The 447,633-nt window shown below is 60.4% G+C and carries 469 protein-coding genes, 3 tRNA genes and 7 pseudogenes (1 of these 479 running past the window's edge); 234 read left to right on the forward strand and 245 right to left on the reverse strand.

The annotated features are described in order from the left end of the window. Together PY308_RS06355 and PY308_RS06360 are read left to right on the forward strand one after the other, a co-directional pair. Positions 1-320 carry the final stretch of a crotonase/enoyl-CoA hydratase family protein gene (locus tag PY308_RS06355; RefSeq protein ID WP_275789330.1) on the forward strand. 433 nt of this gene lie to the left of the window's left edge, so 320 of the gene's 753 nt are visible here — the last part of the coding sequence; its start codon lies beyond the left edge, outside the window; the stop codon is at positions 318-320. A 134-nt stretch (positions 321-454) separates the two neighbouring features. After that, positions 455-1,525: an extracellular catalytic domain type 1 short-chain-length polyhydroxyalkanoate depolymerase gene (locus PY308_RS06360; RefSeq protein ID WP_275789332.1), complete on the forward strand. Its 1,071-nt coding sequence runs from the start codon at positions 455-457 to the stop codon at positions 1,523-1,525. 40 nt (positions 1,526-1,565) lie between these two features. On the opposite strand, the gene PY308_RS06365 is transcribed toward PY308_RS06360, so the two are convergent. After that, a complete protein-coding gene (locus PY308_RS06365; RefSeq protein WP_275789334.1) occupies positions 1,566-2,816 on the reverse strand; it encodes a class I SAM-dependent RNA methyltransferase in 1,251 nt (416 codons plus the stop codon). After that, a complete protein-coding gene (locus PY308_RS06370; RefSeq protein ID WP_275789335.1) occupies positions 2,813-3,604 on the reverse strand; it encodes a TlyA family RNA methyltransferase in 792 nt (263 codons plus the stop codon). The genes PY308_RS06365 and PY308_RS06370 overlap by 4 nt, the downstream gene beginning before the upstream one ends. 208 nt (positions 3,605-3,812) lie before the next feature. Here PY308_RS06370 and PY308_RS06375 point away from each other — a divergent pair, with 208 nt between their 5' ends. Further along, entirely contained in the window at positions 3,813-4,922 is a 1,110-nt protein-coding gene (locus tag PY308_RS06375; RefSeq protein WP_275789337.1) for an OpgC family protein, read from the forward strand. 16 nt (positions 4,923-4,938) lie between these two features. Here the strand turns inward: PY308_RS06375 and dxs are convergent, their stop codons facing one another. From dxs to PY308_RS06420, 9 genes are all read right to left on the reverse strand, one after another. Then, positions 4,939-6,849 carry a 1-deoxy-D-xylulose-5-phosphate synthase gene (gene dxs / locus PY308_RS06380; protein ID WP_275791038.1) on the reverse strand — a complete coding sequence of 637 codons (1,911 nt, stop codon included), beginning with the start codon at positions 6,847-6,849 and terminating at the stop codon, positions 4,939-4,941. A 159-nt stretch (positions 6,850-7,008) separates the two neighbouring features. Beyond that, positions 7,009-7,932 carry a pirin family protein gene (locus tag PY308_RS06385; RefSeq protein ID WP_275789339.1) on the reverse strand — a complete coding sequence of 308 codons (924 nt, stop codon included), beginning with the start codon at positions 7,930-7,932 and terminating at the stop codon, positions 7,009-7,011. 71 nt (positions 7,933-8,003) lie between these two features. Continuing rightward, positions 8,004-9,377, reverse strand: coding sequence for an APC family permease (locus PY308_RS06390; RefSeq protein ID WP_275789340.1), 1,374 nt, complete (start codon positions 9,375-9,377; stop codon positions 8,004-8,006). Between the two features lie 128 nt (positions 9,378-9,505). Then, entirely contained in the window at positions 9,506-9,769 is a 264-nt protein-coding gene (locus PY308_RS06395; protein ID WP_434064207.1) for an exodeoxyribonuclease VII small subunit, read from the reverse strand. A gap of 2 nt (positions 9,770-9,771) precedes the next feature. Beyond that, the gene (locus PY308_RS06400) at positions 9,772-10,698 is read right to left on the reverse strand and encodes a histone deacetylase family protein (RefSeq protein WP_275789344.1); all 927 of its coding nucleotides are present in this window, start codon (positions 10,696-10,698) and stop codon (positions 9,772-9,774) included. A gap of 63 nt (positions 10,699-10,761) precedes the next feature. Continuing rightward, positions 10,762-11,754, reverse strand: coding sequence for a zinc-dependent alcohol dehydrogenase family protein (locus tag PY308_RS06405; RefSeq protein ID WP_275789346.1), 993 nt, complete (start codon positions 11,752-11,754; stop codon positions 10,762-10,764). 9 nt (positions 11,755-11,763) lie between these two features. Next, positions 11,764-12,327 (reverse strand): biotin transporter BioY, encoded by a 564-nt coding sequence (locus tag PY308_RS06410; protein WP_275789348.1) that lies wholly within the window; start codon positions 12,325-12,327, stop codon positions 11,764-11,766. A 47-nt stretch (positions 12,328-12,374) separates the two neighbouring features. Beyond that, positions 12,375-12,980 (reverse strand): energy-coupling factor transporter transmembrane component T family protein, encoded by a 606-nt coding sequence (locus tag PY308_RS06415; RefSeq protein WP_275789350.1) that lies wholly within the window; start codon positions 12,978-12,980, stop codon positions 12,375-12,377. Next, the gene (locus tag PY308_RS06420; RefSeq protein ID WP_275789351.1) at positions 12,974-13,654 is read right to left on the reverse strand and encodes an energy-coupling factor ABC transporter ATP-binding protein; all 681 of its coding nucleotides are present in this window, start codon (positions 13,652-13,654) and stop codon (positions 12,974-12,976) included. The genes PY308_RS06415 and PY308_RS06420 overlap by 7 nt, the downstream gene beginning before the upstream one ends. Positions 13,655-13,767: 113 nt before the next feature. On the opposite strand from PY308_RS06420, the gene PY308_RS06425 reads away from it, so the two are divergent. Then, positions 13,768-15,006: a winged helix-turn-helix domain-containing protein gene (locus tag PY308_RS06425; protein ID WP_275789353.1), complete on the forward strand. Its 1,239-nt coding sequence runs from the start codon at positions 13,768-13,770 to the stop codon at positions 15,004-15,006. A gap of 654 nt (positions 15,007-15,660) precedes the next feature. Here PY308_RS06425 and PY308_RS06430 read toward each other — a convergent pair. The 6 genes from PY308_RS06430 to PY308_RS06455 form a co-directional block, all read right to left on the reverse strand. Continuing rightward, positions 15,661-16,173: a hypothetical protein gene (locus tag PY308_RS06430; RefSeq protein ID WP_275789355.1), complete on the reverse strand. Its 513-nt coding sequence runs from the start codon at positions 16,171-16,173 to the stop codon at positions 15,661-15,663. After that, on the reverse strand, positions 16,173-16,988 hold the full coding sequence (locus PY308_RS06435) for an RHS repeat-associated core domain-containing protein (protein ID WP_275789357.1): 816 nt from the start codon (positions 16,986-16,988) through the stop codon (positions 16,173-16,175). The genes PY308_RS06430 and PY308_RS06435 overlap by 1 nt, the downstream gene beginning before the upstream one ends. Positions 16,989-17,015: 27 nt before the next feature. Beyond that, complete coding sequence (locus PY308_RS06440; protein WP_275789359.1) at positions 17,016-17,984, reverse strand: transglutaminase family protein; 969 nt, start codon at positions 17,982-17,984, stop codon at positions 17,016-17,018. A 63-nt stretch (positions 17,985-18,047) separates the two neighbouring features. Then, positions 18,048-19,148 carry a 3,4-dihydroxy-2-butanone-4-phosphate synthase gene (gene ribB, locus PY308_RS06445; RefSeq protein WP_275789361.1) on the reverse strand — a complete coding sequence of 367 codons (1,101 nt, stop codon included), beginning with the start codon at positions 19,146-19,148 and terminating at the stop codon, positions 18,048-18,050. A gap of 15 nt (positions 19,149-19,163) precedes the next feature. Beyond that, positions 19,164-20,261, reverse strand: a complete 1,098-nt coding sequence (gene aroC, locus PY308_RS06450; protein WP_275791039.1) for a chorismate synthase — start codon at positions 20,259-20,261, stop codon at positions 19,164-19,166. 172 nt (positions 20,262-20,433) lie between these two features. Further along, entirely contained in the window at positions 20,434-23,148 is a 2,715-nt protein-coding gene (locus PY308_RS06455; RefSeq protein WP_275789363.1) for a bifunctional diguanylate cyclase/phosphodiesterase, read from the reverse strand. 238 nt (positions 23,149-23,386) lie between these two features. Between PY308_RS06455 and PY308_RS06460 the strand changes: the two genes are divergently transcribed. Further along, entirely contained in the window at positions 23,387-23,647 is a 261-nt protein-coding gene (locus PY308_RS06460; protein WP_275789365.1) for a DUF1344 domain-containing protein, read from the forward strand. A 30-nt stretch (positions 23,648-23,677) separates the two neighbouring features. On the opposite strand, the gene PY308_RS06465 is transcribed toward PY308_RS06460, so the two are convergent. From PY308_RS06465 to PY308_RS06480, 4 genes are all read right to left on the reverse strand, one after another. After that, positions 23,678-24,262 (reverse strand): histidine phosphatase family protein, encoded by a 585-nt coding sequence (locus PY308_RS06465; RefSeq protein ID WP_275789367.1) that lies wholly within the window; start codon positions 24,260-24,262, stop codon positions 23,678-23,680. A gap of 80 nt (positions 24,263-24,342) precedes the next feature. Beyond that, positions 24,343-25,161 (reverse strand): enoyl-ACP reductase FabI, encoded by an 819-nt coding sequence (fabI, locus tag PY308_RS06470; protein ID WP_275789369.1) that lies wholly within the window; start codon positions 25,159-25,161, stop codon positions 24,343-24,345. Between the two features lie 221 nt (positions 25,162-25,382). After that, positions 25,383-26,486: a DnaJ C-terminal domain-containing protein gene (locus PY308_RS06475; RefSeq protein WP_275789371.1), complete on the reverse strand. Its 1,104-nt coding sequence runs from the start codon at positions 26,484-26,486 to the stop codon at positions 25,383-25,385. Between the two features lie 205 nt (positions 26,487-26,691). Continuing rightward, a complete protein-coding gene (locus PY308_RS06480) occupies positions 26,692-27,144 on the reverse strand; it encodes an RT0821/Lpp0805 family surface protein (RefSeq protein ID WP_275789373.1) in 453 nt (150 codons plus the stop codon). A gap of 115 nt (positions 27,145-27,259) precedes the next feature. Between PY308_RS06480 and pdxH the strand changes: the two genes are divergently transcribed. Further along, positions 27,260-27,880 (forward strand): pyridoxamine 5'-phosphate oxidase, encoded by a 621-nt coding sequence (pdxH, locus tag PY308_RS06485; RefSeq protein ID WP_275789375.1) that lies wholly within the window; start codon positions 27,260-27,262, stop codon positions 27,878-27,880. 8 nt (positions 27,881-27,888) lie between these two features. On the opposite strand, the gene PY308_RS06490 is transcribed toward pdxH, so the two are convergent. From PY308_RS06490 to PY308_RS06505, 4 genes are all read right to left on the reverse strand, one after another. After that, positions 27,889-28,950, reverse strand: coding sequence for a polysaccharide deacetylase family protein (locus PY308_RS06490; protein ID WP_275789377.1), 1,062 nt, complete (start codon positions 28,948-28,950; stop codon positions 27,889-27,891). Positions 28,951-29,069: 119 nt separating this feature from the next. Then, the gene (locus PY308_RS06495) at positions 29,070-29,975 is read right to left on the reverse strand and encodes a hypothetical protein (protein ID WP_275789379.1); all 906 of its coding nucleotides are present in this window, start codon (positions 29,973-29,975) and stop codon (positions 29,070-29,072) included. 258 nt (positions 29,976-30,233) lie between these two features. Beyond that, positions 30,234-31,649 (reverse strand): metalloprotease TldD, encoded by a 1,416-nt coding sequence (tldD, locus tag PY308_RS06500; protein WP_275789381.1) that lies wholly within the window; start codon positions 31,647-31,649, stop codon positions 30,234-30,236. Between the two features lie 99 nt (positions 31,650-31,748). Beyond that, on the reverse strand, positions 31,749-32,288 hold the full coding sequence (locus tag PY308_RS06505; RefSeq protein ID WP_275789383.1) for an invasion associated locus B family protein: 540 nt from the start codon (positions 32,286-32,288) through the stop codon (positions 31,749-31,751). A gap of 411 nt (positions 32,289-32,699) precedes the next feature. On the opposite strand from PY308_RS06505, the gene coxB reads away from it, so the two are divergent. The 12 genes from coxB (at position 32,700) to rnhA (ending at position 42,453) form a co-directional block, all read left to right on the forward strand. After that, positions 32,700-33,584: a cytochrome c oxidase subunit II gene (gene coxB, locus PY308_RS06510; RefSeq protein ID WP_275789384.1), complete on the forward strand. Its 885-nt coding sequence runs from the start codon at positions 32,700-32,702 to the stop codon at positions 33,582-33,584. Positions 33,585-33,604: 20 nt separating this feature from the next. Continuing rightward, positions 33,605-35,302: a cytochrome c oxidase subunit I gene (gene ctaD / locus PY308_RS06515; RefSeq protein WP_275789386.1), complete on the forward strand. Its 1,698-nt coding sequence runs from the start codon at positions 33,605-33,607 to the stop codon at positions 35,300-35,302. 166 nt (positions 35,303-35,468) lie between these two features. After that, positions 35,469-36,422: a heme o synthase gene (locus tag PY308_RS06520; RefSeq protein ID WP_275789388.1), complete on the forward strand. Its 954-nt coding sequence runs from the start codon at positions 35,469-35,471 to the stop codon at positions 36,420-36,422. Next, complete coding sequence (locus PY308_RS06525) at positions 36,422-36,562, forward strand: cytochrome c oxidase system small membrane protein (RefSeq protein ID WP_275789391.1); 141 nt, start codon at positions 36,422-36,424, stop codon at positions 36,560-36,562. The genes PY308_RS06520 and PY308_RS06525 overlap by 1 nt, the downstream gene beginning before the upstream one ends. 3 nt (positions 36,563-36,565) lie before the next feature. Then, positions 36,566-37,174, forward strand: coding sequence for a cytochrome c oxidase assembly protein (locus PY308_RS06530; protein ID WP_275789393.1), 609 nt, complete (start codon positions 36,566-36,568; stop codon positions 37,172-37,174). Between the two features lie 62 nt (positions 37,175-37,236). After that, entirely contained in the window at positions 37,237-38,112 is an 876-nt protein-coding gene (locus PY308_RS06535; protein ID WP_275789394.1) for a cytochrome c oxidase subunit 3, read from the forward strand. Between the two features lie 188 nt (positions 38,113-38,300). Next, on the forward strand, positions 38,301-38,684 hold the full coding sequence (locus PY308_RS06540) for a DUF983 domain-containing protein (RefSeq protein WP_275789396.1): 384 nt from the start codon (positions 38,301-38,303) through the stop codon (positions 38,682-38,684). Continuing rightward, positions 38,653-39,417 carry an SURF1 family protein gene (locus PY308_RS06545; protein WP_275789398.1) on the forward strand — a complete coding sequence of 255 codons (765 nt, stop codon included), beginning with the start codon at positions 38,653-38,655 and terminating at the stop codon, positions 39,415-39,417. Before PY308_RS06540 ends, PY308_RS06545 begins: the two co-directional genes overlap by 32 nt. A gap of 29 nt (positions 39,418-39,446) precedes the next feature. Further along, positions 39,447-39,812 (forward strand): DUF1304 domain-containing protein, encoded by a 366-nt coding sequence (locus PY308_RS06550; RefSeq protein ID WP_275789400.1) that lies wholly within the window; start codon positions 39,447-39,449, stop codon positions 39,810-39,812. 3 nt (positions 39,813-39,815) lie between these two features. After that, positions 39,816-40,826, forward strand: coding sequence for a 4-hydroxy-3-methylbut-2-enyl diphosphate reductase (ispH, locus tag PY308_RS06555; protein WP_275789402.1), 1,011 nt, complete (start codon positions 39,816-39,818; stop codon positions 40,824-40,826). Between the two features lie 194 nt (positions 40,827-41,020). Then, on the forward strand, positions 41,021-42,001 hold the full coding sequence (locus PY308_RS06560; protein ID WP_275789404.1) for a homoserine kinase: 981 nt from the start codon (positions 41,021-41,023) through the stop codon (positions 41,999-42,001). Beyond that, on the forward strand, positions 41,998-42,453 hold the full coding sequence (gene rnhA, locus PY308_RS06565; RefSeq protein ID WP_275789406.1) for a ribonuclease HI: 456 nt from the start codon (positions 41,998-42,000) through the stop codon (positions 42,451-42,453). Before PY308_RS06560 ends, rnhA begins: the two co-directional genes overlap by 4 nt. Before the next feature lie 62 nt (positions 42,454-42,515). Here the strand turns inward: rnhA and PY308_RS06570 are convergent, their stop codons facing one another. Both PY308_RS06570 and PY308_RS06575 read right to left on the reverse strand, forming a co-directional pair. Then, positions 42,516-43,001, reverse strand: coding sequence for a peroxiredoxin (locus tag PY308_RS06570; protein WP_275789408.1), 486 nt, complete (start codon positions 42,999-43,001; stop codon positions 42,516-42,518). Between the two features lie 75 nt (positions 43,002-43,076). Beyond that, entirely contained in the window at positions 43,077-43,916 is an 840-nt protein-coding gene (locus PY308_RS06575) for a protein-disulfide reductase DsbD domain-containing protein (RefSeq protein WP_275789410.1), read from the reverse strand. Positions 43,917-44,056: 140 nt separating this feature from the next. Here PY308_RS06575 and PY308_RS06580 point away from each other — a divergent pair, with 140 nt between their 5' ends. The 3 genes from PY308_RS06580 (at position 44,057) to PY308_RS06590 (ending at position 46,318) form a co-directional block, all read left to right on the forward strand. After that, positions 44,057-44,659, forward strand: a complete 603-nt coding sequence (locus tag PY308_RS06580; protein ID WP_275789412.1) for a YqgE/AlgH family protein — start codon at positions 44,057-44,059, stop codon at positions 44,657-44,659. 214 nt (positions 44,660-44,873) lie between these two features. Next, positions 44,874-45,065, forward strand: a complete 192-nt coding sequence (locus PY308_RS06585; RefSeq protein ID WP_275789414.1) for a CsbD family protein — start codon at positions 44,874-44,876, stop codon at positions 45,063-45,065. Positions 45,066-45,241: 176 nt separating this feature from the next. Next, entirely contained in the window at positions 45,242-46,318 is a 1,077-nt protein-coding gene (locus PY308_RS06590) for a zinc-binding metallopeptidase family protein (RefSeq protein ID WP_275789415.1), read from the forward strand. 48 nt (positions 46,319-46,366) lie between these two features. Here the strand turns inward: PY308_RS06590 and PY308_RS06595 are convergent, their stop codons facing one another. From PY308_RS06595 to thrC, 4 genes are all read right to left on the reverse strand, one after another. Beyond that, a complete protein-coding gene (locus tag PY308_RS06595; RefSeq protein ID WP_434064208.1) occupies positions 46,367-49,300 on the reverse strand; it encodes an EAL domain-containing protein in 2,934 nt (977 codons plus the stop codon). Further along, entirely contained in the window at positions 49,301-49,912 is a 612-nt protein-coding gene (locus tag PY308_RS06600; protein ID WP_275789417.1) for a GNAT family N-acetyltransferase, read from the reverse strand. Positions 49,913-49,992: 80 nt separating this feature from the next. Beyond that, complete coding sequence (locus PY308_RS06605; protein WP_275789419.1) at positions 49,993-51,294, reverse strand: M16 family metallopeptidase; 1,302 nt, start codon at positions 51,292-51,294, stop codon at positions 49,993-49,995. 16 nt (positions 51,295-51,310) lie between these two features. Then, positions 51,311-52,717, reverse strand: coding sequence for a threonine synthase (thrC, locus tag PY308_RS06610; RefSeq protein WP_275789421.1), 1,407 nt, complete (start codon positions 52,715-52,717; stop codon positions 51,311-51,313). 264 nt (positions 52,718-52,981) lie between these two features. On the opposite strand from thrC, the gene PY308_RS06615 reads away from it, so the two are divergent. After that, positions 52,982-53,533 (forward strand): hypothetical protein, encoded by a 552-nt coding sequence (locus tag PY308_RS06615; RefSeq protein WP_275789423.1) that lies wholly within the window; start codon positions 52,982-52,984, stop codon positions 53,531-53,533. Between the two features lie 51 nt (positions 53,534-53,584). Here the strand turns inward: PY308_RS06615 and PY308_RS06620 are convergent, their stop codons facing one another. Next, entirely contained in the window at positions 53,585-54,280 is a 696-nt protein-coding gene (locus tag PY308_RS06620; RefSeq protein WP_275789425.1) for an HAD family hydrolase, read from the reverse strand. A 206-nt stretch (positions 54,281-54,486) separates the two neighbouring features. Here PY308_RS06620 and PY308_RS06625 point away from each other — a divergent pair, with 206 nt between their 5' ends. Both PY308_RS06625 and PY308_RS06630 read left to right on the forward strand, forming a co-directional pair. Beyond that, on the forward strand, positions 54,487-54,996 hold the full coding sequence (locus PY308_RS06625) for a DUF1284 domain-containing protein (protein ID WP_338051077.1): 510 nt from the start codon (positions 54,487-54,489) through the stop codon (positions 54,994-54,996). A gap of 109 nt (positions 54,997-55,105) precedes the next feature. Further along, on the forward strand, positions 55,106-56,236 hold the full coding sequence (locus PY308_RS06630) for a site-specific DNA-methyltransferase (protein WP_275789427.1): 1,131 nt from the start codon (positions 55,106-55,108) through the stop codon (positions 56,234-56,236). A 395-nt stretch (positions 56,237-56,631) separates the two neighbouring features. On the opposite strand, the gene PY308_RS06635 is transcribed toward PY308_RS06630, so the two are convergent. From PY308_RS06635 to mutY, 4 genes are all read right to left on the reverse strand, one after another. Further along, positions 56,632-57,693, reverse strand: coding sequence for a calcium-binding protein (locus tag PY308_RS06635; protein WP_275789429.1), 1,062 nt, complete (start codon positions 57,691-57,693; stop codon positions 56,632-56,634). A gap of 110 nt (positions 57,694-57,803) precedes the next feature. Next, positions 57,804-58,172 carry a nuclear transport factor 2 family protein gene (locus PY308_RS06640; RefSeq protein ID WP_275789431.1) on the reverse strand — a complete coding sequence of 123 codons (369 nt, stop codon included), beginning with the start codon at positions 58,170-58,172 and terminating at the stop codon, positions 57,804-57,806. 4 nt (positions 58,173-58,176) lie between these two features. After that, entirely contained in the window at positions 58,177-58,794 is a 618-nt protein-coding gene (locus PY308_RS06645) for an HAD family hydrolase (RefSeq protein WP_275789433.1), read from the reverse strand. Next, positions 58,791-59,906 (reverse strand): A/G-specific adenine glycosylase, encoded by a 1,116-nt coding sequence (gene mutY / locus PY308_RS06650; RefSeq protein WP_434064209.1) that lies wholly within the window; start codon positions 59,904-59,906, stop codon positions 58,791-58,793. The genes PY308_RS06645 and mutY overlap by 4 nt, the downstream gene beginning before the upstream one ends. 87 nt (positions 59,907-59,993) lie before the next feature. On the opposite strand from mutY, the gene PY308_RS06655 reads away from it, so the two are divergent. The 8 genes from PY308_RS06655 to PY308_RS06690 all read left to right on the forward strand — a co-directional run bounded on the left by PY308_RS06655 (position 59,994) and on the right by PY308_RS06690 (position 70,658). Then, positions 59,994-60,509 (forward strand): DUF721 domain-containing protein, encoded by a 516-nt coding sequence (locus PY308_RS06655; RefSeq protein WP_275789435.1) that lies wholly within the window; start codon positions 59,994-59,996, stop codon positions 60,507-60,509. A 140-nt stretch (positions 60,510-60,649) separates the two neighbouring features. Then, positions 60,650-61,543, forward strand: coding sequence for a DsbA family protein (locus tag PY308_RS06660; RefSeq protein WP_275789437.1), 894 nt, complete (start codon positions 60,650-60,652; stop codon positions 61,541-61,543). Between the two features lie 276 nt (positions 61,544-61,819). Continuing rightward, positions 61,820-65,284: a chromosome segregation SMC family protein gene (locus tag PY308_RS06665; protein WP_275789438.1), complete on the forward strand. Its 3,465-nt coding sequence runs from the start codon at positions 61,820-61,822 to the stop codon at positions 65,282-65,284. Positions 65,285-65,337: 53 nt separating this feature from the next. Further along, a complete protein-coding gene (locus PY308_RS06670; protein ID WP_338051078.1) occupies positions 65,338-65,580 on the forward strand; it encodes an AbrB/MazE/SpoVT family DNA-binding domain-containing protein in 243 nt (80 codons plus the stop codon). After that, entirely contained in the window at positions 65,577-65,981 is a 405-nt protein-coding gene (locus PY308_RS06675; protein WP_275789440.1) for a PIN domain-containing protein, read from the forward strand. The genes PY308_RS06670 and PY308_RS06675 overlap by 4 nt, the downstream gene beginning before the upstream one ends. Before the next feature lie 159 nt (positions 65,982-66,140). Continuing rightward, a complete protein-coding gene (ppdK, locus tag PY308_RS06680; RefSeq protein WP_275789443.1) occupies positions 66,141-68,807 on the forward strand; it encodes a pyruvate, phosphate dikinase in 2,667 nt (888 codons plus the stop codon). Positions 68,808-68,919: 112 nt separating this feature from the next. Then, a complete protein-coding gene (locus tag PY308_RS06685; RefSeq protein ID WP_275789445.1) occupies positions 68,920-69,342 on the forward strand; it encodes a YciI family protein in 423 nt (140 codons plus the stop codon). A 53-nt stretch (positions 69,343-69,395) separates the two neighbouring features. Then, complete coding sequence (locus PY308_RS06690; protein ID WP_275789447.1) at positions 69,396-70,658, forward strand: RNA polymerase sigma factor; 1,263 nt, start codon at positions 69,396-69,398, stop codon at positions 70,656-70,658. 8 nt (positions 70,659-70,666) lie between these two features. On the opposite strand, the gene PY308_RS06695 is transcribed toward PY308_RS06690, so the two are convergent. After that, the gene (locus PY308_RS06695; RefSeq protein ID WP_275789449.1) at positions 70,667-70,921 is read right to left on the reverse strand and encodes a hypothetical protein; all 255 of its coding nucleotides are present in this window, start codon (positions 70,919-70,921) and stop codon (positions 70,667-70,669) included. A gap of 38 nt (positions 70,922-70,959) precedes the next feature. After that, a complete protein-coding gene (locus PY308_RS06700) occupies positions 70,960-71,367 on the reverse strand; it encodes a hypothetical protein (protein WP_275789451.1) in 408 nt (135 codons plus the stop codon). Positions 71,368-71,662: 295 nt separating this feature from the next. On the opposite strand from PY308_RS06700, the gene PY308_RS06705 reads away from it, so the two are divergent. Further along, on the forward strand, positions 71,663-72,571 hold the full coding sequence (locus tag PY308_RS06705; RefSeq protein WP_275789453.1) for a DUF1499 domain-containing protein: 909 nt from the start codon (positions 71,663-71,665) through the stop codon (positions 72,569-72,571). On the opposite strand, the gene PY308_RS06710 is transcribed toward PY308_RS06705, so the two are convergent. The 4 genes from PY308_RS06710 to PY308_RS06725 are packed head-to-tail and all read right to left on the reverse strand — an operon-like array spanning position 72,572 to position 75,967. After that, entirely contained in the window at positions 72,572-74,269 is a 1,698-nt protein-coding gene (locus PY308_RS06710) for a saccharopine dehydrogenase family protein (RefSeq protein WP_275789455.1), read from the reverse strand. Continuing rightward, complete coding sequence (locus tag PY308_RS06715) at positions 74,266-74,721, reverse strand: thiol-disulfide oxidoreductase DCC family protein (RefSeq protein ID WP_275789457.1); 456 nt, start codon at positions 74,719-74,721, stop codon at positions 74,266-74,268. The genes PY308_RS06710 and PY308_RS06715 overlap by 4 nt, the downstream gene beginning before the upstream one ends. Continuing rightward, entirely contained in the window at positions 74,718-75,659 is a 942-nt protein-coding gene (locus PY308_RS06720) for an MBL fold metallo-hydrolase (protein WP_275789459.1), read from the reverse strand. Before PY308_RS06720 ends, PY308_RS06715 begins: the two co-directional genes overlap by 4 nt. Positions 75,660-75,670: 11 nt before the next feature. Further along, positions 75,671-75,967, reverse strand: a complete 297-nt coding sequence (locus PY308_RS06725) for a cupin domain-containing protein (RefSeq protein WP_275789461.1) — start codon at positions 75,965-75,967, stop codon at positions 75,671-75,673. Positions 75,968-76,169: 202 nt separating this feature from the next. Here PY308_RS06725 and PY308_RS06730 point away from each other — a divergent pair. After that, positions 76,170-76,243: transfer RNA gene (locus PY308_RS06730), tRNA-Gln, on the forward strand. A gap of 108 nt (positions 76,244-76,351) precedes the next feature. Here PY308_RS06730 and PY308_RS06735 read toward each other — a convergent pair. Continuing rightward, the gene (locus tag PY308_RS06735) at positions 76,352-76,999 is read right to left on the reverse strand and encodes a hypothetical protein (protein ID WP_275789463.1); all 648 of its coding nucleotides are present in this window, start codon (positions 76,997-76,999) and stop codon (positions 76,352-76,354) included. Between the two features lie 571 nt (positions 77,000-77,570). Here PY308_RS06735 and PY308_RS06740 point away from each other — a divergent pair. Beyond that, a complete protein-coding gene (locus PY308_RS06740; protein WP_275791043.1) occupies positions 77,571-77,837 on the forward strand; it encodes a helix-turn-helix domain-containing protein in 267 nt (88 codons plus the stop codon). Between the two features lie 11 nt (positions 77,838-77,848). Further along, positions 77,849-79,093 (forward strand): type II toxin-antitoxin system HipA family toxin, encoded by a 1,245-nt coding sequence (locus tag PY308_RS06745; protein WP_275789465.1) that lies wholly within the window; start codon positions 77,849-77,851, stop codon positions 79,091-79,093. A gap of 440 nt (positions 79,094-79,533) precedes the next feature. Here PY308_RS06745 and PY308_RS06750 read toward each other — a convergent pair whose 3' ends face one another. Then, positions 79,534-80,013: a hypothetical protein gene (locus tag PY308_RS06750; RefSeq protein WP_275789467.1), complete on the reverse strand. Its 480-nt coding sequence runs from the start codon at positions 80,011-80,013 to the stop codon at positions 79,534-79,536. Positions 80,014-80,495: 482 nt separating this feature from the next. Here PY308_RS06750 and PY308_RS06755 point away from each other — a divergent pair, with 482 nt between their 5' ends. Continuing rightward, positions 80,496-81,245, forward strand: a complete 750-nt coding sequence (locus PY308_RS06755; protein WP_275789469.1) for a hypothetical protein — start codon at positions 80,496-80,498, stop codon at positions 81,243-81,245. After that, positions 81,220-82,038 (forward strand): annotated as a pseudogene (locus tag PY308_RS22895) (ATP-binding protein); the annotation flags it as partial. The gene PY308_RS06755 and the pseudogene PY308_RS22895, both read left to right, overlap by 26 nt. 151 nt (positions 82,039-82,189) lie before the next feature. Here the strand turns inward: PY308_RS22895 and PY308_RS06765 are convergent. After that, the gene (locus tag PY308_RS06765) at positions 82,190-82,519 is read right to left on the reverse strand and encodes a hypothetical protein (protein ID WP_275791244.1); all 330 of its coding nucleotides are present in this window, start codon (positions 82,517-82,519) and stop codon (positions 82,190-82,192) included. A gap of 3 nt (positions 82,520-82,522) precedes the next feature. On the opposite strand from PY308_RS06765, the gene PY308_RS06770 reads away from it, so the two are divergent. Beyond that, on the forward strand, positions 82,523-83,020 hold the full coding sequence (locus PY308_RS06770) for an ATP-dependent metallopeptidase FtsH/Yme1/Tma family protein (RefSeq protein ID WP_275791044.1): 498 nt from the start codon (positions 82,523-82,525) through the stop codon (positions 83,018-83,020). 261 nt (positions 83,021-83,281) lie between these two features. Then, positions 83,282-83,803, forward strand: coding sequence for a hypothetical protein (locus PY308_RS06775; protein ID WP_275785405.1), 522 nt, complete (start codon positions 83,282-83,284; stop codon positions 83,801-83,803). Positions 83,804-84,170: 367 nt separating this feature from the next. Here PY308_RS06775 and PY308_RS06780 read toward each other — a convergent pair whose 3' ends face one another. The 4 genes from PY308_RS06780 to PY308_RS06795 are packed head-to-tail and all read right to left on the reverse strand — an operon-like array spanning position 84,171 to position 86,274. Then, positions 84,171-84,659 carry a hypothetical protein gene (locus PY308_RS06780; protein ID WP_275785403.1) on the reverse strand — a complete coding sequence of 163 codons (489 nt, stop codon included), beginning with the start codon at positions 84,657-84,659 and terminating at the stop codon, positions 84,171-84,173. Between the two features lie 27 nt (positions 84,660-84,686). Then, positions 84,687-85,094 (reverse strand): hypothetical protein, encoded by a 408-nt coding sequence (locus PY308_RS06785; protein WP_275785402.1) that lies wholly within the window; start codon positions 85,092-85,094, stop codon positions 84,687-84,689. Continuing rightward, positions 85,094-85,780, reverse strand: coding sequence for an AAA family ATPase (locus PY308_RS06790; protein WP_275785400.1), 687 nt, complete (start codon positions 85,778-85,780; stop codon positions 85,094-85,096). The genes PY308_RS06785 and PY308_RS06790 overlap by 1 nt, the downstream gene beginning before the upstream one ends. Next, a complete protein-coding gene (locus tag PY308_RS06795; RefSeq protein WP_275785398.1) occupies positions 85,750-86,274 on the reverse strand; it encodes a hypothetical protein in 525 nt (174 codons plus the stop codon). Before PY308_RS06795 ends, PY308_RS06790 begins: the two co-directional genes overlap by 31 nt. 185 nt (positions 86,275-86,459) lie before the next feature. Here PY308_RS06795 and PY308_RS06800 point away from each other — a divergent pair, with 185 nt between their 5' ends. Further along, positions 86,460-87,365: a hypothetical protein gene (locus PY308_RS06800; protein ID WP_275785396.1), complete on the forward strand. Its 906-nt coding sequence runs from the start codon at positions 86,460-86,462 to the stop codon at positions 87,363-87,365. Here PY308_RS06800 and PY308_RS06805 read toward each other — a convergent pair. After that, positions 87,325-88,385, reverse strand: a protein-coding gene (locus PY308_RS06805; RefSeq protein ID WP_275782665.1) for an IS630 family transposase whose coding sequence is annotated in 2 segments (ribosomal slippage) — positions 87,325-87,893 and positions 87,893-88,385 — 1,062 coding nt in all. Because the reading frame shifts where the segments join, the coding sequence is not laid out codon by codon here. The two genes, PY308_RS06800 and PY308_RS06805, sit on opposite strands and share 41 nt — an antisense overlap. 391 nt (positions 88,386-88,776) lie before the next feature. Next, positions 88,777-89,187, reverse strand: a complete 411-nt coding sequence (locus PY308_RS06810) for a hypothetical protein (RefSeq protein ID WP_275789471.1) — start codon at positions 89,185-89,187, stop codon at positions 88,777-88,779. Between the two features lie 331 nt (positions 89,188-89,518). Between PY308_RS06810 and PY308_RS06815 the strand changes: the two genes are divergently transcribed. The 4 genes from PY308_RS06815 (at position 89,519) to PY308_RS06830 (ending at position 90,990) form a co-directional block, all read left to right on the forward strand. Further along, positions 89,519-89,595: transfer RNA gene (locus PY308_RS06815), tRNA-Pro, on the forward strand. Between the two features lie 197 nt (positions 89,596-89,792). Beyond that, positions 89,793-90,026, forward strand: a complete 234-nt coding sequence (locus tag PY308_RS06820) for a hypothetical protein (RefSeq protein WP_275789473.1) — start codon at positions 89,793-89,795, stop codon at positions 90,024-90,026. Between the two features lie 129 nt (positions 90,027-90,155). Next, the gene (locus PY308_RS06825; protein ID WP_275789475.1) at positions 90,156-90,635 is read left to right on the forward strand and encodes a DUF2938 domain-containing protein; all 480 of its coding nucleotides are present in this window, start codon (positions 90,156-90,158) and stop codon (positions 90,633-90,635) included. Positions 90,636-90,720: 85 nt separating this feature from the next. Further along, on the forward strand, positions 90,721-90,990 hold the full coding sequence (locus tag PY308_RS06830) for a hypothetical protein (RefSeq protein ID WP_275789477.1): 270 nt from the start codon (positions 90,721-90,723) through the stop codon (positions 90,988-90,990). A 228-nt stretch (positions 90,991-91,218) separates the two neighbouring features. On the opposite strand, the gene cysN is transcribed toward PY308_RS06830, so the two are convergent. Genes cysN through PY308_RS06845 form a run of 3 tightly spaced genes read right to left on the reverse strand, consistent with a single transcriptional unit; the run spans position 91,219 to position 94,523 of the window. After that, a complete protein-coding gene (gene cysN / locus PY308_RS06835; protein WP_275789478.1) occupies positions 91,219-92,754 on the reverse strand; it encodes a sulfate adenylyltransferase subunit CysN in 1,536 nt (511 codons plus the stop codon). Continuing rightward, a complete protein-coding gene (gene cysD, locus PY308_RS06840; protein ID WP_275789479.1) occupies positions 92,754-93,707 on the reverse strand; it encodes a sulfate adenylyltransferase subunit CysD in 954 nt (317 codons plus the stop codon). Before cysD ends, cysN begins: the two co-directional genes overlap by 1 nt. A gap of 42 nt (positions 93,708-93,749) precedes the next feature. After that, positions 93,750-94,523: a phosphoadenylyl-sulfate reductase gene (locus PY308_RS06845; RefSeq protein ID WP_275789481.1), complete on the reverse strand. Its 774-nt coding sequence runs from the start codon at positions 94,521-94,523 to the stop codon at positions 93,750-93,752. 294 nt (positions 94,524-94,817) lie between these two features. Here PY308_RS06845 and PY308_RS06850 point away from each other — a divergent pair, with 294 nt between their 5' ends. Both PY308_RS06850 and PY308_RS06855 read left to right on the forward strand, forming a co-directional pair. Next, a complete protein-coding gene (locus PY308_RS06850; protein WP_275789483.1) occupies positions 94,818-95,198 on the forward strand; it encodes a DUF6152 family protein in 381 nt (126 codons plus the stop codon). Continuing rightward, a complete protein-coding gene (locus PY308_RS06855; protein ID WP_275789485.1) occupies positions 95,198-95,671 on the forward strand; it encodes a DUF6644 family protein in 474 nt (157 codons plus the stop codon). The genes PY308_RS06850 and PY308_RS06855 overlap by 1 nt, the downstream gene beginning before the upstream one ends. Positions 95,672-95,722: 51 nt before the next feature. Here the strand turns inward: PY308_RS06855 and betA are convergent, their stop codons facing one another. Further along, complete coding sequence (betA, locus tag PY308_RS06860; protein ID WP_275791045.1) at positions 95,723-97,372, reverse strand: choline dehydrogenase; 1,650 nt, start codon at positions 97,370-97,372, stop codon at positions 95,723-95,725. Positions 97,373-97,467: 95 nt separating this feature from the next. On the opposite strand from betA, the gene PY308_RS06865 reads away from it, so the two are divergent. Both PY308_RS06865 and PY308_RS06870 read left to right on the forward strand, forming a co-directional pair. Beyond that, positions 97,468-97,713 carry a type II toxin-antitoxin system RelE family toxin gene (locus tag PY308_RS06865; RefSeq protein ID WP_275789487.1) on the forward strand — a complete coding sequence of 82 codons (246 nt, stop codon included), beginning with the start codon at positions 97,468-97,470 and terminating at the stop codon, positions 97,711-97,713. Between the two features lie 6 nt (positions 97,714-97,719). After that, a complete protein-coding gene (locus PY308_RS06870; RefSeq protein WP_275789489.1) occupies positions 97,720-98,148 on the forward strand; it encodes a helix-turn-helix domain-containing protein in 429 nt (142 codons plus the stop codon). A gap of 10 nt (positions 98,149-98,158) precedes the next feature. Here PY308_RS06870 and betB read toward each other — a convergent pair whose 3' ends face one another. From betB to PY308_RS06890, 4 genes are all read right to left on the reverse strand, one after another. Further along, positions 98,159-99,622, reverse strand: coding sequence for a betaine-aldehyde dehydrogenase (gene betB, locus PY308_RS06875; RefSeq protein ID WP_275791046.1), 1,464 nt, complete (start codon positions 99,620-99,622; stop codon positions 98,159-98,161). 2 nt (positions 99,623-99,624) lie between these two features. Next, positions 99,625-101,163, reverse strand: a complete 1,539-nt coding sequence (gene betC / locus PY308_RS06880; RefSeq protein ID WP_275789491.1) for a choline-sulfatase — start codon at positions 101,161-101,163, stop codon at positions 99,625-99,627. Continuing rightward, on the reverse strand, positions 101,160-101,762 hold the full coding sequence (gene betI / locus PY308_RS06885; protein WP_275789494.1) for a transcriptional regulator BetI: 603 nt from the start codon (positions 101,760-101,762) through the stop codon (positions 101,160-101,162). Before betI ends, betC begins: the two co-directional genes overlap by 4 nt. 253 nt (positions 101,763-102,015) lie before the next feature. Further along, positions 102,016-102,273: a DUF1344 domain-containing protein gene (locus tag PY308_RS06890; RefSeq protein ID WP_275789497.1), complete on the reverse strand. Its 258-nt coding sequence runs from the start codon at positions 102,271-102,273 to the stop codon at positions 102,016-102,018. 355 nt (positions 102,274-102,628) lie between these two features. Here PY308_RS06890 and PY308_RS06895 point away from each other — a divergent pair, with 355 nt between their 5' ends. Further along, a complete protein-coding gene (locus tag PY308_RS06895; RefSeq protein ID WP_275789500.1) occupies positions 102,629-103,627 on the forward strand; it encodes an NAD(P)H-quinone oxidoreductase in 999 nt (332 codons plus the stop codon). Between the two features lie 347 nt (positions 103,628-103,974). On the opposite strand, the gene PY308_RS06900 is transcribed toward PY308_RS06895, so the two are convergent. Beyond that, positions 103,975-104,712 (reverse strand): DUF3750 domain-containing protein, encoded by a 738-nt coding sequence (locus PY308_RS06900; protein WP_275789503.1) that lies wholly within the window; start codon positions 104,710-104,712, stop codon positions 103,975-103,977. Positions 104,713-104,788: 76 nt separating this feature from the next. On the opposite strand from PY308_RS06900, the gene PY308_RS06905 reads away from it, so the two are divergent. From PY308_RS06905 to PY308_RS06915, 3 genes are all read left to right on the forward strand, one after another. Next, on the forward strand, positions 104,789-105,796 hold the full coding sequence (locus tag PY308_RS06905) for an asparaginase (protein ID WP_275789506.1): 1,008 nt from the start codon (positions 104,789-104,791) through the stop codon (positions 105,794-105,796). A gap of 408 nt (positions 105,797-106,204) precedes the next feature. Then, positions 106,205-106,576: a DUF4406 domain-containing protein gene (locus tag PY308_RS06910; protein ID WP_275789509.1), complete on the forward strand. Its 372-nt coding sequence runs from the start codon at positions 106,205-106,207 to the stop codon at positions 106,574-106,576. A gap of 345 nt (positions 106,577-106,921) precedes the next feature. Further along, positions 106,922-107,824, forward strand: a complete 903-nt coding sequence (locus PY308_RS06915; RefSeq protein ID WP_275789512.1) for a LysR substrate-binding domain-containing protein — start codon at positions 106,922-106,924, stop codon at positions 107,822-107,824. A gap of 10 nt (positions 107,825-107,834) precedes the next feature. Here the strand turns inward: PY308_RS06915 and PY308_RS06920 are convergent, their stop codons facing one another. Next, positions 107,835-108,500, reverse strand: a complete 666-nt coding sequence (locus PY308_RS06920; RefSeq protein ID WP_275789515.1) for a glutathione S-transferase family protein — start codon at positions 108,498-108,500, stop codon at positions 107,835-107,837. A gap of 100 nt (positions 108,501-108,600) precedes the next feature. Continuing rightward, positions 108,601-109,971 carry a TIGR03808 family TAT-translocated repetitive protein gene (locus PY308_RS06925; protein WP_275789517.1) on the reverse strand — a complete coding sequence of 457 codons (1,371 nt, stop codon included), beginning with the start codon at positions 109,969-109,971 and terminating at the stop codon, positions 108,601-108,603. A 317-nt stretch (positions 109,972-110,288) separates the two neighbouring features. On the opposite strand from PY308_RS06925, the gene PY308_RS06930 reads away from it, so the two are divergent. Together PY308_RS06930 and PY308_RS06935 are read left to right on the forward strand one after the other, a co-directional pair. Further along, the gene (locus PY308_RS06930) at positions 110,289-112,529 is read left to right on the forward strand and encodes a putative bifunctional diguanylate cyclase/phosphodiesterase (RefSeq protein WP_275791047.1); all 2,241 of its coding nucleotides are present in this window, start codon (positions 110,289-110,291) and stop codon (positions 112,527-112,529) included. A 142-nt stretch (positions 112,530-112,671) separates the two neighbouring features. Further along, a complete protein-coding gene (locus PY308_RS06935) occupies positions 112,672-113,445 on the forward strand; it encodes a L,D-transpeptidase (protein ID WP_275789519.1) in 774 nt (257 codons plus the stop codon). Positions 113,446-113,549: 104 nt separating this feature from the next. On the opposite strand, the gene PY308_RS06940 is transcribed toward PY308_RS06935, so the two are convergent. Then, a complete protein-coding gene (locus tag PY308_RS06940) occupies positions 113,550-114,029 on the reverse strand; it encodes a MarR family winged helix-turn-helix transcriptional regulator (RefSeq protein WP_275789520.1) in 480 nt (159 codons plus the stop codon). A gap of 140 nt (positions 114,030-114,169) precedes the next feature. Here PY308_RS06940 and PY308_RS06945 point away from each other — a divergent pair, with 140 nt between their 5' ends. From PY308_RS06945 to PY308_RS06960, 4 genes are all read left to right on the forward strand, one after another. Further along, a complete protein-coding gene (locus tag PY308_RS06945; protein ID WP_275789523.1) occupies positions 114,170-114,592 on the forward strand; it encodes an organic hydroperoxide resistance protein in 423 nt (140 codons plus the stop codon). Between the two features lie 259 nt (positions 114,593-114,851). After that, a complete protein-coding gene (locus PY308_RS06950; RefSeq protein ID WP_275789526.1) occupies positions 114,852-115,799 on the forward strand; it encodes a transglutaminase family protein in 948 nt (315 codons plus the stop codon). 27 nt (positions 115,800-115,826) lie between these two features. After that, entirely contained in the window at positions 115,827-116,636 is an 810-nt protein-coding gene (locus PY308_RS06955; RefSeq protein ID WP_275789529.1) for an RHS repeat protein, read from the forward strand. Beyond that, positions 116,633-117,139 (forward strand): hypothetical protein, encoded by a 507-nt coding sequence (locus tag PY308_RS06960; protein WP_275789531.1) that lies wholly within the window; start codon positions 116,633-116,635, stop codon positions 117,137-117,139. The genes PY308_RS06955 and PY308_RS06960 overlap by 4 nt, the downstream gene beginning before the upstream one ends. A 739-nt stretch (positions 117,140-117,878) precedes the next feature. On the opposite strand, the gene PY308_RS06965 is transcribed toward PY308_RS06960, so the two are convergent. Beyond that, positions 117,879-119,432 carry a helicase HerA-like C-terminal domain-containing protein gene (locus PY308_RS06965; protein ID WP_275789534.1) on the reverse strand — a complete coding sequence of 518 codons (1,554 nt, stop codon included), beginning with the start codon at positions 119,430-119,432 and terminating at the stop codon, positions 117,879-117,881. Positions 119,433-119,698: 266 nt separating this feature from the next. Between PY308_RS06965 and PY308_RS06970 the strand changes: the two genes are divergently transcribed. Continuing rightward, positions 119,699-120,091, forward strand: a complete 393-nt coding sequence (locus PY308_RS06970; protein ID WP_275789536.1) for a hypothetical protein — start codon at positions 119,699-119,701, stop codon at positions 120,089-120,091. A 405-nt stretch (positions 120,092-120,496) separates the two neighbouring features. Here the strand turns inward: PY308_RS06970 and PY308_RS06975 are convergent, their stop codons facing one another. The 3 genes from PY308_RS06975 to PY308_RS06985 all read right to left on the reverse strand — a co-directional run bounded on the left by PY308_RS06975 (position 120,497) and on the right by PY308_RS06985 (position 123,687). Beyond that, positions 120,497-121,330, reverse strand: coding sequence for an aldo/keto reductase (locus PY308_RS06975; protein WP_275789539.1), 834 nt, complete (start codon positions 121,328-121,330; stop codon positions 120,497-120,499). Between the two features lie 109 nt (positions 121,331-121,439). Next, the gene (locus PY308_RS06980; RefSeq protein ID WP_275789542.1) at positions 121,440-122,477 is read right to left on the reverse strand and encodes an aldo/keto reductase; all 1,038 of its coding nucleotides are present in this window, start codon (positions 122,475-122,477) and stop codon (positions 121,440-121,442) included. Positions 122,478-122,508: 31 nt separating this feature from the next. Then, the gene (locus PY308_RS06985; RefSeq protein WP_275789546.1) at positions 122,509-123,687 is read right to left on the reverse strand and encodes an MFS transporter; all 1,179 of its coding nucleotides are present in this window, start codon (positions 123,685-123,687) and stop codon (positions 122,509-122,511) included. A 152-nt stretch (positions 123,688-123,839) separates the two neighbouring features. Here PY308_RS06985 and PY308_RS06990 point away from each other — a divergent pair. The 4 genes and pseudogenes from PY308_RS06990 to PY308_RS07005 form a co-directional block, all read left to right on the forward strand. Next, a pseudogene (locus PY308_RS06990) lies at positions 123,840-124,367 on the forward strand (LysR family transcriptional regulator); the annotation flags it as partial. A 74-nt stretch (positions 124,368-124,441) separates the two neighbouring features. Continuing rightward, positions 124,442-125,502, forward strand: a protein-coding gene (locus PY308_RS06995) for an IS630 family transposase (protein ID WP_275782665.1) whose coding sequence is annotated in 2 segments (ribosomal slippage) — positions 124,442-124,934 and positions 124,934-125,502 — 1,062 coding nt in all. Because the reading frame shifts where the segments join, the coding sequence is not laid out codon by codon here. A 17-nt stretch (positions 125,503-125,519) separates the two neighbouring features. Further along, a pseudogene (locus PY308_RS07000) lies at positions 125,520-125,897 on the forward strand (LysR substrate-binding domain-containing protein); the annotation flags it as partial. Between the two features lie 99 nt (positions 125,898-125,996). Next, complete coding sequence (locus PY308_RS07005; protein WP_275789552.1) at positions 125,997-126,713, forward strand: gamma-glutamylcyclotransferase; 717 nt, start codon at positions 125,997-125,999, stop codon at positions 126,711-126,713. A 3-nt stretch (positions 126,714-126,716) separates the two neighbouring features. On the opposite strand, the gene tam is transcribed toward PY308_RS07005, so the two are convergent. The 6 genes from tam to PY308_RS07035 all read right to left on the reverse strand — a co-directional run bounded on the left by tam (position 126,717) and on the right by PY308_RS07035 (position 130,536). After that, a complete protein-coding gene (gene tam / locus PY308_RS07010) occupies positions 126,717-127,484 on the reverse strand; it encodes a trans-aconitate 2-methyltransferase (protein ID WP_275789553.1) in 768 nt (255 codons plus the stop codon). A 42-nt stretch (positions 127,485-127,526) separates the two neighbouring features. Then, the gene (locus tag PY308_RS07015; protein WP_275789556.1) at positions 127,527-128,177 is read right to left on the reverse strand and encodes a haloacid dehalogenase type II; all 651 of its coding nucleotides are present in this window, start codon (positions 128,175-128,177) and stop codon (positions 127,527-127,529) included. Positions 128,178-128,273: 96 nt separating this feature from the next. Next, entirely contained in the window at positions 128,274-128,834 is a 561-nt protein-coding gene (locus PY308_RS07020; RefSeq protein WP_275789559.1) for a phosphatase, read from the reverse strand. Between the two features lie 109 nt (positions 128,835-128,943). Continuing rightward, a complete protein-coding gene (locus PY308_RS07025; protein WP_275789561.1) occupies positions 128,944-129,147 on the reverse strand; it encodes a hypothetical protein in 204 nt (67 codons plus the stop codon). A 62-nt stretch (positions 129,148-129,209) separates the two neighbouring features. Beyond that, a complete protein-coding gene (locus tag PY308_RS07030; RefSeq protein ID WP_275789563.1) occupies positions 129,210-129,377 on the reverse strand; it encodes a Thivi_2564 family membrane protein in 168 nt (55 codons plus the stop codon). A gap of 118 nt (positions 129,378-129,495) precedes the next feature. Next, positions 129,496-130,536 (reverse strand): zinc-dependent alcohol dehydrogenase family protein, encoded by a 1,041-nt coding sequence (locus PY308_RS07035; protein ID WP_275789565.1) that lies wholly within the window; start codon positions 130,534-130,536, stop codon positions 129,496-129,498. 355 nt (positions 130,537-130,891) lie between these two features. Between PY308_RS07035 and PY308_RS07040 the strand changes: the two genes are divergently transcribed. The 7 genes from PY308_RS07040 (at position 130,892) to PY308_RS07070 (ending at position 137,358) form a co-directional block, all read left to right on the forward strand. Beyond that, on the forward strand, positions 130,892-131,791 hold the full coding sequence (locus tag PY308_RS07040; RefSeq protein WP_275789567.1) for a branched-chain amino acid aminotransferase: 900 nt from the start codon (positions 130,892-130,894) through the stop codon (positions 131,789-131,791). A gap of 230 nt (positions 131,792-132,021) precedes the next feature. Then, positions 132,022-133,317: a class I SAM-dependent methyltransferase gene (locus tag PY308_RS07045; protein ID WP_275789569.1), complete on the forward strand. Its 1,296-nt coding sequence runs from the start codon at positions 132,022-132,024 to the stop codon at positions 133,315-133,317. Further along, on the forward strand, positions 133,317-133,784 hold the full coding sequence (locus PY308_RS07050; RefSeq protein ID WP_275789571.1) for a hypothetical protein: 468 nt from the start codon (positions 133,317-133,319) through the stop codon (positions 133,782-133,784). Before PY308_RS07045 ends, PY308_RS07050 begins: the two co-directional genes overlap by 1 nt. 86 nt (positions 133,785-133,870) lie before the next feature. Then, on the forward strand, positions 133,871-134,320 hold the full coding sequence (locus PY308_RS07055) for a hypothetical protein (protein WP_275789574.1): 450 nt from the start codon (positions 133,871-133,873) through the stop codon (positions 134,318-134,320). Between the two features lie 192 nt (positions 134,321-134,512). Further along, positions 134,513-135,448 (forward strand): MYG1 family protein, encoded by a 936-nt coding sequence (locus tag PY308_RS07060; RefSeq protein ID WP_275789576.1) that lies wholly within the window; start codon positions 134,513-134,515, stop codon positions 135,446-135,448. Positions 135,449-135,683: 235 nt separating this feature from the next. Next, positions 135,684-136,064, forward strand: coding sequence for a hypothetical protein (locus PY308_RS07065; RefSeq protein ID WP_275789578.1), 381 nt, complete (start codon positions 135,684-135,686; stop codon positions 136,062-136,064). After that, the gene (locus PY308_RS07070) at positions 136,057-137,358 is read left to right on the forward strand and encodes a methyltransferase family protein (RefSeq protein WP_275789580.1); all 1,302 of its coding nucleotides are present in this window, start codon (positions 136,057-136,059) and stop codon (positions 137,356-137,358) included. The genes PY308_RS07065 and PY308_RS07070 overlap by 8 nt, the downstream gene beginning before the upstream one ends. 49 nt (positions 137,359-137,407) lie before the next feature. Here PY308_RS07070 and PY308_RS07075 read toward each other — a convergent pair whose 3' ends face one another. Then, a complete protein-coding gene (locus PY308_RS07075; protein ID WP_275789582.1) occupies positions 137,408-138,226 on the reverse strand; it encodes a COG3904 family protein in 819 nt (272 codons plus the stop codon). Beyond that, entirely contained in the window at positions 138,223-139,497 is a 1,275-nt protein-coding gene (locus PY308_RS07080) for a hypothetical protein (protein WP_275789585.1), read from the reverse strand. The genes PY308_RS07075 and PY308_RS07080 overlap by 4 nt, the downstream gene beginning before the upstream one ends. Before the next feature lie 188 nt (positions 139,498-139,685). Between PY308_RS07080 and PY308_RS07085 the strand changes: the two genes are divergently transcribed. Beyond that, positions 139,686-140,084, forward strand: a complete 399-nt coding sequence (locus PY308_RS07085; RefSeq protein ID WP_275789587.1) for a hypothetical protein — start codon at positions 139,686-139,688, stop codon at positions 140,082-140,084. 91 nt (positions 140,085-140,175) lie between these two features. On the opposite strand, the gene PY308_RS07090 is transcribed toward PY308_RS07085, so the two are convergent. Continuing rightward, positions 140,176-141,066, reverse strand: coding sequence for a dihydrodipicolinate synthase family protein (locus tag PY308_RS07090; RefSeq protein WP_275789589.1), 891 nt, complete (start codon positions 141,064-141,066; stop codon positions 140,176-140,178). Positions 141,067-141,149: 83 nt separating this feature from the next. After that, on the reverse strand, positions 141,150-141,479 hold the full coding sequence (locus PY308_RS07095) for a hypothetical protein (RefSeq protein WP_434064210.1): 330 nt from the start codon (positions 141,477-141,479) through the stop codon (positions 141,150-141,152). Between the two features lie 260 nt (positions 141,480-141,739). Here PY308_RS07095 and PY308_RS07100 point away from each other — a divergent pair, with 260 nt between their 5' ends. Further along, the gene (locus PY308_RS07100; RefSeq protein WP_275789591.1) at positions 141,740-142,339 is read left to right on the forward strand and encodes a superoxide dismutase; all 600 of its coding nucleotides are present in this window, start codon (positions 141,740-141,742) and stop codon (positions 142,337-142,339) included. A 167-nt stretch (positions 142,340-142,506) separates the two neighbouring features. On the opposite strand, the gene PY308_RS07105 is transcribed toward PY308_RS07100, so the two are convergent. Next, positions 142,507-142,935 (reverse strand): aldo/keto reductase, encoded by a 429-nt coding sequence (locus PY308_RS07105; protein WP_275789592.1) that lies wholly within the window; start codon positions 142,933-142,935, stop codon positions 142,507-142,509. Between the two features lie 141 nt (positions 142,936-143,076). Here PY308_RS07105 and PY308_RS07110 point away from each other — a divergent pair, with 141 nt between their 5' ends. The 4 genes from PY308_RS07110 to PY308_RS07125 all read left to right on the forward strand — a co-directional run bounded on the left by PY308_RS07110 (position 143,077) and on the right by PY308_RS07125 (position 145,543). Beyond that, positions 143,077-143,514 (forward strand): c-type cytochrome, encoded by a 438-nt coding sequence (locus PY308_RS07110; RefSeq protein ID WP_275789593.1) that lies wholly within the window; start codon positions 143,077-143,079, stop codon positions 143,512-143,514. A gap of 94 nt (positions 143,515-143,608) precedes the next feature. Next, positions 143,609-144,523, forward strand: coding sequence for a c-type cytochrome (locus PY308_RS07115; RefSeq protein WP_275789594.1), 915 nt, complete (start codon positions 143,609-143,611; stop codon positions 144,521-144,523). 133 nt (positions 144,524-144,656) lie between these two features. Next, positions 144,657-145,160 (forward strand): hypothetical protein, encoded by a 504-nt coding sequence (locus PY308_RS07120; RefSeq protein ID WP_275789595.1) that lies wholly within the window; start codon positions 144,657-144,659, stop codon positions 145,158-145,160. Continuing rightward, positions 145,157-145,543 (forward strand): type II toxin-antitoxin system VapC family toxin, encoded by a 387-nt coding sequence (locus tag PY308_RS07125; protein ID WP_275789596.1) that lies wholly within the window; start codon positions 145,157-145,159, stop codon positions 145,541-145,543. The genes PY308_RS07120 and PY308_RS07125 overlap by 4 nt, the downstream gene beginning before the upstream one ends. Positions 145,544-145,550: 7 nt before the next feature. On the opposite strand, the gene PY308_RS07130 is transcribed toward PY308_RS07125, so the two are convergent. Both PY308_RS07130 and PY308_RS07135 read right to left on the reverse strand, forming a co-directional pair. Then, a complete protein-coding gene (locus PY308_RS07130; RefSeq protein WP_275789597.1) occupies positions 145,551-146,054 on the reverse strand; it encodes a GNAT family N-acetyltransferase in 504 nt (167 codons plus the stop codon). A gap of 235 nt (positions 146,055-146,289) precedes the next feature. Further along, positions 146,290-148,632 carry a glucose/quinate/shikimate family membrane-bound PQQ-dependent dehydrogenase gene (locus PY308_RS07135; RefSeq protein ID WP_275789598.1) on the reverse strand — a complete coding sequence of 781 codons (2,343 nt, stop codon included), beginning with the start codon at positions 148,630-148,632 and terminating at the stop codon, positions 146,290-146,292. 377 nt (positions 148,633-149,009) lie between these two features. Between PY308_RS07135 and PY308_RS07140 the strand changes: the two genes are divergently transcribed. Further along, positions 149,010-149,249: a hypothetical protein gene (locus PY308_RS07140; RefSeq protein ID WP_275789599.1), complete on the forward strand. Its 240-nt coding sequence runs from the start codon at positions 149,010-149,012 to the stop codon at positions 149,247-149,249. Positions 149,250-149,504: 255 nt separating this feature from the next. Here the strand turns inward: PY308_RS07140 and PY308_RS07145 are convergent, their stop codons facing one another. Both PY308_RS07145 and PY308_RS07150 read right to left on the reverse strand, forming a co-directional pair. Further along, positions 149,505-151,013: a protein adenylyltransferase SelO gene (locus PY308_RS07145; protein WP_275789600.1), complete on the reverse strand. Its 1,509-nt coding sequence runs from the start codon at positions 151,011-151,013 to the stop codon at positions 149,505-149,507. 108 nt (positions 151,014-151,121) lie between these two features. Further along, complete coding sequence (locus PY308_RS07150) at positions 151,122-151,643, reverse strand: DUF1697 domain-containing protein (RefSeq protein WP_275789601.1); 522 nt, start codon at positions 151,641-151,643, stop codon at positions 151,122-151,124. Positions 151,644-151,820: 177 nt separating this feature from the next. On the opposite strand from PY308_RS07150, the gene PY308_RS07155 reads away from it, so the two are divergent. Beyond that, positions 151,821-152,084, forward strand: coding sequence for a ribbon-helix-helix domain-containing protein (locus tag PY308_RS07155; protein WP_275789602.1), 264 nt, complete (start codon positions 151,821-151,823; stop codon positions 152,082-152,084). A 314-nt stretch (positions 152,085-152,398) separates the two neighbouring features. On the opposite strand, the gene PY308_RS07160 is transcribed toward PY308_RS07155, so the two are convergent. Continuing rightward, on the reverse strand, positions 152,399-154,492 hold the full coding sequence (locus PY308_RS07160) for a S9 family peptidase (RefSeq protein WP_275789603.1): 2,094 nt from the start codon (positions 154,490-154,492) through the stop codon (positions 152,399-152,401). Positions 154,493-154,766: 274 nt separating this feature from the next. Here PY308_RS07160 and PY308_RS07165 point away from each other — a divergent pair, with 274 nt between their 5' ends. The 4 genes from PY308_RS07165 (at position 154,767) to PY308_RS07180 (ending at position 158,861) form a co-directional block, all read left to right on the forward strand. Continuing rightward, positions 154,767-156,677, forward strand: a complete 1,911-nt coding sequence (locus PY308_RS07165) for a methyl-accepting chemotaxis protein (RefSeq protein ID WP_275789604.1) — start codon at positions 154,767-154,769, stop codon at positions 156,675-156,677. 167 nt (positions 156,678-156,844) lie between these two features. Continuing rightward, complete coding sequence (locus PY308_RS07170; RefSeq protein WP_275789605.1) at positions 156,845-157,660, forward strand: RHS repeat protein; 816 nt, start codon at positions 156,845-156,847, stop codon at positions 157,658-157,660. A gap of 21 nt (positions 157,661-157,681) precedes the next feature. Next, a complete protein-coding gene (locus PY308_RS07175; RefSeq protein ID WP_275789606.1) occupies positions 157,682-158,332 on the forward strand; it encodes a hypothetical protein in 651 nt (216 codons plus the stop codon). A gap of 160 nt (positions 158,333-158,492) precedes the next feature. Beyond that, positions 158,493-158,861: a hypothetical protein gene (locus PY308_RS07180; protein WP_275789607.1), complete on the forward strand. Its 369-nt coding sequence runs from the start codon at positions 158,493-158,495 to the stop codon at positions 158,859-158,861. 128 nt (positions 158,862-158,989) lie between these two features. Here PY308_RS07180 and PY308_RS07185 read toward each other — a convergent pair whose 3' ends face one another. Together PY308_RS07185 and PY308_RS07190 are read right to left on the reverse strand one after the other, a co-directional pair. Then, the gene (locus tag PY308_RS07185) at positions 158,990-159,421 is read right to left on the reverse strand and encodes an OsmC family protein (RefSeq protein ID WP_275789608.1); all 432 of its coding nucleotides are present in this window, start codon (positions 159,419-159,421) and stop codon (positions 158,990-158,992) included. Positions 159,422-159,568: 147 nt separating this feature from the next. Continuing rightward, entirely contained in the window at positions 159,569-160,477 is a 909-nt protein-coding gene (locus PY308_RS07190; RefSeq protein ID WP_434064243.1) for a VOC family protein, read from the reverse strand. A gap of 292 nt (positions 160,478-160,769) precedes the next feature. Here PY308_RS07190 and PY308_RS07195 point away from each other — a divergent pair, with 292 nt between their 5' ends. Beyond that, the gene (locus PY308_RS07195) at positions 160,770-161,192 is read left to right on the forward strand and encodes a universal stress protein (RefSeq protein ID WP_275789609.1); all 423 of its coding nucleotides are present in this window, start codon (positions 160,770-160,772) and stop codon (positions 161,190-161,192) included. 21 nt (positions 161,193-161,213) lie between these two features. Here the strand turns inward: PY308_RS07195 and PY308_RS07200 are convergent, their stop codons facing one another. After that, a complete protein-coding gene (locus PY308_RS07200) occupies positions 161,214-162,575 on the reverse strand; it encodes a peptidoglycan-binding protein (RefSeq protein WP_275789610.1) in 1,362 nt (453 codons plus the stop codon). Between the two features lie 237 nt (positions 162,576-162,812). On the opposite strand from PY308_RS07200, the gene trhA reads away from it, so the two are divergent. Then, positions 162,813-163,508, forward strand: coding sequence for a PAQR family membrane homeostasis protein TrhA (trhA, locus tag PY308_RS07205; protein WP_434064211.1), 696 nt, complete (start codon positions 162,813-162,815; stop codon positions 163,506-163,508). A gap of 204 nt (positions 163,509-163,712) precedes the next feature. Here trhA and msrB read toward each other — a convergent pair whose 3' ends face one another. Continuing rightward, a complete protein-coding gene (msrB, locus tag PY308_RS07210; RefSeq protein WP_275789611.1) occupies positions 163,713-164,120 on the reverse strand; it encodes a peptide-methionine (R)-S-oxide reductase MsrB in 408 nt (135 codons plus the stop codon). Positions 164,121-164,329: 209 nt separating this feature from the next. On the opposite strand from msrB, the gene PY308_RS07215 reads away from it, so the two are divergent. The 10 genes from PY308_RS07215 (at position 164,330) to PY308_RS07260 (ending at position 172,590) form a co-directional block, all read left to right on the forward strand. Continuing rightward, the gene (locus PY308_RS07215; RefSeq protein WP_275789612.1) at positions 164,330-166,693 is read left to right on the forward strand and encodes a putative monovalent cation/H+ antiporter subunit A; all 2,364 of its coding nucleotides are present in this window, start codon (positions 164,330-164,332) and stop codon (positions 166,691-166,693) included. Beyond that, positions 166,690-167,109 carry a Na(+)/H(+) antiporter subunit B gene (locus PY308_RS07220; protein WP_275789613.1) on the forward strand — a complete coding sequence of 140 codons (420 nt, stop codon included), beginning with the start codon at positions 166,690-166,692 and terminating at the stop codon, positions 167,107-167,109. Before PY308_RS07215 ends, PY308_RS07220 begins: the two co-directional genes overlap by 4 nt. Beyond that, entirely contained in the window at positions 167,109-167,486 is a 378-nt protein-coding gene (locus tag PY308_RS07225; RefSeq protein ID WP_275789614.1) for a Na+/H+ antiporter subunit C, read from the forward strand. The genes PY308_RS07220 and PY308_RS07225 overlap by 1 nt, the downstream gene beginning before the upstream one ends. A gap of 3 nt (positions 167,487-167,489) precedes the next feature. Then, positions 167,490-169,046, forward strand: a complete 1,557-nt coding sequence (locus tag PY308_RS07230) for a Na+/H+ antiporter subunit D (protein ID WP_275789616.1) — start codon at positions 167,490-167,492, stop codon at positions 169,044-169,046. Then, on the forward strand, positions 169,043-169,519 hold the full coding sequence (locus tag PY308_RS07235) for a Na+/H+ antiporter subunit E (protein WP_275789617.1): 477 nt from the start codon (positions 169,043-169,045) through the stop codon (positions 169,517-169,519). The genes PY308_RS07230 and PY308_RS07235 overlap by 4 nt, the downstream gene beginning before the upstream one ends. Then, positions 169,516-169,890: a cation:proton antiporter gene (locus PY308_RS07240; protein WP_275789619.1), complete on the forward strand. Its 375-nt coding sequence runs from the start codon at positions 169,516-169,518 to the stop codon at positions 169,888-169,890. Before PY308_RS07235 ends, PY308_RS07240 begins: the two co-directional genes overlap by 4 nt. A gap of 14 nt (positions 169,891-169,904) precedes the next feature. Beyond that, positions 169,905-170,264 (forward strand): monovalent cation/H(+) antiporter subunit G, encoded by a 360-nt coding sequence (gene mnhG / locus PY308_RS07245; RefSeq protein ID WP_434064244.1) that lies wholly within the window; start codon positions 169,905-169,907, stop codon positions 170,262-170,264. 380 nt (positions 170,265-170,644) lie between these two features. Further along, the gene (locus PY308_RS07250) at positions 170,645-171,076 is read left to right on the forward strand and encodes a Ros/MucR family transcriptional regulator (RefSeq protein ID WP_275789623.1); all 432 of its coding nucleotides are present in this window, start codon (positions 170,645-170,647) and stop codon (positions 171,074-171,076) included. A 205-nt stretch (positions 171,077-171,281) separates the two neighbouring features. Beyond that, positions 171,282-171,761, forward strand: coding sequence for a helix-turn-helix domain-containing protein (locus tag PY308_RS07255; RefSeq protein ID WP_275789625.1), 480 nt, complete (start codon positions 171,282-171,284; stop codon positions 171,759-171,761). Further along, a complete protein-coding gene (locus PY308_RS07260; RefSeq protein WP_275789627.1) occupies positions 171,754-172,590 on the forward strand; it encodes a DUF6456 domain-containing protein in 837 nt (278 codons plus the stop codon). Before PY308_RS07255 ends, PY308_RS07260 begins: the two co-directional genes overlap by 8 nt. Here PY308_RS07260 and PY308_RS07265 read toward each other — a convergent pair. Then, positions 172,553-172,978, reverse strand: coding sequence for a SufE family protein (locus PY308_RS07265; protein WP_275791051.1), 426 nt, complete (start codon positions 172,976-172,978; stop codon positions 172,553-172,555). The two genes, PY308_RS07260 and PY308_RS07265, sit on opposite strands and share 38 nt — an antisense overlap. 180 nt (positions 172,979-173,158) lie before the next feature. On the opposite strand from PY308_RS07265, the gene PY308_RS07270 reads away from it, so the two are divergent. Together PY308_RS07270 and PY308_RS07275 are read left to right on the forward strand one after the other, a co-directional pair. Then, the gene (locus PY308_RS07270) at positions 173,159-173,842 is read left to right on the forward strand and encodes a winged helix-turn-helix transcriptional regulator (RefSeq protein ID WP_275789629.1); all 684 of its coding nucleotides are present in this window, start codon (positions 173,159-173,161) and stop codon (positions 173,840-173,842) included. A gap of 157 nt (positions 173,843-173,999) precedes the next feature. Next, entirely contained in the window at positions 174,000-174,854 is an 855-nt protein-coding gene (locus PY308_RS07275; protein WP_434064212.1) for a class I SAM-dependent methyltransferase, read from the forward strand. A gap of 70 nt (positions 174,855-174,924) precedes the next feature. Here the strand turns inward: PY308_RS07275 and PY308_RS07280 are convergent, their stop codons facing one another. Then, positions 174,925-175,350 carry a DUF5330 domain-containing protein gene (locus PY308_RS07280; RefSeq protein ID WP_275791052.1) on the reverse strand — a complete coding sequence of 142 codons (426 nt, stop codon included), beginning with the start codon at positions 175,348-175,350 and terminating at the stop codon, positions 174,925-174,927. A gap of 573 nt (positions 175,351-175,923) precedes the next feature. On the opposite strand from PY308_RS07280, the gene PY308_RS07285 reads away from it, so the two are divergent. The 3 genes from PY308_RS07285 (at position 175,924) to PY308_RS07295 (ending at position 178,910) form a co-directional block, all read left to right on the forward strand. Continuing rightward, positions 175,924-177,495 (forward strand): sensor histidine kinase, encoded by a 1,572-nt coding sequence (locus PY308_RS07285; RefSeq protein WP_275791053.1) that lies wholly within the window; start codon positions 175,924-175,926, stop codon positions 177,493-177,495. Then, the gene (locus PY308_RS07290) at positions 177,467-178,468 is read left to right on the forward strand and encodes a peptidoglycan-binding domain-containing protein (protein ID WP_275789632.1); all 1,002 of its coding nucleotides are present in this window, start codon (positions 177,467-177,469) and stop codon (positions 178,466-178,468) included. Before PY308_RS07285 ends, PY308_RS07290 begins: the two co-directional genes overlap by 29 nt. 94 nt (positions 178,469-178,562) lie before the next feature. Further along, a complete protein-coding gene (locus tag PY308_RS07295; protein WP_275789634.1) occupies positions 178,563-178,910 on the forward strand; it encodes a DUF1491 family protein in 348 nt (115 codons plus the stop codon). A gap of 22 nt (positions 178,911-178,932) precedes the next feature. Here the strand turns inward: PY308_RS07295 and PY308_RS07300 are convergent, their stop codons facing one another. Beyond that, complete coding sequence (locus tag PY308_RS07300; RefSeq protein WP_275789636.1) at positions 178,933-179,910, reverse strand: DUF2336 domain-containing protein; 978 nt, start codon at positions 179,908-179,910, stop codon at positions 178,933-178,935. Between the two features lie 440 nt (positions 179,911-180,350). Then, complete coding sequence (locus PY308_RS07305) at positions 180,351-181,166, reverse strand: SH3 domain-containing protein (protein WP_275789638.1); 816 nt, start codon at positions 181,164-181,166, stop codon at positions 180,351-180,353. Between the two features lie 222 nt (positions 181,167-181,388). On the opposite strand from PY308_RS07305, the gene PY308_RS07310 reads away from it, so the two are divergent. Both PY308_RS07310 and PY308_RS07315 read left to right on the forward strand, forming a co-directional pair. Further along, entirely contained in the window at positions 181,389-181,673 is a 285-nt protein-coding gene (locus tag PY308_RS07310) for a hypothetical protein (RefSeq protein ID WP_275789640.1), read from the forward strand. 374 nt (positions 181,674-182,047) lie between these two features. Next, positions 182,048-182,227 carry a hypothetical protein gene (locus tag PY308_RS07315; protein ID WP_275789641.1) on the forward strand — a complete coding sequence of 60 codons (180 nt, stop codon included), beginning with the start codon at positions 182,048-182,050 and terminating at the stop codon, positions 182,225-182,227. A gap of 93 nt (positions 182,228-182,320) precedes the next feature. Here PY308_RS07315 and PY308_RS07320 read toward each other — a convergent pair whose 3' ends face one another. From PY308_RS07320 to PY308_RS07330, 3 genes are all read right to left on the reverse strand, one after another. After that, entirely contained in the window at positions 182,321-182,866 is a 546-nt protein-coding gene (locus tag PY308_RS07320) for a DUF1254 domain-containing protein (protein WP_275789642.1), read from the reverse strand. Then, a complete protein-coding gene (locus PY308_RS07325; protein ID WP_275789645.1) occupies positions 182,859-183,446 on the reverse strand; it encodes a DUF1214 domain-containing protein in 588 nt (195 codons plus the stop codon). Before PY308_RS07325 ends, PY308_RS07320 begins: the two co-directional genes overlap by 8 nt. An 81-nt stretch (positions 183,447-183,527) precedes the next feature. Beyond that, the gene (locus PY308_RS07330) at positions 183,528-185,762 is read right to left on the reverse strand and encodes a transglycosylase domain-containing protein (protein WP_275789647.1); all 2,235 of its coding nucleotides are present in this window, start codon (positions 185,760-185,762) and stop codon (positions 183,528-183,530) included. A gap of 143 nt (positions 185,763-185,905) precedes the next feature. Here PY308_RS07330 and PY308_RS07335 point away from each other — a divergent pair, with 143 nt between their 5' ends. Beyond that, positions 185,906-186,373, forward strand: coding sequence for a YcgN family cysteine cluster protein (locus PY308_RS07335; protein ID WP_275789650.1), 468 nt, complete (start codon positions 185,906-185,908; stop codon positions 186,371-186,373). A 91-nt stretch (positions 186,374-186,464) separates the two neighbouring features. Further along, positions 186,465-187,082, forward strand: a complete 618-nt coding sequence (locus tag PY308_RS07340) for a LysE family translocator (protein ID WP_338051079.1) — start codon at positions 186,465-186,467, stop codon at positions 187,080-187,082. Positions 187,083-187,115: 33 nt separating this feature from the next. Here the strand turns inward: PY308_RS07340 and PY308_RS07345 are convergent, their stop codons facing one another. Next, positions 187,116-187,457, reverse strand: coding sequence for an MmcQ/YjbR family DNA-binding protein (locus PY308_RS07345; RefSeq protein ID WP_275789655.1), 342 nt, complete (start codon positions 187,455-187,457; stop codon positions 187,116-187,118). A 194-nt stretch (positions 187,458-187,651) separates the two neighbouring features. Between PY308_RS07345 and PY308_RS07350 the strand changes: the two genes are divergently transcribed. Together PY308_RS07350 and PY308_RS07355 are read left to right on the forward strand one after the other, a co-directional pair. Further along, positions 187,652-188,248, forward strand: a complete 597-nt coding sequence (locus tag PY308_RS07350; RefSeq protein ID WP_275789657.1) for a hypothetical protein — start codon at positions 187,652-187,654, stop codon at positions 188,246-188,248. A 292-nt stretch (positions 188,249-188,540) separates the two neighbouring features. Next, a pseudogene (locus PY308_RS07355) lies at positions 188,541-189,128 on the forward strand (terminase large subunit domain-containing protein); the annotation flags it as partial. Positions 189,129-189,196: 68 nt separating this feature from the next. Here PY308_RS07355 and PY308_RS07360 read toward each other — a convergent pair. The 5 genes from PY308_RS07360 to PY308_RS07380 are packed head-to-tail and all read right to left on the reverse strand — an operon-like array spanning position 189,197 to position 194,397. After that, positions 189,197-189,943: a hypothetical protein gene (locus PY308_RS07360; RefSeq protein WP_275789660.1), complete on the reverse strand. Its 747-nt coding sequence runs from the start codon at positions 189,941-189,943 to the stop codon at positions 189,197-189,199. After that, positions 189,940-191,775: a phage tail length tape measure family protein gene (locus PY308_RS07365; protein ID WP_275789662.1), complete on the reverse strand. Its 1,836-nt coding sequence runs from the start codon at positions 191,773-191,775 to the stop codon at positions 189,940-189,942. The genes PY308_RS07360 and PY308_RS07365 overlap by 4 nt, the downstream gene beginning before the upstream one ends. Before the next feature lie 10 nt (positions 191,776-191,785). Then, positions 191,786-192,703 carry a hypothetical protein gene (locus PY308_RS07370; protein ID WP_275789665.1) on the reverse strand — a complete coding sequence of 306 codons (918 nt, stop codon included), beginning with the start codon at positions 192,701-192,703 and terminating at the stop codon, positions 191,786-191,788. Positions 192,704-192,706: 3 nt separating this feature from the next. After that, a complete protein-coding gene (locus PY308_RS07375) occupies positions 192,707-193,657 on the reverse strand; it encodes a major capsid protein (protein WP_275783557.1) in 951 nt (316 codons plus the stop codon). Positions 193,658-193,683: 26 nt separating this feature from the next. After that, positions 193,684-194,397, reverse strand: coding sequence for a hypothetical protein (locus PY308_RS07380; RefSeq protein ID WP_275789666.1), 714 nt, complete (start codon positions 194,395-194,397; stop codon positions 193,684-193,686). A 482-nt stretch (positions 194,398-194,879) separates the two neighbouring features. Between PY308_RS07380 and PY308_RS07385 the strand changes: the two genes are divergently transcribed. Beyond that, complete coding sequence (locus PY308_RS07385; RefSeq protein ID WP_275789668.1) at positions 194,880-195,440, forward strand: hypothetical protein; 561 nt, start codon at positions 194,880-194,882, stop codon at positions 195,438-195,440. A gap of 57 nt (positions 195,441-195,497) precedes the next feature. Next, complete coding sequence (locus tag PY308_RS07390; protein ID WP_275789669.1) at positions 195,498-196,073, forward strand: DNA-binding protein; 576 nt, start codon at positions 195,498-195,500, stop codon at positions 196,071-196,073. A gap of 274 nt (positions 196,074-196,347) precedes the next feature. On the opposite strand, the gene PY308_RS07395 is transcribed toward PY308_RS07390, so the two are convergent. Continuing rightward, positions 196,348-196,935, reverse strand: coding sequence for a phage virion morphogenesis protein (locus PY308_RS07395; protein WP_275789670.1), 588 nt, complete (start codon positions 196,933-196,935; stop codon positions 196,348-196,350). 593 nt (positions 196,936-197,528) lie between these two features. Here PY308_RS07395 and PY308_RS07400 point away from each other — a divergent pair. Next, positions 197,529-197,879 carry a hypothetical protein gene (locus PY308_RS07400; RefSeq protein ID WP_275789672.1) on the forward strand — a complete coding sequence of 117 codons (351 nt, stop codon included), beginning with the start codon at positions 197,529-197,531 and terminating at the stop codon, positions 197,877-197,879. Here the strand turns inward: PY308_RS07400 and PY308_RS07405 are convergent. The 47 genes from PY308_RS07405 to PY308_RS07635 form a co-directional block, all read right to left on the reverse strand. After that, positions 197,876-198,688, reverse strand: a complete 813-nt coding sequence (locus tag PY308_RS07405; protein ID WP_275789674.1) for a DNA adenine methylase — start codon at positions 198,686-198,688, stop codon at positions 197,876-197,878. The genes PY308_RS07400 and PY308_RS07405 overlap by 4 nt on opposite strands. Before the next feature lie 188 nt (positions 198,689-198,876). Beyond that, the gene (locus PY308_RS07410; protein WP_275789676.1) at positions 198,877-202,524 is read right to left on the reverse strand and encodes an autotransporter outer membrane beta-barrel domain-containing protein; all 3,648 of its coding nucleotides are present in this window, start codon (positions 202,522-202,524) and stop codon (positions 198,877-198,879) included. Between the two features lie 13 nt (positions 202,525-202,537). Continuing rightward, positions 202,538-205,906 carry a TipJ family phage tail tip protein gene (gene gpJ, locus PY308_RS07415; RefSeq protein ID WP_275789677.1) on the reverse strand — a complete coding sequence of 1,123 codons (3,369 nt, stop codon included), beginning with the start codon at positions 205,904-205,906 and terminating at the stop codon, positions 202,538-202,540. After that, positions 205,903-206,322, reverse strand: a complete 420-nt coding sequence (locus PY308_RS07420; RefSeq protein WP_275789678.1) for a C40 family peptidase — start codon at positions 206,320-206,322, stop codon at positions 205,903-205,905. The genes gpJ and PY308_RS07420 overlap by 4 nt, the downstream gene beginning before the upstream one ends. Then, positions 206,319-206,843, reverse strand: a complete 525-nt coding sequence (locus PY308_RS07425; RefSeq protein WP_275789680.1) for a hypothetical protein — start codon at positions 206,841-206,843, stop codon at positions 206,319-206,321. Before PY308_RS07425 ends, PY308_RS07420 begins: the two co-directional genes overlap by 4 nt. Further along, positions 206,840-207,256 carry a hypothetical protein gene (locus tag PY308_RS07430; RefSeq protein WP_275789682.1) on the reverse strand — a complete coding sequence of 139 codons (417 nt, stop codon included), beginning with the start codon at positions 207,254-207,256 and terminating at the stop codon, positions 206,840-206,842. Before PY308_RS07430 ends, PY308_RS07425 begins: the two co-directional genes overlap by 4 nt. Beyond that, positions 207,256-211,497: a phage tail length tape measure family protein gene (locus tag PY308_RS07435; RefSeq protein WP_275789685.1), complete on the reverse strand. Its 4,242-nt coding sequence runs from the start codon at positions 211,495-211,497 to the stop codon at positions 207,256-207,258. The genes PY308_RS07430 and PY308_RS07435 overlap by 1 nt, the downstream gene beginning before the upstream one ends. Continuing rightward, entirely contained in the window at positions 211,494-211,826 is a 333-nt protein-coding gene (locus tag PY308_RS07440; protein WP_275789687.1) for a DUF1799 domain-containing protein, read from the reverse strand. The genes PY308_RS07435 and PY308_RS07440 overlap by 4 nt, the downstream gene beginning before the upstream one ends. 38 nt (positions 211,827-211,864) lie before the next feature. Next, positions 211,865-212,239, reverse strand: coding sequence for a hypothetical protein (locus PY308_RS07445; protein WP_275789690.1), 375 nt, complete (start codon positions 212,237-212,239; stop codon positions 211,865-211,867). 42 nt (positions 212,240-212,281) lie between these two features. After that, complete coding sequence (locus PY308_RS07450) at positions 212,282-213,208, reverse strand: hypothetical protein (RefSeq protein ID WP_275789692.1); 927 nt, start codon at positions 213,206-213,208, stop codon at positions 212,282-212,284. Beyond that, positions 213,198-213,410: a hypothetical protein gene (locus tag PY308_RS07455; protein ID WP_275789694.1), complete on the reverse strand. Its 213-nt coding sequence runs from the start codon at positions 213,408-213,410 to the stop codon at positions 213,198-213,200. The genes PY308_RS07450 and PY308_RS07455 overlap by 11 nt, the downstream gene beginning before the upstream one ends. Before the next feature lie 3 nt (positions 213,411-213,413). Next, entirely contained in the window at positions 213,414-213,836 is a 423-nt protein-coding gene (locus PY308_RS07460; protein ID WP_275789695.1) for a phage tail terminator protein, read from the reverse strand. Continuing rightward, entirely contained in the window at positions 213,833-214,255 is a 423-nt protein-coding gene (locus PY308_RS07465; protein ID WP_275789697.1) for a gp436 family protein, read from the reverse strand. Before PY308_RS07465 ends, PY308_RS07460 begins: the two co-directional genes overlap by 4 nt. 90 nt (positions 214,256-214,345) lie before the next feature. Further along, complete coding sequence (locus PY308_RS07470; RefSeq protein ID WP_275789699.1) at positions 214,346-214,660, reverse strand: hypothetical protein; 315 nt, start codon at positions 214,658-214,660, stop codon at positions 214,346-214,348. Positions 214,661-214,766: 106 nt separating this feature from the next. Continuing rightward, positions 214,767-215,222 (reverse strand): hypothetical protein, encoded by a 456-nt coding sequence (locus PY308_RS07475; RefSeq protein WP_275789701.1) that lies wholly within the window; start codon positions 215,220-215,222, stop codon positions 214,767-214,769. Between the two features lie 12 nt (positions 215,223-215,234). After that, on the reverse strand, positions 215,235-216,191 hold the full coding sequence (locus PY308_RS07480; protein ID WP_275789703.1) for a major capsid protein: 957 nt from the start codon (positions 216,189-216,191) through the stop codon (positions 215,235-215,237). An 11-nt stretch (positions 216,192-216,202) separates the two neighbouring features. Next, positions 216,203-216,541, reverse strand: a complete 339-nt coding sequence (locus PY308_RS07485; protein WP_275789705.1) for a capsid cement protein — start codon at positions 216,539-216,541, stop codon at positions 216,203-216,205. 15 nt (positions 216,542-216,556) lie between these two features. Beyond that, complete coding sequence (locus PY308_RS07490) at positions 216,557-217,723, reverse strand: hypothetical protein (protein WP_275789707.1); 1,167 nt, start codon at positions 217,721-217,723, stop codon at positions 216,557-216,559. Between the two features lie 251 nt (positions 217,724-217,974). Further along, positions 217,975-218,562: a phage virion morphogenesis protein gene (locus PY308_RS07495; protein ID WP_275789708.1), complete on the reverse strand. Its 588-nt coding sequence runs from the start codon at positions 218,560-218,562 to the stop codon at positions 217,975-217,977. 91 nt (positions 218,563-218,653) lie between these two features. Beyond that, positions 218,654-219,979, reverse strand: a complete 1,326-nt coding sequence (locus tag PY308_RS07500) for a PBECR2 nuclease fold domain-containing protein (protein WP_275789710.1) — start codon at positions 219,977-219,979, stop codon at positions 218,654-218,656. Positions 219,980-220,209: 230 nt separating this feature from the next. Next, positions 220,210-221,598 (reverse strand): phage portal protein family protein, encoded by a 1,389-nt coding sequence (locus tag PY308_RS07505; protein ID WP_275789711.1) that lies wholly within the window; start codon positions 221,596-221,598, stop codon positions 220,210-220,212. Then, positions 221,595-223,250, reverse strand: coding sequence for a phage terminase large subunit (gene terL, locus PY308_RS07510; RefSeq protein ID WP_275789713.1), 1,656 nt, complete (start codon positions 223,248-223,250; stop codon positions 221,595-221,597). The genes PY308_RS07505 and terL overlap by 4 nt, the downstream gene beginning before the upstream one ends. Beyond that, positions 223,247-223,747, reverse strand: a complete 501-nt coding sequence (locus tag PY308_RS07515) for a DUF1804 family protein (RefSeq protein WP_275789714.1) — start codon at positions 223,745-223,747, stop codon at positions 223,247-223,249. The genes terL and PY308_RS07515 overlap by 4 nt, the downstream gene beginning before the upstream one ends. 1 nt (position 223,748) lies before the next feature. Then, positions 223,749-224,093: a hypothetical protein gene (locus PY308_RS07520; RefSeq protein WP_275789716.1), complete on the reverse strand. Its 345-nt coding sequence runs from the start codon at positions 224,091-224,093 to the stop codon at positions 223,749-223,751. After that, complete coding sequence (locus PY308_RS07525) at positions 224,090-225,130, reverse strand: peptidoglycan recognition protein family protein (RefSeq protein ID WP_275789718.1); 1,041 nt, start codon at positions 225,128-225,130, stop codon at positions 224,090-224,092. Before PY308_RS07525 ends, PY308_RS07520 begins: the two co-directional genes overlap by 4 nt. A 74-nt stretch (positions 225,131-225,204) precedes the next feature. Further along, positions 225,205-225,579 (reverse strand): helix-turn-helix domain-containing protein, encoded by a 375-nt coding sequence (locus PY308_RS07530; protein WP_275789720.1) that lies wholly within the window; start codon positions 225,577-225,579, stop codon positions 225,205-225,207. Further along, positions 225,576-225,767: a hypothetical protein gene (locus PY308_RS07535; protein ID WP_275789722.1), complete on the reverse strand. Its 192-nt coding sequence runs from the start codon at positions 225,765-225,767 to the stop codon at positions 225,576-225,578. The genes PY308_RS07530 and PY308_RS07535 overlap by 4 nt, the downstream gene beginning before the upstream one ends. Then, positions 225,760-226,188 carry a regulatory protein GemA gene (locus tag PY308_RS07540; protein WP_275789724.1) on the reverse strand — a complete coding sequence of 143 codons (429 nt, stop codon included), beginning with the start codon at positions 226,186-226,188 and terminating at the stop codon, positions 225,760-225,762. The genes PY308_RS07535 and PY308_RS07540 overlap by 8 nt, the downstream gene beginning before the upstream one ends. Next, entirely contained in the window at positions 226,185-226,901 is a 717-nt protein-coding gene (locus tag PY308_RS07545) for a DUF7168 domain-containing protein (RefSeq protein ID WP_275789725.1), read from the reverse strand. Before PY308_RS07545 ends, PY308_RS07540 begins: the two co-directional genes overlap by 4 nt. After that, positions 226,894-227,949, reverse strand: coding sequence for a hypothetical protein (locus PY308_RS07550; RefSeq protein WP_275789727.1), 1,056 nt, complete (start codon positions 227,947-227,949; stop codon positions 226,894-226,896). Before PY308_RS07550 ends, PY308_RS07545 begins: the two co-directional genes overlap by 8 nt. Beyond that, positions 227,946-228,215 (reverse strand): hypothetical protein, encoded by a 270-nt coding sequence (locus tag PY308_RS07555; protein WP_275789728.1) that lies wholly within the window; start codon positions 228,213-228,215, stop codon positions 227,946-227,948. The genes PY308_RS07550 and PY308_RS07555 overlap by 4 nt, the downstream gene beginning before the upstream one ends. Next, positions 228,215-228,490 (reverse strand): hypothetical protein, encoded by a 276-nt coding sequence (locus PY308_RS07560; protein WP_275789730.1) that lies wholly within the window; start codon positions 228,488-228,490, stop codon positions 228,215-228,217. Before PY308_RS07560 ends, PY308_RS07555 begins: the two co-directional genes overlap by 1 nt. After that, positions 228,487-228,723: a hypothetical protein gene (locus PY308_RS07565; RefSeq protein WP_275789732.1), complete on the reverse strand. Its 237-nt coding sequence runs from the start codon at positions 228,721-228,723 to the stop codon at positions 228,487-228,489. The genes PY308_RS07560 and PY308_RS07565 overlap by 4 nt, the downstream gene beginning before the upstream one ends. Beyond that, positions 228,720-229,049: a hypothetical protein gene (locus tag PY308_RS07570; RefSeq protein ID WP_275789733.1), complete on the reverse strand. Its 330-nt coding sequence runs from the start codon at positions 229,047-229,049 to the stop codon at positions 228,720-228,722. Before PY308_RS07570 ends, PY308_RS07565 begins: the two co-directional genes overlap by 4 nt. Continuing rightward, complete coding sequence (locus PY308_RS07575; protein ID WP_275789735.1) at positions 229,046-229,360, reverse strand: hypothetical protein; 315 nt, start codon at positions 229,358-229,360, stop codon at positions 229,046-229,048. The genes PY308_RS07570 and PY308_RS07575 overlap by 4 nt, the downstream gene beginning before the upstream one ends. Positions 229,361-229,368: 8 nt before the next feature. After that, a complete protein-coding gene (locus PY308_RS07580) occupies positions 229,369-230,019 on the reverse strand; it encodes a DUF3164 family protein (protein WP_275789737.1) in 651 nt (216 codons plus the stop codon). A gap of 10 nt (positions 230,020-230,029) precedes the next feature. Continuing rightward, positions 230,030-230,248 carry a hypothetical protein gene (locus tag PY308_RS07585; protein WP_275789739.1) on the reverse strand — a complete coding sequence of 73 codons (219 nt, stop codon included), beginning with the start codon at positions 230,246-230,248 and terminating at the stop codon, positions 230,030-230,032. After that, positions 230,238-230,462, reverse strand: a complete 225-nt coding sequence (locus PY308_RS07590) for a hypothetical protein (RefSeq protein ID WP_275789741.1) — start codon at positions 230,460-230,462, stop codon at positions 230,238-230,240. The genes PY308_RS07585 and PY308_RS07590 overlap by 11 nt, the downstream gene beginning before the upstream one ends. Further along, positions 230,452-230,823 (reverse strand): helix-turn-helix domain-containing protein, encoded by a 372-nt coding sequence (locus tag PY308_RS07595; RefSeq protein WP_275789743.1) that lies wholly within the window; start codon positions 230,821-230,823, stop codon positions 230,452-230,454. Before PY308_RS07595 ends, PY308_RS07590 begins: the two co-directional genes overlap by 11 nt. Continuing rightward, a complete protein-coding gene (locus PY308_RS07600; RefSeq protein WP_275789745.1) occupies positions 230,820-231,401 on the reverse strand; it encodes a hypothetical protein in 582 nt (193 codons plus the stop codon). Before PY308_RS07600 ends, PY308_RS07595 begins: the two co-directional genes overlap by 4 nt. Beyond that, complete coding sequence (locus PY308_RS07605) at positions 231,401-232,168, reverse strand: AAA family ATPase (RefSeq protein ID WP_275789747.1); 768 nt, start codon at positions 232,166-232,168, stop codon at positions 231,401-231,403. The genes PY308_RS07600 and PY308_RS07605 overlap by 1 nt, the downstream gene beginning before the upstream one ends. Positions 232,169-232,195: 27 nt before the next feature. Further along, the gene (locus PY308_RS07610) at positions 232,196-234,334 is read right to left on the reverse strand and encodes a Mu transposase C-terminal domain-containing protein (protein ID WP_434064213.1); all 2,139 of its coding nucleotides are present in this window, start codon (positions 234,332-234,334) and stop codon (positions 232,196-232,198) included. Between the two features lie 196 nt (positions 234,335-234,530). Beyond that, on the reverse strand, positions 234,531-234,992 hold the full coding sequence (locus PY308_RS07615) for a hypothetical protein (protein WP_275789752.1): 462 nt from the start codon (positions 234,990-234,992) through the stop codon (positions 234,531-234,533). Position 234,993: 1 nt separating this feature from the next. After that, positions 234,994-235,827 (reverse strand): ParB N-terminal domain-containing protein, encoded by an 834-nt coding sequence (locus PY308_RS07620; RefSeq protein WP_275789754.1) that lies wholly within the window; start codon positions 235,825-235,827, stop codon positions 234,994-234,996. A gap of 207 nt (positions 235,828-236,034) precedes the next feature. Continuing rightward, complete coding sequence (locus tag PY308_RS07625; protein ID WP_275789756.1) at positions 236,035-236,793, reverse strand: hypothetical protein; 759 nt, start codon at positions 236,791-236,793, stop codon at positions 236,035-236,037. A 16-nt stretch (positions 236,794-236,809) separates the two neighbouring features. After that, positions 236,810-237,229, reverse strand: coding sequence for a hypothetical protein (locus PY308_RS07630; protein WP_275789758.1), 420 nt, complete (start codon positions 237,227-237,229; stop codon positions 236,810-236,812). Next, positions 237,226-237,525, reverse strand: a complete 300-nt coding sequence (locus PY308_RS07635; protein ID WP_275789760.1) for a helix-turn-helix domain-containing protein — start codon at positions 237,523-237,525, stop codon at positions 237,226-237,228. Before PY308_RS07635 ends, PY308_RS07630 begins: the two co-directional genes overlap by 4 nt. Before the next feature lie 144 nt (positions 237,526-237,669). On the opposite strand from PY308_RS07635, the gene PY308_RS07640 reads away from it, so the two are divergent. The 3 genes and pseudogenes from PY308_RS07640 (at position 237,670) to PY308_RS07650 (ending at position 240,301) form a co-directional block, all read left to right on the forward strand. Beyond that, on the forward strand, positions 237,670-238,455 hold the full coding sequence (locus tag PY308_RS07640) for an XRE family transcriptional regulator (RefSeq protein WP_275789763.1): 786 nt from the start codon (positions 237,670-237,672) through the stop codon (positions 238,453-238,455). Positions 238,456-239,412: 957 nt separating this feature from the next. Beyond that, positions 239,413-239,913, forward strand: a pseudogene (locus PY308_RS07645) (phage terminase large subunit family protein); the annotation flags it as partial. Further along, the gene (locus tag PY308_RS07650) at positions 239,870-240,301 is read left to right on the forward strand and encodes a hypothetical protein (RefSeq protein ID WP_275789764.1); all 432 of its coding nucleotides are present in this window, start codon (positions 239,870-239,872) and stop codon (positions 240,299-240,301) included. The pseudogene PY308_RS07645 and the gene PY308_RS07650, both read left to right, overlap by 44 nt. 215 nt (positions 240,302-240,516) lie before the next feature. On the opposite strand, the gene PY308_RS07655 is transcribed toward PY308_RS07650, so the two are convergent. Beyond that, complete coding sequence (locus PY308_RS07655) at positions 240,517-240,732, reverse strand: hypothetical protein (RefSeq protein ID WP_275789766.1); 216 nt, start codon at positions 240,730-240,732, stop codon at positions 240,517-240,519. A gap of 280 nt (positions 240,733-241,012) precedes the next feature. Here PY308_RS07655 and PY308_RS07660 point away from each other — a divergent pair, with 280 nt between their 5' ends. Both PY308_RS07660 and PY308_RS07665 read left to right on the forward strand, forming a co-directional pair. Next, entirely contained in the window at positions 241,013-241,438 is a 426-nt protein-coding gene (locus PY308_RS07660) for an HNH endonuclease (RefSeq protein ID WP_275789767.1), read from the forward strand. Then, entirely contained in the window at positions 241,438-243,066 is a 1,629-nt protein-coding gene (locus tag PY308_RS07665) for a terminase large subunit (protein ID WP_275789770.1), read from the forward strand. The genes PY308_RS07660 and PY308_RS07665 overlap by 1 nt, the downstream gene beginning before the upstream one ends. A 1-nt stretch (position 243,067) precedes the next feature. Here the strand turns inward: PY308_RS07665 and PY308_RS07670 are convergent, their stop codons facing one another. Then, positions 243,068-243,346: a hypothetical protein gene (locus PY308_RS07670; RefSeq protein WP_275789772.1), complete on the reverse strand. Its 279-nt coding sequence runs from the start codon at positions 243,344-243,346 to the stop codon at positions 243,068-243,070. Then, a complete protein-coding gene (locus PY308_RS07675) occupies positions 243,339-243,623 on the reverse strand; it encodes a hypothetical protein (RefSeq protein WP_275789774.1) in 285 nt (94 codons plus the stop codon). Before PY308_RS07675 ends, PY308_RS07670 begins: the two co-directional genes overlap by 8 nt. A 156-nt stretch (positions 243,624-243,779) precedes the next feature. Here PY308_RS07675 and PY308_RS07680 point away from each other — a divergent pair, with 156 nt between their 5' ends. The 10 genes and pseudogenes from PY308_RS07680 to PY308_RS07725 all read left to right on the forward strand — a co-directional run. After that, positions 243,780-244,373 carry a hypothetical protein gene (locus PY308_RS07680; protein ID WP_275789777.1) on the forward strand — a complete coding sequence of 198 codons (594 nt, stop codon included), beginning with the start codon at positions 243,780-243,782 and terminating at the stop codon, positions 244,371-244,373. Between the two features lie 59 nt (positions 244,374-244,432). Continuing rightward, on the forward strand, positions 244,433-245,227 hold the full coding sequence (locus PY308_RS07685) for a hypothetical protein (RefSeq protein ID WP_275789779.1): 795 nt from the start codon (positions 244,433-244,435) through the stop codon (positions 245,225-245,227). A 202-nt stretch (positions 245,228-245,429) separates the two neighbouring features. Continuing rightward, complete coding sequence (locus PY308_RS07690) at positions 245,430-246,668, forward strand: phage major capsid protein (RefSeq protein ID WP_275789781.1); 1,239 nt, start codon at positions 245,430-245,432, stop codon at positions 246,666-246,668. Positions 246,669-246,671: 3 nt separating this feature from the next. Then, the gene (locus PY308_RS07695; RefSeq protein WP_275789782.1) at positions 246,672-246,947 is read left to right on the forward strand and encodes a head-tail connector protein; all 276 of its coding nucleotides are present in this window, start codon (positions 246,672-246,674) and stop codon (positions 246,945-246,947) included. Then, positions 246,944-247,480 carry an HK97 family phage prohead protease gene (locus tag PY308_RS07700; RefSeq protein ID WP_275789784.1) on the forward strand — a complete coding sequence of 179 codons (537 nt, stop codon included), beginning with the start codon at positions 246,944-246,946 and terminating at the stop codon, positions 247,478-247,480. The genes PY308_RS07695 and PY308_RS07700 overlap by 4 nt, the downstream gene beginning before the upstream one ends. After that, positions 247,477-248,697 (forward strand): phage portal protein, encoded by a 1,221-nt coding sequence (locus PY308_RS07705; protein WP_275789787.1) that lies wholly within the window; start codon positions 247,477-247,479, stop codon positions 248,695-248,697. The genes PY308_RS07700 and PY308_RS07705 overlap by 4 nt, the downstream gene beginning before the upstream one ends. Next, on the forward strand, positions 248,681-249,013 hold the full coding sequence (locus PY308_RS07710; protein ID WP_275789790.1) for a phage head closure protein: 333 nt from the start codon (positions 248,681-248,683) through the stop codon (positions 249,011-249,013). The genes PY308_RS07705 and PY308_RS07710 overlap by 17 nt, the downstream gene beginning before the upstream one ends. A gap of 3 nt (positions 249,014-249,016) precedes the next feature. Continuing rightward, positions 249,017-249,286, forward strand: a complete 270-nt coding sequence (locus PY308_RS07715; RefSeq protein ID WP_275789793.1) for a helix-turn-helix transcriptional regulator — start codon at positions 249,017-249,019, stop codon at positions 249,284-249,286. Then, on the forward strand, positions 249,267-250,355 hold the full coding sequence (locus tag PY308_RS07720) for a tyrosine-type recombinase/integrase (protein ID WP_275789796.1): 1,089 nt from the start codon (positions 249,267-249,269) through the stop codon (positions 250,353-250,355). The genes PY308_RS07715 and PY308_RS07720 overlap by 20 nt, the downstream gene beginning before the upstream one ends. 23 nt (positions 250,356-250,378) lie before the next feature. Further along, positions 250,379-250,513 (forward strand): annotated as a pseudogene (locus PY308_RS07725) (DNA-packaging protein); the annotation flags it as partial. A 299-nt stretch (positions 250,514-250,812) separates the two neighbouring features. Here the strand turns inward: PY308_RS07725 and PY308_RS07730 are convergent. Continuing rightward, positions 250,813-250,965 carry a hypothetical protein gene (locus PY308_RS07730; RefSeq protein ID WP_275789800.1) on the reverse strand — a complete coding sequence of 51 codons (153 nt, stop codon included), beginning with the start codon at positions 250,963-250,965 and terminating at the stop codon, positions 250,813-250,815. Positions 250,966-251,124: 159 nt separating this feature from the next. Here PY308_RS07730 and PY308_RS07735 point away from each other — a divergent pair, with 159 nt between their 5' ends. The 34 genes from PY308_RS07735 to PY308_RS07900 all read left to right on the forward strand — a co-directional run bounded on the left by PY308_RS07735 (position 251,125) and on the right by PY308_RS07900 (position 281,750). Continuing rightward, positions 251,125-251,748 (forward strand): hypothetical protein, encoded by a 624-nt coding sequence (locus tag PY308_RS07735; RefSeq protein ID WP_275789802.1) that lies wholly within the window; start codon positions 251,125-251,127, stop codon positions 251,746-251,748. A 90-nt stretch (positions 251,749-251,838) separates the two neighbouring features. Next, positions 251,839-252,990 carry a phage portal protein gene (locus tag PY308_RS07740; RefSeq protein WP_275789805.1) on the forward strand — a complete coding sequence of 384 codons (1,152 nt, stop codon included), beginning with the start codon at positions 251,839-251,841 and terminating at the stop codon, positions 252,988-252,990. 55 nt (positions 252,991-253,045) lie between these two features. Further along, positions 253,046-253,306, forward strand: coding sequence for a CopG family ribbon-helix-helix protein (locus PY308_RS07745; RefSeq protein ID WP_275789808.1), 261 nt, complete (start codon positions 253,046-253,048; stop codon positions 253,304-253,306). Beyond that, the gene (locus tag PY308_RS07750) at positions 253,306-253,617 is read left to right on the forward strand and encodes a type II toxin-antitoxin system RelE/ParE family toxin (protein WP_275791054.1); all 312 of its coding nucleotides are present in this window, start codon (positions 253,306-253,308) and stop codon (positions 253,615-253,617) included. The genes PY308_RS07745 and PY308_RS07750 overlap by 1 nt, the downstream gene beginning before the upstream one ends. Before the next feature lie 226 nt (positions 253,618-253,843). Then, positions 253,844-254,170 (forward strand): DUF6107 family protein, encoded by a 327-nt coding sequence (locus tag PY308_RS07755; RefSeq protein ID WP_275789809.1) that lies wholly within the window; start codon positions 253,844-253,846, stop codon positions 254,168-254,170. A gap of 102 nt (positions 254,171-254,272) precedes the next feature. Then, a complete protein-coding gene (locus PY308_RS07760; protein WP_275789812.1) occupies positions 254,273-254,839 on the forward strand; it encodes an HK97 family phage prohead protease in 567 nt (188 codons plus the stop codon). A 5-nt stretch (positions 254,840-254,844) separates the two neighbouring features. Then, positions 254,845-256,095, forward strand: coding sequence for a phage major capsid protein (locus PY308_RS07765; RefSeq protein WP_275789815.1), 1,251 nt, complete (start codon positions 254,845-254,847; stop codon positions 256,093-256,095). Between the two features lie 138 nt (positions 256,096-256,233). Then, a complete protein-coding gene (locus tag PY308_RS07770; RefSeq protein WP_275789817.1) occupies positions 256,234-256,803 on the forward strand; it encodes a head-tail connector protein in 570 nt (189 codons plus the stop codon). A gap of 1 nt (position 256,804) precedes the next feature. Then, positions 256,805-257,140, forward strand: coding sequence for a phage head closure protein (locus tag PY308_RS07775; protein ID WP_275789819.1), 336 nt, complete (start codon positions 256,805-256,807; stop codon positions 257,138-257,140). Beyond that, complete coding sequence (locus tag PY308_RS07780; RefSeq protein ID WP_275789822.1) at positions 257,137-257,535, forward strand: DUF3168 domain-containing protein; 399 nt, start codon at positions 257,137-257,139, stop codon at positions 257,533-257,535. Before PY308_RS07775 ends, PY308_RS07780 begins: the two co-directional genes overlap by 4 nt. A gap of 70 nt (positions 257,536-257,605) precedes the next feature. Continuing rightward, the gene (locus tag PY308_RS07785; RefSeq protein ID WP_275789825.1) at positions 257,606-258,013 is read left to right on the forward strand and encodes a phage major tail protein, TP901-1 family; all 408 of its coding nucleotides are present in this window, start codon (positions 257,606-257,608) and stop codon (positions 258,011-258,013) included. Positions 258,014-258,015: 2 nt separating this feature from the next. Further along, positions 258,016-258,369 carry a gene transfer agent family protein gene (locus PY308_RS07790; RefSeq protein ID WP_275789828.1) on the forward strand — a complete coding sequence of 118 codons (354 nt, stop codon included), beginning with the start codon at positions 258,016-258,018 and terminating at the stop codon, positions 258,367-258,369. Next, on the forward strand, positions 258,366-258,593 hold the full coding sequence (locus PY308_RS07795; RefSeq protein ID WP_275789830.1) for a rcc01693 family protein: 228 nt from the start codon (positions 258,366-258,368) through the stop codon (positions 258,591-258,593). Before PY308_RS07790 ends, PY308_RS07795 begins: the two co-directional genes overlap by 4 nt. 11 nt (positions 258,594-258,604) lie before the next feature. Next, positions 258,605-259,186, forward strand: coding sequence for a phage tail tape measure protein (locus PY308_RS07800; protein ID WP_275789832.1), 582 nt, complete (start codon positions 258,605-258,607; stop codon positions 259,184-259,186). Between the two features lie 117 nt (positions 259,187-259,303). Then, positions 259,304-260,122: a TIGR04255 family protein gene (locus PY308_RS07805; protein WP_275789835.1), complete on the forward strand. Its 819-nt coding sequence runs from the start codon at positions 259,304-259,306 to the stop codon at positions 260,120-260,122. After that, positions 260,119-260,619, forward strand: coding sequence for a hypothetical protein (locus PY308_RS07810; RefSeq protein WP_275789838.1), 501 nt, complete (start codon positions 260,119-260,121; stop codon positions 260,617-260,619). The genes PY308_RS07805 and PY308_RS07810 overlap by 4 nt, the downstream gene beginning before the upstream one ends. After that, entirely contained in the window at positions 260,588-261,025 is a 438-nt protein-coding gene (locus tag PY308_RS07815; RefSeq protein WP_275789840.1) for a hypothetical protein, read from the forward strand. The genes PY308_RS07810 and PY308_RS07815 overlap by 32 nt, the downstream gene beginning before the upstream one ends. Positions 261,026-261,332: 307 nt before the next feature. Beyond that, positions 261,333-261,974 (forward strand): TIGR02217 family protein, encoded by a 642-nt coding sequence (locus PY308_RS07820; protein WP_275789843.1) that lies wholly within the window; start codon positions 261,333-261,335, stop codon positions 261,972-261,974. Then, complete coding sequence (locus PY308_RS07825) at positions 261,971-262,861, forward strand: phage/gene transfer agent baseplate hub protein (RefSeq protein ID WP_275789845.1); 891 nt, start codon at positions 261,971-261,973, stop codon at positions 262,859-262,861. Before PY308_RS07820 ends, PY308_RS07825 begins: the two co-directional genes overlap by 4 nt. Then, positions 262,836-263,306: an NlpC/P60 family protein gene (locus tag PY308_RS07830; RefSeq protein WP_275789848.1), complete on the forward strand. Its 471-nt coding sequence runs from the start codon at positions 262,836-262,838 to the stop codon at positions 263,304-263,306. The genes PY308_RS07825 and PY308_RS07830 overlap by 26 nt, the downstream gene beginning before the upstream one ends. A 5-nt stretch (positions 263,307-263,311) precedes the next feature. Further along, the gene (locus PY308_RS07835) at positions 263,312-267,154 is read left to right on the forward strand and encodes a baseplate multidomain protein megatron (protein WP_275789850.1); all 3,843 of its coding nucleotides are present in this window, start codon (positions 263,312-263,314) and stop codon (positions 267,152-267,154) included. A 22-nt stretch (positions 267,155-267,176) separates the two neighbouring features. Then, complete coding sequence (locus PY308_RS07840; RefSeq protein ID WP_275789852.1) at positions 267,177-267,383, forward strand: hypothetical protein; 207 nt, start codon at positions 267,177-267,179, stop codon at positions 267,381-267,383. 109 nt (positions 267,384-267,492) lie between these two features. Then, positions 267,493-267,744, forward strand: a complete 252-nt coding sequence (locus PY308_RS07845; protein WP_275789854.1) for a hypothetical protein — start codon at positions 267,493-267,495, stop codon at positions 267,742-267,744. Between the two features lie 70 nt (positions 267,745-267,814). Further along, positions 267,815-268,501 (forward strand): response regulator transcription factor, encoded by a 687-nt coding sequence (locus PY308_RS07850; RefSeq protein WP_275789856.1) that lies wholly within the window; start codon positions 267,815-267,817, stop codon positions 268,499-268,501. 127 nt (positions 268,502-268,628) lie between these two features. Continuing rightward, positions 268,629-270,017, forward strand: a complete 1,389-nt coding sequence (locus PY308_RS07855) for a sensor histidine kinase (protein ID WP_275791055.1) — start codon at positions 268,629-268,631, stop codon at positions 270,015-270,017. A 193-nt stretch (positions 270,018-270,210) separates the two neighbouring features. Continuing rightward, positions 270,211-270,657, forward strand: a complete 447-nt coding sequence (locus PY308_RS07860) for an RT0821/Lpp0805 family surface protein (RefSeq protein ID WP_275789859.1) — start codon at positions 270,211-270,213, stop codon at positions 270,655-270,657. A gap of 104 nt (positions 270,658-270,761) precedes the next feature. Continuing rightward, complete coding sequence (ccmI, locus tag PY308_RS07865) at positions 270,762-271,910, forward strand: c-type cytochrome biogenesis protein CcmI (protein ID WP_275789860.1); 1,149 nt, start codon at positions 270,762-270,764, stop codon at positions 271,908-271,910. Then, positions 271,907-272,359 carry a cytochrome c maturation protein CcmE gene (gene ccmE, locus PY308_RS07870; RefSeq protein WP_275789863.1) on the forward strand — a complete coding sequence of 151 codons (453 nt, stop codon included), beginning with the start codon at positions 271,907-271,909 and terminating at the stop codon, positions 272,357-272,359. The genes ccmI and ccmE overlap by 4 nt, the downstream gene beginning before the upstream one ends. Continuing rightward, entirely contained in the window at positions 272,356-274,344 is a 1,989-nt protein-coding gene (locus tag PY308_RS07875) for a heme lyase CcmF/NrfE family subunit (protein WP_275789864.1), read from the forward strand. The genes ccmE and PY308_RS07875 overlap by 4 nt, the downstream gene beginning before the upstream one ends. Next, complete coding sequence (locus PY308_RS07880; protein WP_275789867.1) at positions 274,341-274,796, forward strand: cytochrome c-type biogenesis protein; 456 nt, start codon at positions 274,341-274,343, stop codon at positions 274,794-274,796. The genes PY308_RS07875 and PY308_RS07880 overlap by 4 nt, the downstream gene beginning before the upstream one ends. Positions 274,797-274,948: 152 nt before the next feature. Continuing rightward, the gene (locus tag PY308_RS07885) at positions 274,949-276,514 is read left to right on the forward strand and encodes a Do family serine endopeptidase (protein WP_275789870.1); all 1,566 of its coding nucleotides are present in this window, start codon (positions 274,949-274,951) and stop codon (positions 276,512-276,514) included. A 132-nt stretch (positions 276,515-276,646) separates the two neighbouring features. Next, the gene (locus PY308_RS07890) at positions 276,647-277,348 is read left to right on the forward strand and encodes a response regulator transcription factor (protein WP_275789872.1); all 702 of its coding nucleotides are present in this window, start codon (positions 276,647-276,649) and stop codon (positions 277,346-277,348) included. Then, positions 277,345-278,754, forward strand: a complete 1,410-nt coding sequence (locus tag PY308_RS07895; RefSeq protein ID WP_275789875.1) for a sensor histidine kinase — start codon at positions 277,345-277,347, stop codon at positions 278,752-278,754. Before PY308_RS07890 ends, PY308_RS07895 begins: the two co-directional genes overlap by 4 nt. A gap of 38 nt (positions 278,755-278,792) precedes the next feature. Beyond that, positions 278,793-281,750: a bifunctional [glutamine synthetase] adenylyltransferase/[glutamine synthetase]-adenylyl-L-tyrosine phosphorylase gene (locus PY308_RS07900; RefSeq protein WP_275791056.1), complete on the forward strand. Its 2,958-nt coding sequence runs from the start codon at positions 278,793-278,795 to the stop codon at positions 281,748-281,750. On the opposite strand, the gene PY308_RS07905 is transcribed toward PY308_RS07900, so the two are convergent. Together PY308_RS07905 and pepN are read right to left on the reverse strand one after the other, a co-directional pair. Beyond that, complete coding sequence (locus tag PY308_RS07905; protein ID WP_275789878.1) at positions 281,740-284,094, reverse strand: PAS domain-containing sensor histidine kinase; 2,355 nt, start codon at positions 284,092-284,094, stop codon at positions 281,740-281,742. The two genes, PY308_RS07900 and PY308_RS07905, sit on opposite strands and share 11 nt — an antisense overlap. 204 nt (positions 284,095-284,298) lie before the next feature. Further along, positions 284,299-286,947 (reverse strand): aminopeptidase N, encoded by a 2,649-nt coding sequence (gene pepN, locus PY308_RS07910; protein ID WP_275789880.1) that lies wholly within the window; start codon positions 286,945-286,947, stop codon positions 284,299-284,301. Positions 286,948-287,382: 435 nt separating this feature from the next. Here pepN and PY308_RS07915 point away from each other — a divergent pair, with 435 nt between their 5' ends. After that, entirely contained in the window at positions 287,383-288,321 is a 939-nt protein-coding gene (locus PY308_RS07915) for a DMT family transporter (protein ID WP_275789883.1), read from the forward strand. A gap of 18 nt (positions 288,322-288,339) precedes the next feature. Here PY308_RS07915 and PY308_RS07920 read toward each other — a convergent pair whose 3' ends face one another. From PY308_RS07920 to PY308_RS07935, 4 genes are all read right to left on the reverse strand, one after another. Then, positions 288,340-289,620 carry an MFS transporter gene (locus PY308_RS07920; protein WP_275789885.1) on the reverse strand — a complete coding sequence of 427 codons (1,281 nt, stop codon included), beginning with the start codon at positions 289,618-289,620 and terminating at the stop codon, positions 288,340-288,342. A gap of 397 nt (positions 289,621-290,017) precedes the next feature. Further along, complete coding sequence (locus tag PY308_RS07925; protein WP_275789888.1) at positions 290,018-290,194, reverse strand: hypothetical protein; 177 nt, start codon at positions 290,192-290,194, stop codon at positions 290,018-290,020. A 151-nt stretch (positions 290,195-290,345) separates the two neighbouring features. Continuing rightward, positions 290,346-291,236, reverse strand: a complete 891-nt coding sequence (locus PY308_RS07930) for a uracil-DNA glycosylase (protein WP_275789892.1) — start codon at positions 291,234-291,236, stop codon at positions 290,346-290,348. Between the two features lie 61 nt (positions 291,237-291,297). Beyond that, entirely contained in the window at positions 291,298-292,596 is a 1,299-nt protein-coding gene (locus PY308_RS07935) for an Hsp70 family protein (protein WP_275789895.1), read from the reverse strand. 259 nt (positions 292,597-292,855) lie between these two features. Here PY308_RS07935 and PY308_RS07940 point away from each other — a divergent pair, with 259 nt between their 5' ends. The 4 genes from PY308_RS07940 to PY308_RS07955 all read left to right on the forward strand — a co-directional run bounded on the left by PY308_RS07940 (position 292,856) and on the right by PY308_RS07955 (position 297,146). Then, positions 292,856-293,074: a hypothetical protein gene (locus PY308_RS07940; protein WP_275789897.1), complete on the forward strand. Its 219-nt coding sequence runs from the start codon at positions 292,856-292,858 to the stop codon at positions 293,072-293,074. A gap of 250 nt (positions 293,075-293,324) precedes the next feature. Then, positions 293,325-293,969 (forward strand): hypothetical protein, encoded by a 645-nt coding sequence (locus PY308_RS07945; RefSeq protein WP_275789899.1) that lies wholly within the window; start codon positions 293,325-293,327, stop codon positions 293,967-293,969. A 2-nt stretch (positions 293,970-293,971) separates the two neighbouring features. Beyond that, positions 293,972-295,054, forward strand: a complete 1,083-nt coding sequence (locus PY308_RS07950) for a helix-turn-helix domain-containing protein (protein WP_275789901.1) — start codon at positions 293,972-293,974, stop codon at positions 295,052-295,054. A 427-nt stretch (positions 295,055-295,481) separates the two neighbouring features. Continuing rightward, positions 295,482-297,146 carry an electron transfer flavoprotein-ubiquinone oxidoreductase gene (locus PY308_RS07955; RefSeq protein ID WP_275789904.1) on the forward strand — a complete coding sequence of 555 codons (1,665 nt, stop codon included), beginning with the start codon at positions 295,482-295,484 and terminating at the stop codon, positions 297,144-297,146. A gap of 6 nt (positions 297,147-297,152) precedes the next feature. Here PY308_RS07955 and PY308_RS07960 read toward each other — a convergent pair whose 3' ends face one another. Both PY308_RS07960 and PY308_RS07965 read right to left on the reverse strand, forming a co-directional pair. Further along, positions 297,153-297,518, reverse strand: a complete 366-nt coding sequence (locus tag PY308_RS07960) for a type II toxin-antitoxin system VapC family toxin (RefSeq protein WP_275789907.1) — start codon at positions 297,516-297,518, stop codon at positions 297,153-297,155. Further along, on the reverse strand, positions 297,518-297,712 hold the full coding sequence (locus PY308_RS07965) for a type II toxin-antitoxin system VapB family antitoxin (protein ID WP_275789911.1): 195 nt from the start codon (positions 297,710-297,712) through the stop codon (positions 297,518-297,520). Before PY308_RS07965 ends, PY308_RS07960 begins: the two co-directional genes overlap by 1 nt. Before the next feature lie 163 nt (positions 297,713-297,875). Here PY308_RS07965 and PY308_RS07970 point away from each other — a divergent pair, with 163 nt between their 5' ends. Beyond that, positions 297,876-298,493 (forward strand): L,D-transpeptidase, encoded by a 618-nt coding sequence (locus PY308_RS07970; protein ID WP_275789914.1) that lies wholly within the window; start codon positions 297,876-297,878, stop codon positions 298,491-298,493. Between the two features lie 6 nt (positions 298,494-298,499). On the opposite strand, the gene PY308_RS07975 is transcribed toward PY308_RS07970, so the two are convergent. Then, positions 298,500-299,069 carry a histidine phosphatase family protein gene (locus PY308_RS07975; RefSeq protein ID WP_275789915.1) on the reverse strand — a complete coding sequence of 190 codons (570 nt, stop codon included), beginning with the start codon at positions 299,067-299,069 and terminating at the stop codon, positions 298,500-298,502. Between the two features lie 196 nt (positions 299,070-299,265). Continuing rightward, positions 299,266-299,703, reverse strand: coding sequence for a DoxX family protein (locus PY308_RS07980; RefSeq protein WP_275789918.1), 438 nt, complete (start codon positions 299,701-299,703; stop codon positions 299,266-299,268). Between the two features lie 309 nt (positions 299,704-300,012). On the opposite strand from PY308_RS07980, the gene PY308_RS07985 reads away from it, so the two are divergent. Further along, complete coding sequence (locus PY308_RS07985; protein WP_275789921.1) at positions 300,013-300,909, forward strand: diacylglycerol/lipid kinase family protein; 897 nt, start codon at positions 300,013-300,015, stop codon at positions 300,907-300,909. 16 nt (positions 300,910-300,925) lie between these two features. Here the strand turns inward: PY308_RS07985 and PY308_RS07990 are convergent, their stop codons facing one another. Further along, complete coding sequence (locus PY308_RS07990) at positions 300,926-301,945, reverse strand: glycosyltransferase family 2 protein (protein WP_275789924.1); 1,020 nt, start codon at positions 301,943-301,945, stop codon at positions 300,926-300,928. Between the two features lie 91 nt (positions 301,946-302,036). Here PY308_RS07990 and PY308_RS07995 point away from each other — a divergent pair, with 91 nt between their 5' ends. Then, positions 302,037-302,993, forward strand: a complete 957-nt coding sequence (locus PY308_RS07995; protein ID WP_275789927.1) for a lysylphosphatidylglycerol synthase domain-containing protein — start codon at positions 302,037-302,039, stop codon at positions 302,991-302,993. Between the two features lie 2 nt (positions 302,994-302,995). Here the strand turns inward: PY308_RS07995 and PY308_RS08000 are convergent, their stop codons facing one another. The 4 genes from PY308_RS08000 to PY308_RS08015 form a co-directional block, all read right to left on the reverse strand. Continuing rightward, the gene (locus tag PY308_RS08000; RefSeq protein ID WP_275789929.1) at positions 302,996-304,498 is read right to left on the reverse strand and encodes an AMP nucleosidase; all 1,503 of its coding nucleotides are present in this window, start codon (positions 304,496-304,498) and stop codon (positions 302,996-302,998) included. A gap of 80 nt (positions 304,499-304,578) precedes the next feature. After that, the gene (locus PY308_RS08005) at positions 304,579-304,905 is read right to left on the reverse strand and encodes a YnfA family protein (RefSeq protein ID WP_275789932.1); all 327 of its coding nucleotides are present in this window, start codon (positions 304,903-304,905) and stop codon (positions 304,579-304,581) included. 67 nt (positions 304,906-304,972) lie between these two features. Further along, positions 304,973-305,146: a hypothetical protein gene (locus PY308_RS08010; RefSeq protein WP_275789935.1), complete on the reverse strand. Its 174-nt coding sequence runs from the start codon at positions 305,144-305,146 to the stop codon at positions 304,973-304,975. 26 nt (positions 305,147-305,172) lie between these two features. Then, positions 305,173-305,346: a hypothetical protein gene (locus tag PY308_RS08015; RefSeq protein ID WP_275789937.1), complete on the reverse strand. Its 174-nt coding sequence runs from the start codon at positions 305,344-305,346 to the stop codon at positions 305,173-305,175. 172 nt (positions 305,347-305,518) lie between these two features. On the opposite strand from PY308_RS08015, the gene PY308_RS08020 reads away from it, so the two are divergent. Further along, complete coding sequence (locus PY308_RS08020; protein ID WP_275789938.1) at positions 305,519-306,220, forward strand: glutathione S-transferase N-terminal domain-containing protein; 702 nt, start codon at positions 305,519-305,521, stop codon at positions 306,218-306,220. Positions 306,221-306,260: 40 nt separating this feature from the next. On the opposite strand, the gene PY308_RS08025 is transcribed toward PY308_RS08020, so the two are convergent. After that, positions 306,261-306,602: a DUF2147 domain-containing protein gene (locus PY308_RS08025; RefSeq protein WP_275789941.1), complete on the reverse strand. Its 342-nt coding sequence runs from the start codon at positions 306,600-306,602 to the stop codon at positions 306,261-306,263. A 532-nt stretch (positions 306,603-307,134) separates the two neighbouring features. Here PY308_RS08025 and PY308_RS08030 point away from each other — a divergent pair. Continuing rightward, on the forward strand, positions 307,135-307,401 hold the full coding sequence (locus tag PY308_RS08030) for a sel1 repeat family protein (protein ID WP_275789944.1): 267 nt from the start codon (positions 307,135-307,137) through the stop codon (positions 307,399-307,401). A gap of 49 nt (positions 307,402-307,450) precedes the next feature. Here the strand turns inward: PY308_RS08030 and PY308_RS08035 are convergent, their stop codons facing one another. The 4 genes from PY308_RS08035 to PY308_RS08050 all read right to left on the reverse strand — a co-directional run bounded on the left by PY308_RS08035 (position 307,451) and on the right by PY308_RS08050 (position 310,149). Further along, positions 307,451-308,581 (reverse strand): pyridoxal phosphate-dependent aminotransferase, encoded by a 1,131-nt coding sequence (locus PY308_RS08035; RefSeq protein WP_275791057.1) that lies wholly within the window; start codon positions 308,579-308,581, stop codon positions 307,451-307,453. A 100-nt stretch (positions 308,582-308,681) separates the two neighbouring features. Beyond that, positions 308,682-309,050 carry a PilZ domain-containing protein gene (locus PY308_RS08040; RefSeq protein ID WP_275789947.1) on the reverse strand — a complete coding sequence of 123 codons (369 nt, stop codon included), beginning with the start codon at positions 309,048-309,050 and terminating at the stop codon, positions 308,682-308,684. 182 nt (positions 309,051-309,232) lie between these two features. Next, positions 309,233-309,646, reverse strand: a complete 414-nt coding sequence (locus PY308_RS08045; RefSeq protein ID WP_275789950.1) for a DUF2177 family protein — start codon at positions 309,644-309,646, stop codon at positions 309,233-309,235. 146 nt (positions 309,647-309,792) lie between these two features. Continuing rightward, on the reverse strand, positions 309,793-310,149 hold the full coding sequence (locus tag PY308_RS08050; RefSeq protein ID WP_275789952.1) for a PilZ domain-containing protein: 357 nt from the start codon (positions 310,147-310,149) through the stop codon (positions 309,793-309,795). A 301-nt stretch (positions 310,150-310,450) separates the two neighbouring features. On the opposite strand from PY308_RS08050, the gene PY308_RS08055 reads away from it, so the two are divergent. Next, positions 310,451-312,676 carry a caspase family protein gene (locus PY308_RS08055; RefSeq protein ID WP_275789953.1) on the forward strand — a complete coding sequence of 742 codons (2,226 nt, stop codon included), beginning with the start codon at positions 310,451-310,453 and terminating at the stop codon, positions 312,674-312,676. Between the two features lie 68 nt (positions 312,677-312,744). On the opposite strand, the gene PY308_RS08060 is transcribed toward PY308_RS08055, so the two are convergent. Beyond that, positions 312,745-312,924: a hypothetical protein gene (locus tag PY308_RS08060; RefSeq protein ID WP_275789955.1), complete on the reverse strand. Its 180-nt coding sequence runs from the start codon at positions 312,922-312,924 to the stop codon at positions 312,745-312,747. A gap of 231 nt (positions 312,925-313,155) precedes the next feature. On the opposite strand from PY308_RS08060, the gene PY308_RS08065 reads away from it, so the two are divergent. Together PY308_RS08065 and PY308_RS08070 are read left to right on the forward strand one after the other, a co-directional pair. Then, positions 313,156-313,245: transfer RNA gene (locus tag PY308_RS08065), tRNA-Ser, on the forward strand. Between the two features lie 823 nt (positions 313,246-314,068). Further along, positions 314,069-315,130 (forward strand): porin, encoded by a 1,062-nt coding sequence (locus tag PY308_RS08070; protein WP_275789958.1) that lies wholly within the window; start codon positions 314,069-314,071, stop codon positions 315,128-315,130. Between the two features lie 133 nt (positions 315,131-315,263). Here PY308_RS08070 and PY308_RS08075 read toward each other — a convergent pair whose 3' ends face one another. Next, entirely contained in the window at positions 315,264-316,148 is an 885-nt protein-coding gene (locus PY308_RS08075; RefSeq protein WP_275789961.1) for an alpha/beta fold hydrolase, read from the reverse strand. A gap of 74 nt (positions 316,149-316,222) precedes the next feature. Beyond that, positions 316,223-318,262 carry a lytic transglycosylase domain-containing protein gene (locus tag PY308_RS08080; protein WP_275789964.1) on the reverse strand — a complete coding sequence of 680 codons (2,040 nt, stop codon included), beginning with the start codon at positions 318,260-318,262 and terminating at the stop codon, positions 316,223-316,225. A 311-nt stretch (positions 318,263-318,573) separates the two neighbouring features. On the opposite strand from PY308_RS08080, the gene dapA reads away from it, so the two are divergent. Next, positions 318,574-319,458 (forward strand): 4-hydroxy-tetrahydrodipicolinate synthase, encoded by an 885-nt coding sequence (dapA, locus tag PY308_RS08085; RefSeq protein WP_275789965.1) that lies wholly within the window; start codon positions 318,574-318,576, stop codon positions 319,456-319,458. Then, positions 319,458-319,934 carry an SsrA-binding protein SmpB gene (gene smpB, locus PY308_RS08090; RefSeq protein ID WP_275789966.1) on the forward strand — a complete coding sequence of 159 codons (477 nt, stop codon included), beginning with the start codon at positions 319,458-319,460 and terminating at the stop codon, positions 319,932-319,934. Before dapA ends, smpB begins: the two co-directional genes overlap by 1 nt. 55 nt (positions 319,935-319,989) lie before the next feature. Here smpB and PY308_RS08095 read toward each other — a convergent pair whose 3' ends face one another. Continuing rightward, complete coding sequence (locus tag PY308_RS08095) at positions 319,990-320,568, reverse strand: LabA-like NYN domain-containing protein (protein WP_275789969.1); 579 nt, start codon at positions 320,566-320,568, stop codon at positions 319,990-319,992. A gap of 542 nt (positions 320,569-321,110) precedes the next feature. Here PY308_RS08095 and rpoZ point away from each other — a divergent pair. The 10 genes from rpoZ to era all read left to right on the forward strand — a co-directional run bounded on the left by rpoZ (position 321,111) and on the right by era (position 329,188). After that, on the forward strand, positions 321,111-321,515 hold the full coding sequence (gene rpoZ, locus PY308_RS08100; RefSeq protein WP_275789972.1) for a DNA-directed RNA polymerase subunit omega: 405 nt from the start codon (positions 321,111-321,113) through the stop codon (positions 321,513-321,515). Between the two features lie 151 nt (positions 321,516-321,666). Then, a complete protein-coding gene (locus PY308_RS08105; RefSeq protein WP_275789975.1) occupies positions 321,667-323,886 on the forward strand; it encodes a RelA/SpoT family protein in 2,220 nt (739 codons plus the stop codon). Positions 323,887-324,003: 117 nt separating this feature from the next. After that, positions 324,004-324,591: a hypothetical protein gene (locus PY308_RS08110; protein ID WP_275789978.1), complete on the forward strand. Its 588-nt coding sequence runs from the start codon at positions 324,004-324,006 to the stop codon at positions 324,589-324,591. Positions 324,592-324,598: 7 nt separating this feature from the next. Beyond that, positions 324,599-325,051 (forward strand): DsrE family protein, encoded by a 453-nt coding sequence (locus tag PY308_RS08115; RefSeq protein ID WP_275789980.1) that lies wholly within the window; start codon positions 324,599-324,601, stop codon positions 325,049-325,051. Between the two features lie 160 nt (positions 325,052-325,211). Next, positions 325,212-325,364 carry a DUF3563 domain-containing protein gene (locus tag PY308_RS08120; RefSeq protein ID WP_275789982.1) on the forward strand — a complete coding sequence of 51 codons (153 nt, stop codon included), beginning with the start codon at positions 325,212-325,214 and terminating at the stop codon, positions 325,362-325,364. A gap of 275 nt (positions 325,365-325,639) precedes the next feature. Further along, the gene (locus PY308_RS08125) at positions 325,640-326,113 is read left to right on the forward strand and encodes a DUF2062 domain-containing protein (RefSeq protein ID WP_275789985.1); all 474 of its coding nucleotides are present in this window, start codon (positions 325,640-325,642) and stop codon (positions 326,111-326,113) included. Positions 326,114-326,140: 27 nt separating this feature from the next. Beyond that, the gene (acpS, locus tag PY308_RS08130; RefSeq protein ID WP_275789988.1) at positions 326,141-326,560 is read left to right on the forward strand and encodes a holo-ACP synthase; all 420 of its coding nucleotides are present in this window, start codon (positions 326,141-326,143) and stop codon (positions 326,558-326,560) included. A 121-nt stretch (positions 326,561-326,681) separates the two neighbouring features. After that, positions 326,682-327,425, forward strand: a complete 744-nt coding sequence (gene lepB / locus PY308_RS08135) for a signal peptidase I (RefSeq protein ID WP_275789989.1) — start codon at positions 326,682-326,684, stop codon at positions 327,423-327,425. Continuing rightward, positions 327,422-328,141 (forward strand): ribonuclease III, encoded by a 720-nt coding sequence (gene rnc, locus PY308_RS08140; RefSeq protein ID WP_275789992.1) that lies wholly within the window; start codon positions 327,422-327,424, stop codon positions 328,139-328,141. Before lepB ends, rnc begins: the two co-directional genes overlap by 4 nt. 114 nt (positions 328,142-328,255) lie before the next feature. After that, on the forward strand, positions 328,256-329,188 hold the full coding sequence (gene era, locus PY308_RS08145) for a GTPase Era (protein WP_275791058.1): 933 nt from the start codon (positions 328,256-328,258) through the stop codon (positions 329,186-329,188). A gap of 33 nt (positions 329,189-329,221) precedes the next feature. Here the strand turns inward: era and arsH are convergent, their stop codons facing one another. From arsH to PY308_RS08170, 5 genes are read right to left on the reverse strand one after another with little or no spacing between them, the layout of a single operon-like run. Beyond that, complete coding sequence (arsH, locus tag PY308_RS08150; protein ID WP_275789995.1) at positions 329,222-329,947, reverse strand: arsenical resistance protein ArsH; 726 nt, start codon at positions 329,945-329,947, stop codon at positions 329,222-329,224. Beyond that, the gene (gene arsC, locus PY308_RS08155; RefSeq protein WP_275789997.1) at positions 329,922-330,344 is read right to left on the reverse strand and encodes an arsenate reductase (glutaredoxin); all 423 of its coding nucleotides are present in this window, start codon (positions 330,342-330,344) and stop codon (positions 329,922-329,924) included. The genes arsH and arsC overlap by 26 nt, the downstream gene beginning before the upstream one ends. After that, the gene (locus tag PY308_RS08160) at positions 330,341-331,039 is read right to left on the reverse strand and encodes an aquaporin (protein ID WP_275790000.1); all 699 of its coding nucleotides are present in this window, start codon (positions 331,037-331,039) and stop codon (positions 330,341-330,343) included. The genes arsC and PY308_RS08160 overlap by 4 nt, the downstream gene beginning before the upstream one ends. After that, entirely contained in the window at positions 331,036-331,560 is a 525-nt protein-coding gene (locus PY308_RS08165) for an arsenate reductase ArsC (protein ID WP_275790002.1), read from the reverse strand. The genes PY308_RS08160 and PY308_RS08165 overlap by 4 nt, the downstream gene beginning before the upstream one ends. Then, positions 331,553-331,909 (reverse strand): ArsR/SmtB family transcription factor, encoded by a 357-nt coding sequence (locus PY308_RS08170; RefSeq protein WP_275791059.1) that lies wholly within the window; start codon positions 331,907-331,909, stop codon positions 331,553-331,555. The genes PY308_RS08165 and PY308_RS08170 overlap by 8 nt, the downstream gene beginning before the upstream one ends. A gap of 170 nt (positions 331,910-332,079) precedes the next feature. Here PY308_RS08170 and PY308_RS08175 point away from each other — a divergent pair, with 170 nt between their 5' ends. The 8 genes from PY308_RS08175 to PY308_RS08210 all read left to right on the forward strand — a co-directional run bounded on the left by PY308_RS08175 (position 332,080) and on the right by PY308_RS08210 (position 342,945). Beyond that, positions 332,080-333,090 carry a glutathione S-transferase family protein gene (locus PY308_RS08175; protein ID WP_275790004.1) on the forward strand — a complete coding sequence of 337 codons (1,011 nt, stop codon included), beginning with the start codon at positions 332,080-332,082 and terminating at the stop codon, positions 333,088-333,090. Positions 333,091-333,190: 100 nt separating this feature from the next. After that, complete coding sequence (locus PY308_RS08180; RefSeq protein ID WP_275790006.1) at positions 333,191-335,533, forward strand: Tex family protein; 2,343 nt, start codon at positions 333,191-333,193, stop codon at positions 335,531-335,533. 86 nt (positions 335,534-335,619) lie between these two features. Continuing rightward, positions 335,620-336,390 carry a DNA repair protein RecO gene (recO, locus tag PY308_RS08185; RefSeq protein ID WP_275790008.1) on the forward strand — a complete coding sequence of 257 codons (771 nt, stop codon included), beginning with the start codon at positions 335,620-335,622 and terminating at the stop codon, positions 336,388-336,390. Then, positions 336,380-336,889 (forward strand): PaaI family thioesterase, encoded by a 510-nt coding sequence (locus tag PY308_RS08190; RefSeq protein WP_275790009.1) that lies wholly within the window; start codon positions 336,380-336,382, stop codon positions 336,887-336,889. The genes recO and PY308_RS08190 overlap by 11 nt, the downstream gene beginning before the upstream one ends. A 197-nt stretch (positions 336,890-337,086) precedes the next feature. Beyond that, on the forward strand, positions 337,087-339,939 hold the full coding sequence (locus tag PY308_RS08195) for a DUF2339 domain-containing protein (RefSeq protein ID WP_275790011.1): 2,853 nt from the start codon (positions 337,087-337,089) through the stop codon (positions 339,937-339,939). A gap of 4 nt (positions 339,940-339,943) precedes the next feature. Beyond that, the gene (locus tag PY308_RS08200) at positions 339,944-340,600 is read left to right on the forward strand and encodes an HD domain-containing protein (RefSeq protein ID WP_275790012.1); all 657 of its coding nucleotides are present in this window, start codon (positions 339,944-339,946) and stop codon (positions 340,598-340,600) included. 77 nt (positions 340,601-340,677) lie between these two features. Then, positions 340,678-341,523, forward strand: a complete 846-nt coding sequence (locus PY308_RS08205; RefSeq protein WP_275790014.1) for an MOSC domain-containing protein — start codon at positions 340,678-340,680, stop codon at positions 341,521-341,523. Positions 341,524-341,703: 180 nt separating this feature from the next. Next, positions 341,704-342,945, forward strand: coding sequence for an MFS transporter (locus tag PY308_RS08210; RefSeq protein WP_275790016.1), 1,242 nt, complete (start codon positions 341,704-341,706; stop codon positions 342,943-342,945). A 118-nt stretch (positions 342,946-343,063) separates the two neighbouring features. Here the strand turns inward: PY308_RS08210 and PY308_RS08215 are convergent, their stop codons facing one another. Next, positions 343,064-343,294: a DUF6434 domain-containing protein gene (locus PY308_RS08215; protein WP_275790019.1), complete on the reverse strand. Its 231-nt coding sequence runs from the start codon at positions 343,292-343,294 to the stop codon at positions 343,064-343,066. Between the two features lie 8 nt (positions 343,295-343,302). After that, positions 343,303-343,536 (reverse strand): hypothetical protein, encoded by a 234-nt coding sequence (locus PY308_RS08220; RefSeq protein WP_275790021.1) that lies wholly within the window; start codon positions 343,534-343,536, stop codon positions 343,303-343,305. Positions 343,537-343,703: 167 nt separating this feature from the next. Here PY308_RS08220 and PY308_RS08225 point away from each other — a divergent pair, with 167 nt between their 5' ends. After that, entirely contained in the window at positions 343,704-344,180 is a 477-nt protein-coding gene (locus PY308_RS08225; RefSeq protein WP_275791060.1) for a superoxide dismutase family protein, read from the forward strand. A gap of 33 nt (positions 344,181-344,213) precedes the next feature. Here the strand turns inward: PY308_RS08225 and PY308_RS08230 are convergent, their stop codons facing one another. From PY308_RS08230 to PY308_RS08265, 8 genes are all read right to left on the reverse strand, one after another. Beyond that, the gene (locus tag PY308_RS08230; protein ID WP_275790023.1) at positions 344,214-345,044 is read right to left on the reverse strand and encodes a mechanosensitive ion channel family protein; all 831 of its coding nucleotides are present in this window, start codon (positions 345,042-345,044) and stop codon (positions 344,214-344,216) included. 125 nt (positions 345,045-345,169) lie between these two features. Beyond that, positions 345,170-345,709, reverse strand: a complete 540-nt coding sequence (locus PY308_RS08235; protein ID WP_275790026.1) for a tyrosine phosphatase family protein — start codon at positions 345,707-345,709, stop codon at positions 345,170-345,172. Then, the gene (locus PY308_RS08240; RefSeq protein WP_275791061.1) at positions 345,709-346,317 is read right to left on the reverse strand and encodes an HD family hydrolase; all 609 of its coding nucleotides are present in this window, start codon (positions 346,315-346,317) and stop codon (positions 345,709-345,711) included. The genes PY308_RS08235 and PY308_RS08240 overlap by 1 nt, the downstream gene beginning before the upstream one ends. Next, the gene (gene ygfZ, locus PY308_RS08245; protein ID WP_275790029.1) at positions 346,314-347,153 is read right to left on the reverse strand and encodes a CAF17-like 4Fe-4S cluster assembly/insertion protein YgfZ; all 840 of its coding nucleotides are present in this window, start codon (positions 347,151-347,153) and stop codon (positions 346,314-346,316) included. The genes PY308_RS08240 and ygfZ overlap by 4 nt, the downstream gene beginning before the upstream one ends. A 71-nt stretch (positions 347,154-347,224) precedes the next feature. Then, positions 347,225-347,956 (reverse strand): hypothetical protein, encoded by a 732-nt coding sequence (locus PY308_RS08250; RefSeq protein ID WP_434064245.1) that lies wholly within the window; start codon positions 347,954-347,956, stop codon positions 347,225-347,227. A gap of 26 nt (positions 347,957-347,982) precedes the next feature. Beyond that, positions 347,983-348,252 (reverse strand): hypothetical protein, encoded by a 270-nt coding sequence (locus PY308_RS08255; protein WP_275790035.1) that lies wholly within the window; start codon positions 348,250-348,252, stop codon positions 347,983-347,985. A gap of 127 nt (positions 348,253-348,379) precedes the next feature. Continuing rightward, positions 348,380-348,802 (reverse strand): TIGR02301 family protein, encoded by a 423-nt coding sequence (locus PY308_RS08260; protein WP_275790037.1) that lies wholly within the window; start codon positions 348,800-348,802, stop codon positions 348,380-348,382. Next, positions 348,799-349,278, reverse strand: coding sequence for an NUDIX hydrolase (locus PY308_RS08265; RefSeq protein ID WP_275790040.1), 480 nt, complete (start codon positions 349,276-349,278; stop codon positions 348,799-348,801). Before PY308_RS08265 ends, PY308_RS08260 begins: the two co-directional genes overlap by 4 nt. Positions 349,279-349,337: 59 nt before the next feature. Here PY308_RS08265 and PY308_RS08270 point away from each other — a divergent pair, with 59 nt between their 5' ends. Continuing rightward, entirely contained in the window at positions 349,338-350,111 is a 774-nt protein-coding gene (locus PY308_RS08270; RefSeq protein WP_275790043.1) for an SOS response-associated peptidase, read from the forward strand. Positions 350,112-350,117: 6 nt separating this feature from the next. Here PY308_RS08270 and PY308_RS08275 read toward each other — a convergent pair whose 3' ends face one another. Further along, positions 350,118-350,288, reverse strand: a complete 171-nt coding sequence (locus PY308_RS08275) for a hypothetical protein (RefSeq protein ID WP_275790046.1) — start codon at positions 350,286-350,288, stop codon at positions 350,118-350,120. 408 nt (positions 350,289-350,696) lie between these two features. Here PY308_RS08275 and cysS point away from each other — a divergent pair, with 408 nt between their 5' ends. The 9 genes from cysS to rarD all read left to right on the forward strand — a co-directional run bounded on the left by cysS (position 350,697) and on the right by rarD (position 358,304). After that, on the forward strand, positions 350,697-352,193 hold the full coding sequence (gene cysS / locus PY308_RS08280; protein WP_434064214.1) for a cysteine--tRNA ligase: 1,497 nt from the start codon (positions 350,697-350,699) through the stop codon (positions 352,191-352,193). A 56-nt stretch (positions 352,194-352,249) separates the two neighbouring features. After that, positions 352,250-352,504 carry an antitoxin gene (locus PY308_RS08285; RefSeq protein WP_275790053.1) on the forward strand — a complete coding sequence of 85 codons (255 nt, stop codon included), beginning with the start codon at positions 352,250-352,252 and terminating at the stop codon, positions 352,502-352,504. Positions 352,505-352,518: 14 nt separating this feature from the next. Next, the gene (locus PY308_RS08290; RefSeq protein ID WP_434064246.1) at positions 352,519-352,926 is read left to right on the forward strand and encodes a type II toxin-antitoxin system VapC family toxin; all 408 of its coding nucleotides are present in this window, start codon (positions 352,519-352,521) and stop codon (positions 352,924-352,926) included. Continuing rightward, a complete protein-coding gene (locus tag PY308_RS08295) occupies positions 352,923-353,405 on the forward strand; it encodes a GFA family protein (protein WP_275790058.1) in 483 nt (160 codons plus the stop codon). The genes PY308_RS08290 and PY308_RS08295 overlap by 4 nt, the downstream gene beginning before the upstream one ends. After that, positions 353,402-353,890 (forward strand): GFA family protein, encoded by a 489-nt coding sequence (locus PY308_RS08300; protein WP_275790060.1) that lies wholly within the window; start codon positions 353,402-353,404, stop codon positions 353,888-353,890. The genes PY308_RS08295 and PY308_RS08300 overlap by 4 nt, the downstream gene beginning before the upstream one ends. Beyond that, on the forward strand, positions 353,887-354,357 hold the full coding sequence (locus PY308_RS08305) for a GFA family protein (protein WP_275790061.1): 471 nt from the start codon (positions 353,887-353,889) through the stop codon (positions 354,355-354,357). Before PY308_RS08300 ends, PY308_RS08305 begins: the two co-directional genes overlap by 4 nt. Before the next feature lie 41 nt (positions 354,358-354,398). After that, positions 354,399-355,358 (forward strand): prolyl aminopeptidase, encoded by a 960-nt coding sequence (gene pip / locus PY308_RS08310; protein WP_275790064.1) that lies wholly within the window; start codon positions 354,399-354,401, stop codon positions 355,356-355,358. Between the two features lie 223 nt (positions 355,359-355,581). Then, complete coding sequence (gene cimA / locus PY308_RS08315) at positions 355,582-357,195, forward strand: citramalate synthase (protein WP_275790067.1); 1,614 nt, start codon at positions 355,582-355,584, stop codon at positions 357,193-357,195. Positions 357,196-357,365: 170 nt separating this feature from the next. Beyond that, entirely contained in the window at positions 357,366-358,304 is a 939-nt protein-coding gene (gene rarD, locus PY308_RS08320) for an EamA family transporter RarD (protein ID WP_275790069.1), read from the forward strand. 26 nt (positions 358,305-358,330) lie between these two features. Here rarD and PY308_RS08325 read toward each other — a convergent pair whose 3' ends face one another. From PY308_RS08325 to PY308_RS08335, 3 genes are all read right to left on the reverse strand, one after another. After that, positions 358,331-358,618: a type II toxin-antitoxin system RelE/ParE family toxin gene (locus tag PY308_RS08325; protein ID WP_275790071.1), complete on the reverse strand. Its 288-nt coding sequence runs from the start codon at positions 358,616-358,618 to the stop codon at positions 358,331-358,333. Between the two features lie 5 nt (positions 358,619-358,623). Beyond that, on the reverse strand, positions 358,624-358,860 hold the full coding sequence (locus tag PY308_RS08330; protein ID WP_275790072.1) for a CopG family ribbon-helix-helix protein: 237 nt from the start codon (positions 358,858-358,860) through the stop codon (positions 358,624-358,626). A gap of 86 nt (positions 358,861-358,946) precedes the next feature. Further along, a complete protein-coding gene (locus PY308_RS08335) occupies positions 358,947-359,567 on the reverse strand; it encodes an LOG family protein (RefSeq protein ID WP_275790074.1) in 621 nt (206 codons plus the stop codon). Positions 359,568-359,822: 255 nt separating this feature from the next. On the opposite strand from PY308_RS08335, the gene PY308_RS08340 reads away from it, so the two are divergent. The 5 genes from PY308_RS08340 to PY308_RS08360 all read left to right on the forward strand — a co-directional run bounded on the left by PY308_RS08340 (position 359,823) and on the right by PY308_RS08360 (position 365,852). Continuing rightward, entirely contained in the window at positions 359,823-361,733 is a 1,911-nt protein-coding gene (locus tag PY308_RS08340; protein ID WP_275790077.1) for a LysM peptidoglycan-binding domain-containing protein, read from the forward strand. Between the two features lie 130 nt (positions 361,734-361,863). After that, on the forward strand, positions 361,864-363,750 hold the full coding sequence (locus PY308_RS08345) for an ABCB family ABC transporter ATP-binding protein/permease (protein WP_275790079.1): 1,887 nt from the start codon (positions 361,864-361,866) through the stop codon (positions 363,748-363,750). Positions 363,751-363,894: 144 nt separating this feature from the next. Further along, entirely contained in the window at positions 363,895-364,593 is a 699-nt protein-coding gene (locus PY308_RS08350; RefSeq protein ID WP_275790082.1) for a phosphatidylserine decarboxylase, read from the forward strand. A 31-nt stretch (positions 364,594-364,624) separates the two neighbouring features. Continuing rightward, on the forward strand, positions 364,625-365,479 hold the full coding sequence (pssA, locus tag PY308_RS08355) for a CDP-diacylglycerol--serine O-phosphatidyltransferase (RefSeq protein ID WP_275790083.1): 855 nt from the start codon (positions 364,625-364,627) through the stop codon (positions 365,477-365,479). An 85-nt stretch (positions 365,480-365,564) separates the two neighbouring features. After that, entirely contained in the window at positions 365,565-365,852 is a 288-nt protein-coding gene (locus PY308_RS08360) for a hypothetical protein (RefSeq protein WP_275790084.1), read from the forward strand. A 2-nt stretch (positions 365,853-365,854) separates the two neighbouring features. Here PY308_RS08360 and PY308_RS08365 read toward each other — a convergent pair whose 3' ends face one another. The 8 genes from PY308_RS08365 to PY308_RS08400 all read right to left on the reverse strand — a co-directional run bounded on the left by PY308_RS08365 (position 365,855) and on the right by PY308_RS08400 (position 375,509). Beyond that, positions 365,855-366,595: an SDR family NAD(P)-dependent oxidoreductase gene (locus tag PY308_RS08365; RefSeq protein WP_275790086.1), complete on the reverse strand. Its 741-nt coding sequence runs from the start codon at positions 366,593-366,595 to the stop codon at positions 365,855-365,857. Positions 366,596-366,709: 114 nt separating this feature from the next. Further along, the gene (purF, locus tag PY308_RS08370; RefSeq protein ID WP_275790088.1) at positions 366,710-368,200 is read right to left on the reverse strand and encodes an amidophosphoribosyltransferase; all 1,491 of its coding nucleotides are present in this window, start codon (positions 368,198-368,200) and stop codon (positions 366,710-366,712) included. Positions 368,201-368,354: 154 nt separating this feature from the next. Next, on the reverse strand, positions 368,355-368,972 hold the full coding sequence (locus PY308_RS08375) for a CvpA family protein (protein ID WP_275790090.1): 618 nt from the start codon (positions 368,970-368,972) through the stop codon (positions 368,355-368,357). A gap of 140 nt (positions 368,973-369,112) precedes the next feature. Continuing rightward, on the reverse strand, positions 369,113-370,516 hold the full coding sequence (gene radA, locus PY308_RS08380) for a DNA repair protein RadA (protein WP_275790093.1): 1,404 nt from the start codon (positions 370,514-370,516) through the stop codon (positions 369,113-369,115). 151 nt (positions 370,517-370,667) lie between these two features. Further along, the gene (locus PY308_RS08385) at positions 370,668-371,840 is read right to left on the reverse strand and encodes a GGDEF domain-containing protein (protein ID WP_275790096.1); all 1,173 of its coding nucleotides are present in this window, start codon (positions 371,838-371,840) and stop codon (positions 370,668-370,670) included. A 104-nt stretch (positions 371,841-371,944) separates the two neighbouring features. Then, entirely contained in the window at positions 371,945-373,108 is a 1,164-nt protein-coding gene (alr, locus tag PY308_RS08390) for an alanine racemase (protein WP_275790099.1), read from the reverse strand. 121 nt (positions 373,109-373,229) lie between these two features. Then, positions 373,230-373,874 carry a TerC family protein gene (locus tag PY308_RS08395; protein ID WP_275790103.1) on the reverse strand — a complete coding sequence of 215 codons (645 nt, stop codon included), beginning with the start codon at positions 373,872-373,874 and terminating at the stop codon, positions 373,230-373,232. A 135-nt stretch (positions 373,875-374,009) separates the two neighbouring features. After that, entirely contained in the window at positions 374,010-375,509 is a 1,500-nt protein-coding gene (locus tag PY308_RS08400; RefSeq protein WP_275790105.1) for a replicative DNA helicase, read from the reverse strand. A 443-nt stretch (positions 375,510-375,952) separates the two neighbouring features. On the opposite strand from PY308_RS08400, the gene PY308_RS08405 reads away from it, so the two are divergent. Together PY308_RS08405 and PY308_RS08410 are read left to right on the forward strand one after the other, a co-directional pair. After that, entirely contained in the window at positions 375,953-377,605 is a 1,653-nt protein-coding gene (locus tag PY308_RS08405) for an MFS transporter (RefSeq protein WP_434064215.1), read from the forward strand. A gap of 15 nt (positions 377,606-377,620) precedes the next feature. Further along, positions 377,621-378,673, forward strand: coding sequence for an HlyD family secretion protein (locus tag PY308_RS08410; RefSeq protein WP_275790106.1), 1,053 nt, complete (start codon positions 377,621-377,623; stop codon positions 378,671-378,673). Positions 378,674-378,752: 79 nt separating this feature from the next. Here PY308_RS08410 and rplI read toward each other — a convergent pair whose 3' ends face one another. From rplI to PY308_RS08435, 5 genes are all read right to left on the reverse strand, one after another. After that, positions 378,753-379,328, reverse strand: a complete 576-nt coding sequence (rplI, locus tag PY308_RS08415; RefSeq protein WP_275790109.1) for a 50S ribosomal protein L9 — start codon at positions 379,326-379,328, stop codon at positions 378,753-378,755. Positions 379,329-379,353: 25 nt separating this feature from the next. Then, on the reverse strand, positions 379,354-380,331 hold the full coding sequence (locus PY308_RS08420) for a DUF2232 domain-containing protein (RefSeq protein ID WP_275790112.1): 978 nt from the start codon (positions 380,329-380,331) through the stop codon (positions 379,354-379,356). A gap of 204 nt (positions 380,332-380,535) precedes the next feature. Then, entirely contained in the window at positions 380,536-380,784 is a 249-nt protein-coding gene (rpsR, locus tag PY308_RS08425; protein WP_275790115.1) for a 30S ribosomal protein S18, read from the reverse strand. An 18-nt stretch (positions 380,785-380,802) separates the two neighbouring features. After that, positions 380,803-381,252: a 30S ribosomal protein S6 gene (gene rpsF / locus PY308_RS08430; RefSeq protein WP_275790119.1), complete on the reverse strand. Its 450-nt coding sequence runs from the start codon at positions 381,250-381,252 to the stop codon at positions 380,803-380,805. A 316-nt stretch (positions 381,253-381,568) separates the two neighbouring features. Beyond that, on the reverse strand, positions 381,569-383,563 hold the full coding sequence (locus PY308_RS08435; RefSeq protein ID WP_275790122.1) for a putative bifunctional diguanylate cyclase/phosphodiesterase: 1,995 nt from the start codon (positions 383,561-383,563) through the stop codon (positions 381,569-381,571). A 292-nt stretch (positions 383,564-383,855) separates the two neighbouring features. Between PY308_RS08435 and PY308_RS08440 the strand changes: the two genes are divergently transcribed. After that, positions 383,856-384,899, forward strand: coding sequence for a class I SAM-dependent methyltransferase (locus PY308_RS08440; protein WP_275790124.1), 1,044 nt, complete (start codon positions 383,856-383,858; stop codon positions 384,897-384,899). A 107-nt stretch (positions 384,900-385,006) separates the two neighbouring features. Here the strand turns inward: PY308_RS08440 and PY308_RS08445 are convergent, their stop codons facing one another. Next, positions 385,007-386,050: an aldo/keto reductase gene (locus PY308_RS08445; RefSeq protein WP_275790126.1), complete on the reverse strand. Its 1,044-nt coding sequence runs from the start codon at positions 386,048-386,050 to the stop codon at positions 385,007-385,009. 247 nt (positions 386,051-386,297) lie between these two features. Here PY308_RS08445 and fabD point away from each other — a divergent pair, with 247 nt between their 5' ends. The 7 genes from fabD (at position 386,298) to gmk (ending at position 393,242) form a co-directional block, all read left to right on the forward strand. Then, on the forward strand, positions 386,298-387,242 hold the full coding sequence (gene fabD, locus PY308_RS08450; RefSeq protein WP_275790129.1) for an ACP S-malonyltransferase: 945 nt from the start codon (positions 386,298-386,300) through the stop codon (positions 387,240-387,242). A 25-nt stretch (positions 387,243-387,267) separates the two neighbouring features. Continuing rightward, positions 387,268-388,005, forward strand: a complete 738-nt coding sequence (fabG, locus tag PY308_RS08455; RefSeq protein ID WP_275791063.1) for a 3-oxoacyl-[acyl-carrier-protein] reductase — start codon at positions 387,268-387,270, stop codon at positions 388,003-388,005. 312 nt (positions 388,006-388,317) lie between these two features. After that, the gene (locus tag PY308_RS08460; RefSeq protein ID WP_018327362.1) at positions 388,318-388,554 is read left to right on the forward strand and encodes an acyl carrier protein; all 237 of its coding nucleotides are present in this window, start codon (positions 388,318-388,320) and stop codon (positions 388,552-388,554) included. A gap of 206 nt (positions 388,555-388,760) precedes the next feature. Next, complete coding sequence (gene fabF, locus PY308_RS08465; protein WP_275790146.1) at positions 388,761-390,020, forward strand: beta-ketoacyl-ACP synthase II; 1,260 nt, start codon at positions 388,761-388,763, stop codon at positions 390,018-390,020. A gap of 294 nt (positions 390,021-390,314) precedes the next feature. Continuing rightward, entirely contained in the window at positions 390,315-391,499 is a 1,185-nt protein-coding gene (mltG, locus tag PY308_RS08470) for an endolytic transglycosylase MltG (RefSeq protein WP_434064247.1), read from the forward strand. A 190-nt stretch (positions 391,500-391,689) separates the two neighbouring features. Next, positions 391,690-392,577, forward strand: coding sequence for a YicC/YloC family endoribonuclease (locus tag PY308_RS08475; RefSeq protein ID WP_275790150.1), 888 nt, complete (start codon positions 391,690-391,692; stop codon positions 392,575-392,577). Positions 392,578-392,579: 2 nt separating this feature from the next. After that, on the forward strand, positions 392,580-393,242 hold the full coding sequence (gene gmk, locus PY308_RS08480; RefSeq protein ID WP_275790153.1) for a guanylate kinase: 663 nt from the start codon (positions 392,580-392,582) through the stop codon (positions 393,240-393,242). A 12-nt stretch (positions 393,243-393,254) separates the two neighbouring features. Here gmk and rsmA read toward each other — a convergent pair whose 3' ends face one another. From rsmA to PY308_RS08515, 7 genes are all read right to left on the reverse strand, one after another. After that, complete coding sequence (gene rsmA / locus PY308_RS08485; protein WP_275790156.1) at positions 393,255-394,082, reverse strand: 16S rRNA (adenine(1518)-N(6)/adenine(1519)-N(6))-dimethyltransferase RsmA; 828 nt, start codon at positions 394,080-394,082, stop codon at positions 393,255-393,257. Further along, positions 394,082-395,110 carry a 4-hydroxythreonine-4-phosphate dehydrogenase PdxA gene (gene pdxA, locus PY308_RS08490; RefSeq protein WP_275790159.1) on the reverse strand — a complete coding sequence of 343 codons (1,029 nt, stop codon included), beginning with the start codon at positions 395,108-395,110 and terminating at the stop codon, positions 394,082-394,084. Before pdxA ends, rsmA begins: the two co-directional genes overlap by 1 nt. Before the next feature lie 9 nt (positions 395,111-395,119). Next, the gene (locus PY308_RS08495) at positions 395,120-396,064 is read right to left on the reverse strand and encodes a SurA N-terminal domain-containing protein (RefSeq protein WP_275790161.1); all 945 of its coding nucleotides are present in this window, start codon (positions 396,062-396,064) and stop codon (positions 395,120-395,122) included. Between the two features lie 192 nt (positions 396,065-396,256). Then, a complete protein-coding gene (locus tag PY308_RS08500) occupies positions 396,257-398,596 on the reverse strand; it encodes an LPS-assembly protein LptD (protein ID WP_275790164.1) in 2,340 nt (779 codons plus the stop codon). After that, entirely contained in the window at positions 398,596-399,681 is a 1,086-nt protein-coding gene (gene lptG / locus PY308_RS08505) for an LPS export ABC transporter permease LptG (protein ID WP_275790168.1), read from the reverse strand. Before lptG ends, PY308_RS08500 begins: the two co-directional genes overlap by 1 nt. After that, the gene (gene lptF, locus PY308_RS08510) at positions 399,678-400,853 is read right to left on the reverse strand and encodes an LPS export ABC transporter permease LptF (RefSeq protein ID WP_275790171.1); all 1,176 of its coding nucleotides are present in this window, start codon (positions 400,851-400,853) and stop codon (positions 399,678-399,680) included. The genes lptG and lptF overlap by 4 nt, the downstream gene beginning before the upstream one ends. Continuing rightward, positions 400,850-401,026, reverse strand: coding sequence for a hypothetical protein (locus PY308_RS08515; protein WP_275790172.1), 177 nt, complete (start codon positions 401,024-401,026; stop codon positions 400,850-400,852). Before PY308_RS08515 ends, lptF begins: the two co-directional genes overlap by 4 nt. A gap of 164 nt (positions 401,027-401,190) precedes the next feature. On the opposite strand from PY308_RS08515, the gene PY308_RS08520 reads away from it, so the two are divergent. Then, on the forward strand, positions 401,191-402,687 hold the full coding sequence (locus tag PY308_RS08520; protein WP_275790174.1) for a leucyl aminopeptidase: 1,497 nt from the start codon (positions 401,191-401,193) through the stop codon (positions 402,685-402,687). 8 nt (positions 402,688-402,695) lie between these two features. Then, positions 402,696-403,145 carry a DNA polymerase III subunit chi gene (locus PY308_RS08525; RefSeq protein ID WP_275790176.1) on the forward strand — a complete coding sequence of 150 codons (450 nt, stop codon included), beginning with the start codon at positions 402,696-402,698 and terminating at the stop codon, positions 403,143-403,145. 90 nt (positions 403,146-403,235) lie between these two features. On the opposite strand, the gene PY308_RS08530 is transcribed toward PY308_RS08525, so the two are convergent. The 4 genes from PY308_RS08530 to PY308_RS08545 all read right to left on the reverse strand — a co-directional run bounded on the left by PY308_RS08530 (position 403,236) and on the right by PY308_RS08545 (position 405,394). Then, positions 403,236-403,640 (reverse strand): DUF2442 domain-containing protein, encoded by a 405-nt coding sequence (locus PY308_RS08530; RefSeq protein WP_275790179.1) that lies wholly within the window; start codon positions 403,638-403,640, stop codon positions 403,236-403,238. Further along, positions 403,633-403,860: a DUF4160 domain-containing protein gene (locus tag PY308_RS08535; RefSeq protein WP_275790182.1), complete on the reverse strand. Its 228-nt coding sequence runs from the start codon at positions 403,858-403,860 to the stop codon at positions 403,633-403,635. The genes PY308_RS08530 and PY308_RS08535 overlap by 8 nt, the downstream gene beginning before the upstream one ends. Before the next feature lie 99 nt (positions 403,861-403,959). Continuing rightward, entirely contained in the window at positions 403,960-404,886 is a 927-nt protein-coding gene (locus tag PY308_RS08540) for a Gfo/Idh/MocA family protein (protein WP_275790185.1), read from the reverse strand. A 262-nt stretch (positions 404,887-405,148) separates the two neighbouring features. Continuing rightward, positions 405,149-405,394 carry a type II toxin-antitoxin system VapB family antitoxin gene (locus PY308_RS08545; RefSeq protein WP_275790188.1) on the reverse strand — a complete coding sequence of 82 codons (246 nt, stop codon included), beginning with the start codon at positions 405,392-405,394 and terminating at the stop codon, positions 405,149-405,151. A 78-nt stretch (positions 405,395-405,472) separates the two neighbouring features. On the opposite strand from PY308_RS08545, the gene PY308_RS08550 reads away from it, so the two are divergent. Then, the gene (locus PY308_RS08550; protein WP_275790191.1) at positions 405,473-406,315 is read left to right on the forward strand and encodes a GNAT family N-acetyltransferase; all 843 of its coding nucleotides are present in this window, start codon (positions 405,473-405,475) and stop codon (positions 406,313-406,315) included. Between the two features lie 27 nt (positions 406,316-406,342). Here the strand turns inward: PY308_RS08550 and abc-f are convergent, their stop codons facing one another. Then, on the reverse strand, positions 406,343-408,232 hold the full coding sequence (abc-f, locus tag PY308_RS08555; protein WP_275790194.1) for a ribosomal protection-like ABC-F family protein: 1,890 nt from the start codon (positions 408,230-408,232) through the stop codon (positions 406,343-406,345). A 66-nt stretch (positions 408,233-408,298) separates the two neighbouring features. After that, complete coding sequence (locus tag PY308_RS08560) at positions 408,299-408,814, reverse strand: DinB family protein (RefSeq protein ID WP_275790197.1); 516 nt, start codon at positions 408,812-408,814, stop codon at positions 408,299-408,301. A gap of 136 nt (positions 408,815-408,950) precedes the next feature. Between PY308_RS08560 and PY308_RS08565 the strand changes: the two genes are divergently transcribed. Both PY308_RS08565 and ndk read left to right on the forward strand, forming a co-directional pair. Continuing rightward, a complete protein-coding gene (locus PY308_RS08565) occupies positions 408,951-409,643 on the forward strand; it encodes a glutathione S-transferase family protein (protein WP_275790199.1) in 693 nt (230 codons plus the stop codon). A gap of 96 nt (positions 409,644-409,739) precedes the next feature. Then, positions 409,740-410,162 carry a nucleoside-diphosphate kinase gene (gene ndk / locus PY308_RS08570; RefSeq protein ID WP_264219311.1) on the forward strand — a complete coding sequence of 141 codons (423 nt, stop codon included), beginning with the start codon at positions 409,740-409,742 and terminating at the stop codon, positions 410,160-410,162. Between the two features lie 96 nt (positions 410,163-410,258). On the opposite strand, the gene PY308_RS08575 is transcribed toward ndk, so the two are convergent. Beyond that, positions 410,259-410,756, reverse strand: coding sequence for a hypothetical protein (locus tag PY308_RS08575; protein WP_434064248.1), 498 nt, complete (start codon positions 410,754-410,756; stop codon positions 410,259-410,261). 20 nt (positions 410,757-410,776) lie between these two features. Continuing rightward, a pseudogene (locus PY308_RS08580) lies at positions 410,777-410,983 on the reverse strand (CGNR zinc finger domain-containing protein); the annotation flags it as partial. Between the two features lie 636 nt (positions 410,984-411,619). On the opposite strand from PY308_RS08580, the gene PY308_RS08585 reads away from it, so the two are divergent. After that, complete coding sequence (locus PY308_RS08585) at positions 411,620-412,516, forward strand: branched-chain amino acid ABC transporter permease (RefSeq protein ID WP_275790205.1); 897 nt, start codon at positions 411,620-411,622, stop codon at positions 412,514-412,516. Here PY308_RS08585 and PY308_RS08590 read toward each other — a convergent pair whose 3' ends face one another. The 5 genes from PY308_RS08590 to PY308_RS08610 form a co-directional block, all read right to left on the reverse strand. Next, positions 412,517-412,978 carry a molybdenum cofactor biosynthesis protein MoaE gene (locus PY308_RS08590; RefSeq protein WP_275790208.1) on the reverse strand — a complete coding sequence of 154 codons (462 nt, stop codon included), beginning with the start codon at positions 412,976-412,978 and terminating at the stop codon, positions 412,517-412,519. It abuts the gene before it with no gap. Positions 412,979-412,982: 4 nt separating this feature from the next. Continuing rightward, the gene (gene moaD, locus PY308_RS08595; RefSeq protein ID WP_275790210.1) at positions 412,983-413,243 is read right to left on the reverse strand and encodes a molybdopterin converting factor subunit 1; all 261 of its coding nucleotides are present in this window, start codon (positions 413,241-413,243) and stop codon (positions 412,983-412,985) included. After that, on the reverse strand, positions 413,243-413,857 hold the full coding sequence (pgsA, locus tag PY308_RS08600; RefSeq protein ID WP_434064216.1) for a CDP-diacylglycerol--glycerol-3-phosphate 3-phosphatidyltransferase: 615 nt from the start codon (positions 413,855-413,857) through the stop codon (positions 413,243-413,245). Before pgsA ends, moaD begins: the two co-directional genes overlap by 1 nt. 110 nt (positions 413,858-413,967) lie before the next feature. After that, positions 413,968-415,989 carry an excinuclease ABC subunit UvrC gene (uvrC, locus tag PY308_RS08605; protein ID WP_275790213.1) on the reverse strand — a complete coding sequence of 674 codons (2,022 nt, stop codon included), beginning with the start codon at positions 415,987-415,989 and terminating at the stop codon, positions 413,968-413,970. Beyond that, entirely contained in the window at positions 415,986-416,750 is a 765-nt protein-coding gene (locus PY308_RS08610; protein WP_275790215.1) for an SDR family oxidoreductase, read from the reverse strand. The genes uvrC and PY308_RS08610 overlap by 4 nt, the downstream gene beginning before the upstream one ends. 367 nt (positions 416,751-417,117) lie before the next feature. On the opposite strand from PY308_RS08610, the gene PY308_RS08615 reads away from it, so the two are divergent. Further along, positions 417,118-417,750: an outer membrane protein gene (locus PY308_RS08615; protein WP_275790218.1), complete on the forward strand. Its 633-nt coding sequence runs from the start codon at positions 417,118-417,120 to the stop codon at positions 417,748-417,750. 69 nt (positions 417,751-417,819) lie between these two features. Here PY308_RS08615 and PY308_RS08620 read toward each other — a convergent pair whose 3' ends face one another. From PY308_RS08620 to PY308_RS08630, 3 genes are all read right to left on the reverse strand, one after another. Next, positions 417,820-418,410: a glutathione S-transferase gene (locus tag PY308_RS08620; RefSeq protein WP_275790220.1), complete on the reverse strand. Its 591-nt coding sequence runs from the start codon at positions 418,408-418,410 to the stop codon at positions 417,820-417,822. Between the two features lie 44 nt (positions 418,411-418,454). Beyond that, the gene (locus tag PY308_RS08625; protein ID WP_275790223.1) at positions 418,455-419,159 is read right to left on the reverse strand and encodes a ribonuclease T2 family protein; all 705 of its coding nucleotides are present in this window, start codon (positions 419,157-419,159) and stop codon (positions 418,455-418,457) included. A gap of 155 nt (positions 419,160-419,314) precedes the next feature. Then, the gene (locus PY308_RS08630) at positions 419,315-420,184 is read right to left on the reverse strand and encodes a 23S rRNA (adenine(2030)-N(6))-methyltransferase RlmJ (RefSeq protein ID WP_275790224.1); all 870 of its coding nucleotides are present in this window, start codon (positions 420,182-420,184) and stop codon (positions 419,315-419,317) included. A gap of 68 nt (positions 420,185-420,252) precedes the next feature. Here PY308_RS08630 and PY308_RS08635 point away from each other — a divergent pair, with 68 nt between their 5' ends. Both PY308_RS08635 and PY308_RS08640 read left to right on the forward strand, forming a co-directional pair. Beyond that, positions 420,253-422,385: a molybdopterin-containing oxidoreductase family protein gene (locus PY308_RS08635; protein ID WP_275790227.1), complete on the forward strand. Its 2,133-nt coding sequence runs from the start codon at positions 420,253-420,255 to the stop codon at positions 422,383-422,385. Between the two features lie 8 nt (positions 422,386-422,393). Next, positions 422,394-422,999, forward strand: coding sequence for an NUDIX domain-containing protein (locus PY308_RS08640; RefSeq protein ID WP_275790230.1), 606 nt, complete (start codon positions 422,394-422,396; stop codon positions 422,997-422,999). Here the strand turns inward: PY308_RS08640 and PY308_RS08645 are convergent. From PY308_RS08645 to purM, 4 genes are all read right to left on the reverse strand, one after another. Then, entirely contained in the window at positions 422,996-423,406 is a 411-nt protein-coding gene (locus PY308_RS08645) for a type II toxin-antitoxin system VapC family toxin (RefSeq protein WP_275790233.1), read from the reverse strand. The genes PY308_RS08640 and PY308_RS08645 overlap by 4 nt on opposite strands. Next, positions 423,403-423,642: a type II toxin-antitoxin system Phd/YefM family antitoxin gene (locus PY308_RS08650; protein ID WP_275790235.1), complete on the reverse strand. Its 240-nt coding sequence runs from the start codon at positions 423,640-423,642 to the stop codon at positions 423,403-423,405. Before PY308_RS08650 ends, PY308_RS08645 begins: the two co-directional genes overlap by 4 nt. Before the next feature lie 81 nt (positions 423,643-423,723). Then, positions 423,724-424,356: a phosphoribosylglycinamide formyltransferase gene (gene purN / locus PY308_RS08655; protein WP_275790237.1), complete on the reverse strand. Its 633-nt coding sequence runs from the start codon at positions 424,354-424,356 to the stop codon at positions 423,724-423,726. Continuing rightward, positions 424,353-425,423 (reverse strand): phosphoribosylformylglycinamidine cyclo-ligase, encoded by a 1,071-nt coding sequence (gene purM / locus PY308_RS08660; protein WP_275790239.1) that lies wholly within the window; start codon positions 425,421-425,423, stop codon positions 424,353-424,355. The genes purN and purM overlap by 4 nt, the downstream gene beginning before the upstream one ends. Before the next feature lie 216 nt (positions 425,424-425,639). Between purM and PY308_RS08665 the strand changes: the two genes are divergently transcribed. The 5 genes from PY308_RS08665 (at position 425,640) to PY308_RS08685 (ending at position 432,734) form a co-directional block, all read left to right on the forward strand. Next, positions 425,640-426,776 carry an AI-2E family transporter gene (locus PY308_RS08665; protein ID WP_275790241.1) on the forward strand — a complete coding sequence of 379 codons (1,137 nt, stop codon included), beginning with the start codon at positions 425,640-425,642 and terminating at the stop codon, positions 426,774-426,776. Between the two features lie 5 nt (positions 426,777-426,781). Next, the gene (hdaA, locus tag PY308_RS08670; RefSeq protein ID WP_275790245.1) at positions 426,782-427,468 is read left to right on the forward strand and encodes a DnaA regulatory inactivator HdaA; all 687 of its coding nucleotides are present in this window, start codon (positions 426,782-426,784) and stop codon (positions 427,466-427,468) included. A gap of 63 nt (positions 427,469-427,531) precedes the next feature. After that, positions 427,532-429,718, forward strand: a complete 2,187-nt coding sequence (locus PY308_RS08675) for an RNA degradosome polyphosphate kinase (RefSeq protein WP_275790247.1) — start codon at positions 427,532-427,534, stop codon at positions 429,716-429,718. A 12-nt stretch (positions 429,719-429,730) separates the two neighbouring features. Continuing rightward, entirely contained in the window at positions 429,731-431,251 is a 1,521-nt protein-coding gene (ppx, locus tag PY308_RS08680) for an exopolyphosphatase (protein WP_275790248.1), read from the forward strand. Between the two features lie 133 nt (positions 431,252-431,384). Then, positions 431,385-432,734, forward strand: a complete 1,350-nt coding sequence (locus PY308_RS08685; RefSeq protein ID WP_275790250.1) for a calcium-binding protein — start codon at positions 431,385-431,387, stop codon at positions 432,732-432,734. A 64-nt stretch (positions 432,735-432,798) separates the two neighbouring features. Here the strand turns inward: PY308_RS08685 and PY308_RS08690 are convergent, their stop codons facing one another. From PY308_RS08690 to PY308_RS08715, 6 genes are all read right to left on the reverse strand, one after another. After that, the gene (locus PY308_RS08690) at positions 432,799-434,157 is read right to left on the reverse strand and encodes an esterase-like activity of phytase family protein (RefSeq protein ID WP_275790252.1); all 1,359 of its coding nucleotides are present in this window, start codon (positions 434,155-434,157) and stop codon (positions 432,799-432,801) included. Positions 434,158-434,266: 109 nt separating this feature from the next. Next, entirely contained in the window at positions 434,267-435,334 is a 1,068-nt protein-coding gene (locus PY308_RS08695) for an adenylate/guanylate cyclase domain-containing protein (RefSeq protein ID WP_275791066.1), read from the reverse strand. Between the two features lie 150 nt (positions 435,335-435,484). After that, a complete protein-coding gene (rnd, locus tag PY308_RS08700) occupies positions 435,485-436,630 on the reverse strand; it encodes a ribonuclease D (protein ID WP_275790253.1) in 1,146 nt (381 codons plus the stop codon). An 84-nt stretch (positions 436,631-436,714) separates the two neighbouring features. Next, positions 436,715-438,118, reverse strand: a complete 1,404-nt coding sequence (locus PY308_RS08705; RefSeq protein WP_275790255.1) for a multicopper oxidase family protein — start codon at positions 438,116-438,118, stop codon at positions 436,715-436,717. Between the two features lie 97 nt (positions 438,119-438,215). Next, positions 438,216-439,454 carry an MFS transporter gene (locus PY308_RS08710; protein ID WP_275790258.1) on the reverse strand — a complete coding sequence of 413 codons (1,239 nt, stop codon included), beginning with the start codon at positions 439,452-439,454 and terminating at the stop codon, positions 438,216-438,218. A gap of 155 nt (positions 439,455-439,609) precedes the next feature. Next, the gene (locus tag PY308_RS08715) at positions 439,610-440,554 is read right to left on the reverse strand and encodes a GGDEF domain-containing protein (protein ID WP_275790260.1); all 945 of its coding nucleotides are present in this window, start codon (positions 440,552-440,554) and stop codon (positions 439,610-439,612) included. 341 nt (positions 440,555-440,895) lie between these two features. On the opposite strand from PY308_RS08715, the gene aspS reads away from it, so the two are divergent. Next, on the forward strand, positions 440,896-442,692 hold the full coding sequence (aspS, locus tag PY308_RS08720) for an aspartate--tRNA ligase (protein ID WP_275791067.1): 1,797 nt from the start codon (positions 440,896-440,898) through the stop codon (positions 442,690-442,692). Between the two features lie 60 nt (positions 442,693-442,752). After that, positions 442,753-443,088, forward strand: a complete 336-nt coding sequence (locus PY308_RS08725) for a DUF1236 domain-containing protein (protein WP_275790263.1) — start codon at positions 442,753-442,755, stop codon at positions 443,086-443,088. Positions 443,089-443,175: 87 nt separating this feature from the next. Here PY308_RS08725 and PY308_RS08730 read toward each other — a convergent pair whose 3' ends face one another. After that, positions 443,176-444,366 (reverse strand): aq_1923 C-terminal domain, encoded by a 1,191-nt coding sequence (locus PY308_RS08730; protein WP_434064249.1) that lies wholly within the window; start codon positions 444,364-444,366, stop codon positions 443,176-443,178. Between the two features lie 296 nt (positions 444,367-444,662). On the opposite strand from PY308_RS08730, the gene parC reads away from it, so the two are divergent. After that, a complete protein-coding gene (gene parC, locus PY308_RS08735; RefSeq protein ID WP_275790268.1) occupies positions 444,663-446,939 on the forward strand; it encodes a DNA topoisomerase IV subunit A in 2,277 nt (758 codons plus the stop codon). 25 nt (positions 446,940-446,964) lie between these two features. Here the strand turns inward: parC and PY308_RS08740 are convergent, their stop codons facing one another. Then, entirely contained in the window at positions 446,965-447,366 is a 402-nt protein-coding gene (locus PY308_RS08740) for a type II toxin-antitoxin system death-on-curing family toxin (RefSeq protein WP_275790269.1), read from the reverse strand. Next, a complete protein-coding gene (locus PY308_RS08745; RefSeq protein WP_275790271.1) occupies positions 447,363-447,584 on the reverse strand; it encodes an AbrB/MazE/SpoVT family DNA-binding domain-containing protein in 222 nt (73 codons plus the stop codon). Before PY308_RS08745 ends, PY308_RS08740 begins: the two co-directional genes overlap by 4 nt. Between the last annotated feature and the right edge of the window lie 49 nt (positions 447,585-447,633).

The raw sequence follows: 447,633 nt of genomic DNA on the forward strand, positions 1-447,633 counted from the left end.
GCCTGATCGTGCCGCGCTTCGCCGGTCACCAGCGGGCCTTCGCGCTCCTGGCCGCAGGGGAGCCTTTCACGGCCGAACAGGCACTCGCAGCAGGGCTGATCTGGAAAATCACCGAAGCCGATGCGATTGAAACCGGGGTTTTGACGCTTGCGGCGGGGCTTGCGGCAAAGCCGCCGGAAGCGCTCCGCATCGCCCGCAGCCTGATTCGCGGCGACCGCGCCGACGTGCTGGCGCGGATCGACGAAGAAGCCGGACATTTTGCGGCGCAATTGAAAAGCGCGGAAGCCCGCGCGGCCTTCGAGGCTTTCATGCGCCGCTGATGGGTACATCCCTGAACTCTCGATTCATTGTGCCATCCCACCTTGCCGGATCGAGGATAAGGCCCATATTGCAAGATGTTGTCGTGGAGGAAATTCGGCGCTGGAGGCATGCCGTCCAAACCAGGGATTCGTCCATGCCGTCGCGTTTCAAATTTTCCCTTTCCGATATGCTCAGGCAGCACCGGCGCTGGGAAAAAAACATTGCCAAAGCCGTCAAGGTTACGCGCAAGGCTCTTGGTTCCGCCTCTCCCGCGTCCCTGGCAGTCAAGCCCGTGTCCAGCGCGCGACTGGAAGAGGTCACCAGCTTCGGCAGCAATCCGGGCCGCCTGCGCATGCTGCGCTATGTCCCGCCAAAACTGCCGAGGAAATCACCGCTGGTTGTGGTGTTGCACGGGTGTCAGCAGACGGCCGAGGCCTACGACCGGGGAAGCGGCTGGTCCACGCTGGCGCGCGAGCGCGGTTTTGCGGTGGTCTATGCGGAGCAGACCCGCTCCAACAATTCCAATCTGTGTTTCAATTGGTTCCGGCCGAGCAACGTCGCGCGGGATCGGGGCGAGGTCATGTCCATCCGCCAGATGATCGCCAAGATGGCGGCCGCCCACGGCATCGACCGCAAGCGTGTCTTCGTGACCGGCCTGTCGGCGGGTGGTGCCATGGCGGCGGCGATGCTGGCGGCCTATCCGGATCTTTTTCGCGCCGGCGGCATCATCGCCGGATTGCCCTATGGCGCGGCGCGCGATGTCCAGCGGGCGCTATCGGCCATGAAGACGGCGCCCGAGCGTTCGGCAGCGGAATGGGGCGATCTCGTGCGCGCCGCGGCGCCGGCAAGCCGTAAATTTCCGGCGGTGTCGATCTGGCACGGGACGCATGACCAGACGGTCGACTTGTCCAACGCCGAAGCCCTTGTGGCGCAATGGCTTGATGTCCACGGCCTTGATGCCGGCGCCGTCACTCAGAGCGAGGTGGAAGGACATGTCCGCAAGGTCTGGAAGGACAAGGCGGGAAACGCCGCCGTCGAGCTTTACTTGATCAATGGCATGGGGCATGGCACGCCCCTGAAGCCGCGCTCCGCCCTGCGGCCACGCGCCGACACCGCCGGCCCCTTCATGCTGGATGCCGGCATATCCTCATCCATGCATTTGGCGACGGCCTGGGGATTGAAGAAACCGGCCATGCTGTCCGTGATGAAACAGGCGGCTGAATAAGGACTGTTGTGGCTGCGCGCATCGTGGATCGTTTGCGCGTTTATTTCTCCAGCGTCGCGACTGTTTCGACATGGGACGACCAGAGGAACTGGTCGATGGGGGTCACACTGGTGATGCGATATCCGGCATCGACGAGGATGCGCAGGTCCCGGGCCAGCGTCACCGGATTGCAGGAGACGGCAACGACTTTCTTTACGCCGCTGCGGGCGATTTCCTTTGCCTGTGCTTCGGCGCCCGCGCGCGGCGGATCGAAGACCACGGCGTCGTAGAACTTCAGCTCCGAGGCCATCATCGGCCTGCGGAAGAGGTCGCGCTTCTCCACCGTGACCGGCTTTAGGCCCTGCGTGTTGCGGGCTGCAAAATCCAGCGCCCTCAACGCCCTGTCGTCGCCTTCCACAGCGTGGACACGCGCCTTTCTGGCGATCCTGAGAGAAAACGTGCCCGAACCGGCAAACAGGTCGGCGACGCGCTTGGCCTTGCCAAGATGCGCCGTGACCAGATCCCCCATTCGGTCCTCGGCGGGCTTTGTCGCCTGGGTGAAGCCGCCGGGGGGCGGCGAGACCGGCACGCCGCCGAACTCGATCATCGGCTTCATCGGTTCGACCAGAATTTCGCCGTTGAGGCTGAGCCGGGCGATGCTGCGCTGCGCAAGCACCGTCTCGACGGCCATGCGCCGCTGCCGGTCGTCCATGGCCTTGGTGCCCTCGAAAGCGAGATCGAGGCCAGAAAGCGTTTCCAGCACGGTGACGCGGAACGGCTCGGCATTGACGGCCATGGCGTTGGCGACAGTGCGGATGGTTGCAAGCCGCGAGACGATGCCCGGGCTTGCGATGGGACATTCCGAGATGGCGACGATATGGTGGCTTTCCGCCTGGCTATAGCCGAGCAGCAGCTCTTTCTCCGTGCGTCGGGCCGTAAACACCGTCCGACGGCGTTCACCGGGAAAGGCGGGGACAAGTTCCGCGACGTCCGCTGCCAGTGCCTTGGATTTCAACGCATCCACCACGAGCTGCCGCTTGAAGCTGATGTAAAGGCTATCGCTGGCATGCTGGAGGCTGCAGCCGCCGCAGGCGCCGTTTTCGCCGTCCGGCCCGAAATGCCGGCATTTGGGCGCGACCCGGTCCGGCGAGAGATCGGACATGGACATGACGGTGCCCCTGTCCTTGTTGACGGCGAGCGCCACGGTTTCGCCGGGCAGTGTGAAGGACACATAAACCGGGCCAAAAGGTCCACGGGCGACGCCGTCGCCGGATTGCCCCAGTTTCTCGATGGTCAGCGTTTCCATGCTCATACGTCGTCTTCTTCCAAGAGCGCACCGTCGTCCGCGGGCTTGCGTCCTGCCAGCAGATACTCCTCGTTGCCGTCGCCGCCATGGATCGGCGAGGGGATGAGGCCGAGGCTTTCCCAGCCCATCTCTTCCACCAGCCAGCGCTCCAGCTCGGCCGCAACCTGCGGCGCGCTGTCCGGATCCTTGAGCAGGCCGGCCTTGCTGACGGCCTCGCGGCCTGCCTCGAATTGCGGCTTGACCAGAAGAATGCAATGGGCGCCGGGCTCCGCCAGGTCGAGCGCCGGGGGCAGGGCGAGCTTCAGCGAGATGAAGGAGACGTCGGAGACGACGAAGCCGATCGAGCGCCCGTCGAGTGTGTCTTCATCCAGAACCCGGGCGTTGAGACCCTCTATATTGGTCACGCGGGGATCGGCGGCCAGACGCGGGTGGAACTGCCCGTGACCGACATCGATGGAAATCACATGGGCCGCGTTGTGGTGAAGCAGGACTTCGGTGAAGCCGCCCGTGGAGGCGCCGATGTCGAGACAGTCGAGCCCTTCGGGGGACAGCTTGAAATGCTCAAGCCCGGCCTTCAGCTTGAGGGCGGCGCGCGAGACATAGGGCTGCACCGGATCGTCGATGGCGATTGCTGCATCTTCCGGAAAGGTGGCGCTCGGCTTGACGACGACGCGGCCGTTGACGGTGACGGTGCCGCGCTGGATCGCGTCGCGGGCACGGGAGCGGCTGGCGACAAGCCCCATGTTCAACAGCAGCTGATCGAGGCGGACGGATGTTTTCGGTTCGTTGGACATGAGGTTTCATGGCGTGTCGCAGCCGGGATGGCAAGCCGTGCCGGTTTCGCGGGGTCAAATAAATGTCGAATGACGAGCGACCGGGAAATCCCGAAACGACACGGTTATTGACGAATCGCTAAAACTGAAGCGGAAGCGCAAACGGATTTCTAAGCTTTATCCGTTAAGACCCGATTGGCGTCCGCGATGAAGCGGTTCGGAGGGGTCGATGGGCATAGGCCGGGAAAACAGGATCGACCTCCTCAGAGGTTTGTCGCTTCTGCTGATCTTCATCGGTCATGCGGAATTCACCTTCTCGGCCGTCTTCCAGAATGCTCGTGGCTTTTCGGATGCGTCGGAAACCTTCGTGCTCCTCGCCGGCCTGTCATCCGCGCTGGCCTATTACCGTCCCGGCGCCGGCCTCCAGCTGGAGCGACCGTGGCGTCGGGCCTTCAGGCTCTATCTGGTCCATCTTCTCCTGTTCGGTGTCATGGTTTCGCTGTCTGCCTGGCTGCTGTTGATGTTTGGAGATCAGCTGCGCTCCCTCGACATCGCGGTTTTCTGGACTGCCCCGGGCGAGCATGCGGTCGAGGCGATCTTTCTGGCCTACATGCCGGGCAATCTCGATATATTGCCGATGTATGTGGTCCTGCTCGTGCTGGCGCCCTTCATCTTCGTCCTTCACGACCGCTCGAAAATGCTGCTCGCTTGCCTATCGGTCCTACTGTGGCTGGCTGCCGGGCTCGGCCATCTGAACCTCCCGAACCTCGCTCTTCAGCCGCCACACTGGTATTTCGATCCCTTGTCGTGGCAACTGATCTTCACGATTGGCGTCGTGCTCGGCATCCGCCTGAAAAGCGGCAATCCGATCCTCGGCTACCATCGTGCGGTGTTCGGGCTGGCCGCCGTCTTTGCAATCCTGGCGATTCCCGCAAACATCGTCGTACATTTCGAGCTTGCCGACCTGCCGTTTTCGAACCTCCTGCATCAGTTCGTATCGAAAACCAACGAGGGACCGCTGCGGATCATCAATGCCCTTGCGATCCTCTACCTCGCCTGGAACATCCAGGCCGTGAAGCGGGCCGCCGACAGCCCGGTCTTTGCAATGCTGGTTGCAGCCGGCCGTCACAGCCTGCCGGTGTTTTCAGCCGGCGTGCTTTTGTCCTGCGGCTCCATGGTTATGATGAGACTGAATCCGGACATGCCGGTCGCCGTACAAATGCTGGTTCTGATTGCAGGATGCGCGCTGCAGCTCGGCCTCGGCCGTATGCTGGAAAAAAGACGGCAGACCCGCAGACCACCGGCCCGTCCCGAGGCCGTGGCCAATCCCACAGCCTGAAAGGCACCGGTAGGCGTCAGCCGGCAGCCCCGATACCCAGATCCTTCTGACCGAGCGTGCGGAACACGGTGGAGACGATGCCGGCCCGGTCGAGACCCGCCTTGGCATACATGACCTCGGGTTTCGCCTGTTCCATCCAAACATCGGGAAGCACGAGCGGCCGGATCTTCAGGCCATTGTCGAGCAGGCCCTCATGCGCCAGGAACTGCAGCACATGGCTGCCGAAACCGCCGACGGCGCCTTCCTCGACGGTGATTAGCACCTCGTGATGGCGCGCCAGCTGGCGGATCAGGTCGCGGTCGAGCGGCTTGGCGAAACGGGCATCGACCACGGTCGTCGAAAGCCCCGCGGCATCGAGATCTTCCGCCGCCAGCAGGCAATCGGCAAGCCGGGTGCCGAAGGACAGCAGCGCCACCTTGGAGCCCTGCTTCATAACCCGGCCCTTGCCGATCTCCAGAATCAGGCCGCGCTCGGGCATTTCAACGCCGACCCCTTCGCCGCGCGGATAGCGGAACGAAATCGGGCCCTGGTCATAGGCCGCCGCGGTCCGCACCATATGCTTCAATTCTGCCTCGTCGGCGGCCGCCATGACGACGAAGCCGGGCAGGGTAGCGAGATAGGTCGTATCGAAGGATCCCGCATGGGTCGGGCCATCGGCGCCGACGAAGCCTGCCCGGTCGATCGGGAAACGCACCGGCAATCCCTGGATTGCCACGTCATGAACCACCTGGTCGTAACCACGCTGCAGGAAGGTCGAATAGAGCGCCGCAAAGGGCTTGTAGCCTTCGGCGGCCAGTCCTGCGGCGAAGGTAATCGCGTGCTGCTCGGCAATGCCGACATCGAAGCAGCGCGAGGGATAGGCAAGCGCAAACTTGTCGAGGCCGGTGCCGGAGGGCATGGCGGCGGTAATGGCGACGATCTTGTCGTCGTAGCCGGCTTCCTGCGTCAAGGCTTCGGCAAAGACGGCGGTATAGGCGGGCGCATTGGGCTTGGCTTTCGCCTGCGCGCCTGTGATGACGTCGAAGGTGTTGACCCCATGATATTTGTCGGCCGCCGCTTCTGCCGGAGGATAGCCCTTGCCCTTCTGCGTCACGACGTGAATGAGCACCGGCCCGGTCGAATTGTCGCGCACATTGCGCAAAACCGGCAACAGATGCTCGAAGGAATGGCCGTCGATCGGGCCGATGTGGTAGAACCCCATTTCCTCGAACAGCGTGCCACCGGTGACGTAGCCGCGCGCATGTTCGACGGCGCGGGTGATCGCCCGGTCGACCTTCTTGCCGAGATAGGCTGTCAGCTTCTTGCCCAGGTCGCGGAAGCCCATATAGGTCCGGCCCGAGGCAAGCCGCGCCAGATAGGCGCTCATGGCGCCGGTCGGCGGCGCAATCGACATATCATTGTCGTTGAGGATGACGATGAGCCGCGCATCGAGCGCGCCGGCATTGTTGAGCGCCTCATAGGCCATGCCCGCCGACATGGCGCCGTCGCCGATGACGGCGATGACATTGCGCTTTTCGCCCGACAGGTCGGCCGCGACGGCCATGCCGAGACCTGCCGAAATCGAGGTCGAGGAATGGGCGGCGCCGAACGGGTCATATTCGCTCTCGGCCCGCCGGGTGAAGCCGGACAGCCCGTTTTCCTGACGCAGCGTGCGGATGCGGTCGCGGCGGCCGGTCAGGATCTTGTGGGGATAACATTGATGGCCGACATCGAAGATCAGCCTGTCATGCGGGGTGTTGAACACCTTGTGGATGGCGATCGTCAGTTCGACCACGCCGAGGCCGGCACCCAGATGACCGCCCGTGCGTGACACGGCATCGACCATTTCCGCGCGCAGCTCCGTTGCCAGTTGATTGAGATCCTTGTCGTCGATCTTCTTCAAATCGTCGGGGTAAACAACCTGATCGAGAAGGGGAGTCGCCGGCATGGGCTGAACTGGCAGTTGTGTCACGCTGAAAGGCCTTCGTTACCGCGCGCCAAAGCCGCGATCGTAAGTGTGGTTGTCCGCTGAGCCGCGTCCATAACAGAATCGGCATGGATTGCAAAAATGGGTTTCTTGCGGCGCAAACCAAGAGTTTAACGAATATTACCGCTCCGGCAAAGGAATAAACTCTTCCTCGTCCCCTGGCACGATGTCGAAACGGCCGGTGCGCCATTCCTCCTTCGCCTGATCAATGCGCTCCTTGGATGAGGAGACAAAATTCCACCAGATATGCCGGGCCGAGCCCATGGCCGCGCCGCCGAACAGCATGACGTGACAGCCCTGCTGCCCGGCAGTGACGGTAATCGCGTCGCCGGCCCGGAACACCAGCAGCTGGTTGTCGGCGAAATGATCGCCCGCGATGATTGCTTCGCCCGAGAGGATGTAAAGCGCGCGCTCTTCCCAGTGCGCCCCGAAGGGCGCACTCTTGCCCGGCTCGATCGTCAGATCCACATAGATCGTATCGGAAAAGACCGAGACCGGCGAGATCATGCCTTCGAAGCTTCCGATCACGACGCGACCTTTGATGCCGTCCGTATCGAAAACAGGCAGCGCGCCCTTCTCCGTATGGCTGAAAACCGGGTCGATCTCCTCGTGGCTGTCGGGCAGGGCAAGCCAGGTCTGGAGGCCTGAAATCGACTGGGGTGAGCCGCGCAGCTTTTCCGGCGAGCGCTCGGAATGGACGATGCCGCGGCCGGCCGTCATCAGGTTGATGTCGCCCGGCTTGATGACCATCTCGGTGCCCAGGCTGTCGCGATGCTTGATTTCACCATCGAAGAGATAGGTCACCGTCGATAGCCCGATATGCGGATGCGGGCGCACATCGAGCGCCTGATCCGCCTTCAGGAGAGCCGGCCCCATGCGGTCGAAGAAGATGAACGGCCCGACCAGCCGCCGTTTCACCGAGGGCAGGGCGCGCCGCACTTGTAGATTGCCGATATCGCTGGTGCGCGGGATGATCAGATGCTCGATGGCATCGCAGGACGGCGCATCGCCGGCCTCAGGGTCGTTTCCGGGAAAGAAGGACATGAAGTGAGTCTCTCTGGTAGCGATACCCATAAGCTTACCGCATGTCCTCGCTTCTGTCCTGCCCCTAGATTTTAGACCGCAGGCTGACTGATGCGCCGCATGAGGCCGACCGTGACCATCCACAGCACGACGCCGATGCCAAGCAGGCTGCCGGCGATGGCATATTGGATCGGATCCCGTCCAGTCCAGGGCCCCGCCAGAAAAGCACAGCTGATGGCACCGAGGATCGGAACGATGGTTGGCGTGCGAAAGTGTTTATGCGCGACGGTGTCCTTGCGCAGGACGAGCACCGCGATGTTGACGATGGCGAACACGCAAAGAAGCAGCAGCGCCGTGGTTCCGCCCAGCTGCGGCACGCTTCCGGCAAAGATCAGAAGCCCGATCGCCAGAAGCGTGGTGAAGCCAATCGCGACATAAGGCGTGCGGCGCTCCGCATGCACGCCGCCGAGCACGGGGGGAACGACATTTTCCCGCGCCATGCCGTAGATCAGGCGGCTTGCCATCAGCATGTTGATCAAGGCTGAATTGGCAACGGCCAGCATGGTGATGATCCCGAAAATGCTGATCGGAAAGTTCGGCGCGCCGGCCTGCACCACCTTCAGCAGAGGCGTCTCGCCCTCGGCGAGTTCTGCCGCCGGGACGAGCGCGATGGCGGCGATCGAGACCAGCACGTAGATGATGCCCGTGATCACCAGACCGGTCAGCAGCACCTTTGGGAAAATCCGGCTCGGATCCTTGCACTCCTCGGCCATGTTGACCGAATCCTCGAAGCCGACCATCGCGAAGAAGGCGAGTGTCGTGGCGGCGGTCACCGACCAGAACACGCTGCTGTCTCCGGGCGGCGTGAAGGTGAAGGCGCGTGATAGATCGCCTTGCCCGCCGGTGATGGCCCACACGCCGATGACAATGATGACGAGGAGGCCGGAAAGCTCGATCATCGTCAGCACGACATTGAGCTTGACGCTCTCGCCGACCCCGCGAAAATTGATCGCCGCGACAAGACCCATGAACAGGATCGCTAGCGCCAGAATGCCATAGTCGCCGAAATCCAGCCCGAGTGAACCGCTGAAGTTGGCGGCGAAGGCGCGCGCCGCCGTCGATGCCGAGGTGATGCCAGAGGACATGACCGCAAAAGCCACGAGAAACGTTATGAAATGCACGCCGAATGCCTTGTGAGCGTAGAGTGCGGCTCCGGCGGCCCTTGGATATTTCGTCACCAGTTCGAGATAGCTGAAGGCTGTCAGAAGAGCGACGGCAAAGGCAATGAGGAAGGGCAGCCATACAGCGCCGCCGACTTCAGCCGCAACCTGTCCGGTCAGGGCATAGATGCCGGTTCCCAGAATATCGCCAATGATGAAAAGAAGCAGGAGCCCCGGTCCCATCACCCGCTTCAGTTCGGGCTGATGTCTCTCAGGGCGTTCCGTCGTTGCCGAAGGCTGTTCCATTCCGTTCTCCCGCACCAAGCGGCAACCGCGCCGCAGTCTTCATTCCGAACTAGAGGCGGAAAATGCAAAGAGAAGAGTTGTTGAAAGAGAAACGCGCAAAAGTGCACGCCGGGCAAAGGGGGCGTCGTTCACTCCCCGTCGAGCGGCTCGACGCCCTGCGGCTTGCCGGCACGATCGAGCCTGATTTTCTCGATCCGGTTTTCGGCAGCGTTGAGGAGTGCTTCGCAGTGTTTCTTCAGGGCTTCGCCGCGCTCGTAGATCTCGATCGATCTGTCCAGCGCCACGTCGCCACGCTCGAGCGCGGAAACGATCGATTCAAGTTCCTCGACGGCTTTTTCGAAGGAGAGGGAAGAAATTTCGGCCGGTGCGGCGGTTTGCGGAGCGGTGGTCATGATCATCCTCTCATCAGGCGATAAATGTGTGTGCCTGCCGATTCGGCCAGCCCCTGAAGATCGTAGCCGCCTTCGAGCAGGCTGACGACGCGGTTGTTGGCGGTCTTTCCGGCAATGTCCAGAAGTCGGCCCGTCGCCCAGTCGAAATCGTCGGCGACGAGGTTGATCTGCGCCAGCGGATCCCGGTGGTGGGCATCGAACCCCGCCGATATGATGATGAAATCCGGACGAAAATCTTTGAGCGCCGGTAGCACGCGGGACGTGAAGGCCTCGCGGAAATGGTCGCTGCCGGTGTCCGCAGACAGCGGCGCATTGACGATGTTGCCTGCGCCTGTCTCGTCCTTGGCCCCGGTGCCGGGGTAAAGCGGCATCTGGTGCGTCGAGCAGAACAGCACGGAGGGATCATCCCAGAAGATGTCTTGCGTGCCGTTGCCGTGGTGCACGTCCCAGTCGACGATGGCGATGCGCTCGGCGCCATGGGCGCGTTGCGCATGCCGTGCGGCAATGGCGGCATTGTTGAAGAAGCAGAAGCCCATCGCCTTGTTCTTTTCGGCATGGTGGCCGGGCGGACGGGAGGCGACGAAGGCATTGTCGGCCTTGCCGGTAAATACCGCATCGACGGCGGCAATCGCCCCGCCGATTCCCGTCAGGGCCGCCTGCAGGCTGGCCGGGCTCGCATGGGTGTCGGCCTCGAAGGAATGGATGCCTTCCTCCGGGATGACCGACATCACCATCCGCAGGTGCTCTTCCGGATGGGCCAGCAGTACGAAATCCTCGTTGCCCTGCGGTGCCTTCAGCCGCGTCAGAGGCTGGAATCGCTCGTGCTCCAGCGCCTGGTTAAGCGCCTTCAGCCGGTCGGGCCGCTCAGGATGACCCTCGGGAACCTTGTGTTCCAGAAAGATCGGATTTTCAAACAGGATGGTGGTCATGGCGGGAACCTATGGCTTCGCGGTCGGAAGGTCCATGCCACAGGTAGGGCATTTGCTGTGTTTTCAACAACGCGGGTCGATTAGAATCTTGCCGCGGCGGTCTTTTGCCTTTTGGTGAGCAAGTGCGTTGCCGAGGCGCGACAGCGGATAGGTGGCTGCAATGTCGCTGCGCAACGCCCCGGAGCGGCTGCCATCGAAACAGGTCCGAAGCGCCGCTTCGAGTGTCGCGCGGTCGGCGGCATGGACGAAGGACCGCAGCCAGAGGTAGGAAAAGCGCACATCCGGCCGCGCTGCCATTGCCGAGGGCGGAATCGGGATGCCGCTCAATGCGCCATATTGCAGGAAGAGACCGCCGGGCATGACGTTGTGGCGCAGCAGTTTTTCGCCAGTATCGCCGCCGACGGCGTCGATCACCGCATCGAGGCTGACGTCGCCGCCGGGAGGCCGGGCGCCAGTCGTGATGATGTCGATACCGGCAAACGCGCGGAGGCTCTCGGCCGTTTCAGCGCTGCGAACAATGGCGGTGATCTGAGCGCCTTCGGCCGTGAGTGTCTTCAAAAGCATTCGTCCGATAGCCGATCCAGCTGCCGTTATCGCGATCTTCCGGCCATCCATCCCGAAGCCGTTGCCAAAATGCTCTCTCAGTCTCTCAAGCAGTTGCAGTGTCGTCATCGGGTTGATGTAAGAGGTCGCTGCCTGCTCGTTCGACAGATCTTCCGGTATGGCAAAGCACCACTCGACCGGGCGCAGGAGAAAAGCCTGCCAGAGACCGCTGGCACCGAGCGGTAGCACGCGATCGCCTGGCTTCAGGGTCTTCACGCCGGATCCAATGCGGCTGACGGTCCCGACACCTTCAAATCCGGGGACGAATGGCAAGGTTGTACGGTTGCTGTAGGCGCCCGTCACCGGGATCAGGTCGGATGGATTGATCGCAGCCTGCTCGACGGCGATCTCGATCATTCCTGGCCCGGGGGCGGTACGGGGGAGATCGGCAAGCCGGATCACATCCTCCGGCCTGCCGTATTCGGTCACCCAGGCAGCAAGACCCTCCTGCATTCGATGCGATCAGGCGCGCTGCGGCAGAAGTGGGTATCCGACGAGGATGCTGCGGGCTGCAAGCGTCGCGATGCCGGCTTTCAGGAGGTCGCCCGGAATAAAGGCAAGCGAACCGGTAAAGGCCGTGCCGAGATTCATTCCCGTCTGGAAGGAGAGCCAGAGATTGCCCATCAGATAGACGACGCCGATGCCGCCGACCAGCGAGGCGATGAAGAAGCCGATCATCTGTCGTACGCCGGTCTGTCTCTCGTTGACCAGACGCTCGGCAACAAGCCCCGTGACATAGGTTCCGGCTACCCAGCCGGCGATGAAACCGGCTGTCGGGCCGGCAAGGATGGCCAAACCGCCGCGCCCGCCTGACAGAACCGGCAGGCCGATCGCCACCAGGAGAATGAGCAGCACATAGGCAAGCGCGCCGCGCTTGGCGCCGATGATGCACCCGGCCAGCATGACGCCCATGGACTGGGCGGTGATCGGAACGGGGATAAAGGCGAGCGTGATCGGCGGAATGATGCCGAGGAAGACGATGATCGCGGTGAACAGTGCAATCAGCACGAGGTCTCTGGTGGGCATGGTCGTCTCCAATGTCGAATCAGTCTCTTTTATGAGGAACTTCTTGTTTACTGCCGTCTGAATCCGCGTGCGTCAATCGCCATGGCGATCATATCGGCATCCTTGAGCGTCAGGATGATCAGCGGCACGAAGAGGGTCAAGGGTTTTATCGGCAGGCCGCGCGCCCGGTGGGCCTCGCGGATGTTCTCATAGCGGTCGAGAATTTCGGGAACGAACCGCAGCACCAGGCCAAGCGCAAGTGCGACATCGGCGGCGCGCACCAGCCCGAACCGTTCCAGCGGCTGCAGCAGGACGGTGATTTCGTCCATGAAGGCGCCGATCGGCGTCGTCGCTGTTATCGCCGCTGCGAGAAGCACCAGGGCCATCAGCCGGAAGGCCAGCGCCAGGGCGAGGGCCGCGCCATCGAAATACCATGTGGCCAGCGCGAGAATGACGATGGTCGCTGCGATCCAGCCGACCCGCGAAATCGCATCCCGTCGCGACAGGCCCAGGCTGAGATAGAGGCCGAGGCTGACGAGGAGGACGACAGACAGGATCACAGGCGAGGTGACGAAGAAAAGCAGGATGCTCGCCAGCATCAGCGTGGTCAGCTTGACCCGCACGGAGAGCCGGTGAAGCAGCGTATCGCCTTCGACGTAGAGACTTTTCAGCATCCGGCCACTTCTCGATAGCGCTGGATGGTCGGCAAAGCCGCTCCATCCGCAATAAGCCGCCCCTCGTGAAACAAAAGCACGCGATCCATCTCCTCGATCAGCGGCAGGTCATGGCTGATGACGATCGCCTGTTCATCGAGAGACGCAATCGTGTTTTTGACAAGCCGGCGATTTTTCAGATCCAGCTGGTTCGTCGGCTCGTCGAGGATCAGGATCGCCGGCCCTGTGACGAGCACGCTGGCGATGGCGACCAGTTGCGTTTCGCCGCCGGACAATTCATGCACGCGCCGCTTGACCAAATGCGAAATGCCGAAACGCTCAAGCACGGCGGCCGTCTTCCGTTCGATCTCGGCGTTTGTCAGGCCGCGGTTCTTCAAGCCAAAGCCGATATCTTCGCCGACGATCGGCATGATGAGCTGGTGCTGCGGATTCTGGAAGATGAAACCGGCCGTTGCGAGCACGGCCCGGTCGTCCTTGACCGTGTCCAGTCCGTTGACGACGACCGTGCCCTGCGTCGGCTTGACCAGGCCGTTGATCAGCCGCGCGAAGGTGGTCTTGCCGGAGCCGTTGAGGCCGATGACGCCGATGCGCTGTTCGATGAGCGTCAGGTTCAGAGGCTCCAGAACCGTGCGTCCGCCAAAAGCGACCGATGCGCTGAAAAAGCCTATGTCCAATCCGCATCCCCCGTTGGTCGATTGCCACGGCTCTATAGGACGAATGCGGGACGGTTGAAAAGAGGCGTCGGGTCGGGCTTGAACAAACTGTGAACATTTGCCTAAATCACAGCATGGCGATTCTCGTTTCCAACCGCGCCGCGCGGCGCATCTTTCTCAACAGGCAGGGTTTGGCCGCCTCACCCGGCCGGGCGCTCGACAAGCAGGGCCTGCTCGACCTCATCCATTCCCTCGGCTTTGTTCAGGTGGACAGCATCTCTATCGTCGAGCGGGCGCATCATCAGATCCTGTTTTCGCGAAACCAGACTTACAGGCGCGAGCATCTGAAGGCGTTGCTGGAAAAAGACGGAGAGCTTTTCGAACACTGGACGCATGACGCCTCCATCATCCCCGCCGCCTTCTTCCGCTATTGGAAACATCGCTTTGCCCGGCGCGAGCCCGTGCTGCGGGATCGCTGGTTGAAATGGCACGGCGAGGGTTTCGATGCCAGCTTCGAGGAGACCCTGCAGCGCATCGCCGAGGGCGGCGCCACCATGTCGCGCGACGTGAAGGTCGCCGATCATAAATCGGGCGGCTGGTGGAACTGGCATCCAAACAAGACGGCGCTCGAGTTTTTCTGGCACACGGGGAAACTCGCCATCGCCGGGCGCCAGAATTTCCAGAAGATCTACGATCTGACCGAGCGCGTCCTGCCGGCCCGCCATCACGAGCCTCAGGTCACGCATGAGGAATTCATCGACTGGGCCTGTCGCGGCGCTCTGCAACGGCTGGGCTTTGCCACCCACGGCGAAATCGCCGCCTTTTTCGATCTCGTATCGCCGGAGGAAGCCAAAGCCTGGGTGACCGCGCATCGCGACGAACTCGTGGACGTGCTGATCGAACCCGCCGCCGGCGACAGGCCGCGCCTATCCTGCGCTTTCGCCGGCTTTCCCGATACTTTCGGAGACCTCGCGGAGCCGCCCGCGCGCATCCGCGTGCTCAGCCCCTTCGATCCCCTGATCCGCGACCGAAACCGCACCGAACGCCTCTTCGGCTTCTACTACCGCATCGAAATCTTCGTGCCCGAACCGCAGCGCGAATACGGCTACTACGTTTTTCCGCTCCTCGAAGCCGACCGCCTCATCGGCCGCATCGACATGAAAGCCGACCGCAAGACGGGCGCGCTCGATGTCAAGCGTCTCTGGTGGGAAAAAGGCGTGCGCCCCTCCGCCGGCCGGATGGAGCGGCTGGAGGCGGAACTGGCGCGCGTGGCAAGGTTCGCCGGGATGGAGAGGGTGCGTTGGCTGGAGGGGTGGGATGTGGCCCAGCTTTCAACGGAAAGAACCAGCGCCATTGGCTTCAAAAACAGGTAAGGCCTTCGCGGCAGATATATTCTACAGCTGAAATCTTACGGTTAATAAGTTGGACACCTCGAAATACCCTGTTTTGCGAAAACCCCAGTGAATAGAATCAATGCATTGGCGAGCGATAATCGGCAAAAATCGAGGTATTTCGAGGTGTCCGATTGGAGATGCTTCGATCCGGCCGATACGAGGAAGAGCGCGTCAGCCGCTATTTCGACTTCGCCGGCATACCGCTGCCGCCCGATGACAAAGGGGCGGACAGGCTTGTTCGGGCTCGATTGCAAAGCAGGTTCGCGGGGACGTAAGCCATCGTGAGCAAGCGGTCTCCGGCGGATCACCGCTTTCGGGAACTGAAGTTCAGCACTGTTGCCATGTCTTTGATGCGCTGAAGAGAGCCCACCGAGCGCGATAAGCTCTTGCATAAGGCTGTTACGCGCAATTTGGATCGGTTCCGCACATGAAAATTGACCAATGAACGTACCTCAATATATTTGGCAGAGGCTCGAAAGAACGGTGGTGACCGAGGGAGAAAAAAGAAAGCCAGACGAGCGGGCAGGGTTCATGTACGAGCAACGTGAAAGCTGCTCGCAGGGTTCGATGTTCAGAAAAAATAGCGCGACTCGCAAGGTGTGACAAAGAACGTAAAATTAAATATAAATAAATTTACTTCAAAGATATCCTCGTTCCAATATGGAAGTCATCTTTGTAGTTCATGGTCTCAAGTGGGTATAAGTCTTTATCCGTTCTCACCAAAGCAAAACTAGCAGTATGGCTCGGATATTCTTCATTTTCGTTATAACAATCAGTGGAGTACCACAAAATAACATCCTCAGTTAGGTTTTTGTTTATTAGAAATTGCTGCATGTAGCAACATATATAAAAATACAACCCTATGTATTTGTGCTTTTCCAGATCAAGTTCATAATCATCTTCCAAGTGTATTTTATTAAGATGGATTTCTATAGCAAACTCGCTATCCATATACTCTTTAGCCGAATTTATTTGATTTTCCTGATTTTCTAAAGATGACAACAAATATCCGTTGCGGATGGAGATGCTATCCAGCCAATTTTTCAGTTCTATTGTTGGCGTACATTCCAATTCATTAAACGTTTTTTTTGAAAGGATTAGAGATGCCTTTTCGTTGAGGAAGTGCTGCATAGACATTTTTTTCATTATCGCATTCCTAAATAGCCAAGACCCTTTTGGATAGCTCGCTGGACCTCTGGTTTTGATAATAAATCACTGTTTTGTCTAGCTGAAAGCCCTCGGAATGAACCTGTTGCCGGATCATAGACGTGTTGCGTCGAGCCTCGACCACCCATTTGAACGTGAACTTGACCGGGACGCTGAGTCGGGTTGGCGTTCTCCACATCGACGCGAAAATATCCTTTTTGACCTGGTCGAATACCTCGCGTCTCATACAGAGTTTTTGATTCTGTCTGCGTTTGCGTCTGCGTCTGTGTCTTTGTCTTTGTCTTTGTCTTCCGCTCTCGATCATTCTCGTCCTCTGGACCGCCTGCCGGAGAGCCACCAACAGCCGCAGATGGCTGCCCGTGATTGGAGTTCCCTCCGATCTGCCCGTTTCCGTGAGAATCGTTATCTCCGGAACCTTTCATTGAGTTCAGACCAAGCGCTGCCCCGAGCGCACTTAAGAAGCCTCCGACCGACCAACCGCCGCCGTACCCACCCCCAGCTCCACCGCGTCCTGGACCACCTACACCGCCCCAAGCCCCGCCGCCTCCGCCCATAACCTCCCGATCTACATTGTCGGGGTTGGCCATCATGTGGCCATTTGGATCGCTCTTGTTGACCGGGTCGTTTCCGGAATAGGCATACCGGTTCGTCCCGACGCCCTCGACGGTCGGGTCCATCGTGTCCGGCTGGATAAACCGCGCATTGGCCGCCGAGCCGAAGGACACGGATAGCATAATGCAAACAAGCAGCAGACTGAGAATGCGGGTCAAAAACCCGCTGGAAAAGCATTTCATGACCACGTCCCCTCTAAAATCAGATCGTTATTTCGGTTGGCCGTCTTCCTGTCGCCACCCCAAAGCTTCCGCCCTCGCGAAAGCCTGCATGTTCAGCTGGTACCAGTCGTCGGCTTTCGCTTTCAGATCGGGCGGAATGTCTTCCATCCGCGTGTATTTGGAGATGATGTCGCGTTTGAGCAGGCGCTGATAGGCGGTGCCGCGCTTTGCCAGTGCATAGGTGAAGGTGGGATAATGCCGCAGAAGCACGTCGGAGACCGCGACGGCGTTTTCGAAGCCGCCGGTTGCCAGTTCATGCTCCACCAGAAACACAGCAATCAGCGCTTTGGCTTCCTGAGGCGGCAAGGGCCGGAGATAGACGCCGTTTTCCACCGCCTTGTCCGACATGGGCAGTTTTTGCCGGTACCAGATGTCACGGGTAAAGCCGCCGCCGCTGGTGGCCTCCAGGTTCCAGGTCGCACCATCATCGTCGGTATATTTGATGAAGACATGCAGGGGCGCTTCGGCCAACGTCATCGTCAGACCCAGCCGCTGGCCGATGAACAACATCAGCATCGGCATGGTGATGCAATTGCCGCGCCGGGTCGTCAGGTAGCGTTGCAGCAGGCGGTTCGCCGGCTTTTCGCCGAGGGGATCGTCCAAATCGTACCGGAACGGCCGGTTGCCGTTCCACGGGCCGCCTTCGTAGAGATAGCGTTTCAGGGCAGCGAGCTTTTCGCGGCCCGTCGCCGTCTCGCCGGCCATGGCCTGCACATCATCGGCCATGCCATCGATCATGCTTTCCACGGCTTGGACGTTCGTGGAGGGATCGACCATGCGATCGACGGCAAGTTTTACGTCGAGAAGATCGCGATCTTCTGCGAAGAGCGCTTCCGTTTGCGCTTGCAGCGGTGCAGCCTGATCATTGACAGACTGCGCGAAAGCGGCTGCGACCGGCAGATCAGCAGAACGGCGGTGCCCAATATCCTCATGACTCGCCCCGTGACCTTCAACCACAGGTAATCGAGGAAAGCAGATCCAGTCAATCTTCCAAAGACGTTATCCCGCAATTTTAGCGTGTTACAAAATCTCCGTCGCGGCGATCTCGATGCCGAAGCCCTCGAGGCCGACATAGTGGCGTTCCCTCGATGAGAGCAGGCGGATGGAGGTGATTCCAAGGTCTTTCAGGATCTGGGCGCCGAGGCCGATTTCGAGCCATTCGCTTTCCCGTTCCTGTGCCTCGCCATGGCCTTCGCGCTCGTGTTTGCCCTTGCGGGCTGTCTGCGACGCGCCAACCCCGACGGAGCCCTCGCGCAGGTAGACGATGACGCCGCGTCCCTGTTCGGACATGCGCTTCATGATCGGATCGAGCTGGCGGTCTCTGCCGAAAACGTCGGCGGCGACATTTTCCAGATGCAGACGAACCGGAATATCCGCGCCGTCGCGAATGTCGCCGAAAATGACGGCCAGGTGCTGCATCGGGTCCCAGGGGAGGGAATAGGCGTGCGCCTTCGCCCTGCCATAGGGTGTCTCGACCTCAAAACTCGCTTCGAGCTCGATCAGCGTTTCCTTGCGCTGGCGATAGGCGATGAGATCGGCGACGGAAACGTGCTTCAACCCGTGCTTCTCGGCAAAGTCAGTGACCTCAGGCCCGCGCGTTACCGTGCCGTCGTCGTTGACGAGTTCGCAGATGACCCCGATCGGCGGCAGGCTTGCAAGGCGGCAGAGATCGACGGCGGCTTCCGTATGGCCGGACCGCATCAACACGCCGCCTTCGCGGGCAATCAGCGGAAAAATATGGCCGGGGCGGGTAAAGTCCGAAGCGCCGACATTCGGATTGGCGAGATTGCGCACCGTCAATGTGCGATCTTCTGCCGAAATGCCGGTCGTCGTGCCGTGCTTGAAATCGACCGTCACCGTGAAGGCCGTGGTATGGGCACTATCGTTCTCGGCCACCATGGCGTTGAGGTTGAGCCGCTTGGCTTCTTCCTTGGGCATCGGCGTGCAGACGATGCCGGAGGTGTGGCGAACGATGAAGGCCATCTTTTCCGGTGTGCAATGCACGGCGGCGACGATCAGATCGCCCTCATTCTCGCGGCCGTCATCGTCGGTGACAACGACGATCTCGCCGGCCTCGAAGGCCCGGATGGCATCGGCAACGCGTTTCTGGTCGAAAGGCATGGTCTTCCTCGAGGATTATCGGATACGGCCGGTCTGGCCACGGTCGCGCAGATAATGGTCGGCAATGGTGCAGGCGAGCATGGCTTCGCCGATCGGCACGGCGCGGATGCCGACGCAGGGGTCGTGACGGCCCTTGGTGCGGACATCGACATTGTGGCCGTCGCTGTCGATCGAACGCCGCTCGGTCAAAATGGAGGATGTCGGCTTGATCGCAAAACGCGCCACGACCGGCTGTCCGGTCGCAATGCCGCCCAGGATACCGCCGGCGTGGTTGGATAGGAAGATCGGCTGGCCGTCATTGCCCATGCGCATCTCGTCGGCATTTTCCTCGCCGGTGATTTCGGCGGCACCGAACCCGTTGCCGATCTCCACGCCCTTGACCGCGTTGATCGACATCAGGTTGGAGGCGATATCCTGGTCGAGCTTGGCATAGATCGGCGCGCCGATGCCTGCCGGAACGCCTTCGGCAATGACTTCGACGACGGCGCCGACCGAGGAACCGGCCTTGCGGATGCCGTCGAGATAGTCTTCCCAGACCGGCACCATGGCCGGATCCGGGCAAAAGAAAGGATTGTTGCCGACTTCGTTCCAATCCCAGTTGTCGCGGTTGATCCTGTGCTTGCCGATCTGCACGAGTGCGCCACGGACAAGAAGACCCGGCACGACCTTGCGGGCAAGACCGCCGGCGGCGACCCGCGCCGCTGTCTCGCGAGCCGATGAACGCCCGCCGCCGCGATAGTCACGGATGCCGTATTTCAGGTCATAGGTGTAGTCGGCATGGCCGGGCCGGTAGCTTTTGGCGATCTCGGAATAGTCCTTGGAGCGCTGGTCGGTGTTCTCGATCATCATAGAGACCGGCGTGCCGGTCGTGATCAGGGTCTCGCCATCGGCATCCGTCATGACGCCGGAGAGCACCTTGACCAGGTCCTCCTCACGCCGCTGCGTCACGAAGCGCGATTGCCCCGGCTTGCGCTTGTCGAGCCAGGCCTGCAGCTCGGAAAGCGTGAAACGGATGCCTGGCGGGCAACCATCGATGACACAGCCGAGCGCGATGCCATGACTTTCGCCCCAGGTGGTGACGCGGAAAAGATGACCAAAACTATTATGCGACATATGCGACCGGACCACTGTGCGCCGCGCCATCGCGGCGCCGTATGAGCGCGCCGGGATCGCGGCATTTCATTCGGCCGTGACTATTAATGTGAAAACGGAGGAAAGGGAAAAGCTTTCTGGGGCAAGCGGGCAATTCCCTCGTGAACACTGCGTTCTGCAACAGCGACAGTCTTCACGAGGCAAGCTTCAGGGCGTCCGTCCTGGCGAAGACGACGAATTTGTCGAAGCTCAGCGGCTTCGCAAAAGCATAACCCTGCAGCAGATCGCAGCCGAGCACGGCGAGCATCTCCGCATGCGCCATGGTTTCGACGCCTTCCGCCACGGTCTCGATTCCCAGCGAGCGGCCGATTTCGATGATCGACCGGATCAGTGCCTGTTCGCTGCGGGCCTGAAGAATCGGTCCAACCAGTTGGCGGTCGATCTTCAGCCGCTTCGGCTTGATTTTCAAAAGGCTGACGATCGAGGTATGGCCGGTCCCGAAATCGTCGATCTCTATATCGATGCCAAGCTTCTTGATGCCTTCGATATTGGCGATGACGATATCGTCGCCATCGTCGAGGAAAATGGATTCGACAAGCTCGAACGACAGCTGGCCCGGCTTGAACGACAGGCCGCGCAGGGAGTTCAGCAATGTGTCGTCGCTCAGGCGCTTGGCTGAAACATTGACGGAGATTTTCGGGACGTCGATCCCGGCCGCCGCCCAGCGCATGCCATCAAACAGCGCCCGTTCCAGCACAATGCGGTCGAGCGTTGCAACGACGTTGAGTTCCTCTGCAATGGCGAGAAATCTGTCGGGCGTGAGAACACCCTCGCGCGGATGATTCCAGCGGATCAGCGCCTCGACGCCGGACAGGCGCAGGCTGCCGGCCTCGAACTGCGGCTGGTACCAGGCGGTGAACTGGTTCGTCTCGATGCCTTCCAGGATTTCGTCGGCAATGCGCTTGGTTGTGATAATCTCGGACTGCAGCGCCTCGGTGAAGAACTCGTGCCGGTTTCGGCCGTTTTCCTTGGCCCGGTAAAGCGCGATGTCCGCATTGATCAGAAGTTGGCGCTCGTCGGTCGTCAGGTCGTTCGCAATGGCGATCCCGATCGAAACCCCGAAACGGCATGGAAAGCCGTTATAATCCACCGGCTGGCGCATTTCCACAATGATGCGTTCCGAAAGACTGGAGAGAAGCTCCTTGCTCGGCGGATCGATGACGAGGACGACGAATTCATCGCCGCCGATCCTGGCAACGACATCTCCCGCACGCACGTTGGAGCGCAGGATCTTGGAGGCGTGGACCAGCATGGCGTCGCCGGCGGCATGTCCAAGCGTGTCGTTGATCTGCTTGAACCTGTCGAGGTCGATATGAAGAATCGCGATGTTCTCCAGGCTGCCTTTGCGCACTGAGCACAGCGCTTCCAGCTTGCTGTCGAGCATGCGGCGGTTGCCAAGGCCGGTCAGCGGATCGTGGAGGGCGTTATGTTCGATGCGATCCTTGGCTTCGGCGAGTTCCGCATTTTTCTGGTCGGCCAGCGCCTTGGCGGTACGAAGCTGCTCGTTCATCAGCACGTCGTCCGTCACGTCCCAGCTGATGCCGGTGATTTTCGCCTGGCCTTCCGCGCCGGTATAGGTCGACCCGACGTTGCGGACATGCCGCACGCGCCCGTCCGGCATGACGATGCGGTATTGGGAGCGATAGTCCAGGTTCTCGTCCAGCGCCTTGAAAAGCGTCCGGGAAGCGCCGGCAGTGTCGTCGGGATGAAGGGTGCGCCGCCAGTCGGCGTAAGTTGGCGCGCCGTCGCCTGGCTGCATGCCGTGGATATGGTACATGCGCTCGTCCCAGGAGCGCTGCTGGCTGTCGAGGTCTATCTCCCATATCCCGATCTTGGACGATTCCAGCGCCAGGTTCAGCCGGTGCGACAGGGTGAGGAGTTCACGCTCGCGCGAGCGCAACGCGGCCATGTTGCGCTGCCGCTCGTTGACGAGACGCGAGGTCAGGAAAATCGGAATGACCACAATGGCCGCGGAAACAAGGATAATGAAATCGAGCCAGCCGCTGGGCGTCGATTGGCTCAGCCAGCCGCCCGCAGGAGCGGCCGCCAGCTCCCAGTTGCCTCCGGGAAGATGAAGCTGCCGTATGACGGGAGACTGCTCGAAGAGATCTGTATCGCCGTAAAATGCGTCCTGGATGCCATCCTTGACGGAAATATCACGGATCGCCAACTGGATCCGGGACGCGGGCGGTTCCATGTCCGCATCGAATTCCCGTCCCGTCGCCCCAGGTAGATGTGCAGCTCTGTAGATTTCCTTCTCGTCGATGGCCGCTTCGATGAAGCCCCAGAAGGCGACAGTACCGCCGTCCCTCACGAAGACGGGCGAAAAGAGATTGAAGCCGGTTCGACCGCTCGGCAACTGCACCGGGCCGGAAATGATCGGCTTCGCCTTCGATTGCGCGCGGTCGGTTGCAACGCGGGACGATGGAAATCTCTTGAAATCCATGCCCATGATGCCCTCGTTTCCGGCCAGCGGAAAAGTCCTCTGCACCACGGCATTGGGCGCTATGCTGATGCGTGCCATTTGCGGGTTCTGCAAAAGCAGTTTCGTTGCCAGCCGTTCGAAAACGGGCTGCGGCATGTCGGTCCGGATGGAGAAATTATTGGCAAAACCGCGCAAGGCCGTGATGTTGCCGTTGATCTCGCTCTGGAGGCGCGTTGCGATCAGATGGAGTTCGCTCCGGACGCTGCTCGTCAGTTCGCTCTGGAAATTTTTGCGGCTCTGTTCCTTGAAGAAATAACCGCCGGTAAAGACGACGCCCGCGGCAATGACGGCGGGAAAAAGCGACGGTTTCGCCGCCCTCGCCAGAGCCAGGACGCGCTCGCTGAATGTTACGCTTTTGTTCAACGCCGACGTACCCCTTGAACTGCGCCGGAGCGTAGCGATCGAGTCTTAATATTGGCTTAGGGGCTGATCGCACTGTGAAATTCCGTTTGCTGACATCAGCATCAAAAGAGCTGGAGCTTGTAGCCAAAACGAAAAATTTAAAGCGATAAAACCTCGAATCTATCCGAACGCGGGCGATTTTCGCCACAATCGACGGTCACACATGGCCACATCAGACAGAATGAAAAAGGGAACACAGATGCGTTTCATCGTCGCCGCACTGATGGCCACCGCCGGCTTCTTGTCGCCGCTTGCCGTATTCGCAGAAAGCGCCGATGTGGAGGCTGTGATCACGGGCGTCGATACCGAAAAGCTCAGCCTCTCTCTGGACGACGGCAAAAGCTATCAGGCGCCGGAGGAATTCAATTTCGACGGCCTCAAGGCAGGCGTCAAGGTTCTGGTGTTCTACACCGAGGTCGAAGGCAAGCGCGTCATCAACGATCTGGAAATCATTCAGTAGGACGTCCTGGGAACTGTCGATTCCGTTCCATTAGAGCCAGCCGATGGCACTGCCTTCGATTTTCAAAATTCGGTCCTGCGGAATAGCGCCGAGCGCCGCTTCCTCCGCATCCATTGCACCACAAAGTTTGAACAGGGCGCGGATGACACCGCCATGGGCGACGCAGATTGTCGGCACGGCAACGTCCTGCAGCCAGGCGCCGACGCGCCAGGAAAGAATTTCATAGCTCTCGGCGTCGACGCCCGGCGGAATGAAATCCCATTTCGACAATTCGCGTTCGGCGACGCGTTCGGGCATTTCCTGTTCGAGTTCGGCCAGCGTGTAGCCTTCCCATTCGCCAAAGGAGACTTCCTTCAGCCGATCGTCCGTCCGATATCCGGCGAGCGGCAGGCCCATGGCCTCGCGGATACGTTCCATGGTTTCCCGCGTGCGATGCAGCGGACTTGAGACAAAATCGAAATGGCGGGCCTGACCGCCAAGGATCGCATCGAGCGCATGACCGTTTCCACTGGCCTGTTGGCGGCCGGTGTCGTTGAGCGGAATATCCTTTTGCCCCTGGAGGCGAAGCTGTGCGTTCCAGTCGGTCTGTCCGTGACGGATCATGTAAATGAGCACGGATCAACTCCTGGGGCAGGGGTGCGCCCTTGTGCAGGCAAAAAGGGCCTGCATGCGCCGAGCCCTTGATTTCTCGCAAATCAATCCTTGACGACGGAAATATCCGGCGCATCGACCGCCTTCATGCCGACGACATGATAGCCGCTGTCGGCGTGATGCACTTCACCGGTCACCGAGCGGGACAGGTCGGACAGCATGTAGAGCCCGACATCGCCGACCTCCTCGATGGTGACGGTGCGACGCAGCGGTGCATTATATTCATTCCACTTGAGGATATAGCGGAAGTCGCCGATGCCGGAGGCTGCGAGGGTCTTGATCGGGCCGGCGGAAATCGCGTTGACGCGAATGTTTTTCGGACCGAGATCGACAGCCAGATATTTCACGCTGGCCTCGAGCGCCGCCTTGGCAACGCCCATGACATTGTAGTTCGGCATGACCTTCTCGGCGCCGTAATAGGTCAGTGTCAGCATCGACCCGCCGTCGGTCATCAGCTTTTCGGCCCGGCGTGCGACGGAGGTGAAGGAATAGACGGAAATCTGCATCGTCTTTGTGAAATTGTCCGGCGAAGTATCAACGTAACGGCCGGTCAGTTCGTCCTTGTCGGAAAAGCCGATGGCATGGACGAGGAAGTCGATCTTGCCCCAGGTCTTTTCCAATGTCTCGAAAACAGCGTCGATCGTCGCCTCGTCACTCACATCGCAATGACCGGCAAGCAGTCCACCGACTTCGGCGACCAGCGGCTCGACCCTCTTTTTCAGAGCCTCGCCTTGATAGGTGAAGGCAATTTCCCCGCCTTGCGCGTGGATCGCCTTGGCGATTCCCCAAGCAATCGACCGGTTGTTCGCGACGCCCATGACAAGGCCTCGCTTACCTTTCATCAGACCGGATGATTGTGACATGACGTGCCCCCAATAGTGCCTGCATTCCCCTCGGCGCTTGCCGATTGGAAAATCTGCATCGTTAAACCTGCTAAGTCCGCGCCGCGTCTTGCGCGCGCCGGCCCGAATTTTGAGGAATGGCTATGACATAGCCGCCACAATGGTTCAAGCGCGGCAGGGATCAGGAACTGTTAGTTCCCGTAACATTGGGTCAGCGTTTTCGGATGCTGTTGTGAGAAGCCCTATAAATAAAGGCCGTTGCGCAAATTGCGCATGAGATCCGTTACCTTTTCGTCCGGCTTGTCCCACAGCATCAGCCGCAGTTCCACCAGAAGGTCGCCACGGCCACCATCGGCTTTCGGTAAGCCCAGGCCTTCCAGCCGGATCACATGGTCCGATCCCGACCATGCCGGAATGGTGATGGCGACGGGGCCGGTCAATCCCTCGACCGTCGTCTCGCAACCAAGCACCGCGTCCTGAATGTTGATCGGCAGGGTGGTCGCTACATCCGGTCCCTGCATGCGAAACGGGCCGTCCTGGGCGATGCGCACGGTCACCACCACATCGCCGCGCAGCATGCCGTTCAGCCGGTATCCCTGCTCCTTCAGCCGGATAACGCTGCCATTCACCGTTCCGGCGGGAAGGCCGACCTTGAGGATCTGACCGTCCGGCAGGGTGGCCGTCGCCTTCTCGCGCCGGAAAATCTCTTCGACCGAGACATGAACCTCGCAGAAGATTTCAGGCACTTTCTCGACGGTCTTGTTCGCAGATCGCCTGATCCGGCGCACGATCGCCGAAACCAGTTCCGCTGCCGGGGCTGCTGCGCGCGGCAGGATTCCGAAGATCGCAGTCTTTTCCGCAGTCTCCGGTTTGGTTTCCACGTCGGTGTCCGTGGTCACGGGCTCTGCCGGTTCCGCCTTCGCCGTTTCCGGTTTTGGTTCGGTGCTGGAAGGCTTCGATGGCGCGGGCTGGCGCGCGCGCCTTGCTGGCTGCTGCGGTCTGGCGCGTCCGTCTGTGCCGAACAGCCGCGAAACCATCTCCTCGGCGGTTTCAGCATCCACGGTCTCGTCGTTCCCGGCCGGCTGGCTCTTCCGCTTCATCTCTTCCATGCGGCGCAATTCGGCTTCGCGGCGGGCATAGTCGTAGCGGTTGCGAAGCTTCGGATCCTTCAGGACTTCGTAGGCCCGTCCGGCCTCCGCAAAACGCTGGCTGGCCTGCGGGTCATCGCGGTTCTGGTCGGGATGCACCGCTTTCGCAACCGCCCGCCAGGCAGCCTTGATCTCGTCCGGTCCGGCATTGCGTCTGACGCCGAGCACTGAATAGGGATCACGCATCCATGTCACCATCTTGAAGACCGGACCGCCTCCCGCGGTTCCTCCGGTCAGTTGTCGAAGGAAGAGCAGCCGAAGAGGGCTGGTTCTAATGGTTCCGATGATGAGAAGACGCTGCTTAAATATGCGTTATCCGCCGCGCCGAAACGGCCTGCGGAGGCGCGGCGTCAGCATATTTTCGGGAGCTTGGTTAATGACGGATGGAGAATTGGCCGCCGTGTCAGCTGCGCGGCGCAAAACTGGTCATGGTCCACTGACCACCGCTGAGCAGGCAGGCTTTGCCGTCGAACTTGGCGATGCCCTGATAGGAATGGCGGGTGGTCGTGAAGCGCCGGCACGTCCTGCCATTAACCTGTTCCTCGGAAATCGCGCTGATGACGCCGGCGCTGCCCGATTGGGAATTTGCCCAGGGGATCGGGTTGCCGGACGTTTCAGCTATGTCGGCCGAGGAGACGGCATTGCGCACGGTTACGGCGTCCGGATTTTCCTCCGCCGGGTTCACGCTCGGGATCGCGCCGGTTGCGATGCTCTTGTCGACAGTGTCCGGTTGCGCGAAATCCAGTCCTGAGCCCAGGCACCCCGAGAGGCTGGCGGTCAGCACAAACAGCGTCGCCACACGCCCGGCGCGGGATAAAGCCTTTGTCTCCTCGAACCATTTTGCTATGTCTTGCAACGGCATACCTGTCAGGCTCAAGAGAGCGGCTGCGATGTCCGGAGACGCATCAGCCGCTCCGTCGTTTTTCTCGGCAGGCGGGCCAGAACCCGTTCCGCACGGCATTGGAATCAATATGACCGACACTGGGTTAACAACTGGTGACTTCACGCAAGAGAATGAGCCTTTTTCCCTTTTTGGGGCATGGCTGAAGGAGGCGCAGACATCGGAGTTGAACGACCCCAACGCCGTTGCCCTGGCGACCGTGGATGGCGACGGCCTTCCCGATGTGCGGATGGTTCTGCTGAAGGATTTCGATCAGCGCGGCTTCGTCTTCTATACCAATTTCGAGAGCCAGAAAGGCCGTGAAATTCTCGCCAACAGCAAGGCCGCCATGTGCTTTCACTGGAAGAGCCTGCGTCGTCAGGTGCGGGTCCGGGGACCTGTCGAAATTGTCAGCGACGCGGAAGCGGACGAATATTACAAGACCCGCCCGCGTGGCAGCCGCATCGGCGCCTGGGCGTCCAAGCAATCCCGGCCGCTCGAAAGCCGGTTCGCTCTGGAAAAGGCCGTCGCCGAGTATACAGCCCGCTATGCCATCGGCGACATCCCGCGTCCCCTCCACTGGTCCGGCTTCCGGATCATGCCAACCTCGATCGAATTCTGGAAGGACGGGGCCTTCCGCCTGCACGACCGCATCCAGTTCAGCCGGGATGCACCGCAGGGTGATTGGGGCAAGATCAGGATGTATCCCTAAGAGCAGGTTCAGCCACGTCCCATCAGTTTGAAGGGAATGCCGGACGCCAGTGCGCCGACATAGGCAGCCTTCTGGAAGTGGCCATTGAGAGAAATGCGCGGCAGGGCCGCGAGATCCTGACTGCTCGACAGGGTGCCGGGCTGCGTCGTCACGGCGGCGGTAAAGCCCAGATCGCGTGCGAGCCGGTATTCCCTGGGCGAGACGGAAACCGTGTCCCCGTAAGGATAAGCGAAGGTTGACGGTCGCCTGCCGGTGATGGCCTCGACGCGTTGCGCCGATCTGTCCATTTCCGAGCGGGCGGCTCCATCGGTCAGGCGCGCCAGGGCCCGGTGGGTGATCGTGTGAGCGCCAAGGCTGGCGAGGGGGTTTTCGATGAGTGTTTTGAGGCCGGCTTCGTCCATGACAAGATCCGCCGTCATGCGGATGCAGTCGAGCCCGCACAGTTCCGCCGCATGTCTCAACCGGCCGATCGCCGCAGCCTCGTCAATTGCATGGGTGAAGGCGGCAATCCGGTCGAAGGCCGTCTGTTTCTGGTCCTGTGTCCGGGCAGGCAGTGTCTCAAGGCTGTTATCGAAGCGATATTTCAGGCTTGTGTTCCGCTCCAGCAGGTCGGCAAGAACCTCCCACCACAGAATATCAGTACGATCGACAAAGCCACCCGTAACAAACACGGTGAACGGGACGCCATGCTTGAAGAAGATAGGTGCCGCATGATCAAGATTGTTGCGGTACCCATCGTCCAGCGTAAAAACCGCTGCCGGGCGGGGATCGTTCGATGCGAGATGCGCCGGAAGGGCGTCGAGTGCCAGAAAGATGTAGCCGCAGCGCTTCAGTTGCACGATAGCGGTTTCGAGAAAGCCGGGCGTGATTTCGAGATGCGCGTTCGGTTCAAAGACACGCTTTGCCTTCGGGCGAACATGATGCAAGGTAAAAATAGCCCCGCGTCCACGCGCACTGCCCATCAGGCCAGCCAATCCGGCAAGCCGCGCAGCTTCGAGCCCTCCGGTTATGACAGCGCGTTTCGCTAATTTTCGAAGCAGGGTGTTCAACGATCCATCGCTCTCGTTCATCTGATGGACCGGATTTTACCCGTCGCGGATTAACGCAGCCTGAACCGGACCATGATGCGGGAAGCACGCAAAAAGGCGGACCGCATCCGATCCGCCTTTTCAATCTCGTTTATCTGCACTCAGCGTGCGGTATAGACACCGTCGATATCGTCTCGCTGGCGGCCACCGAGAGCTGCGCCCACGCCGGCGACAAATGCCCCGATCAGCAGGGAGAGAGCACCGAGCAGAGCGGCCGTAGCGCTTGCCTGGCGCGCCGTGTCCGCTGCTTCCTGAGCCGCGACCTTCGCATCTTCGATGCTCTTCAGCACTTGATCGACGCGAGCATTGGCATCGGCTTCCGAAAGGCCGGTACGGGAGGCCACGACCTGCGCCAGATAGGTTCGGTCTGCTTCCGGCATCTCGCCGCGGGCAGCGCTGTTAAGCAGGATGCGCGATACCTGACCAGCCGTTTCGTCCACTGTCTGAGCGCCTGTCCCGGCCGGTGTCGCCGGATTGGCAGGGCGTAGCAGGTTATCGACGAAGTAGGACGTCGCACTGCTCGCAGCGTCCGAATTGCTGGCCGCTGCAGCGCCGGCCGCAGTTGCGCCGGCTGCGATTGTCGTGGTGGCCTGAACGCCTGTGCTGAGGACCGACGATAGAACCGAGCCCAGCGAGCCGGCGACAATCAGTGTTGCCACTGCCCATGCCAGAAGCCCATGCGCCGTATCGCGGAAAAACACCTCGTCGGCAGGAACCCCGCTCCATTTGGTCCGCAGCCGGCCGGCAACGTAACCGCCAAGGCCCGAGGACAGCCACTGCACTATGACAAGCCAGATGGCGCCCGTTACAGCGAAGGTGGTAAGGGATGCGCCTTCCGAGGACCAGGGCGAAACCATCGTCAACCCGAAGCCCGAGCCGAGAAGCATCAGAACCAGCGTAGCCGCAGAGGCCGCCGCCGCGCCGGCAAAGATCGCGCCCCAGCTGACGGCGGAGTCCGAGGATTCCGTCGTGGACGCGATCGCGGCAGTCGAAACCGGTATTGCCATCACGTCACCTATCGGAAGAAGAGTGCGAGAAGGATGATGATCGGGATCGGTATTCCCAGCATCCAAAGCAGAATTCCACGTCCCATAATGTCTCTCCTTGTTTTGAACAGACCGCGTTTTCAAATGCTTATGCGGTATGTGCCCAATAACTCGGGTCGTTGACTTTGGTTCCACGGGGGGCGCAGTCGTCGCGCGGATTTCGCTGGCATGCGGAGAGGAAGCGGCAGGTGCAATCGCGCCGCGCCCTGTAACGGAAACTCAGGCCTGCGTGCCGCCGACGGTCATGTCGTTCATGCGCAGATGCGGCTGGCCAACGCCGACCGGCACCCACTGTCCGCCCTTGCCGCAATTGCCCATGCCCGTGTCGAGCTTCATGTCGTTGCCGATCATGGTAATGCGCTGCATGGCATCCGGGCCGTTGCCGATCAGCATGGCGCCCTTGACCGGGGCGCCAACCTTCCCATTCTCGATCAGATAAGCCTCGGTGCAGCCGAAGACGAACTTGCCGGAGGTAATGTCCACCTGACCGCCGCCGAAGGAAACGGCGTAGATGCCCTTCTTGACGGAGGCGACGATCTCCTCGGGTGTCTTGTCGCCGGACAGCATATAGGTATTGGTCATGCGCGGCATCGGCACATGCGCATAGGACTGGCGGCGGCCGTTGCCGGTAGCGGTCATGCCCATCAGCCGGGCATTCTGCCGATCCTGCATGTAGCCGACCAGTTTGCCGTCGTCGATCAGCACATTATAGGCCGATGGCGTTCCCTCGTCGTCGATGGTCAGCGATCCGCGACGGGCCTCGATGGTTCCATCGTCAACAACGGTCACGCCCCTGGCTGCCACCTGGCTGCCCAGAAGCCCGGCAAAGGCCGATGTCTTCTTTCGGTTGAAATCACCCTCGAGACCGTGGCCGACCGCTTCGTGCAGCATGACGCCGGGCCAGCCCGATGACAGGACGACATCCATCGTTCCTGCCGGCGCATCGATTGCCGTCAGGTTGACAAGCGCCTGCCTAAGGGCCTCGTCGGCGCCACTCTGCCAGGTGCCGGTGGCGAGGAAATCGCCAAATCCCCTGCGGCCGCCGACGCCGTAGGAGCCGGACTCCTGCCGGTCGCCCTCGCCGACGACGACGGATATGTTGAGACGCGTCATCGGCCGGATGTCGTGCATGCGTTCGCCGTCGGCGCGCAGGATGTCGATCACCTGCCAACTCGCCGCGATCGAGGCAGTGACCTGCCGGACTTTCGGATCTTTGGCGCGCAGATAGGCGTCGATCTCCGCAAGCAGCGCGACCTTGGCCTCGAAGCTCGGCTCGCCGATCGGGTTTTCGTCTCCGTAGAGGCGTCTGTTGGTCCGCTGCGGAGCCGCCGCATAAGTGCCGGAATAGCCGCGGGTGACGGCGCCCACCGCATCGGCGGCGCGCTTCAGTGCCGACAGCGACAGATCGCCCGAATGCGCATAGCCGACGGCTTCACCCGCCACGGCGCGCAGGCCAAAACCCTGGTCCGTATTGAAGCTGCCGCCCTTGAGACGGCCATTGTCGAAGGACAGGGTTTCAGACTGGCTGTGCTCGATGAACAACTCGCCGTCGTCGGCGCCCGAGAGGGTTTGCGCAAGCACTGCGCGAACCGCGGCTTCGTCACTGTCGAACAGGTTGATGAGATCGGTGTTCATGGACGAAGCTCCTCGATTTTCGGCACGCACCCTATTTAGGTGTGGAGGAGGGAGGGGGCAAGCGCATGCGAATATAACCCTTGGCAACGCGCCGGGAGATCAGGGCAGCGCGTCATATCCGTCGCCGAAGCCCTTCAGGTCCACGGGAATGCCGATGCCCTCTTCCGGCGATTGGAAGACGATGAAGGTTGCAGTCCCGCCGCTGCGGAAGGTCTTCAGGAGTTCGTCCTCCAGGACGACCTCGGCATAGCAGCCGTCGGAGAAACAACGCACGAAATAGGCGCGCCCGATGTCCTTGCCATCGACATTGAGGCCAAGACCGTTTGGCAGAAGCACACCGAGCGGCGCCAGCACGCGTAGGATCTTTGCCTTGCGGTCGGCTGTCTTCAGGACGACGACGGAAAGACCCACTTCCGGACGGTCCTCGGCAATGACGTTCTGCATCAGGGCGCATTGCTCGGCGGTTGCTCCCGCTGGCTGGTCGCAGACGATCGACCATGCCCCGTGATTGGACTTGACGGTGCCAGGAGTTCCCGACTGCTGGGCTCCGGGCTGCTGGGCCGCCGCCTCGAAAGAAAAAAGAGCGGCAGCTAGGCCGAATGCCGCAACCGGCAACCGGGAAAGAAGGGACACGCCCATGTAAACCTCAAACTTGAGAATCAGTCGGCTATTCTTGAAGTGCGCACACGTAAATGAAAAGCCCTGCGCCGTACATTCCAGTCCGTTGTGGCGGAAATGGGGCTTTGCAGCCGGGAACGCCGGACAAACAGCATGCATTGCCCTCCACGGCATGCCGACATGGCGCGGCGGCCAACTTCCATGGTATGGTTTCGCCGAGGAGATGGAGTTGCAGGTTTCAGCCGTATCTGACGTCCTCGCGGCATGTGATTTCAATGAGCATGTGCGAAAAGCATCATTTGCGCAAAAATGCCGCATCCGCTCGAATGGACAGATGTTGCGGCGCTCGTCAAACTGTGGTTTGAAGCGCTTCTGTATAGCAGGGATTCTGCGTTCGGTTTGATCCAGATCAAGCGCCCAGGGAGACACATTGTGAAAAACAAGGCTCATGCAGTTCTGGCATCCATTGCCTGTCTGCTTTTTGCTACGAGCGCCTTTGCCGACAAGCCTGTCGCTTGGCAAACCAATTTCCAGCCGGCGGCAACCGGAATGATGGAAGAGATCACCTGGTTCGAGCATTATACGCTCTGGTTCATTATTCCGGTCACGCTTTTCGTTTTGGCGCTTCTGGTCTGGATCGTTCTGCGTTTCCGCGAAACGGTCAATCCGGTTCCATCCAAGACGAGCCATAACACGGCGATCGAAATCGTCTGGACGCTCGGCCCGGTACTGGTGCTGATCTTCCTCGCAATCCCGTCCTTCCAGCTTCTCAACAACCAGCTGTCCCTGCCACAGAACCCGGACCTGACGGTCAAGGCCACAGGCAACCAGTGGTACTGGTCCTATGAATACGAAGTCGGCGAAAGCCCGCTTTCCTTCGACAGCCTGCTGATGAAGGAAGAGGATCGGGCGTCCCTCGGCAAGGAAGACAAGGCCGAATATCCGCGGCTCCTGGCCGTCGATAACGAGGTTGTCGTGCCTGTCGGGAAGACAGTCCGCGTTCTCGTGACCGCCGCCGATGTCATCCATGCCTTTGCCATGCCGGCTTTCGGCGTGAAAATCGATGCCGTTCCAGGTCGCCTGAACGAAACCTGGTTCAAGGCCGACCGCGAAGGCCTCTACTACGGCCAGTGTTCCGAGCTCTGCGGCAAGGACCACGCCTATATGCCGATCGCCATCCGGGTGGTCAGCGAAGACAAGTATGCCACCTGGCTCGCTGCTGCCGCCACCAATATCGGTGACGCCAACAAGGCGCTCATGGCTTCCATCGACGGCGCGGCGAAGGCCGTCGACGTTGCTGAAAACGCCGCACAGTAATTCGAAGGGGGGATACGCCCATGGCCGGAACAACCGCTACCCACGATCATCTTCATGATCATGCGCAAGATCACGCGCATGGCGACCATGATCACGCCCATAAGCCGCTGACCTTCTTCCAGCGTTGGTTTCTATCGACCAACCACAAGGATATCGGCACGCTCTACCTGATCTTCGCGATCATGGCCGGCATCATCGGCGGCACGCTGTCGGTCGTCATGCGCATGGAGTTGCAGGAGCCGGGGATCCAGATCTTCCACGGTCTCGCCTCCATGGTCTATGGTTTCGAAGGCGACGCCGCTATCGACGGCGGCAAGCACATGTACAATGTGTTCACCACCGCGCATGCGCTAATCATGATCTTCTTCATGGTCATGCCGGCGCTGATCGGCGGCTTTGCCAACTGGATGGTCCCGATCATGATCGGCGCGCCTGACATGGCCTTCCCGCGTATGAACAACATCTCCTTCTGGCTGATCATCCCGGCCTTCCTGCTCGTGCTCCTCTCGATGTTCGTCGAAGGCCCGGCAGGCGGCTACGGAGCAGGGGGTGGCTGGACGATCTATCCGCCGTTCTCGACCTCAGGACAGCCCGGACCGGCGATGGACCTTGTCATTCTCGGTCTTCATATCGCCGGTGCCTCTTCGATCCTCGGTGCAATCAACTTCATCACCACGATCCTCAACATGCGCGCTCCCGGGATGACGCTGCACAAGATGCCGCTGTTCGCCTGGTCCGTGCTGATCACCGCGTTCCTTCTGCTTCTGTCGCTTCCGGTTCTGGCCGGCGGCATCACCATGCTGCTCACCGACCGCAACTTCGGCACGGCCTTCTTCGCGCCTGAAGGCGGCGGCGATCCGATCCTGTTCCAGCACCTGTTCTGGTTCTTCGGTCATCCGGAAGTCTACATCCTGATCCTGCCCGGCTTCGGCATCGTCAGCCACATCGTCTCGACTTTCTCGCGCAAGCCGATCTTCGGTTACCTCGGCATGGCCTATGCCATGGTCGCCATCGGCGCCGTCGGCTTCATCGTCTGGGCGCACCACATGTACACGGTCGGCATGTCGCTCGACACGCAGCGCTACTTCGTCTTCGCGACGATGGTCATCGCGGTTCCCACCGGCGTGAAGATCTTCTCCTGGATCGCAACGATGTGGGGCGGTTCTATCCGCTTTACCACACCGATGGTCTGGGCGATCGGCTTCATCTTCCTGTTCACCGTCGGAGGCGTCACGGGCGTACAGCTCGCCAATGCCGGTCTCGACCGTTCGCTGCACGACACCTACTACGTGGTTGCCCACTTCCACTACGTTCTGTCGCTCGGCGCCGTTTTCGCAATCTTCGCCGCCTGGTACTACTGGTTCCCGAAGATGAGCGGCTACATGTATTCCGAATTCCTCGGCAAGCTGCACTTCTGGGTCATGTTCGTCGGTGTGAACCTGGTGTTCTTCCCGCAGCATTTCCTCGGGCTTGCCGGCATGCCGCGCCGCTATATCGACTACCCGGACGCCTATGCCGGCTGGAACATGGTTTCCTCCTACGGGTCTTATCTTTCCGCCATCGGCGTGGTGATCTTCCTCTACTGCGTCTTCGAGGCATTCGCCAAGAAGCGCGTCGCGGGTGACAATCCCTGGGGCGAGGGTGCCAACACGCTGGAATGGCAGCTGACGTCGCCGCCGCCGTTCCACCAGTGGGAACAGCTGCCGCGCATCAAGTAAACAACAGGCGCGCGTGCATCGCGATCTGAAGCTGATTGAAGCGTCGTCATCCTCGGGTCAAACCCGAGGATGACGTGAGTAAAGAGCCTAAGTACGACAGGCTGTAAGGCCCCAGGATGGCAAAGGGACAGCGGGTTGCCCAATGTCCTGAAACGGTAGGAAACGCATGACAGTCATCGACAATCACGACGCAATCGGCTCGGAGGGCGGCATCCGTCTCTCGGAGGCGTCTGCGCGCGATTTCTTTGAGCTCCTGAAGCCGCGCGTCATGTCGCTCGTGGTGTTCACCGCTCTTGCCGGCATGGTTTTGGGCCCCGGCCACATCAATCCGGTTATCGGGTTCATCGCGATCCTCTGTATTGCCGTGGGCGCCGGAGCCTCCGGTGCCCTGAATATGTGGTATGACGCCGATATCGACGCGGTCATGAGCCGCACCGCAAAGCGTCCGATTCCGGCCGGAAAGATTACGCCCGAAGAAGCGCTGTCATTCGGCCTTATCCTGTCTGCCTTTTCTGTGGGCATTCTAGGCGTCGTCGTCAACTGGCTGTCGGCAGGGCTGCTTGCTTTCACGATTTTCTTTTACGTCGTGATCTACACCATGTGGCTCAAGCGCTCGACGCCGCAGAACATCGTCATTGGCGGCGCTGCCGGCGCTTTTCCGCCGATGATCGGCTGGGCCTGCGTGACGAACGGCGTATCGATCGAAAGCGTCGTTCTTTTCCTCATCACCTTTCTGTGGACGCCCGCGCATTTCTGGGCGCTGGCCCTGTTCAAGATGCGGGATTACGGCGCTGTCGGCGTGCCCATGATGCCGAATGTCCGCGGCGAGGCGACGACCAAGAACCAGATTATGATTTACGCCGTTCTGACAGCCGTGATCGGTGTCGTTCCCACGACGCTCGGCTTTGCCAGCACAGTCTACGGCGCCTTCGCGGGCTGTCTTGGGATCGGTTTTATCTGGTATTCGCTGGGCGTGCTCCGCATGCCGGAGGGTGATGAGAAAATGGTGCCGGCGAAGAAACTCTTTGCTTTCTCCATTCTTTATCTCTTCGCCATCTTCTCCGCTCTGATGGCCGATCATGTGATCGCCACGCTGTGGTTTGCCGGAAAGGTTTCCTGATGGAACTTGTGACACTCACCCAGAACCAGAAGAAGTCGCGCCGCGGCCGTAACATCGCGCTCGGTGTTGTGCTGTTCGCCCTGGTGGTGCTGTTCTACATCGTAACATTGATCAAATTCAGCAGCGGCATGGTGCAATAGATCATGGTGTCCACAGGGAATGCGGATCGGAAGAAGGAGAGAGCGAACGGCGTCATCGTCGCGTCCTGTCTCGCCTTCGTTTTCAGCATGGTCGGCATGGCCTATGCCGCGGTCCCGCTTTACGATATGTTTTGCAAGGTAACGGGCTATAACGGCACGACGAAACGCGTCGAACAGGCGTCCGACGTTATCCTCGATAAAAAAATCCGCGTTACCTTCGATGCCAATACGGCGTCGGGTCTGCCCTGGGATTTCAAGCCCGTGCAGCGCGATATCGAGCTGAAGATCGGCGAGACGGTGCAGGTTGCCTTCGAGGCGACCAATCTGTCGTCGAAGCCGGCGACCGGACAGGCGGTCTTCAATGTCACGCCAATGGTTGCAGGCGCCTATTTCAACAAGGTGCAATGCTTCTGCTTTACCGAAACGACGCTTCAGCCGGGCGAAAAGATGGATATGCCGGTGGTGTTCTTCGTCGATCCGGAAATCGTCAAGGCGGCGGAGACCAGAGGCATCAACACGCTGACCCTGTCTTACACGTTCTACGCCCGCGAGCCGTCCAAGCCGATCGCCGGCCTGGTGGTGAAGCCGGGTGAGACTGACAAGAAACTTTGATGGAGAGCCGTTTTCGGTTCAGCCGGAAGCGACATGAGAAAGACTGATCGGGGATTATCAATATGGCCGATGCGCACCAGAAGAACCACGACTACCATATCATAGACCCGAGCCCCTGGCCGCTTCTGGCTTCGGTCGGCGCTTTCATCATGGCCTTTGGCGGCGTCGGCTATATGCGGTATATCGCGGGCGGCTCCTTCAAGCTTTTCGGGCTGGAACTGGCCAACCCCTGGGTATTCTATATCGGCCTGGCGCTCGTTCTCTACACCATGTACGGCTGGTGGGCGGACACGATCAAGGAAGCGCATGAGGGCCATCACACCCGCGTGGTGTCGCTGCATCTACGCTACGGCATGATCATGTTCATCGCGTCCGAAGTGATGTTCTTCGTCGCGTGGTTCTGGGCCTATTTCGACGCCAGCCTTTTTGCCGGTGAGGCTATTCAGGCGACGCGCGCCGCCTATACGGGCGGTCAGTGGCCGCCGAAGGGCATCGAGGTACTCGATCCCTGGCACCTGCCGCTCTACAACACAGTCATCCTGCTCCTCTCCGGAACGACGGTGACCTGGGCGCACCATGCGCTGCTTCACAACGATCGCAAGGGCCTCGTCAACGGCCTGGCGCTGACCGTTGTGCTCGGTGTCCTGTTTTCCTTCGTGCAGGCCTATGAATATGCCCATGCGCCTTTCGCCTTCAAGGATTCGATCTACGGCGCCACCTTCTTCATGGCGACAGGCTTCCATGGTTTCCACGTTCTCGTTGGAACGATCTTCCTGCTGATCTGCCTTCTCCGCGCACTGAAGGGGGACTTCACGGCCAAGCAGCATTTCGGCTTCGAGGCTGCTGCCTGGTACTGGCATTTCGTCGATGTCGTCTGGCTCTTCCTGTTCTTCTCGATCTACATCTGGGGCGGCTGGGGCGCACCGCTCGCGCATTGAGTGGTTAATCGATGAAGCAAGTTTGAAAGGCGGGCGCTGTGGCGTCCGCTTTTCTCGTTTCCAGGGAATTTTGCGGTCAGCCGGCGACGCGCCTGTGAGCCTAAAGGTCGCGGGCCGGGACATATCCCCTTAAGGTCGAATGCGCTATTGAACGTCATACCTGAAATTTGACCGAGGACATCAAGACAATGAACCAGGACAGTGCGCATTACCCGCCCGTCGATCCGGTCAAGGCCGGCATCAAGGGACTTTGCCCGCGCTGCGGACAGGGGAAGCTGTTCAACGGCTTTCTCAAGGTCAGGCCGGAATGCGCAAGCTGCGGCCTCGACTATGGCTTCGCCGATTCCGGCGATGGACCGGTGGTCTTCGTCGTCCTGATCGTCGGTTTCATCGTCGTTGGTGCCGCTCTCTGGCTTGATGTCAACTATAACCCGCCGATCTGGCTGCATTTCCTGCTCTGGGTGCCGCTCGCCAGCATTTTTACGCTTTTTCTGATGCGCATGCTCAAAGGCATCCTGATCAGTCTCCAGTTCCGCAACAATGCACGATCCGGTGAGATCAATCGTGACTGAGTTGGTGCATGCCCCCCGCCGCCGGTTTCGTTTTCTTGCAGGCATGGTCCTGGTCCTCGTCGCCCTTGCCATCCTGTTGTCGCTCGGCACATGGCAGTTGCAGCGTCTCCACTGGAAGGAAGGCCTGCTTGCCTCCATTGCCGAACGCCGCGCCGCACCCCCGGCGGACTTAAGCGCCATCGAGGCCTTGGCGGCAGCCGGGGGGGATGTCGATTACCGGACGGTGCGCATCAGCGGCACCTATCTCAACAGCAAGGAGCGCCATTTCTTTGCGACCTATCGGGGACGCACGGGCTATTACGTCTACACGCCGCTGCAACTGGCCGATGACCGTTTCGTGCTGGTCAATCGCGGCTTCGTCTCCTTCGAGCGCAAGGAGCCGAACATGCGCAAACACGGCCAATTGACGGGCATGCAGACGGTGACAGGACTGGCGCGGGCGAAGCTTTCCGGCAAACCATCCTGGGCGGTGCCGGACAATGACGTGCGAAAGAACATTTTCTACTGGAAAGATCTCGACGTCATGGCATCCAGCGCCGGTCTCTCGACGGATCGCACGCTGCCGTTCTTCGTCGATGCCGACGCGACCCCCAATCCCGGCGGCATGCCAATCGGCGGCGTCACCCAGTTCGACTTTCCCAACAGCCATCTGCAATACGCCGTCACCTGGTACGGTCTGGCCGCCGCACTGGCCGCCGTCAGCGCTGTGTTCATTTTCCGGCGAACACGCTAAGAACCAAGGACCACGATACGGGAGAGCCCATGTCCATCCTTGCCAACAGTCTCGTTGCCCTGACGGCAATCCTGCATATCGGCTTTCTCGTGCTTGAGATGTTCCTGTGGACGAAGCCGCAGGGTCTTAAAGTGTTCCGCATGTCGCCGCAACAGGCGGAAGCGACGAAGGTGCTGGCTGCCAACCAGGGGCTCTATAACGGCTTTCTTGCCGCCGGCCTGTTCTGGTCGCTTGTCGCAACGCCGCCGGAATTTGGGTTGCAGCTCAAGCTCTTCTTTCTTGTGTGCGTGGTCGTTGCCGCTATATATGGCGCATGGTCGGTTCATCCGCGCATCCTGCTCGTGCAGGGCGGTCCGGCCATCGCGGCCCTTCTGTTCATTCTGCTGGCATCCTGATCAATGACGTTTCCCTCTCTCGCAAAGCAACCGATCACCCTGCGCCTTTGCGGGCCGCGTGGGTTTTGCGCCGGCGTCGACCGGGCAATCCAGATCGTCGTTCTGGCGCTGAAGGAGTTCGGCGCGCCGGTCTATGTCCGCCACGAGATCGTCCACAACCGCTACGTGGTCGAAGGGCTCGAGGCGAAAGGCGCGATCTTCGTCGAGGAACTGGACGAGATCCCGGAGGAGCATCGCAAACAGCCGGTGGTCTTCTCGGCCCATGGCGTTCCGAAATCGGTGCCGGCCGATGCCGCCAGCCGGAATCTGTTTTACCTCGACGCCACATGCCCGCTGGTCTCCAAGGTCCACAAGCAGGCCATGCGGCATAACAAGCTCGGCCGCCATGTTGTTCTGATCGGCCATGCCGGCCACCCGGAGGTGATCGGCACGATGGGCCAGTTGCCCGAAGGCGCGGTATCTCTGGTCGAGACCATCGAGGATGCGGAGCTTTATACCCCGTCCGATCCCGACAATCTCGGTTTCGTTACCCAGACGACGCTCTCGGTCGATGACACGGCCGGAGTCATCAAGCGGCTTCACGAACGCTTTCCGAACCTCACGGCGCCGGCGGCCGATTCGATCTGCTACGCCACGACCAACCGCCAGGAGGCGGTCAAGCAGGCGGCCCCCGGCTGCGATCTGTTCCTGATCGTCGGCGCCCCCAATTCATCCAATTCCAAGCGCCTGGTCGAGGTCGCGCTCAGGGCAGGGGCCACCAGATCCGTGCTGGTGCAGCGCGCTTCGGAGATCGAGTGGGACAGTCTCGGCGACCTTCGCACTGTCGGACTTTCCGCCGGCGCGTCGGCTCCGGAAGTGATCGTCAACGAGATTATCGAGGCGTTCCGGGACCGCTATGACATGGTCATCGAGCTTGCCGACACGGTGGAGGAAACCGAAAATTTCCTGGTCAACCGCGAGCTTCGCCACGTTCCGCTGACCACACAGGACATGGCCTTCGTGAATGGGGAATAGGACTTGCGGGCAGACAGCATGTATCCCCGGTCAAGCGTGATGACGACGATCTTGGGGCTGGTCTTTTCCGCAGCCACCACGTCCGTTGCGGGTGGTCCATGCCTTTGTCATCCCGGGACTTGACCCGAGGATCGATAAACTGACAAACCCACTCACCATCCCGGCAGAACCGATCAAACCCGCGAGATCAGACCTTGGCAGTTTACACCGACATCACCGAAGACGACCTGGGCAAATTTCTCACGGCTTATGATATCGGCACGCTCACCTCCTACAAGGGCATCGCCGAGGGCGTGGAAAACACCAATTTCCTGTTGCACACCACCAGGGGCTCCTACATCCTGACGCTCTACGAAAAGCGCGTCGATCAGAACGATCTGCCGTTCTTTCTCGGACTTATGCAGCATCTTTCGGATCGCGGCCTGTCCTGCCCGCTGCCCCTGCCGCGGTCGGACGGAAGGTTTCTCGGCCAGTTGTCGGGCCGCCCTGCCGCGCTGATCTCCTTTCTGGAAGGCATGTGGCTGCGCAAGCCGGACGCCGATCATTGCCGCGCGGTCGGCAAGGCGTTAGGCGACATGCACCTTGCCGCCGAGGGCTTCGATATCCGGCGGCGGAACGCCCTGTCGGTCGATGGCTGGCGTCCTCTCTGGAACAATTCGCGCGATCGTGCCGACGAGGTGCTGCCCGGCCTGACGAACGAGATCGCGGCTGAGCTGGATTTCCTCGAATCCCGTTGGCCGAAGGATTTGCCGGAAGGTGTCATCCATGCGGACCTCTTTCCCGACAATGTCTTTTTTCTTGGTGACCGGCTGTCGGGCCTGATCGATTTCTATTTCGCCTGCAATGATCTCCTCGCCTATGACATCTCCATCTGCCTCAATGCCTGGTGCTTCGAGAAGGACGGGGCGTTCAACAGAACCAAGGGCATGGCGCTATTGTCTGGCTACCAGAGCGTTCGGCCATTAACGGAGAATGAGGTTGCCGCGCTGCCGCTGCTTGCCCGTGGCTCTGCTCTGCGCTTTTTCCTGACGCGCCTCTATGACTGGCTGACGACGCCCGCCGGAGCGCTGGTGGTGAAGAAGGATCCTCTGGAATACTGGAAGAAGCTGCAGTTCCACCGCTCCGTTGCGGATGCTGCGGAATATGGACTGAAACCGTCTGGAGACGAAGCATGAAGCATGTCGATATTTTTACGGACGGTGCCTGCTCCGGCAATCCCGGCCCGGGCGGTTGGGGTGCGGTGCTGCGCCACGGCGATGTCGAAAAGGATCTCTGCGGCGGCGAGGCGGAAACCACCAACAACCGCATGGAACTGCTGGCCGCGATCACGGCCCTGACATCGCTCAAGACATCGTGCGAGGTCGATCTTTACACCGATTCCAAATATGTCATGGACGGCATCGGCAAATGGATTCACGGCTGGAAAAAGAACGGCTGGAAAACCGCGGACAGGAAGCCCGTCAAGAACGGTGAACTCTGGCAGGCGCTGGATGCCGCCAACCAGAGCCATAAGGTCACCTGGCACTGGGTCAAGGGCCATGCCGGCCATCCCGAAAACGAACGCGCCGACGAACTTGCCCGCAAGGGCATGGAACCGTTCAAGAAGAAACCGCGCGCTGTCGTCTGACTGGCGCGCGGTTCGAACGTCAAACACACTGTCCGGCAGTGGAGCGGACAGCAATCTTGGCGTCAGAGCTGATCCAGCATGGCAGCTGCTGCCGAAACCGTGGCCTGTCCCGGGCTCTCCTCAACATTCAACGACTTGACGATGCCGTCTTCCACCAGCATCGAATACCGTTTAGAGCGCAGGCCGAGGGTGCCGGCCGAAAGATCGACATCCATGCCCAGCGCCTTGGTGAAGTCGGCATTCCAGTCAGACAGGAAGTGGATCTTGTCCATGCCGCCGGATGCGGTCGCCCAGGCACCCATGACATGCACATCGTTCACAGCGACAACGGCGATCTCATCGACGCCGCGGGACAGGATGGCGTCGCGGTTTTCCAGGTAACCCGGCAGATGGTTCAGCGAGCAGGTCGGCGTGAAGGCGCCGGGAACGGCAAACAGCACGACTTTCTTGCCGGAAAACAGCTGCTCGGTGGTGATCTCGACCGGCCCGTCGGCAGTCTTTTCCTTGAACGTGGCGGCGGGCAGCTTGTCTCCGACGGAAATTGTCATGATGTCACTCCTTGAGGGCGCTTGGGACGGACGGAGCGGCTGCACTCCGGGATCGGCTGGGAATATAGATTTGCCTCAATCAAAGGCAAGCGGCGTTTCCATGCTTTGGCCGCCGGATCGGGCAACCAGGAAAATCGCGCCGCTTTTGAGATTGCCGCCCTTTGCCGGCGCCCGGAACGGCACTTCCAGCAGGTAGGTGCCAGCCTCTGCGGCAAGCTTCCTCGGCTTGCCGAAGCTGAAGCCGGGAGGGCCGGCGAGAAAAATCTCGGGCGGGGTTTCAGGCGAAGCCGATGGCGCGACCATTGAGAGGCGAAGCGTTTTTGCTGCCTGATCGAGAGAAGCGGTCTTGACCCGAAAACCCTCGCTCGGCTGTGCCGGGAGAGCGGCAAACGCATCCTTGATCCGTGCCTCGTCCAAAGGATTCTCCACGTCATTCGCCTCGAAGGCAAGATCGCCCTGCACGGGGATGCAGATGTCCTTGCAGATACCAAGGAAGAACGAAGCCTTGATCTGCGCCGCTCGCGGCCGGTCTGTTTTCAGGAGAAGCGGAAAGGCAACCGGCCGATCATAACCCGTATAGCGCACGATGCCGTCGTCGAAGTTTTTCGGTGGGGGGAAGCGCATGCCGGAAAAAACCACACCGGTGGCCGGGTCGATCGTGATCTGAGGCGGGATGCCGCTCGCGCCTGGTTCCAGCCAATAGGTCTTCCAGCCGGGTTTCAGGCGAATGTCGAGAATGGCGGGAATGGCACCATCAGGCTTCGGCCGCCCGGCGACGATGCGGATATCGCCACCCTGCGACGTTACCCACTGGCTTCTGGCTGCCGTTGCTGCGGATGCGATAAAAAAATACGCGGCAAGACTTGCCACCGCTGCCAAAAGAGTCACACTCGTTCTGAAGGGATGATGTTTCATGGCGATGACGCTTATCGCTTTTGGAGTATGGTTTAAAGGCGTCCGTTTTCACCTCCGGATCATTTTCTCTTGAGGAAACTGATGAGGCTGGGAAAGGCGGCTGGGAAGCTGGACGAAATCCGACCGAGAAGGCTAGAGCCATGATAGCGACATTCCAGAAGAAGCGGGAGCGGGGCTTGCTGGACGGTCAGTTTCTGATCGCAATGCCCGGCATGTTCGACAGCACGTTTGCCCGCACGGTCATTTTCGTCTGCGCCCATTCCAAGGACGGTGCCATGGGCTTCGTACTCAACCGTGCGCAGCCGCTGACCTTTCCGGATGTGCTGCAGCATCTGCAGATCGTCGATGAAGCAGAGGCTATTCAGCTTCCCTCAAAGGCCCGCAACTTTCAGATCCAGACTGGCGGACCCGTCGAAACCGGCCGCGGCTTCGTGCTTCACTCCGACGACTATCTCAGCGAATCAAGTATTCCCGTCAGCGACGACATCTGCCTGACGGCGACACTCGATATCGTGCGCGCCATTTCTCGGGGCGAGGGGCCATCGAAAGCGATGATGATGCTCGGCTATGCTGGCTGGGGAGCCGGCCAGCTGGAAGCGGAGATCGCCAACAATGGCTGGCTCAATTGCCCGGCAAACGACGAGCTGATTTTCGATCGCGATCTCGGCGACAAATATGACCGGGCTCTGGCGCTGATGGGTGTTTCCCCGGCAATGCTGTCGGTCGATGCCGGTCATGCTTGACCTCGGCCGAACCCGACTTTCCGATCTTTTTGGGAAAATGGCTTCGCCGGAGATGGACCGTTTACCAGACGCTTGCAGCTCAACAGCGGGGTGAGAATGGCGCGGGAATGAATTTGTGCCTTGCGCTTCGTTGGCCGGAACCATTTGACGACACCGCCGTTTTCATCGGCGAGGGCAGGATGGCTATACTGACCCAAAATCAAAGGATCCGACAATGGGAAGCACTTCTGACAAAGTTTCCGGCACGGCCAACAAGGTTGCCGGCAAGGCCAAGCAGGCTGTTGGCAAGGCGATCGACAATGACAGGCTGAAGGCTGAAGGAAAAGGCCAGGAAGTCAAGGGCAAGGTCCAGACTGCTTCCGGCAAGGCCAAGGACGCCGTCAAGGGCGCGGTCGATCACATCTGATAATTTCGCCGTCCTTGCCTTACAGGCTAGGATGTGCGCGAGGTGCGCGGATCGACTGTCCTGACGGGTTCAACTGGATGGACGATTCTAGCGCCGATGCCCGCTGTGCCCCGTGCCGGCGGGCATTCATCTGTATGGACGTTCGCAGAATTACTTAAATTTTTTACGAGGCATCAATGAGACTTTTTGCATGCGCGAATTGCGGCAACCCTATTCATTTCGACAATCGTAGCTGCATCAATTGCGGCAGCCGGCTGGGATTCCTGCCTGAGGACGTGATGCTTTACGCGCTCGTGCCAGCAAATGATGGCAATTGGCAGGTTTTCAACGGGCACGGCGGCGCGGTTCGGTTCTGCGCCAACGAAGCTGCCGATATCTGCAATTGGCTGTTGCCGGTACAGGACCACAACATCTATTGCGCGGCATGCCGCCACAATCGTATCGTCCCGGTAACCGACAATGCGGAAGGACTGGCCCGGTGGCAGAAGATCGGCCAGGCCCAGCGGCATCTGTTTTACTCTCTGCTGCGCTGGAACCTGCCCCATCCCGGCCGCGATGTCGATCCGAATGGCGGTCTGGTGTTCGATTACCTGGCCGACGAGGTTGATGCCAATGGCAATGTCATCCCGGCCATGACCGGCCACGAAGACGGGCTCATCAGCCTGCGTGCGGCGGAGGCGAACGACGCCACCCGGGAAAGTGTGCGCGTGTCCATGGGCGAGCCCTACCGGACGCTGCTTGGCCACTTCCGCCATGAGATCGGTCACTTCTACTTCGAGCAACTGGTGCGCGACGACCAGACCCTGTGGGAGGCCCGATCCCTGTTCGGCGATGAACGCGAGGATTATGCCGAGGCTCTGAAGCGCAACTACGAGCAGGGACCGCCGGCCGATTGGCAGACCCGGTTCATCAGTACCTATGCCAGCTGCCATCCGGCGGAGGATTTCGCCGAATGCTGGGCGCATTTCTTCCATATCGTCGACACGCTGGAAACGGCCCGAGCGTTCGGCCTGTCAACCGACCCGCGCCGTCACGGAGACATGGCGACAGAAATTGCTTTCGACCCCTATCGCGCACCGGACGCCCAGGGGCTCGTCGACGCCTGGGTACCCCTCAGCGTCGCCCTCAACAGCCTCCAGCGCAGCATGGGGCAGCCCGACAGCTATCCCTTCATACTCTCGCCGCCAGTCGTGGAGAAGCTTAACTTCATCAACAGGCTGATCAGGCGGGCAGGAGAGGGCTACGCTCGGTAGCGGCGATCACGCTGAGACGTTCGAGGTCTGGAGTTTCACACCACTGCCTCACGCCCGTTTCATCAACGGAAACCGCTCCTTGAGCAACCGCTGGATCAAGTCCGGGGCGATCGGCGGGCCGAAGAGGAAGCTCTGGCCGTAGTCGCAGCCCATCTGGGCGAGCTGAATGGCATCTTCCTCGGATTCGATGCCCTCGGCGACGACCTGCATGTCGAGATCGCGCGCCATGCCAATGATCGACCGGAGCAGGATCGTGCGCCTGTCCCCCGGATCCCTGACCAGCGCCTTGTCGATCTTGATCGTGTCGAAAGGAAAGCGGGTGAGGTAGGCGAGCGAGGAGTAGCCGGTGCCGAAGTCGTCCAGTGCCAGCGATAGACCGGCATCCTTCAGCTTTTCCAGAACAAGCCGCGCCTGTTCGGGATTTTCCATTACGAGCGATTCCGTCAGTTCCACCTTCACCTTTGCCGGATCGCAATGGTTCTTGCTGAGGATTGCTCTCACATCGTCATGCAGGTCGTTGTTAAGCAGTTGCGCGCTCGACAGGTTGACCGAAACGAAGATCGGCAGATCGCCGGTCTGGATCTGCCATTCCGTCAGGTCGCTGCTTGCCCGCTCGAAGGCAAAGAGGCCGAGTTGGTGGATCAGGTCGCAATTCTCCGCAATCGGGATGAATTCCGACGGCGAGATGCTGCCGCGTTTCGGATGTTCCCAGCGCATCAGCGCCTCGAATCCGGCGATTTCGGCGTCCTGAAGGCGCACGATCGGCTGGTAGACGAGGCTGAGTTCCTTGCGCTCGATGGCGCGGCGCAGGTCGTTCTCCAGTTGCAAACGGTCGGTGCCGGAGGTGCGGAACGCCGGCCGGAAGGGTTCGACACGGTTGCCGCCGGCCTTCTTGGCACGGAACATCGCCAGCTCGGCATCACTGAGAAGACTTGCCGCATTTTCCTGCTGATCGACCCATGACACGAGACCGACCGAGGCGGTAAGATTGATTTCGCGGTTGCCGAAGTTGAGCGGCACCATGATGGCCTTCGACACCGCGTCGGCAAAGTCCGCCACCTTGGCAGGGTCGCGCTCGGACATCAGGATCAGGCCGAACTCGTCGCCACCGAGCCGCGCCAGCGTGTCCTGCGGCTTGATCAGGCGCCGCAGGCGGCGCGTCAGGGCAATCAGGATATTGTCGCCTGCGGCGATCCCAAGCACGTCGTTGACCTGCTTGTAGCGGTCGATGTCGATGGTGAGAATCGTCGGGCGCACCCCGGTCGCGCCGGGCGCGAAGGACAGGATGGATTGCAGGCGGTCAAGGAAAATCTGGCGGTTCGGCAGACCGGTCAGGTTATCGTGCAGCGCATTGTGCAGCAGCCGGTCGATGGAATTCTTCTGCTCGGTAATATCGACGATGGTGCCGACGCAGCGGATGATTTCGCCGTTGGCGCCGAGAACCGGCCGCGCCCGGATGGACAGCCAGTGATAGTGGCCGTCCTCGGCCCGGATGCGGAATTCGTGGTTCAGCCGCCCCTTGCGATGCTCGAGAAGAACGTCGAGCGTTGCCCGGAATCGATCCCGGTCGTCCGGGTGAAGCCGCGGTACCCAGTTGCGGACGGCGCCATGCATGGTGCCCGAGGCAAGCCCCAACTGCGCGGAAATGTCTGGGATGGTCACGACCCGGTCGCGCGCAACGTCCCAGTCCCAGACGGTGTCCCCGGACCCGGTGAGGGCGAGCGACTGGCGCTCCAGATCGGAAAACAGCCCCTGGCTATAGGCGCCACCGGCAAAGGCGTGCTGCATGACCGTGAAGCCGATCAGGAGCACGATGAGCACCAGCCCGCCGCCGAGCGCCGGCTGCACGATGTCGTTTGCCAGTTGTCCGGTGACCGTCAGCCAGGCGCCGAACAGCCAGACGAGGATCAGGATCCAGGCCGGAACGAGAAGAATGGCGCGGTCATACCGGTTGAAGCCGAGATAGGCGATCAGGATGATGCCGGCCGTGCCGGTCAGCGCGAAGGACAGACGGGCAATGCCCGACGCGATGGCCGGGTCATAGATCGCCACGCCGAAGAGGAGACCGAGGCCCAGAATCCAGGCAAGCGTCACATAGGAAAGATGCTGGTGCCAGCGATTGAGATTGAGATAGGTGAAGAGGAAGATGACGAGACCGGCAGCCAGAAAGACTTCGGTTCCCGCCCGCCATATGCGCTCGTCTCCGGACGTGATGCTGATCAGCTTGGACAGGAAGCCGAAATCGACGCAGATATAGGCAAGCACCGCCCAGGCCAGCGCCGCCGTCGCCGGCAGCATGGAAGTGCCCTTGACGACGAACAGGATGGTGAGGAAAACCGCAAGCAGGCCTGCAATGCCCAGCACGATGCCGCGATAGAGCGTGAAGGCGTTGACCGTATCCTTGTAGGCGTCGGGTTGCCACAGATACATTTGCGGCAGGTCGGGGCCTGCCAGTTCCGCGACGAAGGTGATGACCGAGCCGGGGTTGAGCGTGATGCGGAAAACGTCCGCCTCGTCGCTTGCCTGGCGATCCAGCGCAAAGCCTTCGCTCGGCGTGATCGAAAGAATGCGCTGCGAGCCGAGATCGGGCCAGAACAGCTTGGAATTCACCAGCCGGAAATGCGGGGCGACGATGACGCGCTCCAATTGCTCTTCAGAAACATTGGCCAGCGCAAAAACAGCCCAGTCGCCCTGGTGATTTTCGGCTGAGGAGCGAACCTCGATGCGCCGGACGATGCCGTCCGTGCCCGGTGCCGTCGAGACCTGGAAGGCCTCGCCGCGTCCGGTATAGATCTCCGTCGTCGCCGTCAGGTCGAGCGCCGTATCCTCACGCGAAATCTTCACCGGTTCGATGGCATGCGCCATCCCGATTCCCAGCAAGCAGATTGCGGTCATCACGGCAGTCAGGAACGCCAGAAGCCTTCCAGCTGTTGCCAGAAGCCTTCCAGATGTTGGAGGAGACGGCATGCGCTTCACAAACATTCAGTCACTCGAATTCCCGGTTGGAACGCTGTCGCGCGCGAGCAGCGAAAACATCAGGTGATCCCGCCATTGCCCGTTGATTTTCAGATATTCCCGCAGATAGCCTTCGCGTTGAAACCCGGCCTTTTCAAGGAGCCGGATGCTTCTCTGGTTCTCGGGAATACAGGCTGCCTCGATGCGGTGCAACTGAAGGCTGGAAAAGATATAGGGAACGGCGAGCCGCACGGCCTTCGCCATATGCCCCTTGCCTGCATGACGCTCGCCCATCCAGTAGCCGATCATGCAGCACTGCGCGGCCCCGCGGCGGATATAGCCGATGGTCAGCCCTCCGACGAGGGCCTCATCGGCGCGGGAAATGATGAAGAGCGGCACGGCCTGACCGGACGCGAACTCCTGCTCGTTTCGGATGACGCGGCTCCTGAAGGCGCTCTCCGTCATCTCGTCGGCGCGCCAAGTCGGCTCCCAAGGCTCAAGAAAAGCACGGCTATCGCTGCGCAGCCGGTACCACTGGCGGTAGTCGGTGGCTTTCGGCAGCCGAAGGACGTGGGTCTCGCCAATGATCTCGACCGGGTCCGGCTGCCGTGACAGAAACCGAAAGACCGATCGCGCCATAGAAGTCTCCGCAGTCGCTGAAGTGCCGTCATGCGGGAGGGCAGGCCTGTGAAGAGCGCCCACCATCGCTTCGGCAAGGTTTAGCCGTTTGCCGCGCGGGCGCGCACCGTGCCGCGAGATAGACCGCCGATGATGTCGCCCATAGACGCCAGTTTGTCCACCGGGCCGATAGCGGACAGTGTCGGCACCGTGTCGAAGAACAGACGCCCGGCCAAATCGGTCAGGCGCTCGACGGTTATGCCGGACAGGCGCTCCATCAATTCCTCGTTGGGAATAGGGCGGCCGTAGAGCATCATCTGACGGGCGATCTGGCCGGCACGGGCGGCGGGGCTTTCCTGTCCCATCAGAAGCTGGGCGCGGATCTGCGCACGGGCCCGGTCGATTTCCTGTTGCTCGATGTTCATCGACGACTTGCGTAACTCGTCGATTATGACGGGCATCAGTTCCGGCAGGTTTTCGCCGCCGGTCGCCGCGTGAACGCCGAAGATGCCGGTATCGGAAAAGCCCCAATGGAAGGCATAGACCGAATAGCACAGACCGCGATGTTCGCGCACTTCCTGGAACAGGCGGGATGACATGCCGCCGCCGAGAATGTTGGCAAGAATCTGCGAACAGTAGAAATCGCGGGCGTGATAGGCCTTGCCCTCGAAGCCGAGCAGCACCTGCGCGTCCATCAGGTCGCGGTCCTCACGCACGTCGCCGCCGGTATAGTGGGCTGTGTCCGCGACCGGTGCCACGACCGGCTTTTGCGGCAGGCCGGCGAAACGGTCTTCAACCTGTCGCACGAAGCTGTCATGATCAACCGCACCGGCGCCGACCACGAACATGCGATCGGTGGTGTAATTGCGGTCGAGATAGCTGCGGATCTGCTCCGGTGTGAAGGACAGGACCGTGTCCGGCGTGCCCAGGATCGGACGGCCGATCGTCTGGCCGGCGAAGGCGGTTTCGGCAAATTTATCGAAGACGACATCGTCGGGCGTGTCGTTGGCGGCTCCGATTTCCTGCAGGATGACCTGCTTTTCGCGCTCCAGTTCCTCCTCGTCGAAGGCCGACTCCGTCAGAATATCCGCAAGGATATCGACAGCAAGCGGAACGTCGTCCTGGAGAATGCGGGCGTAATAGGACGTGGTTTCCGTGGATGTGGCGGCATTGACTTCGCCGCCGACATTCTCGATCTGCTCGGCGATCTCGCGGGCCGTTCGCCGCGCCGTGCCCTTGAAGGCCATATGCTCCAGGAGATGAGCAATTCCGTGCTCGTCCGCGGTTTCATCCCGGGAACCGGATTTGATCCAGACACCGAGCGCGACGCTTTCGAGATGCGGCATGTTTTCGGTGACGACGGTCAACCCGGATTGAAGCCGGGTGCACTCAACTTTCATCATCTGTCTTTCTGCGTCCTTACTTCAGGATGCGTGCGTGCTCGCTGATATAGGTTTCAACGGCTTTCAGCTCCGGCTCCAGAATATCGAAACGCTCCTCCCTGACCATCAGATCAGCAAGCCACGTTGGAAGCGCCGGGTCAATACCGCTCGCCGATTTTACTGCGTCGGGAAATTTTGCCGGATGTGCCGTCGAAAGCGTCACCATGGGGGCATTCGGTTTTTCATGCTCGGCCGCAACGAAGACGCCGATTGCCGTGTGCGGGTCCAAAAGATATCCGGTCGTGTCCAGGGTCGAGCGGATGGTCATTTCCACCTCTCCTTCCGAGGCGCGGCCGGCCTTGAAGACTTTGCGGATGGCTTTCAGCGCCTGTTTCTCGATCTCGAAGCCGCCCGATTGTTTCAGGTTCGCCATGGCGCCGCGCACCTTGGAGGCATCGCGGTCATAGGCCTCGAACAGCAGCCGTTCGAAGTTCGAGGAGATCTGGATATCCATGGAGGGCGAGGTGGTCGCCTTCACGGCGCGCATCTCGTAGCGGCCGGTTTTCAGGGTGCGGGCAAGAATATCGTTTTCGTTGGTGGCGACGATCAGCCTGTCTATCGGCAACCCCATCTGTTTTGCCACGTAGCCTGCAAAGATATCGCCGAAATTTCCGGTGGGCACGGTAAAGGAGATTTTCCGGTCCGGTCCGCCGAGTGAAAGCGCTGTCGTGAAATAATAGACGATCTGGGCCATGATCCGGGCCCAGTTGATCGAGTTGACGCCGGACAGGGCGACGCGGTCCCGGAAGGCCGTATCGTTGAACATGTCCTTGACGAGGCCCTGGCAGTCGTCGAAATTGCCCTTGATGGCAATTGCATGGACATTGGCCGCCTTGGAGGTGGTCATCTGATGCTGCTGTACCGGCGACACCTTGCCATGCGGAAAGAGAATGAAGATGTCGGTGCGGTCGCGGCCTGCAAAAGCGTCGATCGCGGCCCCTCCGGTATCTCCGGACGTCGCGCCGACGATGGTGGCGCGCTCGCCGCGTGTCGTCAGAACATGGTCCATCAGCCGCGCCAGCAACTGCATGGCAACATCCTTGAAGGCCAGCGTCGAACCGTGGAACAGCTCCATGATGTAAGCATTCGGGCCGGTCTGGACGAGCGGCACGATCGCCGGGTGGCGGAAGGTCGCATAGGCCTCATTGATCATCGCCCGGAAAATATCGTCCGGAATTTCGCCGTCGATGAAGGGCGACAGGATGGTGAACGCGACTTCCTGATAGGATTTTCCCCGCAATGCACGGATGTCCTTCTTCGAGAAGCTTGGAAAGGACTTCGGCACGTAAAGGCCGCCGTCGCGGGCAAGGCCGGCCATCAAGGCGTCGCAAAAACCCAGCGAAGGGGCTTCGCCCCGCGTCGAGACATATTTCACCGTCGTCATCCTTCGTCGTCTGCATGCCAGCCGCGGCGGAAACAAACCGGCGCTGCTGTGCCCTTTCGGGCGATGCTCGTCACATCTTAACGGATGCTGAAAAAGTGATTTCGGTCGAGAGACTCCAATCGATTTTTCAATGCGTCGCTGCTATAGACCATCGCCAAGGGTCTTGAAAGGCTCAAGTTGCAGGGGCGGACAACCGGAAAATTCCTTATTTTGCGGTCAGTCAGGCGCTGCGGCGTACAATCGCAAGGCAGAGGATATAGTCAGGTGTTTGGTAAAATCTCCAGCCGTCTTCTCGTAGTTTCACTTCTCGCCGTCGTCGCCGGCTGCAACAAGACAGATACGGGTGGCGCCATCGATGCCGGCGGAAGCGCCGCAGCGCCGACGCCCGCCGTCGTTCAGGGGGCATGCCCGCAGGTCTATCTGCTGGAAGGCACCGCCGTTCACCGTTCCTATGCCAAGGGCGCCAAGGACGATCCGACGCAGATCATCTACCAGGCCTCGCTTGCCGACACGACCCGCCAGTGCGTTCAGAACGAAACCCAGCTCATCATGACCATCGTCGTCCAGGGACGGGTGGTCGCAGGCCCGGCCGGGGGCGCCGGCACGGTCAATCTGCCAATCCGCATCGCCGCGACCGATAGCCAGAACACGCTTTATTCCGAGCTGACCCAGTATCCGGTCGATGTTCCCGCCAGCGGGGCGGCGCAGTTCATCTTCACCAAGACCGATGTCGTCATTCCCGGCGGCGCCGGGACGTTCGCCAAGGTCTATGTCGGCTTCGATGAGGGTCCGGTGAAGGGCAAGAAGACGAAATAGGCGGCAGGAGCGCGGGAGCCTTCGAAGCTGCCGCGCCCTGTGAAACCGAACTCAGGCCATCAGCGTTTCCGACCATTCCGATAGTGCCGCGATCACGCCCGGAAAGGCGCTCATCCGGGAAATCACCGTTTCCGCGCCGGCTTCCGTCAGCTTGTCGGCGTGTGACGGATAGGTATGCGAAGCGCCGGTGAAGCCAACGACGCGCATCCCGGCCGCAACGGCGGCGTGGACGCCGTGAACGGAATCCTCGATCACCAGAACGCGGGACGGATCGACACCGAACTGTTTTGCGCCATGCAGAAAGATGTCAGGCTTCGGCTTTACACGGTCTTCGCCAAGGTCGCGGGCGGAGTAGATATGCGCCCCGAAATGATCCTTGATGCCCACTTTGGTCAGCATCATCGCCAGCCGCTTCGACGTGGAGTTGGAGCAGATGCAATGCGGCAGCTTCATCTGCGCCAGCATTGGTTTGACGCCCTCGATGATCTCGACGTCGCTGGAAAGGCGCTGGTCAAGAATGGCCTCGTTCTTGCTGATGAGGTTGGCCGAAAGCGGGATGTCCGCCTCTTTCTCGATGGCAAGCAGCGTGTTGTGCCACGTCATGCCCGCAAAACGCTCTGCCATCTCCAGCGTGCTGATCGGATAGCCGGCCTCGGTCAGAAGCCCGGCTTCGACCTCGCTCGCGATGATTTCGGAATCGACCAGAACGCCGTCGCAATCGAAGATGATGAGGTCAATGCTGGTCATATCGGGAAATGTCCTTGGGAAAGCCAGAGCCTTGGGGGGTGGCGCCGATGTACACGATGCCGCCCGAAAGCTCAACCGCCTAGGGTGGGAGGCTGCCATGCGCGAGGCGGCCAGGCAGACCGCCCGGCTTGTTTCGTTGCGATCCGAAGATTAGAAAAGTTGGCATCACGGCCTGTGCCGTCCCCAAGGATTGCCGTCGAGGCCCCATGACCGTTCGCCTGCGCTCGCATCACCTTCTCTGCATGCTCACTTTCGTCGGCAAGGGATACACGCAGGCTTTCACCGAAAATTATATCCGAATCGCCGCCCGTCTTACCGCGGGCGAGGATATTCTCGTGGTCGAAGGCCCGGACGATGTCTGCGCGCCGCTGCTTGGCGAAGCCGACGCACATTGTCGGCGCGGCAGCGTCACGGAGCGCGACCGCTGCGCCACCCGGGCGGTGGAGAACTTGCTCGGCATGGCCGCCGGCCCCGGCGCGTCGATCCGCCCGGATGCCGGTTTCCTTCTGACATTGCGCAACGCATTCGGGGCCGGGTCTATCCGAAAGGGGTGCGACGGGTGCGAATGGTTGGCGCTCTGTACGGGCATCGCCGCCACCGGTTTCGATGACGTGCTGGTGACGGCATCCGGCTCTCCGCCGGACAGCCAACGGAAAGCATTCGCGAATTTCTTCCACCAGAAGGATCACGGCGGAACAGATCGACCACGAAAATAGCCATCCCCCTGTATCATCTTGCAAATTTCAACGCCGTCTTCAGCCTTTGGTAACCAAGTTCGGTAACCATAAGCCGATCAGTCCGAGTAAGCGTATTTGCGAGTTGTCCATGTCCTCAGTCGTCTCTTTGGCCGAAATCTCCCGTGGCACCAGCCCTGCCGGCTGGATGAATTCCATCATCAAGGGCGACTGCGTCGCAGCCCTCGAAGCGCTGCCCGACAATTCCGTCGATGTCGTCTTCGCAGACCCGCCCTACAATCTGCAGCTCGGTGGCTCGCTGCACCGTCCCGATCAGTCACTGGTCGACGCCGTCGATGACGAGTGGGACCAGTTCGTGTCCTTCGATGCCTACGACGCCTTCACCCGCGCCTGGCTGCTCGCCTGCCGCCGCGTTCTGAAGCCCACCGGCACGCTCTGGGTCATCGGCTCCTACCACAATATTTTCCGCGTCGGCGCCACCTTGCAGGATCTCAACTTCTGGATCCTCAACGACATCGTCTGGCGCAAGACAAACCCCATGCCCAACTTCAAGGGCCGTCGGTTTCAGAACGCCCATGAGACGCTGATCTGGGCGAGCCCCAGCGCCAAGGGCAAGGGCTATACGTTCAACTACGACGCCATGAAGGCCGCAAACGACGACGTCCAGATGCGTTCCGACTGGCTCTTCCCGATCTGCTCGGGCAACGAGCGTCTGAAGGGGGAGGACGGCAAGAAGGTGCATCCCACGCAGAAGCCGGAAGCTTTGCTGGCCCGCATCCTGATGGCCTCCACCAAGCCTGGCGATGTCGTGCTCGATCCCTTCTTCGGGTCAGGCACCACCGGTGCGGTCGCCAAGCGCCTCGGCCGCAACTATGTCGGCATCGAGCGTGAGCAGAGCTATATCGACGCGGCTGCCGAGCGCATCGCGGCGGTCGAACCGCTCGGCAAGGCGACCCTTTCCGTGCTGAGCGGCAAGAAGGCCGAACCGCGCGTCGCCTTCAACACGCTGGTCGAAAGCGGCCTGATCAAGCCCGGCACCGTACTGACCGACGAGCGCCGCCGTCACAGCGCCATCGTGCGCGCCGACGGCACGCTGGCAAGCGGCGGCGAGGCCGGCTCCATCCATCGTCTGGGCGCCAAGGTTCAGGGCTTCGACGCCTGCAACGGCTGGACTTTCTGGCACTACGAGGACGCAGGCAAACTGCGGCCTATAGACGATCTGCGCGCCATCGTCCGCAAGGATATGGCTCTGGCCCACTAACATCGGCCAGGCAGGACTCCACTTTGAAAAACGCCGCGCGATTCCTAAGGGAGGCGCGGCGTTTTCGTGTCGCAAACAACGTTCTGATCAAGCGAAACAGGATATCTGCAGCCAGTCCCTCCGCTGAAAAGTCGAAATATTTAGAACAATTTAACCATCCCGGATCTAGATTGTCTGCAGGCCGAATGCGTGATCAACCGCGCGACGGCCAGCGCCAAACCCCCAACGGGAACGGCTATCGCTTTACGGACAGTCTTTTCCCGGTTTCGTACCTTCAGTCCCGGGAAAAGACTTAAACGCCCGGACTCCGAAAGGCGTCCGGGCGTTTCGCTTTGCAGCCATGAAAAAGGCCCCGCCGGCGGCGAGGCCCTCGATAGTTCGGGCTGGGTCAAGCCTCAGAGAATGAAATCATCGGCGTACATTGTGGAGACACCGTTGACCTTGATATGGAAGTCGCCGGAGCCGTTGCCGTCCGTATCGCCGGAGATGATGCCGCCGCTGTAGCGCAGTTCGCCGGCAATTCCATGAAACGACTGGCCGCTGATGAACTTGAAGCTCTGGTTGCCGCTGCTCAGTTCGTTGGCATCGATCGACCTCAGGTCCACCAGATCGTTCTCGGAGGCGTGGAAATCCTCGATGACATCGCGGTTTGCACCCACGACCGAATCCGACAGCGCATTGAAATCGAAAAGGTCGGCGCCGGTGCCGCCGTTCAGGTAGTCGATGCCGGAACCGCCGGCCAGAAGGTCGCTTCCGGAGCCGCCGATCAGGTCGTCGTCACCGCTGCCGCCGTAAAGATTGTCATATCCGGCGCCGCCGTACAGATCGTCGTTTCCGCCCAAGCCGAAGAGATCGTCGTGACCGCCAAGGCCCTGGAGAATGTTGCGGCCGCTGCTGCCGGTGAGGTCGTCATTGCCGCGATCCGTGCCGGTCGCGTTCTCGATGCTGATCAGAACTTCGAGGTGACCGGATGTCGTCGAGGCTCGCTGTGCGCCAAGATCGACGGTTACGCCCTTGCCGCGCTGCGTTTCGTAGCTGTCCTGCAGTTTATAGCTGATCGTATCGGTGCCTGTGCCGCCATTGAAGTAGTTGTCGACACCGACCGATTCAAAGCTGTCATTTCCGGCTTCGCCGTAATACCTGCTGGCTTCCGTATCGACCGAAAAGCGGTCGTTGCCGTTGCCGGCCTTGACGATGTCGTAGCTGCTCGAATCGCCGGCGCGAATATCGGCCACGTAGAAATCGTTGCCGTCGCCGAGGAAAATGTCGTTGCCGCCCTCGTAATAGTTCAGCACGTAATCGTCGCCGCTGCCGGCTTCGACCGTGTTGAAGCCGCCCAGGCTGTCGGTGCGGTTGAGATAGATGTCATCGTGGCCGTCATAGCCGTAGATGGTGACCTCGGCATAGCCGTTCTGCTTGATGATATCGTCACCGTTGGTGCCGCGAAGTGTCGCCATGATGTCTCGTCCTTATCTCATTGGATGGATCTGATGCAGCGGATCATGGCCCGGCAAAGGTGAATGATAGCTGAACCAATTGCGGCGATTCGGTGATATAATTGAGGCGCTTAGGTTGGGTAATCGGTGACGGTGACGCTGATGATCCTGCCCCGCCCGTTGAATGTGATCACCTCTTCGCCGCGCCGTTCGAGCTTCATTCCGGTCTTCGTGCTCGTCGCCGCGAGATGCCAGACCGATCGTGACGTAAAAGCCGATAGGGCCTCGATCCCGCTGTCTTCTGCGACCTGGTCTGGGTATTCCTCGAAATAGCCGCGGAACGCCGCCATGATCGCTGAACGTCCCCGGAGATCGCCGACTTTCCCCGAGATGTAGATCGCATCCTCGGCGAAAAAGCTGTCGATCGCGGCAAAGTCCAGCGCGCCGATGGCCGCATGAAAGTCCTGTGTCAGTTGCACCGGATCGAACATCGCTGTCATGTTGTCACACAGTCACGCCATAGGCCAGGAGATCGGCCTGCAGCGTCTGCGGATCGGTAAACTGCACGGCATGCCAGCCGGCAGCGCGCGCACCCTCCACGTTGGCCGCGCTGTCGTCGATGAACAAGGTCACGGACGGATCGAGACCGAAATTCTCGGCGTGGGTTCTGTAGATTTCCAGATCGGGCTTGATCAGCCGCGCCTCTGCGGAAACCGTGACGCCGCGCGGCAATGTGAGAAACGGAAAAAGCTTCAGGGCTTCCTTGAACGTGTCGGAGGCGAAATTGGTCAGCAGCGTGACGTCATAGCCCTTGGCGATCAGGCTTTCCATGATCGAGACGCTTTCGACATAGGCATGCGGCACCATCTCGTGCCAGTGCTTGCGGAAGGCGCGGATATTGTCCGCATGGACCGGATGCGCCGATATGAGAAGGTCCTCGGCCTCCCGCCAGTCGCGGCCGCGGTCTTGCTCCATGTTCCAATCGTGTGTGCAGACATTGGCGAAGAACCACTGGCGCTCCGTGTCGTCCGGTATCATCCGGCTGAACGGAATATGCGGATCGTAATGGATCAGCACCTTGCCGATGTCGAAGACGATGTGACGGATCTCGGCGTTTGTCATTCCTGTTCTCCTCCTCTAGCAGCGAGAGGCCTGCCATCGAAGGCATGTGGTATAGCCTGTGCAATCGCTTTTTTCATGACGGTCGGCAGCGCCTGCGCGCTCAGTGAGGCAAGGGGCTCCCACCAGCCGTTTCCCGTTTTGTTCCCGGCTGCGACATTCGCCCGGTACACCGATAAACGCAACTCGAAATGCGTAAAAACATGCGTGATCGTCCCGCACGGTTCCCAAGGGCCTGCGAAAGGCTGCGCATCGATGGACGTCTTTCCGTCGATGCGCGCCGTCCATGGGGTTCCGGGCACCTCCGTCATGCCGCCGAGAAGTCCGGTTTCGGCACGCTTTTGCAGATAGACAGCGCCACCCGGGTCGCTTGCCACGAAAGCGGCCCCGACACGCAGCGGTTTCTCCTTTTTAGCCGCCTTGCGCGGAAAATTCTCCGGCTCGGCCGTCCGGAAGGCCAGACAGACGGCGTTGAACGGACAGAGTGCGCAGGCGGGGCGTCTCGGCGTGCAGATCGTCGCGCCCAGATCCATCATGGCCTGCGCGAAATCGCCGGGCCTTTGCGCCGGTGTCATCGCCGCCACCAGCGCTCGCATCTGCGGCTTGGCGGCCGGCAAGGGCGTTTCGACGGCATAAAGACGCGAGATCACCCTCTCGACATTGCCGTCGAGCACCGCGCTCTGCCGGTTGAAGGCGATCGCGGCGACGGCGGCGGCCGTATAGTCGCCAATGCCCGGCAAGGCCTTCAGACCCTCTTCCGTATCCGGGAAGCGGCCGCCATGGTCGCGCGCAACCGCCTCGGCACATTTCTTCAGGTTCCGGGCGCGGGCATAATAGCCAAGCCCCGCCCAGGCTTTCATCACCTCTTCCGTGTCGGCCGCAGCGAGATCACGGACATTTGGCCAGAGCGCCAGGAATTTGTGGAAATAGGGTTTGACCGCCTGCACTGTCGTTTGCTGCAGCATCACTTCCGACAGCCAGACATGATAGGGGTCGGCAACGACGCCCTGCCGTGCCATCGGTGGCGAAACGCGCCAGGGCAAGTCGCGGTGATGTCGGTCATACCAGGCAAGAAGCTGGCCGGCGGCGTCGATGGTTTCGAACAGATGCTGCATGATTTGCCGTAGGAGTGATCGGGGTCTATACTTGGCGGATGGTTCGCCTGCCTTCAAGGCGGAAATCGAAATGCGGAAGCCCTTGTCTTGAAGCAACCCTTTAGCCGCCGCGGCGCAGCGCAGATCAGCGAGATCGCGAACGGTCTGATCGATCCGGTGCTTGCCAAGCGGGCCGGCATCAACACCTTGCTGCTTGGTTCCTGGGACGAGATTGCCGGCGAGGAGTTCGCCGATTGCACGCGGCCCGAAAAAATCGCCTGGCCGCGACGCGCCTCTGAAATGGCCGGTAACGGCGGTTACCAGCCCGGAGTCCTCACCGTTGCCTGCGAAGGTGCCCGCGCGCTGTTTCTCACCCATGCGCAGGGCGAATTGATCCAGCGTATCAACGGCTTCTTCGGCTTTCCGGCGATCAGCCAGATGCGCATCGTTCAAAAGCCGGTGTCGCCGCCGCAAAAACGCCAACCGAAGCCAAAACCGCTGACGGGTGCGCGCGCTCAGCACCTGGAAGACCTGGTCGGCGGCATCGAAAGCGATGCGCTGAAGGCGGCGCTGACGCGGCTTGGCACTGCCGTTCTGTCGGCGGGCAAGAAGGAACGGGCTTGAAAGGCTTGCGAAAAGCGGTCGGCAATCATCAGCCGGTCACAATTGTTTGAATTGTGATGAACGTCAGCCCCTTGTCGCGTCGGGCGCGGCAAGTTATCGACCTGATGACCTTTTATTCCTCCCCTTGAGACAGGTGAACCATGTCCATTTCCAAATTCAGCCCCGTCAAGCGTCTGCTGTCCGGCGTCGCCGTGGCTGCCATCGCCGTCACGCTTGCTGCCTGCAGCGACGAGAAGAAGGATGCGGCTGCCAAGACGCCGGCTGCTGAAACCGCGGGCGCAGTTGCGCAGACCGAGGGCCAGCCGGCCGGCGGCTCCATGATGGCGGCAACCAAGACGGAAGTGAAGCCCGCCGACACCATGATGACTTCCTCTTCCATGTCCTCTGCAGCCAAGCCTGCCGATGCCGCATCGGCAGAGGCCGGCCAGACACAGATGGCGCAGGCGGCGGCTCCGGAAGCCAAGGCCGATCTGCCGCAGGTTCAGGGCGAGGTCGATGTCGCCAAGCTGATGGAGCCGGGACCGTTGCCGGAAATGGCGATCGGCAAGGCCGACGCACCGGTGACGATCGTGGAATACATGTCGATGACCTGCCCGCATTGCGCCGCTTTCCACAACAACAGCTTCGATGCCATCAAGACGAAATATGTCGATAGCGGCAAGGTCCGCTTCGTCATGCGCGAATTCCCGTTCGATCCACGCGCGGCGGCGGCCTTCATGCTGGCGCGCTGCGCGCCTGAAGGCCAGTATTTCCCGATGGTCTCCATGCTGTTCAAGCAGCAGGAAACCTGGGCTGCCGCACCGAACGGCCGGGATGCCCTGCTGCAAATGTCGAAACTCGCAGGTTTTACACAGGACAGCTTCGAGGCTTGCTTGACGAACCAGAAGCTTCTGGATGATGTGAACGCCACGATGCAGAAGGGCGCGAACGATTACAAGGTTCAGTCCACCCCGACCTTCTTCATCAACGGCAAGCAATATTCCGGAGACATGTCGGTTGACACCATGTCGGCCCTTATCGACGCATCGCTCTGACCCTTCCCGTTTCCAGCAAACGACCGGCGGGCGCGTTGTTGCGCCTGTTGTTGTCTGGAGTGTGCGGAGGCTTCCCCCCCTCTGTCACTGCGTGACATCTCCCCCTCAAGGGGGGAGATCATTCTTTTCCCTCGCCACTCTCCCCCTCACTCTCGTCGTGAGGAGAGCACGGTGCCCGTGGCCAATCTCCCCCCTTGAGGGGGAGATGTCACGCAGTGACAGAGGGGGGGAAGCCTCCGCATATTCGGCACTCCGCAGGCGGCAGGGCCTCACCCCATGAAGTTCACAAAGCTCCGTCTCCTCGGCTTCAAATCCTTCGTCGAACCCTCCGAATTCGTCATCGAGCGCGGATTGACCGGTGTCGTCGGGCCGAACGGGTGCGGCAAGTCCAATCTTGTCGAGGCGATGCGCTGGGTGATGGGGGAGAACTCCTACAAGAATATGCGCGCGTCGGGCATGGACGACGTCATCTTTTCGGGTTCGGGAAACCGGCCGGCGCGAAACACCGCCGAGGTCGGCCTTTATCTCGACAATTCCGACCGCACGGCGCCGGCCGCCTTCAACGACAGCGACGAAATTCAGGTGACGCGGCGGATCGAGCGGGAGAATGGCTCGGTCTACAGGATCAACGGCAAGGAAGCCCGCGCCAAGGATGTGCAACTCCTTTTTGCCGATGCCTCCACCGGCGCGCGCTCCCCATCCATGGTCGGCCAGGGGCGCATTGGCGAACTGATCGCGGCAAAACCGCAGGCGCGCCGGCAGTTGCTCGAAGAGGCGGCGGGCATTTCCGGCCTGCACTCGCGCCGGCATGAGGCCGAACTGCGCATGCGCGGCGCGGAAACGAATCTCGAGCGGCTGGAGGATGTTACTTCGCAGCTTGAAAGCCAGATCGAAAGCCTGAAGCGTCAGTCACGCCAGGCCAACCGCTTCAAGATGCTGTCAGCCGATATCCGGCGCCATGAGGCGATGATTCTGCATATCCGCTGGGTGCAGGCCAAGGAGGCGGAGGCCGAAGGCGAAAGCCACCTCAACCAGGCGACATCGCTGGTGGCCGAAAAGGCTCAAAGCCAGATGGAGGCGGCCAAGGCACAGGGAATCGCCAGCCTGAAATTGCCAGAACTGCGTGAAGGCGAAGCCCGGGCGGCGGCGGCATTGCAGCGTCTGCAGATTGCCAAGGCGCAACTCGAGGAGGACGCAGGCCGCATCCTGCGCCGTCGCGACGAATTGCAGCGCCGCCTGTCGCAACTCGCCGAGGATATCGCCCGCGAAGAGCGGCTTGTTGCCGACAATGCCGACATTCTCGCCCGGCTGGACGAAGAAGAGGCGGAACTGCGCGATCTTTTGGCCGAGGCCGGCGATCGGGCGGAGGAGGCCCGCGAGCGGCTGGAGCAGGAAGGCGAGGCGCTGCAGGAGAGCGAGGCGCGGCTGGCTGTGCTGACATCGGAGCGGGCCGAGGCGCATGCGGCGCGCAACCAGTTCGAGCGAGCCATCCGCGATCTCTCGGAGCGCCAGTCGCGCCTTGCGCGCCAGCTTGCGGATCAGAACCGCGATCTTGCCGATCTCGACCGGCAGATCTCCGCTCTTCCCGATCCGCAGGAAAAGCGGGAGCAGGTCGAGGCAACTGAGGCAGCCCTGGAGCGGGCCGAGGCGACGATGTCCGATATTGAGGACGCGCTTGCCGATGCCCGCGGGATGGAGCTTGAAGCCCGGCCGCCTGTGGATGCTGCCCGCGCGCGGCTGAGCGGGTTGGAGACCGAGGCGCGCACCATCCGGCGCATGCTTTCGGCCACGGCAATTCAGGGGACTGCGCCGCCCGTCGTCGATGATATCGAAGTTGACCGGGGCTTTGAAGCGGCGCTGGGGGCTGTCCTCGGAGACGACCTCGAATCGCCGCTCGACCGCCGGGCGCCCGCCCATTGGCGTTTGCCTGGAGATGGCTCGGGCGACCCGCACCTGCCTGTCAGTGCGGTTCCTCTGTTGCAGCATGTCCGCGGACCGCGGGTTCTTGAGCGCGGCCTGCTCCAGATCGGGATCGTCGAGAGCGACAGTGTGGCGGAAGCGCTTCTGCCGCTGCTCAAAACCGGCCAGCGGCTGGTGACCCGCGCCGGCGCGGTGTGGCGCTGGGATGGTCATGTGACCGGTGCAGACGCGCCGAGTGCGGCGGCGCTCCGTCTTGAACAGAAGAACCGGCTGGCGGAACTCGAAGGTGAAATCGCGACAGCGCAGGATGCGCTGAAGGTTGCAGAAGCGGCCCTCGGCGCCGCAAGTGTCCGCATCCGCACCGAGGACGAGCGCCTGCGCCTGTCGCGCGACGAACAGCGCATGATCGTCCGCAGACTGGCGGAGGCACGCGAGGCGCTTGCCGCCGCCGAGCGCGCCTCCGGCGATCTCGTGCGCCGCCGCGCTGTGCTTGCAGAAACCGTCAGCCAGCTCGCTCTGCAAAGCGAGGAGATTGCCGGGCAGATGGAGGCTGCGCGGGACGCGCTGGACAGTGTGCCCGATGGGGTTGATCTCGATCGTGCGCTTGCCGGCCAGACCGCGATTGTCGCGACCGACAGGGCGCGGGTCGCGGAAGCGCGCGCGATCAATGATGGGTTGGCACGGGAAAACGAAGCCCGCGAGCGGCGGATCCGCACGATTGCCGCGGAGCGCCAGACCTGGGCGGCGCGGGCGAGAAGCGCCGACGAGCATATCGAAACCCTGCGCGAGCGGGAGAACGAGGCGCGCGACGAGGTCGAGGCTTTGCTCGAAGCTCCCGACGTGTTCGATGACCGGCGCCGGGCCCTTATGAACGAGCTGGCGAAGGCTGAGCTGACCAGGCGTCAGACAGCCGATCTTCTGGCGATCGCCGAGACGCGGTTGCGCGATGCCGACCGGATTGCGACCACGGCTCTGTCCGAGCTTGCCGAAACCCGCGAGCGCCGCGGCCGCGCCGAAGAAAGGCTGGTTTCGGCCCGCGAAAAGCGCGTTGAGGTGGAGGCGCGTATCCGCGAGGCTTTAAGCTGCGCGCCGCACGAGGTTATGCGCCTGACCGGCCTTGCCGCCGATGCGAGCCTTCCCGATATCCGCCAGATCGAGCGGGAACTGGAGCGGCTGAAGATCGAACGTGAGCGGCTGGGCGCGGTCAATCTGCGGGCCGAGGAGGAGCAGAAGGAGCTTTCCGACAAGCTGGATGCGATGCTGAAGGAGCGCGAGGACGTGATCGACGCGATCCGCAAGCTGCGCTCGGCCATCCAGAGCCTCAACCGTGAGGGCCGGGAGCGGTTGCTGGCTGCATTCGATGTCGTCAACGCCCAGTTCCAGCGGCTGTTTACCCATCTCTTCGGCGGCGGCACGGCGGAACTGCAACTGATCGAAAGCGAGGATCCGCTCGATGCCGGCCTTGAAATCCTTGCCCGTCCGCCCGGCAAGAAGCCGCAGACCATGACGCTTCTGTCCGGCGGCGAGCAGGCGCTGACGGCCATGGCGCTGATCTTTGCCGTGTTCCTGACCAATCCCGCGCCGATCTGCGTGCTCGACGAAGTGGATGCGCCGCTCGACGACCACAATGTCGAGCGCTACTGCAATTTGATGGACGAAATGGCGGCCTCCACGGAAACACGCTTCGTCATCATCACCCACAACCCCATCACCATGGCCCGCATGAACCGCCTGTTCGGCGTCACCATGGCCGAGCAGGGCGTGTCGCAACTGGTCTCCGTCGATCTCCAGACGGCCGAGCAGTTAAGGGAAGCGGTTTAGCGATCTGTTGCTGAGGTTTGGCGTGAATGATATACATCGGAAAAATGTATATCATGGAGGATGTCATGCAGGTATCGAAATGGGGAAACAGCTTGGCTGTAAGACTGCCCAAGAAACTGGTTGAGGATATGGCGCTTTCAGCCGGCGACGAACTCAAAGTGGTCGAGGTGGAAGACCGGACGATCGTTGTCGAGAAGGTCGATCGCAAGGCTGAATTCTTGCGGGAAATCGAAAAGTTCAGATGGGAGCTGCCTGCTGATTACAAGTTTGATCGCGAGGAGGCGAACGAACGTTGAGGGCTTTCTTCGATACCAACATCCTCGTTTATGCATTTTCGACTGATCCGAAACGGGAACAGGCGAATGCCACGATTGCGGAAGGTGGCGTCATAAGCGCGCAGGTTCTCAATGAACTCACCCATGTTTTTCGCAGGAAGCAAAAAAAAGAATGGCCGGCCATCGAGGCCGCGCTGAAATTGATGACATCGCGTCTGGCGGAGATTGTCCCGCTCACCGCCGAACTTCACGCGGCAGCACTCCCCATTGCTCGCGACCACGGCCTGACCATTTACGACGCCTTGATCGTCGCCGCCGCCATGGAGGCGGGCTGCGACACCCTGTTCAGCGAAGACATGCAGCACGGGCGCACCTTCGACCGTCTGACGATCCGCAATCCCTTTCTGGGTACGTCTGCCTGATATGGACATGGAAAGTGCTTCCGGCAAACGGGTCCGTCTTCACTATCGAAAACAACCACCTCAAAAATGTTGCGTTGCAGCATTTTTCTTGAACCCGTGCGGTTTGGATGCAATGAGTGTACGGTGATCTCGGTGGGAGCCGTAGGGTGGAGAACAGTCATGACCAAATGGGTATACACCTTCGGCGGCGGAGAGGCCGAGGGAAATGCCGGCGATAGTCACCGTCTGGGTGGTAAGGGCGCCAATCTGGCGGAAATGTGCAATCTGGGCCTGCCGGTGCCGCCGGGGCTGACGATCATCACGGACGCCTGTGCCTGCTATCACGATGGCGGCCGCATCCTACCGGACGATCTCAAGCAGCAGGTGACCGCCGGCCTGCGCAAGATGGAGGCCGTAACCGGCCGCGCCTTTGGCGATACACAAAAGCCGCTGCTTCTGTCGGTACGCTCCGGCGCCCGGGCCTCCATGCCCGGCATGATGGATACGGTGCTCAATCTTGGCCTGAACGACCGCACCGTGCAGGCGCTTGGACACGATTCCGGCGATGCGCGTTTTGCCTGGGACAGCTATCGCCGCTTCATCCAGATGTATGCCGATGTGGTCATGGGTCTCGATCACGAGGCCTTCGAAGAAATTCTTGAGGACGAGAAGGGCCGGTTGGGCCACGAGAACGATACCGAGCTTTCCGCCGTCGAATGGCAACACATCATTTCGCTTTACAAGCGGGTGATCGAGGAGGAACTGGGCGAGGCCTTTCCGCAGGACCCGCAGGTGCAACTCTGGGGAGCGATCGGCGCGGTCTTTTCAAGCTGGATGAACCCGCGGGCCGTCACCTATCGCCACTTGCACAATATCCCCGCAGCCTGGGGAACCGCAGTCAATGTGCAGGCCATGGTTTTCGGCAATCTCGGTAATACGTCGGCAACCGGGGTCGCCTTCACCCGCAACCCCTCGACGGGCGAGAACGAGCTTTACGGAGAATTTCTCGTCAACGCGCAGGGCGAGGATGTCGTCGCTGGCATCCGCACGCCGCAGAACATCACCGAAGCCGCCCGCATCGGCTCCGGCTCCGACAGGCCATCGCTGGAAAAGCTGATGCCGGAAGCTTTCGAGGAGTTCAAGGCGATCTGCCACAGGCTCGAAACCCACTATCGGGACATGCAGGACCTGGAATTCACCATCGAGCGCGGCACGCTCTGGATGCTGCAGACCCGCTCTGGCAAGCGCACCGCCAAGGCGGCGCTGAAGATCGCCGTCGACATGGCCGAAGCCGGCATGATCACGCAGGAACAGGCCGTCTGCCGCATCGATCCCGCTTCGCTCGACCAACTGTTGCATCCGACCATCGACCCGCGGGCAAGGCGCGACATCATCGGCTCAGGCCTGCCGGCATCGCCGGGTGCGGCGACCGGCGAGATTGTCTTCACCTCGGAAGAGGCGGTGCTGGCCCAGAAGGAAGGCCGCAAGGTCATCCTCGTGCGCGTCGAAACGAGTCCTGAGGACATTCATGGCATGCACGCCGCCGAAGGCATCCTGACCGCGCGTGGCGGTATGACCAGCCATGCGGCCGTGGTGGCGCGCGGCATGGGCATCCCCTGCGTTTCGGGCGCCGGCAATCTGCGTGTCGACGCCCGCAACGAAGTCCTGATCGGCGTCGGTGGAACGCTGAAGAAGGGCGAGGTCATCACCATCGACGGCTCCTCCGGCCAGGTGCTGAAGGGCGTGATCCCCATGCTGCAGCCGGAACTCTCCGGCGATTTCGCCCGAATCATGGCCTGGGCGGATGCCAGCCGCCGCATGACGGTGCGCACCAATGCGGAGACCCCGGCGGACGCCCGTGCGGCCCGCTCCTTCGGTGCGGAGGGCATCGGTCTCTGCCGCACGGAGCACATGTTCTTCGAGGGTGAGCGCATCAATGTCATGCGCGAAATGATCCTGGCTGCAGACGAGGCCGGGCGGCGGGCGTCGCTCGCCAGGCTTTTGCCGATGCAGCGCTCCGACTTCAGCGAACTCTTCTCGATCATGCACGGCCTGCCGGTGACCATCCGCTTGCTCGATCCGCCGCTACACGAATTCCTGCCGAAGACGGATGCGGAAATCGCCGATGTCTCGACCATTCTCGGGCTGAAGGCGGCCGAGCTTCGCCAGCGTGTCGACGCCTTGCACGAATACAATCCCATGCTCGGCCATCGCGGCTGCCGGCTGGCAATTTCCTACCCGGAAATCTGCGAGATGCAGGCGAGGGCGATCTTCGAGGCGGCTGTCGAGGCCGCGCGGGAAACCGGAGCGGCCGTGGTGCCGGAGATCATGGTGCCGCTCGTCGGCCTGAAATCGGAACTCGATTATGTCAAAGCCCGCATCGACGCGGTGGCGAAAGAGGTGATCGGCGAAGCGGGCATCGAGATCGAATATCTGGTTGGCACAATGATCGAACTGCCGCGTGCAGCCCTGCGCGCCCATGTCATCGCCGAGAGCGCCGATTTCTTTTCCTTCGGCACCAACGACCTGACGCAGACGACCTTCGGCATTTCCCGCGACGATGCTGCACAGTTCCTCAACACCTATATCCAGAAGGGAATTGTCGATCAGGATCCCTTCGTTTCGCTTGATTTCGACGGCGTCGGCGAGCTTATCCAGATCGCCGCCGAGCGCGGCCGCCGCACCAAGAACGGCCTGAAGCTCGGCATCTGCGGCGAACATGGCGGTGATCCCGCCTCCATCCGCTTCTGCGAGGAAACCGGCCTCGACTACGTCTCCTGCTCGCCCTTCCGCGTTCCGATCGCGCGGCTCGCGGCGGCACAGGCGGCAATCATCGGCAGGGGATGACAGGGCTACAGAATTTCCCGGAAAAAATTTGGCGTCCTGTCGAATCCACCGTAGCCCGTTCGTCATGGAGTGAGGAAGGCAAGACTGGCTTCCGTTTCAAAGGAGAAGCAGAATGCGTGTGATGGTGATGGTGAAGGCGACGGTGGACAGCGAGGAGGGCGTCATGCCGACGTTGGAACTGTTGGAGGCGATGAGCGCCTTCAACGGGCAACTGGTCGAAGCCGGAATCCTGCTTGCGGGCGAAGGTTTGAAGCCGTCGTCGCAGGGCAAGCGTGTCGCTTTTGATGGCCCGGGCCGGACCGTCATCGACGGTCCATTCGCCGAAACCCGCGAACTTGTCGCAGGGTTCTGGCTCTGGCAGGTCAAGGATCTGGACGAGGCCGTGGAATGGGTCAAACGCTGCCCCAATCCGATGTTCGGTCCGAGCGAAATCGAAATTCGTCCGGTCTACGAGGCGTCGGATTTCGGCGAGGAGATGACCCCGGGCATGACGGAGCAGCTGGAAATCATGCGCGAGAAGACCTCGGGCGCCTGATACAGCCGTTGCCCGTGTTGACTCAGGCGAGACTGGCCTTCTAGCCTTGCGGCATGACGGTAACCGAAATCCACAGGGCGATAGAGACCGTGTTCCGCATGGAGCGGGCTCGGCTGATTGCCGGTCTCGCCCGCATGATGCGCGACATCGATGCGGCCGAGGAACTGGCACAGGAAGCCTTTGTGATCGCCCTTTCCGAATGGCAAAAGACCGGCATTCCCCGCAATCCCGGTGCCTGGCTGATGACGGCTGCCAAGCGCCGGGCCCTCGACAGTCTGCGCCGCAGAAAGATGATGGCGCTGAAACATGCGGAAATCGGTCACACCATCAAGGAGGGCGACGAGACGGCCGTCGATGCAATCGAGGCGGCGATGGACGACGATGTCGGCGACGAACTGCTAAGCCTGATTTTCACCGCCTGCCATCCGGTCTTGTCTCCACAGCAGCGGACGGCGCTGACGCTGCGGCTGATCGGTGGATTGACCACCTCCGAGATCGCCCGGGCGTTTCTCTCGAACGAGCCGGCGATTGCGCAACGTATCGTGCGGGCCAAGAAAATGCTTGGCGCAGCCGGTCTCAGCTATGAGGTGCCACGGGGGGACGAAAGGACAGCACGCCTCGCCTCGGTGCTCGAAGTCGTCTATCTCATCTTCAACGAAGGCTATGCCGCGACGATGGGTGAGGATCTGGTCCGCCCCGCACTCTGTGCCGAGGCCCAGCGCCTCGGGCGCATCCTTGCCGGTCTGATGCCGGATGAGCCGGAAGTTCACGGCTTGCTGGCGCTCATGGAAATCCAGGCCTCCCGGCTTTCCGCCCGAGCAGGGCCACAGGGAGAATTTGTCCCCCTGACGCAGCAGGACCGCGCCCGATGGGACCGATTGCTGATCCGCCGCGGTCTTGCCGCGCTGCAACGCGCCGAAGCATTGGGGGGAGAGAATGGCGCCTATGCGCTGCAGGCAGCACTGGCCGCCTGCCATGCAAGGGCGCGCCGGTCGCAGGATACGGACTGGCCACGCATTGCCGCGTTGTACGACAGGCTCGCGGAGGTCATGCCGTCGCCAGTGGTCGGCCTCAACCGCGCCGTCGCGCACAGCATGGCTTTCGGTCCCGAGACGGGTCTCGCCTGTCTGGATGGCATCGCGCAGGCTGAGATCCTCAGCCAGTACGCACCGCTTCCGGCGGCCAGAGGGGATTTCCTCTTCCGCGCTGGCCGGCTTGACGAAGCCAGGGTCGCGTTTGAACGTGCGGCAGAACTCACCCGCAATGACCGGGAACGGGAATTCCTGCTGGCCCGCGCTTTGGCCTGCCGCAATTAAATTCGTTTTCAACGCCTCAGCGTATTCGGCCGGTTCCATCCCCATAGCATCGTGTCGTTGCCGTAGCGGAAAGCGCGGGATTCAGCCCGGCGGTCGAGTTCCATGCGTTGCAGGCAGGTTGCAAGCGCATCCGTATTGCGGCGGAAGCCATAGGAGAGGCAGGTTTTTTCGTCGACCGAGCGGCGTTCTTCCGGCGTCATCGTCTGGCAGCCGGCAAGCAGGGCGCCCAGCACGGTGAGAATCAGAATTTTACGGAATTGCATGATCAAACCTCGTGACATCCAGCAAGGTTCGATCCCTATCAGATGCGTTGCAGCACATCCACAAAGGCTTCGGCAAAATTCTTTAGGTCAACTGTCGCCTCGTCCGGCTGTTCGACGCGGATGGTCGAACCGTCATTGCCAAGACAGGCAAAGATCGTCGCCATCGCCGCCGCGCTGCTCTGCGGGATGCGCAGCACGGCGATGCGGTCGCTATCGGCGATCAGGCCGGAGGCAGGGAGTTCGAAGAGCAGAACGCCTTCGATTGCCGACGCGGCCCTGCGGACATGATCGGCAAAGCCAGCGGGATCCCCGGAAAAACCGTCGAGCGACAGTTCGAGTTCCATGAGATCCATGGTCAGATCAAGATTGTCCGCTGGATTTGCATCGGCCAGCGGCTGCGACGCGTGGACGGGAATGGCTGACTGAGGGGCATCGGATGACAACATGGGTCGCTCCCTTTCAGACCGCCGCTGTTCGATGTTCCGGCAGTCTTGGAAATGATGACTATCAGACCGGTTCCGCGCCCCGGAACCGGAACACACATGGTCCCCGTTTTAAAACGTTGATTAACGAGAATGGCGAATTTGCGGCAAAGCGCGCCTGGACGGCCCGGATTGCCGCAGCTGGCGGCATTTCCTCCGGGATATCGGGCTTTTGACAGGGAAACCGCTTCCCTCCTTTTGCGATGATGCTCTAAACAGAGGACTATTGCCGCAGCCGGCTAGGGGTTGATTCCGCCATATGACGATCAAGTACGAGCGCCCGATTTCCATTGCCGCCCGCTGGGCGCGATGGATTGCCCGCTTTGCCTTCGGTCTCTTTCTGGCGACGCTTCTTGCCCATCGCTTCGGGCCCTTGACCACGCCGAATTTCATCGCGCTCGCCATTTTCTCCGCAGCGCTGTCCGGCATCGCGGTGGTGCTGGCCGTCGTCGGCTTCGTCAGGCTCTGGCAGGTGGCCGCGGTCGGCGGCATCGCGTCTTTCGTTGCCCTTCTCTACGCCGCCGTTCCGCTGGGCTTTGCCGTGTACACGACGAGCCAGTATATCGACAAGCCGGCGATCTACGATGTCAGCACCGATACCGTAACGCCGCCACCGTGGATCAGCGAGCCGGATGCGGACCAGGGCTGGCTCACGCGTCCTGCGATTGTGACGCCGCAGGACCGCGAAGCACAGATCATCGCCTATCCCGGCCTGACCGGGCGGCGGTATGACGGTGCGCTCGACCGCGTCTTCCAGGGGGTGAAAAACGTTGCCGAAAAGACCGGCATAGCGGTTACCGGTGAACTGGGCGCCGAGAACGCGCAGGCCGATCTGGAGGACATGGCGGTGAAGCCCGCGGATCCCGCCAATGCCGATAGCGAGCCGAACGACGTGCCGATCCCGTTGTCGCGGCCGGAACCGGTGCGGGGCGAGATGACGCCCGGGCGTCGGTCTTCCGACATCCTGCTGCAGGGCGAGCGCCGCACGCTGATTTTGGGCTTGCGTTTCGATGTTCTGATCCGGCTTCGGGAGGAGGCCGAGACGACCTTCGTGGACATGCGGGTCGCCTCCCGCTACGGCGCCCACGATCTTGGCCGCAGCGCCCGTTTTGCCGACCAGTTCCTGCATGCGCTCGATGCCGAATTGCTCGGTATTGCCGGTGATTGATCAGGAAAGCCAGCCGTTGTAGCGCACGATCAAGCCGGTCAAAGGGCTCCCGATCTCGACATGAAACCGAAACACGCCGTCACGTTCTTCCTCGAAAGTGTCGCCGCCCGGCGCCAGAGACAGGGGCAGCGGAAGGCCGAGAAAACGCCACCCGCGGATCACCAGCCGCAACCGGCGCTTCTCGGGAACGAGCGCGATCAACACCCGGAACGGCCCGAAATCCTCGGCAAGCAGCCCTTCGTCTCGTCCGGTCGCTGCCGATTGCACGCTGCGGAAGGCTCTCTCGCCGAAACGGCGTGTCCACGTCTCGCGGCCTTCGGCGCAGGTAAAGCAAACGCTGACCGGAACGTCGGCCTTCGCCGCCGGAAACCGGAAAATGGCGGCGGTCAGCCGCGACAAAAGCCCCGTTCCACGCTCCACCCGCGCCCGGCCCCGGACAGTGCGGGTTTCGCCGCTGTCATGCATCGCCGCCACGGCTGCGGGCAGCGTATTCCAGCTGCTTGCAAGGACGCGGCGGTAGAGCGGCCTGGCTTGCTCTGCGGCACTGTCCTCGCGGATGCCGGAAAGAATGGCAAATCGTTCGAAAAGCGGTTCGAAATCGGCGAGCCTCAATTCTCCGGCGGCCGGCCGTGCGCCGGCTGCGGGCGCATGTCCCGCCAGCATCCCGCGGATGATGGCTTCCGCCGCCATGGCCGGAATGAAAGGGCCATCCTCTCCCTCGGCGATCAGATGCCAGGATCGCCTGAGCTCTGCGCCCGTCATGCCTGCACCCGAAACCGTCACGACCATGCCGCCCCGATGTTCGCCGAAGGCGAAAAGCCGCGAGACGCGGTGAAACAGGGGAGCAAGCGGAACCAGGGACGGAACAATGGCAAGCCGCGGCAGCCATGCGAGGAGACCGAGAAGCCGTTGCAGGATCTGCGGCTCGGTGCCGGCACCGGTGAAGACGGACTGCAATCCGGGCAGGCGCTCCGGCAGCAGCGCGAGATCGGGGGCATCGGCGAGCACGAAGCGTCGCCGGCGGAGCGGCACGCAGCCGGGCGGCGCGATCGTCATCCCCATTCCGTCCATCAGGCCGTAGCCGGTCGCGGGCCTGCCGTCCCGCAGAATCTTGATCGGCCTGCCGGCATAGCTTGTCACGGCGCGCACGACATTGAGACCCATCCGCGCCTTGGGCGAGGGGGCAATGCCGGCGGCGATACCGTCTATCCTCGAAAAGCCGGGCGCAAGCGCCTCCAGCGCGGCGAAGGAGAGGGCCGGAAAGCTGCTGCAGCCCGACAAGGTGAAGACGCCGCTCTCCTTTGCATCCGTATCGAGTGCTGCAATCCCGGTGACGAAAGCGGTGGCATCGGCCAGATCGAGATAGTGGATTTTTAGCGCGATGCAGGCGCGCGCCAGCCGGTAGGGATCCGGACCCGTCATCTGGAAGGGTCCGGACGCATCGACAACGAGATCGGGCTTCAGCACCTCCAGCCTCGCCCCTATGTTGTCCCCCGTCCAGTCGAATGCGAGTCCCGTCGCTTTCGCCTTGCCTCCAAGCGAGGCCGCGAAAGCTTCGGCCTTTTCGCGCGAACGCCCGGCAATCAGCAATGCCACACGTGTCTCGTCGCTCAGCAGCCGCGCCAGCCGCCCGCCAAACGTGCCGTAGCCGCCGACAATCAGAAGCGTCAGAGGGGGCGTGCCACGGGCCGGGTTCATGCGATGAACCGGCTGCGATGCTCCGGTTGCGGCACGAAACAGGCATCGCGCCGGCCGGCAATGCGGTACCGGTTTTTCGCCACCAGGTCGTAGAGCGGATCGCGCAGCGGCGGCGGGATGATCTTCAGGACACCGGCGAGGTTATAGGGAAAGCCGAGCCTTGCCGCCATGCGCAGCGTGCCGTCGAATTTCTGGTGCGCCAAACCGTCTTCGATCAGAAGATTGGTCTCGTAATTGCGGCTGTCGAGCCCGTAATGTCTGTAGAGCGCTTCGCCGAGCGGCGATTGGGCGGTGATGAAGCGAAAGCGGCCCTGCCGGTCATGCCGCAGCACGAAATTCACCCAGCCCGAACAGAAGATGCATTCGCCGTCGAAGACGATGATCGGGTGGTCGTCGGCGAAGGCGGGCACGGCCGGGTCGCTGCGATAGCTGTAAGCCGAATTGCCGGTCACGGCTCGGCCCCCGGTGCGAGGCGAAACAACCCTGTCAGCGCCGGCGGCCCGTCGGTCTCGACATCGCCGCGTTCGACAAGGTCTTCCAGATGCGCCAGCACGGAAAGGGCCGCCGCGCCATGCAGCCGCACATCTGTCGTGGCGTAAATTGCCGCCACCATGTCGGGGATCGCCCGGTCGCCGGCGCGCAGCCGCTCCAGAATGGCCCGCTCGCGCATGCGCCGATGCGTTCGCAGCCCGCGCAGGAAGGCCGCCGGTTGCCGGACAGGCCCGCCGTGACCGGGCAGATAAAGCCTGTCGTCGCGCGCCAGCAGTTTTTCGAGAGACGCCATGTAATCGGTCATCGACCCGTCCGGCGGCGCGACGATCGAGGTCGCCCAGGCCATGACATGATCGGCGGAAAAAACGATGCCGGTCTCATCGCCGCGGCCGGCCCCACCCAGCGCGAAGGCGGCATGGTTTGCCGTGTGCCCGGGCGTCAGGATCGCTGTCAGCGACCAGCCGTCGCCCTCGATCCGGTCACCGTCATCGAGGACCATGTCCGGCGTAAAGTCCATGTCGGAGCTTTCGGCGAAGGGATTGACCTCGCCCTCGTGCAACAGCCGCGCCGCCCGGTGCGGGCCTTCGGCGACAATCAACGCCCCGGTCGCTTCCTTCAGCCGGCGCGCCAGCGGCGAGTGATCGCGATGCGTGTGGCTGACGGCGATATGGGTGACCTCGCGCCCACTAAGCGCCGTCATCAGCGCCTGGAAATGCGCCTCGTCCTCCGGCCCCGGATCAATCACCGCCACCGAACGCCCGCCGACGATGTAGCTGTTGGTGCCATGAAAGGTGAAGGGGCTGGGGTTGTTGACGGTGATCCGCTCGACACCGTCCGCCACCGGGACGGCCTCGCCATACGCCGGCTTGAAATCGAGATCGAAATCGAGGTCTGCCATGCGCCGTCTCTTCACTTGTACTCGATTTCGATGAAGGACATGAAGTCGCTTCCGGCGTTGACGACATTGTGCTCGACCCCGGCCTCGCGCCGGTAGGCGGCACCCTTGCCGATATCCACCCGTCGTTCGCCGCCCGGCTCCTCCAGTAGAAAACGGCAGTCGGTCATCGGCACAACGACATAACCCATGCCATGCACATGATGCCCGGTATCCGCCCCCGGCTCGAAATCCCAGCGCGTGATCCGTACCATGTCGTCGTCGAGCAGAAGCGTGGATTTGGCAGGCGGGCGGGCGCGAAAAATGCTCATGAACGTCTCCGGATTTGAAGGCGAGACTAGAGGGCGGGCAATGGAATGCCAAGCCGTATCCGCAGAGGGCAGGGCATCCCGTCCACAGCCATGCCGCATTTGCAAAAATCCGTGCGAACCCCAACTTAAAGATTGTCGCATCCGCGCGGCTTTGCTAAACCGGCTTTCGATTTGGCCCGGCAATTCTCCGCGCGCCAGATGTTGGGGCGTAGCCAAGCGGTAAGGCACTGGTTTTTGGTACCGGCACCCCTGGTTCGAATCCAGGCGCCCCAGCCATACAGTTTAAGTTATTGTTTTTAAATGAAAAACGGTTTTTGAGAAAACGCTAACCGGAACACTTTTCCGGGTCATGCTTCCGTATCAGTTAGACAGCTAGCCTCAATCTCACATCTCGTAGCGGTCCACTGCCTTAGATGCACCCTTTAATTCTTGCCGGGCAAGATTGATCAAAGCTTCCCACGATTCGGAAAGTGCGGATGCCTTTCGATCAAGTGCGGCAATTTTTGACATAACCTGTTTGTAGATCTCATCTTCAACCCATCGTTCACCAGACGGTTTCCAAGTCGATCTTCCGCGACCGTCAGAGGTATAGAGTCCATAAAACTCGCGATAGAAGGCGCGGGCATCGTTGCAAAAAGCGTCGTAGGCTGCCTGAATGTTCTTGTTGTGAAATGGAAATATATCGTTCTCGTGCAGAGATATTATCTTTAATATACCATCATAGTCATCTTCATCCATATAGGTCTGAATTGCTTTATTTTTTATAATATAATATTGATTTTTGTCCATTATACTAATTAGTGAATTTATCTTATCAACGTCGTCCAGTAATACATAGTCGTTTGATTTGCTGTTATTAGACGCGTCGGCAAGCTCTATGCTCACCCAGGTCATGAGTGACGCAACGAAAAGAATTAGCGCGGCAAAATTGAATTTCGCAAAATCCACTGGCCATTGAACCCATATCAAAGACCCAATCACCGTAAGGACCGCGCCGACGCGGGCTATCCTGCTTGGGAATTCCGGCACCATTTTTAAAAACTCGCTTGTTTAGATAGTTGCTATGGCAGTAGCAGACTCGGCGTGCTTGTTCAGATTGTATTCAGTAATGTAGAGTTTGTATTGGTATGAGGGGGGTGAAGTGACAGATGAAGCTGCCAATCTTTCGACAGTGATTGGAACAGTTATTGCTGTTCTACTGTTCGTGGGCGGACTCTGGAGCTACCTCCGGCGCGGTCCTAAGCTATCAATTGAGATTATTCCTCCCAGTCAAAACAGGAAGAATAGAACGCTGACAGACCGGACAATCACAGTCTCGGTCTCAAATCACGGCAACGAGCCCGCCCTCATCTCGAAACTTCGACTGCGAGCACTCAAGCCGCGAAATATGGTTCGTCGGGATGTGACAAATGAGGCGTTGTTTGACGATACAACGCCATGGACGCCGTCCTTTAAACTAATGCCCGGTGATGCGAAGACGCTGTGGTAGGCTTACCGATCGGGATGGCCGGTTGCATATGGACGTATTTCTTCCTTATCGGTAAGTTTTGATGGCTTTCACGCTTTTCTTCCTGTACGGTAAGGCTGAATACGGAGAATGCTCATGATCCATTCAGCCGCACAATTCGGCGCATTAATTCGCGAGCACAGAAAAAAGCAGGGATGGACACAGACCGAGCTGGCGGAACGGTGTGGGACCGGTGAACGCTTCATCGTCGATCTGGAGAATGGCAAGCCTAGCTGCCAACTCCAGAAATCCCTCATCGCGGCCCGGACGGTTGGGATTGATCTCGGTGACCTGAAAACCGCAGCGCAGCCTGTTATTCCGGAAGCGGATGACGCTCTCGGGCATCTGCCCCGTTTCTCCTGATCAGGCTCGTCATGACCACCATCTTCTACGAGAGCTTGCCTGTTGCCAATCTCCTCGACCGCGATGGAATTTCGCTAGCCTATGAACCGAGCTGGGAGCAACGCACGTCAGCCTTCCCGATCTCGCTAACCATGCCTTTGCGATCCGGCAGCTATGGCGCCGATCGGGTCATGCCGTGGCTTGCCAATCTTCTTCCGGAAACGCATCTCTCCGAGATCGGCCAGCGCTTGAAAATTTCACCGCAGGATATTGTCGGTCTGCTGACGCGCCTTGGCCGCGACACCGCCGGAGCGTTTTCGATCGGGGAACCGCGCCGAGACGGAAATAATTTCCGCGTCGTGCCAGACGAGGCGGCGCTCGAGCGCATTCTGAACGAACTGCCTGAACGGCCCTTTCTGGTTGGCGAACAGGGCGTGTCGATGTCGCTCGCGGGCGTTCAAGACAAGCTACCCGTTTACATCGGTGACGACGGCAAGATCGCTATTCCCGTCGATGGCACACCATCCACCCATATCCTGAAACCCGACATCAAGCGTCTGGCCGGCAGTGTCCAGAATGAAGCTTTCTGCATGACCCTCGCCAAGCTCTGCGGGCTGGAGACGGCCGAGGTGACGACCGGACGAGCGGGCAAGCGAGACTACCTGCTGGTCAAACGCTACGATCGCATCGCCGACGGGGAGGGGACGATCCGCCGCATCCATCAGGAAGATTTCTGCCAGCTGCTGGGCCTGTTCCCGTCGGAGAAATATGAGCGGACCGGACTTGGCCAAAGAGGCGGCGCAACGCTCACGCAGATGTTTGAGGCGCTGGCGCGTTACGTGTCTCCCGCCGAACGACTGAGGCTGCTCGATGCCGTCATTTTCAACATCCTGATCTGCAACTCCGACTCGCATGCCAAGAACTACTCGGTTCTCGTCGGTGCAGCCGGAACAGCCAAACTCGCGCCGCTCTATGACCTGATGTGTGCGGCGGTCTACAAGCAGGTTGACCAGTCGCTTCCGCAGCAGATCGGGGCGAAGCGGAACGCCAACGAACTATATGGGAAGGATTGGCGGCAATTCGCATCGGCCGTTGGGCTGAGCCCCGCTCTCATGACAAGACGAGTCCAGGAGCTTTCAGGCAGGGTCGTCTCAAACCTCGATCAGGGGTTGGAGCAGGCAAGGCGTTATCCGTCTTTCCACCAAGAGTTCGGGGCGAGCCTCCTGCTCGCTATACGCAAGAGGTGCCAGCGGATGGAAAGACAGGTCGGCGGCTAGTCGGTTCTCGCCCTGCTCCAGAACTTTGATACGAGACTGACGAACTGGTGAAGACTTTGTCGGTATCGGCCGCCTCGAGTGTGTGCTCCGCCTTGATGGCTCCGAAAAGTTCTTGCCGGGGTGCGTTTGGATAGAAGTCAGAGGTTTCAGGCAACGTTGCGAAAGAGTGGCCCTCAAACTGCGATCAAGGCAGGTTTTTCCCAATGATCGAGGAAACGAGTTTGAGACGCGATGCCCGGGCTGAATAAGGTCCTTGCTTATACAAATCATCCTGACGTGGAAAAGGTACTCGCGGCCATCGAAACGGGCGAGCAACTCACCGTCGCACAAGTCAAGGCAATAATAGGTGCGACGCCGGCGAAGAAGGCGACTTCCTCCAACGACGTTCTGAACGCCGGTGGGACGGCAGGTCTCCGCAAGGTCGCGGAGATGAAGTACGCTCAGGATGTTGCGCGGTTTGATGCGCTCATGTCCAGAATCCTAAAGGAGGTGGAGACGGCTCTTGAGCCGTTGGCGCGGGGCCGGGCTGTCATCAAGGTGATCTTCAGGGAGCCGTAGTTTACCGTTGCCGCCATGCGCATGACCTCGTCAATGCTATCGCGGCCCCGCTGAAGGAAGGGCAAGGTGCCGGCTTGAATCTGCGGCTTGCTCATTTGCCAAAGGAGACCGCTTGGGGGCGGGTCCAAGCATTGCTCTGGCGGATGGGAAGCGTCGAAAGCTAGCCAAACCGTCCGGACTTCGTTCCGTGGCTTCAGCACGAAGTCGTACCGCTCCTTCGCTTCGCGGCCCATGGTGAGGCGCTCGACAGCGACGATGATGCAGAGCTCGAGGTCGCCGTAGAACCAGCCACCGATGAAACCCCGTACGCTGTAGGCCTCATGGCTATCGAGCAGCGTGCGGCATAACAGCTGACGGTCCATATCGTACTCAAAGGTCCCGCCACCGTGCCGGACTTTTTACGTTTGGGCCTCCGGTCCGACGCGTCTCTCGTTAACCATGCCGGAGTTCTCAGTTCTGGATGCGTTCTTGTCGGCTTGCCGGACCTCAATCTCCGGGCTATGTCGACAGGGTCAGCAGAAACGCCTGGTTCCGCAGACACTTAGCGGCCCCCGGTGGTGGTGGAACACCCAACGGAGGCCTGACCGGTAACCTTCTTCTGAAAGGCCACTGGCTATGTCGACCCTTAACTGCTTCGCTTCCGTATCGGAAGCATCTTCTCCCGTCTCTCCTGTTGAAACTCATCCGTTCCCGGTCGTTCCGCTGCGCGTCGGTCGCACGTCGTAACCGGACGTCGGATCGCCGCGGCTGGCATCGAATGCGGAAATTGTTTCCGCATGCGCGGACATTTGTCCGCGGATTTGCCGCGTCTGGCGATCCTGTTTCCCATCAACAGGAGAATTTCATGACCACTATGAAACACAATACGACGCCTGCTTACTCAACCGTCGCAGATGTCGAGGCCCTTCAGTCCCGTTTGGATGCGCTGATCGACGAGATTGTGGGACCGACACTTTCCGCTGACCTGCTTCGTGGTGCGCGTGTCGCCGGCATGACGGAGATTGCCACCACCCTTCGCGCCGTGCCGGTCGCAGAAGGACGGCTACTGGAACGCGGCATCGCCCTGATCGCTACCCTGAACGGCGACCTCGTGGTTCTAACCGGCAACCTGCGCCTGCCTGTCACCAAGGCTGCAACTGAGCTGGTCGAGATGAACGACCCGAAACACTACCGTTCGCTGAGCCTTGATGCGGACAGCGGCGGTCGCAAGACGTACACGCCGGACCTCTTGATCCTGAACCGCAGGACCGAGGTTGCGCATCTGGTCGACGTGAAGCGAAGCCTCGGCTCCTACGAAATCTCACGGATCGCCGAGCTGAAAAACCGTATGCTGGCGGCGGCGCTCGTCGTTCCGGACCTGCTCTATAAAGAGTATCTTCGGCTTCAGACGAAGGAGGTTTGGGTCGTCATCCTGAACGCCGAGAACCAGCGCAGTGATCTCGAGGGCGGTGTGTGGCCGCTGTCTGACGGCCGACATCGTCTTCGAATGTGGCGGACTGGACGATACCCTGCTCGCCGAACTGCTGCATCTCACCCTCGGGATCGCTCCGACGCGGTCGCTGAAACGCATGGAAGCCTTGGCACTCGACCTTGAGGGCCTTTCCATCGACGATCTGACGTTGTCGATCCGGCCGTCGCACGATCTGGAGACAATTCTGACCACGCTTGCCGCGCTCGGTGACCGGGCGCGAAACCGCGACGAGGATGATAGAGACGAGGACAGCGTTGGTCGTCACGGTCGCAGCGGCAGGGAGAGCAAGCTGAAAAGCAGGAATGCTGCCTTCAAAGATGCGGGCAAAGCGTCCTCCTCTCTCGAGGGCGTGGACATCATTCGACCACTTGAGCCGCCTGCTGAAAAGATGCGCACCAGTACAGATGTCGATGGAATGGCTATGAGCGGACCGTCGGTCGATAGCAACCTGCACCAATTGCGGATCGAAACATTGTCCGGCTACGGTGAAGCCCGGCAATGGGCACTTGATCTGAAGGACGATCTCCAGGTCTGGCGCAAGGGCGGTCTTGGCTGGAGCGAGATGAATACAAAGCTCCTGCTCTCGGGGCCACCGGGAACCGGCAAGACAACCTATGCCCGAGCGCTGTGCAACACGCTGCAAGTGCCGCTGCTCGTCACCTCGGTTGCGGCATGGCTGGAGCCTGGATATCTCGGCGATGTGTTGAAGCGGATGACGCAGGCTTTTGAAGCAGCGCGCGCGCATGCGCCGTCGATTCTCTTCATCGACGAGATCGACAATATCGGCAGCCGCAGCGGAGGTCGGCGCGAGCAACACGACGACTATTGGCGCTCCCTCATCAACCGGTTGCTCGAACTGCTCGATGGTGCCTGAAAGACCGACGGCGTGATCGTCGTGGCGGCGACAAATTTGCCGGATCGGATCGATCCCGCCCTGCTTCGGTCGGGCCGGCTGGAAAAGCATGTCGCGATCCCGATGCCTGATACCGAGACGCTGAGCGGCATCCTCGCCCATCATCTTGCCGCCGATCTCGCTAGTGTTCTGTCGTCAGCGCCGCGCCGAAAATTCATTCGTCACCTGCGTCCACCGACGGCGAAGGACCAAGTTCCGCAGCAGCACCGGAAAACAGTTGGCGCCCGAAATCCGACCACGGAAAGGGCGCGCCACAATGACCGATATCCAGCACCAACCACATGATGTCCTCCGACCGCTGGCACTGCTGGCGACAGGTCGAACAGGCGCCGACATCGAACGTGTTGTCCGCGAGGTCCGGCGTAAGGTGCGGCGCGAACAGCGCGTCCTGACCTGGGGTGATCTTGAGCAGGCTCTGCTGGCCGGCCAGATGCGCATGTCCGATGACCTGCGTTGGCGCACAGCGGTCCACGAGGCGGGGCATGCCATGGCATTCACGCTCACGGGCATCGCCGAAGTCGCCACGGCGACGATCGGCATCGACGGTATCGGCCAGGTCGCGAGCCGCCAGAACAGTCATCTGCAGCAGACCGAGGCCTGGCTCCAGCACTTTATCCTATGCATGCTCGCCGGTCGCACCGCCGAGCTCCTGGTGTTCGGGGAACCAGTCGCGGGCGCTGGCGGTGGCGACGACAGCGATCTGGCGCGGTCCACGAACCATGCCTTGGCGGCCGAGACACGCCTTGGCTTCTCCAAGCATCAGCCTCTCGTTTACCACAGCGAGAGCGGGAGCGTCAGCGAGTTGAACCTGGACCGGCATCTCACAGAGCGGGTAAACGCGCGGCTGCTCTCAGCAGAGCATGGAGCGCGCGACATGCTGGAGGCGCGGCGCGACGATCTGCTGGCCATCGCCACCCGTCTCAACGAGGTCAGGGTCATGACCGGCGATGATGTTCGGCAGATGCTGGCCATCCATGACGGGTGAGGGGCGGCGGGAGTCCGATCGGCGTGATCCAGAAAATCGATTCCTGTTTGCGCCCGTGCGATTCCGATCTCTCGCAAATCGATTCCGACTACAAAATTATCGATTCCGAGTTCTAAAACTGCGGTGCTTAAAGGCGGCTAGGTGCTGGACGGTCAAAGCAACGTGCGTCGTTTCACGTCTTATTAGATCGACATGACCTGTCGGCACCTCATGCCGACGTCATCCGAATTGTCACGATGCGTATTAAGGTGCCTGCACATCATGACGCATCATCTCAATTTACCCTGCCGCGATTCCGATCTCCACATCCGCGTTGCCAAGCTCCGGATTTGCGATTCTGCGGCAAACGCCGTTTGCGGGCAACACACTACTGGACAGCAGCTTCGGGATTATTTTTGGCAACCGGTGTTTGTCGCTTGCATAGCCGACGGTCAGGCTAAGGCTCCACCAACAGGGAGTTATGTTATGCCCAGAGAAACCAAGCAACAGAGGAATGCCAAGCAAATGATCCGCCAGCAGAGAGTGCGCGAAAAAGCCAGGCTGCGCCGTCGACCAGACAGAGATGATCTGGCGAGGGTGCTGCTCTGGAGAATGATTGAGGTTGCCCGCAAAAAAGATGACTCTTACCAAGCGCTCGGTAAAGTTCGGGACGTCATCGTCGAACTGCTTGAACGCCAAGGGTTCAATGTCTTTGAAAGCGAAGATGTCTTCCATGAGTTGGCCGATAGCTATGCGGATGGACTGTTTCCGTTTCGTCCAAAGCGCCATCTGGAAGCAAACTAGCTGGCCCTCAACTAAACCCCTTCTGCAAACGCCGTACGGTACTAATGGTCGTCTTCCCCCCATTACTTCGCATCACGGCGTTTGCAAAAGAATCGAGAAACCCCGGGTTCTAACATTGGCCAGCTCTCGTATTGCGGTAGCGAATCTATTCTTACGGGGCACCGATTTGACTACAGGGACACTACCGGATGGACACGCCCTCCTCAACCGATTGAATATCTGGGCGACGTGCATCCTGCCCGCAGTCAAGCAGGCGGGGATCGGATATGTTGAAGCGACGATTTCTCCCTTTCGGGCAGAGGACAACGATTATGCAATGCGCCCCGGTCGCCAACAGGGCATAGAGACCTGCAGTTGCTTTCGTTTCTCAAACTCGGCGAACACTACCGTCGGACCGGACTTCTATAACCGGCGACACAAGCTCAAAATCAGTCGCATCCTTAGCAAAAGCATTCAGCCTTGTCTGCGACAGCGCTGTGCTCATCAGATGCATGTCTGTTGTTTGATGCCCGCCTTCGGCCGAAAATCCTGCGTCAATTCCGACACCGCCTCGCTCGGTCAGCAGGTATCTTGCGTGGAAGTCGGCCCCACCGTTCTTCTGCCTCCAGCAAAAAATTGTAACGGCTAAACCTGCTGGTATCACCCCATCGAAAAGCGCGACCGCATCTCTCTCAAGTTCCAAAGTGGTAGGTTTGCTATTGTGGTAACGGAAGTGGATTTCGCAGGCTGCGCCCGGGTTATCCGCCTTAACGCATGCAAGACAAGCTCTGAGCGTACTTTTGTAGCGCGCGTTGTAGGGGTCGAAAAATGGATCGACGAAAAGGATACGGGCACTGGCGCGAAGAAACCAATTCAAAGCGGCGGCAATGGGCTCAGCCTCTCGTCACACAGGACTGTCTTGTTTAACCGCAATGAGGACGTCCTGTTCATCGATTTCATCGACAGTAGCCACTTGAGGATGAGCCGTCGGGTTGTTGTCAGCAATGATAGCATGGAAGGGCACTGCCACGTGTTGGGCGATAGCATTTTGTAACCAGCTGCCAAGTGCAGGATCATAGGGTCTACCCGAGCGGACAACTTTCGATTGCTTTGCTTCTTTCAACGCGATCTCAAGGCGCGCCCGCTCAATAGGCTTCATTTGTGCAGCCGAGTTATACACCTCCCGTTCCCACTTCTTCGGGAATCGAGAAATCAGCCGCCCACGATCAAAACCGAATTTTTCGATCAGGTAACGGAAGTTTTGCCAACTTGAGCCAATTGCCTGAGGCTCCACTGCATATTCGAAAAGCATCAGAAGAGTTCCTCCGCGCGCTCTTCAAAGAAGCCCCTCGGCCAGCGGTCGATGAAATCTCCCTCGTGGTCAACGCGAAGTGGCCGGAAACGGACGCCCTCATCGGTGCTCTCGACATAGATCACAGCAAGATCATCCGGCGAGAGGCCTATCATGCCGGGCGGTACTTCATTCTCGCTTGCTTCGCGGATGCGACGCAGGAGTCGCAGCATGATATGCTCGCTATGAGTTTCCACGAGCAGCGTCTTGCCAGGGCCAAAAATGCTGTCGCTTTTCTGAACTGCCTGGATGAACAGATCGCCCAAGCCGACCTGAATGGCCGGGTGAACATGCAATTCCGGCTGCTCGATCGCAAGAATGCCCTGTTGGTTTCGAAGGCAACCGACGATCACCGGGATCATTTGCGATATGCCGACACCGACATCGCTCGGTGCGACGATGATGCCCTTTTCGAAATCGCGCAGGGCGATTTCGGAACGTCCGCTCAGCGTCGCGTATAGGTCTTGCAACTCTGCAAGGTCGTCTTCGGAAAGTCTGGCCTCAAATAGCTGGTGGAACCGACTGGGAACCGGAACTTCTTTGAACTGGAACTTCTCAAGCCGATACGCAGTCTTCAGCCGCTCTTCGCCTCCAAGCCACGCATTGACCTCTTCAATCAGCTTGCCGGAAGGGTCAGTATAGAGCAAGTCCCAAGCTGCAAGGCCTTGCGCCAGCGCGATTCATCTGGTGAGAGGCGCGGGCGATACTGCCGGCTCGGAATTTCACGTAGCGGACCGATATAAGTCATTGCGCTGAGATAGTCGCGGACGATGCGGATCGGCCCAAGCACAAGTTCGTCCAGCAAAGCGCTCAAGCCAGCCCTGCGGCGACGCTCAAGTTCGTACTCATTGACCGCAGCGCGCTCCCGTTCCTCAGTCAGTCGAAGGATCGCTGCGCCGGCCATATCGCGCTGACGAATAAGGCTCTGATCAATCTCAACCAGATCAAGGCCGAGCGGGCGATCCAAGTTCGGCAGCGCGCCGAGGACCGTCTCCACGGCGATCCGGAACTCGACAGTCTCGTTTTCGGTCGCGTCTGCGGAGGTTTCACGAGAGAGTTCCCATATCTCATTGCCGATTGGCGTCGAGAATGGATCGTTTAAGTAGCCTTCTTCTACATCCTCATCCAGTTCATCGAACACTTCCTCAACGAACTCAGCGTCGTCCTCCGGGATGGTTTGTCAATGAGTTTGTGGTGCTGCCAATTTGCGGGCTGAGTATTGCCTATGGTAATGGGCGCTATATGATTGCCCTCATGGCGTGCAGCGGCCATATACACACCGTCCATACGCGTTGATAGCGGCAACCGTTCGACAGAGTGTGCAGGATGGCATTTATCTCACCGGCCCGGCTCGGGGTCGCCTTTCTTGGACTGGCCGGATTGACCTGTTTTTCCGCGCTGCATCCGTCCTACGCTCCGCTCTATAAATCCCTGCAACAAAACTATCGTGCCAGCCAAGGGCAAGCCGATTGGCAAATCGGGGAGCGCGAAGAAGCCAAGCGGCAGGACGCCGAACGTCTAGCACGCGAACAGGAAGCGGAGCGTCAAAAGGCGTCGGTTCTTGACGCCGGGCGCGCGGAGAAGAACAGACAAAGAGTGCGTGCCAACGAACTGGCAGGGTTGATCGTGACCACCAGCGAGAGGATCAACGCGCCGTTTCTGGAGTCGAAACCGGAGGTGCAAAAGCAGCAAATCGCACTCAGCGGTTTGTTCACCCAAGCGCCGGGCGCAACCGTCGTTGGTGACAGTGGCTGGACCATGGCCGATGTCATGGCAAAAAAGCCTTGTTCCGATATCCAGAATTCCTTGAAAACGGTGTTTCAGACAGACGGTTATATCCGCTATCTGCATTTCCTGTGCCTATACGGGTACTGGCAGGATCAGGGGAGCGACGATGAAAAGCTGTTCTCCTATATGTGGATCGAAGCAAACCCCACAGGTGCTGAGATTCGCCGTCGTTACCATGTGACCCTGAGCTACGTTCTCTATCACTTGACAGAAATGTGGGAGCGCCGGTTGCTCGACCGCAATGGAGCGTACTACGGGCGCTCACCGGGGAAACTCGACATCGCCAACTACGACCAGCTTTTCCGCACCCGGTTGCCGGGCAAAATGGCAAAATCGCTCGTGGGATGGCTTGAAAAACCGCAGATCGAGTTCATCCGCGACAAGTTATACCAACCGTCACTGATTAGAACCCTTGCGCCCATTTGCGTCGGCCGATTGACATGATCTTCCATGGTCGTTGCTGGAGGGTTCTCCAAGCGTAGCAGCAGTGGTCGACGATATCCTCGTAGGATTTGAAGACTCGGTTTGAGAGCCAGTTGTCCCTCATGAACTGCCAGATGTTTTCGACCGGGTTCAACTCGGGCGATTTGGGCGGCAGTGGCAGGATGGTGATGTTTTCTGGAACGACGAGATTGTTGGACATGTGCCATCCGGCCTGATCCATGATGAGGACGGCGTGTGCATGAACGGCGACGTTGCGGGATATCTCGATCAGGTGCTGGTTCATGGCATGGGTGTCGCACCACGGCATGACGAGAGCGGCGGCCTTGCCGTGCTTGGGACAGATGGCACCGAAGATATAGGCCGATCGGGTTCGCTGGTCGTGCGGCGCGGACGGCCTTGAGCCCCGCTTGGCCCAACGACGCGTGATCTTGTTCTTCTGGCCTATCCGGGCTTCGTCCTGGAACCAGATTTCGATTACTTTGCCCTTGGCGGGACCTGCGGCGATTTCTGCCACAGCGGCGGGGAAGTTTTTTTAAATGCCTCGGCCGCCTCGGCATCCTGCGCATGATGTCTTGGGCGAGCCGAGAGCTTGCGATAGCCCATGGCACGCACTTCGCGGCCCAGGGTCTCCTCGCTCACCGAGATGCGGAACTCTTCCCAAATCCATTGCGCCAGATCACACAGACGCCAGCGAACGACTCCATCCAGATACGGGGTCGGTCCGCGCTCTATGGCTTGCGCCAAAGCCGTTCGCTGTTCATCGTTCAGGAGAGAAGGTTTGCCCGGGGCCTTGCCGTTGATAAGGCCGGCGGGACCGCGTTCATTGAAGCGCACCACCCAGTCGCGCACGATCTGAACCGTCACACTGCCAAGCCGGGCGGCATCGGCGCGTGAGCCGCCATCATAGATCGATGCAAGTGCCAGAAGCCGCCGTGCCTGATCGGCATCGCGTGTCTGCCGAGCCAGAAGCCGCAACCTGGCTCCGTCGAAGTCCGATCGCAAAGAAATCGCTGAACCCATCACAAACCTCCAGTTTGCATCACAGATTCAGATTCGTTGGCTGCTGGGAATCCCCTTCAGAGTCATGCTCACTGACGGTTGGTATTACACGAATATAAGGTGATCAGGATTTATTAACCTTCTCAATGGTTTGAAAAAGAGCGGATTTCTTAGCTGGGTATCCAGGCGCCCCAGCCACACAAAGCAAACTTTCTTGTCCTGGTCCTGCGTCGTCCGTTGCGCGAGGTCTCTTTCCAAGCAGAACCAGCCTTCGCTGTACAGGCTGATCTTCGTTGCGGCGCAGCATTGACGACTTTGTTTCCGCTTAGACACAGGCAGGTTGACGCGCTTCAGAACGTCTTTAAACCCGCCGATCCCGTCGGCGGGCCGCATCCATCATCCCTCTAAACCCTCAGCCCGCCTTGGCGCCGCCCAGAAATTCCTCGCACCAGCTGGAGCCGCCTGACGCCTTACGGTCGCCGATGATGCGGATCGAGCGGATGACGTAGTCGGAGGAGACCGTCAGCTGGACGGAGCAGCTCAGGGATTCGGTGCGGGCATTGGCGATCTTCTTGCCCTTTTTGCCGTCCTTGCCTTCTGCATATTGTGCGGGAATGCTGCGCTTCTTGTAGCCGCCCTTCCAGGCATAGACCGTCGTTTCGCCGCTTGCGACGTCGGACTGCGGCGGGCCGAACTGGGCGAAGAAGGTGCCGGCCGGCTGGCCGTTCCAGCGGGATTCGACAGCGTTGCGCGCCGGCCCCACTGTGGTGCATCCGGCAAGCGCCAGCGCAAGGCCGGCTACGGTCGTCAGGCGGAAATTCATGCGTCGGATCCCTTTGGCGTTCGTTCTGAAACAAGTGCAACTCAAGGCGGGAGGCGTCGCGGCCGCCTGAGGTTTCGAACCAGCCTCTAGCGCCAAAGCGCACGAAAGAAAATCGGCACAGGACCTTATAGGCGCATCGGCGCAGATAAAATTTCAAGCGTTGCCGAAAGGTCCCATCATCGGCGTCTCGATACCCCGCTCATGCCGAAATTCCAGCGGCCGGCTGACCTGTCGTTCCAGCTTTCGTCCATGTTTTCAGGCGCTTTCGCAGATTCTCCATTTTGCTGCTTGTGGAAAGGACATTGCTGTTCTATAGAGGCGCCGCTGGTCACGGAGTGTAGCGCAGCCTGGTAGCGCACGTCGTTCGGGACGACGGGGTCGGAGGTTCGAATCCTCTCACTCCGACCAGCTTGATCCCGAAATTCTGTTTTGCCGGCTTTCATGGAAGCCAATGGTATGTTCGGTCGGGTGTCGCACAGTTGCCACGCGGCTCGGCAAATATCGGATACCGCCTGTCCGCTGCAAAAGCCGTTTGCGCTCGCGTGTTTCTCCGGTCTATCATTCCCTTTTAGCCCGCCCGGCCGGGCGGCGGTTGGGATGGCGGGATGGGGACACTTCATTTCAGGGCGGCGCACCTTATCCCTGCGGATATTGAGGCCTGCGCCAACACGCTTGCCGAACATGTGGCGGGCGTGCATCTGGAGACGGGCGAGTACAGCGTCATGACGATCACGATCGAAGACATCGTTCTCGACGGCTATCCGGCCGGCGATTATGAGGTCATCGTGCGCCAGAAGCGGCCGCCCGATTTTCTTGAACTCGACGTCGAAGAAGGATAGGCCCGGCGCCTTGCCCTAAACCGAGACGAGGCGGCTGCCGCTGTTTTCCGTCGACTGCGGCGCTCGCTCTTCTTCCACGCACATCGTATCGCCCATGGCTTTGCGCCGGCAAACAGGATTGTCCTTCATATGTTCGATATTCTCTGGCGCGGCATGGCAATCGGTATCGGCGGTACGGTTCTGATGGATGTCTGGGCCATGCTGCTGTCCCTTTTGCCCGGCCAGAACCGGCCGAACTGGGCGCCGGTCGGGCGCTGGTTCTGGCACCTGAAAACCGGCACCGTGTTTCACGATAACATTGCCGACGCCGAGCCCTATGCGCAGGAACTGGCGCTCGGCTGGATCGGCCATTATGCCGTCGGTATTCTCTACGGGATCCTGCTGGCGGCCATCGCCGGTCCGGACTGGCTTGCCGCTCCGACCTTCCTGCCCGCATGGATACTCGGTATCGTCACGGTTGGTGCCGGCTGGTTCCTGCTGCAGCCGGGGCTTGGAATCGGCTGGGCCGCGTCGAAATTGCCGAACGCCAACACGGTGCGCCTGCTCAACCTCGTCGCCCATACCATCTTTGCGGCCGGCATGTACTGGACCGCGCTTCTCATCCGCTGAGAAGGGCTGCGGCGAGATCGGGTCGCTTGCCGCGCGTGTCCAACCTGCTATGGCTTTCGCACGCAACGACGTTTGAGGACTAGCCTTGAAAAAGATAGACGACCTGCTTGCCTCCGCCCGCAGCATCCACGACCGCTACAAAGCCGGCCGGATGGAGCGCGAGACCGTGCGCGAATGGGTGCTCGGCCTCGGCGAATATCCGCCGCCGTTTTATGATCCGATGCGCGAGGCCGCCCTCTGGTTCAAGCCCGTGCGAGACCTCACCGCCGAGGATCTGAAAGTCGCCGATCTGGAAAAGCTTGCGGCGATCGCCGATGCCGATAGATCGGGGGATAAGGCTCGTAGTGTAAGCTGACGATTATCACAGGGATCGGGGAGGCTTACCCCCTCTGTCGGCGACGCCGACATCTCCCCCACAAGGGGGGAGATCAGCCGCGAACGTTGTGTATTAAAGGGAAAAGAATGATCTCCCCCCTTGTGGGGGAGATGTCACGAAGTGACAGAGGGGGGAAGTTTCCGCAACCTCTGCGATCGCAGCGGTTACCCTGCAGAAGCCTCAGTCCCCGTCCGCGCTTCCGTCTCCTCACCCGTCAATCGCGTCGAAAATCTCGATGGCCTTGCCGGCCGGTACGCGTCGGATTTCGGCTTCCTCGCGGCGGGTTGCGAAGAGCTCGGTCGACATCAGCTGGTCGGCGAGGTCGGCCGGCAGCGAAAGGATGACTCGGGCGTCTTCGGTATGAATGCCGCCGAGCGAGGAGCGCTTGGCAGTGATCATGCCGCCGGCCACCGTGTTGTTGGTGTCGGGATCGATCAGGATGAAGGCGCCGGTGGTGCGGTTCTGCTCGTAAGGGTCGAATACGGCCTGCTCGTCGAAGGTCAGATGCACCTTGCCGATGGCGTTCATGGAGAGACCGTCGGTGTGGTGGTTCCACTTGCCGCTCTTCAGGTCGAGCAGGCTCGACGGCTGGACACTGACGCGCTGCCGGCGCGAGCCGCTTTTCAGCCAGTAGCGCTTGCCGGGCTGAATACCGTCCGATTGCAGCGCCACCAATTGCGCGTCGAAAGCGAGGCCGGTCTGCGGCTGGCTTTCGAGCGAGACGATCATGTCGCCGCGTGACACATCGACCTGGCGGTCGAGCACCAGCGTGATCGCGTCTCCGGCCACGGCTGCGTTGCGCACGAGATCGAAGGTAACGATCTTGGTGACGTTGGCGACCATGCCCGAAGGCAAGATGACGACCGAATCGCCCGGCTTCACCGAACCGCCGGCGACCGTGCCCTGATAACCGCGAAAACTTTCGCCGGGACGCGAGACGCGCTGCACCGGCAGACGGAAGCCGACGGTCTGAGCCGAGCGAACGGTCGCCAGTTCCAGCACTTCGACCAGCGTCTGGCCATCATACCATGGCATCGATGCCTTGCCGTCGTAAACGACGTTTTCGCCCTTCAGTGCCGACATCGGGATGGCGGTGATCTGGCGGACGCCGAGCGACAAAGCCAGTTCGCGGAATTCGTGGCTGATCTGGTCGAACCGGGCGCGGTCGTAGCCGACCAGATCGAACTTGTTCACGGCCAGAACGAACTGCTTGATACCCATCAGCGAGGCGATCGTCGCATGACGGCGAGTCTGCTCAAGCAGGCCGGTGCGTGCGTCGACAAGCAGAATGGCGAGATCGGCGGTAGACGCGCCGGTCGCCATGTTGCGGGTATATTGCTCGTGGCCGGGGGTGTCGGCGACGATGAAGGAGCGTTTGTCAGTGGCGAAATAGCGATAGGCGACATCGATGGTGATGCCCTGTTCGCGTTCGGCCTGCAGCCCGTCGAGCAGCAGCGCGAAATCGGGCAGGCCGAGATCGTTCTGCTTGCCGCTGTCGCGGCGCAAGGTTGCGGCCTGGTCTTCCTTGACGGCCTTGGTGTCCCAGAGCAGGCGGCCGATCAGCGTCGACTTGCCGTCATCGACACTGCCGCAGGTGATGAGGCGCAGCGGGCGCGTGTCACGCGGCACGCGCGCGGTCTCGACCGCTGGAAACGTGGTGACGCTGCCGGTCGTTGCTTCAGCTGCGGCTTGTACGCCAGTGTTCTGGGCGCCAGTGTTTTGTGCAATCGCGGAAACGGTCATCAAAAATATCCTTCACGCTTCTTTTTTTCCATCGAACCGGACTGGTCGCGGTCGATGGCGCGGCCCTGCCGTTCGGAAACCGTGGCGATTTCCAGTTCGGCAATGACCTCTTCCAGATTGGTGGCCTGCGAGGGAATGGCGCCGGTCAGCGGAAAATCGCCGAGCGTGCGAAAACGGATCGAACCGTGCTTGACGGTTTCGCCGGGCAGAAGCTCCAGACGCGGATCTTCCGCAAGGATCATCATGCCGTCGCGCTCCACATAAGGTCGCTCCTTGGCGTAGTAGAGCGGCACCAGCGGGATGTCTTCCACCTGGATGTAGCGCCAGATATCGACTTCGGTCCAGTTCGACAGCGGAAACGCCCGGACGCTCTCGCCCTTGCGGATCATGCCGTTATAGACGTTCCACAGTTCGGGGCGCTGGTTGCGCGGGTCCCAGCGATGGTCGGGCGTGCGGAAGGAATAGATGCGCTCCTTGGCGCGGCTCGCCTCCTCGTCGCGTCGCGCGCCGCCGAAAGCGGCGTCGAAGCCATGGGCATCCAGCGCCTGGCGAAGGCCTTCCGTCTTCATGATGTCGGTGAATAGCGCCGAGCCATGGGTAAAGGGCGTGACGTTTTCGGCGGCACCGCGCGGGTTGATATGCTCGATGAAGTCGAGGTCGTACTTCTTGACGATGTCGTTGCGGAACGCGATCATCTCGGAGAACTTCCAGCCGGTGTTCACATGCAGCAGCGGAAAGGGCACGCGGCCGGGATAAAAGGCCTTGCGCGCCAGATGCAGCAGGACAGAACTGTCCTTGCCGACGGAATAGAGCATAACCGGCTTTTCGAACTCTGCCGCCACTTCGCGGAAGATGTGGATCGCCTCGTTCTCAAGGGCCTTCAGATGCGGGTCGAGCGGTGTCTTTGTGGTCTGCGGATTGTGCAGTTCCGTTTCCGGAAGGGTGCTGGGCATTTCAAGTCTCCGGGAGTGTCTGTGATGGCGGGCCTGCGCGATCTATCGCGCAATGCTGCTGGAAAGAGGGAGCGACGTGGCTTGCGGGATGACCGACGCGGCCTCCGGCACATGCAGGCCGCATTCGCGTGTCTCGTCGTTTTCCCACCACCAGCGGCCGGCCCGTTCGGGCTCGCCCGGCTTGATGGCGCGCGTGCAGGGTTCGCAACCGATCGACGGGTAACCACGGGCATGCAGCGGATTGACCGGGATCGCTTCGGCTTCGACATGGGCGCGGATCGCCTCGATATCCCAGTCGGCGAGCACGTTGATCTTGATCAGGCCGCGATCGAGGTCGGCTTCGGCAAACGGCGTCTCCGCCCGGTTTCCCGACTGACCGCGGCGCAGTCCGGTGATCCAGAAACGCGCTCCTTCGAGCGCGCGCGCCAGAGGCTTGACCTTGCGCGCCCCGCAACAGGCATGCCGGGCTTCGATGCTGTCATAGAAACCATTAAGGCCATATTTTGCGGCAAAGGCGTCGATATCGTCCTGCTCGGGATAGAAACGTTTGATCAGCAGGCCATAGGTCTCTTCGGTTTTGTCGATCAGCGCAACGGTCTCGTTGAAAAGCCGTCCGGTTTCCAGAGTGGAAACCTCTATATCCAGCCGGGCCGAGCCGATGGCTGCCGTGATCACCTGATCCTCGATGCCAAGGCTTGTCGTGAAGACGGACTTGCCCTCAAGCCCGGCAATCATGGCAAGCCGCCCGCGCAAATCAATCCCTTGGAGTTGCGCATTGAGCGCTGCGGCGCGATTTTCGAGTGTGTCGGACGTCATGAAGAAGAATCCTGATGTTGTTGCCTGGGAATATCGCAGCCTTGTGTGACAAAAGACAGAAATACGGATTTCTAAAGTCGATCGATCAGAGCAAATATCTCTCTGAACCGGAAAATTCTAAGAAAACCTAGTAAATTGATAGATTATTCTCCGGCGATATGACGATCCGGTGTGTAGGGGGTGGGGATGGACGTTCGCGATCAACAAACGGTGAGGGGCCTTCCTGTTCCTATGCGGCGCTCCAGGTTTCGCCTCACGACCAAACAATTGATTTTGGTCAATCAGGAGAGTGATATGCCCCATTTTTCCCGCTTCCTCGCCGGCGGCACGGCAGCGATGCTGTTTGCTGCGACAGCTTACGCGCATCACGGCTGGTCATGGGCGGATGCCGACCAGATCGAACTGTCCGGAACGATAAAGGAAATCTCCATGTCCCCGCCCCATCCGACCCTTGCGGTCGAAACCGCCGGTGACGGACTGTGGCGCATCGAACTCGGCAACCCACGACAGACAGAGCGCTCCGGCTTCATTCAGGGCTCCGCCAAGCCCGGAGATGAGGTCACCGTTCTCGGAAATCGCTCCACGGATCGCAACGAGAAGCGTTTGAAAGCCGTCCGCATAACCGTTTCTGGCAAAACCTACGACATTTATCCGGAGCGTATACGGGCGAAGTGATGGAGGGTCTGCTGCAGTGGCTTGCCCAGACACCCGTTGCCACAGCCCTTCAGGGGTCAACGACGCTCTATATTTTTTTCAGCGCCGCCCATATCCTGTCCATCGGGGTCCTGATCGGCGCTGTCTTGCCGCTTGACCTGCGGCTGGCGGGCCTGTTCCGCCATGTGCCCGTGAGCGTCATCGGCCCGTTTCTCGGCGGTGCCGCAGCGATCGGGCTGATCTGTGCTATCGTCACCGGCGCGTGTCTGTTCCTCGTCGATCCCGTCGCCTATGCGGCCAATCCGGCATTCCTGGCGAAGCTGGTTCTGGTTGCGTTTGGCGGTTTGAATGCCCTGCTGCAACATCGGCATTCCCATTGGAAGGCAGCCTTAGCTGATCATCCTCCAGCAGCGTCCGTGCGGCTTTTTGCCATGTTGTCCATGACGATCTGGAGCGCAGCGGTGGTGGCAGGCCGGTGGATCGGTTTCCTCTAGCGGCCTGGCGTGCAGGATCGCAGGGCGCCAGAGAAAAATGATCGCATCATCCTACCGGTCGCTCGTTTCCCAGCGCGGATTGATCCACGGCTCCTGGTTGGAGCGCGGCAGCATCTGCTTGCCGAGGATATGGTCGGCGGCCTTTTCGCCGGTCATGATCGAGGGACCGTTGAGGTTGCCGTATGTCACGTGCGGGAAGATCGATGAATCCGCGACGCGCAGGCCATCGACGCCGATGACGCGGGTTTCCGGATCGACGACGGCCATCGGATCGCGCGCGTCGCCCATCCGGCAGGTGCCGCAGGGGTGATAGGCGCTTTCCAGATGCTCGCGCAGGAAGGCGTCGATCTGCTCGTCGGTCTTGACCGCTTCGCCCGGCTGGATCTCCGGCCCGCGATAGGGATCGAACGCCTTCTGTCCGAAGATTTCGCGGGTGAGGCGCACGCAGTGGCGGAACTTCTCCCAGTCTTCCGGGTGGCTCATGTAATTGAATTTTATAACGGGATCGGCCTTCACGTCGGGCGAGCGCAGCGTCACGTTGCCCCGTGATTTCGAGTGGTTGTAGCCGACATGCACCTGGAAGCCGTGGCTCTTCGCCGCCGCCTTGCCGTCATAGGAAATCGCCACCGGCAGGAAGTGATACTGGATATCCGGCTGCTTGACGCCCGGCGCCGAGCGCAGGAAGGCGCAGGATTCGAACTGGTTGGAAACGCCGAGACCCGTCTTGGTGAACAGCCATTGTGCACCTGCAACCCCCTGCCAGAACCAGGGCAGCCAGGAATAGAGCGAGACGGGCTTGGTCGACACCTGCTGGAAATAGAACTCCATATGGTCCTGCAGATTGGCGCCGACGCCCGGCCGATCGGCCTTGACCGCGATGCCCATTTCGCTCAGATGCGCGCCCGGCCCGATGCCCGACAGCATCAAAAGTTTCGGCGAATTGAACGAGGAGGCCGAGACGATGACTTCGCGGTTTGCCTTCACCACCTCGATCTTGCCCCCGCGCTCGATTTCGACGCCGACGGCCCGGCCGTTCTCGATAACGATCTTGCGGGCGTAGCAGCGCAAGAGCTCCACATTCGGGCGCTTGAGGGCGGGACGCAGATAGGCGGTGGCGGCAGACCAGCGCCGGCCATTGTGCACCGTCTGCTCCATCAGGCCGAAACCCTCCTGCTTGGAGCCGTTATAGTCGTCGGTCAGCTCGAAACCGGCCTGCTGGCCGGCATCGACGAAAGCCTTGAACAGCGGGTTCTTGAACGAACCGCGCCGCACATGCAGCGGCCCGTCGGTGCCGCGCCAGCCATCCTCGCCACCATGGGAGTTTTCCATGCGTTTGAAATAGGGCAGCACATCCGCATAGCCCCAGCCGCGCGCGCCGAGTTCTTCCCATTCGTTGTAATCGGTCATCGAGCCGCGCACATAGACCATGCCGTTGATCGATGACGACCCGCCGATCACCTTGCCACGCGGCGCCGTGATCCGCCGGTTGTTGAGGTTGGGCTCGGGCTCGGAAAGATAGCCCCAGTTGTACCGGCTCATGCTCATCGGCCAGGCGAGTGCCGCCGGCATCTGGATGAACGGCCCGAAATCGGACCCGCCATATTCCAGCACCAGTACGGTGTTCTTGCCGTCTTCCGACAGGCGATAGGCAAGCGCCGAGCCGGCGGAGCCGGAACCGATGATGACGTAGTCTGCCTGCATGATCATGAGTGTGAGACCCAGTTCGAGTTCCGGACGTTGTCGCTGTTTGCGAATGATGACTTGTGAAAGTTATAGCTATAAGCTATATTTTGTGCATGAAGACGGTTCACTTTTCGAGCGCTGCCGATAAGGCCCTGCAGAAGATGCAGCCCAAACGAAAATTGGCGATTCTCGAAAAACTCGGTGCCTATGCGCGCGGTGAACAGGTCGACATCAAGAAGCTGAAGAACCAAGAACTTTATCGGATCCGCGTTGGAGGGGACCGCGTCATCATCGACGATGAGGGCAGAGTTGTTATGGTTGTTGCAGTCGGACCACGAGGCGGCATTTACAAGGAGTAAGGCACCATGGGCAAAGCGCAGAAGCGCCTCGTCGAGGAAGAAGCGGAGACGGGCAGCGAATTTGTCGTCGACTGGGACGTCCAGAAGCTGACAATTGGCGGGCAAAACTACGTCCTTCTCAGCGAAGAGGACTATGAAGATCTTATCGATGGTCTCATCGCGACCAAAACCATGGTCCGGATCGCTGACGGCGAAGAGACTTGGCCTATGGAGATCGTCGCCGCACGAGCGCGAGGCGAAAATTCCGTGAAGGTTTATCGCACCTACCGTGGACTGAGCATGTCCCAATTGGCGGAAGCTGCCGGCATCTCCCAGCCCTACCTTTCCGAGATCGAGGCCGGCAAGAAGACCGGCTCCGTCGATGTCCTGAAGCGCATCGCGATCGCGCTCAAGGTCGATCTCGACGATCTCGTCGTTGAGGTTACGAAGGACTGAGTCGCCCATATCAATACGGCGCCTCGACCTTACCCATCGCCACGTACACGCTCTTCAGCTCGCTGTAATGGCTCAGCGCCGCAACCGAGTTCTCGCGACCGAAACCCGACTGCTTCGATCCGCCGAACGGCACCTCCACCGGCGCCAGATTGTAGGCGTTGATCCACAGCGTGCCGGCTTCCAGCTGGTCCACCACGCGATGCGCGCGGGTGATGTCCTGGGTGAACACGCCGGCCGAAAGGCCGAATTCGGTGGCGTTGGCGCGGGCGATCACTTCGTCCTCGCTGTCAAAATCGAGCACGCACATGACAGGCCCGAAGATCTCTTCGCGCGCGATGGTCATGTCGTCGGTGACGTCGGCAAAGACGGTCGGCTGGATGTAGTTGCCGGCCGACGAGACGGAATTCGGGATGCCGCCACCGGTCAGAAGCGTGGCGCCCTCGGCCTTGCCCTTTTCGACATAGGAAAACACCTTGTCGAGCTGCGCCTTCGAGACCATCGGGCCAAACTGCGTCGCCTCATCCATCGGGTCGCCGATGACGATCTTTTCGGTGCGCTCCTTGAGGCGCGCAAGGAATTTGTCCTTGATGCCCTTCTGTACGAAGACGCGGGTGCCGTTCGAGCAGACCTGACCGGTCGAATAGAAATTGCCGAGCATCGCCCCGCCGATGGCGCTTTCGAGATCGGCATCGTCGAACACGATCAGCGGCGACTTGCCGCCGAGTTCCATCGTCACATGCTTGAGGTTCGAGGCGGCCGCACCCGCCACCTTCTTGCCCGTTTCCACGGACCCCGTCAGCGAAACCTTGGCCACATCCTTGTGGTTGACGAGCAGCGGGCCTGTCATCCGGTCGCCCTGGATGACATTGTAGAGCCCCTTGGGCAGCCCGGCCTCAACAAGGATTTCGGCGATCTTCAAGGCACCGAGTGGCGTGTTTTCCGACGGCTTGAACACCATGGCATTGCCGCAGATCAGCGCCGGGGCGCCCTTCCAGCAGGCGATCTGCTGCGGATAGTTCCAGGCGCCAATGCCGACGCAGACGCCGAGCGGAACGCGCTTGGTAAAGGCGAAATCTTGGCCGAGCGGAATATAGTCGCCATTCAGCGCCGAGGCCGCGATGCCGCCGAAGAACTCGAAGGCGTCCGCACCCGAGGTCGGGTCGGCGACGATGGTTTCCTGGATCGGCTTGCCTGTGTCGAGCGTCTCGAGTTCGGAAAGCTCGCGGTTGCGCTCGCGCATGATGTCGGCGGCGCGCTTGAGGATGCGGCCGCGCGCCGTCGGGCTCATCGCCGCCCATTCCGGCTGGGCGCGCTTGGCGGCGGCAATCGCTTTTTCGACGATGGCCGGTGTTGCCGCATGAAGCGTGGCGATCACCTCGCCGGTCGCAGGGTACAGGCTGTCGAAGGCAGCACCTGCCGTGTCCTCGACATATTCGCCGTCGATGAAGTGGGAAGCTTTCGGTTGGGCTTTCATGGTCATTCACCCCTCGGGTAACGTTTGGAATCCTCGAGGTTATCGAGATTCATATGGTTGCGCATGTAGCGCTCGGATGCTTTCTGCAGCGGCTGGTGGTCCCAGGGATAGTAGGCGCCGTTGCGCAGCGCCTCGTAGACCACCCAGCGCCGCGCCTGGCTTTCGCGCACCGCCGCGTCGAAGGCGGCCATGTCCCAGCGTGCCTCGCGCATATCGGTAAAGGCCTTCAAAGTGGCGATGATGACGGAATCGGTCGGGTCCTTGGCGAGATTGGTCAGTTCCAGCGGATCGGTTTCGAGGTTGAACAGCTGGTCCGGATCGAGCGCGCAGTGGATGTATTTCCACTTTCCCTCGCGGATGCAGACCATCGGCGCATAGGAGCCTTCTGCGGCATATTCCATCAAAACCGGCGAGACGCGCGCAGCGCCATCGATCACCGGGCGAAGGCTTTCGCCGTCGGTCCACGGCATGATTTCGTCCATGGAGATACCGGCCAGATCGCAGAGCGTCGGCGTCACGTCGAGGTTTGAGACGGGGGCGAGATGCAGGCCGGGCGTGACGCCCGGACCAGCAACCATCAGCGGCACGCGGGCCGAACCCTCGAAGAAGTTCATCTTGAACCACAGCCCGCGCTCGCCCAGCATGTCGCCATGGTCGGAGCAGAACAGGATGATCGTGTTGTCGAGCATCCGGGTCCGGGTCAGCGTGTCGATCAGCTCGCCGACCTTCTCATCGAGATAGGAGATATTGGCGAAATAGGCCTGGCGCGAGCGCCTTACATTCTCGCGCGTCACGTCGAACGAGACATAGTCGCAGGCATGGATGAGGCGCAGCGAATGCGGGCACTGGTCCTCGATCGGCAGCGCGCCGACCTCAGGCTCGAGCTCAGCGCAGCCCTCGTACAGATCCCAGAATTTGCGGCGGGCGACATAGGGGTCGTGCGGATGGGTGAAGGATGCCGTGACGCACCAGGGGCGGCGGCCCTGATCGTCGTTTTCGCGGGCCAGCTGATAGAGCTTCTGGTTGGCCAGAAACGCGACCTCGTCGTCATATTCCATCTGGTTGGTGATCTCGGCGACACCGGCGCCGGTGACGGAGCCGAGATTGTGATACCACCAGTCGATGCGCTCGCCGGGCTTGCGGTAATCCGGCGTCCAGCCGAAATCGGCCGGATAGATGTCCGTCGTCAGCCGGTCCTCGAAGCCGTGCAACTGGTCTGGCCCGACAAAATGCATCTTGCCCGAAAGCGCCGTGTAGTAGCCGGCGCGGCGCAAATGGTGGGCAAAGGTCGGGATCGACGAGATATACTCGGCGGCATTGTCGTAGACCTGCGTGCGGCTCGGCAATTGCCCGGCCATGAACGAGGCGCGGGCCGGGGCGCAGAGCGGCGAGGAGGTGTAGTTGTTGCGGAAGCGTGCCGAGCGGGCAGCCAGTGCTTTCAGATTCGGCGCATGCAGAAAATCCGCCGGGCCGTCGGGAAACAGCTTTCCGTTCAGCTGGTCGACCATGATGATGAGAATGTTAGGCCGACCGGCTGTCATGCGGCATGTCCTTGTGCGGAAAGAGCGTCAAGTTGCAGGGAAAGATAGTCGTCGGTGAGCGCAATAGAGGCTTCGGCAGTCACCGGCGAGGAGCCCAGCGCCCTTCGAATGTAAAGCCCGTCGATCAACGCTGCCGCCCCTTCGGCGACGCGCACCGCATCATCCGCGCCACACAAGGCCTTGAGGTCGGCAACGAGGTTGGACCGCAGGCGCCGGGCATAGACCACCAGAAACCGCCGCGTCTCCTCGGAGCGCTGCGCTTCCGAATAAAAAGCAAGCCAGGCGGCGATCGTTTCCGGTGCAAACTGATCCGCCTGGAAACTGACCCGCACGATGGCCGACAGGCGCTCTCGCGGTCCCTTCGCGGATTTGAGCGCAAGCACCGTATCGTCACGCAACTGCCGAAGCAGCGAGCGGATCGTCTCGATCAGCAGCTGTTCCTTGCTGCCGAAATAGTGATGCGCAAGCGCTGCCGATACGCCGGCATTGCGGGCGATATCCGACATCGTAACGGACAGTGTGCCCTGATCGCCAATCACGCGCAGGGCTGCGTCCACCAAAGCTTTCCGGCGAACCGGCTCCATTCCCATTTTCGGCATGATTGTCCCCGAATGCAGACCGATTTTATTGTTGATTGAGCAATCAATCAACAATAAAATCCCGCTTCTGGTGCGATTGCGCGGTCATTCGCTGCGGTTGAATCACGATGTTCGTTGCCGACGCTCGGCAGATCGCCGTGCTGCCTCTCTGCGCAAAACACAACAGGCTGGAATCCGCTATGGAGTCCAGCCTGTTCCTGCATGATCCCGACCTTTCAAGGCGCGGGAACGCTCATGCGCACGCTGCGGCGTGTCATTGCACCGGCGTGATCGCCGTTGCCTGATGTTTCTTGCCGATCACGTCGTAGGCGATCTTCACCTTTTCTCCTGCCTTGAGCCCCGAATCCTTGAAGCCGGCGGGAAGCACGTAACTCGTGCCGTTCTTCAGCGTCAGGGTCATCGCCTTGGCATCGACGGCGCGGATCGTGCCGGTCGTGCTATTGGCGGCAAAGGCGGCCGAGGATAGGGAAATTGCGGAAATAATTGTCAAAGAGGTCAGAAGAGCACGCATGGGTGTCATCCTTTTGGGGCCCGCCAGGCGGGACCTATCGTCTTGAAACCGTCCGGAGTTCGTCGCGTCGCGGTCTTGAAGACCGCCGGCGTCTCCCGGTTTCGAGAAGACGCTATTCCGGGTTTCTGTGCCATTCAAATTAAACAAACTTAATTTTCGCGACGTGTGAACTGGCCCAATTTCGCCATGATGCAGCGCAGCATCCGGCCCGTTTCCGAGGTTCGAATTCGATTATGGTCTGGAAAGCCCTTCCTGTTACGACGGGGTTATTGTCGAGACACTGGCTTTTTTCCGATTTTGCGCCAATTGCTGTCGAGCGCCGGTACAGACCCGCAACCAGAACCAGGAGACGCCCGTGATTTTGCCGACCGAAATGCGTTTTGTCGATCTACCCTTGCCGGGCGGGGCCGAAAACATGGTTCTTTCCCGCGGCCCGCTGCCGGAACTGAACGCTGGCGATATCCTCATCCGCGTCGAGGCGGCCGGCGTCAACCGCCCGGACGTGCTGCAAAGGCTCGGCAACTATCCGCCGCCGCCGGGCGCGAGCCCTGTTCTGGGTCTGGAGGTTGCCGGCGAAGTGGTCGGGATCGGGGAGGGCGTCGAGGATTTTGCGATCGGGGAAAAGGTCTGCGGGCTCGCCAATGGCGGCGGCTATGCCGAGTTCTGCGCCCTGCCGGCCACGCAGGCATTGCGCTGGCCGAAGGGCTATGACGCCGCCCGCGCGGCAGCGCTGCCGGAAACCTTTTTTACCGTCTGGGCCAATGTCTTCCAGATGGCGGATCTGGTGGAAGGCGAAAAGATCCTCATTCACGGCGGGTCCAGCGGCATCGGCACGACCGCCATCCAGCTTGCCCGCGCTTTCGGCGCCGAGGTTTTCGTGACCGCCGGCACCAAGGACAAATGCGACGCCTGCGTGGCGCTCGGGGCCAAACGGGCGATCAACTACCGGGATGAGGATTTTAAGGCCGCCATTGCGGAAGAAACCGGCGGCCTCGGCGTCGATGTCATCCTCGACATGGTCGGAGCGCCCTATTTCGACCGCAACATCGCCTCGCTCGCCAAGGACGGCCGGCTGTCGATCATCGCCTTCCTCGGCGGTGCGGTGGTCGAAAAGGCCAATATAGCGCCGATACTGGGTAAGCGGCTGCATATCATGGGATCGGCCATGCGGCCACGCACCGCCGCTGAGAAGGAAGCAATCCGGGACGATCTTGAGGACAATGTCTGGCCGTTGCTGGAGGAGGGCGAGGTCGCACCGGTGATGCAGGCGGTCGTGCCGTTTTCCGAGGTTGTCGAAGCGCACCGGCTGATGGAGGCGGGCGACCATATCGGCAAAATCGTTCTTACCGTCTAAAGTCTAACGGAACGGGTCTTGCAATCTGCCCGAATTGGAATACCTTTTAATCATCTTCAACGTAACGAAAGGAAGGTGATCCAGTGTCTAATGAGTTTTCGAGCCTCGTAGCGGACATGGGAATTGTGGTGATGGAGACGAGGCAGCCCTCGCTCTGAAACAACCTTCCTGCGCAACGCTCCCATTGCGGATGCGGTGCGGCCCGTTATCAGGGCAAATCTCATGGAGGGCCGCCTTGTGCGGCCCTTTTTGCTGTTTGCGGTCCGGAAATCGTCCTTACCGCGGATTGTCGCTTTTGTACGACCGAACCTATTGAGCCATCGCGGTTCTGTAAAAATCTCTGCCCTTTACACGCCGAACCGCCCCAGCGCGGGTATTTTGATCCCCGGGCGCAGCACGTCGATACCGGCGACAAGGCCCATGAAATGCACTTCGAAGCCGCTGCGCGCGCCGGCTGAAATCCCCAGCAGGCCGTAGAGTGTAGCATGCAGGTCGAGGCCGTCTCCGTCGATCTGGAAAAGCTTTCCCTCCGGCAGATAGTCGCGCCCGACTGCGTCCGGCGGCAGTACGGCGTTGAGTTCGGGAACCGAGCGCAGCACATGGGCGACGAACGTGTTTGAGTTCGGACCCGGCCAGATGCGATAGGCGCCGGGCTTGGCATAGGGATAAGACTGGATCGCCGCTTCGACCTTCGGGACCAGCCGGGCTGCGTCCCTTCCCGTGATGCCGACTACCATATGAGGCACGTTGGAATACCAGCGGGCATCGGCGGGATAGCCGTTACGCCGGATGGGGGAACCCCAGCCGACCTTGTCATAACGGTTGTAGGTCGTGTCGTCCTTGCCCTTGGTGACGATCCAGGAATGGCTCGCCACCGCCCCCTTCAATCCGCCTGTGGAGGCGGAGAAAACATAGATCGCCGCATCGGCGCTTTCGTCCGGTCTGGGAAGGATCTTTGCCGACGTCCAGTCGGCCTCGCGCCAGCTTGCCGGCCGGTCCTTGACATACCAGAAGCCGGCGGAGGCAAGTGCCGGAAGAAGATAGACGAACAGAATGGCAAGAAGCAGCCTGCGAAGCAATTTCATTGAAGGGCCTGGGTTTTGCGTTGCGCGATCTTGGTCTAAAGACACCGGCAGAAATTGGATTTTTGAGGGCGTAATCATGTCGAACCCGGTACTTGTCGAAGTCACACGCGGCAAAATCGTCGAAAGCCGCCATCGCGGCCTCGTCGTCGCGGTCGACGGCGATGGAAAGACGGTGTTTTCGCTCGGCGATACCGACGCCGCCGTCTTCCCCCGTTCGGCCTGCAAGGCCATGCAGGCGTTGCCCTTGATGGAAACCGGTGCTGCGGATGCTTACGGCTTTGGCAATCGGGAACTGGCGCTCGCCTGTTCCTCTCACAATGGCGAGCCCGAACATGTAGCGCTGGCCGCCGCCATGCTCTCGGCTGCCGGGCAGGATGTCTCCGTCCTCGAGTGCGGCGAGCATTGGTCCTTCAGTCAGGAGACGCTGATCGCCCAGGCACGTACGCTTCAGCATCCGGCACAGCTTCACAACAATTGCTCCGGCAAACATGCGGGTTTCATCTGCGCCTGCTGCCATGGCGGGCAGGAGACATCAGGCTATGTCGACTACGACCATCCCTTGCAGCGCGAAATCCGCGGCGTCATGGAAGCCCTGACGGGCGCTGCCCTGGGAGAGGACAATTGCGGCATCGACGGTTGCTCGATCCCGACCTATGCCGTGCCCTTGAAAGGTTTGGCGCACGGTTTTGCAAAAATGGCAACCGGAACCGGTCTGGAGTCTATGCGCGCCAAGGCTTCGCGGCGGCTGATCGAGGCCTGCATGGCTGAACCCTTCTATGTCGCCGGAACGAAGCGCGCCTGCACGCGGCTGATGCAGGCGGCACCCGGCCGCATCTTCGCCAAGACCGGTGCCGAAGGCGTGTTCTGCGCTGCCATTCCGGAAAAAGGCATCGCGATTGCGCTGAAATGCGAGGACGGCACCACCCGTGCCGCCGAGGCCATGATCGCGGCGACGCTTGCACGCTTTTTCACGAATGAGCCGGACCTGCACGCAAACCTCATGGCGCAGGCCAATCATACGATGAAAAACTGGAATGGCCTGGCGGTTGGCGATGTCCGTGTGACCGGAGCCTTCGCCGCCTGACGCTTGCGTTTTCAATCGTCCGCGTTGCCTTTTCGCTGTAACGTGCCGCCGGTTCCTCCGGCAGGTCTACCGGCACGATGCGGTCAGGTTCCTGACCATAGCGTGCGGCGAAACGGTATCGAACTTCGCTTCTGCAAAAAAGGGGTGTGGTCTCGACGGAGCGAGCCACAATTGCCCGCTTGACTGCCGCCTCCTCATCGTCGCTGGTCGTCAATCCCAGGGCAGGATGGCTCGCCGCCGCACCGCTGACGAAATTCTCCGGGCGCAGCAGCCAGATTGCTGCAGGCGCTATCGCAACCATCGCCACTTTGCCAAAGACACCAGCATTCGTCTCCGCCCGAACTTGACTTTGCACGATATTGCATGCTTTACAAAAAAAAGAAATATCGTGCAATAATGGAGAATGTCATGTTGATTTTGATTGCCGGCCCTTATCGCTCCGGCACCGGTGATGATGCGACGAAAATGGCGGAGAACCTCAAGAGGCTGGAAGCCCCGTCCTACCGGTTGTTCCAGGCCGGCCACCTGCCGATGATTGGCGAATGGGTGGCGCTGCCGGTCTGGAATGCCGCTGGCGGTAAAACCATCGGCGACGACCTCTATGAAGAAATCTTCCACCCCGTCGCGGGCCGTCTGCTGCAATTATGCGATGCCGTCCTGCGCCTGCCCGGAGAGTCCAGGGGCGCGGACAATGATGTGCGGATCGCAAGGGAGCGCGGCATTCCGGTCTATTTCAGCCTCGACGAGGTGCCGGGTTGTGCGCAAAGCGCCGTGGCATAAGCGATGCGGCGCCGCTCCGGCCGGGTGCGAAGCGGCGCCATCACGGGCGCGCGGCCCGCTAACAGCCTCGGCAGGGCGCTACGCGTGGAAAAGGCCCGGGGAGGGGAAGGTCGCCGAGTTTACGCATGTCCATCACTGCGATCTCCGGGTGTTGCAGCGGGTCGAGGATCCAGCCAGTCTCCGCGCGCTCATCGGTCGCGGTTGGCATTTTCAACAACCTGCCGAGCAGGGACGAAAGCTTCGACATGGCAACACCTGTCTTTTAAACATTTGATTGCCTGATGATCGGCTTCGTGCGGGTTAATTACAATTGAGTTTGCTGCGCGCCGGGTATAGAAAAACTATATGAAAGACCTGAACCTTGTCCATCTCAACGGTTTGCGCGCCGTCGAGGCTGCAGCGCGCCTCGGCTCGCTGCAGGCGGCCGCCGATGAACTCGGCGTCACGGCCGGGGCCGTCAGCCAGCAGATTGCCAAGACGGAAAAGCAGCTCGGCCGCACGCTGTTCGAGCGCAGCCCGAAGGGACTCGTCGCGACATCTTTTGGCGAGAGCTTCCTGCCGCGCCTGACGGGCGGCTTCGAAGCGCTGGATCTCGCGGTTGGAAGCGCACGGCGGCGTGACGAGACGATCCTGACCATCTCTGTCGCACCGGTTTTTGCGGCCCGCTGGCTTGTCTGCCGGCTGGACCGCTTTGCCGAACGGCATCCCGACATCCGCCTGCGCATTGACGCGACCACTGCCCTGGTCAACCTGGAGGCGGCCGGCGTCGATATCGGCATCCGCGTTGGTTCGGGAGACTGGCCGGGCGTGACCATCGAGCCGCTTCTGGAACAGGAGGTTTTTCCGGTCTGCTCTCCGGCGCTGGCAGAAAAACTGAAGCGGCCCGAAGATATTTTGAGCCTGCCTGCCGTGCTCGACGGCCGCTCCATGTTCAGTTGGGAGATATGGCTCGGTCAGGTCGGCTTGTCCGGCCGGACGATGACGGCGCGGCATGTCTTCAACGATGCTTCGCTGTGTCTTGACGCGGCCATCGCCGGGCAGGGCGTCATGCTCGCCTGGCAGACGCTGGCCGGCTACTCGATCATCGAGGGACGCCTTGCCGTGCCTTATCCGGTTCGCGTCAAGACCGGGTTCTCGCATTACTTCGTCACGCCGCCCTCGCGCCGCGACAGCCGCACCGTGGCCGCCTTCAAGACGTGGGTCCGCGACGAGATTGCCGGCAGCATCCGGGCGCTCGGTTTTTCCTGAACGATCCGGCTCAGGCCGCCGCAGCCTCGCGGCGGCGACCTGCCATCATCTTTTCAAAAGCCGGCCGTGCATGGCAACGGGCGATCCAGGCCGTCACGCCCGGATAGCGTTCGAAAAGCGCGGTCTCGCTCAGGGCATAGCGCAGCACCTCCGCCAGATTGAGATCGGCCACGGTAAAGCGGCCGCCGACCATGTAGTCGCGGCCGGCAAGATGAGCCTCCAGCCGGGCCAAAGGGCGCTCCAGAGCCCTGCTGGAAGCCTCGATCACCGCTTTTCCGGCGAATGTGCCCTCCTGCGCATTGTCATAGGTCAGCACGATCTTCACCGTGTGGGGTTCCACTTCGGTCGCCGACCACAAAGTCCAGCCCATGATTTCGCCGTCCTCGGCAAGCGTTGCGCCGCAAAGCGGCCCGCCATGTTTTCGGGCGAGGTAGAGATTGTTGGCGAGCGATTCCGTCAGCACAAGGCCGTCATCGTCGATGGCCGGAATGAGACCCATCGGGTTCACGGCGAGAAAGGACGGCGACTGCGTGTTGAGCCGCGCATCAGGCGCCTGCGGATCGCTCAGAAGCCGGGCTTGGATCACGGGCACGGATCGAAATGGAATTCCGAGTTCCTCCGCCATCCAGTAGTTGCGCGAAGCACGCGAGCAGTAAACCCCGTAGATCGTCAGCATAATGGTCCTTCCCCAGTGTTCGATTGCCGGACACTATGGCAATGGCAGCCGCACTTGAACCGGACGGCATTGATCTTACCGATGAAATCTTTTGATGGATTTAGTTCCTGCGGTTGCCCGACAGCGTCAGGTGGCTGAACCGCTCGGCGTCCCCCTTGAGCAGGTCGCCGGTTGTTCTGTCGTTCCATCTGTAGCCGAGGATCGCGCCGTCCCGCACGTCGTGAAACAGATTGTCGGTAATCAGCGCCGCGCCGGCGCCGTCCACGACTGTCACCGCGCAGCCGGCACCGGCATTGCGCACCAGATTGCCCGTCGCCACGATATTGCGCAGATAGGGACCCCAGCCCAGCATAAGCCCCCATTTCGGCGCGTTCTCGATGACGTTGCCGATGATCACGGTATCGGCTTCGGCCGCGATGCCGAAGCCGAACCCGGCGCCGTCATGGATGTAAGGTCCTTCGATATGCAGGTTGCGGACGATATTGCCGCTGACGGTGGAAAGCCGCCCACCCTCATCGAAATTGACGATCAGGATCCCGTTGGCGGCGCCATCGATGAGGTTGTCCGAGACGATGGCGCCCTGAAATCCGAATTCCGAATAGATGGCGGTTTCGCCGGAGCGCAGGCACTGGTTGCCTGTAATCTGGATATTGGTGGCGCTGTTGGCGCGGATCGCGGAAAAGGCGCAGTCGGAAACATGGTTGCCGCTCACCATCACGTTGGCGGCGCGGAAAACATTGATGCCATTGCCGTTCTCGCCCGTCCCGCCATCCCGCGCACGGATGCCGGAAATCCGGTTGCCGCTGACGATGGTCCCGTCCTCACCCGCTTCCCAGCGATGCACCAGAATACCCCCGTTGGCGCAGTCGGAGACTGTATTGCCGGTGATCGACAACCCCTCGCTCTGAACCGCGTAAATGCCGCTGCCCCCGCAGAGCGACAGGCTGTTGCCGGTAATGCGGCCGCCACACTGTTCGGCACGCAGCCCATGCCCGAAGGAGCCGAGAAGGGTGCAGTTTTCGAGCGTCAGGGTTTGGACGTCACGCAGATCGAGCAGCCCGGCTGTGGCGTCGCCATGTTTCGCCTGTGTGCCGTCCAGGATAAGATCGGTTAGGGTCAGCCGCTGAAGCCCGCGGCCCGTCAGGCAGCCCGCACCTCCCTGATGGAACAGCCGGGTCGCGCCGCTGACGCCATGAAGCACGAGATTGTCGGGCAGAGTGACGCCGCTCACGAGATAGTCTCCGGCCGCAAGACTCACGGGGGTGCGCTGCGCGGCTGCGGCGTTGAACAATTCCTGCAGCGCCACACTCTGGTCGATGCCCGCGTTCGGGACGATGCCGTAGGAGGGCATTTTTCCCTGCCCGTTCTCACCGGCGGTCGCACCGGAGGCAGCGCTTGCCCGGCCGGTCTGCGTCAGCGCGTCAAAACCCGTGGCAGCGAGACAGAACAAAAGCAGTCGGCGTTTCAGCATGATTTTTCCTTTGCCTTAAAGAAGCATTCTTCATGCCAGGCCCGTTTGTTTCAAAAAGGCACATCCAGGAGGAGACTGCGCGTCCACGAAAGACAACCGTACTTCCCGTGCCGTAGCCGTCTTTAACAAAGAATAACCTATGGCTGGTACATAGGAACCAATGACCAAGGGACGGCTCGGGCGTCAAAGCTCCGGAGGCATGCTTGACGAAGAAATTGGACTCCACCCGCAACGATATCGCGGCTCGAATCGCATGCGTCGATGATACGCAACGCCTGATTGCCGCCAGCCAACACTTGGCCGAGGAAGTGTCCCGTATGTTTCGCGAGGAGCCGGATATTGCCGACCGCCACTATTGGCTGGAAACGATGGTCAACCATATTCCGGATTACATTTATGCCAAGGATCTGGAAGGCCGTTTCCTGATCGCCAACCGCGCAACCGTGATCGATAACGGCTTCGAGGAAATGCAGGATCTGATCGGCAAGACGGATTACGACCTGCACCCGTCCCACCTCGTCGACGAGATCGTCGCAACCGAGCGGCAGGTGGTGGAAACCGGAAAGCCGGTTTTCGGGGTGGAGGAGCGCGCGCTCGTCGACAAGGGTGTCGAACGCTGGCTGATGACCTCGAAGGTGCCGTTGCGCAATCAGCAGGGCGCAACAATCGGCGTCGTCGGGGTATCGCGGGATATCACCGACCGCAAGAGGGCGGAACGCCTTCTGCTTGGTCAGGCGCGGCTTCTGGAGCTGGTTGCGAAGGGGGTACCGCTCAACGCCTTCTTCCATGAACTCATTCTTTTGATCGAGACGCATCTGCCCGGTATCATCGGTTCGGTCCTGCTCCTGTCCGCCGACAAGCAGCACCTCGTGACCGGGGCAGCACCGAGACTGGCCGCGGCCTATTGCGCCGCCATCGAAGGTGTGGCCATCGGTCCCAAGGTGGGCTCCTGCGGAACCGCCGCCTGGCGCGGCGAACCGGTCTATGTTTCGGATATCCACACGGATCCACTGTGGGAGGATTATGTCGATCTGGTCCGGCCGTTCGGCTATCGGTCCTGCTGGTCGATGCCGATCCGCTCGTACAAAAGCCAGGTGTTCGGTACCTTTGCGCTTTATTCGTGCGTGCCGGGGGATCCCTCCGTCGAGCAGCTGGAACTGATTTCGATGGCCGCGCATCTGGCCGGCATCGCCATCGAACGGCACCAGACCGAAGAACACATCCAGTTCATGGCGCACCACGATGCGCTGACCGGACTGCCGAACCGGCTGCTCTTCGAAGAGCGGGTTGCCGAAATCCTGGCCAAGGCGCTCCGCAATGGCGAATGGGTCGCTCTGGCGTTCCTCGATCTCGATAATTTCAAGTTGATCAACGATACGCTCGGACATCACGCTGGGGACGAACTCTTGAGAGCCGTGGCCGGCCGTATGCTCGGCTGTGTTCGTAAGCAGGACATGGTGGTGCGCGTCGGCGGCGACGAGTTCATCATCGTGCTCAATGGATTGCCGGCGAATGCTGAGATCGTCTTGTCCCGGCTGGAAGACATTCGCGTCGCGATCGGCGCGCCGATGACCCTTGCGGACCGCAGCGTCCATGTCAGCTGCAGCATGGGTGTTGCCTGCTATCCCGACCATGGCGAGACGGCGAACGAACTTCTCGCCAATGCCGATTCGGCCATGTACTGGGCAAAGGAGGTCGGCCGCAACAACCTTCAGCTCTTCGACGTCAGACTGGCGGCGAGGGCCAACGAGAAGCTCAAGAGCCAGGAAGAGCTGCGGGACGCCGTGGCGAACGACCAGCTTGTGCTGCACTATCAACCCCAGATGAACCTGAAGACCGGCAGGATTTTTGCCGCCGAATCCTTGTTGCGATGGCGGCACCCCGAGCGCGGGCTGGTTTCCCCCGGTGATTTCATCCCGCTCGCCGAGGAAACAGGCTTGATCGTGCCGATCGGCGACTGGGTGCTGTGCGAGGCCTGTCGGCAGAACAAGAGCTGGCAGGATGCCGGGCTGGCACCGATCGTTATCAGCGTTAATGTTTCGGCCAGGCAGTTGAGGGAAAGACACTGGGTTTCCCGCGTCGCCGAAGTCCTCAAAGAAACCGGCCTGGAGCCGCGCTATCTTGAACTGGAGCTGACGGAAAGCCTGATCATGCAGGACGTCGCCTCGGCCGTTTCGATCATGCACGAACTCGAGGCGCTGGGCGTTCATCTCGCCATCGATGATTTCGGCACCGGTTATTCGAGCCTCAGCGCGCTGAAGAGTTTCCCGGTCCGGCGCTTGAAGATCGACCGGTCTTTCGTTCAGGACATTCCCGGAGACGAAGATGACAAGGCGATTACCGGCGCGATCATCTCGCTGGCGCAGAAACTGCAGATCGAGGTGATTGCCGAAGGCGTCGAGACGCAGGCGCAGGTCGATTTCCTGCGGGCAAGCGGTTGCGACGACATCCAGGGCTACTTTATCAGCCGGCCGGTCGAGCCGGATGCGCTGGTGGGCCTATTGCGGGCGGATGCGTTGCAGGCCGGACACGCTCCTCTGCCGATCGCTGCCGCCTGATGATCCCTTAGCGTTGCAAGCCACGATCCAGCCGTAATTGCCATACTTCTGACAGCGACCGGCAACGCGATGACCGGCATAATTTTGGCGTGGACGCCTGGCCGTGCTTGTCAAGCCGCTTCAACGGAATACATAGAGTGAAATGACCCTGATCAGACCCCTTTCCCGCCGGCATTTTCTCAACCTCTCCGGGCTTGCGGCCGCCTCGCTTGGCCTCGCCTCCTGTGGATCCACCTCGACGGAGCGTTTCCGTGCCGAGACCGCGCCCTATTTTCGCGATCCGGGCATGGGCGGCGATCCGCGGTATGGCGCCACGCTTGAAGGACCCGTCTATGGCGAGGCGCCGTCCGGCCTGCCGCTCCAATCGTCCTATTATGCCGAAATGTACGCCGCGCGGATGGACGACGGTTTCGATCTCCCGGCCATTCCCTACGAGCAGATCGATCCGCGTTTCTACCGCCAGCAGGTGGAAAACACGTTTGGCGAGAAGCCGGGCACGATCATCGTCGATACCGGCGAGCGCTTCCTCTATCTCATCCTGTCCAACGGCGCGGCCATGCGCTACGGCGTCGGCATCGGCCGCGAGGGCTTTGCCTGGTCGGGCAGGGGCGTCATACAGTGGAAGCAGAAATGGCCGCGCTGGAAGCCGCCGAACGAAATGGTTGCCCGCCAGCCGCACCTCGAACCTTATTCGATTGCCAATGGCGGCATGGCGCCGGGGCTGAACAATCCGCTTGGCGCGCGTGCAATGTATATTTTCCAGAACGGCGAAGACACGCTGTACCGCCTGCATGGCTCGCCGGAATGGCAATCAATCGGCAAGGCGGTATCGTCCGGCTGCGTGCGCCTGATCAACCAGGACGTCATCGACCTCTACGATCGTGTCCGCAACGGTGCACCCATCCTGGTGATATGATAGGGCAGGCTCGCCGCTCTGGCCGCCGACTTCCGCTAAGCGGCCAAATCCCGGCCGTTCCGACTGCTTGCCGGCTGGGCCTGCCAGCGTCGAGATGACGCGTTTTACCCCGGCTGATTGTCACCGAGCCTGCGGTTGAGGTTGTTAAGGGCGGTGCGAAGCTCTTCCGCCTCCGCCATGCTGCATCCGGTGGCCTTGCCGATCTGCGTCAGGATGCCGAACGCCTCGGTCTTCAGGGCGGCACCCTGCGGCGTCAGCGCGATGATGACCTGCCGCTCGTCGCTCTTGTCGCGGGTTCGGCTGATAAAGCCGGCCGCCTCAAGCCGCTTCAGGAGCGGCGACAGCGTGCCCGAATCCAGCCCGAGTTCTTCGCCAATTCCCTTCACCGTCATGTTGTCGCGCTGCCAGAGGGCCAGAAGAACCAGATATTGCGGATAGGTAAGGCCAAAACGCTCGAGCATCGGCTTGTAGGTGCGGTTGAAGGCATGCGCTGCGGAATAGACGGCGAAGCAGAGTTGCTGGCCGAGCGCCAGGGCGCCGGTGTCTTTCAGCTCGTTCACAGGGTTGTCGCTGTCGGAAGTCATGCTGCAGTATCGCAGCTTCAGACCGATTTTGCAATTTGCAAAATTATATTGCGTCCAATTTAATTTTGAGCTATTGATAATCCGGCGCAACGAGATGCGGCTGGCCTTGAACCGGCAGCCGCCGAACAGAGGAAACAGACATGCCCATTCTTTACACCACCAAGGCATCCGCAACCGGCGGCCGTGCAGGCCACGCGGTCAGCGAAAACGGCGTTCTCGATGTCACCCTGACCGTTCCGAAGGAACTGGGCGGCGACGGCGCGACGGGCACCAATCCCGAGCAGCTTTTTGCCGCCGGCTATTCCGCCTGCTTCCTCGGCGCGTTGAAGTTTGTCGCCGGCAAGGAAAAGGTCAAGATCCCGGAGGACGCGACCGTCACTGCAACCGTCGGTATAGGCCCGCGCGAAGACGGCACAGGTTTCTACATCGTCCCGTCGATCTCGGTGAACCTACCCGGCATAGACCGCGAAACCGGCGAAAAACTCGTCGCCGCCGCCCACATCGTCTGCCCCTACAGCCACGCGCTCCGCACCGCGACCGAAGCCTCGGCAACGCTCGCCTGAATGGACTTTATCATCAACATCATAGGCCCGGTGGAGCGATCCGCCGGGTTTTTTATAGTCTGGAAAGTCCGAAGAAGCTCGAAATGATGGCTACCGCCTGGGCCATTGCGACTTTGGCGGTACCGTAACGGCGGGTAGTTCGCTGCCGTCTGCGGCTTTCCCCGGGGAAGACTAAATAACGCTGGAACGTTCGCCGATGTTCATTGACTGCAACCCCAGGGAGTGCATATCAATGGTTGAATCATTGGCAGGACTGTTCATGAGAATCCTTCGCATTGCCATTTTGTTGCTCTGCCTTCCGATCACAGCGGTTTTCGCACAGTCGCCGGAAAATGATCCCGCACCGTTGCAAGCAAGAACGGAAGCGCTCTTCGAACATGAGCGCGACCTGCTCGACGTGAAGCTGTCCGTCGATTCGATGGTCGATCCCGCCACCAATGCGCAGGCTGTGACATCCATGATCGACGGCATGGTCGACGACGTGAAGACCATGGCCGGGGAGGGGGCAAAGAGCGCGGAGACACTCGCGGCTCTGAAGCGCTATCTCTATGAGGGTGGCGCCTGGAACGATGCCAGGCCCTTCCAATACGATCTCGATGACCCTCTCGGCGAGAAACCTGCAAACCGCCTGCTACAACGCTACCTGACGACACGGCGCGGCAACTGCATCACCATGCCGATGCTGATGCTGTTTGTCGGCCAGCGGCTGGGGCTGCAGATGACGCTGACCGAAGCGCCCTTGCATATCTTCATCAAATATACCGACGACGAGGGCGCTGTCTGGAATCTGGAGGCCACCAGCGGCGGCGGTTTCACCCGCGATGTCTGGTACCGACAGAAATTGCCGATGTCGGATACGGCGGTGGCAAACGGCGTGTATCTCCGGCCCCTGCAGCATCAGGAAGCGACAGCGCTGGTCGCCTCGTTTCTGGTGGAGCATCAGATCGACGCCGGCGCGTTCGAAAATGCGATTGCCGTCTCCGACGTGCTGCTGCGGCATTATCCCACCTTCGCCTATGGGCTGGTGAAGAAGGGCAGCGCCTATGCCGGCCTGTTGCGGCGGGAACTGGCCGGGAAATATACACGGATGGAAGACATTCCCGCCGACCTGAAGGCGAAAGCCGATCAGTGGTACGGGCAGAATATGCAGGCGTTCGCCAAGGCGGAAGCGATGGGGTGGCGGCCGCAGGACGGCCAGACGCAATAACGATCTGATTCAAATGGGGACTTGTTCATGAAATGCTTTTCCAGCGGGTTTCTGACCCGCATTCTCAGCCTGCTACTGATTTGCAGCATGCTGTCCGTATCATTCGGCTCGGTGGCCAATGCACGGTTCATCCAACCCGATACATGGGACCCGACAATAGAAGGCGTCGGCACTAATCGGTATGCCTATGCGGGGAACGATCCGGTCAATAAAAGTGACCCAAACGGACACATTGCGATCGTTGATGATTTTATAGTCGGCCTTGGTATTGCCTGTGCATCAGGTGGGTGCGCAGCATTGGCAGGAATAGCAGCCGGTCTTGGTATTTGGGGGACTGTAGATTACGCGGACGACGGAGCAGTTAATCTGTCTCCGCTTGCTGGCACAGTTTCAAATATGGCCAACAAAGGTGGCATCTATACTGGTCCGGGGGGAATGCATGACCTCCCATCGAAAGGTATTCACTGGAAGGGTGTCGATAAGAAGGGTAACCAAGTTGAAGTCGGTATCAGACCCGGGCCAAAAGGAGGGATTGATTTTGAACCGGTCGGTGGAGCAGTGCCTGGTAAGAGCTTCGATGAAGCAGCGGACTCTTTAAAACCTACTTTGGGCACGGACAAGGGCATGCAGAAATTGCTTGATCAGGTAAAAAATGCCCAAAACCATCTTGGCACTTTGAGAGGACATGAAAAAAGAAAGCGCGAATTGCAAGAGCTGCAGGCTGCTATTTCTGGCAAACAACGCGAACAAGAAAGTAGTCAAGATACAAGCAAAGAGGGCGGGAATGTCAACGATAGTGATCACCAGACTAATAACCAGCAAAAGCCACAGCCATGACCTTAATTTCAATTAACGCGATGCTTCAGGGTGATTTCACCACTCCACTGTCTCCGGGTAGCAGATTAGAAGCTATAGGAAAATTCCTCGGTGTTCCTGATAGATGGGATTTCGGGATTGAAGATGAGTTTATCTGCCAGCTCGGATATAGAGATTTCGAAATTAATTTGCGCATCCGTGCCAATCTGGTCGAAATAGAGCGTATTTGGATAGGACTTTGGGATTCAGCCGATGATAAACCCATACCAAAGCCATCACGGATTCGATTGGCTCGAAATAAGAAGGTAGATTTAGGGGGATTTACTCCTGGATTGCCTTTATCCAAAGCTAAGGCAGCGTTAGATTTTCTAAAGTTATCATACGAAGAAATTGACGTAAATAATGGATCTGAAATCACGAAGCGACTAATTCTCCCAACAAATTCTGAACTGTATTTTTTCAGGGGTAACCTTGAACCTGTGTTGATGGAAATACATTTCTTCGTAAATACGGTTGATTGTTAATTATTAATTTGGAATTAAATTAGTGACTTGGAAAGTTACTGAAACTATATTTTATTAAATTTAAATAAATAAAATAAAATATTATTTAGATTAAATTTTGGAGTAACGGAAAGCAATGTCGCGGAGGTCTTGAGTGCTATTGAAGAAATTACTACGGTGTGTGGAAATTTTGGCGATATAATTGCATTTGATGAAATAAATTTGACGACATTGAAAAAAGGAACAGAATACTCAATGTCGGTAACTACGCTGTTCGTGGAATATGTTTCCCATAAGGAATTTAAGTATATTATTAATTTTTCAGGATAACTTCTGCAGATCTGCTTAATTGGCGAAATTTCGGGGACCAAGGTAAGGGCTGACTCGCCCACAAACGCTGTGCGTATTTTCAGGTTGCTTCGCCTGTTGGGCGTCTCTTTCTACCAACTGTTTATTGCGCTGGTGGAGTGCGAACACGATTGTTCGGTCGACTCCCGTCGTGCCTCACCTGATGGGTTTTTCCCTCTCGCTTCCTCGGCCGCACCAAATGCTCTTTCAAACCGCATAGCCTGTCGAGACGCGCGCCGCTGGTTGCGAACCGCTCACTGAAGCAATCCATGTTCGTGCGATGACCGCGCGCGCAAAAGGGAACTGCGCTCGGTTTGCTCGGCAACATGGCGGTGTGGCCGATCTTCGGCCCCTTCCAGCGTCTGTTTGACGGTTTCCTCACGCCAATCCTCAATCAATTCCGTCCCGTGCCCTACCGCTTCAAACTCCCCAAAATCCCACGCACCAGCGCCCGTCCGAGCGAAGACGCCACCGTGCGGGCGACGGATTTCATGGCGGCTTCGGCGACGCTTTCGCGCTGGTAGCCGGAGCGGGCGCGCGGTTTTGCCTGCGGCTGCGCTTTCTCCTCGTCGCCGAAGCCGGGCAGGGTCCAGCGGCTGCCGCCGGATGACGGTTGTTCGGTCTCCTCCGCCTCGCGGGCGGCTTCGGCCTGTTCGGTGGCTTTCGCGGCGCGCTTGGCGAGTATCTCGTAGGCCGATTCGCGGTCGAAATCCTCGTCGTAGAGGCCGGCAACCGGGCTGATCTTCATGATGTCGGCGCGCTCGGCTTCCGTCAGCGGGCCGGGGCGGCTTGACGGCGGGCGGATCAGCGTGCGCTCGACGATGGAGGGCGCACCCTTGCCTTCGAGCGTCGAGACCAGTGCCTCACCGGTTCCGAGATTGGTGATAACCGTGGCGCAGTCGAAATCGGGATTGGGTCGAAACGTGTCCGCGGCGGTCTTGACCGCCTTCTGCTCGCGCGGCGTATAGGCGCGCAGCGCATGCTGCACCCGGTTGCCAAGCTGCGCCAGCACAGTTTCCGGCACGTCGAGCGGGTTCTGGGTGACGAAATAGACGCCGACGCCCTTGGAGCGGATCAGCCGCACCACCTGTTCGATGCGCTCAAGAAGAACTTTTGGCGCGTCGTTGAAGAGCAGGTGCGCCTCGTCGAAGAAGAACACCAGCTTCGGCTTGTCGGGATCGCCGACCTCGGGCAGTTCCTCGAACAGTTCCGACATCAGCCAGAGCAGGAAGGTGCCGTAGAGCCTCGGGTTCATCATCAGCTTGTCGGCTGCAAGCACCGAGATCGCGCCGCGTCCGTCGCGCGTCGTGCGCATGATGTCGGAAACCTTGAGCGCCGGCTCGCCGAAGAAATGCTCGGCGCCCTGCTGTTCGAGGATCAGCAGCTCGCGCTGGATCGAGCCTGTCGACGCCTTCGAAATAAATCCGTATTTGCTGGAAAGTTCTTGGGCGTTCTCGGCCATGTAATTGAGCATCGCCTGAAAGTCCTTCAGGTCGAGCAGCGGCAGCCCGCCCTCGTCGGCAATCTTGAAGGCGATGTTGATCACGCCTTCCTGCGCGTCCGTGGCGTTCATCAGGCGCGACAGAAGGAGCGGCCCCATCTCCGAGACGGTGGTGCGCACCCTGTGACCTTTCTCGCCGTAGAGATCCCAGAAGATCACCGGAAACTCCTGGAAGGCGAATTCGGCAAAGCCGATCTGCTCGGCCCGCTTCGTCACCCAGTCCTTCGCCTCGCCGATGGCGCCGATGCCCGAAAGATCGCCCTTCACGTCGGCGCAGAAGACCGGCACGCCGGCATTGGAAAAGCTTTCGGCGAGGATCTGCAGCGTGATCGTCTTGCCGGTGCCGGTGGCGCCGGTGATCAGGCCGTGGCGGTTGGCAAGTTTCAGCTCCAGATATTCAGGCTTGTTGATCGCATCATCCGGCTTGCGGCTCGTTCCGATGTAGATTTTCCCGTCTTCGAGCATGCGTCCTGTCTCCGGTTGACGATCACACCCGCCAAGGGGTCATCGCTCTGTTTTGCAAGGCTGTTATAGAAGCACCGGCCTGAACCGGCAACAGCGGGATAAGGGCACGCAAGCGTTGCCTCCAGGCCGATCGCCGCATTGTGTTTGCACGCTCGGCGTGGAACGATAAGACAGTGTTGCAACGTCGCTCCGCGCTGAAGGGCGCTTGAGTTTCGACGCTGCTTGATTTACTTTGACGTGAACGTCAAAAACGAGGAGAATGTCCCATGAACGAACTGGTCACCCGGGTTGCGGAAAATGTCGGTATCGCGCCGGAAACCGCTGAAAAAGCCATCGGCATGATGCTCGGCTTCCTGCAGCGCGAAGCAGCCGACGGCCCGGTCGCCCGGATGATCGAAGCGATCCCCGGCGCTGCCGATCTGGTCGCACGATTCAATGGCGAAGGCTCAGGCGGCGGCGGATTGCTCGGCGGGCTGATGAAGGCCGTCGGCGGCGGTGGCGTCATGGGCCTCGGCCAGCAGTTGATGAGCCAAGGCCTCGGCATGGGCGAGATCACGGCACTTGCCCGGGAAACGATCGGCTACGCCAAGGAAAAGGCCGGCGAAGATGTGGTCGACGAGGTCGTCGCTTCGGTCCCGGGGTTGAGCCAGTTCGTCTGAGACGATTCGGGCTTGGGGGCTGATTAAAGCGGCGCAGTCTATGACGGCAGCACATGTTGGGCATACTGTGTTGCCGGCAGACTATGTCGATTATGCCCCGCCAGCCCCCCTCTGTCAGCTTCGCTGACATCTCCCCCACGGGTGGGGAGATTGTTTTCTTTTCCCTTATGGACTCTGAAGCCGAACAATCTCCCTGAAAGGGGAGATTGTTCAAGCCCTTTTCTCCCACACTCAGAGTAAGGGGCGCAAAGGGCTGGCGGTCCATCTCCCCCCTTGAGGGGGAGATGTCGGCGTCGCCGACAGAGGGGGGTAAGCCTCCGCGAACTCCGGGGTCCTTGTGTTCCCCCGCGCAAGAGATGCACTCCCAGCCGCCGGTCTTCATCACCTCCGCTGTTTACCCTATGCTCAAGCCGCCCTGTCCCAGTCCGGCGCCAATCCGCCGGGGCTGACGATGCGGCCGTTCGGGCGGGCGAGCTTGTGGATGGCGGCGATTTCCTCTTCCGAAAGATCGAAGTCGAAAATATCGAAGTTTTCCGGAAGCCGGCTTTCCGTTGCCGTCTTCGACAGAGCGATCACGCCGTCCTGGGCGACCAGCCAGCGCAGCACGACCTGCGCTGCCGTCTTGCCATGTTTCGCGCCGATGTCCTTCAAAAGCGGTTCGTTCGGCACCTTGCCGTCGGCCATGGCGTAGTAGGCGGTGATCGACATGCCGGTGGCTCGCGCAGCCTCCAGCACGATGCTCTGGTCGAGATAGGGATGATACTCGATCTGATTGGTGGCGATCGGCGCATCGCTCAGCGCCACGCTTTCGGCCATCAGCTTGGTGTTGAAGTTGGACACGCCGATATGGCGCACCTTGCCGGCCTTTTTCACGGCGTTCAGCGCGCCGATCTGTTCGGCCAGGGGCACGCCGCTTGACGGCCAGTGCAGGAGAAGCAGGTCGACGTAGTCGGTCTTCAGCTTCTTCAGGCTCTCATCGACGGAGTCGAGGAAGTCGGCATGTTTGTAGTGATCGACCCAGACCTTGGTGGTCAAGAAAATCTCGCCGCGGGCAATGCCGGACGCCTGGATGGCATCGCCGACCTCAGCCTCGTTGCGATAGATCTGCGCGGTGTCGATATGGCGAAAACCGAGTTCGATGGCTTTCGGCACGATGCGCAGAACGTCCGGGCCGGGCATGCGGAAGGTTCCAAAGCCAAGCGCGGGGATGTTGGCGCCGTTGGCGGTGACAGTGTGCATTGGAAAAATCCTTTTGGCAGAAGGACCCGGCAAGATGCGCCGGGCCGGAATGGGTCGTTCATAGATGTGGCGGGTTGCCACGGTTTCAAGCCTGAGAGGGGCCGTTTGGTCAGCCTGCGAGCGGCGGATCGAGCCGGGCAAAACCTTCCTGACGGCGATAGGGAAAGTGTGGATAGGGCGCGGTGACGGCACTGGCCGCATCCAGCGTTGCGATCTGCGCCGCCGTCAGCGACCAGCCGATTGCACCGAGGTTCTGGCGCAGTTGCTCCTCGTTGCGGGCACCGATGATGACGGATGAGACTGTCGGCCGCTGGGTCAGCCAGTTGAGCGCGACCTGCGGCACGGTCTTCTCCGTCTCTTGCGCAACGTCTTGCAGGGCATCGACGACGCGGTAGAGATGTTCCTCTTCGACCGGCGGCCCGAAGTTGGCTGTTTCATGGAGGCGGCTGCCTTCGGGCAGGGGTTTGCCGCGGCTGATCTTGCCGGTCAGGCGTCCCCAGCCGAGCGGGCTCCAGACCAGCGCCCCGAGCCCCTGATCATGGCCGAGCGGCATCAGATCCCATTCATAGTCGCGGCCGATCAGCGAGTAGTAGACCTGATTGGCGACGTAACGGGACCAGCCATGTTTTTCCGAGAGGGCCAGCGACTTCATGATCTGCCAGCCGGAAAAGTTCGAGACGCCGATGTAACGCAGCTTGCCGGCCCGCACGAGATCGTCCAGCGTCGACAGCACTTCCTCGACCGGTGTGCTCGCATCGAAGGCGTGCAGTTGGAAAATGTCGATATGATCCGTGCCGAGACGCTTCAGCGCCGCCTCCACCGAGCGGATCAGCCGGCGGCGCGACGAGCCCCAGTCGTTCGGCCCGTCGCCTGTGGGAAGGCTGGCCTTGGTGGAGATCAGCACCGCGTCCCGGCGGCCCTTGATCGCGGCCCCCAGCACCTCCTCGGATGCGCCGTTTGAATAGACGTCGGCGGTGTCGAACAGGGTAACGCCGGCGTCTAGGCAGATGTCGACAAGGCGCTTCGCCTCGTCGATATCGGTATTGCCCCAGGCCCCGAACAGCGGCCCGGAGCCGCCGAAGGTGCCGGCCCCAAAGCTCAGGACAGGGACCTTCAGGCCGGATCTTCCGAGATTGCGATAGTCCATGATCGTCGTCCTTCTTATGGGGATGCAGGGTTCAGGCGGAGGCTTCCGAGACGGCCGGGCGGTCGAGCATGCCGCTGATCACCGTCAGCACCAATGCGCCGGAGACGAGGATCGCGCCGACCCAGGGTGTGGCCTGCAGTCCGAGCGGCGAGGCGACGACCAGTCCGCCGATCCAGGCGCCAGCGGCGATGCCGAGATTGAAGGCGGCGATGTTGAGCGCAGAGGCGACATCGACGGCGCCCGGACGATGCCGCTTGGCAAGCTGCACCACATAGAGCTGCAGGCCGGGCACGTTGGCAAAGGACAGGAAACCGAGCGCTGCAAGCGTGATCAGCGCCGGCACGGCCGAGACGGAGGTAAAGGTGAAGATCACCAGCACGGCAGCCTGCGCGGCAAACAGCACGGTCAGCGCCTTCACCGGATCGCGGTCGGCGACCCGGCCGCCGATGATGTTGCCGGCGGCAATGGTGAGGCCGTAGAGCACCAGCACCAGGCTGACGGAGGAGGCGGCAAAGCCGGTGACCTCCTGCAGCATCGGTGCGAGATAGGTGAAGGTGACGAAGGTTCCGCCATAACCGAGCGCGGTCATCGCGAAGACCAGCAGCAGCCGGCCGGAGCCGAGAACGCGCAGCTGATCGAAAAGGCTTGCGGGTGCGGCCTTCGACAGCGTCGAGGGCAGGAGGAGCGCGATTGCGGCCAGGGCCACGGCGCCAAGGCCCGCAACGGCCCAGAAGGTGGCGCGCCATCCGAAAGTCTGCCCGATGAACGTGCCGAGCGGTACGCCGGTGACAATGGCCACGGTCAGGCCCATGAACATCAGCGCGATCGCCGAAGCGCGCCGGTTTTCCGGCACAAGATCGGCGGCGATCGTCGCGCCGACGGAGAAGAACACGCCATGGGCGAAGGCCGAGAGCACACGGGCGACGAGCAGCATCTCATAGGAAGGGCTGAGCGCAGCAAAGGTGTTGCCGGCGATGAACAGCGCCATGAGCCCGATAAGCAGCGGCTTGCGCTCGATCCGCCCGGTCAAAGCGGTCAGGATGGGCGCGCCAAAGGTGACGCCGAGTGCGTAGATCGAGACGATCAGTCCGGCAAGCGGCAGGGTGATGCCGAGATCCGTCGCGACGGTCGGCAACAGGCCGACGATGACGAATTCGGTGGTTCCGATCGCGTAGGCCGCGATCGTCAGGGCGTAGAGGGCAAGAGGCATGGGAGCACCTGTGTCGTCCGTCGCAAGGGCGGACTTTGGTTTGGCGCATGTCGCGCCGGGTTTCCGTTGCTTCGAATATGGATTATTGGGACTTGCTTGATAATCCATGGAAATAGATAAGTGCTTGTGAAATGAATTCATAGAGGTGACGGATGGACAACCGGGCGGGCGAAATGGAAGTCTTCGTTGCGGCAGCGGAGCTGGAGAGTTTTTCTGCCGCAGGCCGGCGCCTCAAACTATCCCCATCGGCCGTCAGCAAACTGGTCACCCGCATGGAGGAGAGGCTCGGCACCCGGCTTCTGGTGCGCACCACGCGTTCGCTGGTTCCGACGGCGGAAGGTGAGATCTACCTCTCCCGCGCGCGTCGTATTCTGGCCGATATCGCCGAAACGGAGCAGGTGGTCGCCAATGGCGGCAAGGCGAAACCAAGGGGCTTGCTGCGCGTCAACGCCACGGTCGGCTTCGGCGAATGCTACATCCTGCCACTGGCCGGCGAGTTCCTGGCGCTCTATCCGGAGGTCCAGTTGGAACTGTCCTTGACGGACGGACTGATCGACCTGATCGAGGAGCGCACCGATGTGGCCATCCGTGCCGGCCCGCTGCGCGATTCCACCCTCAAGGCGCGCAAGCTGCTGAGCACCCATCGGATAACCTTCGCCACACCCCGTTATACCAACCGTCAGTGAGCATGACTCTGAAGGGGATTCCCAGCAGCCAACGAATCTGAATCTGTGATGCAAACTGGAGGTTTGTGATGGGTTCAGCGATTTCTTTGCGATCGGACTTCGACGGAGCCAGGTTGCGGCTTCTGGCTCGGCAGACACGCGATGCCGATCAGGCACGGCGGCTTCTGGCACTTGCATCGATCTATGATGGCGGCTCACGCGCCGATGCCGCCCGGCTTGGCAGTGTGACGGTTCAGATCGTGCGCGACTGGGTGGTGCGCTTCAATGAACGCGGTCCCGCCGGCCTTATCAACGGCAAGGCCCCGGGCAAACCTTCTCTCCTGAACGATGAACAGCGAACGGCTTTGGCGCAAGCCATAGAGCGCGGACCGACCCCGTATCTGGATGGAGTCGTTCGCTGGCGTCTGTGTGATCTGGCGCAATGGATTTGGGAAGAGTTCCGCATCTCGGTGAGCGAGGAGACCCTGGGCCGCGAAGTGCGTGCCATGGGCTATCGCAAGCTCTCGGCTCGCCCAAGACATCATGCGCAGGATGCCGAGGCGGCCGAGGCATTTAAAAAAACTTCCCCGCCGCTGTGGCAGAAATCGCCGCAGGTCCCGCCAAGGGCAAAGTAATCGAAATCTGGTTCCAGGACGAAGCCCGGATAGGCCAGAAGAACAAGATCACGCGTCGTTGGGCCAAGCGGGGCTCAAGGCCGTCCGCGCCGCACGACCAGCGAACCCGATCGGCCTATATCTTCGGTGCCATCTGTCCCAAGCACGGCAAGGCCGCCGCTCTCGTCATGCCGTGGTGCGACACCCATGCCATGAACCAGCACCTGATCGAGATATCCCGCAACGTCGCCGTTCATGCACACGCCGTCCTCATCATGGATCAGGCCGGATGGCACATGTCCAACAATCTCGTCGTTCCAGAAAACATCACCATCCTGCCACTGCCGCCCAAATCGCCCGAGTTGAACCCGGTCGAAAACATCTGGCAGTTCATGAGGGACAACTGGCTCTCAAACCGAGTCTTCAAATCCTACGAGGATATCGTCGACCACTGCTGCTACGCTTGGAGAACCCTCCAGCAACGACCATGGAAGATCATGTCAATCGGCCGACGCAAATGGGCGCAAGGGTTCTAATCAGTGACGGTTGGTATTATATCGCGGCGCATGGCGTGCCGGAGACGCCGGCCGATCTTGCCGGGCACAATTGCATAACCTTCACCTTCGGAAGGACGCCTGGGGAATGGCCGTTTCGCGACCCAGGCAGCGCCACGGTCTATACAAGCCCCGCACCCGGCAATCTGAGGGCGGCCAGCGGCTCGATCGCCCGGCAGCTTTGCCTGCGCGATCTTGGCGTCGCCCGCGTCGGCAAATTCCATGTTGAAAAGGACATTGCCGAAGGCAGGCTGGTGGAGGTTCTGGCTGGCTATAACCCTGAAGAGCCGGAGGAAATTCATGCCGTTTTTGCCGGCCACGAGCATCTTGCCGCCCGTATCCGCGCCTTTGTCGATTTTCTTGCCGAACGCGTATGATGGGACGCGGATCTCGCGCGGGTCTTGACTGGCAGGCTGCCTCTGGCAATGTGGCAGCGCAGCATTTAAATATTATCTATGACACCGCCCGATGCCACCATGACAAAACCACTCCGTAGAATGTCGCTGACGCCCGATCTGGTGGCGCTCTGCCACCGCGATCTCGATGATCCCGGCCCGGATGGGCTTTGGACGGCATTTACCGACGCGCAGTATCGCGAGCTTGCCGAAAGCCTGGACCGCGAAAGCCATGGTGCGCCGCTCTGGATCTTTGCTTATGGCTCCCTGATCTGGAAGCCGGAATTCGAGGCGATCGACAAACGCCGCGCCACTGCCTTCGGCTGGCACCGCTCCTTCTGCCTGCACATCAACCGCTGGCGCGGCTCGCATGAGCAGCCGGGCCTGATGATGGCGTTGGAGCGCGGCGGGCGTTGCGACGGCGTCATCTACCGGCTGCCCGACGATGACCGCGTTGCGCAGATCGAGCGGATGCTGCGCCGCGAAGTCAGCGCCGTCGAAAATCGGGATGCCGTGCGCTGGCTGAATGTCGCCACGCAGGACGGCCCCTGCCGCGCGCTCGGCTTCTGGGCCGGCGCCACCGGGGAAAGGATCGTTTCGCGCCAGCCCTTGAGCGATGTCGCCCGCATTCTCGCCCGCGCCTGCGGCCATTTCGGCTCAGGCGCCGAATATCTCTACAACACGGTCTCTCATCTTGAGACGTTCGGTATCCGCGACCGCAATCTCTGGCGCCTGCAGCATCTCGTTGCCGACGAAATCAGGCTGCTTCACGGGATCGGTCAAGCCCCGGCAGGCTAAGCGTCACCGCTTCACGGCAATCAGGAAAAGGCGGGGAAACTTCAACAGCACGCGTCCGTCGCCAAGCGGTGGATAGGCTTCGCGGATGCCCTCCAGATAGGCGGCGAGATAGGCGTCGCGTGCCGTTTTCGGCAGCGGGTCGAGATAGGGGCGAAGGCCGGTGCCCTTGACCCATTCGACGATCGCCTCGGCATTGGCGAGCCGATGGTAGTAGATCGTGTGCCAGACATCCACCTTGATCGCCTTGTCCGTCAGCTGGTCGATGTAAAGAGCGGTATTGGGAAGGGGAGACCGGTGGACCCGGTCGCCGTAACACGCCGCAAACCGCGGTTCCCCAGCAAGTTTCCGCATCAGAGTATGCGTCGGCTCATCGAGATTGTCCGGCATCTGAACCGCCAGCGTGCCGCCCGGCACAAGTTCGTCCATGAGGCGCGTGAAAATGGCCAGATGGTCCGGCAGCCACTGGAAGACCGCATTGGCAAAGAACAGCACGGAGGGCTCGGACGGGCGCCACTGCGTCAGGTCGCCCTTGTCGAAACGGATATGCGGCAGCCGCTTGCGGGCCGCCGCCAGCATGTTCTCGTCGCTGTCTATGCCGGTGACCCTGTAGGCCGGAAAACGATCCTGGATGAGTTCGGTCGAATTGCCTGGCCCGCAACCGAGATCGAAGACACAGCCTTCCGGCAGGTTCGGCACCTGGTTCAACAGGTCGCGCGCCGGTCGCGTGCGCTCATCCTCGAATTTCATATATTGTTCGGCGGACCAGGACATATCGTGTCTCCTGCGGCGAGCGGTTCGCCTTGGTGTTTCCCGTCAGAGACTGTCCAGCGACGGCAGGATCAGCGACGGGCCGAAATCGGCATATTCGTCCGGTGCGTTGCCGCGATTGATCCAGACCGTGCGGTAGCCGAATTTGGTAGCGCCCGCGACATCCCAGCGGTTGGACGACTGGAAGGATACGGCGCCCGGGTAAAGCCTGTATGTCGTCGTTACCATGTCGTATACGGCGGGCGCGGTCTTGAAGTTTCGCACGGTCTCGACCGAAAACACATCGTCGATGATCCATGTCAACCCGGCCTTGTCGACTGCCGATTGCAGCATTTGCGGCGTGCCGTTCGACAGGATGGCGATCCGCGCCCCGCGGTCCTTCAGGCTCTTGAGCACGGCAGGCACTTCCGGATAACAGTCGAGATGCCAGTAGGCGTCAAGCAGGGCCGGCTTGAGGGCCGGATCGATCGACGGATAGCGCGCGAACGCAAAGTCGAGCGCCTGTTCGGTCAGCGTCCAGAAATCGGTGTAGTTGCCCATCAGCGTCCGGATCCAGGAATATTCGAGCTGTTTGGCCCGCCACAGATCGGAAAAGGCCTGGCCGTCCGGCCCCATCGCCGCCCCATGCCGCCGCACCGCCGCATGTACGTCGAACAAAGTGCCATAGGCATCGAAAACATAGGCCGCGTAAGACATCAAACCCTCCCGCCGCGCCTGCGCGCGCACCGCTTGCTCACGGTTCTTGTCCGGGATCATGTCAAAAATTTGTGCGTCGCACAATGGCGTATCGGGTCAACGCTTCGCCGGTTTCCAGACCTTCGCCGGGAACCGCAGCGCCTGCTTGGCAAGCCGGCCCTTCAAACCAAGGGCTGCGTCGCAAAGTCCCGTCACATGCCGGTTCGGTTTTGCTTCCGGCCGCAGCGCATGCAGACAGGCGGCAGCGTCTTCCGGATCCATGTAGCGTGAGAGAATGCCGAGCGTCAGCGCCGTCGACCGCCCCATGCCGCGCAGGCAATGGATGAGAAGACGCGCATCTTCAGGCAAGGTGTCGATAAAGGCGAAGCTCGCGGCGATTGCCTCCGGACTTGCGACACCGGGCTCGTCCGGGTCAGCGCTGTCGGAAAATATCAGCTCCAGATGCCGATCCTCCGGAAGGTCGATCATCGACAGCAGTTTCGTGCCCGGAGCCCGGATGGAAATCAGATGGGTCGGCGCCCAGAGCGACCGGTTGTGACGCGCCTCGGTCTGCGATGCGACGATGACGCGGATCGGCCAGCCGTTCGGATGAGCAGGGTTGGTGTTCAGCAGCGACGCATAAAGCGCATCCGCCTGCTTTTCAGCCGCAAGTGCCATGGGTTGCCTCGTGATTCTACCAGCGAGACCAAAATAGCGGTGAGCGCAAAAAGCTGAAAGGGTAAAAGCAGGTCTTGAAGAAGCAGCCGGTCGGGCGACCGGCGCAGTCTCACTTCTTTTTGCCGGCCGCCTTCTTGACCGGTTTCTGTTCGACGGGAGGCTCCTGGTTAAGCCGCAGGGCTTTCAGCAGCGCCGTTTTCTTGTTTCGCGCGATCAGTTCCGCATTGATGATGCTCAAAGCGGCCGCGGAGGTTTCGTCCTGGTTTCTGCGCACTGTAGGTTTGGGGGCGGTACTGTTGTCATTTTTTGCCATCGACAGGTGAACTCGCTTTGACAGTTGCAGGGGATAGGCGGGAGATTGCTCTCCCGGCCAAATTAAAACACGGCGAGATATTTCAACAGCGAAATAATACCGATGATAATCACGATCACCCGGACGATTTGCTTGGCGCGGGCGTCGATCGGCAGCCGTGCGACGAGATAGAGAACAAGCACAATGACGAGAAAAGTAATGAGAATACTGATAAGCATGGATGAAGCCATTTATTCCACTCCGTAAAGACGACGCATTGCCGCTTTGGTATTATATAGGGCAGCTCGCGGACAAAAGAAGCGGCAGGGTTGTAGGAAACCGCTCCTGACTGACTGTCTCTCGCTGCTTTCAAAACCGTGTGATGACGCTGATTCCCAGATCCTGGGCGGTGTCCATCGTCGTCAGGGCGGGGATCGCCTCTTCCAGGCTGATATGGCGGCCGATCAGTTTTTTCGGATCGAGCTTGCCGGTCTCCATCATCGCCAGCATGTCGGCGTAGCGCCAGGCCTGCATGCCGTGGCTGCCATAGATTTCAAGCTCGTTACCGATCACCTGGGACATTGGGATCTGCGGGCTCGCATGCTCGCCGAGCATCAGGCCGACCTGCACATGGCGGCCGCGCCGCCGCAGGTTGCGGATCGAGTTGAAGCAGGTGACGGGCGAGCCGAGCGCGTCGATGGAAAGATGCGCTCCACCCGCGGTAATCTCCCGGACGGCTTCGGCGACATCGCCGGTGATGCTGCCGTCGATGGTGGCGACGGCACCGATCTCGCGGGCGAAGGACAGCTTTGTTTCGGCGATGTCGATCGCCACCACATTGGCGCCCATTGCCGTGGCGATCATGATCGCCGACAGGCCGACGCCGCCGCAGCCATGCACCGCCACCCATTCGCCGCCCCGCACCCGGCCCTGATCGACAATGGCGCGAAACGAGGTGGCAAAGCGGCATCCGAGGCTGGCGGCCGTCTCAAAATCCAGACTTTCCGGCAGGGGCACGAGGTTCTGGTCGGCAAAGTCGATCGCGACGAATTCAGCAAAGGACCCCCAATGGGTGAAGCCCGGCTGGAACTGGTTGATGCAGACCTGGCTGTTTCCGGAATGGCACTCGCCGCAGCGGCCGCAGCCCGACACGAAAGGCACAGTCACCCTGTCTCCGACCGTGTAGCGCAGCACGCCCTTGCCGGTGGCGGCAATTGTTCCGGCGAGCTCGTGGCCCGGCACATGCGGCAGGGCGATATCCGGATCATGCCCCATCCAGCCATGCCAGTCGCTGCGGCAAAGCCCGGTCGCCTCGATTTTGACGACGACCCCGTTATCGCCCGGTACCGGGTCCGGCAGCACGCGGATCTCCGGCGTCTTGCCAAAGGCGTCGTAATACATGGCTTTCATCGGGCGGGTCCTTTGTTCGGGGTTGTTTCCTTTACCATGCCAGACTGAGCATGCGGCGCGTAACCCCCCTCTGTCACTTCGTGACATCTCCCCCACAAGGGGGGAGATTGGCCGCGAAGATCATGCGTCCCTTACAATAGGCCAATGAGCAACGGGCCGACGATGGAAAAGAATGATCTCCCCCCTTGTGGGGGAGATGTCGCGCAGTGACAGAGGGGGGTAAACTCTCCTCAAAGACGGAGCTCGGAAACAGCCGCGATTGCCGCCATGACTTTTTTTGATGTATCCATCACCCCCGTTTCTCGATTTCCCGGCTAAGGCGAATAGGATAGAACCGGACAAACAGGAGACTGCCATGACCGTCGATACATCCGCCCGCAGCGCCACCTGGACCTATGTCGATGGCGAGTGGCTGTCCGGCAATCCCAAACTGATAGGCCCCACCTCGCATGCCATGTGGCTGGGATCGACGGTGTTCGACGGCGCCCGCTGGTTCGACGGGATTGCGCCGGACCTCGATCTCCACTGCCAGCGCGTCAACCGCTCGGCGCTCGCGCTCGGTCTTGAGCCCGTGGTGTCCGCGCAGGATATCGAGGCGCTCGCCTGGGAGGGCGTCAAGAAATTCGACGGCGCCACCGCCCTCTACATCAAGCCGATGTACTGGGGCGAGCACGGCATGCCCGGCAGCGTCGTCGCCGTCGATCCGGACTCGACCCGCTTCGCGCTCTGCCTGTTCGAGGCCCCCATGGGCGAAGGGCCTGCAGGCACGGGCGGCCAGTCGCTCACCCTGTCTCCCTTCCGCCGCCCGACCATCGAAAGCATGCCGACCGACGCCAAGGCCGGCTGCCTTTATCCCAACAATGCCCGCATCCTGATGGAAGCCCGCAAGCGCGGCTTCTCCAACGCTCTGGTCCGCGACATGCTCGGCAACATCGCCGAAACCGGCTCCTCCAACGTGTTCATGGTCAGGGACGGCGTCGTCTATACCCCCGCCGCCAACCGCACCTTTTTGGCCGGCATCACCCGCACCCGCGTCATCGCCCTCCTGCGCGACGCCGGCTTCGCGGTGGTCGAGACAAGCCTCACCCTCTCCGACTTCGAAGCCGCCGACGAGATCTTCACCTCCGGCAATTACTCAAAGGTCGTCCCCGTCACCCGGCTGGAAGACCGCGACCTGCAACCCGGCCCAGTCGCGGCGAAGGCGAAGGATCTGTACATGGACTGGGCGCATTCGGAGGGTGGGCAGGATTTGTGAGGGGGAGCAGGTCGGCCATCCGCGGGGTGCGGGTGGCTTTTTGCTGCTGTTGGAAGGGCGGGTGCATTCGACCCGAAGCGGCAATACGCTAAAACTGCACTGCACCTGACCTTTGCACCGTGCAAGCTATTGAGATTGCAGGGCTGGAAAAGTGGTGCATAAATCTTGATTTATGCACATGACAGGAAAAACGCTTTATCATAAAGCATTCAAGAAATTGGTCTGTACCCGTGCTGTCAAATCTCAAAACTCTTCGAGACACCTCGTTCAAAGCTATTGCGGTAGAGCGTCTACCAACCAATACCACCACCCGTGCCCATGCCGTCCATAGGTGGTTCAACTTCATTGCGGGATTTTCTCCCGAACTTGTAAATGCCTGCGTTGAGATGACCGGACAAGCGCCTCGCCGAGAAATGCGTCTTCTCGATCCGTTCTCCGGCTGTGGAACGGCACCAGTAGCTGCACGCCTTATCGGTATCTCAGCTGCCGCCTACGATCCCCATCCATTTTTCGCTGTCATAAGCGAAGCAAAAGCCAACAGCGCACATTACTGGTCTGATCTTCCTAGAATTCAAACCGCGATTGAGCGTGGGATCGGGGACCAACCAGTCGAGCATTCTCCACTATCTGACTCCGCGATTGCATTTTTAAGCAAATTGGTTGAACCAAAAGCGCTTTCGGCTCTCAATTCTGCAAGGGTAGAGCTTGAAAATGATGGCCTTTCAAATAATCCGCTAGCCATACTTATCTTATCTCGGATTTTGGACCACTGCTGTTCTGCCGCCACAGACGGAATTTATAAAGCACCCACATCATCAAAGAAGCCGCTGTCTCCTAAAGATGCTTTAGCCAGAGTAATGTCTATTATTTTATCAGATCACGTTGACGCTACCACTAACGGCACTGATATTCAGATATATGCTCGCTCATCAGAATCAATGACAGAGCAGGAAGATAGTTCAATAGATATAGTTGTAACTTCGCCGCCGTATCTAAACAATTTCGATTTTGCTGAAATGACCAGAATGTATTTGTATTTCTGGAAAATGGCATCATCTTGGTCGGATATTTCGAACAAGGTGCGGTCTCAACTTGTTGTAAATACAACAACTGCGCTCAAAGGCCACAAGCCGCTGCAGCAACATTACCGCGATAGCTTGCCAATCTCTGTGCGTCAAGCGGCCGATAAGGTAGTCACGACACTCGTAGCCCGCCGCAAAGAAAAGGCTGGAAAAAAAGAGTATGACTTTTTGATATACCCGTACCTGAGCCAAATGCAAAAGGTGCTGGCTGAAACATATCGTACTCTAAAATCAGGTGCCCCATTCCATATGATGGTTTCAGACGCGGCACTTTACGGTGTTCATGTTCCCGCACCTCAATGGCTCGCTGAAATCATGATCGAGATTGGATTTCAGGACGTCCAATGCGAAATGATACGTCCTCGCGGTCACCGATGGATTTTAGACAAAAGAGCTGGATCAGATGAAGGTCTTGGCGAGTACTACATTTTTGGGGTCGCGTAATGCATACTCTATACCAGCTTGCCGATGCTGAAATTCGAAACTGCATCTCGGATTATCTCGTCTTTGCCGAAGCGACTAATGGTTTTACCAATGTGTCGGAAGAGGCAGTTGATACTGTTAGAAAAGCCGTAATCCTTCTTGCGGGCATCAATTCATCAACACAAGACACCTCACCAAAAGCGGTGGTGCTTGAATGGGAACGCCGTCGTGCAGTCCCGCTTGATGTTGAAGCTGGAATTACCGCGGGTGTTTATACAAATATTCGCGGAGCTGGCATGCGATATCTTGAAGAAATTAAAGCCGGAACAGACGGATTTACTGTTTGGACGCCGGCTTTCATAAAGGCGAACCCTCACACATTACCGCTACTCCAACACTTAGCCGGAATATTCAGTAAAGCGGCTCTAATCAAACAGATAGGTAGCGTTTCCGACAATAATATATCGGTCCGGCATCGAAACGATTAGCAGAAATTTTAACTCAAAGAGTTGACGCCCAAAATATTCGGGAGGGCGAAATCTTACAGCGCCTAGAGTCTACGCTAGAGGGGATCGTGCGCGACCTAATTGGCCGTGTCATGCTTGAGTCAATAGTTGAAAGCGCATTGATTCGCGCTCAGGTGACCTTCAAGCGTGAGAACGAATATGCCAATTTGAGTGGGGTTGTTTATGATATACGTGCAGATTTTGTTGTTCCTGACGAAATTTCCCCGTTAGCATTTATTGAGGTTCGCAAATCTTCCTCACGACACGCCTCTCTATATGCAAAAGATAAGATGTTTTCTGCGATAAATTGGAAAGGTAAACATCGAGAAATGCTTGCAATTTTAGTTGTAGATGGAGATTGGACCTCTGAGACACTACGCGTAATGGCAAATGTATTCGATTATGTCGTTCCGCTGCGACACGTCAATGAGCTCGCAACTTCAATTTCCGACTATGTCTCTGGTGATAAAACGAAACTTAAATGGATAATTGATTTCAAAATATCCCCCGCCCAATAGCAGCGGGGATTGATCGCATAATTGGTATTATCTGATCGATGACCGCAACTGTTGCATAGCTGTAATATGCATTCCCCGGAAAATCTCCAACCCACCCAAAACACGCCTTGAGCCTGCCCCCCTTCAAAGGCTATCTGATGCCAACCCAACCCAACCCAACCCCACTCCCACAAAACCCAAGGCGCATCCGGCATGACCCCAGACTTCCTCGTCACCCATTCCGGTGGCTTCCATGCCGATGAGCTTTTGTCGAGCGTCGTCCTCACCCGGCTTTTCCCGCTGGCGCGCATCGTTCGCAGCCGGGCGCCGGACTGGATTTCGCCAGGCACCGATCGCATCATCTATGATGTCGGCGGCGCCTATGATGCCGGGGCGCGGATCTTCGATCACCACCAGCGCGGCGCACCGTTGCGGGAGGATGGTCAACCCTACAGTTCGTTCGGATTGATCTGGAAGCATTTCGGCCGGGATTATCTCGCCGCTTCCGGTGTTCCGGAAGGGCATGTCGAGGATCTCCATGCCTCGTTCGACGCCGGCTTCGTGCTGCCGGTCGATCTGACGGACAATGGTGCGCTCAGCCCGTCGGTGGCGGGTCTCTTGGGCGGGCTCACCTTGCCGGTGCTGCTGGAGACCCTGACGCCTGTTTTCGACGAAACCGATCCGGAAGCAGGCGACCGCGCCTTTGACGCGGCCTTGGTGATCGCCCGCAGCTTCGTCGAGGCGCGGATCGGCAAGAGTGCCGCGAAATTGCGCGCCGAGGCGCTGGTGCACCGGGCCATCATGGACGCAGGCGAGGGACGGATTCTGGAATTGCCGATGGGCATGCCGTTCCGTCCGGCCATCGTCAAGGCGGGCGCCGATCAGCTGCTGTTCGTCGTCCACCCGCGCGACAGGGACTGGTGCCTGACCACCATCCGCCGCGCCGACGAAGGTTTTGAAAACCGCGCCGATCTGCCGGCCGCCTGGGCGGGTCTGACCAATGGCGATCTGGAGGCCGCCTGCGGGGTGGCAGGCGCAAGCTTCTGCCACAACGGCCGCTTCGTCGCCGCCGCCAAGACCCGCGAGGCGGCGCTTGCCATGGCCGCGCTTGCGGTGAACGAGGCTGTTTCCCTTGAGGTGGCCCAATAGGAAGCGCAGCAAGCCCTCGGCTCCTTCGTTCGCATCGCTCCCCCTTGCCTCGCCAAGTGACGCCACCGGCAATCAGCGGTGTAGTCAGACCTCTCAGGAAGAAGGCGCGTGGCGGACCCTGCATGCGTCCTTCTTGCTTTTGAAGGTCGCCGCAGCAAGCCGACAATCTTATCTTTCATAGGATATGATTCTCAACGATTATCCCTTAGGTTGCAGCCGAAACGACGGAGGCTGCATGCCGCAATATCAGGGCAGACCGGACTATCCCTACGGCTTGTCGCCGCTGCGGCCGCAATTTCGCAATCGTTGGTCTCAGATCATTGCCGGGTCGAACCTCGTCTGCATGGGTATCTCCCTTTTCGTGCACGCAACCGTCTGGCCGGTGAATCGGCTTGCGCTGCTTGTTGTTTTGCCGGGGCTGCTGGGTATAACGCTTGCTTTCGCTCCCGATCCGCCGGTCCTGGTTTCTCGTATGGCAAAGCGCATGACCGCTGCGGGTTGTGCGGTCGGCACGTTCGCCGGCGGTTTGCTTGCCCCGATGATCCTTGTCGTTCCCGCCATGCTCGCGCTGGCCGTCGCCATCGGCTGGTGGATGGAGGGTCGAAGCAATGATTGATGGATATCCGGGCGTCGACCTGATTGCGCTCGCGCGGGCAGCGTTGTTGCTCGGTCCAGTTGGCGGGACGATGTTGCTGCTGATCCTCCTTCCGCCCACTCCGCGACAGGCGACTGCGGCGCTGCTCGGCGGCCTTTGGCAACTGCCGGCACTTCTCGTTCTCAACATGGCTGCACAAGGCTTCGACTGGTGGCGTTTTCAGCCTGATGCCATTGCTGTTTTAGGATTTCCGGTCGATCTGTGGATTGGCTGGTCCATCCTCTGGGGCCCGATGGCTGTGATCTTGTCGCGGCGTGTCCCGCCCGTGTTGATGATCATCACGTTCGTTGCTGTCGATATAGTCTCGATGCCTCTTCTGGAGCCGCTGGTTGTGCTGGGCAGAAGCTGGTTGGTTGGCGAGGCCGCGGGTATTCTGTTCTGTCTTTTGCCGTGTCTGGTTCTTGCGCGGTTGACGGAGACCGACAGCAAGCCGGTTGTAAGGACCTGCTTTCACGGTCTCGGCTGGGGCGGCTACATGCTTCTGGTTTTGCCCGCCTGCGTGCTGGCGTGGGAGGGCAGGGACTACATCGCCGTGCTGGAATCTGCATCGGCTTTACGCTGGATCGGTGCCTTGACGATCGGGCTGCCTTGCCTGCTCATCGGTTGGGCTGCGGCGCATGAATTCGCGCTCGTCGGACGTGGCACGCCCGTTCCTTATGATCCGCCGAAAAGGGTGGTGACCAGCGGCCCCTACGCGTCGATCGCAAACCCCATGCAGATCACCTCCGCGCTCGTAATGGCCTCGCTTGCCATTCTCACCGGTTCCACCGCCACATGGGCGATACCCGTGACATTCCTGATCTTCGACGGCATTTTCGCCGCTTGGTACAATCGCACCCACATCGCGCTTGCCATGCCGGAAGACTGGGCCGAGTACCGGGCCGCCGTGCGGGATTGGGTTCCGCGCGGCAGGCCGTATATCGCGCGTACGGCAACACTGCATTTCCCCGATTCCGGCCAGGATTCCAGGCTGCTTGCCTGGTTGATGCGGCATGCTGCCGAGGGCTTGGTGATAGAAACGGCACCGGTGCGCCCCACGCTGGCGCGTCATCGTTTGCGCTACGTCAGCAGTGACGCCGATTTGAATGCCACTGGCACAGCGGCGCTCGGCCGCGCGCTGGAGCATCTTGGCGGGATATCAGCCCTTGCAGGTTGGGTATTACGTCTGCCCGGGATCAATCAACTGGCAGAACTGGCTTCGTTGTTGCTGCCTGTTCGACGGATCGTGATGATGATAGCGCAAGTGGCGCGTTAGTCGGCCAGCAGTGCAGTGGTCTCCGTTTCGCATATGGTGCAAAGCGTCGCTATTCCTTCTTCGCCTCCGCCACCGGCGTCGCCCCCTCCGTCGTCAGCGCGAATTCCTTCATCTCCTCGCCCGTCAGATAATACAGCCGGTCCGGCGGCGTTTCCAGCGCGTGCAGCCAGACGCCGGGCTTGATGCCCATCTCGGCGAGATGGCGGGTGACGTCGGCGGTGGTGCGCTGGGCCTCCGACATCGCGCGCTCGGGCGAGAGTTTTTCCTTCGAGCCGTTGAAAACCTGATGCACGCCGATAACGGCATCCGTCTCGGCGGTGCGGCCGATGCCGCCGGCCATGACGATCGGGCAGGAGGAGGCGCAGAGCGCGCCGCTGGCGACCCGTGTGTCGAGCTTTTTCTCGCGGATCAGCGTCGACATGGCGAGCGCATCGCCGACGGCGCCGCCGGGGGAGTTGAGCTGGACGGTCTTCACATATTCGCCGCGTGCCTCGATTTCGCTGGCGAAGCGCGCTGCCGCCCCGGGGTCGATCGCGCCTTCGGCAAGCAAAATACCGCCCGGTTTCAGTTCGAAGCGGATCGCCTGTTTCAGCGTCTCCGGATCGGCCGTCACGTCGGAGGGCGCGTTCTGCGGCTCGCCCTCGGTCAGCGCCGGCGGCAGCACCGGCACGGCTTGCGGCTGCATCGGGTCGAAGCCGGGCAGCTGCGGGTTCGCCGTGCCGAGCTCCCGCCAGTCAATGACGATGAAGACCAGCGAGGTCACCAGCAGCCCGTGGAAAAAGTGCCGCATCATCATGCCGTCGTCGACCGACAAGGCATAGGCTTTCAGCCGCTGGCCGAAACTCAGCAGCTGCGTGCGGTCCATCATTTGCGCGGCCCCTTGAGGTCGAGGCTGGTGATGTTGGATTGCTCCCTGGCCTCTGCTTCGGCCAGCGCCGTCTGGATATCGATGCCGCTGCGCTGCAGCGCCTTCTGTACCTCCAGCGCCTCCAGAAGCTCGGCGGCAGTGATCCGCTCGGCGAAGGGCAATGTCTGTTCCTGACGGCGCAGCGCCCCATGGGCGATCGACAGCATGAAGACCAGCACGGCCGGCAGAAGATCGATGGCGATGGCGCCGGCCCAGCTCGGGATGAAGTCCGAGGCATAGCGCAGCACGGCGGCGGCAGACGAGAGCGGCACGAAGCGGCGCTCTTCGACCGGCTCGCGGGTGAGGATCTGGTCGGCGGCTTCGGACAGCACCTTGGACTGGGCGGCCACCGAGGTGCGGATCGTCTCCATCACCTGATCCTGCCGGTTGGCAAGGTCGGCTTCCTGGCCGCTGGCGACCGGAGCGATGAAGCCGAGCGACAGGTCTTCCGCCGCCCGCTTGACGGAGGCGGCAATGGAGGTCTGTTCCAGCGCCGTGATGGTGCCTGTGAGCGCCACGACCTCGGCGGCGAACTGGTCGGCGCGCGGATCGATGGCGCCGGGCGCCGAAACCAGCCCGCGCATGGTGGCAAGACGGGTGCTGCCTTCGTCAAACAGCGTGGTGACGCGCTCGCGCGAGGCGGCAATGCCGTTTTCCAGTTCCTTCAGTTGCGCTGCCATCTGGCCGAGCAGTTGCACGACGCTGCCCGCACCCGTGGTGCCCGTCAGCGCGCCGCTTTCGCGCTCCTGGTCGGACAGGCGCTGGAAACGTTCGGAGGTGCGCTGGATGTCGGGAAGCAGGCTTTGCGCCGCAAGGGCATTCTGGTGGGCGCGGTCGAGATCTGCGGTGTAATCCTCCACCGTCTCCGCCAGATGCTGCTCGAGCGCTGCCGAGCCGGCAAGGGCTGCCGCATTCAGCCAGCTCGACATGGCGATGATCATCGCGCAGCCGAGCGCCATGACGCCGATCATCGCGCCGCGGCCGGCGGTTCCGGTGACGTGCGGATAGAAGCGGGCCATATAGCTCCAGAAGGCGTAGATGGCGACGGAAACGGCGGAGGAATAGATCAGCGCCGCGAAAAACACGGCGGTGGCCGAGCCGTCGAGGATCGAGCGGACCCCGAGATAGGTATAGACGCCCGAGGCCAAAGCCAGTGTCGCGAGCGCAAACCGCGTCATCGTCTCGACGGCATCGATGCCATCCTGCAATCGGTGGGATGCGCCAAGCGCCATAGGGTCAGTCTCCGGCTGGTTGTGCCTTAACAAACCCTTAAAATACCGGCGAAATCAAGGCTTGCGAGAAAGCCGGCGCCAGTCCCGGAAGGCAGGCGGGTCGACCGGCACGCCGGTGCCTGATCCGATCCGCTTGCAACCTTGCCTTTCTGGAAGACGGGGCCATATCTCCGCCTGAAGGAGATCCCATGAAGAACACATCAGCTTTCAGCTTAATCGCAATCGGGCTTTCGAGCCTTGTCATCTCGGGTTGTGTCAGCGAAGGCGGCTCATACGAATCCCGGCCGCCATCCGTCTATCGCGAGCGCGTCATCATCGACCGGAACGACTATCGGCCGGATCGGCGCCCCGGTTTCGTTCGCGATGACGACCGGGACATGCGGGGAGGCAGAGACCGCGACCGGAGTGATGATCGCGGCAGGGGTCCGGATCGGGACCGGGGCGACGATCGCGACAGAAACGATGGTCGGGACGGTGTTCGGGGCGACAGGGACAGAGATGGAACGCGTGACGGTCGTCCGCGATGCGAAGGACCTCGCTGCCCTGATCGGGACGACGATAATCGCCCGTCGCGCGCCCGTTTCTAAGCAACATCAGTGGCCGGCAGTTTTGACCGGCAGTTCCAGGCGAGCGGACTTCAGTCATGGTCGGTCTACTGTCTTGACAGGCTGGCGTGCATCAGACCAATGAAAGTCCAGCCAAGGCTGCCTGCAGCCTTGGCTTTTCGTTTGCCGCCAGCGGAAGGATCGGGCGCGGCGGGTCAAAGCGACTAAGCTCAAGCAGGTTGGCGACGGCGTGAACCACCCGGTAGCTGCTCAGTTCGCGAAACAGGCTCCAGAACGGTTCGAAAAGCGCGTTGATGCGCTCAACCTCGGCGCGGTCTCCGCCCTGCGCTGCTCGCATCAGCTTGACGCACGGCTCCGGCAGCAGGCCGGCAAGGACGCTGTACCAGGCGACGCCCCCGGAGAGGATTGCGTCGGCCGCCCGCCAGTCGCCGCTGTAGCCGATGGCGAAACCGGCGTGAACGGCTGCCTGCGTCGCCAGATGGGTTCCCGGCATATCGTCTGCTGGCACAGCCGGATTTTTCACGGCGACGATTGACGGTATGGCGGCAAGGCGTGTCAGGAGCGCGTTGCCGATCGAAAAATGCGTCGTGCCCGGATTGTTGTAGACGCAGATCGGCAGGTCCGTGGCTTTGGCGACGGCAGCGAAATGCTCGAACACTTCATTGTCCGAAAGCGGCGTGTAGGACACCGGCGCCAGCAGAAGTCCCTGCGCGCCGGCATCCCGTGCATCCTGCGCAAGCGCTACCGCGTCGTCGGTGCGCAGGGCCCCCACACCGACGATGAGCGGCGTGCGCCCGCCAAGGCAATCGGCGGCAGTTTCGATGGCCCGCCGCTTCTCGTCGCGACAGAGATACATATAGGAGCCTGTGCTTCCCAACAGGCCGACGGAATCGGCGCCGGCCTTGTCGATGCGCTTGAGCAGGATGCCCAGTGTCTGGGTGTCGACACGTCCATGGCCGTCGGCGGGCGTGATGGGAAAAGCGGACAGGCCATGGAACAGCATATCGGATCTCTGCGCTGGGTGAGGGATGGACGTCCAACTATGGCTGCTCGGCCGCCGAAGTCAAAGGCGCGATTGTGCCGATGTCATTTTGCCGATTCCTTTAACATCTCTCGTGTCAGTTCGCCGCCAAGCTCCACGGTCTTTGTCTGCTTGTTATAGACGCAGATCTGCGTGATCCTGCCCTTTGCACCCTGGGGCTTGCCGCTGACCAGAGCAAGGCCGAAGGACTGCGAGCCGAAAGGATCGACCACCACACGGGGCTTTTCGATCGAACCGGCCGCCGCCGCCAGGCATTTTTCGGCCACGTCCGCACGCATCGCGCCCCAGGCGTCGTCAGATGAGGCAAACGCCAGCGAAGGGGCGAAGCTTGCGGTAACGAGGACGGCGAGGGTGACGCGGCTGTGGAAAGTCATGATGTTTCCTTTTGTCTTTTCGTATCGATGGCGGGCGTACCGCACCGGCGGCGAACCTGTCGAAGGATCATGTCCATTCTGTGCCCGAGATCGAAAGAGGAACAATCGGCCGTTAGAAGTATTTTCCAAGCCTGTGGCGAATTTTGACAGGGCAACTGTTGCCTGCGGCGTTGGTGGTGCCTATGTTCCACCTCACAGAATTCCTTCATGAATTCCAACCCGGCTTTCATGAAACCCACCTGAAAAGAGGAGAGACCACCATGGCTTTCGAATTGCCGAACCTGCCTTACGATTACGACGCGCTGACGCCTTACATGTCGCGCGAGACGCTTGAGTATCATCACGACAAGCATCACCTCGCTTACGTGACGAACGGCAACAAGCTTGCCGAGGAAGCCGGTTTTGCCGACCTTTCGCTCGAGGAGATCGTCAAGAAGTCCTACGGCACCAACCAGCCGCTGTTCAACAATGCCGGCCAGCACTACAACCATTTGCATTTCTGGAAGTGGATGAAGAAGGGTGGCGGCGGAACGCAGTTGCCGGGCAAGCTCGATGCGGCGATCAAGTCCGATCTCGGCGGTTATGACAAGTTCCGGGCCGATTTCATCGCAGCCGGCACCACGCAGTTCGGCTCCGGCTGGGCCTGGCTCTCGGTCAAGGGTGGCAAGCTCGAAATCTCCAAGACCCCGAACGGCGAAAGCCCGCTGGTCCACGGCGCGTCGCCGATCCTCGGTGTCGACGTGTGGGAACATTCCTATTACATCGACTATCGCAACGCCCGTCCGAAATATCTGGAAGCCTTCGTCGACAGCCTGATCAACTGGGATTACGTGCTGGAACTGTACGAAGCCGCTGCTTGAACGACGCAGATGATCGATGACGAAAGGCCGCGAAGCGTCTGCTTCGCGGCCTTTCTTTGTTCCGCGTGATCCCCACGCCGCGACGTCGGTGCCGGAAAAGGCGAAACGTTTGACGAAAGGCGTGAACAGCGTCCGGGGATAGATCTGGGCAGCGCGGCTGGCGCCGATCAGAACCGGTCCGACAACCGGCCTCGTTGAAAGCCAGGCAAGGGCGATCCTGGCGGCGTCCCGGTCTCGTCGGCCACCTGCAGCAAGGCGTCCGTGGTCTCTTCCGATTTTCCGTCCGGAAGTTCCGGCGGGCGGTTGCCGGCGACATTGGCTGGATCGTCGCGCCGGTATTTTCCGGAAAAAAATCCGCCGCCGAGCGGGCTCCTGGGCACCATCGCCATGCCAAATTCCGATGCCAGTGCGATATGCTCGTTCTCGACGCCGCGTTCGGCCAGGGAATACTCGAACTGGAGCGCAATCGGCGCTGGCAGTCCGCGCGCCAAAGCCAGGGTGCAAATTGTGTTCGTTATGCAGCGCCCGAGCGGCTTTTCGAGCCGCGCCCCGCGGGTGGCAAAGCCCAGTCCGAAGACAAGGCAGAGCGTTTTCATGGCCTTATCCCGGCGGGATAAAGGGGAATTCAAGTAAATGTTACTTTCTTCAGGAGCTTAAAATGTAATCATGCCGGCGCATCGACAAGAGAGACGCCGCATGGCGATCCGCCACGGAATCTGGCAGAGCGGGAGAATGACATGAAGCTTAAAACGATACTATCGGCGCTGGTGATTGCCGGCTGCGGCGTGAGCGCAGTGGTCGCTGCCGATGATCCGGTCAAGGTCCGCGAAAGCCTGATGAAGCAGATCGGAGGCTCGATGGGCGCGCTGGCCGGTATCGCCAAGGGCGAAAAGCCCTATGATGCCGAGGTGGTCAAGACGGCACTGACGACCATCGGCACAAGTATCAAGGCTTTCCCGGACCAGTTTCCGGCCGGTTCGGAAGCAGGCTCCGAGGCTAGCCCGAAGATCTGGGAGAATATGGATGACTTCAAGGCTAAAGCGGCAAAGCTCGGCACGGACGCCGACATGCTGCTCGCCCAGCTTCCCGCCGACCAGGCGGCTGTCGGCGAAGCGGCCGGAGTGCTCGGAAAGAATTGCGGCGGCTGTCATCAGCTCTATCGCGTCAAAAAATAGCGGTAGAGCTTCACCAGCCAAGCGAATGATCGGGTGTGCCGGCCCTGCTGGCGCACCAGATCCTGTATGACGAGACAGGCCGCAGGAGATGACGATGGGCACGAGGCTTCGAAAACTGGCGTCCGTCGTTCTTTTTGTCGGCGTTATCGTAGGCGGCGGCGCATGGTTCGTCACGAAGCCCGAACCTTGGCCAGCGTCCCATTGGCAGGGACTGGGCGAAGCTGATCTTGCCAATGGCGAGCACATCTTCTGGGCCGGCGGCTGCGTCAGCTGCCATGCTGCGCCGAAATCCGAGGGCGACGCGAAGCTCGTCCTATCGGGCGGCCTGCCGCTCACCAGCCCGTTCGGCACGTTCCACGTTCCCAACATCTCGCCGGACGAAAAGGCCGGCATCGGCGGCTGGACGCTGGCGGAATTCGGCGATGCCATGACCCGCGGCGTCGGGAAAAGCGGCGAGCATCTCTATCCGTCCTTTCCTTACGGCTCCTATGCGAGGCTGACGCAGAAGGACATAAACGACCTCTACGGCTTCATCCGGACACTGCCGAAGAGCGCCAATGTGGCGCCACCGCACGATCTGCCGTTCCCTTTCAACATCCGCCTTTCCCTCGGCGGCTGGAAGCTGCTGTTCTTCACCGACAAGCCCCGGGTGACAGTCGATACCACCGATCCGAAGATCGCCCGCGGTCAGTATCTTGTCGAAGGTCCCGGCCATTGCGGGGAGTGTCACACCCCGCGCAATGCCTTGGGCGGGTTTGAGGCTGACCGCTGGCTGGCCGGCGCACCGAACCCGGAGGGCGAGGGCATCGTTCCGAACATCACGCCGGGATCGACGAGCATCGGCTCCTGGAGCGAGAGCGATATCGCCAACTACCTGGAAACCGGCTTTACACCCGATTTCGATTCCGTCGGCGGCTCGATGGTCGAGGTTCAGCAGAACCTCGCAAAACTCCCGGCCAGCGACCGCGAGGCGATCGCGGCCTATCTGAAGGCGGTGCCTTCGCTGTAGTCATTTGCTGCGGAGCGGCACGGTCGTGTCGCCGCTCTGCCTCAGGAACAGAATTTAACGTTATGTTTTACGTTTAATGTTTATTTTATAAAGTAGATGATGCATACTCTCTTTCTCGCAAAAGGAGGGTAATATGAACATGCTGCATGTCTCAGTCCGCCCGGGTTCGGAAAAAGCCCGCATCTGGCAAATCTGCGACGAGCTTTTTGCCCGAAAGGGCGAAATTCCGTCGGGCCGTGAGGTTGTCAATCTCTATCTTGCGGAAGACGGCAAAGAAGGAACAGGCTTCACGCAATACTCCCACTGGAAAAAGGAATTGCAGTCCCGCATGCAAGTTGCAGGAGATCAACAGGAGCAAGGGGAACCGCAGGCGATGGTTGCCGGCGCGGTGGCGTTCCGGCCAATTACCATTTCGCCGGATGGGCATCTGATCGTTCCCGCGGATATGCGACGGGCAATGATGTTGGATGGAGATGGCCGGGCAACGGCGTCCGTGGTCGATGGTGAATTGCGGATCATCTCGCCGCTGGCAGCACTGTCTCAGCTTCAGCGACGAACACAGGACCTCGTTCCACGCGGTTCTCTCGTGTCGGATGAACTCATCGCCGAGCGGCGTGCCGAGGCGCAGGCGGAATGAGCGGAGCCGTATTCGACGCATCGGCACTGCTGGCGATGGCCTTTGCCGAGCCCGGTGCCGACAAGGCGATTGCCTATCTCTCCATCGGTCGTGTGTCTGCCGTCAACTATTCGGAAGCCGGCACCAAGCTGATTGACAAAGGCATGAACCCCGAAGAAGCCTTTGCGCTGCTTGGCGCGTTGGGGCTGGAGGTTGTGGCTTTCGACGTGACTGAGGCGAAGACCGCCGCCGGCCTTCGCCAGCAACGTCGGCGTCTCGGTCTTTCCTTCGCCGATCGCGCCTGCCTGGCTCTTGCCGATCGTAACGCAGCAGTGGTTTTGACCACGGATCGGGCTTGGGCAAGTCTGGAAGGCCTTGCCTGCACCGTCTCCCTCCTTCGCTGAATCCCGTTCACGCCAGCGTCTGCAGATACCGCATGCCGGTCACCGGGCCGGGCGTGAAGTTTTCCGACTCATAGAAGCGGTGAGCCTGGAAATTGCCGGTCGCCGCGCTGACGGAAAGATAGGCGGCGCCCGCCATGCGCGCCTGCTCGCGGGCCTTGGCGACAAGATGTCGGCCGATGCCGGTGCCGCGATGGGCAGGGCGGACGTAGAGGTGATGCAGTTCCATGCCGCGCATGCCCTGCTGCGCCCTGTAGAGCGGCACAAGAATGGCATAGCCGATCGGCTCGCCGGCCGCTTCTGCCACGAGGGCGCTGATCCAGGGCAGGGGTCCGAACAGGTCCCGCTCCAGGCTTTCGGCCGTCACGGCGGCCGCGTCGCCATGATGCGCCGCAAGTTCGGCGATCATGTCGCGAAGACCGGCAAGATCATGTGTCTTGGCCACGCGGATGGTGACCATCGGTGCGCGAGCCGCAAGATGGGGCGGTGATGTGGAAATGGGCGTATGCAGCATTGTCGAGGCTCCTTGATGCCTTGTCCGCCATCAGGTGCCATCAAAAACAAAAGCCGCCTGATGGCGGCCTGTTGAACGAGATCAGTCAGCCGCACCTATGGGAGCAGCGTAAAATACCAGCGGACGATGTTTACGGTTCTGATCATGGCGGCGAATGTCGCCTTTTCGCGCGGCTTGTCAACTGGAATCTTGGTAAAGCCAATTAAAAAAGGGCCGGCGAACCGGCCCCCTCCTGTCACTCCGGCAGCTTGTAGGCCATCACATAGTCGCCCGGCGTGGTTCCGATCGAGCCATGGCCGCCGGCGACGATGAGGACATATTGCGTGCCGTCAGCGGTGGCGTAGCTCATCGGTGTCGACTGGCCGCCGGCGGGCAGCCGGCCGGACCACAGCACCTTGCCGGTCGTCAGGTCGTAGGCGCGCAAGTAGTTGTCGACGGCCGCCCCGAGGAAGGCGAGGCCGCCCTTGGTGATCATCGGGCCGCCGATGCCGGGAACGCCGACCTTGAAGGGCAAGGGTAGCGGGGTCATGTCGTAGACGGTTCCGTTGCGGTGCTTGTAGGCAGTCTTCCCGGTCTTCAGATCGACTCCGGCAACATAGCCCCAGGGCGGCGCTTGGCAGGGTATGCCGAGCGGTCCAAGGAAGGGGCCCATGAAGACGCCGTAGGGTGCGCCGTCATTGCGGTTCAGCCCCTGTTCCGACCCCTTTTCGTCCTGACCACGCGGCGGAATCTGGTCGCGCGGCACGAGCCTTGAGGTGAAGGCCAGATAGGTCGGCATGCCGAACATCACCTGCCGCTCCGGATCGACCGCAACCGATCCCCAGTTGAAGACGCCGAAATTGCCGGGATAAACAAGCGAACCCTCAACCGAGGGCGGCGTATAGCGGCCTTCATACCTCATCCGCTCCAGATCGATCCGGCAGGCGAGCTGGTCAAACAGGGTGACGCCCCACATGTCCTTGCCGGTCAGCGGCGGCGGAGAGAAGGTGAGATCCGAGATCGGCTGTGTCGGTGCGGTGAAATCCTCGGGGATTGCGCCGGTGGGCGCCGGGATTTCCTTGACCGGGATGATCGGCTCGCCGGTGCGCCGGTCGAGCACGTAGAGATCCCCCTGCTTGGTCGGTCCGACGAGCGCCGGAACGGGCTGGCCGTCCTGACCTGTGATATCGAGCAGCACCGGCTGGGCCGGAACGTCCATGTCCCAGAGATCGTGGTGCACCGTCTGGCGCACCCATCGCACCGCGCCTGTATTGATGTCGAGTGCGACGATGGAGGACGAATATTTCTCCACATGTTCGGAGCGGCCCATGCCAAGCTGGTCCGGAACCTGATTGCCCATCGGAACATAGATCAGCCCGAGTTTCTCGTCGACGCTCGAGACCGACCAGCTGTTCGGCGAGTTGGTCGTATAGGTCTGGCCCTCGGGCAGCGGCGTCGTCACGTCTGGATTGCCTGAATCCCAGTTCCAGAGAAGCGCGCCGGTGTTGACGTCGAAGGCGCGAATGACGCCGGACTGTTCCTGCGTCGAATAGTTGTCGTTGACCGCCCCGCCGATGATGATCTTGTTGGCGACAATGACCGGCGGCGACGTCGAATAGTAATAGCCGGCCGGATTGTATTTCATGCCTTTTTCAAGATGTAGCGTTCCCTTATCGGCGAAGGTCGGGCAGACCTGGCCCGACGCGGCATCGAGCGCGATCAGACGTGCGTCAGAGGTTGGCAGGTAGACGCGTTCGGCGCAGGGCCCACCGGCGGTCGCCACCGGATCGGCGTAGTAGCTGACGCCGCGGCAGGTCTGGTGCTGGCGGTCGGGGTTCATGCCGGAATTGCTGTCGAATTTCCATTTTTCCTTGCCGGTGGCGGCATCGAGCGCGATGGCCCAGTTGTGCGGCGTGCAGAGATAGAGCGTATCCTTCACCTTCAGCGGCGTCACCTGGTAGGTGGTCTCGCCGACATCGTCGGGCAGCTTCACGTCACCGGTCTGGTATTGCCAGGCGACCTCGAGCTTATCGACATTGTCCGGCGTGATCTGCGCCAGCGGCGAGTAGCGCTGGCCATAGGGCGTGCGGCCGTACTGATGCCAGTCGCCTTCGGGAACATTGCCGCCGAGATCGGGGGCCGCAGCAGCCGTCTGCGCCGGAAGCTCGCCGGCAAGATCGAGCGGATCCTGGGTCATGGAGTAGCCGGCAACGCCGATCGACACGATAACGGCGGCAAGGAGCGGCAGGGCGTTTGCGGTATAGACCGTGCCCGTCGGGCTGACGAAGCCGAGGTCGCGGCGGATGGCCGGCAGCAGCAGCCAGAGGCCGAGCACGATGATCACGCCGCCGCGCGGGCCGAGCTGCCACCAGTCGAAGCCAACTTCCCAGACGGCCCAGCCAAGCGTGGCGAGAATGAGCACGGCATAGACGCTGAGCGCCGCGCCGCGCCGTTTGAACAGAAGAAAGGCGGTGACAAGGAAGGCAAGGCCCGCCAGGACATAATACCAGCTGCCGCCGAGCACGGCGAGCCAAAGCCCACCGGCGCCGAGCGCCAGCCCGATCAGTGCAAAGACGACCCCCGTCAGGACGATCAACATCGGCTTCTCCTTGGTCGAAAATCGCACCGTCTTGGCGCGTTCCGTTCTTAAGATGCGGGCCTTGGAGCCAAGACCTCAGCGAAGGCTGTGTACAAAGCGGCTAAGCAGCTCCGGTGGCAGTCGATTGCCGGCCGCCGGAGCTGCGGCGTCTGGAAAGACACAACCGAAACTCCGCAGGAATATATCGTCCCGCCCAAACCTTTCAATGCCCGATATGTTGCGATGCAAAATAGCCAATCGAAGCAGACCCCGTATGACATGCCATTCGGCACGGTCTCCACCCGGCGGCCACAAACAGGGTTGTCGAAAACCGGGAATTCAGACACGGTTCGAACACTGTCCGATACCGTCGGGGCGATTCTGCAGAGGGCTCGAACATGAAAAAACTGCTGGTCGTTCTTTTCGCTGCCGTCTTTGCCGTGGTGGCCGTTATCGGCGGCCGCTGGCTGATCTATGTCACCAATACAAGCGATCCTCTGGATGAGGTCGGGATCGAGCTCAACAGCCGCATGCCCGAGCCGCTGCGCAAATGGGGTTGCGCCCGGCTAAAGTCAAATTTCGCAAATCGCCTGCCGCCCTATGGCTGCATGGCAGTGGGCGGTCAGGACTGGGAGTGAAGGTCGAGGGGGAGCGGCTGGTTGATAGAGTTGAATGCAACAGAGTTTGCGGAGGGTTCCCCCCCTCTGTCGGCGTCGCCGACATCTCCCCCTCAAGGGGGGAGATCACCATCAGCCTTTGAGCCCTCAAGGGAAAAGAATAATCTCCCCCCTTGAGGGGGAGATGTCACGCAGTGACAGAGGGGGGGAACCCTCCGCGGCTTCGCTCCTCCTGGCGGGGTATCGCAAACACGCAGCAATCACACCGCGCCCCCATCACGTCCCGCAGAACGTCCGCAGCACTTCCTCGGACGGCGCAGGCGGTTCGGCGTAGGCGGCAAAGCCCGGCTGATCCTCGTAGGGTTTCGACAAGACTGTCAGCAGCGCCTCGAACAGGGATAGGTCGGCCTCATCCTCCGCTGCGCGGATCGCCTGCTCGATGCGGTGGTTGCGCGGAATGAAAGCGGGATTGACGCGCCGCATCGCCTCGCTGCGATCGACCGCTGTCATCGTTTCGCGCGACAAACGGGCCTGCCATTCGACAAGCCAGGGCAGAATCGCTTCGGGGTCGCGAAAAGAGGCCATAAATGCCTCTTCGGCGGCATCATCCCCAGCGAGATCCGACAGTCGGCGGAAGGTGAGGGTGAAATCCGCCTGCTGGTCCCTCATGAGCGCCAGGAGACCCTGAACGAGGTCCAGATCGCCATCCTCCTGTCCCGCGAGTCCAATCTTTGCCGTCATGCCGGAAAGCCAGTGTTGCTGGAATTTTGGTCCGTACCCGGCAATAGCGTCATTGGCGAGGCTCACCGCCTCGGATGGGTCCGGATCGATCAGCGGCAGCAGCGTTTCGGCCAGCCGCGTCATGTTCCACTGGCCGATCGCCGGTTGGCTTGCATAGGCATAGCGCCCGCCCTGGTCGATCGAGGAAAACACCTTGGCGGGGTCATAGGCATCGAGAAAGGCGCAGGGGCCGAAATCGATCGTTTCGCCGGAGACGGCGCAATTGTCAGTGTTCATGACGCCGTGAATGAAGCCGACGCAGAGCCAGCGCGCAATCAACGCCGCCTGCCGCTCGATCACCGCCTGCAGCAGGGCCAGATAGGGGCGTTCATCGTCTTTTGCATCGGGATAATGCCGGTCGATGACATAATCAGCCAGCGTCCTCAGCCCGTCGGAGTCGCCGCGCGCGGCCAGAAACTGGAACGTGCCGACGCGAATATGGCTTGCGGCGACGCGGGTGAAGACGGCGCCCGGCAGAACTTTTTCGCGATAGACGGGATCGCCGGTCAGCACCGCCGCCAGCGCCCGTGTGGCGGGGATGCCGAGGCCATGCATCGCCTCGCTGACGATATATTCGCGCAGCACCGGGCCGAGTGCCGCGCGTCCATCGCCGCGCCGCGAATAGGGTGTCCTGCCTGCGCCCTTTAGCTGGATGTCGCGGCGCTTGCCGTTGCGGTCGATGACCTCGCCCAGAAGAATGGCCCGCCCGTCGCCCAGAAGCGGCACGAACTGGCCGAACTGATGGCCGGCATAGGCCATGCCCAGCGGTTCGGCGCCCTGCGGAACGCGGTTGCCGGAAAAGATCGCGGCGCCCTCCCGCTCCAGGGCGTCGACGTCAAGCCCCAGCTCTTCGGCAAGCGGCCGGTTGAATTTCATCAGCCAGGGCTCGGAGACCGGTGTCGGATCGGCGCGGGCGAAGAATTGCTGGGGCAGCCGGGCATAGGAATTGTCGAAGGGGATCAGGCCTTCGGCTGGCTGTCTGATGGTTTTGGTGGCCTCGGTCATGCGGCTTTTTCCTCGCTCCGGCGTCCGTGGGCGCTCGGCGGATCTCTGTCTTGCTGGCTAGATGGGGTGGGAAGCAGCCCCGCAAAAGGGCAAACTGCCGTCGAACCATCAGGTTCCCCGCATGCCGGCGGCAAGCTCGGCCAATTTCTGTACGGTGTTCAGGTTGCGCGCCGTCGCTCGCCGCAGCCCCGGAAGGCAGAGGCGCGACCGGCCGGACCCGTTCGGATAATGCACGTAGATCTCGCTGCCGCTGACATGCACCTCCTCGCCATCGGGTGCGACAAGGCTTTTCAGCACGTCCGGCGGGGGCGCTTCGGGCAGGAAATTGATCATCAGATAATTGGGTTTTGCAACGGGAAAGGGATTGCTGGCCACAATCTTTTCGAGCTGTGCACCGCTCGTCACGATGACGCCGGGAGCCTTGCCCATGATCCGGGCCAGCGCACCGTCCATCAGCCTCGCCGCATCCGCCGCGGCAAGCTCGGAACGGAACAGCACATTGCCGCTCTGGATATAGGTTTTCACGTCACGAAAGCCGAGATCCTCGCACAGCGACCGCAGTTCCGCCATCAAAAGCTTGCCGGTTCCACCGACATTGACGGCCCGCAAAAGGGCGATGTGAACAGGCATGCCTCTCCTTTGCCATCATGGCGCAAATCACTTTGGCAGGAGATTACATTGGGTCACGAATGGCGAAAAGAGGCGTCTTCGTCAACGCGCGGTACCGACCATCGCTGAAATCGCTGTTCGCCAATTGCCAAGGCAACGACCACATCCTACTTTGATCAACGGTTCCGGAGATTGCGCATGAACGAGACGCTGAAAATAACCCTGCCATCCGAAATGGTTGATGCTATTCAACGCCGCGTAAAAAACGGCGGCTACGCCTCGACCAGTGAGGTGCTGCGGGAGGCGATGGAGCTGTTGCTTCAGCGGGAAAGCGATCACGAGTCGAGACTGGCATCGATCCGGTTGGGCATCGGCAGATCGCTTGAAGACGGCTCTCCCGACATCAGCCTGGAAGATATGGACGAATGGCTGGACAATTTGGCCGTGGAACACCGCCATTGACGACGCCGCACAGAGTGGTTTTCAGAAAGACTGCTCAAGCTGATCTACGCACCATTTTTGCCTATGTTTTGGAAAAAAGTGCCACAGTGCCACAAGGGAAACTGCATTGGCCTATGTTCGGCGCATCCGAATGCGGTGTGAAGCAATCGGATCTGCGCCATTGGCACATGTCGAGCGCTCCGACATCTGGCCGGGTCTGCGGATGGCTGTTTTCGAACGCCGTATCCTCATTCTATACGTCGTTGAAAACGAAACCGTCCGCGTCGTGAACATCATCTGGGGAAGCCGGGACTATGAGGCTTTGATGAGACCGGTCACATCTTCCCCGCCACCTTGATCGCAAACGCATATTCGAACGCGATCTCTTCCAGACGCTGAAACCGCCCCGAGGCGCCGCCGTGGCCGGCGTCCATGTTGGTCTTCATCAGGATCGGCTCCGTGCCGGTGGTTTTTTCGCGCAGCTTGGCGACCCATTTGGCCGGTTCCCAATAGGTGACGCGCGGATCGGTGAGACCGCCGAGGGCGAGGATGGCCGGGTAGGGCTTTTCCGAGACATTGTCGTAAGGGGAGTAGGCTGCCATGCGCTCATAGGCTTCCCGTGAGTCAATCGGATTGCCCCATTCCGGCCATTCCGGCGGGGTGAGCGGCAGCGTGTCATCGAGCATGGTGTTGAGCACGTCGACGAAGGGAACGGCGGCGATGATGCCCTTGAACTTTTCCGGCGCCATATTGGTGATCGCCCCCATCAGCATGCCGCCGGCCGAGCCGCCTTCGGCAACGATCTTCGCGTAGGACGTGAACTTTTCCCGATTCAGATAGTCAGCAGCCGCGATGAAGTCCTTGAACGTATTGGTTTTCTTCTCCATCCTGCCGTCTTCGTACCACTGAAAACCCTTGTCCTTGCCGCCGCGGACATGGGCGATGGCATAGACGAAGCCACGGTCGGCCAGCGACAGGCAATTGGTGTTGAACGAGGCGGGAATGGCGATGCCATAGGCGCCGTAGCCGTAGAGCAGGCAGGGCGCGGTACCGTCGAGCGGCGTATCCTTGCGGTACAGCAGCGTCACCGGCACCTCGGCTCCGTCCCATGACGGCGCCATCACGCGACGGGTCACGTAGTCGTCCGGGTTGTGCCCCGAGGGGACCTCCTGCGTCTTCAGGAGCCGCCGCTCCCGGGTCTCCATATCGTAGTCGTAAAGCTGGCTCGGTGTGGTCATCGAGGAATAGGAAAAGCGGATGACGTCGGTATCATATTCGGCGGCACCCGAAAGCCCGAGCGAATAGGCCTCCTCGTCGAAGGCGATGGCGTGGTCCTCGCCGGTGATGCGGTTGCGGATCTTGATCTGTGGCAGGCCGTTCTCGCGCTCCAGCCAGACGAGATGGCGCGCAAACGCCATGTGGCTGATAATCAGCCGTCCCGGCGTATGCGGCACGACATCCACCCAGTTTTCCCGGCCCGGCTTGTCGACCGGCGTCTGCATGATCTTGAAATCCTTGGCGCCGTCGGCATTGGTCAGGATGTAGAAGACCGCGCCGCCCTCGGTCAGCGAATATTCAAGCCCGGTTTCGCGGGCCGAGACAAGCTGCGGCTTGGCCGTCAGGTCGCCTGTCGGGATCAGCAGATATTCGCTGGTCTCGTGGTCGTGAATGTCGATATAGATGAAATCGTCGAGCATGGAGGCGCCGACGCCCATGAAGAAGCCGGGATCCTGTTCCTCGTAGACCAGCCTGTCTTCGCTCTGCGGCGCGCCGATGATGTGGTGGAAGATCTTCGAGGGCCGGTGGTTGTCGTCCAGCACGGTATAGAAGAAGCTATTGCCATCCGGCGCCCAGGCGCCTCCGCCGCCGGTGTTCTCGATCACGTCGGGCAGGTCTGCGCCGCTCGCCAGCTCGCGCACCCGCAGCGTGTAATATTCCGAGCCCTTGTCGTCATACCCCCACAGGCCGCGGCTGTGATCGGTGGAATGGTCGATGCCGGCCAGCCGGAAATAGGCCTTGCCCTCGGCCTCCTTGTCGCCGTCGAGAAGAACGGTCCGCTCGCCGCCGTCGCGCGGTGTGCGGAAATAGCGCGGCTGTTCGCCGCCGGTCACGAAAAAGGTGCCGTAGGCGAAGGCGCCGTCCTTCACAGGAACGGAGGAATCGTCCTCCTTGATACGGCCCTTCATTTCGGCGAACAGCGTCTTCTGCAAGGCTTCCGTGTCGGCCATGGCAGCCTTCATATAGGCGTTCTCGGCCTCCAGATGCTTGCGGATCTCCGGGTCGAGGATCGACGGATCCTTGAACATCGCCTGCCAGTTGTCGGCCCGCAGCCAGGCATAGTCGTCGCTCCGGCTGATGCCGTGGCGGGTGTCCATCACCGGCTTTTTCGGAGCGACGGGAGCGGCGGGCAGGTTGGTGAAAATGGACAAGGATGTCTCCGGCAAATCGGGGCAAGGAAAGTGCGTCAGAGATAGAGGGCGGGGAAGACAGGTTCAAGCCGGAAAGTGGCGGGTGGACTTCTCCACAGTCGGCTTCGCGACGCCCACGGCAATCTTTCGCCCTCAGCCTTAACCCTCCATTAGCGCAACTGTTTCATATTGCACTGCAATGCGCGCGATGTGTTTGCTGCAGCGCTTATAGGGCATCATGCCCATCCTCCCATTCCGTTCAGCGTTCGGGCGTAGCTGCCCGTGGAGATTTTTCATGAGCTTTCGCCATCTTTCCATTCTCCAGAAGATCGGCCTTGTCGTCTTCGTCATGGGCCTGTCGTCTCTGGCCATCGCCCTTGTCGGGGCAAAGGGCATCACCGCGCTGGAGAGTGCCATGGTGTCCGTCGGCAACAAGGAGGAGGTTGCCCGCGAAGCCATGGATCTGCGCGTCGATATCATCGCCATCAGCCGCATGACCTATCAGCTCGCGGCGCAGCCGGAAAAGGCAGCTGACTTCCGTGCGGAAACCGAGAAACGTGCCGGGGAAATGCTGGAGCGCCTGCCAAAGATCGAACAGGCCGCCGATGCTACCGAATTGGCGCAGCTGAAAACGATCCGGGCAACGCTTGAAAGCTATTTCAACGAAATTCGAGCCATGGTCGGCATTGCCGAGACGAGCGGAACGGACGTTGCAGCGATCCAGGCGAGCCTCGACACGGCGCTCGCAGCCCAGAAGACCGTCACAGCCGCTGTGAAGGAATACAGCACCTATTCGGGGGGAGCCCTCGCCACGGCCCGCGCCGATGCGCTGCATGCTTCCTGGGTCGCGCTGGTGGTCGCCGTTTCCGCCGCCGCCGGCTGCATCCTGCTCGGCGCCGTCGGCAGCCTGCTGGTCGCCCGCCGCGGCATTGCCGCACCCGTGCGCAGTCTGACGGCCGCCATGAGCCGGCTTGCCGAAGGCAATCTCGACAGCACCGGCACGGATACCGAGCGCAAGGACGAAATCGGCGAGATGGCCCGCGCCGTCGAAGTCTTCCGCCGCAATGCGCTCGCCATGCGCGACATGAAGGCCCAGGAAGCCGCGCTCCATGCCCTCAGCAGCGAGTTGCAATCGAGCATCAGCGCCGTCGTTGCCGCCGCTGTCGCCGGCGACTTCACCGGCCGGATCGGCAAGGACTACAAGAACCCCGATCTCAACCGTTTTGCCGGCAGCGTCAACGAACTGGTGGAAAGCATCGATACCGCGATTTCCGAAGTCCGGCGTGTCATCGCGGCTCTTGCGGATGCCGACCTATCGCAAAGCATGGATGGTAATTTCCAGGGCGCCTTCGCCGAACTGCAGCAGAACGTCAACGCGACCATGGTGACCTTGCGCTCGACCATGCACAATGTGCGCGGCGCCGCTGGCACCATCAAGGACAGCTCGGCTGAACTCAGTTCGGCCGCCAACGACCTGTCGAAGCGCACCGAGCAGCAGGCCGCTGCCCTGGAAGAGACCGCCGCGGCTCTCGACGAGATCACGGCCACCGTCCGCGCTTCGTCGTCCCGCGCCAACGAGGCGCGCGACATGGTGCGCGCCACCAAGGACAGCGCCGGCAAGTCGGGCGAGATCGTCCGCAACGCCGTCAGCGCCATGAGCCGCATCGAGGGCTCCTCCAGCCGCATCAGCCAGATCATCGGCGTTATCGACGAGATCGCCTTCCAGACCAATCTCCTGGCCCTTAACGCCGGCGTCGAGGCCGCACGGGCAGGGGAGGCCGGCCGCGGTTTTGCCGTCGTCGCCCAGGAAGTCCGCGAGCTCGCCCAGCGTTCGGCCAATGCCGCCAAGGAAATCAAGACGCTGATCAGCGCGTCTGCCTCCGAAGTCGAAGGCGGCGTCTCGCTGGTGCGGGCCACCGGCGATGCCCTGGTCGAGATCGAACAACTGGTCCTCAAGGTCAACGATCATGTCGACAGCATAGCAACCGCCGCCCGCGAACAGTCTGTGGCGCTGGCCGAAATCAACACCTCGGTCAACCATATGGATCAGATGACCCAGAAAAACGCCGCCATGGTCGAGGAAACCACAGCCGCCAGCGAAACGCTCGCCGAAGAAAGCCGCCAGTTGCAGACACTGCTGGCGCGGTTCAAGCTGGAAGAGGAAATCAGGCACTCCCGCAACCAGCCGTCGCGCTACGCTGCTTGATAAAGCTGAAGATCGAATCAGAGGCTGGGCCAACGTGTTTACGGGTACAGCCTCTGGTTACGTAACCAGCATGCGCCACCTATTAAGAGTCAGTTAAAAAATCAGCTCGTTTTGTGCTGTAGCCCTGTTTCAAATTGACAGTCAACCTCCGCCGGAAATACCTTCGGTTGAGTAAGCGCACGATGAGTCGTGAAGGGGGCATGAACTTATCTGCTGCGTCGGACTCGGCCGGAAGCGATAACCATCCGAGTGAAATGGGGATTTTTTTCATGAAGCGCTTTTCCAGCGGGATTCTGGCTCGCATCCTCAGCCCGCTGCTGATCTGCAGCATGCTGTGCATATCCTTCGGCTCCGCCGCGAACGCACGGTTCATTCAGCCAGATACGATGGACCCGACGATCGAGGGGGTAGGTACGAACCGCTATGCGTATGCAGGCAATGATCCGGTGAATCGGAGCGATCCGAACGGACACCAAACTGAACTATTGGTTGGAGGCGCTTTGACTGCTGGCATAGCAGGATGTGCTGCTAGTGGAGTTTGTGGACTTGTGGTCGCTGGAGCCATCGGTGTCGCCATAGTTGGATCCGCAATTGGCATATCCATTATGAGTGGGCGCGAAGAGGACTATGAAATTGGCGCGTTAGGAGAAGAATATGATGTTCGCACTGGGAAGCTGAAAGGTGACCTCCCGCAATCAGTGCCACCGGACGTTTCGGATGAAACACTAGATGATGCAATTGATAAAGCATATGAGAGCTTGGGAGCGCGGGAAAATGAGCAGCGCTTCGGAAGTAGGGACAGCGCTACAGTTAAGGGTCATAAAGAAAGGATGGACCGAGAGCGAAAATATGCAGAGATGCTAAACGAGGAACGGGAACGGCGTAATAAAGAACGAGAGCAAGATCTAAGACAATCTGACGATACAAATGACAATGATAGCGGTGATCACGATACGAAGGCGAACGAATCGAAAAAGAAGTAATTTTAGTGTATCGGTGAATCTATGGTAGATAAATTTTTCTTAAAAAAAACGAATGATATAATTCTTGAAAGACAAGAAAGCACCGACGGCGAGTTTATATATGAGGCCGAACAGGCCCTCCTTGGCAGATGGCGCGAAGGAACTGATCTGGAATTCCTGATCGATATGCTGGTATCTGAAATCACGGAAAAAAGACTTAAAGGAATTTCCTTTCTCGGGGAATTGGGGCAGGGTGTCGCAGGATTACATGACGTTATATTCAAGCTTGTGAATGATCCGCTACCGCAAGGTCGCCGGGCATTTGTCGGTTATCTGGTAAATTCACGGCTTTACAACAATGAAATCCGTGAAGGCTTGGCGGCGTGTTTCTTGGATTTCGATCTGAGTGTCAGGGCTGCTACGATAAACTGGGCAATTTTTACGACCGACGATAGATTGGACGGCGTCGCCAAGTTGGTTGAAGCTGGTCACGGTGCGATAGTGTCTGACATTTGGAGAGATTCAGACTTGAAGCGCGGTCTCAGAGGACTGAGTATTGTTCGTAGCGTGCGTAGCGGAAAAAGTATTCAGCTTATAAGAGAAAGTGTATATGAGGAAGATAGCTATATATTTGACTACCTTCAATTTTCTGAGCGTCGGATAAAAGCATACAATCAATTCAGAGAGAGATAAGTTTATTCGCGTCAAAGCGTCTACACGCCGGCTTCGTAGAGAATTCTGGCTTTGATCTGCCCCGCGCCGTGGGCTGAATAATGTGACTTGGTATTCCAAATCTGGAAGATATATTGATATAGATAGTGATGAAACTATCGTTTCATTTGGGCAGTTATAGATGGACAAGGTTCGGTACGAGAAAATCAGCAAAATAATATCGAATCTTTTTGTCGATGTTGACGCGAAAGACATAAAAGAAAATATTTCAGGCGGAAATTTTTCGTATTTTAACGATGTCGCGAAGTTTGAAAATATCGCGGAATTTTCAGATTTTTGGGATGATCTTTATTGGTTCGCAGAAATAAAAGATGAGCCTTCATGTGAAGAGCATCCGTGTATTCATATGTCACATGCTTGTTCAACCGCGGGCGGGAAAATAGTTTCTAAAGTAAACGGATTATACTCGATATCCGATGCGCGGAGTGGCGGGACCGTTATTAGCAATTGCCCTTGGTGTGGAATACATCTTAACACAGAAGCCTTGTAGTTTGGAGTTCCTACAACGGCCTGGCCGGCACGGGAGGGCAGCAATGCTACTATTTCAAAGGACAGAGGGCACCCCCGGGGCGCCCTCTTCTATTTCCGTACCTCGGCCGTCGCTTTAGCGGTGAAAGCTTAACGCAGCAAGACGTTCAAGGTGATCGGAACGGCCGACAGAGCCTTTGACACAGGGCATCCGGCCTTTGCCTTGTTGGCAATCTCCGTAAATGCCGCTTCATCCGTGCCGGGCACGCTTGCGGTCAGGTTGAGTTCGATGGCGGTGATGGAAAAGCCGTCGGAGACTTTTTCAAGCGTGACGACGGCCTTGGTGTCGAGACTGTCGGCCGTCAATCCGGCCTCTCCCAGCATCATCGACAGCGCCATGGTAAAGCAGGCCGCGTGGGAAGCGCCGATCAGTTCCTCGGGGTTCGTGCCGCGCACGCCTTCGAAGCGGGTGTTGAAACCGTAGGGATAGGACGACAGCGCGCCGCTTTCCGTCGAAATCTCGCCCTTGCCGTCCTTCAGGCCGCCGACCCAATGGGCGGAACCGTTTTTCTGAATTTTCATGAAAGTCTCCTCTGTCTGGGTTCACGGGCGGATAACACCCGGAGGGCACGATCTGTTCCGGCTTGATCGAGGACCGGTCGCCAATAGCCGATCCCGCAGCAATGATCTCACGGGTGGGCTTTAGCACCGCGTAACACGATGCTTGGCTCAAGCCGAAAGCTTCAGCCCGATCCCCCAGGGGTCGATCAGCGAGACCGTCTCGCCGTTGCGGGTCACGGGGATTTCCAGTGCATCCAGCCGGGCAATCGCGCTCTGCAGCTTCGCCGTGTCGTTGAAATGCACCGTGTAGTCGGCAAGGCCGGTCATGTTGGCCTGCCGCTTGGCCGCACCGCGCGAGTTCCAGATATTGGCAGCGATATGGTGGTGGTATTTGCCGGATGCAAAGAAGCTGGCGCCGGGATAGGTCGCCATCAGATCGAGGCCGAGCACATCGCGGAAGAAGGCGTCGGCCTCAGGGATATCGGACACCTGCAGGTGGACATGGCCGATCGCAGTGCCGTCCGCCATGCCGTCCCAGCCGCCCTTCGGCGCCTCGTCGTAGAGCGCCTGCAGGTCGAGCCGCAGCGTCGCCATCTTCACCATGCCATTGTCGGCATAGTCCCATTCGGCGCGCGGACGGTCGCGATAGACTTCGATGCCGTTGCCTTCGGGATCGCCGATATAGATGGCTTCGCTGACGAGATGGTCGGAGGCGCCCTGCAGCGGCACGTTGTTATCGGCGACATGGGCGAGCCAGCGGCCAAGCGCCAGGCGGTCGGGAACGAGAAAGGCCGTGTGGAAAAGCCCCGGCGCATTGCGCGGCGCGACCTCCGTGTTGCCCTGCGTGGTCAGCGTCAGGAGCGGCCGTCCGGCAACGCCCAGCACCTCGCCGCTCGCCGTCTTTTCGATCGGCGTCAGCCCCATGACGGACTGATACCAGGAGGAGACCATGGACAGGTCGCGCACCACCAGATGCGCGTGATCCACATAGGCGGGCATGCGGATGGCGTGGCTGTCGGTCTGTTCGGTCATGGCTGGGGTCTCCGCTCCGGCTCGATTGGCGGCAGTGCCTGTCATCAGCGCCGCTGCCGAAAGTTTCAAAAGGGTGCGTCTGTCGAGGCTGTCCATGGCGCGTCCTGTGTTGTCACCGGTCTTCTATCGCCCATGCGCGGAGCCAGCGAAAGCGCGCGGATTGGAGATGTACCGTTCTCTGCGCGTTGACAATCGCCTGCGGCAGTTCGCCGGTTGCAATCGGGCGGCAAGCCTACCTATATCTGAATATGCAGCGATAAGGGGAAGGGCCGGTGCAAACGGCCTCTGACGGATAATCCGTCTCCCTTGTCTCGCGACAACCTTCGAGGACACGGTCATGTACAAGAAAATCATCGTTCCGATTGCCATGGATCAGCTGGAGCACGGCGAAAAGGCGCTGGTGCTTGCCAAAACGCTGCTCGACGCGGGCGGCGAAATCACGCTCCTGAACGTTGTCGAGGATCTCAACGCCTACGCGCAGGGATATATGATCGTTGATTTTCCGCTGGAGATGATCGAAGCCTCGCGCAAGCATGCCACCGAGACGCTGGCAGCGTTGAAAGAGAAGCACGCCATCGCCGGTGCCGTCGAAATCCGCACAGGTGGAGCGGCCGGGGCGATCAATGCCTTGGCAAAGGATCAAGGGGCCGATCTCGTCGTCATCGCCTCGCACCGGCCCGGCCTGATCGATTATTTCATCGGCTCCACGGCAAGCCGCGTCGCAAGCCATTGCCCCTGCACGGTGCTGATCCACCGCTAGACGCGACAAGGACAGGCTGGCTCACCGAACCCCGAAAATCCTGTCGATGGCGGCCTGCGTCTGGGCGCCAAAGCCGCCGTCGATCGGGCCGGAATAGAGCTTCAGCCGTTTGAGGCGCTGCTGCAGCGCCTTGCGGAAGGCGGACGACCAGTTGCCGGAATTGTCGCGCATCTGGTCGCGGCTGAAGGTGGCGCCGGCGCGAAGGGCCTTTTCCATCCATTCCGCCGCTTCCGCCGGGTCAGCCGTCACGGCCTTGCCCTTGTCGTAGAAGTCGGCGAGATTGTTGAAAGCGACGCCGTCGCCGCCCGCCGCGGCACGGCGGTAGAATTCGATGGCCCGGTGAAGGTCGGGCAACGCGCCTTCGCCCGTCTCATAGGCGTAGCCGAGGTTGGTCAGCGCCGTGATATTGCCGGCATCGGATGCCTGCTGGTACAGCGCCATTCCCCGCGACACGTCCTTGGCAACGCCGATTCCGGAATAATACATGTAGCCCAGACCGTTCATCGCATCGGCATTGCCGGCTGCCACCGCTCTTGTGTACCAGTCGAGCGCTTTAGCGGTGTCGACCGGTCCGCCGATGCCGTTCAGATGGAAATGGGCGGCATTGTTCATGCCGACGGCATTACCGGCTTCGGCGCCGCGAATATACCATTGGCGCGCCTGCTCCAGATCGCGCGGCACCGCGCTGCTGGTCTCCAGCAGATAGCCGGCATCGGTCATGGCGCGCGCATTGCCGCCCGCTGCCGCCTTCATGTACCAGTCGAGCGCCACGACATCGTCTTCCGGCACGCCGCGGCCGTAGTCGTAGAAGTAACCGACATTGAACATTCCCCAGGCGCTGTTGCGCAGCGCCGCCTGGCTGTACCAGCGCAGGGCTTCCGCCTGATCCTGATCCACGCCTTCGCCATTGTCATAGGCGTAGCCCATCGCGGCATAGGCTGCGGCATAGCCGCGCCCGGCGGCCTTGCGATAGAGCTCGACGGCGACAGCAAGCTCCTTTTGCTTCTCCCTGGCGCGTGCCGTTTGATAGAGGAAGCGCAGAATGCCGGGCTTTTCCGCAAGCGCTCTTTCGCAGGCGGCCAGCGCCGCTGCTCCATCCATCTTGTCGAGCTCGACAGGTGGAACGGATTTTACCCGCTCCTGGTCCAGCGGGTCGGCGGCCAGCGCGTCGCAGGCATCGACCCCGTTTGCGCTGGCTGAAGGCACGGCGGTCATCGTGCCGATCGAAGAGCCTTGTCTGGTTCCGGCTGCCGGCGGGGCGGCCATCGGCGGAGAAGCATAGCCGCTCGACACGATATCCTGGGCTTGGCCGGCCGGAGGTCCGGCCAATAGTGCGGCACAAAGCGCCCAAGGCAGAATGCGGATATGCCGTGTCGTTTCCATCAACGCTCCCTCGCCATTCTCAATCCTGCTATTCTGGATCAAACGGGCACGCGCGCAAGTCTCCCGGGGAACAGACCGGTGTCATTCAGTTGCAAAGATTGATCTTTGTCGAACTTGTCGCGGTGGTGGAGCTTGTGTCAGACTAACAAGGGCTGGGTCCGACGTTTGCGCTCCGCGCGTGCCGTGAGGAGAAAACATATGCGGCTGCGCAAGGTGACACCAAGGTGACACGATGTCATGGGATGGCAGAACGAGACTGATCGAGAGGGCCTGGTGGAAATAAAGGGAATCAAGTGGAATTATGACCGCTCCGAACTGATCGCCGATGGCGTCGTTCACGGCATCGGTCTCGTCCTCGCGCTGATCGGTGTGACGGCAATGATTTTCTACGCCACGGTCTGGACCACGTCCGGGCAGCTTGTTGCAGCCTCGGTCTATGGTGCCGGTCTGGTCGCGACCCTGTCGATTTCCTTCCTCTACAATCTTTATCCGGTGTCGCAAACGAAATGGTTCCTGCGACGGTTCGACCATTCGTCTATCTTCATCCTGATTGCGGCTACCTATACGCCTTTCCTGCAGCGGGGCTGGGACGATTCCTTCCTGTTCGGTATGCTGATCGGCATATGGACCATCGCCCTGTTCGGCGTGCTGCTCAAATGCCTGTTTCCCGGCCGCTTCGACAGGCTGGCAATCCTGCTTTATCTCGCGATGGGCTGGAGCGGTGTCTTCGCAGCCGGCCCACTTCTGTCGCAGTTGAGCGAAACCACCCTGATCCTGATCGTCGTCGGCGGCGTCATCTATTCGCTCGGCGTGATCTTTCATGTCTGGGAAAGACTGCGGTTCCAGAACGCGATCTGGCACGGTTTCGTGGTCTCCGCCGCGGCGGTGCATTATTCCGCCGTGCTGACATGTCTGGCCAGTGGACCGGCGTGATGCCGAAGCCGTGCCGCTGGCCTGACCTCGCCACAGGGGGAGATTGTTCTTTTGGCTTATACGCTCAAATTCATGTGGTGATCTCCCCCTTGTGGGGGAGAAGTGGTCATCGCCGACGGAGGGGAAGCACGCTCTGATCTTCGGACAATCGATCGGAATGCGGTGGTTCTCGTTTGCGCCGACCACCGTCCCTCCGGCGAAATATCATTCGGCTTCGAAGGTCAGCGCCACGCCGTTCATGCAGTAGCGCAGCCCTGTCGGCGGCGGACCATCGGGGAAGACGTGGCCGAGATGGGCGTCGCAGTCGGCGCAGCGAATTTCGGTACGGCTCATGCCGTACGACGTATCCTGATGGCTGGTGATCGCATCCGCCGAGATCGGCTCGAAAAAGCTTGGCCAGCCTGTGCCGGAATTGAACTTCGCCTGCGAGCGATAGAGCGGCCGGTTGCAGCAGACGCAGTGATAGACGCCCGTCTTGCTCAGGTCGAAATCGGGGCTTGAAAACGCCCGTTCCGTGCCGTGCTGCCGGGTAATGCGGAACTGCTCCGGCGTCAGTTGCGCGCGCCACTCCTCTTCGGACTTAGACACTTTCAACGTGCTGTGATGATCCATCGGGGTCTCCTTTATTTCAAGGGAATATAGGAACGATGTGCCGTCCCGGCAATGCATCGGGCATCCGCTTTATTGGCTTGAAATCAGGGGAGACTATCCGATTTTCCGCCGGAAAACTTGAGTTTGCCGCCGGCATGCCCTATCCCCGAAACCGGGCCTGCAATGTTGCATGCCCCTGAGCATTCCGTCCCGAGAGGAAACGCAGCAGCATGGATCTCGCCGATCTGACATTGGCGGCTCTTGGTCTTCCCTTTCTGGGGGCGATTGCCGCCCCGCTTCTGACGCGCGCTCTCGGGCATCGGGCGGCCTGGCTGCTGGCGCTTGTTCCAGCCGCTGTTTTCCTGCATTTCCTCGGCTTTTCAGGAGAGATTTCCGACGGCGGCGTGGTCACCGGCGGCTATGATTGGGTGCCGTCGCTCGATGTGCGTTTTTCCTGGCTTATCGACGGGCTGTCGCTCACCTTCATCCTGCTGATCTCCGGCATCGGCGCTCTGATCGTGCTCTATGCCGGCGGCTATCTGAAAGGCCATGCGCAGCAAGGCCGCTTCTTTTCGTTTCTGCTGATGTTCATGGGCTCGATGCTCGGGCTCGTTGCCTCCGACAGTTTCCTAATGCTCTTCGTCTTCTGGGAAATGACCTCGATCACCTCCTTCCTGCTGATCGGCTTCGACCATAGCCGCGAGGCGGCGCGGCGTGCGGCGCTGCAGGCGCTGGTGGTGACGGGCGGCGGCGGTCTTTTCCTGCTGGCCGGGCTGATCCTCCTGTGGAACATCTCCGGCGTCGCGGAGATGTCGCTGCTTGCCGGCTTCGGCCCGCAGGTGAAGGCCAGTCCTCTCTATCTGGCGGCGCTCGTTCTCGTGCTCGGCGGCGCCTTCACCAAATCGGCCCAGTTCCCGTTCCATTTTTGGCTGCCGAATGCCATGGAAGCGCCGACCCCGGTGTCTGCCTATCTTCATTCCGCAACCATGGTGAAGGCCGGCGTCTATCTCCTGATGCGGCTTAACCCGGTTCTGGGCGGCACGCCCGAATGGCAGACGATCCTGCCCGTTTTCGGGGCTGCGACGCTTGTGATCGGGGCGCTGCTCGCCGTGCGTCAGACCGACCTGAAGCTGATGCTCGCCTATACCACGCTGTCGTCGCTCGGGCTTCTGGTCTTCCTCACAGGCTTTGGAGCCTCCTATGCGATCGAGGCGGCGGTTCTCTATCTCGTCGCCCATTCGCTGTTCAAGGGTGCGCTCTTCATGGTCGCCGGCATCATCGATCACGAGGCGGGGACCCGCGACATCACCCGGCTGGGCGGCCTGCGAACGGCCATGCCGCTGACCTTTGCCATCGCGCTGGCTGCGGCGGTCTCGATGGGCGGGCTGCCACCCTTCGTCGGCTTTCTCGCGAAAGAGGAGATCTATGCCGCGCTGGCCGCCTTCGATCCGCGATCCCTAGCCTTCGCCATAATCGCCATCGCCGGCAATGCCCTGATGTTCGCCGTCGCCTTTGCCGTTGCCCTCAAACCCTTCCTCGGCGACCGGCTGGAAACGCCGAGGCATGCCCATGAGGCGCCGCTGCTGCTCTGGCTCGGGCCGGCCGCACTGGCGCTGGCCGGGCTTGCCTGCGCCGTCCTTTCCGGCCCGTTCCACGCCTCCGTTTCTTCGCCCATGGCATCCGCGATTGCGGGAGAGACGCGGCAGGTCACGATCTCCCTGGTCCCGCATTTCGGCGTGCCGCTGGTTCTGTCGCTTCTTACGGTCCTGCTCGGCGTCGGAATTTACTTCGGGCTCGCCCGGATCCGGGGCGGCATCGCCCGCGTGCTCACCGGCATCGGCTGGGGGCCGGATCGCGGTTTCGACCAGGCGATGCGCGGCCTTCTCCGCCTGTCCACGGCCGTCACGCGAAGGCTGCAGAACGGCAGGCTCGACAGCTATATGACCGTAACCTTCGCGCTTGTGGCTGCCGTGCTTCTGGTGCCGCTGTTCGCCTATGGCGAAATGCCGCTTGCGCCGGTCTTTCCGGCCGATGTCCCGCTCTACGAAAGCGCCATTATGGCGATCGGGGTTGCCGGTCTCGTCGCCGTGCTTCTGGCCAAGGACCGGCTGACGGCGATCGTGTCGCTCGGCATCCAGGGGTTCGCAGTCGCGATGATCTTCCTGCTTTATGGTGCGCCGGACCTCTCCTTTACCCAGTTCATGATCGAGACGCTGGCCGTGGTCATATTGGCGCTGGTGATGACGCGGCTGAAGCTGTCGCCGTCCGACCACCGTCCGTTGCGCCAGACGCTGCCGGATGCTGCGGTGGCGCTTGCCTGCGGGCTGGGGTTCACGCTGCTGCTGCTCAAGGTGACGCAAGGACCCTTCGACAGCGCGCTCACGGATTTCTTCCTCGCCTATTCCAAAACCATCGCCCATGGCGCCAATGTCGTGAACGTCATCATCGTCGATTTCCGCGGCACCGACACGCTGGGAGAGATCGCCGTGGTCATGGTTGCCGGGCTCGCCATTCTGGCGCTGGTGCGTCTGCGGGCAGGGGTGCTGCGGCCGATGGCCGACAATGATCCGGATGCGGAGGAGCAAGCCAGATGAGGTCGCTGATCCTGCGCACTGCAGCCCCCTCCATCGTCGCGGTGATGCTGCTGTTTTCGATCTTCGTGCTTCTGCGCGGTCACAACGAGCCGGGCGGCGGCTTTATCGGCGGGCTGATCGCCGTGGCTGCCCTATCGATACAGGGCATTGCATTCGGGGTGGAGTCCGTGCGCCGCGCCGTCGTCTTTCATCCGATGGCGATCGCCGGGGCGGGTCTCCTGCTATCGACCTTGTCCGGACTGCTGTCTATGCTCTTCCATGTTCCCTTCATGTCGGGATTGTGGGTCTATCCCGTCGTGCTCGGCGTCGAGGTTCCTCTGTCGAGTGTCATGAGCTTCGATATCGGCGTCTACCTCACCGTCGTCGGTGCCGTCACCTCGGTGGCGCTGACCCTGGAAGAGCGGGGGGAGGACTGATGGAACCGGTATTTGCTTTGTTGACCGGGATATTTTTCACGGTCGCCATCTATCTGCTGCTGTCGAAGATGATCATCCGCATGCTGCTCGGCGTCGCCATCCTCGGCAATGCCGTCAATCTTCTTTTGTTTACCAGCGGCCGCATCCTGCGCGAGGTGCCGCCGGTGATCGGTGCCGGGCTCGATGTGCCGGCCGGGCCGGTCGCCAATCCGCTGCCGCAGGCGCTGATCCTGACGGCAATCGTCATTTCCTTCGCGTTCTTCGCTTTCCTGCTGGTCTTGTCCTGGCGCGCCTATGGCACGTTGAAAACCGACAATACCGATGAGATGCGTGTCGCCGAGCCGGACGACGCGACGCCGCCGCCGATGGGGTACTGACGGATGGCGTCGCCTTCGACTTCCGTTGATCTATCCGCAGCACTGGTTCTCGAGCCGGTCGCAGCCCTCGACTGGCTGGTGATCCTGCCGGTCGCCTGGTGCATTGCCATCGGCGCGATCCTGATGATGATCCGCTCGAAGACCCGGCTGCACGCGCCGATCGCCATTGCGGCCCTGTGCGGTCTCGCGGGGCTCGATGCCGGCTTGCTGTGGCATGTCTCGCAATCGGGACCGGTGACCATGGTCATGGGCCGCTGGCTGCCGCCCTTCGGCATCGCCTTCACGGTCGATCTCACAGGCGCGCTCTTTGCCCTGACGGCGTCCATCGTCGCCATTGCCGCGGCCGTCGCAGCGGCCGGCGAGATCGATGCGAGCGGCCGCCGCTACGGCTTTTACCCCTTTCTCATGCTTTTGATGGCGGGCGTCAGCGGCGCCTTCCTGACCGGCGACATCTTCAACCTCTATGTCTGGTTCGAGGTGCTGCTGATCTCGTCCTTCGGACTTCTTGTCCTGGGCTCGGAACGCCAGCAGATCGACGGCGCGGTCAAATATGGCTTCCTCAATCTCGTCGCCACCACGCTGTTCCTGGTCGCCACCGGCTATCTCTACGGAATTTTCGGCACGCTCAACATGGCCGATATCGCCGCCAAGGCGCCGGCGCTTGCGGGCAGGGCGCCGCTGGTCACGCTGGTGGCGCTCTTCCTGTTCGCCTTTGCCATGAAGGCGGCCGCATTTCCGGTGAATTTCTGGCTGCCCGCCTCCTACCACACGCCGCGCATCGTCGTCTCCGCCCTGTTTGCCGGGTTGCTGACCAAGGTCGGGATCTACGCGCTGATCCGCACCGGCGTCATGCTGTTTCCAGTCCAAAGGCAGGAACTGGGTGCCGTCATGGCACTGGTGGCGATCCTGACCATGCTCAGCGGCGCGCTCGGCGCGCTGGCACAGGCTGATATCCGCCGCATCTTCGGCTATCTCGTCATTTCCGGCATCGGATCCATGCTGGCCGGCATCGCCATCGGCGGGGCTGACGGGATCGGCGGCGTGATCTTCTATGCCCTTCATTCCATGGTGGTGATGACGGCGCTCTATCTCGCGGCGGGTTTTGCCGCGCGCCTTGGCGGCAGTGTCTCTCTTCACGCTCTGGGCGGGCTTTACACGCGCCACGGGCTGTTTGCCGGCCTGTCGTTGGTGCTGTTCTTTTCAGTCTCCGGCCTGCCGCCTTTTTCCGGATTCTGGCCGAAGGTGATGCTGGTGAAGGCGGCGCTCGATAGCGGTGCGGGATGGCTGGCGGGTGCTCTGCTGCTGACCGGCTTCCTGACGATGATCGCCACCGGCCGGCTGTTCCTCCTCGCCTACTGGCGTCCTGCTCCGGCGCAAGCGAGCCCTTTGATGCCCTTGCCATGGACGGACCTGCTGCCCCTGGCGATGCTGACAGCGCTGAGCGTTGTGATCGGGCTCTTTCCGGAGAGCCTGCTCAGTCTCGTGCAAGCTGCCGCGCAAACGCTGATCGCGCCCTCCGCCTATCTGCAATCCGTCTTTCCGGCCGGGAGTGCGCCATGATCCTCATCATACCGGCCGTTTTGCTGACACTTGTCTGGGCCGCCCTGACCGGCAGCGTCACGCCGCACAATCTGGCGCTTGGATTCCTGCTTTCCGCATTGTCGCTGTTCGTGGTGCGCGCCCATATCCCCAAGGTCCGGCATCGTGTCCGCCTGGGCAAGCTTGCCCTGCTTGCCGGCCTGTTCGTCAGGGAGTTGTGGGTTTCGGCCTTCAGGGTCGCCATCCTCGTTCTGCGGCCGGACATGCGGCTGAGGCCGGGCATCTTCGCCTATCCGCTCACCGTGACGCGCGATTTCGAAATCACGCTGCTCGCCAATCTTATCACGCTGACGCCCGGCACGCTTTCTGTCGATGTCTCGCCGGATCGCCGGCTGCTCTATGTCCATGCGCTGGACTGCCGCGACCCGGCGGCCGAGAAACGCGCGATCGCAACCGGCTTCGAGCGCCGCATCAGGGAGGCTTTTCCGCTATGACTGCCGAAGCGATCCTGTCTGCCTCGACCACTTTCGCGCTCGCCACACTTTCGCTGGGCCTGGCCATGACCGTTTTCAGGATCGTTCGCGGCCCGACATTGCCGGATCGGGTGCTGGGGCTCGACATGCTGGTCGCGATCGCCATCGGCTTCGTCGCCGTCATTGCCATTCGCAGCGGCTTCAATCTCTATATCGATATCGCCATTGCCCTCGGCCTGGTGGGCTTTCTCGCCACCGTGGCCTTCGCTCGCTTCATTCTCTCGCGCGGCCTTTTGCCGGAGCGGCCATCCGGTGCGAGCAAACTGAAGACCGGCCCGAAGACCGGTGCCGGCCAGCCGGCACGTGGCAGAAACAGGAGAGCACGCCGATGAGCGAGGGACTGGAGATGGCGCTGGCGATTGCGGTCGGCACGCTGCTGATTGCCGGATCGCTGTTCAGCCTGCTTGCGGCGCTCGGCATCCTGCGCTTTCCCGATCTCTACACCCGCATGCACGCGGCGTCGAAAGCCGGCACGATCGGCTCCGGCCTGCTGCTGCTGGCGGCCGGATTGCATGCGCTCGACATCGCCATCCTGTTGCGCTCGCTCGCAGGCTTCGGCTTCTTTCTGCTGACGGCGCCGATTGCCGCCCATCTGCTCGCCAAGACTGCCCACGATGCCGGTTATAGCATGAGCAGCCTCTCGGTCGTTGATCAGCTACCGGTGCCGAAGCAGGAGCCGGCAGCGGGCAAGCAGGAACAGTCCTGATCCTATTGTCATCTTTGGCGGAACGCATCAATTTCAAAGATCAATAGGCTAGATCTCGCATAAATTATTATTGGACTTTTTCTTGATGAATGTTAATCGAGTAACGTAAACTGCCGAATACATACTTCGTACTGAATTCCAGCATGGGTTGCAGATTTGTTCGTTGCTTTGAAGTTCCGGCATCTTCGGGTGCTTTGGCTGCGTTCGAAAACCCTGGAATGGGAAGTAGTATGGAACGATCACCATAGCGCCGTGGCGGCCACCGGATAACACCGGCAGGCTTCGCCACACACTATGTTTATCGGGCATTTCAAGACTTTGGTTCCGTTCGCGATACCCGTCGCGAAGGGTGTGAAGAATTCCGATAGGAGAAAACAAGAATGACGGACCAACCGCTTGGCTCAGGCCATGACCTTCTCGTTGAATTGACTGCAGAGATCGTCGCTGCCTATGTCGGCAACCATGTCGTACCGGTAAGCGAACTTTCGACCCTGATAGGCGACGTGCACGCAGCTCTGAACAATACCAACAGCCCGGCTCCGGTCGCTGTCGTCATCGAGAAGCCCAAGCCGGCCGTATCGGTGCGCAAGTCCGTTCAGGACGATCAGATCACCTGCCTGGAATGCGGCGGCACCTTCAAGTCGCTGAAGCGCCATCTGATGACCCATCACAGTCTGGCGCCGGATGAATACCGCGACAAGTGGGACTTGCAGCCGGATTACCCGATGGTTGCGCCTGCCTATGCCGAGGCGCGCTCGCGTCTCGCCAAGGAAATGGGTCTTGGCCAGCGCCGCAAGCGCCGCGCCAAGTAAGATCTCAGTCTCGCAGCAACTCGGAACCGGTCTGGCTTTGTCAGGCCGGTTTTTTTATGACAGGTTTGCAGGGTATAGGTAAAAATACCTAATCTAACAGGGGCTCGAAAATTTCAAGAGGCGAAAACTGTTGAAATTTCAAATTTGGCTATCGCTCCCGCTTGGTTATGGTGTATGAATAAATTCCTATTATGAGGAGTGGATCATGCCCTTGCCCAAAACACTGCCGCCGCCGGATCGTGTTTTTCCATTTCACCACCGCAGCTTTGTCAGGCGCCCGGTTCTTGAGCGGAAGTCCGTACCGCGGTCCCTGCCGGCCGTTCCAGGCAAGGACGCGGCGAGCGCGCTGGCCATGCCTGCCGGGGCTATTGCGTGCTGCCGTGCAGTGCGCGAGCTGACGGCGGAGATGGTGATGCTGGTGACCGAGCGCGTCGCTCTGCGTCGCGACCGACGGCGCCTCAATTGCCATGTGCAGCAGATTTCCATGTATGTCTGCCATGTCGTCCTGCAGCTTTCCATGACCGACGTCGCCAACGCCTTCGGGCGCAGCCGGTCGACCGTCGGCCACGCCTGCCAGACGGTCGAGGACCGGCGGGAGGATTCTGCCTATAACGACTTCGTCTCGGCCGTCGAGCGGGTTGTGGCGGTTATGTTTGTTGCGGCCGGGAGGGCGGATCATGCTTGAGGCGGATCGCAAGACGCTGCTGCAGCTTGTTCGCTATATTGCCGGCAAGGGGCCGGCGCGGTTCGAACCGCTCGATAATCTGATGTCGAGGGTGCGGGCCGGGGACCACGAGCGTTCTTTTCCGCGCGCTGCAATTGCAACGGCCTGCGGTCTGGGCGTGATCCTCGCCGATGGTGATGTCTTGCGCGCCAGCGGCGAGGCGCAGGCCTTTCTGCGCCGGGCGCTTCTGGAGCCGGAAGAGGCCTTTCAGGAGCAGCACCGTGTGAGCGAATTGCGCCAGATGCCGATCGACGGCGTGCGGCGGGTCGTGCGGGTCAACGCGACGGAATCGCCGCTCGGTGCCATTGGCCGGCTGAAGGAAAAATCCGGCCAGTCCTTTCTACCGGAGGAAGCGATCGCTGCCGGCGAGCGGCTGCATGCGGACTTTACGCGCGGGCAGTTGCAGCCGCGGATGACCATGAGCTATGAACCGCGGCTTTCCACGAAACCAAAGGGGACCGCTGGTGGAACTGTCGATCTCAGCGACGCGGCGCTTCAGGCGCGTGTCCGCGTGGCAAGGGCGATGGAAGCGGTGGGGCCGGAATTATGTGGCGTCGCACTCGATGTCTGCTGCTTCGAAAAGGGTCTGGAGACCGTAGAGCGGGAACGGCAATGGCCGGCGCGCTCGGCCAAGCTGATGCTGCGCACCGCGCTGATGGCGCTCGCCCGCCATTATGCGCCACCGCAAAAGACAGGCAGGCAAACCCATGCCTGGGGCGCCGAAGGCTACCGCCCGGATGCGGCTGCCATCGTCACGGGGCCGAAAGCTGGCGGGCAGCCTCGTCCTTGATGCGCTTGATCATCGAGCGCAGCCCGTTGGCGCGCTGGGCGGTCAGATATTCGATCAGCCCCATGCGGCCGAACAAATCCAGCGCATCCGTCTCCACGATTGCGGAGGCGGTTTTTCCGGAAAAAATCGACAGGACGATGGCGACCAGGCCGCGCACGATATGCGCGTCCGACTCGCCCTCGAAGGTCAGGACCGGGTCCGCGGATGTGTCCGACACATGGCTCACCAGCCAGACCTGGCTGGCGCAGCCCTGCACCTTGTTCTCGGAGGTACGCAGGGCCTGCGGCATCTCAGGCAGCTTGCGGCCAAGCTCCATCACATAGCTCATCCGGTCCTGCCAATCGTCCAGATAGGAACAATTGTCGATGATTTCGGCAAGCGGCGTGATCGGCGATGTTTTTGTCGGGTCCATGCCGCTGATATAGGCGTGACGGGCGGATATGGGAAGGTGGTCCAGCAGTTCAACCACACAAGACTGCAGGCTCCAAAGTCGATTTTTGTTGCTACAGTTTCTGTACTGGACGGTTCAGATGCGACGCCGCATAATCCCAATCCGGGAGATCGTCCGATGGCGAACGGCGGCTACAATCAATTCTGTCCCGTAGCGAAGGCCTGCGAGCTTCTCGAGCCGCGCTGGACACTTCTGCTCTTGTGCGAAATGTGGTCTGGATCCTCCCGTTTCAACGAAATCCGGCGCGGTGTTCCGGGCATGTCGCCAACCCTGATGTCGAAGCGACTGAAGGAAATGGAAGAGCGTGGTCTGATATCCCGGACAGAAAACAGGGCGACGGGCGACATCAGTTACACGACGACGATCATCGCCAACGAGTTGGAACCGATCGTCCATGCGCTGGGTGAGTGGGCGCATCGCAACGTGGATTCCGAGGTGACATTGGAGAATCTGGATGCGCGCCTGCTGATGTGGAACATGCGTCGGAAAGTCGATTCGGCCGCCTTGCCGAGATCGAAGCGCAGTGTCATCGAATTCACGTATCCGGAACTCTCCAAGGACGTTCAAAGCTATTGGCTGATTGCAAAGCCGGGAACGCCTGTTGATCTTTGCTCGATCGATCCCGGCTACGATGTCGATCTTTTCGTGTCCGCCGATCTGAAGGCGATGACATCAGCCTGGATGGGCTTGTCCAGTTTGAATGCGGAAATAGAGAGGGGCAAGATTTCCCTGTTGGGGGATGCGGCAATCGCGGCTTCGATCGAACAATGGCTGGTGCGCAGTTCCTACGCCCGGTTCTGATCGAGTTTGGCAAACGCCTGCTCCAGAAACTGTACTGGACCCGCTACAGTTTTTACACTGGCTGCAACTGGCAGACCTGACAATAAACGGTTCAAGACCCGCTCCGCCAAGACATCGATACCGGGTGCGGTCGAAGAAAACCACTGAAACAGGGAGAATGACAATGCAACAGGCTTCTTTACATTCAGTGCCTGAGACTTCGCCGTTGACGCCGGATCTGGGCGCAGTCAAGGCGCGCCAGCAAACCGCCTGGGCGTCGGGCGACTACGCCGTCATCGGCACCAGCCTCCAGATCGTCGGCGAGACGCTTTGCGAGGCGGTCGATATCCGCGCAGGTCAACAGGTTCTCGACGTGGCGGCAGGAAATGGAAACGCCACGCTTGCCGCAGCCCGGCGCTGGTGCCGCGTCACATCGACAGACTATGTGCCGGCGCTTCTGGAACGCGGCCGCGTACGTGCCGAAGCAGAAGGGTTGGACGTTACGTTCGAGCCGGCCGATGCCGAAGTGCTGCCCTTTGCCGATGCAACCTTCGATGTCGTCCTGTCGACGTTCGGCGTCATGTTCACGCCCGACCAGGATCGTGCCGCCAACGAGATGCTCAGGGTTTTGAAGCCCGGCGGCAAGATCGGCATGGCCAACTGGACGCCGGCTGGTTTCATCGGCCAGTTGTTCAAAACCATCGGGCAGCATCTGCCACCGCCGGCGGGTGTCAAACCGCCCTCGCTCTGGGGCACGCAGGAGCGGCTTGACGCACTGTTTGCCGGCGGCGGATCGGTCGCGGTGACGCCTCGAACCTTCACATTCCGATACCGGTCACCAGCCCATTGGGTCGAGGTTTTCCGCACATGGTACGGCCCTGTCCATAAGGCCTTCGCAAGTTTGCCGGAACCGCAGCAAGCGCTTCTGGAGACGGATCTGGTGGAGCTGATAGGGCGCTTCAACCGAGCTGACGATGGAACGATGGTGGTGCCGAGCGACTATGCCGAGGTCGTGATCCGCAAATCGCTGTAGCGCGTCGCGGCGATTGCTTTGTTCCGGTGTAAGCCTGGGCCAGCTTTTCAGAGTAGCACCTGCGCGACGCTCAGTGGCTGCCGGCCTTGGGATCGATCCGTTTTTCCGGAACAGGGATGCGGCTGAAGACCGGGGCGGCTTCGGCGGTGGCGGACGTTGCGGTCTCAGCAGCAGCCGGTTCGGCGGCGACCGTGCCCGTCGTCACCGTGTCGCTGGCGGGTGCGAACTGGTCATCGAGGAAAAGATAGGCGATCCTGGCGCCCTCGCGCGCCCGGTGGCCGAGTGCCACGAAGGTTTCGGCGCCCTTGACGCAGACATCGGGCTTTTCGGCGCAGAGCGCGCTGATATAGCCGAACGCTTCGGTCGCAGCCGACATCGTCTCGCCGACATCGACCTTCGGGCCGTTTTCCAGCGTCTGGCTGCTCGAAACATCGAGAAAGGGCAGGAGCACCAGCACCAGCGAAAACCAGAACGTTCCCTTGATCAGAAACCACATCGTCTTGCCCATCCTCATGGTCCGGCGCCGTCTTCCGGTCTGTGCCGGTTCCGTGTCTGGCGTCCTGTCTTTTCACCTTAGGCGGCGACTGAAAATATGCCTTTGCCAAAACCGGTGGCATTTGCACCGTCTTTTCGTAAAATTCGATCGATCGGCATTTGAACGGTATTTTGTTCGTATTTTAATGATCGCCGTTAAGGTCCGTGGCAATGCTTGACGCCGGTTGTCAACAAAGGCAGGGCTTGCCTGCCGGCGGGGCTGCCCCAATCCTTAACGCTGCGCAAAAAAGCGCCTTAAATCCGATGCTTACGCCCCATTAACCACAAAAGACAATGCCGACCGGATTTGTGCCGGAATGGGATTTTCGGGCCTCAACTGCCGGTTTCAGGGCATGTCATTTATCCTTTCATTAAGCCGCGGGTGCGAAATTCGAGGCTCTGCAGACGCTGCTTCGGCCATCCTGACTTCGGGCGAAAAACGGCTGCAGGATATAAGGACGGAACCATGACGGTTCCCGACAAGAACGAGTATACAGGGTAGACCGTGAGCGTATTGCGTAACATTGCTGGCAGGATGGCGTCCCGCGTGGACGATGCCGCGCGCCCCTGGCTGCCCCGCCCCGTGGCGGGCGAGCCCGAACGGGTTCGCGAAATCGCGGTACTCCGGGCCGTTGCTGCCGCCGCTCTGATCGCCTTTCCCTGCCTGCCGCTGCTTCTTTCCGCAGCCCTTCCGGTCTCGCTGGCACTCCCCGTGGGCGCCGCGCTCGTTGCAGCGGCCGCGCTGATGACGGCGGCGGGCGGCATCGCCTATGTCCGGTCCCGCACCGCCGCCGAGCCGGCCATCGGCCTTGTGCCGTCGGTCGATGACGGCAGCCGTCACTATGATTGCTTCGCAGGCCTCGTTACGCTGCATGACATCCGCGGCGCGGTGACATCCGTGTATGGCCGCGACGCCGAAGCCTATCTGGGATGGATGCGCAATCCGCTGGGGCGCGGCTTCATCGACCAGATCCATGTCTCCGACCGCATCCTCTTCCTCCAGGCGATCGACGACCTGCGTCAGGGCAGGGGGCTGGCGACCATAGACCTGCGCTTCGAGCGGCCCAATGCCTTTGCGGAGGGCGAGCAGTTTGTCCATATGCGCTGCGAAATGACGGCACTGGCCGATGACGGAGAGACCCTGTCGTCGATCCTCGTCCAGTCGCACGATGTCTCCGAGGAGGCGCGGCTGCGCAGCGAAGCGGTTCAGAAGACCAGGCTTGCCGAATCCGCCAACGATGCCAAGACCCGCTTCCTGGCGGCGGTCAGCCATGAACTGCGCACGCCGCTGAACGCCATTCTCGGCTTCTCCGACATTCTCTCCGGAGAATATTTCGGCAAGCTGGAAAATGACCGTCAACGGGAATATGTGTCGCTGATCAACCAGTCGGGCGCCCATCTGCTGGCCGTGGTCAACACCATGCTGGACATGAGCAAGATCGAGGCCGGGCGCTACGAACTGATCTCCGAACCGTTTCTGGTGGCCGATGTGGTTCATGCCTGCGAGGCGATGCTGGGCCTGCAGGCCCGTGAGAAGGGCGTGCAACTGACCAGCCGGATCATGCGCAGCGTCGGCGAGGTCAATGCCGATCAGCGGGCAATCCAGCAGATTCTGATCAATCTTGTCGGCAATGCGATCAAGTTCACCGACCGGGGCGGCGTGGTGACTATCGATGCGGAAGTTCAGGGCGGCGACCTCAGGCTGATCGTCAGCGATACCGGCATCGGCATCGCCGAAAACCGTCTTTCGACGCTGGGACAGCCCTTCGTGCAGGTGCAGAACGACTATACCCGCAAATATGAAGGCACCGGCCTCGGCCTGTCTCTCGTCAAGGGACTGGTAGCATTGCATGGAGGCCGGTTCGATATCCAGAGTCGTCCGGGCGAGGGCACGGTGATTACCGTGACCATCGCACTGGATGGCTCCGGAATTGTCGCGGCGGGCCAAGAGGAAGTTGTGGAACAGACAATGGTGGAGTTTCCGCCGCGCCTGAAGGAGCGCACAAAGGCGGTGAACGAGCGGCCGATCACCGATACCGAACAGAGCGGCGACGGCATGAAGACAGGAGGTGCTGGCCATGACGGCTCGCAAGCGAAAACAGCCTGACAGGAAAAAGCCGGCGAAGCAGCGCGGCCCCGGCCTGGCGCTGCGATGCGTTTTTTTCACCGCCCGGCTGGCCTCCCGCCATCCCGGCATCGTCAGTGGTTCGGCGGCGTTTGCAATCGCTTTTTCGTTCGTCGCGGCCAATGCCATGTGGTACCAGCCGGGCGCGCATCCTTCGCCGCTGATGCGCACCCGCATGCCATTCACCCAGCCGCAGGTCAGCGGCGACGAGACGGGGGCGACGCCGCGCAAGGTGACGACCTTCGTCATCCAGCGCGACGAGGTCACGGTCAGGGAAACGGCGGTCTCCGAACCGCAAGACGATCAATTGCCGCAAAAGCAGGTGCGAGAGCCAGAGCTGCCGCAGCAACAGGCACAGCGTGAGGTCGCGCAGCCTGAGCCGGAAGCCGAAACAGCGATTGACGGCGCCGCGGCGTCCGCGCCGGAGCCTGCTGCGGGCACGGCGCTGGTCATGTCCATCCAGAAGGAGCTGGCAAGGCGCGGGCTTTACGACGGACCGGCGGATGGCAAGACCGGCCCGAAAACCTCGGCTGCGATCCTGAAGTTTGAAAAGCAGGCCGGGCGTGGTGTAACCGGAGCCGCTGACGCGGCGCTGCTCGCGGCGCTGAAGAAGCAGCCGTCGAGAACCCGCAATGCTGCCCGTCCCACCGAACGGCCTTACGAGAACGTCAAGGCCGGCAAAGGAGATCTCGATCCCGTGGCCGCGGCCATCCGCAATGCGGAGATCAATCCGGACTATGTTCCGAAAGTCGATATTCCCGCCTCCAGCGAACTGGTCATGAACATCCAGAGGGGCCTCAGCAATCTCGCTTATGCCGATGTCTCGGTCGATGGCGTCGCCGGCGAGCAGACGCGGTCGGCAATCCGGCATTTCGAAAAACACTACCGCCTGCCGCAAACCGGCCAGCCAAGCCCAGCTGTGCTGAAGAAGATGAAGGAAATCGGCGCGCTCTGAGCGTTCTCGGGTGGTACTCGTCAGGTGCTGCGGCGCCGATGGCGGGTGAGACAAAGGATTTGCGCCGGAAACGGGCGAGGTATATCAGCCGGCCATGCGTCTGAAATCCGAAATCGTCGTATCCGCCCTCGTCCGCCGGGTTTTCAGCCAGGGCGGCTATGCGGCCGTGCTGCGCAAGGGCGCGGCGGAGGCCGGTGCAATCTTCATCCGCCAGCGGTCGCGGCTCGGACGGGAAACGCTCTACGCGCCGGCGCCGCAGAATTACGTCACGGATGCGCCGGTCGGGCGATTGTTCGAAATCCGGCTGGACGGCGTGGAAAGCGAGGCCGTCGATCTGGCAATCGCCCGGGAGACCAAATTCGATCCCGATTGCTGGGTGGTCGAAATCGAGGTCGAGGACCGTGCCGATCTGTTCGAGGTCGTTGCCGGCGGTTCGCCCTGACCGCTCATGTCAAACGGATACTCTAGCGTCGGCGCGCAAAGACCGGCTGCTGGGCGGCCGTGTCGGAGCGCCGGTGCTTATCCTCGCGGATCGGGCTCTGCCGCGGATCGGCCATGCGATCCGGTCCCAGGTAGGGGTGATGTCCGGCATCGGTGCGGTCCTCGGTTTCGGCGCGCAGCCAGGACAATACACGATTGCGGCTGTCCTGCAGGTTGGTCGAGGCAAGCAATATCTCGCCGCGCGTCGAACCGCCGAAACGTTCGGCAAGATCAGGATAGAGACGGTTCAGGATAAACAGCATGTCGTCCGACTGCATCGACAGAGCGGTTAGTGCAGTGGCGAGGTGCTGGCCGGAAATATCGAGCAGGATCCGTTCGGCAAGCGCCAGGCTGCATGACAGTGTTGCGGACAGGCCGGCGGCAAACAGATTGGCTTCGCCGGAGCGGGCAAAGCGCACCAGCAGCGCCTCGTGAAGGGGCTCGACCGGCCCGATGCCGACGGCTGGCGCAGCCGGCGTTCCCGCGCGCGCCAAAGTCTTGATATCGCTGCGAAGCTTCTCTTCGCGCTGAAGTTTGGCCGCATTGCTTTCCGGGGAGGGTGTCTCTTCTCTGCGCGTTTGTTGTGGCAGCGCAGTTGCTTTTGCCGGTGCCGCCGTCTGCCGACGCTCGACCAGCGCATCGACGACGGTGACCGAGAGATTGTCGCGGCGGGCTATGGCCGTCGCATGTCCCGGCCCCTGCGACCGAATGATCTGCAGAAGCGTGGCGTCGGTGATCGCCGTCGAGCGCGTGAGAAAGATGGCTGCGGTGGGAAGCGGCGCCATGCCAATGACGAGCGCGACAGACTGAGGGACATGCGGGCACTGCGAAAGCGCTGCGGCGGCCTGGCGGCGGGCTTCGTCGCTGGAGGCGGAAAACAGCGGCTCGAACAATTCGGAAAACTGCCTGAGATCGGAGCGGCGCGGATGACGCAACCCTTCGAACCCGGTGACGGTCGCCATCAGGACCACATCCTTCAGCCGTCCTGTCTGCGGCCTTTCCAACTCACGAAACCGGTCCGCCACGGATACACCCACTCAAACGCAACACGAAACTGTCCCGATTACGCACAGACGGCCAAAGGACCGCCTGCAAGACGAGATACGAAATCATCGCCAGCCCGGTGCCGTCGGCTGAACCGAACAGGCAGGCACATCGCTAAGGCGCTGGAATCTTTACCTTAGAGATATGCATGCAATGCCACCGATCATGGCTGGATGACCGTTTCAGAATAGGGCAACGTGGTTAACATTCCCTTTATGGCAACCTTGGCTATCGAGAAGGATCGGGTTTTACCTGTGGATAATGAAGACGGGAAATAAACATCGCTGCGGCGGTCACACGCAAGAAGCGGATGATGGAAAGACGGGCGGCAAAGGCCGCCCGTCGAAGTAAGGCTTGATCAGTTGCAGCCTGCTTCGCCCGGCATGCAGCCGCGGTCACGGCGGCGTTCGTTCCGATCGCCACGGCTCTGGTTTTCGCCGTTGTCCCGGCGGAACTCTCTCTGGCGGTCCCCGTCGCGGTTGCGCCGTTCGGAGCGGTCGCGGTTGTTGTCGCGATCGAAATCGCGGCGATTGTCGTTGCGATTCATATCGCGATCCCGGTCGCGGCGACCGTCCCGATCATTGCGGAAGTTCTGGTCGTATTCGCGACGACGCTCTATCCGGGCGCGATCCCGGCGGGGACCTTCGATGATGATACCGTCTTCTCGATTGCGCCTGTTGCGGTCGAATTCCTGATAGTCCCGGCGGATGCGGCGGTCGATATTGTTTCGGTTGTTGTCGGTATCACGCCGATAGTAATTGGGGTTTCGACGGTAGCTATCGCGATCGCGGTAAAAGTTGCGGTTGCGATAGTGGCGATCCCAGTAGCGATCGACTTCGAATGTGACCAGAGGCACACCGAGCGCTCCATAATAATCCGGCTCCACATAGACCCGGCGGCTCTGATAATTGGCCTGGACATACCGTCCAGCCACCCAGCCGCGGCCATCGTAGAAGGACACATCACACCACGGGATATCCGCAAGGCAACCGTGAATTTCCACCGGTGTACCCACGGGGATGACTGTGACCGCGGGATAGCCGGTGCTTGGGCCGGAGCGCATGTTGACATTGGCGGTTGCAAATCCCTCGGCCGCCTGTGCCCCGACCGGCAGCAGCAGCGTTGTCAGTCCAAGAAGCAGCGCCTTGAACGCCTGTTTTCCAAATATCGACATTCTGGTTCATCCTGTTGACGGCTGCAGGGTCCTATGCGGCCTTTGCTGTACTACACCTTTGTTTTTGTGTCTTTTCTGAGATCACAATTCCGTTGATGTGCTTCAATAAGCAGAAATGCAGAGAACGGGTTTTCGTTCCCGATGTGAGTCTGCGGGTTGACAGCGGGGAACCAAAGAACGGACGGTGCGTTTCAGTGATGAATTCATGAAAAGGAGCCCCTCATGGTTGAAAATAATTACGCGCCGGGTGTTAACGAAGCTGTCGCAGAAGTCGAAGCCAGCGCTGCGCGCATCGAACTCGACAACCAGATCGCCGACCTGCGAGCGGAAATTTCGCGCTTGACGGAATCTGTTTCGGCAATCGGTGCCGGTGCAAAGAATGTGGTCACCTCGGAGGCGGAGGTGCTGACGGAAAGACTGAAGGACCGGATTCGTGACGAACCCGTGTCGACGTTGCTTGCTATCGCCGGCGTTTCTTTCGTAGTCGGTCTTTTGGCACGCCGTTAGAAACCGATTGGCCTGTTCCATCGGGAACTCTGCGCCGAAGCGATGTATTCTAGTGTGATCGAGACTGACGTTCCGTATTTTGCAGAGCGTCAGTCGGGCTTGCCAAATCACCCCGATTTGCGGTTACTGTTGCCAAAGCGAGATTTCGACCTTTAACGGGCTGTTAACTATCGTGTGGCTCAATCAATTGGCAGGCAGTCGATCGCTCGATTCGCAGGCAATGTTGGGAATGGCATGATCCGGCGAGCCGGGAGAAGGAGTTAACGAGAACGACGCGATGTCTTCGGCAATATCCGGAAGAGCGTCAGCCCGTTAAACGGGCAGGGTGAAATAGGTTCGATAGTTCATCCGTCTCAACCAATGCGGAGACGAGAATGGCAGACATAATCAGACTGGAGGATCGCTTGACGCGGTCGCCGCCAAAACCCTCCCTGGGGCCAGCCGTGGCAAACAGGGCGGTAATCCTTCTGTTTACCGGAATCCGCTATGAGCGGTTGAACGGACAGGCCGATGTGCCACTTCTTAATCCCCCTGATAAGGCCAAGCAGCACTGACGTCGCCTGTCGCTGACCGTTGCGAGCGGGACAGAAGCGGGCCAGGCCGACGGCTTGGCAGAGCTTTTTAAAGGCGATGTCTTTAAGGAGATGTCAGCGCCGGAAGGGTTCGCAGCTCGATTCGGACAGAAAATTGCGTGCCGGCTCCTCGAAGCTGGGCGTCGGTGCCAGTGCACGCAGCACGGCATAACCCTCCTCGTTCGGCATTTCGACCATGATCGACTGCGCCAGGGCTTCAGGCGGGGATTTCCTGAGATCGACGAGCTGAATCGGCGTTGCCAGGACCAGGTCGAGATTGCCGTTGACGGCAGTCTGGTCGTTCATGCTGAAAATCTCGTTTGAATCCGCGTCGTAAATCGACAGTGACCAGAAGGGTACCGAGCCTTTTGCGACGAACCGTGCCGGGCTGGTGCTGACCGAAAATCCGCAGACCGCCACCCGCAGGAAGGGATCGTCATTGGCAAGGCCGGTGGCGCCGGGCTCGTTCGTCAACGGGAAGAAACTGTCCATCTCGTAAAGCCCCAGCACCCGGCTATAGGCATCCTGCCCGGTGAAGCGCGGCAGGGCGAGGATAATGACGATGTGGAGAAGGGCCGCCCCGACGAGACCGACGAGAATGGCAAACAAGAGGCTACGCATTGGTGCAGCCTGTTCGGACGATTTTCGGCATGGTGAGATCGATGACGCCGGATGATCCGGCTGTCGGCGTATCGAGCAGCGTCAGGACAAGCTTGAAGGGACCGACGCGTTGCACGGCAAGCCAGTTCCCGGGCTGCGCGACGGGCGACACGTGGATGACCAGCGAACTGTCGGGCTGCCGCAGGACGGTGCGGGCATTGAGCGCGCCGGGCAGCGCCGGACCTGTCTTTAAGGGACGGTCGCCGGCGTCGGTGGCGTAAAGCGTCCAGAAGCGCGCGGGCGGCGTCACGCCCGTGATATCGTAGGAGCAATCGGCAGACAGGCGTGCGCCGTTGCTGTCCTGTGCCGCCGTGAACTGAAGGCCCTCCGCGCCACCCAGAAGCAGCTTCCCCGCCCGGGCGCGATGCGCCTTGGCATAGGGATCTGTTTTCTCCGTCTGGGCGTCCGGAAAAGCGACCCAGGGACCGAGCGCAATGGCCCCGAAGCCGACGGTCGCTCTCAACGCATAAACCGCCGAGGCGATGCCGGCGCCGAAGGCGACGGACAGGGCAAAGGCGACGAGGAAGGGTATGCGAAACAAAGGCTTTACCGGAAGTTCGTGAGGAAGGCTGGCATGGACATGCCGGCATGATCTGAATATGCGCAAGCATTCGCACCGATATCATCGGCCCCCATTTCGGCCTCCCTTGGTGATTTCGCCGGTTGGGCGCAGGTCGATTTCGGCGACTTTGCCCGTCAGTTCGGCGGGTACCTCGAGCGGGGCGGCGGTGGCGAGTTTCTCGCCGATGGTTTTCAAGAGCCGTGTCACGTCCGAGGAAAGGGAGCGGGGGCGAACGAGCGGCGGCAGGGCGTTTTCGTCCGTTTCGGCGGCGACTTCGGGGTCTTTCTTTTTGGCTGGACCGGGCAGGGGATTGTCGATGCCGGGTATGGCGCGGTGCTCGATGCCCTGCTCGGCATAATCCATCAGCCGCTTGAAGGTCATCGCGGGCAGCGAGCCGCCGGTCATGTTGTTGGTTGAGGTATAGTCGTCGTTTCCGAACCAGACGGCGGTCGTGTAGTCGCCGGTGAAACCTGCGAACCAGGCATCGCGATAGGCCTGCGTCGTGCCGGTCTTGCCGCCGGCGATGATGCCGTTGTCGAGTGCTGCCTTGCGGGCGGTGCCGATCACTGGAATTTGGGTCAGCATGTAGTTCATGCTGGCATTGGCTTTTTCACTGACGACGCGCTTGGCAGGCGGAGCGTCGCGGGTGAAGTCGTAGAGGATGTCGCCGTCATAGTTCAAAATTTGGCTGATGCCGTGGCGGCGCGACTGCATGCCGCCTGCCGGAAATACGGCATAGGCAGTGGCCTGATCAAGCACGGTGACTTCCGACGTGCCGAGCGGCATGGTCTTGTCGGTGCGGATGGGGGTTTCCACCCCCATGTTTTTCGCCGTCCGGGCGATCAGTTCGGTGCCGAGTTCGTCCTTGGCAAGGCGGACCGGCACGGTATTGATCGATTTGGCGATGGCCGTCAGCATGGTGACGCGGCCGGAATAGCTGCCCTTTGAATAGTTTTGCGGCGACCAGCCGCGCCAGGTGATCGGCGCGTCGCTGATCTTCGACTCCGGCGTAAAGCCTTTTTCCATGGCGGCCGTATAAGTGTAGACCTTGAAGGAGGAGCCCGGCTGGCGCAGCGCCTTGGTGGCGCGGTTGAACTGGCTTTCGCCATAGTCCCGGCCGCCGACCATGGCGCGGACAGCGCCGCCATTCTCGATCATGACCAGTGCGCCCTGTTTGACCTTGTAGCTGTCCCCATATTGCCGCAGGCTCGATTCGACAGCTTCCTCCGCTGCCTGCTGCAGCCCCATATCGATGGAGGTGCGCACGATGAGCGAATGCTGGGCAAACGGGGCGGCGATGCGCTGGACCTCGTCGAAAGCCCAGTCGAGGAAGAAATCGGGCGCGCGGACCTGCGCGCGGTCGACCACCGTCGCCGGGTTGAGACGGGCGGCGATGACCTGCCCCTCGGTCATCAGGCCGCCCTGGACGAGATTGGTCAGCACCTCGTTCGCCCTCGCACGGGCGGCAGGCAGGTTGACATGCGGCGCATAGCGGGCCGGCGCCTTGAACAGGCCGGCGAGCATGGCGCTTTCCGCGAGGTTGATGTCGGTGATCTTCTTACCGAAATAGAACTGCGAGGCGGCGGCCGCGCCGAACGTGCCGCCGCCCATATAGGCCCGGTCGAGGTAAAGCCGGAGGATTTCCTTTTTGGACAGGTTGCTTTCAAGCCAGACGGCGAGAAAGGCCTCCTTGATCTTGCGCTCGATGGTGCGCTCGTTCGACAGGAAGAGGTTCTTGGCCAACTGCTGGGTGAGGGTCGAGCCGCCCTGCACCACACCGCCGGCCCGAGCATTTTCGGAGATGGCGCGTGACAATCCGAGGAAGTCGATGCCGTAGTGCTCGAAGAAGCGGCGATCTTCGGTGGCGAGAACCGCCTTGATCAGCGTGCCGGGCAGTTCTTCAATCGGCACGGAGTCCTCGTGGATGATGCCGCGATGGCCGATTTCGTTGCCGTATCGGTCGAGAAAGGTGACGGCGAAATCGCTCTGGCTGCGCCAGTTTCCCTTGGTTTCCTCGAAGGCGGGAAGGGCGAGCGCAAGCATCACCACGGCGCCGGCGGTACCCCAGGTCATGCCTTCATCGAGAATTTCGACGACGGCCTTTTTCCAGCCGCGCACGGTGAAACGGCGGAAGAAGATCGTGATATCTTCCCACCAGACGCTTAAGCGGAAGCCGGCATTCCAGACGGTGGAATCGATCCAGGAGTCGATGCGCAGCAGGATATGGCGCTTCCTGGGCTGCTCTTGCAGGGTCGCGGTCTCGCTGCGGGTGTCGTCATCGTTCGATCGCTGCACGTCGGTTGCGTCCTTGAGGCCGGGCGGGCCGATATTTGCATGGGGCGGCTTTCTATTCTACGCCGATATCGGTAATGAGCCTTAAAATACCGGCAATCTTTTGATCGATTGTCGCACAAATTCAACAGCCGGAAGTCGAATATATGGGCGAGCTGCCCTTTTGGAAGATGAAAAGCCTGGCCGAGATGACGCCTGTCGAGTGGGAAAGCCTGTGCGACGGCTGCGGGCTCTGCTGTCTCAACAAGCTGGAAGACTGGGATACCGGCGAGATTGTCTGGACCAATGTCGGCTGCACGCTGCTGGACGGCGAAAGCTGTCGCTGCAGGGACTATCCGAACCGGCAGGCGACGGTTCCGGACTGCATCCAGCTGACGCCGCTGGAGGTGGAGACCCTGTCCTGGTTACCGCCGACCTGCGGCTACCGGCTGGTGCGGGATGGCGACGATCTCTACTGGTGGCATCCGCTGGTCTCCGGCGATCCGCAGACCGTTCATCAGGCCGGGATTTCGGTGCGCGGGCGGACGATTTCCGAGGACGTGGTCGATGTCGAGGATCTCGAGGATTATGTGGTGGACTGGCCGCTGACGGTGGGGCAGCGCGGCGAGCGGTAGGTGCTGTGACCGTCAATTCAGTGCCGTGTGCGGTGAATAAACCGTATGGCTCCGGGGGCTTCGGGCCTATAGTCGCGGCATGATCGAGCCTGTGTCATTTCTTCCCGTCAATCTGCTGTCGTTTATCCTGACGGCCATCGTGATCGAGATCACGCCAGGTCCGAACATGACATGGCTTGCGGTGATCTCGGCCCTGGAGGGACGCCGGGCGGGGTTTGCCGCTGTCGCCGGTATCGCGCTGGGACTTTCCGTCATCGGCGTGGCCGGGGCTCTTGGAGCCGCCGCGCTGATCCAGTCCTCACCCGCGCTTTATGAAACCCTGCGATGGGCGGGGGTCGCCTTTCTGTTTTATCTTGCCGTCGAGGGGTGGTTTTCCGCCGGGAGGCTGCAGGAAACGCAGGCGGGCAGCTATCGAGGCTATTTCCTGCGCGGCCTGCTGACCAACCTGCTCAATCCCAAGGCCTTGTTGTTCTATATCGCGGTGCTGCCGTCCTTCGTGGCGCCGCAACAGCCGGTCATGCACCAGACTTTGGCGTTGACCGCAGCCTATGTTGCGGTGGCGACTCTCATTCATTCGCTAATCGCCCTGATGGCAGCGCGTCTTGAGCCGGTGCTCAACGATCCGCGCCGCGAGCGGCTGGCACGGCGCAGCCTGTCGGCTCTACTGGCGCTGGTTGCTGTATGGTTTGCACTGACGACGACGCAGTAGCGGCGGATTTTGCCGGGGGCTAGGGCAGAGCGATCAGGTAGCGGAGGTCTTCGCGCCATTCAGCAAGGCTTTTGGTGCAACGTTGCGCCAGGCGATTTCCATTACGTGGCCGATGATATCCTCGTCCGCATCGGCGAAATAGACCGAGGTCCAGCCCTTGAGGCCCCACCCGCCGGGAACGGCCGCGCAGACGCCCGGTTCGGTTTCGAGCAGCATCTTCTGCTGGCCAGGGGTGAACTTGAAGACGGCGCGTCCGGCTTCCGGCAGGGACATGAAGATGCGCTTTCCGACGCGGAAATCGCGCTTTCCGAAATGGGCGCTCTCGATAGCACCCGGCAGGCTCAAGGCCCGCTTTTCAAGGTCCTCGGTTCTCATGGCATAACAGTATCATGCATCGGCGATTGTGCAAATTTAAGAAAATAATCCTAATAGGAAAATAATCCTTGACGGCGTCACGGTCGTTTGATAGGTTCTGGGTATAGTCGGAGAAGTGCGGGTGGATCGGATCATTATCAGCCGGTTTCGTCCTGCGAGCTGGCTTCGACCTTCCCCTCAAGGATAACGCGATCATGGATGATCTGGATTTCGATCCGGAGACCTTTGGCCTTTGGCCGAAGGCGCCGGTTTATGATGGGTTGCGGCCGTGGCGGGCGGGCAGTGAACGTCTGCAAGATCTGGCGGCCGGGGCCATACTCGACAGGAAAGCCGAGGCCTCGCCGCAGGAGAACCTGCGGGACATGCTGAACGGCATGACCAAGGAACTGCGCGAGCAGATGCAGCAGTTTCAGCGATTGCGCAAGCTGGCCGACGAAAAGGCGGTCGAGGCTGGCGAGGAGATCGACCGCAAGCTCGTTCAGGCCGATGCAAAGGCGAGCATCGAAGCCATGTCGGTGATCGTGCGGACGCTGGAAAAGATCGACAGCCTGCAGAGAACGATCGCCCATGACCGGCAGATGCTGGCCGAACAGGATTTCGACGAGGCGGCCTATGAAAAGCTTCAAGCCGAATTCGACGCCAGAATTGAAGCACGGGCCGATGAATTGGCGCGTGAGCGCGGCAGGCAGGCACCGGGACTTGCTGCGGCGGATGGTGCAGGGTGTGCGGATGCCGCAGGATGTGTCCCAGGCGGCGGCCCCGAACCGCCCTCATCAGCAGAACCGGCCTGAACTGAACCGGCCTGAACCGAACCGCCTTGCGCGGCGGCGGGAAGAAGGGCTCCTGCGCAGGAGCGCAAAGATCAAGACATCTCTCGAAAGGGGAATGGCCGGGGTGACCGAAATGCACGACGCCACCCTTCGGCTGCTGACCAAACTTAACAGCAGGGCCGGGACGACACGCTCCACCGCAGAGGCCGTCGATCTCGCCGATCCGCCGACTTCGAGGATTAAGGCCATTTCGTCCGGTGCCGCGCCTGATACCGGTGCGGACCTCTATTCCCTTTCCAGGGCGCGCGAAACCTTGCGACTGCTGCGCGCATGGCCAAACACGGGCCGCGCCGAGCAGATGGCGCCTCAGGGCGACTGGCGGGTCTGGCTTCTGATGGGCGGTCGCGGATCGGGCAAGACCCGGGCCGGGGCCGAATGGGTACAGGAGCTGGCGGGTGGCAGGACGGCTCGGCCGGGCCTCAGAATTGCTTTGCTGGCCGAGACGCTGGGCGATGCCCGCGAAGTGATGATCGACGGCGTGTCCGGCATCTGCCGGATCGCGCGGGAAAACCGGCCCGATTTCGAAACGTCGCGACGCCGGCTGGTCTGGCCGAACGGGACGGTGGCGCAGATTTTTTCCTCCGAGGACCCCGAAAGCCTGCGCGGTCCGCAATTCGACTATGCCTGGTGCGACGAACTGGGAAAATGGAAACACGGGCAGGAGACATGGGACATGCTGCAATTTGCGCTGAGGCTGGGCGAGCGGCCGCAGGCGCTGGTGACGACGACGCCGCGGCCGGTGCCTGTGCTGAAGGCGCTGATTGTGGCGCGGCGGCACCTTTTGGACAGATCGGCACTAGCTTTTAGACAGCGAAATGCGCTCCACTGGCAAACCTTAACGTTTTTACTGACGCGCCGCTGGTGGGTTTGAGTGGCATTAAAAGTAAAACCAGATAGTAACTCTGGCGACTAGGCGACCTTCCGGCCCTGCGCCTTCGCCGCTCTTCGCTCTTTCCGTGAACCGAGAACGGCGACATTCTGGAATAGCCCGAAGGGATTTATGCGCTCGCCTATCGCGTCATTCCACGTTCTGATGGTCTCGACCTTCGCGCCGTTTCGGTCAATGACAGTCAAGTCACACTGTCCGCCGACGCCGAAGAACATGTCGCCGACACAAGCGCCATCGCGCCTGCCGGGTCGCTTGCGCATGATCTCCATAAAGTCCGCGCCCACACGGCGGATATAGTCGGTCAATGTTTCAGCACTGCGCTTCGGAGAGACCAAGGTCGCGTCGGCGGTCGAAAACGACGGTCCAAAACTTTGAATTTCAGGCAGTGCCCGCACCTCAAAACGCTTCTCGCCATTCGTCTGGAAATAGCAATGCTGTCCGCCGTTTTTCGCATCCCAGGCCGCGATGACGAACTGTGTAGCGTTGTCACCAGTGAATAAATCTGGCTGTTCGGAGAGATGATGCACCACACCGTGCAGACCGGCCAGCGTGTCACTCACGCCAATCTCATCGGCCATATGGCAGAGACGCTCTGCCACGACATTGCCAACCGCATCGCTGCCGCGCGATGTCACCGCAAATGACACCTGTTTCGAGGTCGTTACCTTGCAGCCAATCCGGCGAACGGTTCCATCGTCATCGTATGTCGCGCCGTCCGTCAGCAGCATGGCGACATCACCAAAGGCCATCGATATAATACCGCTCATTGATCGTTTCCTTCCACGATTACGAATGTCCCGCCGTCGCCATAGATCGCGTTCTTGATCGGGTTCTTGATGGCCAGCGTGTTCAGTTCGCCCAAAATATTCTTGCCGATATCCTTGAACGTGCTCTCGATGTCCTCAAACCCGTTCAGCGCGGAATCAGAGAGGTCGTCGATGGCGCTACGCCCTACATCGCGGATTTCCTCCCAAACCTTGACCTGTTCGCGCAAACTCTCATTCGAGCGGAGAATGCTGGCCTCATATGAGGAGAGATCGACAGGCAGTCCGGCATTGCGGAGTTGCGAGGCAATGCGCTGCTCGGGCTCAGGACGCCCAATCTGCTCGCGCTCAAACTGCGCATCCGCGCCGATCTTCATCCGGGCTGCTTGGCTTGCGGCATTGGCATAGGCCTCGCCCAGGCGCTCGATTTCGCGGCGTTGTTCGGGCGATGCCCGGTGCCCCTTGTTTTGGACCTCTTGCAGCAAATCAAGCTCGAACCGCAGCCGTTGCGCGGCGATGCCGGTAGCGCCGGACGCCGATGCCTCAAGCCGCATTTGCGCAATGCGTTCTTGCGCCGACTGGATGACATCGCGGTATGACCGGCCGGTGGCCTCGTTAGATTTTACCTCACCGGGCAAACCCTCCATTTCGATGTTCGGTCGCGCTTCCGGAACCGGCCCGATTATTGGCAGATCACCCTTGCCGTAAGGGTCGGCGCTGAAGGTCTTGCTCACGGCTTCGGTGAGCTTCCTCGCGCCGATCTCGGTCAATTCGAGGTTGGCGCGAAGCTCTTTGATCTTGTCAGTCAGAGGGTTTCGGTCCAAAAGATCGCGGGTCTTGTCGAGACCGGTCATGTCGTCGGGCAATGCGACGAAACGGCCCACGCGCTCATCGCCATAGCCTGTCCGCCCCAAGTCAAGGCGGGTGTTGACGGTAGCGGAAAGGTCCGATTTCAGCTGGTGTTGCGCTATCGCCAGTTCGGATCGTTGAACCTCAATCGAGGCCTGAAGCCGCTTTTGCTCCAATTCGAGAAGCGATTGTTTTGCCCGATATTCGCGCTCGCTGTTGGCGATAATGATGGAGGTTGCGGCCGAGCTCGCGTCGGCACCGGCGCGGATCGAGGAGTTATACGTCTCTTGCAGTGAGGTCAGGTCGCCCATCAAGCCTTGCAGCGTTCCAAGCGGGGAGGCCTGTTCGGCCAGCGCACGCGTGGTTTCGCTCACGGCAAGGCCCGCCTCAACTGAATAGGATGCCAGAAGCTTGTAGGCCCCGTATCCCGCCGTGACCGCAACGGCGAGCGGCCCGACAACTCTCGCCGCTGCACCAGCAATCGACATAAAGTCTTTCAATGCTGCATTGACGCCGCCGCTGCCAGCGTAAATTTGAAGCAGCTGCGGCCCCTGCTGTGCCGCGATCATACCGAGAGGCATGCCACCAGCCAAGCTCTGGCCGATGTCGAAATACTGATACCCCGCATTCTGGCGTCTGTACTGCGCCTCGTTGTCGTTGGCGGCTGGCATGGGGCCGTTTGGCACCGGATACGAGGACGGCGACGAATATGGCGATGAAGCGGGAACGGAGGTTGGCAACGAACTTGGCCGCGCAAGGGTCGCCTGATTGATACGCTCACGGACTGCCCGTTCCTGCCTCGCCGCCTCCGCTGCGTTACGTGAGGCGTCGGCATCCCGTTCAAGGGCGGTTGCGTGTTTTCCTAACGCCGCAGTCGCTTCCGTCACCTCGGCCGTGACACCATCCATTTCCCGCTTGACGATTTCCGCCGCTGGTTTGACGGCGGAAGCGTCGGCGCGGAACACCATGTCGAGATTGACGGTCATGTTTTAAACCTCAAAACTTCCGGGCGGAGCTGGTCCGGTTGACATCCGTCCGCTGGCCGGGATCGCGGCCCGCCATGTCCAGCGCCGCCGCAAAGCTGATGTTCTCCCGCGCTTCCAACTCCCTCGCACGACGATAGAGTTCGGACTTGCCCTCATCCACTTCATAGCCTTCCGGCACGGCGATCTTAGCAACCGGCAAGTCACCCGCTAAAGGTCCATCGCCAATATTCATCGCCCCGAAGGAAACCACCTTTGGCTGGCGCGCCAGATAGGACAGGAACCAACCGCGCCGCGTTTCCGGCCGGCCGTCCGCAAAACTTAACGTCTCGCTTTCGTCGAGGCTGGCGGCAAACGAGAGGATTTCACTCTTGAACACCGGCAGGACGCGGCCATCATTGATGAGGCCTTCCAGTTCCAAGGCGTTCAGCCTCTGCTTGAGCGCCTTGTTCTCATCTTGCACGAAGGCAAAATCCAGCACGTCCTGGGCGAAAGAAACCGTCCCTTCGACACCCCCCGAAAACTCCACCGGCTTGAGACCTGCGACTGCGGGCGCTGCCGCACCGAGAAAGCCGATATGCTTGATATACATCTCGCCGGGCTTCGGGTTCGCGGGGCTGTTCGGCAGGAACAGGGACATGGACACCCGCGTATAACGCTTCGCCTTCACCATGTCGGCAAACTCGGCAACCGTGTCCTTCAGCATCGCCTTGAGCTTGCCGCCTTCGACATAGAGGCGCTCGACCCAGCCATAGGCGGGCGCGTCCATTGCCGGATGTCCGATCACGATAGGCGCTGGCGCTGTTTCGGGATCGTAGCTGCTGGCGATCTTCTGGAGCTCAAGTTCCGTGATCGTTGTCGTCTGGCCTTCCACAGGCGAAAATGTTCCCGCCCGAAAGACCTCAATGGGGCCGTAGCTTCCTGTTTTCATGGATCAAGCCGCCGCCGCGCCGGCGTTCTGCCACAGAAAGCCCGACGCGATGCCGGTCAACACAGGCTCCCGCTCATAGGTCACCCCATAGAGGAAAGACCGGGTGTCGCCGTCCCAGCGTTCCTGTTCAACGAACGGATGGCCCTTCAGGGTGTAGGTGTAGCCGTAGGACGGCTGTTCCATTCCCATATCGGTTTTCGGAACATAGGCCAGCACGGCATCCAAACCCCACGCCTCGACAAACGGTGAATTGTCGTCGGGACCGTTGATATAGGCTGCCGTTCCGACCGCAAGGTCTTCGAGCTCGAATAGTCCGGCCAGCATCTTGGACGTGATCGATTCAGCGCTGACATATTTGAAGCGGTCAACGATAGTCGGATGACCCTTCAAGGCGCTGAATACATCGCTGCCGATCACCATCGTGTTGGGGTTCAGACCGCACGAGGTGCGGATTTTCTTCTTGGCAAGTTCGACATCGGCAATCGGCGTACTGTTTGCCCCCGTCCACCGCGCCGCGCCGACAAGCGCCGTTTTGTTCTCCGCCGCATAGTTCGCGGTATTGCGGGCAATCAGCGCCTGTTCGATTTCCAGCGAAAGGGTCAGGACATCCATGACGTTGCTGACGGACCGTCTGGAAAGGTCGATGCCGGGAACCACGGCTGCATCGTCCATATGCTCACGTGGCACCACGGCGTCCAGCGCCTGTTGGGAAAGCGCGAACGGCTTGCCCTTGTAGCCGAACTGGACGCGACCGACCGAAGCGCCAGGCGCACGCTTCGTGGCGTAGTGCCGGAAGCTTTCCTTGCCGAACTCGATGACCTGTCCGCCACGGGCAGGAACGTCAACGGCTGGAAACAGCATATGGCCCACGCGTTGCGCATGGCGGTAGCCCTGCGCAACTCCGGTCAAGACCGGATCGATAACGCGGGCACCTCTGGTATTGAGGATAGTCATGGTTTTCCCTTCTGTGGAAACTGGATTTAAGCGCCGCTGACGCGGTTTTCGTTGGCGGGATGAGGCAAGGTGCCGGAATTTGCGGCAAGGCCCGTTAGAGGGCCGTTAGAATTGGCAGGATACACCGGTGTGGGCTTCAACAGCGCTTCAAGACTGCCGCTCTTGCGATGTTCATCTATCACCAGCGCGAATTCGCTCTCACTGACGCTGAGGCGTCGAGCCCCTTGATACGGTGTCATTTCTTTTCGGCGGACCATCCCCGCGACCGTCTCGAAGCGGTTAAGCCGGGCTGGATCGATGTGAAAATAAACGACACGATTTCCGCCAGTTTTTTTGTTTTTGAAGATGCCTTGCAAGCCAAGCGTTTTCAGGAGTGTGCGAAGCCATCTGTTGCTGATGCCGAGGTGTTGCGCCACTTCGGCTGACGTTTTGCCTTCGTTTGCGGCTGCGCGAATATACTCGGCGCGTCCTGCATTATGGTCGATTGGCAAAGCCGGTATGTAGACTTGCTCACATGCGAAAGTTTCGGATATAGCCTTCGCAGCGTCCCATCCCACGGCTTTCGTCAACCAATGATCGTCGCTCAGCCGACGCGGGTCAGGAAATCTTGTTTCCAGACCGCCGCACTCCCTTTGCAATTTTTCAAAGGCCTCGGCTCCCACAAGTTCAAACAAATGCGAGGTCGAGGTATCGGGATTGGAAGAAACGATCTGTCTGCTTTTGATGCCAATCTGCTGCATGTCTAATCCCCGGAAAAGCCACCTGTAAGGAAGTAGGTTCCGGCGCCCAATGACGCGACCGGAACTCACTTCCGCGCGCGCGCACGCGCACACGCGACGATGGTGCGCCAATCACGGCATTCCCTTCGCCACACGGTTGTTGTGATCGGCATGACGGTCGGGGATTTTCATACTTTCACCCGGCCGTCATGCCACTTGTAAAATCACCAAATCAGCGTTAGAAATTGATCACGGGCGTAGAAACCCATTACCTACGGTGCTCAAGCACCACTGAGACCGGCAACGGTTACATGGTGCTTTTTTGTGTCCGGTTTCCGGGCAGGTCGTATTCGTGCGGCCGGGAGGGCATGGCATATGTCCAGGGCGAAAGCCTAAAGGTCATGCTGCCGTCCGTAGGCGGTTTCTAACTCCCGGCTCTGTCGCGATGGTCGCACAGAGCTTGCCAAAAGCGCCTTAGAAAGCGCGGCCTACGGAGACCGACCATGAACACCTACAATCACAGCTATGAAGACATGCGCGACGTCATGGATGCGCTGGAAAATACCGTCCATGCCCTGAAGGGATTTTCTACCCTTCTCAATATTTCGCTGCAGAATGCTGGCGGCGATCTGCAACATGACACCACAGGCATTTCGATCCTGCTCAATCACCAAATCAGCGATCTGGACGATATCCGGCGCGGCCTTCAAGTCGAAGTCAACGCGATCCGCAAAAGCAAGTTGGTCCTTACAAGCCCGCGTCACGCTGCCTCGGTCTACGGCCTTCCTGTAGCAACCGTCATCGGAATAACCCGCATGATGACCGGCGTCGGCCTCGAGAGCGAAGGTGACACGTCCCCCGCCGCCGAAGAGGAAACCGCAACCAACCCGAAGCAACTCCGCGACGATATCATTGCCGAACAGCTCAAGGCAGGAGTCAGCGAGGCTGAAATATCGCAGGCGATTGGCGTTCGCAAAACAGCGATCGAGCGCGTGAAGCGGAAGTTGGAGGCTGACGAACTGCCAGACGGACAATCACCCGATCAAACAGCCGTCAACGGCTGATCTCACAAGGCGCGGTCCCCGGATCGCGCCTTTCCTTTTTGCAAATCAGGTGAACCCATGTTTGGTAACGATAGTCTTGAGCTCACAGTGAATGTGTCCGCCTCGGAATGGGCCTACGCCCAAAGGCGTCTGACCTATCTTGAAACCCTCCTCCTGCGGATCGTCCGCGACAAGGCCCATATCCAAGAATGGTACGACGCCGCCGAACTGGCGGCGCTCCGTCTCCCCGGCCTGCCAGACAGCAAGACAGGGATCACGCGCAAGGCGACCATGGGCAACTGGCGGCGGCGCACTTTGAAGGACCGCAAGGGCAGGCGCTACGTCTACCACGCATCCAGCTTCCCGGCCCGCGCTTTCGATGCCCTGATAGCCCGGCTTCTCGACTTGCCGCCCGTGGATGCCGATATGGATGGCGTCTTTGCCCTGCCGGTGGAAACCCCGCCGCAACATCCGCCAATGCCGGAAAACACCGCACCGGTTTGGGTGCTTCCCCTGATGCGCCTCATGAAGGGCGAGGCGAACGGCAACCTTGGCAGGGCATGGCAGGCCCTGCCTGCGCATCTCCCAAAGGGCATTGCTTTGCCGTCTGTCCGCGAGGCAGCAGAAATCCTCGTTAATCTGGGCTTGGCCTAGCCGCCCATCAATTCCCCCACGTCCCAAGGTTCAAAATCAAGTGGCAATTTTTGCCGTTTGATTTCGGCCGTTGGTTTTTGCCGTTTGATCGCCTCATCACCGGTGGCAGACGGCAAATTTTGCCAACTGGCAAAAATTGCCGCTTGGCAAAATCAAAGGCGCAAAAATTGCACGTTTGATCCGTTGGTCAGCATGAAACAGCAACGGCAAATTTTGCCATTGCACGGCAGGTTTATGCAAACGAAAAAATTTCGTTTGCATAAACCACTACTGCTTAGCTCAAATCGGGATTCTCCGACAACAGCCACTCTTCCGCTATACCGACGATGATCTTTTCATCGTCCTCGGATGCTCCAAGATAGGGCCGGGCGGGGATATGGATGACGTGAGCCTTGACGGTTACGTCGCGCGCAAAGTTGCTCTTCGATTTCCGGCGAAACCTCTGATCCAGCGTATCGGTCTTGGCGTCATAGCGCTGGTAGATCGTCTGCTGCCGTTCCTCCTTCTTGATCTCGCCGCCAAGCTGGTGAATAGCGGCGTGCGGCACCGGCGTTCCGAGCCGCGCCTCCTCGTTGGTCGCGACCATGTTGACGGACCCGGCCAGACGGCCACGGGCTCGCAGGATCGTTATCGGCACCTGGCCCAGTTTTTCGCGCTTGGCAATTGTCTTCGGCATGAGGCGCTTCCAGGGAACGCCCTCCGGGCTGCGCTCAAGCCGGAAGTTGTCGGCCGTCGAATTCAGAAGATGCTCGCCCACATTTTTGTAGAAGCCCTGCCGGTTCGACATACTGGCAACCAACCGGTTGACCGCATCGCGAGCTTCCTTGCTTTTCAGTTCCAAAGTGTAAACGATTGGGCTCATACCGTGAGATATACTATATTAAACCAAAAAACACGATCTACTAATTTCGGACCTTAACCGGGCCGAACGGCTAGAAATTCAATAAATTATCATTTAGATACAGTATATTAACCGAGGTCCGAAATCCTCGTTTAAGGTCCGCAACGTTTTCGGACCTTAAAACATCCGCCGTCGCTTTACTGCCAAGGATGCGTATCAGTTCGATGCCAGACCTTAACGCCGCATACTAGACGCGGTTCGGCCAGAATTATGAAGTCTGCACAATGGGTTAGGCAAGGTCGGGCATTTTCGGCCAAGGTAGGGCAAAATGCCCGACCTTCCATCGGCAGCGCATCACATTGAATCATCAGACGCAAACCGTGAAAAGTATTCGCCAGCCAATACTGCGTTCCCACCTCGGAGTCTCCGAGCATACGGCAACGTGATAATTTAAATAAACATTTTCAATAGCTTGTCTTAAGTGGGAACTTTGCCTTTGAGGTGGGAAGAGATTTCCCACCTCAAACAGCCGCAATTGTTCGGCATGCGGCCCTCGGCTCGTACCGTCCGGCCTCTCTTGCTCACAAACCTCGAAAAAAGTTCTTTCTGATCAAATGCTTGATGTCTGCGCAGCCTTGCGCGATTTTTGCTGCCAAAATGCGCGATTTGTCCAGAAGGTCGCGCAGAATTCGCTCACTTTCATCGCCCTTTTTGCATTTTCCCGCGAGATTATTTTCTACTCTTTTTTATTTTATCGCGATGAAATCGTTAGTGTTTTCGTCTTGCAGGCTGACAATGGTCCGTGTCCAGAAGGTAACACCCCCCTACACAATGCAGGGAATCTGGCGCCGGGTTTTCTCGACGCCATGGCCGGGCGCTACGGCGGCACGCGCCTCGGTGTGGCGCGGCGGCACCTTTTGGACAGATCGGCATCAGCTTCTGGACGGCAAAATTGTCCGCGCTAACGTCCGAACGACGTGATGATCAACTCCCGAGCCGGTGTTCCTTTGCCCCCGCCGACTGAGTAATTCAGCTCCGCCTCGGCAAAGGTAAACTCCCTGAATATCTTTCGTATCGGCTGCACGTCGTTGATGGAAACAATGAACGATCCTCGTATGCCCGAGAGCTTTTCGGCCATCAGTTCGAATTGCTCAGGGCCAAACAAGGCCTTGCCGTAGTCGTCCTCGTTCCCGAAATATGGTGGATCCAGATAGAAGAGTGTCTCGGGACGATCGTAGCGATCGATGAACGCTGCCCAGTCGAGGTTTTCGATTACCACTCCTGAAAGGCGCTCATGGACGTCCTCCAGGAGTGGCGCGAGCCGGTTAAGATTGAAGCGGGCATCCCGGCTCGTATCGACGCCGAAAGTCTGGCCCGAGACCTTGCCGCCGAATGCCAGCTTTTGCAGATAGAGGAACCGGGCTGCCCGCTCCAGATCGGTTAGGGTCGCGGGGTCGCAAGCTTTCAACCGAGCAAATTCCTTGCGCGATGTAATCTGAAATTTGAGGGTGTCCATGAACTGCGGGTAATGCCGCTGCAAGATCCGGAAGAGGTTCACAACCTCGCCATTGCGGTCGTTGATGACCTCTGTCCTAGGCACGCGTCTGCGGCGGAAAAATACGCCACCCATGCCCACGAAGGGTTCGGCATATATATTGTGTGGTGTTTGAGAAATCCTCTGCACAAGGCGCGGGGCCAAGGTGCGCTTTCCGCCGATCCACGCGGCCGGAGGCTGAGTGTTCAGGACGTCTCTCAATTGGGCATCGTTAGGCATTTCATACTTTCGGGGAATCAGTCACAGAGAGGTGCCCGCAAGGGCCTGGGTGTGACGGTTATCCTTGATTACTGTCGGACGGGTTCGGTCGCCAAACTTGACCCCGTCTTCCGGAGGGAGTGATCTCTCCGGCACCTGGCGCATCGGCCCCGAGCCTCGGGACCGAAGAGGACCGCGTCGCGGCCGGCTTAGAGCGGGAATGCACCCGGTCTGATCGGGTTGGTCATGAACTGGTAGGATGGCGAGATGACGATCCGGGTGATTGCCGTCTCATCGATCTCGTCACCGGCCCCGTACAAGAAATAGAGCATCCCGCCCGTCGCATCTGCGGTCAGAAACAGCCGCATCTGCGTGGTCGAGACCCAATGAATTCGCGCGATGGTGACTTTGACCCCGGCAGCATTGTGGACCGTGAAGCCAGTTGGGTCTTGGAACCGCCGCAGCGAGCCGCCCGTGACTGTCACGGTGATGGTGCGGGTCGCAGCGGTATAGACCGCCGCCGAGATTGTCAGATAGGTATGGACGCCGGCGACGCCCTCGACGCTCGCCACGGCCTCGGCAAGCCGACGCCCCATTTCCAGCTGCCCGTAATAGTCCGGATGAAGGGAATCCTTATAAGGCAAGTCCCACGTCTCCGGACCCAGATGCACCCCGATCTCATCCTCAATGATCTCCAGCTGAAGCCTGCGAATTGCCTGCCAGCGGCTGGGCGTCGGGGTCGCCAGCGTAGAGCGGCCGAGGCGCTGGAAAATCACAGGCACGGACCCTCCGGCCATGCTGCGCAGCCGGGCGAGCGCGTAGGTGGTGGCGTCCTTGTACATCTGCTGCGTCATCGACGGATTTGGGTTCTGCGGCGTGTCGATCACGCCTGCCGTCGTTTGGCCCTGGTCCCAGATGATAGCGCTGATCTGCGGCTGCGAGAGGTCGCCGGCACGATTGGCGATGATCGCCTCCGCCTCGATCAGCAGCGGACCATCGGCTGGCGCTTCAGGATTGCTCATATCGACCCACCAGTTTCCGACAGGGGGTCCATCGCGCTCGCAAATACCGCTGCCGCCGCGCGCCGCGCAGATGAAATTGACCTTCGCGTTCGCCACCAGCTCGGCATAGCGCTGCTGAAACCATCCCGCGCCCCAGCCATAGTTAAACGCTTGGGTCATCAGCGACTGGCCGACTGTCAAAATCGTCTTCGTCCGGGGCGAGCGGGCAAAGTCTGCAAGACCTGTGATCAGACCATAGACTTCGCGGGACGCGACAATCACGAATTGATCTTCTTTACTGCGCTCGATGATCAGCGACGTGCCAGACGGCACATCGATGTAGCGCTGATCGGCAAAATCGGTCCACTTGTTGCTGTAGCCGGCGTCGATGACAACATGCGACGTGCCCATGTGCCGCGAGGATATGCGAAACGGCTGGTTGATCGGGATCGTTGAGGCATCTATCTCCAGCAGCCCGCCAGAGCCGGAAAACGAGATCTGGTGCAATCGCGGCTGATCCGCGCCGCGCAGCAGATAATAGCCGGTGAGCGGGAGTTGAGCGGCAGCGTCCGGATATTGACGAGCGAGCGCGGACTGCAGCGGCACCTTGCCGTCTGGCGGCTTGACGCCATCGAGCACGGATGTGACGCCGAGGGCGCGGGCCGGCGTGGTGACATCAACAAGCACGCCGGCACCTGCCGCCGAGCGAAACACCTGACTGGCGGTGCTGTACATCGCCTGTCCACCATCGCCAGCGCTGTTTAACCCGGCCAGCATAAATGGCTCGGCCGGCAGCACAGCGCCTCCTGTGACAGCGGTTTCCATGATGGCCCTGGTCTGAAAGTTCTGGACGCGTTGCCGCAGCGAAAATCCGGGCCAACGGAAATGCGGCGCGGGGCTCGCTTTATAGATCAGGTGAGCAACTTCGTTCGCGCGCGTCGAGTTCGCCGGGATCTCGATACCGTACTCGTTGCAGATCGGGAAAGTCGGGTTGGTGCCGACTTTCAGGACAGGCGGCAGCAGGTTTATGCCAGAGAATTTGACCTCGACAACTTGCCCGTCCAGCAACTGGTTGTCGTAGATCCCGAGCGGATTGACGACGATCGTGTTGACCAATCCGCCTGCAGTCTCGGTGCGCAATACCCCGGTCTTGGCGACGGCACCCGGCGCAAAATCCCCGGAAATGATGCGCGCCGATCCGGGACCGGTGACGTGGTAGCTGTAGCGGGTGCCAGGCACCAGCGCAAAGGCCGCCAGATACTCGCCGGCCGGCCCGAGCAGCTCGCGCGTAAAGCCGCCAACCGTCAGTGTCGGCCGCAGCGCGCTGTTGGTCGCGAGCGGCACGAAGGTTGCGATATGACCACTATTCAAACCGGTTGCGGAGGCCGGCACCTCGGCCGTGATCGCGTCACCGGTCCCGCCGATATTGGTGAGGTGGATGAGCGATGTTGCGTCGATGCTCGAAATCAGCCCATCCTTGACCACCTTCAGGCCGGACGGAACCACGGCCTTGTTCGCGATCACACCGGCGAGCGTCTCCGCGTCCGTTGCCGCAGGCACATTGATCGTCGTGTTGCCAGCGAGCGTACCGCCTGCTGAGACGCCAGCCAGACCCGTGGCGACGATCTGGATAGTCTTGAGGGCGCGATCGTTAAGCGCCGCTGCCGTGGTCGCGGCAAAATTGGCATCATTGCCCAGAGCTGCCGCAAGCTCGTTGAGGGCATTCAGCGCGCCCGGCGCGCCGTTGATCAGGGCGTCAATGGCCGCATCGACTGTCACTTTAAGGGTTGATGGGACAACAGCCTTGTCGGTGAGCAGTCCCGCCAGCGCCTCGGCATTGGTGGCCACCGGAACGTGGATTGTTGTGTTGCCGGCAAGCGTGCCGCCCACCGCCACGACGGCCAGACCCGATGCGGCGATCTGAACGGTTTTGAGGGCTCGCTCGCCGATCGCCGTCGCCGTGGTCGTGGCAAAATTGGCGTCATTGCCCAGCGCAGCCGCCAGTTCGTTCAGGGCGTTCAGCGCGCCCGGTGCGCCGTTGATCAGTCCGGAAACAGCGGCATCAAGCGCGACCTTCAGGCCGGCCGGGACCACGGCCTTGTTCGTAAGCAGACCAGCAAGCGTCTCGGCGTCCGTTGCCGCAGGCACATTGATCGTCGTGTTGCCGGCGAGCGTACCGCCTGCTGTGACGCCAGCCAGACCCGTGGCGACGATCTGGATAGTCTTGAGGGCGCGATCGTTAAACGCCGCTGCCGTGGTCGCGGCAAAATTGGCATCGTTGCCAAGAGCCGCTGCCAGCTCGTTCAGGGCGTTCAGCGCGCCCGGCGCACCGTTGATCAGGGCGTCAATGGCCGCATCGACTGTCACTTTAAGGGTTGATGGGACAACAGCCTTGTCGGTGAGCAGTCCCGCCAGCGCCTCGGCATTGGTGGCCACCGGAACGCTGATCGTGGTGTCACCACCGAGCGTGCCGCCAGCGGTTACCGCAGCCAGCCCTGTCGCAATAATTCGTGTCGCGCGGATCGCATCCAGATCAACTTCGATTGCGCCTAGATCGGCCTCTGGCAGCGGCCCGATTTTGGTCCAGTTGCCAGCCCCGGCCGGGCCATTCTTTTTCCAGACGCCGTTCTGCGAGCCATCGGCGACCACCTTGGCAATCGTGTCCTCATCCCAGGCAAGGCCGTCTTCGGTAGCGAGGTCCGTTGCCAACCCGACCGTCGGCCCGAAAATCGCCGACAGCTGCGCCGCCAGTCGTGCGGTCGTGATCTGCCCGGACGTGTCGTTGCGGTTGGCGAGCAGCGTATCTGCAAGCAGCAGATTGTCCCACTCGGTCGTTCTAACGCCATGCATTGCCATTCGAAAATCCGTCCTATTGTATCGTGACGCTAAAAGGACCGGCGAGCGGCCCGGCAACGCCATCGTCGTTGCGGGGCTCCAGCCAGTAATAATGGTTGCCCGCTGCGAGGCAGGTAGTCGTCTCCAGGAACATGAAGGCGTCGTCGATCGAGCCGTTGAACGTGGGGCTCGCGTCAAACGAGACGGTTGCACTGCCGGTCACCGCCTGGATGCGGTCGCTGATCGGCCCATTGACCGATTTGCCGACGCCGGTTTGCGTGGAGGTGCCGAGCAGCTTGATTGTCAGCGCGCCGGTGATGCGGCCAGAGAGGGTGTAGCCAAACCTATAGAATTTGGCGGCCGTCATTGCCCTGTCCTGGTTGAGCACGCCGGCCGTTCCCTGCGCGTGGGTTGCCTTGCCGGCTGTAATCCCCCAGCCGGTCCCGAGCACCCAGCCGGTGGCGCTGTCGAAGGTGCCGTTATCCAGCAGGTTGGAACGGGTCGTGTCGCCATGCGGAATGCTGAAGGACCGGGACGGGTTGACGGCGATCGGCTGACCCACGGCATCCGTCGCGGTGTTCACGGTGGTTGTCCTGGAGTGATAAAGCTGCAGGTGGCTGGTGGCAGTATCATCCGTCGTCTGGCCGGTGATGACAGCGCCGCCGAGCAGCCGGCCGACGCTGATCGTGCTGGCATCGAGCGCGGCAGGCAGATCGATATCGTTGGCACCGACGATGACGGTGGCGGTGGGGCCGAACGGGCCGGCCACGCCCGTCAGCGACAGCGCCTGGGCGCGCAGCTCGACATGCTGGCCCTTGGTGTAGACGCCCTCGATCTCGACGCCGCCATTGATCGCCGGCACGTTGATCGTCACCCAGGCCGGTGCGCCCGATAGCCTGTGCTCTATTTTGTAACGCGCAGAATAGACCGGACCATTGCCGGCCGTCAGCAACGCCTCGACCGTGCCGCCCGTGCCGGTGTCGGCCAGACCGCTGCCGAGGCTGATCCAGCGTGGAGCAGGCGGCGTCTGGAAATTCTCGGCGATCTCATGGCCGACAAGGCTCGACCAGGGCTCGATCTCCAGCGCGTCCGTCAGTTCGTCGATTTCCGGCGCGGCGGGCACGCCACGATAATAGCCCGAAAACCCTTCTCCGGCTTCGACCTGGGTGATGAGGACCTGCGAGGTCTCGTTTCCGGCCTCGCCAAAATAAATGGATTCACCGGGCTTTGGCTGCGCACCGAGCCCGGTCATCTGGATCAGGCGGCTGGAGCCCGCCTCGGTCTTGACGGTGCGCAGCACGTTCATTCCGACCTGGTCGTCATTGTCCGGGAAGACGCGGAACAGCACGACATAGTTTTTGCCGGCCTCCATGGACACTGGCGCATCCAGTTCCACCAGCGGCCCCTCGACGGCAAGAATACGCGCCGAGATCTGCGCCTCGTGAAACGTCGAAAGCGACATTTTGACGTGATCGCCGCGCGTGGCGACGCGGGTTGCACCCGACTGCAGATAGGTGATCACCTCCTGGCGGTAGATTGCCTCAAACATCCGGCGCTTGGCCTCGACAAAGACCTCGTCCGGGTGCGTTTTTCCGGGCAGCGCCAGCTGCTCGGTGATGGTGATCTCGCCCTCATAGCCCGGCCAGCGCACCCAGCGCTCGGAGGGCTCGTAATTGTTTGTCGCGTCGTTGAACGTGATCCGGAATGCATGCGGCGGGCGCAGATAGACGCGGCGCACGCTGATATCGCCCGCATTCCGCTCGCTGACCTCATCAATCGCTATCTCGTCAGGGCGATCAATAATGACTGTGCGCTGGCGACCGTCATGGCGGGGCGATGCCCGGCCGGCACGAGCAACCTCGACCAGTCGCTCCAGATGGTTGGCACTGTCGTCATGGACGCGGTCATATTTGAGCCCTTTGACCCGGCAGAAATCGTGCCAGTCTTCAAGCTTCGCGATATCGATGCCGCTGTCGGGAGCCGGCCGGGTCGCCCCCAGCCCCTGCTGTTTATAGCGCAGCAGCGAGGCCGGATTGCTGGTCTCTCGGGTGATCCACTCGCCGCTCGTATGGTCGTAATCCTTACAGCGCCGGGACGCGAGCAAGTTGAAATTATCGAGCGTGCCGGACAGCTGATGCGTCGCTTTGATGTGCAGAGCCACCAGCGCCATCGGCTTTTTCTCGTTGATGGGGTATTCGGGACGGATGGTCTGCAGTGCCTCCCAGGTCGATCGCGACTGTGTCTGGCTGTCGATATGCTCATCGGTCAGGCGCGTCAGTTCGATGGCCCAGGTGCCGCGAACCGGAAAAGTCCAGGAGTGCTGTCGAGAAAACCCTTCGCCCAGCTTCTTGGCCTTAACCTTGATCGTCTCGACCTCCTGCCATTCCACAGTGCCGACAAGGCGCTGTCTGATCCGGAACTCGACGGTCTTCGACTTGTAGTCTCCACTGTCGTTGACCTTGCCGAGGCCGCCCTGCCAGCCCAGGATCACCGAGCAGCCCGAGGCGTTCGAGCCGGTGTTGCGCACCACCGGCGTTTCGATCGTGTCTTCGTCATCTTCGATGTCGCCGTCTGCGGCACGCGGATAGGGGCGGGTGAGTTCGACCCCGATATTTTCTTGCCAGATCGTGTAGGGGACCAGCGACAACGGCAGGTCACCCGGGACGCCCTCCCGCACCTCCACCACATAGGATTCGGCGTCAAATTCCGACAGCGACGTATCGCCGATCTTGTAATCGCTCATAGCGATGCCGCCGGCCGGGTCGTTGCTGCCGTAACCGACCAAAAATGTGCCGGTCACCCAAAGGTCATCGCCCTTGATCGTCCAATATGGCGGCACGGCAAACGGCGGGGCGTAACGGTGCTTGCCGACCACGTCAGGGATGACGCCGTTCGGCTCAATCCGATTCTTCCAGCCCGAAATCGTATAGTTGGTCTTGCGCTCGTTGCTGGACGGCGCGGCTGGCGGAATGAGCGCATTGAGCGCCAGCATGCCGATGGCGTTGAGGGCGACCGTAAGGCCGGCCTTGACGATGGCTGCACCCGTCGCCGTCATGCCCGAGGCAAGAGCCGCACCCCAATATTGGCCGAGCGACACGGCGGCGATCGAGATGACGATCTGCAGGATCGAGCGCAGGGCGTCTTTTCCCGGTATCGGACGGATGATGACGGTGACATGCGGCTTCGGCTTGACGCGGGTCCAGCGCTTGTAGCTGACGACGGTCGATCCACGCCGCGAGACCAGGACAACGCGGATTGTTTCGTGCTCGGCCGCTGGAAAGCCCGGCAAGAATTTATCGACGATCTCCGCGACAGATGCGCCGGCCGGGGCCACGCCGTGAATGCGGGCAATGCCGGGATCGGCGACGGGCATGGCAATGACGCGGGCGGCTTGAGCGCTCATAAAGCAGCCCTCGAAGCCATTTCAACGTGGCGATAAATGCCCGTCAGACGATGCTCCCACTTCGGAGCCTTGTAGTGCTCGATCTTGGTGCAATCGTCATGGGCATGGATCATCATGCCCGGCGCGACGACGATGCCGAGGTGCCGACGCAATGTGCCGACACGGAACACGGCGATGTCGAATGTCTGCGGTCGGCTGGCCTCCAGCCACATGGGGCTATCGGCCGCGCCGCCGATCTCGGCATCGATCTCGGCCATCTCGGCGACACTCGCATAGGCCTCGGTATAGCCGGGCAACTGGATGCCGAGCTCGCCCGCATAGATCACGCAGGCCAGCCCCCAGCAATCGACGCCGGTGGAAGAGCGGCCGTGCTCGCGGAATGGGATGCCGATATAGGCGGAGGTCCAATGGGTCATCGGTGCAGCCCCGGAAAACGGTATTTGGTCATCAGCCCCTCGGGGTCCATTTCGAACTCTGTTGGCTCTCGGGAAAAATTGATCGTGACCTCACCGGGCGTGATGACGCTGTCGATCAGCAGCAGGTCGAGATGCTCCTGCTGAAGGACGTTTGGGGTGCGCGGGTTGACCATCGCGAAATGGATCGTCGCCTGATCGCGCACCGAACGCAGCAGCGTGGCAATCTGCGGGCTGGCATTGACGATGATTATGTTGCCGGCCGCAGGCGCGTCTTCTTTGTCGGAGGGCAGCATGGTTTCCATCGGCACATACAAAAACGGATTGGCGGCAGGATCGGGCGTCATCCACGTCGATCGCGTGCAGAAAAGCGGCGGCATGTAGGACAGTTCTTCGGTGGGATGAGTGGACAGCCGCACCGGTGCCAGCATGTCCGGATGGTCGATGAAAAACAGGATCGCCCATTGCTCGGCCGAGAATTCGTCGCGGTGGGCTTGGCGACCGTCCAGGGAGTATCGCCTCATCGCAGAACCACCAGCCGGTACGACACCCGGAACCGATTGCCGATCGGCACATCGGTGGGCAGCGGCTTGCCGAAATAGCAACGCTTGCGGGACGACATAAGCAGCGGCCGGCCGTCCGGCATCAGGATCGGCTGCCCGCTCGATGTCAGCGCCGGCCACCCATCGGTGATCGGGTCAGGCATCAAAAATGGCAGACTGCCGATCGCCGTATCGTCCTCAAGGAACCGGTCGAAGACGGCCAGCTGCGCCCGGTCGATATCCATGACCAATGAGACGTTGCGGATTATAACGCCATGGATCAGACGCGGCAGCACCGGCCCGGCCGTCGATGTGCGGTCTTGACGCGGGTCTTCCAGACCGCGCTGCCAGCCCTCGCGGTTCGGGAGCGGGAGTTCAGCAGGCCATGTCAGCATCAGCGCCTGATCCCCATTGGCGGCAGGCCCATGCTCTGCAGCGCGCGGTTACTCTCCGAGCCCGCTTCCGTCATGTTGGCCGCATGCATGCTGTCCAGGACGTACCGGTACTGACGACGCCCGTGAGCGTCGCGCTCCTCTTTCCTCTCGTTTTTAATCGGGATGCCGGTGTTATTCTCGACGAATACATTGATCGGCGGCTCGGATCTGCCGCTGTTCTGATTGCCGCCCATCAACGGAGCGTAAGAAATAACCGACCCGCCCGGCACGAAGCCGCCGTTAGAAAAACCCGGCAAGTCGTTGTCGTTTAACGCTTGGAGGAAAGCTCTTACGCCGGGCCGTGCAACGACAGGGGCCTTGACGACGAATTCCTTGCCATGAACAACGCCGGCGGGCTCGCGTGGGTCGCCGTCGCCAGTCCAGCCGCCGACCGAAAAGCTTTTTGGCCCGGCGGTACGCATTCCTGCCCAGGGATCAGCGGACGCTCCGCCGGTGAAAATCGATCCGATACCGTTTACGATCGTGCCGAGAAGGCCACCAAGGCCACCACCGCCGCCGGCTGCATTGCCGGCTGCGCTGAGCAGCGTCTGCCCGAACTGACCAAGCCCGCCACCCAGCTGGCCAAGGCCCTGACTGGCAACATTGGTCGACGCGGTGGCACGCCCGAGAGCCTCTTCGAATTTTCCGACATAAGCCGTGCCGGTCGTGCCGAGAATATCAGCGCCAGCGCCGCCCCGTCCTACCGAGCCGGGACCACCAAACCATGCCTGAGACGCGCCGCTCATCCCGAACTTGTCGATATAGCCGCCAAAATATTTCTTGAAGATCGCATCCTGGGCGCTGTTGTCGTTGAGAAATTCGGTCGGCGAAAGACGGCGGCCCAACGTTGCCTCGCTCCACGGACCTACATTGTTGCCCATCACCTGATACGCGCCATAGGCACGATCACCATTTCGAGTAACAGGGCCGAGCGCGCGATAATTTCCGCCACTTTCAATCGACTTGATAGCCTGCGCCGCGAGGTCGATCTGTGTGTTGTTGTTCGCTGCAGGGCCTGCCCCGAGCAGAGCCTTGAATGGATCGGCCGCGCCACCGATCGCAGCCCCGTTAATCATGACGGTGCCAGCCGAAACGGACATCGAGCCGACAGATTGCAACGCCTGACCTGCCGCAGCCGTCACCGGGTTTTTTCCACCCAACATCGCCCCGAAGAATCCACCGATACCGCCGACACTCTCCATGGTTGGCAGATTGTCGCCGTAAACCGCGTTTTTCAAAGGATTTGCTGTGCTGAGCGTCAGCAGCTGCTTGACGATATCCTTGCCGACGCTTTCTGCAGCATCCGCGAGGCCATCCAGTCCCGAGGAAGCGCCGTCCACGAGCTGGTCGATCGCATCACGACCGACATCGCGGATGTCTTCCCAGGCCTTCTTCTTTTCCTTCAGGATCTCGATATTGCGCAGTAGGGCTGCATCTTCGGAGGCAAGATCGACCTCTAGCCCCGCGCCCTGCAGCTGAGAGGCGATCGTCTGCTCTCGGTCGGTGCGTCCGAGCTGTTCAAGCTCAAAGCGGGCATTCTGGCGAAGATCGGCGCGAGCCTGCATTTCCGCCAGACGTCCGAATTCGGCGGATTTCAGGCGAATACGTGCAAGTTCGGCTTCGTCAACCTTGGTGTTGTTGCGGGCAGCGTCTTCTTTAACCTGCGCTGTCAGTTGATATTCCATCCGCAGGCGAGCTGCTTCGCTGGCGGTCGCCCCGATGAGGGAGATCTCCAGGCGTTGGCTGTCGAGCGTCAGGTCGAGCGACCGGCCCCGTTCAAGCTGGGCGTCCGTAAGGCTCTTCTCGGCGCGCTCATAGGCTTCTTTTTCTGCAGTATCGATTCGCAGTTTGCGCGTTTTCGGATTGTCTTTTTCGCTGTCGGCAACAAGTTCGGCCTCACGACGAGCGATGGCTGCTTGCTCCTGAGGGGACCGGGCAAAAAGGCTTGAGCGCCGAATGGCGGCTTCCTGGCGAATACGTGCCTGCTCGGCGGACTGGTCGAGATAGGCATCCCGATCATCTGCAGCCGGACTATTGAGCAGAGGGCCGCGCGATGACGCGGAATTAAGCGCTGCCTTCAACCTGCCTAGTTCCGCAACTTTTTCGCGGATACGCAGTATCTCGGCCGTATCCTCTTTCTTCCCACGCGCCCAGGCATCCTCTTTGACCTGGCTGATAAGTTCATATTCCTGCCGCAGACGTTCCTGCTCGGTCTTTGTCTTGCCAATCAGAGAGTTTTCGAATTGCTGACGCTCAACCGATGCGTCCAGCGCGCGGTTTCTGCCTTCCCGTGCCGTGGCGTCGGCCGCTGCAGCCTGATCGAGAGAATTCTTCCGTGCGGCGGCAATCTGCGCCTCCGCCTTGCCAGTTTCAATCTCCTGCCCGGCAAGCTGCAGACGTGTGCGCGCAGCGGCGATATCGGCCCGCACCAAAGGATCACGTTCGGTCTGAAGGCGCAGATCAAGAGCGGCGATCTCGGCGGCTCTCTTTTCCTCGGGGATCAGTGTTTGCAGCGCCCGCGTTTTCGCGTCGATCGCACGGGCAATATTCTCGTTTTCCACCCCGCCCATTTCATCGACATTGCGACGGCGTTCCATGGCGGCAATATCATCGGTGAGCTGCTTGCGCCGGAGTGGAGATGCGTTTGCCGGAGATTTTTCCGCGATCCCGGATGCTACAGCGCCATTGGCGCGCAGCTGGTAAAAAGCCCTGACCCGTTCCGCATCTTCTTGCTCGCGGCGGCGCTCCACCTGCAGCGTCTGCAGTTCGACCCGATCACGCTCAGATCTGTCACGAATGCCTTTACCCATTCCAAGGGTGAAGACGGGTCGGGCAGAGGTTCGGGCACGGGCCGCTTCCAGTTCCTGGATCCGCTCATCACGGGTCGGTCCCTCGATCGCCGCGTTAACGCCGCTACCAATCGCGTCCCAGGCATTGGATGCGGCAGTGGCGACGGACTGCCATGCGCGGCCGAGAGCCGTGGTGGCTTCGCTGGCATCAGCGAGTTGAGACGGCAGCGCATCGAGCAGGACGCGCTGCGCGCCGGACAGGTCATTCTGGGCTGCGAGCTTGCGCGCATATTCGGCCGTCGCACCGTTGATCAGGCCATACTGCCGGTACAGGGTCTCCGCTGCCTTTGCCGGGTCTGCAAACATCTCCGCAAGTTTTGCGCCGGCGTCTTCGGCGCTGAGGCCGAAGGTGGCACCAAAATCCCTGGAAATACCAATCAGGGCCTCGAAGTTTTCCGAGCCGATACGACCGGTGCGCAGAAACTGCGCCTCCATGGATCGCGCGGCCGAGACAGAAATATTCGCTGCGGCCGCACCGGCTTGCGCTGCGCGCTCCATCGACGCGGCTGTGCCGGCGGTGCTGCGGCCCAGCCCGGTGGCTGCGGTCTCTACCTCCTTTACCGAGTGCAGATACTGGTTCCAGGCGATGCTGCCAGCCAAAACCACGGCGGTGGTTCCGCCCACGGCGAGGCGCAAAGGCGTCGCGGCGGCAGCGGCGGCCTTCATGGCGTTGCCGATGCCGCCATAAGCCTGAATGATTTGCGGGCCTTGCTGCAGGGCGACTTGCTGGATCGGCATGCCGAGCAGGAGCGACTGGACGGTGTCATTGGCCTGATAGGCCAGTTGCGTCTTTTGCCACGGTTCAAGCTGCTGGGGACCGCTGCCCTTCTGGCGCTGCTGCTGCGTTCTCTGTGTCTGGAGAAGTGTCAACGTTGCCTGCCGCTGGCGACCGATCGCGGCTGTCATTTCGTCGTGACCGATCGCACCGAGCTTGTTTGCCTTGCGGATCCCCTCGACGGTTTCGCGATATTCCATAAGGGCTGCGTAGCGCGGGCTATACTGCCGGCGCAGATCGTCCAGCATCTTTTGCGTCGGCCCGCCGGCACCTTCGCCGGACGGCTGTACAGGCAAAGTGGACGGCGATGACGATGGGGCGGCTTTCGGCGTCGGGCGCGGCCGAGCGGCCATTGCCTGATTGACACGGTCCCGCGCCGCTTTCTCGTCATTGGCGGCTGCGGCTGCCTTTCGCGACACGTCCGCATCCCGCTCCAGTGCGGCGGAGTGTTTTTCTAACGCCGCCGTCGCATCGGCCACCTCGTTGGCCACGCCATCCATTTCACGCTTTACGACCTCTGCCGCCGGCTTGACGGCAGAGGTATCGGCGCGAAAAACCATGTCCAGATTGACGGTCAATGCTTGATCTCCGCAAAGGCTTCGAGGGCCTTGGCTTCCATATGCTGCAGGTCTTCGAACACATGCTCCGGAGACTTCTGCCGTCGCATCACCACTTCGACGGCGTTATAGTCGAGGCCGGTCCAGATCATGCGCGTGAGACTAGGCGCACCGCGCCATTGGGTCTGGCAACCAAGGAAGGCCTGAAAGCTTGGCCAGTTTTCTCGCCAGATGCCGAGCACGTCGTCTTCTTTCGGTTGGGCTTCGTCGTCTTCGAATTCGAAACCGAGGATCCGGAAATCCTCGATAAGATCATCGTCGAGGGTGGCTGTTGCCTCCGGATCCGCCACGCCGTGCCGGAAAAAAACCCAGGCACGCGCGGCGGCGGTTAGTTTCCCAGGCGCGCCTTGTCGGCCGCGAGGCTTTCGCCATAGGCGCGATAGACGCCAATCCGGAACCAGACGTTTTTAAGGGCCTTTTCAAAAACTTCAGGGGTGAACGGAACCGGTGTCTTGAGGTCCGCTTCGGTAACTTCGTCCCAGTTCTTGACGATCCGACGCAACTCATCGAGTTCGTGCGCGTCCTGCTCCGAAGGCGGAAGAGTTGCGACCTTTTCCATGCGCGCAATCGCTTCGTCGCGGTTTTCCGCTTCGAACTCGATCTTCATGGTCTGCTTCAGCACCTTCCCGGCATTGTCCGGATCGGGCGGCAGGATGGTCACCGGCCACCAGTAGCGGTAGGAATCAATGAGTGCGAATTTCATGCGATTGGTCTCCGTTGCGTTAGAAGAAAAAGAGCGGCGGCGTCAGCGAACGACGATCTTGATGTCGCCCGTGCCATGGTTGAGGATGTCGAGCGCCAGCGAATAGTTGAGGAACCCATCGGTATTGCCGGGTTCCGGCTCGCCCGTTTCCACTTGCGCCATCTGGAATTCGACAATGTTACCGGCCGTCTTGCCGTGAACGCAGTTGATGACCCCCTCGGATCGGTCGATCGCCTTCTGAAAAAAGTTGATCGTTGCGAGGTCGGCCGGCCGCACGACGGCCGTGCCGGTGGCGTTGACGCCGGTGATGGCAATCAGCTCATCGCCGATCAGGAAGGACGGCGTCACCGTGTTTCCAAGGTTGATGGAAAGGCTCTCGGCCACCGCATCCCAGCCGTGGATGCTCAAGGTGGTATTGTCCTTCGAAACCGGTACCGGCTTCGTCCAGCCGGTCTTTGTCACCACAGGATTGGCCGTATCTGTGATGGTTCCGAGAAGGCCCGTGATCGTGGCGCGCATGCGCGGGATCTGCGAGGAGGTAAGGCTTGGAGCAAGGTTTGCCTTGGCACCGAGAAGGACATGCTGGATCTTGCCGATCACGAAATAAACGGAGCCGCTATCGCCATCCTCGACCCGGCTATATTCGACCTTCTGGCCGGGCGTAATGGTCTCGGCCATGCCGGTCATTTTTGCGACCGAGCCCCATTTCGGCGGCGTGCCCAGTACACCGGAGCCTGCGATTTCGATATCGCCTTCGATGGTCGCGTAAATGCCGGCAAGAATGACGCCCTGGTTGCCGAGCCAGGGCAACATCAAATCTCGCGTCAGGCGCTGGGCGACCATGGGGCGAAAGTTGACATTGCTCATAAGAATGTTGTCGCCGGCGACCGGCAAGGCATCCTCGCCATACTCGGTTTCGACCTTGACCTTGCAGGCCATCTTCCGGAAATATTTCGGCTCAAGCGCCATGTGCTTTTCCTTTCCGACCCGGTACTGCCGGCGTTTCGGTTTCGGTTTCGGTGATCGGCGCTGGCTCCGTTGTCCCGGCGGCCGACACGTCCGGCGTTGGTTCCGGGGCTTTCTTGGCCCAGGCTGTTGCGGCCTGAACGAGGGTGAGTTCGCCGGTTTCGGGGTCCCGCAGATAGGTGCCGCCGGATGTGGGTTGCGTCATGTTTCAGGCTCCGGTGAGAAGGTACGTGGTCTCCCACGTCTGGACGTAGATCGTGATGTTGTTGCCGATCGGCGTGCCTTCGCCGCCCACGAGCTCGATCGGGATGCTGTGTTCTGTCGGCTCCCAGCCGGCCAGGGCGTTTTGAATGTCACCTTTGATGGCGTCGAACTGGAGAGCCCGCAGGCCACCCTTGGCGTCATCGTGACGGCGCAGGACGAAGGCGACGAGGAACTGGAAGCCGACAACCTGCATGAAGCCACCGGTCGCAACCTTGTTCGCAGTGCCTTTCTCGCGGAACGGCACGACATAGGTGTAGCCGTCGCCGGGTGCGGTGCCCTTGAAGATGGCGTCCAGGTCCTCGGCCATATCGACGAAAGGAAGTGCCGGGGCTTCCGTTTTCAGGCGGTCAACGATCAGGGCTATCATCGCCAGCCCCGCAGCGTGTCGCAGCCAAACACCTCGGCCGGCGCGAAAATCAGATAGTCGCCACCATTCGTCGTCGGGGTCGCGCCGCTCGGCAGCGGCAGCTTGATCTGCCCGCGCGCGACGTCCTTCAGGGCGGCAATGGCGTCGTCGTAATCCTTCACGACGTTTTCTGGCGGCAGGTTGCGGTGCAGCCAATAGCGCGCGATCGACACGGCCCAGGTGGTCACGAGGCCGGGGATAACAGGCAGCGGCAGGACGTATTGCGTGGCGATGTAGCCGTCGATCGTATTGTCGGCATTGGCGAGAGCCTCGGCGATCACGTCGGGATCCGCCGCGCCGTCACTGTTCCGATCGGCAACCTGCAGAATTTCCCGTTCACCGGCTCGGGCGACAAGTGCGTCGATGGTTGCGTAGGTCATGGGGTCGTTCCGGTTTCAAGATGACGGCATGCAGTAGGGAGAAAACCGGACGCGCGAGACGCGCCCGGCAGATTTCAATTGCGCGAAGGATCAGGTCCTTCGTCGGACCTCGGTGAAGTTGAGGGCATCGGTCGCCAGCGCTTCTTCGTATTCCGGCTTCAGGCGGTCGATGGTTTTGACGGCCTCGGGTGCCATGACATCCGCGATCGACGGCTGGTTGACGGTGAAGCTGGCAGGAAGTGTGAGGCGCAAGTCGTCGATTTCGTAGGGCATCACGACGTGAGCACTGAGATGAACAGCCGGACGGCGCACTGTCACATCGTCGTCATCGCCGCAGGAGGTAAGCAGCACAGGAGCAGAAATACAAAAGGCAACGGCGAGTAGGCCGGAATAGAAACTTCGCATTGACGGTTCCTTGGTTGAGGATCGGGGCAGTTCAAAGAAACGACAGGGCGGCGGAAGAAAGATGCCGCCCTGTCGCTAAGGCCTGGCTTGCGAGGAAGGGACAGGTCTATTTGGGCTTGGATTTAACGGCGGGTTTGTCCGGATCGGGCGGGGCCACCGCCGCCGCGATCTTCACCGCCGCCTCTTCCTCCGCCTTCTCGATCCTGGCAGTGGCAGCTGCCTCGATCAGAGCAATGCGGTCGCTTGCGTCGTTCTCGGCGATCGAGATGCGCAGATCAGCTTCGGTTTGGATGAGCTTCACCCGTTCTTCCGCGTCGGCCTGGATAATGGCGGCACGGGCTGAAACCGCCGTTTCGATCAAGGCCGCGTTAAAAACAGCCGCGTCCTCGTCCGGATCAGCGTCCGGATCGAAAACCATCGTGACGGACAGGCGATCGACGTTTCCGCCATCGAGCAGTTGGAGCAGGATACCCTCGGAAACGACGACACTTGCGCCGACGCCCTTGGTCTCATCATCGATCTTGGCTGGCGACGTCAACGCTGCAGAAAACATGCGTTCCATGATGGTCTCCCCTTACGCTGCCGGCGCGCCGGCGTTCTGGAAGAGGAAGCCGCCTTCGGCTCCGGTGAGGATCGGCCGGCGCTCGACCTTGGTCGGGTAGATCCAGCTGTCCGATTTGTTCTCGAAATACGGCTGCTCGACCAGCGGATAACCGCGCAGTTCGTAGGTATAGCCGTAGGATGGCACCTGAAAATTGTCGCCGGTCTCAGGCACATAGGCGAGGATGGCGTCATCGCCCCAGACGTCGTTTGCGAGCGCCGCATCATCGACCGTTTCCGGCAGGAACACGGCGGAGCCGATCACCACCTTTTTAACGTCCAGATAGGCAGCGAGCATGTCCGTTGTGATGCTGTCTTTCGACGTGTACTTGAACTGCTCCTTGATCTTCGGGTGGTTCTTCAGACCATTACCGGCGTTCGGACCCAGCGTGAGGGTGTTGGGATAGCGGCCGATCGAGCGGCGGATCATTTCCTTGCCGGCATCGATGTCCGCCTTCGGGTCGCTGTTTGCGCCGGTCCAGCGAGCCGCGCCGACCAGGGCGAGCTTGTGGTTGGCGTCGTAGGACGCGGCATTGCGGGCAATCTGGGCAGTCTCGTATTCCAGATTGAGATCGAGAACATCGAGAACCATGTTGATGGCACCCGCACCGAGGTCGATGCCGGGAACGCTCTCGGCCTCTTCCTGGTGTTCGACCGGAACCACGCCTTCGAGTGCATCCTGGACAAGTGCGACGGCATCGGAAGCATAGCCGTACTGGACGCGCTTCTTGTCTGTACCCGGCGCACGCCGGGTGTTGAGCATCCGGAATGCTTCCTTACCGAAACGAATGACTCGCATCGAGCGGTTCGGGATCGACACGCGTGGAAACAGCGCGGTCGAGATGAAGGTCGAGTTGCGATAGCCGCGCGCATGCGTCGAGAGGATGGGATCGATGACGGCGGCTGTACGCAGATTGAGGGCTTTGACCATGAATGGCTTCCTTAACGGATTAGGATGGTGACGAATTCACCGTCAGCGGCGGCGGTGAGGGCGCGGGCGAAGGGGTTTGCCGGTGTTGCACCGGCAGTCTTGACGCCACCGGCCGCAGCGGAAATCAGCCTGTCGCCCTTGGCGATGGCACCGCGTGCGCGAACACGCGCCCAGCCGAGGAGAATGACGGCAGTCGGCTGGCCGATTTCGGTGCAGGGGTGCTTTGCAACACCCTTGACAGCGACGTCATCGGCCACGATCAGCCCGTCGTTAAAACTGATCAGGTCGTAGGCGTCGAACAGCGTCGTCGGAATCGCCGTGTCCGTCAGGACATCATGAAAATGCTGCATGGGAAAATGCTCCTGTTACGAGACGGCGTTGACGGCGGCGATGTAAGCCATTCCGGGGTTCTGGCGCTGGTATGCCAGCGCCTTCTGGTGAAGTTCGAGCTGCTCGGCATCGACCTCCTTGCCATCGGAGGCGAAAGACGCGGTTGCCTCACGGCCTGACGCCGGAAGGTCGGTACGGCCGAACGAAACGACCTTCGGCTGCGCGGTCAAAAGGTCCCGGATCGCCTTGGCGACGGGAACGGCCGGTTGACCGGCGGCAAAAGAGACGGACGTTTCGGCCGGCAGCGCGTCGAGAATGGTGACGAGCTGGTCTTTCGAGGCTGGAATCAGCTTGCTGTCCGTAACCAGCGCCTCCGCGAAAGCGACATTGTCGGCATGGGTGATATCGCGCTCGCGCACCTTCAGCGCTTCCTCGCGGGCATTCACGGACGCTTCGCGTGCGGCGAAAGCGGGATCAACGGGGGTGGTCACGGGTGTCTGCTCCTTTTTTGGGACAATAAGTGGCTCACGGGAGATGCGGTGGGTGACTGTGCCGAGGTGGGGGCCGACGATGCCACCGGCCGCGAAGCTCTTCGGCTTGCCGATATCGGTCTCACCCAGCCACTCGATCTGGTAACCGGGCAGAGCCTTGTCGGCGTCTTCCATGCCGAATTTCTCGATGAAGAATTCGCGCAGCATGCGCAGTAGGCTGGCGGTCTGCTCGAAACCGCGCTCGCCGAATGAGGCAGTGAACGTCGGCATGTCGGCCGAGGGTGCCGAAAACTGAACGTTCTTGAGGCCCGGCACAGCGGGAGCCGCGCCACCGAGAAAGCCGACATGTTTCGGGTACCAGCATCCGGGAACCGGATTGTGGGCGACACCAGGGGAAAAGAACTGGAGCGAAATTTTCTTGTAGCGTCCCTCTTTGACCGCCTCGGCGAAGGCCGGATTGATCTCACCGACATTGGCATAGAGTTTTTCGGTGCCAGGATCGAAATCGAAACTCTGCACCCAACCGAAGGCCGGTGCGTCCGTTGTGGGATGGCCGACGACGATAGGAGCCGGCGCGGTGGCATAATCGTAGCAATCGGCGACGGCCCGCAGGTCGGCGGCGCTGTACGAAATCGCGGCCCCCTCCATGGGGGTGAACGTCCCTGTGCGGAATACTTCGATGCGGGCAGTACGAGCTGCGGTCGTTGTCATTCGGTCTTTCCAATGAGGTGCTGGAAAGACCTTGGCCGATGCTGAAAACAAAAATGACCGGAAGTGACTTCCGGCCAAGTGAGTTCGCGTTTGCGGAGAGACAATGCTTCAGGCGGAGAAGAGTTGCAAGTCCGCCCCCCTGAAAACACGGACGGTGCGTTTTCCCGGCTTTCTAACGGGGGTCTAACGGGCCTCGCACCCATTTTCCAGACCATCGGGGCGGGACTGACCTGAAACGCGCCTGTGCGGCGCTATTTGAAGTCTGGGTTTTCCGAGAGCAGCCACTCTTCCGCGATGCCGACTATGATCTTTTCATCCGCTTCAGAGGCACCGAGATAGGGACGTGCGGGAATATTGATCACGTGCTCCTTGACGGTTACGTCTCGCGCAAAGTTGCTCTTCGATTTCCGGCGAAATTTCTGATCCAGAGTGTCGGTTTTTGGGTTGTACCGCTGGTAGATCGTCTGCTGCCGTTCCTTCTTTTTGATCTCGCCACCGAGCTGATGGATAGCGGCATAAGGCACGGGCGTTCCTAAACGTGTCTCCTCATTGGTGGCGACCATGTTGATCGACCCGGCCAGACGGCCACGGGCTCGCAGGATCGTTATCGGCACCTGGCCGAGTTTTTCTCGTTTGGCGATCGTCTTGGGCATGAGCCGTTTCCAAGGGATACCTTCCGGGCTGCGCTCAAGCCTGAAGTTGTCGGCTGTGGAATTGAGAAGGTGCTCGCCCACATTTTTATAGAAGCCCTGCCGGTTCGACATGCTGGCGACCAGCCGGTTGACCGCCTCGCGAGCTTCCGTGCTTTTCAGTTCCAGCGTGTAGACGATCGGGGCCATATCGACTTTTCCGGACTTCCGACTATAATGGTCTTGCCTGAAAGCGAGACCGGTGATGGGTCATGCTAGCTTGACGGCACAAAAGGCCGGATCACCTCGGCCTTTTTCGTTTTGGTCGCGTGTAGACCAGCTTGCCGCCGCGCCTGCGATCGAGTGTCTTGAGATCCGGCTTTCCGGTTTTGGTCAACGCGGCATAGGCCGTGACGCCTTCCCAGAACTTCTCACCGATCTCGAAAATGACCAATAGGCCGGTTTTGGGATCGGCACGAATGTAACGGCGATCGACGATCAACTCCTCAAGCTCGGCATCAACGGGGTCTTTCTTGCGGGCAACGCCGATCCAGATTTCGTCGGGATCCAGCAATGCCTCCGCCAACAGCGGCAACAGTTCCGACCGCTCCCGCTTGAAGACCTTGAACTCCCCCTGGCGATCGCGAAAGAGCTGATCGGAGACCGGCACCTTGACGCCGGCCGCATCCTCGAAGAGGACGGCCTGACCGATGTCGGCTCCGAACGGCTTCAGGAAAGCGCGAACGTAATCCTCGGCCCCAAGCCCGCTTGCGAGCGGTTTGGCAGCAAAGGGCTTGGCGGCCGCGACCAGAGTGTCGATCGGCTCGGGCGCGTCGATCGACACGGCCATGCGCGGATTGGAAAGAAGCGGGTTCGCCTGATCCATCAACGACGACGGTACCAGCCCCTGTTCCCAGAGATGGCCGGGCTGATAGTCCCAGCCGTAGCCGACGCCTTGCGGCCGTTCGGAAAGCTGCCCGGTGACAGGGTCGATGATCGGCGTGAACAGGTCGCCGGGCGCTTGGTCCGGACCCGACTTGCCGCGCCGCTTAAGATCGGCGAGCGATAGGGTTCTAACGCCACAGGAGCATAGCCAGTCGTTCGGCGGAAAATGCGTGTTCCACCACGGATCGTCATGCCGCAGGATCGTGCCATGCCATGCAAGATGCCGAGCACGGGGATTTTTTGGCTGGCGGGTTTCGCCGTGTCGATATTCCCAAAAGGGACGCAGACGGATGACGTCCGGATCGCGCATCTGCTTCAGCCGGCCCGCCATATAGCTGGTCCGGATATTGGTCTCGAAAATGACGCGGGTGCGCCAGCCGTGCTCGCCCTTGTATTTCCAGCCGTACTGCTCGACGATGCGATCGAAGTCCTTGCGGAAGGCGTCCAGGCCGGTGCCTTCGCTCATCGCCCTGGAGATCGCCGTCTGGAAATCCGACAGCATGGCCGTGTCGGTTGCTCCGGCAATGACGAAGGCGCGATCGTGGATGCCGCGCATGGCATCGGTCCAAACCTTCGTCGGCTTTACCCGCTTCTGCGTGAAAAAGTCGATCTGTTCCTTGAACGGCTGGCTGAAGACATCGAACTCGGCAAACGAAAGCACGTCCTCACCGTCGAGGAACACGGCTTCGCGACCCTGCAGGGCGGCGAGATCGAGAACATCGGAAAGCAGAGTACCGAGTGCGACCGGTGTCCATTTCGAAGAAAGCTGCAGCAGCTCGGCGGCGACGCTCGCAAAGTCCGGCTTGTCGAGCGCTGCACGGATCGCATCGAGGCGGCGATTGATCAGCCGGCCGGCTGCCGCCTCTGCCTGTTGCGTGAGCCGATCGACAGTGCTGTCATCCTCGGCGAAGCTTACGCATTCATGGTCTTTTTTTTTACGCCGTCGAACAGCGCCGCGAAGGTGGCCGATGTTTTGGCAATCTCGCGCATGTCGCGGGCGCGCTTGCCGCCCTCCATAAAGGCGAAGCGAGCCTCGACCAGGTTATCGATCGCGGCGTCGGAGAGGTGATCCGTTAAACCAAACGAGGTGACGTATTCCCGTGCGATCTTGTCATCGTCGATTTGGCCGGCGGTGACGAGAATAACACCGATGGCATTATTTTCTGCAGTCGCAGCGTCCGCCTTCGCTTTCCGAACTTCGGCTTTTTCCTTTTCGTTGGATGGTCGCAGGCGGTAAACGGAGGGTATGCCTGCGCCAGGGTAATTGTATTCGATCAGCCAGGTCGTGAACTGTTCGCGAAGCGTGTCGGAAAACAAGTCGCCATCGCCGTCGACAAGCAGGTCCAGCATGTCAGCATGAGTTTCGGACGCGGCGCGAGATCCGGAACTGCCTATATCCGTGGTCAACGTCTCGCCATTGACACAGATCGAGATAGCCTTGTCCCAGTAGGCTAGAAAGTCCTGATAGGTTACCGACCCCGAGCGGGACGCCTCAAGGAATTCGACGTCCGTGCCCACCGGAACCGTCACGGCCGCGCTGGTTCTGATGCCCTGTAGCGTGTTGAGCAATTTCTGCTGATCTGCGGAGAGGACACCATAGGGCGTTTTACCGACGACGGTTGGTCCCGCGTATTTGTCGAGGAAATGTAGCCAGAACGCGATACCTTCCCGCTTGAACAGAACCGGCCAGAACAATCGCGTGCCAAGACCGAGACCGTAAGGGTTATTGCCCTTAATGCCGAAACGATGGACGATGAACTTCCGATCGGGCAGTTCCAATCCATCACGCATGTTCGCCCAGGTCAGTAACCGGGGGCGCCAGTTTTCGTCGAAAACAAAACGGCGCTGATCGTGCGTGACCACGTCCTCGGGAATGATACGGCTGCCATCGCGGGCCCAGACCGATTCCGTGGGCGCGAAACCCTTCAACATCGCTCCAGACACCATATCTTCCGTGAGACGGTCAAACGAGATCATGTTGGTGTAGACGTCGCGGGCAAAGTCCGCCGCCTTAATGTCAAGTGCGCTGGTGCTGGCGGCTTTAACTTCCCAGTCTCGCGCGATAAGATGCTTCACCCGCTTCTGCAGCATGGCAAAAGCATGTGTATCCCTTTCGATCTCGTCATAGATCTTCAGGCCCTTGCCACCACCGCGTTGGATCAGTGTGTCGTCGGCGTGCTGCAGGGCACCGGAATAATACGGTATCGTGATGTCATTGCGGGCATTGGCGATCAGTACCGTGCCGGCTGCCGGTATGTTCTTGCGGGTCTGGACGGCGATGGCTTTGGATTTGGTCTTCATAGGCGGTAACCCCTTAGTGCATCGCTCTCGCTATCAGCGGCTGTCATGACGCCACCGCCGCTCCCGGCCGACGCGCCGCCGGAATAGTGAACGGTATTCTGCCACAGCATGTCGAGGCAGTCGGGACCGTCGTCATGGTCGGCGTTCGGCCACTGCTGCAACTGGTCAATCAGGGTTCGTTGCTCGGAACCGAGACGGATCAGGCCGGCCGCGATCGGCGGCTGCAGGCGCTCGATGCGCAGCATCTTGTCGGTGGTCGGGTTAATCGGGATAGCGGAAATCGCGACACCTTCTCTAACGGCCTGGGCCATGAGCGTGGTTCGCAGGAACTCCTGGAACTGGATAGCTTCGATGAACCAGAGAACGGCGCGGTATTCCCGCTGCAAGGCAATGATGTCGGAAATGATGATGTCGGGTAGACGCTTGCGGATCGACGCTTCGACGACGTCCATCTTGCCTGTCAGCCGGTCCATACCGCCGATCAGGATGGCGGAGGGATCGCGGCCCTTGCCGTTCTTGCCAAGCGATGGATCGCATGCGCCGAAATAGACCAGGTTGGAAATCTTGACGTTCCAATAGACGATCTTGCCGAACGGGTTACCGTCCGAAATCGGCTTGTTCTGATATTCGGTTTGGAAGGCGTCATGCGACCCGGCCCGTTCGAACATGAGGAAAATGAGCGGTTGGACGCCGGGCCAGTTGACGACAGCGCCGGCGTCCATCTCGGCCTGGTTCGAAAGATAGAATTCCCGAGCAGGATCCTCGCCATCGTTCTGGAAGACTTCTTCGAACCGGTCCCAAAGGTCCATGCGATCAGGCCATTTGACGATCGCCTGAAACTCGGTGACGCGCCAGACCGGCGACTTCGAGGCGCGGACCAGGACGGCGTCAAAATGCAGGACAGTGCCAACCCAGATGACATCCATGGTGCCATCGGGAGGGCCGACCTTCAGCGCCGCGCGATTGACCCAGCTCTCCAGCTTCTTGCGCTGATCGGGCGACCGCACCGCTTCATCATTCTCAAGATCGTCGAAGAACATCAGGTCGGGGCGATAGGGACCGTGGCGACGGCCACGGATCTTCTGCAGAGCGCCCAGGCCCTCGACACGGATATTGTTGCGCGTGACGATCTCGCCTTCGCGCCAGACCCGGCCTTCGCCGAATACGTCGGGAAAATCGTACTGGATGCGTGGGTTGGTCGAAAGCTCCGCCTTGATCGCTTCGATCAACAGCGCGGCCTGACTGTAGACGTCGCAGACCTCAAGAATGTAACGCTTCAGGCCACGCACCACGCAATACAGGGCAAAGCCGAGCGAAAGGTGGGTGGATTTCGAGGAACCGCGGGGCGCGATAAACAGGTCTCGTGCACCTTTCGGCGTGGCAAGGATTTCCGGCACCCGCGCGAAAATATGCCGGTGGAAGAGGCTGTGCTCGCCCCGCACATAATGCGGCAGATAGGTCTCCATGAAATACTGGAAACCGGTCAGCGGATGGGAAAGCTTCGCCAGTCGCTCGCGTCTTGCCTGTGGATCGGCAGGAAAGGCCGTTACAGACAACTCGATCCAGCGTGCGAATTCGTCCGCCATGTTGGCGATCGAATCGCGAAAATCCTTCGCGCTGATTTTCGCCTTCAGGACGGGCCGTTTCCTCATGACGTGTACAGGCCGGACAGCCGCTCACCGAAGGGCTCGATGATTTCCTGTATCACCGCAGCATGGTGCGGAAAATGCTGGCGCACAAAGTCGAGCAGATGCCGCATGACGTCCTGGGCAACACCAAGCTCCGAAATCTTCGGCGCGAGCTTGCCGGCCGCCGCCGTCATTTTCGTCATGGCATCCGCCAGGGAAACGAGATGCTTGACCTTTTCGGCCATGGGCAGGCTGTCGTTCTTGATCTGCTCAAGAAGCGACTGCGCCATGATCATGAAGTCTTCGACGACGGACGAAACCACCGTCTCGATGCCTTCACCGGCAATGATGCTGGCGGATCGCGCCATATCCCAATCGTCGCCGGAAGCCTTCGCTGCCTTCTTCCAGCGGCCAATTGTGGCCTGACTGATGGAAAGAGTGAGAGCGATCGTGGCAATGGTCATCCGCCGATAGACATAATCCGAGCGGGCCTTGCGGCGGGTATCCTGATCCGTCGCCATGTTATGAATCGCCGTCCTTCTTACCAAGTCCAAGAATCTGCCGAATGAACGACGTGGGATCGCTGGACGCATTGCGCGCCCAGATGATGATGTTGCGGCCCGTGATGCCGTAGACGGCGGCGATCGTGTGGCTCCAGGTGCCGCTCTTGTCGGCAAGTTCGAGGAAGTCGATCGTCGCCTCGGTGGCGACGGTCGCGACGAAGACGCCGGCCAGGATCGAGCCGACAGCCGTCAGCGCGTCGTGCTTACGCCATTCGACCGCCACCGAAAGAACGGCGGCGGCGCAGGATGAAAGGAGAGTTGCAACCTTCAGGCCAAGGACCGTCAGGGTATCGGGATCGGTCATGCCGTCTTGCCGCTCCTGTAGTCCGCAACATGGTTGCGGCCGGCCGCAAGAGAACGCAGCACGACATAGATGCCGAGCGCCGCGATGCCGGCACCCTGCCACTGGCTGAGGCCGTCAAGAATGTCGCCGATCGAGCCCATGCTGTCGGTAAGCTTGGTCAGGATGCCCGACGCTTCGTTCAAGGTGACGAGGATGCCGCCGACCGCTGCAATTCCGCCAGCCACCTGGGTGTTGAGGGAAGCCTTAGCGATCGTCGAGCCCTCACTTGCAAGCGTTGCCAATGTGGCGGCCGAACGCTTCGCAGACACGGGGGCAGGCTTTGCCTTTTTCATCGCCTCGCGACTGCCCGACCCGTATTTCCCGTCGGTGACCAGATGGTTGTCCGCCTGGAAGGCCAGGACCGCCGCTCGTGTCTTTTCGCCGAAATCACCGTCAATCCTGCCCGGGAAATAGCCCAGGGCAGCAAGCTTCTTCTGAAGATCCTCGACAGCGCTGCCCCTGTCTCCAAATTGCAGAACGGATGGCCCACGCATATCGGGTTCCTCAAGATGCTCGATGCCGCCGATCGTGGGCGTCTCGATCGATGGCGTTGTCAGGTGAACCAACGGGAAATGACCGCCGCTATCAAGCGACAGGATGCGCTTGTAGTCGAACACCGGGCATGCCTTGCGCGCGACTTCGCAATGTCCGTGAAAGGTCACCTTGCCGCCATAAGCGACGTTGATCTGATCGCAGAGGGACTTCAGAGTTGCGAACTGTGCCTGGGTAAAATTCTCGGCTTTGAGGCCATGCAGGCAAATCGCGATAGTGCCGGTGTTGTGTCCAGCCTGGGCGGCCGGCGTAACCTCGAGACTGCGGCCGATTTCCAGAAGGCCGGACTTGCGGATGAAAAGGTTGTAGCCGATACCGGCCCAGCCGCGTTCCTTGTGCCACTGATCCATGGTGGCGGCGTTGTCATGCGCTGGATTGTCGGATGCGGAACAATGCAGGAAAACGCGCGTTACGGGGCGCGTCGGTTTGCGAAAACGGTAAGACATTTGGGCCTCGCGAGGGAAATACGCGATGACCATTAGGGGCTGGGGTCACAATTAAGCCCGGAACTGAATTCCGGTCAGTCGGGGAAAAGCTTCATCTGATCGGTATTCGATGTCTTGTTCGCCATGGCGCGTACCCAGCGCTGAGAAACGCCGAGGAGCCGTGCAATTTCAGCACGGTCTTTTCCAGCGCTCTCCAAAGCAAGAACGTCAGCCCGGATCGAACCTCGCTTGCGCATGTGCGGAACATAGATAGTTCCACCGGATAGGAAGTTACATAGCGCACGGCCATCCTCTTTGCCAAGAGCCACTATAACCGCGTGCTGATCGTCAGGATGTTTCGGAAATTTGATCTCGGTACCGCCAAAACGCGCGACAAGCTTCAGCACCACCGGCAGACCAAGGGTCTCGGCAATATCCTGGAGCGAACGCGGAACGGCGGGTGCGGTCAAGGCTTGGCATCTCCGATCGCGGCATAGATCATCTCTGCATTGACAGCGAAAAACTTGAGTGTCCGGAGGGCGGCTTCCAGCTGCTTGCGATGCACCTCCTGGTGACCTTCGCGCCAAATGCCGGGGCCGCCGCTGCCGATCGCGGCCTCCAGGGCTTTGATCTGGGCCTCGATCGTCACCTCACGCATCGGTTTTCCCCTTGCCGCGACGCTCCATGACCTTCAGCGCTTCGATGATCGGACGGGCTTGGTCATATGTCAGAAGATCAGGATCGACAGAAATCTTTGCATCCTTCGGTGCGACGAAGCCTTTCGCAAAAGTACGCAGGGCTGTCCGCGACCCGTCCTCGATGACGCCGGCACGGTGGCAAGATTTCCACAAGGCATGGATCAAACGGATATAGGGTTTTGGCGACGGCGGCAGTGTCTTGCCGCCGGCCTTGACCCTGAAGCCGAGGCGCTTCAGCTCGTCGATGACGGCGATATGCTGCCGGCCGGACATTTCCTTCAGGGATGCAACGCCGGTCACGCGCACGAGAAGCGCCCGATAGGCCTCCTCCTCGATGCTGAGCTGCTGGCGGGCAATGTTGATGATGGCGGTCGCGTTCATCTGCCACCGCCAATCAGTCGCGGTGGTTCTGTTCCATCTCGCATGCCGTGAGACAGCGGAATGCCATCACCTGCAATGGAGCCTGAAATAGCGGCCTGTGAAAACCGGATATCATGGGGCCGGTTTTTCACCGCGACGCTTGTCGGATATCGCTCCTCCCTAGCGGCTATTGCCAGTTCCTGCGACGGGGCTGAAATTTCGCTGGCAAACAGCAGATGTAGCCGTATCGACAGCCGTGCTACGAGCCCCACGGTAAAATCGCGGACAGCGGCCGTTCGGGTTTTGCGGTTGCGGCGCTGCCGGTAGAATGCACCTTCTTTGAAGGACTGGATTTCACGGTCTATGGCTCTGTCGAGAACCACATAGAGATAACCCGCGACGTCTGGCCCTGGAGCGCAGCCGATGAATTCTCGCTGCCACCGATTGCCGTCCGGCATGACCATGGCGACTGTATTGGTGCACCGGGTGAGGACATTCCACAACTTGTCCCGAACCGAATGGCCAGCGGTTTTACTAGCGACAGATACATCACAGATTTCCAGATCAATATCGGAGATCTTGTATTCGGCCATTAACGCAGCTGCCTTTTCCGCTGCGGCAAGAGCCTCGGCCTCGCTGCAGCCGCGCGCCGTGGTCTTCGACCTTAAGGCGGCAATGCGCTTTTTCAGGGTTTCGCGGTTCATGGCTGACGTAATTTTGATACGTTCAGGCACCGGTCGAGCCCTCCAACACAACGGCCGCGAGTGCACGTCGGACCATCCATTCCAGCTCTGCCTTATCGGCCTCAGACTGCTGGAATTTAGACCCGTCATCAAAGCGCCCGCCGACCAGGGATGACGTTGACGCAAAGACCTGCGCTTGCTCCATAATTGCGCGGATCGACATTTCCTCATGATCGGAGGGCGTAGGGGATGTTGGCGAAACCGCAGATACATAAGTGGTGGCGATAGTTTCCAGTGCATGCCCCAACGCCGGGCCGACGCCTCCGGATTGATCGAAGGGCGAAGGGCTGGCGAAAGCGTCAATTAGCTTTTGCGTGACAGTCGCCTCATGGCCACTACTAAGCACGACGCGGAGCGGGTTTCCGCGAAATCCGGTCACTCTCAGTCGATCCTGGGGCGCAGGAGCGATAGGCGCAGAATCGCCCTGACTATCCATCAGCGCCACCAATTCGCGGTAGCGATCCAGAAACAGCGCATAGGCCTCATACGGCCCGACCGGCTCGATCGTGATGGGCAAGGGCGGAAATTCGCCTCTTAGCCCGCCCGTGTACTGGCTACCCCAAGACTGTCCGTCCCACTGCATAAGCTGCAGACGCTCGGTCGCTCGCATACGCAGGTCATATTCCTTGATCAAAGCCGGATTGGACATGCGGACGCCGAACCTCGCCATGATGGCCGTTTCGCAGCGTCTCTCGATCTCCTGATAGCCCGGCAGGAGCGATTTCAGCGGCGCGACCATATCGCCGCAAACGGGTTCGCCGGATTCATGCATCAGAAAGTCGAACGCATATTCCGGTGGAACAGCGTAGGACCCGATCACGGCATGCTGCGCGACTGAGTAATAGACCCGCTGTCCCGTCCGCTGATCCACGCACTGGCCGCTGAAGCGGCAGGCAAAGGCGAGGCCGGCGGCATAGTCCTCGATCGTGATTTCGCTGTGTTCCGGGTCGTTGAAATCGAAATATGTGCCCGATCCCATCAGGATCGTCGGGCCAGTGGCGGCCTTGATGGTTTCGTCGGTTTGCGTTGCGCTGGTCATGGGTTCCTCTGATTGGCGGAATGAGGGGTGTCGGCGGCAAGGGTTTCCGCCTGCCGGTTGAGTTGCGCCACGGCCACATTGGACGGAGCCGGGCAGACCTTGAGGACCGTTAGAGGCTCACCGTCCCTAACGTCGAAAATCGCTCCGCATTTGAAGAGCGCGGAGTTATGCGCTTCGCCCGTGCCGTGGACGGAGACGAAAGCACCGCAGGCGGGGCAATTGCTTTGTGCTCGCAAAACCGCGAGGCGGGAGGTTGCAAGATCCATCACTCGCCCTCCGTCCGGTGCGCCAGGCGCAACAGCGGGGCAGCCAGGGCAAGCTGCGGCTTCGCTCTTGTCTTCGCCCTGGCGGCTGCCTTTTCGGTTGTCTGTCTGGCTTTCTGCGCCTTCTCGATCGTCTCCAGCTCGGCAAGCAAATAACCGAGGCGCATCGGATCGGTGACCTCGATATCGACGCGAACGATGGACACGGCCCCCTTGGTGGAGGCGGTGTAGGATTTCAGACGGGTGTGTTCTTCTTCGAGAAAGATGACCGGCATCATGCCACCGCCTTTTCTTCGGGAATGACATCAACGAAGAATTTCGGGGTGAAAATTCGCGCATAGACGATCTCGGCGCTCCAGCCCTCGCTTTCCTTTCCAGCCCAGTCCTCAAGCGCGAAAAGTGCGGTGATGGATTCGGTTCGCGTGCCCCGAAACGACAGAGGCGCAAGCCTGCCATTGGGATCACACAAGGCGTAACCTTCGCTCACGCATTTTGCGGTACGGGCGCTCATAGGACGCCTCCAACCGCCGCCTGGATCTTCTGCTCGATCGCAAATGCGTCCGTCCAGGCATCGTTCTCCAGGCGATGCACGCTGCCGTCACGCATGGTGATGACAAGCGTGGTGGCGCTGCCGTTCATGTAGAAACGGCGATCCCAGACCATGGCAGAGACATCGGCGGGATTGATCTGCCGCTCGGCATCGATCCGGACGAAGCAAGACGGCCGGGCCGCAAAGACCGCTCTGAGCCCGATCTCAATCGGATCGTCGGTTTCATCGCCCGTATTGTTGTAAAATGCGGCTCTGAAAATCGCGATATCGCGCTCGGTGACATTCATCGGACGTTCTCCCTCTCGCCCGAGGTTTGAATGGAACCAGTCTGGTCGAGCTTGCGGTAGGCCGCTGCGATCCAGTTTCGCAAAGCGCCATCGATGCCGCCGGTCGATGTGGTTCGCACGCCCATGATGCTGACGATTGAAATATCGCCGCGCTCCTGAATGCGCGCCTTCGGAAGCGACTTGATGATGTCTTCGGCCATTTTCTTGATGGCGCTCCGGCGGGGGCAGCCAACGCCAAGCGTTTCCCCGAATGACGGGAGCTTGGCTTGCCCGTCCTTGATGAACTTTATGCAGTCGATAAGGTCGGTCATGGCCCACCTCACGCGTTGGCAAGATCGAGGCGGATCGGCTTGTCGTCGCCGGTCTGCTGATCGACCATGTAAAAGCGGGCATATTCCTTGGAGGAAAGCGTTCGAACGGAATCGCCGATGATGTTCATCGCCTTTTCCCAGTCGCCTGTTTCGTCCTCGATCTTCATGCGCCGAAGACCCAAGATTTTATCGGTGTTCAGCTTACCCTTCTTGTCAACCTGAAATGCCTGATCGACCAATGCACGGATATTGTTGCTCGACCCCTCTGACCAACGACGAATGCACGTGTCGATCAGTTCCTTGGCGACTTCGAGTTCGGGACCGAACGCGAGGGTGTCGCCGATCGCAATCGTGAGGCGTAGCGTCGTATCGACGGTCGAGAGGGTGATATTGCCCTTCGAGCCGCCCCGTTTAACCCCGTATTTGTCAGCGAGGAGGTCGCGCAGGGCTGTGACCTCCGAGAAAATCTCTTCACGGAGAGCGACCAAAATTTCATTGGCAGCTGCGGCCTTGGCCGCAAGTCTCCGGACCAGTTCGTCCTCTTCGATATGCTCCGGTTTAAGTGACGAAAGGGTTTTCAACTCGTTTTTGGCAAGCCTTACATAGGCGATGCCGTTGATCTCTTCGGTAGGCATGCTGGTTGGGATGGTGATAGGCATGGTTTTTCCTTCAGTGACGAGGTTTTGCGGGGAATGCGATGACGTTGGCGGGTAAGTTGAACGGCTCCGACCGTTCGACGGGAAACCGCTCTTCCAGATCGAGAACCCGATCCTCGATCTGCAGGACGGCAAGAATGATCGACCCGAGTGTGGCTCCATCGAGCGAAATGCCGGTCTTTTGGATCTCGATCAGCTGGTTACGCAGGCGACGGACGCGGCTAGAAAGCATCGAACCCTCCCTTGATGTCGATTACGGGTCCGGAAATCAGGGTGCCGTCCAGGGCGACATGCGGCCGGCGCGTGAGGGACATGATGCGGGTTTCCATATTGCGGGCCTCGATCTCGAAGATCCGCAACTGGAGCGCCATGCCGTGAACGTCGTGATTTTCTAACGACGTGCCGCTCAGGCGCTCTCGCATGGCGTGGATCGCGTCAGACAGCATCGGATGCTTCCTTTCTGTTCGGGTTTTGCGGGCACTTCTTGCAGGCGACCCAGTGCCGCAGTGCATCCGGGTCGCTCATGGTCATCGGCGCGGAATGGTGTTGCGCGCAGGCGATGGAGGTGATGGATTGATGGGTATGCGGGCACCAGACGCGGTGCGCGTAAAGGGCCATCACCTTGTTGGCGATCTTCTCGGCGACCTTGTCGGTGCGTGCCGTGTATTTTCCGGCGATCAGCAACGAGACAGCCGTGCGAGAAACGCCGATCGCATCGGCGATCGCCTGCTTTGTGACGCCCTCTTTACCTGCTTCGCGGCGCAGGACTTCAAGCCACTCCGGGTCAGGGAGATCGAGCATGGTCATTTGATGCATGACACGATCTCCCCTTTTTCAGAAAGATTGTAGTCAATCAACGCCCGTCGCTTCTGCAGCTCAGCCGGGGCCTGGGGGCCGGTGTCCTTAATGAGCCGAAATCGTTTGAAGCCGCCGATACGGCGAGGCATTTCGGCAAGATAACCGGCGGCTTTCAACGCTCGGAAATAGCGCTGAAGGTTTTTCTCGGCGCAGATTTCATCCCGCACACAAGCGATCACGATATCGCCTATGGTGAAGCTGACGCTGATGCGCATGGCATTCCAGGCCCGCTGGCGCATGTTGTTCTTTGGGCGTTTGCGCAAATGGGGCTGGTACGTCCGAAGCGGACGCGTGTTGACCACAAAGCCGCTTTCTGCAGCAGCCATGCCAGCGGGGGTTAGCTGAAAGCAGCCATGCTCGGCTCTTTCGAGAAATCCACGGCTGATGAAGGCATAGGCCGCGTTCGCGATCTGCCGGTAGTCCGCATCCAGACCGGCGTCCAGCTCGGCAAGTGACTGGCAGGAGCCATCAGCAAGGCACTGCAGCAATAGGGTTGGCACCGTACCGGGTTTCGAGCGCTCCCGCATCACACCCCCTCCGGAACGTAAATGTCCTGGTTGGTGTGGCGGTTGTTGATAATCACATGGCCAGCCATGTCCGCCATGGTGACGCCCTCCGATCCGATTTCGGAGCGCATGCCGAAGCGTTCGATGTTGGCGATGGCTTCCAGCACCTCGCGATTGAAGCCTTGGGAGGCGGTCAAGACAAAATTGGCGAGATCGTCAGCGACGGGAACCTCGCAACGTCCTTTGATCAGAAGCTTGATATCGTCCTTGCTGGCCTTTTCGAACCGAACCTTCTGTGAAACGCGGGAGGCGACCTGCGGAAACCGGGAAAGATTATCCTTGATCTTGCCCATCCCGACGAAAACGGTCGGCAACTCGATCATGTCGGAGATATCGCGAATCGTTTCGAGGATCGTTGCCTTGGACGAAACATGGTCCGCCTCGTCGATGACGAGGCCGAAAGGCCGGCGCGCCATGAGGGCGTTATTTTGCCGTACCGCCAGCTCTTCGAGCACCTTGGCATATTTCTTCTGGAAGGAATGCGGCGGGTTGACCCTAAGCGTGTCCAGAAGTTCGTTCATGAACCATGCGGGTGACCATTCCTTCTTTGCCCGAAGGTAAATGCAGTTGTTTTGAGCCACCCAATGCTTGAGGGTGGTGGTTTTCCCAAGGCCCGGCAGGCCGTCCACAACGACAAGGCATGCCTCCGTAGCGCCGCGATCCTCTAACGCCGAAAGCGCGCTCAGAAAGCGTTTTACGTTGCTGGTCTCGACAAAAACATTTTTCATGATACTTTTTCCTTCGTTGTGTTGATGTCAGGCAGCGGCGCGGACGATGTTTCGAAGAGCGTCCACGTCGATGCCTGACAGTCTGAAAAGGTCGATCGCGGTTTGCCTCTGGAGGCACTGACGCAACACCCGAACCTGATTGACCGTTAGAATTCCCGGATTTTCGAGCGCCCACGCCGCCAGTTCCTCGTCACTGGCGAATGTCTTTCGGCGGGGGATATCGATGGCTTCGGGGGCCGAAACTTTCGTCTCGATCAGAATTGGACCGGCGTCATCTGCATGCGGCGCAGGCGTAATGGTGATCGGCATTGTTTCGAGGCGAGCGTCTTCGAGGAAACGGCCCGGAGACAGTTCGGCCGCGACCACGTCGAGCTTGTCCTGAAGGCGTCTGGCGCGGGCTGTCGCCCGCTTTTCCATTGCCGCCCGCTCCATGGTGAGCGGAATGTAACGCTCCTCATTGCCGGCAAAAACGGCAACGCAGATCAGGCGACCCATTAGCTCCTCACCCGATTTCTGGTCGATCTCGCGAACCCAGATTTTCGAGGCGTCGTGAACGTCGTATCCAACAAGAACATAGTCGCCGTGGAACTCTTCCAGGGCCATGTGGAAATAGGTGTTGGTCAGGAACTCGATCATGGCGCGGTTCGTCTTGCGCTTGACATACGGCCGGAACAGATCGTCCTTCTCGCCTTCCAGCACCGGCACGATCTCGAAGCCTGTCGAAGTGTGGTATTCCCAATATTGATCGGGCGACATCTTGTCGGGCAGCGAGCTGTGCGGCCGGGCGTTGTAGGCGACGATCGCGTTGTTGCAAGCGTCGATGAACTGTTGAAACGTCGGCAGCTTTGCCGAGGTGCCGATCATCTTCAGGTCGCGGCGGGTTTCCTTGAAGGCCCGGTGCTTCGCCTCCCGGTCCATGTCTTCGCCGATATAGGTCTCGAAGGTCTTGGCGAGCGGCGTCCAGACCGTTTGGTGAAACCGCTCCATGATGCCGCGTGCCTGCGAGTTGTACGGCAGGGAATGCAGCTTTGTGATGCCGAGGCGTTCCGTCAGGCCTGTCAACTGATTGTCGAGGATATCGTTGCGGAAGCCGGGACCACGGTCGGCGTAGAATATGGCTGGAATCCCGTTGGTCTCGCAGGCATGCCGCAGCGCATCGACGACACCGCCCGAATTTTCGGCAAGACCAACGGAAAACCCGACGCACCGCCGCGTTGCCACATCGACGATCGGTGTCACTTCCGGCCGGAAGGGCTGGCCATGGATCGGATGGGCGATTTCGGCGTCGAACGTCTTGCCGTCAGCCGTATAGACGCATCCGGGCAAAAGATCGGCCGTGGACCGCATCGTATAGGCCATGCGGGCCTTGAGCGTCAGCGGACCTTCTCGGCCGCGATGCTTCTCGACATTGCCGAGACGGGCCATCAGCCGGCGCACTTGGTCGTAGTTGGGGGGCACGATATGCGCGGGCAGAGCCTTGCAGAACAGCTCCAGTGTCTCCGTCAGGCAGGGCTTGCGCGGCTGGGCGTAAAGCCGCAGGAACTGCCAGAACCATGACGGAATGTCCTGCTTTTCCTTGGTCGGCAGCGGCGCAAGGGCCGCGATCCCGACCTCGTCGCGCAGCTTGAACCAGTTGTAGAGGGTGGCGCGGCTAACGGATGCCTTTTCGGCCCGGTCGTTGGCGGTGATGAGTATGGCATCTGAGAGCTGCAGCGCTGCCGGGTCGGCGAGGAATGTCTGGATGGCCTGCCGTTGTGAATATCCGTTAGAAATCTGAAAGGTCTCGATCGCCGACAAAATGGCCGAGCGAGCCGCCATGACATTGCGCTGGCGCGCCGAGAGCTGGGCTGTCGAAATGGCCTCGCGCCGGGCAATATCGCGGGCACGGCTTTGCTGCTGGGTGGCGAGGACAACCTCTTTGCTGACTTCGGCGTGGAGGGCTGCTTGCAGCAGTTCAGGCAGAAGAGACACATGATATTCCATGCCCCCGCCGCCTTCGCGGCCAGAGCGTCTTCTTGCGAGATTAATTGGGAGATTGTTCCAGCCCTCGGCCTTGGCGCGAAGCTGAACGCCTCTTTCTGAAAGGGGCATGCTTTTTAACTTGAGCCGAGCACCCGCGTCTGCGATTTCGATAGCTGTCAGGAAGGTCATTGCTGCCCCTCCCATCGGGCTTTGCGCCGGAATTGGCCGTAGCGCTCCTGATGTGCCGCCGCGCGTCGCAGCCGCACGTCCTCCGGAACGGTTTCGCCGCGCGCCTTCAGCTGCTGAAAGCGGGCCTCTGCCGTTTTCAGCCCGCATCTTGGGGAACTTTCGTCACAGTCTGGAAGGGTGCAGGAAAAGCAGGGATGATAGTCGGCCTTCCTCATTTCAACAGGCCTCCGACACGCCCGCGAAGGGCGGCGCGCTGCCGTTCGAGATCGGCCAGACGCTCCTCCGTCTGCCAGAGCTGGATCACTTCTGCGTATCGGGCAGGCACCGCGACAAAGCCTGAAAACTCGCAGAGGAAATTCAGAAGCTCGTAGCAACCGGTCGCGTCGATTAGGGCGATAAAGCGCTCGACCGTGATCTTCTGGTCGCGCCGGGCCGGGCTGGCATAGACGTCCAACATGTTTTCGGTCACACGCTGTCCGAGATAATCGGACATTTCCGCCGCGATCGTGTCACGAGGCTTGCCGCTCATCGCCATGGCTTCCGAAAGCACCCGCGCGATTTTCACATCCAGCGTGCCACCCTTGGCGACGTCGGGCTCAAAGCGCGCGACCACGGCTGGAGGCTGGTAGTCGCGGAAAAGGTCCATAGTGTCAGGATCGCGGCGCTTGCTCATCTTACAGAAGCCCCTTGCGCTTTACCCAGGAGACGATCCGCTCCTCGTGGATGGAAAGAACGCTGTCCAGTTCCTCGTCTTTCAGGCCGGTCAGGGCCTTGTTGAGCGAGGCGAATTTCTTCTCGACATGCGAGGGCGCGCGGCCGTTCTCGATGATGATCAGCGCCTCCGCAACGTTGGCGGCTGTCGGCGGGCTGGAAAACAGGCAGTCGAGGACGGCCTTCTGATAAGCCGGCGTTTGCGCGGAAAGGAGCTTCAGGCTCGACTGGTGATCGGCAAGCCATGTCCCGGCCGCGCGCGCACGGGACGCGACGGTAAGGCCTTTCCAGATAGAGACGGCCATGCGGATGGCACGTTCGGAAAGCCCGATTTTCTCGGCCGTGTCCGCCACGAAACCGAAGATTTCGGGCGATGGCGGATCAAGTGGCAATTTTTGCCGTTTGATTTCTGACTTTCTGTCGCCACCGTGTTTCCGTTCGGGATAGAGACGTTCGTAGGTCTGTTTCAACTCGTAAAGATGGTGAGCCCGATCGAGCGCATTGAGATCGTTGCGGCCGAGGTTCTCCATCACCTCTTCGAGGCGTGCTTCGTCGTCGTTGGCTGCGGTGGAAATCCTTGCGCGGATTGTCGGCCAATCGTTTTTCGTCGCGGCACCATGCCTGTGAAGGCCTGTGACAAGGCGAAAGCCGGTGTCGATCTTGCGGACGGTGATCGCGTTGATCTGGCCCTGGACCGTGAACAGGGAGGCAAGAGCATCGACCCAGGCCAAGTCCAGATCGCGGGCGCGATCGGTGGGGATGTCGATGTCTTTGAGGGGGATGTCGATGTCTGTCATGTTGCTGCCTGCAATGCGAATGGAATGGATTGGTGCGGAGCCGCCGCTTGGGAGGACAAGGCGGCTCCGCTGGTTTTCCGCCGGACGCAACACCGGATCGGCGGAAAAAAGGTCAATGTCTGCGGTTCTTGAGCAACCAGTAGAAGGCCAGAAGCTCGACCGCGATCCAGAAGCCCCACGCGGACATGGCGATCTGGAAGGACGTCATCAGGCGCTGACCTCCAATTGCTGGACGAGTTCGCGCAACTGCTCGGCCACGAACCTCTTTGCCCGCTCGCGGGCATCGGCCTGCAGCGCCAGGGTCTTTTCCTCGATCGCCTTTTCGACCAGCGCGCTGAGCGGGTTGCCGTCGCGTTTGGCGATGCCGGTCGGGGTCGAAACGGACAGGGCTACAGCAGCAAAGGATTGCGGGGTTAGCGGCTCAAACGGTTCTGGAGCGGGCGCGGCATTTGCTTTTTCGATCTGCCGGGCGGGTCGCTCGATCTCGCCCTTCGCCACGGCCTTGGTCCAAGCGTTGAAGTCGATCGGTAGAGGGCTCTCGAACCCGAGCGCACCGATGTCGGCGCAGAATGACCTGTACATGAACCGGTCTTCGAAGCCTCCTCCGGATGCCCGATCCCAGGCCGCTTGCAACGCATTGGTCGCGCTGGGCGGGAGGGCGGCGAAATATGCCGGTACCGTCTGGACGTCGATATCCTGCGATTGATCCTCATGGGCGACGGCCGGCCGCGCCGGTTCGCCACCGGGGCAATCGATCAGACCTCCCTGCACGCCAGCGACCCAGCGCTTGACCACGGCACGCGGCGGCGGAGCAATCTTGAGGTCGTTCAGCTCCTGAACGAAGTCACTGTAGGCAACAAGGCCATTGTAATTCGGGTCGCGGGATTTGCTCCAGAGCTGTCCTGCGGGACGAATGGCGGCTGTGGGCAGGTCGCTAAAAAAGGGAATCTGATGTGTGGTAGTCATGGAAACGTCTCCAATGTTAGGCGTTAGCGGTCGGGCGTGCCGGCAGCTCCGCAAATTCGGGATCGGACAGGAAGCCGTCGCGCACGAGCGCGGCGCAAAGCGGCACGGCAAATTCCTCGCAAAGCACCTCGACGATGCGTTGTTCGATTTCTTCGCCGGTGATGTCGTCGAGTTTGTCGAGGATGAAAAAATGCGCAGGCATGTCGCCGGGTGCGTACAATGGCCTTTCGCCTTCGCTGGAAAAGCCGTTGAAGATTTTGGTAAGTGCGGTCGTGATCATTGGATCCCGACCGTTTGCGCTCTCGGTACTGTAGCCGTTCTCGATCAGTCGGCCATGAAGTCCAGCGGCGGCGATAATCAGGCTTTTGGCCTGCTCGACTGTCATGCAGCCGATGGTGTCAGCTGGCCCGCACACGAGGGGCATGGCCGCGATCATGCCGCCACCCGCTTGTCAGCAGACGCGTTGGATTTTTGACTTTCTAACGGGCCGTACTTCGCGCTATCGTAAATCCGGGTAGTAGTTTTGGGGTAACGGTTCGGCCACAGAGTTTCGGGCTTTTCGTCGATAAACTCGGCGATGATACGCTCGTCGATGCTGTTGGGGCGGGTCCAGACATTGCGCATGCTGCTTGGGTTGCGGTCGTTTCGAAGCGCCAGCTGCTGAAGTGTCATGCCGCGTTCGTGGATTTCGCAAAGGATCCTCTTGGGGGTCCATTTGGGCGGTTTACTCATACGGTTACTCCTGGGGAAAGCGGGTGGTGCAAACACCCGCTTTCTTTTGGTTGGTGAAGGACATTCGCCGTCAGCCGAAGCAGGCGGCTAACAAGGGATAACAGAGAAACGCTGTTTATAAAACAGTATTTTTCTGTTTTTGGTATGGGCAGAAAATCAGTAGCGAAAACGCCGTTTGCTCAAAGGCTTACTCAGCTGCGAGAAACGTTAGGATACGAGAGCCGCAGCGCTTTTGCGCTCGAACTAGGTTTCCACCCTGAGACCTTGGGGGGCTATGAGCGAGGCGATTCGATGCCGGACCTCGATTTTTTGGCCGATTATTCGCAGAGATTTTCTGTTAATCTTCATTGGCTGATTTCCGGCAAGGGGGAAATGTTCCAGGGGCCGCTAAAGCCAAGAGGAGGGACAGATCGGCTCGGTGAAACGAAACAGATCAAGAAGCGAGCGCTCGAAGAAATGCCTGCATCTCGCAGTGCATCAAGTCTGGTAATCGACTGGGCACCGAACGATTTTGTGCGGTTGCCGCAATATGATGTGAAGGCATCTGCGGGGACAGGATTGGTCGCGATCAATCAAATGCCCGTTAGTGAAGTAGCGTTCGAGCGGGCTTTTCTGCGCAGTTTGGGGGGAGCGCCGGACCATTGTTTTTTGATGTGGTCCAGCGGCCCGAGTATGTTGCCAACCATACATGATGATTCGCTTATGATCGTCGATGCTAGTCAGACTGCGGTCGATGACGGACGGATCTACGTTTTCAGCGTAGGCAATGCGGTGTTGGTAAAACGCGCCCGCTGGCGGATGGACGGAAAACTGGAACTTACATCCGATAACAAAGAGATGCATTTTCCAGTTGAGATTTTCGATGCGGACCGTGTTGAAGATCTGGTTGTAGTAGGCAGGGTGATTTTCGTAGGCCACAGGCCAATTTGACGGGGAAAATTTATGCGACCTTTTTTCGTTTTGTCGCTTGTGGCAAGCCTCGTTGTGCCTGCCGGGGCACATGCTCAGACTGTAGAAGAAACCGTCGCATTCATCGTGCTTGGTCTGGAAGACAACTCGAATAAGATGACGAAGCATGGGACAGCCAAGATCATACAGCGATCTAGTTCACCGGCGATCTACGACTTTGTCGGAGCCCCCCTCAAAGGTGGAATTGAGCGTGTCACGGTAAGGTCGATAAAAAAATGCACCATCGGAGTGACCATCGTTGGCGATCCCGAGGAGCCAGTCGAGATAGTTTACGACTTTGATAAATTCATAGACCTAGACTTGTCGCTAGGACTTCCAATTTTGACCTTTACCCCATCTTGCGGGGTCTCTCGGGATAACCTGTGCTCCGCCAAAGCGCCGTTGGAAGTCACGATGCCGGTTGACCGCTTGCTTAGAGCCCTCAGCTACCTTCGTTCGAATTTTTGCGCTGGCAATGCTTTCTAGGAATAAGCCGCTTTTTTCGGTTCGGACCTTGGGAGTGTCGGGAAGGCGCATGTACGGTAGGAAACTAATTAAATTTCAATCCTGTAGCTAAGGTCCGAAATCTTCGTTGAAGGTCCGAACAAATTTCGGACCTCAATTTCACCCGCATACCGGCTCGCAATTTATATCACTCTGATCTGTCGCGCCCAAAACATGCATTTCGTGCAAAATGCCTTCGTTTTGCTCATAGTTTTCAGAAACATGAAAGAATGCGTTCTCGTCAGCGCGATTGACAGAACAATGCGAGAAGAATGCGTGAATCTGTCCAGAAGGTTGCGCGATATTCTCGCACTTTCGCCACCCAATTTGCATTCCCCCCGCCGCCCCATCGTTAGAGGCTGCAGCCGTTTCCCTTTGATTCACAGGGACTTGCGGGCTGGTCAATCAGATAGGTCCGTGTCCAAAAGGTATCACCCCCCTACACTCGGGCGCCAGGAGCTCGACGGCGAGATGATCGAGGATCGCGAGGACGCGCTCTGGTCGCGCGCGGCGATCGAGAGCCTCAAGCTGCGCGAGACGGGGCCGCTCGGGCGCATCGTCGTGGCGGTCGATCCGCCTTCGGGCGCAGGACGAGGCTCCTGTTGCGGCATCATCGTCGCCGGGCTCGACCGGGCGGGGCGGGGGGTGGTTCTCGCGGACTGTTCGGTTGAGGGCGCAAGCCCGGCCGGATGGGCGGCTGCCGTGGTGCGCGCCTATCGCCGGTTCGATGCGGACCGGATCGTGGCCGAGGTCAACCAGGGCGGCGACATGGTGCAGGCGGTGCTGAGGGGGATCGACGCGCAACTGCCGGTGACCTCGGTTCGGGCGTCCCGCGGAAAATGGCTGCGGGCAGAGCCGGTGGCCGCGCTTTACGAGCAGGGGCGTGTGGTGCATGCCGGATCATTTCCGGCTCTGGAAGACCAGATGTGCGAATTTAGACGATTGCCGTAAAGGCAATGAAAAACAAAAGGTTGCGCTTTACAAAGAAGGCGCACAAAACCGTGAACACTGCAAGAACAAACGGTCTAACTGTAAAACCAAAATCAGCGTTGAGCTGACCAATGTCCAAAAGAAAACCGCCGCTCCGATTGCAGTCGGAAACGGCGGTTCTTTGTCTTCGGAACAGGAAAACTTCACTCCGAATTCCTATCCGAATACGTGCGCAGATGCAATCAATTTGGCGGCGCATTGGCTTCACGAACATCGCACCGAAATCAAAGGGCCGGTTATTCCGGCGCTTAGGGATCGGTTCGGGCTGAAGAACCTTGATGCGATTGAGGCCACCAAGCGCGCTCACTCCCTTGCGTATGGGGGTGCGGTATGAGCGACCCCCTACAGGTTTCCTCCGCATTGCTTCGCACGCCGTTGATGCGCAAAGGGCCGCTCGATCCTGCCATTGTCGATGCCTATATGACGGGGGCTATTCCGACCATCGGCGCGAGCCGTGGGCCGATGGTTTCCAACGTCTTTAATCGCTACTCTCGCCGCCTCACGAGCTTGGTTGGCAGGAAGTGGCAGCGCTCTCCAGACCGGGCCGCATCAGTCGCACGTAAGCGTAAGCTGGGCGGCTCCAGCGGAATGCCCGACACTATCCGCCACCATTACACGGAAGGGGAGCGGGCTGCGCTCGTTGTCATCGCTGGTGAGGTGAAACACCATGGCATATGTGACCTTCCCCTTGATCGCATAGCCGCCGTCGCAGGCGTGAGCCGCACTACGGTGCAGAACGCTATCCGACAGGCACGGCTCCGCCATCACCTTTCGGTAGAACCTCGCCCTCGCAAGGGGCAAAAGAACCTGACCAACATTCTGCGCGTCGTGTCGCGTGAGTGGGTCTCTTGGTTGAAGCGCGGGCCATCGCTGGCGAGAGAGATAGGGTTCAATTTAGTCCACCCCACGAAGACCACAGATAAAAAACATACGGAGAAAGGGAGCAAGAGCCGACAGGCTGGCATGCGTGGCAGCGTCAGAAGGGGCTTAGGAGAGGGAGCGGATGGCAAGGGCAGCGGACCCATGCCCCATGGAGGGCGTGGCAATGGCTGATTGGCCCTACGGTACGAGTGCATGGCAGAAGCTCCGGCTTGCGAAGCTGGCGAGCAAACCTGTTTGCGAACCATGCGAGGCGCGGGGCGATGTGACAGTGGCGAATACGGTGGATCACATGATGCCGATTACCAGCGGCGGCGATCCATTCCCGCCCCTCGATGGCCTGATGTCGATGTGCGAGCGTTGCCACAATGAGAAGACGGCAGCGAACGACCGGACGCACAAGAAACCGTTCGCGAGGAAGATCAAAGGCATCGATGCAGCGGGAAATCCGGTCGATCAGTCTGATGGTTGGCATAGGGGGGGCGGGTCAAATCACGAAAACGGCTCTTCGCCCGGACCGACGTTGGAGAGCGGAATATACTTAGTTTCAGACACAAAGCATAACGATAACAACGATTTGGGGTTTTCATAATGGCAACACGGGGCATAGGCGCGAAGGCACTTTCGGAACGCGGCAAGATCGACGTTCGCCCCGTCATGCCCTGGGAAGAGCCCGGCCTGTCGCGAGCAGGCCGCGTGATCGCCTTTCTTGAGGACTTGCCGATAACGGCTGGCAAGCTTGCCGGAACCGTCATGAAAATCCGGCCGTGGCAGCGCGAATTCATTGAGGCGGTCTATGCCGAAGACGACGAGGGGCGGCGACCGGTCCGCACGGCGGTTCTTTCTATGGCCCGAAAGAATGGCAAGACCCAGCTCGCGGCCGGGATCGCGCTGGCGCACCTGTGCGGGCCGGAAGCCGAGCCGCGTGGCGAGGTATACTCGGCCGCCCTGACGCGCGATCAGGCGGCGAAGCTCTTTCAGGAAATGTGCGCCATCCTCGCGGCGCACCCGGAGCTTGACGACCGCTGCAACATCATCCGCTTCAACAAGCAAATCGAAGTCCTGACCGGCGACGGACAAGGCTCGATCTACGCCGCGCTGTCGGCCGACGCTGGCTCGAAAATGGGCCTGTCGCCTTCCTTTGTCGTCTATGATGAGCTGGGCTCCGCTCCGAACCGTGACCTATTCGACGCGCTCGACACCGCGACCGGCGCTCGCGACAATCCGCTGATGATGTGCATTTCGACGCAAGCCGCCGCCGACCATCACGTATTTTCGGAGCTGATCGACTATGGCGAGCGTGTCAATTCCGGCGATATCGATGATCTGAGCTTTCACCTGACCCTCTATGCCGCACCGCAGGATGCCGACCCATGGAGCCGCGAGGCATGGATTGCGGCCAATCCCGCGCTTGCGGATTTTCGGTCGCTGGACGACGTGCAGCGGCAGGCAGGGCAGGCGCGGCTTGTGCCGTCCAAGGAAAGCGCCTTCCGCAACCTGATCCTCAATCAGCGCGTCTCCGCTGTCTCCCGTTTCATCCATAAGGCCGAATGGGACCGGTGCAAGGCCGCTCCCGATCTCGCCTACCTGGCTGGCCGCGAATGTTATGGCGGGCTAGACCTCTCCGGCTCCCGCGACCTGACAGCCCTTGTCCTGGCATTTCCCGGCGAAGGGCGCAGCTTCGATATCGTCTGCCAGTTCTTCATGCCGGAGGCGAGCATTGCCGAACGGTCCAACGAAGATCGCGTGCCCTACGATCTGTGGGCGAAGCAAGGCTTCATCACGCTTATCCCCGGTTCCACCATCGATCCCAGCTTCGTTGCCATGAATGTTTTCAACGCGACGCAGACCTATGACGTGCGAACCATCGCTTACGACCGCTGGCGCATCGAGGACTTGAAGCGGGAGCTGGGCCTGTTCGGCGGCAATGTGCCGCTGGAGCCTTTCGGGCAAGGGTTTAAGGATATGTCGCCTGCCGTCGATATGCTGGAGCGTAGCGTTGCTGAAAAGCTGATCCGGCACGGTGGAAATCCGGTTCTCAATATGTGCGCCGCGAACGCGGTCATAACGCGCGATCCGGCCGGCAGCCGGAAGATGGACAAGAGCAAGGCCTCGGGCCGCATCGATGGCCTTGTGGCGCTGGCGATGGCCTTGCAGGTTTCCGGCCGTCACGAACCGGATGCGATGCCGTCGTGTCTATTAGAAATGCTGGAGGACTGACTTAATCACCAAGGGACTGTCCAGCGTGTTTGAAAAATGTTTCGACCGTCCATCGAAATTCCGCCTGCACCGGATGAGCTTCCTTTTCAACCGGACCTTGGTCAGCACGGCCACTCACTCGTTCGAACAACCCCGCAATGTACTTCTGGGGGTCGGGTTGCGTTCGCGCCAAATCGCGGACGATCTCCATCAGAATGTAAGATTGGGCGATGTTCTGTCCCTGAGCTTGGCCGAGGGCTTTGGTCAGCTTATTTATCGTTGTGATAATATCGTCATCCATCCGAGGCTTCCTTTCCCTCAAGCCAGGCCGTGACAATGAAGTTGATAGCCTCATCAACAGGCATTGCTCCGAACTGCTTTTCGATACGCGCGATAGTCTCCTTCTGAACGTTCAGCATGACGGAACGTTCGGTCAGCTTTTCTCTCGGCTTAATGTGGTCATTAGCTTTCGCCCATTGGGCAAAAACATAGCGAACAGCTTCCGGTCGAGTAATCCCCACCTCGCTTGCAACGTCATCCAATACCTGAAGTAATTCGGGTTGCAGGCGAACCTGCACCTGAATGCCTTTTCCGGTAGCGGGTGGCCCGCGCTTTTTCCTTGGTACCACAGTTTGACTTGTCATAAAAACAGTGGTACCACGAAAAACGACGGAAGGGAAGTTGGCGCTTCTCCTTCCGTCTAACCGAAACGACGATCACAGGAGGATCATCGAATGGCTGAACTCGCCCATATCACTAGACGGGGAATACTGAAAGGCATTGCGACCAGCAGCGTGGTTGCCGTCCCTTCCGTCGCGGCTGCTTCTTCCGAGTTAGCGCATGAGCCAGAACATCCTTGGGAAACAGCTCGCCGTCTCGCGCACGAATTGTCAGATGTGCTGCGGGCTACGGATGATGGCCGTTGGTTTGCGACAATCTACCCTGCTGACCAGCATGAATATCCAATCATGTTCGGTGACATAAAGTCACAAGAGGATGCACGTAACTATGTCGATACACGACTTTCGGCTCTGATCGGGGCTCATCGCGAGGCGGTAGAAATTTTCTCTTCTGCATGCGATGCGACAGACCGCATAGCCATAGGTCGCGAGCCTTCCAAAGCGGCGTGGCGCAGGTATACGAAAGCGTCCCGCGATGAGGAAAAATCGTTTCTTGCTGTATGCGAATTTCGCCCAATGAACGACGCAACGCGGTCGGTGAAGGCCAAGTACCTTCAGGAATTCACCCGTCATACACAGTTGAACGAGGTGCAGGTCGCTGCGTTGTTGAGCTCCATGCTAAGCCGAATAACCTCCCTCATGAGGTAATGTCTTGACGGGCATAACCTCATTATGTAGGTTATGCCCGTATCATTCGGGATCGACCTATGACCACGGCCGCAAAAATGTTCGAAAAACTTTCGGTGAGCATCAACCGCTCTTTCTCCAATGTCGAAGCCTACGGCCTCGCCCTGAGCAAGTATGGCTGGTGGTCTCCCGGTAAGCGCGGTCGCGGGGCGATGCCGCGTTCCGTCATGGACGGCGGCAAATTGCTTCTCGCCATCCTGGCAACAGGTCCGAGCGAGTTGACCAGCCGCGAACAGGGCGTCGAAAGCTTCTTCCTCGACTATGCCAATCTTCGCGTTGCCCCAAACATGCTGAATGAGCCGTGGGTGCGTTGCGTCATGGGCGAGCTGGGGCTGGGTAATGATGCCGGTTTCCTCGATTTCATCGCGGCGTTTCTCGCCCGTTACATCGATGGCACGGCGGATCGCATCATCTTTTTCAGTCCCGATCCTCCCGGCTTCCATGGCGATGACGATGTTTACGAAGGCCCGAATATTGAAATCCGCATCAAAGGGCCGAACCCGGCCGGTGGCATCCGCTTCATGCTTTCGCACGCCGTTCTCAACAAGCTCGAAGCCGATGGCGTCGATACCGAACCGTTGATGGGCACCAAGGAAATCCCCTTTGCCCACTATTTCTTCGCGCATCTGGCCGAAGCCAAAAAGAAAGGCGACACGTTGGAAATCGAGGGCTTCGCCGGAGCGATCCGCGTCGTCGCAGAGAACAATGCTCGCGGGATCGGTTTCGAACGCTTCTTCGGTGCCTTGCAGTTCGAAGCGATTGCATCGGCCTTCCGCGAGGCTTCCGACAATTTGGAGGCTCCGACCGAACACTAGCCAATTCCCTGCGCCATCAAGCAACGGCCTCGCCAGCGGGCCGGGACGAAAGTTGGAAAGTGCCTCTCTGGAGGCGCGGGGTGTCCAAGAAGGACCAGACAAGGGGCACATGCTGGCGATTTTCTTTTTGACCTATCCGATTTCTCTAACCGAACTACCGCTTGATTTCCTCCGGACGGCCATCAACCCAACGGAGTTACCCATGAAAAAGCTTATCGAACTGCGCGAAAAGCGTGCCGCCAAGGTGGCCGAAATGCGCAACCTCCATCAGAAAGACAAGATGGAGGACACGGAAGAACAGCGCTTCAAGGCGCTGGAAACCGAAGTCACCGACATTGACGGGCAGATTTCCCGCGAGGAACGTATGGCCTCCTTCGAGCGCGAAGAACAGCGCGGCGAAACTGTCAGCGGCGGGGAGTTTGACCGCGAGCTGCGCAACTATTCGCTGGCCTCCGCCATCAGCGGCGTGCTCGCCGGCCGTCTGACCGGCCGCGAGGCCGAAATCGATCAGGAATTGAAGCGTGGCCGCGAAAGCCGCTCTGGCGCTTCCGGCATCCACCTGGCTGTTCCTTCCGAAATCCTGCTTGGCGGTCGCGAGCAGCGCAACCAGACGGTCGGAACCGCGTCGGCAGGCGGCTATACGGTTGCGACCAACGTTGCCGCTGTAGCCGACCGCATGCGCCCCGCTCTCAAGGTCGAGAGCTTGGGCGCGACCGTCCTTCGTGGCCTGACCGGCTTCCTTGATCTGCCGAACCTTGCCTCGAGCGGCACGGCAAGCTGGGTGGCCGAAAATGGCAACGCAACTCGCTCTGCCGTCACCTTCGAAAAGGTGTCGATGGCGCCGAAGACGGTCACGGCGGAATACCGCCTGTCCCGCCGTCTCATGCTCCAGTCCAGCACCGCCATCGAAGATTTGCTCCGGCGCGATTTGGGTTTCCTGCTGGCGCAGGCGCTCGATGCAGCGGCGATTGCGGGCAGCGGGGTCGCGCCGGTCCCGCTGGGCATCCTGAACACGGCAGGCGTCACGAAGGTCACGACGGAAACGGCCTTCTCCGACACGACGGCAAACCTGATTGCCGAGCTGGAGCTTGATGACGTTACCGGCACTTCGGCGTTCTTGACCAATCCGACGGTTATGAAGATGGCGCGCAAGCTCAAGGACGGCGACGATCATGTGATGCCTTCTTCCGAGCTGTTCCACGGCCAGCGTGTCGAAGTGTCCAGTCAGGTTCCGAGCGATCTCGGAGTGGGCGACGACAAGTCGGCGCTGATCTATGGTCAGTGGGGCGAGCTTTACCTGGGGTATTGGAGCGCGGTTGATATCCTCATTAACCCGTACCATCCCGACGTTGCCTCGAACGGCGGCGCTCTCCTGCATGCCTTCCTCGATGCCGACGTGGCCGTGCGCCACCCGCAGGCATTCGCCTACGCGGAGATTTAAGCCATGGTCTCGCTCGCTGACGCAAAGGCGTATCTCCGCATCGACGCCGACGATGACGACGCGGTGGTTGAACGCCTCATTGCGGCGGCGAGCGACCATCTGAAATCCATCGGCGTGGATATGGAAGCCGCGCCGCTTCCTCCATCGGTCGAGCAGGCGCAGTACCTGCTCATCAGTCATTTTTATGAAAATCGTGAAGCAACCGGACCGACCACCAACGCCGCTATCGACTTCGGCGTTGATCGTCTGATTGCCCCTCATCGGGAGCAAGGCATATGAGCAGCTTTGAAAAGCGCGGCTTCACCATTGAAGTTCGCGCGAAGGGCCGTCGTCTGGAAGGATATGCGGCCACATTCTCCAAGTCCGCCGATATCGGCGGGCGGTTCACCGAGACCATTGCGCCGGGGGCATTCTCCGGCTCGCTGCGTTCCAAGGCGGATGTGCTGGCGCTGGTCGATCATGACGCGGGCCGCGTCTTGGCCCGCACGCGCTCCGGCACCCTGCGCCTCTCCGAAGATAGCCGGGGTCTCGCCTTCGATCTGGACATTCCCGACACTGTGGCGGGCCGCGATGTGTTGGCGCTTGCCGAACGCGGCGACCTCGGTGGCATGTCTTTTGGCTTCACGGCAGTGGATGAAAAGCGCGACGGCAACCGCCGCGAGCTGCGGGCTGTCGAGTTGCACGAAATCAGCGTTGTGCTGGCTTGGCCCGCCTATGACGGCACGGTCATTCAGGCACGTTCCCTTCTCTTGCCGTCGCCGTTCCGTTGCTATGCGGATCGCGCGTTGCGCCTGCTGGAGCTTTCCAAATGAGCTTGATTAATCGCATCCTTGGCCGCGAGAAGCGCGCTGCCATCAAATCCGATGATCCCTACCTTGCTGAGTGGTTTGGCCTTCGCGGCGGTATCGGCGGCTACGTCGATCCCGGCCGGGCCACCGGCATTGCTGTGGGCCATGCCTGCATCGCCATCGTCAGCCAGAACCTCGCGGCCATGCCGCTGAACCTTTATCGTCGGAGCAATGATGGTGGTCGCGAGCGGGCGACGGATCACCCGCTTTACAGCGTTCTGCACGATATGGCCAATCCGAACATGACCGCCTTTGAATGCCGCGAGGTTTTGCTGGCGTCGGTCATGGTGAATGGAAACGCCTTCGCTCGTCTCGAATGGAACGGTCGGGGGCAGGTTTCGGCACTGTTCCCGCTCGATCCCGGTAATGTGGCCGTGGAGAAGCTGGACAGCGGGCGGCTCCGCTACCGGGTTTCCAACGCCGCCGGCGGCGTCCGCGTTTACCTGCAGGAAGAAATTCTGCATCTGCGTTACCGCCTCGCACGTGACGGCGTCATGGGCCTTTCGCCTATCCAGATGGCCCGCGAAACGTTCAACCTTGCTTTGACGCAGCAGGAGACGGCCGGAAAGCAGGCCGCAAAAAGCTTCCTGCCGGAGGGAGCTTTGGTTTTCCCGAACATCATCGGCAAGGATCAGCGCCAGACGGTGCTCGACAAGCTTGAAACCAAGGTCAATTCTGATCTCTCCACCCGGGGCGTTCTCGTCCTCGATGGCGGGACGGATTGGAAATCCTTCTCTTTCTCTTCGAAGGACGCGGAGTTTCTGGAAAGCCGCAAGCTGACCAATCTGGATATCTGCCGGATTTGGGGTGTGCCGCCGACCGTGGCGGGCATTACCGATAACGCGACCTATTCCAATAGCGATCAGGAAAGTCGCGCTCTTGTCGTTCGGTGCCTGGCTCCCATGGCGCGGCGCGTCGAGCAGGCCATGAATGCATCGCTCTTGACCGTCGAAAGCCGCAAGTCGCTCTTCGTCGAGCATGACCTGGCGGGCTTGCTGCGCGGCGATATGAAGGCCCGATACGACGCCTACAGCGTGGGCCGCAACGGCGGCTGGCTTTCGGTCAATGAAATTCGCGGCTGGGAAAACATGCCGAACATCGATGGCGGTGACGAGTACCTGTCGCCGCTCAACATGACTGAGGCCGGAGCAGGGGAGTTGCCGAATGACGACGGGCAGTGATCTTGATCGGCGTATCACGATAGAGCGCTACACAGAAGTTGACGACGGTCATGGCGGTGTCGATCTGATATGGGCAGAACTCGCCATCGTCGCGGCATCCCGACACGATGTTTCCGACAGCGAGCGTGTAGCCTACGGCGGCATCGTCTCCAATACCATTCGGCGCTTCGTAATTCGCGCGATAGGTCCGCAGTCCAGCGTCAGCGCCGTGGACCAGCTCCGCTACGACGACATGATTTGGAACATCCTCGGCGTGAAGGAAACGCGTGACGGTCGCAAGCGCTTCCTCGAAATCACAGCGAAGGCGGGGGGGTGATCGATGCCAGCTCGAAACCAATTACCGGCTCGCCCTTCATCCTATCTGTCCTGCGCCTCGCTGGCGCGTGAACTGGATATGTCGGAAACGACGGTTCACGAAATGGTGCGGCGGGGCGTGTTGCCGAAACCCGTCAAGCTTTCTCCCGGCTGTGTTCGCTGGTGCTGGGAAGATGTGCAGATGGCGCTTGCAAGCGGAGCCTCAATGAACACTTCGGGTGCCGCGAGCGACCCTTACATGGCTGGAGCGCACAATGCCACGTCAGCGCCATAAGGCGAAAGTCACTCTTCCGAAAGGCGTCCATCGCGTCGTTTCGCGCGGGCGGGAGTATTTCTATTTCCAGCTGGGCCGGGGAACCGACCATGCCGGAGAGCGCATCGCGTTGCCGAATGATCCTCACTCCCCGGAGTTCTGGACTGCAATCCGGCAGGCGCAGGGTAGCATCGGGGCCGTTCCAGTGGATACGCTGGGCGCAGTAGCGGACGAATACCTGCTGTTCCTCAAATCCGCAGGTACGATCACAAGCGGCACGTTTGAGCAGTATCAGCACTCGCTTCGTTTGGCTAAGACCGCATGGGGCAGTCTTTCTGCCAAGGGCCTCCGGCCTGTCCACGTTCAAGCCGTCATGGATCGCATGGCAGCGACACCTGGAGCGGCAAACAATTTTCTCAGCTCGATGCGGGCGTTTTCGACTTGGGCGCGGGTTCGCGACCACATTGAACACAGCCTGACCGAAGGCGTGAAGCCCTACGCCAAGGATCAGGGCCACAAGCCGTGGACGCCGGATCAGATCGAAGCTGCCTTGACGAAGCTGACGGGCGTCATCCGCCGTGGCGTCATCCTCTATATGTACACCGGCATGCGCGGCAGTGACGCCGTGCGACTGGGCTGGACCGACGTGGACGAAGGCGGCTTTGCCAAAACCACGCAGAAGAAAAAGCGCGATGTGTGGTGTCCGATTGTTCCTGAACTCGCGGCTGAAATGGCGACCTGGGAGAAGCGGCCGGGGCCGTTCCTCTGGCAAGAGGGCGGTCGCGCTGACGGGCACCGCTACACCCGGAAGCTCTTCTCCAAGCATTTCGCGGAAGAACGCGACAAGATCCCGGAGCTTGCTGGGGTGACGCTTCATGGGCTGCGTTGCACCGCGGTTATCCGTTTGCGTCGAGCGGGACTATCGACGGGCCAGATCGGCGATATCGTCGGCATGTCCCTCGCCACCATCGAACGCTACTGCCGGTTTGCTGATCGGAAGATCAGCGGGAAGGCTGCTTTACAGACACTCACGAGAACGAGTGAAGAACAGAACTGTAAAACAACGCAAAACAGTAAAACAAAAACATAGAAAAAACAGCAAGGTAAGGGCCAGAAGATGAAATGTGCGATTTCGGTCCGGACGGCCTGTCGTCCGCACGCTCGCCGGACCGGCTCGATGCGCTGGTTTGGGCGCTGACGGCGCTGATGCTGGATGGCGGCGGCGAGCCGCGGGTGCGGGGTGTATGATTTAAAGTAAGGGAGACGACTGTTTAAGGGATGCGTGCCGGAAACAGGGGCGGCGGTTCATTCCCCGCCTGTCGGGTGGGGAATGAAAGGCGGGCTTATTTGCTCGATGCGACCGGTTTGGGGGCCGTGGAGGCGCTTTCGCGCATCAGGCGCCATTCGGCTTCGAGGCGCTCGAACTGGGCCTGGGACATGTGTTGGGCTGGCATGCAATCCTCCTTCGAATTTTGGCTGCGCCTTTAACGGACGCGGCGCAGGATGGTTCCAACGGATTTGCGTGTGCAGTCTGAAACGGAAACCGATCAGGATTGCGTGGCAGGCGCGCTGGTTGGTTTTTCGGGCGCGGTCGCGGCCTGCTGGCGCATTTGCTGCCAGACGCTTTCGAAACGGTCGAGCACATGCTGCGGGACTGTCGGGCGATTGGCATCGGCTTTGATCTTGGTTTCTGCGGTCATGCGAAACTCCTCAAACATGGGGCAATGTCATATTGCCGTCATCAGATTTCACATCTTAAAGACGAAGTAAATCAGGGTGTTAAACGCTTTAAACGATTGAATTCGTTTAAATCGATTTAGAACTCAGCTTTTTTTTAGCATGGTGAACGGGAGTGCAGCATGATCTCGAACAGGGCCGTTTTTTTCAAAGCCGTGCGGATGTCGCTTTTCGACGGACGGTTGAAACAAGGTCAGGTGGAGGGCATGACGGCCATTCTCGACCGTTGGGACGCCGGGTGTGATGAGGCCGATCTGCGCCGGCTCGCCTACATGCTGGCGACGGCGCATCACGAGACCGGGCGGACCATGCAGCCGGTGCGCGAGACGTTTGCGGCAAGCGACGACCGCGCCATCGCCATTCTCGATACCGCCTATCGACGGGGTAGGTTACCTTCGGTCTCGATGCCCTACTGGCGGCGGGACGGGGATGGCAAAAGCTGGCTCGGTCGCGGGCTGGTGCAACTGACGCACAAGGTGAACTACGTGCGGATGAGCGAGGCGACCGGGATCGATCTCGTGGCTGCGCCCGAGCGGGCCATGGACCTGCCGGTCGCGGTGGATATTTTGTTCAAGGGCATGCACAGCGGCGCCTTTACCGGCAAGCGGCTGGCCGATTATTTCTCGCCCGTTCGGGAGGACTGGACCGGCGCGCGGCGGATCATCAACGGGCGCGACAAGGCGCAACTGGTGGCAAGCCATGGACGGCTGTACCTGGCGGGGCTGATTTTGGCCGCGACCGCATAGGGCGACGCCCGGCGGTGGTCTTTCCGGGCCGCGGCCTTCCGGACATTCCATTGCACCCCATTGCACCCCGAGGGTGCTTGCGAGGATATCATGAAGCATCTCTTTTCCCTGCCGTGGCGCCGCCCGGCGGTATCCGTCGGCTTGGCCGAAAGCAAGGCGGCGACGGGTTTCGTCGCGCTTGCCCAGGACGGGCGGGCGCACTGGACCGGGCGCTCCTATGCGGCGCTGGCGCGCGAGGGTTTCATGAAGAACCCTGTGGCCTACCGGGCCGTCCGGCTGATCTGCGAGGCGGCCGCCGCCGTGCCGCTGCTGCTCTACGAGGGAGATGAGGAACGGAGCGGCCATCCGGCGCTTGCGCTTCTGGCGCAGCCGAACGGGCGGATGGCCGGCGCCGATTTCCTGGAGGCGCTTTATGGACATCTTTTGTTATCCGGCAATGCCTATGTCGAGGCGGTCAGCCTGGGCGAGGAAGTGCGCGAACTGCATCTGCTGCGGCCTGACCGGGTGACCCTGAAGGAAGGGCGCGATGGCTGGCCGGAGGCGTACGACTACCGGGTGGGCAATCATGTCCGCCGGATCGCGGCTGACGACGGCAGGCTCCTGCATCTGAAGCTGTTTCATCCGCTCGACGACCATCTCGGATTTCCGCCGCTGGCGGCCGCGCAGATGGCGCTCGATCTCTCCAATGCGGCGGCGACCTGGAACAAGGCGCTGCTCGACAATTCCGCCCGGCCATCCGGGGCTTTGGTCTATCAGCCGAAGGAGGGTGGCAATCTTTCTGCCGACCAGTACGACAGGCTGAAAAGCGAGCTGGACGAGGGCTATTCCGGGCCGACGCGGGCGGGCCGGCCGCTGCTTTTGGAAGGCGGGCTGGACTGGAAGGCGATGGGACTTTCGCCGAAGGACATGGATTTCGTCGAGGCGAAGAACGGGGCGGCGCGCGACATCGCGCTCGCCTTCGGCGTGCCACCGATGCTGATCGGCATTCCCGGCGACAATACCTATGCAAATTACCAGGAGGCCAACCGGGCACTCTACCGGCTGACCGTTCTGCCGCTGATCGGGCGCACGGCCGCGGCCCTGTCCGGCTGGCTGTCCGGCCGTTTCGGCGAAGCGCTGCGGCTCGCTCCGGATCTCGACCAGGTGGCGGGACTTTCGGCCGAACGCAGCGAGGTCTGGGCGCGGCTGAAGGATGCGGCGTTTCTGACGGACGAGGAGAAGCGGCAGGCGGTGGGCTATTGAAGTGCTGGTCCATCGCTGATATTTTGTAATACGCCGTATTACAAAGGAGCGCATGATGAGCAAGCCAGTTCTGTCCGACCCGATCACGCTGCGTCTGCCCGTGGATGTTCTTGCCGCTATCGAAGCGATCGCGGCAACGTCGGAGCGGCCCCGCAGCTGGGTGATGGTTCGGGCGATGCGGTATTATCTGGCGACAGAGGGCAAGGATATCCTCGCGATTGAGCGTGCCCGCGAAGGGATGCGCCAGGGCAAGTCCCAGGACATGGGCCGATTGCTGGACGAGTTGGATACGCTGAACAAGGATGATGCGGCTTGATGAAGCTGCGGATCTATGACGAGGCGGCAGCCTATCTCAGGGCCGAACGCGCCTATCTTTCCCGCTTTGACAAGCGGGCGGCCTCGGCAATGGTCCAGCAGTTGCGGCAAGCGATGGAGATGTTGCGGCGATTTCCGCAGGCCGGTCAGGCGTTGGAAAGCGTCCCGGGCGTGCGACGGTTTACCGTTCCGCCTTATATTATCGACTATGAGGTCATGGACGGAACTCTCGGCGTGCTCGTCATCCGTCATGGCCGTCAACATGACCCGGATATTATTAGCGATGCGCATGGTGACTTCGAGGATATCTGATTGTTTTCAGATGCTTGGAACAAGCGTCGGATTCTTTTTGGCGGTTTGCTGAACCGACATCCGAAATCCCGGACTCAGTTTCTAAACACTTAGCTGGAACCGATTCAAAAGATTCACAAAGCTGCGCCGGTTGACGCAAACGTCAGGCCGCGTCTGACCTTGCGTCTGCCATCGGCAGTCGCGTGAGGCACTGACAATTCCGACAATAGCATCAGAGGCTTAACAAATGGCTGATTTCGGAAATGACCCGAGCCTTTGGGCAGCCAAGGGGATCGGCTCGGCGGCGGGGGCTGCCGTGTCGCTGGTGTACATGCTGCCCAAGGGACGTCGCGAGGCGGGGTCAAGGTTCTTTACCGGCCTGATCTGCGGCCTGATCTTCGGCGACCCGACGGGCCTCTGGATCGCCGCAAAGCTCGGCATCACCGCCAGCCTTTCCGGCACCGAAGTGATGCTGACCGGATCGGCGGCGGCCAGCCTGACGGCCTGGTGGGTGCTGGGCGCTGCTGCGCGTGTGGCCGAGCGCTACGGGCGCACCAAAGGCGGTAGCCAGTAGCCAAATTGGCGATAGGCAGGCGCGGTGGCTCACAGTGCTGCGATTGCCGACTATCGGCTATTGGCCACCGCCTCCTTCTTTTTCAAAATCTGGAGAGACCCCATGACGACCGACAGATTACCTGTCTGGCGAACGCAGAAGTTTGCCAGCCTGACGCTTTCCGGAGTGACGGGGCAGGGGCGGTTTTCCGGCTATGCCAGCGTCTTCGGCGAGGTCGATCTCGGCAAGGATGCGATCGAGCCGGGCGCCTTCTCGCAATCGCTTGCCAAGCGCGGCGCAGGCGGCGTGCGGATGCTGTTCCAGCACGATCCTGGAGAACCGCTTGGGGCCTGGAAGACCATTCGCGAGGATGCGCGCGGGCTGTACGTCGAGGGTCTGCTGTCGCCCGGCGTGGCTCGGGCGCAGGAGGTGCACCAGCTAATGAAGGCCGGTGCGCTGGACGGGCTTTCCATCGGCTTCCAGACTGTCAAGGCGAGGACTGACCGGAGCGGCGTGCGCCGGATTCTCGAAGCCGACCTCTGGGAAATCTCGATCGTCACCTTTCCGATGCTGCCATCGGCAAGGGTGTCGAACGTCAAGCATGCGCGGTTCTTCCGCGACAGGGAAACGGAACTCGTGCGCACCATGCGACGGGCGTCCCGGATGATGAAGCTCTCACTCAAAGGATGAAGCGAATGATGCAGACAGAAACCGTGGCACCAGAGATCAAGACGGCACCGGAGACGATGACGGCCGCTTTCGAGGATTTCATGGGGGCCTTCGAGGCCTTCAAGGAAACCAACGACCGGCGGCTGGGCGAACTGGAAAGCAAGCTGACATCGGATGTCGTGACGCGCGACAAGATGGACCGGATCAGCCGCACGATGGACGAGCAGAAGCGGGTTCTCGACCAACTGGCACTGAAGAAGGCGCGGCCGCCGCTGGGTCGCAGCGGCGAGACCAGCCTGGAGGCGAGCGAGCACAAGGCGGCGTTTGAAAGCTATATTCGCCGCGGCGACGAACAGGCGCTGCGCGATCTCGAAGCCAAGGCGCTGTCGATCGGCTCGGCCAGCGATGGCGGTTATCTCGTGCCGAACGAGACGGATACGGAAATCGGCCGGCGCCTCTCGGTGGTCTCGCCAATCCGGGCGATGGCGACGGTGCGGCAGGTTTCCGGCGCGGTGCTGAAGAAACCGTTCGCGCTGTCGGGCATGGCGACCGGCTGGGTAGCGGAGGCGGCGGCCCGGCCGCAGACGACGACGCCGCAGCTGGCGGAGCTGTCTTTTCCGACGATGGAACTCTACGCGATGCCGGCGGCAACGGCGGCGCTGCTTGACGATGCCGCCGTCGATATCGAGAACTGGATCGCGTCGGAGGTGGACATCGCCTTCGGTGAACAGGAAGGCACGGCCTTCGTTTCGGGCGATGGCACCAACAAGCCGAAGGGGTTTCTGAGCTACACCAATGTGGCCGAGGACAGCTGGAGCTGGGGCAATATCGGCTATATCGCCACCGGGGCCGCCGGCGCCTTCAAGGCGAGCGGGCCGTCCGACACGCTGATCGATGCGATTTATGCGCTGAAGGCAGGGCACCGGCAGAACGCCGCCTTCGTGATGAACCGCAAGACGCAGGCCGAAATCCGCAAGTTCAAGGATGCCGACGGCAACTATCTCTGGCGTCCGCCGGCGACCGCGGGTGCGCAGGCCTCGCTGATGGGCTTTCCGATCGCCGAGGCCGAGGACATGCCGGATATCGCGGCGGGCAGCCACGCGATCGCGTTCGGCAATTTTGCGGCGGGCTATCTTGTTGTCGACCGCACCGGGGTCAGGGTGTTGCGCGATCCCTATTCGGCCAAGCCCTATGTGCTGTTCTACACGACCAAGCGCGTCGGCGGGGGAGTGCAAAATTTCGAGGCTATCAAGCTGATCAAATTCGCGGCATCCTAGGCGCGTAAGGCGGCCCTTTCAAAAAGCGCCGCAATCCTTCGCGCCTGCGGCCCTTTCCCTGCCGCGTGGCGCGAGGACGGACGCGGCTCCCCTCCCGCCGCGTCCGTCCATCCCCGCCTCTCTCCCCCGGAGACATCCATGACCATCACCGAACTGACGCCGCCTCCCGGCGAGCCGCTGACGCTTGCCGAGACGAAAGCACATCTGCGCATCGACGGGACTGCCGAAGACGATCTGCTGACCGCGCTGATCGGCACCGTGCGCACCCATCTGGAACGGGAAACTGGCCTTTCGCTCCTGACGCGCAGTTTCCGGCTTTATCTCGATGACTGGCCCGCCTCACGGGTGATTCAAATCGCCAAAGGGCCGGTGCAAACAATTGAAAGCGTTAAGGTTTACGGCACCGACGGCATGCCTTCCGATATCGATGTTTCCGGTTTCGTGCTCGATGGCGAGGCCCGGCCGGCGCGGCTGGGGCTGCCGCAGCACCCGGCGCCGGGCCAGGCGATCAACGGCATCGAGATCGATTTTTCGGCAGGCTTCGGACCGACCGGCGCCGATGTGCCGGACACGCTGAAACGGGCGATGCTGCTGCACGCGGCCTTGCTCTACGAATTCCGCGGCGCGGTGACGCCCGGTCAACAGCCAGCGGCGGTGCCGGCCGGTTACGACCGGCTGATCGCGCCGTTTCGCCGGAGGGGCTTGTGAGATGGGCGGGCTTCCTCTCGACCCCGGGATGATGTCGGCGCGTCTCGACCTTGAAATGCGCGACGACGTAAGCGACGGGCAGGGCGGCATCGTGCCGGCCTTCGTTCCGGTGACCTCGGTCTGGGCGCGGATCGAACCGGTGACCTTGAAGCAGGAAGAGCGGGCCGGCGAGGAGGTTTTTTCGGTGACGCACCGGTTGTGGATACGGTTTCGCGAGGATTTGGCTGCCGGCATGCGGTTTCGCAAGGGCGGCCGGGTTTTCGCTTTGAAGGCGTTTCATGACCCCGACGAAACGCGGCGCTACATCGTTTGCGCCTGCGTGGAGGAAGGACCATGAATGCGGCGTCGGCCCTGCAGAAAGCCATCTTCGAACGGCTGACCGGCGACAGCGCATTGATCGCGCTGGTCGGGGCGGAGGGGGTTCACGATCATCTCAAGGTGGGATCGCACCGGCCCGGTATATCCTTCGCCAGCCTGGAAAGCCGGGACGCCTCGACGGCGAGCGAAGCGGGCGAAGAGCATTTTTTGACGCTCGAGGTTCGCACCGGAGAAGGCGGCAACCGGGCAGCACAGGACATTGCGGCGCGGGTCCGGTTTCTTCTCGACGATGCCGATCTGGCGCTGGACGCTTTTGTTCTCGTCAGCCTTTTCCACCGGCGCACACGCACAGGCCGCGATGCCAAGGCCAAGGGGCACGGGGCGGAGATGCTGTTCCGGGCGGTGACGGAATAGGCAGCCCTTCAGTCAGGGCAATCATTGGCGCTCCCCAGGGGGCGCTTTCATTTTCAGAAAGGATCGGGGCATGGTGGCGCAGAAGGGAAAGGATCTTCTTTTGAAGATCGACAATGGCGGCTCTTACGTGACGGTGGCGGGGCTGCGGTCCAAGCGGCTGGCGTTCAATGCCGAGACGGTTGATGCGACGGATGCGGAATCGGCCGGGCGCTGGCGCGAGCTGCTGGGCGGGGCCGGGGTGCAAAGGGCATCCGTTTCGGGTGCGGGGATCTTCAAGGACCAGGCATCGGACGCGCTGGTGCGGTCGGCCTTTTTCGGAGGAACGATCCTCAGCTGGCAGATCGTCATTCCGGATTTCGGGACGCTGACGGGGCCGTTCCAGCTAACGGCGCTCGAATATTCCGGGCAGCACAATGGCGAGGTTCTGTTCGAGACGGCGCTCGAATCCGCCGGCGCCCTGACATTCCAGGCGCTTTGACCATGGGCGAGCACAGGATGGCGACGGGCCGGGCCAACCGGCATCGCGGCGAGATCGAAGCCGTGATCGGCGGCGAGCGGCGGATTCTCTGCCTGACGCTCGGCAGTCTCGCCGAACTGGAGACTGCCTTTTCCGCCGACAATCTGGCAGACCTCGGCGCACGGTTTTCGCAAGGACGGCTGAAGGCGGCGGACATGATCCGCATCCTCAGCGCCGGCCTGCGCGGCGGCGGCAATCTCGTGGCCGACGAGGATGTCGCCGTGATGAGCGTCGAGGGTGGCATTGCCGGGCTGGCGCGGCTGACGGGGGAATTGCTCTCCGTCACCTTCGGCGGGGACGAACCACCAAACCCTTGAGAGCCGCAGCGGGCGGGCAGGAGCCGACCGCCTTTCCCTGGGCGTCGGTGCTCCATGCCGGGCTCTGCCTGCTGCGGCTTCCTGCACGAGACTTCTGGGCGATGACGCCGCGCGAAATGCAGGCGGCGCTGGGCGGGCTGCGGCCGGCTGCGGCCGCGCCGGAACGGGCGGGGCTTGCGGCGCTGATGGCGGCGTTCCCGGATCGCGCCATTTCCACGAACTGAAGGAGGCAGACATGGACTTCGACGAAAGCCAGTTTTCTGCGGCGGCTGACGATGCCGGGGCGCTGAAGGACGTGCTTGACGATCTGGAGCGGCGCTCCCGGTCCTTCGGTTCGGCGCTGACGGGGGCGCTTGCCTCGGCCACGCGCGGCGGCAAGGGTCTGGAGGACGTGCTGCGCAGCGCCGGCCTGCGGCTGACGGACATCGCGCTTTCGGCGGGGCTGAAACCCCTGGAGGGGTTGCTCGGATCGGCGATCTCGGGACTGGCCGGCAGCCTTGGCGGTGCGACGGGTTTCGCCAATGGCGGCGTGCCGGGCAGGGTGACGCCCTTTGCCGCCGGCGGCGTGGTTTCGATGCCTACCTATTTTCCGATGGGTGGCCAGGTGGGGCTGATGGGCGAGGCGGGATCGGAGGCGATCCTGCCCTTGAAACGCGGCTCGGACGGGGCGCTGGGTGTTGCGGCTTCGGGCGGCGGTCAGCCTGTGAACGTCGTGTTCAACGTGACGGCAAACGATGCGTCGAGTTTTCGCAAGTCGGAGGGGCAGATTGCCGCGATGTTGACGCGGACGGTGGGACGGGGGCGGCGGGGGGTGTGAGGGGAGTGCCTCACCCCGACATCATGGGATCACGCTGCGGAGTGATGATCAGAATGACGACATTGCAATGTTGGGAAAAGTGCCATATCGATTTAGCGAAATAATAATGGACCTAAAATGGCAACTTCGACGCGACCCAAGGACCTTCCTGACTATAAAAAGCCGCCTTTGAATGAGGTGGTTCTGGGGGTACAGTTCCCCCCTGTTGAAGGCTACCAGCACATTTTCGCTGGTGATGTCTGGCGGCTCTATAAGCACGCCTATCCTGTCGTTTCGGAAAATCCCCCGCTTCCACCCACGTTTGAAACGTTTGGTCCACCCGGCACCCAGCAGATATCGTTCAACATCGGAAACGGCACTCAACACAGTCGATACTGGTTTTTGACGACGGATAAGCATGAACTGATTCAATTCCAGAACGACCGGCTATTGCATAATTGGAGGAAGATTGGGCCAGCCGGAGAGTACCCGCGCTTTGAAGTGCTCCTAGCTAAATTCCAAACCGAGTTGATGCAACTATCGGATTATTTTCGTGCGCTGTCACCAACGGGTAAGAGCTTAGTATGCAACCAAGTTGAAGTGACATACACCAACCACGTCGCTGCTGGCGCCGGTTCGAATTTTGATCCTTCCAGCTCTTTACAAATATTTGATTTCAGAGACCAATCTCCGACAGATATGAACGCAGTATATCGAAAAATACTTACAAAACCAGATGGCTCACCTTACGCAAGGTTGATTTGTGAAGTTATTTCTGCAATCGACTATAAAGGTGACAGCATTGCGATTCTTCAATTTTCCGTTCGTGGTAGCCCTAGCGTCGGCACCCCTGGAAATGTGATGGAATTTATGCGCGAGGCTAGGATTACAATTGTAAACGAATTTACACATATAACATCAGCCGCCGCACATAAAACTTGGGAGAGAATTTCGTGATAGCCGCCGCATCGTTATCGACGTCACCCGAAGAAAAATTCTCGCAGATTAGCACCACCACCGATCTTGGTGGCGCTACGATCAAGCGTATCCCTGCGAAACGCGTTTTGAATATATCCAGCTTGCCTTGGCACGATCGATTCGTGGAACGCGTTGAAAAACTGATTCGCCTGCCGAGAGGTTGGAACGGTTACGGCGCGGGTCCAGTTTCGTTTCATTGTGCGAACTTCGCAATGTCTCTGATATCTTCCGCGTGTCCGCATGATACCCAAGAGCCTCAGGTCGTTCCTGGCGCCAACGGCGACCTGCAGATAGAGTGGCATTCGCTCGAATATGACATCGAAATTCATATCCGAGCTCCCTTCGATGTCTTGGCTACCAGATATGGCCCCAACGACCTTTGCGAAGAGACGGTTTTGTCCAATGAATTCACCGTTGTTGCCGAATGGCTGAACGAACTGGAGAATGCAGTTGCCGCTCGCGCCACCGCCGCTTGATGAAAACGGACATGTTAAGATTCACGATCATGACGAAATCTTGGGGCAGCACGGGGTTCTTAGGCGGATTTCGCCTTACCACCTAGTTGATGACGAAAAGGCCCCGGAAGGTCGTCGGGTCTCTTCCGCGGCCTTCCAGGCGTCTAGCGGTGAAAATGGCGGGATGTCTGTCGACCTAGAAAACTCGATAATTGAAAGCGGTCAAAATCCTCAAGTTTACGTGCTTCAACCGCCATTTATTGGGGCGGTCAGATTTACCGCGGCTTTTTTAAGAGGGATCGGTTTTTCTGTGGGCTATGATCCAGTGCCCACCAACCCCCACCACGGCGAAGTTTGGGGGGCGTTCACGGGTTCACAAAAAAAGCAGCTGGTTGCCAACGCAGCTATCTATGTGGTTCCTCGCTAGCTTTATTAATCAGTTGATATGTGAGTGGTAACCGAACCAGGAACATACTCCACAGCTTCCGTATCAGCCCGGATTCTAGTGACTTGATGGTGCGCTGAACCGCATCCGGACAGATCGTCAACGGATACTGGTTACCGGGAAATTTCACCTGCAGAAAGCGGTTGTTTCGCTCTACACGTCTTGGCGCGAACAAGAACATCAGCGCTCCCCCGAAAAGGTGCCCGATAGGGCAGATGAGGGTACCACTGCCGATCGCGCAGCAATCCCTGAGCACTCACCACCCCCACATACACACAGAGAAAACACCATGCCGACAGGATTTCATGACGTCCGGTTTCCGCTGCGGCTTGCGCTGGGCACGAGCGGGGGGCCGGTGAGGCGGACGGATATTGTCGGCCTTTCGAACGGGCGGGAGAACCGCAACCGGCGCTGGCGGGATGCGCGGCGGCAGTATGATGCGGGGTCGGGGATCAAGTCGGTCGCTGATCTCTATGCGGTCGTCGCGTTTTTCGAGGCGCGGGCGGGGCAGGTCTATGGGTTTCGTTTTCGCGATCCGCTGGATTGCCGGTCCTGCCCGCCTGGGGAAAGTGTCACGGCGAGCGATCAGTTGATCGGCACAGGCGACGGTGCCAAGGCGACGTTTCAGCTGATCAAGACCTATGGCGATGCGGGCGGCGCGACCATTCGCGAGATCGTGAAGCCGGTGGCGGGAACAGTCGTCGTGTCGGTGGGCGGTGTGGCGGCGGCGCCCGCGGATTTTGCGGTCGATGCAATGACCGGCACGGTGACCTTCCTGCCTGCGAAAATTCCGGCCAGCGGGGCGGCGGTCAGGGCGGGCTACGAATTCGACGTTCCCGTGCGGTTCGATACCGACCGGATCGATGTCGATCTGGTGCAGTTCGAGGCGGGGCGCATTCCCTCGATTCCTTTGGTGGAGATAAAGCCATGAAGACGCTTCCGGCGGCGCTTGCGGAGCATCTCGCCGGCGATGCGACGAGCATCTGCCAATGCTGGCGGGTGACGCGGCGCGATGGCGTCGTGCTTGGGTTCACCGAGCATGATCATGACCTGTCTTTTGGCGGCACCGATTTTCTAGCGGAAAGCGGGTTTCAAGCCTCGGACAGCGAGGCGGGGAGCGGGTTGTCGGTCGAGGCCGGCGACGTTACCGGCGGTTTTTCGAGCGAGACGATCGGCGAGGCCGATATGCTGGCCGGGCTGTATGACGGCGCACGCGTCGAGGTGTTTCAGGTGAACTGGCAGGCGCCGGAGGAGCATGTGCTGCTGCGTGTCCAGGAAATTGGCGACGTCGTGCGGGCCGGCGGGGCTTTTCGCGCGGAATTGCGGCGGATGACGCACAGGCTGGAGCAGGTCCAGGGCCGGATTTACGGGCGGCGGTGTGACGCGATGCTGGGCGACGGGCGATGCGGGGTCGATCTCGAAAATCCGGCACTGCATGCCGAAGGCGTGGTGACGGAGGTGCTTGGGGAGACGCTGATCCGCGTTTCGGGTCTCGGTGCGGCTGTGTCCGGGTTCTTTCGCTACGGCGCGCTGCGGTTTACCGACGGCGCGAATGCGGGACAGGCTTGCGATATCGAAGATCACCGGCAGGACGGTGCGGCGGTGACGCTGTCGCTCTGGCTGCCGCCGCCTTTGCCGCTGGCTGCCGGCGACGCGTTCATGGTGACTGCCGGATGCGACAAGCGGTTTGCCACCTGCGGTGAGAAATTCGCCAATGTCCTGAATTTTCAAGGGTTTCCGCATATGCCGGGGACGGATTTCGCCTATGGCTATGCGGATGGGGAGACAGTGCATGACGGGCGGCCGCTTTATGTGTGAGGGCGGAGGGTCTGCTTTCGCCGGCCGGGTCGTGGCTCAGGCGCGGACATGGATCGGGACGCCGTATCGGCATCAGGCGAGCCTGAAGGCCGTCGGATGCGATTGCCTGGGGCTGGTGCGGGGTGTCTGGCGGGATGTCTATGGCGAAGAGCCGGAGCAGCCGCCGGCTTACCAGCCCGACTGGGCCGAGCGCAGCGGCGACGACCGGATGCGGGACGCAGCGCTGCGGCATTTCGGGGCGGCAATCGATCCGGCGGCGATGCAGCCGGGCGATGTAATCCTGTTTCGGTGGCGGCCGGGCCTGCCGGCCAAGCATGCCGGTATTCTGAGTGCGCCCGAGCGGTTCATCCACGCCTATGAGCAGGCGTCTGTGATTGAATCGGCGCTGGTGCCGTCCTGGCGGCGGCGGATCGCCGGTGTTTTCCGTTTTCCCGAAAAGGTCTGACGCGCATGGCAACCCTTCTTCTGCAGGCGGCGGGTGCGGCACTTGGCGGCATCTTCGGGCCGGTCGGCGCGATCGTTGGCCGTGCGGCCGGCGCCCTGGCCGGTTCCGTCATCGATCGCTCGATCATCAACAGCACCAAGACCATTTCCGGTGCGCGGCTGGGGGATGCGCGCATCACCGGGGCTGACGAGGGGACAGCGATCACGCGCGCCTATGGCACGGTGCGGATCGGCGGGACGCTGATCTGGGCGACGCGGTTCGAGGAGGAGGTGCGTGTCGAGCGGCAGGGCGGCAAGGCGAGCGGGCCGAGGGTCGAGACTTTTCGGTACTATGCAAATTTCGCGCTGGGCATCTGCGAGGGCGAGATCGCCTGCGTGCGGCGGGTCTGGGCCGATGGCCGCGAGATCGACCTGAGCGATATCGAGATGCGGCTCTATCGCGGGACGCAGGATCAAATGCCCGATCCCTTGATAGAGGCCAAGCAAGGCGTGGGAAAGGCGCCTGCCTATCGCGGGCTCGCCTATGCGGTTTTCGAGCGGCTGCCGCTGGACGGATACGGCAATCGCATTCCGCTCATCCAGTTCGAGGTGCTGCGGCCAGTCGGGCGGCTGGAAAACATGATCCGGGCGGTGACGATCATCCCCGGATCGACGGAGCATGGCTATGATCCTGAGGTCGTCAAGGAGGAGACGGGGGCGGGCGCGCGCCGGCTGATCAACCGCAATGTCTTCCATGGATCGTCCGACTGGCAGGCGTCCATCGACGAATTGCAGGCGCTTTGCCCCAGTCTCGAAAGGGTGGCGCTCGTCGTTTCCTGGTTCGGCACCGATCTGAGGGCAGGCCAATGCCGGATCGTGCCCGGTGTCGAAACAGCGCATCGCGACGGCGAGAGCCGGCAATGGTCGGTGTCGGGACTGTCCCGCGCCGACGCGCTGCTCGTCAGCCAGAACGGTGGCGGGCCGGCCTATGGCGGGACGCCAAGCGATGCAAGCGTGGTGGCGGCGATCGCCGACCTCAAGTCAAGGGGACTGAAGGTCTATCTCTATCCCTTCGTGATGATGGACATACCCGCCGACAACACTTTGCCCGATCCCTATGGCGGGACCGGACAGCCGGCCTATCCCTGGCGCGGCCGCATCACGTCGCATCCGGCGCCCGGACGGCCCGGCACGGCCGACAAGACGGCTGCGGCGCGGACGCAGGTGGAGGAATTTTGCGGGAGTGCGGAGGCCGGGGATTTTTCCGTGTTCGGGACGTCCGTGACCTCGTCTGCCGAGGACGAGGGCTACCGGCGGCTCGTGCTGCATTATGCGCTTCTCAGTGCCGCGGCTGGAGGGGTTGACGGATTTATCATCGGTTCGGAACTGCGGGGACTGACACGGCTGCGCGACGGCGCGGGCGCGTTTCCCTTTGTCGAGCAACTGGTGTCGCTGGCGGGCGATGTCCGCGCGATCCTGGGACCTGAAACCAAGCTGACCTATGGCGCGGACTGGAGCGAGTATTTCGGTTATCATCCGCAGGATGGAACGAGTGAGGTTCACTACAATCTCGATCCGCTCTGGGCGTCGCCCGATATCGACGCTGTCGGCATCGACAATTACATGCCGCTGTCGGACTGGCGCGACGGCGACCTGTCCCTCGGCAACCCGGACGCGTTCCGGCTGGCAGAGGACCGGGATGCCATGGGTTCCATGGTCATGGCCGGCGAAGGCTATGACTGGTTCTACGCCAGCGAGGCGGATCGCCGGACACGCATGCGCACGCCGATCACTGACGGGCTTGCGGCAAAGCCCTGGGTCTACCGCTACAAGGATCTCGCGAGCTGGTGGGGACAGGCGCACCGCAACCGGACCGGCGGTGTGGAACAGCCGGTTTCAACGGCCTGGGTGCCGGGGTCGAAACCGATCTGGTTCACGGAAATCGGCTGCCCGGCGATCGACAAGGGCGCAAACCAGCCGAATGTCTTCACCGATCCGAAATCCTCCGAAACGGCCATGCCCTATTTTTCTGGCGGCGCCCGCAGCGACGCGATGCAGCGGCGGTTCCTCGAGGCGCAGCATGCTTACTGGCAGGCATCCGGCGCGCCGGATTGTCTGGACGCGGACCATATGTTCGTCTGGACCTGGGACGCCCGGCCGCTGCCGGCTTTTCCGCAGAATACGGCTTTGTGGTCGGATGGCGTCAACTGGCAGACCGGACACTGGCTGAACGGACGGCTGGGCGCTTCGACCGCCGCGGATGTGATCGCGGCTGTGCTTGCCGATCACGGTTTCGAGGCGGGCGATACCAGCCTCGTCGGCGGAGATCTGGCCGGCTATGTGCAGTCCGAACAGGCCTCGGCGCGGGATGTGCTGGAACCGCTGATGGCGGCCTTGCAGATTGACGCGGTGGAAGACGGCGGACTGCTGCTGTTCCGGTCGCGGATGAAGCTGGCATCGCCGCCCAGCATCCTGCCGGTGCTTGCCGATCTTCCGGACCAGTCGATGTTTGAAGAAATGCGCGGTCATGACAGCGATTTCGGCAGCGAAGCGATTCTCGATCACCTCGATCCATCGAACAGCTACGAGCGTGCGACGGCCCGGTCGCGCCGGGTGTCGGCGGGTAGCGACCGTGTGGTGCGGCTTTCAATACCCGGCGTGATCGATGAGGCGGCCGCGCAATCGGCGACGGAGGATGCGTTGCGCGACCATCAGGCAGGCAGGCGCAGTGTCCGGTTCTCGCTGTCTCCGGCGATGATCGGGATAGAGCCGGGGGACGTGATCGCGCTGGATGACGGTCCCAAGGGACCCTTCATCGTCAGCCGGATCGAGGATGGCGCGGTTCGATCGATCGAGGCGCGCGCCTTCGTTTCGTCGGGTACGGGCCAGTATGCCGCACTGCCCCGTCCGGCCGAGCCGCCGCGTCTGCCCTCATCGGGATTTTCACCGGTTGTGCATCTGATGGACCTTGCGCAGTTCGAAACGGGCGATGCTTCAATGTTTGCACGGGCCGCGGTTTTTTCGCGTCCCTGGCGCAGCGTGCTCCTGTCTTCCTCGGCGACGACCGAGGGTTACCGGGCGCGGGCCCGGATTGACCAGCCGGCGCAGACGGGCGTGCTGGTCAATCCGTTGGGCGCCGGCGTGACCGGCCGGTTCGATTCGGGCAGTATGCTGGAACTCGATCTTCATTTCGGCGGGCTGTCTTCCGCCGGAAAGCTCGCCGTTCTCAACGGCCAGAACCGGGTTGCCGTTCTTTCGGGCAACGGCGTCTGGGAGATTATCGGCTTCCTCGATGCACAGGAGGTGGCGGCCGGCCGCTGGCGCCTGTCAAAGCTGCTGCGCGGGCTGCACGGCACCACGGACGCTATGCTTGCGGGGGCGGCGGCCGGTGCGGCCTGCGTCGTCATCAATGGCGCCGTCAGGCCGCTGGGGCTGCTTGCCGAGGAGACGGGGCGGGCGATGAACTGGATCGTCGAGGCGAGTGGTGCGGCCACGGGCCCGGCCGGTCCGTTTTCATTCATGGCCGGGTTGCGGGCGGAAACACCTGTTGCGCCGGTTCATCTGCGCGCGCGGCGGATCGCTGGCGGCGGCATAAGAATCCATTGGACGCGTTGCGCGCGGCGCGACGCGGACCACTGGCTGGACGGCGATATCGCGCTGGATGAACCCCAGGAAAGCTACCGTCTCGACATTCTTGACGGCATCACCGTGAAACGGACGCTTACCGTGACGGAGCCGGTCTACGACTATGCACCGGAGCTCGAGATCGCGGATTTCGGCGTGCCTCAGGTGGCACTGCCGGTTCGGGTGCGGCAATGCGGGCAGAAGGTTGCTCTCGGCGTGCCGGCAGCGGCCATACTCAGTGTTTGACACAGAACATAAGGACAAGATCATGGACGATGCGAAAAGCTGGTATCTGTCAAAGAGCATCTGGGGCGGCGTGGTCGCGGTACTGGCCTCCTGTGCCAATCTGCTTGGCGTGGACATCGCGCCTGCCGACCAGATCGGCCTGACGGACGGGCTGACCGCGCTGGTCGCGGCGGCTGGCGGGCTCCTTGCGATATGGGGGCGCATTTCCGCGAAAGGGCGATTGCGGTAATCACCGGGGACACACGGACGCGTTGCCCGTGCTCATGGCACATTCATTTGCCATTCAGACAGTATGCGCTATTAAATCGCCATCAGAATACCTCACCCGAAAGTGCGTCATGTCCTCACCCCTGATCATAGCAACGCTTGCAGCAGGCCTTTCCGGTTTTGCGCCGCCGGCGATTGATGTGCCATCGGCGGTTATCATGGTGGACGGCGATTGCGGCCAGGCTGCCGCTGATGTCGTGGCGCAGACAGGTGGGGAACTTCTGTCGGTTCAGCCGACCAGCGACGGCCAGTGCGTCGTGACCGTTCTCATCCCCGGCAATGGCGGCCGGCCGAAAAAGGTGACGATGCGGGTGCCGATGTGACCGGCTTGGCGCGTTTGCACAATGTGATGTAGGGTGCTTCCGCCGCAGCTGAAGGCAAGAAGGTTCGTTTATGCGCATTCTGGTAGTCGAGGACGACGTCCATCTGAACCGTCAATTGACGGAGACGCTGAAGGAGGCGGGATATGTCGTCGATCAGGCCTTCGATGGCGAAGAAGGGCACTATCTTGGCGATGGCGAGCCATATGACGCCGTGATCCTCGATATCGGTCTGCCGGAGATGGACGGGGTCACTGTTCTGGAAAAATGGCGCGGGGCTGGCAAGGCTATGCCCGTCCTGATCCTGACGGCCCGTGACCGCTGGAGCGACAAGGTTGCCGGCATCGATGCCGGCGCCGACGACTATGTGACCAAACCCTTCCATGTGGAGGAGGTTCTGGCGCGTATCCGGGCGTTGATCCGCCGCGCCGCCGGTCATGCCAGCTCGGAGATCGTCTGCGGTCCCGTCCGGCTCGACACAAAAGGGTCGAAGGCGATGGTCGATGGTGTGGCGTTGAAACTCACATCCCATGAATTCCGGCTGCTGTCCTACCTTATGCATCATATGGGACAGGTGGTGTCGCGCACCGAACTGGTCGAACACATGTACGATCAGGATTTCGACCGTGATTCCAACACGATCGAGGTTTTCGTCGGCCGGCTGCGCAAGAAAATAGGCAACGATCTGATCGAAACGGTGCGTGGACTGGGCTACCGCATGCAGGCGCCCGGCATGGTCGGAAAGGAAGCCAAATCCTGAGCGGCGCCGGGACCACCGATCTGGTACGGGAGTTGCCTGTAAAACTCTTGTCCGTCGATCGGGAGGGGGTGGGCTCTGACCCCTCGGCCTGCGCAATCCTGCGCATTTCCCGTTATTGCTCATGAGGCTGCGTCCACAATCCCTGACCGCGCGCGTTCTGCTGGTCTCCACCATATGGGCCGTGGCGGCGCTGGTCGTGATCGGCGTGGTGATTTCCGCGCTGTACCGCCAAGGTTCCGAGCGGGGGTTTCAGGATCTCCTGCGGGCACAGCTTTACAATGTCATCAATTCCATCGTCGTCAACGAAAAGTCGGAACTTGCCGGCAGTCCGCAGCTGGGCGACCTTAGATTTTCCCAGCCCCAGACCGGCTGGTACTGGATCGTCGAGCCGATCGGCGAATTCAACACGCCGCCGCTGATGTCGACATCGCTCGGTTCCGGAAAACTACCGATTGCCAGCCTCGACGACGTGCCTTTCGACATCCGCTACGAGCGATTCTACACGACCACAGACTCCTTCAACAACGAGGTGGAGGTGGCGGAGACGGAAGTCGTACTCGACATCCAAGGGCACACGGCGCGTTTCCGTGTGGCGGGTAATCGCGCTGTGCTGGAAGCCGATATCGACGACTTCAACCGCAACCTCTATCTGGCCCTGTCGATCTTCGGTTTCGGCGGGCTAGGGATGAACGCGCTCGCCATTCTGTTCGGTCTGCGGCCCCTGGATCAGGCCCGCCGATCGCTGGAAAAAATCCGGACCGGCGAGAGCGAACGGCTGGACGGTGATTTTCCGCGGGAAATCCAGCCTCTGGCGAGCGAGGTCAACGCGCTGATCGACAGCAACCGCCGCATCATCGAACGCGCCCGCATGCAGGTCGGCAATCTCGCCCATTCGCTGAAAACGCCTATTGCCGTTCTGATGAACGAGGCGCGCGTGCTGGAAGCGCCGCATGGCGATCTCGTCAAGATGCAGGCCGATGCGATGCAGATGCAGGTGCAGTCCTATCTCAACCGGGCTCGAATCGCGGCGCAGCGTGAATCGGTACTGGCCCGCACCGAGGTGGAACCTGTTCTCGAGCGGCTGATCAGGGTCATGCGGCGGCTGCATCCGGAAAAAACCTTCGTCCTGACAGTGTCCCCGCCGGGCCTGGTTCTTGCGATGGAGCAGCAGGATGTCGAGGAAACCGTCGGCAATCTGCTCGACAACGCTGCGCGCTATGCCAGCATCGAGGTGCGCCTGACTGCCCAGCTTGCGCCGGACGATGTTCAGGGTAAGGACCCTGCGCGACGCAGCTGGATCGTCGTCGATGTCGACGACGATGGGCCGGGGCTGGAGCCCGACCAGATCGCGGTTGCGATCAAGCGCGGCAAGCGGCTTGACGAAAGCAAGCCGGGCACCGGTCTCGGGCTGTCCATCGTCAGCGAGATCGCCGGGGAATATCAAGGCTCTCTCGCGCTGTCGCGGGGAGACCGGGGCGGACTGAAAGCATCGGTTCTGCTTCCCGCTGTGTCTTGATGTTGGTATTTTAGCGATGCTGCGTGACTTTTTTGACATCGTGGCGGGCTAAATCTCCAAACTGTCCCGCCAAAGGCTCTGTCTTGTTGCCTGCCGAAACCGGCAATGTCAAAAGATGATCAGCCATGGAATCGGCTTGCGCCGCCGATGATCTGACGATTGACCGGACGAAATCACGAGAGCTGCCTTAACAATGAAAAACCAGGCCTGTTTCACGACGCTCTTTCCGCTCCGGACCTGTGTCTGCCTGGTCGTATCGGCACTGCTTCTCAGCGGCTGCGGTACCTCGCGCGCAGGCGCCAAGACCGGTGCAATGCCAGCGACCAATTCGTCCGCCTCCTATATCGCAGCACTCGGCGGCGGCGTGATCGGCACCACACCGGGGCTGTCGATCGGCAAGGCGGACCGTCAGCGCGCACTGGAGGCAGAATATCGCGCCCTGGAAGCTGCGCAAAGCGGCCAGCCTGTTGTCTGGAAAGGCGCGGATGTCGAGGGCTCCGTGGTTGCGGCGGCGCCTTATCAGGTTGGTTCGCAAAATTGTCGCCAGTACAGGCATACGGTTATCGTCAAGGGGCAGGAGAGCATCGCACGCGGTGCTGCCTGCCGCAATGCGAACGGAACCTGGACGCCACTGACCTGACGGACCATGATCTCGCAGAGTCCGTTGCGGCGAAACGCCTCAAATTTGCGTCATTTCAGCATTTGCGATTGGAATGGACTGTGGCGCATAGTAAGTGAGCGCACATGCTGTTCTGGATCGTTGTCGCCATTCTGACCTCGGCCGTGGCTGCGGTTCTCCTGCTCCCGCTGCTGCGTGCTGGCGCCGAAGCGGAAGTTCCGCAATCGCACGATGTCGAGGTTTATCGCGACCAGTTGGAAGAATTGAAGCGCGATGAAAAAAGCGGGCTGATCTCGGGCGACGACGCCGAGTTCGCCCGGGCCGAAGTGGCACGCCGTTTGATGGCTGCGACCGATGGGATGAAAGCAGCGGAACCCGCACGGTCACGGCGGGCGGGCAACCGGCTGGCTCAACTGGCTGTCGTTCTCGTCATTCCGGCTGTGGGGCTCTGTCTCTACCTCTATACGGGGAGCCCCGATACGCCGGACCGGCCGCTGGCAGCGCGCCTCGCCAATCCCGGCAATGACATGAACATCCTGATCGCCCGGGCCGAACAGGCGCTAGCAGCCAATCCGGAAGACGGCGCGGGCTGGGATGTTCTGGCGCCGATCTATTATCGCACCGGAAGAACAGCGGAGGCCGCAGCTGCTTTCAGCAATGCGCTCCGCATTCTCGGCGACACACCCCAGAGGCTTGGCGGTCTTGCCGAAAGCCTGATCGCTCTTTCGGGCGGCGCCGTGACGCCGGATGCTCAGGATGCGCTGAAAAAGCTGCTGGCAATCGAGCCGGGTGATCCGAGAGCGCGTTTCTACATGGCCCTTGCCCTGGAACAGGAAGGCAAGACCGGCGCGGCGATCGCTGCTTTCGACGACATTATCCGCACGTCGCCAAACGACGCGCCCTGGCTGCCGCTGGTCAACCAGCATGTTGCCAGTCTAAAAGCCGAGGCTGGCGTCAAGGGCACAGCGGAAATCAAGCTGGGCAATCCGACGGCGGATGACGTGGCCAATGCGCAATCCATGGACGCGGGCGACCGCAATGCAATGATCGAGAGCATGGTTGGCAGTCTTGCCGAAAAGCTGAAAGAAGAGCCGCAAAATTTCGAGGGGTGGATGCGCATCATCCGTTCCTATGTCGTGCTGGGCAAGAAAGACGAAGCGGCGGCTGCGCTCAAAGACGGCCTGCGCGCATTTCCGGCTGACGGGAGCGAGGGTCGGCAGCTGCTTGCGCTCGCGTCCGAACTTGGCGTGGACGGCAAGGGAGGCGCAGAATGACACGCAAACAGAAACGTCTTGCAGTCATCGGCGGCGGCGTCTCCTTCATTATCGCGGCCGTGCTTCTGGTGATGTTCGCCTTCAGCCAGTCCGTCGCCTATTTTTATGTGCCCGGCGATCTCGCCAAGGCCAACCTGGCCCCCGGAACACGCATCCGGCTGGGTGGACTGGTCGAGAACGGCTCGGTCAAGCGTGGCGACGGCATGACGCTGACGTTCAGCGTGACCGACACGTTGGATCGCGTTGAGGTGACCTATACCGGGATCCTGCCGGACCTGTTCCGGGAGGGACAGGGCGTCGTGGCAGAGGGGGCTTTTGCTGCCGGCAACCTGGTCTTCGTCGCCGATACCGTTCTCGCCAAGCATGACGAGACCTATATGCCGAAAGACGTTGCCGACCGCCTGAAGGCGCAGGGTGTCGAGCTCAGTGGTAAGGAAAAAATACAATGATCGTCGAGCTTGGGCATTATGCGCTGGTGCTGGCGTTCGGCGTCTCAATCCTGCAGGCGATCCTGCCCCTGGTCGGGGCGCTGCGCGGCCAACGGGCCTTGATGGATATGGGTACGGTGGCCGCCAAGGCGACCTTTCTGCTTCTTGCGCTGTCCTTCGCAGCGCTGACCTATGCCCATCTGACCTCGGACTTCTCGGTACAGAATGTCTGGGAAAACTCGCACTCGCAGATCCCGCTGATCTACAAATTTTCCGGCGTCTGGGGCAATCACGAGGGATCGATGCTTCTCTGGGTGCTGATCCTCACCTTCTTTTCGGCACTCGTCGCTTATTTCGGAAGCAATTTACCGGATACGCTGAAGGCAAATGTGCTGGCCGTGCAGGCTTGGATCGCAGCCGCTTTCACGCTTTTCATCCTGTTGACGTCCAACCCTTTCAACCGGCTGCTGGAAGCACCGGGCGAGGGGCAGGATCTCAATCCCGTCCTGCAGGATCTGGGTCTGGCCATCCACCCGCCGCTTCTCTATCTCGGCTATGTCGGATTTTCCGTCTGCTTTTCCTTCGCCGTCGCCGCCCTGATCGAAGGGCGAATCGATGCGGCCTGGGCGCGGTGGGTGCGGCCGTGGACGCTCGCCGCCTGGACCTGCCTGACGGCCGGGATCGCCATGGGATCTTACTGGGCCTATTACGAACTGGGTTGGGGCGGCTGGTGGTTCTGGGATCCGGTCGAGAACGCATCCTTCATTCCCTGGCTTGCGGGCACGGCTCTGCTGCATTCCGCGCTGGTCATGGAGAAACGCGAGGCGCTAAAAATCTGGACCTTGCTTCTGGCGATCATGACGTTTTCCATGTCGCTGCTGGGAACCTTCCTGGTCCGCTCCGGCGTCCTGACCTCCGTCCATGCCTTTGCGACCGACCCGACGCGAGGCGTCTTTATTCTGGTGATGCTGATTTTCTTCATCGGCGGCGCGCTTTCGCTTTTCGCCTTTCGCGCCGCGCATCTGAAGGCCGGCGGACTGTTTGCGCCGATTTCGCGCGAGGGCGCCCTGGTCCTGAACAATCTGATCCTGACGACCGCGGCCGCGACGGTGCTGACCGGAACGCTCTATCCGCTGGCGCTGGAGGCTTTGACCGGGTCGAAGATCTCCGTCGGGCCGCCCTTCTTCAACATGACCTTCGGTCTTTTGATGCTGCCGCTGCTGTTGGCGCTGCCCTTCGGTCCGCTTCTGGCCTGGAAGCGGGGCGATCTCATGGGGGCCGGGCAGCGTCTGTTTGCAGCCGTCGCCATCGGCCTCGTCGCCGGCTCTGCGGTCTACTACGCGGAGAATGGCGGACCCGTCATGGCTCTCTTCGGCCTGGCGCTTGGGTTTTACATGGTCGCGGGGTCGCTGACGGAACTGTATCTTCGCTCCGGGATTGGCAAGGTCGGGGGCGGGGTCGCTTTGAAACGGGTCGCAGGACTGCCGCGATCCGTGTTCGGCACGGCGCTCGCTCATATTGGCATGGGCGTAACGGTGATCGGCATCGTTGCGGTCACGGCCTTCGAGACGGAGCATATCGTCGAGATGACACCCGGCATGACGACGGATGCGGGAGGCTATTCGCTGAGGTTCGACGGACTGCGCGACGGCAAGGGGCCGAACTATACAGAGCAGTCCGGACACTTCACGGTGACGCGCGGCGGTGTTTTCGTCACGGAGGTATGGTCTTCGAAGCGCGTCTATATGGCGCGGCAGATGCCGACCACCGAAGCTGGGATCCGCACCTTCGGGGCAAGCCAGCTCTATGTGTCGCTGGGTGACGGCATGACGAATGGCGGCGTGGTCGTGCGGATATGGTGGAAGCCGTATATTCTGTGCATCTGGGGCGGCACGCTGTTCATGATGCTCGGCGGTGCCGTGTCCTTGAGCGACCGGCGCCTGCGCATCGGCGCACCGGCTCGGGCAAGGCCGCAAAAGAGGCTGCTTCCGGAGCCTGCGCAATGATCCGCCGGTTGCTGCTTGTCTGTTTCATGATGCTGTCGGCTGCACCGGCCCTTGCGGTCAATCCGGACGAGGTTCTGGCCGACCCTGTACTGGAGGAGCGGGCGCGAGGCTTGTCGGCGCAATTGCGCTGCATGGTCTGCCAGAACCAGTCCATCGACGATTCGAACGCGGAATTGGCGAAGGATCTGCGAATACTTGTGCGCGAGCGACTGACGTCGGGCGACAGCGACGAGGCGGTGATCAATTATGTGGTTTCACGCTATGGGGAATTCGTGCTGCTGAACCCGCGTTTCGAACAGAAGACGCTGCTTCTGTGGGGTGCGCCGGTGATAGTCCTTCTGGCAGGGGCGGCAGCCATGCTCGTTGCGGCGCGACGCCGCAGCGGCAAGGCGACGGGAACAGCCTTGTCTGCCGAGGAGCGGGCCAAGCTCGATGCATTGCTGAAGAGCTGACTGCAGCCGGTTGCCGGCGTGGCCGAGTTCTTTCCAACATTACCAAATGTTCATGTCTCGGACATGCGCCAGTAAGGTGCACTGGACTATTCCTTTCTCAACGGCTGTTCCTCCAGTCAGCCAGACCACCTGAAGAGAAAAGGCAATCGTCCATGAAAAATTCACTTCTCCCCTCCCTGAAGACTGTCTTGAAAACCTCGACCGTCGCGGGCCTCGCAGCGGTTATGCTGTCGGCTGGCATTCCAGCCGCAATCACCCATTCCTTTGCCGCGCCCGTTTCCGTAGAAGCGCCGGCCGTGCCGAGCTTTGCCAATGTCGTTGATGCCGTTTCCCCGGCGGTCGTGTCGGTGCGCGTCCAGTCGCGCGCCAATCCTGTCTCCGACGATGCCGGCAACGGCTTCAGCTTCGATTTCGGAGGCCGCGGTTTCGAGGATTTGCCGGACGATCATCCGTTGAAGCGTTTCTTCAAGGAGTTCGGAGGTCCGAATGGCGGCCGTGACGGCGATCGTCGTGCCGAGCGCGGCCATGGCCCACGCGACGGCAAGCCCGGCCGCCTGCGCCCGACATCGCAGGGATCCGGCTTCTTCATCTCCGAGGACGGCTATCTCGTAACCAACAATCACGTCGTATCCGACGGGTCGGCATTCACCGTCATCCTGAACGACGGGACGGAACTCGACGCCAAGCTGGTCGGCAAGGACAGCCGCACCGATCTTGCCGTGCTGAAGGTCGAGGAGAAGCGCAAGTTCACCTATGTCAACTGGGCCGACGACAGCAAGGTCCGCGTAGGTGACTGGGTCGTTGCGGTCGGCAACCCCTTTGGCCTCGGCGGCACGGTGACCTCGGGTATCATTTCGGCGCGCGGCCGCGATATCGGCTCCGGTCCCTATGACGACTACCTGCAAGTCGATGCGGCCGTAAACCGCGGCAACTCGGGTGGCCCGACGTTCAATCTCAACGGCCAGGTGGTCGGCATCAACACGGCGATCTTCTCGCCATCCGGCGGCAATGTCGGCATCGCCTTCGCCATTCCGGCGTCGGTTGCCAAGGATGTGGTGGCTGATCTGATGAAGGACGGCGAAGTCTCCCGCGGCTGGCTCGGCGTTCAGATCCAGCCTGTTGACAAGGATGTTGCAGAATCGCTCGGCCTGGCCGAGGCAAGCGGCGCACTCGTCGTCCAGCCGCAGGCCGGATCGCCGGGCGAAAAAGCCGGGATCAAGAAGGGCGATGTGGTGACCGCCGTCAATGGCGAAACCATCAAGGGTCCGCGTGAACTGGCCCGCAAGATCGCCATGATGCGGCCGGGCAGCACGGTCGACGTTGCCCTGTGGCGGGACGGCAAGGCCGAGAGCGTCAAGCTTGAGATCGGGACGCTGCCGGAAGACACCAAGGAGGCCTCGGCTACGCCTGACCAGCAGGAGGAAGAGACTCAGCCGTCCAGCGAAAAGGCTTTGGCCGATCTCGGTGTGACGGTCACCCCGGCCGAGGACGGCAGTGGCGTGACGATCTCCTCGGTCGATACGGATTCGGAAGCCAGCGAGCGCGGCCTGAAGGAAGGCGAGAAGATCGTTTCCGTCAACAACCAGGCGATCAAGTCGGCCGATGATATCCTGGAAGTGCTAGGCGCCGCCCGTAAGGACGGCCGCACCAAGGCGCTGTTCCAGATCGAGGCCGACAATGGCAGCCGCTTCGTTGCGCTGCCGATCGATCAAGGCTGACGCGGATCCCGTGAGGACAAAGGCGCCGCGGACCTTATGGGGTGCGCGGCGTCTTGCATTTGACGGGCGGCGAAGCCCCCCGGACAAGCGATGCCAAGGCAAACCGGTTGTGAAGGATACGAGGCTCGGACTATGGTCACACGCATGAAGATTCTTATCATCGAAGACGATCTGGAGGCGGCGGCCTACCTGGCGAAAGCATTTCGCGAGGCGGGCATCGTCTCCGACCATGCGAGTGACGGCGAAAGCGGTTTGTTCATGGCCACCGAAAACACCTATGACGTGCTGGTCATCGACCGCATGCTGCCGCGCCGCGACGGGTTGTCGGTTATTACGGAGCTGCGGAACAAGAGCATACACACGCCGGTGCTTATTCTATCGGCCCTTGGTCAGGTTGACGACCGGGTGACCGGCCTGCGCGCCGGCGGCGATGACTATCTGCCGAAGCCCTATGCCTTCAACGAGCTTCTTGCCCGTGTCGAAGTCCTTGGCCGCCGCAAGGGTGCGCCGGAACAGGACATGGTCTACCGGGTCGGCGATCTCGAACTGGACCGCCTGTCGCACAGCGTGCGCCGTCAGGGCAGGGAACTGCTGCTGCAGCCACGCGAATTCCGTCTGCTCGAATATCTCATGAAGAATGCAGGCCAGGTGGTGACGCGCACCATGCTTCTCGAAAATGTCTGGGACTATCATTTTGACCCCCAGACCAACGTGATCGACGTGCATGTCTCGCGCCTGCGCTCGAAGATCGAAAAGGACTTCGACCAGCCGCTGCTTCGCACCGTTCGTGGGGCCGGCTACATGATCAAGGAAGACGGGCGCGCGGACGCATGAGCCGGTTGAGCGTCCTTTTCCGCACGACGGCGCTACGCCTTTCGGCCCTCTATCTTCTGCTTTTTTCCCTCTGCGCCGCCTTTCTCGTCTTTTACGTAACGGCCATGTCGCAACGGCTGCTGGAGCAGCAGACGAAGGATACCGTGGTAGCAGAGGTTGCGCAGATCGAGGCGATCTACGGCCGGGCAGGTGTCAACGGCCTGTTGCGGACATTGGAGCGGCGTGCCCGCCAGCCGGGCGCCAATCTCTACGTCATTGCCGGCCCGACCGGCGAAATTCTGGCCGGCAATGTGGCAAGCCTGCAGCCGGGTCTTCTGGACAAGGAAGGCTGGACGGGCGAGGCATTCCGCTATCATCGCTATACCGATGAAAGCCGCAAGGAATCGCATGTTGCGCTGGCGCATGTTTTGGTGCTGGACAACGGTTTGCGCATTCTGGTCGGACGCGACCTGCAGGAGCCGGAGAAGTTCAGGGGGCTGGTCCGCCAGGCGCTTGTCGTCGCGCTCGGCATCATGGGCATAGGCGCTCTGATCATCTGGTTCGCCATCGGGCGGAATGCCTTGAAGCGCATCGACCGCATGTCGGACGCAAGCACGCGGATCATGGCCGGCGATCTCTCGCAGCGCCTGCCGATGAGCGGTTCGGGCGACGAATTCGACCGGTTGTCCGAATCTCTCAACGCCATGCTCGGCCGGATCGAAAAGCTCAATGAGGGGTTGCGGCAGGTGTCCGACAATATCGCTCATGACCTGAAGACGCCGCTGACACGCCTGCGCAACAAGGCGGAGGCGGCGTTGGCGCACCAGAGCACCAATTCGGGCTACCGCGCCTCGCTGGAAGAAATTATCGGCGAATCCGATCAGTTGATCCGCACGTTCAACGCACTTCTGATGATCTCGCGGGTGGAGGCTGGTTCTGCCGCAGCTGAAATGAGCGACGTCAATCTCTCGCAAAGCGTTGCCGACTGCGTCGAGTTATACGAGCCGCTCGCTGACGAGCACGGGTTGCACCTCCAGGCGGAGGTTCCGCCGGATATCCAACTGACGGGCAACCGCGAATTGATCGGGCAGGCACTGGGCAATCTCATCGACAATGCGATCAAATATGCCGAGGGCGGCGATAATCCTTTGATCACCGTGCGTCTGGCAAGGCGCGACCGGGACTATGTGATTTCCGTTGCGGACCACGGACCGGGCATTCCTGCCGACAAGCGTGGCGACGTCGTCGAGCGTTTCGTACGGCTCGACAATAGCCGAAGCAAGCCCGGCACGGGCCTGGGCCTGTCTCTGGTGGAGGCGGTGATGGAACTGCACCACGGACGCCTCGAATTGACCGACACGCGCATAGCGTCGGAAAACAATCGGGGCTTGACCGCAAGCATGGTTTTCGTGACGCCTTCCGCCTGATAGGCATGAACCATCGGGAGCGATGGAGGATGTTCACGATGCAGGACAACCAGCAGAGTCTGAAGGATATAACCGCGTCCGGTCTGCGCCCGATGAGCCAGGTCGACGGAAAAGCCGTTATCTCCGCACTCAGGGACATGGCGAAGGTTCATCACGAGATTGCCGCCCTGCTGTCGGCCGAGACGCCGATCAAGAATTTCATCATCGGCGCCCTTTCCCTTTCGCCCTACCTGCGCGATACCGCCGTGTCGCAACCCGACGTGCTCGTTCGGGCGCTTTCAGGGCCGATCCGCCCTTACCTCGAAACATGCGTTCGTGCCGCGCGTGACGCATGGCAAAGCGAAGACGCTGGCAAGCCGCTGTCCGATGGCGAGATCATGGCGCGGTTGCGCAAGGCCAAGCGCGACATCGCCTTTGCCATCGCGCTCGCCGATCTTGCCCGCATATTCGATGGACGCGAAACGACGCGCTGGCTGAGCGAGTTTGCCGGCGCTGCGGTCTCCGCTACGGTCGATCATCTGCTGTTAAGCGCGCATGATGCGGCTAAGTTGCATGTGGCCGATCTCGCCTATCCCAGCCAGGCATCCGGGATTGTGGTTCTTGGCATGGGTAAGCTCGGAGCGTTCGAGCTGAACTACTCCTCCGACATCGACCTTGTCGTGTTCTACGATCCGCAAGCGCCGCTGATCGCCGATCCCGAGGCGGCGCCGGAGATCTTTGCAAGGCTTTTGCGCCGCCTGATCCGCATTCTTCAGGAGCGCACCGGCGACGGCTATGTCTTCCGCACCGATCTCAGGCTGAGGCCGGATCCAGGCGCGACGCCGCTGGCAATCCCTATCGAGGCGGCCATGCTCTATTACGAGAGCAGGGGGCAGAACTGGGAGCGCGCCGCCTTTATAAAGGCACGGCCGCTGGCTGGCGATGTGCAGGCGGGCGAGGCTTTCCTGCGGGAACTCACGCCCTTCATCTTCAGGAAATATCTCGACTATGCCGCTATCGCCGACATCCATTCGATCAAGCGGCAGATCCATGCGCACAAGGGCCACGGGGAGATCGCCGTCAAGGGTCACAATATCAAGCTCGGCCGTGGCGGTATCCGCGAAATCGAGTTTTTCGTACAGACGCAGCAACTAATCGCGGGCGGGCGGGTGCCCGAACTCAGGCTGCGGGCGACCGAGCCTATGCTCAAGGCTCTGGCACAGGCCAGATGGATAGACGCGACGACGGCGAAAGACCTCGTTTCGGCCTACTGGTTCCTGAGGGATGTCGAGCATCGGGTGCAGATGGTTCGCGACGAGCAGACGCATGTCCTGCCGACGACCGATGCCGAGTTGAAGCGCATAGCCTATTTGGCCGGCTTCGCCGATACCGCGACCTTCTCCGTCGCCCTGTCGCGTGTCCTGAGAACGGTGGAGCACAGCTATATGCAGCTCTTCGAACAGGAAACCAAGCTTTCGGGAGAGACCGGAAACCTTGTCTTCACGGGGCAGCGGGACGATCCCGATACACTCGAGACCTTGAAAAGGCTCGGTTTCGAGAGGCCGCAGGATATTTCCAGAACGATTCGAACCTGGCACTACGGCCGATATCGTGCGACGCAATCGGCCGAGGCCCGGGAAAGGCTGACGGAAATGACGCCGGAACTCCTCAAGGTGTTCGGGCAGAACAAGCGGGCCGATGAGGCCCTGCTGCGGTTCGACCATTTCCTTGCGGGGCTGCCCGCCGGCATTCAGTTGTTCTCGCTGCTCGGAAACAATCCCGGCTTGCTGTCGCTGATCGTCAACATCATGTCGTCAGCCCCCCGGCTGGCTGAGATCATCGCTCGCAAGCCGCATGTCTTCGACGGCATGCTCGACCCGAACCTGCTGGCCGAGTTGCCGACACGGTCCTATCTGGAAGAGCGGCTTAGCGGGTTTCTTGCCGGCCCACTGCATTATGAAGGTATTCTCGATCGCCTCCGCATCACCGCGTCCGAACAGCGCTTCCTGATCGGCATCCGCCTCCTGACCGGGGTTATCACCGGCGCGCAGGCAGGGCAGGCGCTGACCGATCTTGCCGATCTGATCATCTCGGCAGCGCTCGATGCCGTCCGGACGGAAATCGAGGCGGCGCATGGCCGCTTCCCGGGCGGCGCCGTCGCTGTCATGGGAATGGGCAAGCTCGGGAGCCATGAGCTGACAGCAGGTTCGGACGTGGATATCATTCTTCTCTATGACTACGACGAGACTGCCGGTGAGTCCGATGGCGGCAAACCGCTCGATGCGGTTCGGTATTTTACCCGAATCACGCAGCGTTTGATTTCAGCCTTGTCGGCACCGACGGCCGAAGGCGTCCTGTACGAGGTGGACATGCGGCTGCGACCTTCCGGCAACAAGGGTCCGGTCGCGACGCGCATCAGTGCCTTTGCAAAATATCAGCGCGAAGAGGCATGGACCTGGGAGCATATGGCGTTGACGCGTGCCCGGATCGTCTGCGGCGATGCAGCGCTGACGGAGCATGCAAATAAAATCGTCCAGGACATTCTGGCGCAGGAGCGTGATGCGGCGAAGATCGCCGCAGATGTCGCGGAAATGCGCGAGCTGATCGATATCGAAAAGCCGCCGAGCGACGTCTGGGATTTGAAGCTCATACCGGGCGGCCTGGTCGATATGGAGTTCATCGCCCAATATCTCATGCTTGTCGCGCCGGTCATGGCTAGCAGTGCGGCGGTGCCGGCCGGCATGCCGACCACAGACGTCCTTCAGAGGCTTGGGCCAGCGCTGATAGCCCCCGGCGATATTGACTGCATCCACGAGGCGCTGACGCTTTTTACCGATCTCTCCCAGATCATCCGGCTTTGCCTGGACGGCGATTTCGAAATGAAGGACGCCCCTGCAGGGCTGATCGATCTTCTCTGCCGCGCAGCGGACGCGCCCGATGCAAAAGTGCTGGAGGCCGATGTAAAGCGTCTTTCAAAGGCAGTCAGGCGTATTTTTCAGAGTGTCGTCAAACCATAGCCGCTGAAGCGTCGATTCGTGGATCCGCGTCGGGAATACGCAGCGAGATAATCGTTCCGACGTTTTCAACAGACCGGATTTTCATGCTGCCGCCATGGAGGGTGGTCAGCGATCGCGAGATGGCAAGCCCAAGGCCCGAGCCGCCCTTGCTCTTGGCATACTGGCTCTGCACCTGTTCGAACGGTTGACCGATCTTCTGCAGGGCAGAGCGTGGGATGCCGATGCCTGTATCGGCAATGGTCAGCGTCACGGCACCGGCCACTTTGCGGGCGCGTAACGAAATTCCGCCGCCCTCATTGGTGAACTTGACGGCGTTGGACAGGAGATTGAGCAGGATCTGCTTCATCGCCCGCCTGTCGGCAACCAAGGTCAGGCCGGACGACACCTGCTGCTCGACGCGGATGTTCTTCTGTTGGGCGGGAATGGTGGTGAAACGGAATGTTTCCTCGATCAGCGGCGCGAGATCGATCGTTTCGCGATTGATCTTCATCTGGCCCGCCTCGATCTTCGACATGTCGAGAATATCGTTGATGACGTTCAGCAGGTGTTTGCCGCTGTCATGAATGTCATGCGAGTATTCGTCGTATTTCTCGGACCCGAGCGGACCGAACATCTTTGTCTGCAGGATTTCGGAAAAGCCGAGAATGGCATTGAGCGGCGTCCTCAACTCATGCGACATGTTCGCAAGGAATTCGGACTTGGCACGGTTGGCGGCTTCGGCCCTTTCCTTTTCCGCCTGATAATTGGCATTGGCTACGGAAAGCTCAGCCTTCTGGCGTTCAAGCGTGATCCGCGATGTCGAGAGGTCGCCGATCGTTGCCATCAGACGGCGTTCCGATTCGCGCAGCCGCACCTGATGTCGCTTCAAGAGGGTGATGTCGGTGCCGACCGAAACCAGGCCGCCGTCGCGAGTGCGCCTCTCATTGATCTGCAGCCAGCGTTGGTCGGAGAGCTGGACTTCGGTCGTCTGCGATTGATTGGACCGGTCGGGGTCGGCAATGCGACGTTCGATAATCGGGCGTGATGCCGCAGTCGCTACCACGGAGCGTTCGGTGCCCGGTGCAAGCACATGGTCGGGCAGATCATAGGCTTGCTGGTAATGGGTATTGCACATGACCAGCCGGTCGTTCTTGTCCCACAGAACGAAGGCCTCGGAGGTGCACTCGATGGCGTCGGCCAGCCGTTGATCGGCTTCAGCATAGCGCTGGGCCAGACGATGCTGTTCCGTCACATCCATGGCGATGCCGATCAGGTGAACGCGGCCGGATGCCGTGCGGATCACCTGGGCGCGGGCGCGCATCCAGACATAGTGCCCGTCGGCATGCCGCATCCGGAAAATCTGGTCGATCTGGCGTGCGTCGCCCTTGGCGATGGTGCGGGCGACCTTGTAGATGCTGCCGTCGTCCGGATGCATCAGCCGCGCGGCATCGCCGAAAGAGAGAACGCTGGATTTCGGCGACATGCCGAGCATTTCGTACATGGACCGCGACCAGAAGAGCCTGCGGTTCGGCATGTCGAAATCCCACAGGCCGCAGCGGCCGCGCGACAAGGCAGTTTCAACCCGCAGGTTCGATTCGGCAAAGATGTGGTCGGCATCGCGCGCGCGTTTGGCCTGGATATAATAGGCGTAGAGAACGACGAGCAGGATTGCCGAGATTCCGGCAAACAGAGTCACGTTCAATGACACTTCGTCGCGCCAAAGCTTCTCGATCCGCGAAAGTGGCGTCGCAACCAGCAGTGTACCGGCCGCCGCCGGCGCCTGAGACAGCGCGATGACGTGCTCCGTGCCGCCGACGAAGGTGGTCAGCACCGTCGATTGCTCGCCGAAATATTGGAGTGCGGCAAGTTCCGGAGCCACGGCCGCCAAAGTGCGACCGATATAGCTGGCGCCCTCATGATTGCTGGCAAAAACGCGCCCGTCATTGCGAACAGCCAGAACGAAAGTTCCGGGTTCAAGCATAGCGGCGGGCAGAAACGTGTTCAGTTGCTGCTCGACGACGAGTTTGTCAGTCTTGCTGAACAGCGCGGCGGTATTTTCCTGCAAGGCCGCGCTCGCGGTGGCTGCAGCAAGCACGGTCGCCTGGCGGAAGCTTTCCTCCATGCGCGTATGTTCCTGCATGATGCCGCTGAACCGCGAGATGGCGACGACGAGGAGAAAGGCGGTGATCAGCACCGGTATGGATCGCTTCAAGAGCGGCTCGGCCCGCGCCAGACGCAAGGCCGGCCCACTGAAAATCCGCGCGTGCTGGATGACACCCTTTTCCAGACCTGAAAACTCTGGAAATCTTGGACGCAGCCGTTCGCCGGCTGCGCGCCCGTGCTGCGCTTCCGCCATCTTCGTCAATTGTGTAGACCCTCGTGCGATTCGACGCGCCGCTCGCTCGAACCTGCCCCAATGAATCAATTGTGATTCGGCTTGTCCAGCGGAAAACGTAAAGCGTCGTTAACCATTTTTTGCCCGTGGAAATTTGCACTCGGGTGCTCGTCCGGCTCGGAAGCCGCAAACCCCGCAGGTGCGGGGTTCTGAGCCTCTACAGCCGTGACGGGACTATGCCTTCAACATGCGATCGACGATGTCGCTGATATCGGTCGATAGCTTCGTGCCGTTGGCGATCTCCCGCAAAGCGGCGCGGGCGTGTTCGGCGCGTGTTGTCTCCAGCGACCGCCAGGACCGCATTGACGTGAGGATGCGGGCTGCGAGCTGGGGATTGCGGGGATCGATATCGAGAATCTGCTGCGCAAGGAAGCGATAGCCCTCGCCATCTGCCCGGTTGAAGCCGGTGGGATTGGCAAAGGCAAATGTCCCGACGAGCGCGCGAACGCGGTTGGGATTGCTGGTGGTAAACAGCGGATCGGCCATCAGCGACTTGACCCGGTCGAGTGCGGCGGCGCCCGGGATGGCTGCCTGGATGCTGAACCATTTGTCGATGACCAGAGCGTTGTCGGCAAACCGCTCTTTGAAGTCGGCCAGAGCCTCCTTGGTCTCCGGCGCGTCCGCGAAGCGGTGTGCAAGAACGGACAGCGCCTGGCTCAGATCGGTCATGTTATTGGCTGCCTTGAACGCATCGACCGCCCGGGCAGGGTGGTTTTCGGCATAGACAAGGTAGGAGAGTGCGCTGTTGCGCAAAGCCCTGCGCCCGGCGCTTGCTGCATCCGGGCTGAACGAACCCGTGGCGACCATTGTCTCGACAAGTGTCGAGAATAGGTCGCGGCCGGCTTCTGCGATGGCCGCCATGATCTGCTGGCGGCCGGTATGGATCGCATCGGGGTCATTGTTGGTGCCGATCTCGCGGGCGACATCCGCTTCGCCGGGCAGGGCAAGTACCTGAGCCCGAAAGGCCGGTTCAAGTGTGTCGTCGGCCGCAGCGGTCAAAAGCGCGTCGATAACCGTCAGATCGCAGTCGATCCGGTCGCCGGCCCTTGCGCTCTTTGCAGCAGCAACGAGTTCCTGCATTGCCAACTCGTTGAGTGCCTGCCAGCGCGCGAACAAATCGGTTTCGTGGCGGGCAATCAATGCGCGATCGGCCGCGCTCTGTTCGAATTGCAGATTGATCGGCGCGGAGAAACTACGGTTGAAGGAAACGACAGGCCGCGAGGCGATGTTGTCGAAGGTCACGGTCTGTGCGCGTTCGACGAGGTGAAGGACATCGCCGGTCATCTCGGCGCCGTTTGCCGCAGCGACCGGGACTTCGCTGCCATCTTCCAGCAGAAGCCCGATGCGCAGGGGAATGTGCATCGGCTCCTTTGCGGTCTGTCCGGGCGTCGGTGGAACCATCTGCTCCAGCGACAGCGTCAAAACCTGTCGTGCAGCATCATAGGCCGCAGCAGCCGTGACAAGCGGCGTGCCGGCCTGATGGTACCAAAGCGAAAACTGAGCAAGATCCCGGCCGCTTGTCTCGGCAAAGCAGGCAACGAAGTCCTCGATCGTCACGGCCTGTCCGTCATGGCGGTCGAAATAGAGATCCATACCCCGCTTGAACAGGTCGGCGCCGAGCACGGTCGCTATCATGCGCGTGACTTCACTGCCTTTTTCATAAACGGTGGTCGTATAGAAATTGTTGATCTCACGGTATTTCGTCGGCCGCACCGGGTGCGCCAGGGGACCGGCATCCTCGGGAAACTGTTCCGCCTTGAGATGGCGGACCTCGGCGATACGCTTGACGGCGCGCGACCGCTGATCGGCCGAAAATTCATGGTCGCGGTAAACCGTCAGGCCTTCCTTGAGGCAGAGCTGGAACCAGTCTCGGCAGGTGATGCGGTTGCCGGTCCAGTTGTGGAAATATTCATGCGCAATAATTGCCTCGATATTGGCGTAGTCCGCGTCGGTCGCGGTTTCCGGGTCTGCGAGGACGTATTTGTCGTTGAAGACGTTCAGTCCCTTGTTTTCCATTGCGCCCATGTTGAAGTCCGAGACAGCGACGATCATGAAGATGTCGAGATCATATTCCCGTCCGAACCGTTCTTCGTCCCATTTCATGGAGCGCTTCAGGGCGTCCATGGCATAGGTCGCGCGTGCCTCCTTGCCGTGCTCGACATAAATTTTAAGCGTCACCTCCCGGCCTGACAGGGTGGCGAACGTGTCTTCGATCACGCCGAGATCGCCTGCAACGAGGGCGAAAAGATAGCTTGGCTTTGGATGCGGATCGAACCAGGCGGCAAAATGCCGGCCGTCGCCCATCGAGGCGCCCCCCAGATAGTTACCGTTCGAGAGCAGCAGCGGCGCCGTTTCCTTGTCTGCAATGATGTTCACCGTGTAGACGGCAAGAACGTCCGGACGATCCGGGAAGTAGGTGATGCGGCGGAAGCCTTCTGCCTCGCACTGCGTGCAATAAACATTGTTGGTGCGGTAAAGCCCCATCAGTTGGGTGTTGGCTTGGGGATTGATCTCGGTGGTGATGGTGATCTCGAACGGGGCGGTCGCCGGCAGATCGCGGATCGTCAGGCCGTGTTTGGCGACGTCAAAATCTGCCGCAGCGATCTCCTCCTGGTCGAGCATCAGGCCCGTCATCTTCAAGTCGTCGCCGTTCAGAAAAAGCGGCACGTCGCTCGCCACGTCCTCCCGGCGATGAAAGATCAACCGCGCCTCGACCTTGGTTTCCGTCGGGTCGAGTTCGAAGGTGAGATCTACCCGTTCAAGGACGAAATCGGTCTGCCTGTAATCTTCCAGATGAATGATTTCGCCGGTGTCTGTCCGCATGTTTTGTCTCGCTGGTTCGTCCGCTGCATCGTTTTCAATTAGAGGCCTGGTCGTCGCCAGGAGGCCGTGCATCCTGCGAAGCACTGGATTTGGAAAATCGCCCGCTGAACATCGTCATACTGATCTGCCGCCGCAGCTTTTCACACATCAGAGACTTACGAAATTCGCCCTAACAAGAGCTAAACCAAACGTATCTTTTTGATACGCTTCAGGCAAATCTTCTGCGACACTCCGATTATCCAATAACGGATGCCGACGTGACGATATAGATATCACGGTCTGGAATAATTTCAGGCTCCGATCAAAAAATTGCGTTTCAACGCCTGCGTGGCGGATTTAAGGTGACCTCCAGGTCGAAAGATTTTGCTTTCAATTTTTAAAACGGCTTGCCGATGATCGTCCGGCTGCTGATGCCAGTTGCAGAGTGCATGCCACATGGAAACAGAATTTTCCCATCCCATGAAGGGCATTTCGCTCAAGGTTGTGTCCGTTCTCGTCTTCGTTTGCATGGCAACGCTCATCAAGGCGGCTGGCAAGGACATCTCCACCGGCCAGATTACCTTCTATCGGTCCGCCTTCGCCATTGTCCCCATTCTCGGTTATTTGGCCTTCAAGGGGCAATTGCGCACAGCGTTTTACACCCAGGATATTTTCGGTCATCTGGCGCGTGGCTTCATTGGCATTCTTGCCATGAGCTGCGGCTTCTATGGTCTTGTGCATCTTCCGCTGCCGGAAGCCATCGCCATCGGTTACGCCATGCCGCTGCTTGCCGTGGTGTTTGCCGCGGTCTTCCTGAAGGAAACGGTGCGTGTCTACCGGTGGAGCGCTGTCCTTGTCGGTCTTGTCGGGGTGATGATCATCACCTGGCCGCGGCTGACGCTGCTTCGTGACGGCGGCTTTGGATCCGGTGAAGCGCTTGGTGCTCTGGCGGTTCTCCTGTCGGCAGCGCTTGGCGCCGTCGCCATGGTTCTCGTTCGGAAACTGGTCGTCAGGGAGCGCACGCCGACCATCGTACTCTATTTCTCGTTGTCAGCGTCCTGTTTCTCGCTGCTGACATTGCCGTTCGGCTGGGGGCCGCTGACCCTGGATGCGTTCCTCCTCCTGATGGCGGCAGGATTTTGTGGCGGGGTCGCACAGATCCTGCTGACGCAAAGTTACCGTTATGCCGACATGTCGACCATCGCGCCATTCGAATACACGTCGATCATCCTCGGGCTGGTCATCGGATATTTCCTGTTCGGAGACGTACCGACAACGACGATGCTTGTCGGCACGGCGATCGTCGTCGGGGCAGGCATCTTCATCATTTTTCGAGAGCATCGCCTGGGGCTGGAGCGCAAAGGCGCCCGCAAGCACGTCACGCCGCAGGGGTAGGGAGCGTTCCTGCGTCGCTCAGGGCAGCTTGACCGGAGCCGTGTCGTCCTCGATCCTGTCATCCGGCCGTATTGCCTGGTTCATCGCATTGACTGCTTCCGTTCCCGGCGTGGGCACGGTGTTCGCCTGGAAATCGCTTTTCCCGATCAGGCCATCCTCATGGCTGCGCCGTCCGATGCGCCAGGCGGCATAGGCTCCATAGAGCGCGAAATAGACCGCGAGAACGGCAAACAGGGATGGCGGACCAAAGTGATCCATGACAGGCCCGACCATCAGCGGGCCGGAGATCGTGCCGACACCGTAGGTGATCATCATGCCGGAGGAGACCTCGACATACTCGGTCGGCTCCGCAAGATCATTGGCGTGGGCCACGTTCAAGGCATAAATCGGAAACAGCACAGAGCCGACGCAGGCAGCCAGGACATAGAGGACAAGCGGGTCCGCGCCGACGAACGCAACCATGGCAAGGCAGGAGATCACGCCGATTATGCCGCATGCGACCATGACGATGCGGCGGTCCATCCTGTCGGATGCGCGGCCGATCGGGATCTGGGAAATGGCGCTGCCGGTCAGCAAAGCTGCAAGCAGGGTTGCCCCTTCGGCGGTGGAAAGGCCGATCTTCTGCGTGAAGACACCGCCGAGATTGAGCCAGGCGCCGGCCATTGCGCCCGCGAGAAACGCGCCGACCACGGCGACCGGGGAGCGGCGAAACAGGCTTTTGACATTGAACACGGCCTGCGCCGGCGGCGCCGGCATGGCCGAGGAGGACAGCGCCGTCGGCAGAAGAGCGAGCGAGAAGACGACCCCGCAGAGAATGAACAGCGAGGTATTGGTCGGGTCGCCCAAGGGCACGAGATACTGACCTCCGATGGTGCCCACCATCGTGGTGATGAGGTAGATGGAAAACAGCATGCCGCGATTTTCGTTGGTGACGCGCTCGTTCAGCCAGCTTTCGATGACGAGGTAGCTTCCGGAAATCGCAAAGCCGGAAATGGCGCGAAAGAAGATCCAGGCCCGCCAGTCGACGACGAGGCCGCACAGAAGAATGGCGATGCTGAGCAGCGTAATCAACGCCGCGAAAACCCTGACATGTCCGACACGGGCAACGAATTTCGGCGTGACGATACAGGAGATGGTGAAACCGATCGTATAGCCCGTCGCGATCAGCGAGAAGGTCATCGTCGACCAGCCCTCGGCAACGGAGCGAACCGGCAGGACATAACTCGCCAGCCCGAAGCCGACCATCATCAGCAGCGTCGAGAGAATCAGACTGAACACGGATTTGAAGCTGGCCAGCATGAAAGCTCCCGGTAAACGTCAGCCTCGCTGCCCGATCGGATCGGGTGGCGAGGCTGACGCTGAAACATGACGGAGCGGGCTTGAATGCTCTACGGCCGCCGCTCTTTGCAAAGACGAAAGAGTGTGGCTCTAACCGGATTCTTTGGCGCTGTCGATTGCGACAAGCCGTGCCGCAGAAGAGCGGCGTCTCAGTTGCTTACGCTTAATTCGGAAGGAAGGCGCAGATCGTGTTGCGGTCCGCAGACTTTTGCCCGCCGTCGGCGCTGAGACGGCTGAATTCCCGCGATGCCCGTACGGCTGTGCCAATATCTTCGAATGAAGCGATCAGCAAACGGATGGAGTGCGCCATAGTATAGACCTCTTGAGGTTCGCTCGGAACGGCTTTGCGAAGTCGCGCTTATCGCTGGATGAATTCGGAGAAAATCTGGGCCGGACGCGTGACGCGACCGAAGCTTGCGGCCGTCATCTGTTCGTTCGCAGCCGAACCGAAGCTCATATAGGGGGTGCGAAGCGCGGGGCCGGTCTGGCGGAGCGTTTCAAAGCCGCTGTGAAGAGGGCGAAAACGGGCGGTCATGCGTCAATTCCTTATTCATCCCTCCCGTAACTGTATATTGCGCCGCAGCATAAAATCCGCAAGGCAGCATTTCGCGGTGCTGATATGCGCAAGCTGCATGGCTTTCTTCATCCAATGTTCATAATTCACGCAGTTACACGGGAAGGTTTGGTTAACCAAGCAGCCGGGCTTTAAAGGCGAGCAAATCCTGCCATGCCATGCGCTTGCTGGCCGGTGCCGACAGGAGGTCCTGCGGGTGTAGCGTCGCCAGAGCCGGGACAGTGGTGTCGCCGGTCTTGATGTCGCGCCAGGTACCACGCACCTGATGGATCGTCTCATTGCCGCCGAAGAAGAACCGGCCGGCAAAATTCCCCAAGATGAGCAGGTGCTTCGGTTGCGCCAGCGCGATCTGCCGTTCGATGAATGGCCGGCAGATATCGGTTTCGCGCGGCGAGGGGACGCGGTTGCCCGGCGGGCGCCAGGGGATGACGTTGCTGAGCAGCACCGTGGATCGGTCGAGCCCGATGGCAGCCAGCATCCGGTCGAGCATCTGCCCCTGTTTTCCGGAAAACGGCGCGCCATCACGATCGTCATCGCCATTCGGCATCGGGCCGATGATCATGATGCCGGATGCGGGATCGCCGTCTGCAAAAACAGTGTTGCGGGCGCTGTTTCTGAGATTGCAGTGGGAAAAGGCCTCGATCGCGGCCTTCAATTCGCCAAGTGAGCCCGCTGACTGGGCAGCCTGCCGGGCTTCGGCGATGGCCTGCTCGTCCGGGATCGCCATCTGGGGGGCGATCGGAACGGCGGCGGCAGGGGTGCGGTTTCCAGCGGCATGGCCGGCATCGCGGCCCGTGCGTGCCCGAGGTGTATCACTTGCGGGCAGGTCTTGCGTTTTTTGCAAGGCTTGTCCCATGCCGTTTCCACGCGCTGCCTTCGCTGCCGAAAATTCGGCAAACCGATCGACCGGCGCCTCTTCCAGCAACCATTCGACCCCCGCTTCCGCATGAAAATGCAGAAGCGCGGCAAGCTCGGCCGGGCTCATGTCGTTGCTGGAGATCATCGCTCTCTTCTACAGAAGCGCGTCCCACGGGGAAAGCGGAAAGTCGGCCTGCCCCGAATGGTCAAGCGGCCATCGCCGTCCAGCGTTCGATGTCGTCGCGTTCGCCGATCAGCGCCAGGCCGTGGGCGATCGACAGCAGTTCGCCGCCGCTCTCGATGCGGTGCGCGTCGAAACGGCTTTCGAACAGGCGGCGAATGGCGGGAACGAAGGACGTGCCGCCTGTCAGAAACACCTTGTCGATGCCGGCGGCGGGCGTATTGGTCACCGTCAGCACCTCGTCCAGCGCCTGTTCGATGCGGGCAAGATCCGGCGCGATCCAGCTTTCGAAATCGCTGCGGCGCACCGTCTGGCGGCTTTTTTCGCCGAGCGGCGCGAAATGAAACTCGGTTTCTTCCTCCAGCGACAGCCGCATCTTGGTTGCCGATATCGCCTGATAGAGCGGGTATCCCTCGTCGTGATCGACAAGATCGACGAAGGCTTCGAGCTTCTCCGGCTCGACGGCAGAGCGCACCAACTGCTTGAGGTCGGCAAAATCCTTCAGCGTCTTGAAGATCGACAGCTGGTTCCAGCGGCCGAAATTGGCGTAGTAGCTGGAGGGCACGTCGAGGAGCTTGTCGAAGCTTCTGAACTGGCTGCCCTTGCCGATGAGCGGCGACACCACCGTGTCGATAATGCGGAAATCGAAATGGTCGCCGGCGACGCCGACGCCGGAATGTCCGACAGGCACGGCTGTCAGCTTGCCCGCATGGCTTTCGAAGCGGATGATCGAATAGTCCGTCGTGCCGCCGCCGAAATCGGCGACCAGCACGGTCGCATCCGTCTTGAGCTGCTGGGCAAAGAAGAAGGCGGCCGCGACGGGCTCGTAGACATAGTGGACCTCGGGAAAGCCGAAGGAGGACAGGGCCTTGCCGTAGCGCTCCAACGCCAGCGCCTCGTCGGGATTGCTGCCGGCGAACTGCACGGGACGGCCAACGACGATGCGGCCGAACTCCTGCTTCCAGTCCTCGCCGGCATAGTCGGCGATGCGGGTGAGGAAGGCGCGCATCAGATCCTCGAACGTGTTGCGCCGGGCAAAGATCAGCGTTCCCTGAAACAGCGGGCTTGCCGCGAAGGTCTTGATCGACTGCAGGAAGCGGGCGTCGCCGGGATTATCGATGAATTCCCGGATCGCAGCCTGGCCGGCCTCGATCTTCACGGCAGCCGCGCCCATTTGCGGATGTTTCATGAAGGACAGCGCGGTGCGCATCGAATCGGTCGTGCCGGCGGAACTGGTAAAGCTCAGCGATTGCGTCATGTCGCCCGTCGAGGCGGCGAGCACGGAATTGGTCGTGCCGAAATCGAAGCCGAGTGCCTTGGCCATGAAAGTCTCCGTCTTGGGTGTCCACCGGCAGGGCGGCGGATATCGTCTCGCCAGCGCGCACGCAGCCTCGGAATGCCGTGCGGCAGCCGGAATGCGGGGATAGCGGAGAGCCTGGTGCGTTGGAGGGCGCCTCTTCGCATGGGGCGGGGGCCAAAGCAAGGCGGGATGGAACTAGCGTCTCAGCTAATTTTTTTTGATGGCGACCCATCGCGCAACACCGGCCTTCCCTATATCTTTACGAGAAAGCATTGGAGGCGCAATGACGGTCAAGGAACAAGTCAGCAAGCTGATTAAGTCGAAATCTCCCGACGCAACGTGCGATGACTGCATCGCAGATGCCCTGAAGCTCTCCGTGCGCCAACATGCCAACCACAAGACCATTGAGCTTGGTAACGCCTTTGGCTTTTACCGAAAAACTGGCATCTGCTCGATGTGCAAGAATACCAAAAAGGTTATTTGGTACATCAATCGGATCTAAAGCACACTGCCGATGTGATCGACAACATCGTGAGTTTTGGGCAGGCAATCCAGATGACAAACGATTGACGACGGGTGGAGATCCGACTGCCAAACGAGCTGAAAAATGCGGCCGAGAGGATGAAGCCCGAACGGCGCGTGAAGTTGCGCAGAAACCAGCACAAAAACACTGCAGCGCCAAGGATAGTCTTGATGTTGTTAATTTTCTATGCCACATATGTGGCTCAGAAAATTAACAAGGCTGTTCCGCGATGCTTCCTGAATTTGTCGAGACCACTATCATCGATGGCCCAGATGAAGTTCGGGCGTTCTTGCAAACAATGAATTTGTCGGTGAACGGCGTTTTGGCGATTCGTGACATAGCTTATGTTCATCTCACTGACACGAGTCCACTCATGGCGCGAAATGCAGCGGGCACTCTGGCTTATCATTATGGCCTCGGAGAGATGCGTGTTCAGTTTCTCGGAAAGCACTGGGAAATATGTGTGGAAGGTGGAATTGAAGCCATTGAAGACCCATCGCGGAACGTGCGGCTCGTGTATCAAAATGTTGACGTTTCTTGCTCGCGGGTGACGGCGCCTAAGCCGCGTACCGATAAAGGCGCTGGAACTGAACGTGAGTGCGAATCCAGTTTGTTTGAGTATTACGGCGTCTCGGCACCTCAAAAAGTGAGGGCCGTCCATGGCGGGAAGTCGGTGTATTTTGTAATGGTGGACGATCGAGGCGCGGTGGAGATTTCCCGGCCCGTCATTGAGGATGGGAAGTTTACGAAGTTCATCACTCGCGTTTTTGTTTCTGATGGTTCGGACATTACCAAAGAAAAAGACTTGCCAGTTGTCAGTTTGAGCGAACCTGTTGACGATTTTGAAGTCACCGTACGCAGACGCAGCAAATAGCCATGTTTAGCGGGAAACGACTAACCCTCGCTAGAGATAGACGGGGGCTTACAGGGATTCAACTTTCGGAACTCAGCGGCATAACCGCTGTAACAATATCGCGACTGGAAAGTGGACAGACAAAGCAGCCCGACGACGAAACGATCGCCCGCCTTGCCGGCGCTCTTCGCTATCCCGGTGATTTCTTCTTTAAGGCGGCGCCGGAAGAGCTTGACGATAACACTGTTAGCTTCCGAAGCCTTAAGAAGATGAGCGCAAAACAGAAGAATGCGGCACTTGGCGCTGGGAGCTTGGGTCTTGAACTTTATGACTTAGTTGAAAACGACTACCATCTGCCAGAGCCTAACGTGCCAGAGTTCAGCGGTGGCCATGAGCCCTATGTTGCGGCTAGACTTGTTAGGCAGCATTGGGGGCTTGGAGACCGCCCTATTGGCAACGTCCTCCGGCTTCTTGAATCAAGGGGTGTCCGTGTGCTCTCTTTGGAAGAAAGTAATAAAAATGTAGATGCTTTTTCTTTCTGGAGAAAAGGAAAACCGTTTGTCTTCCTTAACACGTTCAAGACCGCTGAACATAGTATTTTTGACTGCGGACATGAGCTAGGGCATCTGTGTTTGCATAAGCATGCAGGCCCAAGATCTATAAAATCTGCTGAGATGGAAGCAAATATGTTTGCTTCATCATTTTTAATGCCAGAACACGACGTAAAGGCGGCGATACCTCATCGTCTGATCAGCGTTAAGACGATCATTGCATCAAAGATTAGGTGGAAAGTCTCAGCTATGGCTCTTACTGTTCGGCTTCACCAGCTTGAGATGCTTTCGGATTGGCAATATCGGTCGATGTGCATTGATCTTGGTAAGCTCGGGTATCGTTCTTCTGAAAAGATTGGCGTCGTACGAGAGAAATCCGTCCTTTGGCAAAAAATTCTAGCTGATCTTTGGTCAAAGAAATTGACCAAGGAGGATCTGGGTAAGAAACTAGGCTTTCCATATGACGAAGTTGAGCGACTCATCTTCCAACTTGCAGGTGATGTGCCGGTCCCATCACCTCAAAAGGTTCAACTCAAAGAGGTGCCGAAGGCGTGAGGGGCAATCCACTGCGCTGTGCATGTTTCGCTACCGCTACACCCCCGATGGCGAGCGGATCGACAATATCACCGACTGGGGCCTGAAGCAGTTTCAAAAGGCCTATGGCAAAGACGGGCGAGGGTCCGGGGCTGATCTCCCCCTTGTGGGGGAGATGTCACCTTTGGTGACAGAGCCTGTCCTCAGGATTGCCGAAGACAAGACCCGTGGGGGCCACCCTCCCACAAGGAGAAAGGAAAGCGCCCGGCGTTAGTTCGCGGCTTTTTACGTTTACGTACACGTCATATTTTTGTATCCTCGTTCATCACCTCATGCGCAATTCGCAGGCCTTGCGTCGCAGACCGGCTCGACAAGGTTTTGCGTATTTGTCATGAGGGGAGGTGCGAACCGCGCCGGTGCTGGCGGGGCAGGGACTGGAGACACGACGATGAGCGACAGACAAGAACTGCCCGAACGCGAGTCCATGGAATTCGACGTGGTGATCGTTGGTGCGGGGCCGGCGGGTCTTTCTGCGGCCATCCGGCTGAAGCAGGTGAACCCGGAGCTTTCGGTCGTGGTCGTGGAAAAGGGCGCCGAAGTCGGCGCACATATCCTGTCGGGCGCGGTCGTCGATCCGCTGGGCATGGACCGTCTTCTGCCGGGTTGGCGCGAAGAGGAGGGGCATCCCTTCAAGACCAAGGTGATTGACGACCAATTCCTGCTGCTCGGCCCGGCCGGATCGATCCGCCTGCCCAACTTCGCCATGCCGCCGCTGATGAACAATCACGGCAACTATATCGTCTCGCTCGGCAATGTCTGTCGGTGGCTGGCCGAAAAGGCGGAAGGCCTGGGTGTCGAGATCTATCCGGGTTTCGCCGCTACCGAGGTTCTCTACAATGAACAGGGTGCCGTGACCGGGATCGCCACCGGCGATATGGGCATTGAGAAGAACGGCGAGCCCGGCCAAAACTTTGCCCGCGGCATGGAACTGCTCGGCAAGTACACGCTGATCGGCGAGGGCGTGCGCGGTTCGCTCGCCAAGCAACTGATCGCCAAATTCGATCTGTCGAAAGACCGCGAGCCGCAAAAATACGGGCTCGGCATCAAGGAGCTCTGGCAGGTCAAGCCGGAGAACCACAAGCAAGGCCTCGTCCAGCATTCCTTTGGCTGGCCGCTTGGCATGAAGACGGGCGGCGGCTCCTTCCTCTACCATCTCGAGGACAACATGGTTGCCGTCGGCTTTGTCGTGCACCTGAATTACAAGAATCCCTATCTCTATCCGTTCGAGGAATTCCAGCGTTTCAAGACGCATCCGGCGATCCGCGGCACTTTCGAGGACGGCAAGCGCCTGTCCTACGGCGCCCGCGCCATCACCGAGGGCGGCTACCAGTCGGTTCCGAAACTGTCTTTCCCCGGCGGCGCCCTCATCGGCTGTTCCGCCGGTCTGGTCAACGTGCCGCGCATCAAGGGCAGCCACAATGCCGTGCTCTCGGGCATGCTGGCGGCTGAAAAGATCGCCGATGCGATCGCGGCAGGCCGCGCCAATGACGAGGTCGTCGAGATCGAGAACGGCTGGCGCGACAGCGCCATCGGCTCCGACCTCAAGAAGGTGCGCAACGTCAAGCCGCTCTGGTCGAAGTTCGGCACCGCGCTCGGCGTGGCGCTGGGCGGGCTCGACATGTGGACCAATACGCTGCTCGGCTTCTCCTTCTTCGGCACGCTGAAGCATGGCAAGACGGATGCGCAGGCGCTGGAGCCGGCCGCAAAGCACAAGCCGATCGCCTATCCGAGGCCGGATGGCGTGCTGACCTTCGACCGCCTCTCCTCGGTGTTCCTGTCGAACACCAATCACGAGGAAGACCAGCCGGTGCATCTGAAGGTCAAGGACATGGAGCTGCAGAAGCGTTCCGAGCACGACAACTATGCCGGGCCTTCGACACGCTACTGTCCGGCCGGCGTCTACGAATGGGTGGAGAAGGACGGCGACGAGGTCTTCGTCATCAACGCCCAGAACTGCGTCCACTGCAAGACCTGCGACATCAAGGACCCCAACCAGAACATCACCTGGGTGCCGCCGCAGGGTGGTGAGGGGCCGGTCTATCCGAATATGTGAGTGATGTCAGCGGTTGTAGCCGACGCCGAAGGAGGCAGCGATTTCGGCCAGCCGTTTGTCGCGGGTCCAAAGGCATGCCTCCGGCGTCAAAAGAGTCGATGCCAGTAAATGGACATCAATATATCCGACGCCTCGTCCGTAGAGTCGATGTTCACGAACCAGATAGAGAACATCGTCGTCCCGTGCCTTTGTTGCCAAAGGAAATTTCGAAAGACCGCGCATCGTGAAATCGTAACGCGGGATACTGCCCAACCCGATCTCTCCGATCACAAAAGGGTGCATCAGGACGCTGCTGCTCTCCAAAAGAGCCTGCAATTCTTCGACGGGCGCGCGAAGATGGTCGATCCAGACAGAGGCATCGACAAGTATCATTATGCGCCAAATCGCCGACGCGGGGGTGCCTCGATGTCCGGCGCGCTGCCTCCCAGTCTCGATAGCCGCCGCGCTGCCTCTCTTTGGACAAGAGCGGTCAACGCCTCTTTTATGACGGCAGCCGTCTCCTCGATGCCTGAAAATTCCTTGGCATCGGCAAGCAACGCGTCGTCAATTGTCACGGTGGTTCGCATTTGCCTACTCCACAGCGTCAAAACCAGCATCAGTCTGCATCAATTTCAATTCGCAGGCCAACGAAAAATCATTGCGTGCAGAGTCCCAGGCGTCCCTTAACCCACCATTAACCATGTTTTCCTTAAGTTCGGTTGCGTCAACTCGATCTTAAGGAAACGCCTGATGTCGCTTACCCGCCGTGGCCTGCTTCTCGGCATGTCCGCTCTCCTTGCCGGCTGCGTGACACGCGGGCCGGGTGCCGCGTTGAACTACGCGGCACTTCCGGGCGAAAAATTTCCGCTGCCGGCCATGCCGCTCGACAAGATCAAGCCGGAACTGCGCCGGCAGGAGGTCGCCTACGAGACTAAGCACGACGCGGGCACCATCGTCGTCGATACCCCGGCGCGCAGGCTCTATTATGTGCTGGGCGGCGGCAGGGCCATGCGTTACGGCATCGGCGTCGGCCGCAACGGCTACGCGCTGGCGGGCTCCGCCTATATCGGCCGCAAGGCCGAATGGCCAAGCTGGACGCCGACCGACAACATGATCCGCCGCGATCCCGGCCGCAACCGCAAATATGCCGGGGGTGTACCGGGCGGTCTCAGCAATCCGCTCGGCGCGCGCGCCATCTATCTCTATCGCGGCGGCAACGACACCATGTTCCGCATTCACGGCACGACCCAGCCCTGGTCGATCGGCCAGGCCATGTCGAGCGGCTGCGTGCGCATGCTCAATCACGATGTCATCGACCTCTACGAGCGCGTCGAGCCCGGCGGCCGCGTCGTCGTCCTGCAGGCTTAAGCGTTCCTAGCCGCCAGGCTGGATGCGGCCCTCAACGGCGAGGGTGCCGTTTGGCGTCACGGAGACGAGGATGATCTCGCCGGATGAAACGCCGCCGCCGACGAGGGCGGTGATGTTGACCTGATGGGTGACGAGGATCGCCTTGTCCTGCGGCGACAAGGATGAAAGCAGCGTAACCACGTCGCGGGTCTGCTTCTGTCGGGTTGAGCTATCCTCGAAAAAGGAATTGAGGGCTGGCTCCTCGCGCGCCGTGCCGAGCCCGAGAAGACGCGCCGTGTCCCTCGTCCGGCACCACTGGCTGGTCAATACGCGGTTGACGGGGACACCGTGTGCACGGATCGCCGCGCCAATGGCTTCGGCCTCGTCGCGGCCCCTTTGATCGAGATTGCGCTGTGTTGCGCAATCTCCGAGGCGGAAGTTAGCGGGATCACCTATTCCAGGGGCCGTTGCATGGCGCATAAGAGCGTGCGTGCCCGGAAGCCGGAAGGTTGCCCAGGCATCGTTGTCCTGCGCACGTGCTGGGGATGTGCCCAGTGCGCAAAAGCACAAAGCCAGGATGATGCGCTGCCATGCCATGAGCCGTCTCCATGTTGATGAACGATACATGGCGCATCACTCTGCGCCGGCAAGCGGCGCGGCCTTTTGTCGGCATTCATGGCACGAAGGACGGTGCTCCCAGCACCTGTAGAGAAGACCCTTGCGGAGAGGCGGCATCGACCGATCCAGTCGCGAAAGATCCGCAGGTGCTGCACCTGCGGATCCTCGTATGCCATCAGGCGTTCGCGTATTCGCGGCGGGCGGCCGCGGGAGCGTCCTGCGGCACCGACTTCCAGGAGACGACCATCAGCGCGCCGATCACGGTGATATGCTCCATGACCACATAGAATTCGATGGTTTTCATCGGTTCCTGCATGGTCCAGAACGTGTGGGCGATGGGAATGGTCAGCGCCGTGAAGACCGCAAGCGCGCCGGCGCCGAGCCATGTCCAGCGGTTTGCAATAATCAGCGCCGAACCGCCGAGCTGGGTCACGATGACGGCAACCGCGTAGAGTGGCGCGGGTTCAAGCCCGAAATGGGACATCTCCGCGACTGCGGCATCAAAATCGACGAGCTTGGCAATGCCGCTCGCCCAGAAAATATAGGTCAGCACGATGCGTGCCAGAATGCCGAATATGCGGCTTTCAAGAAGAGTACGAATAAAGGATGGCATTTTTGTCTCCAATGGCTGAGTTTAATGCCGTCCGCACCGGCCCGCGGGGTTCGGACCGGTCCGGACGGCGCGTCGTTCCGGCTGGGCGGACAGTCCGGTTCGTCGCCGGGGGTGTATAGGATGGCAAGGCGGGTTGCGGGCGTCCCCGGGGGAACTGCAGTCTTCGCCAGACACTGCCGTTGCGGCAATTGCGGCCGGACGCACCTTCGAAGCAAAAACTAAATTGCTGCTCAACACGGCCCGCCCTCACAATTTCACCAATGCGTCCCATATCATGCCTGCGGCACGGCGCCGTCACAAGGACCAGGAATGAAGATCAAGGCCATTTTCAATCGCGACGGGGGCACGTTTCGCACCACGGATATGCAGGCCTACGGCCAGAAAGCCGAGGACGTTTTCCGCGAAGCCGGGCACCAGCTTGAAATTGCCGTCGTTTCCGGATCGGACATGGGGGATGTGCTTGAGCAAACCGCGCGGCGCGACGATCTGGATGCGATGATCGCTGGAGGCGGGGACGGCACGATCTCGTCTGCTGCGGCGGTTGCCTGGAAAAACGGAATGCCGCTGGGCATCGTCCCGGCTGGAACCATGAATCTTTTTGCGCGGGCGCTGAAGCTGCCGCTCGATATCTGGAAGGTGCTGGATGTTCTGGCTGACAGTAAGATTATAGACGCCGATATCGGCAGCGCCAACGGTCGCGCCTTCGTGCATCAGTTTTCGATGGGCCTGCATGCGCGGATGGTGCGCTACCGCGAATCCTACAGCTTTGCATCCCGCATCGGCAAGATCAGGGCCAGCACCCGGGCTGCCGTCGGGGTGATCTTCAATCCTCCGGAGTTTATGATCGACTTCGACATGGACGGCAAGCGCGAGAGGCGCAAGGTTTCCGCCCTGTCTGTCGCCAACAATCATTTCGGAGCCAATAGCCTGATGTATGCCGATGACGTGACGGGCGGCCATCTGGGCATCTATACCGCCCCGCCTCTGAAGCCGGCAGGCGTCGCCAAGCTGACGCTCGATATCCTGCGCGGAAAATTCCGGGAAAGCCCGCTGATCACCGAAATGAGCGGGGTCGCGATCGACCTGCATTTCCCGCATGCGCGCCGGGATACGAACTGCGTGATCGATGGCGAATTGCTGCCCGTCGGCCGTGATGTTGCGTTGCGCATCCATCCCGGCGAGCTGAAGGTTCTCGTGCCGAAATAGGCCACTGCCCCTGCGATCAGGCGCCCCTGTCGGTGCTGTCGAAAACCTTGCGCACGATATAGGGCGGCGTGTCGTTCTCGCCGGAATAGACACGGGCCATCATTTCCGCCAGGATTCCCGTCGTAATAAGCTGGACCGAGGCGAGAAACAGCATGACCCCGACGATGAGCATTGGCCGCGCGCCGATATCGTTCCCCAGCACAAATTTGTCCGTGAACAGATAAATCAAAACGAGACCGCTCAACGCCCCGGCGGCGAGGCCGATCGAGCCGAAGAAGTGGCCGGGCCGCGCCTTGTAGCGCATGAAGAATAGCACGGACAGGAGATCGAGAATGACCCGGAAGGTGCGGGAAATCCCGTATTTCGACGATCCGTGCTCGCGTGCGTGATGCGTCACCGGCATTTCGCCGATCCGGCTGCTCGGAACGACGCCCGCGACCCAGGCCGGAATGAAGCGGTGCATCTCGCCCATCAGCTTGACCTGCTTGATGATCGAGGCCTTGTAGATCTTCAGGCTGCAGCCGTAGTCGTGCAGCTTGACGCCGGTGATCTTGCCGATCAGGTGATTGGCGCACCAGGACGGAATCTTGCGCAGGAAAAGCCCGTCCTGCCGGTTCTTGCGCCATCCGACAAGCAGATCGAGTTCGCGTTCCTCGATGGCTGCGACCATGGCGGGAATGTCGCGCGGATCGTTCTGGAGGTCGCCGTCGAGGGTTGCGATCAGCCGTCCGGTCGCCGCGTCTATCCCGGCCTGCATGGCCGCGGTCTGACCGAAGTTGCGCTGGAGTTCAACAATCCGCAGATGAAGCAGCGGGTCGGCCAGTTCCTTGCGGGCATTTGCCAGCGTCGCATCGCTGCTGCCGTCATCGACGAGAATCAGTTCCCAACTGCCGGCAAACCCGCCCATTGCATCGCGAATCCGCGATACAAGCGGCCCGATGCTGTCCTCTTCGTTGAAAATCGGCACCACGATGGACAACTCGACCTGCTCGGCTGCGACTGCCTCGTCTTTATTCGCTTCCAGAATGGTATCCACTGACAAAGCCTTTCAAATCCGCAGGTTCTCTCGCCCGAGTTCTCGTGATAACAGCCCTTTGCCATAGCATCGGACAGGAAAGTAGCAAGAGATGAATGCAGGAGAGCATGCCGGACGCGGCTCCTGGCTTGTCCGCAACCGAATGACGGTGCTCTCTGTCATGGTCATCCTTGCCTATGCCGCCTTCGTGCAATGGATCTGGGGCTGGCCGCAGCTTGCGGCGCAATGGCGAGAAATCGGTTATGCTCCCGTCTTCGGCGCTCTCATGCTGCTGGTCGCCACCTATTTCATCCGTTGCTACCGCATCTACGATTATTTCCATGACGGCGTCCGTGGCCGTTTCCTGTCTTTGTTTCGCGTCACGCAGATCCACAACCTGATGAACATCATGCTGCCTTTCCGGGCGGGGGAAACCAGTTTTCCGCTCCTGATGCGGACAGAATTCGCGATATCCCTGACCCGCAGCACCTCGGCGCTGCTGTTGATGCGCCTCTTGGATCTCCACGCCCTGTGTGCCGCCGCGGGGATAGGCTTCGTCATGGAAAGCGGCAGGGGAGCCTATGCCTGGCTGCTGTGGGGCATCTTCCTTGTCGCACCGCTGCTGTTGTTTTGCCTGAAGGGCAGAGCCCTGGCCATCGCCGACCGGCATTTGCCGGAAAAGCTATCGAAATTTCTGGTCGAGATCGAAGCCGGACTTCCCGCGGACGCGGCCGGCTTTTTACGGGCCTGGTTGCTGACGATTCTCAACTGGGCCGCCAAGGTCGCCGTGCTCGTCTGGGCGCTGTTTTCGATCGGTGTCAGTCCGCTTGGTGCCTGCTTTGGCGGCGCGCTCGGCGGCGAACTGTCCTCGGTGCTGCCTGTTCATGCACCGGCCGGGGTCGGCACCTATCCGGCCGGTATCACCGCCGGCGCGATCTCGTTCGGCGCTCCGGCCCACGGCGCGGGTCTCGATCTGCTTGCCGGTGCCGCCATCAATGTGCATGTACTGATCCTCGTATCGGCGATTGCCGGCACGATCCTTTCGGTGCTTTTGTCGCCGCGGCGCTGAGTTTACTGGAAGGCGGTCTCGAAGAAGCTTCGCAGTTTTCGGGAATGCAGCTTTTCGGGCGGCATGGCAGCCAGTTTCTCGAGGGCAAGGATGCCGATCTGGAGGTGCTGGCTGACCTGCGTCTTGTAAAACGCTGTTGCCATGCCGGGCAGCTTCAATTCGCCGTGCAGCGGCTTGTCCGAGACGCACAGCAGCGTGCCGTAGGGAACACGGAAGCGAAAACCGTTGGCCGCGATCGTCGCCGATTCCATATCGAGTGCGATGGCGCGCGATTGGGACAGGCGCTTCACCGGCCCGCGCTGGTCGCGCAGTTCCCAGTTGCGGTTGTCGATGGTGGCGACGGTTCCCGTCCGCATGATCCGCTTGAGGTCGTAGCCTTCATAGCCCGTCACTTCCGCGACGGCGTCCTGCATGGCCACCTGAACCTCGGCCAGGGCCGGGATCGGGATCCAGACGGGCAGGTCATCGTCAAGAACGTGGTCTTCGCGCACATAGGCATGCGCCAGCACATAGTCGCCCAGCCTCTGGCTGTTGCGCAAGCCCGCGCAGTGACCGAGCATCAGCCAGGCATGCGGACGAAGCACGGCGATATGGTCGGTAATCGTCTTGGCGTTGGACGGGCCGACGCCGATATTGACGACGGTGATGCCGCCATGGCCCTTCTTCTTCAGGTGGTAGGCAGGCATCTGCGGCATCCGGGCAAGCTGCAGGTCCGAATCGGGTTGGTCGGACCCTGCCTGCGTCCGGATATTTCCCGGCTCCACGAAGCAGGTGTAGCCATTGCCGCCCTCGGCCATCTGCTGGCGTGCCCAGGCGGCGAACTCGTCGATATAAAACTGGTAGTTGGTGAACAGCACGAAATTCTGGAAATGCGTGGCGCTGGTTGCCGTGTAATGGCTGAGCCTTGCCAGCGAATAATCGATCCGCTGGGCGGTAAAGGGCGCCAGGGGCGAAGGTTCGCCGGGTCCGGGCTCATAGGCGCCATTGGCGATCTCGTCGTCCGTTGTCGTCAGGTCCGGCGTATCGAAGAGGTCGCGCAGCGGCACCTCGATGTTTTCGGCCATCGACGCCTCGACATAGGCCCCTTCTTCAAAGGCGAAGTGCAAGGGGATGGGCGTTGCCGATTCAGAGACTGTGATGCCGACGCCATGGCTGCGGATCAACAGGCCGAGTTGCTCCTTGAGGTAATGGCGAAAGAGTTTCGGCCGTGTCACCGTGGTGGTGTAGACGCCGGGCGCGCTGACATAGCCGTAGGACAGCCGCGAATCGACATGGCTGAAGCTGCTGGTCTCGATGCTGACCTGCGGATAGCAGGCCCGAAAGCGAGAGGTCGGCGTACCCGTTCGCCCAAGTTCGGTGAAGGCATCGACGAGGAATTTCGTGTTGCGCTCATAAAGTTCCGTGAGTGCATCGACGGCTGCCGTCGCATCGTCAAAACTCTTCGGCGCAAAGGCCTCCGGTGTGGCCAGGGAGAGGGCGGATAAAGATGAGATTCGTGTGTTCATGAGGCATTATAGAATGCCGCTTTTTACAAGCAAACGACAAGATGACGTTCCGGGAAGACGGCGCGTCTAAAAAACCCCGGTCAGCGCGGCGCCGCCAGGATAACCGCGCTGCCGATCAGCGCCAGGGCGACACCGGTAAGATCAAAACGGTCGGGACGCACGCCTTCGACAAGCCAGAGCCAGAGGAGCGAGGCCGCGATATAGATCCCGCCATAGGCCGCATAGGTACGGCCGGCCGCCGCCGAATCGACAAGCGTCAGGAGCCAGGCAAAGAGTCCAAGGCTTGCCATGCCCGGAACAAGCAGCCAAATCGGCTTGTCGAGCTTGAACCAGGCCCAGAAGGCAAAGCAGCCGGCGATTTCCGCCGCTGCAGCAAGGCTGTAGATGAAAAAGGAGTAAAGCGGCATGAGATCCTTCCCGATATCTTATAGGAAGGCAGTCTTCAGAAATGTGCAAGAGTCGACGCCTCTCCGCTCAACTCATGGACTGGCGTTGAAGCGTCACGAACAGGACGAGACCGGCACCCTGCTTGCCGATGCCCAGCCCGCTCGCCTTGCTGTAGGCGACGGCGCCGATCGGCCCCATCAACACGGCTGCGAGCATCATCATGCGCAAGGCAGTCTTTGCAGGTTGAAGGATGCCGGCCATCGGAATAAGCCTTGGTTGGGTTGGCGTCAGAGCTTTGCCTGTTCGCAGAACTGTGCGGTGTGAACGGTGCAGTCGGCAAGCGCGCCTGCATAGTTATGGCGACGGCGCTGTGTGTCGGCGCTGACGGCTGCGGCAACTGTCATTGCAAAAACCACCATGAGCAAGCTGATGATCGTGAGGCGGCGGGCGAGGATGTCCATGGCTGTGTCCGTTGGCTTGTATGTCGGGGTTCAATGTGATGGACTGGTTTTCGCACAGCCAAACTGAACTGTTGCTGATATGCCGGTTCATCTCCCGTTCATCTTCGCGCTGCGCCTTGAATCCCCTTGGCTCGCCCTTTAGATCTCGTGCATCGCCAACCGGAGACAGCCAATGACCGCACCGATCGAACTCTACTACTGGCCGACGCCGAACGGCTGGAAGATCACCATCCTGCTTGAGGAACTCGGCATTCCTTATGCGGTGAAGTACATCAACATCAGCAAGGGCGAGCAATTCGCGCCGGATTTCCTGAAGATCGCCCCGAACAACCGCATGCCGGCGATTATCGATCCGGACGGACCGGGCGGCGCGCCGATTTCCGTCTTCGAATCCGGCGCTATCCTTCAATATCTCGGGCGCAAGTTCGGCAAGTTCTATCCGTCGGACGAACGGGCAAGGGTGGATGTCGATCAGTGGCTGTTCTGGCAGATGGGCGGGCTTGGGCCGATGGCGGGCCAGGCCAATCATTTTCGGCACTACGCGCCTGAAAAGATCGAATATGGCATCCAGCGTTACACCAACGAGGTCAACCGCCTCTACGGCGTCATGAACAGGCGGCTGGCCGACCGTCCCTTCCTGGCCGGTGAATACTCGATTGCCGACATGGCCTGCCTTGGCTGGGTGCGCCAGTATGAAAGCAATGGACAGAATCTCGACGATTTTGCCAATCTGAAGCAATGGTTCGAGACGCTGAGCGCCCGCCCGGCTGTCCAGGCGGGCTTCGATATTGGTCGCGAAGAGCGGGAGCGCCAGAAACATCTGTCCGAAGACAAGGAAGCCCAGAAAATTCTGTTCGGCCAGACCGCACGCTGAATGGCAGCCCGGTTCCGGCGAGCTTTTCCGCCGGAACCATCTACAGGCGCGTCCAGGTCTGGGACTTGCAGAGCACCTTCAGGACGCATCCTTTCATTTTCAGGGAATTTCCCGCGATCGATGCCGAGCCGCTATAGGTTTTGTCATTGGCCGGATCGGTGATCTCGCCGCTATAGCTGTCGCCATTGCCGCTCATGCTGCCGATGCGCTTGCCGGCAAACTTCCCCGTCTTCAGTGTAATGCAGTAGCCGCCGCCGCAGGAGGCGATGGCCGCTGTTTCGCCGCTTGCCGTTTTCCAGTTGCCGACAATGGGTTCAGCCGAAAGCGCGGCTGTCGCCATCAACACCGAAGTTGTCGCCGCAAAAATGAATGTTCGAATCATGGTCGTTCCTCCCAAGGGTCGCGACAGTTGCTCCTGAAGCCTGCCGATCCGTTGCTGCGGCCAGTCTCCTCACCAGCCATTGCGCGAAAATAACTTACGCAGACGTAAACGTAAACACTCGAAGATGCTGTTTTTGGCGATACGGCTGGTCGCCGGGGGATTGATGAAGATCATGACGCGAACGCACAGCCGGGCAAGTCTTCGATATGGTTACCAGCCGGTTTAAATGACCCTGTGAATTTTTCGTAAAAAACGAGGCAAAAGCCAGCTTTGACCGGCAGTGCGATGTTTAATGAAAACCCAATTTTACCAATCGTTTGAACTTTGTTTGTCTCACATTAATCATGCATTTTAAGCGTGTATTGAAACCAGTGCGGCATAGTCGGATTCAGAAGACGAGCAGGGGGAAAACCCCGCCGGAAAACCTTGAGGGACCGAACGCCGCACAAGACGGCAAGGACCTTGAGGGCCTGAAAGGGCAAAGAAAACAGGGACTGCAGCACAAGAAACAAAGTTAAACAGGGACAAGACGATGGCACGCTTCGATTTTCAGAACATTTCCGATGCCGAGATGGGCGGACAGAACCGCGCAGATCTCTTCTGTGTGATGGGCTTGATGTATGCAACCGGGCGTGGGCGAGACATCGACTTCGTCACAGCCCACAAATGGCTTAACATAGCGGCCATTAAAGGCTCCGAGCGTGCAGCGACGCTGCGCGCGGAGCTCACGAAAACCATGAGCAAGGCCGATCTCGCAGCGGCATTGCGCGCCGCCCGGGAGTGGATGACCATGCATTGAGCGGTTACCACGGCTAGCAAGGCCGAATCCTCCCGAAGAGAAGGACGGTCTATTGCCGATTGTTGGTATCAAGCGCTGCCAGAACCTTCGGCAGGGCATTTTCCAACAGATCCATGTCTGCCTGCGGACCCGTGCTGATGCGAATGCAGCGGTTGAGCGGCGCTACGCCCGGCATGCGGATGAAGACCCCGTGATCGGCCATGAGCCGGTCGACGATGGAGCGGGCAAATGCCGCATCCCTGCCGCAGTCGATGGCGACGAAATTGGTGGCGGAGGGCAGGGCGCGCAGACCGTTCCTGTCGGCGATGGCAGCAATCCGGCTCCGGGACGCCGCGATCTGCTTGAGCACATCCTTCAGATAGGCTGTATCGGCCAGAGCCGCGAGTGCCGCCGCAGTGGCGAGCCGGTTCATGCCGAAATGATTGCGGATCTTGTCGAAGGCGCGGGCATTGTCCGGCGTCCCCAGCGCATACCCGACCCGCGCCCCGGCGAGGCCGTAGGCTTTTGAAAAAGTCCGGGTGCGCAGTACGTTCGGCATGTCGCCGAGCGACTCGATTGACGGTATGGAACCTGTCGGCGCCGTCTCGCCATAAGCTTCGTCCAGAATGAGCAGACATGTCTCCGGCAGAGCCTTTGCAAAGGCGACGACGCTGCCGGCATCCCACCAGCTTCCCATCGGATTGTCCGGATTGGCGAGGTAGACCAGCGGCGCATCCTCGCGCCGCACAGCTTGCAGCAGCCCGTCGAGATCCTCCCGGTCATCGACATAGGGCACTGTGACAAGTCGTCCCCCATGGCCTGCAACATGGAAATTGAAGGTCGGGTAGCCACCCAGCGACGTGACGACCGGCTTGCCGGGCTCGATCACCATCCGCACGATCTGGCCGAGAAGGCCGTCTATGCCCTCGCCAATTGCTATAGTGTCCGAAGCGGTGCCGAAATTCGCTGCGAGCGCCTGCTTCAACTCGAAATTTTCGGGATCATTGTACTTCCAGATCCCGGCCGAAGCCTTGGCGATGGCGTCAAGCACCGAGGGCGCCGGCCCGAATCCGCTTTCGTTAGCGCCGATACGCGCCGAAATCTCCCGGCCGCGCTGCCGCTCGATCGCCTCGGGGCCGACGAAAGGGACTGTGGATGGCAGGGATGTGATGAGGGGGGTGAAGCGGGAAAAAGCGGACATGCGGATATCGAGCCTGACGATGAATGGAACCGCCGGGACACTATCCATATTCGACGCGTCTGCAAGCCGTCGCTTCGAGGCTTCCGGCAGTTCTGCCGCTTCAGTGACTTTGACCCACCTGGCCTGTGAAGAAGTCCAAGCGGACGATCTGATGCAGGAACTCATCGTCGATGGGCTTGATGAAATGCACCTGGATGCGGTTGTCCCGGCGGTAGACTTCCGCGCAACCGATGCGCTTTTTCGTGCCGACGATGGTGAGATAGTAATGCTCCGGCAGGCCGATTGACGTGTTGACGGTAAAGGCGGCTCCGCCCCGCGAGATCTCCATCATCTTGCAGCTCCGTGTCGTAACCCCACCCAACGCAGGCCGCACGGCCATCAGCGTTCCGGCTTGTCCTATGATGAAACGCTCGAAGCGCTCCTCGTAGAGCTTTGAACTGACCGCCGAATACATTGTCGAGTTCTGCAATGAACACTCCGTGGGTTGCGCGGCACCCGGAGCGCCGCGTGCTTGCCGCCTGGTCCTCAGGTCTGTCCCTCAGGGCGGCATGGGCGGTCTGGCGATCCTTGCGAATGGACATTGAGATCGGTTGAAAACATTCGCTAGAACTTTAACGAAGAGCCAATTTTTTTAACCTGAACCTCGGTGTCTTACGCTGCGGCATCCGAAAAATAGCGGGCGACAAGGAAGCCGCAGCCGGCAGACATCGCCGTGACGAAAGTGCCCCATGCCATGTCGACGAGGCTCATGGTCACCGGCCATCCCTTGAGAGTGGAAAGATTGGTGATGTCGTAGGTTCCGTAAGCGGCAAGTCCGAGCACGGCGCCATAGCCGATGGCGGTAGCCAGCGATCCGGCCTTCAGTCCCGGCATCACCGCAAGCAGGACCACGGCAACGGCAAAGAAAATATAGAAGATGGCAGCGATGGCGAGGTTCGGCGATGGCAGCATCAGGTCGCCCAACTGGTTGCGGTAAAAGGTGCGGGCCACCAGTCCCAGCCAGATGGCATCGGCTATGAAGAGAGAAACGGCGGTCCCGGCATAGGCGAAAAGCATGGTTTTCATAAGCAGTTCCTTTATGGCGATGCGTGTGACATGACCATATAGCGCGCTGTTTCCTGAAGACGATCCAGTGTCGCGCCGGACGTGCGTTTAGGGTCACAGACGAGCCGGTGTAACCCGCAGCTTAGCCGTTTCGGCAACGCGGATCCTCAGAGAAGACCGCTCTTGAAGTCGAGGCGGATCAGGCGGCTGAGGAACTCGGATGCCAGTTGCATGTTGAAGCGTACGCCCAGTTCCGAACCGTACCGGTGAACCTGCGAGCATCCGATCTCTTCGCGAAATCCCTCGATCTCCAGGAAAAAATTCTTCGGGAGCATGACAGCCGCATTGATATCAAGCATGGCACCGCCGATCGAGATATGCCGCAAAAGGCAACGATAGGTGGTCTTCGTCTTCAGATGTTCGCCGATGACCAGAATGCGGCAAGGACGCTCGATGTAATAGTGCTTGTAGCGGGTGGTCAGTTGACCAGGCTTTGCCTCGGCCAGATGCATCACCATCGACATTGGAAACTCCGGAAAACCTTGCTAACCCCGACATGCAGACGCCGCCCGATTGGTTGATCCGCAGGAGGCAGCGATGCTTCTGTCGCATCGCGGCGATCCTCACGACCGCGCGGTTTTTCGTTCATCGACAAGTGACAACCATCATTCGATAAAAAACCGTAAACGCGGACATTGAAACCTTCCGGCTCATACGTAATACTTCGATGAAAAGCGCAGATGGCGATGCGCGATAAAGGGGCGATGCCGCGTGGTGTCCGAAGCGTTTTCCGCTGAGGATAATCAAGTGGGCGCGGAGGAAATGATGTTCAAGACTTTTTCCAGAAACTGGATGCCGGTTCTGTTTGTCTGCCTGGCAGCGCTGCTCTTGCATGTGGACGGCGCCGCCGCCGCCAAACGCGTCGCGCTGCTGATCGGCAATGAAAAATATGAGGCGACATCGCCGCTAAACAATCCGGCAAACGATGTGCAACTGATGAAATCCTCCTTCGAGGATGCCGGTTTCGATGACGTCACCACGGTTCACGACGTCGACCGCGCCTCCATGGTGCGGGCTCTCAGGGACTTCGAGGACAAGGCGGCCGGTGCCGAGGTCGCTATCATCTATTATTCCGGCCACGGCATGGAAATGAACGGCCAGAATTATCTCCTGCCCGTCGATGTCAGCCTGAAGACCGACAAGGATGTGGAGGATGAGGCGATCCCGCTCGATCGCGTGCAGCGATCGCTGGAAGGTGCGACACGGCTGAAGCTGGTCATTCTCGACGCCTGCCGCAACAATCCCTTCGAGCAATCGATGACGCGCTCGATCTCCACCCGCGCGGTCAGCCGCGGTCTGGCGCGTGTCGAGCCGGAATCGGCCGATCTCCTCGTTGCTTTCGCCTCGAAGGCCGGAACTGTGGCGCTGGACGGCGAGGGAAAGAACAGCCCCTTTGCCGAAGCCCTGTCGAAATACCTGACCGAGCCCGGCGTCGATGTCCGTATCGCGCTCGGCAAGGTCCGTGACGAAGTGGTTGCCGCCACCAACCGGGGCCAGGAGCCTTTCGTCTACGGGTCGCTGGGGGGCGCCCAGATTTTTCTGAATATCCGGGAAATCAATATCAACGTCACCTCGGGCGGTGACACGCAACAGGTCTCGCCGACCGGCCAATCGGAGGCGGCCGCCGACTGGCAGAACATCCGCGATCTCGCCGACAAGGACCTGATCGAGGTTTTTCTTGCGAAGCATGGTTCCGACCCGGTCTACAAGATGCTGGCGGAAAAGAAACTGAAGCTTCTTGCCGAGGCAGAGCAGACCTCTGCGGCCACGCCGGACGAGATCGCCTGGGATGCGCTCAAACAGTCCACGGACGCCGCCGCCTTGACCCGCTTTCTCGAGCGCTATCCCGACAGCAAGCACAAGGCCGAGGCGGAAACGCAGATCGCGGCGCTCGAGCCGAAGAAGGGATTGAATATTTCGCTGACCGGCAAAGACACGCAGGCTTCGCGTGATTGCTACCTTCTGGCCGGCGAGCCGCAGTCCATGCCCGGCTTTCTTGGAGTGAACTTCCTGAAGATCGATTCGAGCCGGGCAATGACGGCCTGCGCCCAGGCGGTCAACGAAAATCCTGACGACATGATGCTCGTCAATATGCTCGGCCGCGCCCATGATGCCGGTCGCAACTATGTCGAGGCGCGCCGCAACTACCAGAAGGCCGCCGATGGCGGCAACATGTACGCCCTGACCAATCTGGCCTGGTTCTCCGTCTACGGCACGGACGGGCCTGTCGATGTGGAAAAAGGCCGCCAGATGTTCGAACAGGCGGCCAATGCGGGCAATTCCTATGCCCAGGCCTCGCTGGGCTGGCTCTACCGCGAAGGCTATGGCGGCGTTCGCCAGGATTTTGCCGAAGCGCTGAAATGGTACCAGGTTTCGGCCGATCAGGGCTATGCCAATGCCATGGCGACGATCGGCTGGTTCTACCGCGAAGGGAACGGGGTCGCCAAGGACTTCAACCACTCGCTTGCCTGGTACCGGAAGGCGGCGGAAGCCGGCGATGCCAACGCCATGTCGTCGCTCGGCTGGGCCTACCAGAACGGGCTGGGTACGACCCAGGACTATCTGGAAGCCAAGAAATGGTACGAAAACGCGGCCAATGTCGGCGATTCCTATTCGATGGCGCTGCTCGGCTGGTTCTACGATGTCGGCAACGGCGTGCCGCAGGACTACGGTCAGGCGCGCAACTGGTACGAGATGGCGGCCAATGCCGGCAGCGCCTATGCGATGGGCAATCTGAGCCGCCTCTACGACTTCGGTCTCGGCACCAAGGCGGATGCGAAGGAAGCGGCGCGCTGGGCAGCCGCCAGCGTCGAGGGCGGAGATCCGGCGAAACTGCAGGAAATGAAGGCGTCTCCGAACAATTTCACGCCGGCCTTTCGCAAGGAAATCCAGGCCTTGCTCAAGGATCGCGGGTTTTACAGCGGCCCGCTCGATGGCGAGTTTGGCGCGGCCACCCAGAATGCGATGGAGCGTTTGGCAAAGAAGAGCTGATGAAGAGCATGTTTGAAAAGGCCGGCTTGTCGATGCAGTCCGGCCTTTTCAGCTCCGAAGCGGTGACCTCAGCCTTTGCTGACGATCGCCTTGAGGGCCTGCTGCCCGGCGGAAACAGCCTGCAACTGGCTGCTATATTGCCCCGTGGCAGGGTAGACGACAGTACCCCGCCGCAGGACGAACGCCCACCGGCCGTTGCGCAGCTTTTCAACCGTCACCTGCGTTTCCAGCTTGCCATCCTGTGTCACGATCGCTCCTTTCGAAAGTCCCGCCGCCCTTCAGGGTGCGGCCTCATGCCGAAGGATTATTCAAAAGCACCGGTCTGGGCAATCGCCATCGACAGCAAAGCCGCGACATCCACCTGTAGAGCCCGACCTCCGCCGCCGCACACGACGCCGAAGCCACAAACGAAACTTTGTCGGAGCCGACTGCAAAATTTCCTTGCAATGAAAGGCGCGCGCCTCTAGTCAGGCGCTAACGGAGAGGTGGCCGAGTGGTCGAAGGCGCTCCCCTGCTAAGGGAGTATACCCGGAAGGGTATCGTGGGTTCGAATCCCATCTTCTCCGCCATTCTGCCTTTCCGACCATCTCTCATGCACCGGCGGACGATCGCCCGGCCTGACATCAGCTATCGCGCTCCTTCATTCTTTCCCAGGTTCGGCCCATAGCGGATGTCGATGAAAATATGGGATTCCGGTATGTCTGTAGCCAATGGAGAGTGCTTCTCCGCCGCCTTCACCACGTCGCGGGACTTTCTCCATCAATCGCGATCGGTCGCTCGGCTATCCGAGACAGGCAAATCCGCATGGCGCAATCTGTTTTGCTCTGAATGCTGTAGTTGCCGGTAGTCCGGGCCCTTGACGCCGTTTGGCTACGAATGCCGGCTCCTGGGCTACGGTGCCTTACGGAATCACCTGCACGACGACCCGGCCATTCGCTTGATTCCCTTCCGCATCATCCCGCGCCTGCTGATTCTGACCCTCGCCGGTCGCCGATGCAGCAGAAGACCCGTCCTGAAATCTCCTTCGGTCTTCGACCGAATCTCCTACTGCGACACCATTTTGCCCCTTTTATGCGCCGTTTCGGCACGGAACAGGCTTGTAACGGTGACGCTAAGCCCTGATGAACAAACGATTTTCTTAACTTCCTGTTAAGATATGGACGGGCTTGGGGCGCTTTTGTGTCGTTTCAGCAACAGCGCAATGGGAAGGGGCGGGCGAACAGGAGGAACTCGTCAGTTGGTGATTGCGCAGACCGTCCCTTCTTGTATTTTCAATCCCGGAAGCAAGGGCGGTTGATCGTCCGACTTCTTAAATGTTGGGGATGGGGCAGGGAACGCTGTCCTTCAGCAAAATACCCAGACCCGTTTGAAACTTTTGACTGGAGGTCAGAAATGAACATTAAGAGCCTTCTTCTCGGCTCCGCTGCGGCTCTCGCAGCAGTATCCGGCGCCCAGGCAGCTGACGCTATCGTAGCTGCTGAGCCGGAAGCCATGGAATATGTACGCGTTTGCGACGCTTTCGGCACTGGCTACTTCTACATCCCGGGCACGGAAACCTGCCTCAAGATCGGCGGTTATGTCCGTACTCAGGTTGAGTTCGGTGATACGAATGCCGGCTTCGAGGGTAGCATCGGAAATCTGAGCGGCAACAACAACTGGGGTAGCTACACACGTGCCTACCTGACGGTTTCGGCCAAGAACGACACCGAGTATGGCGCACTCAGCAGCTATATCAACCTGCAGGCTGATAGCTCCCACACGGGCAATAACAACAGCGACGGCGGCGTTATCCTTGACGGTGCCTGGATCAACATTGCTGGCTTCGACGTTGGTTACTTCTACAACTGGTGGGACGATTTCGCTCTTTCCGGCGAAACTGAAGAAGCTGGTGGTAACCTTTTCAACGCCATCCGTTACACCTATGACGGTGGTTCCTTCCAGGCTGGTATCGCAGTCGAAGATCTCGGCAGCGATGCTCGTGAGCAGCCAAGCCATGACGATGATGTCGGCGTATCCGGGTTGCTTCGCGGCACTGTTGGCGGCATCGATGCTCTCTTGATCGGTTCTTACGACTTTGACGTCGAAGAAGCTGCCTTCAAGGCGCGTTTGACAGCTGAAGTTGGCCCGGGCACCTTCGGTATTATGGGTATCTACGCAACGGATCCGACTGCTTACTGGTCGCTGTCCGAATGGTCGGTTGCTGCTGAATACAAGATCCAGGCTACTGAAAAGCTCTTCATCACCCCTGCTGCTCAGTACTTTGGCGATGTTGGCTTCGACAACGGCAACATCGACGCATGGCGCGTTGGCGTAACAGCTGGCTACCAGATCACGGAAGGCCTGCGTTCGCTCGCTACCGTCAACTACACCGATGCTGATGAAGCTGGTACGAGCCTGACTGGCAATGACGATGACGCTTGGAGCGGTTTCCTCCGCCTGCAGCGCGACTTCTAATCTGATCTGACCTCGGTCAATTGGAGAGAAGCCCGGCTTTCGAGCCGGGCTTTTTCGTTTTTGAAGATTGTTTGGGAAGATTGCGAACGGTTCGATCCTGTCGTCAGAAAAATAATTGTCCTATCGCTGGTGTTCAAACCGCGTCGAGAAACGATCGAAGCTCGCTGTAAATGTCAGGGCGATGCAAGAGGGGAGCATGTCCCTGGCCATGCGCGGTAGTGGAGCGCATATCGTAATGCCGGCGTGCCATCTCCTCCAAGGTCGCTTCTGATAGAATAGTCGAATACTCGCCGCGGATTGTCATAAGGGGCAAATGCGCAAATCCCTTATAGAGGTCCCATAAATCGGGAACGTCACTTTCCGCATGGAGGTGACGAAGCGGCTCGATCAGGGCCGGATCGAAGTCGGGCACGATCATGCCCGCGCTCTCGCAAAAGATGGCGTGAGCCATATCGTCCCAATCCGCATCGTCGAGGACGGGAAAAGTGGCACCATGAACGGACCTGAGATGATCGATCGCCTCTGGCCATGTGCCAAAGGCCCGTTCCGCGGTGAGATAATCCCGGATCTGGAGCAGCCCGGCAATCTCGATAACAGGACCGATATCGTTGAGAACGACAGCGCGCAGCAGGCGAGGGGCGGTTGCTGCAAGAACATGAAGAATAAGCCCGCCTCTGGACGTGCCGACGAAGACTGCCTCCTGCACGCCGAATAAGGCGCAGGCGGCGATGACGTCGTCCGCTTCGACAGCAATCTGGTATTGGCTTTTATCCATATCCCAGGCCGAGCGCCCCCGTCCGCGGTAATCGATGGCAATGACACGGCGTGGCGTTTCAAGGTCGCTTGAAAGCAGGCCCGCGACGCGGTGAAAGTCGCGGCTGTTGCGGCTCAGTCCCGGCAGGCAGACGACGGGCAGAGACCCCGTGATGTCCGCACCATACACTCTGGCGCAAAGCTGCAAACCATCCCTGGCAGGAAAGAAATGCTCGGTGAAAGCGGCTCCAATTTCGTCGCTCATCCTGTCCGCTCCTTGTGGCAATGTGGCAGGATAACGAGCTGGAGCGGAATGGAAAGGCGTTTCGTCGGGGCCGTCTACCGGCCGGCCGTCAGATCGTGAACGATATCCGATGTTTGCCCCAGCCGCGACTTGTAGATCTGATAATTTTCCATGACGCGCTGAACGTAACCGCGGGTTTCGGCAAAGGGGATGCGCTCGATCCAGTCGACGACGTCGTCGATCGGTTTTCCGCGGGGGTCGCCATATCGATCGATCCAGTCCGGAACGCGGCGCGGTCCTGCGTTGTAGGCAATGAAGGTGAGGATGTAGGAGCCGCCGAAATCGCTGATCTGCTCGCCGAGATAATGTGCGCCGAGTGTTGCATTATATGCGATGTCGGTCGTCAGCCTGTCCTGTGAATAGGACATTCCGTGGCGGCCGGCGACGCGCTTTGCGGTGCCGGGAAGAATTTGCAGCAAGCCGCGGGCATTGGCCGGTGAGATGGCGGCCGGATTGAAAGCACTCTCCTGCCGGGCAATGGCATAGGCAAGCGCCTTGCCCGAACCGCCGATATCAGCCGTTTCCGGTATGATGCCGATCGGGAAGGCGAGCGCCGCCACATCGATACCGCGACCGAACGCGATCTTGCCGATCTGCAGTGACAATTGGTGTCCCCGCGTTCTTTCCGCGCGGGCAGCCAGCAGCGCCAGTTCGCCGGGCTTGTCCAGTTCTTCGGCCAGGGCACGATAGAGACTGTCGGCGCGCCAGCCATGTCCGGCAGCCTCCAATCGAGAAATCGCCTGTACCGCCTCGCGCCCCTCGAATTGTGCCATGTCGGCGGTAGACGGCGACGGATAGGCGACGGTCAGGGACTTACGGCCGAGCTTTGCGCCTGCCAGTTGCCCGTAGAATGTGGCCGGTAAGGATGCTGCCTTCGCGTAATAGTCGGCGGCACGCCCCGGTCCCCCGGCCTCCGCAGCGCGGCCCAGCCAGTACCATCCGCGCGAGACTGAAATCGGCCGGTTCGAGGCTTTCAGGATGCGCTCGAAATGTTGGGCAGCCTTTATCGCATCCTTGCTGCCGCGCAGGGCGTACCAGCCAGCGTGAAATTCGGCATCGACGATATCGGTGGAACTGGTGGCCGAGTGGTTGGCGGCGACGTCATATGCAGCATCGGCATCGCCGGCGTCGAAAAGACCGCGGCTGATGATTCGCTGTTCCACCCACCATTCCGATGGTGCGACGAGATCTTCGCTGTCCCTTGGCAGCGCGGTCAGCAGTTTGGCCGCCTCCTGGTACCTTTCCTGCTTGCGCAAATATTCGATGCGAATGAAAAGACTGGCGGGATCGTTCTGAAGGGATGGGTCGATGGCCGCGATCAAGGCCGCTGCCGTGCTCGCCTTCTTTGAAACCGCGACCCAGGCGCGATGCAGGGATTGCGCGTTTCCGAGATCGCTGAACCGGCTGGCCTGTTCCAGACGGCCTCGAAAAAGCAGCAGTTTCAACCGGCGCCGGTGATCGGCGGTTGTTAGCAGCGACGGAAACTCCTCAAGGATCTTCGTTTCCGTCGCGGTATCCATCGTCTCCTTCGCCCAGAGGGTCGCCAGCAACCCGGCGACTTTCCCGGTCTCTCCGGTGGCAACCAGCCCCCGCGCGAGAATGATGGTGCCCTCTGCGGTTTCTGGCCGCGTTGCACCGAAGGCCGAGATGATGTCGGCGGCCGGCGGGTTCTCGCGGTAAAGCGCCCGTTCGGAATAAGCCCGCAGCGCCGTCAGGCCGGGCCAGCCCTGCAGTTCCCGCTGCGCATCCGCGATTTCGTAGGAAGGGACGCCTCTTCGACCGGACACGGCAATCGCCCATGTGAGGATATGGCGATCGAGCGTGCCCTTGGTCATGGCGTCGCGGGCTGCAATTGCGCCGGCCGCGTCCTTGTTGGAAAGGGCGTCCAATCCGGCTTTAAGTCTGGAATTGACTGGGCGGGCAGGGTTTATCGCGGCAATGGAACTCGTGATGTCGGCAGACAACAGGCTGCTGACACCGGTCTGAAGCTTCGGCTTGCTCACTGGCGTGGGAATCCGGTTTTCAGCGCCATGGCTGCTGGCTGCACACAGCGCAATGACTGCCCCGCCCAACATCGCGACTATCCGGCAAGACCTATGCCTCAGCATCCAAAACCCCAGGCTGTCCGTGACCGAACCCTATATCGCAACACTTACCGCAGCTTATACTGTTTCCATCGATCCATAAATATCGCGGACAATGCTGATAGATGAAACTTGCGCCCCATGTCCGAACGAGTCATGCCGCAGCGTTGAATGGTCTTGGCGTGATACAGTGCTTGCCGCAGCCACGTCACATGACTATGGTGCGCCAGTTTTCTAGCTATGAAATGCGGCCGAAGCGTGGGTTGGTTTTCGAGCTTCCCGGGCGCCGTCAGGAGTCGTGCATGTTTAAGGGGTCAATTCCCGCTCTGGTCACTCCGTTCACCGCCTCCGGCGCGGTGGATACGGACAGTTTTGCAGCCCATGTCGAATGGCAGATCGCAGAAGGCAGCCACGGCCTCGTGCCGGTTGGCACGACCGGCGAATCGCCGACACTGTCGCATGCGGAGCATAAACAGGTCGTGGAACTTTGTATCGAAACGGCAGCTCGGCGCGTGCCCGTTATCGCTGGCGCCGGCTCCAACAATACCACGGAGGCCATCGAGCTTGCCCAGCATGCCGAAAAGGCCGGCGCCGACGCGGTTCTGGTGGTCACGCCCTATTACAACAAGCCGACGCAGAAAGGGCTTTTCGCTCATTATGCGGCGATCGCGGAAAGCGTGAAACTGCCCATCGTCATCTATAATATTCCCGGTCGCTCGGTTGTCGACATGAGCGTCGAAACCATGGCGGCGCTGCACAAGGCCTATCCCTTGATTGTCGGTGTCAAGGATGCGACCGGCAAGATCGAGCGCGTCTCCGAACAGCGCATGGCCTGCGGTGCCGGGTTCGTCCAGCTTTCGGGCGAGGATGCCACCGCGCTCGGCTTCAATGCCCATGGCGGTGTTGGCTGCATTTCGGTCACGGCAAATGTTGCGCCGCGGCTTTGCGCGGAATTTCAGGAAGCGACGCTCGCAGGCGATTATGCAACGGCGCTCGATTATCAGGACAAGCTGATGCCGCTGCATAAGGCGATCTTCCTGGAGCCGGGGCTCTGTGGCGCCAAATTTGCGCTCGCCCGCTTGCGTCAGATGAGCCGGACGGTCCGTTCGCCTTTGCTGTCCACACTGGAACCGGCAACGGAAGCGGCGATCGATGCCGCTCTTCTTCATGCGGGGCTCATGAACTGATGGCACCCAAAGGCAGCCAGCGCGTCGTCAACAAGATCGTCGCGGAAAATCGCAAGGCCCGCTTCAATTACGAGATTCTCGACACATACGAGGCCGGCCTTGTGCTGACTGGCACGGAGGTCAAGTCCTTGCGCGAAGGAAAGGCCAATATTGCCGAATCCTACGCCACCGACGAAGGTGGGGAAATGTGGCTGATCAATTCCTATGTGCCGGAATATCTCCAGGCAAACCGCTTCAATCACGAGCCGCGCCGCCGTCGAAAGCTCCTTTTGTCAAAACGCGAGGCCCATCGGCTGCAAAGCGCGATCAACCGTGACGGCATGACGCTCATTCCGCTGAAGGTCTATTTTAACGATCAGGGCAGGGCAAAGCTCGAACTGGCGCTTGGAAAAGGCAAAAAATTGCATGACAAGCGCGAGACGGAGAAGGAGCGCGACTGGAACCGCCAGAAAAGCCGTCTGATGAAAGAGCATTGAGCCTTTGTCGCATGAGACAAAGGCTGCTTCCGGATCTCGTTGTGATCCTTATGCTTCAGTTGCCGACGTCGTCATGCACAGGCTCCGTCACACGGACGGGGCGTTCGGCGGGGTCGCGGCCGACTTCGGATTTCAAGGTTGCCAATTCGATGAAATGATCGGCCTGGCGACGCAGATCGTCGGCGATCATCGGTGGCTGGGTGGACATGGTCGAAACAACGGAGACTTTTCGGCCCTTGCGCTGCAGGGCTTCCACCAGCGTTGTGAAGTCGCCGTCGCCGGAAAAGATCACCAGGTGATCGACGGTTTCTGACTGCTCCATGGCGTCGATCGCCAGTTCGATATCCATATTGCCCTTGATCTTGCGGCGGCCAAGAGAATCCGTGAACTCCTTTGCCGGCTTTGTCACGACCTTGTAACCGTTATAGTCTAGCCAGTCGATGAGTGGCCGGATCGACGAATATTCCTGATCCTCAATCAGAGCCGTGTAATAATAGGCCCGCAACAGATAGCCACGCTTCTGAAATGCCTTGAGCAGTTTGCGATAATCGATGTCGAAACCGAGGCTTTTCGATGCGGCATAAAGATTGGCGCCATCGATGAAAAGAGCGATTTTTTCCCGTGGGTCGAACATCTTATTTCCTTTTTTTATCTTAATGTTCAGATATTCAACCAAAACATGTGTTTTTACCGGCTTTGGAAGGAGGTTATCTTACATTAAGATTGTCTCATATTCCAGTCATCTGGCCCACGACTTTGCTGTAGTCCAAGAAAATGACCATTGGAATACCTAATTTTCGCAGTTTCCTGCAAAAACATCCGTTGTCAGGTCTGAAATTTGAGAAATTCGCGGGTAAATAGCTCAGCGTTCCAGCTGTGAGCTTATATAGGATGCTTTGCGTTGGCGGCAAGGTAACCGGTCAATGATCTCACCGAAAGCATGTCGGGCGAATACCAAAAGTGCCCCCTTTGCGGTTTAGACCGTGATATCTTCGGCTGCGCGCAGGAAAAACTTGAATTTCCGCCATTTTGATTGTATCGGGCAGTTCAACTCCTGAAATCGGATGCATGTACCCCGTCACGCCGACGGCAGGGCGGGCTCCGATAGCGTTAATCTGTGCAGGTGTGGAAGTTTCCCTCCGCTCCATCGCACTTTCGAGATCCAAAGGACAGGCAATGGCCCGCGTCACCGTTGAAGATTGCATCGACAAAGTCGATAACCGTTTCGAGCTCGTCCTTCTGGCAAGTCACCGCGCACGCTTGATCTCGCAGGGCGCGTCGATCACGATCGATCGTGACAACGACAAGAACCCGGTCGTTGCGCTGCGCGAGATTGCCGACGAGACACTGTCGCCGGGCGATCTGAAGGAAGACCTGATCCATTCGCTGCAGAAGCATGTCGAGGTCGATGAGCCTGAGCCCGACCGGTCGACGCTGGTTGCGGGTGAGGCCAATGTTTTCGCTGCAAACGCCGAAGACGAGGATCAGCCGGAGCCCGTGACATTCGATAGCATGTCGGAAGAGGAACTTCTGGCCGGCATCGAAGGGCTCGTTCCGCCGGAAAAAAGCGACGATTATTAAAAGATGAAGTGACGGTCTTTGGCGGGCATACTGCTCGACGCAAGGCTGCATTCTCACATGCAAGCCGCTTCGCGTTAGCGGTTGCAAACAAATGCGCCGGTCCTATGATCGGCGCACTTTCTTTTCGGCATATGCCTGGAGCCGCCAGCGGATGATGCGCCAATACGAGCTCGTTGAGCGCGTTCAAAAATACAAGCCCGATGTAAACGAAGCCCTTTTGAACAAGGCCTATGTTTATGCCATGCAGAAGCATGGCCAGCAGAAGCGGGCAAGCGGCGATCCCTACATTTCCCATCCGCTTGAAGTTGCCGCCATCCTCACGGAGATGCATCTCGACGAGTCGACCATTGCGGTCGCCCTGCTCCACGATACGATAGAAGATACCACTGCGACCCGCGCTGAAATCGATGAACTCTTCGGAGAGGATATCGGTGCGCTGGTGGAGGGGCTGACCAAGATCAAGAAGCTTGATCTTGTGACGAAAAAGGCCAAGCAGGCCGAGAATCTGCGCAAGCTTCTGCTGGCGATCTCGGACGATGTTCGCGTGCTGCTCGTAAAGCTTGCCGATCGTCTGCACAACATGCGCACGCTCGACCACATGCCCGCGGAAAAGCGCGCGCGCATTTCTGAAGAGACCATGGAAATCTATGCGCCGCTTGCCGGTCGCATGGGCATGCAGGATATGCGCGAGGAACTGGAAAACCTTTCCTTCCAGCATATAAACCCCGAGGCCTTCGAAACCGTGACGCGGCGGCTCGATGAACTGTCGACACGCAATCAAGGCCTGATCAAGAAGATCGAGGACGAACTGAGCGAACTGATTCAGGCGCGGGGCCTGGCGGATACGGTCGTCAAGGGCCGGCAGAAGAAGCCCTATTCCGTCTTCAAGAAGATGCAGTCCAAATCGCTATCCTTCGAGCAGCTTTCGGATGTCTGGGGTTTCCGCATCGTCGTTGCCGATGTTCCCGACTGTTATCGCGCCCTGGGTATCGTCCACACACGCTGGCGCGTCGTGCCCGGCCGGTTCAAGGACTATATTTCGACACCCAAGCAGAACGACTACCAGTCGATCCACACCACGATTGTCGGCCCTTCGCGCCAGCGCATCGAACTGCAGATTCGCACACGGCAAATGCATGAGATTGCCGAATATGGCATCGCCGCCCACACCCTTTACAAGGACGGTTCGGAACCTGCCGGCGATGTAAGGCTGTCGCCGAAATCCAACGCCTATTCCTGGCTGCGGCGGACGATCGAATCGCTGGCGGAAGGAGACAACCCCGAGGAATTCCTTGAGCACACCAAGCTCGAACTTTTCCAGGATCAGGTTTTCTGCTTCACGCCGAAGGGTCAGCTGATTGCGCTGCCTCGTGGCGCGACGCCGATCGATTTCGCCTACGCCGTCCATACCAATATCGGCGACACCTGCGTCGGCGCGAAGATCAACGGGCGCATCATGCCGCTCGTCACGCGGCTGAACAATGGCGACGAGGTGGAGATCGTGCGCTCCGGCATTCAGGTGCCGCCGCCAGCCTGGGAAGAGATCGTCGTGACGGGAAAGGCCCGCGCCGCCATCCGCCGGGCAACGCGCGCCGCCATTCGCAAGCAATATTCCGGTCTCGGATACCGTATTCTTGAGCGCACGTTCGAGCGTGCCGGAAAAAGCTTTACCCGCGAAGCAATGAAACCGGTCCTGCACCGCCTTGGACAGAAGGATATAGAGGACGCGATCGCCGCGGTCGGTAGGGGCGAGTCGTCATCGCTCGACGTGCTGCGCGCGGTTTTTCCGGATCATCAGGACGAGCGCGTCACCATCAAGCCATCCGACGAGGGCTGGTTCAACATGCGCAGCGCCTCCGGCATGGTGTTCAAATTGCCCGGCCGGCCGAAGGACATGTTCGATCTGCAGGAGGAGGGGCCGGACGCCTTGCCCATCCGCGGTCTGTCCGGCAATGCCGAAGTGCATTTCAGCGCATCGGGCGCCGTGCCGGGAGACCGCATCGTCGGCATCATGGACAAGGACCGGGGCATTACCATCTATCCGATCCAGTCGCCCAGCCTGCAGAAATTCGACGACGAATCGGAACGCTGGATCGATGTGCGCTGGGATCTCGACGAGGCGAACAATACCCGTTTCATGGCCCGCATCCAGATCAACGCCCTGAATGAGCCGGGAACGCTGGCCGAAATCGCCCAGTCGATCGCGACCAGCGACATCAACATCAAGACGATGCTGATGGGCCAGGTGGCGGCGGATTTTAGTGAATTCCAGCTCGACATCGAGGTCTGGGACCTGCGTCAACTCAACAATCTGATTACGCAGATTCGCGAGCTGCCAAGCGTATCGACGGTCAAACGGGTATTCGAATAGCGCGCTGCTTGGACGCCGTGAATAGACCGTCGATCTGCCGCGTCTCCTGCAAAGACCTGTTGAGCACTTCGGTGCTTCATGGGAGCATGCTCCGTGGTTGGCGAAGGGAAATACGGTATGCGTGGATGGCTATTGATACTGATGTTCGGATCGTCGATGCTGCTGCCTGCCGGTCTGGCCGCTGCGGCAGACACGGACTTTGAGCTTTTCGGACGGGATCCCGGCCAGGGAAAAGCCTATGCCTGCTATTCCCGCAGCTACACCAGGGAACATCTCGCTGCCCATCCGGATCAGAATGTTCGCGACATGACGGTCTTCGTCAACAGCTATGACGATCAGGAGGGGCTTGGCCGGCAATATTCGCTCACGATGTCGGTCAATTTTCGCCAGTTGAAACAGCCGTTCAATGCCTATGGTGGCTGCAGGCCAGGCGAGGGCGGGAAACAGGCGCTCAATTGCGGCATTGATTGCGACGGCGGCTCGATCGGGCTGCGCGTCAAGGATCACACGTCGATCCTGCTCGATATTCCCTATGGCGCCCGTGTCAGCGACGATGCCGCCGAAGAGGAGGAGCCCGGCGATCTGCCCAAGGGGGCAAAATTCGGCGCGGACGACAAGCTCTTCCGTCTCGACCGGGCGGCAATGTCCGCCTGCCTTGCGCTTGCCGACGACGAAACGAAGGCCGCGCTTGCGGCAACGCCGTGAGGGCGCAATGACGATCAAGCGACGCTCCATTTTCACACGCCTTGCTGCCGCTCCCATCGCGGCCCTTTTCTCGGCCGGCGTTGCGGGTACTGCAACGGCAGGGTCGGGACGCCAGAAGGTCGTCTATCATCTGGCCGATACGGACAAGGTCATGTTCGTGCTTGGGAACATCCGCAACCATCTCGAGGGTATGGGCGGTGCGCAGGCGGTCGATATCGTTCTGGTGGTGCACGGCCCGGCATTGACGCTTTTCAAGACGTCGAGCGCCAATCCGAAACTGTCCGCGCAAGTCGAAGCGATCGTGAGCGACGGCGTACGGCTGGCGGCCTGTGGCAATACAATGACCGCCCAGAACCTCGAACTACGCGATTTGCCCAGGGGCTTCGTCAGAGTTGAGGAGGGCGGCGTCGTCCGAATAGCCAGACTGCAGGAGCAGGGATACCTCTACCTGCGCCCATGACGCGCCTCGGGTGGCAGTTGCCGGATAAATATGCAGTATCGACATCGCAAATAGGCGGGGCATGCGCCAACTGCATGGCTGCCGCCCCTTTGTATCTCTGGTGCACAAGCCGTCGCTCAACTATGTTCTGCCTCGGGAGGCTAGTGAAACGAGGTTTACCATGTTTAATCAACTGAAGAAAATCACCCGCGCCCTGCGCAGCCCCTCGGCCGAAGAGCGTGAATTGAACTATCTCAACGGCTCGATCGATCGCATCGATCTGGAATACCGCCAGCGTCAGATCGACCGCGGCCTGTTCCGCAGATCCTTCTGAAATAAACCTATCGTCCGGCCGCCCCGACTGGGGCAGCCGGGACTTATGGGTCGGGACGTATGATCTCGGCGCATAGCAGCTATGTTAATTCCTGGAATGGGCCACTGGCTTATCGCGTCGCCGCAGGCCGCAGCCGTCATTGGACAGCCGCATCGGCTTCGTCTATCACAGGGACCATGTTGTTCAGACGCAGGCAGCCGGCCACCTGGTCAGGAAAGTTTCGGGAATTCCTCTGGCCGCGGAAGGGCTTTTCGCGGGGAATCCGCTATCTCTCCATGCGCGTCATGAGGCTCAGCGCATCGCCGCATGCGATTGCGACCGGAGTAGCAGCCGGCGCCGCTTCCTCGGCTACGCCGTTCATCGGCTTCCACATCGTCATCGCGCTTGCGCTCGCCTATCTCCTGTCCGGCAATCTCGTGGCAGCCGGGATCGCCACGGCTCTTGCCAATCCTTTGACAATCCCTCTCATTCTCACCGCCATCTACGAGGTCGGCACGGCAATTCTCGGCGTGCATGACAGCGCCGGTCTGTCCGGCGACAAAATTCTTGGCATGCTGCGTCATCTTGAGCTGGCGGAACTCTGGCAGCCTCTGCTCAAGCCGATGTTGATCGGCGCGCTGCCGGTTTCGCTGGCAAGCGCGGTAATCTTCTATATTGCCGCCTTCTGGGCCGCCCGTCTGTTCCAGTCCCGCCGCCGCAGCTTGGTCAGAGAGAGCCGGGCCGGGCATATATCGACGGAGCGCAAATGACAAAGCGCATGCTGTAGTGGAGTTTCGATGATCATCGGTATCGGCAGTGATTTGATCGACATCAGGCGCATCCAGAATTCGCTCGACCGCTTCGGAGAGCGGTTCACGCAGCGTTGTTTCACGGAAATCGAGATCGCCAAGTCCGAAGGGCGCAAGAATAGAGCGGAATCCTACGCGAAACGTTTCGCAGCCAAGGAAGCCTGTTCGAAGGCGCTGGGCACGGGCATGGCGCAAGGCATCTTCTGGAAGGACATGGGCGTCGTCAATCTGCCTGGCGGCAAGCCGACGATGCATCTGTCTGGGGCCGCCGCCGAAAAGCTCGCCCAGATGCTGCCGGCCAATCATCGCGGCATCCTCCATCTGACGATTACCGACGATTTTCCGCTCGCTCAAGCCTTCGTGATAATCGAAGCTCTGCCCGTTGCTCCGGAATACGGAAAAGTTTAGAGCATTGCGGAATAAACCAGTTCAAGAACATCCGCAGCGCATGCGCCGTTCAGTCGGCCTATAGCCAGCGGCGCTCGCACGGCTTGATCGGGCGTGCGCAACGAGATCGAGGATAGACGGCGTGGCAGAAAAAATCGAGACGAAGCAAAGCGGCCTCTGGGAGAACGTCAAGGTCATCATCCAGGCGCTGCTGCTGGCCGTTGTCATCCGCACCGTCTTCTTCCAGCCTTTCACCATCCCGTCCGGATCGATGATGCCGACGCTGCTTGTCGGGGACTATATCTTCGTCAACAAGTTCGCCTATGGCTATTCCAAATACTCCTTGCCCTTCGCACCCGATCTTTTCGAGGGCCGAATTTTTGCGAGCGAGCCAGAGCGCGGCGATGTGATCGTCTTCCGGTTTCCACCAAATCCGGATCTGGACTACATCAAGCGTCTGATCGGCTTGCCCGGCGACAAGGTTCAGGTTCGCGACAGCATTCTCTATGTCAACAACAAGGCCGTCCAGCGTGTACCGGACGGCGTTTTCCGTGCAGACGGCCAGTACAACACCGGGGATGACGTCCCTGTTTTTCGTGAAACGCTCGACAATGGCGTGAATTTTGACACGTTGGATCAGTTTCCCGACTCGAGCACCGACAACACTCGCGAATTCATCGTTCCAGCCGGTCATTATTTCATGATGGGCGACAATCGCGACAATTCCGCTGACAGCCGCTTGGACGTCGGTTTCGTGCCCGCCCAGAATCTTGTCGGCCGGGCCAGCCTGATCTTCTTCTCGCTTGGCAACAGCACGTCGTTCCTCGAAGTCTGGAAGTGGCCGGCCAATCTGCGTTACGACCGTATCTTCAAGGGCGTCGAATGAGCAAGGCGGGCCGTTCTCTGGATACCGAGAGCCGGCAACGGCTTGAGGCTGCCATCGGCTACAGCTTCGTTCAGAAGGAACGGCTCGACCGGGCGCTGACCCATGCCAGTGCCCGCGATGCCAAAGGCTCGAATTACGAACGGCTGGAGTTTCTGGGAGACCGGGTGCTCGGGCTTTGTGTTGCCGAACTCCTGTTCCAGACCTTCAAGGATGCGACGGAAGGCGAGCTTTCGGTTCGCCTGAACCAACTGGTGAGCGCCGAAAGCTGCGCTGTGGTGGCGGACGGCCTGTCGTTGCATTTGTATATACGCACCGGCGCCGACGTGAAGAAGCTGACCGGCAAGTCCATGCTCAACGTGCGGGCGGATGTGGTGGAATCGCTGATTGCCGGGATCTATCTCGATGGTGGCCTGGAGGCGGCACGCGGCTTCATCCTCAGGCATTGGGGTGCCCGTGCCAGCCGGGTCGATGGCGCCCGGCGTGATGCCAAGACGGAATTGCAGGAATGGGCGCATGCCAAGTTTGGCGTCACGCCCAATTACCGGATCGACGAGCGGTCCGGTCCGGACCACGATCCCCGCTTTACGGTGACCGTGGATATTGCCGGCATCGCGCCGGAAACCGGCGTCGATCGCTCGAAGCGCGCCGCCGAACAGGTGGCCGCGACGAAGATGCTCGAGCGCGAAGGCATCTGGAAAGCGGCCCCGGCGGACTGACCGGGAAACCGCTCCGCGTTAAAGACAGTCGATCTTTTGACAGAGCTATGCGATCCTGCACAGCATCGGCGTCCCGGGCTGACACTATGGGCGCACAACACGAATGACGGTATGATGAACGAAATCACCAATGACACCTTGGCACCGCAAGCTGCCCCCACGCGATCGGGCTTTGTGGCCCTGATCGGCGCTACCAATGCCGGCAAATCGACGCTGGTCAACAAGCTGGTCGGCGCCAAGGTGTCGATCGTCAGCCACAAGGTCCAGACGACCCGCGCCATCGTGCGCGGCATCGCGATCCACAAGCAGGCCCAGATCGTGTTCATGGACACGCCCGGCATCTTCAAGCCGCGCCGCCGCCTCGATCGCGCCATGGTCACCACCGCCTGGGGCGGCGCCAAGGATGCCGACGCCATCATGATGCTGATCGACAGCGAACGCGGGCTGAAGGGCGACGCCGAGACGATTCTCGAAGGGCTGAAGGATGTCGAGCAGCCCAAGATGCTGGTGCTGAACAAGATCGACCAGGTCGAGCGCGAGGATCTGCTGAAGCTCGCCACCGCCGCCAATGAATTTGTCGATTTCGAACGCACTTTCATGATTTCGGCGCTCACCGGCTCCGGTTGCGACGACGTGCTCGACTATCTCGCCATGAAGCTGCCCGAAGGTCCCTGGTACTATCCGGAAGACCAGATCTCGGATCTTCCCATGCGCCAGCTTGCTGCCGAGATCACCCGCGAAAAACTGTTCCTGCGCCTGCATCAGGAGCTTCCCTATTCGTCGCATGTCGAGACCGAGAAGTGGGAAGAACGCAAGGACGGCTCTGTGCGCATCGAGCAGGTGATCTATGTCGAGCGCGACAGCCAGAAGAAGATCGCGCTTGGCAAGAACGGCGACGCGATCAAGGCGATCTCCATGGCCTCGCGCAAGGAACTGTCTGAAATCCTCGAACAGCCGGTGCACCTCTTCCTTTTCGTCAAGGTGCGCGAAAACTGGGGCGACGACCCCGAGCGGTTCCGCGAGATGGGGCTCGAGTTTCCGAAGTAGATCAAAGGCGCCGCAAGGGCGCCTTTTTCCTCTCTACAGATTTCTCAGCGCGACACGCTGCTCCAGCTTCTCGGCGTCCTCCTTACGCTCGCTATAGCGGTCGGTGAGATAGCCGGAGATATCGCGGGTCAGCAGCGTGAACTTCACCAGTTCCTCCATGACATCGACGACACGGTCGTAATAGGAAGACGGTTTCATCCGGCCGTCCGCGTCGAATTCCTGGAAGGCTTTGGCGACCGAGGACTGGTTCGGGATGGTGATCATCCGCATCCAGCGCCCGAGAATGCGCATCTGGTTGACCGCGTTGAAGCTCTGCGAGCCCCCGGAAACCTGCATGACCGCCAGCGTGCGACCCTGTGTCGGGCGCACGGAACCGACGGACAGCGGTATCCAGTCGATCTGCGCCTTCATGATGCCGCTCATGGCGCCGTGCCGTTCCGGACTGACCCAGACCTGGCCTTCCGACCATAAGGACAGCTCGCGCAATTCCTGCACCTTCGGATGACTGGCGGGAGCGGCATCCGGCAGCGGCAGGTCCCGTGGATCGAAGAAGCGGACGTCTGCACCGAAATGCGTCAGCAACCGGCCCGCTTCCTCGGCAAGAAGCCGGCTGTAGGATACTGTGCGCAACGAGCCGTAGAGAAGAAGAATGCGGGGCGGATGGGCGGAAACGGCCGGCCGGAGCGCATTCGGATCGGGCTGGCGCAGATGGGCGAAATCGGCTGCGGGAAGGTCAGACAATGCGCTTGCCTCCTTCATCGAGTACCTTTTCGCCATCTTCCTTGGTGAAGGCGCCCTGGTGCGTCTCCGGCAGGATGTTGAGCACGACTTCCGAGGGACGGCAAAGCCGCGTGCCGAGTGGCGTGACCACGAAGGGACGGTTGATCAGGATCGGATGCGCGAGCATCGCATCCAGAAGCTGGTCGTCGGTTAGAGCCGGATCGGCCAACCCTAGATCGTCATAGGGTGTGCCCTTTTCGCGGATGGCGCCGCGCACGCTGAGGCCGGCATCCGCAATCATCGTTTTCAGCATGCTGAGCGAGGGGGGCGCCTGAAGATATTCGATAACGACCGGCTCGATCCCGGCGTTGCGGATCATCGACAGGGTGTTGCGGGACGTGCCGCACTCCGGATTGTGATAGATGGTGATGTTCATGGCTGGGTCCGATGGCTTGGGTTTTCGGGAGAAGGCGGCGAAAGCAGCCAGTTCATAAGGACGAGCGCAAGCAGGGCACCCGCTGTTTCGGCGATGACGAAACCCGGAAGGTCGAGCGGACGGATGCCGGCAAAACTGTCGGTGAGGGAGCGGGCGAGCGCGACGGCCGGGTTTGCGAAGGATGTCGAGGCGGTAAACCAATAGGCGGCGGTGATGTAAAGGCCGACCAGCCACGGCACGCCCTGCCGGTTGAAGCGGATGCCGGCAAGGATGATCGCCACGAGGCCGAACGCCGCGACGCCCTCGGAAAGCCATTGCGCCGTCCCTGTCCTGACCTTCAGCGACGGACTGATGATCGCCATACCGAACATCAGATGGGCCACCACCGTCCCGGCTATGCCGCCGGCGCATTGGGCAAGCATATAGAGGGCGAGTGCCCGCCGCGACAATTCGCGCTTCAGCGCGAAGACAAGCGATACCGCCGGATTGAAATGCGCCCCGGATATCGGCCCGAGGATGGTGATCAGCACGACGAGAATGGCGCCGGTCGCGATCGTATTGCAAAGCAGCGCCAGCGCCGTGTCGTCCGACAGGCTGTCGGCCATGATGCCGGAGCCGACGACAGTCGCCACAAGAAGGGCAGTGCCAAGCGCCTCGGCAACCAACCGACGACTGAGGTCGAATGTCTCGGTCACGCCTTTGGTCCGGCGATCGAGGCACCTTCCATGGAGCCGATAGTGCGCAGATGCGTCTGCATCGCCAGCCTGTCGAGCGAACTGTGCGGCAGGGAGAGAAAGGCCATGATGCGGTTTTTCAGGAAGCGGGCCGCTTGCGAAAAGGCGCGTTCCTTTTCGAAATCGCTCCCCTCGACGGCCGCGGGATCCTCGACACCCCAGTGTGCGGTCATCGGATGGCCAATCCAGACGGGACAGGATTCGCCAGCCGCGTTGTCGCAAACCGTGAAAATGAAATCCATCTGCGGTGCGCCGTCGATGGCAAAGACATCCCAGCTTTTGGAGTTGAAGCCGGTCGAGGGATAACCCAGAGCGCCCAGAACCTTGAGGGCCAGGGGATGGACGGTCCCCTTGGGATAGCTGCCGGCGGAATAGGCGGCAAAACTGCCCTTCCCTTCGGCGTTCAGAATGGATTCGGCAAGTATTGAGCGGGCCGAATTTCCGGTGCACAAAAACAGCACATTGTAGATGCGGTCAGGCATTGGCTTTTTCCTTTGGAGTGCAACAGGGAACAAGAGCGGCGACGAGCGGCGTGCACAGATCCGGATGACCGGCACAGCAGTCTTTCAGCAGGAATGTGATGACATCGCGCAGGCTGTCGAGGCTGGCGCGGTAGACGATGGACCGGCTGTGACGCTCGGCCGTCACGAGACCGGCGCGCTGCAGAACCGCCAGATGCGTCGACAGGGTATTGTGGGGAACGCCGAGCAGCCGGGCGATCTCGCCGGCCGGCAGACCGTCCGGTTCGTGCATGACGAGCAGCCGGAATGCATCCAGGCGCGTGGTCTGGGCGAGGGCAGCGAAAGCGTTGACGGTCGTTGAATTGTCCATATTTCGAGACTTATCGATATAATGACTTTCCGTCAAGATGGATGCGTCGTGCATGCGCGGATCGCCGAACAGTCTGTCGCGCAGCAACCGGCTTGCCGTTTCCTTCCGCGCGTGGGAATTCAGAGATCTCGAATGCCCGACGATTTCGGGCTTGCGCAAGGACAGTCCCGATGCCGCAGCTGGTCGATGGAAAATGGGAAAAGGGCGACGTGGCCGCCAGCGAAATGAAGGGCGGCGCCTTTTATCGAGAGCCGACGGGGTTTCGCAGCTGGATTACGGCCCATGGCGAGCCCGGCCCGGAAGGGCAGGCCGCATTGCCGGCGGAGGTGGATCGCTACCGACTCTTCGTCGCCTATATCTGTCCCTGGGCATCCCGCACGCTGATGATGCGCAACCTGAAAGGCCTGCAGGACGTCATTTCCGTGTCGGTTTCGGAGCCGGAGCTTGCTGAAAACGGCTGGACCTATGCCGAGCCGCAGGACGCGGGGCCACGCGTCAGCAACATCCGCTACCAGTACGAACTCTATGCGGCGACCGACCCGCATTTTACGGGAAAAGTGTCCGTTCCGGTTCTGTGGGACATGAAAGAGGGACGGATCGTCAACAACGAATCCGCCGACATTATCCGAATTCTCAACACGGCTTTCGATCACATCACCGGCAACAACCTCGATTTCTATCCGGTTTTGCTGAGAGACAAAATCGATCGCTGGAATGTCCCGGTTTACGACTCGCTCAACAACGGCGTCTACCGCGCCGGCTTCGCCAAGACCCAATCCGCATACGAGGAAGCGGTTGCCGGCGTTTTCGCCATGCTCGACAGGCTGGAATCGCATCTGTCCGCTAATCGCTACCTGGCGGGCACATTTTTCACCGAAGCCGATATCCGCCTCTTCGTCACCCTGATCCGGTTCGACGCCGCCTATCATGGCGCCTTCAAATGCAATCTGCGGCGGCTGGCGGATTACCCGAACCTTTCCGGCTATCTCCGGGAAATCCATCAGTGGCCCGGCATTGCCGAGACCGTGCGGATCGATCACATAAAACGCGGATACTACTCGATCGCGCATATCAATCCGACAGGGATCGTGCCCCTCGGGCCCGTGCTGGACCTTGATCAACCGCATGGCCGCACGTGGCTGACGGGGCAGGGCATCATGGGGGAGGCGCCAATCGCGTGATCCTTCTGTGGATGCTGGCTGACGGACATGCGCCTTTACTTGGCCTTGATGGCCTGCGCATCTATGGTCCGGCCAGATCACCAGAAAATTACGGAATGCCATGTCTCCCCAACCTCAGTCGTCCAAGCCTCAGCCGTCCAAGTCTATCGCCGTCCTCATCGCCCAGGAAATAAAGGCGACACCTGCCCAGGCGATCGCCGCCATCGAGCTGCTGGACGAAGGGGCAACCGTTCCCTTCATTGCGCGCTACCGCAAGGAAGTGACGGGCGGTCTCGACGATACGCAACTGCGCAATCTGGCCGAACGGCTGGTCTACCTGCGGGAACTGGAGGCCCGCAGGGTGTCGATTCTGGAGTCCATCCGCAGCCAGGACAAATTGACGGCGGAACTGGAAGGCAAGATCGCAGCGGTGACGACCAAGGCGGAGCTTGAGGATATCTATCTCCCCTACAAGCCGAAGCGCCGGACCAAGGCAGAGATCGCCCGCGAGCGGGGCCTCGGTCCCCTTGCCGAAGCGATCCTCGCAGATCGCCGCATAGCGCCGGCCGAGCGCGCCGTGGGATTCGTCACTGCCGACGTTCCCGACGTGAAGGCGGCTCTGGACGGCGCACGCGACATCATTGCCGAAGGCATCACCGAAAATGCCGACCTGCTCGGCCGCCTGCGCGCCCATATGCGGCAAAACGCCGTCCTGCGGTCGCGCGTGGTGGAGGGCAAGCAGGAGCCGGGCGCAAAATTCTCCGACTATTTCGATCACTCCGAGCGCTGGGCAACGGTCGCCGGCCACAGGGCACTGGCCATGCTGCGCGGCTGGAACGAGGAATTCCTGTCCGTCGATATCGTCGTCGATCTCGACGACACGTCCCCGGTCAAACCGGTGGAGCGCAGCATTGCAGCCGCCTACGGCGTCGGCGGGACCTTGCCCGGCGACAAATGGCTGATGGAGGCGATCGGCTGGACATGGCGGATCAAGCTGTCCATGTCGCTGTCGCTGGACCTGATGCGCGAACTGCGCGAGCGGGCCGAAGAGGAGGCGATCCACGTCTTTGCCCGCAATCTCAAGGATCTGCTTCTGGCGGCGCCCGCTGGTTCGCGCCCGACCATGGGCCTCGATCCCGGCATCCGCACGGGCGTCAAGGTGGCGGTGATCGACGGCACCGGCAAACTGCTTGAAACCACCACCGTCTACCCCTTTCCGCCGAAGAACGATGTGCGCGGCGCCCAGGCGGAACTGGCAGGCCTCGTGCGCAAGCACAAGATCGAATTGATCTCCATCGGCAATGGCACCGGCAGCCGCGAAACCGAGCGGCTGGTTGCCGACATGCTGACGCAGCTGCCGGCCCCAAAGCCCACCAAAGTCATCGTCTCCGAGGCGGGCGCTTCGATCTATTCGGCCTCGCAGGCTGCGGCGGATGAGTTTCCAGGCCTTGACGTGTCCTTGCGCGGCGCCGTCTCCATCGCCCGGCGCCTGCAGGATCCGCTGGCTGAACTCGTCAAGATCGAGCCGAAATCCATCGGGGTCGGCCAGTATCAGCACGATGTCGATCAGGGACGGCTCAACCGTTCGCTCGAAGCCGTTGTCGAAGATGCGGTGAACGCCGTCGGCGTCGATCTCAACACTGCATCCGCGCCGCTTCTGGCGCGGGTATCCGGGCTCGGCAAATCCTCGGCGGAAGCGATAGTGTCCCATCGCGACGCGACAGGGCCTTTTGCAAGCCGCAAGGAGTTGATGAAGGTGCCGCGCCTCGGCGCCCGCACCTTCGAACAGGCTGCCGGTTTTCTGCGTATCCGCGACGGCAAGGAGCCGCTCGACGCATCGTCTGTGCATCCGGAAGCCTACGGCGTGGCCAAGAAGATCGTCGCGGCCTGCGGCCGCGATCTTCGCTCCATCATGGGCGACAGCGCTGCGCTGAAGCAGCTCGATCCGAAGACGTTCGTCGATGAACGATTCGGCCTGCCGACCGTCAAGGACATCTTCGCGGAACTGGAGAAGCCCGGACGGGATCCGCGCCCGAGCTTCAGGACGGCAACCTTCGCCGATGGCGTCGATGACATCAAGGATCTGAAGCCCGGCATGCTCCTCGAAGGCACGGTCACCAATGTTGCCGCCTTCGGCGCCTTCGTCGATATCGGCGTTCATCAGGACGGGCTTGTGCATGTCTCGCAACTGGCCGATCGCTTCGTCAAGGATCCGCATGAGGTGGTGAAGGCCGGCGACGTCGTGCAGGTGCGCGTGACGGAAGTCGATATCCCCCGCAAGCGCATCGCTCTTTCCATGCGCAAGGACGGAGCCGCCGAGCAAGACGCGCGCGAGGCGAGAGGCGACGCAAAGAGTGCGCAGCAGAGCCGGCAGAATCAGAACCGTGCACCTCAGCCAAAACCACAGGCTCCATCGCAGGGCGCTTTCGGCGCTGCTCTTGCTGAAGCGATGAAGCGAAAATAGCGCTGCCGTCGGAAGAATGATGGTGAGGCACGACCGCCGCTGTCGCCGCATTGTCTTCGGCGGCGTCGGAAGGTAATCATCGCAGCATGCAATGGACGGATCAGGCCATCATCATCGGCGTCAGGCGGCACGGGGAAACCTCCGTTGTCGCGGAAGCGATGACGCGGAGCCACGGGCGCCATCTCGGTCTCGTCCGCGGCGGTCGTTCGCGCACGATGCAGCCGGTGCTGCAGCCGGGAAACGAAGTGGAGGTGACCTGGCGCGCGCGTCTCGACGAGCATCTCGGCGAATTCCGCATCGAGCCCGTGCGTTTGCGGGCGGCGCGCCTGATGGAGGCTGCAACCTCGGTTTATGGGGTTCAGGCGATGGGCGCCCTGCTGCGGCTGCTGCCCGAGCGCGATCCGCATCCACATCTGTTCGAGGCACTCGACGTCATCCTTGAGAACCTTCACGATCCCCGCGATGCCGGCGAACTGTTCGTGCGCTTCGAGATTGCCGTGCTGAACGATCTCGGCTTCGGTCTCGATCTCCTGGAATGCGCCGCGACGGGCGCGCGCTCCGATCTGATCTATGTCTCGCCGAAATCCGGTCGCGCCGTAAGCCGGCAGGCGGGTGCTCCCTATGCCGACAAGATGCTGTCGCTGCCGGCCTTTCTGTCGAAGGAGGGCCGCGCGCATGCCGCCGACTACGACAGCCTGTCGGCGGCGTTCAGGATGACCGCCTTCTTTCTTCATCGTCACGTCTACGAGCCCCGCGGCCTTGGGTTGTCCACGGCCCGCGACGGCTTTGTCCAGGCGGCGTTGAAGGCGTTGAAACCCCGCGCCACCACCCCCCAGGAAGCAGACCATGACGACTGAACTTTACCCCGGAATGACGGTCTCGGGCATCGGCACCATTCCCTTCGAGGCACTCGCCCGCGATGGTGGCCTGAAAACGATCCTTGACATGCTGGTTGGCATCCATCCCGCACCTTCCATGGCGGCAACGCTTAAATTCGGTATGAAGGAGGCCGAGGAAGGACGGGTTTTGTTTACGGGCCTGCCGTCCGCCGAACATCTCAATCCGCTTGGCACCGTGCATGGCGGCTGGGCGGCGACCATCATGGATTCGGCGCTCGGCTGTGCCGTCATGACGACGCTGAAGCCGGGCGAGGCCTATACGACCGTCGAGTTCAAGGTCAATCTGGTGCGTCCCCTTTTGCCGGGCATGGGCGAAGTGTCCTGCGAAGGCAAGATCGTCCACCGCGGTCGCTCATTGGCGACGTCGGAAGCCTGGCTGAAGGACAAGAACGGCAAACTGCTGGCCCATGGTACGGAGACCTGCGCCATCTTTCCGCTCGAAAACCTGATGCGCTGAGCCCGGCGGACGAAAATGAAGGCATCGGCGATGAGCATCACCGCCGCACGCCTTGCCCGCCGCCATATTTCGCGACTTCGTGACAGGTTTGCGACAAAGTGCCGAAGAGATCGCCATGCTGAACCGTCCTGCATTTGGTGCGGCGGTAAAAACCTGTATGGTTGCGCCGGCGCGCCACATCCGGCCCGGGGGAAAACATGGAAGTCCTTGCTTTCGTTGCCTTTATACTTGCTTTCGTGGCATGGCGGAACGGCCGCAAGGCGGTGAGCCGGCTGGAGGTGGAGATCGAGGCGGTGAAGACCGAACTGGCGCGGCTGGAGGCCCGCTACCCGGTTTCGGCGGTTGAAGCGGCACCAGCCCTGCCGGCACACGGAGCCATCGACGAGCGAGGGGCTCCGGTTCCGGAATCAGCGCCCCAAAATGACGGGCCTCTGACGGAGGTGCAGAAAAACGCCGGCGTCTTCGGGCGTCTGCCGCTCACCCAGGATGCGGTCGAAAAGGCCTCGCGTGGGGAGCCCGTCGCGGCAAGGCTCGCTGGATTGACGGTGACGGATGCCGTGGAGCCCCGGCCGAAGGAAAGCCTCGAAAGCCGCCTCGGTGCACGCTGGGCCGTCTGGGTCGGCGGCATCGCGCTGGCGCTCGGCGGCATTTTCATGGTCAAATATTCGATCGAAGCCGGCCTGCTCAGCCCTGCGGTGCGGCTTTTCATGGCGGCGACCTTCGGCCTGCTGCTTCTTGGTCTCGGAGAATTCATCCGCCGCCGCGCCGTGCCTTTGGTGGCAGACGCTTTCCAGAATGCCATGGTTCCGGGCATCCTGACGGCTGCCGGCGCGGTGACGCTGTTCGGTGTCTGCTATGCGGCGCACGGCGTCTACGGTTTTATCGGACCGGGTGCTGCTTTCCTGCTTCTGGCGCTCGTGTCCTTTGCGACCGTTGGCCTGTCGTTGCTGCATGGACAAGCCCTGGCGGGGCTCGGGCTGGTTGCCTCGCTGCTGACGCCGGCGCTGATATCCACCGAAAGTCCAAGCCCGTGGAGCCTGTTCGGCTTTCTCGGCATCGCCTGGACTGCCACTCTGCTTGCCGCCCGCATCCGCCGATGGGCCGTGGTTCCTTCGATTGCCAATATCGGGCTTTGCCTTTGGGCGCTCGTCTATATCGCCGCCGCCACGCCCTTCCAGACGCTGCCGGTGACACTCGTCATGCTGGTTATGGTTGCCGGAACAGGTTTGGTCTGGCCGGGTAGCGAACCGGCGGACGCTCCATCCGAGGTCTTCGCGGCAGGCCCCTGGGGGCCAGAGCGTCCCCAAGCCGAAGCCCTGTCCACGCCGTTTCGGCGACTGATGGCGCCGCCTTGTGTGGCAATCACGGTCACGGCAAGCATCGCGGTGCTGCTCACGGCCCTGACCATGATCAGTCCGCTTGCCACCGCTTCGGGCTATCCTGTCGCCGGCTTCTGCGTTCTCACCGCAGCCCTCGGCATGCTTGGCGCCACCCGGCGCTATGCCGTCTACGCTGCCCTTCTCGCGGCAGTTGCCGCTGTGCTTGGGACATGGAGCGTGCTGTCGCTGAGCGACCTGCTTTTGCGCATCGACCCGGCATTGCCTGGCGCTGTCGCCCACGCCATAGTGCCCGGCGGCACCGCCATGCGCGCCGGCATGACGCTTTCCGCGATCTTCATTCTGCTTGCCGCCGTAGCAGGCCACCTGCATCTGGCGCGCCAACCGGCTCTCGTTGCAGTCTGGGCGGCAATCGCGGCCGCAGTTCCCGTGACCGTGACCGGCATGTCCCTGCTGATGACGGGCAATCTTGCCTTTGATTTGCCGCACGGCCTGTTTTCCCTCCTGACCGGCGCCGTGCTTCTCGGCCTGGCCGAGGGGCTGGCACGCAGAAGCGCGGCGGATAACGACATCCGCGTGCCCCAGGCCTTTCTGGTTGCCGGATCCTTCGGTCTCTTTCTCATTGCGCTGCTTGCTGTCACGGACGGCGTTGCAACGACGATCCTGATCGCGCTGCTCGGCGCGGCCTATGTCGCCGCCACAAGACTGCGAGCTTGGAAGGCACTGCCCTGGATGATGGTGGGTGCCGCAATCGCCGTGCTTGGCCGCATCGCCTGGGAGCCGACGATCGTCGGCCCGGCCAACCTTTCCACGACGCCGGTCTTCAACGCATTGCTGGCCGGCTACGGCATTCCCTCGCTGCTGCTCGTTGCCTCCGCCTTCGAACTCAGACATTGGCCAGACGTGAAGCTGCGCAACCTGTTGCAGGCGCTTGCCAGCCTGTTCACGCTGCTGACGGTCGCCATCCTCGTGCGGCATGCCATGAACGGCGGGGTTCTCGACAGCGCGACGCCGACGCTGGGCGAACAATCGATCTACACGCTGCTGGCCATCGGCGCCTCCGCCATCCTGATGACGCTGGACCGGAAAACACCGAGCCCGGTGTTCCACTATGGCAGCATGGCCGTCGGCGTCCTGTCGATGCTGTCCATTCTCGGCGCGCATCTCATCGGTCTGAACCCCTATTTCAGCGGCGAGTCCCTCGGGTCCATCCCGTTCTTCGATCTGCTGCTGATCGGCTATTTGCTGCCGGGCCTGGGTTATGCCGGCCTTGCCCGCTATGCCCGCGGCAAGCGGCCTGTCCCCTATGTCGTCGCACTGGCAGTAACCGGCGCAATCCTCGCCTTTGCCTGGGCGACACTTTCGGTTCGACGCTTCTGGCAGGGCGCAAGCATCGCCGACTGGAAGGGGTTCCTGCAAAGCGAAACCTATACCTATTCCGTCATCTGGCTGTTGCTCGGCGTGCTGCTGTTGGCGCTCGGATCGCGCTTCAACGCCAAGAGCATCCGCATCGCCTCGGCTGTGCTGGTTTTCGTCGCCGTGCTGAAAGTCTTCCTGATCGACATGGCCAACCTCGAAGGCTTCCTGCGGGCCTTGTCCTTCATCGGGCTTGGCGCCGTCCTCATCGGCATCGGCCTGTTCTATCAGAAGATCCTGTCGGGCAAATCCGCGCCGCCCGCCGACCGGGCGACGGATACGGAAGGAGCGGCTTGAGCCAATGACCCCCGTTCGTTCCATCGCAGCAGCATTTACGCCCTATGAAGCGCTCGCCGAGCGACTTCTGCCCCATGCTGTCTCCGGCAATGACGGGTCGCATGATGCGGCCCATCTCATCCGCGTCTGGAAAAATGCGAAGCGCATTCATGGAGCCGAAGGCGGCGACCTCAGGCTTTTGACGGCAGCAGTGCTTCTGCACGATTGCGTGGCGGTGGAGAAGAATTCGCCGTTGCGCGCCGAGGCGTCGCGACTTGCTGCCGAAAAGGCCTACGCGCTTCTCGATGAGCTCGGCTGGCGCACGGTTGACATCGCTGCCGTTGCCCATGCGATCTTGACGCACAGCTTCTCGGCCAATCTTGCGCCGGAAAGTCTGGAAGCCAGGATCCTCCAGGATGCAGACCGGCTGGATGCCATCGGCATGATCGGCGCCGCCCGCTGTTTTTATGTCGCCGGGCGCATGGGCAGCGGCCTCTACGATCCGCTCGATCCGCTGGGCGAAAACCGCCCGCTGGACGATAAAGCCTATGCCATCGATCATTTCGAGACGAAACTGTTCAAGCTGACCGGCGGATTTCAGACTGCGGCCGGCCGCGCCCTTGCCCGACAGCGGCAAGAACGGCTGCGCGCCGTGCTCGCCATGCTGATCGAAGAAATATAACCGGTTCAATTGCTTGCGAAGACCGGCGGAATCGGTTTGCAATAATGTTGAATCAAAAGCTGAAGACGAGGCAGACGATGAAAGTGACCGCACTCAACATCCACCCGCTGAAGAGCGGCCGTGCGATCCCGCAGACCTCCGTTTCCCTGCGCCTGGACGGCTTTGCAGGAGACCGGCGTTTCATGATCGTCGAACCGAACGGAAAGTTTATCACCCAGCGCGACCTGCAGGCGCTGGCGCAGGTCGAGGCCGTGCCTGTCGAGTGTGGCGTTCGCCTGAGCATGAACGGACAATCGCTGACGGCAATTTTCGACCCGGTTAGCCGTCTCGACGTGACGGTCTGGGGAAGCGCTGTCAGTGCCGCCGTGGCGGAGGAGAACGTCAACGATACACTCTCCGGATGGCTCGCCCGCCCGGTCAGGCTCGTCCATATGGATGATGACGCAACGCGGCTGGTGGGCGAGGAATGGGCCGGGCGGCCGGTGCCGGTCGGCTTTGCCGATGGTTTCCCGATCCTGATCACGGCAACGGCATCCCTTGCCGATCTGAATGCGACCCTCTCGTCGGCCGGCCAGCAACCCGTCGGCATGGACCGCTTCCGCACCAATATCCTTGTCGATACGGAGGAGCCCTGGGAGGAGGATTTCTGGGAGAGCATCGACATCGGCGGCATCGTTTTCGATCTCGTCAAGCCCTGCGCGCGCTGCATCATGACCACCCAGGACCAGACGACCGGGGAGCGGACCGGCGGCAACCCCATCCAGGGACTGGCTGTGAAACGCATGTCGGCCGACCGCCGCGCCTCAGGCGTCATGTTCGGCTGGAATGCCGTCCCACGGGGCGAGGGAACGGTGAGCCTTGGCGACGCGATGAGCATCGTGACGGTGCGGCAGGAGCGCTGGCCAATGAAAATCCGGGGGTGAGGGGCGATCCCGGCGATTGGGGCGGCCAAGAAGCACAGCCAACCAAACCCGCATAAGGCGCTGCGGAGCGGTGATTACCTCCCGCATAGATCAATTCGCTTGATCGCCGCGTCATTTTATTTGGCTTTTTTTGCGCAGTGTCGGAGCGTAAGGTCACGATCTCAGTATTCGGAGACCATCATGTCTGCTGTTCCCCAATCCACACTTCGCGAGTCGGCTGTCAGCCCCGGTTTGCCCTGGCTGATCATTATCGCCGGCTCGCTGATTGCCGTGCTGACCTTCGGGCCACGTTCGGCCATGGGGTTCTTCCAGCTTCCGATGCTGGCCGATACCGGCTGGGACCGCACGACCTTCGGGCTTGCCATGGCCTTCCAGAATCTGGCCTGGGGTGTCAGCCAGCCGTTCTTCGGGGCGATTGCCGATAAGTATGGCTCCTGGCGGGTGCTTGCCTTTTCCGGTCTTGTCTATTCTGGCGGCCTGATCCTCATGGCCCATGCCGATGCGCCGATCTGGCTGCATATCGGCGGCGGCGTCATGGTCGGCCTTGGTGTCGGCGCCGGTTCCTTCGGTATTCTGCTGTCGGCCTTTGCCCGCAACGTGACGCCGCAACAGCGTTCCATGGCCTTTGGCATCTGCACAGCCGCGGGTTCGGCCGGCATGTTCCTGTTCGCGCCGCTGAGCCAAGGACTGATCTCGGCGTATGGCTGGTCAGACAGCCTCGTCTATATGGGCATTCTGATGCTGCTGGTGCCGCTGTTCGCTATCCCGCTTCGGGGCAATTCGTCCTCCGGCAGCCAGAAGGAAGCGCTCTACAAGCAGTCTATCGGTGAAGCGCTGAAGGAGGCGCTCGGCCACAAGAGCTACCTGCTTCTGGTCACAGGCTTCTTTGTCTGCGGCTATCAGGTCGCCTTCATCACGGCGCATTTTCCGGCCTATATCGGCGATATCGGCATTGATGCGCGTTATGCGGTGATCGCGCTGGCGCTGATCGGTTTCTTTAACATCATCGGTTCGCTCGCGGCCGGCGTCATCGGCCAGCGATATTCGAAGCCCTATTTCCTGGCCTATATCTATATCGGCCGCTCGATCGTTGTTTCGGCCTTCCTGCTTCTGCCACAGTCGCCCACCTCGGTGATCATCTTTGCCGCTGTGATGGGTTTGCTCTGGCTGTCCACGGTGCCGCCGACCAATGCCCTGGTCGCCATCATGTTCGGCACCCGGCATCTCGGCCTTCTGGGTGGCGTCGTCTTCCTGTCGCACCAGGTCGGGTCGTTCCTGGGCGTCTGGATGGGCGGCTATCTGTACGACCGTTTCGGCTCCTACGATCCGGTCTGGTGGCTTGGCGTTGTGCTCGGCCTGTTCGCCGCCGTCGTGCATTGGCCCATCCAGGAAAAACCGGTCGCCCGGCCTGTCGCCGCTTGACGGATGATCCCGAAGTATCACGCGAAAGCAGCGGGAGTCATTGGGATGCCGGCTCCCGCGAAAATCACTGTCACCCTCCGGCACCCGACATAGGCTCTGATGTCGCTCAGCGTCTCGACTACAGTCTTGATTCGCTTTTCACTTGCTGCTGCCGTTTCCACTCATCGGCAACGTCACCCATGGTCTTGGGCCGTCCATCCTTTATCCACGCCATGAACGGCCTGTCGAAGGCAAAGCCCTCGCCGCATTGCGACATGAGAAAGCGGCGGACATTCTGCGTGTTTCTGTAGGATGCGGTGATCGGCGTCGTGCGGTCGATCGGGTCGGTATGCCAGTCGAAATTTTTCACGAGATTTCCTACGGCTGAAGGACGAAGGGGCAGACCGCCCGGGGATCGACAGTGAGCGTCCTGCCGCAATCGTAGCGGCAGGTTTTGAACGGGCCGCCCGCCTCGTCGCCGGTCAACGTGCATGCCATGGTCGCCCGAGGCTCGCCCGTACCGCCCTTGTTTCCGAAATAGTCAGGAATGGCCGGCCTCTCCTGCGGTGGCAAGAGGAGAGAGCCGGCAAGAATGAGAATGGTCACTGTCATTGCGGTGTCTTTCGCGTCTTTGAGCCGCAGCGATTTCGTCACGTCGATTTGTCTGACTGCCCGCCGTTATTTCGGAACCGGCTGCGGGCATGGCACGTTCCGTCAGAATACAGAAATCTGGAGGTAAGTTCGTGAAACATCATTTAATTCTGGCGACAGCATTCCTGATGACGGCAAGCGCCGTGGCCGCGCAGTCGTCTTCGCAGACCGCCACTGCGAATTTCGTCGGCAAGGACGGCAAGGAAGCCGGCCGCGCGACATTGACCTCGGCAAAGAACGGCGTGTTCATGGAGGTCGAAGTAACGGGGCTTCCGGCTGGAACATGGGTCGCTTTCCATGTTCATGAAACCGGTAGATGCGATGCCGAGCACAAACACGAATCGGCCGGAGGACATTTCAATCCCGGCAAGACCGAGCATGGCTTTCTCGCAGCCAACGGTCCGCATGCCGGTGACATGCCGAATCAATATGTCGGCGCGGACGGTATGATGCGGGGCCAGGTTTTCAACACCATGGTCGTTCTCGACAATTCCGAAAACGGTATTCGCGGCAGAGCCTTGATGGTTCACGCCAAGCCGGACGATAATCGCAGTCAACCTTCGGGGGATGCTGGCGAGAGGCTGGCCTGCGCCGTCATCGAGTAGGCGTTGTGAGACTGCCTTAAATCGAAGAGCCGGCTACTGGGTAGCCGGCTCTTCGTTGGCTTCTGGAGCCGGCGGCAGGTAGAACATGGACTTGGCAGCCCGCAACATCTCCCGTGTGGTTGCCCACCACCTGTTTGTCGTGACCCAGTAGCGTAGCGTCAGGACTGTCTCGTCTTTCGTCAGATCGGCGATGAAGGTTGTGGGTGGGGGCGAGGTCTCGACGGCCGGGTTGCTCCTCGCCAGATCCATCAGCGTCGCCTGGGCCGCATCAATATCCTGATCATGGCCAAGGCTGACGGTCAGGTCATGGCGGCGTAGTCGCTCCCGGCTGAAATTTGTGACTGGCACATTCCAGAGCGTCGAGTTCGGCGCCAGGCGATACAGGCCGTCGCCGGTGCGAAGCTCGGTCGCAAACAGGCCGATCTCTGTCACCGTGCCGCTGACGGAGGATGTTTCGATCGACTCGCCGACCCGGAAAGGACGCAGCACCAGCAGCATGATTCCGGCGGCGATATTTTGCAGCGTGCCTTGAAGCGCAAGACCGATGGCGAGACCTGCAGCACCCAATGTGGCAATGATGGATGCGGTCTGGACGCCGAATTGCCCCAGCACGGTAATGAACACCAGAAGCATCAATGCATAGCGGATGATGTTGGAGAAAAAGCGCGCCAGCGTCTCATCGATGCCTCTGACACGGGATAGCCCGGCATAGGCCCAGTTGTGCAGCATTCTGGAAATCACCCAGCCGGCAAGCAGCAGGATGAGCGCCCCGATTACAGAGAAGGAATACTGCACGGCGAGCGCACTTGCCTGGCTGAGGGCCGTGCGCGTGGCGATGACGACGTCTGTAGCCTGTTGTTCCATTATGCCTTTCCTTGTTCCGTGGCAGGGAAAATGGAGCAGCGGATAACCCAGTCAACCCCGAAGGACCGAAGGCAAAGCACTTCTGCCTGCATCGACGGAGGCACCCTGCTGAGGAGAAAAGGATGTCAGCCGGTATGAACGAGGGGTTCCGGACGCAGGGAGAATGCGAAGGGCGCATTGCCATCGGTGTCCGCGCCGCGACCAATTGCCTTGATCGCCGCCCTGAGCCGTCCGCCGCGCGACAGGAGATTGTCGCCGATGTCGATCAGCCGCGCATTCGGCGTGACATAGGCCGATGCAGTTCTGAGCCGCCTCGCGAGCTCAACCTCGTCCTGATCCGGTTCGACGGCGAGGGTCGCAATCAGCGCTGCGGCAGGGGAGCGCGAAACGCCCATCCAGCAATGGATCAGAAGGGGCGCAGTGCCATCCCACTGCCGCGCAAAGCCGATGATATCGGTAACATGCGCTTCCTGCGGCGCCACCAGGCCGTCGCGGCCGGGAAAGCTGATATCGTTCATGCCGAGCAGCAGATGCCGCAGTGGATCGATAACGGCTGGGCGGTGAAAATTCTGCTCCTTGGCGAGAAGGCTGATCATCTCCCGGCATCGGTGCCGGACGGCCATTTCGGCGATACGCGAAAGCGGAGAAACAACGATCTGCGCCATCAGAGGGGCGTCCCGGCTTGCGACCGTTGCGCTTCGATCGACAGAAACCGTTCGGCGAACCGTTTCTGCGCTTCGATGGCTGGCAGGGGGTCGATCGGGATCATCTCACGGGTAATGCCACGCGGCTGGCCGAAGAGTTTTTGCGCTTCGCCCAGCGAAAAGCCGGCAAGCACCGTGGCCTCGAAAAAGGCGGCGATCTGGTCAGCCTTTTTAATCCGGGCCTTCAGCGCGGCCGGCGTCGCGGCAGGCAGGCCGAAGCGCAGATGGATCGCACCTTCCAGCCGCTTCTCGACCAATTTATATCCGCCACCGACCACCGCCTTGAACGGCGAAATCATGTCGCCGATCACATATTCCGGCGCGTCATGGAGCAGGGCGACTTGGCACTCGTCCGGCGTGGCGGAAAATTGTCTGCGAAAAATTTCCTCGACCACGAGGCTGTGCTGGGCGACGGAAAACGCATGGTCACCGTTCGTCTGGCCGTTCCATCGGGCAACGCGCGCCAAACCATGGGCGATGTCTGACAGTTCGACGTCGAGCGGCGAGGGGTCGAGCAGATCCAGACGCCGCCCGGAAAGCATGCGCTGCCAGGCGCGGGCAGACATCAGGCGCTCGCCTCGTCGGTCTCGGCCGGAAAACTCAGTCCGCTCCACGCCGGGAGGGCGAGGTTTACGCAGACGTCACCCGCAAGAATCATCTGTCCGGCGGCAATAGCCTCGCCGGCCTTGTCGATTCGCACAATGGCAAGCCCCGACCTGCCGATCACGCTGCCGAGCACGCCGATCGGCCGGCCGTTTGCCGTCAGTGGCGCTCCGCTTTCAGGCAGAGCGGCTTGCGCCGATACGAGCATGACGCGGCGGCGGGCCGTGCCGCGGTGCTGCATCCGCGACACCACCTCCTGGCCGACATAGCAGCCTTTCTTGAAGGAGAGACCGCCGTTCCTGTCCATCAGCACGTCATGCGGAAATGCATCCTGAAGCGCATAGTCTGCACCGGACACGGCAATACCGCTTTCTATCCGCAACCGCTCGTACCGGTCCATGTCGGCTGCGTCGGCGGCCAGTCCGTAGACACGGAAAACATCATGTCCCGCCAGGGCGAACCGGACATCCCGGTAGCCGCCAGTCACCGTCTCAAAGCTGAGCGCAACAGCCGCAGGCAGGGTCAGTGCCAGCGCGACAGACGCGCGCAGCTTGTACATGGTCAGCCGCTTCAGCAGAGCATCGCCCTGTTCCGCACCTGTTTCAAAACGGATCGCATCGCCATCCCGGGATACCATGAAGTCGAACAGAATTTTGCCCTGCGGCGTCAGAAGCGCGCCAGGGACTGCCTCGTTGTCTTGCAACTTTTCAAGATCGGTGGTGATTAATGCCTGAAGAAAATCCTGCGCGTCCTCTCCGGACACGGAAATAACGGCGCGATCGGGAAGGGCAATGGGCTGCATCGGGCTGGTCCTGTTCGTCAAAGAAAACAGGTAGGATGTCGAGCCGGACGGGGCAAGCGCTAAGCGCCGTCTCAGTCGCCGGCGATGAAAAATTTCCACTCGCCATCCGGCGTTATGCCGACGCGGTAGAAATTGTAATTGCCGCCCTCTTCCATGCCCGCCACATCGCCAGCTGTCACCAGCCGGAATAGATCCACCTTTTCAGGCGGCGTCAGCGAGCCGAGGGATTTTTCGGTAAAATAGGGCCAGACATAGGCTGCGTCCGGCGTGTCCTTGTCGACCAGAACGAAGCCTGTGGAGAGCACATCGAGGAGAATGGCGAGGATTTCGATGCCGTCCTGGTCGCCGGATAACTCTTTCAGGACTTCGATCGGATCCCGGTCGTTTTCGGCGATCTGCGTCTGCGTGGGGCCTTTGCCGAGCAGCGGGCGCAGCCGCTCGATATCCCCCGACGCAGCCGCCTCGACGATCAACGCGCGCATGCGGGCAACGGGCTCGGGAATTTTGGAGACGTCGGAGAGAACCTCGACAGGGGCGGCGGGCACTGTGGTCTGCGGGTCGTCACGACTGTCCGGATCTTGCCTGTTGACCAGAGGGTCGGGCATCGGGATCTGCATCGGGCCACGATCCGCCGGTGCCTCTTCCTCCGGCGTTTCTTCCGTCTGGCCGTCCTGCTGGGTCTGGCCGGGGATCTGCTTGAGCTCGCTCAGCGCAAATGCCGCGTGTGAACCGGAGCCTGACAGGATAAGCGCCGACAGAAGAAGCGCAGAAAAGCGAGCCTTGGCTGGCCGATTTGCTGACATCTGGCGGGTCATGACGGCCTCGAAACCTACTGCAGCCTGCGTTCGGGCGAAAATTCTCCAGCCAGCATACGATCGCGCAAGGAATTCAACATGGCTTCGGCACCATCTTCGCCATGCAGCCGGATCGTCTCGCGCATTGCAAGCGCAATGGCTGCGTCGGCGATGATTTCGGGCTCGATGCCGTCGGCCATGCCGTCGGCCCAAGCTTCATTCTGGTGTTCCAAGGCTGCCTGCATCTTCTCATGAACAATCATGTCGTCGATGTCATTCAGACTGGGTTCCATCATTCGTTCCATGCCGTTTCACACTCGTTACTTGGTGCCAGACTCAACGCGCAGCACCACTTCTTACCACGGTCTTAACAAACTTAGCAGCCTTTTCCCAAAACGACACGGGCTCGTGGGAAAAGAGGTTAATTTCTCCCTAATTTCCGAAACGGGCGGTTATTTCTGAAACAAGTGTTGCTCCTTCGGCACGGTACCGCTGCTCGGCGACCGTGGCCGATGGCGTGCAGGCCGTATAGACGCTGGCGAATGCCCGATATCCGCGGTTGAAGGCCGCCGTCAGCCGTGCGCGCCGTTCAGCCTCTCCGGCAGCCTCCCTGTCAAGAAGATCCTGCATCGACTGACGCCAGCTCTCGGCCGCACCGTCTTTGCACAAGGTGCGCAAATAATGGACGGAGCCCAGTATTTCCGACAGCCGCAGAAGCCGCGCATCATAGGGCGCAGGCTTTTTCACCTCCGCCTCCGGGGCAGACACGGCCGGTGTCTCTTGCGCCTGGGCGCCGCCGGAGAGGCCGGCAAGCGCTGCGAGAATAAGAAATGTTCGAAGACAAGGACCGGTCATTCTGATTTCGGTTCCCGAATCGGCTGATCTGGCAAGGCAGTTTCCGGAGCGCCTGACCGTCTGAGCGCCTCGAGTTTTTCGACACAGTCCCGAACGCTGTCGGGGATCGGCAGGCGGTAGATTTCGTCGGCCGAGAACCAGCCGATTTCGGCCGCATCGTCGCCCGCCACGGCTATCGGATCCACGTCGGCCTCGACTTTGAAGACGGAAAGGAAGAAGTGCCTCGCGCCCGGTCCATCTGCCTGCTGCGCAGGAAGATCATAGGTCTGGAACAGACGCGCGTTGCGCGGCGCAATGGCAGTCTCCTCGAAAAACTCGCGCACTGCGGTTTCCTCAGGCGTTTCCCCGGCTTCCGCCCGGCCGCCGGGAAAGGCGTACATATCCGCGGATGGCGGGTTCGCACGCTTTACAAGCAGATAGTGTCCGCCACGCTCCAGAATGGCGGAGGAGGCAAGGTGGGGAGGGGATTGGGGCATGCAATCTTCTGTCGAACTGAAATCTTGACCCCTTATAGACGAAATGCGATCTGAATGTCATGTGCGGACGATATGCCCTGACGGCAACACCCGAAGATGTGGCGGAATTTCTGGGCCTGGTGGACACGGAAGGCTTTCCCGCGCGCTTCAATATCGGCCCGACACAGCCCATCCTGATCGTCGTCTCAAGCGATCGGCAGCAGAAAGGCAGCAACCTGCCGGAACGCCGTTCGCTGCTTGTCCGCTGGGGTTTCACGCCTTCCTGGGTCAAGGATCCGCGGGATTTTCCGCTGCTGATCAATGCGCGCGCCGAAACGGCCATGGAGAAGGCATCGTTCAAGGCGGCGATGCGCCATCGTCGCATTCTTGTCCCGGCCTCCGGCTTCTACGAATGGCATCGTCCGCCAAAGGACAGCGGCGAAACCTCCCAGGCCTATTGGATCAGACCCCGGAACGGCCGCATGGTTGCCTTCGCCGGGCTAATGGAGACATGGTCCTCCCCCGACGGTTCTGAGGTCGATACTGCAGCGATCCTCACGACAGGGTCCAATACCTTCATGGCTTCGATCCATGACCGCATGCCGGTCGTCATCAGGCCGGAGGATTTCAGCCGCTGGCTGGACTGCCGGGCGCAGGAGCCCCGTGATGTTGCCGACCTCATGGTGCCGGCAAACGAAGACCTGTTCGAGGCCATCGCCGTCTCGAACCTCGTCAACAAGGTCGCCAATACAGGTCCCGATGTTCAAAACCCGATAATCGGCCCGCCTTTGGGGCGGACGCGCAAGCGAGACGACAGTCCGTCTCCCGGCAAGGGCCAGCTTTCGCTTTTCTGATCCGGCTCAGGCGATTTCTTTGTGCAGTCCGGTTGTGCCCACGGGCTTCTTGGCCGGCTTCGGCTTGACCTGCATTGCAGCCGCCAGGACGGCCTTAAGGCCGAGCGGGCGATATTGTTCGACCAATTGGGCTGCAGCCTTGCGTTCGCCTTGCTTTTCGATCTTGTCGGCAGACATTTCAACTCTCCTCAGATGCTTTCCCTAGCGGGCTGCTTCGCCGTCATGTGTCGCATGACTGTGGCGCCCATATTGTTTCGCAGGAAACAGGCTTTAATGTGTAAGGCCCGATTGCCTGCCGTGCCGGATGGCGGTGCCTCCAGACGGTGCAATCGTGACAAAACGATGACCAATCCGCAACCATAAAAACATATGGCACTGGCCTGCCGCTGACCTCTTGACCGCAAACAGGCGAAGCGCGATAAGTAAGCCCATGAAAACGGTTATCTGCATCACCTGCCGGATTATTATTCGCTAGCCCAAACGCTGGCCTGGCCGTTTTCGTCTCCCACACATCAAGATGACAACGCGAAGGTCCAGCCGGGCGGCTGCGCATATTCGGTGACATGCGGAATGGGAGAATTGGGAATGGGCTTGCCGACATTGAAATTGTACAACACGCTGACGCGGGAGAAGGCGGATTTTGCGCCGATCGACCCTAAAAACGTCCGCATGTATGTCTGCGGCCCGACGGTCTATGATTTCGCCCATATCGGCAATGCCCGCCCGGTCATCGTCTTCGACGTGCTCTACCGGTTGCTGCGCCATGTCTATGGCGAAAGCCATGTGACCTATGCCCGCAATATCACCGATGTCGACGACAAGATCAACGCGCGGGCCCTGCGCGATTTCCCCGATCTGCCGCTGAACGACGCCATTAGGGCGGTGACGGAAAAGACCGAGACGCAGTTTCTCGAGGATGCCAAAGCGCTCGGTTGCCTTGACCCCGACGTGCAGCCGCGCGCGACCGACAATATTCCGCAGATGATCGGCATCATCGAGACGCTGATCGCCAAAGGCCATGCCTATGCGGCCGAAGGCGAGGTGCTGTTCGATACAAAGTCGATGGCCGACTACGGGCAATTGTCGAAGCGCAATCTCGATGAACAGCAGGCCGGTGCCCGCATTGCCGTCGATGTGCACAAGAAGAGCCCCGGAGACTTCGTCCTCTGGAAACTCTCCTCCGACAACGAGCCCGGCTGGGAAAGCCCCTGGGGCAGGGGCCGTCCCGGCTGGCATATCGAATGCTCGGCGATGAGCGAGCGCTATCTCGGAGAAACCTTCGACATCCATGGCGGCGGGCTCGATCTGATCTTCCCGCACCATGAAAACGAGATCGCCCAGTCCCGATGCGCTCACGGCACGCAAGTGATGGCCAATGTCTGGATGCACAACGGTTTCGTGCAGGTCGAAGGCCGCAAGATGTCAAAGTCCGACGGCAATTTTGTTACCATCCATGAGTTGCTGCACACGGAGACCTTCGGCGGCCGCAAATGGCCGGGCCCGGTTCTGCGTCTTGCGATGCTGATGACGCACTACCGCGAGCCGATCGATTTTTCGGTGAAGCGGCTGGAAGAGGCATCCAATCGACTAAATAAATGGCGTAATTTTGCAGGGCTATTTGCTGAAGGGGAGCTTCTTCACCCAAGTCAAGAGTTTCTTTTGCTACTTGCCGACGACCTTTCAATTTCATCCGCTTTCGAAATAATCGATCGCATATGCGAATTAGAACAGATTGTTGAGAATAGAATTGCAGTTGCTAGTTGCCTGTATTTGGTAGGATTGCAAGCTTCAAAAGAGAAAATTGAAATGGCCATAAGCGCGATGGCAGAATCTGGAAGTTATAGATTTAAGTATTACTCAAAAAAAATCGGTTCTCCTGATGAATTGGATAAATTCAACGCTGTCTGGCGAGAAATTGAAGTGAACGAGACTATTTTAAGGCGAAAAGGATATTTAGAAGCCAAAAACTTCGCGGAAGCCGACAAGATCCGCGACGACCTGCTCGCCAAGGGCATCCAGCTCAAGGATGGCAAGGACGCAACGACCGGCGAGCGGGTGACCACGTGGGAGGTCAAACGCTGAACTTGTGTATCTGAGTATCGTGGCATATGTTCAGGCATATGCCAAAGGAGGTCGCCATGACTGTGATCCAGGTTGATCAGGAGCGCGAGGTAAAACTCTTTCGCAACGGCCGCAATCAGGCCGTTCGCATCCCCGTGGAGTTCGAGCTTCCGGGAAACGAGGCGATCATGCGCAAGGAGGGCGAGCGGCTGATCATCGAACCGAAAAGGAAAAGCGGTTTGCTGGAATGGCTTCGCGCGCAGGAACCCTGGACCGAGGAGTTTCCGGACATTGATAAGGGAGTGCTGCCACTTGAGGATGTCGATCTTTGATCCCATGGCTCTATATGCTCGATACGAATATCGTGTCGCATATGCTTCGCGCACCGGAGGGTGCGGCCGTGCGCCGCGTTGAGACCGTTGGAAGCGACAAGCTTTGCATCAGTGCGCTCGTGGCGTCTGAACTCCGCTATGGCGCGGTGAAAAAACAATCGGAACGCCTGGCCTCGCTGATCGAAAACATCCTCGAACGCCTGGACATTGTGGCGTATGAAACCGCTGCGACCGTGCATTACGCAGATATTCGGGACCAATTGACCGGCAGCGGCAACCTCATCGGCCCGATGGATCTTTTGATCGCCGCGCATGCCCGTGCACTGGACCTGACTTTGGTGACCGACAACACCGCCGAATTTTCGCGCGTGGATGGGCTCAAGCTTGAAAACTGGATCGCGGATCAGGAGACGGTGCCATGACCACCCCCATTCAGACCGGCGGTTGCCAGTGCGGTGCCGTCCGCTTTCGCATCGAGGGCGAACTTGGTGACGCCTCGGTCTGCCATTGCCGTATGTGCCAGAAGGCGTTTGGCAATTTCTATGCGCCGCTCGTCTCTCTCCGCCAGGCGAAACTCGTCTGGACACGGGGTGAGCCGAAACATTTCCAGTCCTCCAATACCGTCAAGCGTGGCTTCTGCGGCGACTGCGGCACGCCGCTGACCTATGAGCCGCCGGATGGCGTCGCTCTGGCGATTGCTGTTTTCGACAGACCGGACACCATCGTGCCGAAAATCCAGTGGGGCACCGAGGCGAAGCTGCCCTATGTCGATCACATACCGGCGCTGCCCGGTGAAGACACGATGGCAGATCAGGACGCCGTGTCCTTTCTCGCCGATCTGGTCTCCTATCAGCATCCGGATCATGATACCGCCGAATGGCCGCCGAGGGAGCGCGGATGAGCATTTCGCGCATCTATACCGGTGGCTGCCAATGCGGTGCCGTGCGATACAGGGCTGAGGGCACGCTTGGCGATCCGCATCTGTGCCACTGCCGCATGTGCCAGAAGGCGGCGGGCAATTATTTCCTGCCGCTTGCCAATGCCCGGCGCTCGACCTTCAGCATGACGCGGGGCGAACCGAACTGGTTTCAATCGTCCGATCTCGCCCGTCGCGGGTTCTGCGCAGCCTGCGGCACCCCACTGTTCTACGACATACCAGGCGCCGATTTCATCAATATCGTCCTCGGTTCACTCGACGATCCCTATGACGTCAGGCCGTTGAGACAGTCCGGCATGGAATCGCGCATGCCATGGTTTTCGCATCTCGCGGGATTGGCCGGACAGGAAACGGATGCCGGCACCGGGAGACATATGACGATCCTGGAATCAAACCGCCAACATCCAGATTATGACACGGCCCATTGGCCACCGGAGGAAGAGACATGACGGAGACAACGCGAACGGGCGGGTGCCAGTGCGGCGCCGTGCGCTTCAAAATTCACGGCGCTCTCGGCCGTCCCTCGATCTGCCATTGCCGTATGTGCCAGAAGGCGTTCGGCGGCTTCTTCGGTCCGCTGGTCACCGTCAAGGGCGAGACGGAGTGGACGCGCGGCGAGCCCAGCTATTTCCAGTCCTCGATCAATATCGCCCGCGGCTTCTGCTCTGCCTGCGGCACGCCGCTGACCTACAAGCATCCGGGCGGCCTCGAAATCGCCATTGGTGCTTTCGACGACCGCTCCGATCTCATGCCGCAGATTCAGGTGAATTTCGAAGCCCGCAATGCCTGGGTGACTGAGATTTTCGACCAACCGGTGCACAAGGATCCGGACTTCTACATGCAGCAGGAGGCAATTATCTCCTTCCAGCATCCCGACCACGATACCCAGGTCTGGCCGCAGTTTCCCGACGCGTGAAACGACTGGCCGATCCCCATTCGATGTGAAAGCAGACAGGCATGACCGAAATTTTCCGCACCCTTTATCCCGAAATCGAAGCCTATGCTTCCGGCCATCTGGATGTCGGCGACGGGCACGTCCTCTATTGGGAGAAGGCCGGCACGCCGGGTGCCAAGCCGGCGGTCTTCCTGCACGGCGGTCCGGGCGGCACGATCTCGCCGCAGCATCGCCGCCTGTTTGATCCGAAGCTCTACGATGTCACGCTGTTCGACCAGCGCGGCTGCGGCAAGTCGATGCCGCATGCGGAACTGGAAGCCAACACGACCTGGCATCTGGTTGCCGATATCGAGCGGCTGCGCAAAATGGCCGGTGCCGACAAATGGCTGGTCTTCGGTGGATCCTGGGGCTCGACGCTGGCGCTTGCCTATGCGCAGACGCATCCCGAGCGCGTATCCGAACTGGTGGTGCGCGGCATTTATACGCTGACCAAGGCTGAACTCGACTGGTACTACCAGTTCGGCGTCTCGGAAATGTTTCCCGACAAATGGGAGCGTTTCATCGCACCGATCCCGGAAAGCGAACGCCACGAAATGATGCTTGCCTATCATCGCCGGCTGACCAGCGATGATCAGGCGACCCGCCTTGCGGCCGCCAAGACCTGGAGCATCTGGGAAGGCGAGACAATCACGCTTCTGCCGGAACCCTCGACCAGCAACGTCTTCGGCGAGGATGAATTTGCCTATGCCTTCGCCCGGATCGAAAACCATTTCTTCGTCAATGCCGGCTGGCTGGACGAGGGGCAGCTTTTGCGCGACGCCGCCAAGCTGCATGGCATTCCCGGCGTCATCGTCCACGGCCGTTACGACATGCCGTGCCCGGCAAAATATGCATGGTCGCTGCACAAGGCCTGGCCGGACGCGGATTTTCATCTGATCGAGGGGGCGGGGCACGCCTATTCCGAGCCCGGTATTCTGGACGCGCTGATCCGGGCGACGGACAGGTTTGCGGGGAAGGCGTGATGACGACGACGGTCTTGAGTATGAGGCGGCTTCCCCCCCTCTGTCGGCGCGGCCGACATCTCCCCCTCAAGGGGGGAGATTGGCCGCGCATGAGGTGCGTCCCTTACCGTGAGACCAACGAGGGAAATGAACAATCTCCCCCCTTGAGGGGGAGATGTCACGCAGTGACAGAGGGGGGGAAGCATGCTCATACTCTGAATGCGCCAGCGCATGGGGTGCTGTCATGAAAGACCGCATCTACCTCTTCGACACCACCCTGCGCGACGGCCAGCAGACACCCGGCATCGATTTCTCGGTCGAGGACAAGATCGCCATCGCCAAGCTGCTGGACGGGTTTGGCATCGATTATGTCGAGGGCGGATATCCCGGTGCCAATCCGACCGACACCGAATTCTTCGGCAAGAAGCGTACGCAAAATGCCCGCTTCGTGGCTTTCGGCATGACCAAGCGCGCCGGCATCTCCGCTTCCAATGATCCGGGCCTGACGGGCCTGTTGCAGGCGCAAAGCGACGCGGTCTGTCTTGTCGCCAAAAGCTGGGACTATCACGTCCGCGTCGCGCTCGGCTGCTCCAACGAGGAGAATCTCGAATCCATCCGGGAGTCGGTTCAGGCTGTCGTCGCAACCGGAAAGGAGGCCTTGATCGACTGCGAGCATTTCTTCGATGGCTTCAAAGCCAACCCGGACTACGCTCTGGCCTGCGCAAAAACCGCCTTCGATTCCGGTGCTCGCTGGGTCGTGCTCTGCGACACCAATGGCGGCACCCAGCCACCGGAAATCCGTGATATCGTCGCCGCAGTCATCGCCCATGGAGTTCCCGGTGCTAATCTCGGCATCCATGCCCACAACGATACGGGGCAGGCCGTGGCCAACTCGCTGGCGGCCGTCGAGGCTGGCGTTCGCCAGATTCAAGGCACGCTGAACGGTATCGGCGAACGGTGCGGTAACGCCAATCTCGTGACGCTGATCCCGACACTGGCGCTGAAGCCGGCCTATAACACGCGGTTCGAAACCGCCATCGACACGGAGCGGCTGCTGGAACTGACGCAACTTTCCCATTCCTTCGATGAACTGCTCAACCGCTCGCCCGACCACCAGATGCCCTATGTCGGCGCTTCCGCCTTCGCCACCAAGGCCGGCATCCATGCCTCTGCGCTATTGAAGGACCCGCGCACTTACGAACATGTGCCGCCGGAAAGCGTCGGCAATCTGCGCAAGGTCATGGTCTCTGACCAGGGCGGCAAAGCCAATTTCATCAACGCGCTAAAACGGCGCGGCATCAGCGTTTCGAAGGACGATCCCAAGCTCGACAGGCTGATTTCGATCGTCAAGGAGCGTGAAGCCACCGGTTATGCCTATGAAGGCGCCGATGCCAGCTTTGCCATCCTCGCGCAGCGCATCTTAGGCTCCGTGCCGGATTTCTTCCACGTCGACAGCTTCCGCGTCATGGTCGAACGCCGCTTCGATGCCAACGGCGTTCTGAAGACGGTGTCGGAAGCCGTGGTCAGGGTCTCCATTGACGGCACGACGACAATGTCGGTCGCCGAAGGCCACGGGCCTGTCAACGCGCTCGACCTTGCTCTGCGCAAGGATCTCGGCAAGTATCAGTCGGAAATCGATGATCTCGAACTGGTGGACTACAAGGTCCGCATCCTCAACGGTGGCACCGAGGCCATAACCCGCGTGCTGATCGAATCGGTCGATGCGACCGGCGCCCGCTGGTGGACGGTCGGCGTTTCCGACAACATCATCGACGCATCCTTCCAGGCCCTGATGGATTCCGTCGTTTTCAAACTGTTGAAGAACCGGGATCAGGCGGGGCAGGCGGCTGCGGAGTAGGCGAGGGCTGCTGCGATGTACCCCCTGGATCCGTTCCGTTGAATGAGCTGCCTCAATGCCGTTCTCCTGTCAGCGATACTGCAGATCGGTTCACGGAAATGAATTGGTTGATCAACGGCCGTTGGAGTAAGGACGGGTCCAAAGACTCGAACTTCACGGGACGAAACGCCATGGCTGATCAGAAACAAACCCCGGCGGCGCAAACCGGCGATTCGCCGCGCGGCTTCGCCTTCGCCCTGACGGCCTATCTTCTGTGGGGTGTTCTGCCGTTCTTCATGAAGGCGGTCGCCCATATTCCGGCTTTTGAGGTCGTCGCGCACCGAATCGTGTGGTCTGTGCCGCTTGCAGGCGCAGTGCTTCTCCTGCTCGGCCGCATGGACGATGTGAAGGTGGCCTTGCGGACGCCGCGCATGCTGAAAATGGCGATGGTGACGGCTGTGCTGATCACCATCAACTGGGGCATCTATGTCTGGGCGATCGGTGCCGGCCGGGCGCTGGAGACCGCGCTGGGTTATTACATCAACCCGCTGTTCTCGATCTTCCTCGGCGCTGTTCTCCTGAAGGAAAAGCTCAATCCCGCGCAGATCGTGGCGATCGGGCTGGCGGCGGTCGCCGTCGTGGTTCTGGCTTTTGACGCCGGTGGCCTGCCCTGGGTTTCCTTGAGCCTCGCCTTGTCGTGGGGGCTCTATGCCTTTTTCCGCAAGACGCTGCCGGTCGGCCCGAATCAAGGTTTCTTCCTCGAAGTTCTGCTGCTGAGCGTGCCGGCTCTCGGCTACATCGCCTATGTCGAGGCGACCGGGCAGGGCCATTTCTTCGATACAGGCTGGGCCGATGTCGCTTGGCTGATGGCTTGTGGCGTCGTCACGGCCGTACCGCTGATGATCTATGCAAACGGGGCAAAACTGCTCAGGCTGTCGACCATCGGCATCATGCAGTATATCGCCCCGACCATGATCTTCGTGATCGCCGTCTTCGTGTTCGACGAACCCTTCGGCACATCGAAGCTTATCGCCTTCATCCTGATCTGGGCGGCGCTGGCCGTCTACTCGACCTCGATGATCATGGAAAGCCGGGCGCGACGGGGCGTGCTGCCGAGCCCGGCGGAATAGGAAGCCGCTCGTTCGGCCACGAGACTTTACAGCTCTTCTGGCCATTCACACGCGCCATGCTGCACGAACAGGATGTCTATCTGTGCTTCTCCAACACGGTAAGCCACGATAAATGACGTCCCCGGTATAACGAATTCCCGAGTTCCCTTTATCTCACCGTTACGCCCGATGAAGGGATTATTTGAAAGCAATCTTTGCGTTTTGAAATGGATATCGTTCAGAACGCGCGCAGCTGCTCGCGGATTGTGCTGGCTGATGTAGTCACCGATGCTCGCCAATTCTTGCAGGTAACGTCTCGTCCAGACAATTCGCACGGGCGTCAAGTCTGGTTGTATTTATTGAGAACCGTTGCGATTTCATCATCGGTCGCGAAATCACCGCGATCCGCCGCATCGATGCCCTCCTGCACGCCGGCAATCCACTTTTCATGCCATGCCAGCGAACGGCCGTGAGATAGCGCATCTTCAATGATCCGCCCACGCGTCAGAGTGGAGCGGGCGGACAGAGTATCGATACGTCTGCTGAGGTCATCAGATATTTCGTTGTTTTTATCCATGGAAATAGCCTCCCACCAGTCTTTGCACCCATAATGTATACCGTCCAGACACCGTGATCAACATCATGCGACATAGGCAGGATAGGTCACAGCTTTGCGATAATCCCCTCGTTTCCGTTGCGATCGACGCTGCCTGCCCAATGCGCCAGGAGCGCCGGCACCACTTCCTCGGCAGCGTCGATGACCAGCGGCTGGACGAGATGGGCGGTGTGGATGAAGCCGGCATCGGCCATGTGGTGAATGAGTTTCATCAGCGGGTCCCAGAAGCCGTTGATGTTCACCAGAACGATCGGCTTGCGGTGGCGGCCGAGTTGCGCCCAGGTCATGATCTCGACAATCTCTTCCAGAGTGCCGATGCCGCCGGGCAGTGTCACGAAGGCGTCGGCCCGCTCGAACATCTTGTGCTTGCGGTCGTGCATGTCGGGTGTCACGATCAATTCGCTGAGTTGGCCCAGCGAATGGCGCGTTGCCTCCATATCCATCAGAAATTCTGGTATGATGCCGGTCACGCGGCCACCGTTCGAGAGAACGCCGCTGGCAACGGCACCCATAATGCCCTTGGTGCCGCCGCCATAAACCAGACGGAGATGATGCTCGGCGATGGATTTGCCGAGAATGTGGCCGGCATCGAGATAGGATTTGTCACGGCCGGGCTGGGAGCCGCAATAGACGCAGATGGATCGAATCGGGATATTTTTCTCGCTCATGGCCCAAACAGACATCGCACCGCAGCATGCGTCAAGAAAAATGACGGTAAACGGCGTGGGATCGACGGTAGAACATGCCGCAATGCTTGTAGAAGGAAGCGGAAATCGTTAGCAATTTTCGTGTCAAGCTGAAAACAGCGGCGTGAACGTGAGTCTGCCGTGGGGGCCGACGGATTTTTTGGGGACCAGGCTTCAGGAGCTGCGCCTTGCGCGTCAACGCCGGATGCCGGCAGCTCTCGCCAATTGGAGATGTGCATGATGAAGAACAAGGCCGGCTGGGTAGCCCTTATCGTCCTGGCAGTTGCGTCCCTGCTGATGGTTTTCTTTGTCCTGCCGAATATCGACAAGGCCAAGGAAGCCGCGACGGTCGACACACCGGCCGAAACGCCGAGCAAGGCCGCAAATGAAAAAACCGAGCAGCCGGTCGCGCAAGGCGAAGCCGTCGAAAGCAAGGTGACTCCGCAAGCCACCGCAGAAGCGGCTGCCGATCCGGCGGTGGACCCGGCCGTGCCGGGCTTCGACATCCTGCGCGTCGAACCGGACGGCTCCACCGTCATTGCCGGTCGGGCGCAACCCAATACGAAGATCGAGATCGTCGATGGCGACACGGTGGTCGGCACCGCGCAAGCCGGCGCCACTGGGGACTTTGCCGCCATTTTCGACAAACCGCTACCGGCCGGAGATTATCAGCTGACGCTGCGCAGCGTCGATGCAAGCGGCGCCGTCAAGTCTTCCGCGGAAGTTGCGACGGTCTCCATTCCCAAGGAAAACAGCGGCGAACTGCTGGCCATGGTGTCGAAGCCGGGAGAGGCGAGCCGTATCATCACCAAGCCGACCTCCGAGACAATGCCGACGTCCGAAACGAAGCCTGTTGCCGGGACGACGTCGGACGATGCCGCAAGCAAGCAGCCAGCCGTCACGCAGGGTGACAGCACCAAGGCCGATCGGGCACCTGATGCAACCGCCAAACTCCCTGAAGTGAACGGGTCGGATGTCGCTAAGCCCGAAGAAACCACGGCTTCGCAGAAGACGCCCCGGATTCCGGCCGCCGGCGAAACCCCCCCAGCGTCAGCGGGCGAAACCCCGCCCGTCGCCGTATCGGCTGTCGAGATCGAGGGCCGCAAGATCTTTGTGGCGGGCACTGCCAAGCCCGGCTCGCTGGTGCGCATTTATGCCAACGACCAGCTCGTGGGAGAAATGAAGGCAAATGACGGTGGCCGCTTCGTCGTTGACGGCGTGATCGATCTTCCCGTCGGCAGCCACACGATCCGGGCGGACGTCATGTCGGCCGATGGCAGCAAGGTCGAGATGCGCGCTGCTGTCCCCTTCGACCGTCCGGCGGGCGATCAGGTGGCAGCGGTGGCCGAGGCCGGTGCGCAGGGCGCAGTCGCGCCGTTCGAAGGCGGCAGCTTCGATGCCCTGAGGACAGAGGCGACCAAGGCTCTCGGCTTGCTCAAGGCACTGTATGCCGACGGCAAGACGCCGACTGTCGAGGAACTGGCCGCCGCCCGTTCGGCAACCGAGATTGCCTTGAAATCGCTCGCCGATTTCAAGGTGGCAGACACACTCGATGCGGGCGTCCGCGACACGGCGGCTGCGACATCCAGGGCGGCGGCGAGCGCTTTGGCCATGCTGAAAGCCCTGCCGCGGGACGCTGCCAGCGTTTCGGCATCTCTCGGCCGGATAGAGCAGGCAGTGGGATCGGCTCTGATGCCGCGCACCGACGGAAACGGCGGTAATGCCGTTGCCGGGGTTCCCGCAGAGGCGGTCACGCCCGCCGACAAGCCGGCCGTGGCCGAAACGGCCCTGCCGGCTGAGACTGCCGGCGAAAAGCCTGCCGCGGGGTCGGCAGGCGCCGTCGAAGCGGGCCAGCCTCAAACACAGACGGCTGCCCAGTCGTCCAATCAACCGCAGACGGTTCAGCAGGCGCCGCTGAAGCAGAGCAAGACATCCGTGATCATTCGCCGTGGCGATACGCTCTGGCGGATCTCGCGCCGCGTCTATGGAGCCGGTGTCCGCTACACCACCATCTATCTGGCTAATGAGGATCAGATCACCAATCCCGATCGCATTCTGCCCGGCCAGGTCTTCGGAGTTCCCGACGAAGCCATGCCGGAAGGCGAATCGGAGCAATTGCACCGCAAGCGGCTGAACCATAAGTCCTGACGGCGGCCAGCCGGTCCCCAATCGGTTCCCAGCGGGTCCATTGCAACCGGCGGCGATCGGCCCTATCTGACGTGAAGCGGCGTCTTGCGAAAGGCGCCGCTTTTGATTGCGGAAGCGAAGGCAGAACGACGTGGCAGCGCAGAAGAAGACGGTATCGGCGGATGCGGGCAATCCATTCCGAACGCTCATCAATCTATGGCCCTATATGTGGCCCGGCGATCGCCCCGATTTGAAGATGCGCGTTGTATCGGCGACCGTCATCCTGCTGGTGGCCAAGGTCGTGCTGCTGCTTGTGCCCTATTTCTTCAAATGGGCGACGGATGCGCTGGACGGCAGGACCGATATCACCGGTGCCGTTCCGGCCATCTTCACCGGCGCCGTCATGCTGGTGCTGGCCTATAATCTGGCGCGGCTGCTGCAGGCCGCGTTGAACCAGCTGCGCGACGCCTTGTTTGCAAGGGTCGGGCAGCATGCCGTGCGGCGGCTGGCCTATCGCACATTCGTCCATATGCACCAATTGTCGCTGCGGTTTCATCTGGAGCGCCGCACCGGCGGTCTGTCCCGGATCATCGAGCGCGGCACGAAGGGCATCGAGACGATCGTGCGCTTCACGATCCTCAACACCGCGCCGACGCTTGTCGAGTTTCTGCTGACGGCGATCGTGTTCTGGTGGGGCTATGGTTTCAGCTATCTGCTGGTCACCGCCATCACCGTCTGGCTCTATATCTGGTTTACCATCCGAGCGAGCGACTGGCGCATCTCGATCCGGCGTTCCATGAACGACAGCGATACGGATGCCAACACCAAGGCGATCGATTCGCTGCTGAACTTCGAGACCGTGAAATATTTCGGCAACGAGCAGATGGAGGCCACGCGCTTTGACCAGTCGATGGAGCGTTATGAGCGTGCAGCCACCCAGGTCTGGACGTCGCTCGGCTGGCTGAACTTCGGCCAGGCGTTGATTTTCGGCGCGGGAACTGCGGTCATGATGGTTATGTCGGCGCTCGCCGTTCAGCGTGGCGAGCAGACGCTTGGCGATTTCGTCTTCATCAACGTCATGTTGATGCAACTCTCCATTCCGCTGAATTTTATCGGCTTCGTCTATCGCGAAATCCGTCAGGGCCTGACCGATATCGAACAGATGTTCGACCTTCTGGAGGTGGAAGCCGAAGTCGTCGACAAGCCGGATGCCAGGGAACTGTCGATCGAACGCGGCGCCATCGCCTTCAAGGATGTGCACTTTGCCTATGATCCCGCGCGGCCGATCCTGAAAGGCATCAGCTTCGAGGTTCCGGCCGGCAGGACTGTCGCCGTCGTCGGTCCCTCGGGTGCCGGAAAATCGACCCTGTCGCGGCTCCTGTACCGGTTCTACGACGTGCAGGAGGGCGCAATTACCATCGACGGCCAGGACGTTCGCGACGTCACGCAGAAAAGCCTGCGGTCTGTCATCGGCATGGTGCCGCAGGATACGGTGCTCTTCAACGACACGATTGCCTATAACATCCGGTACGGGCGAATCTCGGCGAGCCAGGCCGAGATTGAGGCTGCGGCCGAGATCGCCCAGATCGGGCTGTTCATCAAAAGCCTGCCGGAGGGTTACGATGCAATGGTCGGCGAGCGCGGCCTGAAATTGTCCGGCGGTGAAAAACAACGTGTGGCGATCGCCCGCACGGTGCTGAAAAGCCCGCCGATTCTCATCCTGGACGAGGCGACCTCGGCGCTCGACACGCGTACGGAACAGGAGATCCAGACCGCTCTCGATATCGTTTCGCAGAACCGCACCACGCTGGTCATCGCCCACCGCCTATCGACCGTGATCCACGCCGACGAGATCATCGTCCTCAAGGACGGCGGCATTGCCGAGCGAGGCTCCCATGGGGAACTTATCGACCGGAATGGTCTTTATGCCTCAATGTGGAATCGTCAGAGGGAGGCGACCCAGGCGGAAGAGACGCTGAAAAAGGTGCGCGAAAGCGACGATCTCGGCATCGTATTGCGGGGTCCGGCGGCAGTGTGAAATAAGGACGTAGGCAGCAGCCGATAACAACACACAAGGGATCGTCGCTTCCTACCGCACACTGCCTGTTATCTCCTACCGCATTGCCCGCCCCCCTGTTTCCCTGTACGTCCTAGCCGAACGAAAATCTGGAGATCCTTGTCCATGAGCTTGATCAATACGGTGCGCAACACGCTGGTTCCCATCCACAAGGAAGGCTACCGCTTCATCGCCGTGTTCTTTGTGGTTTCGGTGGTGCTTGGCTTTTTCTGGGAGCCGCTGATGTGGATCGGCTTCATCCTGACGGCGTGGTGCGCCTATTTCTTCCGCGATCCCGAGCGCATGACGCCGCTGGATGACGATCTCGTCATCAGCCCGGCCGACGGCCGCGTCACGTCGATCGCCCTTATGACGCCGCCTGAGGAACTCGGTCTCGGCTCCGTGCCCATGTTGCGCATAACGGTGTTCATGAATGTCTTCAATTGCCATGTGAACCGTGCGCCGATGCGGGGTACGATCCGCCGCATCGCCTATCGCGCCGGCAAGTTCGTCAATGCGGAACTCGACAAGGCAAGCCATGAAAACGAGCGCAACGGGCTTGTGATCGAGACCGCGCATGGCGAGATCGGCGTCGTTCAGATCGCCGGGCTCGTGGCCCGCCGCATTCTTTGCTGGTCGGTCGAAGGCGAAGCGCTTCAGCCCGGCGAGCGTTTCGGCCTCATTCGTTTCGGATCCCGCCTCGATGTGTTTTTGCCCACAGGTGCGCAGCCGCGTGTCAGCCTCGGTCAGACGGCGATTGCCGGCGAGACGGTTCTGGCGGAATTCGGATCGTCCAAGGGGCCGGTTATTAGCCGTCGTGGCTGAATGCGGATTTAAGGGAACAGGAGAGCACCGCATGGGAACGCCATTCTCATCGTTTGAACCACACGGACCCAATGACGAGGCGCGCGGCCCGCGGCTGCGCGAAATTCCGTTTCGACTGCTTGTGCCCAATCTGATTACCGTCCTTGCGATCTGCGCCGGACTGTCAGGCGTGCGCCTCGCATTCGAAGGGCGCTTTGAACTGGCCGTTGCCATGGTGCTGGTCGCCGCATTCCTCGATGGTATCGACGGACGCGTGGCGCGTTTGATGAAGGCGACGTCCAAATTCGGCGTTCAGATGGATTCGCTTGCCGACATCGTCAATTTTGGCGTGGCGCCGGCGCTTGTGCTCTATGCCTACGTGCTCGACCAGGCGCGATCGCTGGGCTGGATTGCCGCGTTGATCTATGTCATCGCAGCCGGCCTGAGGCTTGCGCGCTTCAACGTCATGGCGGAGCGCGACGTGAAAGCCAGTTGGCAATCCGAATATTTCGTCGGCGTTCCCGCGCCGGCCGGTGCCATGCTGGTGCTGCTTCCCGTTTATCTTGGTCTGATTGGCTTCGAACCGGGCCAACTTATGGGGCTGATCTCATCCGCCTATACCGTTCTCATCGCATTTCTGCTCGTCAGTCGCCTGCCGGTCTGGTCGGGAAAGTCTGAAAATCGTGTTCGCCGCGATCTTGTGCTGCCGGTTATCCTGTTCGTCGTTCTTTACGTTGCAACGTTGATGAGCTTTACTTGGGAAACGATGGTCGTTACCGCTGCAGGGTACCTGATAACGCTGCCTTTTGGGGCTCGCGCCTGGCACAAGAAATACGGTAGCAGCTGGCCGGATCATCCAGACCATACACCACCCGGGGATGACGGGCTGCCAATGGATAGAGTTTGAATTTAGCGAGGGGTGTAAGTCTGTGGACTTTCAATCTTAGGGTGAGGTATGCTGGCTGATTGTACAGCTGGAGAGACATTGCATCATGGGGTCCATTACAACAGCAATATACAAGGGCGATGAAACGCCAAAGAACACGATCGTGATTTCAGGTGTAGGATTGAAGCCGAATGCCGATAGCGATGATGTCGAACTCACCAGTCCCGCTTCGCCCTCAGGTCATCCGGAAATTGTCATCAGCTTCGGGGAAATGCTCTGTGAAATCACGACATTCTTCTACCAGAGCGACAAACCCAATGTCCGCGTCCGTATGAAAGACAAAACGGGAAGCTGGACAGCGTTTGTTCCTGTCAAACTTGCGCTTGACCCCTAAATTTATTCTGGCATCCGGTAATCCGCGATCCGATTTTCCCGCACGATGAACAGCTTTCCCGTCTCGGTCTGATCCGGGCCGACGAGTGGCATCAGCTTGGCGGCGACATCGGACGGATGCGGCACCTCGGACGGATCTTCGCCGGGGATGGCCTGCGCCCGCATGGCGGTGCGCGTCGCGCCCGGATCGACGCTGAGAATACGCAGCGGTAGACGCTGCGTCTCGCCCGCCCAGGTGCGGGCCAGCGCCTCGACGGCGGCCTTTGACGCGGAGTAGGGACCCCAGAAGGGTTTGCATCTGTGCGCGGCGCTCGAGGATAGAATCAGTGCGCGGCCAGCACCCGATTGCTGCAGCAGAGGATCGACGGTGCGGATCAGTCGCCAGGTTGCGGTGACGTTGACGGTCATCACCTTCTCGAAGACTTTTGCCTCCACATGTCCGATCGGGGCGATCACGCCTAGAACCCCGGCATTGGCCACGAGAATGTCGAGTTTACCCCAGCGTTCGTTGATGGCGCCGCCGAGCTTGTCGATCGCGGCCATGTCGGAGAGATCAAAAGGAACCAGCGTTGCCGGCCGTCCACCGGCCGCCTTGATCGCATCGTCCAGGTCTTCCAGCCCACCCACAGTGCGCGCACAGGCGATCACCTGGGCGCCGGCCTTTGCAAGTTCGAGCGCCACAAAATAGCCGATGCCACGCGAGGCGCCGGTCACCAGGGCTATGCGGCCGGAAAGATCGATCATGTCTGAAGGGCTCCGAGTTCATTGCTGCGGGCTCGATGTGCCACATCTTCCGGGCCGGGCGCAAGACAGCGCGACGGCCAGAGATTGCCGGAAGGGTCGTGTGTCGAAATCCGCTCAGCCGTTGCTGGCTAGCACCGAGAGCTTCAAACCAGCCGTTTCGCCATTTTTGTCAAGGAGACGGGTCGGGTAGTCGCCGGTGAAATAATGGTCAGTGAACTGCGGCCGCGCATTGTTGCGGTCCTCGCCGCCGACAGAGCGGTATAGCCCGTCGATGGTCAGGAATTCAAGAGAATCGGCACCGATATAGTTCGCCATGGCCTTGATGTCATTGTATTGGTTTGCCAATAGCTTTTCGGCATTCGGCGTATCGATCCCGTAAAAATCCGGATAGAAGATCATCGGGCTGGCGACGCGCACATGAACTTCGGTCGCTCCGGCATCCCGGATCATCTGGACAATCTTCAGCGAGGTCGTGCCGCGCACGATGGAATCATCCACCAGAACGACGCGCTTGCCCTCGATCATCGCGCGGTTGGCCGAATGCTTCAGCTTGACCCCGAAGGCGCGAATCTGTTGCGTGGGCTCGATGAAGGTTCGGCCGACATAGTGGTTGCGGATGATGCCGAGTTCGAAGGGAATGCCGCTTGCCTGCGCATAGCCGATCGCAGCCGGCGTACCGCCATCCGGAACCGGAACGACCACATCCGCTTCGACAGGGGATTCCTTGGCGAGATTGATGCCCATATTCTTGCGCGCAACATAGACGTTTCGACCGCCGACGACCGAATCCGGCCGGGCGAAATAGACATATTCGAACAGGCAGAGGCGCTCGGCCTGAGGCTTCGCCGGCTTGCGGGCGTCGATTTCGATGGAGCCGTCGGGCTGGATTTCGCAGATGATGACTTCGCCATTCTCGACATCGCGGACGAATTTTGCGCCGATGATGTCGAGCGCGCAGGTTTCCGAGCAGAAGATCGGCTTGCCGTCGAGTTCGCCCATGACCAGCGGCCGGATGCCGGTGGGATCGCGGGCGGCGATCAGCTTGGTGCGGGTCATGGCCACCATGGAATAGCCGCCTTCCATCTGCCGGATGGCGTCGATGAAGCGGTCCGCGGTCGAGGTGTGGCGCGAGCGGGCGATGAGGTGAAGAACGACCTCGGTGTCCGACGTCGACTGACAGATGGCGCCGGTGGCGATGATCTGGCGGCGCAGTGTCAGGCCATTGGTGAAATTACCGTTATGGGCAATGGCGATGCCCCCGACTTCCAATTCCGCAAACAGTGGCTGGACGTTGCGCAGCGCCACCTCGCCGGTGGTGGAATAGCGCGTGTGGCCGATGGAGATGGTTCCTGGAAGTTTCGCCAGGATCGCGGGGTCCGTATAATGGTCGCCGACGAGGCCCATGCGCTTTTCAGTGTAAAACTGCTTGCCGTCGAACGTCACGATCCCGGCTGCTTCCTGGCCGCGATGCTGTAGTGCGTGCAGGCCAAGCGCCGTCAGCGTCGCCGCGTCGGGATGCCCGAGAATGCCGAACACGCCGCATTCTTCGTGCAGTGTATCGCCATCCATCTCGTCTTCGATTTCTGCGGCTTGCAAATGGGTCATCGCTGTTGGCCTTTGTTTAAACGGCTGGAAGGCGTTTCGCATGTGGTATCGGGTGTTCCGTCCTTCAAGCCGACGGGGCCTGAGGGTTTCACATATCATCATTGCAAAATTGACAGAGCCCGCCGGAGCGGGCCCTCATTCCTGTAGTCGGCCCTTAGCCGTTCGTTGGCGCGGCGCCATTCGTGGCGGGCGTTTCTTCTGCCGGAGGCTGCGTGGTGGTGCCTGCCGGGGCATCGCCCTCGCCTTCGCCTGTCGTATCCTTGCCGCGCAGACGATCGAGGATGGTCGCGTCGGCATTTTCAGGCAGCAGCGCGATCAGCTTGCCGCCGAGATTGTCGAGCAACGGCTTGGATTTCGCCGTTGTCACCCAGGCTGGCTGCTGTTGCGGTGCGACCAGCCAGTTGAAGAACAGCATGGCGACGACGACGAGCAGCACGCCGCGGGCAACCCCGAACAGGAAGCCGAGCGTTCGGTCGAGCGCGCCGATCCGGCTGTCGATGATGAAATCCGCAAGCCGCATGGTGATGAAGGAAATGATGATGAGAGCGATCAGGAACACAACGCCCGCAGAGCCGATCATCGCGACCGTATCGCTGGTGGTGTAGTTCTTCGCATAGGGCAGGAGATACGGGTAGAGGAAATAGGCAGCAGCAGCCGCGCCCACCCAACTGGCGACCGACAGCACTTCCCGCGAGAAGCCGCGGACCATCGCCAGGATGGCCGAAAAAAGCGCGACGCCAAGCACGATACCGTCGAGAATTGTAATGGGCATATTGTCCTACTCCGAAACCGCTACAAGGCGCTCCACGCTGATTGCCGCGAACCATATATCATCACGCCGCAGGCGTCTTTCGATGGTCCATCGTTGAACACTGTTTTCATCGAAATTCGCCGTTTTTAGGCAGCGCTTTCCTAGTCGTCGTCTTCAGCCGTCTTCAGGGCGGCCTTCGAACCGGCGATCCGCGCCACCAGATCCGGCAGGCTCTCCATTTCGCTCCAGCTCATACCGCTGGCCTTCGGCATGTCGGCGGAGGCAGACGGCAGTACCGCTTGTGAAAAGCCGAGTTTTTCGGCTTCCTTGAGGCGCTGGCCGGTATGGGCAACCGGCCGGATGGCACCGGACAGGCTGACTTCGCCGAAATAGACGCAATCGGAGGGAAGGGCAAGACCGGCAAGCGACGAAACCAGCGCAGATGCGACGGCCAGATCGGCTGCCGGCTCGGAAATCCGGTAGCCGCCGGCGACATTGAGGTAAACGTCGTGTTGACCGAGCCGCACGCCGCAATGCGCCTCGAGCACCGCGAGAATCATCGACAGCCGCGCGCCGTCCCATCCGATGACGGCGCGGCGCGGTGTGCCGAGCGATGTCGGCGCCACCAGCGCCTGCACTTCCACCAGCACAGGCCGCGTACCTTCCATGCCGGCAAAGACGGCGGCGCCCGGCGATTTCGAATTGCGCTCGCCGAGGAAAAGCTCCGATGGATTGCTGACCTCCCGCAGGCCCTTGTCCGACATTTCGAAGACTCCGATTTCGTCGGTCGGCCCGAAGCGGTTCTTCACCGTGCGCAGGATGCGGTAGTGATGGCCGCGGTCGCCTTCGAAATAGAGAACGGCATCGACCATGTGTTCGACGACGCGGGGTCCGGCAATCTGGCCGTCCTTGGTGACGTGGCCGACGAGAACGATCGCCGCCCCCGTCTGTTTGGCAAAGCGGATCATCGCCTGGACACCGGTCCTGACCTGCGTCACCGTGCCCGGCGCCGAATCGGCCGTGTCGCTCCACAGGGTCTGGATCGAATCGATGATCGCCAGATCCGGCCGCTTGCCCTCGCCAAGTGTCGCCAGAATGTCCTCGACATTGGTTTCGGCCGCCAGCAGCACACCGGTGTCGGCGGCATCCAGGCGCTGGGCGCGAAGGCGGACCTGGGCGACTGCCTCTTCGCCGGACACGTAGATGACCCTGTGCCCGCGCCGCGACAGGGCCGCCGCCGCCTGCATCAGCACCGTCGATTTGCCAATGCCTGGATCACCGCCGATCAGCACGGCCGATCCCCGCACGAAGCCGCCGCCTGTGGCACGGTCGAGTTCGGAAATGCCGGTCTCGATGCGCGGCGCGTCCTCGGTTTCACCGGACAAAGTGGTCAACGCCACCGGCCGGCCCTTTTTCGGCGTCCGGCCCGGCCCGGCGCCGATGCCGCCCATCGGGTCTTCCTCCACGATGGTGTTCCACTGGCCGCAGCCCTCGCACTTGCCGACCCAGCGGGCGTGAACGGTGCCGCAGTTCTGGCAGATGAATTGTGTCCGGGCTTTCGCCATCAGATCTCGCTTTCGGATTTTAGCCGGATGTCTCCGGAGAGCTGCGCGCCAAGGGAAGCCGACGCTACAGCGTCTTACAACAAAGATTGGCCGCCATGGAAGCGTTCTCTCTTTGTTCCAGGAAAAACCTGCAGTTCGCCTGCAAAAAATGTCAGGATTTTTTGGACACCAGTTGCAGGACCGGCGTGAGCGGTTGCTTTTCAGGTTTCGGCAGGACCTGATTTCGGCCTGCTTTCTTGGCGGCATACAGGGCCTTGTCCGCGCGGGCGATGGCGTCATGGACCGAGTGATCGTTCGAGGTCATCACATCCACGCCAAAACTCGCGGTGATCGACAGCGATTCGTGGCCTGCCGGCCAGCCCGCTTCGGCGATTGCGACACGAATGGTGTTGGCGATGGCATAGGCGCTTTGATGGGAGCAGTCCGGGAGATGGATCACGAACTCCTCTCCTCCAAATCGTGCGATCGCGGTGGATTGCCCAAGCATCGTGCGCATCATCTGGGCTACGCCACGCAACACGTCGTCGCCGACCGCATGGCCGAATGTATCGTTCACGCTCTTGAAATGGTCGATGTCGCAGGTGACGACAGCGGCCGGGCGGCTCCTGTCGGTGCCGACAGCCCTTTCGAAACCGCGGCGATTGAGCAATCCTGTCAGCGCATCCCGTTCGGCGGCGTCGCGATAATGCAAGACGACATTGACCGTGACGGCAGCCAGCGCCGTCAGGGCGAGCAGGAGGCCGCCGACCATGGCCGTGACCTGCATGACGAAGGCATAGGGCGAGGTGACGAAACTCTCCAGCGTTCCGCTCGATTGCGCCAGTATGAAAATGATATTGCGCACAACCGCCTCGCCGACAACCAGCGATGCCACGAGGATCAACGCCCGGTCGACGCCGTGTCGAGCACTGTTTCGCACGGTGATGAGCGGAATGGCCAGCAGGTAAGAGCAGGTGAGGTCGCTGATCAGCAGTTCGGCCTGAAGATCGCGGCGCACCGCGACGATATAGACGAGAATGGCGAAGCCGAGCACGCAGGCACCGACCCGGTGCTGAAGCTGCAGACGTTTGCCGAAATGGACGAGAACAGCCTGACCGTAGAAAAAGAAGGCCGTCAGGAACAATATCTCTGCCAGGATCGCCTGTGCCACCACCGGCATGAGGCCCGTCAGGAATTGAACGCTGAAGGCGGCGGAAGCCGAGAGATAGCCGCACCCCCAGGAGAGAGCGGTTTTCGATCCGTAGCGCCAGACGATCAGGAAGGCGACGCCGAAAAGGGCCATCATGACCGGTAGCAGGAATGCGAATTGTTCGCCTGACGCCATAGCCTCTCACCATCGCTGCCCGTCACGGCTCCTACGCCGCGTGAGGGATTGCTCTGGTGCTTTATGACCTGAAAATCTTTAAGATTTCGCGCGGTCGCCCCTGTCTATTCGGCTTCGATATAGGCGCGATCGTACCGCTGTCCGAGGCTGGTCAGCATTTCGTAGCCGATCGTGCCGCCGGCGCGGGCGACGTCGTCTATGGCGATGTTTTCACCGAACAGCTCGATGTAATCGCCGGGCCTTGCCGCATTGACGGGAAGGTCGGTGACGTCGAAGAGGCTCAGGTCCATCGTCACCCGACCCAGATGGGCGACCTTATGGCCGTGCAGGAATCCATAGGCGCCCGACGGCGTGGCCTGGCGCAGCGCGACGCCACCTCCGGACACGGATCGGTGATAGCCGTCGGCGTAGCCGATGGCGACGATGGCGACACGGCTGTCGCGGGCAAACTGCGCCGAGGCGCCGTAGCTTGCCGTGTCGCCTGTCCTGACATCGCGGATCTGCAGGATGCGGGCCTCGGAGGTCACGACCGGCTTCATCATGTTCGGAGCACCGTTGACAGCTTCGCCACCATAAACCGCGATGCCGGGCCGGGTCATGTCAAAATGGTATTCTGATCCGAGATGGATGCCGGCCGAGTTGGCCAAGCTTGATTCCACACCTTCGAAAGCAGCGGTAACCGCTCGAAATGATTCGAGTTGGCGACGGTTCAGCGGATGTGCCTGATCATCGGCGCAGGCGAGGTGGCTCATCACCAGTATGGGCGAGAAACTGGCCGGACGCGCCGGGTCGTTCGCCAGCATCAGCGCTTCCTTCATGCTCAGACCCAGCCGGTTCATGCCCGTATCGACATGCAGCACGCAGGGGTGATCGCCGCGCTCCGACAGCGCCGACATGAAGAAGGCAAGCTGTTCCTCGGAGTTTATGATCGGCACGAGGCCGTTGTCGAAGAACAGGTGCTCGTTGCCGGGCCACATGCCCGCCAGGATATAGATGCGGCCGTCCGGCACCAGGGGGCGAAGTTCGGCGCCTTCTTCCGCATTGGCCACGAAGAAATCCCGCGCGCCAGCTGCATAGAGCGTCTCCGCGGCCGGTTCGATACCGATGCCATAGGCGTTGGCCTTCAGGATCGCCGCAGCCCGCGCCGTGCCGGACAATTTGTCCATTGTGCGCCAATTGTCGGCAAGGGCGCCGAGATCGATGATCAGGCGATTGGAAGCGGCATCGAAACCGGCAAGCGCGGCGGAGGTGTCATCTGAATCGGTCATGGCGACAGGGATACAGCCAAGGCGCGCCGGCTGCAATTGCTTCTTCGTCGACCGGGAGCGTGTCCTTAAAAAACAAGGCGGCGCCCCTGGGCGCCGCCAAACAAACCTGCGGAACGGGATATTACATGAAGGTGGACATCAGCACCGGTTCCACCTCCATGAAGCCTTCGTAGATCATTTTCAGCGCCACGAAGAAAATGATCGCCAGACCGACATAGGAAATCCAGTGGTAGCGGTGCAAGAGCTTGGCAATGAAGGACGCGGCAAGGCCCATCAGCGCGATGGAGATTACGAGGCCGAGGATGAGGATATTGGGATGCTCGCGCGCGGCACCTGCAACGGCGAGTACATTGTCGAGCGACATCGAAATGTCGGCCACGACGATCTGCAGGGCGGCCTGTTTCAGGGTTTTGCGCGGGCCCTTGCTGCCAATGGTCCCGTCCTTGTCCACGTCCTCGCCGGACAGCGTTTCTATGCTCTCGGACTCTTCCTTGGCGGTGGTGCGCAGTTCGCGCCACATCTTCCAGCAGACCCACAGAAGGAGAATGCCGCCGACCAGAAGCAATCCGAGAATTTCGAGAAGCTGCGTGGTCAGAAGCGCGAAGATGATGCGCATGACAGTTGCGGCTGCAATGCCGATCATGATCGCCTTGTTGCGCTGATCCTTGGGCAGGCCGGCAGCCGCCAGGCCGATGACGATGGCATTGTCGCCGGCAAGCACAAGATCGATCGCAAGCACTTGCAGCAGCGCGATTAAGGCATCCATGAAACGATTTCCCCCAGTAACGAAAAGGCACGGCGGCGATGGTGCCGTGACGAATACAATGTCCCCCGATTAACGGTAAACCTGCAACTTTGCAATGTGGCGCGGAGCCGCAAAACGGGCAAAAAAACACATTCGTCAGTGCTCGTACTGGGTGAACGAGGGGTCTGCGAGGTCGGTGAAGCGCGTGAATTCCGCCTGGAAAGCGAGCTTCACGGTTCCTGTGGGGCCGTGACGCTGCTTGGCGATGATCACGTCGGCGGTGCCCTTGACGGCTTCGAACTTCTGTTTCCACTCTTCGTATTTCGGGTCGAATTCGTCGCGCGGTTCCATGTTCTTCACATAATATTCCTCTCGGAACACAAAGAGCACGACGTCGGCGTCCTGCTCGATCGAGCCGGATTCCCTGAGGTCGGAAAGCTGTGGACGTTTGTCCTCCCGGCTTTCCACCTGACGGGAGAGCTGCGAGAGCGCAATGATCGGCACATTCAGTTCCTTGCCGAGCGCCTTCAGGCCGGTGGTGATCTGGGTAATTTCCTGGACGCGGTTGTCGCTCGATTTGCCCGACCCGGTCATCAGCTGGATATAATCCACCACCAGGCAGTCGAGGCCGCGCTGGCGCTTCAGGCGGCGCGCACGGGCTGAAAGCTGCGCGATCGAGATGCCGCCGGTCTGGTCGATATAAAGCGGCACCTTCTGCATGTGCTGCGAGCAGGCTACCAGTTTCTCGAAGTCCTGCTCGGAAATGTCGCCACGCCGAATCTTGGAGGAGGAGACCTCCGTCTGCTCGGAAATGATACGGGTCGCCAACTGTTCCGAGGACATTTCCAACGAGTAGAAACCGACGACGCCGCCGTTCTTCGCCTTCATCGAGCCGTCCGCCTGCACTTCGCCTTCGTACGTGGCGGCGATATTATAGGCGATATTGGTGGCAAGCGAGGTCTTGCCCATGCCCGGACGTCCGGCAAGAACGATCAGGTCGGAGCGCTGCAACCCGCCCATCCGGCCGTCGAGCGAGTGGATGCCCGTCGAGATGCCCGACAACGAGCCATCCCGTTCGAAGGCCTGGCCTGCCATGTCGATGGCCAGCGCCACGGCATCGTTGAAAGCCTGGAATCCGCCGTCGTAGCGGCCGGTTTCGGCCAGCTCGAACAGACGCCGTTCGGCGTCTTCGATCTGGCTCTGCGGCGGCATGTCGAGCGGCGCATCATAGGCGATGTTGACCATGTCTTCGCCGATGGTGATCAGCGAGCGCCGCAAAGCCAGGTCGTAGATGGCGCGGCCGTAATCTTCCGCATTGATGATCGACACCGCTTCGGCGGCAAGACGAGCCAGATATTGCGCGACCGTCATGTCGCCGACCTTTTCGTCTGCCTTCAGAAAGGTCTTGATGGTCACGGGGTTTGCAGTCTTGCCCATGCGGATGATGTCGCCCGCGACTTCGAAGATCTTCCGGTGCAGCGGCTCATGAAGATGCACGGGCTTGAGGAAGTCCGAGACGCGGTAGAAGGCATCGTTGTTGACCAGGATGGCGCCGAGAAGCGCCTGCTCGGCTTCAAGATTGTTGGGGGCTTCGCGATAGGTTGCGTCGCCCTGATCTTTCGCCATAGGTACAATTCTCCGCGCAGCTTCGTTCATGGCTCTCGTCTCTCTTCGTCTTCTGGTGCGGACATGCGTGCGCGGAAATTGCCTGCGCGGTCAAGAGCGTTGCGGCAACAGGTTCTGGTCGCGGTGTTCCGCAGCCAGGCCGTCACCGTTGTTCACAGGCCGCTGTGCAATTCGGCCGTAAATCTTGCACCGCTGCCATTTCCGCTTGACCGGCGAATCGCCGGCGGTAAGGCCGTCATCCTATCGCTTTTGCGGCGCATGTTCACTCTCCGCCTTGCTTGACAACGAAGACCGGTCGACTAACTAGGAAAAGCGAGCGTGCCACCAACATGCGAAGAGGCAGGACATGCTGAAAACCGCCATCGACCGCGATCTGTTCGGTTCCACGCTCGAAATTTAATCGGCTGAAGACTTGCACCGGCGTGACGGGATGTGCTTGTCATAGCGCCGCAATCGGGCGGGAGTAATGGCCGATGTCCGCGACAGCCGCGCACGGGGAAGACTGGAAGCCGGAAACGGCGGAAGCGCTGCCTGCGGTCGTGCCGCCCCCTGTGCAGATGGGGCCTTTGCGGGCTGCCGTCTATATGGCGACCTCGGTGCTGCTCTTCGTCACGCAAGGGCTGGGCCTCAATCTGCTCAACGCCAACATCTATCAGCTGCAGGGCTCGCTCTCTGCCACCACTGCCGAAATCGCATGGCTTTCGGCGGCCTATATGGCACCTTATGCCTCCCTCTCGATCGGCTTGTTCAAGATACGCTCCCAGTTCGGGTTGCGGCGGTTTGCCGAACTCAGCGTGGTGTGCTTTGTCCTTGCTTCGGTCCTCAATATCTTCGTGTCCGATCTGCACCCGGCCATCGTCGTTCGGTTTCTCAGCGGCATGGCGGCTGCGCCTTTGTCCACGCTCGGCTTTCTCTATATGCTCGAAGCCTTTCCGCCGGCACGCAAGCTGTCGGTCGGCATCAGTCTTGCGCTGATGAACACGACACTTGCGGCGCCGCTGGCCCGCATCATATCGCCTGAGCTGATGGATCTCGGCGGCTGGCATGCGCTCTACGTCTTCGAACTGGGTCTTGCCCTGATCGTGCTGCCGCTTATCTATCTCCTGCCTCTGACCTCGCCGCCGCGCGTCAAGGTGATCCAGAGGTTGGATATTCTAAGCTATCTTCTGCTCGCTGCATGTTTCGGCTGTCTCGCCGTGTTTCTGACGCTCGGCCGCATCTACTGGTGGTTCGAAGCGCCCTGGCTCGGCCTCCTGCTTGCCCTGGCGATCGCCTGCCTGACGGTACTGTGCCTTATCGAACTGCCGCGCAAGGTCCCGCTCGTCGATCTGAGATGGCTGGTCTCCAGGGAGAACCTGCATATGGCGGCCGTTCTTCTGCTTTTCCGGGTGGTCAGTTCGGAGCAGACGACGACGGCGGCCAATTTCTATATGCAACTCGGCTTGCTCAACGACCAGACGCAGACCCTTTACGCCATCATTCTGCTTGCCTCGATCGCCGGCGGTCTCTTGTGCACCGTGCTGATGATGACGCGCTACGTCGAGACGGCGCATGTGATGGCGCTGGCGCTCATCGCCTCAGGGGCCTTGCTCGACAGCCAGTCCACCAGCCTGACGCGGCCGGAACAGATGTATCTGAGCCAGGCCATGGTGGCTGCAGGCGCGGCGATGTTCCTGCCGCCGGTCATGTCAAAGGGCTTTGCCGCCGCCCTGTCGAAAGGCGTGCCCTATATCCTGAATTTCCTGGTGATTTTCCTGTTTACCCAGAGCATTGGCTCGCTCTGCGCGTCGGCAGCGCTCGGCACCTTCGTAACGATCCGGGAGAAATTCCATTCGAACGTGCTTGTCGAGCATGTGCTGCTCACCGATCCTGCCGTGGCCGCGCGCGTGTCGCAGCTCTCCTCCGTCTATGGCAAGGTCGTCACCGATCTGTCCCTGCTAAAGGCGGAGGGGCTTGTCCTTCTCGGCCAGCAGATCACCCGCGAGGCGAATATCCTCGCCTACAACGACGCTTTCCTGGCGGTTTCGATGACAGCTTTCGCCGGTCTCTTGCTCCTGCTCGGACATCTCGTCCTGCAGAAGTTCGTCTTTCGCCAAGCCACCCCCGTGGCCGTCAGCCAAACCTGAATGCGCAGGATATCCATGAACCCGTTCCGCTCTCCCGCCTCGACCATCGTTCTCATCGCAGGCGTCGCCGGTATCCTTCTGGTCCTCTATGCCTGGCGGCTTCCGCCCTTCGCCACCAGTTTCGAGCTGACCGACAACGCTTATGTCAAAGGCTATGTCACAACCGTCAGCCCACAGCTGTCGGGTTATATCGCCAGCGTTCCGGTCAAGGACTACCAGGTGGTCAAGGCGGGAGATGTGCTGGTCAAGATCGACGACCGGATCTACATGCAGCGTCTTGCCCAGGCAAAGGGAGCGCTGGATGCACAAAGGGCAACCCTGTCCAATTCCTTCCAGCAGGAGCTTTCGGGCAAGGCGGGCATCGCCTCCAGCGAGGCGCAGCGGAAAAGCGCCAATGCGACGCTGACGCGCGCGCAACAGGCCTGGGACCGGATCGTACCGCTGGCCGAAAAAGGTATTGCTACCTCGAGTGATGTCGATACCGCCCGCGCCACGCTGGAGCAGGCGCGCGCCGGCGTCGACCAGGCGATCGCGGCAATCGAGGTCTCCCGAGAAACCCTGGCGACGACCATCGGCTCGCGCGCGGGTCTGGAGGCAAGCGTGCGCAGCGCAGAAGCCGCCGTTCAACTCGCACAGATCGACCTCGACAACACGGTGATCACCGCGCCGGACGATGGGACGCTCGGCGAAATCGGTGCTCGGCTTGGCCAATATGTCACGGCCGGGACCCAGCTCATGGCCATCGTTCCGAAGGACGTCTGGGTGATCGCCAACTTCAAGGAGACCCAGCTTGACGGGATGCAGGTCGGTCAACCCGTGACATTTTCGGTGGATGCGTTGAGAAAAGCCGTCCTCAAGGGACGGGTCGAACGCTTCTCGCCCGCGGCAGGATCGGAATTCAGCGTGATCCGGCCCGACAATGCGACCGGCAACTTCACCAAGGTCGCGCAACGCATCGGCGTGCGCGTGTCGATCGATCCCGACCAGCCGCAGGCCGCGTCTCTGGTCCCTGGAATGTCGGTGGAGGTGCGCGTCAACAAGGCCGCCGCGCCGCAGGGCATGCCCTGAACGAGAAAGGTCCGCGGCATGGGCCGCGGACCTTTCCTCGATCATGAACAGCGCCCGGCGGAATGCCGGACGACTGCGATTACTCGTCGTCGCCGTCGAATTCAGCTTCCGGATTGAAGAAGTCTTCCGGCTTCAGCGCGTCTTCGTCGACGCCGTAGATGGCGTCGGCGGAGGTCAGGCTTTCGCCCTTCTGCTGGCGCTCGGCTTCATCGGCCGAACGGGCAACGTTCACGTGAACCTTGATCTCGACTTCCGAATGAAGATGCAGGACGACCTCGTGCAGGCCGATGGTCTTGATCGGGTTGTTCAGATCGACCTGGTTGCGACCGATGGTGAAGCCGCCGGCAGCCAGAACTTCGACGATGTCACGGGCAGCGACCGAACCGTAGAGCTGGCCGGTTTCGCCGGCGGAGCGGACGACGACGAAAGCTTTGCCATCGAGCTGTTCGGCAACGGCCTGGGCTTCTGACTTGCGCTCGAGGTTGCGGGCTTCAAGCGTGGCGCGTTCGGCGTCGAAGCGCTTCTTGTTGGCTTCGTTGGCGCGCAGCGCCTTGCCGAGCGGCAGGAGATAGTTGCGGGCGAAGCCGTCACGAACCTTGACGGTTTCGCCCATCTGGCCGAGCTTGGCAACGCGTTCGAGAAGAATGACTTGCATTGGTATGATCCTTTCAGGTGTTGGTTCAGAGATCTTTGTTTCTGGTGTCAGTCGTTTTCCCTGCCGGAGACAGCGCGATAGCGCGCCGCGTGTCCATTAGACCCGTCAGGAGAAAGAAGAATGCCGGTATGGTGAAGGCCACGACCGACATGTAGCCGATCCACAGCACGGGCAGCCGCCAGGACTTGCCGCGGGTGCGGAAATGAAAGACGGCAAAGCCGGCAAGCAGGAAACCTGCACCGAATGTGCCGCAGACGAGCGCTCCGACGAGCGACGGAACGCCGCCCATGAAGGCCAAAAGCAGACCGCCAAGGAAGGCGAAGATCGCGAACCGGTGCATGCGCAGCGTCGACGGTATGTCTTCGCGAGGGCGAAGGTTCTTGCCCGATGTCTGGACCACGCGGCTGGCGATGTAATACATGGCAAACAGCATCAGCACCCAGATGGCGCCCTGGACCATGGGAAGGGCAACGCTGAAGATCGACTTGATCCGGGCAACGGAATCGGGATCCGGATTGTAGAGCGGCTCCTGTTCCTTCAGAGCCGACATCACCACATCGATCATCCCGTCCGACATGGCCGAGTCATAGCCGATGATCACGCCGACCATGATCATGCCGATGGTGACGAGGCCGGCCAGATGGGTGAGGATATCGGAAAGTGGATACCAGGCGAGCGCATCCTCGGGTCCGCCGATCTCAGACGCCGGGCGCGCGAGATTGGCGAGGTGGCTCAGCCAGGCGGCGGGAACGAGCGTGATGACGGCGATGAGAAGCGCAAACCACGGCGAGACGATCGCGGCACCCGTGATGCTGGCAACGACGACGGCGGCAATCGACGCCGCATTGCCCCAACCGAGACCGGCAATGAGGATCGGCAGGGCGGAGGCGGCATAGAGCATGATCGCCAACCACGACGGCGCGTTCGCGCCAAGCGCAAGCAAGGCGGCGGTCACGCCGGCGAAAGCGCCGACCAGGAGCGGTGTCGAATTCACAGTCTTCACGGGTCGCTGTCCTGCTTATCAAGCAGTTAGAGGCATTTCCTGGCACAGGAAACGAGCCCCAACATGGGTTTTAGCGCTGGTTTTGCGCCGGTGTTTCCGATCTGCGCCCAACGCAGAAGGGAATAGACGAGGCGATGCCCTATCGCTGTTCGCCTCGTCTCGAGTTTGCTCCGTCGAATCAGTAACCCGACGGATGGTCAGGTCTTACGACATGACATAGGGCAGGAGGCCGAGGAAGCGGGCGCGCTTGATGGCCTGGGCCAGTTCGCGCTGCTTCTTCTGGGATACTGCCGTGATACGCGAAGGAACGATCTTGCCGCGCTCGGAAATGTAGCGCTGCAACAGACGAACGTCCTTGTAGTCGATACGCGGCGCATTGGCGCCCGAGAAAGGGCAGGTCTTGCGGCGGCGGTGGAAGGGGCGGCGTGCCGGAGCGGATGAAATGTCAGCCATTGTTTTCTCTCCTAAGCTTTACGCACGGTCTTCGCGCGGACGACGCGGACGGTCTTCACGGTCGCCACGGTCCGGACGCGGACCACGATCACCAAAGCCGCCGCGGTCGGGACGGTCGCCATCGCGGCGCGGACGGTCGTCGCGGTCGCGCTTCTGCATCATGGCGGACGGGCCGTCTTCATGCTTCTCGACAGCGATGGTCATGTAGCGCAGAACGTCTTCACTGATTCGCATCTGACGCTCGACTTCGTGAACGGCCGGTGCCGGAGCATCGATGTCCATCAGCACGTAATGCGCCTTGCGGTTCTTGTTGATGCGGTATGTCAGGGACTTGAGGCCCCAGTTTTCAACACGCCCGACTTTACCGCCATTAGCTTCCAGTACACCCTTGTACTGTTCGACAAGAGCGTCGACCTGCTGTGCGGAAATATCCTGCCGGGCAAGGAATACATGTTCATAAAGAGCCATGAGGCTTTGCCTTTCTTGCGTTAATCGTCACCCGATATCCGGCGGCTAAGCCTCAACGACTGTTCCATTGGCTCGGGTGAGGAGCGCGCAAGAAAGTGTTGTTTCGAGACGGTCGAGAGCGGAGACACGGGAGGCTGAACCCCTTTGGGTCCTGACAGGCTTCTTCACGGAAACCGGCCCTCCGTTCAGCCACCAGCCGGAAGACCGGGTGTTGCGAACAGCGCGCTTATACGCATTTTACGCGAAGAAGCAAGGCCTGTGGTTAGTTTTACCGCCGATCGCCGGGTTGCTGGACGGTCGATACCGGCAACGGTTCTCAGTGTTTTATGAGGTTGGCGGTCTGGGGATCGGCTGGCGGTTTCGGCTGGAAGGTCGCAGCCGGAGCGGGCCGTCCGACATAATAGCCTTGCACCTGATCTATACCGTAGGCACGCATGAGTTCAAGCTGATCTCCCGTCTCGACGCCTTCCACGAGAATATTGTGGCCGCGGTTGCGAATGAGGCTGATAATATCCTGGAGCATGACTTTGCCGCGGACTGTTGCGGCGTCATGCAGGAATGAGCGGTCGATCTTGACGGTGTCGAAGTCGATAAGCCGGAGCCAGGAAAGACCGGCAAAGCCTGTGCCGAAATCGTCGAGCCAGATCTTGATGCCGAGCGTCTTCAGATCGCTGATGCAGCGCAGGATGTCCGAATGCATTTCCATTTCCAGTCCTTCGGTGATTTCGAAGGCCAGGCGACCACCGGACACGCCGGTTTCACCGAGGATGGCGGCAACGGATGCCGCGAAGCCCGGGGTCTTGAGTTGGATGGGCGAGACGTTAACGCTCACGACGGGAACATGATCGCCGACGAGCAGCTCGCGGCAAACGGTGCGTATGCTCCAGCGGCCCAGTTCGAGAATTGCCCCTGTCCGCTCCGCTATGGGGATAAAAAGGCTCGGGGGGATCGAGGTGCCATCAAGCATTTTCAATCGCATCAACGCTTCCGCAGCATCGATCTGTCCGGATCTGAGGTGGCGGATCGGCTGATAGACGAGCGAAACCAGATCCTGGGCAATCGCGATTTTCAAAAGGGCGGCAATGTTCTCACTCTCATCGCTGCTCTGCGGGTCGTTCGGATCAAAGAGCTTGACGCAATTGCGTCCGCTTGCCTTGGCAGCATAGAGCGCCCGGTCGGCCTCATCGATGATCTTTTCGAGTTTTGAACTGCTCTGATTAAGGGTAAAGGCAGCTCCGACGCTGACGGTAACGATCGCCGTGCCATCCCGGCGCTGGCCGTGGGGCAGGTCCAGGTTTTCGACTGTTCTGCGAATGACCTCCGCGAGTGCCGCCACCTGTTCGCCGGTGTCCAGATGGGTCAGGACGATGAATTCTTCGCCGCCGTAACGCCCGATCGATCCATTGCACGGGGCGATCGACGCCTCAAGGGCATTGGCGACGAGGACAAGGCACCGGTCGCCGGCTTGATGGCCGTAGCAGTCGTTGTACCTCTTGAAGAAATCGACGTCGATCAGGATCGCCGCGAAACGGGTACCGGATTGTTGCCACTCGTCCCAATAATCCCGCAGCCGCTGATCGATGGCCCGGCGGTTGGCCAGGCCCGTCAGCGGGTCGGTATTGGATAATCTTAGCAGGGCTTTCCCGCGGTCGGATGCCTCCTTGTGCTGAACCTTTGCTTCAAGGGCGTTCAGAAAGACCTTGTAACGCTCCCGGTTGAGCTTCCAGTTCACATAGGATGTGAAGACGAAGCATGAGAAACAGAAAGTCCCGAACGCGATCCTGTAGGAGGGATCCAGAGGGGGGAAAGACATCAGGGCTGCAATAAAGATGAAGAGAATGACAAGGGACGCAATCAGGGAAAGCCGGAACTGGAAACTGAAGAACAGGTTGACGCTCATCATGAAGATCGCGCCGAAGACCATGTAGTAGGATATGCTCTGGATATCCGATGTCATGATGGCCGTGCACAGCCATGCGGCGTAGCCCGTAACGACGGCGGCTGCGGACGTGGCGTCGATCATCTCCGCGTTTGTGTTCAGCCAGATCTCTGTTTCGAGCGCCGCGATGGCGACGATGCCGACGGTGAAGCGAGCAATGATCGTGTAAAGTGCGACGTCGGGCACGAGCAGGATATCAGTGACCGAAAAAAGCAGATAGGCGGCAACGGCAATCCAGAGCCCGTGCCTGGTGGCCTGCTTTCGCACGTTTTGGCCTTCATTCTGAAAGAGCACGCGTAATTCTGCCGACGCAAGTCGCGGCGGCTCACTGTGGAGATCGATCTCAACTACGTCGGCCAGGGTGTGCTTCATGCACTATCCATTGCGTTGTGTCGCATTCTCTAACGCCTGATGTGTCTCACAGCAACCCTCGTCGTCCGACACGCATACGTCTCCGCTGTTACATGGGAGACGTTGCCGGAAAGTTTGCACCGTCTATCACGATAGAGCGGTCGCCTTAAGTTTTCCTGAATTTAGCCAACAACCTGTCTTTGTTGCAGCGCAGCAACGCCCGTTAACCATAACACGCAAAAAGTTCATATCAGGATTGGCACTCAACTCCATTTTCTCCATAGTTAATAAACCATTAACGAATGAGGTTGGAATGTCCCAAATCCAGATCGCCTTCGACGGGCAAAGCCTGATTACCCCCACTGCCATCACTACGGAACTATCGTCCGCAAGAACCGATCAGCACGATGAACAGCTGGCGATCGCCAAAGCTGAACTTGCGATCGTTCTGAGGACAGCAATGCTTCAGATCGAGGAGGGCCGGGAGCCCGCGATGATCGTAAAGCGGCTTATCGGAGCGCTTCACGACACGCGCAACAAGTTCGAGCCAAGCGTCTGGCAGGCGCTGATCCCGATCGTACAGGGTCACCCGTCTGCGAAGATTTTCCAGCAGGATCCGTTTACGCGCTGGTCCTTCGAGAAACCCCGCGGCTATTCCGGTGACGCAAGCCTGATCGACTTCATTTACGGCCATCCGGCCGTTGCGCATGAGGTCGCAAAATCCACGCCGATGGGGCTCGGGATCTACGAATATACAAGAAACGCCCCTGGACCCGTTGCCGTGCGGGAGCGGCGCGACATTCTGACCCGCTATGTGGATGAAATATCGGCCGAAAAAGGCCCGGGAACCGAGATCCTCACGGTTGCTGCCGGCCATCTGCGCGAGGCCGACAGCTCGGTCGCGCTTAAGGAAGGGCGGATAAAGCGATGGGTGGCGCTCGACCAGGATCCGCTCAGCGTAGGATCGATCACCCGTGACTTCAACGGCACCTGCATCGAGGCAATCGACGGCTCCGTCCGGGGATTGCTAAGCAAGAAGCACCAGCTCGGCACGTTCGATCTGATCTACGCCGCCGGTCTTTACGACTATCTGGCGGACAAGGTTGCGGTGAAGCTCACCCAGTCTTGCATGGACATGCTGAAGCCCGGCGGCGTTTTTCTCTTTGCCAATTTTGCGACCGGTATGGCCGATGACGGTTACATGGAATCATTCATGAACTGGGCGCTTCTGTTGCGCTCGGAAGAGGATATGTGGAAGGTCATCAATTCCAGCGTCGAGCGTAACAACGTCGAGGCTCGTGTCGAATTCGGCGCCAACCGAAACATCGTCTACGGCATCATCCGCAAGCACGCTTAGCGCTGCCTTCAAACCCTGCAGCCGTCGACCACCGCGGCCGGTGAGTTGCGCGTTTGCCCATAGTATCCCGGCTTTGGGCAAACGGTGAGTGGCAATGTATTTGTTCATCAGATCGGCGCTGGAAACTGCCGATGCAACTTGCCTATTTCCGCCATGACATCCGCCGAAAGCGTGACGTCCGCGGCTCCGATATTCAGCTTTAGCTGTTCCATGCTGGTTGCACCGATGATGACCGACGTCATGAAAGGACGGGTAAGGCTGAAGGCGAGCTGCATCTGCGCAGGATCGAGGCCGTGGACCTGGGCAAGATCGACATAAGCCCGGACAGCCTGCTCCTGATACTCTGTATACCGCCCGCCCAGATTTCCGTTGATGGTCAACCGCGATCCCTGCGGCCGCGCGCCATCCAGATATTTTCCCGACATCAAGCCGGCGGCCAGCGGCGAATAGGCAAGAAGTCCGACCTCTTCGTGATGACTGACTTCCGCGAGATCAAGGTCGAAACTCCGGTAAAGCAGGTTATATTCGTTCTGCACGCTGGCGAGACGGGGAAGGCTGTGCCGTTCGGCAAAGGTCAACATCTTCATGATGCCCCAGGCTGTGTCATTGGAGACCCCGATAGCCCGCACCTTGCCCGCCTTGACGAAGTCGCCCAGGGTTTCAAGAAGGGCAAGCAACTCGTCGGCCACTGCCGTCCGGTCCTGTCCCGACGGGTCGTAGGTCCAGGCGTTGCGGAAGTGATAATGGCCGCGATTCGGCCAGTGTATCTGGTAAAGATCCACATAGTCCGTCTGCAGCCGCTTCAGGCTGTCTTCGAGCGCTATTCTCATTGTGGCAGGACTGGCCGGACTGCCGCCGCGGATATAGGGACGTCCGGGGCCTGCGACCTTGGTGGCGATCACGACATCATCCCGCCTGGCGCGCTTGCGCAGCCAGGTGCCGATATAAACCTCCGTCAGCCCCTGCGTTTCGGCCGACAGGGGGGTGACAGGATAGAGCTCTGCCGTATCCAGAAAGTTCACGCCCTTTTCGAGCGCATGATCCATCTGCTCGTGGGCTTCCAGTTCCGAATTCTGGCTTCCCCAGGTCATGGTGCCAAGGCAAATTTCGGATACGGCAATGCCGCTGCGGCCAAGTGTTTTGAATTTCATTCTGCGCCCTGCGCCTCAATTTGGGTTCGGCGCGAATGTAGAGGCTGTTTTTTGCAGTGCAAGAGAATACCTGCCAGCTTTTGTTATAGAATTGCCCTTGCCCGCTAAGGCCTTCTTTGGCTGCTAAGCCTTGACACCCGCGGTAGGAATGTGAATGGAAAAGAAAAAACAGTGCTCTGCCATGTTTACGCGCAAGGGTGGGCACGAAAAAAACAGCGCAGCCGCCTGCGCATTGTGGAGAGACCTCATGGCAATTGCATTCACCTTTCCGGGGCAGGGCAGTCAGACACTGGGCATGGGCCGGGATCTGGCTGAAGCCTTCCCCGAGGCAGCAGCAGTCTTTGCCGAAGTCGATGATGCGCTGGGTGAAAAACTTTCCGACATCATGTGGAATGGTCCCGAAGAAGCGCTGACGCTGACCGTCAATACGCAGCCGGCTTTGATGGCCGTGTCCATCGCTGTCCTGCGCGTACTTGAGGCGAAGGGTCTCGATGTCAAATCGAAGGTCTCCTGCATGGCTGGTCACTCGCTCGGCGAATATTCGGCGCTCTGCGCCGCAGGCACCTTTACGCTTGCCGACACAGCGCGGCTGCTGCGAATTCGCGGCAATGCCATGCAGGCCGCCGTACCCGCCGGCCGCGGCGCTATGGCGGCGATCATCGGCCTTGATCATGGCGATGTTGATCTCATCTGCAAGGCTGTCTCGGATCTGGGCGCGTGCCAGATCGCCAACGACAATGGCGGTGGTCAGCTGGTGATATCAGGCGAAAAGGATGCCGTCGAAAAGGCGGCTGCTCTGGCAACGGAAAAGGGCGCCAAGCGGGCTATCCTGCTGCCGGTCTCCGCCCCCTTCCACTCGACGCTCATGGAACCGGCAGCGGATGCCATGCGCGCAGCATTGGCAACGGTTGCGAAGAACGATCCGGTCGTGCCGCTGATTGCCAATGTGCGCGCGGCACCCGTGTCGGACGCAGAAGAGATTGCACGTCTGCTGGTCGAGCAGGTTACCGGCCAGGTCCGCTGGCGCGAGACCGTGCAATGGTTTGCCGCCAACGGCGTAACGACACTTTATGAAATCGGCTCCGGCAAGGTGCTGACCGGCCTTGCCCGCCGCATCGATAAAGCCGTGACCGGCATTTCAGTCAATTCCCCCGCCGACATAGACGCGGCGCTCGAAACCCTGCTCGCTTGAGCAAGCAACGATAAGGATCATCATGATGTTCGATCTGTCTGGCCGCAAGGCTCTCGTGACCGGCGCGTCCGGCGGCATCGGCGAAGAGATCGCTCGCATGCTGCACGCTCAGGGCGCCATCGTCGGTCTGCATGGAACACGTGTGGAAAAGCTGGAAGCGCTTGGCAATGATCTCGGCGAGCGCGTCCATCTCTTTCCCGCCGATCTTTCCGATCGCGCCGCCGTCAAGGCGCTCGGCGAGAAGGCCGAAGGCGATCTGGGCGGCGTCGATATTCTCGTCAACAATGCCGGCATTACCAAGGACGGACTGTTCGTGCGTATGAGCGACGCGGACTGGGACGCGGTGCTGGAGGTCAATCTCACCTCGGTTTTCCGCCTGACGCGCGAGTTGACGCACCCCATGATGCGCCGTCGCCACGGCCGCATCATCAACATCACTTCGATCGTCGGCGTCACCGGCAATCCGGGCCAGGCCAACTATTGCGCGTCGAAAGCCGGCATGATCGGCTTTTCAAAGTCGCTCGCCCAGGAAATCGCCACCCGCAACGTCACCGTCAATTGCGTCGCGCCCGGCTTCATCGAAAGCGCCATGACCGGCAAGCTGAACGACAAGCAGAAGGATGCGATCATGGGCGCCATCCCGATGAGGCGCATGGGCACCGGGGCGGAAATCGCTGCGGCCGTCGCTTATCTCGCGTCCAACGAGGCCGGCTACGTCACGGGCCAGACGCTGCATGTCAATGGCGGTATGGCAATGATCTAGCCGGTGCAGAACCCCTATCCTGACGCATTTATGTGCAGTGCAAAGCAAGGCCGGGGAAATAGCGGAATTGCGTGTTGACCACGGGGTTCGCGGCCATTTTCGGACTTTGCGACAGCCATAAACCGTGTTAAGCGGGCCATGACTGTGCGCAGTCGATCAAAAGATTGAGGCACACGCAGCTTTTATGTGCGTGGTTTGCCGCTCTTGCGATTGAACAAACAGCCGGGATGATCGTCTTGATCTTTCCGGCCTTAACAAGGTACCGATGTCAGAACGGCATCGTTGAGAAAAACAAAGGTCGAGGAATCCGACATGAGCGACGTAGCAGAACGCGTAAAGAAAATTGTTATCGATCATCTTGGCGTCGATGCCGAAAAGGTTTCGGAAGGCGCCAGCTTCATCGACGATCTGGGCGCGGACTCGCTCGACACGGTCGAACTTGTCATGGCATTTGAAGAAGAGTTCGGCGTCGAAATCCCTGACGATGCAGCAGACTCGATTCTGACGGTCGGCGATGCAGTCAAGTTTATCGAGAAGGCACAGGCCTGATCTGAAAGTCTTGCCGGCGGGCTGCAGGGCGGCCCGCCACAAGTCCCCGGTGGGGACGGCTCCTTTGTGAGCGGCGCCTGAGCGGAGGCTTTACGGTTTCTCGGTCTCTTCGCGCATATTCGCATCATGAAAATGGATATGCTGGTCCGGTTTTAGGATGTGATCCGGTCCGGTGCTGGAATTAACAGGCAGGATGGATCACGGGTATGAGACGTGTCGTTATCACCGGTACCGGCATGGTATCTCCTCTGGGCTGCGGAACCGAAGTCACCTGGTCGCGGCTGATTGCGGGAGAAAACGGCGCTCGCAGGGTAACGGAATTCGAAGTCGAGGATCTCCCCGCAAAGATCGCATGCCGCATCCCCTTCGGCGACGGCAGCAACGGCACGTTCAATGTCGATGACTGGATGGAGCCGAAGGAACAGCGCAAGGTCGATCCTTTTATCGTCTATGCTATGGCGGGCGCCGACATGGCGCTTGCGGATGCAGGCTGGCATCCGAAATCCGTCGAAGATCAGATTGCAACAGGTGTCCTGATCGGTTCCGGGATCGGTGGTCTCGAGGGCATTGTCGATGGCGGCATCACGCTTCGCGACAAAGGTCCGCGGCGCGTCTCGCCATTCTTCATTCCCGGGCGGCTCATTAATCTCGCATCAGGTCAGGTCTCTATCCGTCACAAGCTGCGCGGCCCGAACCATTCGGTCGTTACCGCCTGTTCGACCGGCGCGCATGCGATCGGCGACGCGGCCCGCCTGATCATCTTTGGCGATGCCGATGTCATGGTTGCCGGCGGCACGGAATCGCCGATTTCGCGCATTGCCCTGGCCGGTTTCGCCGCCTGCAAGGCCCTCTCCACGCAGCACAATGACGATCCGCAAAAAGCCTCCCGTCCTTATGACGCGGACCGGGATGGTTTCGTCATGGGCGAGGGAGCGGGCATCGTGGTTCTCGAAGAACTGGAACATGCCAAGGCTCGTGGCGCGAAAATCTACGCCGAAGTGGTCGGCTACGGCCTGTCGGGTGACGCATTCCATATCACGGCGCCCGCAGAGGATGGCGATGGCGCCTATCGCTGTATGCAGATGGCGCTGAAGCGCGCCGGTCTGGCAGCGTCCGATATCGATTACATCAATGCCCACGGTACCTCCACCATGGCCGACACGATCGAGCTTCGAGCCGTCGAGCGCGTGATGGGCGAACATGCGGCCAACGTGTCGATGTCATCGACAAAATCTGCAATCGGTCATCTTCTGGGTGCCGCCGGGGCGGTGGAAGCGATCTTCTGCGCTTTGGCGATCCGCGACGGGGTGGCTCCGCCAACGCTCAATCTGGATAACCCCTCTGTGGAAACCAAAATCGATCTTGTGCCGCATGTCGCCCGTAAGCGCGAAATCAATGTGGCCCTGTCGAATTCCTTCGGCTTCGGCGGTACGAACGCCTCCCTCGTTCTTCGCCGCTATGCCTGAGGCACGTCCCGTGAGCTTGTAGAGATCGCCGGGCTTGAAAAAATCGGCGCCTTTGACAGCCATGGGCGGTAAATATGCTGTCGATCCAGCTTTTGCCGCATTGCTCGGTTCAAACCAGCGAGGACAAGGGGTGGCGACGTCGCCTGAGACCTCACTGAGCCGTCTTTTGATAATGCTGACACAAGCCCAGTGCCCCATTATGGCAAAGTCGCGAAGAATGATTCTCGTTCCTGCTTCTCTTCCGGAGTTCGCAACAGGAACCGGGACGTGCGTAAGGCGAACACCGGAACCAGGATGCTCGTGAACGACGCAAATGAAAAAGGTGCAGGCGCATTCGGCCGCGGCGAGGCCGGAAACGGCCCCATTATCCCGAAATCGGCGAACGAAGCGCTGCGTCCTGAAAAGGTGCCCCAGCCGCCAAGGCGCTCGCGCAAGGCCAAAAGCCAGGTTGTCATCTTTCTGAACTTCGTCATGACCGTCGTCGTTTGTCTTACGGTCGCTGCGGCGGCGACTGTGTACTATGCCATGACGGCTTACGAGGCCGAAGGCCCGCTGACGGCGAACAAGAATTTCATCGTGCGCAATGGTGCCGGCATCCAGGAGATCGCCGGCAGCCTCGAGCGGAATGGCGTCGTTTCCGATGGCCGCGTATTCCGCTTCATGTCGGAAGCCTATCTGGACGATGACACGCTGAAGGCCGGCGAATACGAGATCAAGGCCGGCGCCTCGATGCAGGAGGTCATGCAGCTTCTGAAGTCCGGGAAATCCATTCTCTATTCGGTGTCTTTGCCGGAGGGTCTCACCGTCAAGCAGATGTTCAACAAGCTGCGCAGCGATCCGGTCCTGGAGGGCGAACTGACGACCGAACTGCCGGCGGAAGGCACGCTTCGTCCCGATACCTATAAATTCTCGCGCGGCACCAAGCGGGCGGAAATCGTTGCCCAGATGGCTGCCGCGCAGAAGGCGCTGGTCGATCAGATCTGGGAGCGCCGGAATCCCGACTTGCCGATTTCCAGTCGCGACGAGTTTGTGACCCTTGCCTCCATCGTCGAGAAGGAAACGGGCATCGCCGACGAGCGGTCGCGGGTGGCGTCGGTCTTCATCAACCGGCTTGAAAAGAACATGCGTCTGCAGTCCGATCCGACCATCATCTACGGCATTTTCGGCGGCGACGGAAAGCCCGCGGACCGGCCGATCCTGAGGTCCGATCTCGACAAGCAGACGCCTTATAATACCTATCTGATCAAGGGACTGCCGCCGACGCCGATTGCCAATCCCGGTCGCGCAGCACTTGAAGCCGTGGCCAATCCGTCACGCACGTCCGATCTCTATTTCGTGGCCGACGGTACCGGCGGGCATGTCTTTGCCGCGACCCTGGACGAGCACAACAACAATGTCCGGCGCTGGCGCAAGCTTGAGGCCGAGAAGGCAGCCGCCGGAGCGGCAAAGACCACGGAACCGGCACCCGTTCAGGAATAGGTATTGAGACCAAGGATCAAGCCGATCCTGAAGGCTCTTATCAGCGATCTTTTGTATTACGCCTGTGGATGATACGGCTCCGATGCGCTTGACCCTTGCGGTCGGGTGCGCCGGGGCCGTAGATGTTGTTATCATCGCAGAAATATCGACGCGGGTGACGGGGCGGGCGCAGGGCGCCGAAAGGAAACCCATGCAGTTGCAATCCATGACCGGATTTGCTCGCCGCGAAGGCTCCTCCGGGCGCTATCGCTGGGCTTGGGAACTGCGCTCGGTCAACGGCAAGGGGCTTGACCTGAGGTTGCGGTTGCCACCCGGCACCGAGTATCTGGAAGCGGAAGCGCGCCAGTTGGCAACGGAGCGCTTTTCCCGCGGCAATATGCAGATCGGTCTGACGGTCAGCGCCAGTAACGCCGGGGTCGAGGCGGTGGTGAACCAGAATGCAATTGATGCCGTTCTGTCCCTGCGCGAACGGTTGCGCGACGTCATCGACCCCGCCCCGCTTCGTCTCGACACGTTGCTGTCGATCCGCGGTGTCGTCGATTTCCGCGAGCCCGAGGAGAAGGAGGGCGAACGCGCCGCGCGCGACGCCGATCTCTTGGGCGGACTGCAACTGGCCCTTGCCGACATGACCGCGATGCGGATGCAGGAAGGCTCGGCGCTGTGCCGGATCTTTCTCGATCAGATCGAGACCATCGAGACGCTGGCCCGCCAGATCGAAGCCGATCCTTCGAGAAGCCCGCCGGCGATTGCCGCCCGCCTGTCCAATCAGGTCTCCCTGATCCTCGACGGCGGCAGTGTCATCGATCAGGACCGCCTTTACGGCGAAGTGGCCCTTCTGGCTGCCAAGGCCGATATCCGCGAGGAAATAGACCGGCTGCGAAGCCACGTAGCCGCCGCGCGCGATCTTCTTGCCAGGGGAGGGCCGGTCGGGCGAAAACTCGATTTCCTGTCCCAGGAATTTAACCGTGAAGCCAATACAATCTGTTCGAAATCAAACTCCGCTGCCGTGACGGCCGCGGGCGTCGAACTGAAAGTCGTGATCGACCAGTTCCGCGAGCAGGTCCAAAATCTGGAGTGACTATGAGCCCTGTCGCAAAACCGTCCAAGTCCATTCAACGCCGTGGACTGATGCTGGTGATTTCATCGCCGTCCGGCGCGGGGAAATCGACGATTGCCCGAAATCTGCTGGAAGCCGATCCGCAGATGAGCATCTCTGTCAGCGTGACGACGCGCAAGCGTCGCCCGAGCGAGATCGATGGCCGTCACTATTATTTCAAGTCCATCCGCGAATTCGAGGGGCTCCGCCAGACCGACGCGCTTCTGGAATCGGCGGAGGTGCATGGCAATTTTTACGGAACACCGCGCGATGCCGTGGAAACCGCCATGTCGGAAGGCCGCGACATGCTGTTCGACATCGACTGGCAGGGCGCCCAGCAGCTTCAGGAAAAGATGGGCGGCGACATTGTCTCGATCTTCATTCTGCCGCCCTCCATGGCCGAACTCCAGTCGCGCCTGCACCGCCGTGCCGAAGATACCGAGGACGTCATCCAGACCCGGCTTGCCAATTCGCGCTCCGAGATCGAACACTGGGTGGAGTATGACTATATCGTCGTGAACGAGGATCTCGACAGCGCCTTCGCCTCCGTTCAGGCCATTGTCGAAGCCGAACGCCTGCGCCGCGACCGGCGGCCTGGCCTGTTCGAATTCGTCAGCGGTCTGCTCACGGAAACGCCGAAGCTTTGAACGGAGGCCGTATCAGAGACCGTTCGCCAGCCGGCAGAATTCGTCCACCGTCAGCGTTTCGGCCCGCCTTTGCGGATCTATCCCGGCCTTGGCGAGTAAGACCTCCCCGCCAAGCGACTTGACGCTCTGGCGCAGCATCTTGCGGCGTTGACCAAACGCGGCCATCGTCACTTTTTCCAAGGCTGCTGCAGAGCAGGGGATAGGATTTTCGATCGGTTCCAGATGGACCACGGACGACGTCACCTTGGGCGGCGGCGAAAAGGCCTGCGGCGGCACGTCGAAGGCCATGCGGGCATGGGTTCGCCAGCCGCAGAGCACGCCAAGGCGTCCATAATGGTCGTCGTCGGCTGTGGCGACGATCCGCAAACCCACCTCGCGCTGGAACATCAGCGTCATCGACAGGTAGAAAGGCGGCCATGCTTTGGGCAGCAGCCAGTTGATGAGAAGCTGTGTGCCGACATTGTAGGGGAGGTTGGCGATGATCCTGACCGAGCCATCAATGCCAAGGTCTTCGAGGTCGATCTTGAGGGCATCGCCTTCGATCACCGTGAGCCGGCCGGGATAATGATCGGAAATTTCAGCCAGCGCCGGCAGGCAGCGCGCATCCCGCTCTATGGCGATGAGCTTTTTTGCCCCGAGCGACAGGATGGCCCGCGTCAGGCCGCCGGGACCGGGGCCGACCTCGATCACCGTCACATCCTCCAGCGGGCCGGCCGTGCGGGCGATCTTCTGTGTGAGGTTGAGGTCGAGCAGGAAATTCTGGCCAAGGGCTTTCCTTGCATCGAGACCATGGCGCTGGATGACGTCGCGGAGTGGCGGCAGGCCGTCGATCGCAGCCATCAACCGCTCGCTTTCATGCTGTTGTCCGCAAGGGTCTGCGCCATGCGCAAAGCCGCCATCAGGCTGTCGGCGCGGGCCACGCCCTTTCCAGCCAGGCTGAACGCCGTGCCATGGTCCGGTGATGTCCGGATGAAGGGCAGGCCGAGCGTGACGTTGACGCTGTCGTCGAAACCCAGCGCCTTGGCGGGGATCAAGGCCTGATCATGATACATGCAGATCGCCGCATCATAGGTTTCGCGAGCGCGATCATGAAACATGGTGTCGGCGGGCAGGGGGCCTGTTATATTGATGCCCTCGGCTTTCAGACGTTCGATAACCGGCCGGATGACGGCGTCATCCTCGAGACCCAACGCGCCGTTTTCGCCCGCATGAGGGTTCAGGCCAGCCACGGCGATTCGGGGCGAGGCAAGCCCGAAGCGCTGTTTGAGATCCTTCACAGTGACGATACAGGTTCGGTAGATCAGGTCCGGCGTCAATTGTCCGGGAACGTCCTTCAGCGGGATATGGATCGTCACCGGGACAGCCTTCAGCTTGGGACCTGCCAGCATCATGACGGGCAGCAACGTTTTGTCAGTGGCGCGCTCGCCAAGATCGGCGAGGAACTCGGTATGGCCCGGAAATAGAAAACCGGCATCGTAGAGGACGGATTTTGCGATCGGATTGGTGACCACGGCAGAAGCACTGCCATCCATCGCAAGCTCCACAGCCTTTTCGATCGCGCCCGTGACCGCCGAAGCATTGGCTGAATCGGGCTCACCGGGGTGAACTGGACTGATACAGGCAATCGGCAGCACCGGAAAAGCGGTGGCGAAGCAGGAAAGAGCGCCCGCGCAATCGGCTTCTGAAATATGGATGTCGAGCCTCAAATGCGCCGCTCGCTGGGCAAGCGCCCTGGGGTCGCCGATCAGGAGAAAAGGCGGAGTTTCCCACGCCTTCCGGTGAACCCAGGCCGAGAGACTGATATCGAGGCCAATCCCTGCCGGATCGCCCATGCTGAGAACGAGCGGCCTGTTGCTTATTGATGTCATGAGACGGGATTACTTTTCGGTGATCTGCGCCTTCGCGCGCAGTTCTTCGATGAAGCGCTTGCTGTTCGGATCGTCACCATCGGACTTCTTGCCGAGATCCTCGGCGCGGAAGACCACTTCGGCAGCAAGATCGTCGGAAACCTGCCTCTTCTTGCAGATGCCCAGATATTCGACGCCCTTCTCGGTAACACGGGTCGCCGTGGTATTGCCCTCGCCGGCCTTTTCAACCAGAGGCTTCCAGTCAGAAGGGATTTCCTGCAGCATCATCCGGCCGAGACTACGGACGGATACGTCGCGCATCGTGGCGGCAAAAACCTTTGCTTGTTCGCAACCCGGATATTGCGAGCGCGAGGCGTTCGCTTCCGCCTGGCGCTTGCCGGTGATCGACTTCCGCTTGGATTCCGGAATGACGAAAATGATCTGTTGCAGGAAATATTCGGTCGTCACCGGCTTGTTGCCGCCGTTCTCCTGCATGCGGCGAACGAGTTCCTCGTTCGAAAGCCGCCCGCCGCTTCTGCCGCCGTAGCGGGCGCTGACAACCCGGGGCCAGCTCATGGAGACCGCCACATATTGCTTGAAATGATCGAGGCCCACGCCGGCCCTGTCGAGGACCTGCGCCAACTGTTCCACCGTCAGCTTGTTGCCGGTTGCGAAACGGTTGACGGCTGCATCGACGTCTGTCGTGCTGACGGATGCGCCGATGCGCAGAATTTCTGCCCGTTTCAAAACCTCGTCGATGATCTGTTGACGCGCGGCGGCTTCGCCGCCGGGTTGCCTTTGCAGGCGCATAAACGCAGCGCGCCTGGCGATGTCTCCCGAGGTAACAGGCAGTCCGTTCACAACGACCACGACCTTGCTCGCCGCCAGAACTGGCGACGGCGCAACGGCCAGCGCGAGACCAAAGGCGAGCGCCATCGCCGAAATCGAACGCATGACCGAATATTTCCCGCCCATATCTTTATCCCTTATCGTCTTTTCCGGATAGACAGCCTAAAGACCCACAGTTCAGGCTTCACACGTCCGCGCTGTCGTTGCACGATGCATAATACATGAGGCCGAACAATGACAAGAGCCGCAGTTAACCGCAGGTAAATGCTGTCAGACTGCGGCAGTTGTACCATCCCGGCCGGCAGCGTGCCGGTCTCTTCAATTCAAGCCATCAAAGTCGGTATCGCCGACATCGATATCGCCAAGCGTCCGGAAGCTGATCCGCGCCCCGATCGACCAGTCGTTGGCGATCGATTGGTCGGTGTCGCGCTCCTGCTTGTACACAAGCGAGAAAATCGTGTCCCGGTCGTCATAGGTGACGCCAATACCGTTGCGTGTGATGACATCGCTATTGAGGTCATAGGTGACCGAGCCGAAAACCGACCAATAATCATGAAATTTATAGGCTGCGGCGGTCTGGACCTCGTCCTGATCGCTGCGCGATCCGTAGAGCGGCTGCGATTGGATACTCGTATAGGTCAGGGCCGTCTGCCACAGGATCCCTTGATAGCCGATCGTCGTGTCAGACCGGCGCATGTTGAAATCCTGTTCGTCGAAACGGCCGCTGAGGCTCGCGGTAAACCCTGACGGGGCGTCGATGCCCACCATCCCGACATAATCGGATCGGTCGGTTTCGAGTCCGGAATTCGCACCGGCCTTGACGAGATCGTCGGTCGCGAAGGAATTCAGGCCACCCAGGTGAAAGGATTGTCCGGCAATAGCCCGCAAGGCATAGCCGTTGCCGAGCGCGCCGGTATACCGGACGCCGAGATTGGCCCGGGAGCCACCCTCGATCCGGTCGTAGCCCGAAAACTTGTCGCGGTCGAACAGGGTCGTCGCATCGAAAACGAAGCTTTGCGCATCCTCGTTCGGCAGGCCGCCGGCATAGCGTTCGTCTGGCCGGGCGAAAATCTGGGCGATCGGTTCGATGATGTGACTGCTGTTGGCTGTCGTCAGAAGAAAAGGATAGCGCGCATCGATGCCGGCGGTCAGCATGCCCCGCGTCGCCCCATCACCGTCATAATAATTGCCGGTATAATTGCTCGGATCGCTCATCGAGGTTCCGATCGCGTCGCCCCGTGCAGCAAAGATCGGCGTCAGGGACAGACCGCCCGGAACGATAAAGTTGCGCTTCCATTCTACGTCAGCCGTCAGCCGGTGGTAAGTGCCGTCCAGGCCGCGATACCGATAGACATCCTCGCCCGGAAGGTTGATCTCAAATTCGTCCTCGCGGTTTCGGTTGATGTTCGTCAGGTTGACATCCGCAGTCAGTTCTCCGCCGAGCACCGGCGATGGCGCGGTGTAGGAATAATCGAGAACCTGAGCCTTTGCCTGCTTGTTTTCGGCAAGACTTTCAGGATCCGCATCCTGAATATCGAAATAGAAAGCGCGCAGGTCGAAATAATTGCGCTTTCCAAGTCCGGTCAGATAGGCTTGGTTCGTATAGGTCGTGCCGTCGAAAGACGACAGTTCGTAAGTCTTGGCGAAATTGCTGTCGCTCTGGATGAGGACATCCCAGCCGAAGGTCCAGCGCGGGTTGATCTCGAATTTCGCGGCAGAGGCAATCATGCCTCGATTGGTTTCCTCTGCGTCGACAGTATTGCCGGTGAAGCTTTCGCGATCCAGCTGGCTTATACCGGCCATTCGCAGCACATGTTCGCCGTTTTCGAACCGCTGACGGAACTCGCCTTCCAGAAGAAACCCCTGCCGCGTCAGGCCGGTCACCGTCATCGTCGCATCCATATACGGCGAGATAGCCCAATAATAAGGGATGCTGACGCCGGCGCCGAGCTTCTGGGTATATTTGAATTTCGGAAACAGGAAGCCGCTCTTGCGTTTGACCGTGTGGTCCGGCACTTCAAGGACGGGAAGATAAAGGATCGGCTTGCCGAACAACTCGAACTTCGCATTCTCCATGCGCACCGTATGCGTTCTGCCGTTCTGTACGATCCGCTGCGCTTTCAGATGCCAGAGCGAACGGTGGTTCGGGTTCGTCGCGCAGGGTGTGCAAGCTGTGTAGACCGCATTGTTGAGGATCATTTCCTCGCCATTGCGACGCTCGGCCGTGACGGCGGCGAGCTTCGTCAAGTCCGTCGTTTCGAGGCGCATCGTCTCGATGAAGCCGTCCGCGAAATTATCCGTGACGTCCATCTTGTCCGCATAGACGCGGTTGCCGCCCGGTTCGATGAGTTCGATCTCGCCAGTCGCAACGATACGGCCGGTCTTCTGGCTATATTCGACCTGCTGGGCAACCATCTGGTAGCCGCCGTAATTGATCTGAACGGCGCCGCGCACGATGACGCGCTCCGCGTCCTTGTTATAGACGAGTTCATTGGCCGACAGAAGCATCTTGGCGTCTTCGGGCATGTTCGGCTGGAGGGAACCCAGATTGTTTTCCTGCGCCCACGCCGGAGCAGCCGGGTTCAACGCCTGAAACGCAACGCCTGAAAGCAGAATGGCCGTGAGCAGCCTGATATGTTTGCGGTTTGCTACCGCCACTAGCCATCCTCCTCATGCAATAGAATCGTCGAGCCCAGCGCCATCGCTACAACAACTGGCAGCCAGGCTGCAACGAACGGAGGCACAATGCCGCTGCTCCCGAATGCTTTGACAAGCACGGTGACGACATAAAGCACGAAGCCCGAAAGGATTCCACCGAGAATCACCGGGCGCGATTGGTTAAACCGGCTAAATTTCAAGGAGACGCTGGCGGCGATAAGTGTCATCGCCACCAGAAGGAGGGGAAGAGCCAGCATGGTGTGAAACTGGGTTTCCATGGCATAGGTTGAAAACCCAAAGGATTTCGCCACTTCGATTTTGTGCGGCAGGTCAAAAAACTGAATGGAATCAGCCTTCGACAGTGTTTCGGCGACGAATTCCGGCTTCAGATGTGTGGGCAACTGTGCCGTTGCGAGACGGCGCGGCAACTGACCATTGCGCGTTTCGGTTACGCCGTTAAGCAGCCAGTAACCATCTTCGAGTTTTGCCGTGGCTGCATCCTGTCGCGAAACGATCGCCCCCTGCGGATCGAAATGGATCACCGTGACGTTCACGAGTGTTCTGCCTTCATCCTGGACCGAGCGGGCGCCGATAATGGCATCGTCTTTTTCGTAGATCTGTCGCAGCCAGGGAATCGAGATTGCCGACGATGATGAGGACGAGCTTCCCCATTCTGCCTCCAGCGCCTCGGCCTGTTTCGTGCCCCAGGAGGCGACCGGGTTGAGAACAATGACGGTGAGAACGCCGAACAGGAACGCGCCGATAACGAAAGGCTGCAGGAACTGCCAGGCGGAGATCCCGGCGGCGCGGGTCACGACCAGTTCATAGCGGCGGTTCAGCGAGATCAGAGACGCCATGCCGGCAAACAGGGCGACGAAGGGCACGGTCTGTTGCAGGATCATCGGAATGCGAAACGTTGTCATCAGCAGCGCGCCGAGCAGAGAGTAGCGCGGCAACTGGGACATCCGGTTGGACATCTCACTGAAATCGATGATGAAAATCAGTGCAAAAATGCCGGACAGAAACCAGAACGTGGTGATGGCGTAGCGCCTGAAAAAATAGCGGCCGAGCGTCGAAACAATCATGGCGCGCGCTTTCCGTCGGCGGAACGGGCAAACCGGCCGAGACCCAGCCGTGCAAGGGCCTCGTTGACTTTCTGGTCCAGCGTCTGAGGAATTTCCAGGCGTCTGTTGCTTGCCAGCTGCCGGATGGCCAGAGCGCCGGTCGCCAGCGGGATCAGATACATGATCGGAATAAAGGCGCGCGAGTCCTCGGCGCTGTTGCCAGCATAGAATGTCGCCCAGCGAATGACCAGGCATATCAGCATGGCTGTGATCATCGGGTGCATGCGTGCCTCGCGGTGTGTACGGGCATCGCTACTGACGACCAGGGTCACCAGGGCAAACAGCAGCGGAAAGGTCCACTCCGTCAGCCGCCTGTGCAGTTCCGCGGTGAATGCCATCGGGTTCTTCTTGTACACCGCGTCCTGCCGGTCCGGATCAAGCAGGAACGGGAGATCGCGGTCCTTGGCGCGAATCGTGGCTTCTCCCGCCATCTTGGTCAGGTCCGTCAGATCGAAGGCGTAGGAATCGAACTTGATGATCGAGACGTTGCCGTCCGGCAGTTTGCGGTGAACTTCGCCATCCTTCATCACCAGGGCCGAGCCACTGTCATCGACGGCGCCTTCGCGGGCGTAATAGACGAGTTCATAGGCCGGATCGCGGGAATCGGCCACGAAAATGCCGTTCAGAACGCCACCGTTTCGCCGCGAAGCCACCTGGACGTACAGACCGTCCGCGACCTTTCGGAAGGTATTTTCCTGGACGACGGACGACAGAAGATCGGCGTGAGCCGTGGCGATCATCTGCCGGACAGCCATGCGCGAATAGGGCTCGACGAAATTATCGACCGTAAAGGAGGCGAAGCTGAGAGCAATTCCGAGATAAAGCACCGGACGGATGATGGTCGTCCGCGAGCTGCCGGCGGCATTGAGGACCGTAAGTTCGGAATCGGCGTTCATCGCCGTCAGCGTCTGCGCCACGCCAATAACCAGAGCAAATGGCAGGATCAGCGGTACGATCGACGGCAGGATGAGGGTCGCGAGCCGCAGGAAGGCTACGGTTGATTGGCCGCTGTCGGTGACCAGATTGACACTGCTCAGCGCCTGCGTCGTCCAGACGATCGCAAGCAGCGGCAGCAGTGTCGCCAGGAACATGCCAGTTGCCCGTCGCAGGATATAACGCTCGATCAATTTCATCTGGCTATCTGGTCCATCCGCTCATCATCGGCCGGGCGCAGCCTGCCTACCGCTTCCGTCGCCGGACGATCTGTCCCCATCGTGCTGATCAGATTGATTTGCAAGTTTTCCACGACAACGAAACTGTAAAAAGACAAAGCTAATGCACGGATAAGAACGATGGTTAACAGCATCTAAACATCGGATGACGTCTTGCCAAGGCTCCGAAAACCGAGAAGGGTGCGCCGTGCCGCATACAGGCTTGCAGTTGATGGCGAATGTTTGTCACTGTCACCGCGATGTAACATAGCGACCCGTGCCGGCTTCCATGCCGGACGACGTCTTTCGGAGTGACTTCATGTCGATGAAATTTGAGATCGGTTTCAGCAAATCAGCCCGCCTGTCCGGCGGACTTGCCATTCTGCTGAAGACCGTTGATGAAAAAGAGGCCGCAGGGGCCGCGGAAGTCGATCCGGATGCCGTGATCGCGAAGGCGGCCCGGATCGCAAAGTTCAAGGGCAAATCCCTGGCGACCCTCGACATTATCGCGCCGCAGGGATCGCCGGTGGACCGCATTCTGGTGCTCGGCCTTGGCGACGGCGCAACGATGACGGCGTATGACTGGCTGAAGGCGGGGGGTGCCGCTGCCGCAAAAATCCGCGGCGCCGAAAAAGTAGCGGTTTTCCTCGATGTGCCGGGTCTCGATGTGTCCGGCAAGGGGGCGGCCGATTTCGCGCTTGGCATGGAAATGAACGCCTATACCTTCGATACCTACAAGACCACCAAGAAGGACGACGACGACCAGAAAGCCCCGGCGAGGCCTGTCAAGGTAACCATCGTCACCGAGGCTGCGACGGAGGCGAAGCGTGCCTCTGCCAATACACAGGCGGTCGCCGAGGGCGTCATCATGGCGCGAACCCTCGTCAACGAACCGGCAAACGTGCTTGGCCCCGTGGAATTCGCGGCAAAGGCCAAGGAGCTCGAAAAGCTCGGTGTCGAGGTGGAAATCCTCACCGAGCGCGAGATGAAGAAGCTCGGCATGGGCGCTCTGCTGGGTGTGGCGCAAGGTTCGGTGCGGCCGCCGCGGCTGGCGATCATGCAATGGAAGGGCGGTAAGCCCAAGGATCGGCCCGTCGCCTTCGTCGGCAAGGGCGTCGTCTTCGACAGTGGCGGTATCTCGATCAAGCCGGGCGCCGGCATGGAGGACATGAAGGGCGATATGGGGGGGGCTGCCGCCGTGACCGGCGTCATGCATGTTCTGGCGACGCGCAAGGCGAAAGCCAACGTCATCGGCATCATCGGTCTTGTGGAAAACATGCCCGATGGCAATGCCCAGCGGCCGGGCGACATCGTTACATCCATGTCGGGCCAGACCATCGAGATCATCAATACCGATGCGGAAGGCCGGCTCGTGCTGTGCGACGCGCTCTGGTACTGCAACGACCGCTTCAAGCCGCAGGCGATGATCAATCTGGCGACACTAACGGGGGCCGTCATGGTGGCGCTCGGCAGCCATCACGCCGGACTTTTCTCGAACGACGACGCTTTGGCCGGTCAATTGACGGTGGCTGGCGCGGTAACCCAGGAGCGCGTCTGGCGCCTGCCGCTCGGCAAGGAATATGACAAGATGATCGACAGCAAGTTCGCCGACATGAAGAACACCGGCGGCCGCTATGCCGGCTCGATCACCGCCGCGCAGTTCCTGAAACGCTTCGTCAAGGACACGCCCTGGGCGCATCTCGACATCGCCGGCACGGCCATGGGCTCGCCAACCGACGAGATCAACCAGTCCTGGGCCTCGGGTTTCGGGGTTCGCCTGCTCGATGAATTTGTCCGCGCCAACTACGAGAACTGATCGCAGACGTGACGGAAATCCTGTTCTATCACCTGACCGAATCGAAGCTCGAAGACGCGCTTCCGCCGCTGCTCGACAAAAGCGTCGAGCGCGGCTGGCGCGTCGTCGTGCAGACGGCGGACGAGGCGCGCCGCGACGCCTTGGACACGCATTTGTGGACCTACCGCGACGACAGCTTTCTGCCGCATGGGACCGATGCCGCGGAATTCGCCGAGGAACAGCCTATCCTGCTAACGGCCGGCGAGGGTGGTGGAAACGGGGCTACCGTCCGCTTCATCATCGACGGCGCGACACCTCCGCCTGTCGGCGGCTATGAGCGGGTCGTGTTCATGTTCGATGGATATGACCAGACGCAGCTGGAGCGCGCGCGGGCGCACTGGAAGACGCTGAAAGGCGAGGGGCATGCACTGACCTACTGGCAGCAGAACCAGGACGGGCGGTGGGTGAAGAAGGGGTAACTTTGTTTAAACCCTATCTTACCGTTACGGTGACAGAAAGGTGTGGAAGCAGCAGGCTACAGGACGCGCGCTCACTTCTTACAAGGCACGTCATACCCATTTCTTGGGCCGTCCACCCTTGGCGCCGTTCGCACGGCTCGCCGCGATCTTGGCCGCAGAGCGAGATTGCCCCCCACGGCGCTGTGATTCCATGAAGACCTTTGTTCCGAATATGCCGTTCATCAAACCAACAATGGTATAGTCGAGATCAAGGCTTTCCCAGTGGAGTCCAGTCTCACCAAGAAGTTCGACTTCAGCAAGCTGTGCTGTAGTTGCACGTTCCAGTCCCTCGACCGCACGGGCAGGGAAGATAAACGACGCACCGTTGGTGAAATCAACGATCATCCGTTCGGAGAGGCTATCAAATCGGACTGCAGCAGGAATCGGGCGCTCGGCGCGTTCGGTTTCCCAACGGGCCTTCGCTTGCGTGAGTTCCGCGTCAGTGACGTCAGCCATGATATTTTCTCCAGGCATCGAGAAACAATTTCCGGTTCGCTTCGATGACATCGACGGCCTTTCGGACATCTCTGTCGGATAGGCCGCCTTGAGTAATGACTTTCAGAGTCACGATGTCGATTCGTGCTTCGCCATCTCCGACGACATGCGCATGCGGCGGTTCATGGTCTGCCGTGTAGACTACGAAGCGGAGGCCATGCTGGCGCAAAATCGTGACCATCGAAATAACCTAAGAGGTTGGGTATTTCAAGGTGCAGTTTCGGCGCCTCCCGAAGTGTTGCCTCCTGTGTGCGTTGCAACGGAGGGATGGCCCCACTCATCAATCGAAAAACGCATCCACAAACTTGCGCCGCCCCAGCATGAACGCATCCGCCACATGCCTGAGTGGAGCCAGATCCACGTCCGATGTCTTCGCCTTGATGATCTCGGCGAAACGGGCGTATAGCGCCGGATATTCCTGTTCCGGTTCGTCGTGCACGAGGCTTCCGTCGATCGACAGCTTGGCGCCACCTTCGGAAAGGACCATGCGGCCGGCTTCGGTTTCGGCGACGATGTCCCAGCTCTGGTGACCCGTCTGGCGCCAGTCGAACTCGGCGGAGACTGGAAGATTCCTCGCATCGGTGAAGGCAATCGAAGCGGCGATCGGGGCGTCGCGGTTTTCCGGGAATTCGAGCGTGGCGGACGTGATGAACAGCGGGTTTGGCAGGATATGCGTGACGATCGAAAGGGCGTTGATGCCCGGATCGAAGACGCCGAGACCACCGGCGGCCCAGATCCAGTCCTGGTTCGGATGCCAGTGGCGCACGTCTTCCTTCCAGATCACCTGGACGCTGTTGATCGTGGTCGAGGCGAGGAAGGCCTTTGCCGCTTCGACGGCTGGCGCATAGCGCGAGTGCCAGCTGGCAAACAGCGACAGACCCTTCGAGGCGGCAAGGGCTTCGAGATCGGCGACTTCGCTCAGCGTAGCGCCCGGCGGTTTTTCGAGAAACACATGCTTGCCGGCTTCCAGCGCGACCCGCGCCGCCTGGTAGCGGTACTGCGGCGGCATGCAAAGGGATACGGCATCGATTGCCGGAACGGCCTCCAGCATTGCTTCGATCGACTTGAAATTGTCGATGCCATCGACCACCCCGTGACGGCTGGCGGCGGCGATCAGCCGGTAGTCGGCATTTTTCGCGATGGCGGGGAGATGCTGGTCGCGCACGATCTTGCCGACGCCGACGATCGAGATATGGATGGGGCTCATGGTGTTTCGCTCGATTTGTATGACTTTATGCGCAGGCTTTGTATCAGAAACAAAAAGGCGGGCAAGCTGTCCGGTGCGGGGTCCTTATCCCAAATCCGTTTTCGAGAAGTCGTCGCCGACATAGAGCATCGACACATGCGCCGACTTGCATGCCGCACAGGAAAAACAAAAGCGGGTGTCGGCGCTTTTAATGCCGTCAGCAACCATTTCGGATTGCGGCTGCCGAGAAGATATTCGATAGTCGCCGAGCTATCGACGGACATCAGTCATTGCCCCAAATTTCGTCCAGATAAGCCTTTTGGTCAAAATCACGGTCCCTGGGTTCGAAGGCGGCGAACTCATCTTGTATTTTCTTGAGCCGCTCCATCAGCGGCGGGCGATTTTCCTCAGTGGAAATAGCGCGCTCCAGCGAAATCCGGATCGCTTCCGTTTTCGTTTTGGTTTTCATCAAGCGCTGCGCCTTAATGGCCAGATCGTTCACGCTTTCGTCGCGGACATAGAGCGGCATTTGAATATTCCGATTTGAACAATTGAATAGTCACCATAGATAGGGCGTGACGATTGTAAAGTTTGCGGAAGTTTTGCCATGCCCCCTATCATTCGGAAAGCCAGCCGCGACGATCTTGACACCATGATCGACTGGGCGGCGAAGGAGGGCTGGAATCCTGGCCTGGACGACGCGCCGGCCTTCTGGGCGGCTGATCCCGACGGCTATTGGGTCAGCGAGGAGGACGGCGTCGCGGTCGCGGCGATCTCGCTCGTCCGCTATGGCGAAGCCTATGGTTTCCTCGGGTTTTATCTCGCCCGGCCCGATCGTCGCGGTCAGGGAATCGGCCATGCGCTCTGGCATGCGGCGGTCGCGGAGGCCGGCAATCGCACGATCGGGATCGACGGTGTGGTGGCGCAACAGGAAAACTACAACAAGTCGGGCTTCGGCTATGCCCATGCCAATTTCCGCTATGGCGGCCCGGTTCAGTGCTCCGTTCCGCCGGGCACCGAGCTTGTGTCCATATCCCCGATTCACGTGCCGATGCTTGCCGATTACGATGCCCGGTTCAATCCGGCGAGGCGCGATGCCTTTCTGCGCGAATGGCTGAAGGAAGGAGACAGCCGCGAGAGCTTCGCTCTGATCCGCAACGGCGAGGTTCAGGGATACGGCACCATCCGCGCCTGCCGCGAAGGGCACAGGATCGGGCCGCTCTTTGCTGACGCCGAAACGGGGGCTGACCTGATCTTCCGCAAGCTTGTATCAAGTGTCGAGGGTGATCAGGTCTTCATCGACATCCCCGAGCCGAATACCGCTGCAAGGGCGCTCTGCGATCGCTACAATCTGAAACCGGTCTTCGAGACGGCCCGCATGTATCGCGGCCCGGCGCCGGATCTGCCGCTTGGACAGATTTACGGCATTACGACGTTTGAGCTGGGATAAAAGATTTTCCGCAATCAGGATGGCGGATCACCCCGCCATCGCCTGCTCATATTCGTCGGACAGTGTCATCCACTGCTCCTCGGCCCTGGCGAGCTTGGCGACCACCTCGGCCCGTTCCTTGACCTTGGCGGCGGCTTTTTCCGGGAACTTGTCGTAGATCTCCTGGTCTTCAAGTTCCTTGTCGAGGCTGTGAATCTGTTTCTGCAGTTTTGATGTCAAGGATTCGGCATCGTTGATCTTTTTCTTGAGCGGCGCGAAGGTGGCGCGCTTGTCGGCGTTCGCCTTGCGCTGCTCGGCCTTGCTCAACTGCTCCTCGCCGCCATTGCCTTTACCCTTGCCGCCCTTGGTCTTGGAACTCTGGACGATGGTCGAGCGGTAGTCCTCGAGGTCGCCGTCATAGTTGGAGACGGTGCCGTCCTTGACAAGCCACAGCCGGTCGGCCGTCGCCTCGATCAGATGGCGATCATGGGAGATCAGGATGACGGCGCCGCTATATTCGTTCAGTGCCTGGATCAGCGCATTGCGGCTGTCGATGTCCAGATGGTTTGTGGGCTCGTCGAGGATCAGAAGGTTCGGAGCGTCGAAGGCGGCAAGCCCCATCAACAGCCGGGCCTTCTCGCCACCGGAGAGATCCTTGGCGGGCGTGCTCATCTTGGCGGTCGCTAGCCCCATCTGGGCGACGCGGGCGCGCACCTTGCCTTCGGTGGCCCCGGGCATGCGCTGGCGCACATGCTCGACGGCATCGTGTTCCGGGATCAGGTCGTCCAGCTGGTGCTGGGCAAAAAAGCCGATTTTCAATCCCGGTGCCGTCTGCACGGAACCACCGGTGGCCGGTAGGCGGCCGGAGATCAGCTTGGCGAAGGTCGACTTGCCGTTGCCGTTCGAGCCGAGCAGCGCAATGCGGTCGTCGGTGTCGATGCGTAGCGACAGGTGCTGCAGGATCGGCTTGCCAGGCGTGTAGCCGACGGCACCGCTTTCCAGCGCGATGATCGGTGAAGCCGCTTCCTTCTCCGGATCCGGAAATTTGAAGCCCTGGACATGATCCTCGATGACGGCCGAGACGGTGCCCATACGCTCCAGCGCTTTCACGCGCGACTGTGCCTGACGGGCCTTGGAGGCCTTCGCCTTGAAACGGTCGATAAACGCCTGCAGATGCTTGCGCGCCGCATCGTTCTTCACCTTGGCCTTGGCCTGCAACTCGTTGGCTTCGGCACGCTGGCGTTCGAACTGGTCATACGAGCCACGGTAAAAGGTCAGCTTCTGCTGATCCAGATGGACGATGGCGTTCACTGCGGTGTTCAGCATGTCCCGGTCATGGCTGATGATGATGACCGTGTGCGGATATTTGGAGATGTAATCCTCCAGCCACAGCGTGCCTTCGAGGTCGAGATAGTTGGTCGGCTCGTCGAGCAGCAGCAGGTCCGGTTCGGAAAACAGGACGGCCGCCAGCGCCACCCGCATCCGCCAGCCGCCGGAGAAGGACGAGGCGGGGCGCAATTGCGCCGCAGCGTCGAAGCCGAGACCGGCCAGGATGCTGGCTGCGCGCGATTCCGCCGAATGCGCCTGAATGTCAGCAAGCCGCATGTGGATCTCGCCGATGCGGTTGGGGTCGGTGGCGGTCTCTGCTTCGGCCAGCAGCGCCTCGCGCTCCTTGTCGGCCTTCAGCACGATCTCGATCAAAGGCTCCTCTGTGCCGGGGGCTTCCTGAGCGACCTGACCGAGGCGGGCATTCTTCGGGATAGAGACCGAACCGGTCTCCGCCTCCATGTCGCCGGTGATGATCTTGAACAGGGTCGATTTGCCGGCGCCGTTCTTGCCGACAAGGCCGGCCTTGATGCCTGCCGGAAGCGCCAGGTTGGCCTGGTCGATGAGGAGACGCCCGGCGATGCGGGCGGAAAGGTTCGTGAGCGTGATCATGGCCGCGTTTTGGCGGAAGTCTCACGATAAGGCAAGAGTTGCCGGGATGCCGCAGCCCGCAATCTTTCAGGCCGCGTAGCCTTGCCCCTCGGGCGTTCGCAGGAAATAGGCCAGATCGAGGCTGAGGCTCGGGTTTCCCAGCGCCGTCAACGTCATATGGCACTGGCCGCGATGGTGGGTCTGGTGGTTGAAGACATGGGAAAGGGCAGGGGCGAGCCTTTGAGTCACGGGAACCGGATTGCTGACCGGCGTATAGGTAAAACGCCTGGCAAGTGCGGTTTCGGAAATGCTGCCGACCCAGGCGATGATCCGGTCGTCCTCCGCTGCCCGTGCCGGGGACAGGCTGGCAAGATCATCATGAAGAATGGCATCCAGCGAGGTCGGAGCGTCGCCTGCCCCGGTGAAACGTTTCATCCAGATGCGGTCGGCTGCCAGAATGTGATTGAGCGTCGCGTGAAGCGAGCCGAAGAATGCGCCTTTGCCTTCGCGATACTGTGCCTCCGTCAGCGTCGCGGCGGCTTCATAGACCAGCCGGTTTGCCCAGCGGTTGTAGTCGGCAAACATGCGGTAATGGCCAAGCATCGGGTTCCTCCATTCGTCACCCAGTCTACCGCAGAACACCATCATGCGGGGTGATATGTTCCATGAAATTTCCTGATTTGATTGTTGTCCCGCCGCAGCTCACTATGGTCTCTATCGGACATGTCCAAGGAACCCCATGACCCGCATTCTCTACGCCCTCTGTGGCTCCGACCGGAGCCGGCCCTTTTCTCCACATGTCTGGAAGACCGTTTTGTCGCTGAAGCACAAGGGGCTCGATTTCGACACGGCCCCGGTGGCCTTCACGGAGATCCCTGTCATCGAGAATGAAGCAACCACGATGGTCCCGCTGCTGAGAGATGGTGCGCATCTCGTCAAGGACAGCTTCGACATCGCGCTTTATCTGGAGCACGCCTATCCCGACAGGCCCTCTTTGTTCGGAGGCAAGGGCGGCGAGGCAATGGCCCGTTTCGTCGAAAGCTGGTCGCAGACCACGCTGCACACGACGCTGATGCGTATCATCATCCTCGATATCCATGACCGGCTGGACCCGGTGGACCAGACCTATTTCCGCACATCCCGCGAGGCACGTCTCGGAACCACTCTGGAAGCGTTCGTTGAGGCAAACGGGCAGGCGGAGCTGGACAGCCTGGCGGAGAAGCTCGGACCGTTGCGCACGACCCTGAAGCGGCAACCCTTCCTCGGCGGCGAAACGCCGCTCTTTGCCGACTATATCGTCTTCGGTGCCCTGCAATGGGCACGCATCACGTCGCCGAAGGCGCTTCTGCAAGACGGCGATCCCGTCAAGGACTGGTTCGAGCGCTGCCTCGACCTGCATGGCGGTGCCGGGCGCTCCGTGACAGCTGCGTGAAACTTGGTCTGTCCCCCTTGTTTTGAACGGGATTGGCGGCTATTGAACCGCCAAATTCGCGGAAAACCCCGTTTTTTGAAGCAAGGAAATAGAGACATGGCGATTGAACGCACCTTTTCGATGATCAAGCCGGACGCCACCAAACGCAATCTGACGGGCGCCATCACCAAGATGCTCGAAGATGCCGGCCTGCGCGTCGTCGCTTCCAAGCGCGTCTGGATGAGCACGCGGCAAGCCGAAGGCTTCTACGCCGTTCACAAGGAGCGCCCGTTCTTCGGCGAACTGGTTGAAGGCATGACCTCCGGCCCGACCATCGTTCAGGTTCTGGAAGGCGAAGGCGCCATCCTGAAGAACCGCGAAATCATGGGCGCGACCAACCCGGCCAATGCTGACGAAGGCACGATCCGCAAGACCCATGCCCTGTCGATCGGCGAGAACTCGGTCCACGGTTCGGATGCTCCGGAAACCGCTGCGCAGGAAATCAAGTACTGGTTCTCGGACACCGAAATCGTCGGCTGATTCAAAATCACGGGTTTCGGCCCGAGCGATTTGAAAACCGTATTGAAGCCGGGGCGGCAGCGCTCCGGCTTTTTCATTTCTGCGGTTGATGGCCGCCTAAAACGGGCACTTCGCCGTCTCGAAATGCTTAGGCGTCTTTCCGTTCTTGAAAATATCGGGGTTCTTGTCATAGGCCGGACCGACGACGAGGGCCTGTGCCGGCAGGACATCCTGATCAAGATCCGAAGTGACCGTCATCTTCAGCGTTTGCAGGACGGTGCCGTCCGGACCCTTCACGTCGATGGTAACGCTGTAGGGCCGTTCTTTCTTGACGCAGGTCACGTCAGGACTTTCGAGTACGACCTTGTCGAGCTTGGCAAACAGCTTCCGATCGAGCCTCAGCGGCGCGCCGCCTGCGGGGTTTTCGAAAATGGCGGTGACCACGGTTCCTTCTGGCACCGGTTCTGTTTTCTTGAGTGTGATCAAATAGGTGGCATAGGCAAGGCGATAATTGAAGATGAACATCTTGCCCGTCAGTTCGAGCGGGTCCGGCCCGGTTTCGCGCTGGCACGCAGCGAGCGCCGTGCCGGCCAGAACAAGGCTCGCTGCAAGCATGAAACGCGGCATATCAAGGCTCATGCCGTGTCCTCCTTCTGACGCCGGTAGTGGCGGCTCGCCTTGGCGCGGTTGCCGCAGACCGTCATGTCGCACCAGGTCCGGCTGCGGTTGCGGCTTCGGTCCAGAAACAGCCATGTGCAATTGGGGCAGATTTTCAGCCGCTCCGGCTCGGCAACGGTGATCAGCGACAGCGCGGACAGGGCTGTCGCGGCGTCGAGGGGGGTAGCCGTGGGATGGTGTTCTGCCGATCGATCATCATGAGTTTGTGGCAGCTCCCCTCCCTCTGTCACGTCGTGACCTCTCCCCCTCAAGCGGGGAGATTGTTCTTCTTTCTTCTGGAGCGCAAAGCCGGTGGCAATCTCCCCCCTTGAGGGGAAGATGTCGGCGTCGCCGACAGAGGGGGGGAAGTGTCCGCGATCTCCAACGGAGTTGGAACAATCCATCGGAAACCGTACCAGCGGATGATGGCGGATGACATTGGAGGTGGCATCGAGCAGATTGGCCAAACCGCCAGCCGATGACGTCCCCAGCACCTGCGCGCGAAAATGCGCGTCGACTGCTTCCCGCAGTGCAAGAAAGGCCGTCCGGTTCTGGGCAGCGACAGGCGACAGCGGACCGAACAGGGTCCTTTCCGCGGAGAACCCTGAAGCGGCCGCAGCAAAATCGTCGAGTGCCGCCACGTCCGCATATCGGTCGATCCTGCGCTCCGCGTCGAAGCGCAGCACCACGGAGTTGGCCACGTCAAGCGCCAATGCGCCGCCGGAGAAACGATGCGGGGTCCAAGAGAAATTCATGCTGTATCCTAACTGGTAAAAATCATTTTACCAGTTATAATGAACTTGTCATCACCCGGATTACCCATGGCCTATTTTCTTCAGCAACTTGCCAGTGCGCTGCCAGTGGCGGCGCTCTATGCGCTGCTGGCCTTCGGCTATTCCATCGCCTTCGCCGTCACGCGGCGGGCAGATCTGACTTATGGTGCGCTGTTCGGGTTTTCCGGGCAGGTCTTCCTGCTGTTTTCCGATTTCGGCTGGAACAGGCTTTGGCTGGTGCTTCCCGCGGCCCTGGCGATGGGTGCGGCAGCGGCATTGATTTACACGCTGGGTGCGGGGCTGCTCATCGGTCGCTCGGTCATGCGCGGGCTGGCGGAGCGGTCGGCAAATGCGGTTGTTGTCGTCTCGCTGAGCGTCGCTCTGGTTCTGATGGAACTGTCGCGGATTGCCGCAGAAACCCGCAGCCTCTGGCTGCCGCCGTTTCTCAATACGCCGGTCATTCTCTGGGCCGATCCGCTGTTTCCGGTGACACTGACGGCGATCCAGCTTCTCAATATTGTGTCGATGGCTGTGGTTGTCGCCGCAGGGCATGGTTTTCTGACGCGGTCGGTGTGGGGGCGGTACTGGCGTGCAGTGTCGGACGATGCGGGCGCGGCGGCCCTGTGCGGCGTCGACCGGGGGCGGGTCTTCGTCGCCGCCTATGGACTGTCGGCGCTGTTTGCTGCCTTGGCCGGCATTCTCGCGACGTCCTACTATGGTACGATGGATTTTGGCGCCGGTCTCGTCTTCGGGGTAAAAATCCTGTTCATTGCGGCCATCGGCGGGCAAACGGCGCCGCTGCTGGCCGCAGCAGGGGCGGCGGCGATGGGCTTTGCGGAGACGCTGTGGAGCGCCTATGGCCCGATGCTCTGGCGGGATTTTGCGATTTTCTCGTTTCTGGTGCTGGTTCTGGTGCTGACCCGGAAGGAGAAACTGCAGCCGTGATCAGTCTTTCGACCAACGGTCCCTGGCGCTGTCGTCGGCATCCTTTGCGTTGACCCAGCCGCGTCGTTCGCCGTCTGCGGCATGTTCCTTTTTCCAGAAGGGCGCTGATGTCTTCAGGAAATCCATGATGAAACTTGCTCCGTCAAAGGCAGCCTGCCGGTGCGGCGACGCGGTGGCCACCAGGACGATATTTTCACCGGGCGCGATCCTGCCGTAGCGATGGATGGCGCAGGCGGCCTGAAGGTCAAAGCGTTTGACGGCCTCGTGGCAGATGCGGGCAATTTCGGCTTCCGCCATGCCAGGATAATGTTCGAGTTCAAGCGCGCTCAACGTCCCCGCTTCATCGCGGCAGAGACCGGAAAAAGTCACGATGGCGCCGATATCCTGCCGGCCTGCCGACATTGCCTCAACCTCGGCCGCAAGATCGAAATCCTCCCGCTGCACGCGGACTGCAACGGTCAAGGCCTCAGCCCCCGGTCATGGGCGGAAACAGCGCGATTTCGCGAGCGCCGGCGATCGGTTCGTCGTGATCGACGTGTTCCTGGTTCAGGGCGACGCGAATGACGTTCTCGTGCTCCAGTGCGGCCTCGTAGGTCTCGCCCAGGGTTTTCAGATACGCCAGAAGATCGCCTGCCGTAACCACGCTGTCGGGCAGGTCAAGGCTTTCCTCTCCCTTGCCGATCCGTTCACGCACCCACGCGAAATAGACGAGATCGACGCGGGCCATCAGTCGATCATATGCTTGAGGCCGGCGCGGAAATAATCGTAGCCGGTGTACATGGTCAGCGCCGCGGCCACCCAGAGCAGGGCAATGCCGGTTTCCGTGATATAGGGCACGATCTTGTCGCCGGCCGGACCGGCCAGCAGAAAGGCGATGGCGACCATCTGGATCGTCGTTTTCCACTTGGCAATCTGCGTGACCGGTACACTCACCTTCAATGCTGCCAGATATTCGCGCAGGCCCGATACGAGAATTTCGCGGCACAGGATTATGATCGCGGCCCATAGCGACCATCCGGCGATCGTCTTTTCCGTATCGGCCGCCATGAGAAGCAACGCCGTCGCCACCAGAAGCTTGTCGGCAATCGGGTCGAGCATCCGGCCGATATTGGATGTCTGGTTCCAGATGCGCGCGAGATAACCGTCGAGGAAATCCGTCAGCGACGCGACGACGAAAATGCCAAGCGCCGTCCAGCGGGCGAAATCGGAACTCTGCAGCCGTCCTTCGAGAAAGAAGCAGAGCACGATCAAAGGAACCGCCAGAATCCGGCCGTAGGTCAGGAGATTGGGGATGGAGTAGACGAGCGAGGGTCTGGACATGGGTGTGGCTGCATCGGTCATTTGTTCATTCCGGAAGGAGACGGTATCGGCCTTGAAAGGCCAATGCAAAGCTTATTCGGCAATGATGGCTGAATTCGTCTGAATGCGATCTGAACGGATTGCATTGCGCATTATTTTGCGCCGTCTTCATGAAAGTGGTCATAGACAAGTCTGGCCACCGCCTCCGAAATTCCGCCAACGGACAAAAGATCGTTGATTCCCGCACGCGAAACCGCCTTGGCGGTTCCGAAATGCTGGAGCAGCGCCCGTTTGCGCGTTGGCCCGATGCCGGCGATCTCGTCGAGCGGGTTCTTCACCATCTCCTTCTTGCGGCGCGCCCGGTGGGAGCCGATGGCGAAGCGGTGCGCCTCATCGCGCATGCGCTGAATGAAGTACAGCACCGGATCGCGCGGGGGCAGAGTGAAGCCCTCGCGGCCCGGCGGGAAGAAGCGTTCGCGTCCGGCCTCGCGATCGACCCCCTTGGCGACACCGATGGCCACGACACAATCCTCGATGTCCAATTCGCGCAGGATCGACCGCACGACCGTCATCTGTCCCTGGCCACCGTCGATCAGGATGACGTCGGGCCATGAAGGGAAGCCCGCATCTTCGGCAATCTCGGCGCTCCGGTCGGGCTTTTCCTCTTCCTTCAAAAGCCGCGTAAACCGCCGGGTCATGACTTCCTTCATCATGCCGAAGTCGTCGCCCGGGGTGATCTCGGTCGATTTGATGTTGAACTTGCGGTACTGGCCCTTGACGAAGCCTTCGGGCCCGGCCACCACCATGCCGCCGACGGCATTGGTGCCCATGATGTGCGAGTTGTCGTAGATCTCGATCCGGCGCGGCGCGCGCGGCAGCTTGAAGGTTTCGGCAAACCCTTCGAGCAACCGCGATTGCGAGGCCGTTTCGGCAAGCTTGCGGCCATGCGCCTCGCGGGCGTTTGCCACCGCATGATCGACCAGATCTTTCTTTTCGCCGCGCTGGGGCACCAGGATCGACACCCTGTAGCCGGACTTCTCGGTCAGCGCTTCGCCCAGCAGTTCCTGCTCCTCGACGGGAGCGCAGAGCAGGATCTGCCGCGGACAGGGCTTGTCGTCGTAGAACTGGGCCAGAAAGGCGCTCAGCACCTCGGCCGGCGGCAGGCTCGGATCGGCCTTGGGAAAATAGGCGCGGTTGCCCCAGTTCTGCCCGGTCCGGAAGAAGAAGACCTGGATGCAGGACACGCCGCCCTCGTGATGGATGGCGAAGACGTCCGCCTCCTCGACCCCGGCCGGATTGATGCCCTGATGGCTCTGGACATGCGAGAGAGCCGCGAGCCGGTCGCGGTAGAGGGCGGCCCGCTCGAAATCGAGATTTTCGGATGCCTCGTTCATTGCCCCGGCGATGGTCGCCTTGACCGCCTGGCTCTTGCCGGACAGAAAATCCCGGGCTTCGGTGACAAGCTCGGCATAGTCGGCATCGCTGACCTCATGCGTGCAGGGCGCGGAGCAGCGCTTGATCTGGTGCAGCAGGCAGGGGCGTGTGCGGGTCTCGAAGACGCTGTCGGTGCAGGTTCGCAACAGAAAGGCGCGCTGAAGCGAATTGATTGTCCGACCGACGGCGCCGGCGGAGGCAAAAGGCCCGAAATAGTCGCCCTTGCGGCTGCGGGCGCCGCGATGCTTGTAGAGCGCCGGAGCCCTGGAATCGCCGGTGACGAGGATATAGGGAAAGGACTTGTCGTCGCGCAGAAGCACATTGAAGCGCGGCCGCAGGCGCTTGATAAGGTTGGCTTCGAGAAGCAGCGCCTCGATCTCCGTACGCGTCGTGACAAACTCCATATTCGCGGTCTCGCGCACCATCTTGGCGAGCCGGTTGGAATGGACACGGCCCTGCGCATAGTTGCTGACACGCTTTTTCAGGTTGCGCGCCTTGCCGACATAAAGCACGTCGCCAGCCTCGTTGAACATGCGGTAGACACCGGGGCTGTTGGGCAGGCGCTTGACGAAGGCCTGGATCAGCTCGGCGCCGCGCAGGCCGTCGGGTATGGCACTGGTTTCCGCCCAGTCGAGAATAGGCGCCGGTCCAGGCGCATCTTCTGTCTCGATCAGTTCCTCGTCGTCGCCGGCGTTTTCGTCATAGAGAATGCCGCCGTCCGTGGGCACGCGCCCGCTCATTCCACAATCTCCAGAATATCCGGCGTTTCCCAGGCCAGATGCTGCCCGCCGTCGAGCGCAATCATCTGCCCGGTCACCGAGGGCGTATCAAACAGGAACCGGATCGTCCGGCCGAATTCTTCCAGTGTCGGCCCTGTCTTAAGGATCAGCGCATCCACCTGCGACCGGAAGTCCCGGTCGTTCTGCCTGTCGTTCGGCAATGTCGGGCCAGGTCCTATGCCGTTAACACGAATGGACGGCGCCAGCGCCTGCGCCATTGTCTTCGTCGCTGTTAAAAGGGCGGACTTCGACAACATATAGGAATAAAATCTTGGGTTGGGAGCCCAGACCCGCTGGTCGATAATATTGACGATCAGTCCGGCATTTCGCTCCGGCAATTGCGCCGCAAAATCCCGCGCCAGCAGCGAAGGCGCCTTCACATGCAGGGCAAAATGGGTGTCCCAGGCCGTTTCATCGAACATATCCAGGCTGTCTTTTCCGAACAGCGAGGCATTGTTGACCAGAAGCCCGATCGGGCCAAGCGCATCGGATGCCTTTGCCATTAACGCGCCGGCGTCCTTAGTTCGCGTCAGATCTGCCGTGACCGCTGTCGCCGCATAGCCCTGCCGGCGGAGCCCGTCCGCCAGTTCCTCGGCCTGGTCCATCGAGCGATTGGCATGGATAGCCAATGCAAAACCGTGGGCAGCCAGATCCTCGACGATGGCCCGTCCGATCCGTTTTGCGCCGCCGGTCACCAGTGCGGTCTTCAAGGGCGTCTTCACAAGCCTGTCCTGCCGTTCGATTCGATTTGTCGCATGCGGCAAGGATATAGGAGGCGCGGCGGGAATGCGAAACGGGTTCCACTCAATCGTTTCAGGAAAATTAACACCGGTGCGGTAAATTGTCTTAATTCCAAGAGATAAAGTATATATTCAGTTAATCTTGTGTTGTGGTTAATAATTACCCTGTGACCTTCAAGCAACATCGCATTCTGGCCTCTCTAGTGCCACTAAAATTTCACAATTTGGCTCTTGTGAATCCGCATTTGACCGCCATTTTCTCCTCAACCGGGCGAGGTTCATTGCAATTGCCCGATGTGCCATTCCGGGATCTCAAGATGTCGGAACATCGGATCGAAAGGAGACTTTAATGCGTATTCTCACCACCACTCTCATGGCTTCGGTCGTGTCTCTCGCTACCTTCTCGGCTGCGCAGGCTGCCGACGCAATCGATGAAGTTCCGGCAGCTCCGGCTGCGGAATATAGCGAACCGGCAGTGAAGAACTGGTCGGGCGCCTATGTCGGCGGCACGGCCAACTGGGCTCGCGGCGACCATGGCGCAACCGGCGATTCGTCGGGCGCTGCCGGTGGTCTCTATGGCGGCTACAACATGCAGAGCGGCCAGATCGTTTACGGTGCGGAAGCCGACGTCAACTACGGCGACGCCGACGCCAGTGATCCGACACGCAGCTTCGAGCAGCGTGCAAACGGCTCGATCCGTGGCCGCGTCGGTTACGATCTGAACCCTGTTCTGGTCTACGGCACGGCCGGTGTTGCTGCCTCGAACGTCAAGGCGAAGCAGTTGGGAACGTCGGATTCCAAGACGCTGCTCGGCTGGACGGCCGGTGCCGGCGCCGAAGCCTTCGTGACCGACAATGTCACGGCCCGCGTCGAATACCGTTACTCGGACTACGGTTCGAAGGACTTCAGCATCGGTGGTGGCAAGGTTTCGTCGGGCTACGACGAGCACGCGGTCAAGGTCGGCATGGGCGTCAAGTTCTGAAACCCCTTTCCAACGATCAGAAAAGGCCGGAGCGATCCGGCCTTTTTTGCAGTTTAGAGAAAGCCGGTTTTACGCTTTGAACTGGGCGTAGTCGGGAAAGAATTTCTCGAATTTTTGCGGCCAGTTCTTCAGCTTCGGCCGGCCTTTTTGCCATTCCCCGGCGAACCGCAGTTCAAGGTAGCGCAGCATGGCCGCCAGAGCGAAATGGCCACCATGGAGTTTGGCACCGGTTTTCGGCAGATTGGCGTTGAGCTGGTCGAGTCCGCGAACGACCTTTTCCCATTGCCTGTCGATCCAGGGCTGGTGGATCTTTTCGGGCGGGTGAAACCGCTTTTCATAGACAATTGACAACAGGCTGTCGCAAATTCCGTCGCACAGCGCTTCCAGCATCTCGACATCCACGCGCTTGTCGGCGTTGCGGGGATAGAGCTTGCCTTTCGTCTGGCGGTCGATGAACTGCATGATCACGCGGCTGTCATAGATCGCCTTGCCATCGGCAAGGATCAGCGTCGGGATCTTGCCCAGCGGATTGTTCGAGATCAGCTCCGGCGGATTGGCATTGGTGTCCGTCAGGACGCTTTCGGCTGCAAGACCCGCATAGCGCGCCGCCATGCGAACTTTGTTGGAATAGGGGGAGGCAGGGGAGTAGAGTATTTTCATGCGTTTCTTCTTTCTTTCCGGCATGATGCGTGTTTGGACCGAATTCAGCGATTGGCCGGCAGTTGCAGGCTCTCTGCCCTGCAGCCGCCGCGATCGATTTCAGGACAGGGGCGGAAATCGAGCCCTTTGTCCAGACAGATGCGGACCTCATCGACCCGCCCGGTGTCGCATGTGACAGCGATTGCCCCGGAGCGCAACTTCGCGTTGGCAGCCACGAAGGAGGCCTCGATGTCCTGCGGACTGTTGCGTTGCGCCGTCGTCTGCTTCATTGCCGGCGGAATACGAACTTTGTCGGAGGCGGCGCGCAGAACGGCAAAATAGTCCTGCTGGCTGAGCCCGGAGCACGAGCCGTGCTTGCGCCACTCATGGCCGATCAATCCCATCGAAGGCATGATGTCGAACAGGCTCTCTCCCAGCGCCTCCGGCACGCGATCCGGCTCCCGCGTCCGGCAGAACTCCGGATAGCCCCGCTCGTTCTGCGGCCAAAGGCCGTGGACGATGAAGCCTCTGTCGTCCCGGCATTGCCGGGAGCGGCCGGACGCGTCATTTGCAAGGCACCAGGTCGGCGACCAGGACAGCGACAGGACGTAGAAATCAAACCCCCTGCCGACCGGCAGCGGCTTTGCAGCGGTTTCCTGCTCTGCAACGGGCTCAGGCTTTGCCGCCTGCGTCTGCGACGTCTCCCCGTTGCATCCCGCCAGAAGCGACAGGCCCAGCAGCAGCGTGGATATGCAGACAAGCCGCTTCACGCTGCTTGCCGTCCGCACGTCGATGTCAAGGCAGCCGGTCCTTTCGCAAGACCACGCCCAGGGGTTACGCTGCACTCTTCGGTCATCGTCGTCTCTCTCGAAAGCAGGCAAAGATTGCGTCGCACAAGGGTACTGCGTCAAGAGTGTTACCTGCGTTAGAACTCCTTCTCGGGCACCTCTTCGCCGCGCAGCCAGAAGGAGCGGGCAGAAGCATGGCGATCCTGCTTCAGCCGGTCCTTGAGAAAGGGCAAGAGGCTGTCGAGTTCGCTCTTCAGCGTATAGGGAGGGTTGACGATGATAAGCCCGGAGCCGGACAGACCCGTGGTGTCGCGGTCGCTGCGCACCGACAGTTCGGCGCAGAGCATTTTCGGAATCTCAAGAGCCGTCAGCGCGGCATGGAATTCCGCGATCGGTGCGCCCTGTTTCAATGGATACCATAGGCAGAAGGTGCCGCCGGGAAAGCGGCGCCAGGCCTTGGCGAGACCGTCCGTCAGTCGCTCATAGTCGCCGGTGCGCTCGAACGGCGGATCGACGAGCACGATGCCGCGCTTTTCCTTGGGCGGCACATGGGCGCCCAGCGCCAGCCAGCCGTCGAGTTCGGTGATCCGGCTCTGGAAGTCGCCGTCGAAAAGACGATGCAGCGTCCCGTAATCGTCCGGATGCAGTTCCATCGCCGACAACCGGTCCTGCGGCCGCATCAACATGCGCGTCAGCTTCGGCGAGCCCGGATAGAATTTCAGGCCGCCGTCGGGATTGATATCGCGCACGGCGGTGAGATAGGGCTCGAGCAGTGCCTTGGCTTTGGCCGGGATGTCGGCGTCGAGCAGGCGGCCGATGCCGTCCTGCCACTCGCCGGTCTTCTGGGCTTCCTCGCCGGAGAGGTCGTAGAGGCCAATCCCCGCATGGGTGTCGAGGACGCGGAACGCTTTGTCCTTCTGGCCCATGTAGACGATCAGCCGGGCAAGCACCGCGTGCTTCAGCACATCGGCGAAATTGCCCGCATGGTAGATGTGACGGTAATTCATTCGCGTCCCTGATCGTCTCGATGAAATGTTGGAATGGGTGGCCAAGGGGTCTTTGAGAGCTTCCTGCGATGCAATATAGAAAAGCGATGAACCTTGCGACCCCAATCCTTCCTGAAAAATCCATCGCCCATACGGTCTGTCCGCATGACTGTCCCTCCGCCTGCGCGCTCGACGTCGATGTGACGCCGGAGGGGCGCATCGGCCGGGTGCGGGGTTCTGCGGCCAACAGCTATACGGCCGGCGTCATCTGCGCCAAGGTCGCGCGCTATTCCGAGCGCATCTACCATCCCGGTCGCCTCATGGTACCCCAGCGCCGCAAGGGCGCGAAGGGCGAGGGCGTCTGGCAGCAGGTCAACTGGGACGATGCGCTGGACGAGATTGCCGGAGCCTTCGTGAGGGCCGAGCAGCGGTATGGCTCCGAAGCTGTCTGGCCCTATTTCTATGCCGGTACGATGGGGCAGGTGCAGCGCGACTCGATCGAGCGCCTGCGCCATGCCAAGCGCTATTCCGGGTTCTTCAGCTCGATCTGCACCAATCTCGCCTGGACCGGTCTCTCCATGGCGACCGGTTCGCTGCGCGGCCCGGACCCGCGCGAAATGGCGAAAGCCGATTGTGTCGTCATCTGGGGCACCAATGCGGTCTCCACACAGGTCAATGTGATGACCCATGCGGTCAAGGCCCGCAAGGAGCGCGGCGCAAGGATCGTCGTCATCGACATCTACGACAATCCGACGATCAAGCAGGCCGATATGGGACTGGTGCTCAAGCCGGGCACCGATGCGGCACTCGCCTGCGCCGCCATGCACATCGCCTTTCGTGACGGCTATGCCGACCGCGCCTATCTGGCAAAATACACGGACGATCCGGCGGGGCTTGAAAACCACCTGAAGAGCCGCACGCCCGAGTGGGCATCGGCAGTCACGGGCCTGCCGGTTGAGGAGATCGAAGCCTTCGGCAGGCTCATCGGTACGACGAAAAGAACCTATTTCCGGCTCGGCTACGGGTTTACCCGCCAGCGCAACGGGGCCGTCGCCATCCATGCGGCCGCGTCGGTGCCGACCGTGCTCGGCTCCTGGCAATATGAGGGCGGTGGAGCGTTTCACTCGAACAACGATATTTTCCGGTTCGACAAGCGCGAACTGATGGGATCCGCCATGGTCGACCCGGAGATCCGTATGCTCGACCAGTCGCAGGTTGGCCGGGTGCTGACGGGCGACGCCGAGGCGCTGCGCCAGCGCGGGCCGGTGACGGCGATGCTGATCCAGAACACCAATCCGGTCAATGTCGCGCCTGAGCAGCGGCTGGTGAAGCGCGGCTTCCTGCGCGACGATCTGTTCGTCGCCGTGCACGAGCAGTTCATGACGGACACCGCCAAGCTCGCCGATATCGTCCTGCCCGCCACTATGTTCCTGGAGCACGACGATCTCTATCGCGGCGGCGGCCACCAGCATATCCTGCTCGGGCCGAAGGTAGTGGAGCCGCCATCGACGGTGCGGACCAATCTCTTCGTCATCGAGGAACTGGCAAAGCGGCTTGGGGTCGCCGACCGGCCGGGCTTCGGCTTTGGCGAGCGCGACCATATCGATCATATCCTGGTCAATTACGGCATCGGCTATGACGCGTTGAAGCGCGACAAATGGATCGACGTCCAGCCGGACTTCGAGACCGCGCATTTCATTAAGGGTTTCGGCCACCCGGACGGAAAGTTCCGGTTCAAGGCGGACTGGACGGGAACCCCGGCGCCGAACCGTCCGCCGAAGGCGCTGGGGCTTTTCGGCCGGCATTCCCTGCTTCCGGAGTTTCCAGATCATGTCGATCTGATCGAGGTAGCCGACGAGGCGCATCCCTTCCGGCTGGCGACCTCGCCGGCCCGATCCTTCCTCAACTCGACCTTCGCCGAAACGCCGTCCTCCATTCAAAAGGAAGTCCGCCCGGAAGCGATGATCCATGCCGACGACGCGCTGATGCTCGGCATTGCCGATGGCGATGTGGTCCGTATCGGCAACGGGCGCGGTGACATCCGGCTGCATGCCAGGATCGGCGGCGGCGCGCGCCGTGGCGTCGTCATTGCCGAGGGACTCTGGCCGAACGATGCCCATCTCGACGGCGAGGGCATCAATGTGCTCACAGGCGCCGACGCGGCGGCCCCCTATGGCGGGGCTGCCTTTCACGACAATCATGTATGGCTGCGCAAGGGCTGAAAGTGACGATGACGAAATTCGAAAATGCCAGGATCGAGGTTCTGAAAGACGAGACACTGTCGAAAAACTGGTACCATCTGCGCAACGTGACCTTCAACTACACCGGTTCGAACGGTGTGACGAAAAAGCTGAAGCGCGAGGTCTACGATCGCGGCAACGGCGCAACGATTCTGCTCTATAATCCCCGGCGCGACAGCGTCATCCTCGTGCGCCAGTTCCGCATGCCGATCCATCTCAACGGCCATTCCGGCTGGCTTCTGGAAACGCCGGCCGGCCTGCTCGACGGCGACCAACCGGCGGAAGCCATCCGCCGCGAGGTGATGGAGGAGACGGGCTATCTGGTGACAGATGTGAGACCGGTCTTCCAGGCCTTCATGTCACCGGGCGCGGTGACCGAAAACATCCATTTCTTCGCGGCCATCATCGATGCCACCGTGCGTGCCGAGGACGGAGGCGGCGCGGCTCACGAGGATGAGGACATCGAGGTCATAGAAGTATCTCTGGCCGAGGCGATGGCGATGATCGAAACCGGTGCGATCTGCGACGCCAAGACAATCATGCTTCTGCAATGGGCGAAGTTGAACAGGGAAGAATTGCAGGGAACGATGCTCTAAGCTCCGAACGGCAAGACCGCCTCTGCCTCGGCTGCTCGCCGTAGTTTTTTGTCGAGCGTGGCAAGCGGGATAGCTTGAGTGATCGCAAGCGCCAGATAGGCAGCATCATATGCCGAAAGCTGGTGTTTGCGAGCGAGGGAAACGACCAGCGCATCATCACCGGAATCTGAAATTGTAATCGGCAATTGACGCAAACGAACAAGGGATGCCAAGACGAGTTCGATGGGAATACGTTTGCGACGCTCCGCCGTCATTAAAATGTTGCGGACCTCATGCAGCAATAAATCAGGCGAACATGCGTTTTTCCTTGAAAGCGCATCCATGGCGGCGTCGGCGATGTCGCTATTCTCATCCGGCAAAAACCAGACAGCCGCGATTGACGCGTCAACGACAAAATCAGCTGTCATTTCCGGCCTTCATCACGCCAGTGTAAAATCTCTTCCAGCGAGACCGGCTTGTTCAGCGCGCGTTCTCTCCGGATGAGTCGGATGAGATTTTCCCGGCGCTCCTGATCATCGATCGGCACGAGGCGGGCGACGGGTGTGTCGCCTCTCGATATGATGATTTCTTCACCCGCTTCCACTTTAGTAAGCAACTCGGACAAATGCGTTTTCGCCTCGGCGACCTTAACCGTCCTCGTCATCAGACTGATCTCCGCTTTCCTGCGGACAGATTTTAGCTGTAGACAGCCTGCTTGGTCAAGCGGTTGACCATCTCGTCGCTGTCAGTCGCCGGCCCGCACAGCCTTGCCGCCATCCATCCGCACCTTCCCCTCCGCAAGCAGCCGCAGCGCAATCGGATAGGATTTGTGCTCTTCGAGCAGCACCCGTGCCGCCAGTGTATCGGCCGTATCGTCCGGCAATACCGGCACCTTGGCCTGCAGGATGACCGGCCCTTCGTCCATGCCTTCGGTGACGAAATGAACGGTGCAGCCGGCCTCTCTCATTCCGGCGTCGATGGCCCGCTGATGGGTGTGCAGGCCCGGGAAGAGGGGCAAAAGCGAGGGGTGGATATTGATGATCCGGCCTTCGTAGGCATTGATGAAAGTGGCGCTCAAAAGCCGCATGTAGCCGGCGAGGCAGATGATGTCAGGGGAAAGGTTTTCCAGCGTCGAAAGGATTGCGGCCTCGTGGGCGTCCTTGCTGTCATAATCCTTGCGCACGAACGAAAATGCCGGGATGCCCAGCGCTTGCGCCTTGGCAAGCCCGCCGGCATCCGCCTTGTCCGAGATGACCGCCACGATCCCTGCGGGAAAATCGGGCTCGGATGCCGCTTTGACCAGCGCCAGCATGTTGGAGCCGCCGCCGGAAATGAACACCACGACCCGCTTGCGGGCCGGTCTGGCCGCATCGATCATAGCGCGAGCTTGCCAGTGTAGATCGTGCCCGCAGCGCCCTCTTCGCGGGCGACCATGCGGCCGAGTGCAAAAACGGTTTCGCCTTCGGCCTTCAGCACTGCGGTGACCTGATCGGCATCGTCGGCCGCGACCACCACGATCATGCCGACGCCGCAGTTGAACGTGCGCAGCATTTCCTTGTCCGCGACGCCGCCGGTCCTGGCGAGCCAGGAGAACACGGCCGGCGGCCGGATGGCGCCAAGATCGATCTCGGCGGCCAGATGTTTCGGCAGGACACGCGGGATGTTCTCCGGAAAGCCGCCGCCGGTGATGTGGGCGAGCGCCTTCAGCGCGCCGGTTTCGCGGATGGCTTTGAGGAGCGGCTTCACATAGATCCGTGTCGGCGTCATCAGCACGTCGGCCAGTGTGCCTTCGCCAAAGGGCGCTGGTGCGTCCCAGGCGAGGCCGGACAGCGAAACGATCTTGCGGACCAGCGAATAGCCGTTGGAATGAACGCCGGAGGAGGCGAGACCGAGAATAACGTCGCCTTCCGCAATGTCGCCAGCGGGCAGCAGTTGTCCGCGTTCGGCAGCACCAACGGCAAAGCCGGCCAGATCATAGTCGCCGCCGGCATACATGCCGGGCATTTCGGCGGTTTCGCCGCCGATCAGCGCGCAGCCAGCCTCGCGGCAGCCGGCAGCGATGCCGCCGACGATCGCAGCGCCCTGGTCCGGGTCAAGCTTGCCTGTTGCGAAGTAATCGAGAAAGAACAGCGGTTCCGCGCCTTGCACGACGAGATCGTTGACGCACATGGCGACGAGATCGATGCCGACCGTGTCGTGTTTGTTCGCATCGATGGCGATCTTCAGCTTGGTGCCGACGCCGTCATTGGCGGCCACCAGCACCGGGTCCTTGAAACCGGCGGCCTTGAGATCGAACAATCCGCCGAAGCCGCCGATCTCGCCATCCGCACCCGGACGGCGCGTCGAGCGCACATGCGGCTTGATCTTTTCCACCAGAAGATTTCCGGCATCGATATCGACGCCCGCATCGCTATAGGTCAGACCGTTCTTTTCCGTCTCGCTCATGGCTTGATCTCCGCCGGCTCGTCGTTTGCGCTTGCGATTGGCATGCAGATCGGGGAAGTGCAAGCGCGTTACCCCGCAGTTGGTGCCTTTTTCACCGTTTTACCCGATAAGCCGAGGCGTTTGCGGCCGCAGGCTTGACCGCGGCACGCGCCACACCCTATCTCCTGAGAGCAAGCGGGATGGTGCGGGGCGCAGCCTCAAGGATGGAACGGCGGCATGGTCAATAAATTGAGCGGCAGCGGCCTGCAACGCCAGATCATCTTCTGGCTGCTTTTTCTTGCGGCCTTCATTGCCTTTCTGACGGTGTTTTCGACAATCCTCCTGCCGTTCATTGCCGGCATGGCGCTTGCCTACTTTCTCGATCCGGTGGCCGATCGTCTGCAAAAGCTTGGCTTGAGCCGCCTGATGGCGACCGTCGTCATTCTCGTCGGTTTCATTGTCGTCTTCGCCTTGTCTCTTGTCGTCATCATTCCGATCGTCTTTACCCAGGCCGCCGATTTCATTCAAAAGATGCCCGGCTATGTCGGCAAGCTGCAGGCCTTCGTCACCAGCCCGCGGGCCGGCTGGCTGCCGGACTGGATCGCCGGGCAGATGGACACGATCAAGCAGAATTCGGCCAAGCTTCTGGAGCAGGGCGCCGGCTTTCTGGGCACGCTGTTTCAGCAGTTGTGGAATTCGGGCATGGCGTTGCTCGACATCGTTTCGATCTTCGTGGTCACGCCGGTCGTCGCCTTCTATCTGCTGCTCGACTGGGACCGAATGGTTGAAAAGGTTGACAGCTGGGTGCCCAGGGATCATGTGGCGACCGTTCGACAGATTGCCCGCGACATGGACCTCACCATTGCCGGATTCGTGCGGGGGCAGGGGTCCCTTTGCATCATTCTCGGGATGTTCTACGGGATCGCGCTGTCCTTCGCCGGGCTGAATTTCGGCCTCCTGATCGGCCTGTTCGCCGGCATGATCAGCTTCGTCCCCTATGTCGGCTCGGTCGTCGGTCTCGTTCTTGCGGTCGGCGTGGCGCTGGTCCAGTTCTGGCCGGACTATGTCCATATCGGCATCATCGCCGGTATCTTCTTTCTGGGCCAGTTTCTGGAAGGCAACATTCTTCAGCCACGCCTCGTCGGCAAGAGCGTTGGGTTGCATCCGGTCTGGCTGATGTTCGCGCTTCTTGCGTTCGGCGCCCTGTTTGGTTTCGTCGGCCTTCTTGTCGCCGTGCCCTGTGCAGCGGCGATCGGCGTGCTGGTCCGCTTCGGCATCGCGCGCTATATGGACAGCCAGCTGTACCACGGGCATCGTCACATCATGACCATCGATGCCGCGCCGAAACTGCCAGAGCGTGAACGCGCCGAGTAATGCAAATGATCCGCAAGTCCGAACAATTGCCGCTCGTTTTCAAGCATGAGCCTCAAAGGGGCCGTGACGATCTCATGGTGTCCGAGCGGCTCAAGGCGGCGGTTGCCATTATCGACAGCTGGCCGCGCTGGCCGTCGCCTGTCGTCATCCTTGCCGGGCCGGTCGGTTCGGGCAAGTCGCATCTGGCATCGATCTGGCGCGAGAACAGCGGGGCCGTTGATATTCGTCCGACGCGGACGGGCGATGCGGCCGAGCTTGCCGCACAAGGGCCGGTTTTGTTCGAAGATGCGGACCGGCAGGGATTCGACGACCAGGCCCTGTTTCACGTCATCAACAGTGTCCGTGAAAACGGAACCGGCCTTTTGATCACCAGCCGTCTCTGGCCCATGTCCTGGCCCGTCGAACTGCCGGACCTGCGGTCGCGCCTCAAAGCTGCGACGACGGTCGAAATGGGCGAGCCGGACGACGAGCTTCTCGCGCAGGTTCTCGTCAAGCTGCTCGCGGATCGGCAGCTCGCCGTGGACGATCGCCTGGTCGGCTATATCGTCGCACGGATGGAGCGGTCGCTCGAAGCGGCCCAGACCGTCGTGGAACGCCTCGACCATCTGGCTCTGGCGCGGGGGACGCGCATCAACCGTGTGCTTGCCGCCGAGGTCCTGAACAGCCTTGGGAAGACACGCGAAACCGATTGACTGTCACGGTTCAGTCGTCAAATTAGGCTAGCTGCATCGAAAGCAGGCAAAGCGAGCGGGACAATGGACAATCAAACCTCTACGACAAATGTCGATGTGCCGGCAATCGATGAAATCGATCTGCTGACGAGCCCCGAGCGCTTCATCAACCGGGAATTTTCCTGGCTGCAGTTCAACCGTCGTGTTCTCGAGGAAACGCTGAACACGGCCCATCCTTTGCTCGAGCGTGTGCGGTTCCTGTCGATTTCGGCCGCCAACCTCGACGAATTCTTCATGGTGCGCGTCGCCGGCCTTGAAGGCCAGGTCCGCCAGGGCGTCCTTGTCCGCAGTCCCGACGGCAAGACACCTGCCGAACAGCTGGAAGACATCCTCAAGGAAATCGACAATCTACAGATGGAACAGCAGGCCTCGCTGGCCGTCCTGCAGCAATATCTCGCCAAGGAAGATATCCTGATCGTTCGCCCCGTGTCCTTGTCCGCCGAGGACAGGAAGTGGCTCGCAACGGAATTCGAGCAATCCATCTTCCCCGTGCTGACGCCGCTGTCGATCGATCCTGCCCATCCGTTCCCGTTCATTCCGAATCTCGGCTTCACCATGGGGCTGCAGCTTGCCAGCAAAAGGGGCAAGGAGCCGATGACGGCGCTGTTGCGCCTGCCGGTGGCGCTCGACCGCTTCATTCGCCTGCCAGATGCGAAGTCGGTCATCCGCTACATCACGCTGGAGGATGCGGTCAGCCTGTTCATCGAGCGCCTTTTCCCCGGCTACGAGGTCAAGGGCTCGGGGACGTTCCGCATCATCCGCGACAGCGATATCGAGGTCGAGGAAGAGGCCGAAGATCTGGTGCGCTTCTTCGAAACCGCGTTGAAGCGCCGCCGCCGCGGCTCGGTTATCCGGATCGAGATCGATTCCGAGATGCCGTTCGAGCTACGCCGTTTCGTCGTTTCGGAACTGAATGTCCCGGAAAACCGCGTCGCCGTCCTGCCGGGGCTTCTGGCGCTCAACACGCTCTCGGAAATCACAAAGGCGCCGCGCGACGATCTGCGCTTCGAGCCGTACAATGCGCGATTTCCCGAACGTGTCCGCGAACATGCAGGTGATTGCCTCGCCGCCATTCGTGAAAAGGACATGGTCGTCCACCACCCCTACGAAAGCTTCGACGTGGTGGTCCAGTTTCTGCTCCAGGCTGCGCGCGACCCTGACGTTCTGGCGATAAAGCAGACGCTCTACCGCACCTCCAACGACAGCCCGATCGTGCGCGCGCTAATCGACGCGGCGGAAGCCGGCAAATCGGTGACGGCGCTGGTGGAGTTGAAGGCGCGCTTCGACGAGGAGGCGAACATCCGATGGGCACGCGATCTGGAGCGCGCCGGCGTACAGGTCGTCTTCGGCTTCATCGAACTAAAAACCCATGCGAAAATGTCGATGGTGGTGCGCCGCGAGGAAGGCAAGCTCAGAACCTATTGCCATCTGGGGACAGGCAACTATCATCCGATCACAGCGAAGATCTATACGGACCTGTCTTTCTTCACCTGCAATCCGAAGATTGCCCACGACATGGCCAATATCTTCAACTTCATTACCGGCTACGGCGAGCCCGAAGCCGGCATGAAGCTGGCAATTTCGCCGCACACGCTGCGTCCGCGCATTCTCCAGCACATTGCCGAAGAGGTTGCCCATGCCGAGGCCGGTCGTCCCGCCTCGATCTGGATGAAGATGAACTCACTGGTCGATCCGGAGATTATCGATGCGCTCTACCGCGCCAGCCGCGCCGGCGTCGAGATCGACCTGGTGGTGCGAGGCATATGCTGCCTGCGTCCGCAGGTGGCCGGCCTTTCGGACAAGATCCGCGTCAAATCCATCGTCGGCCGCTTCCTCGAACATTCGCGTATCTTCTGTTTCGGCAACGGCCATGGGCTTCCCTCCGAGCATGCCCTCGTCTATATCGGATCGGCGGACATGATGCCGCGCAATCTCGATCGGCGTGTGGAGACCCTGGTGCCTCTCATCAATCCGACCGTGCACGAGCAGGTGCTGTCGCAGATCATGTTGGGCAATCTCATCGATAACCAGCAGAGCTACGAAATTCTTCCGGACGGAACGTCGCGGCGCATGGATGTCGCGCGTGAATCCGAGCCCTTCAATGCGCAGGTCTATTTCATGACAAATCCCAGCCTCTCTGGCCGGGGTGAGGCCTTGAAATCCAGTACGCCCAAGGCAATCGCCGGCTGGGACAGCGGCAGAAGAAAATAAAACTGGAATGGCATGGTAGAATCTGAAGCCCAGGGGCGGCTGCCTGGAATTGCGCCGGTCTCCGTCGTGGATATCGGCTCGAACTCGATACGGCTCGTCATCTACGAAGGCCTGAGCCGGTCGCCCGCAGTGCTGTTCAACGAAAAGGTCATGTGCGGTCTCGGCAAGGGGATCGACGCCACCGGGCGCATGGATGCCGAAAGCGTCGAGCGGGCCCTGAGGGCGCTGCACCGGTTCAAGGCGCTGTCAGTGCAGGCGCGAGCCTCCACCGTCTTCGTGCTGGCGACGGCGGCTGCTCGAGATGCCTCCAACGGACCGGATTTCATCCGCCGTGCCGAAATCATTCTCGGCCAGAAAGTGCGCGTCCTCACCGGCGAGGAGGAAGCCTATTTTTCGGCGCTCGGCATCATCAGCGGCTATCATCATCCGGACGGCGTGGTCGGTGACCTCGGCGGCGGGTCTTTGGAGCTTGTCGATGTCGCCGGCTCGAAAATCGGCAAGGGCATAACCCTGCCGCTCGGCGGCATCCGTTTGTCTGAGCATGCCGAAGGGTCCGTCGTGAAGGCGCGGGCCCATGTGCGGCGCTACATGAAGGACGCTCAGGTTCTGCGCGCCGGTCAGGGCCGCACCTTCTATGCTGTCGGCGGCACCTGGCGGTCGATCGCGAAACTTCACATGGAATTGCGCGATTATCCGCTGCACATGATGCAGGGCTACGAAATTTCCTTCGATGACGCTATGGCCTTCCTGCCCGAGGTGATTGTGCAAAAGGACGTGAAGGCGCCTGCCTACGCCAATATCTCCAAGAGCCGCCGTGCGCTGCTCCCGTTCGGCGCTGTCGCGATGCAGGAGACCATCGCCCAGATGAAGCCCGCCCGGATTTCGTTTTCGGCCCTTGGCGTCCGCGAAGGCTATCTGTTTTCGCTGCTGTCGGATACGGAGCGCGCCTATGATCCGCTGCTGACGGCGGCGCGCGAGATCGCTATTCTCCGGGCGCGTTCGCCGGAACATGCGCGGGAACTGGCCGATTGGTCGGGAAAGATGGTGCCGCATTTCGGCGTTACCGAAACTGCGGAGGAAGGGCGCTACCGGCAGGCCGCCTGTCTGCTGGCCGATATCAGCTGGCGCGCCCATCCGGATTACCGGGGACTGCAGGCCCTCAACATCATCGCGCACAGCACATTTTCAGGGATCACCCATGCCGGGCGCGCCTATATCGCCCTTGCCAATTACTACCGGTTCGAAGGTCTGAACGACGATGGCGCGACCGAACCCCTGGCGGCCATCGCGACGCCGCGCCTTCTGGAACTGGCCAAGCTGCTTGGCGGTCTCTTGAGGGTGGTCTATCTTCTGTCGGCTTCCATGCCCGGGGTCGTACGCAATCTCGACATTCGTCCGTCGAAAGCGGCGGATCTCGACCTTGAATTCGTCGTTCCCGGCGTCTATTCGGAATTTGCCGGTGAGCGTCTCGACGGTCGATTGCAGCAACTGGCAAAACTGACCGGTAAGCGAATCGCCTTCCGCTTTGAGTAAGAACACGAACCAGTGTGACGGCCCCGGTGCATCGGCCTGCGAATAGATATGTGAGCAGGTACGTTGAAAACAGCAATGCGGTTAGTAAGATTGGGCGGCAGGGCAGGGCCGAGCGCGGACAAGGGCATTGGACATGGCAAGAATTTCTTACGGTGATCTGGGTTTTGGCGCCGATATGCTCTCTCCGCTGGTTGGCGGCCTCACGGCTTTCGATCGTTCTTCCTGGTCGTCCGGCTCGATTAAGCTCTATGACGACGCAAAGAACTACGTCGAGTTCACCGGTTCAGGATTGAAGGTGGCAACCTCAAACGGCGGGATAACAGATATCACCGCCGGCACAGTGACGGGCATGAAGCTCGTCGTCGGCGGAGTTTCGTTCATGACAGTGACCGGCGCCAGCATGCCGGCCGCCGGATTGGGCGACGCGCTCTTTGCCGGAAACGACGCCGCATTTCTGACATTGCTGCTCGCCGGCGCAGATGTCGTTGTCGGCACCCGCCACAACGACGTGCTGCTTGGCCTGGATGGCAAGGATACGCTGGAGGGCAGGGCGGGCGACGACGTTCTCGTGGGCGGTGCCGGCGCCGACAGGCTGCTTGGCGGCGAGGGCAGCGATATCGCCGCCTATGTCTTCGCGACAGAAGGCGTTTTGGCAAATCTTGCCGATGCCACCGCCAATATCGGCGATGCCAAAGGCGACACATACGCATCCATCGAGGGTATCATCGGTTCGGACCATGCCGACACTCTGGTTGGCGATGCCAAGTCAAACGTGCTGTCCGGCGGGGCAGGCAGCGACTACCTGGTCGGCGGCGGAGGCAAGGACACGTTTTTCGGCGGTTCCGGTAACGACGTGATGGCGGGCAGTGCGGGCGCGGATCGGTTTTCTGGCGACGACGGTTTGGACCAGGTGTCCTATGCCAAATCCACCAAGGCTATCGTTGCCTATCTCTCCAAGACATCGCTCAATACCAACGACGCCAAGGGCGATGTGTTTTCCTCGGTGGAAGGCCTAGCCGGCTCCATCTACGACGACAAGCTGTCCGGCAATGGCGGAACCAACATCCTCTACGGTGATTTCGGCAATGATGAGCTTCACGGCGGCGCCGGAAGCGACCTCCTGACCGGCCATGTCGGCGCCGACGATCTCTACGGCGGGTCCGGAGCGGATCTTTTCGCCTTCTCGAATCTCTGGGACTCGAACACGTCTGCGCTCGGCCGCGACACGATCTATGATTTCTCTGCCAGCGCGGGGGACAGTATCGACCTGTCCGCTATTGATGCCAATTACCAGCTCGCGGGCGAGCAGGCATTCCGCTTCATCGGCACCGCCGGCTTCAGCGGTGTATCCGGGCAGTTGCGCTATGAGAAAAAGGCCTCAGACACCTATATCTATGCCGATGTCAACGGTGACAGGAAGGCCGATTTTGCCATCCATCTCGATGACGCTTTAAACTTGAGCAAGGATTATTTCTTCCTGTAACCAGCCGAACATGGAAACGAGGCCCCCGCGGATCTTTCGCGGGGGCCTTTTTCAAGCGTGGTCCTTATTTCGCGTTCAGGAATTCGCCGACTTCGAGCAAAACGAATTCATTGTCGTCTGCCTTGTCGAGGGCGCGGCCGGCAGAGAAGGGAAGATTGTTGTCGTTGCCGACGATGATGTGGGTATCATCGATGCGGTCGACATTCTCGATGGTGACGAAGGGCATGTCGTAAAAACCTTCGCCGCCGCCCTGGCGCTTCTTGTTGTCGGGATCGGCGATCTTCAGGAGATCGATATAGCCGATCTTGCGCACGGCTTTGCCGGCATTCGCGTCGGTCATTTCGATCTTGTAGACGCGCTTCACCTTCGAGCCGACGGCAAAGCAATCCGCCTTCGGCTCCTTCGGGTTGGCGCAGGCCTTGTCGACAGTGCCGGCACCGTTGTCGCGCTCGATCACCAGCGCGGTCTTGTCATCCAGCATGTTGAAGTCGCCGATCGCCTCGCCGCCTTCAGCAAGCGGATAGAGCCAGCTGCGACCGGTCCAGGCCTTCGATGCGACATCGAGTTCGACGATGCGCAGCGCCGGGCGGCCTTCGGCCTGCTCGACATTTTCGGCATCCGTCCAGATCGGACCTTCCAACAGGCCGTAAAGCTTGGTTCCGTCCTTAGACAGTGCCAGGCCCTCGTAGCCGCCGGAACGCTTGATATTGAGCGTCGGCATCGGCTTGGAGGGATCTGCCTGGACAGTCAGCGTCGGGTTGTCGGGCGACATCACGGCCTTCTCGTTGACGGTGGTCGCAATCACGTCCGTCAGCTTTCCGTCGAGGTCGAATTTCAGGATATAGGGACCGAATTCCTCGCCGACCCAGAAGCCGTCGGCAACGGGCTGGATCGATTCGACGTCGAAATCTGCCCCCGTCAGGTAGCGCTTGGCAGCGCCTTCCATAACGATGGGGAAGGGTGCCTTCTTGTCCGGGTCGGACAGAAAGACAGTCTTCAGAGCCTCGACCTTGCCGCCGTCCCAGTCGATCCTGATGTTGTGCAGCATCAGCATGGTGTCCGAAGAATTCAGCTTGGACCCGAAGCCATTGTCCGACATGCTCCAGAAGGTACCGTCCGGCATGGTCTTGATGCCGGAAAAGCCCTGCATTGGCTGGCCATCGAAAGGCAGCGACAGACCGGTCAGGCGAACGCCGTCCTTGCCGGGCACCGTGCCGAGCCCATCGGCCCGCTTGCGGTCTGCGGTCGTGAACTTGCCGGAGGTCTTGAGATAGTCGGACGAATCGGCCGGTGCAGCGATGATGGTGTTCGCCGGCAGGACGGCATGCGCCGCCAATTTGGCCGGGAAGACGGTATCTGCGGCGAAAGCGCCGGATGTCATCAGGAGTCCGAGTGCGACGGAGGCAAAGAGAGATTTTTTCATCATGTTTCCATTCGAGCGGTGTGTTCGAGACGTTCCGCTTAGCAGGGCATTGATGTCGGTGACTTGACGCCGGGATGAAGCTTTGGTGACGGTTCCTGGCGCAGGGCCGCTATTCGGCCGGAATCCGCAAGTCGAAGGGAACGGCCGTCTTGGCCCCGGTCGTCAGCGCAAGCGCCATGACGCCGAGCATCTGCCCGCGCCCCTTGACCGCATGGGGGCCGAGGTCTTCCGTTGTGATGGTGCCCGGCATCGCGACGCGCTGGGCAAGCTCCGTCGATATCAACACCGGACGCTTCAAGGATCTGCAAAGAGCTTCCAGTCTTGCCGTCGTGTTCACGGTGTCACCGAAATACGCGATCTTGTGACGGTCTACACCGATTTCGGCGGTAATGATGAAGCCCCCGTGCAATGCCGCCCGCAGGCGCGGAACCTGGCCGAAGTTTTTCCGCCATGCCTCCGCATTCGCCTCGATGTCCTGCAGAATGTCGAAGACGCAGCGGATGCAGCGCGCATGTTTCAGGCCGCGTTCCATCGGCCAGGTGATGATCGCGGCGTCGCCGACATAATCGTCGATGGCTCCTTTGTATCGGCGCACCGGCTCCGCAAAGGCTGCGAACAGGGCTTTCAGGAATTGCTGCGCGCGCAGGTCTCCATGTTTCTCCGCAAACGGCGTGGAATCGGCGAGATCGATGAACAGAAAGATGCGTTCTTCCCGAACCGGCTTTCGATACCGGCTGGTCAGCATGCTCGTGAAGACATCCCTGCCGAGCAGGTCCCGCACGCGCAGGACGAAAATGATCAGCCCGCAGACGGCCAGCGCGTAAAGGAAAACGTTGAGTGGCATGACGAGGGTGTCGGCCAGCGACGAGGACTTGAGCATCTTCAGCGACGAGAGCAGGATGGCCGCAAGCGCGTAGCCGATGCTCATCAGGATTTCGAAGATGACGAGGCTGGAGACAACGAAGCCGAGCGTGGGAAAGCGCTCGATCCGCCGGTAAAGCCCGCGAAGGAAGATCCGGCGTTCGAACGCAATCAGCGGCACGCCCATGAACACGGCGAAGATAGCGCCGATGATGACGGGCTCATCGGGATAAACAACGAGACTGTAGATCACACCGCTCAGCGCCATGCCGAGCGTGATCATCAGCCAGTTCTCGGTAGCGGATATCTCTCTCATGACGCCCGGTTGTTTGTGGTGCTGTGCGCATTGTTCCACTTCACTGCCAAGCGTCAAGTGATTTCACGTACTTGAACCTGCCCATGCCCAGGCAGGACAGAAAATTATTGACAAAGATTGCGACAGGTCAAAATTGCCGCCTTACGGCAATCAGAGCTCCACGGCCTCGATTTTGCGATCGACGAATCGCAAGGCTACGTCGCCATTGATGAGCTTCAGCGCCGTATCGCCGAACAGTTCGAGGCGCCAGCCCTTCAGGGCGCCGACATCGGCCTTTGCGCCTTCCGACGCGATTCGTTCCAGATCTTCGGAATTGGCGATGATCTTGGCGGCGACCCCCTGCTTCTCGGCAATCAGCTTCAGAAGCACCTTGAGCAGTTCGATGGCAGCGGCAGCGCCCTCTGGCGACTGGCTTTGGCGCGGCATTTTCGGCATCTCGGATTTCGGCATCTCAAGTGCGGCGTTGACGGCCTCGATGATCGCCGTCCCTGCGGTCGAGCGTTCCCAGCCCTTGGGGATCGTGCGCAGACGTGACAGGGCCTCTGCATCCTTCGGCTGTTGCTGGGCGATCTCGTAGAGCCCGTCGTCTTTGATAATGCGACCGCGCGGCACGTTGCGATTGCGGGCCTCGCGCTCGCGCCAGGCGGCGACCTTCTGAAGGACGGCGAGTTCCACCGGCTTTTTCAAGCGCATCTTCAGACGCTGCCAAGCGTCGTCCGGATGGATGTCGTAGGTTTCCGTGGCCTCCAGAATGGCCATTTCCTCCGTCAGCCAGAGCGAGCGGCCTTCGCGCTCAAGCTCTGCCTTCAGATGCAGGTAGACATCGCGCAGATGCGTGACGTCGGCGAGCGCGTAATCCAGCTGCTTTTCGGAGAGCGGCCGCCGGCTCCAGTCGGTGAAGCGCGAGGATTTGTCGATATGCACGTTCTTGATGCGGCTGACCAACTGGTCGTAGGACACGCTGTCGCCGAAGCCGCAGACCATGGCCGCGACCTGCGTGTCGAAGATCGGATGCGGGATCAGCCTGCCGAGATTGTAGATGATTTCAATGTCTTGCCGGGCAGCGTGAAACACTTTCGTCACGGCGGTATTGGCCATGAGTTCGAAGAAGGGCGAGAGATCGATGTTCTTCGCCAAAGGATCGACGATCACGGCAATCTCCGGCCCGGCCATCTGGATCAGGCAGAGCTGCGGCCAGAAGGTCGTCTCGCGCAAAAATTCCGTATCGATCGTCAGATACTGCCCCTTGGCCAGCGTTTCGCAGGCTGCGGCAAGTTCGGCTGTTGTTTCAATCATCAAACTTCAATCACTGTGGCGGAAATGCGGCCTCATTTTCTTCCGATGTATCCCTTCATGCCAAGGGTCACAATCGAAAAACGCTCAGGCGATCCGGAAATATCCCGTCATCCCCGTCTTCTGATGCTCGATGATATGGCAATGGAGCAGCCAGTCGCCGGGATTGTCGGCTACCAAAGCAAGTTCGGCCTGCTCGTCCGGAAGCAACAAGATCGTGTCAGTCGGCGGCGGTAGAATCGCGCGCCTGTTCGAGGAGATCACCCGGAAGCTCAGGCCGTGCAGATGGATCGGATGGGCGTGCGGCGTACGGTTGCGGACCTGAAGCACATAGCTTCGTCCAAGTTTCAACTCTGAGAGCGGTGCCACCGGATCGGGCGTGTCGCCCGGCCACGGCACCTTGTTGATCGCCCAGAACGTATAACCGATCGTGCCGCAGATGCTGGGCGACGGCGCATGCTCCGCCGTGGCCGTGAAATCGAGGGGAATGCGTTCGGCCGTGGACAGATCGGCCTCGGCGACGGGATTGGCAGGCAGTGGGCTGACATCGCGAATGTCACGCTTCAGCGACTGGCCGGTCGCCCGCAGCGTCGCGATCGTCCACGGCGTCGAGCCCCGGAAGTTGCCGAGCGTCACCACCGCGCCCTCGGTATCGGGCATGCGCAGGACAAGTTCGGCGCGCTGGCCCGGACCGAAATCGAGCCGGTCGAGCGGAGTGGGTATCTCCACCGGGTTGCCGTCAAGCGCGATCACCATCGCAGCCGCGCCATCAATACCGACAGTATAGATGCGCGTGACGTCGGTCGCGGCGAGACGCAGGCGCACGAGGCCGCCAGCGGGCGCGTCATGGGCCGGCGCCTCAAGCCAGTTGGCGGTGCGAACCGTGCCGTAGGTTCCGCCGCGGGCCGCGTCGCGGGGTTTGAAGGGTGCAAGGAAAGCGCCGTCTTTCCCCAGCCGCCAATCGCGGAGGTTAAGCACGATCTCGGCATCGAAAAGCGGATCGGCCGGATCCTCCACGACGATGACGCCGGTCAGTCCATGCCCCATCTGCGTCAGCGTGTTGCAGTGCGGGTGATACCAGAAGGTACCGGCATCCGGCGGCGTGAACGCATAGTCGAAGCTGTCCCCGGCATAGACGTAAGCCTGCGTCATCTCCGGCACGCCGTCCATGGCATTGGGAATGCGCAAACCGTGCCAGTGCACTGTCGTCGGTTCGTCAAGGCCGTTTACCAGCCGGGCCGCGAAGGGCTCGCCCTTGCGCATGCGCAGAACCGGGGGAACGTCGCCCTCGGCAGGAATGCCGAGCGTATAGGTCATCAGCTTGCGGGTCACGGCTCCCGCAGCGATATGCCTGTTGATGAATCGCGTGGTGAGCACGGCCGGGACCGGCGCCGCCAGGCCGTTGCGCGCGGCGAGCCCAGCGCCGAGCGAGAAGCAGGCTGCGGCGGTGGCCGATCCCGTCAGAAACGTGCGGCGGCGGATGGCGGACATGGATGGCTCCCGCTGTTGCGATGCCGTCTTTTAAGCTTGAACCCGCTATTCAGCAATTGCTACGCCCGCGCATCTTGCCGCAGGCTGCCCTGTCGCGTCAGGGCTTCTTTTCATCACCGGGTGAGGCCGCGAGCTTGTTGAAGAAGGAGGAGGTGCGCAACAAATTGCGAAACCGCATCGAACGCTCCCCCGCCGGTACTGCGCCGCGTGCCATCATGCGCTGCAGGGTGTAGACCATGAAGCCGAGAAGCACGGCGGCGGTGTAGATGAACAGCGCTTGCGGCCCGAAAATGTCGAGCATGACGGACGCGAACAGCGGCCCGATGATGGCGCCGATCGACCAGAAGAACAGCATGCCGGCCGAGACGAGCGCGTGCTGTCCTTCGGCGGCATGGTCGTTGGCGTGGGCCGAGCAGAGCGAGTAGAGCGGCATGGCAAAGGCGCCGAAAATGAAGATGCCGACAAAATTGGCCCATGCGTCGCTGCCCGCGAAAAAGGCGAGGTAGAGGCCGGCGAGCAGGGAGCCGAACGTGGCAAACAGGATGACCAGCCGCCGGTCCAGCCGGTCGGAATAGAGCCCGAGCGGATATTGCAGGACCACGCCGCCGATGATGCCGACGCTCATGAAGGTGGCGATCGCCGTGATCGACAGGCCGATGCCCTCGGCATAGATCGGCCCCAGCGACCGGAACGTCGAGTTCGTCAGGCCCACGACGATGCAGCCGACAGTGGCAAGCGGCGAGATGTTCCACAGCGCCCTGATATCGAACTTGATCGCCTCCGGCGCGCCGGGGCTGGACCGGTCGGCAAAGGAAATCGGCACCAGCGACAGCGTCAGCGCCATGGAGACGATGGCAAACAGCTGGAATCCTTCGATGCCGACGGTCGGGATCAGATATTGCGCGGCGGTGACAGAGCCGAGATCGACAAGCCGGTAGATCGACAGGGTGCGCGCTCGATTGGCATTCGTTACCCGCGCGTTCAGCCAGCTTTCCACCGTCGCAAAGAGGCTGGCAAAACACAGTCCGGCGATGAGCCGCATCAAAAACCAGAACCAGGGATCGATCCAGAGCACCATTGCGATGGACGCGGCGGACGCGATCGCCGCCATGGCCGAAAACGTCCTGATATGACCGATGGAGCGCAGGATGCGCGTCACATAGATGCAGCCGATGGCAAAGCCGATATTGTAGCCCGTGCCGACAAGCCCGATCAGCGAGGTCGAAAACCCCTCCTGCAGCGCGCGCAGCGAGATATACGTCCCCTGCAGGCCGTTGCCACCGATCAGAATACCGGCAGTAATGAGAAGAGGGATGAGAGGGCGGATCTGGGACATAGGACGGCGAAATCCGTTGCGGCGACTCAAGCGCCAGACAGGATGGTCAGCGATCTCTTAGACCCGTCACAGCGCCGGAACCAGCCCGGCTTCCGCCAAATTTGCATCGCGTCGCGACGCTCACCCGCTTTTCGGCAAACACGTGCCGAAGAGCATCACATGGCACTGATCCGATTGCGGCCGCCGCGCTTGGACCGGTAGAGACCATCATCGGCCCGTTTCAGGATATCGTCACTCGATTCGTCCGTCAGAAGGAATTCGCTGAGACCGCCGCTGATCGTAACGCGGTGGCCGAGCGCCTGTCCGATCTCGGCGGTGATGCGCAGGCGCAGTCGGTTGGCATTGGGGAGCCCCTGTTCCATTCGGGTGGCCGGCATGAGCACGACAAATTCGTCTCCGCCGTGGCGTGCCAGCACATTGGCCACGGGCAGGTGTGTCCGGCAGGCCTCGGCGATCGTCGTCAGGAAACGGTCGCCCATCGGATGGCCGAGATCATCATTGACCCGTTTGAAGTTGTCGATGTCGAACATCAGGACGCAGGAGGGAATATGATCGCGGCGGAAAAGGTCGAATTGCAGATGCAATGCGTCCAGAAGTCGGCGGCGGTTGAACAGGCCGGTGAGGGCGTCCGTTTCGCTCATCTCGCGCAACTGCTTTTCGACGGCGTTCTTTTCCGTGATGTTGCTGGCGACCCAGACGACGGCATCCTCTCCGTCAACGGTGAAATCGAGCGCCTGAATGCGTCCTTCGAACCATATGGGCTGATCCGGTCCGGTGGTTTCCAGACCCTTCACGTCGCTGCCGGCAAGGCTGTATTCGACGATGTGCAATTGCCGTGACAGGAGCGCCTTGCCGATCTCCGTCGAAAACCAGCGTGCCTTTTCCAGGTTGAGCACATCGAATATGCTCTGGCCTATCAGGGAACTGCCGTCATGGTAATAGCGGTGGTCCGACCCGCCAAAAATTGCGGCATAGCGGCCGCTTCGCGTGAGAATGAACGCCGGGTCCGGCAAGGCGGCGAGAATGAAATACAGCTGCTCGCGGGAAAACGAGAGGTCTTCTTGCCTGGTCCTGATCGGATGGCTTGCTGAGGCGGTCATGGCTTCTGCTCTGCTGTCGGTTCGTATTTACTGCAGCGCCCACGATGGACGGCGTCCAATTTGCATACGCAGCTTATAATTTTACATATAAAACCTTCGAAATGTTCAATACACAGAGACGCCGCTAACACGACGCAAGGCCCCGCGTCGGATTTCTCATGAGCATTGTGTCCAGAGCGTTATTGAAAGGCGTTGTGCGTCTCGCAAGATTCTTCTATGGCGTCTGCAACAGTCCCGGCCTTGACAAATCGGCCCCGCCATGCGCTTTTCCGCCCGATTTTGACGCTGCCGCAGCGCGCTTCGGCGTGGCTGCGCGCCACCCATTGTTCCAGGATAATATGATGCATCGTTACCGCAGCCACACTTGCGCCGCTCTTGGCAAGGCCGATGTTGGCCAGACCGTTCGCCTGTCCGGCTGGGTTCACCGCGTCCGCGATCATGGCGGCCTGCTGTTCATCGACCTTCGTGATCATTATGGCATGACGCAGATCGTCGTCGATCCGGATTCGCCCGCCTTCAAGGCGGCGGAGACCGTGCGCGGCGAATGGGTGATCCGCATCGACGGCACCGTCAAGGCGCGTTCGGACGAGACGGTCAACAAGCAGATGGCGACCGGCGAGATCGAGCTTTATGCGCAGGAGATCGAAGTACTCTCCGCTGCCAAGGAATTGCCGCTGCCGGTGTTCGGCGAGCCGGACTATCCCGAGGACGTGCGCCTGAAATACCGCTTCCTCGACCTGCGCCGCGAAACCCTGCACAGGAATATCGTCAAGCGCACCCAGATCATCGCCGATATGCGCGCCCGCATGAACGCCATCGGCTTTGCCGAATATTCGACGCCGATTCTCACGGCCTCTTCACCGGAAGGCGCGCGCGACTTCCTCGTGCCGTCGCGCATCCATGAAGGCAAGTTCTTCGCCCTGCCGCAAGCGCCGCAGCAGTACAAGCAGTTGCTGATGGTCGCCGGTTTCGACCGCTACTTCCAGATTGCACCCTGCTTCCGCGACGAAGACCCCCGCGCCGACCGCCTGCCGGGCGAATTCTACCAGCTCGATCTCGAAATGAGCTTCGTCACCCAGGAGGATGTCTGGAACACGATGGAGCCCGTCATGCGCGGCGTCTTCGAGCAGTTTGCCGAAGGCAAGCCGGTGACGCAGGAGTTCCGTCGCATTCCCTACGACACCGCCATCCGAACCTATGGCTCCGACAAGCCGGACCTGCGCAACCCGATCGAGATGCAGGCCGTCACCGAACATTTTGCCGGTTCCGGCTTCAAGGTTTTCGCGGGCATGATCGAACGCGATCCGAAGGTCGAGGTCTGGGCGATCCCGGCCAAGACCGGCGGCTCGCGCGCCTTCTGCGACCGCATGAACGCCTGGGCGCAATCGACCGGCCAGCCGGGTCTCGGCTATATTTTCTGGCGGACGGAAGAGGACGGCACGACCGCCGGCTCCGGCCCGCTTGCCAAGAACATCGGCCCGGAGCGGACCGAGGCCTTGCGTATCCAGCTCGGTCTCGACGTCGGCGATGCCTGTTTCTTCGTCGCTGGCGATCCGGCAAAATTCTACAAGTTCGCGGGCGAGGCCCGCACCCGCGCCGGCGAGGAACTGAACCTCGTCGACCGCGACCGGTTCGAACTGTGCTGGATCATCGACTTCCCGTTCTACGAGTGGCTTGATGACGAAAAGCGCATCGATTTCGCCCACAACCCCTTCTCCATGCCGCAGGGCGGCCTTGAAGGGCTGAATGGTCCGGACCCCCTGTCGCTCAAGGCCTATCAGTACGACCTCGTCTGCAACGGCTTCGAAATTGCCTCCGGCTCAATCCGTAACCAGTTGCCCGAGGTGATGGTCAAGGCGTTCGAGCTGACCGGCAAGTCGGCGCAGGAGGTCGAGGAACAGTTCGGCGGCCTTTACCGCGCCTTCCAGTATGGCGCTCCGCCGCATGGCGGCATGGCGGCCGGTGTCGATCGCGTCATCATGCTGCTCGTCGGCGCAAAGAACCTGCGCGAAATCTCGATCTTCCCGATGAACCAGCAGGCGCAGGACCTGCTGATGGGCGCCCCGTCGCCGGCCACGCCCGCGCAGTTGCGCGAACTCGCATTGCGGGTGATACCGATGGCGCCAAAGAAGGACTGAGCCCCGGAACCTTTCCGTCCTCCTTGTGTTGTCTGGCGAAGACAATGCAAGGAGACAGACATGCGCCCTATTCTTCTCGCCGCGACCGCGGCTCTACTCACCTTATCCGCGTCTGCTCAAGCGCAAGACGTCATCGTGACCCAGCCCTCGACAACCACGGTGGTGCCGTCCACGACGACGGTTGTCGAGGTTCCCGGCGAAGTCCGCACTTATGTTCTGGAGCAAAACGTCCAGTCAGTGCCCTATGAAGGCGATGTGCTGATCGGTGAAGTCCTGCCGCAATCCGTCGAGACCCGTGTGATCGATGGCAATGGCAATTATGCCTATACGGTCGTCAACGAACGGCGTGTCATTGTCGATCCGCAGACGCGACAGGTCATTGAGATTCTAGAGTAACCGAACGATAGAGCATCGAACGATACGAAAACGGCCGCGCCAATTGATTTTGCCGCGGCCGTTTTGCATGCATAGGTGTCGTGCCGGTCAGTCGTTCGCGGTTACCTTGACGCCAAGCACGCTAGGCACCGTGTTCGGAGCGCCCATTGCGGCGCCGACGATCATCGGAAAAGGAACCGGTTTTGCAGGCTCGGCGCTGATCGTCAGGCTTTTCGGCGCATCCAGATAGCTGTTGACCGCGGTCGAGACCTGGTTCTGCAGTTCCGGCACATTGAGCTGCGCCATCATCAAGGGCACCATTCCCTTCAAGGACTGAGCAAGCTGGTCGCCGGAAACACCCTGCTGGGCGCCGATATAATCCAGCACTTTCTTGGTGATCGTTGCGTCATCGAAGCGGATGGAGGCGCTGTTGAACGTCAGCTGCTGCATCAGGCCCATCATGGCCATGCCCATGGCCTGGTTGGCCTCCTCCTTGTTGGGATTGGCTGCAGCACTGTTGGTCGCCTCCTGAACAGCCTTCACGAAGTCCAGCGTATAGCCCGAAAAGTCAAAGCCCAGGGCAAGACGGCCGACATTCGCGAAGTCGAAGGCATACTCCTCCAGCGAAACATTGCCCGAAGCGATCTCCCAGCTGCCCTTCATGGTCATTTCGCCGTCTAGCGTCGTCAGGCCGAGCTTGGCGATTGCGTCCTTGGCCTTGGCGTCCTCGATACCGGACAGATCCGCCTTGATGCCGGAGAAGCTTGCGTCGAAATCAAAGCCGGCGTCGCTTTCCTGCTTGGTCAGATTGGCTTCGGAGCTTTCCATCGAAAACACCTGTTTGCCCTTCAAAGACACCGTGATCGGGCCGGACCCGGCGGTTTCGTAAAGTATGATGTCGTTGATCGTGTTTCCAGCCGGATTGCCGGGGATGGTCAGCCCGCCCATCGTGATGCCGCTTGCCTTGACCTCGACCTCCGCGTCCTTCGCATCGACGTCCGGCAGGGTTACCGTCTCGACATAGTAACCGCCGCCATCCGTCTCCTCGACGCCTTCCAGGGTGACTTCGCCGATTTTCAGGGGATTGCCGGGGTTGGCGGTCGGTTTCACACTGACGCCCGAAAGCGTGACGGTCGAGCCATCGACAGCTACGTTGTCATAGGCGATCGTGGCGCCGTTTGCCGCATAGGCAGCATTGAGCTTGGCAACGAGATCCGCGCCGTCGAGCGCAAAGGCCGGGCTGGAAAGACCGATGAGCGCTACGCTTGCGAGCATCAGACGGAAGTTGCGGTGGATCATCATACGAAGGGGTCCTTGGTTCACGGCGATTGGTTTCAAATGCACTTCTAATACGGATTGCGGCCGAAATATATTCGAAAGCTTTTCCGAACCCTATCCGTTGCCTGCTTTTCATCTGCCAGGCTGTTTGCTCTCGGTGATGTGGCGGGTATTGCCGGATCGACACACATTCGATCGAACGGAGCTGAAAAATGTCGAACTGACCGTTCTATGCTCTGCTGTGCGAAAAGCGGTTCTCCACAGCGCAATGCCCTGCAATCCTTGCTGTTGCGGGCTTCTTGGGGTAGCAAGAACCCATGGGACAAAGCCTTTTGCCGCCATCGGGCGGAGACGACCACATTCAGCCGGTAGACCTCAAGGCGGCGCTGGAAGAGCGCTATCTTGCCTATGCCCTGTCGACCATCATGCACCGCGCTCTGCCGGACGTTCGCGACGGTCTTAAGCCCGTCCATCGTCGCATCATTCACGCCATGAGCGAGATGGGCATCCGCCCGAACTCGGCCTTCAAGAAATGCGCCCGCATCGTCGGCGATGTCATCGGTAAGTTCCACCCGCATGGCGATCAGTCCGTCTATGACGCGCTGGTGCGTCTGGCCCAGGATTTCTCGCAGCGTTACCCGATTGTCGACGGACAGGGAAATTTCGGCAATATCGACGGCGACAGCGCAGCCGCCTATCGGTACACCGAGGCCCGGATGACCGACGTCGCTGCCCTGTTGCTGGATGGCATCGAACAGGACGCCGTTGACTTCCGGCCGACCTACAACGAGGAGGACCAGGAGCCGGTCGTCCTGCCCGGCGCCTTCCCGAACCTGCTCGCCAACGGCGCTTCGGGCATTGCCGTGGGCATGGCCACGTCCATTCCGCCGCACAATGCCCATGAACTCTGTGACGCCGCCCTCCACCTGATCAAGAATCCGGGTGCGTCCGTCGAAGATCTGATGCTCGACCCGAACAATCCTGAGCGTGGCGGTATCGAAGGCCCCGATCTTCCCACGGGCGGCATCATCATAGACAGCCGTGAAAGCATCATAGAGGCCTACAAGACCGGCCGCGGCGGTTTCCGGGTGCGCGCCAAATGGGAGGTCGAGGACACCGGTCGCGGTGGCTACCAGATCATCGTCACGGAAATTCCATTTCAGGTCCAGAAGTCGCGTCTGATCGAAAAGATTGCCGAGCTTCTCATTGCCCGCAAGCTGCCGCTGCTCGAGGACGTCCGCGACGAATCGGCGGAAGATGTCCGTCTGGTTCTGGTGCCCAAGAGCCGTTCGGTTGATCCGACCATCCTGATGGAATCCCTGTTCAAGCTGTCGGAACTCGAAAACCGCTTTCCGCTGAACATGAATGTGCTTTCCATGGGCCGAGTGCCGCGCGTGATGGCGCTGAACGAGGTTCTGTCGGAATGGCTCGCCCATCGCCGCGAGGTGCTGCAGCGCCGCTCGCGGTTTCGTCTGGCGGCGATCGATCGCCGTCTGGAAATTCTCGGCGGCTATCTGATCGCCTATCTCAATCTCGATGAGGTCATTCGCATCATCCGCGAGGAGGACGAGCCCAAGCCGGCCCTGATGGCGAGGTTCAAGCTCACCGACCTGCAAGCCGAATCGATCCTCAACATGCGCCTGCGCTCGCTGCGCAAGCTGGAGGAGTTCGAGATCCGAACCGAATTCGACGCGCTGTCGAAGGAAAAGGCGGAGATCGAAACGCTGCTCGCTTCGGACGAGAAGCAGTGGCAGACGGTCGCCTGGGAAATCGGCGAGGTGAAGAAGAAATTCGCCAAGGCCACCGAACTCGGCCGCCGCCGCACCCTGTTCTCGAATGCGCCGGAAGCCGATCTCGAGGCGATCCAGCAGGCGATGATCGAAAAGGAACCGATCACTGTCGTCATCTCGGAAAAGGGCTGGGTGCGCGCGCTGAAGGGCCATATTTCGGACGTCAAGACGCTACAGTTCAAGGAAGGCGACGGGCTGAAGCTGTTCTTCCCGGCATCGACCACGGATCGAATCGTAATCGTGACCACGGGTGGAAAAGCCTATACGCTGGGGGGCGACAAACTGCCGGGCGGACGCGGGCATGGGGAACCGCTCCGTATTATCGTGGATATGGAAAATGATCAGGATGTGCTCACGGCCTTCGTCCACGATCCCCAACGCAAGCTTCTGATCTCCTCGGCCGCAGGCAATGGCTTTGTGGTTCCGGAGGCCGACATGGTCGCAAATACCCGCAAGGGCAAGCAGATCATGAACGTCGCCATGCCGGACGAGGCCAAGCTGGTCATCCCGGTCAAGGGCGACCACGTCGCGATCGTGGGTGAAAACCGCAAGATGCTGGTTTTCCCGCTAGCGCAAATTCCGGAGATGGGTCGCGGCAAGGGCGTGCGCCTGCAGCGCTACAAGGATGGCGGCGTTTCGGACATCCGCTGCTTTGCCATCGCCGATGGCCTGACATGGGCCGATAGCGCCGGCCGCAGTTTTGTGAAGACCAAGGACGAACTGATCGAATGGCTGGGCGATCGCGCAACGGCGGGCAGGGCGGTGCCGAAGGGCTTTCCGAGGAGCGGGAAGTTTACGGGGTGACGAGAGACGGATGCATTCGGGAGATTTACGTCCGCCATAGATCGAATGGGACGGTGTAATCCCGCAGAAATTGTGCCGCGCCCAATTCATCAATTTCTCCGGCGGCGACAGATAGAACAAAGGCGATAACGTCTGCTTGTTCCGCTTCGATAAGCAGGCCATTGATCAGCAGAAAGGTAAAAGCTGCAAGCCAGCCCGTCCTCTTGTTGCCATCGGAAAAGCCGTGGTTTCGAACAATGCCGTAAAGGTAAGCCGCAGCGAGAACGTGGATATCGTCCTCACCGTAGGCCGCTTTATTCATTGGCTGAGCCAAGGCGGATTCGAGTGCGTTTGCATCCTTGAGACCTGGCAAGCCTCCATGCTCCAGGATTTGTTCTTGATGAATGATCTCAATTGCATCGCGCGACAGCCACTTTGTTGAGGTCATTTCGCCAGTTCACGCAGCGCAATATGATACTTTTTCATGCCGATCCTGGCTGCTCGCAATTGTTCTGCAAGGTCATCCTTTTGGGGGGCGAGCTCAAGCGTGCTCCCGGTTTCCTTCAATTGAAACTCATCGCCAGCCTTCAGCCCGAGACGGTCAAGGACTTCCTTCGGGATGATGATGCCTTCGGAGTTGCCGATTTTGCGAATTGTAAGATGCATGGAATAGTCTCCGATGTTATAATCGCGTTATAACATCAGGCAATCTTCA

Origin of the sequence: Pararhizobium gei (genome assembly GCF_029223885.1) — a bacterium.
GTDB classification, from domain to species: domain Bacteria; phylum Pseudomonadota; class Alphaproteobacteria; order Rhizobiales; family Rhizobiaceae; genus Pararhizobium; species Pararhizobium gei.

Coding starts and splice junctions, on each gene's coding strand:
- PY308_RS06360 (WP_275789332.1), top strand. CDS start 455: ATGCCGTCGCGTTTCAAATTTTCCCTTTCCGATATGCTCAGGCAGCAC.
- PY308_RS06365 (WP_275789334.1), bottom strand. CDS start 2,816: ATGAGCATGGAAACGCTGACCATCGAGAAACTGGGGCAATCCGGCGAC.
- PY308_RS06370 (WP_275789335.1), bottom strand. CDS start 3,604: ATGTCCAACGAACCGAAAACATCCGTCCGCCTCGATCAGCTGCTGTTG.
- PY308_RS06375 (WP_275789337.1), top strand. CDS start 3,813: ATGGGCATAGGCCGGGAAAACAGGATCGACCTCCTCAGAGGTTTGTCG.
- dxs (WP_275791038.1), bottom strand. CDS start 6,849: ATGCCGGCGACTCCCCTTCTCGATCAGGTTGTTTACCCCGACGATTTG.
- PY308_RS06385 (WP_275789339.1), bottom strand. CDS start 7,932: ATGTCCTTCTTTCCCGGAAACGACCCTGAGGCCGGCGATGCGCCGTCC.
- PY308_RS06390 (WP_275789340.1), bottom strand. CDS start 9,377: ATGGAACAGCCTTCGGCAACGACGGAACGCCCTGAGAGACATCAGCCC.
- PY308_RS06395 (WP_434064207.1), bottom strand. CDS start 9,769: ATGACCACCGCTCCGCAAACCGCCGCACCGGCCGAAATTTCTTCCCTC.
- PY308_RS06400 (WP_275789344.1), bottom strand. CDS start 10,698: ATGACCACCATCCTGTTTGAAAATCCGATCTTTCTGGAACACAAGGTT.
- PY308_RS06405 (WP_275789346.1), bottom strand. CDS start 11,754: ATGCAGGAGGGTCTTGCTGCCTGGGTGACCGAATACGGCAGGCCGGAG.
- PY308_RS06410 (WP_275789348.1), bottom strand. CDS start 12,327: ATGCCCACCAGAGACCTCGTGCTGATTGCACTGTTCACCGCGATCATC.
- PY308_RS06415 (WP_275789350.1), bottom strand. CDS start 12,980: ATGCTGAAAAGTCTCTACGTCGAAGGCGATACGCTGCTTCACCGGCTC.
- PY308_RS06425 (WP_275789353.1), top strand. CDS start 13,768: ATGGCGATTCTCGTTTCCAACCGCGCCGCGCGGCGCATCTTTCTCAAC.
- PY308_RS06430 (WP_275789355.1), bottom strand. CDS start 16,173: ATGAAAAAAATGTCTATGCAGCACTTCCTCAACGAAAAGGCATCTCTA.
- PY308_RS06435 (WP_275789357.1), bottom strand. CDS start 16,988: ATGAAATGCTTTTCCAGCGGGTTTTTGACCCGCATTCTCAGTCTGCTG.
- ribB (WP_275789361.1), bottom strand. CDS start 19,148: ATGCCTTTCGACCAGAAACGCGTTGCCGATGCCATCCGGGCCTTCGAG.
- aroC (WP_275791039.1), bottom strand. CDS start 20,261: ATGTCGCATAATAGTTTTGGTCATCTTTTCCGCGTCACCACCTGGGGC.
- PY308_RS06460 (WP_275789365.1), top strand. CDS start 23,387: ATGCGTTTCATCGTCGCCGCACTGATGGCCACCGCCGGCTTCTTGTCG.
- fabI (WP_275789369.1), bottom strand. CDS start 25,161: ATGTCACAATCATCCGGTCTGATGAAAGGTAAGCGAGGCCTTGTCATG.
- PY308_RS06475 (WP_275789371.1), bottom strand. CDS start 26,486: ATGGTGACATGGATGCGTGATCCCTATTCAGTGCTCGGCGTCAGACGC.
- pdxH (WP_275789375.1), top strand. CDS start 27,260: ATGACCGACACTGGGTTAACAACTGGTGACTTCACGCAAGAGAATGAG.
- PY308_RS06490 (WP_275789377.1), bottom strand. CDS start 28,950: ATGAACGAGAGCGATGGATCGTTGAACACCCTGCTTCGAAAATTAGCG.
- PY308_RS06495 (WP_275789379.1), bottom strand. CDS start 29,975: ATGGCAATACCGGTTTCGACTGCCGCGATCGCGTCCACGACGGAATCC.
- tldD (WP_275789381.1), bottom strand. CDS start 31,649: ATGAACACCGATCTCATCAACCTGTTCGACAGTGACGAAGCCGCGGTT.
- PY308_RS06505 (WP_275789383.1), bottom strand. CDS start 32,288: ATGGGCGTGTCCCTTCTTTCCCGGTTGCCGGTTGCGGCATTCGGCCTA.
- ctaD (WP_275789386.1), top strand. CDS start 33,605: ATGGCCGGAACAACCGCTACCCACGATCATCTTCATGATCATGCGCAA.
- PY308_RS06520 (WP_275789388.1), top strand. CDS start 35,469: ATGACAGTCATCGACAATCACGACGCAATCGGCTCGGAGGGCGGCATC.
- PY308_RS06525 (WP_275789391.1), top strand. CDS start 36,422: ATGGAACTTGTGACACTCACCCAGAACCAGAAGAAGTCGCGCCGCGGC.
- PY308_RS06530 (WP_275789393.1), top strand. CDS start 36,566: ATGGTGTCCACAGGGAATGCGGATCGGAAGAAGGAGAGAGCGAACGGC.
- PY308_RS06535 (WP_275789394.1), top strand. CDS start 37,237: ATGGCCGATGCGCACCAGAAGAACCACGACTACCATATCATAGACCCG.
- PY308_RS06540 (WP_275789396.1), top strand. CDS start 38,301: ATGAACCAGGACAGTGCGCATTACCCGCCCGTCGATCCGGTCAAGGCC.
- PY308_RS06545 (WP_275789398.1), top strand. CDS start 38,653: ATGCACGATCCGGTGAGATCAATCGTGACTGAGTTGGTGCATGCCCCC.
- PY308_RS06550 (WP_275789400.1), top strand. CDS start 39,447: ATGTCCATCCTTGCCAACAGTCTCGTTGCCCTGACGGCAATCCTGCAT.
- ispH (WP_275789402.1), top strand. CDS start 39,816: ATGACGTTTCCCTCTCTCGCAAAGCAACCGATCACCCTGCGCCTTTGC.
- rnhA (WP_275789406.1), top strand. CDS start 41,998: ATGAAGCATGTCGATATTTTTACGGACGGTGCCTGCTCCGGCAATCCC.
- PY308_RS06570 (WP_275789408.1), bottom strand. CDS start 43,001: ATGACAATTTCCGTCGGAGACAAGCTGCCCGCCGCCACGTTCAAGGAA.
- PY308_RS06575 (WP_275789410.1), bottom strand. CDS start 43,916: ATGAAACATCATCCCTTCAGAACGAGTGTGACTCTTTTGGCAGCGGTG.
- PY308_RS06580 (WP_275789412.1), top strand. CDS start 44,057: ATGATAGCGACATTCCAGAAGAAGCGGGAGCGGGGCTTGCTGGACGGT.
- PY308_RS06585 (WP_275789414.1), top strand. CDS start 44,874: ATGGGAAGCACTTCTGACAAAGTTTCCGGCACGGCCAACAAGGTTGCC.
- PY308_RS06590 (WP_275789415.1), top strand. CDS start 45,242: ATGAGACTTTTTGCATGCGCGAATTGCGGCAACCCTATTCATTTCGAC.
- PY308_RS06595 (WP_434064208.1), bottom strand. CDS start 49,300: ATGTTTGTGAAGCGCATGCCGTCTCCTCCAACATCTGGAAGGCTTCTG.
- PY308_RS06600 (WP_275789417.1), bottom strand. CDS start 49,912: ATGGCGCGATCGGTCTTTCGGTTTCTGTCACGGCAGCCGGACCCGGTC.
- PY308_RS06605 (WP_275789419.1), bottom strand. CDS start 51,294: ATGATGAAAGTTGAGTGCACCCGGCTTCAATCCGGGTTGACCGTCGTC.
- thrC (WP_275789421.1), bottom strand. CDS start 52,717: ATGACGACGGTGAAATATGTCTCGACGCGGGGCGAAGCCCCTTCGCTG.
- PY308_RS06620 (WP_275789425.1), bottom strand. CDS start 54,280: ATGACCAGCATTGACCTCATCATCTTCGATTGCGACGGCGTTCTGGTC.
- PY308_RS06625 (WP_338051077.1), top strand. CDS start 54,487: ATGACCGTTCGCCTGCGCTCGCATCACCTTCTCTGCATGCTCACTTTC.
- PY308_RS06630 (WP_275789427.1), top strand. CDS start 55,106: ATGTCCTCAGTCGTCTCTTTGGCCGAAATCTCCCGTGGCACCAGCCCT.
- PY308_RS06635 (WP_275789429.1), bottom strand. CDS start 57,693: ATGGCGACACTTCGCGGCACCAACGGTGACGATATCATCAAGCAGAAC.
- PY308_RS06640 (WP_275789431.1), bottom strand. CDS start 58,172: ATGACAGCGATGTTCGATCCGGTGCAACTGACACAGGACTTTCATGCG.
- PY308_RS06645 (WP_275789433.1), bottom strand. CDS start 58,794: ATGACAAACGCCGAGATCCGTCACATCGTCTTCGACATCGGCAAGGTG.
- mutY (WP_434064209.1), bottom strand. CDS start 59,906: ATGCAGCATCTGTTCGAAACCATCGACGCCGCCGGCCAGCTTCTTGCC.
- PY308_RS06660 (WP_275789437.1), top strand. CDS start 60,650: ATGTCCATTTCCAAATTCAGCCCCGTCAAGCGTCTGCTGTCCGGCGTC.
- PY308_RS06665 (WP_275789438.1), top strand. CDS start 61,820: ATGAAGTTCACAAAGCTCCGTCTCCTCGGCTTCAAATCCTTCGTCGAA.
- PY308_RS06670 (WP_338051078.1), top strand. CDS start 65,338: ATGGAGGATGTCATGCAGGTATCGAAATGGGGAAACAGCTTGGCTGTA.
- ppdK (WP_275789443.1), top strand. CDS start 66,141: ATGACCAAATGGGTATACACCTTCGGCGGCGGAGAGGCCGAGGGAAAT.
- PY308_RS06685 (WP_275789445.1), top strand. CDS start 68,920: ATGCGTGTGATGGTGATGGTGAAGGCGACGGTGGACAGCGAGGAGGGC.
- PY308_RS06690 (WP_275789447.1), top strand. CDS start 69,396: ATGACGGTAACCGAAATCCACAGGGCGATAGAGACCGTGTTCCGCATG.
- PY308_RS06695 (WP_275789449.1), bottom strand. CDS start 70,921: ATGCAATTCCGTAAAATTCTGATTCTCACCGTGCTGGGCGCCCTGCTT.
- PY308_RS06700 (WP_275789451.1), bottom strand. CDS start 71,367: ATGTTGTCATCCGATGCCCCTCAGTCAGCCATTCCCGTCCACGCGTCG.
- PY308_RS06705 (WP_275789453.1), top strand. CDS start 71,663: ATGACGATCAAGTACGAGCGCCCGATTTCCATTGCCGCCCGCTGGGCG.
- PY308_RS06710 (WP_275789455.1), bottom strand. CDS start 74,269: ATGAACCCGGCCCGTGGCACGCCCCCTCTGACGCTTCTGATTGTCGGC.
- PY308_RS06720 (WP_275789459.1), bottom strand. CDS start 75,659: ATGGCAGACCTCGATTTCGATCTCGATTTCAAGCCGGCGTATGGCGAG.
- PY308_RS06725 (WP_275789461.1), bottom strand. CDS start 75,967: ATGAGCATTTTTCGCGCCCGCCCGCCTGCCAAATCCACGCTTCTGCTC.
- PY308_RS06735 (WP_275789463.1), bottom strand. CDS start 76,999: ATGGTGCCGGAATTCCCAAGCAGGATAGCCCGCGTCGGCGCGGTCCTT.
- PY308_RS06740 (WP_275791043.1), top strand. CDS start 77,571: ATGATCCATTCAGCCGCACAATTCGGCGCATTAATTCGCGAGCACAGA.
- PY308_RS06745 (WP_275789465.1), top strand. CDS start 77,849: ATGACCACCATCTTCTACGAGAGCTTGCCTGTTGCCAATCTCCTCGAC.
- PY308_RS06750 (WP_275789467.1), bottom strand. CDS start 80,013: ATGGACCGTCAGCTGTTATGCCGCACGCTGCTCGATAGCCATGAGGCC.
- PY308_RS06755 (WP_275789469.1), top strand. CDS start 80,496: ATGACCACTATGAAACACAATACGACGCCTGCTTACTCAACCGTCGCA.
- PY308_RS06765 (WP_275791244.1), bottom strand. CDS start 82,519: ATGCCCCGCCTCGTGGACCGCTGTGCGCCAACGCAGGTCATCGGACAT.
- PY308_RS06770 (WP_275791044.1), top strand. CDS start 82,523: ATGGCATTCACGCTCACGGGCATCGCCGAAGTCGCCACGGCGACGATC.
- PY308_RS06775 (WP_275785405.1), top strand. CDS start 83,282: ATGACGCATCATCTCAATTTACCCTGCCGCGATTCCGATCTCCACATC.
- PY308_RS06785 (WP_275785402.1), bottom strand. CDS start 85,094: ATGCTTTTCGAATATGCAGTGGAGCCTCAGGCAATTGGCTCAAGTTGG.
- PY308_RS06800 (WP_275785396.1), top strand. CDS start 86,460: ATGGCATTTATCTCACCGGCCCGGCTCGGGGTCGCCTTTCTTGGACTG.
- PY308_RS06810 (WP_275789471.1), bottom strand. CDS start 89,187: ATGAATTTCCGCCTGACGACCGTAGCCGGCCTTGCGCTGGCGCTTGCC.
- PY308_RS06820 (WP_275789473.1), top strand. CDS start 89,793: ATGGGGACACTTCATTTCAGGGCGGCGCACCTTATCCCTGCGGATATT.
- PY308_RS06825 (WP_275789475.1), top strand. CDS start 90,156: ATGTTCGATATTCTCTGGCGCGGCATGGCAATCGGTATCGGCGGTACG.
- cysN (WP_275789478.1), bottom strand. CDS start 92,754: ATGACCGTTTCCGCGATTGCACAAAACACTGGCGCCCAGAACACTGGC.
- cysD (WP_275789479.1), bottom strand. CDS start 93,707: ATGCCCAGCACCCTTCCGGAAACGGAACTGCACAATCCGCAGACCACA.
- PY308_RS06845 (WP_275789481.1), bottom strand. CDS start 94,523: ATGACGTCCGACACACTCGAAAATCGCGCCGCAGCGCTCAATGCGCAA.
- PY308_RS06850 (WP_275789483.1), top strand. CDS start 94,818: ATGCCCCATTTTTCCCGCTTCCTCGCCGGCGGCACGGCAGCGATGCTG.
- PY308_RS06855 (WP_275789485.1), top strand. CDS start 95,198: ATGGAGGGTCTGCTGCAGTGGCTTGCCCAGACACCCGTTGCCACAGCC.
- betA (WP_275791045.1), bottom strand. CDS start 97,372: ATGCAGGCAGACTACGTCATCATCGGTTCCGGCTCCGCCGGCTCGGCG.
- PY308_RS06865 (WP_275789487.1), top strand. CDS start 97,468: ATGAAGACGGTTCACTTTTCGAGCGCTGCCGATAAGGCCCTGCAGAAG.
- PY308_RS06870 (WP_275789489.1), top strand. CDS start 97,720: ATGGGCAAAGCGCAGAAGCGCCTCGTCGAGGAAGAAGCGGAGACGGGC.
- betB (WP_275791046.1), bottom strand. CDS start 99,622: ATGAAAGCCCAACCGAAAGCTTCCCACTTCATCGACGGCGAATATGTC.
- betC (WP_275789491.1), bottom strand. CDS start 101,163: ATGACAGCCGGTCGGCCTAACATTCTCATCATCATGGTCGACCAGCTG.
- betI (WP_275789494.1), bottom strand. CDS start 101,762: ATGCCGAAAATGGGAATGGAGCCGGTTCGCCGGAAAGCTTTGGTGGAC.
- PY308_RS06890 (WP_275789497.1), bottom strand. CDS start 102,273: ATGCGTGCTCTTCTGACCTCTTTGACAATTATTTCCGCAATTTCCCTA.
- PY308_RS06900 (WP_275789503.1), bottom strand. CDS start 104,712: ATGAAATTGCTTCGCAGGCTGCTTCTTGCCATTCTGTTCGTCTATCTT.
- PY308_RS06905 (WP_275789506.1), top strand. CDS start 104,789: ATGTCGAACCCGGTACTTGTCGAAGTCACACGCGGCAAAATCGTCGAA.
- PY308_RS06910 (WP_275789509.1), top strand. CDS start 106,205: ATGTTGATTTTGATTGCCGGCCCTTATCGCTCCGGCACCGGTGATGAT.
- PY308_RS06915 (WP_275789512.1), top strand. CDS start 106,922: ATGAAAGACCTGAACCTTGTCCATCTCAACGGTTTGCGCGCCGTCGAG.
- PY308_RS06920 (WP_275789515.1), bottom strand. CDS start 108,500: ATGCTGACGATCTACGGGGTTTACTGCTCGCGTGCTTCGCGCAACTAC.
- PY308_RS06925 (WP_275789517.1), bottom strand. CDS start 109,971: ATGCTGAAACGCCGACTGCTTTTGTTCTGTCTCGCTGCCACGGGTTTT.
- PY308_RS06930 (WP_275791047.1), top strand. CDS start 110,289: ATGTTTCGCGAGGAGCCGGATATTGCCGACCGCCACTATTGGCTGGAA.
- PY308_RS06935 (WP_275789519.1), top strand. CDS start 112,672: ATGACCCTGATCAGACCCCTTTCCCGCCGGCATTTTCTCAACCTCTCC.
- PY308_RS06940 (WP_275789520.1), bottom strand. CDS start 114,029: ATGACTTCCGACAGCGACAACCCTGTGAACGAGCTGAAAGACACCGGC.
- PY308_RS06945 (WP_275789523.1), top strand. CDS start 114,170: ATGCCCATTCTTTACACCACCAAGGCATCCGCAACCGGCGGCCGTGCA.
- PY308_RS06950 (WP_275789526.1), top strand. CDS start 114,852: ATGAGAATCCTTCGCATTGCCATTTTGTTGCTCTGCCTTCCGATCACA.
- PY308_RS06955 (WP_275789529.1), top strand. CDS start 115,827: ATGAAATGCTTTTCCAGCGGGTTTCTGACCCGCATTCTCAGCCTGCTA.
- PY308_RS06960 (WP_275789531.1), top strand. CDS start 116,633: ATGACCTTAATTTCAATTAACGCGATGCTTCAGGGTGATTTCACCACT.
- PY308_RS06965 (WP_275789534.1), bottom strand. CDS start 119,432: ATGCTCGAAGACGGGAAAATCTACATCGGAACGAGCCGCAAGCCGGAT.
- PY308_RS06970 (WP_275789536.1), top strand. CDS start 119,699: ATGAACGAACTGGTCACCCGGGTTGCGGAAAATGTCGGTATCGCGCCG.
- PY308_RS06975 (WP_275789539.1), bottom strand. CDS start 121,330: ATGCACACTGTCACCGCCAACGGCGCCAACATCCCCGCGCTTGGCTTT.
- PY308_RS06980 (WP_275789542.1), bottom strand. CDS start 122,477: ATGGACTATCGCAATCTCGGAAGATCCGGCCTGAAGGTCCCTGTCCTG.
- PY308_RS06985 (WP_275789546.1), bottom strand. CDS start 123,687: ATGCCTCTTGCCCTCTACGCCCTGACGATCGCGGCCTACGCGATCGGA.
- PY308_RS07005 (WP_275789552.1), top strand. CDS start 125,997: ATGACAAAACCACTCCGTAGAATGTCGCTGACGCCCGATCTGGTGGCG.
- tam (WP_275789553.1), bottom strand. CDS start 127,484: ATGTCCTGGTCCGCCGAACAATATATGAAATTCGAGGATGAGCGCACG.
- PY308_RS07015 (WP_275789556.1), bottom strand. CDS start 128,177: ATGTCTTACGCGGCCTATGTTTTCGATGCCTATGGCACTTTGTTCGAC.
- PY308_RS07020 (WP_275789559.1), bottom strand. CDS start 128,834: ATGGCACTTGCGGCTGAAAAGCAGGCGGATGCGCTTTATGCGTCGCTG.
- PY308_RS07025 (WP_275789561.1), bottom strand. CDS start 129,147: ATGGCAAAAAATGACAACAGTACCGCCCCCAAACCTACAGTGCGCAGA.
- PY308_RS07030 (WP_275789563.1), bottom strand. CDS start 129,377: ATGGCTTCATCCATGCTTATCAGTATTCTCATTACTTTTCTCGTCATT.
- PY308_RS07035 (WP_275789565.1), bottom strand. CDS start 130,536: ATGAAAGCCATGTATTACGACGCCTTTGGCAAGACGCCGGAGATCCGC.
- PY308_RS07040 (WP_275789567.1), top strand. CDS start 130,892: ATGACCGTCGATACATCCGCCCGCAGCGCCACCTGGACCTATGTCGAT.
- PY308_RS07050 (WP_275789571.1), top strand. CDS start 133,317: ATGCATACTCTATACCAGCTTGCCGATGCTGAAATTCGAAACTGCATC.
- PY308_RS07060 (WP_275789576.1), top strand. CDS start 134,513: ATGACCCCAGACTTCCTCGTCACCCATTCCGGTGGCTTCCATGCCGAT.
- PY308_RS07065 (WP_275789578.1), top strand. CDS start 135,684: ATGCCGCAATATCAGGGCAGACCGGACTATCCCTACGGCTTGTCGCCG.
- PY308_RS07070 (WP_275789580.1), top strand. CDS start 136,057: ATGATTGATGGATATCCGGGCGTCGACCTGATTGCGCTCGCGCGGGCA.
- PY308_RS07075 (WP_275789582.1), bottom strand. CDS start 138,226: ATGATGGACCGCACGCAGCTGCTGAGTTTCGGCCAGCGGCTGAAAGCC.
- PY308_RS07080 (WP_275789585.1), bottom strand. CDS start 139,497: ATGGCGCTTGGCGCATCCCACCGATTGCAGGATGGCATCGATGCCGTC.
- PY308_RS07085 (WP_275789587.1), top strand. CDS start 139,686: ATGAAGAACACATCAGCTTTCAGCTTAATCGCAATCGGGCTTTCGAGC.
- PY308_RS07090 (WP_275789589.1), bottom strand. CDS start 141,066: ATGCTGTTCCATGGCCTGTCCGCTTTTCCCATCACGCCCGCCGACGGC.
- PY308_RS07095 (WP_434064210.1), bottom strand. CDS start 141,479: ATGACTTTCCACAGCCGCGTCACCCTCGCCGTCCTCGTTACCGCAAGC.
- PY308_RS07100 (WP_275789591.1), top strand. CDS start 141,740: ATGGCTTTCGAATTGCCGAACCTGCCTTACGATTACGACGCGCTGACG.
- PY308_RS07105 (WP_275789592.1), bottom strand. CDS start 142,935: ATGAAAACGCTCTGCCTTGTCTTCGGACTGGGCTTTGCCACCCGCGGG.
- PY308_RS07110 (WP_275789593.1), top strand. CDS start 143,077: ATGAAGCTTAAAACGATACTATCGGCGCTGGTGATTGCCGGCTGCGGC.
- PY308_RS07115 (WP_275789594.1), top strand. CDS start 143,609: ATGGGCACGAGGCTTCGAAAACTGGCGTCCGTCGTTCTTTTTGTCGGC.
- PY308_RS07120 (WP_275789595.1), top strand. CDS start 144,657: ATGAACATGCTGCATGTCTCAGTCCGCCCGGGTTCGGAAAAAGCCCGC.
- PY308_RS07125 (WP_275789596.1), top strand. CDS start 145,157: ATGAGCGGAGCCGTATTCGACGCATCGGCACTGCTGGCGATGGCCTTT.
- PY308_RS07130 (WP_275789597.1), bottom strand. CDS start 146,054: ATGCTGCATACGCCCATTTCCACATCACCGCCCCATCTTGCGGCTCGC.
- PY308_RS07135 (WP_275789598.1), bottom strand. CDS start 148,632: ATGTTGATCGTCCTGACGGGGGTCGTCTTTGCACTGATCGGGCTGGCG.
- PY308_RS07140 (WP_275789599.1), top strand. CDS start 149,010: ATGAAAAAACTGCTGGTCGTTCTTTTCGCTGCCGTCTTTGCCGTGGTG.
- PY308_RS07145 (WP_275789600.1), bottom strand. CDS start 151,013: ATGACCGAGGCCACCAAAACCATCAGACAGCCAGCCGAAGGCCTGATC.
- PY308_RS07150 (WP_275789601.1), bottom strand. CDS start 151,643: ATGCCTGTTCACATCGCCCTTTTGCGGGCCGTCAATGTCGGTGGAACC.
- PY308_RS07155 (WP_275789602.1), top strand. CDS start 151,821: ATGAACGAGACGCTGAAAATAACCCTGCCATCCGAAATGGTTGATGCT.
- PY308_RS07165 (WP_275789604.1), top strand. CDS start 154,767: ATGAGCTTTCGCCATCTTTCCATTCTCCAGAAGATCGGCCTTGTCGTC.
- PY308_RS07175 (WP_275789606.1), top strand. CDS start 157,682: ATGGTAGATAAATTTTTCTTAAAAAAAACGAATGATATAATTCTTGAA.
- PY308_RS07180 (WP_275789607.1), top strand. CDS start 158,493: ATGGACAAGGTTCGGTACGAGAAAATCAGCAAAATAATATCGAATCTT.
- PY308_RS07185 (WP_275789608.1), bottom strand. CDS start 159,421: ATGAAAATTCAGAAAAACGGTTCCGCCCATTGGGTCGGCGGCCTGAAG.
- PY308_RS07190 (WP_434064243.1), bottom strand. CDS start 160,477: ATGACAGGCACTGCCGCCAATCGAGCCGGAGCGGAGACCCCAGCCATG.
- PY308_RS07195 (WP_275789609.1), top strand. CDS start 160,770: ATGTACAAGAAAATCATCGTTCCGATTGCCATGGATCAGCTGGAGCAC.
- PY308_RS07200 (WP_275789610.1), bottom strand. CDS start 162,575: ATGGAAACGACACGGCATATCCGCATTCTGCCTTGGGCGCTTTGTGCC.
- trhA (WP_434064211.1), top strand. CDS start 162,813: ATGGGATGGCAGAACGAGACTGATCGAGAGGGCCTGGTGGAAATAAAG.
- msrB (WP_275789611.1), bottom strand. CDS start 164,120: ATGGATCATCACAGCACGTTGAAAGTGTCTAAGTCCGAAGAGGAGTGG.
- PY308_RS07215 (WP_275789612.1), top strand. CDS start 164,330: ATGGATCTCGCCGATCTGACATTGGCGGCTCTTGGTCTTCCCTTTCTG.
- PY308_RS07220 (WP_275789613.1), top strand. CDS start 166,690: ATGAGGTCGCTGATCCTGCGCACTGCAGCCCCCTCCATCGTCGCGGTG.
- PY308_RS07225 (WP_275789614.1), top strand. CDS start 167,109: ATGGAACCGGTATTTGCTTTGTTGACCGGGATATTTTTCACGGTCGCC.
- PY308_RS07230 (WP_275789616.1), top strand. CDS start 167,490: ATGGCGTCGCCTTCGACTTCCGTTGATCTATCCGCAGCACTGGTTCTC.
- PY308_RS07235 (WP_275789617.1), top strand. CDS start 169,043: ATGATCCTCATCATACCGGCCGTTTTGCTGACACTTGTCTGGGCCGCC.
- PY308_RS07240 (WP_275789619.1), top strand. CDS start 169,516: ATGACTGCCGAAGCGATCCTGTCTGCCTCGACCACTTTCGCGCTCGCC.
- mnhG (WP_434064244.1), top strand. CDS start 169,905: ATGGCGCTGGCGATTGCGGTCGGCACGCTGCTGATTGCCGGATCGCTG.
- PY308_RS07250 (WP_275789623.1), top strand. CDS start 170,645: ATGACGGACCAACCGCTTGGCTCAGGCCATGACCTTCTCGTTGAATTG.
- PY308_RS07255 (WP_275789625.1), top strand. CDS start 171,282: ATGCCCTTGCCCAAAACACTGCCGCCGCCGGATCGTGTTTTTCCATTT.
- PY308_RS07260 (WP_275789627.1), top strand. CDS start 171,754: ATGCTTGAGGCGGATCGCAAGACGCTGCTGCAGCTTGTTCGCTATATT.
- PY308_RS07270 (WP_275789629.1), top strand. CDS start 173,159: ATGGCGAACGGCGGCTACAATCAATTCTGTCCCGTAGCGAAGGCCTGC.
- PY308_RS07275 (WP_434064212.1), top strand. CDS start 174,000: ATGACAATGCAACAGGCTTCTTTACATTCAGTGCCTGAGACTTCGCCG.
- PY308_RS07280 (WP_275791052.1), bottom strand. CDS start 175,350: ATGTGGTTTCTGATCAAGGGAACGTTCTGGTTTTCGCTGGTGCTGGTG.
- PY308_RS07285 (WP_275791053.1), top strand. CDS start 175,924: ATGGCGTCCCGCGTGGACGATGCCGCGCGCCCCTGGCTGCCCCGCCCC.
- PY308_RS07290 (WP_275789632.1), top strand. CDS start 177,467: ATGACGGCTCGCAAGCGAAAACAGCCTGACAGGAAAAAGCCGGCGAAG.
- PY308_RS07295 (WP_275789634.1), top strand. CDS start 178,563: ATGCGTCTGAAATCCGAAATCGTCGTATCCGCCCTCGTCCGCCGGGTT.
- PY308_RS07300 (WP_275789636.1), bottom strand. CDS start 179,910: ATGGCGACCGTCACCGGGTTCGAAGGGTTGCGTCATCCGCGCCGCTCC.
- PY308_RS07305 (WP_275789638.1), bottom strand. CDS start 181,166: ATGTCGATATTTGGAAAACAGGCGTTCAAGGCGCTGCTTCTTGGACTG.
- PY308_RS07310 (WP_275789640.1), top strand. CDS start 181,389: ATGGTTGAAAATAATTACGCGCCGGGTGTTAACGAAGCTGTCGCAGAA.
- PY308_RS07315 (WP_275789641.1), top strand. CDS start 182,048: ATGGCAGACATAATCAGACTGGAGGATCGCTTGACGCGGTCGCCGCCA.
- PY308_RS07320 (WP_275789642.1), bottom strand. CDS start 182,866: ATGCGTAGCCTCTTGTTTGCCATTCTCGTCGGTCTCGTCGGGGCGGCC.
- PY308_RS07335 (WP_275789650.1), top strand. CDS start 185,906: ATGGGCGAGCTGCCCTTTTGGAAGATGAAAAGCCTGGCCGAGATGACG.
- PY308_RS07345 (WP_275789655.1), bottom strand. CDS start 187,457: ATGAGAACCGAGGACCTTGAAAAGCGGGCCTTGAGCCTGCCGGGTGCT.
- PY308_RS07350 (WP_275789657.1), top strand. CDS start 187,652: ATGGATGATCTGGATTTCGATCCGGAGACCTTTGGCCTTTGGCCGAAG.
- PY308_RS07360 (WP_275789660.1), bottom strand. CDS start 189,943: ATGAGCGGTATTATATCGATGGCCTTTGGTGATGTCGCCATGCTGCTG.
- PY308_RS07365 (WP_275789662.1), bottom strand. CDS start 191,775: ATGACCGTCAATCTCGACATGGTGTTCCGCGCCGACGCTTCCGCCGTC.
- PY308_RS07370 (WP_275789665.1), bottom strand. CDS start 192,703: ATGAAAACAGGAAGCTACGGCCCCATTGAGGTCTTTCGGGCGGGAACA.
- PY308_RS07375 (WP_275783557.1), bottom strand. CDS start 193,657: ATGACTATCCTCAATACCAGAGGTGCCCGCGTTATCGATCCGGTCTTG.
- PY308_RS07380 (WP_275789666.1), bottom strand. CDS start 194,397: ATGCAGCAGATTGGCATCAAAAGCAGACAGATCGTTTCTTCCAATCCC.
- PY308_RS07385 (WP_275789668.1), top strand. CDS start 194,880: ATGAACACCTACAATCACAGCTATGAAGACATGCGCGACGTCATGGAT.
- PY308_RS07390 (WP_275789669.1), top strand. CDS start 195,498: ATGTTTGGTAACGATAGTCTTGAGCTCACAGTGAATGTGTCCGCCTCG.
- PY308_RS07395 (WP_275789670.1), bottom strand. CDS start 196,935: ATGAGCCCAATCGTTTACACTTTGGAACTGAAAAGCAAGGAAGCTCGC.
- PY308_RS07400 (WP_275789672.1), top strand. CDS start 197,529: ATGCTTGATGTCTGCGCAGCCTTGCGCGATTTTTGCTGCCAAAATGCG.
- PY308_RS07405 (WP_275789674.1), bottom strand. CDS start 198,688: ATGCCTAACGATGCCCAATTGAGAGACGTCCTGAACACTCAGCCTCCG.
- PY308_RS07410 (WP_275789676.1), bottom strand. CDS start 202,524: ATGGCAATGCATGGCGTTAGAACGACCGAGTGGGACAATCTGCTGCTT.
- gpJ (WP_275789677.1), bottom strand. CDS start 205,906: ATGAGCGCTCAAGCCGCCCGCGTCATTGCCATGCCCGTCGCCGATCCC.
- PY308_RS07420 (WP_275789678.1), bottom strand. CDS start 206,322: ATGACCCATTGGACCTCCGCCTATATCGGCATCCCATTCCGCGAGCAC.
- PY308_RS07425 (WP_275789680.1), bottom strand. CDS start 206,843: ATGAGGCGATACTCCCTGGACGGTCGCCAAGCCCACCGCGACGAATTC.
- PY308_RS07430 (WP_275789682.1), bottom strand. CDS start 207,256: ATGCTGACATGGCCTGCTGAACTCCCGCTCCCGAACCGCGAGGGCTGG.
- PY308_RS07445 (WP_275789690.1), bottom strand. CDS start 212,239: ATGAAATTCGCACTCATTGATTCCTACCGCTACTGGTGGCCGGTGACC.
- PY308_RS07450 (WP_275789692.1), bottom strand. CDS start 213,208: ATGGCGCTTGAGCCGAAATATTTCCGGAAGATGGCCTGCAAGGTCAAG.
- PY308_RS07455 (WP_275789694.1), bottom strand. CDS start 213,410: ATGACGCAACCCACATCCGGCGGCACCTATCTGCGGGACCCCGAAACC.
- PY308_RS07460 (WP_275789695.1), bottom strand. CDS start 213,836: ATGATAGCCCTGATCGTTGACCGCCTGAAAACGGAAGCCCCGGCACTT.
- PY308_RS07465 (WP_275789697.1), bottom strand. CDS start 214,255: ATGACCTACGCAACCATCGACGCACTTGTCGCCCGAGCCGGTGAACGG.
- PY308_RS07470 (WP_275789699.1), bottom strand. CDS start 214,660: ATGCGAAGTTTCTATTCCGGCCTACTCGCCGTTGCCTTTTGTATTTCT.
- PY308_RS07475 (WP_275789701.1), bottom strand. CDS start 215,222: ATGGAACGCATGTTTTCTGCAGCGTTGACGTCGCCAGCCAAGATCGAT.
- PY308_RS07480 (WP_275789703.1), bottom strand. CDS start 216,191: ATGGTCAAAGCCCTCAATCTGCGTACAGCCGCCGTCATCGATCCCATC.
- PY308_RS07485 (WP_275789705.1), bottom strand. CDS start 216,541: ATGCAGCATTTTCATGATGTCCTGACGGACACGGCGATTCCGACGACG.
- PY308_RS07490 (WP_275789707.1), bottom strand. CDS start 217,723: ATGACAACGACCGCAGCTCGTACTGCCCGCATCGAAGTATTCCGCACA.
- PY308_RS07495 (WP_275789708.1), bottom strand. CDS start 218,562: ATGGCCCCGATCGTCTACACGCTGGAACTGAAAAGCACGGAAGCTCGC.
- PY308_RS07505 (WP_275789711.1), bottom strand. CDS start 221,598: ATGAAGACCAAATCCAAAGCCATCGCCGTCCAGACCCGCAAGAACATA.
- terL (WP_275789713.1), bottom strand. CDS start 223,250: ATGAGGAAACGGCCCGTCCTGAAGGCGAAAATCAGCGCGAAGGATTTT.
- PY308_RS07515 (WP_275789714.1), bottom strand. CDS start 223,747: ATGGCGACGGATCAGGATACCCGCCGCAAGGCCCGCTCGGATTATGTC.
- PY308_RS07520 (WP_275789716.1), bottom strand. CDS start 224,093: ATGACCGATCCCGATACCCTGACGGTCCTTGGCCTGAAGGTTGCAACT.
- PY308_RS07525 (WP_275789718.1), bottom strand. CDS start 225,130: ATGTCTTACCGTTTTCGCAAACCGACGCGCCCCGTAACGCGCGTTTTC.
- PY308_RS07535 (WP_275789722.1), bottom strand. CDS start 225,767: ATGCGTGAGGTGACGATCGAGGCCCAGATCAAAGCCCTGGAGGCCGCG.
- PY308_RS07540 (WP_275789724.1), bottom strand. CDS start 226,188: ATGAACGCGACCGCCATCATCAACATTGCCCGCCAGCAGCTCAGCATC.
- PY308_RS07550 (WP_275789727.1), bottom strand. CDS start 227,949: ATGACCAGCGCAACGCAAACCGACGAAACCATCAAGGCCGCCACTGGC.
- PY308_RS07555 (WP_275789728.1), bottom strand. CDS start 228,215: ATGGATCTTGCAACCTCCCGCCTCGCGGTTTTGCGAGCACAAAGCAAT.
- PY308_RS07560 (WP_275789730.1), bottom strand. CDS start 228,490: ATGATGCCGGTCATCTTTCTCGAAGAAGAACACACCCGTCTGAAATCC.
- PY308_RS07565 (WP_275789732.1), bottom strand. CDS start 228,723: ATGAGCGCCCGTACCGCAAAATGCGTGAGCGAAGGTTACGCCTTGTGT.
- PY308_RS07570 (WP_275789733.1), bottom strand. CDS start 229,049: ATGAATGTCACCGAGCGCGATATCGCGATTTTCAGAGCCGCATTTTAC.
- PY308_RS07575 (WP_275789735.1), bottom strand. CDS start 229,360: ATGACCGACCTTATCGACTGCATAAAGTTCATCAAGGACGGGCAAGCC.
- PY308_RS07580 (WP_275789737.1), bottom strand. CDS start 230,019: ATGCCTATCACCATCCCAACCAGCATGCCTACCGAAGAGATCAACGGC.
- PY308_RS07585 (WP_275789739.1), bottom strand. CDS start 230,248: ATGCTTTCTAGCCGCGTCCGTCGCCTGCGTAACCAGCTGATCGAGATC.
- PY308_RS07590 (WP_275789741.1), bottom strand. CDS start 230,462: ATGCTGTCTGACGCGATCCACGCCATGCGAGAGCGCCTGAGCGGCACG.
- PY308_RS07595 (WP_275789743.1), bottom strand. CDS start 230,823: ATGACCATGCTCGATCTCCCTGACCCGGAGTGGCTTGAAGTCCTGCGC.
- PY308_RS07600 (WP_275789745.1), bottom strand. CDS start 231,401: ATGCGGGAGCGCTCGAAACCCGGTACGGTGCCAACCCTATTGCTGCAG.
- PY308_RS07605 (WP_275789747.1), bottom strand. CDS start 232,168: ATGAAAAATGTTTTTGTCGAGACCAGCAACGTAAAACGCTTTCTGAGC.
- PY308_RS07610 (WP_434064213.1), bottom strand. CDS start 234,334: ATGGGAGGGGCAGCAATGACCTTCCTGACAGCTATCGAAATCGCAGAC.
- PY308_RS07615 (WP_275789752.1), bottom strand. CDS start 234,992: ATGAGCAAGCGCCGCGATCCTGACACTATGGACCTTTTCCGCGACTAC.
- PY308_RS07620 (WP_275789754.1), bottom strand. CDS start 235,827: ATGACAGACATCGACATCCCCCTCAAAGACATCGACATCCCCACCGAT.
- PY308_RS07625 (WP_275789756.1), bottom strand. CDS start 236,793: ATGACTACCACACATCAGATTCCCTTTTTTAGCGACCTGCCCACAGCC.
- PY308_RS07630 (WP_275789758.1), bottom strand. CDS start 237,229: ATGATCGCGGCCATGCCCCTCGTGTGCGGGCCAGCTGACACCATCGGC.
- PY308_RS07635 (WP_275789760.1), bottom strand. CDS start 237,525: ATGAGTAAACCGCCCAAATGGACCCCCAAGAGGATCCTTTGCGAAATC.
- PY308_RS07640 (WP_275789763.1), top strand. CDS start 237,670: ATGGGCAGAAAATCAGTAGCGAAAACGCCGTTTGCTCAAAGGCTTACT.
- PY308_RS07650 (WP_275789764.1), top strand. CDS start 239,870: ATGCCGGATCATTTCCGGCTCTGGAAGACCAGATGTGCGAATTTAGAC.
- PY308_RS07655 (WP_275789766.1), bottom strand. CDS start 240,732: ATGGCGGAGCCGTGCCTGTCGGATAGCGTTCTGCACCGTAGTGCGGCT.
- PY308_RS07660 (WP_275789767.1), top strand. CDS start 241,013: ATGGCTGATTGGCCCTACGGTACGAGTGCATGGCAGAAGCTCCGGCTT.
- PY308_RS07665 (WP_275789770.1), top strand. CDS start 241,438: ATGGCAACACGGGGCATAGGCGCGAAGGCACTTTCGGAACGCGGCAAG.
- PY308_RS07670 (WP_275789772.1), bottom strand. CDS start 243,346: ATGGATGACGATATTATCACAACGATAAATAAGCTGACCAAAGCCCTC.
- PY308_RS07680 (WP_275789777.1), top strand. CDS start 243,780: ATGGCTGAACTCGCCCATATCACTAGACGGGGAATACTGAAAGGCATT.
- PY308_RS07685 (WP_275789779.1), top strand. CDS start 244,433: ATGACCACGGCCGCAAAAATGTTCGAAAAACTTTCGGTGAGCATCAAC.
- PY308_RS07690 (WP_275789781.1), top strand. CDS start 245,430: ATGAAAAAGCTTATCGAACTGCGCGAAAAGCGTGCCGCCAAGGTGGCC.
- PY308_RS07695 (WP_275789782.1), top strand. CDS start 246,672: ATGGTCTCGCTCGCTGACGCAAAGGCGTATCTCCGCATCGACGCCGAC.
- PY308_RS07700 (WP_275789784.1), top strand. CDS start 246,944: ATGAGCAGCTTTGAAAAGCGCGGCTTCACCATTGAAGTTCGCGCGAAG.
- PY308_RS07705 (WP_275789787.1), top strand. CDS start 247,477: ATGAGCTTGATTAATCGCATCCTTGGCCGCGAGAAGCGCGCTGCCATC.
- PY308_RS07710 (WP_275789790.1), top strand. CDS start 248,681: ATGACGACGGGCAGTGATCTTGATCGGCGTATCACGATAGAGCGCTAC.
- PY308_RS07715 (WP_275789793.1), top strand. CDS start 249,017: ATGCCAGCTCGAAACCAATTACCGGCTCGCCCTTCATCCTATCTGTCC.
- PY308_RS07720 (WP_275789796.1), top strand. CDS start 249,267: ATGCCACGTCAGCGCCATAAGGCGAAAGTCACTCTTCCGAAAGGCGTC.
- PY308_RS07730 (WP_275789800.1), bottom strand. CDS start 250,965: ATGACCGCAGAAACCAAGATCAAAGCCGATGCCAATCGCCCGACAGTC.
- PY308_RS07735 (WP_275789802.1), top strand. CDS start 251,125: ATGATCTCGAACAGGGCCGTTTTTTTCAAAGCCGTGCGGATGTCGCTT.
- PY308_RS07740 (WP_275789805.1), top strand. CDS start 251,839: ATGAAGCATCTCTTTTCCCTGCCGTGGCGCCGCCCGGCGGTATCCGTC.
- PY308_RS07745 (WP_275789808.1), top strand. CDS start 253,046: ATGAGCAAGCCAGTTCTGTCCGACCCGATCACGCTGCGTCTGCCCGTG.
- PY308_RS07750 (WP_275791054.1), top strand. CDS start 253,306: ATGAAGCTGCGGATCTATGACGAGGCGGCAGCCTATCTCAGGGCCGAA.
- PY308_RS07755 (WP_275789809.1), top strand. CDS start 253,844: ATGGCTGATTTCGGAAATGACCCGAGCCTTTGGGCAGCCAAGGGGATC.
- PY308_RS07760 (WP_275789812.1), top strand. CDS start 254,273: ATGACGACCGACAGATTACCTGTCTGGCGAACGCAGAAGTTTGCCAGC.
- PY308_RS07765 (WP_275789815.1), top strand. CDS start 254,845: ATGATGCAGACAGAAACCGTGGCACCAGAGATCAAGACGGCACCGGAG.
- PY308_RS07770 (WP_275789817.1), top strand. CDS start 256,234: ATGACCATCACCGAACTGACGCCGCCTCCCGGCGAGCCGCTGACGCTT.
- PY308_RS07775 (WP_275789819.1), top strand. CDS start 256,805: ATGGGCGGGCTTCCTCTCGACCCCGGGATGATGTCGGCGCGTCTCGAC.
- PY308_RS07780 (WP_275789822.1), top strand. CDS start 257,137: ATGAATGCGGCGTCGGCCCTGCAGAAAGCCATCTTCGAACGGCTGACC.
- PY308_RS07785 (WP_275789825.1), top strand. CDS start 257,606: ATGGTGGCGCAGAAGGGAAAGGATCTTCTTTTGAAGATCGACAATGGC.
- PY308_RS07790 (WP_275789828.1), top strand. CDS start 258,016: ATGGGCGAGCACAGGATGGCGACGGGCCGGGCCAACCGGCATCGCGGC.
- PY308_RS07800 (WP_275789832.1), top strand. CDS start 258,605: ATGGACTTCGACGAAAGCCAGTTTTCTGCGGCGGCTGACGATGCCGGG.
- PY308_RS07805 (WP_275789835.1), top strand. CDS start 259,304: ATGGCAACTTCGACGCGACCCAAGGACCTTCCTGACTATAAAAAGCCG.
- PY308_RS07815 (WP_275789840.1), top strand. CDS start 260,588: ATGCAGTTGCCGCTCGCGCCACCGCCGCTTGATGAAAACGGACATGTT.
- PY308_RS07820 (WP_275789843.1), top strand. CDS start 261,333: ATGCCGACAGGATTTCATGACGTCCGGTTTCCGCTGCGGCTTGCGCTG.
- PY308_RS07825 (WP_275789845.1), top strand. CDS start 261,971: ATGAAGACGCTTCCGGCGGCGCTTGCGGAGCATCTCGCCGGCGATGCG.
- PY308_RS07830 (WP_275789848.1), top strand. CDS start 262,836: ATGACGGGCGGCCGCTTTATGTGTGAGGGCGGAGGGTCTGCTTTCGCC.
- PY308_RS07835 (WP_275789850.1), top strand. CDS start 263,312: ATGGCAACCCTTCTTCTGCAGGCGGCGGGTGCGGCACTTGGCGGCATC.
- PY308_RS07840 (WP_275789852.1), top strand. CDS start 267,177: ATGGACGATGCGAAAAGCTGGTATCTGTCAAAGAGCATCTGGGGCGGC.
- PY308_RS07845 (WP_275789854.1), top strand. CDS start 267,493: ATGTCCTCACCCCTGATCATAGCAACGCTTGCAGCAGGCCTTTCCGGT.
- PY308_RS07850 (WP_275789856.1), top strand. CDS start 267,815: ATGCGCATTCTGGTAGTCGAGGACGACGTCCATCTGAACCGTCAATTG.
- PY308_RS07860 (WP_275789859.1), top strand. CDS start 270,211: ATGAAAAACCAGGCCTGTTTCACGACGCTCTTTCCGCTCCGGACCTGT.
- ccmI (WP_275789860.1), top strand. CDS start 270,762: ATGCTGTTCTGGATCGTTGTCGCCATTCTGACCTCGGCCGTGGCTGCG.
- ccmE (WP_275789863.1), top strand. CDS start 271,907: ATGACACGCAAACAGAAACGTCTTGCAGTCATCGGCGGCGGCGTCTCC.
- PY308_RS07875 (WP_275789864.1), top strand. CDS start 272,356: ATGATCGTCGAGCTTGGGCATTATGCGCTGGTGCTGGCGTTCGGCGTC.
- PY308_RS07880 (WP_275789867.1), top strand. CDS start 274,341: ATGATCCGCCGGTTGCTGCTTGTCTGTTTCATGATGCTGTCGGCTGCA.
- PY308_RS07885 (WP_275789870.1), top strand. CDS start 274,949: ATGAAAAATTCACTTCTCCCCTCCCTGAAGACTGTCTTGAAAACCTCG.
- PY308_RS07890 (WP_275789872.1), top strand. CDS start 276,647: ATGGTCACACGCATGAAGATTCTTATCATCGAAGACGATCTGGAGGCG.
- PY308_RS07895 (WP_275789875.1), top strand. CDS start 277,345: ATGAGCCGGTTGAGCGTCCTTTTCCGCACGACGGCGCTACGCCTTTCG.
- PY308_RS07900 (WP_275791056.1), top strand. CDS start 278,793: ATGCAGGACAACCAGCAGAGTCTGAAGGATATAACCGCGTCCGGTCTG.
- pepN (WP_275789880.1), bottom strand. CDS start 286,947: ATGCGGACAGACACCGGCGAAATCATTCATCTGGAAGATTACAGGCAG.
- PY308_RS07915 (WP_275789883.1), top strand. CDS start 287,383: ATGGAAACAGAATTTTCCCATCCCATGAAGGGCATTTCGCTCAAGGTT.
- PY308_RS07920 (WP_275789885.1), bottom strand. CDS start 289,620: ATGCTGGCCAGCTTCAAATCCGTGTTCAGTCTGATTCTCTCGACGCTG.
- PY308_RS07925 (WP_275789888.1), bottom strand. CDS start 290,194: ATGACCGCCCGTTTTCGCCCTCTTCACAGCGGCTTTGAAACGCTCCGC.
- PY308_RS07930 (WP_275789892.1), bottom strand. CDS start 291,236: ATGATCTCCAGCAACGACATGAGCCCGGCCGAGCTTGCCGCGCTTCTG.
- PY308_RS07935 (WP_275789895.1), bottom strand. CDS start 292,596: ATGGCCAAGGCACTCGGCTTCGATTTCGGCACGACCAATTCCGTGCTC.
- PY308_RS07940 (WP_275789897.1), top strand. CDS start 292,856: ATGACGGTCAAGGAACAAGTCAGCAAGCTGATTAAGTCGAAATCTCCC.
- PY308_RS07945 (WP_275789899.1), top strand. CDS start 293,325: ATGCTTCCTGAATTTGTCGAGACCACTATCATCGATGGCCCAGATGAA.
- PY308_RS07950 (WP_275789901.1), top strand. CDS start 293,972: ATGTTTAGCGGGAAACGACTAACCCTCGCTAGAGATAGACGGGGGCTT.
- PY308_RS07955 (WP_275789904.1), top strand. CDS start 295,482: ATGAGCGACAGACAAGAACTGCCCGAACGCGAGTCCATGGAATTCGAC.
- PY308_RS07960 (WP_275789907.1), bottom strand. CDS start 297,518: ATGATACTTGTCGATGCCTCTGTCTGGATCGACCATCTTCGCGCGCCC.
- PY308_RS07965 (WP_275789911.1), bottom strand. CDS start 297,712: ATGCGAACCACCGTGACAATTGACGACGCGTTGCTTGCCGATGCCAAG.
- PY308_RS07970 (WP_275789914.1), top strand. CDS start 297,876: ATGTCGCTTACCCGCCGTGGCCTGCTTCTCGGCATGTCCGCTCTCCTT.
- PY308_RS07975 (WP_275789915.1), bottom strand. CDS start 299,069: ATGGCATGGCAGCGCATCATCCTGGCTTTGTGCTTTTGCGCACTGGGC.
- PY308_RS07980 (WP_275789918.1), bottom strand. CDS start 299,703: ATGCCATCCTTTATTCGTACTCTTCTTGAAAGCCGCATATTCGGCATT.
- PY308_RS07985 (WP_275789921.1), top strand. CDS start 300,013: ATGAAGATCAAGGCCATTTTCAATCGCGACGGGGGCACGTTTCGCACC.
- PY308_RS07995 (WP_275789927.1), top strand. CDS start 302,037: ATGAATGCAGGAGAGCATGCCGGACGCGGCTCCTGGCTTGTCCGCAAC.
- PY308_RS08000 (WP_275789929.1), bottom strand. CDS start 304,498: ATGAACACACGAATCTCATCTTTATCCGCCCTCTCCCTGGCCACACCG.
- PY308_RS08005 (WP_275789932.1), bottom strand. CDS start 304,905: ATGCCGCTTTACTCCTTTTTCATCTACAGCCTTGCTGCAGCGGCGGAA.
- PY308_RS08010 (WP_275789935.1), bottom strand. CDS start 305,146: ATGGCCGGCATCCTTCAACCTGCAAAGACTGCCTTGCGCATGATGATG.
- PY308_RS08015 (WP_275789937.1), bottom strand. CDS start 305,346: ATGGACATCCTCGCCCGCCGCCTCACGATCATCAGCTTGCTCATGGTG.
- PY308_RS08020 (WP_275789938.1), top strand. CDS start 305,519: ATGACCGCACCGATCGAACTCTACTACTGGCCGACGCCGAACGGCTGG.
- PY308_RS08025 (WP_275789941.1), bottom strand. CDS start 306,602: ATGATTCGAACATTCATTTTTGCGGCGACAACTTCGGTGTTGATGGCG.
- PY308_RS08030 (WP_275789944.1), top strand. CDS start 307,135: ATGGCACGCTTCGATTTTCAGAACATTTCCGATGCCGAGATGGGCGGA.
- PY308_RS08035 (WP_275791057.1), bottom strand. CDS start 308,581: ATGTCCGCTTTTTCCCGCTTCACCCCCCTCATCACATCCCTGCCATCC.
- PY308_RS08045 (WP_275789950.1), bottom strand. CDS start 309,646: ATGAAAACCATGCTTTTCGCCTATGCCGGGACCGCCGTTTCTCTCTTC.
- PY308_RS08050 (WP_275789952.1), bottom strand. CDS start 310,149: ATGTCGATGGTGATGCATCTGGCCGAGGCAAAGCCTGGTCAACTGACC.
- PY308_RS08055 (WP_275789953.1), top strand. CDS start 310,451: ATGTTCAAGACTTTTTCCAGAAACTGGATGCCGGTTCTGTTTGTCTGC.
- PY308_RS08070 (WP_275789958.1), top strand. CDS start 314,069: ATGAACATTAAGAGCCTTCTTCTCGGCTCCGCTGCGGCTCTCGCAGCA.
- PY308_RS08075 (WP_275789961.1), bottom strand. CDS start 316,148: ATGAGCGACGAAATTGGAGCCGCTTTCACCGAGCATTTCTTTCCTGCC.
- PY308_RS08080 (WP_275789964.1), bottom strand. CDS start 318,262: ATGTTGGGCGGGGCAGTCATTGCGCTGTGTGCAGCCAGCAGCCATGGC.
- dapA (WP_275789965.1), top strand. CDS start 318,574: ATGTTTAAGGGGTCAATTCCCGCTCTGGTCACTCCGTTCACCGCCTCC.
- smpB (WP_275789966.1), top strand. CDS start 319,458: ATGGCACCCAAAGGCAGCCAGCGCGTCGTCAACAAGATCGTCGCGGAA.
- PY308_RS08095 (WP_275789969.1), bottom strand. CDS start 320,568: ATGTTCGACCCACGGGAAAAAATCGCTCTTTTCATCGATGGCGCCAAT.
- rpoZ (WP_275789972.1), top strand. CDS start 321,111: ATGGCCCGCGTCACCGTTGAAGATTGCATCGACAAAGTCGATAACCGT.
- PY308_RS08105 (WP_275789975.1), top strand. CDS start 321,667: ATGATGCGCCAATACGAGCTCGTTGAGCGCGTTCAAAAATACAAGCCC.
- PY308_RS08110 (WP_275789978.1), top strand. CDS start 324,004: ATGCGTGGATGGCTATTGATACTGATGTTCGGATCGTCGATGCTGCTG.
- PY308_RS08115 (WP_275789980.1), top strand. CDS start 324,599: ATGACGATCAAGCGACGCTCCATTTTCACACGCCTTGCTGCCGCTCCC.
- PY308_RS08120 (WP_275789982.1), top strand. CDS start 325,212: ATGTTTAATCAACTGAAGAAAATCACCCGCGCCCTGCGCAGCCCCTCG.
- PY308_RS08125 (WP_275789985.1), top strand. CDS start 325,640: ATGCGCGTCATGAGGCTCAGCGCATCGCCGCATGCGATTGCGACCGGA.
- acpS (WP_275789988.1), top strand. CDS start 326,141: ATGATCATCGGTATCGGCAGTGATTTGATCGACATCAGGCGCATCCAG.
- rnc (WP_275789992.1), top strand. CDS start 327,422: ATGAGCAAGGCGGGCCGTTCTCTGGATACCGAGAGCCGGCAACGGCTT.
- era (WP_275791058.1), top strand. CDS start 328,256: ATGAACGAAATCACCAATGACACCTTGGCACCGCAAGCTGCCCCCACG.
- arsH (WP_275789995.1), bottom strand. CDS start 329,947: ATGAAGGAGGCAAGCGCATTGTCTGACCTTCCCGCAGCCGATTTCGCC.
- arsC (WP_275789997.1), bottom strand. CDS start 330,344: ATGAACATCACCATCTATCACAATCCGGAGTGCGGCACGTCCCGCAAC.
- PY308_RS08165 (WP_275790002.1), bottom strand. CDS start 331,560: ATGCCTGACCGCATCTACAATGTGCTGTTTTTGTGCACCGGAAATTCG.
- PY308_RS08170 (WP_275791059.1), bottom strand. CDS start 331,909: ATGGACAATTCAACGACCGTCAACGCTTTCGCTGCCCTCGCCCAGACC.
- PY308_RS08175 (WP_275790004.1), top strand. CDS start 332,080: ATGCCGCAGCTGGTCGATGGAAAATGGGAAAAGGGCGACGTGGCCGCC.
- PY308_RS08180 (WP_275790006.1), top strand. CDS start 333,191: ATGTCTCCCCAACCTCAGTCGTCCAAGCCTCAGCCGTCCAAGTCTATC.
- recO (WP_275790008.1), top strand. CDS start 335,620: ATGCAATGGACGGATCAGGCCATCATCATCGGCGTCAGGCGGCACGGG.
- PY308_RS08190 (WP_275790009.1), top strand. CDS start 336,380: ATGACGACTGAACTTTACCCCGGAATGACGGTCTCGGGCATCGGCACC.
- PY308_RS08195 (WP_275790011.1), top strand. CDS start 337,087: ATGGAAGTCCTTGCTTTCGTTGCCTTTATACTTGCTTTCGTGGCATGG.
- PY308_RS08200 (WP_275790012.1), top strand. CDS start 339,944: ATGACCCCCGTTCGTTCCATCGCAGCAGCATTTACGCCCTATGAAGCG.
- PY308_RS08205 (WP_275790014.1), top strand. CDS start 340,678: ATGAAAGTGACCGCACTCAACATCCACCCGCTGAAGAGCGGCCGTGCG.
- PY308_RS08210 (WP_275790016.1), top strand. CDS start 341,704: ATGTCTGCTGTTCCCCAATCCACACTTCGCGAGTCGGCTGTCAGCCCC.
- PY308_RS08220 (WP_275790021.1), bottom strand. CDS start 343,536: ATGACAGTGACCATTCTCATTCTTGCCGGCTCTCTCCTCTTGCCACCG.
- PY308_RS08225 (WP_275791060.1), top strand. CDS start 343,704: ATGACGGCAAGCGCCGTGGCCGCGCAGTCGTCTTCGCAGACCGCCACT.
- PY308_RS08230 (WP_275790023.1), bottom strand. CDS start 345,044: ATGGAACAACAGGCTACAGACGTCGTCATCGCCACGCGCACGGCCCTC.
- PY308_RS08235 (WP_275790026.1), bottom strand. CDS start 345,709: ATGGCGCAGATCGTTGTTTCTCCGCTTTCGCGTATCGCCGAAATGGCC.
- ygfZ (WP_275790029.1), bottom strand. CDS start 347,153: ATGCAGCCCATTGCCCTTCCCGATCGCGCCGTTATTTCCGTGTCCGGA.
- PY308_RS08250 (WP_434064245.1), bottom strand. CDS start 347,956: ATGTCAGCAAATCGGCCAGCCAAGGCTCGCTTTTCTGCGCTTCTTCTG.
- PY308_RS08255 (WP_275790035.1), bottom strand. CDS start 348,252: ATGGAACGAATGATGGAACCCAGTCTGAATGACATCGACGACATGATT.
- PY308_RS08260 (WP_275790037.1), bottom strand. CDS start 348,802: ATGACCGGTCCTTGTCTTCGAACATTTCTTATTCTCGCAGCGCTTGCC.
- PY308_RS08265 (WP_275790040.1), bottom strand. CDS start 349,278: ATGCCCCAATCCCCTCCCCACCTTGCCTCCTCCGCCATTCTGGAGCGT.
- PY308_RS08270 (WP_275790043.1), top strand. CDS start 349,338: ATGTGCGGACGATATGCCCTGACGGCAACACCCGAAGATGTGGCGGAA.
- PY308_RS08275 (WP_275790046.1), bottom strand. CDS start 350,288: ATGTCTGCCGACAAGATCGAAAAGCAAGGCGAACGCAAGGCTGCAGCC.
- cysS (WP_434064214.1), top strand. CDS start 350,697: ATGGGCTTGCCGACATTGAAATTGTACAACACGCTGACGCGGGAGAAG.
- PY308_RS08285 (WP_275790053.1), top strand. CDS start 352,250: ATGACTGTGATCCAGGTTGATCAGGAGCGCGAGGTAAAACTCTTTCGC.
- PY308_RS08290 (WP_434064246.1), top strand. CDS start 352,519: ATGCTCGATACGAATATCGTGTCGCATATGCTTCGCGCACCGGAGGGT.
- PY308_RS08295 (WP_275790058.1), top strand. CDS start 352,923: ATGACCACCCCCATTCAGACCGGCGGTTGCCAGTGCGGTGCCGTCCGC.
- PY308_RS08300 (WP_275790060.1), top strand. CDS start 353,402: ATGAGCATTTCGCGCATCTATACCGGTGGCTGCCAATGCGGTGCCGTG.
- PY308_RS08305 (WP_275790061.1), top strand. CDS start 353,887: ATGACGGAGACAACGCGAACGGGCGGGTGCCAGTGCGGCGCCGTGCGC.
- pip (WP_275790064.1), top strand. CDS start 354,399: ATGACCGAAATTTTCCGCACCCTTTATCCCGAAATCGAAGCCTATGCT.
- cimA (WP_275790067.1), top strand. CDS start 355,582: ATGAAAGACCGCATCTACCTCTTCGACACCACCCTGCGCGACGGCCAG.
- rarD (WP_275790069.1), top strand. CDS start 357,366: ATGGCTGATCAGAAACAAACCCCGGCGGCGCAAACCGGCGATTCGCCG.
- PY308_RS08330 (WP_275790072.1), bottom strand. CDS start 358,860: ATGGATAAAAACAACGAAATATCTGATGACCTCAGCAGACGTATCGAT.
- PY308_RS08335 (WP_275790074.1), bottom strand. CDS start 359,567: ATGAGCGAGAAAAATATCCCGATTCGATCCATCTGCGTCTATTGCGGC.
- PY308_RS08340 (WP_275790077.1), top strand. CDS start 359,823: ATGATGAAGAACAAGGCCGGCTGGGTAGCCCTTATCGTCCTGGCAGTT.
- PY308_RS08350 (WP_275790082.1), top strand. CDS start 363,895: ATGAGCTTGATCAATACGGTGCGCAACACGCTGGTTCCCATCCACAAG.
- pssA (WP_275790083.1), top strand. CDS start 364,625: ATGGGAACGCCATTCTCATCGTTTGAACCACACGGACCCAATGACGAG.
- PY308_RS08360 (WP_275790084.1), top strand. CDS start 365,565: ATGGGGTCCATTACAACAGCAATATACAAGGGCGATGAAACGCCAAAG.
- PY308_RS08365 (WP_275790086.1), bottom strand. CDS start 366,595: ATGATCGATCTTTCCGGCCGCATAGCCCTGGTGACCGGCGCCTCGCGT.
- purF (WP_275790088.1), bottom strand. CDS start 368,200: ATGACCCATTTGCAAGCCGCAGAAATCGAAGACGAGATGGATGGCGAT.
- PY308_RS08375 (WP_275790090.1), bottom strand. CDS start 368,972: ATGCCCATTACAATTCTCGACGGTATCGTGCTTGGCGTCGCGCTTTTT.
- radA (WP_275790093.1), bottom strand. CDS start 370,516: ATGGCGAAAGCCCGGACACAATTCATCTGCCAGAACTGCGGCACCGTT.
- PY308_RS08385 (WP_275790096.1), bottom strand. CDS start 371,840: ATGGCGTCAGGCGAACAATTCGCATTCCTGCTACCGGTCATGATGGCC.
- alr (WP_275790099.1), bottom strand. CDS start 373,108: ATGACCGATTCAGATGACACCTCCGCCGCGCTTGCCGGTTTCGATGCC.
- PY308_RS08395 (WP_275790103.1), bottom strand. CDS start 373,874: ATGGATGCCTTAATCGCGCTGCTGCAAGTGCTTGCGATCGATCTTGTG.
- PY308_RS08400 (WP_275790105.1), bottom strand. CDS start 375,509: ATGAACGAAGCTGCGCGGAGAATTGTACCTATGGCGAAAGATCAGGGC.
- PY308_RS08405 (WP_434064215.1), top strand. CDS start 375,953: ATGTCCGCGACAGCCGCGCACGGGGAAGACTGGAAGCCGGAAACGGCG.
- PY308_RS08410 (WP_275790106.1), top strand. CDS start 377,621: ATGAACCCGTTCCGCTCTCCCGCCTCGACCATCGTTCTCATCGCAGGC.
- rplI (WP_275790109.1), bottom strand. CDS start 379,328: ATGCAAGTCATTCTTCTCGAACGCGTTGCCAAGCTCGGCCAGATGGGC.
- rpsR (WP_275790115.1), bottom strand. CDS start 380,784: ATGGCTGACATTTCATCCGCTCCGGCACGCCGCCCCTTCCACCGCCGC.
- rpsF (WP_275790119.1), bottom strand. CDS start 381,252: ATGGCTCTTTATGAACATGTATTCCTTGCCCGGCAGGATATTTCCGCA.
- PY308_RS08435 (WP_275790122.1), bottom strand. CDS start 383,563: ATGAAGCACACCCTGGCCGACGTAGTTGAGATCGATCTCCACAGTGAG.
- PY308_RS08440 (WP_275790124.1), top strand. CDS start 383,856: ATGTCCCAAATCCAGATCGCCTTCGACGGGCAAAGCCTGATTACCCCC.
- PY308_RS08445 (WP_275790126.1), bottom strand. CDS start 386,050: ATGAAATTCAAAACACTTGGCCGCAGCGGCATTGCCGTATCCGAAATT.
- fabD (WP_275790129.1), top strand. CDS start 386,298: ATGGCAATTGCATTCACCTTTCCGGGGCAGGGCAGTCAGACACTGGGC.
- fabG (WP_275791063.1), top strand. CDS start 387,268: ATGTTCGATCTGTCTGGCCGCAAGGCTCTCGTGACCGGCGCGTCCGGC.
- PY308_RS08460 (WP_018327362.1), top strand. CDS start 388,318: ATGAGCGACGTAGCAGAACGCGTAAAGAAAATTGTTATCGATCATCTT.
- fabF (WP_275790146.1), top strand. CDS start 388,761: ATGAGACGTGTCGTTATCACCGGTACCGGCATGGTATCTCCTCTGGGC.
- mltG (WP_434064247.1), top strand. CDS start 390,315: ATGCTCGTGAACGACGCAAATGAAAAAGGTGCAGGCGCATTCGGCCGC.
- PY308_RS08475 (WP_275790150.1), top strand. CDS start 391,690: ATGCAGTTGCAATCCATGACCGGATTTGCTCGCCGCGAAGGCTCCTCC.
- gmk (WP_275790153.1), top strand. CDS start 392,580: ATGAGCCCTGTCGCAAAACCGTCCAAGTCCATTCAACGCCGTGGACTG.
- rsmA (WP_275790156.1), bottom strand. CDS start 394,082: ATGGCTGCGATCGACGGCCTGCCGCCACTCCGCGACGTCATCCAGCGC.
- pdxA (WP_275790159.1), bottom strand. CDS start 395,110: ATGACATCAATAAGCAACAGGCCGCTCGTTCTCAGCATGGGCGATCCG.
- PY308_RS08495 (WP_275790161.1), bottom strand. CDS start 396,064: ATGGGCGGGAAATATTCGGTCATGCGTTCGATTTCGGCGATGGCGCTC.
- lptG (WP_275790168.1), bottom strand. CDS start 399,681: ATGATTGTTTCGACGCTCGGCCGCTATTTTTTCAGGCGCTACGCCATC.
- lptF (WP_275790171.1), bottom strand. CDS start 400,853: ATGAAATTGATCGAGCGTTATATCCTGCGACGGGCAACTGGCATGTTC.
- PY308_RS08515 (WP_275790172.1), bottom strand. CDS start 401,026: ATGCTGTTAACCATCGTTCTTATCCGTGCATTAGCTTTGTCTTTTTAC.
- PY308_RS08520 (WP_275790174.1), top strand. CDS start 401,191: ATGTCGATGAAATTTGAGATCGGTTTCAGCAAATCAGCCCGCCTGTCC.
- PY308_RS08530 (WP_275790179.1), bottom strand. CDS start 403,640: ATGGCTGACGTCACTGACGCGGAACTCACGCAAGCGAAGGCCCGTTGG.
- PY308_RS08535 (WP_275790182.1), bottom strand. CDS start 403,860: ATGGTCACGATTTTGCGCCAGCATGGCCTCCGCTTCGTAGTCTACACG.
- PY308_RS08540 (WP_275790185.1), bottom strand. CDS start 404,886: ATGAGCCCCATCCATATCTCGATCGTCGGCGTCGGCAAGATCGTGCGC.
- PY308_RS08545 (WP_275790188.1), bottom strand. CDS start 405,394: ATGCCGCTCTATGTCCGCGACGAAAGCGTGAACGATCTGGCCATTAAG.
- PY308_RS08550 (WP_275790191.1), top strand. CDS start 405,473: ATGCCCCCTATCATTCGGAAAGCCAGCCGCGACGATCTTGACACCATG.
- abc-f (WP_275790194.1), bottom strand. CDS start 408,232: ATGATCACGCTCACGAACCTTTCCGCCCGCATCGCCGGGCGTCTCCTC.
- PY308_RS08560 (WP_275790197.1), bottom strand. CDS start 408,814: ATGCTTGGCCATTACCGCATGTTTGCCGACTACAACCGCTGGGCAAAC.
- PY308_RS08565 (WP_275790199.1), top strand. CDS start 408,951: ATGACCCGCATTCTCTACGCCCTCTGTGGCTCCGACCGGAGCCGGCCC.
- ndk (WP_264219311.1), top strand. CDS start 409,740: ATGGCGATTGAACGCACCTTTTCGATGATCAAGCCGGACGCCACCAAA.
- PY308_RS08575 (WP_434064248.1), bottom strand. CDS start 410,756: ATGCTTGCAGCGAGCCTTGTTCTGGCCGGCACGGCGCTCGCTGCGTGC.
- PY308_RS08585 (WP_275790205.1), top strand. CDS start 411,620: ATGGCCTATTTTCTTCAGCAACTTGCCAGTGCGCTGCCAGTGGCGGCG.
- moaD (WP_275790210.1), bottom strand. CDS start 413,243: ATGGCCCGCGTCGATCTCGTCTATTTCGCGTGGGTGCGTGAACGGATC.
- pgsA (WP_434064216.1), bottom strand. CDS start 413,857: ATGACCGATGCAGCCACACCCATGTCCAGACCCTCGCTCGTCTACTCC.
- uvrC (WP_275790213.1), bottom strand. CDS start 415,989: ATGAGCGGGCGCGTGCCCACGGACGGCGGCATTCTCTATGACGAAAAC.
- PY308_RS08615 (WP_275790218.1), top strand. CDS start 417,118: ATGCGTATTCTCACCACCACTCTCATGGCTTCGGTCGTGTCTCTCGCT.
- PY308_RS08620 (WP_275790220.1), bottom strand. CDS start 418,410: ATGAAAATACTCTACTCCCCTGCCTCCCCCTATTCCAACAAAGTTCGC.
- PY308_RS08630 (WP_275790224.1), bottom strand. CDS start 420,184: ATGAATTACCGTCACATCTACCATGCGGGCAATTTCGCCGATGTGCTG.
- PY308_RS08635 (WP_275790227.1), top strand. CDS start 420,253: ATGCAATATAGAAAAGCGATGAACCTTGCGACCCCAATCCTTCCTGAA.
- PY308_RS08640 (WP_275790230.1), top strand. CDS start 422,394: ATGACGAAATTCGAAAATGCCAGGATCGAGGTTCTGAAAGACGAGACA.
- PY308_RS08645 (WP_275790233.1), bottom strand. CDS start 423,406: ATGACAGCTGATTTTGTCGTTGACGCGTCAATCGCGGCTGTCTGGTTT.
- PY308_RS08650 (WP_275790235.1), bottom strand. CDS start 423,642: ATGACGAGGACGGTTAAGGTCGCCGAGGCGAAAACGCATTTGTCCGAG.
- purN (WP_275790237.1), bottom strand. CDS start 424,356: ATGATCGATGCGGCCAGACCGGCCCGCAAGCGGGTCGTGGTGTTCATT.
- purM (WP_275790239.1), bottom strand. CDS start 425,423: ATGAGCGAGACGGAAAAGAACGGTCTGACCTATAGCGATGCGGGCGTC.
- PY308_RS08665 (WP_275790241.1), top strand. CDS start 425,640: ATGGTCAATAAATTGAGCGGCAGCGGCCTGCAACGCCAGATCATCTTC.
- hdaA (WP_275790245.1), top strand. CDS start 426,782: ATGATCCGCAAGTCCGAACAATTGCCGCTCGTTTTCAAGCATGAGCCT.
- PY308_RS08675 (WP_275790247.1), top strand. CDS start 427,532: ATGGACAATCAAACCTCTACGACAAATGTCGATGTGCCGGCAATCGAT.
- ppx (WP_275790248.1), top strand. CDS start 429,731: ATGGTAGAATCTGAAGCCCAGGGGCGGCTGCCTGGAATTGCGCCGGTC.
- PY308_RS08685 (WP_275790250.1), top strand. CDS start 431,385: ATGGCAAGAATTTCTTACGGTGATCTGGGTTTTGGCGCCGATATGCTC.
- PY308_RS08690 (WP_275790252.1), bottom strand. CDS start 434,157: ATGAAAAAATCTCTCTTTGCCTCCGTCGCACTCGGACTCCTGATGACA.
- PY308_RS08695 (WP_275791066.1), bottom strand. CDS start 435,334: ATGAGAGAGATATCCGCTACCGAGAACTGGCTGATGATCACGCTCGGC.
- rnd (WP_275790253.1), bottom strand. CDS start 436,630: ATGATTGAAACAACAGCCGAACTTGCCGCAGCCTGCGAAACGCTGGCC.
- PY308_RS08705 (WP_275790255.1), bottom strand. CDS start 438,118: ATGTCCGCCATCCGCCGCCGCACGTTTCTGACGGGATCGGCCACCGCC.
- PY308_RS08710 (WP_275790258.1), bottom strand. CDS start 439,454: ATGTCCCAGATCCGCCCTCTCATCCCTCTTCTCATTACTGCCGGTATT.
- PY308_RS08715 (WP_275790260.1), bottom strand. CDS start 440,554: ATGACCGCCTCAGCAAGCCATCCGATCAGGACCAGGCAAGAAGACCTC.
- aspS (WP_275791067.1), top strand. CDS start 440,896: ATGCATCGTTACCGCAGCCACACTTGCGCCGCTCTTGGCAAGGCCGAT.
- PY308_RS08725 (WP_275790263.1), top strand. CDS start 442,753: ATGCGCCCTATTCTTCTCGCCGCGACCGCGGCTCTACTCACCTTATCC.
- PY308_RS08730 (WP_434064249.1), bottom strand. CDS start 444,366: ATGATCCACCGCAACTTCCGTCTGATGCTCGCAAGCGTAGCGCTCATC.
- parC (WP_275790268.1), top strand. CDS start 444,663: ATGGGACAAAGCCTTTTGCCGCCATCGGGCGGAGACGACCACATTCAG.
- PY308_RS08740 (WP_275790269.1), bottom strand. CDS start 447,366: ATGACCTCAACAAAGTGGCTGTCGCGCGATGCAATTGAGATCATTCAT.
- PY308_RS08745 (WP_275790271.1), bottom strand. CDS start 447,584: ATGCATCTTACAATTCGCAAAATCGGCAACTCCGAAGGCATCATCATC.